Below are 461,373 nucleotides of genomic sequence, written 5' to 3' on the forward strand. Positions count from 1 at the left end.
CTAATATATAAGCTGGCAACGCTATGATCATAATCCCAAATAGACAAGTTGCAGCCATAACCAACCGCTCATCTGGCATAATTATATGCAGTAGCACTACGATGACAATGGATACTCCGAACAGGATCGTATAATATCGTTCAATCCTACTCCCAAAAACTCTGAGAAGCATCAGAAGCGCTAAGCTTTCCAGCGTACCTCCAGCTAAAGCAAGCAGCATACTGATTGGAATGGGAAGTCGTGAGTCTGTGAAATCATTCAGCAAAAGGAGAATTAAAGCTGCCAGCTGCAAATATTTTGCCGTGACAAACAAGGTAGAAGTCCGTTCCTGCGCGTAACGCAAACGATAGACGACAATAAGCAATACCGTAAAGGATTGCCACATAAAGAGGCAGACCAGCAGTGTCTTGAGATCCAGATGCATGTTAGTGAATTTCACCCCCTGTATTCTCTAAGCTCAATAAATATAATTGTATCTGACCACTCGGTTTCTTCCTTCTTGTTTGGCTTGGTATAACGCTTTATCGCTCAGCTTGTACAGCTTATTTATCCAAATCTCCTGATCCGGTATGATTGTAATTACACCTATACTAACTGTATAGCCTTGTAAAAGTTTTTGTGTAGGCGTCTTCATTACTGCCTTTCGTAACACTTCAGCTTTCCGGTCACAGCTAGCTTCATCCAGCCCGCAAAGGATAACTGCAAATTCCTCGCCGCCCAGCCTGCCAAATAAATCGCTGTTTTCGAGGTTGTCCTTAATCGTCAATGCGAATTCTTCCAGAACAACATCGCCGGTATCATGGCCGTATGTATCATTGATTTCTTTGAAATGATCCAAATCCAGCAGCATAAACGAAAAGTACTCTTGCTCAGCAACTGCCTTCTCAAGCCGTACCTCAGCTTCCTCAAGAAATGCTCCACGGTTAAGGATTCCAGTCAGATCATCGTAGCTAGCGATTCGTTTCAGTTTTACAAAGGAATGCTCGTTAGAAAGTAGAATAAAGCCTGCGGCTCCCACAATCAACAATAAATACATCCCCAGGTAATATAAATACTGCGAAAGATTAGTTGTGAACACGTTCATCTCTGGCTCCCAGATCAATGCAACAATCGCGCGGAGCAGCATAATCCCTGCAAAAGCGTAAAACAATATTCCGAGTATCTTCTGAAGAGGGGTGCCTTTGGGGTTCACCGTGAGGTGGTAAGCTGGATAGACAATAAACAGTATCGACCATAATGAGGTACAGGCTATGCGCCAGCTGGAATGATGAAAGAAGATCGCAACAATACTAAAAGTAATCGAACTAAGTATGGAAAGCGTTATGTAATACAACTTTATCCGCTGACCAAGGATTCCCATCATCAGCAATAAAGCAATAATCTCCAGACAGCAGCCTAAAAGAATCAAAGCGTTGCTAAGTGGAATGGATAAAGCGCGGGGGATATGACCCCATAATAATAATGAACACCAGAAGAGCAGCTGCACCGCCTTTGAGCGTATGAATAAGGTGGATGCCCTGTCTTTAGGAGCGCTCCTCCGGTAATTGGTTATCAGCAGCAATATAAATAGATTTCCAAAAATAAATAAATACACTAACGTTTTGATATCAAGCTGGGAGTCCATGAGTCACCACCTACACGGAAAAATTGATCCTCTACTGACAGCACTATAGCACTCAATGGCTGGTTCAGCAAATACCCTATTTATTTCATTTTTTAGAATGTACATCCACCGCTTAAGTATACAAAAAAGCACTTCCCCCTGCACGGAGCTCGGGGGGAAGTGCTATGGTCAAGAGAATATGAATATTCTCGTGTAGGCCTGTGTTTGTATTAACGCTTCTTCAAGCCGTCCGCCAATGCGTATCCAACCTTCCAGATATCGCCTGCGCCCATCGTAATCACTAGGTCACCTGGGGCAATACGAGGTTTCAGATCAGCAAGCACATCTTCTTTGGTTGGCAGATGTCTTGCACCAGCGTTACTGTTCTGCACAATAAGCTCAACCAGCTTCGCAGATGTAACCCCCTCAATCTGCTTCTCACCTGCCGGAGAGTAGATGTCGGTGATGATCACCTCATCTGCTTCGCTAAAGGCGCGGCTGAAAGCATCTAGCAGGAAGAACGTACGTGTATACCGCTGAGGCTGGAATACGGCAATAATCCGTTTCCCCGTTGCCTTAGCAGCACTGATTGTCGCCTGAATTTCAGTTGGGTGATGCGCATAATCATCGATGACCAGAATGTCATCGACTTCTCCGAGCACTTGAAAACGGCGCTTCGCACCATGGAATTTCACGATCGCTTCAGCGATTTTCTCAAAAGAGATTCCTGATTTCAGACAAGCGATAACCGCAGCCATTGAGTTATACAGATTGTACTGACCTGGCACGGACAGTTCAATTTGTCCCAATACTACGCCATTATGGTTCATCGTATACGAAACTTGACGGTCGCCAAGAACGATGTCTGTGGCAATATAATCTGCTGTCTTCGACTTGATGCCGTAAGTAATCACCTTACCTGACACTTCAGGCAATAAAGAAATCACATTCTCGTCATCTGCACACACAATCGCAGTGCCGTCTTCACGGGTCTGGTTCATAAACTGTACATAAGCAGCCTTGAGACGGTTAAAATCTCCGCCGTAATTCTCCAAGTGATCTGCTTCCACATTCGTGACAATTCCAAGCCAAGGGTGATAGTGCAAGAAAGAGCCATCACTCTCATCCGCTTCCGCCACTACATAATCGCCTTGTCCTGCCTTTGCATTCGTACCGACGTTCATAATCTCTCCGCCGATAATATACGTAGGATCAACTTCACACTCTTCCATTACAAGTGCGATCATAGAGGATGTAGTTGTTTTACCATGCGCTCCGGCAACGGCTACCCCTTTACGTTCGTTCAATAAACGGGCTAACATTTGTGAGCGGTGCAGAATTGGAATCTTAAGACGCTCTGCTTCCACCCATTCCACATTATCGCTGGACAAAGCCGTAGAGTACACGACGAGATCCGCACCTTTTACTTGTTCTGCTGTATGCCCAATATAAATCTTGGCACCTTTAGCAATCAATTTATCCGTCAATTCTTGGGCAGCCACATCGGAGCCCGTAACCGTATATCCCATTTCTAGCATTACTCGGGCAATCGCGCTCATACCGTAGCCGCCGATCCCTATAAAATGCACACGTTCAGTAGTATCCAACAGTCGTCACCAGCCTTTTTCAGTATCGGGTTGCTGCAAAAGTGTACCGCGCACGTCAGAAATCAAATACAGCGTACCAGATACGACGGCAAGGTCATCCTCCGCTGTAATCGACTTCAGTTGTTGCAGCGCTTTTCCCCAATTATGTTCTACTATGATTACCAAGTTTTCCTTGGCATATTTATCCCGCAGACTTTCTGCGATAACCTGCAGATGCTCCGCGTCCATTTTGTTCTGGAAATCCGGTTCGGTCAGGATGAGCGTATCCACTATAGGCAGTATATGCTTAAAGTAGGATTCATGATGCTTATTTGCCATCATTCCCATAAGTAAATTTAATTTACCGTATTTATAGAGCTGTGGCAGGCTTTTGGCAAGGCTCTCCGCGCCTTCCGGATTATGTGCTCCATCCAGTACGATCCTCGGAGATTTACTTACCTCTTCCAGCCTTCCAGCCCAAAATGCATGACGCAATCCTTCCAGAACATCTTCATCCTCTAGCATGAACGCCATATACTGGCGCAAAACTTCAAGAACCATCATGGCTCCCGCCGCATTGCTAATCTGGTGTTCGCCTTTCATCACAATCCCAAGTTCAAGCGAACGGAAGGGACCCTTAAAGTTAAAGGTCTGCACATCCCCATGGATTCCAGTAGCTTCATAGCTAAAATCTTCTCCGGCAAGATAAAGAGTAGAGCGGCAAGCCGCCGCTTTCTCCTTGAGTACAGCCACGACTTCCGGTTGATTTACGCAGCTAACAACTGGTACACCGGGTTTGATAATCCCGGCTTTCTCCATTGCAACCTTCTCAAGCGTATCTCCCAGAATATCCATATGGTCATGGCCGACATTTGTAATCACCGACACGATCGGAGTAACGATGTTCGTTACATCCAGCCTTCCCCCAAGCCCAGTCTCCCATACGACAACATCCGGACAAGAAACACCCGCAAAAAATAGAATGGCCACAGCTGTAGTTACCTCAAACATCGTTGGTGAGCCAAATTCCGTTTCTGCAATCTCATCTACCAAAGGACGAAGGGTATTCACTAGCTCAAGAAGAGTTTCTTCAGGAATGTCCGTATTATTATATTGGAACCTGTTCGTGAACTTCGTAATATACGGAGACGTGAAGGTGCCGACAGAATAGCCGCTTTGCAAAAGTGCGCTTGTCAAAAAAGCACAGGTGGAGCCTTTGCCGTTGGTACCCGCCACATGAATAAATTTCAGCCGACGGTGCGGGTTTCCCAGCTTGTCCATCAACATCTCAATTCTGTCTAAACCTGGCCGGATTCCAAAAGGAATCAGGCCCTTGATCCAGTTAACCGCTTCGGTATATGTCGCAAGAGGGGCGGTGCTCCCGCCCCGATTTAGGTCATCCATGTCTCTTATCCTCTCAGCTCTGCTATGCGGGCAAGTACTTTCTCACGTTTGGCAGAATAATCTGCCTGCTTCGCCTGCTCCTCTTCGATAACTTTTGCGGGAGCTTTGGCCACGAAGCCCTGATTGCTCAACTTTTTCTCTACGCGTTCTACTTCGCTGTTCAGCGTCTGCACTTCTTTTTCCAGACGAGCGATTTCTTGTTCAATATCAATCAGCCCCGACAAAGGCAGAAGCAGTTCCGCTCCCGTTACTACAGCGGACATTACCTTGTCTGGCGTTTCCGGATTCAGGCCAGCTTCGAAAGAAGAGGTATTGCAGAAACGTCCGATGTAGTTGTCGTTACGAGTAATGATGCTCAGTGTTTCCTCATTGCTCGCTTTAATAATCAAATCAACCTTTTTGCTCATCGGTACATTTACTTCAGCACGGATATTACGAACTGCCCGGATTACATCCATCAGCAGGTTCATTTCCGCTACCGCTTGCGGGTTCTCCAGAGCAGCATCATACTCAGGCCAAGCAGCCAAAGTGATTGTCTCTCCTTCATGCGGCAGATGCTGCCAGATTTCCTCCGAAATAAACGGCATAAACGGATGGATCAAGCGCATCGTGCGGTCGAGTACATAAGCAAGTACGGACTGTGTCTTCGCTTTGGCTGCGGCATCCGTTCCGTAAAGCGACAGCTTCGCGAACTCAATATACCAGTCACACAAATCGTCCCAAATGAAGTTGTACAGCTGGCGGCCGGTCTCGCCGAACTCGTACGAGTCAATTAGACGCGTAATTTCACGAGAAGTTTCGTTCAGACGGTGTAAAATCCAACGGTCAGCCGTAGTTAGCTCCCCAGTAATGTCAATATTCTCGAAGCTAACTCCTTCAAGATTCATGAGGGCGAAGCGTGACGCATTCCAGATCTTATTAGCGAAATTACGCGCCTGCTCTACCTTTTCCCAGCGGAAGCGTAAATCCTGACCCGCTGTGCTGCCGGTAGAAATCATATAACGCATAGCATCTGCGCCATACTTCTCGATAACCTCAAGCGGATCTACACCGTTGCCGAGTGATTTGGACATTTTTTGTCCTTCAGCATCCCGTACCAAACCATGCATCAATACGTCCGAGAATGGTTTCTCTCCGGTGAATTCCAGTGCCGAGAAGATCATCCGCGCTACCCAGAAATAAATAATATCGTAGCCCGTTACGAGCACATCGTTCGGATAGTAACGTTTGAAATCTGCACTGTCTTCATTCGGCCAGCCTAGGGTTGCAAACGGCCAGAGGTTGGAGCTAAACCAAGTATCCAGAACATCCTCGTCCTGTTTCAGGTCGGTTAAGCCGCTGATCCGGCGCGCTTCTTCCTCGTCATTCGCCACAACCAGCTCACCGGTAGATTCAGAATACCAAGCCGGAATACGATGCCCCCACCAAAGCTGACGGGAAATACACCAGTCGCGTACGTTTTCAATCCAGTTCAGGTAGGTTCTCTCGAACCGTTCAGGTACAAAGTTAACCCCATTACCATCCTTCTGTGCATTGATGGCAGCTTCGGCGAGCGGCTGCATCTTCACGAACCATTGTGTGGACAGGTACGGCTCAACAACCGCTCCTGAACGTTCACTGTGTCCAACTTGATGCACATGATCTTCAATAGAGATCAGAACGCCTTGCTCCTTCAGATCCGCCGTGATGGCCTTACGGCATTCACTCCGGTCTTGACCTTGGTAAGGTCCTGCTTCTTCGTTCATCGTACCGCTCTCATCCATTACGTTGATCTGCGGCAAATTGTGCCGTTGACCTACCTCGAAGTCATTTGGATCATGAGCTGGCGTGATCTTAACCGCACCGCTACCAAACTCTTTATCTACATACTCGTCAGCGATAATTGGAATCTCCCGGCCGATAATCGGCAGGATCAGGGTTTTACCAATCAGATCTTTATAACGATCATCCTCAGGATGAACAGCAACTGCCGTATCACCCAGCATCGTCTCCGGACGTGTGGTCGCTACAGTGATATGTCCGCTGCCATCTTTAAGGGGGTAACGCAGGTGGTACAGATGACCGTTAACTTCCTTATATTCAACCTCGATATCCGACAACGCCGTACGAGCCGCCGGGTCCCAGTTGATGATACGTTTACCGCGATAGATCAAGCCTTTATTATAAAGCTTAACAAATACCTCGCGAACTCCCTTCGACAAACCCTCATCGAGGGTAAAACGCTCGCGGGAGTAGTCAAGGGAAAGTCCCATTTTTGCCCACTGCTCATGAATGGTGTTCGCGTATTTGTCTTTCCAATCCCACACCTGCTCCAGGAACTTCTCACGTCCGAGGTCATGTCTAGAAATCCCCTGCTCGCGCAGCTTCTGCTCTACCTTCGTTTGTGTTGCAATACCTGCGTGGTCCGTACCTGGCAACCAAAGCGTATCGAAGCCCTGCATCCGTTTAGTACGAATCAGGATATCCTGTAATGTGAAATCGAGCGCATGCCCGATGTGCAGCATTCCCGTTACGTTTGGCGGCGGGATCACAATACTATAGGCTTTAGCATCCGGACGCTGGCCTGCGCGGAAATATCCGCCCTCTGTCCAGTAGGAATACCATTTCTGTTCTGCTGCCTTCGGATCATACGTTGTTGGCATCTCGTTTTTAGATTCATTCGTAGCAGCAGCATCTGCCGCTGTTAGATGGTTTTGGTCAGCCATTCTCTGATACCTCCACTAGTTTACTTGTAGTTGCTTATAGTTGTTAATAAAGTTGCTGTATAGAGCACACAGGTCTCTGAAAAAAACAAAAAGACCCCTCGTCTCAAAGGACGAAAGGTCATTCTTTCGCGGTACCACCTTTGTTTCGCGCCAATGAAAAATAAAACTACACTTCTTACCCTACGGATTCAGAAGCTTAGCGCGACACTCGTACAGATAACGGCTGCTACCGGCCACAACCTAACTTATCCTTCACAAATATGAAGATAAGCTCAGAAGGGCGACTCCGGGGCGACTTCGGGGGCTGTTTCCTACGGAATGTCACAGCACTTGCAATTCCGCTCTCTGAAGGGCTGACCGCCTACTCTTCCCGTTCCCAGTCTTTACTTAGATATTGCTTACTCCATAATACATTTTGAGCCCCCCCTAGTCAACCTGGATACGCCTTTGCAGCGGGACTTTAGGCTGAATTTCGACTTATTTCTTCTGAAGCATCCCTTCCAACAATGAAACAGCAAAAATCCCGATCCTAATACCTGATCGGGATTCACCTATTCATGTGTGTACGCATCACGATTCGATTACGGGATGTACAACACTTGACCTTCCTCTACACTCTGCCCGGATAAGCGATTATACATTACCAGCTCCCGCGCACTTAGCTGATACTTCTCTGCTATGGTATCCAGTGTTTCTTCACGCTGCACAATACACAGCCGAACTTTGCGGAACATGTTAGCTCCATCCGCGCTGGCAATGAATCTGCTCTTCCATTCCGTATTATTGCCAACCTCTGGAACGTCCACTGCTGCAGATGTGTTTCCTTCCGACTGCAGAGCTTCCTGCTCTTTACGGACACGACTGGAGCTTAGTAAAGAGGAGAAGGTGAGATGTTCTTTTTCCGGAATTTCTGCTTCTTTTTTACTGCCCAAGGCGATCTTAAGATCTTGTTTCTCCTCATGAGAAGCCACACTCTCTTGTGAAACAAAAACTTCGTTCGCATTCTCATTAATCGGCGCAGTATTCTCTTCTTGCTTAGAAAGCGCATTATTAGCCTCATTTTCAGAAGCGAATACAGGGATATCCTGAATTGCATCTGCACTAACGGCTGGAACAGCGGTCTCTCTAGGAGTAAAATATTCCTCTGCCGACTGTTGGTTCTCTTCGCTCACATTGCTTGCTTGATTCAGCTGAGACACCTCAACCTCTTTGTTCTGGGCCTCGGCTTTAAACCAGTAATCGGATAAACCCGCTTTAGCATCGTCAACTTGGGACTCCAGACTATGTGTCCGTGCTTTAGCTCCCTTGTCCTTCTCCTGACCGGATGAGAAATTGACTACAGGGGACGTATGAGCGACTCCACTTGAGACTAATGATTCTTCTGTTTCCTGTTCATTCGCTTCGGCATGCTCATGTTCTTCTACAGCAACCTGTGAGGCATCCTCACCGAAGGTCCACTGAGAATTTTCATAAAGTGCATCATTTTCCTGTTCTTGTAGCTCCGTAGTAGCTTCTACCCTGTCATCATTCACAGGAGAATAGGCGACTGTATACTCCTCTTGCTGCCAGGCTGGTTGAGGTTGAGGGTCCGCACCACCGATCCCCCGCAGCGATAATACGCCTGTTATATTCACAGTGCGCATCGTGAGCAGATCGATATCAAAATTCTCAATCTCTACCCCAATATCTTCAATCGAGCTGACGCGTGTAAGCGGAACAGTGATTTCCACGGGAATGGCATGCTCCAGACGTTGTGTTCGGTCATCTTCACTCCGGTAAAGCCCGGTAAGCAACAGCTGACCATATAACTCGGCCCGATCCTCCCGCTGAATCACCTGAATTTCCGGAAGTAGTTCAACCTCCTCCAGCTCAGCTATTCCCGGAAGCTCTTCCGAAAGGTGAATGCGTTCGTAAATATCAAACCGCAAGCCGTGGGACTGATCAAACACGGGATATGTCCTCCTTCTTGGCATAATCTAACCCTGAGACAGGCCCAGAGCATAAGCCCAAAATGTTACTCCCCACATGTATATGCTTCAAACAGAGAGGCATGACAACTTTGGTAGTACTAACCGGACAGGATGCTAATAAATTTCATGAATTTAAGAGCTCACCAAACCTTCAGCCTGCTGATAGATGCACTACTTCGTAAGAACAAAGTATTATATGCTGCTTTTATTAATAAGACATGGATAGATGTTTTTTTTCTGAAAAAATAGAAAAAGAACAGCAGAACCAGCTTTTGCTGATTCTACTGTTCCTTAGCCACTTACGTATCTGTCAGGGTGCTTCAGACAGCAGCTCTCGCAGCTGCAGCATATCCTCCGGCCACGGATCGCTGACTTCCAGCTGTTCTCCGCTCCAAGGATGGCGGAAGGACAATGCCTCGCCATGCAGGGCATGGCGGCCGGCAGCGCTGGAAGCCCAAACCGGACCGCCATATAGTTCATCCCCATACAAGGGATGACCCATATGGCTGAGATGAACGCGAATCTGATGCGTCCGTCCAGTCTCCAGCTGCACATGCACCAGGCTTCCGCCATGCAGTGCCTCGCGCTCGATGATTCGCGTCACGGCAGATTGTCCGCCGGGCGAGACCCGTCTGCGCGCAGCGTGATGCCGATCGCGCCCAATCGGGGCATCGATCACCTTAAGCGCAGGCGGCACGATGCCTTCAACGATCGCGGCGTAGTGCCGCGAGATGCTTTTTTCACGCATATTCTCGTCCAGGACTAACTGTGCGAACTCATTTTTCGCATACATCACCGGACCCGTTGTATCTTTGTCCAAGCGGTGAATATGGCGCACAGCCACATTTTCGCCGGAAGTGATATAATGCGCAGCTACGAGGTGATCCAGAGTTACACCTGTTCCACTGCCATCTGGATGTACCGCCAGCCCAGCTGGTTTATGAGCTACCAGGCAAAAATCATCCTCATACAGCACCTCAAGCTCTTCCCATATCGGTTCAAGCCCCGCATCACGATCGGGAAAAAGCGCCAGCCGAAGCCGGTCGCCTTTCCACTGAATGCCTCCCTCGCGGCGTAACCGCAGATGAAGTTTCTCCGGCATACCTACAGTTTCTAGCAGCCACTTGTCAATCATTGCCTGCGTATCCTCGGCTCCAGTAATGATTTTGCCGGGTGTTACCTCCAGCCACTCTCCACGCCGGGTCCAAGCGCCACCACCGGTTCTTTCTCCGGCTCCGATGCTCAAAGGGCCTTCAGGGCATTATAATGGCCCTCAATGGTATCATCAATATCTTGCTCACTATGTGCAGCCGATATGAACATCCCCTCAAACTGTGAAGGTGGCACACTGATGCCTTGGTTTACCATATGACCAAAATAACGACGGAAAAGAACCGTGTCACTGGACTTAGCCGTTTCAAAATTGATTACAGGTCCTTCAGTAAAGAATGGGCAAACCATTGATCCTACCCGGTTGATAGTGAGCGGAATGCCAGTCTCAATTGAATTCTTTTTCAAACCCGCTTCCAGACGTGCACCCAATTGTTCCAGACGATCATATACTTCCGGGGTCAACAGCTTGAGCGTAGTATATCCGGCTGCCATCGCCAATGGATTACCACTAAGTGTGCCCGCCTGATAAATCGGTCCAGTAGGAGCGATTTGCTCCATGATCTCTCTTTTGCCGCCATAAGCACCCACTGGAAGTCCGCCGCCGATAACTTTGCCAAAACAAGTTATATCCGGAGTAATCCCGAACAAGCCTTGAGCACAGCCACGATTAACACGGAAGCCTGTCATAACCTCATCAAAAATAAGCAGCGAACCATTGTCAGAAGTTAATTTACGAAGCCCTTCCAGGAAGCCTGGAAGCGGTGGAACCACGCCCATGTTGCCGGCAATCGGCTCTACGATCACTGCGGCAATCTCATTGCCAAAACGTTCGAAAGCAATCTGAGTGGACTCCAAATCATTGTAAGGAACCGTAATGGTATTCATTGCAACGCCTTCTGGGACACCCGGGCTATCCGGCAAGCCCAATGTAGCTACACCAGAGCCAGCCTTAATAAGCAGACTATCGGCGTGACCGTGGTAGGAGCCTTCAAATTTCAAGATTTTGCTGCGCCCAGTGTAACCACGTGCCAAACGAATCGCGCTCATCGTAGCTTCCGTTCCAGAGTTAACCATGCGCACGATATCTACAGATGCCACTCGTTCAACAACAGTTTTTGCCATTTCCGTTTCGAGTAGCGTTGGAGCGCCAAAGCTTGTCCCTTTTACCGCCGTCTCCTGCAATGCCTTCACAACCTCAGGATGCGCATGACCCATAATCAGCGGACCCCATGAGAGCACATAGTCGATAAAGCTGTTGCCGTCGATATCAAAAATTCGCGAACCTATCCCATGATCCACATAAATCGGAGTCAGACCTACGGATTTAAACGCCCGTACAGGGCTGTTCACCCCGCCGGGAATATATTGTTTTGCTTCATCAAAAGCCTTCCGGGACGCTTCCTCTTTACGCGCCATTGGCACATTACTCATGTATCTTCACTCCTATTCTCTTCTTGGTTACACAAGCTTGTACAAACATATATTAGCTGCCGCGATGTCGGTGTGATGAAGATTAGCCGCGCAGCCAGCGGGCTGCATCTTTTGCAAAATAAGTAATAATAATGTCCGCACCAGCACGTTTCATGCCCGTCAGCATTTCCAGCACAACGGCTTGCTCGTCGATCCAGCCTTGCAGTGCCGCTGCTTTTACCATGGAATATTCTCCACTCACATTATAAGCCACCAAAGGAAGATCAAACTGATCACGAATCGTACGAATCACATCTAGGTAAGCCAGAGCTGGCTTCACCATTAACATATCCGCGCCTTCCAGCACATCGGATTCTGCTTCACGGAGTGCTTCGCGCAGATTGGCAGGGTCCATTTGATATGTTTTGCGATTCCCGAACTGTGGTGCTGAATCCGCTGCTTCGCGGAAAGGGCCATAAAATGCCGAAGCATATTTGACCGAATACGACATAATCGGCACATGCTCAAAGCCGTTCTCATCAAGTCCCGCACGAATTGCGTGAACAAATCCATCCATCATGTTGGAAGGGGCGATAATATCTGCTCCAGCTTTTGCTTGGGATACCGCCGTACGAGTCAAAAGCTCCAGCGAGGCATCGTTGATAACATCGCCATGGACCACACCATTCACCGTATGCGTATGCACCATTCCACAATGTCCGTGATCCGTAAATTCACAAAGGCAGGTATCTGCAACGACCAACAGCTCTGGGTACCACTGCTTGATCAAGCGAGTAGCCTCTTGCACAATTCCATCCTCTGCAAAACCGGAAGAACCGATAGCATCCTTCGTCTCAGGAATCCCGAACAACAATACAGCCGGGATGCCTAGTGCGGCAATCTCGTCCACTTCTGCTTTTAACGTATCCAGCGAAAAATGATACACACCCGGCATCGAGCTAATCTCATTCTTCACACCTGTTCCATAAGTCACAAAAATAGGCTGTACCATATCCAGCACATTCAGTATCGTCTCCCGCACCATGCCACGAATTCCAGCAGAGCCGCGCAAACGGCGGTGACGTGTAATTGGAAAGCTCATTTGTTCATCCTCCTGAAAAATAAAATATAAAACCAAATTATGTGTCTGGCAGCAAACTACAACTAGCCGCAGCCAAGTCTTAATTAGCTACAACCAAACCGCCGACCACTGGCTAACTACGTATAGTTGTAGTTTGTGCAACTATCTCGATGTTTTGTCCTAATTGTAAGCTTTAGTTGCATTCTCTACAGTTATTTATTACAAAAGTGCGAAGATTCCTCATTTAGCGGATATTTAATTGCACATACTACAACTAAACTCGACTTTAGCTGATATATAGAAAATTTAATTGTATGAAGTACAACTAAACCTAAACCTCAAGCAGATCTGCTCACATTAACCTACTGCATATTCTCTACATACCAGTTAGTTTACAACCAAATATTATCCTCCGAACTCCATAAGTAACTACGTTCGGAGTTCAATTTATATGTTACTTGAAGGTAGCGATGTGGCACTTTTGAGCGTAGATATAACGGCGCGTAAACTAACAAATGTTAGTTAGTAAAAGTAACCGCGAACTCATTAATAACTACCCACTCACGTGTAACCACGAACTATTTAGTAACTATGAACAAACTCTAAACTCACATGTAACCCCAACTATTTAGTAACTACGAACACACATGTAACCACGAACTATTTAGTAACTACGAACAAAACTCTAGCCTATAATCTAACTAAATATAAGCTGAGCGCTATATTTCTAAGCAGGCACTGCCTTTCTCCGTTGAACAGCTACTACTCTCCCCGCAGAGTAATCAGCTTCTACCTTCCCACCAGAAAGTAAGCTGCGTAAGCTAAGCACACCTGTAAACTATTGCTTCGTTTTATCCTCGATCCGAGCGCTACTGCAGCTGAGTCTCCGCATTCCAGCGGCAGAGCTCCTGCACCAAACCATCTATGGTTGCCTCTTCAGACAAGAGACCCGGTGTCAGTCCCGCGTCTACCGCAGTCTGCTCCGTTAACGGGCCGATGCAGGCGATTTTCACATTTGCAAGCAGCGGGAGCGGATCTTCAAGCCCCATCCGTTTCAGGATGTGTATGAAATTACGCACGGTTGACGAGCTGGTGAAGGTTACCGCGTGAACGCGACCTTCCTCTAGCAGCTTCAGCAGCTCGACGTCATCCTCACCCGTGACAACCGTCTCATAGGTATCCACGTCTGTCACCTGAAGGCCAAGCTCTCTCAGCTTGTCCGGCAGCCAGTCCCGCGCCAGATCGCCGCGCGGCAATAGCACGTTCTGCCCCGGCAGCAGCTGGGGACCGAACGTCTCAATCAGACCTTCCGCCTGAAACTTTGCCGGAAGTTCTTCAGCAATCACCCCGCGCTGCGCCAGCGCGGCGGCTGTGCCTGGTCCCACCGCTGCAATACGCGCGCGGTGTAGCCCGCGAATGTCCGCCCCCAGCTCCGCCAAGTGGCGCCAAAAAAACTCCACGCCGTTCGGGCTAGTGAAGAATACCCAGTCGTACGATTCCAGCGCGCCAAACGCCGCAGCAATCTTCGCCTTCTTCTCTGCCCCTTCCGGCATGATCGTCTCGATCACCGGGAACTCATAGGGTTCCCCGCCGAGTTCTTCAATTCTATCCACCAGCTCGCTTGCTTGGCTGCGAGCCCGTGTCACCACGATGCGTTTGCCGAATAACGGCATCGCCTCGACCCACTTCAGCTGCTCACGCTGCAGCACCACGTCGCCGACGACGATGACTGCCGGCGGCTGAAAATCCGCCGCCTTCACCTTCGCCTCAATATCGGCGAGGGTTCCCGTCAGCGTCTCCTGATCCGCGCGGGTGCCCCAGCGCACAAGTGCCACTGGTGTTTCTGGCGGCCGCCCGTGCTTGATCAGCTGAGCGCTGATATAACCTATTTTAGCTACGCCCATTAGAAACACTAACGTTCCCGTGGCGTTCGTTACTTTATCCCAATGAATGGAATGATCCAGTTTATCCGGACTCTCATGCCCGGTGATAATCGATAGGGAAGAGGCATGATCGCGGTGCGTAACAGGTATACCCGCATAGGCAGGTACACTGATCGCTGACGTGATGCCCGGTACGATTTCGTAATAGATCCCATTTTTGCGCAGCAGCTCCGCTTCTTCACCCACCCGGCCAAAAATCGTAGGGTCCCCACCCTTAAGCCGCACCACTGTTTTCCCCTGTAAAGCCAAATCAACTAACAATTGATTAATCTCTTCCTGCTTCATCGTGTGGCGATCCGGCAGCTTGCCTACATAAATCTTCTCCCCGCCGGGTTTCATGCATTTCAGCAATCTAGGACTTGCCAAGCGATCATACACCAGTACGTCGCTTTTTTGGATACACTCGAGGCCTTTCACAGTAATCAGCTTTGCGTCCCCGGGACCTGCACCTACCAAATAAACCTTCCCCGTCAATCCACTCATCCCCTAACGTCTGACAGTATCTTCTCCGCTCCTCTTGCAATCAGCTTTTTAGCGACTTCTTCGCCGAGCTGTACCGGGTCAATCCCCGTGCAAGTTTCTTTCAAAATCGTTGAACCGTCCGGTGTTCCCACCATCCCCGTTAACGAGATTACTTTGTGCTCAGCGGTAGCAGCTTTGGCGGCTGTGTCAAGCACCGCATGAGCACCAATCGGCACTTGGCAGCCGCCATTCAGCACGCCAAGGAACGTGCGCTCCGCCGCTACCGTTAATGCCGTATCGGCGTCGTTGTATAATGCCAGCAGCTTCCGCAGGTCAACGTCATCTGCGCGGCACTCGATGCCGAGTGCGCCCTGCCCTACAGCGGGCAGGCAAACCTCCGGCGGCAGGTAGGCGCTCACGCGATCCTGCCAGCCCATGCGTGACAGCCCCGCCGCTGCCAGCAGGATTGCGTCGTATTCGCCGCTCTCCAGCTTGCGCAGCCGCGAGTCAATGTTGCCGCGCACGGGCTCAATGACCAGATCAGGCCGCAGCGCAGCGAGCTGGCTGGATCGGCGTAGGCTGCTCGTGCCTACGCGTGCACCCTGAGGCAGCTCGTTTAGCGAGACGCCTCCGTTAGAGATCAAAACATCACGCGGATCGACACGCTTCGGCACAGCACCATTGATCAACCCATCCGGTAACTCGGATGGCATATCCTTCATGCTGTGCACCGCCATGTCGATTTCTTTTTCCAGCATCGCTTGCTCGATTTCTTTCACGAACAACCCTTTGCCGCCTACCTTGGATAAAGTAACGTCAAGAATGCGGTCACCTTTGGTGACGATCTTTTTCACTTCAAAAGTAAAACCAAAACCATGCTCCTCGCTAAGTCGCTCCAGATCAGCAATCACATGTCCCGTTTGCGTCAACGCAAGCGCGCTCTGTCTACTCCCCACTATAACCTTACGCATTTGTCCATTCCTCCTGGTAACGTTCGCCTCTTACTCTTCACCGCAGAACCTTGCACTAGAAATCCAAACCCAAACTAACCAATTAACTACTCTCACTCTAAAAAAGGCATTATTGCCTTTGAATTCGCTACTTCGGATGATCCCCACCAAATTTGAGGCATTTTTGCCTTTCATAAGCTCCTTCGGCGATTGTTGCTCATTTATAGGGCATTTTTGCCTCTCTTTTTGCTAATTTGGCTGTTGTTGTTCAATTTAAAGGCATTTTTGCCTTTCTTTTAGCTCCTTCGACGACTGTTGCTTATTTAGAGGGCATTTGTGCCTCTCTTTTTGCTAAATTGGCTGTTGTTGCTCAATTTAAAGGCATTTTTGCCTTTTATTTAGCTCCTTCGACGACTGTTGCTTATTTTAAGGGCATTGTTACCGTACATTCCACCATCTCAGCTACTTAAGTCCAATTCAACAGCATTTATACCGTACATTCCGCCATCTCAGCTACTTAAGCCCAATTCAACAGTATTTATACCGTACATTCCACCATCTCAGCTACTTAAGCCCAATTCAACAGCATTTATACCGTACATTCCGCCATCCAAGCTACTTAAGCTCAATTCAACAGTATTTATACCGTACATTCCACCATCTTAGCTACTTAAGCTCCATTCAACGGGATTTATACCGTACATTCCACCATCTCAGCTACTTAAGCTCGATTCAACAGTATTTTTACCGTACATTCCGCCATCCCAGCCACTACGAGCCAACTCAGCCATTCATTATAGTTACTCAAAACCGCTCATCCACTTCATATCTTAATCTAACCCAATTTTCTAATCTTTACAGTGTCCACGCGCACTTTTACTCCACCCGTTGCTCAGCAATCCAAGCGTCCATATCCTCCGGGCTCCACGCTATGAAGGTACCCTTACTCATCTCGTTCAACACATCCAGCGTGCCAAGCTTCCGCAAAAGCCTTCCACGAACTTCAGCAGAAGGTTCTTTTTCCTTAATCCGGGTTCGCATGGCATGCACAAAATCCAAATATGGCTCATACGCCGCATCCAGCGCTTTTTCAAGCACATTTTTGATCTTCGTTGCCGCAAGCGGGCCAGCACCCGAAGTAGATACAGCTACCGTCAAACGTCCCCTCCGAACCACTCCGGGCGTGATAAAGTTTCCCGCTTCCGCATGGCTGGCCACATTCACATGAATTCCAAGCCGTCTAGACTCCCGCGCAACCTCTTCATTAACCGCCCTATCGTTAGTGGCTGCATATACGAGAAAGGCCCCACGGAGATCTCCGGGAGCATAAGTACGGTCCATCCAGATCAGAAGACCTTTTTCAGCTAGAGAATCAAGCGGATCTGTCAAAGAAGGACTAATCACCTTAACCGCCGCTCCAGCTTCCAACAGCCCGCTCACCTTACGTTCAGCCACGACACCACCGCCAATAACCACACAGTGCTGCCCTTCACAATCCAGCATTATGGGTAAATAACGCGTCATGCCCTTCACTCCCCGCTCCAACCGTGAAAATCAGACCAAGAATTCAACAGAAAATTTAAGATAATAAAAGCATATCCTAAAATCGCCCAGCGAGCCATACTTACTCCACTTTTCCGCCCGGACTTCTTAAAGATAATATAAAATATGTAAATCCCAAGACCGATAAGAGTCGTTAATACTTTTAAATCCTTCAATAAAAGCGTCCGTCCCTCAGATACTATAGATAAACCCGCCACCACCAGCGATATTCCCAGCAAAGGAGTGCCCACCAAAATAGCGGTGTAAGAGTATTTATCTGTAGTCTCCAGGTTCGGCAAACGACGGATCCGGTCGCTCCATTTCTTGCTTTTGAGTCTGGTGTGCAGGAACAAGTACAATATTGCAAATACCGTTCCTAACGTCAGTGCTGCAAAACTCATATTTGCCAAAATCACATGCATCGTCAGCCAGCCATACACCGCACTCCAAGTCTCAAGCGTATGTCCACCCGCCGTCAGCCACACCCGATTAAGCAAAAAAACACTAAACCCAGCCATACTGAGGAGCAAAATCGTAAACTCGCCACCACGTGTAAAAGCCACCGCAAGCGAAGTCAGCACAATACTAAACGCGAACCAAAACAAGAAATCATAAGGTGTAAAAATAGGCAGGCCTTTCTCCTGAGAGAAACGAATTCCAAGTCCTGCAACTTGCAAAAGACCCACAACAACAAGAAGCCCCGTGCCTAACCGCTTCCCACCCGGACTCCTTTTAAGGCAATCCGAGAAAACAAACAGCAGGCTCAGGGCATAGACCAGCAGAGCGGCATCATATATTCCGTTCAGCAGTTGCATATTATTCACCCACCCAGCAAGCCTGCCGGAGCAAGCGCCGTTTTAGGCACAGAGAAATCAGCGCTGCCAGCCGTACGTTCTCCAGAACTAGACTGCTTCACCGGGGCAATGTCTCCATCATCTGAATCGGATTTGAGCTGTTCCTGCAACGCAAAGATTTTGGAAAAATAATCAAGAGCTTCATTCCCTTGCTTACCGCCGGACAGCTCTTTAATTACATTGATCGGATCATGCATCATCTGGTTCACGATACTTTTAGTCAGGCGGCGGATCACTTTCCGCTGATGCTCGTCCAGCTCGGGCAGCTTGTTGAACAGACTCTCCATCGTTTCTTCATGAATCGTATTCGATTTATCCTGGAGCGCCCGGATCACCGGTCTTACCCCAAGCGTCTTGAGCCACAGTTGGAACTCATCCATTTCTTCGCTGATCATCACTTCAATCTTCGCAGCTTCACTTCGGCGCATTTCCAGATTGTTCTCCACAATGCCCTCCAGATCGTCAATATCATACAAAAAAACATCCGGCACACTTGCCGCCGCAGGATCAATATCACGTGGTACAGCAATATCAATCATAAAAAGCGGCCGCGAAGGGCGGCGTTTCATAGCATGCGCTACCTTATCAGCCGTAAGCACATACCCGTCTGCTCCTGTTGAGCTGATCACGATATCTACTTCATTTAGAGTTGTTAACGCATCTTCAATCGTGCTTGGCTTACCCGAGAACTTCTCCGCCAATTCAATCGCACGCGACAGCGTACGGTTAGCGACAATCACTTCTGCCGCACCACTACTGTATAGATGTTTCACGGTAAGCTCGCTCATTTTGCCGGCGCCGAGAATCAGCACTTTTTTCCCAGTGAACATGCCAAAAATCCGCTTGCCCAGCTCCACAGCCGCATAACTGACCGATACTGCGCTCTCGCCGATTGACGTTTCACTATGTGCTCTTTTGCCGAGCGTCACCGCTTGCTTGAACAACCGATTGAACCAAGTTCCAGTTACACCCTCAGCCTGAGCTGTGAGAAAAGAACTCCGCACCTGTCCCAGGATCTGCGTCTCCCCAATCACCATGGAATCCAGGCCGCAGGTCACGCGGAACAAATGCGCAATCGCCTGTTCGTCTTCATAAATATACATATGCTGAGCAAATTGCTCGCTTTTCACACCAAACCATTGCTCCATAAAGCCGCGGATGAAATAACCAGCCATATGAAGGCGGTCCATCACCACATAAATTTCCGTACGGTTGCAGGTAGCTACTAAGACCCCTTCTAGCACACCCTTCGTCTTCATCAGTTGATGGAGCGCTGCCGGAAGATCACTTTCCGCAAAAGCAAACTGTTCCCGAACCTCCACGGGAGCCGTACGATAATTCAGGCCAACGACGACGATGTGCATCGATAGTTCACCATCCTAGTCTCTATAAGTTGCTGAAATCCAATTATATAAATTAATATCTTACATACCGTTCACTTTCACAACATCTCAAAACACTGTGTTAAGTATATCACACGAAAATAAGACTTTTTACAGATTTTTTGAACGCTTTATGAAATCCAGATAATAATTATTATAAATAAAAAACCGTAGGTTCGCTACGGTTAGGATGAGTTATTTTTAGCTAATTTATAAGGTTGTGATAGCAAAAAGGAAACATTAGGGCCTACTAGTTCTTAAAATCGTCAAAAAGTCCGTTCTCAAAAAAAAAATAAGTCACTGCTCAGTGACTTAAAACTTCTCAGGTTTCTTAACTTTTATCGACGCTACTTCTCCACACTTTTTACAAAATGTGAAGATAACTGGTGAGCCAAAAGAGAAGGTTTTCCCAATAGGCATGACGTTAGCATATCCGTTGCTCATTTCGCCTTTAACGAATGTAGTTCAGAAGTCGCCGATGCTTAGACCAAACTTTAACCCAAATACGATTTTCATCATCTAGATAAAAACGAATATTCACTAATTTTAAAGGCGTCCATATTTCTTTAAAATAGTAATTAGGCATTTGGCGTCTCTCCCACGAGAATAATATTGATATAGTTATAAGTATAAAACTATTAAACAATATTGTTTGTCGTAATGCGCCTTAAGCCAAGATAAGAAAAAAACTGTTTTTGTCGGATTATAGTGAACATTCTACAGCAGATTAGCGAAACCAGTTCTTAATGTGATCAAGAGTACTTTTTGCCTCCGGACCATTGTAACCAAAGGTGTTGCCGATCATTTTTACATACTCGTTGAACGTTGTTTCTCTACTCTTTCGGTCACTCCACCAGCGTTTAGCGTTATATCCTGATGCAGAACCCACATACGTCAGCTCAATCTCCGATTTTTTATACACACGACCAAAAAGAAATTTCACCCTCCGCATGTGAAAGTCAGAGGAAACAACAATCGCAGATTTAAAACCGTATTCCTTCATTATAGGAAGAGTGTACTCGGCATTCTGATGAGTGCTTTTTGCCGCGTTCTCAGTATAAATAACATCCTGGGGTATGCCTAAGGCTAGGGCATTTTGGACCATGTCACCCGACTTACTTGTAGACTCTTTAGCATTGGAAAGAATTATATAAGGAGCATAGCCTGCTTTATATAACTCAGCTGCCTTTTCCACACGACCTTGACCTCCGCTTAGGACGATGATCACATCTGATTGTTTGGGAGATTCAGTTAGAGCTAAGAAGCGGCCTGCACTGAAGAAACCAGTAATCAACAATAGTAAGCATACAAAAAGGACAAATCTTCTATTCATTAAATTACCTTTTCTTTTCTTAACAGATAAATCATTCATAAATCACTTATGCGATTCGTTACTAAGGATTTGTTGCCACCATTCAGCATTATCAATATACCATTGGATCGTCTGCGCAATTCCGGTCTCAAAAGTATAAGTTGGCCTCCAACCTAAATTCTCAAGTTTCGTTGGATCAATGGCGTAGCGTTTATCATGTCCTAATCTATCTGTTACAAATTCAATCAAATCTTCAGATTTCCCCAAGGTACTGATAATCGTCTTAACTACTTCAAGATTAGTTCTCTCATTATGACCACCTACATTATAAACTTCACCACTTACTCCTTCGTGCATAACAAGGTCAATGGCCGCACAGTGATCCCAGACATGGAGCCAGTCGCGAATATTTTTCCCGTCTCCGTATACAGGAACCTTCTCTTCATTTAATACTCTTGAGATGGTCAGTGGAATCAGTTTTTCAGGAAAATGATAGGGACCGTAATTATTCGAGCAGCGTGTTATGTTCATTGGTAAACCAAAGGTCTCATAATACGCACGGACTAGCAAATCAGACGCTGTTTTACTAGCACTATAAGGACTGTTAGGCTGCAAAGGTGTTTCTTCGGTAAAAAATACAGTAGTATCAAAATCGAGTTCGCCATACACTTCATCCGTAGAGACATGGAGGAATTTAGTAATGCCGAATTTTTTAGCTGCATCCAGTAGTACCTGTGTCCCCATAACATTCGTACGAACGAATATCGCAGGATCAGTAATTGAGCGATCCACATGACTCTCCGCAGCGAAATGAACAACATAATCGAATTTTTCCAACTCAAAAAGAGACAATATTGCCTCTCGGTCAGCAATGTCAGCTTGAACAAACCGATAATTGGATTTGGACTCAATATCCTTATGTTTCGTTAGATCACCCGCATAAGTTAGCAAATCCAAATTCACAATATCATAATGCGGATATTTATCTACCATATACTGTACGAAGTTGCCTCCAATAAATCCGGCACCACCCGTAACCAGCATCTTTTGCTTACTCAATGAACGCACTCCCGATCTATTAGCTTTATTAGTTATTGTAAAAAAAATTCAAATTAGCCTCTTTTAATAAAGGCGCCTTCTCATCTTTGGCAGATAATACCGGTGTAATATGAAGAGGCCATTCGATGCCAATAGAAGGATCATTCCACAAAATACCCCCATCACATTCCGGGGCATAAAGCTCATCGCACTTATACTGAACCTCTACGTCTTCTGTTAGTGTCATGAATCCATGTGCAAATCCTTTTGGGATCAGCAGTTGCTTCTTGTTCTCAGCATTCAGTTCAATGCCGAACCATTTACTATAGGTAGGACTACCTTTTCTGATATCTACGGCTACATCAAAAATAGCACCACGTGTACACCGAACCAGCTTCGTCTGTGCCTTGGGATGTAATTGAAAATGCAAACCACGTAATGTTCCTTTAGTTGCAGAGTAAGATTGGTTATCTTGTACAAACTCCATATCTATTCCATGCTCTTTAAACTTAGCTCCGCTATACGTCTCCATAAACCAACCGCGGTGATCCCCAAAAACAGCTGGTTCAACGACTAATACGCCTTGCAAAAAGGTTTCTGTAATTTTCATCTCTGCCACACTTTCAGTTATTAGTATTGTATTTTACCTGTTGCTACTTTCATCAAATACTGACCATACCCTGTCTTACTCAACTTCTCCCCGCATTTCCACAAGTGTTCTTTAGTAATCCATCCATTAATATATGCAATTTCCTCCGGAGCCGCGATCTTGATTCCTTGATGATCTTCAATAGTCCGTACAAAGTTAGTTGCGTCAACAAGACTTTGATGAGTTCCTGTATCTAACCAGGTGAATCCCCGACCTAGAAGTTCCACATCAAGCTCACCAAGATTTAAGTAAGCTTCATTAATGGAGGTAATCTCCAATTCCCCACGTGAAGAGACCTCAACATTCTTAGCAATCTCAATAACTCTGTTATCATAAAAATATAGACCAGTAATTGCATAGTTAGATTTTGGTTGAGTTGGTTTTTCTTCCACGCTTAATACTTTGCCTTCTGCATTAAACTCTACCACACCGAAGCGCTCTGGATCTTGTACATGATATCCGAATACCGTTGCTCCTTGTTGTTTAGAAGAAGCACGTTGCAACATTTTCCGCATTCCATTGCCATAGTAGATATTATCTCCAAGGATCATGGCAACTGAATCATCACCTATAAAAGATTCCCCCAAAATAAAAGCCTGCGCTAAACCATCAGGACTTGGTTGAACTTTGTATTGTAGAGAGATACCAAATTGGGAACCGTCACCTAATAAGCTCTCGAACCTAGGCGTGTCCTCTGGAGTGGAAATAATAAGAATCTCTTTAATACCCGCTAGCATTAATGTGGATAGTGGATAATAGATCATTGGTTTGTCGTAAATGGGTAAAAGCTGCTTACTTGTGACCATTGTTAATGGGTATAGGCGCGTACCGCTACCGCCTGCTAGGATAATGCCTTTCATTGTAATTTTCTCCTTTAATCATGATTTTTTCTACATTGTCTTGTTATAGAAAATCCAGTAACCTATCAGTATTCAAGAATACGATTGGTAAAACTTCATTTATAAAGTTCTCTTATAAGAGAGGGTCAAATCATACTTGAGCTTCCTAAAAGCAATTATCACAATAATTAAATTTTCCACTTAGTAAATACAGATTATTTAGGAACTAAATTTCATTTTCATAATTAATCGTTATAGAATTGGTAGAGATATTCCCTTCACTTAATCTGTGCTAAATAGATCTCTTGTATATATCTTTTGTTCAACATCTCTAATGTCATCCGATAGTCTATTTGCTACTATTATATCTGATATTTCCTTAAACTCATTTATATCTCTTATTACTCTAGAGTTAAAAAATTCATCCGTATCAAGAGCTGGCTCATAGACTACCACTTCAATACCTTTTGATTTAATACGCTTCATAACACCTTGAATTGATGAATGCCTATAGTTATCTGAATTCATTTTCATTGTTAATCTATAAATCCCTACTATCCTCGGCTGTCTTTTTAATACCATTTCTGCGATGTGATTTTTTCTCGTTCTATTTGCCTCAACAATTGCTGACATTATATTTTGAGGCACATCTGCATAATTAGCAAGTAATTGCTTAGTGTCTTTAGGCAAACAGTATCCACCATATCCAAATGACGGGTTATTATAATGACTTCCTATCCTAGGATCTAGACATACACCTTCGACAATTTTTTTTGTGTCTAATCCTCTTATTTCCGCATATGTATCAAGTTCGTTAAAATATGAAACTCTTAGAGCAAGAAATGTATTAGCGAACAACTTTATTGCTTCTGCCTCTGTTGAATCAGTAAACAAAACCGGAATATCCTCCTTAAGAGCACCCTGAACTAATAAATCAGTAAACTGCTTTGCTCTTTCAGATTGCTCCCCAATTATAATACGATGTGGATACAAATTATCGAATAAAGCTTTACCTTCTCTTAAAAATTCTGGAGAAAAGATAATATTTTCCGTTTCAAACATTTCTCTCACTTTCATTGTATAACCCACTGGTACTGTTGACTTTATAACAATCACAGCTTTAGGATTTATAGATATTATATTTTCAATTACAGTTTCAACAGTACTTGTATCAAAATAGTTTTTCTCTGAATCATAATTGGTTGGTGTAGCGATAATGACATATTCCGCATCTTTGTAGGCTTCATAATTATCAGTTGTTGCAGTTAAATTTAATTCCTTAGTTGCCAGATATTCTTCAATTTCTTTATCTAAAATAGGGGACTTTTTATTATTTATCATGTTTACTTTTTCTGGAATAATATCCAAAGCACTAACTTCATTATGCTGTGCTAACAAAATTGCATTTGATAATCCTACATAACCCGTCCCTACTATTGCAATTTTCATATTAAAATCCCTCCGAAAATATCAAAAAATTATATTTGCTTTTCACACAGACAATACTAAAGGTTTAAGAAAAAAAGTTTATATCATCAAATTCAAAATAATGGGCAAAAGCTATTGTTCATCATTTCCGTTTTTTCTTGACAGAATGCTCTTTTACCTCAAAATTCAGATCAAAATTACTCTTTAATTCAGAAAACAAACGAATTTACTCTGTCTTAAGATTTTGTGGTCAACGTTTAAAAATCATCTTTTTCGCCTTATCTATGATAAACATAGTAATTTGCTCTCGCATAATCACAAGAACAGCTAGATAAATAACTCCCCCTAACACTATGCCAACTAAAAATGAAAGTAATAAATCAGGTATAGTAATCTGAACTAACAAACCAACACCACCCATTATTAATGCGGCTAACAAGTAGGTCACTGTAGATTTATTAATAAATTCCACTTCTATATAGTTTAGTTTTTTCTTGGCTATATAGTAACGCAAACCGACTGCAAAAAATTCAGACACCACTCTTACAATCCCCGCCCCTATAAGGCCTATTACAGGTATTAATATAATATTGAGCCCTAAGCTTAATAAACTTGTAGTTACTGCACAATATAAACCGAGCTTTTCTTTTCCTGATGCAACCAGAACCTGATACTGCAGAAATGTAGATAAAGGAGAGAATATTATCATAATAGACATAATTTGCAATAAAACTGTAGTCTCTAAGAATTCCTTACCACCTAATATATACATAATATTAGAAGCATAACACATGCATCCAACTGTAATTGGAATAGTAATCCATAAGATATAGTTTGGCACTTGACTTAACAGATTTCTGAATTTTTCATTATTATTTTCTCTGTAATAGGAGGCACGTGGCAAAGTCACATTAGATATAGATGTAGATACTGAAATAGCCATATTTATTACAACATTACTTCTATTCATAAAAGCCACAGACTTCGAATTAACTAAGAAGCCTAAAAGTACTTGGTCTAAATTTGTATAGATGTTAACTATAAAAGTATGTACAAAAAAAATACTTAATGGTTTAAAATGTTTAGTGAAATTCGTATTTCTAAGTTGTATCTTTACAAACTTCCTACTATAAATAAAATTTAAAATTCCACTCAAACTAGTTGATAATATACTTATTAAGCCAAAGATGACATAGTGGCCTTCTTCTTTTACAAAAAGGAAAATACAAATTAAAGAAATCACCTTAAAAACTGTACTTCGAATTGTAATATAACGATATTCTTCAATTCCTTGATAAAACCAATCGATAGAGAACATATTTAAAATAATACTCAGTGACATTATTAAGAACAAAGAAAACTCTGAATTAAATTCTTTCACATTAAAAATTACATATAAATAAATTATAGTAACAATAATAGACAATACACCATTAATAATAAATATTTCTGAGAAAAGTTTATCTAGATCTTTGCCTTTTTTTTTAATTTTCGCAACTTCTCTAACCCCATAGGTAGTAACACCAAATGCAGCAAATAAAACAAACCAATTTACAACTGTAGATGCAAAATTAACTTTACCTAAATTAGTTGCACCCAATACTCTGGAAACATATGGTGCAGTAATAAGTGGAAATAACAAATTCAACCCAGTATATATTAAATTATATATAAAATTCCTCACTAATGATTTTTTTTGCATATTCGTACCTAAACCTATCAATATTCATATTTTTTTAATACTTTTACATTCATCATAATTAACGGAGAAAAGGGATTAGTCATCAAACTATAAATAGTTTTATTTACATAGCGCTCAATATCCTATTTATTTTCTTCATTCCTTTATATAATTCACAACTTTCTTCCATGTAACTGAGACATCAAAATTTTTTTTAGTATAATTGTTAATATTAAGACTGATTTTTTCTTTGCTTTCCCCAGAATCATAAACTTGATTATAAAATTCTAAAACTTCAATCATATCAATAGGAGAATCGTCTGCAGTTACACGCATATAATATTTATATGTTGGATCTGCATCAAGTTCAGTTTCAACTCCTGATATTATAGGAAGTCCCTTGGCACCATACTCTTTACCTTTTAATGAACTATTGTAATAAACCTTAGATCTATGTCTCCCCATTGCATCTAATCCAATCTCACATTTATCATATATCTCGTCTAATTCTATCCCTTCTTTTCTTCCACAAAATTCAACATAATCGTTCAAATTATATTGATCAACCAATGTTTTGTATCTTTTTAACTCATCGCCTTCTCCAACTAAATATAGATTTATTTTAACGCTAGGATTATTACTTTTATAGTATTTATACATTCCCTCCAAAAACCTATCATATCCGTGCCAAAACACATAATTGGCTACTGCAATTACATTGATATTTTCAGTTGCAGTTGCTACTTTTTTCATAGTTATTATATTTGTATTGACAGCATTCGATAATTTTAATGTAGGTATATTAAATATCATTTCATCATTAGAAAAAGTGAGTATTTTATCTACAAATTTGTGTAATTTCCTCCGATTCCATCGGTCCTTTGATAAGATAGTCAAATTTTTCAAGGATAATTTCACTTCATTATCATAAGGATATGTTGGTATTTCTATAATTATTTTAATATCCGGATTACTGTTTTTAATATTTTTCAACATTTTTATAAATTGAAAATCGCTATTTTGATATCTAATATATATAAACTCTACTTCATTTATCATTTTTTCATCGATATGCCATTTATGCAAACCAGTAAAGGGAAACTTTCTTAATATACTATCTAGAAAACCCCATCTATCATTATTATTAGTATCAATTATTTTGACAGAAATATTTTGATTTTCAAAATAGTCAATTTGCATATTTATTTTTTTCCAAATACCTACTAAATTCTTATTAATTGGAGTCATATAAGCTAGTCTCATCCTTGTAATCACCATCGATTCATTTATATTAAATATGAAATAAGTAATAATTGAAATAAGTAATAATAATGTCAATTATTTAACTAAAACCGCATAAAAGCTTGTAACTTTATCAATATATTTATTAATTATGGAAATATGAATGGATCAATAATTATTATTAAAAGCTATATTATAAGGTAACAAAAAATAATAATCTAAATTCAAATAAAAAACTATCAGTATACTACCATATATAAAAATACCTAAATTCACAAAGAAACGCATCTCACGCTTTTGAAAAGTGCCACTGAAACTAGAGAATAAAATTAATTGAGAAATCCATAATGCATATACAAACCTGCTTATTAGTGGAATAATACTAGATAAACTCAATAAACCGATACTTAAAATGTACAAAGCCATATATATATCTATATGTTCATTATTTTTTTTCATTTTTTTCAATGCAAGACTAAACGGAATAATAGGTACGGAACATACTAATAAATATATAATTCCATTTGTATCATTATAAATAATTCCATCATATATTTCGAATCTTCTATAATTTGTTAATATATAACGGATAAATAAATCGAATATATTAAGGCTAAAAGGCATTAATATTGCTAAAAAAGCACTAATGTATAACATGCGTTTCTTTAACTTTTCCACAAAAAAAACACTTAACAATAGAAAAGCTATTAAAGAATTGTGTATTAAAGTTGCTACTAAAACTGTGATTATGTATTTTAATAATTTTTTTTCAAAAATGAATCTTAAACTATAGAAGATTATTGATATTCCTAACATATTTCTCATAATACTGAAAGTAAAGAAATACAAAGTAAATCCATAGGTGAATATAGCTATACCTAAGTTTATTTTTTTAGACTCATATAACAATCCTTTATAGATAAAATAATTGGTTAGTATCGCCATTATCACAAATATTGATTGGGCATTACCAAAAAAAATGTAACATAAATAATTAAGTACTTTGAAAATTATTTCTACAGTTTGAACCCTTATATCATTAATACCATTTTCAGCTATCACCTGATAAATATATCGATAAGTATCATAATCAGCACCAGTTCTATATCTAAATGCAACAGGAAAAGTCAAAATAAGAAAGGACAATAGCATAAAAAATCTATTATATTCAACCCTATCTTTTATTTTTTCTTTTCTACTAATTTGAGAAATATAAGCCAACACACTTGAAACGATAATAACTAAAAAATAAAAAAATTGCGATCCTAATATTGTCATTTCACTTCACCGTTATAATTCGACATTTCATTATAATTGTTAGCCATGCCATCATAAAGACCCTTAAATGCAAATTTTAATTTTCTTAATTTATCGTTTTCATATAAGGAAATTTTAACTATATTAATAATGTCGTGAAGTAATATCTTAAGGGTCCATTTAGGAAAAAAAATAAAATATTTTTTAAAAATATACAGACTATTTCTATAATAATAATATCTTCGAATATACGAATGGTTGGATGTAGCTACAGTTGTCCATAAGAACCTATGCCTATTGATATTTCCAATTTCATGTCTTATTTCAACACAATCTAGTTGCACAACATTGTATCCACATTTATTAAGTCTCAGACAAAATTCATGATCCACATGGTCAATAAACAGCTCACTTTTATAACCACCTATTTTATTGGCTATATCAACATTGTTTAAAGATCCTGATGTTATTGAAGTTAGTACTCTTGTACCATTCTCAATTTTCCCTCCAGGAGATTTTACTTTAATATTGTTTATATCCACAAACTTCGGTGCAATAATAGCTAATTTCTCCTTTATATCACATTCATTATAGTAATTTAACATTTGGCTAATTAAATCATCGGGGCATTCAGTATCTTGATCTAAAGTTAAATACCATTTGTAGTGATTTTGTGTCGCAAAATCCAAAATTTGATTAAGAGCATATGCTATTCCTTTGTTCTGATCATTAACAATTAATTTAATATCCAGATTTTTTTCTCTTTTAATTCTCAATATAAAACCTTTAATATCCTGTTTATTTACGGAACAATTGTCAATTAGTATTATTTCATTCACCTGTCCATATATTGATAATACATTCTTCTCTAATTTTTCAAGGTCAGGGTTATATAAAACAACCCCAGCTAAAACATTTTTATACAGTTCAACCAACTCCTTCTTGATGAATAGAGATGCTATTTACCATACAACACTTTTATCGGGTACTTTCCCCTTTATACCACGCTTAAAATCTTTATATCCTGATTTGCTGGCTTTCAGCTTCTTTAGTTTGTTTTTTTCACACAAAAAAATGTTAAGTATTATTCGAGTTAAGCCAATAATATTTTTAATTCTAAGTTTGTAGTTATGCTTAAATTGGGATTGTAAAAATAAATTATTTCTCACCATATAATAATATCTAACATCAGAATGATGGAGTACCCTAAATATTCTATTATACAAATTATCGTTAACTATTGCTCCAACTTGCTGAGCAAAGTAGGAATTCCCCAACCTTAACAGTTTATATTTTTCTTCTAATAATTTTTGTGATAAAAAGTTATCTACATAAGCAATAAAATAATCATCTAGCGGTAAAATTTTACTCAAGGCTTTTACATTGATAAAACTTCCTGAAGTCATACAAAAATCAACATATTTTTCTTCATTTTCTCTCAGAACTGGTTTTGCTTCAATAAATTTTTTCCTCTTTTTGTTGTAGTACAATTTCGAATAATTAGGAGAATATATACCTATATTTTCATCATAATTATTTTCAATATATTCTTTCATGTTATAAATATTCTTATCATTATATATACTATCCTGATCCATTGTTAAGATAAAATCATATTTTTTGTCAATTGCGAAATAAAAAGCATAATTCAAAGCTTCAGACATTCCCGAATTACCATTCATTTTATGATATACACAGTTTCGATATTTTTTTAATTTTAATGCCGTTTCTAAATTTGATTCTTCCGAATTATCAATTACTAAAACTTCCTGAAAATTATTGCAATATGTTTCTACCCTTTTAATTGCACTTTCATCAGGATTATAAAAAATAATCGTTGCAACGTATTTCATGATTCCCCTCCTACAAAAACAATACAATTCTAATATTTTTAGGATGATATTTTGTAAATTAGCAATGGGTATTTAGAAGATATTGTAATTCAAATCATTTCAGAATATATCTTCTTCATTTTCTTATTCACAACCTCTTTATCATATTTAGCGATATCAATACTATTATGTAACCCCATCTCTCGACGTAATTCATCATTTCCAATTAATTTATTCATACAATCTTTATATCCATCTATATCATCCACTTCTACTAAATAGCCATTTCTTCCATCCTCAATTAAATCAGTATTTCCTCTAATCTTTGAACAAACAACTGGCAATCCTGCCAACATAGCTTCCATCATAGCAACTGGTAATCCTTCTTGTTTCGATGGAAAAACAAATAAATCTGCGGCTAAACAAATTTCAGCTATATCTTTCCTAAACCCCAGAAATTCAACCTTATCATAAACTCCTAGATCATTTGATAATTTTTTTAGGTATCCATCTAAATCTCCATAGCCGCATATTAAATATGAAATATTTAAATGCTTTATTTTTGCTAACGCTTTAATAATAACTTCATGATTTTTCCTTTTGCTTAATTCTCCAACTGACAATATTATTATTGTATCTTTTGTAATTTTCAATTCAGATTTTTTCTTATCTTTTTCTAGATAAGGTATAACTTTACTAGTATCAACTCCTATACCAGGGACATATTCAATTTTTTTCGCCTTAAATGATTTCTTAGCTATACTATAATCTTCTTTATTAATAGTAATTAATATGTCTGTAAATCTTGCCAACCACTTTTCAATTGGATAATAGAGACTCCAGTTTTTCATGGGTGCTCCTTTGAAAAAATGAAAGCCATGTGCTGTGTATATGACCCGTGTTTTAGTTTTATAGCCAGCAAGTCTTCCACAGACTCCACCTATCGGTGAATGACAATGAACAAATTCATATTTATTTTTAACCATCAAATTCTTAACTTGGATAAATGCTTTAGTATTTGCCTTAAAATCAATTAACTTCCTTGAAAAATCCACATGAAAAAAAGGTATTTTCATTATTTTCAATTCTTTTTCGAACTCTTCTACTCTTTTTTTTGAACTTGTACTACCCTGTTTGAAATTCGCAGCTACATGAACTTCATAACCCATTTTTATTAATATATCAATATTCATCATATTAAATTGATCAATCATTGAAGCAACTGAAGCTAATATTAAAACTTTTTTCAATTCTATTACCTAACCTTTCTTTTACTTCTCGGTCACACCAATTGAATCTTGCAGGTCCCAAACTCTATAATTTTCTTTATATTCACTCATACCTTGCTCATAAACTAAATTACCGAATGCTTTATTTACTGTACCTACAAAATTCCCCATAAATTTAATTAATGGATTAAAAACTCTTGTGAGTTTTACATTCTTCTGATGAATCTCTGAGATCAATCTAACCATTTCAGTCGTTTTTACATATTCATTATTTTGCGGAAAGTACACTCCATTTTCATTATTGTCTATCATTAATCGAATAAATTCACAAAGATTATCTATATGAAGCATACTTCTTTCATTGTCGATGTCAGGAAATATTGGTAATTTACGTGCATAGCTTGCCAATTTCGGATAATTCCCTTTAGAGCCCTTACCATAAATCATAGGTGGTCTAATTATAACCACCTTGAAATCATCACTCTCTAGGAGAGAAATACCTTCCTCTGCCTGGAGCTTACTATTACCATAAAAATTCGATGGCTGAGGTTTCGTATTATTATCTATGATTCTTTTCTTATTGATATGGCTACTATCACCATAGACGATAATACTACTTGTGAAAATAAACTGCTTAACGTGTTCTTCTTTTGCCTTTTCCGCAACTTCTATCGCCAAATCGCGGTTAACTTTATAATATTGCTGCTCCATACTTGGGTCCGTAGATACATGAGCAATTCCAGCAACATGGAGTACTACATCATAAATTGAAAAATCATGTTCCTTCCATTCCGTGCCTCTAACCGATAGCTCCACAACTTCGTATTGATCTGGCCATTGTTCCAGCCACTTTATAAAATTTGTACCCACATAACTACCTTTACCAGTAATTAATATCTTTCGTTTACTCATTTTATAAAGTTACTCCTTTAGTAGAAGACACTTCCTGTTTTGTTGTTCCTTCTTTTACACCATCAGATTTCAGAACACTTAGGATAGTCATAAAAAAAACCTTTATATCAAACTTAAAAGAAAGGCTTGCAATATATTCCCCATCCAGACTCGCCTTCTTCTCAATAGGTAACTCATCTCTACCATTAATCTGAGCCCATCCAGTCAACCCAGGTTTGATATCATTAGCTCCATATTTATCACGTTCAGCAATTAAATCATATTGATTCCATAATGCAGGACGAGGTCCCACGATACTCATTTCACCTTTTAGGATATTGATAATCTGAGGTAATTCATCCAAGCTTGTTTTTCTTAGGAACTTACCTACTTTAGTAATGAAGAAATCAGGATCTTCCAGTAGATGCGTCGGCATGTCTTGTGGTGTGTCTGTACGCATTGTTCTAAATTTTAGTATGTAGAATTCCGATTTATTTTTACCTAAACGTTTTTGTTTAAATAATATAGGGCCTTTGGAAGTTGTCTTAATTGCGATCGCAATGATTAAAAAGACTGGCCATAACACTAGCATCCCAATTAAAGCTAATAGAAAATCTATGGTTTGTTTCGTGTAAACATAAGGTCTCATAAGTTCACCTGATCCTTTTAGTTACTATTTCTCCATATATGTAGATCATCTCTATGCCAAATGAGCATAGAGATGATCTTCTTACTACTCTCTTAATTCGCCATCTTCTCAGCTATATCTTTACCCGCCTGAAGCTGTGCCTCAAATTCACTTTTATATTGACTAATAATCTCCGTACTATAGCCATTGCTGTTCAGTTTTTGTTCAGTGTCAGCAACTATACTATTGAAGCTAGCGGTAAATGAGGCCAGCTGTTGCAACCCTTTTTCTTTAATGCTTTTCTTACTCGCTTCATCTGTCGCTCCAAGATACTCAAACCCAATACTCATTAATGTCGATTGACTCTGATTTTTAAGCGCCGTAAGCTTAGCTTCTGTGTCACTAGTGATAGTTTCATATGAAACCTTTCCAGTTCCTGCAGAACCACCACCTGTTGCACCTGTACCACCTTGTGCACCTGTTGTATCCGTTGGCGCTGGTGTCGCTACTGGAGATGGATCCTTGCCATTGTCATTGTTTGTCGATCCATTAGTGGTTTGTTCCTGATAACCCTTGGAAACTGCAGTAATGGTCTTCGTCTTCTGATCCCAGCTAATGTTATGACCTACAGATTCCGATAAAAAACGTAGGGGTACATATAAGGAACCATTCAGTATAAAGCTAGATTGGCCTGTAGGCAAAGCCTTGGTTGCACCGTTAAATACATAACTTGCCTTAACTTGATTGAGGGCAATATTCTTCGCTGCTGCTGAAGTACTTTTCCCGTTCGTTGCATTCATTAGGTATTCTTTAATCACAACTAGCTCTGAGCTGCTAGGCTCTGCAACTGTAACTTTAACGTTTTTAGCATCCCAAGCTACACTCTTCTGTAAAGCATATGACATAAAGCGCAATGGAACATACGTTGTATTGTTGTACATGAATACATACTGGCCTGCGGGTGGCTGAATACTCACGCCGTCAAAAATCAAATTCACGTTCATACTTTGCACTTTAATCGTATTAGTTGCAGCCTTAGGCGTTGCACTTGGTACTGCCGCTGCTGATACTGATATAGGTGCGGATGCTGTTAAGGGTGCTAAACCAATTGAAGCAATTAATGATAAAGCCACGACTGATAGTGTTGCTTTAGACATATTTATTCACTTCCCTTTTCTTTCGCTTTTAGTCGTTCTTCTTCAGCAATAATTTGGTCACGTGTTTTTCCTTGACTAACTCCGTACTTTTTAGCAATTTGAGATAACTCATTGTATTGCTCATCAGATACTTTACCGAGAATGATACTGCGTGCTTCTCGCTTTTCTTCTACGGTTAAGCCACCTTTGGCTAATTCTTTTAGGCGGTTAATATCAGATACGCTAAGTTGACCAAGTACAATAGAAGCCACATCTGCTTTATCTTTAATCGTTACATTTTCTTGAATTTGCTTAGCTTTATCTGTGGAGACCTGTGCTGTGTAACCATCTGAAGAGCCACCTTTTTGATCTGATGATGGAGCTTTGGTCGGTTCACTAGTAGTAGAAGCTGTTGTTTCTCCACTAGGTTTAGCTTTATTTTCACTGCTTTGATTACTATTTTCCTCATCATTTACTGGTGGAGTAGAAGGTACCGCAGACTCTACAGGTTCGACATTACCATCATCAACTGTATCAGTTGGTGCCGTTCCTTGATCTTGACCACCAACATTATCCTCAGACTCCAGATCAAAACCATCTGCCATTGAATTCATCAGCTTATCGACAGCATAATTCGCGGCGAACAAACCGCCAACACCCAATACTACAATAACTGACAGCGTCCATAAAAGGATCTTTTTCCATCGTTTGTTGAACACTTATATATCCCCCTTTATGAATTAGTTAGCTAATAGCGACTTGGGCAACGGGCTGCATCGGTACAATCTGATTGATTATTTCGCGTATAATTTCTGGTTCCTCAGCGAGAACACGTTCCAAACGTTTAAACTCCAGCTCTAACTGATTTAGACTTATTACATTAGGTCTACCAATGAAAATTCTTCCATGATCTGTAGAACCTAGATTTTCTTCATCTGTAAGCAACTCTTCATATAACTTCTCACCCTCACGAATACCGGAGAAATGAATATCAATGTCCTTATAGGGTTCATATCCAGAGAGCGTAATTAAGTCTTCCGCCAACGTTAGAATCTTAACCGGCTCTCCCATATCCAGAATGAACACTTCTCCGCCTTTGGCGAAAGAACCAGATTGGATGACAAGCTGAACAGCTTCCGGAATCGTCATGAAATAACGCACCATTTCTGGATGAGTGACAGTCACTGGCCCTCCGGCAGCGATTTGCTGCTTAAAGGCTGGAATCACACTACCACGACTGCCAAGAACATTCCCAAAACGCACAGCAGAGAACTTTGTTTGACTTGTGGTGTGCAGGCTCTGCACATACATTTCCGCAATCCGTTTAGTGGCACCCATTACACTGGTTGGGTTAACCGCCTTATCAGAAGAGATCATTACGAATCTCTCGGCACCATATTTATCTGCACAATCCGCAACATTTTTGGTGCCAAAAACATTATTTTTAATGGCTTCCGAAGGATTACGCTCCATTAAAGGAACGTGTTTATGTGCTGCTGCGTGAAAGACCACATGCGGTCTATGGCCACTGAATACATCCATCATCCGACTGCGATCCTGCACATCTGCTATCACGGTTACAATGTTCAACTCCGGAAAACTCTTACGAAGCTCCATTTCAATTGTGTAAATACTGTTCTCACCGTGTCCAAGTAACATTAGCTTGTCCGGACCAAAAGGAGCAATCTGCCGGCATAACTCTGAACCAATAGAGCCCCCAGCCCCCGTAACTAGCACCGTCTTATGATGTACATAACCTAAAATACTGTTCAAATCAGCTACGATCGGTTCACGACCTAATAAATCTTCTACGCTAACATCCCGAAGTTTCTTAACTGATATTTTTCCAGCGATCAGATCATTAAGAGCCGGTATAATCTTCAGCTTTGCTCCAGTCTTTTTGGCAAGATTAATAATTTCAGAAATCTCAGTACGTGAAACAGAGGGCATGGCGATGATTATCTCATGAATTTCTCTTTCTTTCACAATAGCTGGGATTGCATAACGATTTCCAATTACAGGAACACCCATAATGTACATATGGTATTTATTCGCATTATCATCAATGAAACCGACTAATTTGGTATGCGCAAAAGAGGGTCCCATCATTTCCCGAGCAATTAATATCCCACAATCACCAGCACCTACAATTAGTGTATGGGTCTTAGTGTCTTTGTAATTGATTCGATCATTATGAAGTACTCTCCACAAAAATCGGACTCCACCTACTAATAAAAGAATAGTCTCCATCGACCGAACTTCTATGGCAAGAGGTACTCTATCCGGCAAAATTAGATACGCCAGTGCAAATGAAAATAAGGACCCTACTACAATAGCTTTAGAAACCGATATAATCTCACCGATACTGGCATATTGCCACATTCTTCGGTAAAGACCGAAGTATATCAGGCTTCCACCGAATGCAAATGTTGCAATCAAACCAAATTGCAGCATCTGTACAACGTATTCCTGAAGAGCATGGTTAGGGTACCGAAACAAATAAGATGTCACAATACTGAACCAAATGATCGCAAGATCAATGAAGAATAAAAGAACCACTCTAGATTTCGCTGTCATTTTCAGTGCCTCCAAAAATAACATTTTTAATTATGAATAAATCAATTTCCATAGTAGTAGTAATAGTACCCTTCACTAGCTTTACGTTTTACATTATTGAGAACAACACCAAGCATTTTTGCACCAACGCGATCAAGATTAGCTTTAGCTTTTACTGCGATATCGCGTTTCACCTTACCATAGCTGACAACCATAATAACGCCATCACTCTTCGAGGCCACAATTTGTGCATCCGTAACCGCTAATAATGGTGGAGTATCAATAAGAATGACATCATACCGCTGACGCAAATCCTGTAAAAGAGTGCTCATCCGATTAGATGCCATCATTTCCGCCGGGTTGGGCGGGATTGGTCCAGAGGTCATGATTGAAAGATTATTAACACCGGAATCTTGGACAGTGTCCTCAAGAACTGCCTGCTGAGACAGTAGAGAGGATAAACCAAAACGGTTACTTAGTGTAAAAGTCTTATGTGCCGTTGGCTTCCGCAAATCGGCGTCAATCAACAATACTCTTTTATCTGCTTGTGCGTAAGCTGCCGCCAGGTTAGCAGATACCGTAGATTTACCTTCTTCCGGCCCGGAGGAAGTGACCATAATCACTTGAATAGTCTGATCTACAGAAGAAAAATCAATATTCGTGCGCAATGCGCGAAACGCTTCAGAGACAGGAGAGCGTGGGTTCGTAACGGTGATCAGATGGCGTTGTTTATTTGGAAGCTGTGACATGTTCGAGGTCCCCCGCCTTTCTGGATGATTGTTTCTGTGTTTGTGCGGCACCTTGCTTGCTTTCATCTTGACCCAATCTTGTAATCATAGCTATGGTAGGCAAACCAAGATACTTCTCAATATCAGCTTCTGTCTTCAGGGTGTCATCCATATATTCCAGCAGGAAGGCAATCCCTAAGCCAATCATCAAAGAGACGATAAAAGCAATAGCCATGTTCAGTAAAACATTCGGTTCTACCGGCCGTGGTTCAACAGTTGGATTCACTTTAGCTTCATTCAGAATCGATACATTTTCCACATTAAATAGACTTGGAATTTCTTCCTTGAACACAAGTGAAATGGCATTCACGATTTCAGCAGCCCGCTGATAAGAATTATCTCGAACGACAAGTGTCATCACCTGCGTATTATTTACGGAACTCACATTAACCTTTTTTAATAGCTCTTCCGCAGTAATATTGAATTGCGGATAATCCTTTGTAACAATATCAAGGATGGCCGGAGTCTTAATAATTTCCTTATACGTATTAATTAATTGAATATTGGTATTAATCTGGTTTAAATCAAGCTGCCCCACCGCTGACTGCGTCGGTGTTTGGTTAACGATAATCTTCGTGGATGCCTCATATACCGGGTTTTTAATATACAGACTATATACACCAGCAATACCGCACACCAATACAACTATGCTGAAAATGAGCCATAGTCTCTTCCTGACGATCTGAAAATAATCGCGAAGATCCAATTCTTGTGATGACAAGTGAAATTACCCCCAAGCTATTTCTGAAATATTTCGATGCCTGTTCAAATCTTCCCTATTTGCAAAAAAATCGCCTCCTCTCACCTACATGAGAGGAGGCTGTATACTATGAGTTTTATTTACTTGAAGTTAATAGTACGGTAGATAATTACTGCTGCTTCAGCACGGGTAGCTGTATCGTTCGGGTTGAACTTGCCAGCATTTCCGATAACCAGGTTGTGGCTTGCTGCAAACGCTACGCCATCTCTTAGGGATGCGCTGATCTTAGCAGCATCAGAGAATTTACTGATTGCAGTAGAATCTGTTTTTGCATCAGGATTGATAGATTTCAACGCACGGGAGATCATTGTTGCCATTTCTGCACGTGTAATAGTTGCATTAGGATCAAATTTGGCCGCACTGCGTCCAGTGATAATCCCTTTTTCTGCTGCAACTGCTACATATGGTGCATACCAAGCAGTTGAACTTACATCGCTAAAGCTTTGTACAGCAGAGTTGTTTTCCAGGTTAAGCGCACGAATCAACATTTTGGAGAACTCAGCACGAGTTACGTTGCTCTTCGGTGCAAATTTACCTGCTCCGACTCCTTCAATCGCACCTTTAGCAGCTACGACTTGAATTTGTCTACCAGCCCATGCTTGTACAGCAGAAATATCATTAAAGGAGACTTTATTCTCAAGTACTGCGTAAGAAGAGAATGTATCACGTGGTTCTACGATGAAATCTCCATCAAGAACTCCACCTTGGAATTGCAGGTCGCCGTATACAAGCTTACCAACGGAAAGCAATTCTTTATCAAGACCATCAGTATTCTTAAGTGGCAATTTGATAGTAATTGGTTGTTTAAATGTGCTTTGTACTACACCGTTCACACTAAGTGTGAATTCGTACACATCCGAAGCCAATTTCAGCTTGGTAACGGAAGTTACAACTTCTGGTTTAGCTGTAGTTACTGTCAATGAAATCGCTGTGCTGAATTGGCTTACAGGAATCGTTACAGTTACACCGTTGAAAGTAACGGCGATATTCGCAATACCTTTAGCTTTTGCAGCTTCAATAATGGCTTGGGAAAGTGGAACTTCAACTGTAGTAGCGTTTACTGTTCCCAGATTCAGGGTCAAAGTAAGACCAGTTTTACCAGGGTTCGCTGCAACCAGTTTATCAAATTCCTTAATTACATCAGCATCAACCAATTTCAAGGTTGCTTTACCGTCAACAATGCTTACGAGCTTAGATACGTCATAGATTCCTGGAGTTTGAACAGGAGCTACAGGCGTTGTAACACTTCCATTTCCGCTTCCACTACTACCATTACCGTTGCCGTTGCCATTACCGTTGCCATTATCGCCTAATCCGTAGGCTTTAATATAAGCAAATGCAAGTGATTTCGCCGCAGGTTTTGCGGATTTAATATTATTGTTCAGGTTTTTCAGTGTTTCTTTCACATCACTAGCAGTAACTCCAAGCTTGTCCAACGCTTGACTTACTGTGAGTGCTCCTGTTCCTGTTGTATGGCTCAATACTTTTGCAATAGCTTCATCCAACAAAGTATCGTAACCGGATTCGGATGTGAGAATTGCCAACAAATCTGAAGTTGACTTGCTGCTTACCAGATCACGAAGTTCTGTTTCAATACTGCTCAAAAATTCAGCAACACTATCAACAGTAAGTCCAGACACACCCGCTTTAGCTGCAATTTTGCTTACCAAAGCAATGTTTTTGTCATCGTTACGGATCACTTGGATTCCGGAGAAGTCATTTCCATAGACATCGTAGACTACACTAGTAACGCTTTGGAACAATTTAAGTGATGTTTTTGTTTCTTCTCCATCCAGTGAAAGCTTGTTCAGTACTGGAGCAAAAATTTCTGTAAATTCTTTCTCACTCAGTGCTGCAACCTCAGTCTTCAAATTGTAGAGATAAACTGCATCTGTTGCGGTCAATTGTTTGTAAACAGCAAGAACCTTATCCTTAACTGCTGCACTGCTACTAACTGTAGCCGCAGATGCTGTGCCTACTGCTCCAAGGCTTCCCAACGGAAGACCCGCAACGGATGCTGCTACCATACTTGCTGCTAATGTTGATACTACTAGTTTCTTTTTCAAAGTCACTAAATATCCACCTCTTCTTATGTATTAAAATACTGTACTACCATAGACCTAGAAAAATTCGCCCAAATGCTACGCTATTACGTATAGCATTAAATCACCCAATAAAACCCATTCTACCACTATTAGGTAGATTAGTCAGCCCTTTCGGAAAAAAAATCCAAACAATTTTTGTCGGTTTCCCCTTGTTTGTACGTGTTTTCCATGAATAACCTCGCCATTGGTCATAATTTGCTGAGCATTGCCGCGAACATAGTCACGCATCTCAGGGCCTAATTCTTTCTCCATAACCACATAAGCAGCGTTTAATCCAAAAGGACGATGAACACTGTCATGTGCATCAGAGGCCAACACATGTACTGTATTTCTACGGCATAGCTCCAGCGACAATTTCTGTAGCTTATTTCCGAAAACGCCTGCAAGACTCTGTGCGGTTACCTGCCCAAGTGATCCTAGCTCTATCAATCTCTCTAGTTTAGAAGGATCAGCAGCTATTTCAGCATTGCGCTCCGGATGGGCGATGACCGGAACGAACCCTTGAATGATCAGCTCGTGGCAGATTTCTTCCATGTTACGTGGTACTCGTGAAGAAGGCATTTCCAGTAAAATATACCGCGAATCTGCAAGACTCAGCAGTTCCCCCCGCTCCAGATCATTCAGCAGATCACCGTAGATACGGATCTCTTGACCTGGAAGAACAAGCAGTGGATTACCAGCCTGACGAAGTCTCTCATTCATCATCTCCACAGCTTCTTTAATCTTGGGGGCATTATTCATATATTGACCGTTGGCATGATGTGGCGTGGCGATGACTGAAGTAATCCCTTCTCTGTGGGCGTCTTGCGCCATGGCAAGAGCAGCTTCCCAATCAGAGGCTCCGTCATCCAAAAAGGGTAAGATGTGGCAGTGAATATCTATCATATGTTATCTATCGGTCCTTTTCCATAGAAATTTTAGTTTTATCAACAAAAAAATACAACCATTCCCACCAGGAATGGTTGCTTGATTGTAAATGAGTTCATATCTTACGCTTCGGTTGACTCCTCTTGCTGAGATTCATTTGCTATCATTTCAGCATCCTCTGAATCCGGAGATTCATTCTCAGAAGGGCGAATATACCCATCGATTAAGCCCCAAAGCTCGTCTTTGCCGAGACCAATTTCCGAGGAGAATGGAATAAAATTATCCCCTGGCAGCACGCCCAGCTCCTGCTTCATGGTCTTGATATGCTTTTGCCAGCGTGTCTTCGGAATTTTATCCGCTTTGGTCGCTACAACACACATAGGAAGATCATAATGCTTCAACCAGTCGAACATCATCTTATCATTGCTGGTAGGCGAATGCCGCAGGTCCACAATAAGCAGAACAAGCTTCAACGTATCGCGCTCAGAGAGGTATTTCTCAACCATTTTACCCCACACCGCGCGTTGTGTCTTGGAGACTTTGGCATACCCGTAACCTGGAAAGTCAACAAAATACATGCTGTCTTCATTGATACGGTAATAGTTCATGTGTTGTGTCTTACCAGGCGTGGAGCTTGTCCGAGCCAGATTCTTACGGTTAATCATTCGGTTAATGAGGGAAGACTTCCCCACATTGGAACGCCCTGCCAGAGCAACCTCTGGCAAGGAATCATCAGGGTACTGATCAGGGCCAACGGCACTGATAATAAATTCGGCAATATTAACTTTCATAGGACTTCCTTTCTAATGCACACTACTCGGTGGCTCACTGCTAATTTCATTATGATGCTCAACTAACGCATGATGCAAGACCTGATCCATATTAGATACAGGTACGAACTCAACATCATTACGTACGCTCTCAGGAATATCTTTCAAATCCCTTTCATTGTCTTTGGGAAGAAGGATCTTTTTATATCCAGCTCGGTGAGCCGCAAGGGATTTCTCTTTCAATCCACCAATGGGCAGTACACGTCCCCGCAAGGTGATTTCACCTGTCATCGCCACATCCTTCGAAACATAACGTTTCGTGAGCGCGGAGATCAATGCGGTTGCAATCGTAATCCCTGCAGACGGACCATCCTTCGGAATTGCACCTTCCGGAATATGGATATGAATATCAATCTTCTCATAAAAATCGGGCTGGAGCCCCAGCTCCTCCGCCTTCGAACGAGTATAGCTGAATGCGGCCTGTGCCGACTCCTTCATTACATCGCCAAGCTGTCCGGTGAGGGTTAGTTTACCTGTTCCCTGCACAACCGTAACTTCGATCAGCAATGTATCGCCGCCAACCTCAGTCCAAGCCAGCCCAGTGACCGTACCGATCTGATCTTCAAGCTCGGCCATACCGTAACGATATTTAGAAGCCCCAAGATAATCCTTGATGTCATCAGGAAGAATGACCACTTTCTCTTTTTCCTCAGACACGATTTGTTTCGCAGCTTTGCGGCATAATGCTGCAATCTGCTGTTCCAAATTACGAACACCGGATTCACGGGTATATTCGCGGACAATGCGTAATAAGCTATCGTCTTCGATAATCAGTTGATCTTCTGCAAGACCGTGGTTTTTCTTCTGCTTAGGCAATAGATAACGGCTGCCGATTTGCAGTTTCTCCAGTTCCGTATAACCTGGAATGAACAGCATTTCCATCCGATCCAGCAAAGGACGCGGAATATTATGCACTACGTTCGCTGTTGTTACAAACATTACGTTCGACAAGTCGAACGGCAGCTCTACAAAATGATCACTAAACGTGTTGTTTTGTTCTGGATCCAACACCTCAAGCAGCGCTGAAGATGGATCTCCACGGAAATCCGCAGCCATCTTATCGATTTCATCCAATAGGATAACCGGATTAATCGTACCCGCCGTCTTCATGCCTTGGATAATCCGGCCCGGCATCGCACCTACATAAGTCCGGCGATGACCTCGAATCTCCGCCTCATCACGTACACCGCCTAACGAGATACGGACGAACTTGCGGTTGAGCGAACGGGCGATGGAACGAGCCAGTGAGGTTTTCCCCACCCCTGGAGGACCTACAAGACATAAAATCGGACCCTTAAGCTTCTTAACCAACTGCTGAACGGCCAAATATTCCAATACCCGTTCCTTCGGTTTTTCCAAACCGTAGTGATCCTCATCAAGTACCTGCTCGGCCTTTTTGATGTCAAGATCATCCTCTGTCTGTTCACTCCAAGGGAGACTGAGCAGCCAATCTACATAGTTGCGAATAACGCCGCCTTCTGCAGAGCTGACTGGCATTTTTTCCAGCCGATCGATTTCTTTCTCCATCTTTTCTTTCACACGTTCTGGAACATTTTTCTCTTCCATTAGCGTCCGTAGCTCTTCCGCTTCTCCTACCCGGCCTTCCTTCTCGCCGAGTTCTTTCTGGATCGCTTTCATTTGCTCACGCAAATAATATTCCTTCTGCGTCTTTTCCATCTGCTTTTTGACACGTTGATTGATCTTACGTTCAAGCTCCAGCACTTCACGCTCATTATTAAGAATATCAAGAAGCTTCTCCAGCCGTTTACTAACATCAATCGTCTCGAGAATTTCTTGCTTATCCTTAATTTTTAGCGATAAATGACTCGTAATGACATCCGCAAGTCGACCAGGCTCTTCTATATCGGATACAGCAGCGAGGGTCTCTGGGGTCACTTTTTTGGATAACGTAATATAGTGTTCGAACTGATTGAGTACTGTACGCATCAGCGCGTCACATTCTTGATCGCTATCTTCTTCTTCCGGCAGCTCACGCGCCATAACCTCATAGTACTCATCATTATCGATATAATTAATAATTTCGGCCCGTTCTACACCTTCAACCAGTACACGTATCGTACCGTTTGGAAGCTTCAGCATTTGCCGCACATTGGCGACAGTACCGACCCGAAAAATATCGTCCTGACCTGGCTCTTCAATATTCACTTCCGACTGGGAACAAAGAAGAATCAAATTATCTTCAACCATAGCTTTCTCTAGCGCCCGAACTGACTTCTCACGGCCCACATCCAAGTGAAGAACCATGCTTGGGTACACAAGAAGCCCTCTTAGCGGCAATAAAGGAAAACGACGACCTTTTGTTTTATTTGTCATCATCGCTTTCGCACCTCCCATGGCTCTCAATTAATCTCATATGCATTCATTCTAACAAAAGCAGCCCCAAAACACCAACAGAGTCCTTAGATTTCAAGAAGAACCGACTTGCTTTTCCATAAATAGAGACAACGTTTCTTGTAGCATTTAAAAAGGAAGCAGCAGAAATGCCTGCAGCCTCCTTTATTTTACAGCGACAAATCTCACCTTATTCTTCGAATTAGGGATCAATTTAGTTTAACCCTTTGCAGATTCACCAGCGGCATCGGCCTTTAGGAGTGAAGGTGCAGCGGAGAACAGCTCTCCAGCAACTGCAGGCAACCTTACATCAGCTGTATCGGCACCGAACAGGTGACGGAACACCTCTTCTACTGTTTCCATTGGAATAACGCGTAATGGCGCGAGGTCAGCGAAGAGAGACTGCCAGTTTTCTTTTGGAATAAGCACTGTAGTGGCACCAGCTTGAAAAGCAGCTTCTACTTTGGCAATTACACCGCCCACTGGCTTAACTCGACCATGGATGCCTATCTCACCTGTGATCGCTACCGTGTTATCCACGGGAAGTCCACGAATAGCGGAGACAATTGCTACTGCCATCGCTACTCCAGCAGAAGGTCCGTCAATCGGTGTACCCCCTGGGAAATTCACATGTAGATCATAACGATCGGGCTCCAGATTCATCGTACGCAGTACGGTCAATACATTCTCAACTGAGCCCTTTGCCATACTTTTTCGCCGAATCGTGCGGGAGCCTCCACCGATCTCTTCTTCATCCACCACACCTGTCACGTTCAATCTGCCTTGGCCGTTCACAGCAGGCGCTGCGGAAACTTCGATTTCGAGCAGAGTCCCCATCCCCGGTCCATACACAGCAAGACCATTGACTAATCCAATCTGCGGTGCCGAAGGAATCTTGCGTTCCGTACGCAGCGGAAGCTGGCTGCTGCCTGCCACCCATTCCACATCAGCAGCATTTAGTGTATCTCTCTGCTCAGTTAAAGCTAATCCGGCAGCCAACTGAATCATATTAACTGCCTCCCGGCCGTTGGTTGCATACTGTTGCACCACAGTGACTGCTTCCGGACTTGGTTTAAGCCCAATTTTCTGTATCGCGTCACGCGCGATCACGGCAATCTCATCCGGCAGCAGCGGGCGGAAATAAATCTCCATGCAGCGCGATCGCAGCGCAGGTGAAATCTCATCCGGAGAGCGCGTAGTAGCGCCAACTAGACGGAAATCGGCAGGCAATCCATTTTGAAAAATATCATGAATATAAGCCGGAGTATTATTATCCTCCGAATTATAATAAGCGCTCTCTAGCAGGACCTTCCGGTCCTCAAGCACTTTAAGCAGCTTATTCATCTGAATAGGGTGAAGCTCTCCTATCTCATCCAGAAAAAGAATCCCGCCATGCGCCTTAGTCACCGCGCCCGGTTTCGGCTGTGGCACACCCGCCACACCCATGGCCCCTGCACCTTGATAAATAGGATCATGCACAGAGCCGATCAACGGGTCAGCAATACCACGCTCATCAAAACGAGCGGTAGTGGCGTCAATCTCTGTGAATTTGGCGTCACTTTTAAAAGGAGAAAGCACATTCTTTTTCGCCTCTTCCATGACAACACGCGCTGCCGCAGTCTTGCCCACTCCCGGCGGACCATAAATAATCACATGCTGCGGATTAGCGCTGCAAAGTGCGGCTTTCAGGGCGCGCAGCCCATCTTTTTGCCCGACAATATCTCCAATAGAAGCCGGACGTGTTTTCTCCGACAATGGTTTAGTTAATGTAATCATCCGCATTTTCCGTAACTTGTCCAGTTCCTTGCGCGACTCTCGTTCTACCGCTGTCTTATTTGTCTTCTGACCCCGCAGCAGATTCCAAAAGTATACGCCGATAACCAGCGCGAAAAAGAGCTGCACGATCATCACAACTATACTTAATTCCATAGGTCATCCTCCTGTTTCGTTCAGTCTACCTTTCCACCCTTGGCTACTATTAGGTAGTATAGCCGTTTCGGTAATTAGTAAACGCGAATTTGAGGATTTGTTGAATTGTTGCAGTAGGATAGACTCTGATAATTAACTATAAGGGCATTAATGAGTATGGGAATTGCGAATGTGGCTTAGGTAATTTTTAAAAAGGAGATTGTTGAGGAGGTTGGAGAGGAAGGAATGCGGAGGAGTGCGGAAGTAAAGGAGGGATGAAGAGATGAAGAGGAATGAAGGAGAAATGCGGAGAAATGAGGGAGAGATTAGTGGAAGGGAATTTGAGTAACTGTGGTGGTAGGAGGAGCCGTTGAACTTAGTAACTGAGGATCGTGATCGGTGCTACGTGGGGGTAAGGAACCTAGTTGTGCGTACCGCTAAGGGTAAGGGCGTCGGGAGTTTCCTGTAGACGTTTAGTTTGTTGAGTTCGATGAGGTACTTTTAGAAGCTGAGTCAGCTGGACGCAGTGGGTTACTTCTAAAAGCTGAGTTAACTGGGGATGGTGAGCTACTTTTAGAAGTTGAGTTAGCTAGGGACGGTGGGTTACTTCTAGAAGTTACGTCAGTTTACCTCTAAGATGCAGAGTTAACTTAATTTGCTGAACATATCCGTTTGTATCTCCTATGTTCTTAGAAACATCCTATTCAGTACAAAAATCTAAGTATCATTGGTACCCAGCCAAATAATTAGGGAAATTCTCCCTATTTATCAGTGATTCACGACCTCAAAACTGCCAATTAGGGAAATCCTCCCTGATTATTGGAGGAATCACACATAAATGGGAGAAATGCACCTTTTATTAGGGATTTTTTCCCTAATAAGCTTGATTTTGAGCCATAATCGGCTTATTTCAGGGATAATTCCCCTAATTGTTGCGTTTTACTTCATAATGAACTTCACATCAAGCTCCTTCACATACCTTCTTTTCAAATTTCCACCTTCAACAAAAGCCATGGCCAACATTGTTACGCCTATATGATCAGCCCCATCAAACACTTCTGCTACACCTGCTCCATCAGCCATCAACCACCAGCCTTTACAAATATCAATCCCAGTAAAAAAGAACATCACGAGCCAGCTTATACTCAACATTTTTGACGCCGATTCCCCTCTTCACAGGAGTAAGCCAGCCTTTTTCACAGAGATTCTTTAGCATCATGCGTACTGTTTTGGGATCTAGCGTGAAATAATCAGCGACTTCTTTAGGGCGTATCACCCCAGCTTGACGCACCACTAAACGCATGATTTCCTTCTCAGCGATTAGCAGTCTGCCACGCGGTGCATCTACAATTTGGTAGCGGCTTAACGCCAAACGCAGCAATGTAACACATAACTCAGGGCGCTGTTCAACATCATCATAGGCAAATGAAATTACTTGATAACCCATTCCGTACAGAAAAGTTTCACGATTTAGCTCATTACAATACTTCAGCCTATCCATGTCTCTTACATGAGCTGCATACCCTTTGATCTCCAACAAAAGCTTGATCGGCCCCGGCAAAAAAGCAAAATCAGCAAAATAAGCTCGTCTTTGTAAATCCAGCACCTCATACTCCGGATGAAGATTATTGAAATCACCACAAAGCGGCCACCAGACATTCTCCAAAAATAATTTTTCGGCGTGGCCATGACCTCTTTCCAGCCTCCCCCGCCGTTCCGTTCTGCTTGCAAGATGATGCGCAATAAATTTTTCATGGGCTTGTTCATAGTTCATGTTTACTCATCCCTTCCTCCAAAATGGAAATAAACGCAAAAAAAAACGCCCCATGAGCCCCGGATATACCGAAACTGCACAGGACGTTCTTCGCCACTTAGATCACTACTTACCTAACGTCGCCCAAAATTACTATACGATGCTAAGAAGTGTTTATAATATTATGAGATTGAAAATTCTTATAAATACCATTCAGACCAAGTTACTTCGATTGCACCGGAGGTGCAAGGTTAGCGTGGGCGCGGCCTGGAATTTCGCCCGTTGCCTCGTAAGCCACCACAATCGCATCAATTTCCTTCTTCAGCTCGTTCACGAGTTCAGCTTCAGGCACTTTACGGATCATTTGTCCGTAGCGGAAAAGCAAACCTTCCCCACGAGCGCCAGCAATACCGATATCTGCTTCACGTGCTTCACCAGGACCGTTAACAGCACAGCCAAGGACGGAAACTTTAATAGGCACCTTAAGCTTCGAAATGTATTCTTCCACCTCATTAGCGATGGAGAAAAGATCGATATCCAGTCGTCCGCAAGTCGGACAAGAGATCAGCGTCGCCGCGTTAGAGATCAGACCAAACGTCTTCAGCAGCTCACGCGCCACCTTAATCTCTTCAACCGGATCGGCACTAAGCGAGATACGCAGTGTGCTGCCGATGCCCATAGAGAGCAGTGCACCAATACCTGCGGAGCTCTTCACTGTACCAGCAAACAATGTGCCAGATTCTGTAATCCCCAAGTGCAGTGGATAAGGGATGACTTCCGCAGCCTGACGGTAAGCTTCGATGGCCATTGGCACATCGGATGCTTTTAGAGAAACGATAATGTCGTGGAAATCCAGTTCCTCCAGAATACCAATATGGTATAACGCACTTTCTACCATAGCTTCTGGGGTTGGGTATCCGTATTTCTCCAAAAGGTGATTCTCCAAAGAACCGGCGTTTACACCAATCCGAATCGGAATTCCTTTTTCTTTACATGCTTTAACTACCGCTTCTACCTTTTCGCGACGACCAATGTTCCCCGGATTAATCCGTACCTTATCGATGCCGTTCTCAATAGCCATCAACGCTAGCTTATAGTTGAAATGAATATCCGCTACGAGTGGGATATGAATCTGTTTCTTGATCTCCTTGATTGCGGCAGCCGCCTCTTCATTGTTGACAGTTACGCGTACTAGCTGGCAGCCTGCTTCCTCAAGCCGCAATATTTCAGCTACAGTAGCCTCCACATCAGCGGTTTTGGTTGTACACATGCTTTGAATCGCAACCTCGTTGTTTCCCCCAATAATGAGCCCGCCAACATTGACAGGACGGGTTTGGTGTCTCAAGAACATGATTTTTCTCCCCCATAACGCCAAAGCTCCACCCCTTCGCTCCCGCTAATGTGAAGCGGGATAAGCGGAAGAAAGGTGGAGACTGTGACATGTATTGTTAAGGAAAAGCGGCTTACGCGCTTTCCTCTTTCTTCTTGTCTTTCTTAAGGTTGAGCTCAGGCAAAGCTTTCTCCTGAACGACCTGTTCCGTGATCACACAATCCTTAATATCATCGCGTGAAGGAACTTCATACATCACATCGAGCATGATGCTCTCAATAATCGCGCGCAGTCCACGGGCTCCCGTATTACGTTTGATCGCTTCCTTGGCAATTGCTTCGAGTGCCAATGGTTCGAACTTCAACGCTACGTTGTCCATTTCCAGCAGCTTGATATATTGTTTAGTGAGTGCATTTTTAGGCTCGGAAAGGATACGTACAAGCGTATTCTCATCAAGCGGCTCCAAAGTCGAGATGACTGGCAGACGGCCTACAAATTCAGGAATAAGACCGAATTTGAGCAAATCTTCAGGCAATACCATCGACAAATATTCACCAGGCTTAAGATCCTTTTGTCCTTCAACTGCTGCGTTGAAGCCAATGATTTTTTTACCGATACGGCGTTTAATCATTTGCTCCAGACCGTCAAAGGCACCGCCAACGATGAACAGGATGTTCGTCGTGTCGATCTGAATAAACTCCTGATGAGGATGCTTACGTCCGCCCTGCGGAGGCACAGAAGCAACAGTTCCTTCCAGAATCTTCAGAAGCGCTTGCTGTACACCTTCGCCGGAAACGTCACGAGTAATGGACGGATTCTCGGATTTACGTGCTACTTTATCAATTTCATCAATATAGATAATGCCGCGTTCGGCTTTCTCCACATCGTAATCTGCAGCTTGAATGAGTTTGAGCAGAATGTTCTCAACATCCTCGCCGACATAACCAGCTTCCGTTAAGGAAGTAGCGTCTGCAATAGCAAAAGGAACGTTGATAATCTTCGCCATCGTTTGTGCTAACAAGGTTTTACCAGAACCTGTTGGACCGAGCAAAAGGATATTACTCTTCGTCAGCTCAACATCTTCGATCTTGCTTTGGCTGTTCACGCGCTTGTAGTGGTTATAAACCGCTACAGAAAGAGATTTCTTCGCTTGCTCTTGACCGATTACATATTGATCCAAAATATCACGAATTTCCTTTGGTTTTGGAATATCCTTCAGATCAATCTCTTCCTCATGACCGAGCTCTTCTTCCACAATTTCCGTGCAAAGCTCGATACATTCGTCACATATATAAACGCCCGGTCCTGCTACAAGCTTACGAACCTGCTCTTGTGATTTACCGCAAAAAGAACATTTCAATTGCCCTTTTTCATCATTAAATTTAAACATCTAACCACCCCTTTAAGATTTCATCGGTGAAGAAAGAACCTGGTCAATAAGCCCATATTCCTTGGCTTCTTCCGCGCTCATGAAGTTATCGCGGTCTGTGTCCCGTTCGATTTTTTCAAGGGGCTGACCTGTGCGATCTACATAAATTTGATTCAGCTTCTGTCTCGTCTTGAGGATCCAGTCAGTGTGAATCCAAATATCAGACGCTTGACCTTGAACACCGCCGAGCGGTTGATGAATCATAACTTCGCTGTTGGTCAGCGCATATCTTTTGCCCGGCGCCCCAGCTGTTAGAAGGAGCGATCCCATGCTTGCTGCCATCCCTACACAAATGGTTGAAACATCCGGTTTGATATATTGCATCGTATCGTATATACCCATGCCGGCTGTTACTGAACCACCGGGTGAGTTGAGGTACAAGTGAATGTCCTTCTCGGGATCATCTGCTGCCAAAAACAGCAATTGAGCAATAACCAGATTGGCGACATCATCGTCAATCGCACTGCTTAAGAAAATGATGCGATCCTTGAGCAATCTGGAATAGATATCGTACGAACGTTCTCCACGACTTGTTGATTCCACAACCATTGGTACCAGACTCATGCCACCAACCTCTTTTCTCTGTACAGATTAGTCTTATCGTTTCAGAAATATTTTAACACGTTCACGGCGCGATGTCATTTTTTCACTACAGTGGACAGTCCGCTGCTTGTGAATTGTGACGTTACCGCCCCTATTACCTTATTGCCATACGTTCATACGGATACCTATGTAGTCACATATATTTGCGGCCGAGGATAAAAATAAGGCACGTAACGAAACTTACGTGCCTTATCATATCTGTATGGAGGCCGTGTAACTTGGCCGTTCTAGGTAGTGTCAAGCTAAAACGCCTTCGGCGTCCTTTTAAGGACGGTAAGCGTTTATGCGAGAATTATAAGAATAAAGTATAAAGTGAAACTTATACCTTCTTATAATTTTAAAATATCCTACTCAGCTTTAGTGTCTTCAGCAGCTGGTGCTTCTTCTACTGCTTCAACTTCTACACTATTGCTAACAAGGAAATCAATGGTTTTACGCAACGAAAGCTCTTCGCTCAAGCTGCCCAGTGAACCGTTAGCTGCCAAGATGCTGCGGATTTCTTCTGGAGTACGTTTGTAAGCTTCAGCCATAGTAGCCAACTCTTCGTTAACTTCTTCTTCGGAAACTTCAATGTTCTCTTGTTTTGCGATAACTTCCAATACCAGGTTGTTGCGAACGCGTTTTTCAGCATCGCCTTTCATTTGGTTCTGCAAGTCTTCACGAGTTTGGCCGGAGAAGCTAAGGAACATATCCATGTTCATACCTTGTTGACGAAGACGAGTGTCGAAGTCACGAACCATATTCTCAACTTCACTGTTGATCATAGCTTCAGGGATTTCAACTTCAGCGTTAGCTGCTGCTTTATCAACAACTGCATTCTCACGAAGGCCTTTCAGTTCTTCCTCTTTACGGGATTCGAGCTGAGCCTTCAAATCTGCTTTGTACTCATCCAAAGTTTCGAATTCACTTACATCTTTAGCGAACTCATCATCCAATGCAGGAAGTTGTTTGCGTTTGATTTCGTGCAGCTTCACTTTGAATACTGCTTTTTTACCCGCAAGGTTCTCTGCATGGTATTCATCAGGGAAAGTAACTTCAACATCTTTGAAATCTCCAGTAGCCATTCCTACCACTTGCTCTTCGAATCCTGGAATGAAGGAGTTGCTGCCAAGCTCAAGAGAGTGACGTTCAGCTTTTCCGCCTTCAAACGGTACATCATCAACATATCCGTCAAAATCGATTACAGCGATGTCGCCGTTAGCTGCTGCTTCTTCTTCAACTACTACAAGCTCAGCATGACGTTCTTGCAGACGAGCAAGTTCAGCACTCAACTCTTCTTCAGTCACTTCAGCTTTTTGTACTGGAACTTCCAGACCTTTGTAATCGCCGAGCTTCACTTCAGGTTTAACCGTGATCTTCGCTTTGAAGATAAAGGATTGGCCTTTAGCAAATTGCTCAATATCAACTTCAGGACGGTCTACAGGGAAGATGTCAGTTTGTTCAACTGCTTCACCGTAAGCTTCAGGAAGAAGAATGTCGATTGCATCTTGGTACAAGCTTTCTACACCAAAACGGGATTCAAAGATCGGCCGAGGTACTTTACCTTTACGGAAGCCTGGTACGTTAGCTTTTTTAACGACTTTGTTAAAAGCTTTATCAAGTGCTGCTGTTACGCGTTCTGCGTCTACTTCTACTTCAAGAACTCCAAGGTTCTTCTCTATTTTTTCCCATGTTGCTTTCATATTATACTTTTCCCTCCAAAATATAGGTTCACAAGTTTACTTCAAATAATGATACAATCCACGCACAGAATAACCATTATATTATATACAACATTACTTTATTTATCAAGTAGAGAAGTCTTTACAAAACCCTTGAGAGCACGATAAGCTCCCTCAAATTGAAAGCGCATGCCGTCTGTGATGCCATACATTCCACGTGTCTCTTCCTCTTGTCGGGAGCCGTTTAAACTCTCAGAAACAAATTGGTGCAACGCTCCTGCCCAAATATCCAGCAAAACGTCTTCGCCTTCCAGCAATTTCCGATATTCATCCGACCCATAAATCGACATGATGAACTGACCCCAGAGCTCTTGTGCAAAATAATACAGCGTAGGCTCATGCACCTCAGCCTGCCCGGCTACCCGCTCCAGCACATGACTCACCTGCGGAGGAAAATCCTCCGTCTGCAGTGGCACGCTCTCGATCTCTACAAGTACCTTTTCATGTCCGCGAATCAGCTTCACTGTTCCCTGCATCCCACGCCGCTTAAGCGTCTGCAAGGTCCGAAATTGCAGCAGTGGATGAACATTATCCCCCTGTAGCCAAGTGGTCAGCTCCTCGTCAACGCCGCCACCTTCCAGATAGGATAGCTGCTCTAGTGCAAGTATTGTCGCCTCAGACAGAGGCTCATTCATCACCCGCTGCAGCAGCTTTTTGGGATACCCCGTATCCTCGTTCATTTTAGATTTAGCCAAAAAGCGGGCCATATCCTCTTCCCTTAAATCTTCGTCTTCGGGGTGAACAGCTCCCTCCGCATCTCCATTCTGGGACGCGTAAGGAAATGCCGTTTCGAGCCATTCCAGCAGGGACCGCCATTCCTCGTAATTTCGCTCTTCCTGTCCTTGACACTGCAGCAAAAAACGAAGCAGCTCCATCGCTTCCCCGTAGCGTTCACTTTCCAGCATCACCGTCAGCTGGATTTGATAATAGTCCAGTGTCTTGGGGAACAGGACGATATTCTCTTTGGTGGCGGGGGAATCCGAATGTTTAATGAGGGCACCTCCTTATGTCTACTTATGTGAATGGAATCCTAACCATTATAAAAGTTATTAATACCTTAAGCTTCTTCCGAAACTTAATAATTGTAGATTATAGCATACCCCGTACTCTTTTTAAAAAACAGCTTGAAAAAAAACACCCCATATGATATGATAATTCCTGCTTGCTTTTCTGCCAGCAACCATGTCCCGGTAGCTCAGCTGGATAGAGCATGCGCCTTCTAAGCGCACGGTCGGGGGTTCGAATCCCTTCCGGGACGTCATATAGAAACAGCCTTCCTTCGGGAAGGCTGTTTCTGTGTTCAGGGGAGGGGTTGGGCGGAGCTCAGGGAGTCACTGGGACGAATAGACGACTGAATGACTGAGCTTAAAGATTCGCGGCTCTAGATTAGCCGTGTCTCAGGGGTTCATGGAGCTTGGATTCGAAGCTCAGAGCCTGATGAAAACTTAGCCTCGTCGGAGCTCAGGATCCGATAGAGCTTAGCATTCGAAACTTAGAATTCAGTGAAAACCCATGCCTCGTCGGGCTATGAGTCGATGGAGCTTAACTTTTGATGCTCGCTCGGACTTGGTCACACTTAGAACTCATTGGGGCTCAGGGTTATGTGAAGCTTAGCAATCGTTGATCAGTTTTTATGAGTCACTGCCAGGTCATCCCACGTTTAGCATTAGAACATTACGGCTGCTTTTCCGGAGAAACGCCGCTACATGCTATCTAATTGCATTTTCTGCAACTAAAAGTACCCTTTTACCTCCAAAACTCGCTTTAATTGCATTTCATACACTTATATTCTCAGATTTACGCCTAGAATGGCCTTTTCACCATTTTTAACTGCACAAAGTACAATTAAACCCAAACAAACCTATCCCCCTTAAAAATAAGTGCATAAAGTGCAATTAAAAACCACTCATTACTCATCGACTATTACTCTTCACATTCCCATTTCTGATTTTTAAATATAGGAACATTTTTAGCTTTCTATAAGCGTGGCCAATCCAATTACTCAAAAGACACGCGCATTAGCAATTTTATCGAAGGATGAGAGTACCTTTGCTTATTTAATCGGGAATAAAAAAACTGTTCACGGCGTTTTCTTCCGCCGAGAGACAGTTTTTTATGCATGTTCTTCCTTTATAAGCGAATCAGCGCCCTTTGCGGCGATTTCCGAGCCAGAGCGGAAAACGAAAAGCAAAGTTAATAAACAGAACTACAAATACGAGTACTGCCGCTGATTTGTCAGCGATTTGCCGCGCATCTTCTACAATTGCTTCAGATTGTACATACCATAGATGCACTGCCAGGGTTTCTCCCGGCGAGAACAGATTAAAGTCCCACATTTCGCCCGAGGTACTGAGGCCAGCGGTAAGGATAATAACCGCAGACTCCCCGAAGGCGCGCCCAGCAACGAGACAAATCCCAGTAACAATGGCTGACATTGCAACGGGTAGAACTACTGTGCGGATCACATGGAATTTAGTCATGCCCAGTGCATATCCAGCTTCACGCATCTCCCCAGGAACAGCACGAATCGCTTCCTCCGTCACACGTGCAAGCATAGGCAGATTCAAAAGCGCCAAGCTTACCCCACCGCCAAGAATCGTCAGGCCGATTCCAAAATATTCAGCAAATATCGCAAGTCCAAGCATACCAAATACAATTGAAGGAACCGAAGAGAGAGCTTCTACACATATACGCAGGCCGCCTGTAAAAGCATTATCCGGAGCATACTCCGCCATATAAATCCCCGCACCTAAACCGATAGGGACGGAAATAAGCAGCGAGATGAACAAAATATAAAAAGAGTTGAAAAGTACAGGACCGATCCCGCCACCTACGTCAATCTCTTCAGGCTGTTTAATCAGGAAGTCAGGCCGCAGTGCTGGCAGACCTTTACTAAGAATCGTGAAGAGCAGCCAGAAGATTAGCAGCATAACTAAAGCCCCAAGCGTATAAAACCCAATAGTCGCGAGCTTATTGCGTCTCTGAGCACGCGCTGTATGCTTTGTACTTGCGAATCCGTTCACGCTGCATCCCTCCTTTTTCTACCCAGCACGCGGATGATCAGAATCAGTACAAATGAAATCACCAGCAGAAGAAAGGCCATCATATGTAGGGCATAATTCCAGGTTGATTCAAACTCTACATTCGAGATTTGCATAACGATGTTACTAGTCAAGACCGAGGCAGGTGTAAATAAGGTTTTTGCCAACTGTGGTGTGTTTCCGATAACCATAACTACAGCCATTGTCTCCCCCACAGCACGAGTCATCCCGAGGATGACTGCTGAGATAATCCCTCTGCTAGCCGCAGGCAAAACAACACGCATAATAACTTGCAAACGGGTAGATCCAAGAGCGTACGCAGCATCCCGATATTTGCGTGGAACAGCGACAATAGCATCATCACTGATTCGGCAAATTGTTGGCAGGACCATTAATGCGAGCACGAGGGCCGCAGCCAGTAATCCATCGCCCAAGCTCTCCCCACTAACTCTACGCAGAAAAGGAAGTAATACCGTTAAGCCTAAATAACCATATACTATAGAAGGAATACCAACGAGCAAATCGAGCACCGGGCGAATGAAGGTCTTCATCCACTTTGGAGCAATCTCCGCACAGAGCACGGCCATACCCACAGAAATAGGTACTGCGATCAGCAGGGTCAAAGCCGTCAGTGAAAGTGTATTTACAATGAAGGCAGCAGCCCCAAAGGAGTCCTCTTCAGGCGTCCAGTTAAAAGAAAAGAAAAAGTCCGCAGGCGAGAGATGACCAAACAGAAGCAGCGCCGTTTTGCCGATAAATAGAATTACAAGTCCAAGCACGAAGCAAAGTGCAAGAATGCTGAATAAGAAATAAAAGCGGAATAATCGGTTGCTAAACATATGTCTACTGTGACGTTTGGAGTTGGCGCTAACTTCTGTAACGCCCTCCTTAACCTTAGTTGCCAGGTTGTGGACTGGTGCCCCCATACTTTCCCTCCTGTAAGCGGCCAACCCCGTATCAAAATCGGGGCTGGCCGCTGTTACCGTTCAATATGATCTTCAGATGTTATTAACCCTTCATTGCTGCGATCGGAATGAATTTTAGCTTTTTCAGAGAACCTTGTTGGAACTTTTTGCTTTGTACGTATTCGATAAATTCTTTAGTTGCGCCAGTAGGTTGACCTTTAGTCATGTAGTAACCATAAGCCCAAATCTTATAAGAACCGTTAATTACGTTGTCTGTAGTAGCTGCGATACCGTTGTGTTTCACTGCTTTTACGTCGCCACTTACATAAACAAGGTCGATATAACCGATGGAGTTAGGAGTAGTTCCTACTGCTGTTTTCATGTCACCGGATGAACCTGTTTCTTTGTAGTTCTTAGCTTTTTTAACGATATCTCCGCCATCCAAGGCTTTAGCTTGATAGTTAACGCGGGTACCAGAACCGAAAGAGCGAGTGATGACAACGATATCTGCATCTGCGCCGCCTACTTCTTTCCAGTTGGTGATTTTGCCAGCGAAAATGCCTTTAAGTTGTTCTGTTGTAAGGTTATCTACACCCACATTTTTGTTTACAATCGTTGCAAAAGGAATGACAGCTACTTTGTTCGCTACCTGTCCGTCAAAAGCTTTGAAGCCTGGTACGTCGATGCTAGCATCCCAGTCGCAAGCGCCGATATCAGCGATGCCTTTTTTCACAGCTTGTGGTCCAGTTACAGAACCTTTACCAGATGCTGCGATTTTTACTTTAGGGTGCAGCTTTTGGAATTCTTTTGCCGCTTGCAAGGTCAATGGAAGAAGTGCGGTTGAACCGTTAACGGTGATTTTGCCACTAAGTGAATCTGCTGCTGCTGCAATCCCTGCAAAAGATGCGGTTACCGCGATTACGGCTGTTAAAGCCGTTACTGTTAATTTCTTGAAGATTTTCATTGTACTATTTTCTCCTCTCGGCTCTAGGCCGTTAAAATATGTTTGGGATAATCATTATTTAGTCAGTTGCAGCCCTTTACCGCCTTGGATAACCCATACGCTGTCGCCGCTCACAATCGCAAGCTTGCTTCCGTCTTTAGATACAGATACTTCAGATACATCTTCAGTCGTACGGAACAGTTCGGTCTTTGCACCACTACCATCGATAGAATAGATCACTGTGCTTCCGTCTGCCGTAGTACCTGCCACTACCAAACCATTGCTAACGCCAGTGGACCAATTCACTTCGATATCAAGTGCAATATTAGTGCTGGTTGCGTCCGCTTTTACAAGCTTCAGGGTATTCTTCGCATTGCCGTCTGCATCTGCGCTCAGGTATGCCACATTTCCATCAGCCAAAATCTCTGGGTAAAGCTTGTTATCCGCTGTGGTTGTTAATGCAGCTGGTTTAGCATCTTTTGTAGCCAGATCAAGCTTGTAAAGCTGCTCTCCTGCCGAGCTGAAGTCTACCGTAAGAGAATCTTCTGTGCTGTCTGCATCATTTTTTGCAACACCTGTCAAATTAACGATATAAACGGCACTTTTTTCGTCAGCAGAAATGCGCAGTTCGGATTTATTCTCAACCTTGTCAGCCAATACGGATTTAACATCACCAGTCTCTACTGAGATTTTAGCGATTTTTTCTTGCTTGTCTCCTTGGATGAAATAAATGCTTTTCCCATCTTTGGACCAAACCAGATCTGTCTTCACGCTATTGTCGGTGCCTAGTGTTTTAACAGCTCCGCTAGACAAGTTAATCAGATTCAGCAAACCTTTCTCATCATTAAAAGCTCCCCACTGTTGATCCGGCGATACTGCAAAGTCCACCGCACTGTCATTTGACGAAAACACTTCATAGTTACCTGGTTCTGTACTGAATTTGATAAGCTGAGTAGTTTCAGCATCACTTTTGTTCGCAATCAGGTTACCAGCTGCCGTCCAGTGCAAAGTATCAAACAATCCTTCCGGACGTGCAAAGCTCAAAATCGTGCTAGCATCAGCGTCCAGCTCTCCACCTAATGCAATAACTAACTTAGTCAGCTCTACATAGGTTTTACCGTTATAAAACACTGGAGCCACTGTGAACGATTCGGAATTACCATCTACTTGATAGCTCTTTGAGCCTGTTTTGAGTTGCACATTATGTAGTCCTTTGCTGTCGTTAAGTTCAAACCCGCTTGTTCCCAGTACTACCTTAGCCCCAATTTCACCAGCTACCTGAGTCAGCGAGTAAAGCTTGTAACCACTGCTGTTAATGGTGTTAAACACAATCGGCGTTCCGTTTACATTCCAAGTAGTTGTACCTTCTTTAACTGCTGTAACAGCAGCGACTTGATTGGTAGCTACAGATTTTACATTACTGCCGGTGCTAGCTGCAGATGCACTTCCAACGCCTACTGTTGCAAGAAGTGCTGAAGCCAACGTTGCGCTAATCCATTTACTGTTTTTCAATTAGATTCACCCTTTTCGTATAGGTAACTGCTAATGTCATTTTCGTCTACAATTGTCAATTCTGTTGCAGAGGAATGTAATGGAAATATTAACTAGTATTCTTTTTTTAAAAAAATCAGGTATATTAGCTCATTTAACAATTTTCTTGCTCTAAACCAAATGAACTAAACAGCAAAAACAGCCTCTTTTCGTAAAAAGGTGCTTGGTGTGGTTACCTTATTTAGTTGGAGAATTGTTTGGGATTTGGTGAGACGTAGGGACTAGTTTGAGATTGTAGGCGGGTGGGGGGAGCTTGTTGCCGAGGTGGGCGGGTGGAGTATATGTGGAGTTCGCTTGGGTGCGTGGAGAAGCTTGTTGCTAAGGTCGATGGGCACTTGGAGTATATTGCGGAGGTCGCTTGGGCGGGTGGGGAGCGTATTACGGAGATCGCTTGGCGCGTGGGGAAGCTTGTTACTGGCGAGAGTCTGCTATCAATTATGTGGCTGCTGCTTACGATTTAAAAACTAACTGGTCTGTTGGGGCGCTTTCTGCGTAAGGGGCATCGTAGGAGATTCGGCTGATTGTACGGGATTTATACCGTTCTTTTACTGAATTTAGTAGGATTGGGCTCATTGTGCGGGATTTATACCGTTCTTTTACTGACTTCAGTCGGATTGAGCTCTTTGTGAGGGATTTATACCGTTCTTTTGCTAACTTTAGCGGGATTGGGCTCATTGTGCGGGATTTATACCGTTCTTTTGCTAACTTTAGCGGGATTGGGTACATTGTACGGGATTTATACCGTTCTTTAGCTGACTTCAGCAAGAATGAGCTCATTGTGCGGGATTTATACCGTTCTTTAGCTTGATTTATCTAGATCATGCCTATTTAGTGGCATTTATGCCCTTCTTTTGTCTGGTTTAGGTAAACCCGTGCTATTTTGAGGCATTTATGCCTTTCTTTTAGCTGATTTAAGTGGATCGACGCCATTTAAGGGCATTTATGCCTTTCTATTACCTAGTTTAGGCGGACTGACGCTATTTAGTGGCACTTTTGCCTTTTATTCAAATCATCTCTATATACATAGTAAAAGGACATGTTGAATTAACAAACGTCAATCGGGATTAAGCTAATACTGTGGGATACCTTTGTATAAAATATATGGTTTACAATTCCTAACTTTTGATGCACAGTAATGAGTGAGTACTCACTCATTATATAATTAGAGTGTTTAACGCAATGCAGTTCATCACCATCACCATCACCATCACCATCACCATCACCATCACCATCACCATCACCATCACCATCACCATCACCATCACCATCACCATCACCATCACCATCACCATCACCTTCTACACCTTCTACACCTTCTACACCTTCTACACCTTCTACACCTTCAACTCAAGTAAGTATCCCAGAACATTCAGAATCGAGGAGATAAACATGGGTTCAAAGATTCCAGTTATTTCAGTGAGCCATGTCGGGAAAGCGTTTGGAGAGAAACAGGTGCTCGAGGATATTTCGCTTCAAGTGGAACGTGCGGAAACCTTTGGCATACTAGGACCATCGGGCTCAGGAAAAACAACATTAGTGAAGCTGCTTACAGGTATCGATGAGGTAACCTCCGGCGAGGTGAAAATACTTGGCGTGACGATGCCGAAGCTGACTATGCTGCAACAGATTGGGTATATGGCCCAGTCTGATGCCTTGTACACGGAGCTTAGCGCGAAGGAGAATCTGGAGTTTTTTGCAGCGCTATATGGACTAAAGGGGGAGCAACGCTCCAAACGCATCACAGCCGTAATGGAGATCGTTAATTTACAAGATCATTTAAGAAAAAGAGTAGACCAATACTCCGGCGGGATGAAACGCCGCTTATCATTGGCGATCGCGCTGCTGCATGAACCGCCGTTGCTTATTCTTGATGAACCTACAGTTGGCATAGACCCGGTGCTGCGGCTATCCATCTGGAAGGAACTAAAAGCGCTGAACCAGAAAGGCACCACCATTGTGCTGACCACGCATGTCATGGATGAAGCTGAAAAATGTGACCGGCTCGGAATGATCCGTGATGGCAAGCTGCTTGCTGCCGACACGCCTGCCGGACTGCTGCAAGCCACCGGTTCAGCTTCTATTGAAGAAGCCTTTTTATATTATGGAGGTGTGCGTTCATGAGAATCCGAGCGATCACCTTAAGGATTTTGCGACAATTCATTCATGATAAAAGAACAATGGCATTAATGTTCATTGCACCACTCCTCGTTCTAAGCTTAATGAGCTTGGTCTTCAACGGTGACGCCTATGAACCAAAAATCGGTGTGTCCGGTGTACCTCTAAATATGTCAGCTGCGTTAAAAGAACAAAATGCCACCATCAAAGAATATGCCAGCGCAGAGCTGGGAAAAGGCGCTTTAGTAGAAGGAAAAATTGACGCTTTGATCACTTTGAACGGAACCGCCGGAGATTCGCAAGTAACGCCTCAAGTGCTGTTAGAAGGTAGCAACCCTACAGCCAATAAGGCAGTAATCATGACGCTGCAACAAATCTCCCAAAAACTTCTTCCAAGTACAAAGGAACAATTACAGCCGCAGATCAGCTATCTTTACGGTTCTGAGAATATGAAGACGATCGACCGTTTCGGTCCCATTATGATTGGCGTATTTGTTTTCTTTTTCGTATTCTTGATTGCAGGTGTATCCTTCTTAAGGGAACGAACCACAGGCACGCTTGAACGCCTACTTTCGACTCCATTGAAAAGATGGGAGATTGTGCTCGGGTATGTATGTGGTTTCGGCATATTTACCGTTTTTCAGGCGCTATTGATCTCATGGTATTCCATACAGATTCTTGGCATTATGATGACAGGCAGCTTTGGTTACGTATTGCTGATCACATTACTCCTATCGATGACAGCGCTGACGTTGGGCACACTGCTGTCGGCTTTTGCAGCCAATGAGTTGCAAATGATACAGTTCATTCCACTCATTATAGTGCCACAAATCTTCCTCAGTGGATTATTCCCGCTTGATACCCTTCCACTGTGGCTCCAGCGCGTTGGCCTCGCTACACCGATCTATTACGGATCAGAAGCTCTGATGGACATTATGGTCCGTGGCAAAGGATGGAGCGCAATTGCACTGGATGTCTATGTACTAATAGGATTTTCGCTGCTATTTATGCTGCTGAATGTATTGGCACTGCGCAAGCATCGCAAAATGTAACTTCACAAAAGCTATTATCATTGAAACAAAATGAATCAAGCATGGAGGGCTATTGTAATGAAAGAGGAAGTTTCTACGGAACAAAATATAGAAGAGCAGTGGATAGAAGAGCTGCTGACCCTTGGCAAAGACGAGAAACTGACACCGAAGCAGATTTCTATTCTACAAGCGGCGATTGAGGTGTTTTCCGAAAAAGGATACTCTGCGACATCCACGAGTGAAATTTCTCAGAAGGCGGGCGTGGCGGAGGGAACGATTTTTCGCTATTACAAGACTAAAAATGATCTGCTGCTTGCCATAGTAGGTCCTACCATGAGTCGCATGCTTGCGCCTTTTGTGCTGCGGAATTTCAACGGCGTGCTTGATATGCCCTACGACAGCTTCGAGGAGTTCCTGCGGGCATTTATGATCAATCGGCTGGATTTCGCCCGCAAGAATTTTAAAATTCTTAAGATTCTTATTCAGGAGATTCCTTTTCAGCCAACAGTTAGAGCGCAGTTTGTAGAGAATATTCTTAGCAAAATACTGGAGCGCGTGATTGATATTGTTGAACATTTTAAGGAAAAGGGTGAAATCATCGAGGTGCCTACACCCACACTTATACGCTTCACACTCTCGTCTGTCGTAGGTTATTTGATGAATCGATTGCTGCTGCAGCCAGATAAGGACTGGAACGACGAGGAAGAAATCAACCTGACGATCGCTTTTATCATGCATGGAATAAGTAAAACAACACCCCCTATTTGATGCGCACGCCCGTTCTGTTATCATAAGTACTATATTAAATTCGGACTTTTCGAGATCAAGTTATGAGGAAGGAATTATGTTATGGGCTTTAGTGTATCAGAACGGGTAATCAAACTGCTGTGCGGCAAGTCTATTTTTGAAAAAGGATTAGCTTATTACCAAACTGAAAGTGTCGATATAATTGAAGTTGAAGAATACAATGACTCCATTCCAGATTTGCCCCGCTCTCGATATGAAGCCATTGTTCAGGGGGCGATCGACTATGAAGTTATGGTGGTCATTGATATTGATGGGGATGTCCAGGCAGAGTGTAATTGTCCAGCCTACTCCCATGGGGGGCCATTCTGTAAACATATCGCGGCTGTGCTGATCAACGTTGACGCCCTTAAAACTGGCCGAGATCGTTCAGAGCCTACCGGAGCTTCGCACCAGTCCTCTATAGAAGATACTGAGATTCTAACCCCACGTATTTTTACAGATACTGCGCAAGACAACGGGGGAAAGTCCAGAGATCAACAGCTCGTGAGCAGCCTACTGGGGATGTTCAGCAACCATACACCGCGTCCTAGCGGTACGGGGGCTTTTGTAGATAACAGACTTCCTCTAAATATAGAGTTTACATGCAAGCCGTTCACTTATAGTTACAGCCACACCATGCTGGGTATAGAAATGAAAGTCGGTCCAAAACGTCTATATATTGTTCAGAAAATAAGGGGATTTCTAGAAAGCGTACACCGCGGAGACTCCTTTGAGTTCTCGAAACATTTTATCTATGATCCTGCCATTTACAGCTTTCGGAAGGAAGACAATGTTGTTCTACAGAAGCTGATTGATATTGTATTAAATGAAAAAATGTACCGCGATAACGTAACTCCTTACTCACCTTATGGGGGAAGTATTGGGGGAGATCGTTTGCTGGCCGTCCCTCCTTTTTTCTGGGAGTCGCTTCAACCTGCGCTTTCAGAGGTCTCGTCGGTATTTTTGCAACAAGAAGAGGTGCTGTACGAAGGCATCCTTGTGTCTAATGAGGCGCCTCCACTCAGCTTTGAATTTGAACAGGCAGAAGAGGATGGATATCATCTGGATATTCAAGGACTTGAGCAGATTTCGGTCTTAGAAGATTACGGGATAGTACTGTCGGAAGGTAAGTTGCTGAAGCTATCCCCTCAAGAATGCATACGCCTTGCTGAAATGAAAAAAATGCTGGATTCCTCCCGCCGAAATGGTATCGATATTGCCCCCGAGCAAATGGAGTCTTTTATGGATAAGGTTATTCCTGGTCTGAAAAAGCTGGGCAACGTCCATATCGCCGACTCCATTGCGGATCGGATTGTTCAGCATAGGCTTATCGCGAGACTTTATCTGGATCGTGTGAGAGATCGGCTGCTCGCCGGACTAGAGTTCCAATATGGTGACATTGTGATCAATCCCTTAGATGAAAAAGCCCATGTTCGCGGGACGAATTTGATTCTTTTGCGAGACGGGGAGGGAGAAGCCCGCATTCTGGAGCTGATGGAGCACGAATCCTTCGCTAAAACTGAAGGCGGATATATTATGACAGACGAAGAGGGCGAATATGATTTTTTGTACCATACCATTCCGCTGCTGGAACCGCTGCTTTCGGTCTATGCGACCTCCGCAGTCAAAGCAAGACTGTTCACGAGCACTACACCCCCAAAGGTGAGCATTAGTTGGAATGAAAAGACGGACTGGCTTGATTTTAAATTCGATATGGGCGGGATTCCAGAAGCTGAGATTGTTATGGTTCTGAAATCCCTGCAGGAAAAACGCAGATACTACCGCTTGCCTGATGGGGCCCTGCTACCACTGGAGAGCGAGGAGCTTCAAGAAATCATTACCTTTATGAATGATATAGGCATCCGGGAAGGTGAGATCAAAGGGGTGGAATTTTCTCTGCCCGTTGTTCGCGGGTTACATTTGACCTCCACGGATGCTAAGAGTGACTCCATTAAGCTGGGCAGATCCTTTAAAAGGTTACTTGCGAACATGCGGAATCCTGAGAATCTTGATTTTCCTATACCTGACAGTCTGGTTCCTGTGCTAAGGGATTATCAACAATATGGGTTTCAGTGGCTGAAGACGTTGGCCCATTACCGTTTTGGTGGTATTTTGGCGGATGATATGGGGTTAGGCAAAACGCTGCAAAGTATCGCTTTTCTCCTGTCAGAACTTCCAGAGATCCGTCAGAATGGACTGCCTGCCCTAATTGTCGCTCCTGCGTCTCTCACTTATAACTGGCTTAATGAGCTTAAAAAATTCACACCAGAGATCAAAGCTGTCATTGCAGACGGTAGTCTAATTGAGCGCGGGCGGATTTTAAAAAATACAGCAAAAGCTGATGTAATCATCACTTCTTATCCGTTGCTTCGCAGAGATGTTCAGCTGTATGCTAAAAAGTCTTTTCATACCCTGATTCTCGATGAAGCACAAACTATAAAAAACCATACTACACAGACAGCCCAAGCTGTAATGGCGCTTCAAGCCCGGCACCGTTTTGCACTTACGGGTACTCCCGTGGAGAATGCGTTGGAAGATTTATGGTCCATTTTCGGCACCGTGTTCCCTGGGTTGTTTCCAGGCAAAAAAGCTTTTCATGATTTACCAAGAGAAACGGTTGCGAAGCGGGCGCGTCCCTTTTTGCTGCGGCGCTTAAAGAGTGATGTGTTAAAGGAACTTCCGGACAAAATCGAATCCGTACAAGCATGTGAACTGCTGCCGGAGCAAAAAAAGTTATATGTAGCTTATCTCGCCCGTTTGAAAAAAGAGGCGCTTAAGCATTTGACCCAAGATAGCTTCGGCAATAATAATCGGATCAAAGTTCTGGCGGGACTAACTCGTCTGCGCCAGTTGTGTTGCCACCCTGCTCTTTTTGTCGATGGATATGAAGGAAGCTCTGCTAAATTCGAGCAGCTGCTCGAAATTATAGAAGAATGTCGTAGTTCGGGTAAACGTATGTTAGTATTCTCACAATTCACAGAGATGCTCGGCCTGATTGGGCGTGAACTTGGATATCAGGGCATTCCATACTTTTATTTAGATGGTCAAACGCCTGTTTCTCAACGAGTAGATTTATGTAATAAATTTAATGAAGGAGAGCGTGATATTTTCTTAATCTCCTTAAAGGCCGGCGGGACCGGGCTCAACTTAACTGGGGCAGACACTGTAATCCTTTACGATCTTTGGTGGAACCCTGCCGTCGAGCAGCAAGCTGCGGATCGGGCTCACCGTATCGGGCAGAAAAATGTAGTGCAAGTAATTCGTCTCGTCACCCAAGGCACCGTAGAGGACAAGATGTATGAGCTGCAGCAGAAGAAAAAGAACTTGATCGATGAGGTCATCCAGCCAGGTCAAGAAAGCTTGTCTACCCTCACAGAGCAAGACATCCGGGAGATTCTAATGATCTAAATAACAACGTTGGAGAAAAAATCAGGATATCCTGCAGCCCATAGGGCTATCGGGATATCCCTTTTTCTTCAGATTATGCGATTGTAACTCCTGCACTAGCATAGCCAGCAACAGTTGTTGCAACGTCAATGCCAGCCGTGACCGTCGAAGTGAAGACCAACAACAAGCGTTCTCCCACAGTTACAGGGATGCTCAAACCTGTGGTATTACCACTGCTAATAGTTCCAAGAGCAATTAATCCTGTAAGCGGAGGACTTAACGTAACTAAAGCCCCAGGTACTGCTGTGAAGGTATTGTTAGGTGTAGTAGATCTGTATAATTGAGCCGTGATTGTTACCGTAGACCCCACCAAACTAACGGAAGCTGTCGCACTGAAATAGGCTGCCATAGACGTAATCGTTCCAGTTCTAGGAACCGAGAACGCAAAGTTCAGCAAGGTTCCAGCCGCTCCGGTGAGATCTATAGTACCGCCTGTAATACTGATATTGGTTGCACTGCTACCAAAACCAACTGCACTTGAAGTATTCAAAAGCCCCCCTAATACAGTGGTCATTGCTACTGGAAGACCAGAAGAATATGGAATAATTGCACCTGAACCAGTAGCACCTGTTGCTCCAGTTACACCAGCAGTTCCTGTTGCTCCAGTTACGCCAGCACCTGTCGCTCCAGTTACACCAGCGCTACCCGTCGCTCCCGTTGCTCCAGCACTTCCTGTCGCTCCCGTTACTCCAGCACTTCCTGTCGCTCCCGTTGCTCCAGCAGTTCCCGTTGCTCCCGTTACTCCAGCACTTCCTGTCACTCCCGTTACACCAGCACTTCCTGTCGCTCCCGTTGCTCCAGCACTTCCTGTCGCTCCCGTTACGCCAGCACCTGTTGCTCCCGTTGCTCCAGTACTTCCTGTCGCTCCCGTTGCTCCAGCAGTTCCTGTCGCTCCAGTTACACCAGCACTACCTGTCGCTCCCGTTGCTCCAGCACTTCCTGTCGCTCCCGTTACGCCAGCAGTTCCTGTCGCTCCCGTTGCTCCAGCACTTCCTGTTGCTCCCGTTGCTCCAGCAGTTCCTGTTGCTCCGGTTACGCCAGCACCTGTCGCTCCCGTTGCTCCAGTGCTTCCTGTTGCTCCCGTTGCTCCAGCAGTTCCTGTTGCTCCGGTTACGCCAGCACCTGTCGCTCCCGTTGCTCCAGTGCTTCCTGTTGCTCCCGTTGCTCCGACGCTTCCTGTCGCTCCAGTAGCTCCAGCACCTGTGGCTCCGGTTTCGCCAGTACTTCCTGTCGCCCCCGTTGCCCCTGCACTTCCTGTCGCTCCCGTGGCTCCAGCACCTGTGGCTCCGGTTACGCCAGCACCTGTCGCTCCCGTTGCACCAACGCTTCCTGTAGCTCCAGTAGCTCCAGTAGCACCTGTAATTCCTATATTTTCTCCATATAATTCAGAGTAGACAAGGCGATGAGCAGTCACTAATTGACCTGTGCTACTCTTCCCCCAAACTGAAATTTGAATGGGATCATCAATCGTAATAGGTGTTGTGAATAGAAATTCAAATGAATCAAAGTTTGCATAATAATCCCTATTAACCACTTGATTAGGAGCTAAATTAACCTGTTCACTTACATATAAAGTTCTTGTCCCATTCATATAATAGCCTTCGACTTGAACCGTTGACGGAGTATCATCACTCTGATTGACAATTTTAAGAGTAACAAGCTGAGTAGGTCTTACACCGCCTACCAGATTATTTTCTATAGGACCAGTAGATAGTTGACTCAATTTTCAACACCTCATTTTTTATGAATTTTAAAATACGCTTATTATTTGAATTGCGAAAATCAAATCAACCGAACAAGATTCTCCTCAATAGCTTTGTAAAAAACGTGGTTTTATCTATAATCATTCCTCCTACCTACTCTAAGTTGATAATCTATGAGCCTAGAAAATTAGTTCCTATTTTTTGGCTCTTTATAGTATTATTCTTATTTTGAATTAAGGTGTGGACATCCATTTAAAAACTACTATTACACATATTTGATTTATTAAAATAAGCTAAAAATCTGTAATGGTTTAATAGAATAAGAATCTAATAAGCAACGTTCCAGTCGACTTATAACATATGCCAACAAAACAGAGGGTAACCCGAGAGCCGCACTAACGGCTACCGAATTACCCCTGTTATAAACACTGAACTTGAAGATAAATAAGCTTAAGTTAATTCATGAACAGACCAGACGATACCTGCTGAGTTCGCTCCACCCAAATTCAAAGGAACCGTCAAACCATTTGCCACATAGAACAAGCCAATCACATCACCTGCGGTTAATGCAAATTCTCCAGCTAGCGTCACAGTACCACTTCCCAAAATTGCTCTCAAATCTAATATAAGCGCTACATTCACATCAAGTACTGGGAACAACCCACTTACCAGATTTGTTGCAGTAGGAGAAGTTCTCTGAACTACGAAAGCCGGATTAACTCCAGCACCAAGACTGATAGAAAGTGAGGCAGTTGTGGAATAATTGATAGTCGCTTCAATCGAATATCTACCAGTTGTCGGAATGGTATAATTTCCCCCAACTTCGTCGAAAGACGGGCTATCATAAAAAGGTGTTGTCACAGTCCAGCCAGTTAATTGTGTAGATGTGGAAATTGCCAATGAGGGTTTGAAAGCAGAAAACCCTTCTTGTTGAATATTCGGACCTGTAGCTCCAGTTACTCCGGTAGCTCCGGTAGCTCCGGTTACACCAGCTATTCCAGTCGCTCCTGTTACTCCAGCTACTCCTGTTGCTCCCGTTGCTCCTGCTACTCCAGTCGCTCCGGTCACTCCAGCTTCACCCGTTGCTCCGGTTACACCAGCTACTCCAGTCGCTCCGGTTACTCCTGTTTCACCCGTTGCTCCGGTTACACCAGCTACTCCTGTTGCTCCGGTTGCCCCAGCTACTCCTGTTGCTCCGGTTGCCCCAGCTACTCCCGTTGCTCCAGTCGCTCCAGCTTCACCCGTTGCTCCGGTTGCCCCAGCTACTCCCGTTGCTCCAGTCGCTCCAGCTTCACCCGTTGCTCCGGTTGCTCCAGCTACTCCCGTTGCTCCGGTTGCTCCGGTTGCTCCAGCTACTCCTGTCGCTCCGGTTGCTCCGGTCGCTCCAGTCGCTCCAGTTGCTCCAGTTGCACCAGTCACTCCATCGGCTCCTGTCGCACCAGTTACTCCGTCTGCTCCTGTCGCACCAGTCGCACCAGTCACTCCATCGGCTCCTGTCGCTCCTGTGGCACCCGTTGCTCCATCGGCTCCCGTTGCTCCAGTTGCACCAGTCACTCCATCGGCTCCTGTCGCACCAGTTACTCCGTCTGCTCCTGTAGCTCCAGTCTCTCCTGCTCCGGTCGCTCCAGTTGCTCCGTCTGCTCCCGTTGCTCCCGTTGCACCCGTAGCTCCAGTCTCTCCTGCTCCGGTCGCTCCGGTAGCACCCGTTGCTCCATCCGCTCCAGTTGCTCCCGTTGCACCTGTAGCTCCATCGGCTCCTGTCGCCCCAGTCTCTCCTGCTCCGGTCGCTCCGGTAGCACCCGTTGCTCCGTCAGCTCCCGTTGCACCAGTCGCCCCAGTTGCTCCATCGACTCCAGTCGCTCCAGTTGCTCCGTCTGCTCCGGTCGCCCCGGTTGCTCCGTCTGCTCCCGTTGCACCCGTTGCTCCATCCGCTCCCGTTGCACCAGTCACTCCATCTGCACCTGTTGCACCTGTCTCTCCTGCTCCGGTCGCTCCAGTTGCTCCGTCTGCTCCCGTTGCACCAGTCGCCCCAGTTACTCCGTCTGCTCCTGTAGCTCCAGTCTCTCCTGCTCCAGTCGCTCCCGTTGCTCCGTCTGCTCCCGTTGCTCCTGTAGCTCCATCTGCTCCTGTTGCCCCAGTCTCTCCTGCTCCGGTCGCTCCCGTTGCTCCTGTTGCTCCATCCGCTCCCGTTGCACCAGTCGCGCCAGTTGCTCCATCGGCTCCTGTTGCCCCAGTCTCTCCTGCTCCGGTCGCTCCTGTTGCACCCGTTGCTCCGTCAGCTCCCGTTGCACCAGTCGCACCATCTGCCCCTGTTGCACCTGTCGCCCCAGTCTCTCCTGCTCCGGTAGCACCCGTTACTCCATCCGCTCCGGTTGCACCAGTTGCACCTGTAGCTCCATCGGCACCTGTTGCCCCAGTCTCTCCTGCTCCAGTCGCTCCAGTTGCTCCATCCGCTCCCGTCGCCCCGGTTGCACCAGTTACTCCATCTGCACCTGTCGCCCCAGTCTCTCCTGCGCCGGTCGCTCCCGTTGCTCCGTCTGCTCCCGTTGCTCCTGTTGCTCCATCCGCTCCCGTTGCACCAGTCGCCCCGGTCGCGCCAGTTATCCCTTGCGTTACACCAAGCAATTCTGCATGTACAAGTCGATGGGCAGTCACAATCTGGCCAACGCTATTTTTTCCCCATACTGAGATTTGAATCGGATCATCTACCAGACTTGTAGTTGTAAAAATAAATTCAAACGCATCAAAATCGGCATAATAATCACGTGTTATAACTTCATTAGGTGCTACATTTATCAGCTCGCTGACATATAAAGTTCTTGTCCCATCCATATAGTATCCTTGAACAAGAGCCATTGATGAATCAATGTCACTTCGGTTATCAATTTTGACAGTAACATGCTGAGTAGGTCTTACACCCCCTACCATACTATTGTCTATCGGTCCGGTAGATAAATAACTCAATTTCTCATCACTCCTTTAACGTTAACTGTAATAATTATTAAATTAATACTGCCTGCTTCTCCCACGCAACTATGCGATGAGGATCTACCAATGCCCCTGAGTTCTGTTTACCCCAGACTGAAATCCCAACCTCTGCTTCAACCGCTTCTACTGTTGTAAACACAAATTCAAATGCGTCCAAGTCGGCAAAATAGTTCTTAGTTAAAACTTGATTAGGTGCTAGATTTACTGTTTCATTCACATACATCGTTCTTGATCCGTTAAGAAGGAAACCTTGAATAACTAGATTATAAGGATTAAGAGAATCCCGATTAACTACTTTTACGGTTACCAGTTGCGACGGTCTGACCCCTAGGATCGGGCTGTTATCTATAGGTCCAGTAGAAAAAATAGCCATGTTTTATTCACTCCTCCCTTCCACTACAATTTGAAAGATTAGTGGCTCCGTATAGTAATATTCCTTGGCTTGAGTTAGCGTGTGGACTGTTGTGCAAAGGAACAGCTGGTCCTATAACAAGACAGCCTTCTTTTTCCAAATTTATAATCTACTAAACTGATAAGCTAACAACAAAGAGCAACCAAGATTGTTAAGAAGCTAACCACTATTGCTTTTTATGAAATATTAGGTATACTGGTAAAAATTAATTAAGCATCGATGAGCGGGAGAGTAGTTAACGAGATCTAGTCCTCAGCGAGCCGGGAGAGTGTAAGCCGGTACAGATCCCTTTAATGAAGCGCACCCGTGAGATGGACTTCTGAACCTTAGTAGGAAGTCCCGGCTGAAGGCCGTTATCCCGTAAGGTGGCTGAACAACTTGTTCAGCAACGAGAGTGGTACCGCGAGCGCTAAAGCCCTCGTCTCTTTTGAGACGAGGGCTTTTTTGTATTTTCAAAGGAGGGTATACCATGTTAAATCAAATCATCAAAGACGGAATCGAGCACAGTGTACAACGTGTATTCAATACCTTAGGAGCTGACTATCCAGAGGACATTGCCATTCTGATCGAACAGCCAGCTAATCTAGAGCATGGTGATTATTCATGCAATATCGCTATGCAGCTAGCCAAAACTCTACGTAAATCCCCAATGGTCATAGCAGAATTAGTGAAAGCAGAGCTTCAATTCCAAGGGCGCCTCGCCGGTCTTTTACAAAAAGTTGAAGTCGCTGCTCCCGGATTTATCAATTTGTATATGAATTGGCAAAGCTGGGCTGAACATTCCTTTGAACTGCCTGCCAGCACTGGGGAAAAAGTCATCATCGAGCACACTTCTATCAACCCCAACAAAGCCGCTCACGTAGGTCATCTAAGAAACGCCTGTATCGGCGATACTCTAGTCAGAATTATGAAAAGAACTGGGTATAACGTAGAGGTCCATAACTACATTGATGATCTCGGCAATCAGCTGGCGGATACAGTTGTTGGATTATTAAATATATCTTTAGAAGGGGAACACCAACGTTTCGGTGATTTTTGCTGGGATCTTTATGCCAAAGTGAACAAAGAATATGCGCTGAACCCTGAGATGACACATAAGCGCACAGATATACTGCACTCCCTTGAACAAGGGGGCGGTAACGAAGCCTGGCTGGGCAACCTTGTAGCTGAACGCATCGTTAGAGAGCATGTAGAGGAAATGAAACATTTTGGAATTTATTATGATTTGCTGGTATGGGAGAGCAGTATTTTAAAAGAGGGATTTTGGGCAGCCGCAGCTGAGCTACTGAAGCAGACAGCCGTTTTTGTACAAGAGACTGAAGGTAAACTCGCAGGCTGCTGGGTGCTGAAGCAAAGAACAGAGGCTAACATTGGAGCGGATTCAGAGGAGCATCAGCTCGATAAGGTGCTGGTGCGTTCGAATGGGATTTTAACGTATACAGCCAAAGATATTGCCTATCATCTCTGGAAATTTGGTCTTTTGACCAAAGATTTCTCCTTTAGCGAATTCTCGTCCGGTTTATGGACAACTGGATTAACTGGAACCCAAGAATCTTATGGGCAGGCGGACAGAGTCATCAATGTGATCGATTACAGACAGGAATATCCACAACAGATGGTTAAGCAAGCCTTAGGGGCACTAGGTTATAACGAGCAAGCAGACAAACTCCATCATGTGAGCTATGGTGTTGTATCTCTTAGTCCCGCTTCGGCGGCCGAGCTGGGTATAGATATTTCAGAAGGCAAATCTTCTTATGCTATGTCCGGACGTCAGGGAATCGGGATTAAGGTAAGCGATTTGGTGGAGCTTATGGAACAGAACATTGAGCACTCACGTTCCGATAAAGACGGCCTCTCCAGCCGATTGATTGCCACTGCTGCGATTCGCTACTATCTGCTGCGGTTTAATTTAGGAACGGAAATCGTGTTTGATTTCAAACAGGCTACCGAAATATCCGGCAATACCGGAGTTTATCTGATGTATACTTTTGCGCGTGCGACAAGCGTTTTGAGTAAAGCTACGATCCCAATCCTTACAGCTGCCGCACAGCTTCAGTTCCCTTCCGAATTGGAAAAAGCAGAGCTTGCCCTGCTAAGACAGCTAAGCCTCTGGCCGGAGATATTACATTCAGCAAGTATAGAGTTAACGCCAAATACGCTCTGCACTTACGCACATACCTTAGCTACACTGTTCAACAACTTCTATTCTGGATGTCCGATTCTAAAAGGAGATCCAGCTACGATCAAATTCCGCCTCTGGCTCACTTCAAGATTCAAGGACATCTTGGGAGATGTGCTCGAAGTGCTTGGGTTACCGACACCGAGCCGAATGTAAAAAACACAAAAAAAGGGCAATTTCCGCGTTTAACGCGGAGATTGCCCTTCTATATATAATGTTACTTATAAATCTCTATCACATTTCCAGCTTCCGTGCTGAGACGATCAAAGTCCGCACGTTTGATGCGAACACCACCACTACGATAGCGGTTAGGTGTACCTTCTGTTTGCACTTCCGTACCATTGATAGTAATTTGACTAATCTCACGACCTGTAAGGTGATAGATAAAGTCTACCTTAGTGCCTGCATATTCAAAGCTAAAGTGCATTCCATCCAGCGATTCCGGCAGAATAGGGTCAACAATTAAGTCTCCACCTTCCGTACGGATCCCCAGTGCATTCGAGATTAACTGGTTCATATAGATCCCAGGACCGCTGGAATAGATTCTCCAGCCACCTTTAACAGCTACGTCACCATTGCGCAGTTTATCGAAATTCTCCTGTGCCTCATAACGGGTGTTAAATTTACCATCCGAGCTACTGAAATAGGAGTTAGCTTGACGTAGTTCAGCGTTTGGCACCACATCGCGGATTCCGATCGGATTAATCGCTGCCAGACCCTTCCAGACCTGATCGGTTTTACCGAGCTTGGCCATAGCCTCTACATAACGGATATGTGCATGCACATACTGAAGTCCAATTTCCCGGCCAAAGTTAGCCGCTTGCTCCGCACGTTTGAAATGAGTGCTGACCCCGCCAACATATTGAGCTGGACGATTCATCAGACGCACACCATCAGGGCAGAATAGTTTATCCTGAATGACATCATAGTGTGCTTCGGCCTGTTCCGGAGTAAGCAGCTCACTGATCATACTGCGCGTCATAGGCAGCAGACGGTACTGAATACCTGTTTCTGTGTCACTTGGGTGCACCATAAGTTTAATTTGCTCAGGGTCTTCCATATACAGGAAGCCAGGAATCACTTCGGATTGAAGCATATGAGTATGGAAATCCTTACGGATCCCTTCCACCATCGCCTTCAGTTCCTCTGCCTCAGCTTGATCAACTGAACGAAGCACCTCTGAGAACTGATTAAGTGTCTGATAGGTAAGTGCCACTGTCCAACTGCTGACCATATACTGCTTCAGCTGTGGATTTGCAGGCTGGAGCGTATCATCCCAGTCTCCATCACCGTAAGAAGACAGATGTGTGTCATGCAGGAAATGATCCTTAATATAAGCAATTTCCTTCCGTGCGTGATCCAGCAACGTCGCCTTTTCTTCTGTAAAGTCAAAGCTGTGCTTACGGGTATACGGTACTGTTGCTCCCAAGATGCTGTAATCCTGAGTTACTGCCAAGTAGTCTCCAAGCACCTTAAGCGGCCATACAATAATATCTCCATGACTTTCTTCTTGTTGTATCTTCGTGTATTTATCAAACATGAACCACTGTGGCCAGTTGCCATCATCTTCATATTGATGACTATACAGCGTCAGCAAAATTTCACGAACCTGTTCGTATTTTTGCGTAGCCATGAAATATTCCACAGGTCCCTGACATACATCCCGGGTTCCCCAAGCAGCGCCACCATATTGCTCTAAACCATGTGGAACCGAATAGTGAACCAGCATGTTATGTGTGTACCACCAAGTCAGAGCGTTAACCTTAAACAGTTCACCTTCTGTTCCGTCCCCAAGCGTCAGGCGGAAGCCATTCATCACACCAGCATAAAACGCGCGATAAGCAGAAATCTCTTCCTCAGCTGAACGATTTCTTGGAGCAAGTGACTTACCATCCAGAAGGCCTTGAATATTCAAGGTCCATTCACTGCTGGCAGACAGCTCCAGTACTGCTAACGGTGCTTCAGTTGGTTGAACCGGAGAGACAAGTCTACCTTCATCCTGCAGAGTTAACTCCGCACCCTGTACCTGTAATTTATACTGTAAGTCGGGATATTCACCAGCACTTAGTGCGCTTCTGTCAGCGGAGAAGATTACTGCTCCACCTTCTTGCTTAGATTGATATGGAAGCTCGTATTCATTAACGTTCATGGTGATTTGATTAGTGACTAAATAACGATAAGCTCGTCCGCTTTCCGAACGCACATTCAGGAATATCTCCGGCGAATCTTCGGTGGTGTAGTTCGTAATAATGAAGCATTCACCATCTGTTCTGTAATACCAACGAGCATAGTTGAAACCAACCTCAAATAGAGAAGGCATGGTCAGCAAACGATATTCACCGTTCCACTCTACATAAATGCGTTGTCCTGAAGCTTTTGGAATGTTAAGCGCATTTCTTGGATTGGACATTAGCTTGTTGAAATTGGTATTTCCAATTACCACTTGGGAGTTAAAGATCCCGTACATATAAGAAGTTGTTGTGATGACCTTATCATTAAGTCGAGCGTTATCCCCACTCATCAGGATATGGCCGTGTGGCCGTTCTACGCGCATTTCTTTCTCTTTTAATACTACGTGCTCATAATTCTCCGTGAAAAAGGAAAGTAGTGTGTCTCCTTCTCTCTCCTCCTGATAACGAACCGGAAACAAGACCCCGATCTCTTTCTCTGTCAGCGAATCTGCAGCCAGCGGTGCTCCCAGCTCCTTCGAGAAGAAAGAACGTTCAAGTGCTGCTTCAGCTTCTAAAGGTAAATCTTTAACAGCATCCCAAGCCGCAGCAATATCATTAGCAAATTCTAGCGCAGTGATCGCTTCTGGATGATCTTGCTTAAAAAATCCGTAGAACACAAACCGTGTTTCCCCGCTCAGCTTCACCCGTTCCGATTGCAGCGCAGTATATGCGAATTCATATTGATAGATCTCATTACTTAATTGCTCACGACCCAAGCTCTCTGGTTGGTTGGTTTCTTTATAGGACAGTCCAAAGAATTGAAAACCGTCTGTTGAGAAGCTTGTTGCCTTGGTAAGTGAACCCTGTTGCAGATATGGGAATTTCCCGCCCTGCGGCTGATTCTGTCTAGAGCAAACAACGTACCCGTTGGATTGATCCTCAAATACCGCATGATCGATATACTGTGACAGGTAAGCTTCATTACTGCGGACAGCGGCGATATCAGCAATCCCTACATCCTGTCCGTACACAAGATCTACCTCTGCATTTTGTCCAGTAAGCTTCACATCCCAGAACCAAGCTCCTCCTGCAGTAGGGGTGAAAATAACTTGATATTCAATATTTTCCGCAGTACCTTCCCAAACCAAACGGTTTCCAGCCTTACGTACAGTGCTTGAAGAATGAATGCCCAGCAAAGGAATGGCTTGAATGTTTCCATCATTGTGCACTCGCAAATATAGATTGGATAATGAACCATCCACAATGCTTGGCAGCAATTGATTGATCATTGTCCGTTCGTAGAGGACTTGGAACAAGTCCCCGCTGTTTGTAAAAGTGAAGGATAGATCCCCGGCGTTTAAACGGATGTTAGTATTCAAATTAGTAGTCATATTATACACTTCCTCCATTACGGCGTTACTGCCGTATATATTCTACTTATGCTAATGTTAAGCAAAAATCCCGTTCTTTAACCTCATTGCTGTTCGAACCGACGAATAATTTAAATCGTCCCGGATCGCTGCTAAAGCTTAGATCGCTATGATAGTAACGAAGCTGCTGTTCGGTAAGTGTAAAGGTCACTTCACGACTTTCCCCTGGTGAGAGGTTGATTTTGGCAAAATCCTTCAGTTCCTTCATTGGTCTGACGACCTCTCCGGAAATGTCTCGGATATACAGCTGCACTACCTCTTCCCCATCCACTTCTCCAGTATTGGTCACCGTAACTTTTATTTCAATAGGCTGATTTTCAGTCATGATATCACCGGACAGAATTGGTTCACTATAGCTAAATGTCGTATAGCTCAGTCCAAAACCAAATGGCAAAAGCGGTTCATTAGGAATGTCCAGATATTGCGAGACATAACGTTTGTCGGCACCCGGAGCATGAAGTGGGCGTCCAGTGTTGAAATGATTGTAATAGACTGGAATCTGCCCAACGGATACCGGGAAAGACATCGTTAATCTTCCTGAAGGATTCTCATCTCCATAAAGTAGACTGGCAATTGCCGCTCCGCCTTCACTGCCCGGGAACCAAGCTTCCAGAATGGCATCTGCATGCTCGTACACACCGGCCAAGTCTAGTGGACGTCCATTAAACAACACCACCACGATAGGCTTATTCAGCTGTTTCAGACGTTGTAAAAGCTCAAGCTGCGCTTCCGGCAAACGGATATCTGAACGGCTGCCCGCTTCTCCACTCATCTCTGAATGTTCACCAAGCGCCAGTACAATCACATCAGCTTGCTTAGCAGCCGCTTCCGCCTCCAGCCACTGTTCCTCTGTAAAGCTATCGACTCCAGAACCTTCTGCAACAGTAATCTTACCCGCACCTGCGCGAGCTTGAAGTGCTGGTGCAAGACGGCTTGCCTCTTCCGTTGAACCCAACCACGACCACGGTCCAAGAATATCTCCGCTAGTAGCAAACGGTCCAATTAGCGCAATCCGTTGCTCTGCAGCAAGCGGCAGAACCTGATCATTCTTGAGCAGTACGCAGGATTTAGCCGCCAACTCACGCGCCGCATTTCGATGATCTTCACAGAAGATTACCTCACGCTCTTTCTCGACGTCAGCTCCGCGGAACGGATGCTCGAACAAGCCCAATCTTTGCTTCAATTTCAAAATACGAAGCACAGCTTCATCAATAATCTTTTCATCTACTTGTCCATCTGCAACAAGCGCCGGAAGCTGATGAACGTAACAAGCCGTCATCATCTCGATGTCTACACCAGCTTTGATGGCTTTAAGTGCTGCCTCAGCCTCATCCTCGGCGACACCATGTGGGATCAGTTCCTTCACTGCACCCCAATCCGAAATCAATACGCCATCAAATCCCCATTCCTCACGAAGCAGCTGGCGAAGCAGCTTGACGTTGCCGCTTATCGGAATCCCATCAATCGTATTAAATGAAGTCATGACCATCTCTGCACCTTCATCCAGTGCTGCACGATAGGCCGGCAGATAATATTCACGCAGCTGCCGTTCCGATAAATCCACCGTATTATAATCACGACCGCCTTCGGATAGACCATAGGCAGCAAAGTGCTTAATACAAGCCGCCAGACGATCTACATCACCAGTCAAGTCGCTTCCTTGAAATCCGCGCACAAACGCACGGGCAAACCTACCATTCAAATATGGATCTTCTCCTGTAGATTCCATTACTCTTCCCCAACGTGGGTCCCGTACAAGATCCGCCATTGGCGCATAAGTAACGTGCACACCGGAGACCGCCGCTTCTTTAGCCGCAATCTCGGCGCTCAGCTCTGCGCGATCCATATCCCAAGAGCAGCCAATTGCCAGCGGGACCGGAAAAATCGTCTTGAAGCCATGCACAATATCCGCCATCATCAGCAAGGGAATGCCCAATCTATTTTTGCGTAAATGGGCTTCCTGAACCGCAATGACTTGCGCTGCACCTGATAGACCAAGTACAGAGCCGCTGCTCTCGATCATGTGGTCCGTAATTCCCATGGATGCCATAGGGCCAGTGATTTGTCCTCCATCCTCTGCCCCTTCATAGAAATTAGCGGCTAGCTGCTGCAATTGTGCAATCTTTTCTTCAAGCGTCATCTGGTTCAACAAGGTAGTCAGTTGCTGCTCATTCATTTCAAATCCTCCATTGTTCAATTCTGCCGATGCCTATGAATGGAAAAACCCGTGTGCAAGAATTGCACGCGGGTCCTGTAGGTTCATTCCTACATGCATAGGGCGAAAGCTATTTTTTTAGATTGTTTAGTTCATCTAGAACCGGCTGAACGAGGGATTGTTTGCTCTTAACCCATTCTTTCCAGTTCGCCTCTAGATCGCCTGGTTTCAAAATCAGGTTAGTGTATTCTGTAGCATAGTCAAAGGAAGCCTGATTTTTAGCCTTGGAATCATACAACTGGTAGTCCCAGTCATATTCAGCCGTTGCTTTGTCTTTTAACGCAAGCTCAGCTTTTTCCTTGAACAGTTCTACAGAACGATCGCGATATTCTTTTTTGATCGCAGGGTTCACGACACTAAAGTCATCCGCCAAGACATACAGTCCTTCAAAACGGTTCGGATATTTCTTATCCAATGTTGTTCCTTCAGGGAGCAGGCTGATTAATTCGCCATTTTCGCCTTTTTTCCAGTCTGTTCCTTCAAAGCCCAAGTTAACGGTCAATTGACCTTCTTTACTTGTTGTATATTCCATGAAGTCCATAATCCGTTCAAATTTCTCTTTGCTAATATCTGGCGAGAAGATTACAGCAGACCAGAAGTTAACTTGATCAAGGTTACGATATTTACCGTCATCGCCAAGTACAATAGCTGTGTGTACTAGGTCATCACTATTTACACCTAGGTTATCTTTCATTTTAACGTCCATGTCTTTTCTGTAAGAAGCCAAACCACCTAGACTCGTAATACCGGAAACACCGTTAACTGTGAACTTTTGGCCAGATTCACCATTTTTCCAAGTATAAAACTCAGGGTGCAGTAATCCTTCTTTATAAGTAGTTTGAAGTTCTTTCAGTGCCGCTAACGTTTCATCGTTGGCTGGACCCCATTGGTATTTGCCATCTGCATCTTTATAGAATGCTGACTCTACTCTGGAATGCACGCTATTAGCCATTACAATATTAGTCAAAGCATCGTTGATGTCATAAGAAATAGGAATGAGTTTATCTCCTACCTTGCCAGGGTCTTTCTCTTTAAGCAATCTAGCAAATTCCATCAGTTCTGTAGTAGTGTAAGCATCCTTCAATTCAAAACCAACGGCTTTAGCCCAGTCAGAACGCAGAGCAATTACTCCGATTTGGTTAATGAGCGGATCTGCCGGCTTGTTCTCAAAGTATACCGGTCTTGGCAGAACATAAGTGCCACCTACCGCTTTCTCCAATTCATCGCCAAGTCCTGTCAGCTTATAAGCGGCTGCCACATTCGGCCAGCGTTCTTTCCAGTCATCTGGCAGCTTGTACAGCAGCCCTTGATCAATGTAATTAAGCGCATCACCGTGAACATAGTTCCAGCTTGCTACGTCAGGAAGATCACCAGAGTTAATCCATAGGCGAAGCTTCTCAGCCCATGAATCCCATTCAATATAGTTGTAATCCCATTTAATATTGAACTTATCCGTAAAATATTTATGATACACGTTATCAAAATCAGATTCTGTTGTCTTAATGGTGCTGGCTAACGAAATCTTCAACTCATCTTTATATCCATCTGTTGGATTGCCTGAATTTCCGCTATTAGCATTGTTGTCTGAGCTTGAGCATGCTGCCAACATGATTGGAGTAAGACATAAAACACCGGCAAGGATTGACTTTACAGATTTTCTTTTTAAAATATTCATTTTGTCCTCCTTAAATTGTGTGACTGACCCTCTTTTATATGGATAAATCATAAACCACTAGGTCTTGATAGCCCCTGTAAGTACCCCTTTGGCAAAGTGCTTTTGGAGCATTGGGAAGAAACACATAATAGGAACCATGGTAACGAATACTGCCGCCATTTTCATACCCATGGAGAATGATTGTTTACCCACTGCGTCAACACTTGTGGCATTCGATGCATTCACTTGGGCTTCCATAATGATAGATCGCAACACGTTCTGCAGTGGCATCTGATCCGCTTTCCGCAGGAAGATCATGGCGTCATACCATCCATTCCAGAAGGCTACTCCGTAGAACAATGTGATGGTAGCTACGATTGGAGCAGATAATGGCAGGACTACAGAGAACAGGATTCTCCATTCCCCAGCACCATCAAGTCGCGCAGATTCCATCAGGGACTCAGGCAGACTGCTAAAATAGTTCGACATCAGAATCAGGTTAAACGCACTGAAGCTTCCAGCCAGAATAACTGACCAAAGGTTGCCTGTCAGATGCAGATCCTTCATCACCAGGTACAAAGGTACAATCCCGCCATTAAAAATCATTGTGAACAGGACAAGCATAAAAATCAGCTTTTTACCCGGGAATTTATTGCGGCTAAGGCCGTAAGCCATACTTGTCGTCAAGAACAAGCTAAGCGGGAGTCCTAAGATTAAGATCTTAAAGGTATTCCAATACCCTGTCCCGATTCGCCCATCAGCAAAAAGTGCCCGATAGGATTCCAGTGTTGGGTTCTTCGGAAATAACATCATAGGGTTATCAGCGTATTCTTTTTGCGTAGAAAAAGAAATCATAATGACATTCCAGAATGGAATAAGAATGGCCAAAGCGCCTACACTCAGAATTACGAAAATCACATAATCCATAGCGGTCATTTTTTTATGGTCTTGCATAATGGTCAGCTTTTTTTTACTCATACATTTGCACTCCTTTCTTACCGGAATAAACCGTCTCCGCCCATAAGTTTGGCAGCTCTGTCTGCCAGAATCAGCAGAATCATATTAACAAGTGAACGGAACAAACTGACTGCAGTGGAGAATGAAAAGTCTGTTGAAGACTGGAACGTGATTCGGTAGATATACACATCTAGTACTTCCGAGACGTTTTTCGTTGCAGCGTTGCTCAAGTTAAAGATTTGGTCAAATCCAGATGACATCAGGCCACCGACGGAAAGGATAAACATAATCGTAATCGTCGGAAGAATGTTAGGCAGAGTAATGCGGAACATTTGCTGCAAGCGTGTAGCACCATCAATCTGTGCGGATTCATATTGGTCTGTATCAATACCAGAGATAGCGGCCATAAAGATAATGGCTCCCCAACCTGCTGATTTCCAGATATCCGTAAGATACAACATCGGAACGAACATTTTTTCAGAACCCAGGAAGTTAATGCCTGTCCCGCCAAACATTTGAATGAGGCTGTTAACCAGACCATCATAGGAAAGCACATTGATAACAACCCCGGATACTACGATCCATGACAGGAAGTTCGGAAATGTGAACACCGTCTGTAAAGCTTTTTTGTAACGATTCATGCGCAGTTCATTCAGCAGCAATGCCAATATGATTGGAAAAGGGAACTGAATAATCAGCTTACCGATGTTAATGGTTAACGTTCTCCATACGGCGTCAATAAAAGCCGGGTCACGGAATACATAGGTGAAATTCTCGAATCCGCTCCATGGGCTGCCCCAAATTCCTAAATTCGCTTTAAAATCTTTAAAAGCCAGAGATAGACCACCCATCGGCAGATAAGCGAATAGGAAAAGCCACACTAGTCCAGGAAGCACCAGAGTATAGACCATTCTGTTCTTCCAGACTTCCCTTAGGAACAGTTGGAATCTGCTGTCGTTCATTTTTTTAGCCGGTATTGCAACTTCGGATTTCAATTTGCATCTCCTCACTCTGCTTATGTCTTTTAGTTGTACAAGAAATCAAAGGTTGTCTTCAGATGTTCCTCCCAGAATCGCCATTCATGAGTTCCAGAGGTCTCAACATACTGAAATTCATAAGGGGTCGTCTCCAGATAAGCTGCGAATTCCCGATTCATCTCCACAAACGGATCTTTCGAACCACAGCAAGTCAGAATCGAAGGCAGGTTACGTTTATCGTCGACCAATTTAGCGGCTAAAGCGTACAGATCCTGATCCGGCTTAATTTGTAAGCGTTTTCCAAAAGTACCCGCCATCTCCCTCGCCATGTCCTTGGACATTTGCGGATCGTTTAATCGTTTCTGGAGATCGGTAACTCCTGATAACGAAACCACTTTGCTGTAACGCTCGGGATAGGTAAGTGCACATTTCAGAGCGCCATACCCGCCCATCGATAAACCAGCGATATACGTCTTCTGCGGATTATCATCCAACCTCATCATTCGGCCACAAAGCTCGGGAAGCTCATGGGTCACATAGTGGAAGTAATCCAGTCCGTACTCCATGTCTGTATAATAGCTCCTGTTTACTTGGGGCATTATGACTGTACAACCATATTGACTTGCATACTGCTCAATAGTAGTCATCCTGTGCCATGTACTGGCGTTATCACCAGCACCATGCAGCAGGTAGAGCGTTCCTCCAGACATGTTGCCTGAATCGACGGGGGAGATAATACTGATGGTCGTTGTCATTCTCAAGGTAGGAGAGCCTGTCTCAACTGTTAATAATGCCATGAGTTATCTCCTTTTCGTTCTTATTCATTTGTTTATTTTCTTGCAAGATCCCCGCTTAACCAGTACAGATTCGAATACCATATGTTTGTTTTGCGAATCACCTGTGATCAGGTCAAACAAAATTTCAACACTGGCCTTCGCCATATCCACTCCGGGTTGGCTGATCGTATCCAGAGATGGATGATAATATTCTGCCATTTCAATCCCGTCGAATCCGATAATCGAAACATCATTTGGAATTGATAAGCCCAAGGACAATAACGCCTTAGCCGCCCCAATGGCAATCGTATCTGATGCAGCAAAAACAGCAGTGATATCTTTTTTCTTATTGAGCAGACGTTTGGTAGCTGTAAAGCCTGAGCTCGGACTATATTCACAGTCCTCTACCATTGAAGGGTCGTACTCAATTCCATGCTCCTCAAGCGCCTTGATATATCCCATAAGCCGCCGGTTACCTGTTGTATTTTGCACCAGAGGAAATCTGGCTAAAAAACAGATATTGCGATGTCCTAATGAGATTAAATAGCTGACAGCCTTATAAGATTCCTGAAGATCATCAATGATCACGCTTGAAAAAACAGCAGGATCGACTTCTTTTGTAGTCGTGATGGTAGTCAGAACAAATGGAATTTTTAATTGTTTGAATTTATCTTCGGAGTGATCATACGTTCCGCCCATAAAAACTACGCCATATAGATTTTTTTCTTTTACAAGCTGTAGAGCGATATCGATCTCGTCTACTCCATCTTCTACATGCTGGATCATTAGCGGACATCCCCGTAGGTTCACCTGGCGTTCAACTTCTTTGATCATGTCGGCAAAAAACGGGTTTGAGATCCCTTTTACCATTAGCGCTATGGTATTGGATCGCGTTTTTTTCAAGTTGCTCGCATTACCGTTTGGAATATAGTTATGTTCTCTAACAACCGCCATCACTTTAGCTCTAGTTGTATCGCTTACAACACCGCTATTATTGATTACTCTGGAGACTGTGGCGATACCCACGCCTGATAGCCTTGCAATATCTTTGATATTCATATTTACCTTGCTCCACTCCTATGATGAGTCCCCCCTTCACCCGATGAAAATCAGGTTGTGGAAACGCATGAAATGATGGGAAACGTTTCCCACGACATCATTTTGAGCCCTTAGCGCGTTTTTTTCGCTTACTTCGTCCATTATGAACAGGTAATTTTTATAAGTCAACTAAAAAGACAAAAAAAATTGTGATTCATCACTTTTTATTTGGTTAAAATTACAATAAGTCTATAGTTATTCAATCTACAAATTAGAAATAATTGGTATTTATATATCAAACAATAGTTTTCCTTGTTTTATTGACTTTAAAATAAGAATGGAATACCATCAATTTAGCGATTTTTATCGCAATAACAGAAAACGTTTCCACTCATTTTTCTAGTTTTTCTTTTTGTCACTTCGCTATCCTAGCTAGGAATATCAAGAGAAAGAAGGACTCTTTTTATGTTGAACATGGCTCCATTCGCAGCTAAGGCTCGTGAACGAAACCTGAATATTTTCAATGTTCGTGTGCTTCAAAACGGAAACCTTGTGGGAAAACTGGATCTCACGGAGGATATTCGGCGCTTGCAGCATTCCGTCAGCAAGTCTTTTACTTGTATGGCAGTAGGTCTTGCCATTGATGAAGGGAAGCTGACACTGGAAACAACGCTTAGAGATGTTTTTCCGGAGTATGCCTCTCCTCTTAAACCAACACCTCCATCCATGCAGCCCGGGGATATAACTTTGTTCGATTTGCTGCGAATGAGTACAGGGCACGACTCCCCTCCATTTTGGGCTGAAGAGAGATTAGCCTTGAAGGATAAAAATTGGGTGCAGCATTATTTGGCTCTGACTTTAGACAGAGCTCCCGGAGAGAAATTTACATACAGCAGCGGAGATACCATTATGATCTCTGCAATGGTGCAAGCCCGCGTCGGGCAAACCGTAAAGGATTATCTGGTACCTCGTTTGTTTGCACCTCTGGGCATAAACAATGTCGATTGGGAAACAACACCTCAAGGGGTAACCCTTGGCTGTGCCGGACTTCAGATTAACACGGAAGAGTTAAGCCGGTTTGGACAGCTGCTTTTACAGCAAGGAAAGTGGCAGGGCCAGCAACTAATTCCCGCAGCATGGATCGATTTTGTTACACAAAAACAGATCGATAATGATGGAAACGGCGACTGGGGAGAAGGATACGGCTGTCAATTCTGGCTCTGCTCCCACGACGCTTACCGTGCCGATGGCGCTCATGGACAATTCTGTCTTGTGGTGCCGGACGCTCAAGCAGTCATTGCAATTAACAGCATGGAAGATAACATGCAGGGAATCCTGGATACCGTCTGGGAGGAAATCTGGCCGCTTCTTTAGGAGCGGTCTTTTTTATGACTTGAGGTTAGCGTGCGCATAATGGGTAATTTACATTCTTCGGCGATTAGTACTTAACACCGCCAAGTAACCAGCGCTGTCTCAGGCTGAGGAGGCTTGCGGACTCAGGTGACGTTATTTACTCTTTTATCGCCTTTTGAGCAACGTTTCGGACTCCAGCGCAGCTATTCCTGAGAAAGTGGCTCATTTGGGGCACGTTTTGGCACCAATAGCGACGATGGAGTCCGATAACATCGCAAATGTGCCACTTTTCAGCATTTAAGGTCCTCTGGGTCCGATAGCTGCTGCGTGTGTACAATTTAAGTAACTCATCACACCAAGTAACCATTACTTTCTGAGGCTGAGGAGGCTTGCGGACTCAGATGACGCTATTTACTCTTTTATCGCCTTTTGAGCAACGTTTCGGACTCCAGCGCAGCTATTCCTGAGAAAGTAGCTCTTTTGGGGCACGTTTGGCACCAATAGCGACGATGGACTCCGATGACATCGCAAATCCCGCACTTTTCAGCATTTAAGGTCCTCTGGGTCCGATAGCTGCTGCGTATGTGCAAAATAAGTAACTCATCACACCAAGTAATCAGCACTTTCTTTCTCAGATCGAGGAGGCTCGCGGTCTCAGGTGACGTTATTTACTCTTTTATCGCCTTACGAGCAACGTTTCGGACTCCAGCGCAGCTATTCCTGAGAAAGTGGCTCATTTGGGGCACGTTTGGCACCAATAGCGACGATGGAGTCCGATAACATCGCAAATCCCGCACTTTTCAGCATTTAAGGTCCTCTGGGTCCGATAGTTGCTGCGTATGTGCAAAATAAGTAACTCATCACACCAAGTAATCAGCACTTTCTTTCTCAGACCGAGGAGGCTCGCGGACTCAGGTGACGTTATTTACTCTTTTATCACCTTTTGAGCAACGTTTCGGACTCCAGCGCAGCTATTCCTGAGAAAGTAGCTCATTTGGGGCACGTTTGGCACCAATAGCGACGATGGAGTCCGATGACATCGCAAATCCCGCACTTTTCAGCATTTAAGGTCCTCTGGGTCCGATAGCTGCTGCGTGTGTACAATTTAAGTAACTAAACAGATGATAAGTAACTAAACACGCCCAAGCGTTCACACCAATAAATGCTCAAACCGTAAGTCCCCAACGCCAAACACGCCATGCAGTCAACACCAATAGATCCACAACACCAAGTAACCAGCATTACTTAGACTGAGGAGGCACGCGGACTCAGATGACGTTATTTACTCTTTTATCGCCTTTTGAGCAACGTTTCGGACTCCAGTGCAGCTATTCCTGAGAAAGTAGCTCATTTGGGGCACATTTGGCATCAATAGTGACGATGGAGTCCGATAACATCGCAAATGTGGCACTTTTCAGCATTTAAGGTCATCTGGGTCCGATAGCTGCTGCGTATGTGCAAAATAAGTAACTCATCACACCAAGTAACCATTACTTTCTGAGGCTGAGGAGGCACGCGGACTCAGATAACGTTATTTACTCTTTTATCGCCTTTTGAGCAACGTTTCGGACTCCAGTGCAGCTATTCCTGAGAAAGTAGCTCATTTGGGGCACGTTTGGCATCAATAGCGACGATGGAGTCCGATGACATCGCAAATGTGGCACTTTTCAGCATTTAAGGTCCTCTGGGTCCGATAGCTGCTGCATATGTGCAAATGTGATCTAGTCGCTCGAAGTTTGATGTTCAATGATGGTTAGCAGCTCAACACACCAAGTAACCAGCATTACTCAGACCGAGGAGGCTCGCGGACTCAGATGACGTTATTTACTCTTTTATCGCCTTTTGAGCAACGTTTCGGACTCCAGTGCAGCTATTGCTGAGAAAGTAGCTCTTTTGGGGCACGTTTGGCATCAATAGTGACGATGGAGTCCGATAACATCGCAAATCCCGCACTTTTCAGCATTTAAGGTCCTCTGGGTCCGATAGCTGCTGCGTATGTGCAAATGTGGGCTAGATGCTGGAAGCTTGATCTCAACGATGATTAGTAGCTAAGCACGCCCAAGCGTTCACACCAATAAATGCTCAAACCGTAATTCTCCAACGCCAAACATGCCATGCAGTCAACACCAATAGATGCACAACACCAAGTAACCAGCATTACTCAGACCGAGGAGGCTCGCGGACTCAGATGACGTTATTTACTCATTTATCGCCTTTTGAGCAACGTTTCGGACTCCAGTGCAGCTATTCTTGAGAAAGTAGCTCTTTTGGGGCACGTTTGGCATCAATAGTGACGATGGAGTCCGATAACATCGCAAATCCGCACTTTTCAGCATTTAAGGTCCTCTGGGTCCGATAGCTGCTGCGTAGGTGTAAATGTGGTCTAGAGGCTCGAAGTTTGATGTTCAACGGTGAATCGAATTTCGACGTTTAGATCAAGAAGGAAGACAAAGCACCCCGTGTGTGACCTCGAACTAAAACTCGCGCACGCAAAAACAGCCTTCCCGAAGGAAGGCTGTTAATTGACGTCCCGGAAGGGATTCGAACCCCTGACCGTGCGCTTAGAAGGCGCATGCTCTATCCAGCTGAGCTACCGGGACATATAAGAAATAAATACTATGTATTGACGCAACGATATTTATTATACCTTATTCAGCGGATTTTTCAAGTCAAAACAACTTAGAAAAATAATAAAAGTGTTTCCGGTGCAGCTTTTTCACACATCAGCGTAACCACAGGAAATGAAAAAAACGGCATTTCTGCCGTCCTTTTCAGCCATTCCAGTGTGCGTTTTACAAACCTTCGCTATTTAATCCAGCTTTCGAAAACGCTTCTCCAGCTGCTTTTTTAAATCCCCAAAAGTGAGTAATTCTCGTTGAAACTTGGAATGCTCATCTTCTGGCGACATAAAGTTGCTGCCTGTAAATGCACTCGAGGTCACATCTTGAAAAGCGTCATGCATATTGTTATCAAACCAATCGGTAGAGGTATCAGCATCATTAGTCAGAATACGGACAATCTCATATCCTTCTTCACGCCGATCCTCAACGATATACACCAAAAGCGCAGGATCACTAACAGCACCCGGCAAAACACCCACTTCTGCACAAGGCGCACCATCGTACTCCATCATTCTGCGAATTTTGGCGTCTTTAATATAATACACCTGTCATCCTTCCCTCCTGGCAAATTCCCCTCTCCCCTAGTGTTCGGATAAGGACATACATTTTATGCCTTCCTTCGGCATATATCTGTATTACTTGGCAAAAAAGTAAGGACAACAATCGCACAAAAGAGAGGATGAACCATCATGTGCGGAATAACCGGATTTATCCAGTGGCGCGGAGATCTCACTCAGCACTCGCAGCTGCTGGTCAAAATGACTGAAACTTTAGCAAACCGCGGCCCCGATGCAGCCGGAACCTGGATCTCAGGCCCCTGTGCTTTCGGTCACCGCAGACTTAGCGTTATCGATCCGGAGAACGGTGCCCAGCCCATGATCACCCGCCATGAGGAACAGGTATACGCGATTGTTTACAACGGCGAATTATATAACGCCCTCGAACTCAAACAGGAACTTAAGCAGCGAGGGCATCAATTCCGCACCCAGTGCGATACAGAAGTGCTGCTGCATTCCTATATCGAATGGGGGCCGGATTGCGCAGAGAAGCTCAATGGAATCTTTGCTTTTGCAGTATGGGACGGTCTTCGGGACCAAGTCTTTTTTGCACGTGACCGTTTAGGTGTGAAACCCCTGTTCTATAGCAAGGTTGATGACGTCCTAGTTTTTGGCTCAGAGCCTAAGGCGTTGCTGCAGCATCCCAAGGTACAACCAATCGTGGGTCCTGAAGGTCTCGCAGAAATCTTCATCATCGGTCCAGCACGTACACCGGGTCATGGTGTTTATAAGGATATGCAAGAGCTTCGTCCAGGTCATGCTATGATCTATAGCCGTGAAGGTCTGCGCAGTTATGCCTATTGGAAGCTGGAGAGCGCAAAGCATACTGACAATGAAGCAGAGACGGCCGCTAAGGTGCGTGAACTGCTCCAAGATACACTCGAACGCCAACTGGTCTCAGACGTCCCTGTTTGCTCTCTTTTGTCGGGAGGGCTGGATTCCAGTGCGCTGACGGCACTTGCAGTGGATTACTACAACCGGAATGGTCAGGGACAAGTGGATACTTATTCCGTAGACTATGTAGATAACGACAAACATTTCAAAAGTCATACTTTCCAGCCGGGAGCAGATGGGCCGTGGATTAAACGAATGGTCGATGAATTAAATACAAATCACCACTACATCTCGTTCGATACCCCGGAGCTTGTAGAAGCGCTGGATAATGCTTTGTACACTAGGGATTTACCAGGGATGACCGATGTGGACTCTTCTTTGTACTTATTTTGCCGGGAGATTAAAAAGAACGCGACAGTAGCTATTTCCGGTGAAGCGGCGGATGAGATTTTTGGCGGATACCCTTGGTTCCACCGTGAGGAAATGCTCTCCTCAGGCACTTTTCCTTGGTCAGTTGCTCCGAAAATGCGTGCAAGTCTACTTTCTCCAGAAATTAACGAGTGGATTCGTCCACTGGAATATTTGGGTGACAGATATAGTGATGCGGTGGCTGAAGTTCCGAAATTGGATGGAGAAACAGGAAAACAAGCACAAATGCGCGTAATGTCCTATCTGAATATCACCCGCTTCATGCCTACTCTACTAGACCGTAAAGACCGAATGAGCATGGGCGCAGGGCTAGAGGTACGTGTTCCTTATTGTGATCACCGACTCGTTCAATATGTATTTAATATTCCGTGGGAAATCAAGAATCTGGGGGGCCGTGAAAAAGGGATTTTGCGTAAATCTCTTGAAGGCATTCTTCCAGACGATGTGCTCTACCGCAAAAAAAGCCCTTACCCCAAAACTCATAATCCTGCCTATTTAAATGCGGTACGAACTCAGGTATTAAACATTCTGGATGACTCCACTTCACCCCTACTTCCGCTAATTGATGCTGCCAAAATCCGTGAGATCGCCGCTTCCCCGGAATCCTCAACCAATCTGCCTTGGTTCGGCCAGCTCATGTCCGGTCCTCAGCTGTTTGCTTACCTCGCCCAAGTGGATCTCTGGCTGCGTAAATATAACGTCTCCATCCAATAAGCGCGTAGAGAACTGAGGTAATCGACAAGCCAAACAGCAAGTCCCCGTATCCGGTGGCTTGCTGTTTGGCTTGTATTTGCAATGATTACTCTACGATCTTATCTGAACGATCTTTAAAAGTTAAAGTTGTCCGGGTCCGGGCCAAATCGATGGTCTTTGTTCAAGCCCTCGATAGCTTTGACATCCTCGTCACTAAGCGTAAAGTCAAAGAATCCGGCATTCTCCTTGATTCGATCCGCATGTACGGATTTAGGAATCGTAATGACACCTTGCTGCAAATCCCAGCGAAGTACAATTTGAGCAGGGGTCTTGCCATACTTCTCAGCCAACTCTTTTAAGAGCGGTAGATCAAGATTCCCCTGCATTAATGGACTCCATGCTTCAAGCTGAATACCCTGTTCATTGGCATATTTCAGCAGCTCGCGCTGAGTCAACAGCGGATGGAATTCCACCTGATTCACCACAGGCACCACTCCGGTATCCTCGATGATATCTTTCAGATGATGAACCTGAAAATTGCTCACGCCGATAGATTTGATGAGGCCTTCTTTTTGCAGATGAATTAAGGCCTTCCATGTCTCACGATATTTCCCTGCCACCGGCCAGTGTATGAGATACAGATCTAGATAGTCCAGACCCAGCTTGCGCCGGCTATCCTCGAACGCTTTTAGCGTAGATTCATAACCTTGATCAGGATTCCGTACTTTAGTTGTAATAAACAACTCATCCCGGGCCACTCCACAATCACGAATAGCTTGTCCTACGCCTTCTTCGTTATTGTATCCGGCTGCCGTATCAATACTGCGATATCCTAATTCCACTGCGGTTTTGACCGCATGAATAACCTCTTCGCCATCTTTAGTCTTATACACGCCAAGACCCAGCCACGGCATGGTCACCCCGTCATTTAAAGTAGGACCACCCGAGAACGGTGCATTTAATTCACTCATCGCTTAACCCTCCAAGCTTATTGTTATTTCGTTAAACATACTTAACCTATTTATCCACTTAAGAAGCAAACGCTACCATAAAAAGTATAGCAGATGGCTTCATCATTCCCCAAATCCTTATAAAAAAACGGAGGCGTAAGCGCCCCCGCTCTTCTTTATTTCTCAATTAGTTTGAAATCATCAAAATGGAATTCAGGAGAAACAATACAGGATACCAGCGTCGGCTCTTTGCCTAACGAGCGCGCAGCTTGCCATACTCCCGCTGGAACAACCACTTGTGGCTGCTGGCCTGCAGCAATATCGAGGCCCAGAATAACTTCCTGCACATCCTCAGGCTTATCTCCATTACCTCCGAGACTTAGCACGATTGGACTACCGGAATGCCACAACCAAACTTCATCGGACAATACAGTATGCCAATCAGATTGTTCGCCTTCGTGAAGTAAAAAATAAATTGAAGATGCCGAATGACGTGATCCAGAATAGCTATCGCCTAACACTTCCTGCGAAATTTCAAATTCCGAATTCCAAAGTCTTTTGTACCAACCACCCTCAACGTGAGGCTGTAATCCAAGCAGTTCAACTAGCGGTGAAATTTCTTTTTGCGTCACAGTAGCTTCTCTCCTTCAAAGTTAGCATGAACAACAATAGCTTCGTATGCATAAGGTTGTTTTTGCTTTTTACTTTAACGGAATAAGCTCGAATTGTAAAATCTATTTACTGTCCTTGCTCGCTTTGAAGACTTCTGCAATCGCTCCAAGACTTCCCAGCGTTTCAACAGCGCTTGTTGGCAAGAACACTTTATTAGCAGGACCTTTGGCAATCTCAGCCAGAGCCTCGAAGGAACGATAAGCCAGAACATGCTCATCCAGACCTGCCGAACGAATCAGCTCAATGCGTGATTTTTCTGCTTCTGCCACGGCTTGAATCGCTTTAGCCTCACCGTGTGCTTCCAGCTCTTGCGCCTGGCGAGAACCCTCTGCTTGACGGATACGCGCTTCTTTATCGCCTTCTGCTTTTAGAATCTTACTTTGTTTATCCCCTTCAGCGCGTAGGATCATATCCTGCTTGGCAGCTTCCGCCTCCAAAACAATGGCACGTTTGCTCCGCTCTGCTTTCATCTGCTTATCCATCGCTTCCTGAATATCCAATGGCGGTTTGATATCGATAACTTCCACACGCTCGATCCGTACGCCCCACTTCTCAGTAGCTTCATCGAGAGCAAGACGGATGTCCGTCGAAATCTTTTCCCGTCCAGACAAGGTCTCATCCAATTCCAGCTTACCGATGATTTGCCGCATTGTTGCCGTCGAAATGTTTCTTACCCCATACACATAATCAGAAATACCATAAGTAGCTTCCTCTGGTCCAACCACCTGGTAGAAAATAATCGTATCAATCTGCACCTGCACGTTATCCTTTGTAATTACCGTTTGCGGAGGTACATTCGCTTGTTGAATCCGTAAATCATGGTACGTGCGCACCTGATCAATTACAGGAATCAGAATGTTCAACCCCGGTGTCAGCAGACGATTAAATTTACCGAGCCTTTCCACTACGCCTACCCGTTGCTGTGGTACGATTTTGACTGTTAATGCCACAAAAACTACGACCACTACAATAATAATTGCGATAATTGCCCATTGCATTAGTTCATTTCCCCCCATCGTTCTACTTCGATAATCGTCGTGCCTCTTTTCACTACTCTTACAACCTCATCCTTGCCCAGATTCTGATCAGAGCTCGCGCTCCACGTATCTCCGCCTACCTTCACTTGCCCGTAACGTCCCTGCTCTATCGGCTCAACAACTACTCCTTGCCTACCGATGATTTCTGTACCTGTATCCTTGAACCCACGTGAATGGCGAAATCTAGAAACCAGTGGTTTCGAGAATATAGTCAGACCAAGTGCGACCAGTGATCCAAGGACCACCTGAAACAAAATGGCTTCGGGAACAATCAGCGACACCAAACCTGCGGCCAAAGCACCAATACTAAGCCACAATAAATAAAAAGTAAGCGTCATCATCTCAACAACAAACAGGACACCGGCTGCGATCAGCCAAAACACCCACACAACCATCGGTGAGCCCACCACCTTCCGTATGATACTACTATAACGAAAAGAAACATCGATGCGTTGCATAGTTCCATAAAAAAATATCTCAGGCATGTATATGATTTATATTCATTACATCGGTGGTTATGTGTTTCTTCATGAGTTTCTTGATAAAAGCGAGTATACAAATCCAAAAGGGTTCACTTTTTGAAGAGTCACTATAAATTAGAAAATTGTCCCCCTATATCACCTGATTTTATCCCTAGCGCAATTGCAAGCTATGCTTGAGAATAAGAGTTACCATCACCCATTTATATCTAATTCATCCTAATTATCCAACTTCCAAACATCCTCCTCTATTCATTCAAACCATACACAGCATGTTACATCTTTAAAAATCCATGAAACAGCAGCACACAAAAAGCATAAAAGAAAGCGCTTACTGATTGGGTAAGGCTTGATTTGGACCGCTGCTTTTTTGCTGCTGAATCTACGAATTGATCTTCAATAGAATGATAGAAACGCCAAGGGTGATGGTGCACTACAACCGACGGGAGGTGAAGGTCAGGACATCTTGCCGAAAAGAATTTCGAACTACACTTTGAATCTAGGAGGTAGAAATTCAATGATCTTCACGAAAAAAGCTTCACGCAAAACCTTTGCAATTGCGATGATCGCCGCGCTTGTTCTGACACTCTTTTCCACCCTGGGCGGCAGTCCCAAAATAGCCAACGCCGCACAGGATTACAAACTGGTTGGTTATTACGCTTCATGGGCCGCTTACGGGCGTTCTTACAATGTAACTGATATCGATCCTACCAAAATGAATGTCATTAACTACGCTTTTGCGGATATTTGTTGGAATGGAATCCATGGCAATCCCGACCCCACCGGCCCTAATCCGGTGACCTGGTCTTGCCAGAATGAGCAAGGCCAAGCCATCAGCGTTCCGAACGGTACGATTGTTCTTGGTGACCCGTGGATTGACACTGGAAAAAGCTTCGGGGATGACAAATGGGATGATCCCATCAAAGGTAACCTGAAGCAGCTATGGAAGCTGAAGGAAAAGAACCCGAACCTGAAGACCCTAATCTCCGTTGGAGGCTGGACCTGGTCGAACCGTTTCTCGGATGTAGCTGCGACAGCTGCGACCCGTGAGGTTTTTGCCAATTCCGCGGTTGATTTTATTCGAAAATACAAGATGGACGGCGTGGATCTCGACTGGGAATATCCAGTAAGTGGTGGACTCGCAGGCAATAGCTACCGTCCTGAAGATAAAGAAAACTATGTACTGCTGCTGCAAAAAGTTCGCGAAAAGCTGAATACAGCCGGCGCGGCGGATGGAAAAACCTATCTGCTGACCATTGCTTCCGGGGCAGGCCCAACGTATATCAACAATAATAATCTGGCCGGCATTGCTTCCGTTGTCGACTGGATCAATATTATGACCTATGACTTTAATGGGAGCTGGAACACCACCACCGGACATAATGCTCCGTTGTACTATGATCCCGCAGCTTCCGCTTCGGGCTTAACCGAACCGCAAAATTTTAACATCGATAAAGCGGTAACCTCCTATCTTGCGAATGGTGTACCTGCGAACAAGCTTGTACTTGGCATGGCTTATTACGGTCGTGGTTGGGGCGGAGCTCCTGCTTCAGGAAACGGCCAATATCAGGTGTCCGCTGGCATCTCACCAACGGGTACATGGGAAAAAGGCAGCTATGATTTCTATGATCTCGAAGCCAATTATATCAACAAAAACGGTTATATCCGCTATTGGAATGATACATCCAAAGTGCCTTATCTCTATAATCCAACAAATCAAACCTTTATCAGCTATGACGACGTAGAATCCTTTGGCCACAAGATCAGCTACCTGAAGTCCAAGGGTCTTGCAGGTGCTATGTTCTGGGAAACAAGTGGTGACCGGAACAAAACACTAACCAATAAACTAAACGCCGATCTTGGTGGCGGAGTGGTGCAGCCGACACCGACACCATCCACATCACCAACACCTACACCAACTGCAACCGCTACACCTACTGCAACTCCAACTGCAACACCAACACCAACGCCAACTGCAACCGTGACGCCAACCCCAACGCCTACACCGGGACAATGTTCTGCAGCGACCTGGGGTGCAACAACCGTATACACTGGCGGACAGCGTGTCTCCTACAATGGCTCAGTCTATGAAGCCAAATGGTGGACGCAAGGGGATCGTCCTGATCTTAGCGGAACTGATGGGGTCTGGAAATTCATCAGCGTATGCGGAACAGCGACACCAACACCAACTGCAACTGTGGCCCCAACTTTAACACCTACGGTAGCACCAACGCCTACCGCAACCGTTGCACCTACGCCTACTTTAGCGCCAACGCCAACTGCAACCGTTGCACCTACACAAACTCCTTTACCTACCGCTACGCCTACTTCGGAAGGGTCTAGCTGGGGAACAGGCGTTGCGTACAAAACAGGTGATGTCGTCGCTTACAACGGAAAAACATATACCTGCTTGCAGCCCCACACTTCACTTCAGGGCTGGGAGCCAGCCACCACACCTGCGCTATGGAAGCTCAATTAAAGACTTGCAGGAAGCATCGTTCCTGAAATAACATTATCCCCCTTTGGAGGTATATTAAATATGATTGCAAAAGCACGTGCTAAGCGCAAAATATCCATAAGTTACCTTGCTGCGCTAATGAGCCTAATCGTTCTGGTTCCACTTTACACCGGGACAGGTGCATCCTTACCAGTGGCCCATGCCGCGGAAACAACACCTTCCGCTCCCGCTCCAGCAGCTGATCACCCTCGTAAAATCGTTGCTTACTTCCCAGAGTGGGGCGATCAGGAGAACAAAGGATTTTACACCGTAGACAAGATTCCGTGGGATAAAATTACCCATATTAACTACGCCTTCGCCAAGGTAAATCCTCAAACGAACAAGATTGATCTCATGGACCGTACAGCTGCAATCGAAAAAGACTATCCCGGTCAGCTGACCACCCTGCCTTTTAAGGGGCATTTTAACCAACTGGTTAAGTACAAACAGCTCTATCCTGATGTCCGCACCCTGATTTCTGTTGGCGGCTGGTCGGGTTCCGGAGGGTTCTTCAACATGGCGAATTCAGAAGCCGGGCGAGAAGCTTTTGCCAATAGTGTTGTGGATTTTCTGCGTACCTATCAGTTCAACGGAGTAGACATCGATTGGGAGTACCCTTCTGGCACTGGGCAGTCCGGTAATCCTAACGATTTTGCCGTGGCAGAACCGCTGCGTACCGTAAATTACAACAACTATGTTCTTCTTATGAAAAAACTTCGCGAAAAGCTCGATCTGGCAGGTTCACAAGACAATCAGAAATATGACCTGACCATTGCGGCCACCGCCTCTTCCTGGATTCTTGGGGGCATGAAGCTTGGGGAAGCCAATCAGTATTTAGACTGGGCGAACCTTATGACCTATGATTTCCATGGGGCTTGGAATGGATATGTTGGGCCGCATTCTGCACTGTACCCGGATTCCCGCGATACTGAAACTGCTGCGCTGGGTACTCCGGTTCTGAATACCGACTGGGCGGTCCGATACTATCTTGGAACGCTTCCTCCGGAAAAAATCGTGATCGGAGTTCCTTATTATTCACGAGGCTGGAAAAATGTGAATGGAGGCATCAACAATACCGGCCTTTACGGCACAGCTCCGACAACCGGTGGGGGAGCAGATGGCCAATACGGGATCTGGAATGATCCCGCACCAGAGCAGCCTGCTGGTGCAAATCCGATCTGGCATGTGCTAAATCTGCTCAAAGATCCAGCGAATAAGCGCTACTTCGATCCTGTTACCAAAACACCGTACTTGTTCAACGCAGACAAGAAGATTTTTCTTACGTATGAAGATAAGGAATCGCTTGGCTACAAGCTGGATTACATCAAGCAAAAAGGCTTGGGAGGTATGATGTTCTGGGAACTAACGGGCGATTACTCTGAGCAGAGCGATGGCACTTATACGTATGGCAATTCTCTGACCGATTTTGCCTATGATCAGCTGAAGACAGCCTCGCCGCCGGGCGGAGCTCCTAAGCCGCAGTTGCCTGAACCTAAAAACTTCAACCTCAGCTTCAGCGGCGCCTATGATCATCCGAACTATACCTATTCATTAAAAATAACGAACAATACCGGCACAGATATTTCCGGTGGCTGGAAGCTGGAGTTCGACCTGCCAACAACTACAACCCTAACCTCGGCATGGGGAGCCGGTAGCGTTGAGCAAATCTCCACGGCCTGGGATTTCAACCGCTACCGTATTACAGGTACAGCTACTCAAACTATTGCGAATGGAGCTTCACTTGAAATTCCGGGTATGATGAAGCTGAACTTTTCAGGCGGTCCACAGCGAATCACCCTGAACGGAAACTCGTCCCAACAGGAATACGATAAACTGTACGGAGGCATTACACCTACGCCAACACCAACACCGTCTGCATCACCGACACCGACTCCGACGGCAACCGTGACGCCAACGCCAACTGTAGCGCCAACACCTACTCCTACGCCGGGACAATGTTCGGCAGCGACCTGGAATGCGGCAACCGCATATACTGGCGGACAACGCGTTTCCTACAACGGCTCACTCTATGAAGCCAAGTGGTGGACACAAGGCGATCGTCCCGATCTTAGCGGACCGGACGGTGTCTGGAAATACATCAGCGTGTGTGGAACAGCAACTTCTACACCAACGGCAACTGTAGCTCCAACAGTAACACCGACTTTGACACCTACGGTGGCACCGACGCCTACTGCAACCGTTACTCCAGCGCCTACGGTGGCACCAACGCCCACCGCAACCGTAACACCCACGCAAACTCCATTACCGACTGCTACACCTACTTCGGGAGGGTCTAGCTGGGTAACAGGAGTTGCTTATAAAGTAGGTGATGTTGTTGCCTACAGTGGAAAAACGTATACCTGCTTGCAGCCTCACACTTCACTTCAGGGGTGGGAGCCAGCTTCCACACCTGCTCTTTGGAAGCTGATATAATCCGGTGCTCTCCTTGATTCCAACAAGGAGAACATCCCATTATTAGTGCAGAGTCATACTCATTCTCTGGGGCTTACGTTAAGGACCCAGTTGACGTTATTTACAAATTTCAAGCCTTTGGAGCTGTGTTTCGGACTCCAGTGCTGCTATTCCTTATGAAATGCTTCTATTGGGGTGTTTTTCGTGCCCATAGCGACTTTGGGGTCCAGTAGAATCTCAATTATCGGATATAGCTGCGTTTAAGGTCAGCTGTGTCCGGGTAGCCGCTTCATACGGGTGAATGTGCTAGAATCGAACGAAGTTTGATGCTTTGTTTAAGGGGAAGGAATAAAAAACGGGGGTGCCCAGCAGCCATTTCGCGGCTTTTGGACACCCCCACTTTTATATAAAAATCTATTCCTGCGATAGGCCGCCTTCGGCTGCCAGTTTTTTCTCCAGCTTCGCCGTCAGCAGTCGCAGTGCAGTTCCTCGATGGCTAATCTGCTGCTTCTCTTCCAGCGTAAGCTCGGCCATAGTTTTTTCATGTTCCGACAGATAAAATAGCGGGTCGTAACCGAAACCGCCAGCACCTGATGGTTCTGAAGTAATCCAACCTTCGACCGCACCTTCTGCGGTTAGCTCCTGCTTGGAAACTGGATCGTACAGCGATAAAGTACAGACGAACCTAGCTGTGCTCAGCAAAGGCTGATCTGTGTCTTCCCCCTGTTTCAATCTCTCTAGCTCGCTAAGCAGCTTCAGGTTATTTTCCCCATCCGTAGCGTCTTCACCGGCAAAACGTGCAGAGTACACACCCGGTCTGCCATCCAAAGCATCTACACAAAGACCCGAATCATCAGCGAGTACCGGAATTCCAAGTGCATCACCTACGGCTTTGGATTTTTTAAACGCATTCTCTGCAAAAGTAGCCCCGTCTTCCACCACATCGGGCAGATGCGGATAGTCATACATACTCTTAACTGTCAGGCCCAGCGGGGCAAAAGCGTGCTCGAACTCGCGCACCTTCCCCTTATTCTTCGTTGCGACAATGAGAATATTGCCCGTGGAATTCATGTTACACCTCTTGGCCCGGTTGGCCGGAAGGGATTTTCAGAGCAATCGCTCCGAGCGCTTCTTTTTGCGCCGCAATCAGTTCATAAATTCCCTTCTCACCTAGACCTAATAATAGGTCCAGCTCTTGACGCGAGAATGGTCTTTCTTCGCCAGTCCCTTGTACCTCAACAAAAGCACCGCCGCCGGTCATGACTACATTCATATCCACTTTGGCTTTGGAATCCTCTTCATAATTCAGATCGAGCAATGTTTTATCCCCTACAACACCTACACTAATTGCTCCCAAAAAGTCTGTTATAGGAAAAACAGCCAGCTTGTGCTGTAGTGCAATTTTATTAATAGCAAATGCCATGGCAACAAAAGCGCCTGTTATCGAAGCCGTCCGAGTTCCCCCATCCGCCTGAATCACATCACAATCCAGCGTAATACTGCGTTCACCTAACGCTTGTAAATTCACCACGGAGCGAAGCGCACGGCCGATCAGCCGCTGGATCTCCATTGTACGTCCGGTAAGTTTACCGCGTGCAGCTTCACGTTGATTACGGGACTGGGTGGCCCGAGGAAGCATCGAATATTCGGCAGTTACCCAGCCTTTTCCTTGTCCTTTAAGAAACGGAGGCACTTTTTCCTCTACAGTAGCCGTACAAATAACTTTGGTGTCTCCCATCTCAATGATCACGGAGCCCTCAGCATATTTATTCGTTTGGGTCGTTATTGTCAGCGGCCGTAATTGGTCGTCAGTTCGCCCGTTTGATCTCATCTTTTCTGCCTCCTACATCGTATAGCTAATAGTTTAGTGTGAGTCCCGTTTCCCTGTTGTTCATTGCGGCAGTTCACCGTTCGGGACGTTACGTCTTTTTGAGCAACTTTTATTCTACCAAAGAGGAGGCACAAAAGCATCTTTTAAACCTTAGAAGGTCATTCTATAACGGGAGCTCGTTCAAAAATTCAGGTGCAGAAACAGGTTTGCTATAATCCACATTGTCAGTGTCAGTAATCGATTGTTTGCCGTTCAAACGAATTTGAACCAGAGCATCTTCCGTATTTTGCGCAACAGTCAGAACAACCGATTCCAGCAATTCGGCAGGAACTTCCTTCCCATCTGCGAACATATCGTCAGTCAAGGATACAGTAACAACACCGTTTTGTCCGGCTTCAACCGAATCAAGTGATGTCCCCTGTGTCATAACCATTTCCAGACCGTCTCCGGATTCAGGTCCCGCAATCAGTTCATTGATAGCAGCAGTCAGCTGTTCTTGCCCTGCGGGTACAAAGCGCGTAACCGGAACATAATATTGGATACCGTCAGGAGATGTTGTGGAAAAATAAACAGTAACCGCACTAGAGTTCATCAAAGATGGACCTTGTTTTGGCAGGTTAATGCCCATTGTGCGGGACAGCGGGCGATCCAGCGGAGTGCCTTGAAGCGGCATTTCCGTAAGCTTTTTACCATCTACCCAGAACTGCACACCTTTAATGTCATCTTGACCGGTAAGTGTCCAAGTGATCGCTTCAAGGATTTTGCGTTCATCCGCAGCATCATAGTTGTTAAATTCCGAATTGAACTCAACAACTGCCAAATTCGACTTGTCTACCGTAATGCTTTGCACCTCAGTTCCAGCTGGTAGAATGCCTTGGAAACCTTCTGGCAATGAGGACGCATATTCTCCCTTATTCACTAATGCCATTAAAGAGTTCTTGAGCGTGCTGGAATCTTTGCTTTTTGGCAGATTTAACGACACTGGAGCGAGTAAGCCGTTTCCATCTTCCAAATATACGGTCGTCCGGTCACCGGAAACCGTTGCTTTATCCGTTGCTTTAGCGGTTTTGGTGCTGTCCTTCACAACTGCTTGTGCATCATCCTGAGCCACTGGACCAAATACACCTGAATCCAAAGTATTATTTCCCTCTGTCTGTAACATCTGCGCTTCAACCTCAGGTGGCGGAGCATCAATCGATGCTGATTCCGAACCGAACAAGCCACAACCGGACAGTGCCAGTGGAACTGCGAGTAGGCAGACTGCGGAAATCCCGCGGATTTGTTGCATTGTTTTCATCATTTATTACCCCTTTCAAGGTTAGATAGCATTTGTACTGCTATGTATACGAGACCTTTGTCCAAAAAATAACAACTGCTTATCCTAAATTGTTGGAAAAGCCTGTGCGCTTTATTTTCAGGTTAGGTTGGATCTAGATATTAATTCACATAGACTCCGTTTTCTGGACAAATACTTTTTCTAAACGTACAATCTGAGATAACACCAGCGCTTAACATCATGCTAACGAACGTTGTAATGCAAAGACTTAACTTACGAGGTGACTAATCATGGCTGATGAACCAATCGCAAAAATACCTTACAGTCTGAACAGCAAGGCAGTCGCAGATGCGACCAAAATGTGGTTGAATAAGCGTGGAGTAAACCTGCAGGAAATCGCAGAGCTCGTTATGTTTCTGCAAAAAAAATATTATCCAAACTTAACGATGGAAGAATGTGTCCATAACGTTGAGATGGTACTCAGCAAACGAGAAGTGCAAAATGCGGTACTTACGGGCATTCAATTGGACATGCTCGCGGAGGAGGGGAAGTTGTTTCCGCCGCTTCAGGATATGATCGAAAATGATGAGGGATTATACGGAGTGGATGAGATTCTGGCTTTCTCCATCGTAAATGTATATGGCAGCATTGGCTTCACCAACTATGGTTATGTGGACAAGCTTAAGCCAGGCGTTCTTGAACGGTTGAACGACAAAAACACCGGGCAGATCCACACCTTCCTCGACGATATCGTCGGCGCGGTAGCCGCTGCAGCTAGTAGCCGAATCGCACACCGTAAGCAAGCGGAGCGTGAGATAGACCTCGAACTTCCGCATTCACCTGAGGATCGCGAAGAAGCTGCAAGGAAACTTGCAGAACATGAAAAACAACCGGAGTAACCGGTGTTTTGGGTACACTCTGAGAATTAAAAAGCGATTGTTTCGTAACCCTTGCGGGTTATGAGACAATCGCTTTTTTTGAGGTTGGGTTGGGACAGTTTTAGGGAAAAACTCCCTAAAAAATACCGAAAATCGTTCAAAACCTAAGTTATTAGGGAATTCTTCCCTAATAACTCTACGAAAACCTTAATTTATAGCTACATTCGTAGATTATTAGGGAGAAATTCCCTAATATCCGCTCTACACCCCCACAAACCTCGAAAAACAGGGAGAAATTCCCCAATTAGTCAATACCAACACTTAGCTACTCGGCAAGATGTGTTTCTACCCACGAATAGCGGCATCTGAGTCCGAATGATCTGTGTGAAGCATGAGTAAAGTAATCAAATATGAATCCGAATGCTCAGCGTAACGCATGAGTAAAGTAATCAACTGGTAGTTGGTAATGCGATCGGACTCAGGTGACCCTATACTCACATATCCCCTTTGATTTGGACACTTTCGGACTCCAGAGTCGCTATTCACTCAAAAATGACCAATAACTACCCTCTGCACTAGCAATAACGCCTCTCCGGTCCGATACTCACCTCAAAAGTCTCAAAATCCACGAATAAGCTGCATCTGAGTCCGAATGATCTGTGTAACGCATGAGTAAGTAATCAAATCTGAACCCGAATGATCAGCATGATGCATGAGAAAAGTAATCAAATGGTAGTTTGGTAATGCGGTCGGACTCAGGTGACCCTATACTCACATATCCTCTTTGATTTGGACACTTTCGGACTCCAGAGTCGCTATTCACTCAAAAATGACCAATAACTACCCATTACTCTAGCAATAACGCCTCTCCGGTCCGATACTCACCTCAAAAGTCTCAAAATCCACGAATAGCGGCATCTGAGTCCGAATGACCAGTGTGACGCATGAGAAAAGTAATCAAATGTTAGTTTGGTAATGCGATCGGACTCAGGTGACACTATACTCACATATCCCCATTGATTTGGACACTTTCGGACTCCAGAGTCGCTATTCACTCAAAAATGACCAATAACTACCCTCTGCACTAGCAATAACGCCTCTCCGGTCCGATACTCACCTCAAAAGTCCCAAAACCCACGAATAGCGGCATCTGAGTCCGAATGATCAGCATGACGCATGAGAAAAGTAATCAAATGTTAGTTGGGTAATGCGATCGGACTCAGGTGACACTATTTCCATAAAACACCCTTGATTTAGTGACTTTCGGACTCCAGAGTCACTATTCACTCAAAAATGACCAATAACAACCCATTACTCTAGCAATAACGCCTCTCCGGTCCGATACTCACCTCAAAAGTCCCAAAATCCACGAATAGCGGCATCTGAGTCCGAATGATCTGTGTGCATGAGTAAGTAATCAAATCTGAGCAAGAATGATCAGCGTGACGCATGAGTAAAGTAATCAAATGTTAGTCCGAATGATCTGTGTAACGCATCAGTAAGTAATCAAATCTGAGCCCGAATGATCAGCGTGACACATAATCAAAGTAATCAAATGTTAGTCCAAATGATCAGCGTGACGCATGAGTATGTAATCAAAGGTTTAGTTGGGTATTCGATCGGACTAAGGAGCTCAATATTCATATAAATAGCACCGAAATATACTCTCTACTTAGTCACTAAAACCAAAACCCAAAAAAGAGCAGTCCCAATAACACAAGACTGCTCTGTACCTCTACTCGATCATAACATTCATATCTCAATTCATTTCATCATTCATCATTCATCATTCATCATTCATCATTCATCATTCATTTCATCATTCATTTCATCACTCTTCGATCGTGATAGAAACTCTAACTAACATGGTCACCAGCACTTTCAGATGCTGCAAACAAGATAGCACCGTCCGCCTCTATCATCACTGCTCGCTCCCGGCGCATCAGCTCCGCCAGATGCGCCAGTGTCTCACTCATCGCAAAGCGCATCTGGTGAACGGTGGTTACCCGGCTGCGAAACAGAATTTCGCAGACGGCGAAGCCGCTCAGCGGGCCGTTTGCGAGCAAGGCTGCCGCGGCATCCAGCCGCTCCTCATGATGAGCGAGCAGGCTGCTGACCCGGTGCGCGAAGCCCGTGAACGGTTCCCTATGACCCGGGAACGCCATGCTGACCGGGTAGCTCCCCAGCTCCTGCAGCCCCTGAAGAAACGTCTGCAGCGGCTGTGGATCGCTGCCTGGAAGCAGGCTGACATTGGGCGAAATCTGCGGCAGCACAGCATCGCCGCAGATCATTTGCCCGCTGCCCGCATGATAGAAACTCACATGTCCCGGTGCATGTCCGCCAGTTACAATCAATTTCCATTCACGGCCACCCATCCCGAAAGGCTCTACCTTATTCAGATAAGTTACAACCGGCTGTGGCTCCACTTGCGCGTCAAAGCTCTCCAAATGCGCTTTTATTCCACTCGACCATTCTTCCGACATTCCGTGTCTGATGAAATATAACGGCAAAACTTCATTGATATCCGTGTCTCTGCCCCACATCAACATCGCTTCGGCATGAGCACGTTCAGTCATCCATACTTTACATCCGGTCTGCGACTGCAACCATCCCGCCAATCCATAATGATCGGGATGATGATGCGTTACGACGATATCCCGCACGTCCTTCCACGACAATCCCAGCTCCTGCAGGATCGCATGCCAGCATTTTTCTGTCTCCGGGCTACGCGGACCCGGATCGATAATAGTAATTCTGCCATCCTCATCGGGAAGAATATAGCTGTTCACTTGACGAAGCGGCGAGTCCATGGGTACCGAGACCTGAAGAATGTTCTCGTCCCATGAAGTGATATCCGCCTTAGACATGGTGCGATCACCGCCTTTGAATCTTTTTCCTGATACCATTACGATCGAATTCCACTAAAAATCATCCGCGTGGAGCTTGCTGCATTATAAACCTCATCTTCATAGCTGCCATGCACAGCTTCGAGCTGTAAACCTGCTTCCTCGATCATCCCGCTGAATTTCTCCAAGGAATACAGCTTCACACGTTCATGATATTGACGAGGTGTAGAATCATTCTTAGAGGTTAAAATGATGTCCTTCTTCACATACCCATCCTCGATCCGCCGCGACTCATCAATCAGATTCTTTCCATCCTCACGGGTAGAATGCGGCACCAGATGACGAATCACATACGCAGGGTTCAGATAATCAATAACAAACTTGCCACCCGGCTTCAACATCCGATAGATTTCACGCAAAACCTTTACCTGCTCCTCATCCTCTTCAAAATAACCAAAGGAAGTGAACAGATTAACCACAGCATCGAAACCTCCAGTTAACGGTAGGTCGCGCATGTCAGAACGCAGCCAAGTTACCTGCTCCGCTCCTTTTTGAGATCTTGCCTCACGCAGCAATACCTCTGATAAATCTACTCCAGTTACCTCGTACCCTGCTTCCGCAAGCGCCAGTGAATGACGTCCCATCCCACAACATAAATCCAGCACTTTGGAGCCTGGCGGTAGTCCCAGCCACGAGATCATTCGTTCAACTTCTTTACGAGCTCCACCAAAGTCTCGATGTTTGTATACGACCAGATAATCCTCTCCGAAGCTCTTTTCATACCATTCAGTCATGTTGTCTCTCCTCCCACAGGCGTCTTCCTGTAACTCCACTCTATGTATGTTAATGTATCGCCATTGTACAGTCTTTTACTCACAAACTCAAAGAAGAGTTGTCACAGTGGAGCGCTCAGCCCCTTCATGACAACTCATTCCTGTAGCTTCCCTTACACAAGCTGCTGCAAATATACTCGTGCTTCATAAGGACGAAGTTTAAGCGGTTGGATCTGCTCATCTTTTTCCACGGAATAATTAGAAATTAACAGCTCAATATTGTCTGGTTGGAACTCCGCTGGCCATTCGAATACAGGCTCTCCATCATAAAAATTCAGAATAACCAGCAGCCGCTGATCTTCTAATGTCCGAGTATACGCATATATCTCTGTATGCTCTGCGAGCAGCAGCCCGTAGGCTCCATAAACGATGACTTTGTGTTTTTTTCTCAGGGCAATCAGCTGTTTATAGTAGTTGTAGATGGAATCGGGATCTTTAATCGCATTGCCAGCGTTGATCTCCATATAGTTGGAATTTACTTCAATCCAAGGAGTCCCCGTCGTAAAACCACCTGCGTGACCATCGTCCCACTGCATCGGGGTGCGGGCATTATCCCGGCTTTTATGATGAATGGCAGACATAATCTGCTCTTCTGGAACGCCGTTTTTTCGCTTTTCTTCATAATAATTAAGCGTCTCTACATCCCGGTACTCATCAATGGATTCGAAACAGACATTCGTCATTCCAATTTCTTCGCCTTGATAAATATAAGGTGTGCCTTCCAGCATGTGAATGAAGGTCGCCAGCATTTTAGCCGAAGGAATCCGGTAAAAAAGGTCGTTCCCAAACCGGGACACTGCGCGCGGCTGGTCATGGTTGCAGAGATAATTCGCATTCCAGCCTTTGTCATGCAGAACCGTCTGCCAATTACTCATAATCTTTTTCAGCTCCAGTAGACTCCATGGGACGACATCCCATTTTCCACTACCTGCCGAAGCGGCATCCAGAAACATATGCTCAAATTGAAAAGTCATATTCAGCTCCCGGCGACCATCACCTACATAATCTAGCGCCTGCTCCGGTCCAAGTCCTGAGGTCTCTCCTACCGTCATAATATCGTAGAAATAAAGCACTTTATCATATAAATTCTGTAGCAGGGTATGCACATCTGCCAGATTGGAGAACATTCCATAAGCCCTTACGGTAGGTGTTCCACCTGGATTATCCGCATCCGGGTACCCTTTCGTCTTCACGATATGTGCAATGGCATCAAAGCGGAATCCGTCCACACCCTTCTTCAGCCACCATTCCACCATCTCATGCAGCTTATCAATGACCACCGGATTCTCCCAGTTCAGATCAGGCTGATATTTGGAGTAAAGGTGAAGGTAATATTCATCCGTCCGCGGATCATGCTCCCACACCGAGCCACTGAAATAAGACTCCCAGTTATTCGGGGGACCTCCATTTTTTCCTTTTCGCCAAATATAGTAGTCCCGTTTCGGATTGTCCTTCGACGATCTAGATTCAACAAACCATGGGTGCTCATGTGACGTATGGTTCAGAACCAAATCCATCATCAGCTTCATCCCACGTGCGTGCATCTCCCTCAGCAAATGGTCAAAATCATCCATCGTGCCAAATTCCTTCATAATGTCACAGTAATCACTGATATCATAACCGTTATCATGGTTTGGTGATTTATAAATAGGGCAGACCCAAATCACGTCTACACCTAAATCCTGCAGATAATCCAGTCTGGATATGATTCCTTGCAAGTCTCCAATCCCATCTCCGTTACTATCCATGAAGCTAATCGGATAAATTTGGTACACGACACTCTCTTTCCACCATTTCGGGTTCATTTCTCGGTTACCTCCTATTTAGCTATATGTAGAGTTTAACCACACAAAGCCTAGTAGATAACAATTTACTCCTACTTCCCTAGTCCCTTTTGATATTGTGAGGGCGTAAGTCCGGTCCATTTCTTAAAAGTAGCACTGAAGTGGCGTTCTTCCCCATAGCCCACTAACTTTGCAACGGCGTACATTTTTAAGTTTTGGCGGAGCAGCTTTTTTGCCTCTTCTACCCGGTATTGATGCAAGTAATCGAGAAAATTCACACCCAGCTCCTGGCGGAACAGTGAACTTAAATAAGTATTAGATACATAAGCTTCCTTCGCAACATACTCCAGAGATAGATTGGTATTATATTTGTTACGGATGATCTCAAGCGCTGTAACTACTGTTCGATGCAGAGGGCGATGTTTAGAAAAAGCCTCCACCACATTCTGCATGATCTTATTCAGGATCGTAGACAATTCCTCCAGCGTCTCGATCTGTGGTGCCTGCTCCATCCAATTGACCAAATGCTGCTTCCATTCAAATCCAGCTACTTGTTTTTCCTGCGCAAGCCTCTTAAGGCGAACGACAAAAGCGGTTGCCCGAATATTCACCTCCTGCTTGAGGCATCCGGGGTTTCCGCGAAAACGTTCCAGCCACTGCTCCAGCAGATCGAGGGCAAGCTCATTACTTCCTGCACCGACTGCCACAAGCATCTCATCCTCCAGCACATTTAATTCAGGATCATCTAAAATCCCGATCTCCTGTACGCCACCCCCAATAACTCCCGAGCCTTCTGTATAAAAATAAACGCCGCCTTTCCCATTCAGAAAGCGGGATTCCATGGCCTGAAGCGCTTCTTTATAAGACAGGTGAGCTTCCGAAATATCCGCACGACAGGAGCCTACAGCAATACTGATTGACAGCTTGAGGTATTTCTCCAGGTTGCTTTGCAGCATCCCGATCTGCTCTTTCAAATAGATGGGGGTTCGGTAAGACTTGCGGGAATCCGTTCCAGCTAAACCACTGCCGATCCAGAGCAGGAGATTGCCATCATGAAAGGTCTCTATTTTTCCTTTATAGATAGGAGACAAGGTCTCACTAATAATATTTAGGGCCGCGTAACGTAAAAGTACAAAATCCTGTCCAGACCCACCGGCAGAGGGAGGATCAAAATCAAAGCTGACCAGCCCAATCTGCGGACCTTCGTGACTAATAGCCATAGCTAACTCACCGATCAGCTCCTGCCGCCGCTCCAGCGGAACCGGAGGATGATGAATCCATTGGGACAGCACTTGGCTTTTGACAAGCGGTGCATTTTTATGCCAGGAACGATCTCTTTTTAGCTGTTCATTCTCCTGACAACGCTGCCTTTCAATTAGCTCCTTAGCCTTGAGTACCGTCTTCAGAATTTCCTCCGGCCGGCACGGCTTCAGCACATAATCGACAACCCCCAGCGCAATCGCTTGTTTCGCATAAGAGAACTCATTGTAGCCAGATAAAATAATCGAGCGAAAGTCGTAACCGCGACGCCGTCCAGCTTCGATTAGCTCCAGACCATTCATCTGCGGCATGCGGATATCCGTTAACAATAAATCCGGCTGTTCAGACTCCATCAGAGCCAGCGCTTCACTTCCGTTCCCCGCTTCGCCCATTACCTCAATCTGATGCGAATTCCAGTCAATCATATTGACGATACCCTCACGGATGGTGTCTTCGTCTTCAGCAATCAGCAGCTTCAGCTTCATCATTTAGGGACCCTCCACAGTGATATGAATGATAATACGTGTGCCTGCTCCTTCTACACTCTCTACTTGCAATGAGGCTCCGGCAAAAAACAAAGCTAAACGTTCCTGTACATTCGAGAGCGCAAACCCCGAACGTCCAGCATTCTCCTCTTCCTCCGAGATAGAGCTTCCTCTCGCTAAACGCTGATGTAGCTCCTGAAGTCTTTCCGGCGTGATTCCCACCCCGTTATCTTGAACTTCGAGCACAATAGTCCTATCTTTGCGGAAGGCGCGAATCGAGATTAGTCCGCTTCCAGCCAGTGGCTCGATCCCATGAATCACTGCATTTTCCGCCAGTGGCTGGAGCAGCAGCTTAGGAACTGTAAAATCCTTGATACTCTCATCCAAGGTAATTTCGAACTCAAAACGTTCTCTAAACCGATTTTTTTGCAGGAACAAATAATTCTTTACAAGCTCTACTTCCTGTTCCAATGTAAACGTATCCCGCCCATCATTTAAGCTCAGCCGGAATACTTGAGAAAGCGAATAGACCATATCCGCTATTTCTTTGTCGCCCTTCTTCTCAGCTTCCCAACAAATCGTATTCAGCGTGTTATATAAAAAGTGCGGCCTGATCTGCGCCTGAAGCGTTTTCAATTCTGCTTCCTGCTGCTTCAGTTTGGAGGCATATACATCATTGATGAGCGATTTGATCCGCTGCACCATTAGATTATAACCATGGCCCAAGAGACCAATCTCATCATTCCCTTCAAAAAATACGCGCTGCGTGAAATCCCCTGTCTGGAATCTGCGCATGGAGCGGGAAAGTTTTTTCAGCGGTTTCGTTATTGAGGCGGCGGCGAGCCAGGTAACCATTAAGCTAACTGCTAAGCACAGAAAAGCGATCGTCACCGTGACCTGTGAAATCTGCCCCAGCTCTTTGACAAGCTGCCGTTTGGAATGCACCACCACTACATACCAACCCGTCGTTTCTGACTGCAGATGCGAGACAATCCACTGTTTGTGATCCGCTGTAGACTCCAGTCTCTCCTCTAGGTTCAACTTAGGGTCGCTGTCCGCAAAATACGGAAGATCAAGATCTCTTTTGCCGATCCAGCTCCGGTTAGAAGCCGTAATGATGAGTCCGTCTCGATCTACCACAAACATATCTACATCATCTTCAGAGTTGTCTAGATATTGGCTTCCGATCTTTCCAGCATCGACCCCGATCACCGCTAGCCCTGCGGGTTTTAAAGTATATACATTCTTGATAATTCTGGAAAGTACAATCTTATGATAATGATCACCAACAAATATGCCATCCGTGGGTCTGGACAATCCAAAGGTTGGACTGCCTGCGGCTTCAACGGCTTCCTTGTAGTACGAGGTTTGGATAAAGTTAGAGAACTTCATGCCAGTCGTCAATCCGGCTTGGTTCGCAGCAAAAGGCTCCGCCCCATTATTCTGGTCTTCCAAAGAGTATAGAATCAGGGATTGAATCGAATTGCCAGCGACCATCAGGTTGGTGACCGTTTTAAATACGGAATTACGTTCTTTTTGTGCTTCTGACGACACTAAGAGCCGCTGCACACTTTCATCCAGAAAGAGTGTATTGGAAAAAGAAATCATTCCCCTCACCATCTCATCAATCTGCTCTGCTGTTTTCCGGGTCAGGTGATCCTGTGACTGTTTCATTTTCTCCACCACCTGCTGCGAAGAGATCTGATAGGAGTTCCACCCCATAGCAAATATAGTCACGAGAAGCAGCGGCACAAACCATAATAACAGCTTAAACTGGAGCGGAAGATGGCGATAACGGCTTAATAAGCGGATGTTTCGATTCATGAGAACCACCTTCATGTATAATCAATAAATGTGTAAACCAAGTATAACTGAAATCATTAAACCCTGAACCAGCTTTTTACAATCACTGAAAAATGCCTACATAGTTCTTAAATATGGACCATGTTTCTATCGGTCATAAACTCTTAAGATGGGGATGCAAGAAGAAACGACATTGTCGTCCTCGTTTGATGACAGCCGTTCTCGTGGAAATATATCTCATAAAAAAGGTGGGTTTTTGATGAAAGGTAAAGGAATAAAGCTAGCACTTATGAGTCTAATGCTACCAGCTCTGCTGGCAGGCTGCGGTGGCGGAAATAACAATGCGAAAGCTACCAATGCACCTACAAATGACAAGGCCGAAGCTACTGCCGAAGCAACAGCTAGTGCAGGGGAAAACACACCCGCCGAAAAAATCACACTGAAGTTCTTCACCGCGCTCGCGGATCGGGCCAATGGTTCAGGTAAGGTAGAGCAAGACATTATCGATGCTTACATGAAAGAGAACCCTAACGTCAAGATTGAAGTGGAAGCGCTTCAAGATGAGCCTTACAAATCAAAAATCAAAGTGTATGCCTCCAGCAATCAGCTTCCCGATATCATTCAAGCCTGGGGTCAGCCCTCCTTCCTGAGTCCGCTGCTGGATAACGATCTGCTGCTTGAACTGAACAGTGCTGACTTCGAAGGTAATCAGTTTGTGTCCGGATCCATGGACGGCTTCAGTAAAGACGGTAAGCTTTACGGCTTGCCGCGTGGTGCCGACTACATGGTGATGTACTATAACAAAAAAATATTTGCTGACAACGGCATCGAGGTGCCAAAAACAACAGATGATTTGCTTGCCGCCGTCAAAACACTTCGTGCCAAGAAAATTAACCCGATCGCTATGAATGGTATGGACGCTTGGACACTGCCTATCTGGTATGAATTTGTAGCCCAACGTCAGACTGGCGATTTCAATACAATGGATGAAGCTGTGGCACGTAAAATATCCTTTACAGATCCTAGTCTGGTTGCAGCTGCAACTGAAATGCAGCAATTCGCCGATGCTAAAGGTTTTGCCGATGGCTGGCTGACTGCCGATTACGGTGCTGCACGCAACTTGTTCGGACAAGGGCAAGCTGCCATGTTCTTTATGGGCGCTTGGGAGTCGGGTCTGGCAACAGACGAGAACTTCTCTGAAGAATTCCGCAATAACGTAGGTGCTTTCGCATTCCCAGCTTCAGCTAAAGGTAAAGCAACCGATGATGCCGCTTGGTATGGTGGTGGATATGCAGTCAGCAAAAACTCCAAACATGCTGAAGCCGCTGTTGATTTCTTGAAATATTTCTTCGCTCCAGAGCATTGGTCTAAAATGCTATGGCAAGCTGGCGCGGGTACACCTGCGCAGCAATTCGATCAATTCCTAACGGGTAACGAAACCCAGCTGCAAAAAGAATTGATTGAAGTGTTCAGCTCCATGACCTCTTCCAGCGGTACTCCACTGCAGGATGTGGGTGACGATGAGTTCAAGCAAAAGGTAATGGAGGCGCATCAAAGCCTGCTTTCTGATGCGATTACCCCTGAAGAATTCGCCAAAGCACTGGATGCTGCATCCGATAAATTCGCTGGTAAATAAACCAGAGAACTACAAAAAACATGAACCTTAGCGCTCCTGAAGTAACCTTATAGATGGCAGTGCGCAAACCCCGGCTTCCCCCAGAGGCCGGGGTTTTGTTTTCGAAAAAATGTATACACCGATCTGAAATTTACGGCATGTTCCGGTGCCTGGCTTCCCGTTACGATGGTAATAGATAGATTACTCTTTAAAAGGACGGAGATTTCCATGCACAGAGTGTTAAGCGACAAAAAAGCGATTTTCTTACTCATCGCACCTGGACTGTTCCTATTTGCTTTTATGATCTGCATCCCTATCTTCATGAGCGCTTATTACGGTTCTACGGATTGGGGCGGGATCGGCAAATACAATTTCATCGGCTTTGATAACTACCGCGAAATTCTATTTCATGACAAAGTGTTCTGGAGATCGCTGGTCAACGCCCTGCTCCTGACCGCCGCCACAGTATTTTTACAACATCCCTTTGCCATTCTCATGGGGATATTCCTAACCAACTCCGGCAAATACGAAAAAATATTCCGGACGATCTTTTTTATCCCCGCTGTAATTTCCGTCGTCGTTACAGCCAAGCTGTGGACCGGAATTTTCCATCCGAACTACGGACTGCTTAACAAGCTGCTAAGCGGAGTTGGATTGGACGCACTTACGCATGATTGGCTCGGTGATCCGAAGACAGCCATCTGGTGCATCATCATTGTTGTTATGTGGCAAGGCTTTGGGTATGCACTGCTGCTGTATTATTCAGGTCTGCAAGGCATTCCGGAAGATTTAAGCGAAGCCGCAAGAATCGATGGCGCCAACAACTTTACCCTCTACACGCGTATCATCATTCCGCTGCTTTCGCCGATGATGCGGGTTGCCATCATCATTGCCGTCACCACCTGTCTTAAGCAAATGGAAACCGTATTCTTAATGACCAACGGTGGCCCTGCAAATAGCACACAGTTCCTAGGGAACTATCTGTACAAAACCGCCTTCTCATCATCGCTATACGGCTATGGTAATGCCATTTCGATTCTGTTTATTGTGTTCTGCCTGATCCTAACCGTTATCCTCAACAAGATTTTAAAGAAAGATATCGGAGAATTTTAAAGAAACCCTGTAACCGGAGGATATCCTATGAATAATTCCTTATCACCTGCCGCTTCACCCCCTAAGCTAAACCTTCACAAACAAGAACGCAGAAAGCCTACAACGGGCAAAATTCTAATGATGGTGTTCCTGTGTATCATCGCGTTGATTCAGTTATTTCCGCTTATTTGGTTGATCGATTATTCCCTGCTCAAGAGCGGTGAGTTCTTCGGAAGCTCATTTCTGAAATGGCCCTCTCCACCCCAGTGGGAGAACTATCGAAACGCTTTTACCTACGGGCGTGTGCCACGTTATTTTGCCAACAGTCTTATCATTACAGTGATAACTGTTATGCTCTCTGCGCTGGTGTCCCTGATGATGGGATATGCGTTTACCCGGATGAAATGGAAGCTAAGTGGCATTGTCCTCTCTCTAATCATGTTAGGCATGATCATTCCCATTCACGCCACATTGCTGCCAAACTTCATTCTGTTTAACAAGCTTGGGATGCTGAACAATATGTACACATTGATTTTGCCTTACTCAGCCATTGTCATCCCCATGAGTGTCCTGATTATGACCGGGTTCCTGGAGACCATCCCACGGGCCATTGAAGAGTCCGCCGTTATTGATGGCAGTGGCATTTACGGGTTAATCTTCCGTATCATCCTGCCCATCACCAAACCGGCGCTGGCAACCATCTGTGTGCTCAACTTCATCAGCACTTGGAATGAATTCATTATGGCGAATACCTTCCTCACCTCGGAAGATCTTAAGACGATTCCCTTCTCCATTATGAAATTCACTGGTGAGTATTCATCCAACTATGGTGCACAGTTCGCGGTTATGACGATCATCGCTATCCCAACCATCCTGATCTACCTGCTCTTCACAGAACAGATGACCAAGGGAATTACCGCTGGAGCGGTTAAGGGCTAACACAATAAACTTAATCCTAACAACATTAAAAGGCTGACAAGACAGGTTTCGTACCCGTCTTGTCAGCCTTTATTCATTCTTACTAATATCTCTTACGGTCGTTGCCAATCCTCCCTCAGCCATTCAACCAAGAGGAGCTCTGGCACATTCACTTTATTAACTTCGGCATAGTCTCTCACCCGTTCAAGCAAACGTCCCGCGGTTCCAGCACTAACCTCTAAACCATGTGCGTTCAGAACATGCATGATTCCACCACTTCCGGAATGTTTACCTAACACAAGATGATGTGCTCTCCCCACCTCTGTGGGATCAAAGGTCTGGTAGGTGGCTGTTTCTTTCAACAAACCGTCAACATGTATCCCAGATTCATGTGTGAAGGCGAGTGATCCGACGATTGGTTTGGCATCGCCGACACTTCGGCCCGAGGCTGTGATCACCCTATCCGCCAGCCCCTTCAAACACTCCGGGCGTGCGCTGCTCTCTCCGCCATAAAGATAACGCCAAGCCATCACTACTTCTTCCATTGCTGCATTCCCGGTACGTTCACCAATCCCTGCTACCGTAGTGCTTGCCCAGACCGCACCCGCGGCAATACCGCTAAGTGTGTTTGCAGCCGCAAGACCAAAATCATTGTGGCAGTGTACCTCAAGCTCTACATCTGCAGGAACAGCACTAAGTAATGTGCTTACCCGCTCTGCCATTTGACCCGGATGATGAGCAGATACCGTATCTGCATAACGGAACCAACGAATGCCTTCTTTATATAATGTATTTACCAGTTCAACCAGGTACTCCATACTTGCCCTTGAAGAGTCCTCCATCCCCACCGACACAGTCATTCCTAGCCGTTGACCATATTCCGTCGCATGCAGTAATCTTGTCAGACCTTTGGCAGGTGTTAAACCTAGCTTACCTTGTAATTGAATTTCCGAGACAGGGATCGATACATGACTCCAGTTCACACCCGTCGCCCAAGCTTTGTCGATATCACTTTCCAAAGCCCGATTCCAAGTCATCATCTTCATAGGTAGACCTAAATCAGCGATAGCCGCAATATCTTTTTGCTCTTGCTTGCCCATGGCAGGAATTCCTACCTCTGCTTGCTCCACTCCGCATTCCGACAGCAACCTTGCGATTTCCAGCTTTTCTTCCCTCGTGAATGAAACTCCAGCCGCCTGTTCACCATCCCTAAGTGTCGTGTCACATAGCCTGAGACTTTTCACGGTTTACCTTCCTCTCCGCAGCAAGTGCAATTCGGATTACGGGTAATATGGACGCTGTAACAGGCGAAGTCGAGTGAATTGAAGCGATGCATTACGCCCGCATAAGTCGTCCCTACCCTTGTAACCCATTTTACGGCTTCCAACGCAGCCAGACAACCCGCAATTCCGGAGGTTGCTCCCAATACTGGAAAGCCAAACGGTTCCCATTCTGGATTCACATCCGGATAAAGACACTCTAAGCAAGGGGTTTCACCAGGTATAACCGTTGTTAGTGAAATCTCAAATCCATACATCGCCGCCTCTACCATTGGCGTGCCGGTTTCTACACATAGGCGATTCAACGCATATCTTTCCGGAAAATCATACCGTGCATCAATCACTATATCGGCTTGTTCTACCCAAGGTTTTGCTATATTATATTCTATCTTCGAATTAAATCCTTCCATTTCAACATTTGGATTCAGACGTTTTAGCTGCTGAATGGCTGTGCTCATCCTTTCCATACCCAACTGATCACTGTCCATCAAAATCTGTCGATTTAAATCTGGAGGCACAATGTTTCCTTCATGCGCCAAGATCAGCTTGCCGATTCCGGCAGCAGCTAAATAAAGTGCGGCAGTGCCTCCAAGCCCTCCAATTCCAGCAATCATCACTGTAGCTTCTTTTAGCGCTTTCTGCCCGCCTTCTCCAAGCAGCTTCAATTGGCGAGCGTATCGTTCCAGTTCGGTGCCGCCTACAAGCTGCTCCATGTTGCTCCCTCCCTGTGGCTGAGCTGCATCATTGGAATCTAACCCTCCAGACCATCCGTTCCATAAAGAGCTGTCATTTCATTAAATTTATCCATAAAGGCTAACCCTTCTTCTACACAAGCAACGCCGTAGCGAATTACTTTCTCCTCAGAGGTAAAAGGAAACGGAAAACCTGCTCTCAAGCTTTTTAACACAAGAATAATCCGATCACTATATAAAAGAGCACGCCCAAATCCTTCCCCGTTTATTTCAGATGAACTCTGAACCAGAACCCCACTCTTCTCCTCGATCACGCCCGCCACCGCCTGAAACAAGAGAGGAACCTGCAAACGGACTTTTGGAGAAACCGCGCAGTTAAAATCAGATTTGTTCTTATCTTCAGCGGAAGCGAGAAACAATCGTTCGATCTTCTTCTGTGGTGAAAGAGAAGCATGTCTTCCAAAAAAGTCTTCTGTATCAAGCCATTGACACAACCGCCGTATGAACATCTCTGCTATATCTTTATCCAGCTCTTTCTCCGTGGTTCGACTACGGTGTTTTAATGCTGATGCTTCCGGAGCAACCCGGCCCATTAATGCAGCACTCTCATTAGCTATGGGATCCATCTACACTCGCCCCTTCCGCTTCATTTTCAGCATGTAATACCTTGGCTAGCCACATTGGTGGTTTGCCCTGTAGCATTTCAACAATCCGCTTCACTTGCTCATCAATAGGACTGCCTGGTGGAACCTTTACCGGCATAATTTTACGACGTGTGACTCTTGCCGCTGCTGAGGCTCCAATCTGCATGATGAATATTAGCGTGCAATCCTCTACCACCTCCAGACGACTCTCTATTTTGCCTGCTTCATCCTGATTGAGAATCGTTGGCAGTTTACGAAGACCTATAAGCTCCCCGCCACCTTTGGTAACTTTATAAATTGCGAACATCGGACTCTGCCCAAAATGGGCATTCACTCTAATTCCATCCTCTGTAGCGAATGCTACTTTCACGATGTTCCTCCTCCCTTCGCATTAACAGATTCGCCGCTTTATTCGTCCACTCCATCGCTCCCCGATACCCTACAGAAGTGGCCATATAAGCACCAAGCTCATTCCAAACGGGAAATCCAGCCGCCATAAATGCTGCATCTAACCGCGCCGCTCCATTTATCCCATGTGAGTTACCGATCCATAAATCTGCACCTTTACCCAAAAACTCAACATCATCCAGATCACCGACCCATACCTCTCGTTCCATCTCAACCACCAAAGGAGTTTCATAGGAAGTGACCAGGGCCTTTTGCTCCACCCCCAGCTCTTCGAGCCAAGAAGATACGGTATACAAATGATCTGGCTCCAGCGCAACAAGTGCAGACATTCCCGCAAATTGAAAATGAGCATCCAGCATGCTATCCAATAAATTCTCTCGTTGCCAGCAATAACGAAGCTGTACCGGCTGCCCGCTAATTTGATGCAGAAATTGCAAAATATCATCCGTTGCTTTAAGCCCCATAGCACTCTCGAATACTTTGTAGGGAGTTCCCAGCGCATTATGCAGTCTTCTAGCTGGACGCTCCATACTTCCGCCGATGGCAAGGGTTAGACCCGAATGCAAGCTTTGCAGCATCGAATCTAGAGGCACCCCACCTCTTGTTAGCGGTGAAAATCCTGTCAGCAGATGCCCAGACAAAGAGGTCGATATATCAGGTACAGCGATTACCTCAAAACCGAAGGAGGATATCATTTCTTTCAGCTCCATCACATCACCCGGCGTCAGAAACGATCCCGGCAAGAGGGTAATCTGACGTGAATTCACACTCCTTGAACCCCGATGGCCTACCTGCTGAATCATCTCATCAAGCATCGCCTCCACGGTAGAACTGAACCCCGATTCCAATGAACCACGAAAGTCAGGTAAGGTGACGGAAAAAGCAAGCCCACCCCGCATGTTCCGCTCCCTTTTATAGGTCTTGAGCATGGATTGATAATCCACTCCAGCCACATCCGTCAGCTCAGTCCCAATAATACCTATAATGTCTGGTCGGTGTTTACTGAGTATGGTATTTAGAGCTTCCTCTAAATTACGATTCGCATCAAAGATTACATCCATCTCCTGCAAAGCAGAGGTCTGTACGGCTATAGGCTCGCGAAAATGCCGGGTAAGCAGCGCCTTCGGAAATGCGGAACAACCTTGCGCGCCATGCACAATAGGCAATGCCTTGTAGCAACCCTGAAATGCCAGTACGGAACCAAGGGATTGACCGATTTTGATTGGATTAACTGAAGTAGGTTTACTCCTTTTGTTAACGGTCATAGGAAGGTTCCTCCTTATCCCAGGGAGCGGCACTGGCAGCCAGCTTCCAGATTGGATTAGCAAGGGAATACGTCAGCTCCTTAGCCAGCCTTAGTAAACCTTCGTAACCAGCATAGGCCTTGTGTCTTTCTTGATTAATATCGATAAACGGAATTTGCTCTTTCATTGCCACATACATATTCCGTCCGCCAGCAATCATAATATCTGCCTTACGATCCCGGACGGTTTTGATAATTCGGCTTGCCCCGCCCTCCGGGATATATTCGGTGTCATCACCAACACGATCCGCTATACGCCGTATATCATCTTCCGTGCTTTTGTTCGTGCCTACACCTACCACCTGAACGCCTAACTCCTTCAGTGCGGAAATAATCGACCAGCTTTTTACTCCACCCGTATAGAGAACTGCTTTCTTTCCTTTAAGCAGCTTGCGGTAGGGCCGCAGCTCCTGAATCAGTCTGCTTTCCTCTAGTTCCGTCAACCGATCCACACGCCGCTCCATCTCACGGTCATTCAGCAAATAAGCCATTTGACGTAAGGAATAAGTTGTCTCCTTGGCCCCATAGAAGGAGCCTTCGAAATAAGGAATGTGGTATATTGCCTCCATTTCTTTTGCCAGACCTAACAATGCACGGCTGCACACAACCATATTCACTTTTGCATGATGTGCCCATGTAATTTCCTTATATCTTGCATCCCCTGTAATTCTGGACATTAGCGTAATTCCAACACTCTTCATTAATTTCTCGATATCCCACATTTCACCCGCGATATTGTACTCCCCAATCAAATTCACACCTAAAGGAATCTCAATCTCTGGTTCACCTGTGCCAATTACATATTGTAGCAGCGCTTCACCAGCCAGCCGATTTCCAAGATTCTTACTGCCTACGAATCCGGGGCTGTTCACGGGGATCACAGGAAGCCCCAATCTGCCTGCCGCTTCCTTGCATACCGCATCCAAATCCTCGCCAATCAATGCTGTCACACAGGTCGCATATACAAATATTGCCGGAGGCATAAAGCGCCCGGCAATATAGTCAATGCTATCTTTCAGTTTCTTTTCTCCGCCAAAAATAATATCGTTATCGTTGAGATCTGTAGTGAATCCGTATTGTGAAAGCGAAGGCCCGCTTGACAAAGCCCCTCTACTTTCCCAGCTATTCCCGGCACAAGCAGCCGGCCCATGGACAAGATGCGCAGCATCCATGATCGGCAGCAGCGTGATTTGGGCTCCGTCAAAGGAGCAGCCCCCAGCCGCTTCGCCCGGCTTGGGGCGTGGACATGGTTTCGATTTCGGAGTTAAGCTCCCGCAAGCTTGCGCGTCGAATACATCGTTTCTGATGGACTCCATCGTACCACCTCCCGTAACTGAATACTCCTTACGCTTAAAATGCTCAATTATTCAGTGTCACTACGATAAATATTGCACTTCCGGCCGCTCCCCAACGCTCGGCTCCGTATGAGGACGAGGGAATGAATCGGAAGTATACGATTCGGCTTAACGTTCTCCTACTAACGAACAAGATCGTGGTTGAAGCCAGATGAATCCTCATCCAACCCCTGCAGAATTGTATTTACTATAGTAGTTAACAAGTTCAAGGCACCTTGATAACCGATAATCGGATAACGATGCAGATGATGGCGGTCAAAGATAGGGAAGCCTACACGGATCAAAGGAACGTCGGCATCTTTGGCAGCAAATTTAAGATGAGAGCTTCCAATGGCAAGATCCACAGGATCATCAATCAGCAGAGAGCGCATATGCCACAAATCATTTCCGATATGAACCGTCGTTTCTGCCCCGTAGGGGCTGGCAGCAAGCAGAGCTTTCGCTTCTTCTTTAAATCCGTTTTCCCCATTGGAGCACACAATATGAATAGGCTCTATACCCACTTCCAGACAGAATTCAATCAGGCCGATCAGCAAATCCGGATCGCCAACTAAAGCCACTCGTTTGCCATGCAGATAAGGGTGGCTATCGAGCAAAGCATCCACTACCCGGCCACGTTCTTCCACAAGCTCAGGCGGAATGGGCAATCCCGTTAATTCACTGATAGACTCTATTAGCCGATCTGTGGCATGAATGCCCAGCGGAGTCGACATCGCAACGGTCTGTTGTTTCCATGTGCCGCTGATGTATTCCAATGTTTTTTTGACAGAATATTTCTGAAGTGAAAGAGTTCCCAACGCATTAGCTGCCTTCGGCACATCCGCCAGCTTCGTTCCCCCATAATAATAGGAATATTCTCCCGTAGCCGGGGAATCAAAATTGCCGCTGTGATCACCAAGGAAGGTGTAGCCTGTATCAAACGCGGCAAGGATTTTTCGAATTTCCGCAAAATTCCCCGTATAAGGCTCAAACCCTAAAATGACATTCAGCTTCTCTCCAGTTCCCTCTCCACTGCCAGGGGTAGCTTCAATCCCAGAGCGGATGAACAAGGTACTGAGGATAGACTTTAACATGGAATCGTAACCTGTAATATGTGATCCGGAAAAACTTGGCGTGTTGGCGTAGGGCACTGGAATTTCGTTCGAAATTGCACCCTTCTGGCGGGCATTGGATATAAAAGCCTGCAGATCATCCCCTATAACCTCAGCCATACATGTAGTGGATACAGCTATCATCTCTGGCTTATAGAGCGCCACACTATTTTCAAGACCATCAATAAGATTGTTCATCCCTCCAAACACCGCACCATCTTCTGTCATAGAGGAAGAAACTGCGGGGGTCGGCTCCTTGAAATGACGGCTTAAATGACTACGAAAATACGCAGTGCAGCCTTGAGAGCCATGTATAAACGGCAGAGTTTTTTCGAATCCCAGCGCAGCCATCAAGGCTCCTAGGGGCTGGCATGCTTTATGAGGATTAACTACCAGTGAGGTGCGGGCAAAATTCTTATCCTTATATTCAGACGACTTCGAGTAGGCTAATGCTTCTGCTGTCTCTTGCTCACTGCAGGGTGCCTCGAATGCTTTTTTCCCTTCACGTTGCTTCACATAGGGTTCAGTTTGAAATAATGTGTTGTAATCTGGGATCTCCAGTTTGTCCCTCATACGCCCGCCTCCTTTTTAGGGAGTGATCCTGTTTTCCCTGAATTGATCAAGCTCCACACTGGGCTGTTAATGGTCATGTCCATGTCCTTAGCAAAAATCTTAAACCCATCATAGCCATGGTAAGGACCACTATAATCCCAAGAGTGCATTTGCCGGAAAGGAATACCCATCTTGTGATACACATATTTCTCCTTCACACCCGAGCCCATCAGATCAATATCAAGTCTTTGCGCAAGCTCTTCCAGCTCGTAAGCGGTTGGATCATCGTAGATAATAGTGCCTTCCGGAAGTTCAGGAAATGTCTTCTCGTAATCATCCTTGTGAGCGAACTCATAACCTGTGCCCACCACCTCCATCCCCAGATCCTCATAAGCCCCCAGTGTATGGCGGGCACGTAATCCGCCTACCAGCAGCATGACCTTTTTACCTTCCAGCCGGGGTTTAAATTTAGAGATAATCGCCTCCATTTGTGGCGTGTACTTAGCGATGACTTTCTCGCAGTTTTCCTGAATATATTCATCAAATCTTGCGGCGATGGCTCGAAGGCTTTCAGCTGTTTTGGTCGGCCCGAAAAAGTTGTATTCCAGCCAAGGAATCCCATATACTTTCTCCATCGTCGTTACCATATAGTTCATGGAGCGATGACAGTGAATCAAATTGAGCTTCGCCTTATGCGCAATCGCCAATTCATTGATGGTTCCATCCCCAGACCACTGCGCAATAACACGCAGACCCATTTCCTCCAGTAAAATGCGTGAAGCCCAAGCGTCCCCACCGATGTTATAATCTCCGATAATATTAATATCGTAAGGACCACATTCCGCAAGCTCTTTCTTCCCCATCAGAAAATCACGGATCGCATCGTTAGCAATATGATGACCCAAGGATTGGCTAACCCCACGGAACCCTTCACAACGAACGGGAATGATCGGGATACCTAGCTCGATAGACATTTTTTTGGACACCGCTTCAATATCGTCTCCGATTAGCCCCACAGGACACTCTGATTGGATCGAAATTCCTTTAGCCAGTGGGAACATTTCTTTAATTTCACGGCAAATGACTTCAAGCTTCTTGTCACCGCCAAATACAATATCTGTCTCCTGAAAATCACTCGTCACCTGCATAGCCGTAAAGTTATCAATGCCCAGTGTTCCGTTGGCATAATTCCGTCTTGTTCCCCAGCTATATTGCCCACAACCTACAGGACCATGGCTGATATGCACCATATCCTTGATCGGGCCCCAGACCACGCCCTTCGAACCGGCATAAGCACATCCTCTTTGGGTCATAACCCCCGGACGGGACTTCATATTCGATTTGATGGCGCATTTGCCACAGTTTATTAACTCTTCATTATTGATTTCAAAATGCTTCTGACGATCCTTCTGTGCCTTTTCCGGGTAAGCCTCAAGAATCTCTTCGAGCATCTTTTGGTTATCTTCGATATTAAGCCCCATTCTGAACCCTCCTCATCCCTTAGAGTGATCCGGTGAACAGCCGGCTCTCTACTCCTGTTCACCGGACGAACCTAATTATTGTCCAGATGCCTTCAGCTTTTTCAGCGCCGTCTCTTCATCCTCAATCACACCAAATTCCATGAGTAAATCCTCCAGCTCTTCCATAGAAATCGGGGTCGGGATTGTCATCATATTGTTATTCAGAATCTTTTCTGCCAAAATCTCATATTCTCTCGCTTGCTGATGATGAGGATTATATTGGGCTACGGTCATTCTTCGCAGCTCTGCATGCTGAACCACATTATTCCGCGGGACAAAATGGATCATTTGTGTATTCAAACGGCGTGCCAGCTCCATAATGAGCTCATCCTCACGGTCCGTATTACGACTGTTGCAGATCAGACCGCCCAATCTTACGCCACCGCTGTTGGCATACTTTAGAATTCCGCGCGCAATGTTATTGGCCGCATACATAGCCATCATTTCCCCGGAGCATACGATATAAATTTCCTGTGCTTTATTCTCGCGGATCGGCATTGCAAATCCACCGCATACCACGTCACCAAGTACGTCATAGGATACAAAATCCAATCCTTCATAAGCCCCTTGCTGCTCCAAAAAATTAATAGCTGTAATAATCCCGCGGCCGGCACAACCCACACCCGGTTCAGGTCCACCACACTCCACATTAAGAATGTCGCCATATCCCAACTGAACTACATCCTCAAGCTCCAAATCCTCAACCGTTCCTCTTTCTGCTGCCAATTGGAGCACTGAATTCTGAGCTTTAGTGTTCAAAATCAGCCGTGTGGAGTCCGCTTTAGGATCACAGCCTACGATCATTGTTTTTTGACCAAATTTAGTGGCGAGCTGCGCCAAAGTGTTCTGCGAAGTTGTGGATTTACCGATACCGCCCTTACCGTAAAAAGCTATTTGTCTCATCATTCATCATCCCTTCGAAATCGATATATTTTCAAAATAAGAGCTGATCTTCACACTTTCGAGAATCGCATCTTGTATTTCACCTTTACGCACCAGAGGCAATACTCCGGCTTTATTTAAGCTGGCGCGAGGGACATCGCCAATACCAGAACAGAGCAATATTTGACAGTCCTGTAATATAGAAATAATTTCTTGTAGCGTGGCATTCTTATCCCCATTACAATCCGCTTTACCGTGGCAATAGGCCTGAATCTTTCTGATACCTAGCAGTTTCACGCTTATACCATCCGTTTCATAAACCATGAACTCTGTCGCGTGGCCAAAATGTTGATTGACCTTATCCCCACCACGTGTAGCAACAGCGACTTTGGTGGTGTGCCGCCCTTGCTGGAAAGAGTTCTGCCTTAGCTCTTTGGCTTTGACACGCTGACGGATTTTGGCATCGAGTTCACGTTGAAAGAGCGCTCTAGCTCGCTCATTAATAACTGGATTTTCATCCATCTTTTCTAATATAAAATCCTGATTACGATCCTGACCTAGCAGCCCAATGGCATCAGCACGGCATTGCCGACAATGGCGCATGACCTTCATCCCTTCGCGCCCAAGCACTTCCTGCAGGTTGTGCAGTTCTTTAGGACGCGGCGCCTTGCGCCCATCCCGTTCATACTGACTTCCCGGTGCGATAATTAAAGGCGTCACATTATGCAGAGTTGCCCCGAGCGCTTTAACTGTTCGCGATACTTCAGGGAGATGATGATCATTGACCCCTGGAATCATAACGGAATTAACTTTAACAAGAACACCTTGCTGCGCCAGTAGCTCCAAACCTTGAAGCTGGCGGCTGATCAGCAGCTCCGCTGCTTCTTGTCCTTCGTACCGGATCCCTTCGTCAACAACCCATGGATAAATTTCACGGCCCACATTGGGATCAATGGCATTGATGGTGATCGTGACATGACGGATACCTAGCGCTAGTATGGCGTCTACATGCCTGTAAAGGGTCAATCCATTAGTACTCAGGCAAAGGGTAACATCAGGGACCTGCCGCTTGACTCGTTCGAACGTGTCAAAGGTTCGTTCTGGATTCGCCAGCGGATCACCCGGACCTGCAATCCCAACTACCGACAGTTGCATCAGCTGTGCGGCTACACCTTTCACTTTGCGTTCAGCTTGCTCTGGAGTTAGCACTTCACTAACTACACCAGGCCTGCTTTCATTCACACAATCGAATTTCCGGTTGCAGTAATTACATTGGATGTTACAGGCGGGAGCAACCGGGATGTGCATCCTAGCAAAAAAACGATGAGCTTCCTCACTGTAGCAGGGATGGCGGCTGAGCTCCTCCTCTGCTTCAATGGATAACCTCGATGACGCCTGCGGCATTTCCCCACCTCCTAAAAATTTTATGCAGCATGAACTACTAGTACTTCTTCGCAGTAAAACTCACTCCGATAGAACAACTCATGTAATTTTAGTTAACACATTTCTCGCTTTATTGCTTTGAGTAGTTTCATCATATTTTCATCAACCTACATCGTCAATCGAGTTTTCCCTTTTTAAGTCCTGTTTTTCCTTATGTTTGCAGTTTCGTCATATTAAATGTTAGTTTATATAACCTATATATATCATGTTTCCGTTTCCATTTTATTCAATCTCTGTTGATTCTCCGTCATCATGTCATGTTTCTGGCCATTTTAAGGATTCTTAAAAGATAGAATCCATTTATTTCTGCAACTTTTATTGACAATGACTTTCATCTCGTATATGATCTCTTTAGGCAAGAACACATTGAATAATCTTAAAAATTTAATATATCCCGTAAAGGGGAGTAGCTGTTAAATAAAGTCGTCAATACGAGAATATGAGGATATTCTCCGGCTTTATTGGCAATTCACATTGTTAGCGAGACCTTTACCAATCAGGTTAGACCTTTATTCCAAAGGCTAATCTGTTTGGTAAAGGTCTTTTTTATATAAATTTGGTTAAAATGGTAGGGTAGATATCTTTTGGTAGATATTTGCATTCAAAAAGGGAGGACAACAGTAATGGATTGGGGATTATTATTAGAGTACGGTTGGGTATTGCTTGTTCTGGTAGCACTAGAGGGACTACTCGCCGCAGATAACGCATTGGTATTGGCAATTATGGTTAAGCACCTTCCTGATGAGGAAAGAAAAAAAGCGTTGTTTTACGGATTAGCGGGGGCCTTCGTGTTCCGATTCGGTTCGCTATTTGTCATCTCCTATCTGGTCGATATCTGGCAAGTACAAGCCATCGGCGCGATTTATTTATTATTTATCGCGGGTAATCATATTTTCCGAAAACTGTTGTTTAAGAAGCCCGTCACAGATGAAGCTGCTGAAAGCGGCACTGACGGTGCGGTCAATAAAAAGAAATCCAGCTTTTGGTTTACTGTTCTGAAGGTAGAAGTTGCTGACATCGCCTTCGCGGTCGATTCCATCCTAGCCGCAGTTGCACTCGCGGTTGCTCTTCCTGCAAGTGGTCTTCCAAAAATCGGAGGCCTCGATGGCGGACAATTCCTCGTCATCTTTGCCGGTGGATTTATCGGTCTGGTCATTATGCGTTTCGCAGCTTCCTTCTTCGTTAAGTTGCTGCATTCCCGTCCAGGACTTGAAATTGCAGCCTTCTTTATCGTAGGTTGGGTGGGTGTTAAGCTCTCAGTCATTACATTGGCGCACCCTTCACTTGGTGTTCTGTCCGAAGATTTCGCTCATAGTACCTGGTGGAAAGCCACCTTCTACGTTGTGCTCGTACTCATCGCTGTAATCGGCTGGTTTATGAGTAGCCACAAGGTTGAAGAGAATGTTGGCGAGAATCCGGTTCGAGAAGTAGACAAACAACTCGGTAAGTAATCGTTAAAATACAGCCACAAACCATCCCCCGAAAGATGCACCTTCTGAACAGGTGTCCGTCTTTCGGGGTATTGCTATTTATCCTCGTTTTTGCTCTCGATATTCCTGCGGCGTACAGCCAACGGTTTTTTTGAAGAATCGAAAAAAATAGTGCTGATCACTAAACCCGAGCTGGCCGGAGATCTCGTGCATTTTTAGAGCAGTTCCAAGCAGCAGCTCCTTACTCAGCTCCACTTTTTTCTCCAGAATATAATCAGAAATCCCCTTCCCTGTCGTTCTTTTATACCAGCGTGACAGATAGGACGGATTAAGTGAGACTTCCTGCGCAATCCGGGTTAAGGACAAATCATCGGCTAGATGGGATTTAATATATTGGTGGATCATGGACAGGATATTCGATTCATCATGTTTATAGGTAGCGCTTCTGTTCGAGATAATCCATTCAAAAAACGTGTGATAAAAAGAGATGACATCCGACCAGTGTGTATTGATATTAAAATATAACATGCGTGATAAATTCATACCGCTATGTGCTTTTTCCGTTAAACCTAACTCTTGTAAAGTCTGCAGCAGAGTGTTACTGATCCCAGACATTAATCTTAATCTCAAAAAAGGATCCTCCGGCCCACCTTCCCCCGAGAGCTCCACCCATTTGCGAAAAGATGTGCCCCAATCGAGATCACCTTCAAGCAGCCGTTGTTTTAAATAGTCGAGCAGTAGTTCCGCTGTTGCATTTCGATTATGCATAGAACCTGGACTTGGGCTCACTTCCTTGGTATTTATCCTCAGCAGCTTTTCCATCCCCAGTCCGGGGCTATCAAAAATGGCTAATCGTAAACGGTTCAAGGCATAGTTCAGCTCATGCCAATGCACTTCCTGATCACTGGCGATGATAGACACAGATAGTTGCAGACATTTGCCACAGGCTTGCTGAACGGATTCCATTGTTCCGTGGACGAAGCGGAGCGTTTTTAACCAGAGCTCTTCTTCCTTGATTGAGGATACACTTTCACTTTTAGCCTGAACAAAACAAGCTATCGTCCCCGGATCCAGATCCACAGCCTTAACTTCAACCTTGTCGCTGAGCAGCTCCTCCGCAATATTGGCTACCGCATAACGAATTAAGCTCCGGTCTGAAGCCGTTTCATAATTTCGCCAAGCCTCCATTCGCAGAATAATAGGCAGGACGGGTCCATCCGCGTTGAACGGGAGCTGAATGGCGTCGAATTCAACCTGCAAGCTCTGCCGGTCTATCCGTTCGGTGCGTCTTAGAATATCGTGTAATAATTGCTGCTGTAACTGGGGTAGAGCGCGCGGGAGCTTATCGCGAAGCCACTGGCTTTTATAGAAATAATCCTCTTCTGAAGATATTTTCTCCAAAGTCAGCTCCACAGCGGCACGAATTTTATCCATCCCCTCTGTCTTCAATAAATAGTCGACTACACAAGGATTTCGGATCGCCTGATGGGCAAAATCGAATTCATTATGTCCTGTCAGCAGAATTACTTTACAACGTGGCCAGCGGTCGACAATTTCCTGAATTAACGCCATCCCATCCATACCTGGCATACAGATGTCACTAAGCACAATATCTATTTTTACGGTATTAAGCCAGTCTATGGCATGATCCGCTGAATGAACCTTTATGATCTCCAAATCTTTAAAATCTGCCTTTACAAAAAATTCGTACAGCCCATCCAAAATATTAGGCTCATCATCAACTATCATCATTCGTTGCATCCTGCACGTCCCCTTTAAGCGGTAAATTGACTCTTACACAAAGTCCGCCCAAACTGCTTCTCTCTGCCTGCAAGCCATAAGGGGAACCAAATTTGATCCTCAATCTCTGATTTACATTTAATAAACCCGTGATCTCCCCCTGAATGGCATTCTGCTCGGAGAACTGGCGCTGCAAGAGATTTAACTTGTCCTCACTAAGTGAGTCACCGTTATCTTCTATTATAATAGTCAGCGTATGCTCAACTTTTTCATAACTCATTTTTAATAGGCCATTGCTGCTTTTTTGCTTAAGCCCATGCTCGAATACATTTTCAATGATGGGCTGCAGGAGAACCCGTGGGACTTTGATGTCCCGGCAATCCGCTGCAATCTCATCCACTTCAGCTCTAATTCTCGCGCCAAAACGAATCCGCTGTATAGCCAGATAGACCAAAGCATGCTCCTGCTCTTGCTGCAAAGTAACCTCCTGGGCGGAATCCCGGGTCATGTACCGAAAATATTGCCCTAAATAATCAGAGAACTCCTTGATCAGCTCTACATTTTCCACCTCAGCCATCTGTTTTATGCTAAATAGACTGTTGTAGAGAAAATGAGGGGTGATCTGCGATTGTAAATGTTTAAGCTCCGCTTCCCCTGTCCGGATACGCTGCACGTAGTTCTCATCGATTAACGTATTCAGATGCTTAAGCATCTCATTGAAACGAGAATATAGATACCCAAACTCATCCCTGCGGGAGTGAGTAATAAAGATCCCCGTCTGCCCCTGCTCCGCTTTCTTAAACCCCCTGATAAGAATAGACATCGGGCGATGAATCATCCTGTACGTCCATAAAGAGAACAAGATAATGATCACTATCGAGACAACGAACAACAGCCACAGCAGCAATGAGTAGACTTGAATCGGCTTCATGAGCACCGTGTTGGGAATATTTGCGGTCAGCCTAAAGTTATTGCTGTGATCGTAGAGCGAATAGTAAAAAGAATTATCAAAACGATACCGCTGCACACTTACAGTCTCTTCACTATTTAGAGGTTTCTCTATGGGAAACAACCTAGGCTTCTGGTCAGAAGTTGATATCACATAATCGTTATTGCCGAAGGCTAACGTAATATCGCTCCCCCCTGATACCGCAAATTCTTTCAAACGCAACTCAAGCTCAGGTGAGGAAAGCTTCACTCCCAGCAAAAAATTAGGTGAAAGATTGCGATCCAGGTTATAAGGATTACTACGCAGTAAATATAAGTCATCTTCGTATTTAGATAAAGCACCCTTCAGATTGCCCATAGTGGCCAGCAGACTTTGCCATTCCTCGTTGGTGACATCCCTAACCCCCACCGCAGCGCTAACCCGCTTATTAATTTCCGGGACATAATACACAACATCACTAATATAAGGACTGGTTTCTTTGATTTGTTTTAGCTTGGTGTATATATTGTTCAGATTAGAATCCACTTCGTATCGGCTCATAATTGGAATACGGGTACTGAAAGTAGCCAGCGTTTCATCCTGAGAGTACTCCGTGACTAAGCCCGTTATCCGTTGCAGCTCAAATTCAAGATGGCTGTAGTAAAAATGAACCTTCGATTCGTTCGCCCTCTCCACTTCAGCTTGCATTTGGTTGGAGCTATAGTAGGTAATAGATATACTCAGCGCGCAGAGTGGAAGCATGACCAATAGGAAAGCTCCGATCAGCTTGATCACAATGGAATCGGGGTTCCACCCGATGGAGAATGATTTCATTGGAATTTTCTCCCTCTTCTATCGAATAATAATAAAGAAGGAGCCATGTTCAGGCTCCTTCTTATTTTTAGGTCCAGTCCAGTTTAACCCTTTACACTACCCACGACTAGTCCATGCACAAAATATCTTTGCAGGAACGGATAAATCGCCAGGATCGGAATGATAGACAAGAAGATCTGGGAGGCTTGCGTTGTACGGTCTGAGATTTGGTTTAATAACGCAGCTTGTTCAAAAGTAATATTTTCGGTCTGGATCGATACCTGCTGAAGTATGGATTGTAAATAGGTGGCCAGCGGATAATGTTCCGGGCTTCTCATATAAATCATGCCATCGAACCATGCATTCCAGTGACCTACCAAAGCGAACAACGTAATGGTCGCAATACTTGGCATAGATACCGGCAGGTACACACTCCATAACGTGCGTAAGTGTCCCGCGCCATCCATCCATGCGGCTTCCTCCAATTCTTTGGGCAAACCTCTGAAGAAATTGAGCATAAGCAGAACATTAAAGATCGGCACCGCGCCCGGTATAACAAGCGACCAGATGCTATCCAGCAGCCCCATTTCCTTTACAATTAAATAGCCAGGAATCAGACCCCCGCTGAAGAGCATCGTGAACACAAAAATCCAGGCATACACGGTCCGTGAGCGGAAGGACTTTGCCTCTTTAGACAGCGGATAAGCTACTAGAATCGTAAACAACAAGTTAACGGATACCCCAAGCACTACCCGGAGCAGACTAGTTCCGAAGGAGTGAATGAACTGGTTGTTCTGAAGGATATATTTATAGGAAGAAAGAGTGAAATCCACAGGCCAGAAGGTTACGCTACCCGCGTTAACAGCTGCGCTGGAGCTGAAAGAGATCGCCAGAATATTCACGATTGGAAAAAGACAAAGCACCGCGAGCAAAGTCAGAAATACATAATTGCAGCGGAGAAACCAACGATAAGCAGTTGAAGTATGGTGCATTTAGTCCACTCCTTTCTCTCTAAAAAATCCGATATTTAGCAAAACGATACGCCAGATAATAACCCAGCCCGATAAATACGAAGGAAACTACCGATTTTATCAAGCCTAGTGCGGTCGATACAGAGTACTGAGCATCCTGTAGACCAATTCGGTAAATCATCGTGTCCAAAATATCACCTGATTCATACACTAGCGGATTGTACAGGTTGAACACTTGGTCAAATCCCCCATTCAGGACGTTGCCAAGGCTGAGTGTAAGCATCAGGATCATAATCGGGCGAATGCCCGGAAGCGTAATATGCCAGGTCTGCTTCCATCTTCCGGCACCATCGATTACAGCAGCTTCATAAAGGGAGGAGTCAATGCTGGTTAAAGCCGCCAAATAAATGATCGTCCCGAATCCAAACTCCTTCCATTGATCTGTGATCACTAGTACGTATGGGAACCAGCTATTGTCCGCTAGAAATTGAATAGGCTGCATGCCTAGTGCTTTTAAAAGCATGTTGACAATCCCGCTGCTCGGAGACAGTACATCTACGATAATCCCGCCCAAGATAACCCATGAGAAAAAGTGCGGCATATAAATAATCGTCTGAATCGAACGTTTGAAGCCGTTTACACGAACCTCATTAAGCAATAGTGCCGCTATAACTGGCACGGTCAGGCCAGCAATAATTTTCATGACGGAGATAAATACAGTATTCCATACGACCTGACCAAAACCGGGAAGCTCAAACAAATAACGAAAGTTTTCGAGCCCTGTCCAGTTCATATTCTTAAACCCTGAGATCGGGGAAAAATTCTGGAAGGCAATTACAAGGCCAGCCATCGGAATATAACTAAAAATAATGATCACTATTAAGGCAGGTAAAATCATTAAATGGAGCGGAATATTACGTAGAAATTGCTTAGTATTAAAGTGCATTTGCTTTCTCCTCCTTGTATCTCAATTATAGAGCAGCCCCAAATTGCCTTAATAGTGTAGCGTATTGACTTTAAGTATCTTTTGTTGACCTGGTTATCGAACCGAATAGCTGTTCAGCCAAAAAAAGAACTGCCCGTTTGTCATTATCATGACTAGGGGCAGTCCTCTTCTGCGTCGTTTTTACTAGTTTGCTTTTACGATATCATTTACTTCTTTCGTTATTTGATCTCCACCGAGCTTTTTCCAGTTGGCTACGAATTTGTCGAATTCATCGATAGGAAGACTTCCGTAAATGATTTTGACAAAGGTCTCTGCACGCAGTTTATCCAAGGTAGCCGCTTTGCTGTTCATCGTTTTAGTTGGGGCATAAATGAACTCATTCATCAACACCAAGTCATTGTCGCGGTAGTGTTTGATAACCGATTGTGAGCTAAGCGGCCCAAAGATCCGTTCCATATGCCATTTATCAAGATCTCCACCGCGGTAGCTTTGAATATCATCATAGAATAATTTAGCTTCAAGGCCCATGTTTGAGGTATCTCCCGATTCAAGGGCTTTTTCCACTTCATCCTGTGCCTTTACATTTTTGTTCGGTGGCAGGTTGGATACAACCGCGTTTTGGAAGCCCAGACCTGTGTCCCCGTTCAAATATTTTGCCCGTTCTGTTTTAGCGGACTCCCCAAACATTTTCTCTGCTTGGAAGTTAAGCAGCTTGATCAATGCCTCCGGATGTTCGTAGCCCTTACGGACCGCGAATACGCCTCCAATCGTAAGATGGTTTTGAGTTTTGGCAGGTTGGTCATCAATAGATTGTACTGGATAAGGCACCCAGTTAACATTTTGATCCTTTTTAATCATGTCCTTTACTTGGAAAGGGGCCCATTGCGGCAAAAATAACATACCGGATTTACCAGCATTCACATCCTCCATCGCTTTGGCAAAGTCTTTTACCCCAAACTCTGGATCAATGACTCCTTCTTTATACAATCTTTGCAGCTCCGCAAGTCCAGCCTTTACCTCCGGTTGAATCGTACCATTCACAACCTTGCCATCGGCGTTTTTGATCCAAGTTTCCAGGTAAGCATGGTACCCGAGTAGAAACGCATTGATTGGCAAGTCCTTGTTCAACGAAATGCCGTAAGTATCCTGTTTGCTATTTCCGTCTGGATCTTTAAATGTAAAGTCTTCTGCAATCTTAATAATATCCTGCATGGATGTTGGCTCTGCCAGATTCAGCTTGTCCATCCAGTCTTTTCGAATCCATATCATATCAGAGGAATCCAGCGAACCCGGGAAGCTTACCATCGCCATCAGTTTTCCATCTTTCGTAACCGGCTTTAGCCCTGCTCCGTCCTCTTCTGCGTAATATTCTTTGACAAGATCCGAAGCATATTTATCAAATACCCCGGTCAAATCCTCCAACATGCCAGCTTCATAAAGCTGCTCGAATTGCACCGTGGACACCTTTAACAAATCAGGCAAATCCCCGCTCGCCAAGGTAACGTTCATTTTATCGTTATAGTTGGCATCAGCCACAATCCAGTCATAGGACACTTTAATCCCAAGCTCTTCCTCGTATCCTCTGGTCCAGATGTTATTGGAATGTGTATCGCCCTGCGCCAACGTCTCTTTGCCTGTTTCGTTCATCGTGGAGCGAAGTTTGATCGGCGGATCATATTTAGTTAAAGGGCCGCCTTCCATTTCCGTTTGCACACTAGTGTTTCCCTCTGCGGAACTACTACTGTTTCCACTACTGTTTCCACTATTATTGCTGGAGCAACCACTGAAAACTAATGATAAAACAATGGCCGATGCCATTAAAGGCAAGCCTTTAATCTTTCTTTTCATCTATTGAACCTCCCTTATTTTCTATATCCTAATTGTAAGAAGAAAGCGTTAACACAGCGAGTGTGAACCGTTTACATTCGGTATCTTTTCTTTACCTATTCATGTTCGCCTAACAAAGCTCCGCTTTAGGGTCACTCTGATTATCATAATACTGTGAGTTTGTAAGTGTCTATGTATTGGTAATTAATTACACAAAAAAGAGGCTGATCCTTATACTATCCCTTAAGAATCTTAGCCATCAAGATTACCTATATAGTGAGCCGGCGGTGCATAGTGTAGGCGGAATGGACTGAGGATTGCGCGGAGGATTACGCGGCATTACGCGCTTAATTGTATTTAGTACACTTATAATGCATCAAATCACTCGGCCAAAGGATATAAGTGTATTCCGTACACTTATATTCTTGCTTTTCTCGCCAATAGGTGAATTCTCTAGTTTTTAGTTGCAGAGAATGCAATTAAAGATACACATTCACCTTTTGCATAAGAAATAGCTGTATAGAATGCAGTTATTTTGCGGATTCCAGCAAGAATCGGCGCACAAAAAATGCTGAGAGAATACTGGAAACTGCATCTGCCAGATAGAGATGCTTTAGTCAATCCGCCGCGCTGCAAACTAAAAAACCAGGCAGCGATTCTCCAATCGTCGGAGAATCGCTGCCTGGCTGTCTTATTAACACTTATTGACCTATGATCTGATCGGTCTTTCCTTGCAGCTCCACTAGCTTCATGATCACCGAAGCCGCCAGCGCTTTTGTTACATTCTGCTGCGGATTAAACTTGCCGTTGTCATCCTTTAAGAGTCCCAATTTCACAACAAGAGCCACGGCCCCCTTATTGTTTATAGCTGAGCTATCACTAAACTGACTTACAGTCACATCTTTATCAAGATAAGCTGTGAGTTTATTGTATTTCAAGAAATTAGCCAGATGAACAGCAAGCTGTTCCCGGGTTAACTTACTCTCTACTTGCAGGCTTTCATCCTTATTGATCCATTTACGATCTGCTGCAAAAATAACTGCATCATAATATGAATTCTCTGGCTTCACGCCTGCCACAGTTTTTCGTTCATTATTATTATAATAATTGGTGAAATTTGGACTAGAAGCTTTGGCAAGATAGGATAACCAATCACCGACAGTTATTTCTTGATCCGGGTTCAGTTTGCCATCGGCATCCGGTGTAATCACATGGTGGTTTACCAATTCTGATAATTCCCGCTCTGCTGCATGACCTTTGATATCCGTTGCAGATAGTTGAGCATCTTGCTGACCGAGGTAATCATACACCGCAACCCATTTTCCAGTGGCTGCATCCAAAACCTGATTCAATCCATTAGATTCATCAAAGGTTGTATCATATACCAGCTTCACCTTCGGTGCGACATAGTTACTATAAGTATTGTATCCACCAACCTGAGTATACTTCAGTTTAGTCTGATATTTAGGTTTATAACTTTCGAGCGCTTCTTTCTTGGAAATTGTTGCATCAGGCGATAATGTGATTCCATCGATACCGCTTATCCGATTCCCCATGTAAGAAGTCAGTCTGCCGTAAAGATCCAAGCTTACCGTAATGGTGCTGTCACTCACAGGAATTCCTTGATGATATCTAATAAACTGGTATCCATATCCTGATCCGTCTGAAGTCAAACTCGAATTATCCCCGTATTCTACCAGCTTTAGCTTCTGGCTCGCCTGAGGATATAGACTATTAATTATACTAAGCGCTTTCACCTTCGCTTCAGCCTCACTAAGCTTCTTACCTCCAGCAGGTGCCGGCTCTTCCTTCTTCTTATCCTGAATAGCACCATAAGCTTGAACCTGGTACTGCAATACTTCACCGGTCTTTGCATCGATCTCAGCAGAGGATTGTTCTGGAAAGCCAGCACCAATGTAACGATCATTTCCATTACTGCCCCAGTATAGCTGCCAGATTTTTCGATCTGAATCCTGATAGTCATTTCTCAAGGTTTGCGAGATCAATTTACGATCTGCCGGGATATAAGCAACCTTCTCTACAAGCTGTGCTGCTTCTTTTGCAGAAAGCTCTGTACTAGAACTTCTTGCCTGAAAAACATCCTTGCTCTTCGCTACTTCTGAATACACGACTGAGGTGGATACGGATTCTTTTCCTTCATAATCTATCCGCTTGCCCGTTAATGCATCGATAGGATATAGAGACTGATCTATTGGACGCCAGCCTAGGATCCAGTTGTTAGGTTTTCCGTTCTTATAAATAGGAATGTAAAATAGGCCCACATCAAACTGTTCCGCAAATTGCTTCTGTGCTTGCTCCAAGGTAATCTTGGGCTGTGCAGACGGGTACTCAAGCCCTTGAGAAGACTTAGAGAATTGCGTTACAGTTCCGTTACCATCCACAACTATGTTAATGCTGTCCGATCCAGAAGGAATACCATTTTTCAGAATACTGAAGTTATATCCATATTGAACAGGACCGAATAATGATTCCGAAAAATAACTATAACCAACATTCTCATTTAATTGCAGCTCACTGCTCTTAACCGATGAGGCTGCCTTAGCCACAAAAGTCTTGGCGATCTCCAATGCCTGAGTCTGCGATACTTTCGGTGGATAATAGGATTCGTTCTTCTCCTGGGAGAATGAGAGATAGGTGTTGATGATATCACCATTAATGGCGTCTACCTCACTGCTAAAACCATATCCTATATTCCCTTCTTGAACCTGCCACTGAATATGCCAGATCATTTGATTTGCTGGAGCTGGGTAGCTTTGGTTAGATCCCAGTTGAACATTGTTTACAGTTGCATCTTTTAGAGATGGGAATAGTTCTTTTAACTTTGCAATGGCTTGCTCCTGCGTGAATTTCACTTTTGCAGGATCAGCCTCAGATTTCGTAGTCGTAGCTGGAGCCGCTGATTGCGTACTAACCTGCGTTACGGAAGTGTTGCTGCTAACAGATATAGAATCGGCTGCGGCTAAGCCAGGGGGTAAGAGTAACGCGAGTGCAACGGAAGTGATTAATACCGTTTTAGCTGTTTGATGAACAAAAAGAGTACTATTGCTTTTCAAAAGAATTCATCCTCCTCTAACACGTGATTCATATTATTATACAGATATTTTCTTGTATTTTCCATAATTATTTAACGACAGGAAATTACGACATTTTTGTGATGTGAGCTATAATGGTAAACAGTTGCAGCTATAATTCATCTAGAAAGGGGGTCACCGACATTACTGACTGGAACCTTCAGCCGCTTATTGACGGTATTACTAACCTAGACATTCGCAGTTGTTTGATCATTCAACATGGAGAACCCATACTGGAGCATTACCGCGATCCACAAATCGCTGAAGAGCTTGGCAAAATCAACTCGTGCACCAAAAGCGTACTCTCCGCCTTAGTTTGCATAGCCATAGATAAACAAATGATTCCACCTCCAGACACACCTATTTCTTTATTTTTTCCTTCATTAAAAGAAGATCGTGACCCACGTAAAAGAGAGATCACTATCGAACACTTATTAACGATGACCGGAGGCTTTAACTGGACAGAGTTTGGTGGGCAGAATTCTTTTCCGGCCATGACTAAAACCGCAGACTGGATAAAATTTGTGCTTGCACAGCCATTAGCTCATACACCAGGAACCGTGATGACTTATAACTCAGGCTCCTCTCAGCTCTTGTCCGCAATCCTGCGTAATTGTGCTGGACAGGCGGTTGCAGAATTTGCCGAAGATCAGCTGTTTCAACCACTTGGCATTCAAAGCTATCACTGGGAGAGTGATCCGCAAGGCATACATACCGGTGGGTTCGGACTTCATCTGAAGCCGGAGGATATGCTGAAATTCGGCTTACTTTATTTGCAAGAGGGACGCTGGAAGGATCAGCAGATCCTTTTTTCAGATACAATTCAGCAATCTACTCGCCCTTACGTTGAAGCCAATCATCCGCAAAAAGGATTCTACGGCTGGCATTGGTGGGTATCCCAATTCAATGCAGGTTCAGAGCAACAGCCGAACGAGATCCCTTATTATTTTGCACTCGGCTTTAAAGGGCAGCATATCATTGTAGTTCCTGCTTACGAGCTGGTTGCCGTTATCACCGCGGATAAGTACAAAAAAGGCTCTCCTGCAAATGTTTTCAGCCGATTTATTGTGCCAGCTCTTCTAGGGCAGTAAGAACCAGGAATCACATGCAGTTCTATGTGTGGATACCACACAATCCATAAAGCAGCCGCAGCCATAGACTGATAAAGTCTTGGGCTGTCGCTGTTAGTTTTGTACAAATGATCGCTATTAATTTTTCTTCAACTCGTTTGCTACAAGCTTAAATGACGCCAAATTTCTTTAATGCGTAGGCTATCCCGCCTTCACTTGCTTTTTTTGTAACAAAATCGGCTTTTTGTTTTAACTGTTCCGCACCGTTTCCCATCGCAATGCCCAATCCCACATACTCCAACATGTCGATATCATTCCCACCGTCACCAAACGCGATAGCCTCTGACTTGCAAATATTCAGATAATCCAGCACCTGTTTAATCGCCGTTGATTTAGAAACTTTTGTTTCTTCAAGCACATTCATAACGTATCCGTGAAAACGTTCGAACCATAATTCAGGAAATCTATCTTGGAATTTTTGCGCTTCATTTTCGTCCGCATACAAGCATATACAGTAAACCTCCTCTGGCAGAGCGCTCATTTTTTCGGGATATTGTGTAAGACTCAAAGTCTCCTTTAATGCCTTCATAACGCGCTCATCCTCGGAACCCATTCCGTTCATGGTTAAAAGTTCGGTGAAAAAGGACATGCCATGTCCGTTCAACTCAGCAAAAGCCGAGAGTTCCCGCACGGTTTCTGTTGAAAGCGTTGATTTATAGATAACGTTATCCTTACATTTGACAAGCGCACCGTTAGCAGAAATAAAGGTATCAATGCCCATAGACTTGAACTCTTCACATAAGTTATGTGGTCTCCCTGTTGCAACTACGACTTTAATTCCTTTCTCTATCAACTTCTCAATTGCTTCTATCGTGCTAAGTGGGATACTTCTATCAATTTCACTCACTAGAGTACCGTCCACATCAAAAAATACAATCTTATACATATTATGAAATAAGCCTCCCCGTTCGATCGTAACTAGATAGATTATATTTCATGGGATCTAAAACAAGAAGGAAGCCGATCACACGGATCGGCTTCCTTCTTGTTTTCTTATTCAGCTTCAGCACAACAAGCTTACGTCGTTAATTTTGCATATACCACAAAAAATAACATCATTTCACCAATGATCAGGTAATTAGGTATAAGGAACAACAAATCTACTGCGAAAAAAACACCAAGTAAACCTAATAATAACGTCAAATGGAATATCCCTAACCGTTGCTGTATACGTCTATATTTATGGAAGACCAGTGAGGTAGAGCAGAAGTAGAGCAGGACCGATCCAAAAACAAAACACACCATAAATATATAATTTAATTGATCTAAAAATAACAGTTGGATCGAAGCTGCAATCATACTCAAGGATACATAAATAAATAAATGCCCGTAAATTATGGTTTGCCCGGCAGTCTCTATAGTCTTATCCACTTTCTTTTCAACATTATCAAAATATTGCCACCACATAGCTATAATTAATAGAAAAGTTAATAATGCAAATACAACAGAATGCCACGTCCAGTGGCTAGACTGTAAAACCGCAAGGATACTGACCACTGATTCCCCAAGCAGAATAAGCGTAAACAACGAAAAGCGTTCCAATAAATGATGAGTATTGATCGGACTTTTTACCAAGTATTTCCGGCCTACTAATGGAAGCAGAATGTCTACAGTAATTCCCGCATACAAAACTACATAACGCATCCAAGAGTCAAAGAAAAGTGATAAAGAAGAGATCACTAATCCAATCCAAAATCTGCTTCCCAAATACCGGGCAGTGCCCTTTCTATCAGCCGCTTCATTCTTATTTATCGTAAGATATTGAATGGCTGTCATAGCTCTTAAACCAACATAACCTATTAAGAATGGCATATAATATTGATCAAAATTAACCGATAAACTCGCCGTCATTATTAATACAAAAAATAATTGTAGAATCAAGAATATCCGATGTGAAAAGATATCTTGCCCAAACCGATTCACAAAAAGCGATTGCCCTACCCAAGCCCACCAGATCGGAATAAATATTAAGATAAATTTGGATAAGTATTCAAGTGGAATTGTACCCGCCTCTACATGCAATAGGACATGGCTCGCTTTTGAAACTGCTGCTACAAAAAGCAGATCATAAAATAGCTCCAGCCAAGTAACTTTCTTCTCAGCAATGGATACTGTACTGTGCTCAAATCCCGATGTGCGTTTATTCATCGTCTGACTCCCTTGGTTTGGATGTGTATTTCTAATACAGTTTATCGAATACTTATCCATCTTAACCGAATTGATATACTAATTTGAAGACCCTTTACCTAAAAATAAAACCAGCAAGCCTCCACACAGGGAGCTTGCTGGTTTTTAGTAAATAAAGTTATTCCCCGGCAATACCGGAGCGTTCCACACTTTCTACAAAATGACGCTGTACGAACAAATACAGAATCAGAATTGGCAGAATGGTTAGAATACAGGCCGCCATAACCTGATTCAGTCCAGTTGGGGCCATCCCAATAGAACCCGAAGTCATTTGCGACATCGTCTCCGCTGCCTGATTATTGGAACCATAAAACATCGCTAATCGCTGCGACAGATTATAGAAATCCGGTGTTGTTAAATACGTATTCGGTTCAAAGCTGTCATTCCAGTGCCATACCACAGAGAACAAGAATACGATCAGCATTGCCGGCTTGGCGATAGGAAACATGATTTTCCAGTACGTTCTGAATGCGCCTGCACCGTCGATACGTGCTGCTTCCTCCAACACTTTAGGCATTCCGCGATAGAACTGAATAAAGATCAGTACGAATAATGCCCCCTTCAACCCGTGCCCAAACATAGAAGGAACCACAAACGGCAAATGTGTATTAATCCACCCCAAGTCACTAAAGAACAAATACAGTGGCACAACAATCGTCTGCGGTGGAACTAGAAAAGTAAACAGCAGCAGAACGAAACATACTGCGTAGCCTGGAAAACGGTATCTGGCAAAACCATAACCGATTAAGGAACAGCTTAAGATTTGCAGAACCGCACTCCCGAAGGAAATAATCGCACTATTTGCGAACCCGGCCCAGAATTTAAGCGAATCCCATGCCAGAAAATAGTTGCCAAAACTTATCTTTTTCGGAAGCCATTGCACTGTGGCATCAGCTACGTCTGTTACTTGCATCATGGATTTGGATACCATGTATAACAAGGGATATAGGAATACGAACGTTAAGCTGAGAATAACCAAGTAATAAAAAGCGATATTCAGCACCTGAAGCGAACGTTTCACGACCCTGTCCAGCTTGCCGCTTGCTTTTAGACGAGTTGTCAGATGTTCCATGTTCGTTGTCCGAACCTGCTTTACGGATTCCTTCAACATCTTCTACTTCCTCCCTTCGGTGGCACCGAGCGACTTGCTGAATAACAGGAAGACCAAACCCAGAACCAAGAAAATAAACACAAAATAAATCCAGCCCATCGCTGAGCCATATCCAAAATCATTATTCTTAAAGACGACATTCAAAATATGACTCATGATTTGATTATCTGCCTTCGTGAATGAGCTGACGATACTAAACAATGTGTTTACGAGCATCATCGGCATAATCATCGGGAAGGTGATTTTCCAAAAGCTTTCCCACGCGGTTGCTCCATCACATTTGGCCGCTTCATACAGTGAAACAGAAATCGTCTGTAACCCCGCTAGAAAAATCAGAATTTGCACGCCAGAATCCCACATCACCAACGTTAAAGATTCTGCATATTTCAGCAACGACTTCAAAATGTCGCCGGGGATAAAGTTATGGAGCTTATCATATAAATCCTGGTTATAAAAAATCGGTAAATTTGCGGCACCCTGATCCATCAATTTGCCCAGGATCGCCCCTGAAGCAATGATGACCGGCAAAAAGAACACGCCACGAAAAAAGGTTTTTCCTACGAGTCCGCGATTTAGCAGAATCGCACAAAAGAGCGAAAAGATAAGAATTAACGGAACCTGAGTCACCGTCGACACCATCGTCGATTTGAGCAGAGGCAAGAAATTAACATCTGTAGTAAAAGCGGCGCGATAATGCTCCATCCCAACAAAAGTGGCCAGCAAGCCGCCTTTGCTCACTTGGAGATCCTGAAAGGAATAATACAAGGAACGGCCCAGCGGAACAGCCATAAACACCAGAAATCCGACCAGCCACAGGCCGATGAAGGAATATCCTTCAACGAAATAACGCGCTCGCATCGATAGCTTTGATTTTTTCACTTCATCATCCTCCTGTTACCGCATAGCTGAATGCCTCGACGGTCTGACCAGACACGTCAACAGACTGCTCATTATAGTTGACTATAATGCTCACACCGTTTGCATAAGTCGTCCGAAAGACTTTACTTTGCAGCTGCTCATGATTCGTCATTTGCTGGTTGCTAATGCTGTCATAGACCACTTTCAATGCGAGATAATTCTGCACAGAAGGTGCCAGCCAGTTCTCAAGACTAGAGCTGAACAGCCGGTCTGCCATGGTTCTCTGAAGATCGCTAGTCGGAACATAAGTTAATTCATAACTTGGAAGGGCTCCATATTCCAGCGCCCGTAAGGTTTGGTTACGGGAATCATCGTACAGATTAACCGGGCTTGCTGTATAAGGCACTAAGCCGTGTAACACTAGTTGATAAAAAGGAATCGCCCGATCTGTATAGACAAATTGACTGGAGTCGAGCGGAACTTGATCAATCCGGTTCACATGTCCTAATGTATAGGCAAAACCATAATCTACTGCCGTGTTAAGCTCACCCTTACGGAAGTTATCCAATGCATTAACATAAGTATCTTCTGTAAGCTGGCGGTCCGTATTGGATTTATTATCCTCATCGGAGTATAGCAAGCTTCCAAAGTGTTCAAACTGCACACCCTTCACACCCAGATCCTGAAACTTGCTTAACTCAGCATTACTGCGTTTTGCGATAACACTAGGTTTCATTAAATAGAAATAATCATCCGTATTCCACCGGGTAGAGAGATAATAGACATACTGCTTCAAGACTTCACGATTAATACCGCGGACAGCATCTCTGCTTGCCTTCACGCCGTTGCTATCTTGGAAAGGTTTCACGTAGTTAGCTTTCAAATAAAGATTTACGCCCTTGCCTGCGGCATATTCCTGAAGCTCTTTAAGTCCCTTTTTGCCTCCCAGCTTCTTCTCAACAGGGAATTGTTCTGGCTGGTTTCCGTATAAACCATTTTTGGACCATCCCTCGATCGTAATCTCTAGCTGAGTAACACCCTCTGCCTGATATTGATCAATCATGTTCTTGATTTGTTTAAACGTAGCTGCTTCTATAAAAGTTGAACCTATGACTTCATCACGTGAAATCCCGCCGAGCACTTGAAGATACAATGGCGTGTTCTCAAGAACTACTTCCTTGACCTTTTTCTCTTCCATTAAGTAATTACGGTATTCCTTCGCCATCCCAACGTAGTTGGCTTCCTCGCCTTGGAGCAGAACATAACGTACGCTACGATCGGTTTTGATCATCTCACCCTGATAATAAGGAATTTGGCCGGAATTGCCGACAAAAATAACATCATCCTTGCGCAGGGTGAATTCACTTGATGCTCTATAAAGCGAAATAGCGCGAATGCCTGATGGAACACCGTTGATTTTAGCGTCGGTATCTCCCTTAGTAACAATTGCTAAATATCCGGTGTCTCCCTGATAGATCCCAAACACTGGCAAAGCGATAGCTTTTTTAAGAGGTGCCGCCTTTTGCCAAGAGTTATCCGTAATTTCATGATTTTGTTTCACAAAGGTTTCGTCCCCGCCGTAAATGTATTCAGAATAACCTTTCAAATAAGCGGGATGATCTTTCCGAAACTCCAGCAATGCCCCTGAACCATCTGGAAGCATCATTGCCCCCTCTGCATCTTCTCTAGCCGCATGAAAAAATGGCAGAACCTCCAGACTCGTGAATTTCGCATTCCCCTCTTCCTTCAAGTACTCCTGTGGAATGGAAGCCTCAAATCCATTATCAGTCAGTCTGTACTCCAGAGCAAAAGAAAGCTTCAGGCTAATAAAAGCAAACTCCGCGCGGACGACATCTTGCTCAATCGTTACGGTAACCGTGGAGTCTTCATCTTTAAGTGGGTAGACCTGTGTAATATCAGCCCCCTGTGTGTATCTGACATAAATCGGTGCGGTCGTGTATTTCTTAATATTTGGCATGGCTGTTCGCTCCAGCTGTGGAGATCCAAGCCACTCCTTGTTTGTGATTTTATCTGTGATGCGAAGATTTCCCGATTTCTCATCTACATATAAAATATAGCGTTCGTTCTCCAATGCTTTTGTTCCAGGCGTGACCGGCTGTAGCTCAACCTTCTGTACAGGTGCTGCTACAGCGGCTGGAGCCTGCTCTTCTACGGGAGCCGTGGTCTCCTTTTCTTGCACAGAAGTGGCCTGCCCTTCAGCTGGTTCAGTCACCACCGATGTTTGCTCTTGCCCAACCTCTTTGCTTTCTTCAGTCTGAACAGACTGCGCAGCGGTGGACGGATCGGCGGAACTGTGTAGGGGTTGAACATTTATCACTGCGAACAGCATCATCACAACAATACAGAGAATGCCCCGCACTTTAACTTTTTTTCTCATCGTGTTACCTTTCCCTCCTTACGCGCGCAATCTCAATTCTTTGAGCAGATCGACAATAAATGAAACAAATTGATTGGAAATACCAAATAGCAAAATGCCTACAAACCAGATAATGGCGATCCCTATTACACTGATTATGGTGATAAAAATAACCTTGCGAATCTCAAAATCATGCAGGATCTTCACCTTCATTAAAATCAACCAAGCCACCCAAAGAATCACAAACTTGTGCAGCAGATTGAAGGTTGAAGCCTCATCCAGCGAAAGGACCAACGTTAGCAGTGTGACTGGGATGATAAAGAGCATGTATGGAACAAGCGCAAAGGCACTGCCCACAAAAATCTCTTTAAATTTCCCCTCACCATCCATAATCGTACTGACACCCCAGTTCGAGACACACCAGGTCAACCAAGGAACGATAAGCCAAATAAACTCATGAAACATAGAGATTTCATGCGGCTCTCTAGTTTGAAAAGCATACCCTGTAATCAGAATCGAGATCATTCGTGCCACAAAGGTCAGTAGAACGATGGCAATCCCCTGTATCCAGCGGATACGCTGCTTTCCTTGAATATCGTTATAGAACTGATAAGGATGAACTACAACCTGATGAATCATTCGCAAAGTGTTCATCCAATCTCCCCCTTTGCCGGTTCCAAAACTGCCTTGTTTCCTCTATACAGCCAGGTATGGAATCTCCGGTATAATCTCGGCGCACTCCAGAACAGTACTAAGAACAGTCCAATTCCGCCGGCAAAGAAATAAGTAAAGTGCTCCCGGATATACAATTTACGATATTCGCGGAAAGCGGATGAATAGTCAGCTTTGGAATTTGAAAGCTTGAAATAGCTCATAGATTCCTTATATTGCTCTGCTTTATAAAGCGCTTTGCCGATAGCCTGATAAGCCATATCATAATTGGCGTTCAATCGCAGCACCTCTTGCCATAAGGATTGCGCTTCGTCATAGCTGCCATCTACATATAGCAAAGATGCCTGATGAACCAAATCCGCAAACGGCGTGGTCCGGAAGCGATCGATTCTACCCCGTCCTTTATCCACTACATAGATCAGACCATCAGCGGTTTGATCTACGGCGGAAGGAGTCACGAATAGTCCATTCTGATCCCCGATCCCGCCGAAGCTGAATAACAAATTCCCCAGCTTGTCATATTGGAAGACTTTACTGGACTGCAAATCCAGCGCGGTTATAAACCCGTTCTTATCAATACTGATGCCCATAAAAGAAGCCATACTGAATGGACCCTCGGAGTAATAATCGCCGTACCAGTGTTTACCAATGTTCAGCGTATCTACGCCTACCGGAGATAACCGTTTGATCTGGTTATACTCTTCGCCCAGGGTCGTGCTGTAGATAAATCCTTCTTCATCCAGATCCACGTTGGAGAACTCAGAAGGTTTAACGGTCGCCAGCTGGTTCTGCTGCTCTTTGGTGGCCACCAGCTTAATTAAGAGTCGTGTCCAGGAGAAGCCTACATGGTTCGCTCCATAGAACCCCTTGAACTTACCGCCCGAGTCAATTTGCAGCAACCCCTGCGTGTTACCATCGCTCACCACATACATATAATCACGCTTATCTACAACTAATTTAGAAGGAGAATAAGAGAAATTAGCACCCAGTAATGGGCTATCCGGTTTTAGAAACTCTTTTACGAACTTGCCATTTTTATCAAAAATAGCAATACGCGCGTTTTTTGTATCTGCTACATATACCGTTCCATCCTCTTTCACGAATACACCCTTCGGCTCCTGCAGCTTGCCGCTGCCCTCCGCATCACCGATCAGATTTAGCAGACGACCGTCCTTATCCATATGAACAATACGGCTATTGCCCGTGTCTACTACGTAGAGTGAATTGTCATCACTAATAAAGAGAGATTCCGGATTTTTGAAGGACCCCGTATCTGTTCCTGTTGGATCGATAGAAGAATCGTAGAGATAACCATTAATCGAGCGGACCTCATTGCCGGACTGATTCCACGTATACCCCTCATACGGGGCTTCGCCAGCTAGCGCCTGCCCTGGAAGCAGCAGCACTGGCAGTGTCAGCGTCACCAGTAGCCCTGTTAGCAGCATTTTTTTCATATTACGTCCTATCATCATGACTCCCCCTATTCCTTCAGCCCCGAATGGGCCATTGTCTGAAGCACCATCCGCTGCGTTAATATAAAGACAAGAATAGTCGGGAGAATCATCAAGAAGCTTGCTGCTGCCAAAGTGCCTACCCTAGCAACGACTCCGGCTCCACCACTGATGGTTTGGATGGCAAGCGGCAATGTCTTCATTTCCTGAACAGTCGTATAGACCATTGAAGGATACGGATCATTCCAAGCAGAAATGAAGCTAAATAAAGCAAAAGTCGAAATCGCCGGCTTAAGCATTGGCATCACAACCACCCAGAATACCTTCCATTCTGAAGCCCCGTCTATGCGGGCCGCCTCTAATAAAGCATCTGGAAGCTGCCGCAGGAACTGGGTCATAAGAAACATTCCCATTGGTGCAGCCAGATAAGGTAAGATCATTGCAAAATACGAATTCATTAATCCGCTGCGGCTAATCAGCAGATATTGCGGTATTTGCAATACTAAGGGTGAAAACATCAGCGCCGCCACAATCATACTAAAGATAGCGCTTTTAAATGGCATATTGTGCTTGGCAAGCGGATAAGCCGCCATTGCTGAAATTAAGACACCCCCGACCACAATCCCCGATGTAACGACCACGCTATTGAAAATAAACCGTGAGAACGGCACCGCCGAAGTTCCGGTAATTAACAGCAAATCACGAAAGTTTACCAACGTCGGATTCACTACGAAAAACCGCGGTGGGAACAGGAATAGTTCGCTTGTTGGTTTTAAAGCAGTCACTGCCATATAGACAAGTGGCAGCAGCATAATTAGGCCAAACACCGTTAAGAACAGATATAAAAAGATGCCTCCATAGTCAATACGCCGTAAATTTATTTTGTGCATCTTAATCCCTCCCCAGCACTTTGAAGATGAGACGGTTGAGCCCAAGCATCAAAGCGAACAGTAATACAGCAATCGCTGACGCATATCCCATCTCAAAGCGGATAAATGCGTAGTCGAACAGATGCGCCATAATCGTATGGCCTGCATAAAGGGGACTCGGAAATCCAACAAGCCGCATACTGACGTCAAATACGGTAAGCGAACCGACCACCTGCATCACCGCACCGAATAACAGCTGCGGTTTGACGCATGGAATCGTAATGTACCAAAGCTCCTGCCAGCGGTACTTGACCCCATCAATTGAGCCAGCTTCATATAAATCTGTCGGTACATTTTGAAGTCCGGCCAGAAAAGCAAGGAAACCTACCCCCATACTCATCCATAAGGAAACTATGATGATCACCGGTACGATCGAATCTACATTTTGTAGAAATAAATAAGGTTCATTGATAATCCCCAGCTGAATGAGCCAGTGATTGAGCAACCCCTTGCGGTCTCCGGCGAACAAATACAACCAAACCACGGACATTGCTACTGCACTTGTAATCGATGGCACATAGTAGCATAGGGTATAGAAAAAGCGGAACTTCTGCGGAATCTGGCTAATCAGCCAGGCCAGCAAGAAGGCCATAATATAACCTATCGGACCTGTAATAATAGCAAATTTCAGCGTAATCCCAACAGCTTTAAGAAAGATATCGTCGTCTACAAACAACAGCTTATAGTTAGAGAAGCCAATGAATCTCGGTGTCTCAATAATGTTGTAATAGCTGAAGCTTAGAACGACGGACATGATAATAGGAACAATAGTAAAAACGGTGAACAGAATCAGGAAAGGGGCCAAGAAATAATAGGAAACTTTATTTTTCTTGATATCCAACCAAAGCTGAGCCCATTTCCCGGGAGTTTTCGTCGGCTGCATCTGTACGGCTTCGTTCTGTGCCGGTGTAATTATTTCACTACTCATTTCTGACCTCCTTCCTCTTTAGCGCTTGAAGTCTGGGAAGTTTCAATTCCGAACTCTTCGCGTTTCTTACTAAGCTCTTTATTGATTTCACGCACACCTTGCTCCATCGCCTCCCTCGGGAATTTACCGTTGAGCACAATTTCATTCCAGATGTTGGCGATATGCCGGGTCGTGTAATATCCTCCAAGCACCACTTCGCGCTCTTTAAACCACTCCCACTGTTCCATAATGGCGTCAATATCATCTTGCTGCCACGGCAGACGTTTGAGCGCTTCAACATTGGCTGTATTCCAACGAGCTTCAACACCCAGCAAAGACTCAAGCTCTGAGCCGAAGTTCTCCTGTGCATCCGCACTGGTCCACCATTTCAAGAACTCCCAAGACTCTTCTTTCATATCCGTATCCTTAAAAATAATTCCTGTCTGTGCAAGCCCGCCTGTAGAACGGTTAATCTGTCCATCGGCTTGTTCAATACCCGGCATTGGTTTCATGCCCCACCAGCCTGTCAATTCAGGTGCGGCAGTAGATAACAGAATGTATGTGGAATAATCAGCAACGCCGATTGGCATCTCTCCAGAACGGAAACGGTTATAGAAATCCGCTTGTTTCTGCAGCTTGTAGTTCGTAAAGAGTCCCGTCCACATTTTCATAGCTGTCAGTGCTTCTGGTGAATCCAGATCAGACAACATCCCATTATTCTTATAGAAATCTCCACCATACTGGAATAAGAACGGCGCAAACTCATTAATGGCTAGACTCGGATTGTTCGGGGCATGTGGATAATAGAAGTCCATCCCGTTTTGTTGCAGCACAGGAATCAGTTCCATAACCTCTTGCCACGTATTCGGAATATCCTTCTCGCTAATGCCCAGCTGTGCCATAATATCTTTCCGGTAAAAGAGCATCGTGAAGTTCTGATTCTCCGGCAATGCGAAGTCTCCGTTATCATACTTATAAGGAATCAGTGCGCCCGCTCTGAAACGTTCAGCAACCTCTTGATAATCCGAGAATTCATTCAGATTCACGAGTGAATTCCGCACCGCGAAGTCAATCGGCACTTCACCCTCAACCCCCAGTGCCACATCGGGAGCAAGTCCGGCAGTATTGGCTAATAACAGAATCTGCTTCTGATCCGCTGCAAGCGTAGGAATAATATTGACGTTCACCTTGATGCCCGTGTTTGGTGTAAAGTCCTCATCCACCATTTGCTTAATGATCTCCGCCCAATCACGTCCACGAGAGATCCAGACATCCAGCACCTTTTCATTTTTGTACGTATTTCCTATGCCGCTGTAATCCTTTGTAAAAGAACTAAAGAAGTCATACGTCATCGTCCCTACACGGGTATACCAAGGAGCCGCGTCTTTAGGCCATGGCTGATCTTCCGACTTCACTTCAATATAGTCCATTACAATACTCTGCTTCATTAATCCGTTGACCCATAAGCCAAGCGATGACTGCAGATCCGTAAATTGCTGAAGACGACCTGGAATACTTGAGGTATCCTTCGCCATTTCCAGGAACCGATCACGTGCTTCATAAAGCGTACTCAGCTCAGAGCTTCCATCCGCAACGCCAAAAGCATACATATCCTGCACGGCATCATCCAACGTCCGCGCCATCAAATGTAAACGTGGCACAAGATTAGGAATGTTCTGCTCCAGCTGCCAATCCCCGTTTGGATCGGGGTTCGTTCCCGTTACCTGTGTGATTTCACGTCCCAAAAGAGACATTTTATGTGTAGTGTTCAGCACAGCTTCAATCATTCCGCCTACACCCGATACTTGAACTTCCATCCGCAACGTATGCTTGCCTTGTTCGAGATAAAAGAAGTATTCTCCGTCCTCATTCCCCAGCTTGTTTACTTGCCATTCCGCTTTGTAAGGGAATTTCAAGGCATTCAGCTCTTGGAACGGTACCTCGCCATCAATCATAATCCGGCGTTCCACCGGTATCCCGTTTAGGAACCACTGGCCGTAACGAATTGCGATATTGTAGAGCCCTGACTCAGGAATCTCGAAATTCCATTCCGCCCATTGTCCACCCGTACGCCACCCGACACCCCCAAAACTATTAAGCACAATAGCATCTTTGTTAAAAGGTTCGGTGAGTGGCTCCCGGTCCTCGATCCGCTTCAGCGTTGGATCTGAACGAAGGGAGGATTCTTCTGCCTGAATTTTGATCACTTGATTCTGAACAGGCTTGTAACCCTTATTCTCATACTCCTGCTTCACTTCCGCATAAGTCGGGAGCGGTTCTGGAGAAAATATTCTCAGTTCACTAAGTGCAGCCGGTTCCCGGATGGCTTCCAGCTTCACCGTATGCTCCCCTTTGGTCAGATAAAAGCGAAAGGGATCCGCAGTTCTGGCCTCGGCATCTCGAAACTCCCGATATTGCCAGCCTGTTACCTCTTCCCGCTTGGGATTAAATTCATTCCCTTGATTGTCCAGCCATGGCTCTGCACTTTCCTTCCACATCCGCTGGAATTCCATTTTTTTTACTTGAGAGAATAAATACTCCCCATCAATCTTTACGCTTCGAATGATCGAGGATCGTTTACCAGGAAGGGCATAATACTCCATCCCCATCTGATATAACCCATCTGCCGGAACCGTAAATGTATATTCCACCCAGCTATCCTCTGCTTTAAGCGCTAGTACCTTGCCGGGTTTTCCACCAAGATCCGTCATTACCTCTGTACCTTCAGCACTAATGGCCGTATAATCCGCCGAAGGAATAGCAAGCGTAAAATCCGATGAGTCCTTTGCTCCATCCTGCTGTTTTTCCTCGTAATAGCTTAAGTAAGAGGCTTCGAGTTTTGAATTCACACTATCGCTTTCTAAAATAGAGCTTTCATCAACATCCGCATAAACGGGGATGCCCTCCATCGCTGAATTATCAAACCCTCGTGATTGATTCCACCACACTAGGGAGACTCCTAAAAGTACCAGTAACAACAAACTAATCTTATATTTTCGCAGTATGCGTAACACGCATCGGTCTCCTCCCATCTTTACGGGCCTCTCGGACTTAAGTGAATACAAGCAGGGCAGCTCTGGCAATTGCAGGCTGCCCCTCCTGTTATTAGATTTCCTTACGGCTGCATTCCCATTGCCTTTTTAAAGGCAGCAATTTCTTTGGAAGCTTGCTTCAAGACATCATCACCAATTTTTTGAATAGCCGTCTTGGAATCTGTGTTCTTAGCCAGTGCATCACCGATCGCCGCTATAAAGATTTCCCAGCCCTTGTTATCTACTGGTGTAAGGTGTTTGACTGGAATATCGTTGCTTAATTGCTCATATAGTTTAAATTCCTCTTGCCCACCCAGATATTCATTTTTAGTGTTTGCGTACCAATCAAGACTGGAAATATCCTTGTAACCCGGCTGAATGGAATGTTTTGTCCAAATTTTCCAAGCATTTTCACTTCTCATGCTCCACTGAATGTAAGCCCATGCCGCTTCTTTATTTTTGCTTTGCGAAGGAATAACAAAGCTTGAGCCGCCCATTCCCACGTTAATTCCTATTGGCAAACGGGTTACCTTCCATTTTCCGGCAAGCTCAGGGAATGTTTCCTGAAGTCCGCGCGCTCCAAATGAACCCGATACGACACCAACTAAATCACCTTTCAGAACTAGCTGTTTACCTTCGTCTGAGCCATAACCGATATGAGGTGCCCAGCCCAGCTGTTGTCCACGTTTTGTAATATCAAGAACTTTCACCATTTTGTCCGTATTACGTGTCCAGTTCATATCCTTATCAAAGTAGCCGACTTCATCTCCTGCCCATACGATCGGGCCATCGCTCCACTCCATGAAATATTTACCGTTAGCTTTCAAAATTTGAGCCAGGTTCAAGAGATTCTCTTCATCTTGCATGTATTCACCAAGCTCAGCAGGATCACTTGGCAATCCAAGCTCTTCAAAAATGTCTGCACGGTAGTAATAAACCCCCGGTGTCATATCCCAAGGCATACCAAGCAGCTGTGAGCTGTCTGGTGTCATCCAACGTTCCCAGTTATATGGAGCAACCAGATCTTTATATTTTCCAGCGTTATAAGGCTCTTCCAAAAGATTCTCCAGCACATTGCCCGCCATATAACGGTTCAACTGGTACATTTCTACTTCAGCTACATCCGGCGCTCCACTACCTGCGGCGATTGTCGTTTGCAGCTTGTCATGCAGGTCGCCAAAGGGCATAACTACCGTCTTCAACTTGATTCCAGGATATTCAGCCATAAATGCAGCGCCGACTTCCTCGAACACTTTTTCATTAAAGGCCCAAACGGTAACCTCACCTTGAATATCTTTGCTTGGCAGGTCGTTGGCAGGATCTGCTGCTTCCGTGCCCTCAGTAGCTGTTGCATTGGTTGGTTCACTAGCATTATTAGTTTTTTCAGTGTTCGTTTTACCGTTGTTAGCTGCATTTTGATTCGTCGTTGAGCTTCCAGCGCTGCTACAGGCTGACAGAATAAGCACAAAAACCATTACCATACATACGACTAAACTGCTCGTTTTTCTTTTCGAACTCATAACCTAACCTCCCTCTTAAATTGAACAAATAAATGCTTGTTTATAGTGAAGGAGTGAACCTCCCTCCGTGACCGGCTATTTCCCCCCTTCCTTTAGTCTTAACACGGTCACGGAATATTTCGGGAATTCAAACTCCAGACTACCTTTGTCTACACTTACCTTTTGAGTTACAGGTGCCACCTTGTCAGGTTCAGCGAAGCTATTCTCAGCATTTAAATCGTCCGACTGAAGTACGGTAGCTGTTCCTTCCAGGCTTGATGTGGCAAGTCCGGTAAAAGAAACATCCGTGCGCTGAGCAGTGTCACCCGCATTAACGACTTTAACGATCAGCTCACCTGTGGCAAGATCACGGCTCGCAGTTTGGAACAGCGGCCCTGCTGGACTTTCATCGTTCACCTCTTGTATAAGCTCGTCGTCGAGATAGAGCTGGATATTAGCACCTGATAATTCAATGCGGATATCGTACAATTTCCCAGTCTCAATCCTTACAGGAACCGTTCTTCCGATGACTGCTCTTGTTCCACCTACTGATTTTTCAATCGCGCTCTGCGTATTTCCCCAGCCGCCAAGATTCCACCAATAGAAGTTGCCTTCATCTTTAGAGCCGAACATAATGAGCATACCTTCTGCTCCGCCAGTCTTTTTCGCCTTAAGAGAAAGTGTATAATCACTCCAGGAAGCCTCACCGGCAACTGCGCGAATATCAATATCATTAGAAGTCTGCTTAAAAGTACCCTTGGATTGTTCCCAGTCCCCATTGTTTAGAGTCCAGGCTCCGGAATCCTTCTTGAAATGATCTTCAAAAAGAACGTCATCACCTTTCGCTACTCGTACATCGCTGTACTCTACCTGGGTGGCCCAAGTCCCCAAACCAATTCCACCTTGAATGGATTGCTTACCGGAGGTTTCTTCTTGACCTAGAGCCACAAGTGAGGTTGGAAGAACTACATCCCCCTTATTGCTTCCGAACATCTGCTGCACATGATAAGAAGGTGTTCCGTAGCTAGTCGATGAATCAAACACAATAGCGTCCGGGTTCCAAGTACGATCCTTCGTATTCACAAACAACGGGGCATAAGAGGACATTTTCACGATATCAGAATTCCGTTCCATGCCCATCATAAAAGCCGCCTCGCCGATTGCAGCGTTCAGATTGCCTTCTCCCGCACCCTTGGTCACCGCATACTCACCAACATAAATCTCAGGACCACTGCGGTCATAAGTATCGTATCTGTTCGAGTTGCTGAGGAACCATTCAGAGGTTTCATAGTAATGCTCATCAACCATTTCGATAGGCTCCCCTTCAACTGCCGCATTGGCAATGAGATGAATCTCTGGATACTTCTCTTTAATTGCCTTATAAAACAAGCCATAACGCTTAATATATTCACTCATCTGGAAATTGTTTTCGTTACCAATCTCTACATATTTCATATTAAAAGGCTCCGGATGACCATTGGCGGCTCTTTGTGCCCCCCATTTGCTAGTAACCGGTCCGTTTGCATATTCAATGGCGTCCAGCGCATCTTGTATCCATGGCTGAATTTCACTGACTGGAACGGTATTCTGCTTGGCTATAGGATCTCCGTTATGTGAAATCCCGATATAAGCTACATATAATGGTTCCGCTTTCAGATCTTCGGCCCATTGCAGATATTCGTGAAAGCCCAGCCCATCTGAGGAGCGGTAATCCCAATATCCCTTATGACCGGGACGCGTTTCAATCGGACCAATGGTGTTCTTCCATTGATAAGCATCAGTTGGCGTTTTCCCTTCCACGAAACATCCCCCCGGAAAACGAACGAATGCGGGTTTCATCACAGCTACCTTTTCAGCCAAATCGATGCGAAGCCCATTCTCCCTGTTGTTCCAAGTCTCAGGAAACAAAGACACCATATCGAGATAAACAGTCCCTACATTGGCAGCAGAGATTACAATTCGTGCGTTTGCTACAGTACCTGTAGAAGTCAGTGTGTATGTATATGGATTCCATCCTTCTTTTAACTTATCAACGGTCTGTTCTGCATATAGCTCTTTGCCATCTGGGCTCTCTAACGTTATACGCAGTGGCATATTGTCCCCTGGCTCTGGCCGCGCATAGAATGACAACTTGTAACTGGCCTCCTTCGTCAAAGCAATCCCCCAGTAACCATTATTCACAGCAGATACCGAACCACCCTCGGCAGCTGATGATACTGTTAAAGCCATTGCCTGGGTCTGAGCATCGTTCAAAAGCTTAGTGCTGGTCAGAGCAAGCTTCCCTTTACTCCCTCCTTTTTCATCAATCCACCAATTGAACAGTGTGACCGAACTATCCTCAAAGGAACGATTGGAAATCAGCTCTGCATATAGCCCTCCATCTCCCGCATGATTAATCTCTTCGAAAAAGGCTCCGTACAACATCGGGCTGATCTTAGCTCCCGGATTCGCCGTATCCACAGTCAACGTATATGCGGTTCCACTACTTGTGTTAGCTGCTGTCGCCGTTGGAAGAGTTTCCTTTCCCGCTTCACCCGTTGCTTCTTTGGCAGACTCCTGAGACAGTGTTGCTGGGTTTTCGTCCTTAGAAGCCCAATAATACGTCAGCCCGCCAATCACAATCACGAAAATCAACACCGTAAGCCATAGCTTCCGTCCATATTTATTCAAAGATAATTCCCTCCAACTTTTTATTAGTGTTTCCATTTTTATGAAGTGAACAGATCCTTCCATTCGTAATAACTTAAAATCATTTCACAAAACCTAAATGAATCCGTTTCCATTGATAAAATACCATACTAAAATCGGGTTGTAAATAAATTAAACTAAACCTTTTTATACTTTTATGAATATAATTTCCAATAGATTTGCAAGAAATCAAGAGATTTATTAGTTTTTTTAAAACAAATTCCCTCTTTTCATCTCACCATCTTTATATTTTTCTAAAATAAACGGGGGTTTACAGCCCTAAGTAAGTTTAATTTTCATTTTTTCCTTCATTTATTTTACTGTTTTATTTTTCCATTCAAATAATAATGAAACTAAAATTAATTGTGTTGCCCCCAAAAAATCATATAAAAAAGCTCCCCCTTGCCCAAACTCAGGCAAAGGAAAGCTATCGTTTAATTTCCAACTAAATTTAGTTCCGCCACTTCATAAACTTGTAATCAAGAAAATCAACAAGCAAGAAGAGAATAAAACCGACCAAGCTGAACAACATAATTCCAGCATACATCTCCGGATAATCTAATCTTAACCACGCATCCATGATGAAAAAGCCCATACCATGCTCTGTTCCATAGATCTCCGTAAAAAACAGTACAGATATCGCCGTTCCAAGCGAAATACGAATCGTACTCAGAATTACTGACAATGCACCCGGCAGTGTCACATGCCAGAACTTCTGCACAGCGCTGGCACCTATACTAGTTAAGACATCATAGGTATTGTCCGGAATAGCCTTAACCCCATCCCTTACCGAAATGATGATCTGAAACAATAAAATCAGCATGATCATTAGGATTTTGGACGTCTCCCCAAGCCCGAAGAACAGCATCACTACTGGAAGCAGGGCAATTTTGGGAACAGGATAGGTCAAATAAACCACAGGGTCCAGCAGTTTGTTCCAGGTCAATGAACGTCCCATTAGAAGACCTATAAGCAGTCCAATAATTAACGCCAGTACCACACCTGCAAAAATTCTGAACAAGCTATACCCTACATTTATAGCAATATCCTGCGCCCCTAACTGAAACATCGCCTTATATACAGCAAAGGGACTTGGCAGAATCGAATGGTTCATAAGTAAAAATGCGATATACCAGACTACATTCATACAGACAAATACAAATAGAAGCCTTACTAGATGATGAAGTCGACGTTTGTTTACCATATCTCCTGCATTACCTTTCTAATCCGCTTAGTCTGCTCAAAGAAATCCACACTGTCCCGCTTATCCTCATGCTTCATATGAAACACCAAATGATTATCAATAATTTCAGGTGTAGTTTCTTTGTTGGACGGCATGACGATAATCTTTTGCCCCAGCAGAATCGCTTCTTCCACATCGTGAGTGACAAATAACGTAGTCGTTGGGTTAGCCAGCCAGTTCTCTAAAAAGAGGACCTGCAGTGTTTCCCTTGTTATCGCATCGAGTGCAGAGAATGGCTCGTCCAGCAACAGAATAGTAGGCAAAATGGCAAAAGCTCTGGCAATCGCTACTCTTTGCTGCTGGCCTCCACTGAGGGATAAGGGATAACGTTCTGCTAAATCAGAGATCCCCATCGACGAAAGCCACTGCTTAATCTGCGTCTCCCGTTCTTGCTTGGATGAACTTGCCGTATGCGTAATCTTCATCGCTATCTGAATATTATCATGTACAGTCTTCCAAGGAAGAAGCCCGTAGTTCTGCGGCACCAGCCCGATTAACGTTTCTTTCTCATGTACAGATTTCTCATTAAAAAGAATTTGTCCCTGATAGCTAGGCAGCAAGCCCGCAATCGCCCGTAATAAGGTTGATTTCCCGCTGCCGGAGGGTCCGATAATGGTGTAGATCCCATGTTCCGGCAAAGATAAATCCACCTGACCTAAGGCTAATTGTCCGCTCTTATATTCTACTTTCAGATCCTTTATGGCGAGTCCTTTATTTCTTGAATTGGACATCAGAAATCACATCTTCAGCCGAGATATTTTTGCTGAGCAAACCTTTTTCCCGTGCCCAAGCAAATGCAGCCTCTACTTCCTTCACATCCACTTGATAAGCTGGTACATAATCCGGTACTTTGATCTCATCTTTTAATGTCTCTGGATATCCTACTTCTTTGATTACAAGATCGATATATTCAGATTGCTCATGGGATTTCATATAAGCTACTGCTTCATCATATGCAGCATACATACTGCGGATAGCTTCTGCTTTGGCATCAATTGCAGTTTGCGGGAAAGCTAATACGAACGGATTTACTCCCGCAGTTAGCGTTGAGCTCAGTACACGCAGGCCTGAGGTTTTACCCATCGTTACAAAAGGTTCTGGCAAAATTGCCGCATCCGCCTTATTATTCTTAAGCAATTCTAAACGGGTCGGAATCTGTGGAACCTCTGTCACTGTAATATCAGCTTCGGTCAGACCTGCTTGTTTCAGCATCATGGCCACTGTATATTGTGTGGAGGTATTTTTGGACAAAATCACGGTTTTCCCCTTCAAATCCTTCACATCCTGGATCGATTCATTTCCAGTCAGTAAATCAAATTCCCCAAAAGTTGTACTGGTGATCTTCACATCCAGTCCAGCCTCATTGTAAATGGAGATCGCAACCAGGTCAGCACTTAGACCATCCAGCTTGCCTGCTTGAAAAGCTACATCCCGATCTTTGGCGCTTTTAAACGTCTGGATGTCCAGATCCACACCGTGGTTTTTATCGAAACCTTGTTCATGTGCGATGATAAAAGGAATAGCATCAATCGAGGGTAATAAACCGAGCGACAAGGAGGTAACTTCTTTTGCAGCCTCTGGAGCAGCTCCCTCTGACGATTCTGTATTTGTATTATTTTTCGAACCACAACCGACTGCAAGTGCAGCGATGACAACAACCATCATAGATAACAACAACATTCTCTTTAGACCTTTATTCTTCATTTAACTCTCCTGCCTCCATTATTCTTTCTATAGTGTAATTCTCTGTAATATTCTTTGCTCACTCATAAATGTGCATGCAAAAAAATCCTTAAGCTCTACAAAAAAAGCTTTAGGCATGTTAAGTTTACCACCAATCTTTATATTTTGTATATTTATAAATTTAGATATAAGTAAATAGAAGCGACGCAAAAAAAGCTGACAGCGGAATGGTTCCGCTACCAGCCTCAATCTCTATGTTATGGAGTTAGTAGATTTGTGTGGATTTTAATGACAGCTTTTTTAATCTGCTGCCCCGGTTGACCCATGCCCGGTCTGTGAACATCATGAGGGAAAAAGACCGCGAACATTCCAGGCTTCAAAGATAACAATATTTCATCTGCTGATGGGGGATAAAGCGCATATTCTCCTTCGGCATCGTAAGGCTTAATGGGCTCGATCCCTTCTTGCAGGGGTGCCCAGCCAATCGTTTCTTCACCTTCGATCAGATAATGCACATCAATATAAGTCTCATGCTTCTCTGCGACTTGTTCCTCCAGCGATTTTGCCTCCAGAGCCATAATCGAAGCATACATTTCGTTCCCGCGGATTTCGATTCGCCCAAGATCAGGATCATGTTGTAAGATTACTTTCAATTCCTCAATAGCCTCAACAATGACAGGATTCTCATACTTGATATGCTCTTCCCAAGATGACAAAGAACCTAAGATCATAACTTCCCATTCCCCTCACATCTTAATGTGCTAAACCAGTTTCTCACTGACTGCTGAAGCTGTAGTTTCTTTATTGATTATGGATTGCTCACTAGTCTTCTTGAAATATTCTACATATAAAATATCAAGCAGATAGAGCTGCGATATCTTTGCAGATAATGAACCCCCTTGCAGCGGTCCTTCATTAGCACCACATAGCAGGGTCAGATCGGAGTACGAGGTTAACGGTGACTTTTCAAACCTGGTAATGGATATTACTTTGGCTCCTCGTTCCTTTGCTTTTCTCGCAACCTCAATGCTATCCTTGGTCGAGCCGGAATAAGAAATCACAACAGCGACATCCCGGTTAGACATCAACGCTGCCGACATCATCTGCAGATGTGAATCCATTAAACATTCCGTTTTGTTCGTAATGCGCATAAATTTAATCTTGGCTTCCATAGCTGTGACTAGAGAAGAGCCCACACCGAAAAACAATACACGTTCTGCATTAATCAAATACTCAATGGCCTCACTGATCTTCTGTATATCAATTAAATTATAGGTCTCGTTGAGTGCACTTACATTCGTGGTCAGCACTTTAGAAGCAACAGCTTCAATCGTATCATCCATCAGAATTTGATCGGTAAGCTGCGGGATCTCATTCTCCACAGTGATGCTATGTGCCAATGCGATCTTGAACTCTTGATACCCTTTATAACTTAAAGATTTGCAAAATCGAAATATACTTGATTCCCCAACATCACATGCATCTGCAAGATCAGTAATCGACATGTAGACTACACTTCTCGTATTCTCCAGTACGTAGTCCGCTACCTTCTTCTCCGTATTTGTCAAATTATTGTATTTAGAATGAATTGAAGAAAAAATACTGATTGTCCGCAAAAAAGCCCCTCCTTTTCAATAAATTAATGTACGAATAAGGAGGAAGCTCCCAGCAGACCTGCCTTATTCCCTAATGAGGCTTTAACAATTCTCACTCCCGCAAAGCTTTCCATAATCAAAGACTTCGTGCGTTCTTCTACCCTTCGAACCAAATCTTCTTGTTCCATTACGCCGCCACCAATAATAATCGCGGATGGATTGAAGATATGTGTGATAGAAGCTAAACCCACAGCCACCTCAGTAATCCATAGATCTAAAATACGTTCAAGCTGCTCATTTCCGCTCTGTATTTTATCAAATAAAGCTTTTCCGTCCGTGCATTCGGGATCTGCCAGCTGAGCCATCTTCACTAAAGCTGTAGTTGAAGCGTATTTCTCATAATACGGCAGTCCTTCTACTCCGGATGGGGCCGACAATGGGTGAGTAAAGATATGGCCAAATTCAGCCGCTACCCCATTAGCCCCTTTATAGATTTGACGCTTAATGACGATCGCACCGCCAATGCCTGTGCCAAAGGTTAGACATAAGAAATTGTTAAAGCTCTGAGCAGCTCCATAATAAGCTTCGCCTAATGCTGCTGAATTCACATCGTTCTCTACCATAACAGGTTTATGAAAATGATGGGTGACAATATCCTTAATTTTCATTCCAGTATATCTAGGTATATTTTCGTTAGCATAGACAATAAATCCTTCTTCTGCATTAACTTGGCCCGCGGTGCTTATGGCAATGGCATCAAAATGATCGTATTCTGCAATCTTTTCCAGCATTCTCGAGATTACATGGGGTCCCCCCAAGTAGCTTTCTGTTGCATACTCCTTGAAGTCATGTACATTCCCCTGTTTATCGCATATACACATCTTGGTATTGGTACCGCCAATATCTACGGCTACAATTCTCATTCCCATCTACCCTCTCTGGTGTTCTACTGAATAGCGTTCACAAACCGTTTCGTAATCTCCATCGGTCTCGTGATCGCAGAGCCAACCACTGCTGAATACACACCTAAATCAAACATGGTCTTTAATTCTTCAGGAGTGGAAACCCCACCTTCAGCTATAACGGGAACAGAGAAGTTGTTGACGATTTGTTGAACCAATTCAAAATCTGGCAAGTTGCGGCCTTTAGTAGCTTCGGTATAACCGCTCAAGGTAGTTCCTATCAGATCAAATCCCAGCTCAACAGCCTTCGCAGCTTCCGCAAATGTAGAACAATCCGCCATAAACAGTTGATCTTTATAGGTCTCTTTTAAAAGTGGAAAAAGTTCAGAAATAGTAGATCCGTCCGGGCGAATCCGGTCTGTAGCATCCATAGCAATGATATCTACCCCTTCGCGGTACAGCTCATCGACTTCCTTTTGAGTGGGTGTAATAAAGACTTCAGAGCCTTCATACACCTTTTTGATTATCCCAATGATCGGCAGATTCACTTGCTTTTTGATTTCTTGAATATCCGCTACGCTGTTTGCCCGAATTCCAGAAGCTCCGCCTAAGTAAGCAGCATAAGCCATTCTCCCCATAATAAACGGGCTATGCAGCGGTTCTTCTGGTAAGGCTTGACTGGAGACGACTAGTTTATGTTTTATTTTTTTAAGTACATTATTTTCAGTATTCATCAGTAACCCACTCCACATTTTTATTTATTCTTTAACTGCTCCTGCCGTAATCCCATTGGTGAAGAACCGTTGGAATAACATGAACACTAGCAACATCGGAATTGCAGCGATGGTAGCTCCGGCCATTTTATAAGCGAAATTAGGATTCAAATCCTGCATTAAGGTCGCAGTACCAACCATTAATGTTTTCATTTTGTTCTCTTGGCCTATAACCAGCTGCCACAAGTAATCATTCCAGACTTGCACGAAATTTAGAATAAATAAGGCTCCAATACCAGGTTTGACAATAGGCAACATGATGCGCGTGAAGATTCTCCATTCATTTGCACCATCTATTCTCCCGGCTTCTCTTAAGGCATTAGGGGTTAAATCGAAGAATCCCTTTAATAGGAACACTCCAAATGCACCCGCCACGTTCGGCCAAATCATACCGTTATAACTATTTACCATTCCAAATTGTTGGGTGATCCGGAATAAGGGCACAATCATAATTTCTTTAGGAATCATCAAACTAGATATAAAGATAATGAAGATTATATTTTTACCTTTAAAATTAATCTTTGAGAACGCATAGGCGGCCATAGAGCCTACAACGATAACCAAAATAGTAGAAATACCTGATACATAAATACTATTAAACGTCCATCTTAAAGCCGGCTGGTTCTGAAATACATCCACATAGTTGGAGAATGTAATCGATTTGGGCCACCAGTCTGGAGGCATCTTCACAACATCCGAGCTGTTCTTGAGTGAACTTGTGAATAACCAATATAGTGGAAAAAGATTAAGGAGTGCGAAGAGGATAATGATCACATTCGATATCACATCAAACTTCTCTCTCTTTTTCTTGTTTTTAATCTTCGACATGTTGTATTCCCCCTCACTTCACCTTAATCATGCTTCGTAGCTGTGGCACAGACAGTATCAATGTAATCACGAACATGATAACCCCTACCGCAGAAGCTACACCGAGTTGGTTATATTTAAAGGCATTATTATAAAGGTAGTACATCAGCGTTACGGAGGAATTGTTCGGTCCGCCACCGGTCAATAACTGAATAACTACAAAGATTTTTAATACGGCAATAATATTGATAATCGTAATATAAGTTGTTGTAGGTCCTACCGAAGGAATCAGGATCTTTGTAATCACTTGCCATCTGCTAGCACCATCGATTTCTGCTGCTTCAAAAAGCTCTTTCGAGACACCAATCATCGCAGCTATATACAGAATAATTGCCTGGCCCACATTAGTTGCGAAGGTTACGAATATCACGACTGGCAGAACCGTCTTTGGATTACCCAGCAGATTAATCGTCCCTAGTCCCATGTCTTTATATAAATAAGAGATAAGTCCGTTAGCCGGATTCAGCAAAAAGCTCCAGACCATACTCATAACCACCATGGACACCATTACCGGGATATAATAACTTCCTCTAATAAAGGAAACGTACTTAGCATTCTTATCAAATACTGCAGAGGCTACGAACAATGCAAACCCCACTGTAAGTAGAACGATAAATATTACGAACACAACGGTGTTGATGGTAGCCTTAAAAAATACCGGATCATTAAACAATGTGGTGTAATTGGCAAAACCCACAAACTTCTCGCTGTCATAATTAATCTGGTATAGACTCAGCCGCATCCCTTCTAAGATCGGATAGACAAGAAAGGCTAAGAATACTATCATCTGAGGTAAAATAAACAGATAACCTGTAATATTCTCTTTTAGGTAATTACTACGTAGTTTCATATCGTTTACCTTTCTAATTAACAGCCCCAGAGTCTCTTCAGACCCTAAAGGCTGTCAATCGTGTATTGTTTATCTGGTCTTAGATTATTGGAAAATTACAGAGCCAGCTTTATTGGTCTCAATCACCTTGTTACCACTTGCCTGATAATCTTGCACAAATTGTTCCGGTGTCTTAGCTCCCATGTAAAGTGCTTGTAGCTCTGGATATAAAACCTCTCTTAATTGGCTGTATCCTGGAACGTTGCCTGTGAAGTTGAACAAATATTTAGAGTTGGCATCGTAAGCTGCAAACAGTGGATTTTCTGCTTTAAGTGCTTCGGCTACAGAACTTCTTACAGGAATACCATTCTTAGAGGATTTAACTAACTCAGGATCGCTTGAGAAGAACTTCACGAAATCCTTAGCCACTTCAGTCTTCTTAGCATCTTTGGACTTGAATACACTAGCGCCTACTACATAAGTAAAGGATAGAGGATCTCCGCTTTCCGACGGAATATTAGCAAGTCTCATATCGAATTTCGCTGCCGTACCGTCCGCCATATTTGCTTTCGTACCATTAAATAGAATCGGGTTAGTGAAACTGATTGCTAATTGCTGATTTTGGAACATAGCATTGGCATCATTAGAAGAAACAGATTCTGCGCCTGGATTTGTATATCCGCCGTCATATAGGTTTTTCAGCCAAGTTGCAGCTTTAACTCCGTTCTCATCATTCAGGACAATGTTGCCTTGATCATCAAAGAACTTATTGCCGAACATTCTCATATAGGCAAGGTTCCATGTATCGCCCTGATTATTTACAGCGAATAATGCCATTGGATATGCATTGGAATACTTATCCTTCGGCAGATTGTTTTTCAGACCCTCAAGAATTTGTTGATATTCATCCAAGTTCCAAGTTTTGATTTCGGATTCTTCACCCACAAACTTTTCTAAGCCTGCTGCTTTAAACATGTCCGCGTTGTAAACCAAGGTGCCTGGGTTGTGCTGGAATGGATAGAAATAAATATCTTCTCCGAACGTTACAGCGTCCCAGTAGTTTTGAGCAATATCGCTTTTCGCGTCTTCATCAATGATGTCGGTCAAAGGAACCAATGCTCCCCGGTGAACGTAATCCCCCATCGGGAATACACTCTCAAAGAACACATCTGGAGGTGTTCCTCCGCTTAAGTTAACGTTAAGCAATTGATCGCGCTGATCTCCAGCAATGACCTCTATTTGAATATCTGCATCGTATTTATCATATTGTGCTTTGAATTTCTCAGCGGCATGCTTTAGGAAGCTATCATAGTCCGCGCCTGCCTCCGTGGCATCCACAACACCCTTCCACTGTGGAGTCAGCCATACTCTGATCGCCACTTTTTCCTTCCCAGACGCAGAAGAATTATCGGATGTATTAGAGCTCGCAGCATTGTTACCTGAGCAACCTGAAATTAAAGAAATAATCACCATTAGCGCAAGCATTGCCGAGAGTAAACGTTTTTTCTTCATTTATAAACCTCCCTAAAAGTTTTGTGAGCATTACCTTCTCTGAATCGCTACGTACAGAACTCGCATCGAAAGCATACGCTTAAAGTTTTGTGAGCATTATCTTCTCTGAATCTCTTCGTACAAAACTCGCTCGAAAGCATAGAACCTTTAATTTAAAATCCGTTTGGCATGGTATTGCACTAAATCGGCCATGCTGCGATGTCCTTGCGGATCAAGATGCATATAATCAATTTCATTCATCGATACATGGTCTCTGGAATCTACAAAGTGGATACCAGTTCCCGTTAGCAAAGCTGCAAGATGCTCAGCGAGCTCCATAGACTTCTCACTACATCCGCTACCCATTGGTTTGCCAATAGGGGTATGAATATACTCTGCTCCAATCGGAGGGGGCGCGATTACTAGAACCTCTGGAGCCTTCCCCTCAGGTCCTGCACCGCTACCTTTAGCTTTAAGAGCCAGCCTAACAATACCTTGTGCGATGTTATAAGAAGTTAATCCAAACCTTTCTTTGGTATCATTGGTTCCAAGCATGATCACAACCAAGTCTAATGGCGAATGTGACATCAGGCAGGGATAGATATAGGAAATTCCAGAAAGTCCTTCAAATAGAGGGTCCTCACTGACACTTGTTCTGCCGGGAAGCCCTTCTTCGATCATTCGGTAGGCGTCACCCAATTCTGTATGAAGAATTCCCGTCCAACGAATATCATCCTTAAATCTGCGGTCTGTCTCTGCGTCGTAGCCCCAAGTATTAGAATCGCCAAAGCATACGATGGATTTCTTCATTGTCTTAACCGCAATATCTTTCAATAGCTTGATCAATCAATTTCATAATGTCTGCGATCGGACCAGCATCTTCAGCGGCTACTGCCTCAAGCGGTGCTCTTACGCTACCAATGTTTACGCCTCTTAATTTTAGAATCTCTTTTATTCCGGCATACATGGCACCTTTCAGCGAACAAAGGGCGATGATAATATCGTTGATATCGCTTTGAATTTGTCCAGCTTCTTCGAACTTACCAGCCTTAACAAATTCATTAGCTTGCAGGAACAGCTCAGGCATAACCGCATAGGTTCCACCGATTCCCGCATCCGCTCCCATGATTCTTCCCGCAACATATTGTTCATCCGGTCCATTAAATACCACTACATCTTTTCCACCCACTCTTTTGAATCTTTCAATATCCATAGTCGGCATGGAGGAGTTCTTCACACCAATCACCTTTTTGTTCGCAAGCAGCTTCTCAAATAGGGACGGAGTCAGTGTATATCCAGTAGTCTGAGGAATGTTGTAGATGATGAAGCTTAGAGGGGTTGCCTCCATAATCTCGCTCCAATATTTATAGACTGCACTATCAGGTAACTTGAAATATATAGGCGGGATTGCGGATAATGCATCGTATCCTAAGGTTGCAGCATGTTTCGCTAACTCAATACTATCTCTAGTGGAAGGGGCACCCACGTGGGCAATCAGTGTCATTTTACCTTTCAGGTTACTAGCTACGTAGCTTAGTACCGCTTTGCGTTCGTCGAGACTCTGGTAAATACATTCTCCTGAGCTGCCTCCCACATATACACCTTGAACTCCTTTTTCAAATAAGTAATCACATAAAGCATGCGTCCGGGATTCCGAAATATTTCCTTGATCGTCATAGCAGGCATAAAAGGCAGGTATAATTCCGTGGAACTTTGTGAGTGTCATTGTTAATCCCCCTTAAGTTGTGAGCGGTTTCTTTTCTACATAAACAAAATATCATTATATTTTGCTTTTGTAAATTATTTTCTCTATTTTTAGAAAAATAAAATTTATTTCCACCAATCTTATTTATGATTAGCAAAATAATGGTTTTCAGTGCAACTCGCAGCTAATAATCATTTATTTTTCCATATTCATTAGAAAATAATCCTGTAAATTCTCCACCCTAAATTTATTTCTTCAGGGCAGTATTTGTTGGATATACGGATGTAAAATAATTTAAAAAGGTGGTACTAATGAGTATCCTTTCAGCTTCGTTAAAAATGTCTCCTACAGGGAGACACTTCTCTCCAGATGAAGCACAAAACCTAAATAACACACAATGTTCACTGAATAATCTGTGTTTTTCAGACGGACACACCTTTTAAAAAATGGAGTTTAGGATTATAATGAAAGCGTAAACAAAGAACAACAAAATCTATTTTGTTTCTTCGCCAAAGGAGGCTGGAGGAAATGCTAGCAGGACTTAAGGAACTTAAAAATTGGGTGACAGAAAACTGGAATCCAACATTGAATACAGGTAATGAGGACTACCGGAAAATGGAGTACTCCGTGGAGCGCCATCTGCACACTCCGCAATCTCCGAAACCACTTAGCTATGAAGAAGAGGCTCGCATCAAGACCGTTAAATTTCATTAACTAACCCTTCAGATAAAGATTGATTCATAACAAAGACATCAGACCGCCAGTTCTGGAAGCAATTTCAGTGGATGCGGTCTTTTATTATGCCTTGTAGTTGTATAACGAAAAAACCTCCTCCACCCTAAAGGGTGAAGAAGGCTAATAGGTTACTTTCGAGGACATGCAGTAGGTTATCAATCCAAACGTCTTGTTTAGTTCATCCTTCGATAAACATCAGCGCGCGTTCCGATTGATAATCAGCTAGGCCTTGGGCGAATTGTTGATCAGGAAATCCTCTATGCAGCAGCTTTAATCCACCTGAAGTTAAGGAGACATGATGGTGGAATTGATAAAATAACAGCCTATCATGATCCAGAGCATCGTTCTTTAAGTACCGGTAGAAATCCCCAAATCTCATCTGCAAAAAACTATGCTCATGCTCAATATCATAAAACATTGCTCCTTCGATATCGATCAAGAAAGGTTCCAGTTTATCATTAACCATAACATGGTCAGGACCCAGTTCCCCGTGAATAAACCCATATTGCTGTCTGGGTTCAATTTTTGATTCAAGCTCGTACAACTTATCGAGCAGTTTGCTTTGATTAGACCTGATCTTCTCAATATGTTGGGAGGCATAGGCTAGCTGTACTTTCGCATTTTCCATTTGTAATAAATGACATTGTCCCATGCTGCTCTCGTTAGCATTTGCTTTCCCAAAAACATGCCTCTCGTGGGTATGCATAGCAGTAAGCATTTCCCCCACACGCTGAAAAACTTTATCTTGAACACGTAGCTCGGGATGATGAAAATAGGTTTCTGCCATTCTTCCATCTATATATTCAACCAGAGCATAATCGAAAGAGTAACGATCTCTTTCCTTATTCAGATCATAAAGAGCAGGGGTCTGAATTCCATGTTGTGTTAAGTACCTGTTATTTAATTCGAATAAATGACTTCCATAGGATTGTTCATTTATATCTTCATTGGCTTTTTCTTCTTTAAAATAATTCATAGAAAGATCCCACACATACAAAACGCAGGAAAATCCATTACTGCACTCAATCTTGTAGACCACCTTTTGTGCGCCGCCATGCATGCGCGAAACACGAGCAACGAAATAACTGCTGCCAAAAACCCTACTAATATAATCCTGTAAGTCAGCCTTATCGAGATGACAAGTAACGTCCATTAACAACACTCCATTTATTAGGTTTTGCCGGCTTCACAATAGTAAATAAAATCCAGCCGAAAGTATAGACTTATTCTTTCTGATCAATTATGATGTTGAATAAGGTCTTGAAAAAAACAAGCATACAAAAAGCCGTTGGAATTCATTTCAACGGCTTTTTTTTATGAAATATCTAAACAAATATAGAGGAGTACTTTCACAACATGTTCAAACGACTAACTGCACTATTTTCGATTCCCTCTTATGGCTTACTCTTTTTATGTATGTTACTGCAGGGGATGGGGATTTCACTCAGCGCACCCTTTTTATCCATTTATTTTACGGAGCAGCTTGGAGTATCTGTCGGGCTGTTTGGTGTTTTTCTGGCCACCACGTTAATTGCCGGGATATGGATCAGTACACTAATCGGAAGACGCTCTGACCTCGGCTTAAATCGAAGAAACATTTACCTTGTCTCCACGCTCTGTAATGCTCTGGCTTATAGCGGATACTTGCTCATTGGGGATTTTACGATCTTATTCATCTACATGATTGTGTTCACCGCCCTCGGTGCACCAGGGATGCCTCAATTGTTCGCCATAGCTAGAGAAGCAGTGAATAAGAGCGATTTTACGGATACTGCATTTGCAAATTCTACCTTGCGTTCTGCTTTCTCTCTCGGCTTTATTACAGGTCCTTTAATCGGTACTCTGCTAATTGCTGCTGTTGGGTTTAAGGGGATTTTCTCGGGCACCATCGGAGTATTCCTGCTGGTTGCCTTACTTATCTCGCTATTCCTGAAATCAAATACAGAAGTGAAAAGCAGTACTGCAGAAGTAAAAGTAAAAAGTTTCCGGTTGGGTCAGAACCGTAATGTTCTGCTTCCTTTTCTGATTATGATACTAATGTATGTAGCCCACTGGACGAGTAGCATCAATACTGCCCTTTTTATTACCAACAATCTAGGGGGAACAACAAGCGATGTTGGTTTAGTCAGCAGTATTTGTGCTGCGCTGGAAATTCCTTTTATGATCATGCTGGGACTACTTAGTGCGAAATACAGTAACCGAATCCTGATGATGTGCGGAGCCATTTTGGGAGGAGCTTATTATCTCGTTGTCATTACTTCAGGCGCGATGTGGCAAATGCTTGCAGCCCAAATTTTGCTTGCCTTTTTTGTTGCCGTTATTTCAGCGATTGGCATTAGCTACATTCAGGATCTGCTTCCAAACATGCCTGGGTATGCATCCACGCTCTACTCTAATTCATCCACGATCGGCAGACTGATTGGCAGTCTTGTTGGCGGGTTATTAGCTAGTGTTGTTGGGTACCGGTATTCATTTGTGCTCTGTTTCATACTCGTCATTATTTCTACAATCATGCTTGCGGTAAGCGGACGTTACTCTGTAGATGATCCACAAAAACTAGCGATTTAATCCGCTTTTTCGGGCTTCATTCAGCCCTTGAAACTTCTCCATATTTTCTCGCGACTAACTAACATATCCTTAAAAAGGTGGGGTTAGATGTTAAAAACTATTGCAAGAATGCTCATGTTGATGTCTTTAATCTTTCTGGCAGCATGTGCAGGGGATGTTAAACCCATCGAGGAGCCGAACACAGGAGCAAATACGCCAACCCAAAGTCCAGCGATGAATACGCAGAAGCCGCAAAACACAGAACCCAAGCAGCCAAATGAAACCAGCTTTAAAGCAGAATTGTCGATAAATCTGAAATCATATTCAGATCAATTGACAGAGTATGATCTCCCCGCACTTGAAGTGCTGGAAAAAAACCTAACTGCTTTGGTTGAGCATGACCACACACTTTTCCAATCCGGGTTCGTAAACAAAAAACTAGCAGATGCTATGGAACCTTATTATGACGAACAATATCAGTACAAATTCACAGACATCGAAAGCATCGATTCCATGTTACCCAACGAACATCAGGTAAATATAACGGTGACCGGACAACGCTTGGATATGGCCGCAAAGACCGTTGAAAATGTAAAAATGCTATACGCTATTCGGCCAAACGATCAAGGGGAATGGGTCATTTATATCATTGATTGATTGACTGATTGATTGACTAACTGACTGACTAGCTTTTGAAAATCGTCGTCCGATTCCTGACAGGGAATTTGAACGGCGATTTTTTTGTGAAAAAAAACCAATTTCTCCCCTTGCTAGCATTGCGAGATGCGGAGAATGGAATCATGTTTGTGGTAACCTTCTAGCTACCTACCCGATCTAATATTTAAGTAACGTTACGAACATCCTAAGACTTCTAGTCAAGAAAGCAGGTAAATCTTTGCATATAGATCCTATTGTCGTCAAAGCCAAAGCTGGAGACCCTGAAGCATTCGTGCAGTTGATGCAGGAGATAGAGTTACCTTTATACAGAACTGCAAGGTCCATCGTCAACAAAGAAGAAGATTGTGCAGATGCCCTGCAGGAGACGATGCTTAAAGCCTTTAAGAACATCCATACACTCAGAGAGCCCGCTTTTTTCAAAACGTGGATCTTCCGGATTCTGATTAATGAATGCAATAAAATGCTCAAAAACAACTCAAGATCCCTCCCTTATGGAGAGCTTCCCGAAATCCCTTCCACTTCCAAGGATTATGAGAAAATCGAATTATGGGATGCCGTTCAACATCTTGAGGAGAACCTCCGGATTGTCATTCACCTTCATTACCTACAGGACATGCCGATCCGTCAAATTTCCGACATTCTCGAAATTTCTACGGTTGCTGTGAAGACCCGGCTGCATCGCGCCCGCAAAAAGCTAAAGCATTCATCTCAATTCAATCAAGAAATGGAGTTGCGACATGGTAAACACTAAGTTAGAAGAACAGTTAAAGAACTGCCAAAGCCTACTTCCCGCTCAGTTATCGGATATTGCCCGCTCCAAACTGAATGAGACTTACCAAATCATCAGGGAGACCGATAATTCCACTTCCCCCATTCAGAGAAAGATGGATGCATCAAGAACTTTTAATAAGTGGTTGATTTCCACTGCAGCCGCTGCAATTCTTGGAGTTACAGTCCTTGCTTCCGGCTTTGTATCGCCCGTAATGGCTGGTGCACTCAAGCAAATTCCGGTTTTGGGACAAATCTATTCATTATGGGGCGAAAAAAACTTAGATCCCGGTGTTCAACAAGCCGGGGATTTCATCACAAACGTAAACCAAAGCGTGACCCATAGCGAGGTGACCATGAATATCCCAACGTTGTTATTTGACGGAACCCGAATTCTTATGAACCTAACCACTCCTGGAAACCGTTTGGCTTCGGAGCCCAATTCGCCGCCTTCAGATGCCAATAAAGGCGCGGTGGATAAGTTTGAGGTTCTCTATAAAGGTCAACCTCTGCTCTGGAGTTACGAACACATGGATGGTGAGACTGCTTCCAGCATAATGGTTCAGGTTTTGAACACTTATTATGATCCGAGCACAACAACACAGACTGTCCAGTTCCCTGATCAGTTTGACTTGACTGTAAATGTAACGTTAAAGGGTTACGATGTCCCGTTCGAATTCGTTCTGCCTGTTACCAAATCAACGCCTGTTACCGCACTAACTTCAGAGGAGACCAAGCATCACGATAACATTAACTTGCAGATCAGTAAGGTAGAAATCACCCCAATCACAACGCAGGTATCCATTGAGTACAAAACCAAACCGGGCCAGAGCGTAGAAGAAATGCTCGCTTCTATCCCTTCGAAATATAAGGGTGCTAACGGGGGCGTCATCGCTCTTCAATTTGACATTGTGGATGAACGTGGCGTTCAACTGAAGCCCATCGGTGCTCACCCCTTAAGCGAATCTTATAATGTTCGTTTTGAACCCTTCAAGACTATACCGAATACCGTAACCATCAAACCGTACTTAGTCGTTTCCGAAGGTCAAGCCCCAGCTGGGACTAAAGGACTGTGGGAAGACAACAATATGGTCAAGGAATATATCCCTGAGCTGGAGACTGTACTTTCGGTCCAATAGTTCATTTGTAAAAGGGTATGCAAGACTACAAAAGACGAAGCCATAATAGGCTTCGTCTTTATATTTAGATGGCTTCAGGTAGGTTGAATCCAATAAGGTTATTTTGATGAAGCCAGCTTCGATAATTTGTCGGCAATATCTTCAGCTTGTAACAAGGAGGAGTATGAATCTGCTGCAAAATATTTTTCCATATCAATCTCAATCATTCGATTGTTTTTGACCGCATCCAACATCTTCCATGTTGCTGGCAACTTAGGCGGTTCTTTGTCCTTTACGGTAAGGACAATAACGTAGTCACTGAAGCTAGAATAAAAAGTGGACAGTAGTTAACAGACTGGCGATAATGAGTCCACGGAGGTGTGTTCACATGGGAGAACATCGACAACGGTATAACGAAGAATTTAAAAACAGACAGTGCAGTTCATTCAAGAGCAAACAAAGACAGTGGGCGACTTGGCGGAAGAGCTTAACATCCCAAAAAGTACCCTGCATCAATGGAGTATATGTTGCTGTTTACTCTGTCTACGTATCACATGTTGGCGAATATCCACCAGTTGAACCGTACATTCCACCGTTTCAGCTACTCCAGCTCTTATCTACGGGATTTATACCGTACATTCTACCGTCCCAGCTATTCATGCAAAATAATTATGAAGTACGCTCACAACTCCAGTTTTCGTTGCCCTATATAATAAATTCGGCCTCTTGAATGAGAGTCCATTCCCATAGATAACCTACGCAAATTATCTATATCGGCAAGATTTAGGGCCATCCTTTTACAGGATGGCCCTCTCATTGATTAAGTTGCAATTTTGCTAACCTTAATACTCTCCTTTAATTACAAAAAACGAACCCCGAATTGTTCCGGCTAGCTTGGACTTCTGCCTAGCAAACTTAAACTTCTCTTCTAGCTCCTTTGGGATCTCCATCCCCTCAGAAAGCTTAAAACCAACAGCCCGCTTCTTAGGGTCATCCACCGTATACATAACGTTCACCGCAAGACCATCCTCATAAAAGACATAAGCGAATTTAATATCTTCCACTTGAAAACGCGATGTTTCTAAAGGTTTGGCCGCAAACTCAATATCGCGTTCTTCTTTTAAAATTCGGTTCACATAATCAAGGGTCTCCTGACTTTCGCTGGCTCGTACAACCGTAAACTCATGTTTGTATTTGTTCATAAAGTAACGGGCCTCATTAGCACGCAGACCAGCAAGTGCATCTACTACAGGTGAAGATTCTAACCCAACCGTAGACACATTTTTAAAATCAACGATATAGGACATTTTCATCTCTCCTTTTCTCTCATTATTACCAAAAAAACTTATCGTTACTTAGGATACGGTTCGCGTATTGTCTGTAACGGCAAGTTTCTGTGTTAACTGCTGTGCTCTTTTTCTATTAAAGTGACCATCTCACGCTTCCACTTTTCTCGCTCCTCTGGCGGGATCGGCTCCCCTTTGTCATACAGAAATCTAATCATATAGAACCCATCCTTCGTAAGCAGGCTGGTAACAAGTTCATGCTCTAATACATTATTGTTCATCAACTGTGTCTCTACTATAGAGCTATTAACAGTCTGATGCAGTACTTGAGCAGTCAACAAGGTTTCTTGGGAGATATAATCCGCTGTATGCTTCTCTACAGAAGATGCCTCTATCTTATCAAAATAATTAATCGTGAACGTATGCGAAGGTTCGTACCGATGGTATTCTCCTAACGGGTAATATCCGATAAATTGACTGTTACTGTAGATATGGAAGGTTGCAGGTACATAGCTATCAAGCTGAAAATACGGGATGAATCGCGCAATGCCTGAATTGATCTCTTCTCCAGGAGGAATGACCGCATCCACACCACTAAGGAAATCACCCTTCTTATCTACAAAAATCGTGCTATAAGGGCTGTACCTCGTAATCCAAATTGAACCATTCTCCTTCACAGCCTCAACGTAATAACTGATAATTTGATTTCTTTTTTCCTCACGTTCATCGGCGGGGTTGATACAGGTATGAATGTGCTTCCGAGTGTATGTAAAGACTGCTTTAGTGGCATTCATTGACAGCAATTCAAATTCGAGAATTTCAGATTTTATATTATAGATTTGAAATGTCATCATTAATTGAAAGTGATTTAAAAAGGACATTCCCCTTTTATCTGGATGAAATCTTTTGCTCAAACCTTCTTCATCCTTATCCATATAAGCCTGCTCCAAGCCTTCAACCAAGGCCTGTAGCTCCTCTTTTGTGATGCCTTTATTTTTTTTAAAGAAAAACATGTCTTCTCTCCCCTCATCATCAATCTACTTCCAATTACTTGCTCCTATTTATTATACGGGCATACCTGTGTACTTTTCTAGTTATGAAGAAACCATCCCTGACAAAGAAATGGTTTCTTTGAGTAGGTATACCTTTCGGTCATCCCTACATTTTAAAATGTTCACGAACTAACCTAAATTGTTCTTCTACGCTCATGTTTGGTGTTCTATCTATGGTTTTGATGCCCAGCTTAGTGCATTCTCTCTTCCGGGATAAACGGTAATATAAATTCAGGCATTATTCCTAAATCTATTAGGATTGGTTGGTCATCAGGTAACTTCAGCAAGTCAATAATAAGAATTCCATCATCTCTTCGACCACTTGAAATAACCATTGGCTAGAGATCATCCTGTAATGTTTGAAAACCTAATTCCTCTACAAACTTCTTGGTTTAATTCTTCTTTCAAATAATTATTATTTATCTTCATCCAACACACCCCATTTATATTTCAAAAAGCTTACTCTGACACGTTGGTTGTGAGGGGTTGGCGGATTCTTATCTTTCTAGATAAAAAAAGCCTTCCCCACCCAAAAGGGTGAAGAAAGCTTAAATGTGTATCCCCAAAATATGGGCAGCTATATTAGGTTTTCGTACCCGAGGGTGTCTTAGTCAATTGCTCCTCCAGCCACCTTATCGCCTCAGACTCTCCAGAGAAGGCGCCTCCGGGGCAGCCGTAGGTTCTTTTAGTGGACAACGCTGTAACTGGCTTGTAGACAGCAAGCAACTTTGCATTCTGCATTACGACCGCGATGCCTGAACAATATTGGGCGATTTCCCGCTTGTTCATCTTGCACCAGTTCATATACAGCTGTGTGACCGCACGCTCTGGACGTGTGTTTTTCTCAGCAGAATGCACCATCAGCAGGCCGAAGGCAGATCGGCGCGCGAGCAGTTCTTCCCAATAAGCGATATATTCTTCTACTGTCTCCTGATCAAACGCCTCCCCCAAACTAAGGCTTATGATCGGCCAAGCGGATTCATCCTTTGTTATAGCCATACGTTTCCCTCCTAAAATGTGCCGAGCATTGCCTAAGATGTGATGCGGAATCCAACGGATTGCTGTTGCAGCTTCCAGAGCCGGTCGTACAGTCCGCCGCGCAACAGTAAGGCTTCATGTCGTCCCTGCTCGACCAGCCGACCGTCTTCCAGTACGATAATGTTGTCCGCACCGCGTATGGTTTTCAACCGGTGGGCGATAACAATGACGGTTCTGCCCGTAATCAACGCATCAATTCCTTTCTGGATTTCGGCCTCATTCTGCGGGTCAAGCGATGCAGTAGCTTCATCCAACAGCACAATTGGAGCGTTCTTGAGAATCGCACGGGCAATGGAAATTCGCTGCTTCTCCCCTCCGGACAGCGTACTGCCGCCTTCGCCTACCGGCGTGTCATAACCAAGCGGTAATTTCATGATGAAATCATGGCAGTGAGCCATTTGCGCTGCCTGCTGAATATCCCGCTGCGACGCCCCCGGCCTCCCAAAAGCAATGTTGTTCCCGATGGTATCTTGGAATAGGTACACATCCTGAAACACCACCGATACAGATCCTAGCAGATGTTCTGGATCAATATCCTTGATGTTGCGCCCACCTAGCAGAACGCTCCCTTCTTCAGGATCATAGAAACGTGAGATCAGGCGCAGCACTGTACTCTTGCCGCTGCCTGACGGGCCCACAATTGCAGTTAGTGAACCTTGCGGCATTTCCAGACTTAAATTTTTGAGAACAGGCTCTCCTCCATAGCTGAAGGTTACATTGTCAAACCGAATGGTGCTGCTTTTAGGAAGAGGACTCGTATTACCTGTCATTACCGGCTGGCGTAGCAGGTCTACTATACGTTCACCCGCTTGTTCGTTATAGCGGAATTCGGCATAATTGGCTAGCGCTGTGGTCAATGGATCATAGATACGTGTGCCGACAATAAGGAATACTGCCAACTGCAAAATACCGAGCTCCCCCCCTAATAATAGATGAACACCTACGTATACCATTAAGGTCAGTCCCGCACGAAGAAGAGCCATAGCGGTTAGAATAACCGGACCGAACATCCCTTCCAGCTTCACACTTTCCTTCATCAAAGTTTTAAAAGAGTTATCCAGACGGACAAATCGTTCTCCCGTCAGGTTATAGGCCTTCATCACCCGTATACCGTTCAAGTATTCTTGCAAGCGGTTCGCAGCGTTCAGCTTGGCCTTCATATGATCCGCTCCGAGTCTCCGCCGCAGCTTGCCCGATATATACATGATCAGGAGAGCAACCGGCAGCGCTACGAACATAGAAAGCGCCATCCGCCAGTCCAGAAACAGTAAACCAGCAAGTGCAAATATCGGCAGTACAAAAGCTCCCGCAAGCTGTGGCAGCAGATGTGAAATGCCCGTCTCAACGAGCGTGAAATCGCCCATCATCATATTGGCTAAATCACCTGGATCCCGGCGAGTCAGGTAACCCAGCGGAAGCTTCCGCAGATGTTCTGCTAATTCCGCACGTCCCTGTGCAGCAACATTGTATGCCCCGCGGTAAGCGGTGCGATAGGCGGGAATCTCACTCAGGAACATCAGCACCATGACGGCGACAAGCCCTGCGCAGATCCACCAAAGGCGTTCTGTCTGAAGTTCTGCGCCTACAGTAATATAAGGAGCAAAAATCAACCGCACCGCCTCAATTACAAGCGCGAACGGCAGCACACTAACTAGATTAGCCAGCAAAGAAAAAAGTACAGGCTTCAGCAACTGCTGCGGTTTACCGGCAGTAATATTATGCAATACCTTCATAGCTGATCCCCTCCTTTTTCCATATGCCAATCTCCGGCGTCACTGTAGGCATGCCACATTTTTGCGTAAAGCCCCTTCGCCTCAATCAAACCTGCGTGCTCTCCACGTTCCACGATTTCTCCATCCCGCAGCACCAGAATTTGTGCAGCTTCACGTATAGAGGAGAGTCGGTGAGCAATGACAATAACCGTCTTGCCGCGCATAAGCTCCGTAAGTGCTAACTGCATATGAAACTCATTTTCTGGGTCGGCAAAAGCAGTCGCTTCGTCGAGCACGAGCACTGGTGCATTTTTGAGAATAGCCCGAGCTACTGCAATGCGCTGCTCCTCACCACCCGAGAGATAGACACCGCCTTCACCAATTAACGTATCGTATCCCTGCGGCAGCCGAGTAATGAACTCGTCGCATTGTGCCGCTCTGGCTGCAGCCTGGACTTCCTCCAAAGTCGCTCCCGGTTTGCCGACAGCAATATTCTCATACAAAGTGTCATAGAATAGGAAGGTTTCTTGAAATACAAAAGCAACTGTATTCATTAATTCATGGATCGCCATATGGCGAATATCGACTCCACCGATGCGGATTGCACCCACTTGCGGGTCCCAGAACCGCGGCACCAAGCTGGCCACCGTCGATTTTCCCGAACCTGACGGGCCTACCAGTGCTGTAACCTTCCCTTGTTCCGCACGGAATGAGACTTCGCTGAGCGCCGCTGCAGTCCCTGCATCTTCACTGTAGGAGAAGGTTACATCGACAAATTCAACGTCAAAAGTATGCGGAGATAGCGGTTCTGCTATTTCCGGTACAGGCTGCTGTGCCAAGAGACGGTCCATCCGCTCCACGCCTTCGCCAATATCCCGAGTGCTTGAAGCCAGCAGAAGTAGCTTGTAGAGCGGAGATGAAACACCGGGTGCCATAATCAGAAAGAACAACAGCACAAGCGCAAAGGACATGGAATCCGGCCGACCGCTTAGCATGAAGACGCCCACCGGCAAAATAAAGGTAAATGGTGACGCCAGCAATGTTTTGAATAAGATATAACCTGTTTGATAACGGTCCGTATACTCCAGACAATAATCGCGGTAGCTGGTCATATCACTGTAGAACTTTCTGAAAGAATGCACCGTCTGCCCGAACACCTTAACCGCGGGCATCCCCCGTACATACTGCACCGCCGAAGTATTGATCTGCTCCAACGAATCATGATACTGCTTCACACTGGCCTTGCCACTGCTGCTCATCATAAGCGCTGACTGCACACCTAATCCTATAATTATCGGCAGCAGGCAAGCTACCGCCAACGGCGGACTAAGCCAAAACATCGCCACGATCATCAGCACTGTAGAAGCCAGCACGCTGACTAAATCGGGAAGCTGATGCGCTACGAAATTTTCCACCTTGTCGACATTCTGCTCTAGCGTCTTCTTGACCACGCCTGTTGAAGTCCCGTTCAGGAAACCGAGCGGCAATCTGCCCAAATGCTCGGTCATTCGCACACGCAAATTATATTGAATACGAAAAGCCGCAATATGCGAGCACATAATACCACAATACGAAGTCACCAGCCCTCCGATTAACCCTCCAAGTGCAATCCACCCCCAGCGGATCATATACGCACCGTCGACCTGTCCAGGCGATGAAGCATGGCGCAGCAGCTCTGCCAAAATGAAATAAACAGACAAAAACGGAATCAGCATTAATACGGCGCTGACAGATGACAATATTCCGGACAAGAGCAGCAAACCTCGCTTCTCTCCGGCGATCTCCAGCAGCCTTGGCATGCCGGTTTTGGTTTTACTCACAGCCGTTCCCCCACTCTTGGTAATTACACACAAAAAAAGTGCACTGAGAATGATTCTCTGTGCACTAGTGTATAGGAACGTTGTTCACGATTGCTACCGTTTAAGGGATTATAATTAACCAAATCAGGAGCATCTGTGCAGGATACGGACTTACAACTTAATACCGAAGAGGCGCTGCCTGCCGCTGATCAGATATTCTCCTGGACGCACACCGAACTTTTTGCGGAAGGCTGCCGAGAAATGACTCACATTACCGTATCCAACTCTGGAGGCTGCTTCACTTACAGTCATACTCCCTTGTTCCAGCAGCTGCTGCGCTCTCTGCATCCGTTGTTCGATAACGTAGGCATGCACGGTATAACCAAACATTTCCTTGAAGCCCTTTTTCAGCTTAAACTCATTGAGGCATATAATGCGAGAAAGGCCTGCAAGCGTCGGCGGGTGCAAATAATCACGCTGCAAAATCTCCTTAGCGAGCCGCAGGCTCTCCATATCCTCTCTGGACAGCTTGACCGAGCGTGGAATCCGGTCTGCTTCATATAAAGATTCATTGAGATAGACCGCCATAAGCTCCAGCATTTTGCCCTCCAGATAAAGTTCACGCATGCCATGGCTATAGGAACAATCCGCAATCTGCGATAGAATGAAGCGGATGGATGGTGTGATGTTATTTTTTCCAAAAAACAAACCCGCACCAGCTCCGATGCGAAGCCGTGTATCCTCAGTCAGACCACTGGTCATCCGCTCAAATTGTGCAGGGCTCATATCTATGCTGATGAATCGGTACCCCGCTCCACTCAGGTATGTGCAGTTTTCACTTCTTACTCCGCCATGAAACAGCGCGATTTCTCCTGTATCTATAACAAAATAGTCCGATTTCAGTGAGGTCCCCCACTCAATGCCATGCCCCATGCAGAAAGCCAGCTCCGTACGCGGAGTGCTAAAATTCCCCTTCGCTTCGATATCCCGATTAAAACGGAGATTAAAATCTGTCATCTGGATATACCCATGGCTTAGCAGGCTGCGGCAACTGCCTTCCCCTATTTCGACTGGAGGTTTAATCTCAAAATGAGCCCCATCAAAACGATAATTATAATCCACCCCTTCACATGTAAGCGTCTTATGGGCATCAATCGTTTCTGCTTCTTTCAGTCCATTGCTTCGCTCCATGCTCATCCCTGCTTCCTCTTACTTTGGGTTAATTATATATGCAATGAGAATGATTATCAATTAAACATTACGATTTCCTCTTCGTTCAGACTGAGCAGTTGGGCAAATACACTGGATTATAATCAAAAAAACCTTTCCCACCCCGAAGGGTGAAAAAGGCTTATATGTCTCACTTCCGAAGCTGTATCTAGCCTTCATAGCTACTCTCGTTTCTTCCCAACTGCCCCAAGATAGATAACAAACTCTTCATCGCCGTCTAATTCTAAAATCTCATCTATCAACTTTTGATCATAGATTCCAATTGCGCAAGCACCTGCACCGATGGATTCGCTGGCTAAATAAAGGTTCTGGCAGACATGTCCAACATCGATGAGGATTTTTTTGTGAGCAGAAATATCATACTTCCATTCGGAGCGGTAGGGTGTGGTACTCCAGGCAAACAATACAGAAGCCTTTTTGGCAAAGTTAGGGACAAAGGGCTGATCCAAAGTAATAGCATCAATCTTTTGTTCAAGTTGATCTAATTCAAACATAAATAAGAGCTTATGTTCCACAGGCAGGTATCTGTAGATCCCTTGTCCAATGCCCTCTACACGCATAATCATTAAATAGGTTTCAAAGGTGTGCGTCGCCCCACTGCAGGGTACAGTCCGCAGCGTAAGTCCGTTCTTATTCATACCGCTAATCCCTTGGGTAGCCCATAATAAATAGGATAACTCCTCCAGACTAACAGTATCCTCAGAATAGAACCGTGTACTTCTTCTTTGATCTATACAATCAAAAATATTTTCTTTACTCACAACGTCTTTGCTGACCTTGGGCAAATCAATAATTAGTGCATCTGAATCAAATAGCTTAACAATTGGCGGTTGTGCAATTCCCTTGATCTTATCTGTTTTGATATGTTTGAATTCATGAAAATTGGATTTCAGAAAATTTCTTTGTTGTTCATATCTGGTCATAACAGATCCTCCTGAACTACCTTAATAGCTCTAATTTACCATGTCATAAAAATCATACGGTGATCTAACTCACTCTTCAGTTGTTTTGGTGAGTAAACAAAAAACCTCCCTTTGCCCCGAAGGGCAAAAGAAGGCTTAAACGCGTCACTTCCGAAGACATGGCCAGCTATATTTTCAGCTCCCCAAGCTTGATCAGCTCGACAACCGCTTGTGAACGGCCTTTAACGTTTAGTTTTTGCATTACATTGGAAATGTGGTTTCGAACTGTTTTTTCGCTGATAAATAATAAGCCAGCGATATCACGAGTCGTTTTGTCCTGCACGAGAAGCTCAAAAACTTCGCGCTCACGATGAGTCAACAGAAATTTGCTGTGGTGTTCGTTCCCCTTCAATGGTGTCACCCCTCCTTGCCCTGGGTTTGTTTGGTATAACAAGGTAAAGGGATACAGTCAAAACATATTATGTAGTGTTGATGTTAATGGTGCTGTCACAATTATAAAATGGGCTTAGTTCATTCAAATGCAAAATCCTGAAATTTTCATGAATAAGAACATCTTTTTTCAGGGCAAACTACGGTTTGTTGTTCCTTATTAAAGGAGGTGTATGTATGAGCCATTCAAAAAACAATCAACCTACCAAAGCAGAAGTACAAACAACGAAATTAAACAAATTACCACTCGTAGGTAAATTCGAACCCGAATTTTCTGCAGAGGAAGCTGCAGAAGTGTTCGAAAACCAACCCTCTGCAGATCATGAATCCCATAATGAACGATAAAAAGCGGATGACGCCTTGATCTTATTCTTAAGCAGATCAAACCTTTAAAGAATGGAACTGTCACATTAACAGCTTAATTAACTATAAATGAGACGGTTCCCTTCATTTAAACATCGTAAACGACTTAGAGCAGCGATTCGCCATTAATGGGAATCGCTGCTTTATGTTGTAGGCTGTTGGCTGCCCGCTCCAATAGTGTATTCACCAGCCCCAACTGAGGCTTTCGGACCCAGATGGCGTTATTAACAAATTTATCGCCTTTTGAGCGAAGTTTCGGACTCCAGTGACGCTATTCCTTAGAAACAGGCTCATATAGGGTACTTTTCAAGCCAATAGCGACTATGCGGTCCGATAGCGGCTCAAATATCGAATAATGCTGCATTTAGTGTCATCTGGGTCCTTTAGTTACTGCTTATGCGCAAAAGTTTGCTGGGGCCGTTACTGCTGCGTCGCGCAATGGTTCGCCGGGTCGCCGGGTCGACTACCCGCTCCAATAGTGTATTCATCAGCCCCAATTGAGGCCTTCGGACCCAGATGGCGTTATTAACAAATTTATCGCCTTTTGAGCGAATTTTCGGACTCCAGTGACGCTATTCCTTAGAAACAGGCTCATATTCGGTACTTTTCAAGCCAATAGCGACTATGCGGTCCGATAGCGACTCAAATATCGAATAATGCTGCATTTAGTGTCATCTGGGTCCTTTAGTTACTGCTTATGCGCAAAAGTTTGCTGGGGCGGTTACTGCTGCGTCGCGCAATGGTTCGCCGGGTCGCCGGGTCGCCTGCCCACTCCAATAGTGTATTCACCAGCCCCAACTGAGGCTTTCGGACCCAGATGGCGTTATTAACAAATTTATCGCCTTTTGAGCGAAGTTTCGGACTCCAGTGACGCTATTCCTTAGAAACAGGCTCATATTCGGTACTTTTCAAGCCAATAGCGACTATGCGGTCCGATAGCGACTCAAATATCGAATAATGCTGCATGTAGTGTCATCTGGGTCCTTTAGTTACTGCTTATGCGCAAAAGTTCGCTGGCGCGGTTACTATTCTGCTTTTTCAATTGTAATCGGATACATTACTACAAAACACACTCCCGACCCTGGGAGTTTTTTTGTCGTGCCATTATTACAATGAGATACATCACATTTTTATATTGACAGTAATTGTATACGGACTTATGATAAGTCCAGCATAATTGATAACGATTATCATTTAGATATAAAAAAAGGGGTGTTTTTTTAATGAAATTTACTTATGCTGTGCCTGCAAGTCTACTTGCGGCCTCCATACTGTTCACTGGATGTGCCAATAACAACAACTCTACAAATACTGCTGCCAATAGCACTACAGCCACCAACGCACCGACGACTGCTGCAGCTACTAACACACCGGAGACTGCCACCGCTGACTTCACGTCAGCTATAGATCAATATCGCACATATGTCATCCAGCAATGTGATGAATTTGTGAAGCAAACAGAGAGTTTCACCAACGCTGTAAAAGAGGACAAGATTGATGAGGCTAAGGCGCTCTACGCTCCTGCCCGCATGTACTACGAACGGATTGAGCCTATTGCAGAAGCACTTGGTGACTTGGACCCAAATATCGATGCCCGGGAAAATGATGTAGATGCGGCAGAATGGCGCGGTTTCCACAAGCTTGAGAAAGCACTCTGGCAGGACAATACAACTAAAGACATGACAGAAGTTGCTGACCAATTGCTGAAGGATGCACAACTGCTGCGTGCGAAAGTTGAGACCGTTGAGATCGACGCGAATCTGCTCGTAACTGGTGCTGTTGAGCTTTTAAACGAGGTCTCCTCCTCCAAAGTAACCGGAGAGGAAGAACGTTACTCGCACACAGACCTGTATGATTTCGTCGCAAACGTTGAGGGTGCGCAAAAGATATACGAGCTGTTAAAACCAGAACTAGCTAAAAAAGATGCCGATCTTGAAAAAAACATTGGTGAACGATTCGCTGCCTTGCAAGCTGAGCTTGCCCCTTTCAAATCCGGAGATGGATATGTTTCCTATGAAGAGCTGAAAGAAGATGAAGTACGTAAACTGAGTCAGAATTTGGACGCCTTGGCTGAGCCATTGTCCAATATGGGAACTATTCTAGGAGTGTGACCCTCATGAATAAACATAACAAGTTCACTGGAGTACCAGGTAATCCTGAAAGTCCCCTTCTTAATGATCAATCGAAGAATGAGCCTATATTTGGTAAAAAATTAAGCCGCCGCGATATGCTGCGGCTTACTGGCGCCACTGGCCTTGGTCTTTTGTTAGGGGGCGGAGGTGTCGGTGGAATTATGGCTGCGCGTAATGCTGTAGCTGAGCCAACGAAGGCCGCAGAAGGTGATTCCAGTTCCATTCCTTTTTATGGGAGCCATCAGGCGGGGATTTTGACACCTGCACAGAACTTTATTTATTTTGCTGCCTTTGATTTCACCACAACCAAACTGGCCGATGTGAAAAAACTAATGCAAGCATGGACCACTGCCGCTGCCGCTCTTACTACTGGCGAGCTTATTGGTGACGTAAATGACAACCCCAATCTTCCACCCTCAGACACCGGGGAAGCGGACGGGCTAAACCCTGCACGGTGTACGCTGACCTTTGGTGTTGGTCCTTCCTTTTTTGATGAAAGATTCGGCTTAGCTTCGAAACGCCCAGCCCTATTGGCCGATCTTCCGGCATTTGCGGGTGACAATCTTGATCCGAAATGGTGTGGCGGGGATATTTGTGTGCAAGCCTGTGCGGATGATCTGCAGGTCGCATTCCATGCGATCCGTAATCTGGCGCGTATCGCCCGGGGGACTGCTGTACTGCGCTGGACACAGGAAGGTTTTCAACGCACTGGAGCAGCGGATCCCAAGGGGGCTACGCCACGCAATCTTTTGGGTTTCAAAGACGGCACGGGCAATCCCGATACAACCGATAACGCTGAAATGAACAAAGTGGTCTGGAGCAGCAGCAGTGACGGTCCTTCTTGGATGAGCGGCGGCACTTATATGGCGGTACGCCGGGTACGTCTGCGTATTGAAGTCTGGGATCGGTCGTCGCTAAGTGATCAGGAGGCTACCTTCGGGCGTTATCGTCACACCGGAGCTCCACTCGGAGCTAAGGATGAATTCGATGATCTGGATCTTTCAGCTGCGGACGCTTCCGGGAAACCTGTCATTCCGGTGAATTCACATTCCGCATTGGCGCATGGTGACGGTACAGTCAAAATGCTGCGCCGCTCCTACTCTTTTTCCAGCGGTTTGGACGTCACCACGGGCCAGCTTGATGCAGGTTTGTTATTCATTAGCTTTCAACGTGATTTAATGAAACAATTCGTTGCCATTCAGCAGCGCCTCTCTAAGACTGATCTTTTGAACGAATATATGACTCACACCGGCAGCGCTGTATTTGCCTGCTTCCCCGGTGTCCGCAGTGGCGGCTTTATCGGGGAAACACTACTAAGCTAAATTTATGGCTGTCCATTATTGAAGGGGGATTATCCCGATGTTATCTCTTACGCATCCTAAACGGCAAATGCCAAAGGTTGCCTTGCTGATTCTGTTTGGCTTTTTGTGTATGCTTTTGCTCTCCAGCCCCGCGGGGGCGGAGGGCGATGGCACGGTCGACGAGCTCCTGCCGCCGGTCGGCAGCGCGCTCGTCGAAGCCGGCCAGAGCCGCTGGGACGCGGCCGCGGCCGATGTAGAAGTGTTCGCTGCGCTGTGGCGCACCGCGAACACAGGCACGCCGGACCCGGCACTCGCCGGTCCGGCTGCTGCCGTTGATGCCGCGCTTGCAGACGCGGCGAAAGCCCTTGCGGCGGGCGGCGGCGAGCCCGCCAAAACCGCACTGTCCACGCTCGCGAGAAGCGTGGACGCGTACGTCACCGCCGCCTCCGGCACGGTCGGCGGTGACACCAGAGCCGCCGGACGCGAGACGGCGGCGAAGCTTTTGCCCGCGGCGGAACGCACGCGGGATGCGGCGCGCAGCGCCGACTGGAGCGCGGCAGCGGCAGCGTACCGCGACATCGTCAGCGGATGGAAGCCGGCGGAGCGCAACATCCGGGCGGATGATTCCGCCGTTTACAGCCTGCTGGAGACGCGAATAAGCCTGCTGCGGATTGCGCTGCAGGCTGAACCGCTTCGCGAGGCATCGGCGAAATCGGAAGCAGAAGCTCTGTATCAACTGCTGGCTGATTACAGTGAAGGCAAAACCATTGACGCTGGGGATACTTCCAGTGAACCAGCTTCTATAGAGGGACTAATCAGCTACCTGAACAAAGCATCCTCCGCTGCCAAAGACAATAACAGCACAGAAGCCGCTAACATCATGGAGCAATTCATCGTAGCCTGGCCTTCTGCCGAAGGGCAAGTCCAGATCGCCTCACCAACAGTCTACAACAATATCGAAAATGAGAGTGCGGCTGTCACAGGTTACCTGCTCTCAAATCCGCCTAAACTGGATCAAGCTTTAACCATCATGAACAATATGCTTAGCGAACTAACGCCTTTGGCTGGTGAAACCACTTATAATGCTTGGGATGCCGCTTTGATTCTCTTGCGCGAAGGGCTTGAGGCTATTCTCGTCTTGTCAGCTCTTCTTGCTTACCTGAAACGTGATGGGAACGCCAAAGCGCAAAAATGGATCTGGTCCGGTGCAGCTGTCGGCCTCATCGCAAGTATCGGATTGGCTGTTGTGCTCACTTATACCATTTCTCGGGCAGCTTCCGGGGGAGCACGGGAGATGATTGAAGGAATTACTGGTCTTGTCGCAGTAGTTATGATGCTCACAATCGGACGCTGGTTACATAGCAAATCAAACACTGCAAATTGGAACAACTACGTGGGTAGGCAAGTTGATGGCGCGCTGGCCAAAGGAAACCTTTGGTCACTGTCCTCCGTTGCAGCGCTTGCTATTTTACGTGAAGGTGCAGAAACTACAATTTTTTATGTGGGCATGGCTCCATCCATCAAGCTGTCTCAATTACTGCTTGGGATTGGATGTGCTCTGATTATTCTTGTTATTGTAGGTTATGCAATTATTGCCTTGAGTGCAAAATTACCGATTGCCGCCTTCTTCCGTACAGCTACAATTCTGATTTATTACCTAGTATTCCGCTTTCTTGGGGAGAGCATTCACTCGCTTCAGGTTGCCGGCAAACTTCCTGCACATGTACAAGAGGGCTTGCCTTCAATTAACTGGCTTGGCATGTATCCCACTTGGGAAACCTTGCTTCCACAGCTGCTTGTCCTGTTGTTTATTGTGTGGGAGCTGTTTCGGAACAGATCGCCAAAGGCTTCACGAACAGCTTAGTTTTATTAATACAATAGATATACCGGTCCGTCACGCCCTTGTGGTTACGCCGGTTTAGTCCGGTAATCTCTTGCATTTACAGTCTAATTTATGAAATGGATTCCATAGCAAGCTTTTTATTTGGGAGGTAATTTGCGGACAATATGATAAAATAAAATGACTATACACAAGCACAAAAGGGAGGCTGTTGTACTCTAATGGCTAATATTAAAGAAATTGCCCGTATGGCTGGTGTTTCTGTGACAACAGTCTCGCGGGTGCTCAATAATCACCCTTATGTAAGTGAAGTCAAACGAACCGCAGTCCTAAATACTATTGAAAAATTAAACTACACGCGTAATATGAACGCCGTGCATCTGATCACTGGGCGGACTCAAGCTATAGCTGTTATTATTCCGTATACCAACTTATTTTATTTCTCAGTCATTATTGCAGGCTTGGCTCAAGAAGCACTGCTGGCTCAATACCGGCTCGTTCTCTGCCAAACCGATTATCGTACGGAAGAAGAAATTAAGGTGCTTGAGATGCTGCGGAACAAAGAAATTGACGGTGTAGTTATGGTCTCTTCAACAATGAGCTCAGAAGCTATTGAAGAATATACAGCTTATGGTCCTATTGTGGTATGTCAGGATAGGGGAGAACGCCAATTTTCTTCTGTATATATTGAGCATTATTCTGCTTTTCGCAGTGGCCTTCAATATTTGAATGATAAAGGTTACCGCCATATTGGCTACTGTGAAGGAAGACCACACGGCAGCAGCAGCTCTATCCGCCAAATTGCCTTTAGAGACTTTCTAGAAGCTACAGATCAGCCTTACAATGATGAATGGATGATCTATAACTGTCTGACCGAAGAGGACGGTGCCCGCGTACTTCACCAACTGCTGCAGATGAAGAATCGTCCTGATGCCCTGATTATTTCAGCAGGCGATCATATAGCGGCTGGTTTAATCATCGAAGCTTGGAAAAAGGGTATCCGCATTCCTGAGGATTTGGCCGTCATTGGATTTGATGATCAGCCTATCGGCCGAACGTTAGGTCTGACCACAGTAGATAATCAGTTAACTGAAATGGGCATATCCGCTTTTCGGATTATCTATGATCAGATCCAGCGAAATGATGGACAACCCGTTCACCGCAAGCTTGAGTACCGTATTATAGAACGCAATACAGTATAGTATAGTATCCTTTTCATCTTATATCTCAGTAATTACATCATTTTAACGGTCCACTTTGCAGCCTTCTGCGAGTAGACCGTTTTTTATTTTTGCATATTCCCCTTTAGTATTCATTTTTATCCCTTGCTTCCGAATGGAATTTGTTTTATCCTAAATATGAAAATAATTTTCTGCATTTAGTTAATAATCATAAAAATAATTTCAATACCCCATTGAAACGAGGTGGATGAATGGATGTCCCCAATACTGCATGCACTCGAGCATGAGAAGGCCAAGCTCTCTCAAATGGAACGAAAGCTGGCTGAACGAATTCTCTCCTCACCAGGCGAAATCGTTCATATGGGCATTACAGAATTAGCAGAACAATGCGGAATAAGCCCGGCAACGATCACACGTTTCTGTAAGGTGCTTCATTTTAAAGGCTTTCCGGATTTCAAGGTGAAGCTGGCAGCAGAAATTGCTCATAGTGATGCCGCGCCGCAGGATGGTGGCTCTTCTTATCAAGATATTGTAGCCGGCAACCCACTCTCCGTGATTGTGGAAGCGATGCAGACGAACCATCTGACCTCCATCCGGGATACTACCTCACTGTTAGATCTGGAGCGATTGCAGGCAGCAGTTCATTTATTGTGCCAAGCACGCCGCGTTGATCTATACGGGATGGCGACCTCTTCCATTGTCGCTCAGGATTTCTATCAGAAGCTGATCCGCATAGGCGTAAATTGTACTGCTTTTGCTGATTCCCATATGCAGATTACCTCTGCTTCATCACTCACCAAAGGTGATGTCGTATTTGCAGTATCCTATTCGGGAGAGACTCCCGAGACCATTGATGCCTTGATGTGTGCGAAGGCTAGCGGAGCAAGCACTATCGCACTAACCTCTTATGGCAGCAGCACCTTGGCTACTCTGGCGGATATCCCCCTATTCTCCTCATCTTTGGAGAAAGGCATGCGCCGGGGAGACATGGCCTCACGCATAGCTCAGCTTCACATCATTGATATTTTGTTCACTGGAATGGTCAGCACCCGTTTTGGGGATTTTATTCCTAGACTGGAGCAATCTTATCTCAATGTCCAACAATACCGAAACAAACGAGGAGGACAATCCTAATGAATATTCTAAAGTTCCATAGTGATGAAGATTTCGTACAAACGGGTGCGAATCTTATTGCCAGCCTGCTGCAAAGCAATCCTAAAGCCGTGCTCGGTCTTGCGACCGGAAGCTCCCCAGTTGGGGTTTATGCCAAATTGGTTGAAATGCACCAAAAAGGACTTGTGAGTTTCTCTAAAGCAACTTCCTTTAATCTGGATGAGTATATCGGCTTGCCTGTCGACCATCCACAGAGCTATCGCAGTTTCATGAACGAGCAATTATTTAACCATATAGATATTGATTCAGGACAGACACATATCCCTAACGGAAACGCAGCGGATATGGAAGCAGAATGCCTTGCATACGATAAAATGCTGGAAGAAAACGGACCCGTTGACTTGCAGATTCTCGGTATTGGCAGCAACGGCCACATTGGATTCAACGAACCCGATGCTAACCTCAGCAGCAAAACCCATGTCGTCGACCTGCTTGAAGATACCCGGGAAGCAAATGCTAGATTCTTTGACAGTTTGGATGAGGTCCCTCGGCAAGCGATCACAATGGGCATTGGAGGCATCCTAAAAGCACGCCAAATCCTCTTATTAGTTCGTGGTGCCGGCAAAGCTGAAGCCATTCGCAATGCTGTTGAAGGCCCGATTACAACCCAATGCCCTGCATCTTTGCTGCAGAGCCATCCAAATGTAATCGTTCTCGTAGATGAAGGAGCAGGCAAATGGCTGAAATAAATAAAGAACTAGAACAGTTGCTGTTCGGTAAGGTACTGACTCCCCAAGGTTTAATTGAGCACGGTGTGATTGCCGTATCTGGAGAGCAGATCCACTATGCTGGCGATGCGGCTTGGCTTCCAGAGCGTTACGCGCATTGGCCTGCCAGTGGTCAAGCAACGGATCTTCTGATCCCCGGATTTGTAGATGTACATGTTCATGGTGGAGCTGGCCACGACTTTATGTACAGTGATACTGAATCGCTGAATGCCATCACTAAGTTCCATAGTTCCCAAGGAACAACAACAATGCTGGCTACAACCATGACCGCTTCCAAGTCTGCTATTGACCAAGTATTCTCCGAAGTCAGCGCTTATCGCGCTGCTGAAATGCCTTACACACAAATCGCAGGCATGCATTTGGAAGGACCCTTCATCAGCCCGAAATGGTCCGGCGCACAAAATCCAGAGCATATTGTTCCTGCCAATATTGAGTGGCTAGCACAATGGGAGAACGATTATCCAGGAATGATCCGGCAAGTCACGCTTGCTCCGGAACGTGAAGGTGCCCTCGAAGCTATTCTCTGGCTGCGCAAGCACGGTATAACTGCAGCTCTCGGGCATACGGATGCCTCCTTTGAAGAGGTTATTGCCGCAGCAGATGCTGGACTTAACCAAGCCGTGCATATGTTCAATGCGATGACACCCCTACATCACCGTAAGCCTGGAGCGGCTGGAGCTATTTTGTTCGATAAGCGCATTCGCGCAGAGATTATAGCCGACGGGATTCATGTTCATCCCGCAGCCATTTCTATATTGACCCGTCTCAAGAAAGAGAACAATTTATTACTGATTACTGATGCCATGTCTGCAACTGGACTTAGTGATGGTGAATATACAATCGGTGATTTACCTGTACTCGTTCAAGATGGCATCGCTACCCTTAAAGATAATCCCGCTGCTCTAGCTGGAAGCACACTAACGATGATTCGCGGCTTCCGTTATCTGATCCAAGAGGTAGGACTCACCTTGGAAGAGGCCTCCCGCGCTGCAAGCCTTACGCCAGCGGCGTCCATTGGAATGGAACGAAGCATTGGCTCCTTGGAGGCTGGAAAACGCGGCGATATCCTACGCCTTGATGCTGAATTTAATATTCGCGGCGTATGGATCGGCGGACGTCCAATCACCACTTAATAAAATTAGCTCCAAACAAAAAAGCAACAATTCTCTCCAGATGGTGAGATTGTTGCTTTTTTATTTAGATCACAAAAATCATTAATAATTACGAGTTGGGAAAATTCGTTCAACCATGGTGCGGAATTCATCCACAAATCCTTTTATCGGATGACCGGCACGAGCCTCTTCAGCATAAACATTGGCGCGTTCCACGAAGTCAGGATTTGCTGATACGTATACATCCTTAATTCTCGCATCATGTTTTTTAACTTCCGCAGCAATTTTATCTTTAATTGCTTTGGTAACTGTTTCTGTTTCTCTTGTATTTATGGTGTTATTTGTGTTATTCGTGCTATTGGTGTTGTACATATGCGTCGAATTACTTCTGTAATTCGTATCATGGGTACTAGGAGTGGTACTGCGCATGCCCATTCCCATTCCAGTTCCCATACCTTTTCCCATCCCCATATCTACATCATGTTTCGAGCCATTGCTGTTCAGCAGAGGACCATTATTATAAGTATGGTTTCTTGTCGTACCTGTTCCCATAGTACCTGTACCTGTTCCTGTTCCCAACATATCCGCTCCCAAATTACCCATGCCATTGATTCCATTTCTGGTTGCCGGTCCAGTACTTGTTGTACCAGGAACTGTATTTACAGTACCTTTTAAGGCTCCGTTCATACCATTGGTTACGGCTCCAGTATCATTCATTCCATCACGGCCAATTTTCACTCTTCCTGTACCAGACATTACGCCAGTCGGTCCATAATTGTGAGGAGTGGTTGAGGATTTTGCCCGATAAGATGGAGTCCCTTTGGCACGCAGGCCAGCAGTTGCATCATTTAAAGTTACTGCTACATACGCGCTTTTTCCTGCAAGCATTACATTCGCTGAGCGGACTTCAGGCATTGCAGCAATCCGGTCTGCAAGCTCCTGACTAACTTCCATCTTAGTGATGTTATGTGTGCCACCGCGTACGGAATTCACACCAATACGCCCATCATTTACTCCCCGGACACTATTGGTTTGCACATTCGATTTTTCTGCCGTATTGGTTCCACACCCCGTAATACTCACCAAGCCGAGAAGCAATGCAGCTGAGACTGACATACTGATCTTGGATCGCAACATGAATTCATCCTCCATCTCTAATGTTGTATGTGTGCAGTGTACGATCGTTAGGATGACCTTCTGAAGAACAAGCTATCCTGAAAGGATTTGGAACTATGCCGCTTTGACCGTCACCCGCGAGTGCAGATCGGCGTATCTTATAAACAGTAAGCCATATCTCAACAAGTCGGTATTACTCCGCAAAAGTCAGGAGGCTTGTGCATGAAAGTTCTATTTACGTTTTATGTACCGAGTGGCGGGGTGGAGACATTAAATAAGCTGCGATGTGAAAGTCTCCAGCGAAGTGGGATCGAATGCCATGTTTTATATCTAATGCCGGGTTCAGGCCAGAATACGACCAATTTTCCGGTATTTGTCTCATCTTCAGATGAAGAAATTAAAAATTTGCTGGAGACCCATAATTACGATGCCATTATTGTTACATCTGATTATTTATTACTGAAACGTCTGCGTGAACTCGGTTACCGCGGTATTATGATATACGAATCTCAAGGCCTTGGAAAACGCAGTCATGCGGAAACTCTGATCAGAGATGCCGTCCCTTATTTACGTTCTTATTGTAATGCGGTACTAATCCCGCCAACCGATCATTTATTGGAGCTGTTTATTGAAATCTGTCCCTGGCTGCATCGTTATGTAATTCCGAATATTGTTGATGTCCAGTCCTTTCAGCATATCCCTGCTGAACCTCCCGCTAATCCGGTTATCGCTTGGGTAGGCCGGCTAGAGAGCAATAAAAATTGGCGGGAATATTTGAGAATCGCCCATGAAATTCGCCTTTATAAACCAGATATTCATTTGTGGATGTTCCATGATCCTAATTTAGCCGCAGAGGATCAGAACCAATCCTTTCAGGAGGAGCTACACGCTCTAGGGCTGAATGATCGTCTAAGTACTTTTACCAATATTCCTAATCATGTAATGCCCATTTATTATTCCTCGATCGCTAATTCGGGTGGATTCCTGTTAGCTACCTCCATTACAGAAGGATTTGGATATGCTGTTGCCGAAGCGATTTGCTGCACTTGTCCAGTACTTAGTACAGATTCCGATGGTGTCAGATCCTTTATTGTTCATAATGTCACGGGTAAATTTTACCCGCTTGGCAATATTCCAACTGCCGTCAACGAAGGACTGGAGCTTATGAACAATATTCCTCTGCGAGAGGGTCTCCGCCAGCAAGGAAGAGGATATATGGTCTCACGCTTCGGAACCGAGAAGTATGCGCAATCTTTTCGTGAAATGATGAATTCCTATGCCATCTTCTAACCGATATCATGCAAAAAAACCTTCAAGCCACTTCTCACGTGGTATTGAAGGTTTTTTATATTTTAAGGACATATTATTAAGAGTTCCTCGCTACGATCTCAAACAGTGCATTCTGAAACAATTGTGTGCTTTTTTCCCAAGTGAAATGCTGTGAATCCTGCTCCCCCTTACGAGCCAGCCGCTGGCGTAAATCCGGGTCTTTAATTAAGGTTATGATATCATCCGCGAGCCGATTCTCAAACCGGTAGGACATTAAGCAGTTATGGCCATGCCTGCCATATTCCATATTCCCACCGGAGTAAACAGTAACGAGCGCTGCTCCACAACGCATAGCCTCGATGCCTGGTAGCGATCCCGTATCATACGTACTTGAGCTTACAAAAATATCGCTCTCACTATAATGGTAACAAAGCTCAGTATCATTTGCAGGAGTCCTTATATGATATCGTTCGTCCGCTAATAAAGTTTGCAGGGTAGTCGACTCAGCAAATTCACCAGGAGGAATGATCAAATAAAGTTCAACTTCTGGATGAAGTCTTCTGACCCGATTTAACTGTTCAAGCAAATAGTCTTGTTCACGATGGCCTGAGAATCCACCCTCTGGCTTTCGCATAACCGCGGAAACTACAAGCTTATTTTCAGGTTCACGAATGTTCAAATTTCTAAAAACAGGATTCACACCAATGGGCACGATTGTCCCCTTAATCCCATGATTCATCTGGACGATTTCTTGCTGCCAACGGGATAGTACAAGCAGATTGCTGGTTAAACTATAGGATGCAAAAGAACGGCTATTGTCAGGTAAAAAAGTGGGCTCGTAGCAAAGCGCTAAACGAATATGAATCCCTTTTCCCTCATTACTTGCCTGCTGCGATACCTCGACTGTGGTATAAAAGTTGGAGACAATCACGTCCCCCACTGGAAAATCGCTGGCCGACAAATCACCATCTGCCGCATAACGCAATTCACAATTTATCTCGTATTCAACGACACCATCGCTGGGCAAGAGGATCGTAATTTCATGACCGATCTCTGACAGACGATTAGCCAGTTCTGCCAGCATCCGTTGTGCTCCGCCCCTAGATAGAGTTAGAACAGGAAATATTAATTTCATTCCCCTCTCTCCTTTAGCAGCAGATGCGATAGAACCCCATGATGGTTTGCTTGTACCTGTTCTATCTCTCTTTTCTGCGCCTCACTATAAATCACTGAGCCCATCTCTTGATGCACTCGATAATCAAGCTGCGGATACTCAATATAAGACCAGCTAAAATGCGGTAAAATACGCAGCCATAAATCATAGTCTTGAGTATATAACAACATTTCATCGAACGTTCCTACAGCACGAAATATATCCATATGAAGAAGAACTGTACTCCCATTCACCGGACAACCCAACATCATAGTCTCAATAAAATGGGCTCTGCTGCTAAAAAGCATACTTACCGTATCTGAGATCCGTTCTCCCTGCTCATTTATATAATAATAGGCTGTATAGTTAAACAAAGTACCCGTACTTTTGAGCTTTTCTATTTGGTTTTTGATTTTATCCGGGTGAAATTGATCATCTGCACTGAGCCAGGCAAAATACGTTCCGGTAGCCACTTCTATCCCTTTGTTCAAAGCAGAAGCCGTCCCTCCATTACTCTTTTGTATATAAATGATTCTGTCACGGAAGGGGGCCAACTTCTCCAGCCATAGGGTAGAACCGTCATCGACTACAATAAGTTCTATATTCGGATAGCTTTGATCCAAGACACTTTGGATGGCGAGATCCACATACGAACAGTTATAAAATGGGATGATCACCGATACTTTAGATTCTTCACTCATACGCGCTCACCTCCTTCACCCGGAGCTCAACTTTTATACTGTTTTACAAGCAAGCAGGGCATCTACTGGTGCATGGCCCTCCCCGAATGCTTCACGAAACGATGGGTTTTGGGCATGATGGAAACCTTTAAGTACCGTTACCTCATACCCAAGTGCAATAAAATCCTCCGGCTCCCATCCGCTCCGATGCTTTTGAAAATACTCTCCCTGCAAATGATAATGATCCATACCCTCCTGTGGAAAAAAGCCCCGAGGGGTAAATACAACTACTCGGTTATTGGCGATTCTTTCGGCCATCCCTAGCAGAGTCTTCGCTTCATTTTTATTAAAGTGCTCTATTGAATCAATAAAGGTAACCGCTGAAAATGTTTTGGGGAGGAATAATTTATCCATATGACTGGCATCTGCATGTACCGGAATAATATGAGGTGACTTATATTGACGATGCAGCAGGTACGGCCTGTGAATTTCTAATCCAAGCACTACTGCGGCTTCATATCGTTCAAGCAGGGTACCGGTGCCGCTGCCGATATCCAGAATACTCTGGCAGAATTTCAACTGTTCCAGTAAGACTGGCAGAAAGTCATTCACTTCAATTTCCCGGTACATTACCTTCAGCCCCCCATAGAAGAAATCAAGTGCTGCAGCGAATTCTTGTAGCGGGCATTGGTCGCAGCTGCCTCTGCCATAATTACATCAAAATATTTGATCGTTCCCATGCCCTCATGCGTCCGGTAAGCTGTGAGGGATTGATTCAACATCACCGGTGGATATCCGTTCAGAATGGCGCGGAACCATAAGTCATAATCATGGGTGTAAGGAAGTGATTCATCAAAAAGTCCGATGGCTCCAAACACCTCTCGTTTAAACATCACCGTACAGCCATTAATGGGATTACCGTGTAAAAAACAACGTAAGTAATCCAGGTGACTAGGAAACAATGGCGCAGCATTCAGCTGAACCAGCTGCGATTGAGCGTTAATATAATTAAAGTTGGTATAGGAGATTAACAAGTGGTTCTGCTCCATGAACAGAACCTGATTGTTGATCTTATCCCGATAAAATAAATCATCCGAGCTAAGCCAGACCACATAGTCACCCGTTGCATTCAATATGCCGTGATTCAGTGCGGAGGCGGTTCCCCCATTGCCTTTGCCCAAATAATGAATTCGGGAAAGATACGGTGTAATTAGATTGCTATGGGCATGCGAGCCGTCATCGACAACAATGATTTCGTAAGGTTCCCAAGACTGGGAGAACGCACTTTGCAGGGCGTGCTCAATATAAGGACAATTATAAAAAGGAATCACTACCGAAACCTTCGGTCTCATAACAACCTCCCCTCCCCGCTAACTCGGTAATAATTCAAAATATCCATTAACGATTGGTTAAGCCCAATTTCCGGAAGCCAGCCCAGTGAAGTCACATCAGCCTCAGGGGTTGATGCTTCTGAATGAACCTTCTTATCCGCTGTGGCTGCGATCTCTGAAATAGCCCGTTCAGCATCTGCAGGTCCCCAGTCCATTGGCACTGGACCTACAGAATGACTGAGCAACTGCTCCGCGATCTCCCCGAGTTCCCGCTGCTTCCCCGAATCGATGCGATAGATGGTTCCATTTGTACCTTTACGCAAAATGTAATCATAAGCTCTAACGGCATCTCTTACATCTAAAAAATCACGCAGCGCATAACGAGAAGAGAGCTTAAATGGAGGTATTTCCTCTTCTGGCTGGCCTTCACTTCGGACAATGTGCTGTGCTAATAAAGAGCAGAAGCCGGTGGAAGGACCGGGACCAATCAGATTACAGGGCTCAGCCAGCAGAACCGGCTGTTTAAATAAGGTGCCCCAAGCGAGGGACACCAGCTCTTCTATTGTTTTGCTAAGACTGTACGGGTGTGGTGGCCCAGCCACCACACCCGGTTTGAACTTAAGTCTGGAGCCAGCCACTAGAATCCGACTGCTCGGCAGGCTTCGCATGGCCTCCAGTAAATATAAGGTGGCCATCACATTGGTCTCCATATAAAGCAAGGGATTAAGCCATGACTCGGGTACGGAGTTCTTCCCAGCCAAATGAAGGACAGCGTCCGGTGTAGTTTGCTTGATCATCTCAGCTACTGCTTTCCGGTCACTTAAATCACAAATATATATCTTTACTCCTTCTGGAAAAAGAGTGGAGGCAGCTGTTGATTGCGGCCGCAATACAGCGATAACCTCACCCCCTCCTGCCGAAAATAATCGAACGGCATGTTGCCCGGTGAATCCACCGGCTCCGGTAATTAGAAGTCTTTGACCTGTCATAAATACATCTCTGACTGTTTCATCCAGTCAGCCAGTTCCTGCAGCATTAAAGGATATGAAGGCAGCGGCAAGAGGACATCCGCTCTTGTATTCACTAGTGTACGATCCTGAATATGTTCATCCTCAGGGATGATCTCCACATTTTCTTTATGAAAAGCCGCCTGAATATGCTGAAGCAGCTCATATTTACTTACCGGCTCTGGATGCGCTAAATGGATTAGCCCCGATACGGGGGAATCCAGCATTACATCCACTGCTTTGGCTAATTGGAGCGTTGTGACCCCGTTCCACATCACCCGCCGGTATCCTGAAACTTTACCACTCTGCGCCAGGAACCAATCCATCAGACCAATACCGCCTGAGCGGATTTCGGGACCAATAATGGAAGTGCGAATCGTAAGATGCCCGGGTTTTTGCACCTCACCGAGACTTTTCGAAATTGCATATACAGAGGTTCCATCAGGAGCATCCTCTTCGGTGTACCCTCCGCGTGTTCCTTCGAACACGCAGTCGGTACTGATATGAATGAGCCTTGCCTGAATATCCTCCGCCTTTCGCCACAAGTGATGAGGGAGAAAGCCATTCACGTGGTAAGCCCCAATTTTGTCACGCTCCGCGAATTGATTGAGAACCCCCATTGCATTGATAATGCAATGAGGGGAAACGATATCGACCAGCTTCTCAACTCCGGCTATATCGTTCGCATCTACATACAGCCCGCCAAGATCGCTCTTATCCCGGGTTGTATGGAAGACGTGATGCTTGCCCTGGCGGCGAAAATAATCCGCCAGCATATGCCCCGCCATACCGTTTCCACCTAGGATAAGCAGCTTCATTGCAGGAACCCTCCCCGGATCAAGATGCTTTTGATCTCTTCCCGATCCATCAGATTCGTCTCTGAACTGAAGCTATTGAAAGAGACATGAGGATAAGCGCTATAATGTGCCTTTAATTCCGGCATGTTCAGCGTAGGGAGAATTACTAGATACTGTTCATCGTAGACAACGGTAGTTAAGCTTTCGAAATCGCTCATCAGAATCTCGTGGATTTTCTCCCCCGGACGAATCCCGGTCTCAACAATACTCACATTGGACTCTCCGGAAGCCTCAATCAGCACCTCAGCAAGATCGATAATTCGGCAGGTAGGCATAGTCATGACGAAGATTTCTCCACCCAAGCTAACCTCAGAAGCTTTAAATAATAACGTAATAGCATCGCGTAGGGTAAAAAAGAAGCGGGTCATTTTCATATCCGTAATGCGTACCTGACCCTTATCTTTAATCTGCTTCATGAACAAATGCACTACGCTGCCGTTCGTTCCGAGCACATTACCTCCGCGTACAGTAACGAACCGGGTGTTTGAGCCAATCAGATTGGCATAAACGAACAATTTCTCCCCGATCGCTTTGGTCATTCCATAGAAGTTGGATGGGTTCGCAGCCTTATCGGTAGAGATGTAAATTGCTTTCTCAACGCCATTTACAATGGCAGCTTCGATCACATTTTGAGTTCCCACTACATTGGTTTTGAGTGCTTCATAAGGCTGATCTTCACAGACTGGAACATGTTTGAGCGCCGCCAGATGAAAGATATAATCAACGCCACGGCAGGCTGCAATCAGCGCATCCTTGTCACGGATATCGCCAATGATAAAGCTGAGACGTTGATCTTCAAACTCCCGGCTCATCGCCACTTGAGCGGATTCACTGCGGGAGAATACGATGATTTCCTTAGGATTTTGTGGCAGAAGTTGCCTAATCAGCTCATGCCCCCAGGAACCAGTTCCGCCTGTGACCACAATCCTTTTATTATTGAACATGCAGGTTCCCTCCAAGCAAGAATTTAACTACCTTGACCGAAACATCCGGAGTCATGTATCCTTCCGGTGCCTCCCAATCCCGATTGAGCGCCGTCATCAGCTTGACGCTGCGCAGAATACTTTTCTGATCTACACCTGAGACTACATTGCTGCCACAATCCACTGTTTCTGGACGTTCCGTCGTTCTGCGAATCGTAACTGTTGGCACTTTCATCAAGCAGCATTCCTCCTGTACAGTCCCGCTGTCGGTGATGGCACATAAGGCGTGCTGTTCCAAGTAGACAAAATCAAAAAATCCGAAAGGTTCATGAAATTCAACTAGTGGGTTCATTGGAAGGGAAAATTGCTCGGTAAGTTTGGAGCGAGTGCGAGGATGAATGCTGCATATTAAACGAATTCCAAAATGCTCAGCCACTGCGTTAAGACCCGACATAATTTGTACAAGGGACTCTGGATCATCTACATTCTCAGCACGGTGGGCCGTGACTAGGAAATACTGTCCTGCGTTAAGCTTCAGCTGCTCCAGAATGTCGCTAGTCTGGATTTTGTGCTCAAAGTGGGTCATGACCTCATGGATCGGATTTCCTGTTAACACGATACGCCTGCTGGGGAAACCTTCGCTGATTAGATGTCTTTTGCTCTGCTGCGTATAAGGCATATTAATGGTCGAAACGGCGTCGATGACACGGCGGTTTTTCTCTTCTGGTACTTGGAGGTCATAGCAGCGGTTGCCCGCTTCCATATGCACCACCGGAATTCCCATACGTTCAGCCAAAATCGCGCATAACGCGCTGTTCGTATCGCCCAGAAGCAAAACGCGATCTGGCTGTTCTTTTAGTAAAATACTTTCTAACCCTCCGAACATGGCGGCAAGCTGGCCGCCTAGTCCTGCTTGTTTATCCTGCAGCACATAATCCGGTGCCCGCAGACCCAGCTCAGCAAAGAAAATGCCGCTGAGACTGGCGGTGAAGTTCTGGCCTGTATGCACCAGGATGTGCCGCTCAGCATGTTCGTCGAGAAGCGGAATGATTACACTGAGGCGAATGATTTCAGGCCTCGTGCCTAAAATCGTCATGATCTTCATGAGTTCACTCCCCTGCCTGTTTAATTATGGTCTGACTTGGCTCAATCAGCGGACTGTGCTCTGGTTGCTGGATTGAGATCATTGAGCGGGAAATGTACCGTTCATTTGGCTCAGGTTGCTGGAATGAGCTCTTTTTGCGGGATTTATACCGCTCATTTGGCTCAGGTTGCTGGAATGAGCTCTTTTTGCGGGATTTATACCGCTCATTGGGCTCTGGTTGCTGGAATGAGCTCATTTAGCGGGATTTATACCGCTCATTGGGCTCTGGTTGCTGGATTGAGATCAATAAGCGGGAATTATACCGCTCATTGGGCTCCGGTTGCTGGAATGAGCTCATTTAGCGGGATTTATACCGCTCATTGGGCTCCGGTTGCTGGAATGAGCTCATTTAGCGGGATTTATACCGCTCATTTGGCTCCGGTTGCTGGAATGAGCTCATTTAGCGGGATTTATACCGCTCATTGGGCTCCGGTTGCTGGAATGAGCTCATTTAGCGGGATTTATACCGCTCATTGGGCTCAGGTTGCTGGAATGAGCTCTTTTTGCGGGATTTATACCGTTCTTTGGGCTCATCTAGCTAAATTCGCTGCATTCAAGGGCATAACTGCCTCTCTTTGCGCTCAGCTTGCCGAATTCGACGCATTCTAGGGCATTTATGCCTCTCTTTGCGTTCAGATTACCGAATTCGACGCATTCTAGGGCAGATTTGCCCCTCTTTGCACTCGGCTAGCTGAATTCGACGAAATCTAGGGCATATATGCCTCTCTTTGCGCTCAGCTAGCTGAATTCGACGAAATCTAGGGCATATATGCCTCTCTTTGCGCTCAGCTAGCTGAATTCGACGAAATCTAGGGCATATATGCCTCTCTTTGCGCTCAGCTTGCCGAATTCGACGAAATCTAGGGCAAATATGCCTCTCTTTGCGCTCAGCTTGCCGAATTCGACGCATTCGAGGGCAAATATGCCTCTCTTTGCGCTCAGCTTGCCGAATTCGACGCATTCGAGGGCATATATGCCTCTCTTTGCGCTTAGCTTGCCGCTTCGCTGCAATCGAGGCATTTACGCCGCGCGCCGCCGTCCACCGCGGCGGGCCCGGCGGCGCTTGCCCCCGGCAGTGCTGCGCCGCCGGGCAGAACCTTTACGCCGCTTGCGAGCAACGCGGCGCAAAACCAACGGGCGCCCGCTTCGCCGCGCCCGGGCTTTGCCGCGCCGCTTGCGGGCGACGCGGCTCGGCAGGCCCTTGCTTCGCGGCGGCAAAGCCGGCGACGCTGCGGGTAAATCAGGCTGGACAGCAGGTGGTTCCACCACCACCACGCTGTCAGCCTCGCGCACCGCAGGTGCGCTGCAATAGCGGAGGTTCCACATCTCCGCAAGACCCTGCAGGCGGCTCCGATAAGCCGCCGGACCATAGACGGCGTCGACGCGCTCCCGCGCTTGACTGCCTAGAGTTAACGCCAGTCCCGGCTGCGCCAGCATGACGTTGACTCTTTCTGCCAGCGCGGAAATGTCCGATGCTGGCACGAGATTTTCGCCGCAGCCCGCTGCGTGCAGAATTTCCCGCAAGCCCCCAGAGTCGTAAGCGATCACGGGCTTTCCAAAAGCCATTCCTTCCAAAGCAGTCATACCGAAGCCTTCGCGGATCAGACTAGGAACCACTAGCACATCCATGGCACAATAGGCAGATGGAAGACATTCAGCATAACCAACAAATTTAAACCGGGTGTACAGTCCCTCAAGCTTTACCTTGCGGACACAACGCTCATAATAGCTTTTATCGCCAGCTGACCCAATGACAACAAATTTCGAGCTTGGATGAACCGCGTGCACAAGCACAGCCATTTTCACAAAATGTTCTAGACCTTTTTCTTTGTTGATAAAAGAAGAAATATAACCGATCAGCTGTTCATGCGGTTTAACCCGCAATTCCCGCCGCCGTTCGCTCCGAAGCTTGCTCCAAGCCTCAATCATCATCTCTTTATCATTCCAAGAGGGAGGCAGCTGGATCACTTTTTCCGCTCTCACGTCCTCTGGAAAGCAAGCTGCAGCTGTTTGTGAAATAGCTAGTATCTCATCACTATTCCGAAGAATCAGCCCTACACTAATAGGTGTATATTCATTGTCTGTTATCGTCTCTGATATTTTCCATATCACCGGAATGCCCAGTGACTTTGCAGCCATTGCTGGCAGAGCATGCACACAGGTACTTGTAATAACAAACGCCGGGCGCAGGGAATTCAGCCAGTCTGTTAATTCGTGATACTCCCTGCTTTCCTGGAATTTCTGAGCATCTGCCTCCAACCCTGCATAAGGAGTGTACATTCCATATAAAAGAGGAATCGAAAGCAACTGTACACTTATTCCACAGCTTCGAGCCTGAGAAGTCAGCTTGCCGTCCTGAGGCGCAACGAGAATACAATTAAAGTACGGAGAAAGCTCCTGAGCGAAAAACAACAATAGCTTCTCCGCTCCCGTAATACTGCGTGTATTGGATACATGTGAAAAGAGGACGATTGTAGCTTTGTCAGCCATGGCGTTTCGGCGCTCCCTAACGAGGGGCCTGGAGCAGCCATTCACCTCCTTAAAAAATTTACAAACTTTGCGCTAATTTCTATCCTTCGCAGTAAAACTCTCTTTGAAAATGGTCGCTCCTGTGACTCGCAACATCGCTTCCGCTTCGCTCTAGAATCTCGTCAGTCAATTTCAATTCGCTCCCGAGCTTCGCCCCTTTACTTCCACTCTGCTCTCGAATCTAGCCAGTCGCTTCCGCTCCGCTATACAAGCCCGCTCCAGACGTTGCTTCTTTTCATCAGGCCACAGGCATAAGCTGAGGTTCGGTTCTACAGTATATCGAGGAAAAACAGATGCCGGCACGACACCTGTCCCCTGGTAAGCGCACATTTCCGTTCCATTTCCGGGCATATGACCTAGCCATAAATTACTGTTAACAGCTGGTGTATACGTTTGGTGTAGGTGTGATCCTTAAGCGTCCGTTCAAAAGCGCGCAGGGCAATCGCACGGCGTTCTTCCTCATGAGTCAGGTAATAACGGATTTTATCCATCATTTCTTGAGGGCTTGCAAAAGTCTCAATTTCTTCACCAGGTTTGTAGAAAGATCCCATATCATCTCTGGCATCCACTAATTGCAGCGTACCCGTAGCCGCGATTTCAAAAGTACGCGGATTAGGAGATACCGCCGGAATCGAAAGCGTATTGTTGTTCACTACTTCATCAATGTGCGAGCGGTGGAGGTTAATGACGATTTTGGATCCGCTGTAAGCTACCGCTGTTTCCTGTGGTGACATCCACTTACCAATCTCAATTCGATCTCCATAGAGTGCCGCCTCAGGCAGACGGTCCCACCAGATGCCGTTAATCACCGTGTTATAGTTCATCAAATCCGGAAGAATCTCACGGAAGAAATTAACCCGGTTCCAATAGGCAGAGCCAATAAAACTAACTTCGCGATTCAATGGTGAACGTGTTGTAGTTGGACGGTAATGCTCGCGGTGAGCGGCAAAAGGAAGATAATGAACTTCAGGGCAGCCAAGTCCCTTATAAAAATCAATACAATTACGCTCAAGCGTGAACACAAAATCGTAATGCGCCACAATTTTAACTGTAAAATCAGTGTAATAAGGATCATCTGTAAGCCAAATGGCTGTCTTAATTCCGCTAGCCCGAAGAACGGAGATCTGCTCAAGCGGTAAATCCATACCATCCAGCACAAGTACCAGATCCGGTCTTTGAGCGGCGGCTAACTCCACTAAGTTTTGACGCACATCTGTTATCGTGACTTGTGTGGTTAATTTTTGCAGCGCGTAGAGGACTGCATCGTCTAATGGAGAGTAGGGATATCCTTTACCAGAAGCCACATACATTACATGAATATTCCGTACAGGAAATACTTCTTCTGGCCGACCATCTAAAATCGCAAGCCGTCCCCGTAAATATCCCTCATCATATCCGCCCTTAAAACCACTCAGACGACCACGAAGCTTTTCTTCCTCTGGAGGTGTCAGTGGTAGCGGTGGTGCAGGCATAATAAATTCATTGTTGTTCATCATCATCCTCGCTCCTTTATCCCGTTATAGATTTCATACACTTGAAGCAATCACATTCAGCAAATGAGGCAAACGCGCAGTGAATGTATGGTTCCGCATGGTTGTCTGTAGTCCCCGTAAAGCGTAAATTCGGCGCTCTTTTTCATGCTTCAGATAGTACTCAATCTTCTCCTGCAATTCCTTAGCAGAGCCAAAAGTATCCAAGTCATAACCTGGCCGATAATAATTGCCCAGATCCTCACGAACATCCGTAAGCTGCATAGTACCGCAGGCACTGATCTCATAAGTACGTGGGTTGATAGAGCGTGATGGTAAACGGAAGCTATTCCGGTTATCCTGCCCCTCCTCCCACGGACGGTGAATATTAATGACTAGCTTTGCACCACTGTAATAGTTCGCAGTTTCCTCAGGTGGGATAAAGCCATTGCTAATAAAAGGGGCAAGCTGGTCATATGTCGCAAGCCGTTCCCAGAAGCCGCCAGCGATCAGCACCTTCTTATCCTTTAAATAGGGGGCAAGTTCATCAAACAGCGCTGTCCGATTATGAAATGCATTGCCAATAAACACAATGTCGTACTTATACTGCGGTGCCGTACGGCGCGGATAGAACATCTTTGGATTGACGCAAAGCGGTAAATAATGAACGGATGGAACTCCAAAGGATTGATAAAACTCCACACAACCGAGCTCATGCGTAAAGACGTGATCATAATGCCGGCAAATCACTGAAGTATCCTCTGTAAAATAAGGATCATCCACAAACCAGATCGCAGTCCGAATGCCCAGCTTTCTGATTTCTGTAATCTGTTCTAAATGATTTTCCGGAAAAACATGCAGTCCATTCATAACCAGCACTGCCCCGGGCATCTCCCGAGCTGCGGTCTCCAGCATAGTTTCTGGAGTGCTTATCACAAGCTCACTTACAAGCTGCTGAAGCGCCTCAATTACCCCAGTATCGATTGCATGGAACCCTTGAGGAACATACATTAGCTTAAATGGCCGACAGGCTTCGACCTCTACAGTACTCCGACGCTGCACAGCCTCACACATGCCAAGACGATATCCTTCGTGATAACCGTCGCGATAATCTCGCGGACGCTTGTGTTTTCTCCTTTTCGCTTTCACGGCCTTCACCCTGCCCCGTTGTATTCTCAAGACAGTATAACTATATGCGGAGTCAGCACTCGCCTCATGGACATCTGTCATTACTAGAACTAAATTGGCAGATGTACCCTGTCTTTTGCCCGGCTTGCCCGAACCCCGTCAGATTTCATCCACTCGCTGGATGCTGTTATACTATAAAGGTCTAGCTAGAGGCACTAAACTTGTCATCTCTGTCCAATCTGTCCGAAGATGATTACTTTTTGAAATTCACAAGGGGGGAACTATGAATAACACCACGTTGTATTTGCGACACGCGGAGCTGCTGCGTGATCTGGTGCCATCCTTTCAAACCTATCCATTTCATCTGCCTGCTGTTCGAACGCTGGATCGCCTGACTTTTCAAAAACCAGTGACCTTTCTTGTTGGAGAGAACGGCACGGGCAAATCAACCTTGTTAGAGGGAATTGCTGCTGCTTGGGGCTTTAACCCTGAGGGTGGAACGCTAAACTTTTCTTTTAACACTCGTTCCTCGCATTCGAATCTTTATGAGTATTTTAGAATTGCTAGAGGGGTTAGACGGCCGAAGGACGGCTTTTTTCTGCGTGCGGAGAGTTACTATAATGTGGCTTCTTATATTGATGAGTTGGATGAACAACCCGGTGGCCCACCGATCAAAGACTCCTACGGAGGCAAATCTCTGCATGAGCAGTCCCACGGAGAGTCTTTTTTAGCTACATTCGTTCACCGTTTCGGCGGCCGCGGCCTTTATATCCTCGACGAGCCTGAAGCAGCGCTTTCCCCCTTACGTCAAATGTCTCTGCTGGTGCGTATGCATGAGCTGGTCGGACAGGATTCACAGTTCATTATCGCAACTCATTCCCCCATTCTGATGTCCTATCCCGGTGCTGAAATTTTTCTCTTGGAGGGGGAGGGAATACGGTCCGTCGCCTTGGAGGAAACCGAACATTATACCGTGACCAAAGCGTTTATGAACGATCGTCAAGGGATGTTGCGTGAGTTATTTGAAGATGAATAAGCATACACGACTTCGACGTCCCTTTAAGGACGGTAAGCGTTTAAGCGAGAAATATAAGGATAATTTACAACATGGAACATATAAATTCTTATATTATAGGCTATGTTAAATTCTAATGTTGATATTTGACCATAAGAAAACCGCCTTCGTCGTTGAAAAGGCGGTTTATTGCTTATCGTGTCCCGTTAGCGCAACGACTTACTCTGTTGAATTTCGTGTTCCTCAACATAAAGCGGCATCAGAGAAGGCGGATCGTACCTTATCGCGGCCTTTAAACGACAAAATGGTGCCGATAGCCATAGCCCCATAGCCGCAACGAAATAATAAGCCTAATCCGACAGTGCCCGCATGATGTTGGATTTCGCCTCTGCCGCAATTGCTTCATTCCCGTCATCGACCGCTTGCATTAAGATCAGTATGGGGATGTATACCGCGATTAGCCGCGCCAGCAGCTTCGTTTCCTCGTCCGCTCCTCCGTACGTTTCGAAAAACACGCCGCGAGCGTAAGGTGGTAAAAAGCTATAAGCAACGCTCAAATCGCAAGCCGGATGGCCTACGCTCAGATCGCCCCAATCAATGATGCCGGAAACGATCCCGTTCTCATTCACAAGCATATTTTTGAAATGAAGATCGCCATGTAGCAGTGCATTCACCGCCTCGACACGGTCCTTTTGCAGCCTGCTAATATACGCTTCGATCACACCGGACTCCTCCGGCGACAAGTGTTCAACCACCTTCGATAGAAAGCCCTCCAATTTCACTTTGCGCGATGCTATGTCCGTCAAGTTTCGATGATCTTGCTGAACTCCGCACTCCAGCGCCGCCTGCACCGGAAACTCATGCAATCTCCGCAAAAATTTCGCCAGCGTCTCTGCCGATAAAGCCCGGCGTTCTTCCGTCAAACCGATTGGGAAATCTCCTAGCACGTAGTCATAGCCAAGAAATGGTGCCGGGTATTCGTCACTTGCTTCGCCATAAAACAACGGTTTCGGATAGGGGATGGTTATATATGTCTCCAGCTTTGGCAGCAGCTTCCCTTCCATACGAATCGAGCCAACTGCAATCGTTCTTCTTGGAAACCGGAACACGTACTCGTCACCGATGAGAAAAACCGTATTGTCCCAGCCCCAGCCCAATCGCTTCACTTGCTTCGATGACAGCTGAGGGAATTGTCTGCCGATCAGCGTCCGCGCCTGCTCTTCGTTAACCTCCCACTCCGCATCCCATACATTCGTTCCTCCCATGAATTGTCTGCCTCCTCGTTCCTTACGTTATTTAGATGTTTACATTCCCTAAAAGTGAAGCGATCCATCCATTTCTTCAAGCGGCTGTGGTAGCTGTTTACGTTTTGGATATGGTACACGCCTTTCACACGTTGTTTTCCGTCGGACTTGAATCGGTAATGAGTCATGCCTTTTGAATTCGCATAGGAGCTAAATGCCCTCCATGAATCAGTGCATAACACGTTTGAGTCAGATAGATGACCACCAATCGCTTCGTCTAATTTTGTAATCCGAATACGTCCACGCCCAAGTACGCCAGAGTAAGTCATTTTCTGACGGTCACGGGCAACCAGCACGCACACTTGATCGTGGCTTATACCACGATATTTCGCTTTGCCGCCACGTTTACGTGGCTTGCGTTCGGTAATATTCCGCTTGCCCCTTTCCGAGTAAAGAAAGTAGGTCTCGTCCATTTCAACAATATCTTGAAATGCTTCGGTTGGAATCTGCTTCAGAGCGGAAAGAATCTTATGCCGCCAGTAAAACAAGGTGACATGCGTGACTTCATCGTTTAACTGCTCTGCACATTTTCTCAGAGAAAAGCCCTCAATCATGCATTCGATAAAACGAACCCACATATGAGGTCGCCTCATTCGTTGCAGAGGGGTGTTCGTAAGGTCATTGAATGTTTGGCGACAGGACTTACAACGGTAACGTTGACGTTTAACCTCTCCAGTGCGTGTTCTTACAGCCTACTTTCCAAATCGAACAACAGAATGGTTTTTGCAATGCGGGCAAACAAGTCCATCTTTATGCTTCTGCTCTTGAATTTCATCAATCGCTCGAACTGGAAGTGCCACTCCCTTGGTTCGGGACTGCAAAAAGTAGATAAGTTCTCGCTTACCATTATCGTCCAACGTATCAGCAAGCTTTTTCAGTTCCTTTAAATCCATGGGCAAATCATCTCCGAACAGTTATATCGCCCTTATTATAGAACACTTGTTCGTAATTATCAAACATCAACAACAAAGTTTAACATAGTCATATTTATAAAAAAACAGCAGGTCTCCAAATCGGAAACTTGCTGTTTGCTTTGTGTTATTTTGTGTTTGATAGGTGCTTGAAATCAGCGTCTCGCAATCCCCGTCAGCTTGTGTATAATCCATCCAAACATGACTACAACCATCATATCGAAGCACACATTAAACAAGAATAAATGCTTACCGATGTCAGCCCTTCCGTCCCCAAGAATCGGAACCAAGAAGGAGAAAATCCCTATTAGCCCTAGCAGCATCAGCAGCTCGCCGGCAACTTTGCCACGAATATCTCTGCTGCGGAAATACTGGAACAAAGCTCCCGCAAAATACACCAGATAGAATATGGAGAGAAATCCGAGCGTGTGCGGAATATGTTTGTTTTTGAATTGGCTCCATGCACTGTAAGTATAGGATAATGCACCTGCTGGTTTATTCTCGCTTTTCTCATAGTTTCCTAGATAATACGGGCGAATCGCCATGCTGTTACTCGCAGCATATTTCATATTATCTATCAACCGGTCCGGATGCTTCAGATAGAAGAACAATACATCTTTATGAGATACACGGTCATAGAAGTCCGGAACCAGCGAAGGATCATCCTGCTTAATCACTGTATCGGTCTGAAAATAATTTGTACCCGCCAGTACCTCCAGCCGCTCCGGCAATCCGAGATCCTGCAAGTCTCCCTTCACATCCGGCGATTCGTTTAAAATCCCAAAAAACACCGTTTGATACAGATTAATATGCTTCAGATCTTTTGGCGCTGCCACATACAAAACGATGGATACAAGAAAGATGGCAATCGAAAAACGTAAAGCCAGCTTCCTCCATTTGCCCTCTCCGTCAAGCATCATAAACCGCAAGAAAATCAGAGCAAAGGCAATCCCAATCGGTGCATTCTGGATTTTGGAGGTGACCAGAAACAGAATTGCGATAAAAAACAAAGTTAACCCTTTAGTGGTTGGCTTCTCTTGGCTGGTTAATCTTAATCCTACTGCAAATGTCAGCAGCATAAACACCATCGACACTGGTTCTCCAAACAAGGAGTTGAAATAGGCCACATACCCGATATCGTAAAACACAAATAAGATAGCTGCTCCCAACAGCAGCCCTGTAACATAAGAGCCACGAGCATTATACTTCACCAGCAGCCAAGTTGCCGCCAGTAAAAGAAGCCCATAAACTGCACCCAGCAAACGAACATCAAAAAAGCTGCCATGGATGAGCCCGCCGATCAATCTCGGCACAAGTACTATTAAAATCTGTGAGGAAGGATAAAAACCTCTAAATAAATTTTCATAAGCAAAACTGGAATGACTAAAATTGAAAAACTGGTCGGCATACGATGCTCCAGTGTCATAGTAGTTCAGACCGATGGTATTCATCATACGCAAAAAATCTCCGTTATCGGCAACACCAATAAAAGGCCCTACGAATAGCAAATAAATAATGATACCGCAGCCGGCAAGGCCTACGAGATACTCCGGTTTCCAGAACTTTTTCATGATTCCCCCTATCTCTGTGGTAACAGCTTCACATATTCGTCGGACAAATTCATTAGCTTCAAAATATACTCATAATCAGTCTGATATTTTGTGAAATCCGATACTGGCTTAAGCGTATCCAGCGACACAGCTTTACCATCAGCAAAATCTTTACCAGGCACATAGAGAATATCATCATTAAAGAAAGAACCAGAAGGCAAATAATACCGCATTCCTAACACATTACGATCAATGTTCAAGAGATCATGACCAAATGCTGTATAACCTTCTTCTTTTAAAGAAACCCCCAATAGGTTAGCTATCGTAGGAAGAATATCCAACTGTCCACCTGTTCTCTCTACTACCTTCCCTTGCTCCATTCCTGGTACATGTACAATCAATGGAATATTAAAGCGACTGATCCGGGAATCGTATGGAATCCCCAACGCACTTTCTACTTGCTCCGGTGGCACATCCTGCGGCTGCAAGCCAAAATGATCGCCATACATCACCAGCACAGTGTTATCCCACATTCCATTTTTCTTCAAACCCTCTATTAAAGTTCCAATGGCATAATCAGTATAGTTAATAGCAGTCAAATAATCGCCAAGCATCGTGTTTTTTAACTCATCAGGCACTGAAATCTTCTTAAAAGAGTCCGGAATTTGGAAGGGATGATGGCTGGACGCCGTCACCATTTGTGCGTAGAAAGGAGTTCCTTTCTTCTGCAGCTCTGCCAATTTCTCGACACCCGTAATATAAAGCTGTTCATCGGAAGCACCAAACGCATTAAAATGATCATTGGTAAAATAATCTTTATCATAATAGCCGTTAAATCCAAGTGCAGGATATAGCTCATTCCGATTCCAAAAGCCCACTTGATTCACGTGAAAGGTGTACGCCTCATATCCTTTATCTCTCAGCAGACGTGGTAGGCTCGGCAGTTCTCTGTCCCCGAATCCAGTGGACATTGCCAAGGTCCCGATTGGATAAATCGACGTGTTGCTCATAAATTCAGCGTCAGAAGTATTGCCCGGACCAATCTGCTGGTAGACATGGGGGAAGTAAAATCCCTCATCTGCCAACTTGTTCAACACTGGAGTCAGCTCTTGACCCTTCAGGGATTGATGCAGCGGGAAGTTTTGGAAAGCTTCCATTTGGATGACAATTACATTTTTGCCCTTTTGCGAGCTAAAATAATCAGGTGCTGTGCCCGCGGCCTTACTACTATAAGGATAGGAAGCTTGCAGTTCATCAATCTTCGCGATGGTATCCTTAATATCTCCGGTTCCAATGAGATTGTTATCTTCCTTGACCTTAATTGCGGCAACGACCTCATAATTCAGGAATCCGGCACTTTCTGCCTGCACAAGCTCATTTGTAATTCCCCGCGCAGAATTGACAGAATTGGCCGATAAAGCAAAACCTCCAAGAATAGCCACCAGAATCACCATCATATGTGCCAATCGTGTGTTCCGGGAGCTGAATCGCTCACGCTCACGCGGATAGGCTTTTCCATGCTTCCATCTGCGGATCAAGACATACATTGCCATGATCACAAAATCAGCGAAAAATAAATAATCAATAGTCTGTATCGTTGATTCTACGCTTGCCTTCACTTGAAACACCTGATTCAGTTCATATAAAGCCAGATACGTAGGAACAGAACCAAAGTGATTGAAATATACACTGGCTGCGAACAGCAGCAGCGATAATATCCCGTTAAATGTCCAATAGACGGCTGTTCTCACCCGCGAAGGAGTAATGACCGTCAGAATCCCCATGATGAAGAGGACTGGAGCAACATCTGCTGCAATCCACTCCCAAGCAATTCTATCAAAGAACAGCACTCTCAGCAGGAGCAGCTTCAACCATAGCAGCAGGACAACAATATAGAACTGAGCTCGATTCGGCCCGTGCTTTTTCACGTTTTAATCCCCTCTTACCTTTTCATTTGTTCTGATTATGAACTCTATTCATCTTTTCTGTAAAATATCAGATTGTTCTAGTATAACAATACTTACTTTTTTTATCAAAAATGTGCACCATTCGCTCCCACTACAAACAGGGAAATCCCGTACCTTTTCGGCTGTGGAACCTCCCTATTTAAGCCTATTATGTTATGCCTTTCAATCTAAGACTGGCTTGCTGGCAAATCCTCTTTTACCTTCCAGATCGTTAAATCACTATCATAATATACAGTAATCTCAGGACTGCCAAGCTTATGAAAGGTGAGATTCCCGGGCTCCTGATCTCTTTTAAGCAAGCTATATTCGCCCACATCAGCAACGCTAAATATCTTAGTCAGCAGAGGTGCTGCCTTCTCACGTAGGCGATCCCCATCAATTAGAGACAGCTCCCGGTCTAATACCGTTAGTTGTTTGGGATCTGTTTTATCACTAGCACGAGGATTTGTATCACTAATCTGCTCAATCCTTCTAGTAACAGTATCGAACGTAACCGAAACCTTTGATCCGTATTGCAGCGTAAGCGTATCCTGATCCTTGTCCATAGCCCGAAATACTAAACTAAGCTCTTCACCTCCGTTACCTCTCAACACCTTCAAGGCCTGTTCCCCAGCTTGACGCATCTCTTCTGATACCGCCGAGGCCTCAAGCGTGGCTGATGCGTAATCGAATTCACCATTTACAAATCCGATACGCCATTTCTCCGCCCTAAAGTTATTCTCAATTTTCACGCCAGAATGTTGTGTAACATCATATTCAACGTATCTGAGCACTTCATAAGCTGAATCATTCGCATAACCCAGTTTGCCCTTGATCTCTTCCGCACGGGTATTCATTTCAGCGTCGATCTCCGCAGCTGTCAGAATCCTACTCATCTTCGTTTGCACCAGTTCTCCTGTCTCATAATTGATCCAGATATATGCGGAGTCCTCACCTTTCTGGTAAGAGTAAAATATCTGCTGTTGCTCCTTAAGCCATTCCCGGTGATCTAGCGGATAAGTCTTTCCAAGTAAACTCTGCATCACCTGATCTGCGTTCCGCTGTAGCTCAGCCTCCGTGAAATGCGACGAAACCTCAGTTTGCGCAGGGTTGCTTGAATCATTACCGAGGAACCTTCCGTTCAGAAAGAATACACCTAAGCCCAACAATACAATAAAACCCGCCACAGCCAACAATTGCACAGGCAGTCTTTTTCCTGAGTAAGATTTCGCTCCCTGTTGATCTTCTTGAATTCGGCGAATGACGTTGTCTGCATGCCTCATAGTAAACTTTTCATTTCCAAAAGGTCCTTTTCGGGCCTGAGCATACCATTCCGGTTTATGATCCTCCATCATTCTACCCCCTTTAATTTGTTCTGAATTTTTTGCCGCGCTCGGTGCAATCTTGATTTTACCGTTCCGTGACTCAAGTTCATCAGTTCAGCTATTTCTTTTATAGAGAGTTCATATTTCAAATCCAGGACCAATATTTCGCGCAGCTTTGGAGACAATGCCATAATTAGATCCCATATCTCACCAATGGACTGATTACCCAAATACTCCATCTCCGCAGATCGGGCTACGCCAAGAGGTTCGATAGTTTTTTCCCGCTGCTCCACATCAACCGTGGACAATGGCTGTACACCACCCCATAAGCCCGAACGAAAAAAGCGCGATTTCCGGTGCGAAAAAACAGTATTCCTGGCAATCGTAAGCAACCATGCTTTAAATGAAGAATTCCCCCGGTACGTTCCAATCCGGTAATAACATTTAATAAATACTTCTTGAGCCAGATCATCGGCTTGTTCAGAATTTTTGGTAAGATAATAGATATAATTCCATATATCCTCTCCGTAACGGCTCATGATTTCTCTTAGTTGCTGTTCATTCATCGTCTCGCTATGCTGAAGACCTTCCAGTTCCAATTAGCTTCACCTCACTTAATACGACCTCATAAAAGGCACTTTAGTTCCCTTATGTTCATATTTTCTCATAAAAAAACAGGGGGTCCAGTGATGATCCCCTGCGAATGATAAGATATCCGAATCCGAATCGACCTTTCCCCTCAAACGATCGAGGTATGCGTGAGTAATCTTTTAATAGAACGGTTAGCTTCATTTAGTACAATTTCTTTATCCACAGTCTTTAGCAAACCTCTTTCCATCACGATCTCCCCGTCGATTATCGTTGTCTCCACATCTGCCCGCGTAGCGGAATATACAATTCTAGAGATGGGATCTACGTCGTAAGAGGGGAAGGTATGAAAATTGTAGAGATTCAGGAGCACTAGATCTGCTTTTTTGCCTACCTCGATACTCCCGATCTTATCCTCCATCCCTACGGCCTTCGCCCCACCAATAGTAGCCATACGGAATACACTGCGGGCATCCATGGTTGTGGGTCCGTGATGAGGCTTTTGAATAATCGCCGCCAATCGCATCTCATTAAACATATCCAGATTGTTATTGCATGGAGCGCCATCCGCTCCCAGACTAAGAGAAACATGCTCATGAAGCATCCCTGGTGTGTCCGCAATTCCGGAGGCCAATTTCAGATTGGAACCCGGGCAATGACTTACATGCACCCCTCGATCCCGCAAAATCCGCCGCTCCTCAGCATCCAGCCACACGCAATGCGCCAGTATAAGCCGTTCATTGGCTAATCCTAGATGATCCAGATAGACGATGTTACGCATGCCAGTCATGGCCTGCACAATCTCAATTTCCCCTATATTCTCAGACGCATGAGTATGCACCTTCACATCGTATCTTGCGGACAGATCTCGCACCTCGGTTAATAAAGGCTCTGTACAGGAAATCACAAAACGTGGAGAAAATGCATACTGAATCCGACCGTTTCCATAACCATTCCATTTTTCCAGTAGATCGACACTTTCCTGCAAAGAAGATGCGGTATCCTCCTGCAGCGCCTCAGGCACATCTCCCCCTTTTTGATCCATCATCACCTTGCCGGACAAGGCCCGGATTCCACTTTTAGCTATAGCCTGAAACGCAAAATCCGTATGATGGACAGTCTCCATATCCACAATCGTCGTCGTGCCGCTGGTGATCAGTTCGCCGATGCCAAGCATAGCCGAATAATAAAGGGATTCTTCATCATGCGCGGCCTCTAATGGCCAGATTCGTTTGCGCAGCCAATCCATCAGCTCCAGATCGTCCCCTTTACCACGGAATAACGTCTGGCATAAATGAATATGAGTCTGGATAAAACCCGGGATTAATGTACGGTTCGTAGCATCAATGATCTGCTCGTCGCCCTGCGGGATCAGGCCAGTGCCGATTTCAACAATGAGATCATCCTTAATCCGGACATCCCCGTGTATTATTTCCTCTTGCTTGTTCATCGTAATGATTTCGGCATTTTTGATCAAAATATTTCCCATAGCCCTTCTCCCCCTCATTGAGTTAATTCCAGTACAACCTCACGCATGTAGCACAAAAAGGCCACAAAAATATGCCTGAGCATATTTTCGTAGCCAGAAATTTACGGTTCCCGGTAGAGACCCTTAAACCAATTATTAAGGATATACGAAAAAAAAGACTATTCATTTGTAATTTGAATAGTCCAATAATAATCTAAAGACAGGTTACATGTCAATATATATGACATATAAAATCGATTTTGTTTTATTAATACTGTTATATAAAAGTGATTTAGTATTTTATGTTATGTTAAATAACATAATTCGATTTATGATCACGATTATTCTGTTTGAAGAAAATTTCGATCACGATACCCTGTACTTTGCGTCAGATTTACTGTCAGGAAAACATAGAAAATAAGCTATCCGAGAGCTATTTCACGGCTTAAGAGACAGCCGTTTCGTTCGATTAGGTCGGCCATTTCGCACGATTAGGTCGACCATTTCGGACAGTATCTCTGCTTACTCTAACGCGTTGTGCTAAACCGCTGCCTGCATATAGCACGGTACGGTGGACTAGTCAGAGCCCGAAAGTGTACGTCTAGCTCTATTCATCTAACTGACCTATGCCGACCCTACTGCTACTCAACTGCTACTTCTGCACTGCTTCGGCTTCTTGTATTTCTCCCCTACGGCTACTCCACTGCTTCTGCACTCCTACATTCTCCTTGCGCCCACTCCACTGCTACATCTACTGATACTGCTTCTGCTTCTGCTTCTGCTTCTGCTTCTGCTTCTGCTTCTGCTTCTGCTTCTGCTTCTGCTTCTGCTTCTGCTTCTGCTACAACTACAACTACAGCTCCTACACTACTCCTACTTCTGCACCACTACTTTCCCCTTGCGCCTATTCCACTGCTACCTCTTCTTCACCGCTACTTTCCCCATGCGCCTACTCCACTGCTACATCTACTTCTGCTTCTACTACTCTACTCCTACTTCTGCACGCACTTCTACGTTCCCCTTGCGCCTATTACACTGCTACGTCTACATCTACATCTACATCTACATCTACTCCTGCTTCTACTGCTCTCGCTACGTCCACACCACGGGTGAGTCATAATCCTCCATACTTTCGGACCCAGATGACGCTATTTGCACATTTATCGCCTTTTGAGTAAGTTTTCGGACTCCAGTGACGCTATTCCCTCGAAACAGGTCCATATGTAGTGTGTTTTATACCAATAGCTGCGCTGGAGTCCGATAGCATCCCAAATGTGGGAAAATTCCACGTTTAAGGTCATCTGGGTCCGTTACTATCGAGTCATACTCAACTGCTGATGCTTATGGACCCAGATGACGCTATTTGCACATTTTCGCTTATTGATCAGGGTTTCGGACCCAGCTGACGCTATTTGCACATTTATCGCCTTTGGAGCAGGGTTTCGGACTCCAGTGACGCTATTCCCTCGTTACAGTCCCATATGCAATGTGTTTTATAGCAATAGCTGCGCTGGAGTCCGATAGCATCCCAAATGTGGGAAAATCCCACGTTTAAGGTCATCTGGGTCCGTTACTGTCGAGTCACACTCAGCCACTGATGCTTTCGGACCCAGATGACACTATTTGCACATTTATCGCCTTTGGAGCAGGGTTTCGGACTCCAGTGACGCTATTCCCTCGAAACAGGTCCATATGCAGTGTGTTTTGTACCAATAGCTGCGCTGGAGTCCGATAGCATCCCAAATGTGGGAAAATTCCACATTTAAGGTCATCTGGGTCCATTACTGTCGAGTCATACTCAACTGCTGATGCTTATGGACCCAGATGACGCTATTTGCACATTTTCGCTTATTGATCAGTATTTCGGACTCCAATGACGCTATTTGCACACTTATCGCCTTTTGAGCAGGGTTTCGGACTCCAATGACGCTATTTGCACATTTTCGCTTTTTGAGCATGGTTTCGGACTCATATGACGCTATTTGCACACTTATCACCTTTTGAGCAGGGTTTCCGTAAGCGCAAATGCTACCTAATCAAACAAAGTTTTTGATTAGAGAAAGGTGTTATTTTCACGAAAAAAGAGGATATCCCAGCAGCCATTTGATGGCTCATGAGATATCCTCTGGTTCTCTTGCTATGTTAAGCTTCCGAATTTCCGTGCTTTTCTAGAACCTTCTCGAACACCGGAAAATTAGCGGTGCGCCCCGGAAAAGTTACTTCACCCCTGCGATCATAACCTAACTTGGGATATAGGGCGAGTGCCCCAGTGTTCTTAGCATATGTATCCAGACGGATACTGGAATAACCATTCTGGCGAGCATATTCTTCTGCATAAGTGCTAAGACGGCGCGCAATTCCCTTCCCTTGCACTTCGGGATGCACAGCCAATCTATGCATAATTAAATGAGGCCCTTGCGTTTCAGTCCAGTCAATCTTCCCATACTGCTCAGATTGGTGCTCGTCCAACACTAGAATGCCGGCCACCGCATTGTTCTCCTCACATACCCATAGATTGCCACGTTCAATATCAAGGGAGATGATCTCCCGGTTCGGATAATGCTCGTCCCACTGATCGCTGCCACCTGCTTGCATCACCTGTACGCATTTGGCAATCAGCTCCATAATTTCATCAATCTCATCTTTGCGTGCTCTGCGAATCTCAGTACCCATGAATCATCCCTGCCTTCATCTTAACCTCATATTATTTTCACTTTCATTATGAAGTTTATCACATCGGCAGCGCAGCAAACCAGTCCGCACGAAAACCCCAAGACCCGCTCACGGACGGAGCGGATCTTGTCATCTGTGTCTCCTAGCTGAATTCCAGCTTATGCCCGTCCTCGAAGCCCTTGGCGAAACCGGCGTCGAACCCCACGTTGTATGCTTCGGTGTAGCCCTGTTGAAAGGCGTCTGCCGGAGGCGTTTCCGGCGAAACGCCCAGCTCCGGGGGGAGCGGAATTACCTGTGGAGCAGGCGGAGCCTCGCTCACGGGTACCACAATCACCGGTGGTTGCGCAACCCTTACTTTACGAACAAGCTTGCGACGAAGTCTTCTTTTCTTGCGTAGCAATAGGCCTTTCTTTGACTTCCCATAACGAGCAGTTTTCCGGGCAAGAACTCTGCGGGATTTACGGGCTAGCCCTTTACGAACTTTTGCTTTCCGCGAGAGCAGCAATGTGCGTCTACGGGTTCTGCCTGAACGTAGCGTTCTGCGGCTTTTTTTCTTCATGCTTCTACTCCTCCTGTGCTCCATGTTCTCTGGAGGTTCCTACGGCGTATGCCTTGCTCAGCCATGGCGCAGCAGGAATTCCCCGTTTAGGACGATGTAGTGAAATCCCGGACATCATCCGGCACATCGCACTCTGATACCCACTTAAAATCCTGATATTGTCGCTCAATTTGCGGGCCGTCAACTCAGATTGCTCCGTCAATTCGGCGATGCTCTCCAAGATGGCCGCCAAAGCAGCCTGACTGCGCGAAATGGAGCGAATCATCTCCAGCTTGACGGCATGTTCAGAGAGACGGTCCCCGCTCATTTGCTGTCTTCTCCAAAACTAAAGCCATCACCTGACATGTCTCCAAAACCTTCCCCGCCACCATCGTCTTCACCACTGCCCAGCACTGCTTTTAAATTGCTGTAGAGTCCGTTCTCCAGTTTGGTCAGCCCTTCGACCATCTCCACGATGACCTCGTGTATAGAGAGGGACTCCTTCAGTTGCTCACTGTGGGAATCAAAGGCTCTAGCGTGGATATGATGCTGTGCCCACTGCTTTACCTTTTCAGCTTCAACCGCCTTAGCTTCCAGAATCAACGCAACGTTCCACTGGATGGCGGCGGTGGACTCCAGCATTTGCAGATAAGCCTTTTCTCTGCTCATCTTCCGCCTCCTGCTCCTATAGCGTTACTCTTCTTCTTGACCGTTCAATTCCTTAATCACTCTGCCTACCCCATCAGCCATCGCTTCTTCCAGATCTGCAAGTGCATTCAAGTAAGCAATAATATTCTTGTTTACCTGAGTTGAGCTTTCGATCATCCCGCTGATCCCATCAAAATCAGGCTCCGCATCTGGCAGATCGTGGACAATTTGCGACATACGGACAGCCACATGGCGCTCAGCATCTAGAATCCGCGCCATCTGTTCGTGCGTATGGGCCATGTGCTGCAGGACTTTAGTTATTTTACTCTGCACCTTCATGTCTCCTTTGCTCAAACGCCCTGCTACAGCATATGCGGCAGGAGCCGGGACGGTGCCGGGATCCTCGACAAGTTAAGGCTCTATTCGTGACTGGAATGACATAAAAATTACGTTATTGCTAAGTACATTTAAAAGGATTAAAATGTGAAATGCGCAATCCTGAGTTTACCAAAGGTTGGTGGGGAATATATGAAGCTTGAAAGCAAGCGTATCGATCTAATACCTTTAACTGCCCCAGAGCTCTCGCTAGCAATAGATAACTATTCGGAGCTACAGCAACAATTAGGCTTAGCTGCCATCAGTGCGGCGCTTGATGATGAAATGCAATATGCTATGCAGATCAGGCTAAAAAAGGTGCAGCAGGACCCCGACCATTACCTATGGTTAACGAACTGGGCCATCGTTCATCGGGAAGATCAATGTATTATAGGATTCATTATCCTTAAAGGTTACCCGAATAAGAAAGGCGAGGTTATTCTAGGGTATGGGATTGATGAGAAATATAGAAGAAAAGGGTATGCAACAGAGGCACTACACACAATTAATGCATGGATCTTCTCCCATCCCCAAGCTGTCTATGTAATCGCTGACACTGAAAAAGATAATACAGCCTCCCACAAAGTATTGGAGCGTCTAGGCTCTGAGAGATACAAAGAAACTGAGGATTTAATCTGGTGGAGGATTTCTAACCCTCGAGCTCTCTGAGTAACGTGTGATTTCAAAGCCCTTGCGGCTATCTATAGCAGGATTACAACAAAAAAAGCACTGCCTTATGGCAGTGCATCCTTTAACTTTTCCCCCGCCTCGTGTAAAGACTGGAACGTCCCCGCATCACTCCACCAATCCTTAAGCACATCATAACTAAGTCTGCGATCAGCGGCGTATATATTATTTACATCGGTAATCTCCAGCTCCCCCCTCTTGGAAGGCGATACCTGCCGGATGATATCAAATACAGCTTCATCGTACATATAAATACCAGTTACACAATAATTGGTCTTCGGATGCTCAGGCTTTTCTTCGATATAAGCAATCCATGCCGCATCTTGACTATCAAACACAGGTACACCGTATCTGCGCGCGTCCTCCACCGGCTTCAGCAACACCTTTGCAGTGCCTGCCGGCTGACGAAGATAACTCTCCACATAAGGCTTCAGATCATCCATAAAAAGATTATCCCCGAGCAATACAACAAATCGTTCCCCTGGGAAAATGAACCCTTCTGCTAAATCAAGCGCCTCGGCAATGCCTCCGGCAGCTTCCTGAATTTTATAGGTCAGAGATACACCAAATGCAGCACCGCTGCCTAAAAAATCCGTGTACAGGCCAGCAGACTGCTTGCTTATGACCAGAAGAATGTCGGTAATTCCTCCCCGGCGAAGCCGGTCTATGCCGTAACAGACCATAGGATATTTGCCGACCGGAAGCAAATGTTTGTTCATAAGCCGGGTCAGCGGTTGAAGTCTAGATCCTGTTCCGCCCGCCAGTATGACTCCTTTCACTTACTTTCCTCCTCTTTATCTACGTCCTTTGCCTTCGGATCTGCACTTCATATAAAATTAATAGGATCTACATTCCATTTATCTATAAAGATCTTGCGATTTCGTTCCACCAGTTCTTGCAGTCCGGTATTGTAAACTTGCTTGAAACTTGCACTTCCTTCATGGTGCACCAAGCAATCCCCGGCGATAAGCAGCCGATATCCCTTTATCCTGGCGCGATAACAATAATCATCATCTTCGTAATGTCCAGGTGAGAATCTCTCATCCAGTAGACCTACGGAAGTTAGCAGTTCTCTTTTGAATAAAAAACATAATCCTACCAGCCGTCTCGTCTCCAGCCATTTCTGGGGATTTGGAAGGTTCACCCTCTCAGCAGCCTGATGAAAACCTATCAGACCTTCATAATCGGTCTTCACCTGTTGACGTCCACTGGCATAGTTTGTGACTGGTCCAACAATACCTACATCAGGAGCACTATATAGAGCCCTCTTCAGATTAGTTAACCATCCTTGAGACACCACTACATCGTTATTCAGCAGCAGGACTTCATCACCTGACGCTAGCTGTAGCCCCAAATTGCATGCAGTTGGAAAGCCGCGATTGTCTGGCAATGAAATAAACGTTATATGATTCGCACGGCAATAGGTGTCTGTTCCGTCCGTTGAAGCATTGTCCACTACGATAATCTCATAAGGCGGCGGAGTGTAGGCACGAATAGATTCCACACAGGCCCGCAGCAAGGGCAGCGCATTGTAGGTTGGAATAATAATACTCGTCAGCGTCATATCCGATTCCTCCAAGCGGCTACCTGTCTGCGGTACTCACGCTGTGTTTCACTACTTAGCAGACCGCCAGCTTTTCGCCGGGAAAGAACCTCATGTAGAGCCTCAGCATGATCTCCTATGATCAGTTTTTCCACAGCATTTCCAACCCCTGTATTTGCCTTGCGCAGCCGATTATGTTTAATAACATTTACCGTTCCTACCTTCTCCACCCGTAACTTTTCTAATACAGAGCGAGCTTGGGCTTTAGGTGGAACCATTAATTCACGGTAGCCTATGGTCTCAAGCGCATGCCGCGAAAGCGCATGAGGAACAGCTGTCATAGAGCTAACCCCGAGATCGTACCTATCCAGAGCATAATTCAAAAACAATTTGCTGCGGGTGACATCATCACATAATCCAAAGGAAGGCATCAGTGAGTCTAAATCATTAAGAGCTACATCAATTCCGCGATCTACAGCCGCCGTGAATGAAACAAGCTGAGAGGCCGGAATGACCATATCTCCATCCAGAAAAAGCAATATATCCCCGCGACTCAGCTTTGCACCGATAGCCCGGCCCACATCATGTCCGACAGACTCTGGGCAGTGTACTACAATGGCTTGACGATGTTGTCTAGAAATAGGAAAAGAGTTATCACTGCAGCCATTAAGTACGACGATAATTTCTGCAGGTTCAAGCCGTGCAACCTGATGCAGCAGACGGGACAAGGTCTGCTCCTCATTACGCGCGGAGATAATGACTGACAAAGTCCCGCGTAACTTCGGTAATTTCAGAGTCTCCTTGCCTGCCTTCGATTGCCGAGACAGAAGCGGGCGAGTAGCAGCGTTGGCTTTTACAGAGCGATTGGCTGACCTGTGACGGATTGGGCGTTTCTTTGCCGTTCGAGCTGCTGTGCCTCGTAAAGTTGCAACCATCATCTCACCATCTCTCTGCGCCGGGCTCCGTCGCCAAAGCCCGCTCTGTTCCCCCGATGTTCCAGCAAGAGGGATACAGCCTCCATATGATCCGCTGTAATCAACTGCTGCAATGGATCTATGCCGTCTTCCTTGCGTCTCACCGCATTTAACTTCCCTACAGGTACTTTGTGAGCGGCTACCACATGCAGTCCACTAAGAATTGCCTGGGCATGCGCCAGTGGAGGACGTGATAATGAATCGCTCCCTAGAATATCAAGTGCTCTGCGGCTGATTGCGTGCGGAACTGCCGTCATCGAACATCCCTTCAGATCTGGACGGCCAAGCAGAATATTCAGTGCATGTTTAGATAGCACCACCGGATGGGGGGACAGCTTCCGGACCGGACCGGAATAATCATTAAGCGCTATGTCCACTCCACCACTAACAGCAGTGACGTAAGGACGCAGCCCCGAAGCAGGTATCACCAAATCTCCATCTGTAAACAATAGGATTTCTCCCTTGGCTGCCTCAGCTCCCACACTACGGCCAGCGTCGTGTCCAAGCGGCAACTCATAGGAAATAACACGCGCACCTAGCGATTGTGCAATCCCTGCCGTTTGATCAGTGGATCCATTCACGACCACAATTACCTCGCAGCGCGGATGGACCCCTCTGGCTCCAGATATCACTCCCGCAATGGTCTGAGCTTCATTCATGGCTGGAATAATAACCGAAACATAGGGATTAGGATGGTTAACTATAGGGACTACAGCGACTTGCCGCACTGGGCGTGAAGTCCGCCGCTTCATCCGAGAGACCCGCCGCCCTGTGCGGCGGGCAGAAGTTCGTTTGGGCTTCATGCTCATCCACCTTCCTTACAGAGCCAATTCTTCAGGCTGAGGGTTACATCACAGTTTATGTACTATAACGCACAGGGTAACGGCAATTGTCTCCTGTCGTTCTGAAAACAGGACAAATGTACTCCCCACCAAACTTCGGCTTAGATACATTGCGCATAGCCAGCTGCCGCGGACACAACCTGCGGCGGTAACGAACGCAGTAACGCAGCAGGGGGATTAGGTTAGGACGCTATCGGACACAGCCGAATCCGCATCAGGTAATTGTACTTTAGCGCTATCGAACACAGCCGAACCCACAACGGATGATTATACTTCAGCACTATCGGACACAACCGAATCCATAACGGATGATTATACTTTTGCACTATCGGACACAACCGAATCTGCAGCGGATGATTATACTTTGGCGCTATCGGACACAGTTGCTCCTATTCGCCGCATTATCACACTTTTAGATTATTAACGGACTCCATAGCAGCTATTGGCATCAAAAGAACCCAATAAGGCTCTATTTCTATACAATAGCGTCACTAGAGTCCGAAACCAGCCTCAAAAGACAACAAACCTGCAAATAACGCCATTTGGGTCCGTAAGTAGCAGCGGATGTTTAGAGTACCAGGCTATCGGACAGAACCGCAGCCACAGCGATTGATTAAACCCGGCGATGCTGACAAGTACCGTTCCCCACCAAAAAAACAGAGCAGCGATCTCCAATAAGGAGATTCGCTGCTCTGCTGTTTTTAAGAGGAATTGCTTAAGGTTCAATCAAATACACGATCATCTGCTGCCGGTTTAGCTAAGGGAGCACCTATAGCAATCCAAGAGATAACCCCATAGAAATGCGGAGTTTCGCGCAACCGCACCACTTGAATCACTGCTTCTCCATTGGCTCTGCTCTTTAAGGAAGCATAGAAGTAAGGCTGATTGGTCATGGCAACAAGCACATAACCCGTATGCCCAAAGCTCTCATCAAACGATACGGTCACCTCTACACTCTCTGCATCCCCATTGAACATAAATGCTGTCATTCCAAACTGCTGTAGTGCTTCTCGCTTCCCAGCTGTCTGAATCGGACTGAAGGACAGATGATCTGTATTTACAGAGTTCGGTGCCAGATGAGTCCCGTTTACTGCACCTGGGGAAATATGATATTCCTGAACACTTTCTTCTTCCAGATGGCGGGCTTGAATCGCAAACGAAGAGATTTTGGATGCTACTACTGCTTCATCCTGAAGCTCTGTTGTCCCTACTGCACCTTCTGTCAGATGAGCGGACTCGATACTGCCTTCCTTCAGCTTAGCTCCGTTGATACTGCCATCCGGGAGCAGGGCTGAGCTGCGTGTTTCATCCGCAAGATGCTCTAATTTGATGATGCCAGGCTGCAAATGCCGATCTGCCACGATCTTGTCAGCAAGATGCTCTCCGTAAACACTCCATGGTTGTAAATGTGAAGAACTCACGGAGCCTTCAGCGAGTTTTTCTTCCGTAATGCTGCCATCCGGCAACAAATCCGCACTGCGTACCTCTTCTGCCAAATGATTCAGGGTGATGCTGTCCGATCGAATATGGCGGCCATCCACCGCATCCCCGGCCAAATGACCTCCAGAGACGCTGCCTTGGGCTAAATGGAAAGACTGAATCGTCGCGACTTCAATCTTCTCGCCTGTAATACTGCCTTCCGGTAATAAATCAGCACTGCGCACTTCTTCTGCCAAATGATTCAGAGTAATGCTTCCAGCACGGATATGGCGGCTATCTACCGCATTCCCCCCTAAGTGTCCCCCATAGACACTGCCAGGAGCCAAGTGGTAGGCAGTAATAGATCCACCCTCCAACTTTTTACCGGTAATGCTGCCATCCGGCAGTAACTCGGTGCTGCGTACCTCATCCGCTAGATGTGCTAGCTTGATCTCACCTTTTCCAATATGGAGACCTTCTACTGCAGACGGACTCAGATGAGTTCTATCCACACTTCCAGGCACTAGATGAATTGCTTCTACGGAGGCTTCCGCCAGCTTCTCCCCAGTAATGCTTCCGTCTGGCAGCAGCTCGGAGCTGCGTACCTCATCCGCCAGATGCGCTAGCTTGATCTCACCTTTTCCAATATGGCGTCCTTCTATTGCAGACGGACTCAGATGAGTTCCCTCCACGCTTTCAGGTACAATGTGATTTGAATTTATGGATGCTTCCGCCAGTTTCTCCCCAGTAATGCTACCGTCTGGCAGCAAATTGGAGCTGCGTGTTTCTTCGGCCAAATGAGCCAGCGTGATCTCACCATATCGGATATGACGTCCTTCTATTGTGTCTGGACTCAAATGACTGCCATCTACGCTTCCAGGCACCAGATGATTAGAATTTACGGATTCTTCCGCCAACTTCTCTCGAGTGATGCTACCGTCTGGCAGCAAGTCAGCGCTACGTGTTTCTTCGGCCAGATGAGCTAACGTAATCTCACCTTTTCCAATATGGCGCCCTTCGACAGAACCTGAACTTAGATGAACGCCTTCCACACTGCCAGGTACTAGATGATTTGAATTTACGGAAGCATGTGCCAGCTTTACTCCAGAAATACTACCGTCTGGCAGCAATTTGGAGCTGCGTGTTTCTTTTGCCAAATGAGCCAGCGTGATCTCACCGTATCGGATATGACGTCCTTCAACTGTGTCTGGTCCTAAATGGCTGCCATCCACACTGCCAGGCACTAGATGTATAGAACTTACGGATTCTTCCGCCAGCTTCTCTCTAGTAATACTACCGTCTGGCAGCAGATCAGCGCTTCGGGTTTCATCGGCGAGATGAGCTAGGGTAATCTCACCTTTTCCAATATGACGTCCTTCGACGGAACCTGAACTCAGATGTCCGCCTTCCACACTTCCAAACACTAAATGAAAAGAATCCACAGATGCTCCCGCCAGCTTCTTCCCGGTAATACTGCCTTCAGGCAGCAAGTCGGAGGTATATGCATCTGCAGCCAGATGAGCAAGCGTGACCTCACCCGGTAGGATATGTCGACCTTCTACAGAACCCGAGTTCAAATGGCTTCCGTTCACACTTCCAGGCAGGAGATGATTGGAATCTACCGATCCTTCTGCCAGCTTCTCCCCAGTTATGCAGCCGTCTGGCAGCAATTCAGAGCTACGTACCTCTTCCGCCAGATGAGCCAGCGTGATCTCACCCGGTAGGATATGACGGCCTTCAATCGTATCGATACACAGATGGCTGCCGTCTACACTACCAGGTGAAAGATGCTGAGAATCCACGGCACCTTTTACCAGCTTAGAGCTATTAATACTGCCCTCTTGGATTTGAACCGCAGAAATAGAATTCGGAAGGATATGACCATTCCCGATAGACAACGGCCGGATATGCGCCCCGCTGACACTGCCGGGATTCAAATGTCTACTTTGAACAGCACTTTCGCTTATGGTTTTCGAACTCACAGCATTTACCGACAAATGCTCAGCTTGAACTGCTGACGCCGCCAGTTTACTCGATTCTATGCTGCCGTCTGCAAGCTTAGCCGAAGTGACTGCTAAATCACTGATTTTATCCGTTGAGACACTTTCCGGTGAAAGCTTCAACGAGGTCACTGCATGATCGGCCAGATGATGAGGCTGCACGGCTCCTGCTGCCAGGTGAATTTCTCTCACCGCAGCGGAAGCCAGCTTATCTCCTGAAACTGAGCCCGATTGAATCGCAGCGGAAGTCACACTATTTTCACCAAGATGTCTTCGTTCCACGGCTCCCGTGGCCAAATGATCCTTATTTACCACAGCATCCTGCAATACACGGCCGCTCACACTGGCATCCGCCAGATGTTTTTCCTCCACTGTACAAAAAGCGATATGTTCGCCACTGACTACTTCACGCGCAATCGTGCTGCCAATCACTGCACCCGCTGCCAGCTTAGCTGCATTTACACTTCCATCTGCCAACTTGGCTGAAGTAACGCTCTGTGCACGAAGATGCTCCCCACCCACAGATTCTGAAGCCAGCTGTTCTCCAGTCACAGCACCGGAAGATAAATGTTGAGTCTGAATAGCTTCTTCCTTGAGCTGCTCCGAGCCGACCGCTTCCGCAGCTATATGCGAATGATTCACTGCTTCGCGTTCCAGATGAATAGAAGTTATGGCTTGCATAGCAATTTGCGGTCCGCGAATGGCGGATTTAGCAATATGTCTTGTGGTCACTGCTTCGTCTGCCAGCTTATGTGGGAGAATGCTTTGGTCAGCAATTTTGGACGAGGTTACCGCTTGCTCCACTAACTGCGCAGTCCCTACTGCACCCTCAGCCAGCTTTAAAAAAGAGATGCTGCGGTCAGCCAAATGCCGACTTGATATTTCGCCATCACCGATATGATTACCATTCACACTTTCTGGGCTTAAATGTACGCTTCTTACGACATCTGCACCAAGTTGCTTAGAACCTATAGCTCCATCAGCTAAATGCCCGCCTTCGATAATACCCGACTGCAGCTGTTCCTTACCGATCAATTTGCTGGCAAGCTGATCAGAACCAATCGCTCCCGGGGCCAGATGTCTGGCGGTTATCAAAGCGTCGCTAAGATGGCGGCCTTCAATGACAGCATCCGCTAGCTTTGAGCTGCTGATTTCACCATCAGCTATTTTATCGCCAGATACCGCTGCATCGGCCAGCTTGGAACGGTCAACACTGCCGTTTGCTAGGTGGCGGCTTGTGATGCTGCTGCTTCCTATTTTGTCACTAGTAACGGCTCCATCTTCCAGTAAATCCGCAGTAATAATCAAATCGCTTAAATGGCGGCTCTCAATGGCTTTATCTGCAATTTGACCGCCGCCTATAATCCGATCAGCCAGCTTCTCTGGACTAATACTGCCATTTTTCAGCTTCTCTCCACTGATCGAATGATCCAGCAGCTTACCGCCACTAACGCTTCCTTCTGCTAAATGCTCGCCCACTATCGATTCTGGTGCGATTTTTGCAGAAGTGACTGCCTTGTCCGCGATATTGATACTCTGTACAGCGTAATCTTGCAGCCAAGGTGTACCAATAATGCCGAACTTTAGCTTAGAACCGTCAATGGTACGTGGAGCGATTTTGGCTCCGGTCACCGCTGCATCCGAAAGATCATCTGTATAAACGGGCTGAAAACGTTCTTTCTCTGGAGGAGCGAACCATACGGTTTCAGGAAGATTATCCGCCTGTTTCTGAAGCTGCGCTTCCTCTATAAGCTCCGGCTCCAATTGTAGAACTGGAGCAGAAGTTGGCTCCTCTAGAACGACTTCAGCTATTGCTCCCCCACTTACCTGAACTTCCGCGATCTCTGCTTCACTGACTCCGTCACTGTTATTCCCCGAGCTTCTAGAGCTGCTTTTGGTATCCAGCATACTCAGTTCCTCTTTATTGGGATTATCTACAAAATAGAGTCGTTTCTGTGGACTGCGCGGCTGCTTTTTTTTGGAACCCCTCACAAGCAGTCTCCTCCTTCCATCTAATGTTTCTCCTAGGCATCATATGCAGCGGTATGGGCTTATGACACCCTTTTGCGATGAGGCCTTCATAAGATTATGTATAAAAAAAGGCATCTGCCTTCGCGCATTCGTCCACCCTGACACGCGGGTACAAACATACTATGACAAGAGTAGAAAAAGCAGGGATCATGTAACCGATGAAACAGGAGGAACAAACATGGGGCATAAGCTCGTTGGAATATTACTAAATGCCGATATGCACCGGGGCGTTCCCCGGCTAAAAACAGGACAGGAGTCTCTATCCAACTATGAAGAGGCCGCGGCGGCATACGGTTTAGTCCCTTGCTTCCTGAAGCTCGCGGACATCGATACGGACACAGGCTTTAGTGCCGCCTATATAAAGGGAGTTAATGGATATAAAAGCGTAGTTGTTCCTACGCCTGCTGTTATCCATAACCGGGCAATATACAGCAAAAACAGCCCGGGGATGCAGCGTCTGCTGAAGCACTATCCCCTGATTTTCAATACATGTAATCGATACGGCAAAGATGAGATCCATCAGCTGCTTGAAAAAAATACGGAGCTTCGCGAATATTTACCCGTAACAACGAGAGTCTCAGGCCTAAAAGAAATGATGAATCTTTATCCCGATCTCATTCTTAAACCTTGCCGGGGAAGTATAGGGAATGGGGTCATGCGGCTGGTCCGCAAGGGAGCTCAGCGTTGGACCTTGAGCTACCTCTCCCCTTCGATGCAGCGCTGGAGAAGTATTCCCGTCAATCAGGCGGCGTTGCCACAAGCGCTCCGCGCACGCCTAACCTCCGTGCCTTATCTTGTACAAGAACGTATTCCCCTTGCTGAGATTGGAGGACGTCCCTTTGATCTACGCGTCACCGTTCAGCGCGGCTGGGGAGGAGATTGGCAGGTCACTGGGCTCTTCGCCAAACTGGCTGCCCCAGGGGGCTTTGTCTCCAATATAGCCCGCGGAGGAGAAGCGTTAAGCTCCTCCCTCGCGCTCGAAAAGGCCTTTTCAAGATCCACAGCGGCCCACATCCGTATGTCTGTCGAAATACTTAGCCTTGCAATCGCACGGTGTCTGGAGCAAGACCTTCCCGGACTGGCCGATATCGGACTGGATATAGGCATTACTAAGGACGGACGACTCTTCTTCATAGAATGTAACGGTCGCGACCAACGCTACGGATTTCATAAAGCCGGCCTTACGGAAATTTGGAAAGACAGCTATCGCAGACCTATGGGATACGCGCGTTTTTTAATAGAAACGAACAGTACGGTATATAACAGTTATTGATTTGTCTCCTATTCTATGTCAATATAATGCAGAGCAGAGACGACCCGTATACAACCGTACTGCTGCATTATGGAAGGGAGATGGGCATGGTAAAACAATTGCTACGGCTGATGACCGAGCTATCCTCACACCGGTGGCTTTCACGGTTAATGGGATCTTTTTCTCATAGTAGAATCAGCCGTTTTCTTATCCCGGCATTTATTAAGACTTATCAAATCCCCTCCGCTCAAGCGGAGAAAAATCCTGGAGAATATCTCACTCTTAATGAGTTTTTCAGCCGCCGGCTGAAGCCGGGCATGCGGCCTATTGCAACCGACGCTGACGCTTTGGTTAGTCCCGTAGACGCAACGATTACTGCTATGGGTGACATTAACGCCGGTACGATTATGAATGTAAAAGGGCAGGATTATAAGATCGAGGATCTCCTTAATCACTCCCCGCATCTGGAGCTGTACAAGAAGGGTTTTTTCTTCGTTCTTTATTTGAGTCCTACCGATTATCACCGGATTCACTCTCCCCTTACCGGACAAAAGGTGGAGAGCGATTATATTCGCGGACGGGCCTATCCTGTCAACGATTTCGGAATGCGACATATGAAGGGTGTCCTGAACCGCAACGAACGTCTCATTACGTATATTGCCGGGAGTCACGGGGAAACCGCGGTAGTAAAGGTAGGCGCAATGAACGTCAGCAGTATCCGTTATACGGATGATACGGCTGCCGAGTGGCAAATAGGCGATGATCTGGCTTATTTTGAGTTTGGCTCCACCGTAGTGCTGCTCACGGAAAGCGGTACCTTTACCCCGAGACCCAAGCTTGAGGTCAACTCAAAGGTAAAAATGGGCGAACTACTGGGAACGTTGCATCGACCTTTGTAGGGAGATTTAGGCGAATTCCCAGAAAAATTAGAGGGTGCCTCAAAAGCCATGAAATGGCTGCTGGGGTGCCCTCTAATTTTGGGGACTTCGTGTGGAGCACAGTTGCGGAGGCGAACGCTCTAGCTATCGTCCAGCTATCATCTACCTATCGCTAGCCAACGTATACATATCGTCTAGCCATCGTACACCTATCGCTAGCTATCGGACCCAGCTGACCTTATACGCGGCTTTTTCGCACATTTGCAAATCTATCGGACTCCACCGCAGCTATTGGCATGAAAAACACCCTATTTGTGCGAGATCTTAGGCAATAGCGGCGCTGGAGTCCGAAACTCCGCCCAAATGGCGATAAATGGGCAGATAGCGGCGGCTGAGTCCGTAAGCATTTGCAGAGCTTTGGGGGAGGTTGCTCGAGCGTTAGTTGAGGGCTAGTCGAGTGTTGGTTGAGGGCTGGTTGAGGGCTGGTCGAGAGCTGGTGGAAGGTGTGCGCTCGCCGCTATCGGACCCAGCTGACCTTATACGCGGATTTTTGACACATTTACGATTCTATCGGACTCCACCGCAGCAATTGGCATGAAAAACACCCTATTTGCGCTAGATCTTAGGCAATAGCGGCGCTGGAGTCCGAAAATCCGCTCAAATGGCGATAAATGAGCAAATAGCGGCTGCTGAGTCCGTAAGCATTTGCAGAGCGTTGGTGGAGGTTGGTCGAAAGTTAGTTAAGGGCTGGTCGAGCGTTAGTGGAGGGCTGGTCGAGCGTTGGTCGAGAATCAACGGAAAGTTGGTGAAAGGTTAGCCTCAGCGCTATCGGACCCAGATGACCTTATACGCGGATTTTTGACACATTTGCGATTCTATCGGACTCCACCGCAGCTATTAGCATGAAAAACACCCTATTTGCGCTAGATCTTAGGCAATAGCGGCGCTGGAGTCCGAAACTCCGCTCAAATGGCAATAAATGAGCAAATAGCGGCGGCTGAGTCCGTAAGCATTTGCAGAGCGTTGGTGGAGGTTGGTCGAAAGTTAGTTAAGGGCTGGCCGAGAGTAAGTTGAGAGTAAGTTGAGGGTTTGTCGAGCGTTAGTTAAGGACTAGTCGAGCGTTAGTGGAGGGCTGGTGGAGCATTGGTCAAGATCTACGGAGAGTTGGTGGAACGTTAGCATTCAACGCTATCGGACCCAGCTGACCTTAAACGCGCCATTTTCGCACATTTAATTGGTCACAAACACACTAATAACAAAAAGGACAGCCCCAAGGCTGTCCTTTTATCTTTTCATGTAACCCACCTATTACACCTAATACGCCTGTTACGCTTATATAACCTATTACACCTGTTGCGCTTATTTAACCTTTACGCCCCGTTTTGCTTATTACTGTACACCCGTTATACTCAATACACCTGCTACGCCTATACGCTTATTACACGCCCATTACACATGTCCCTGCTTAGCAACATCAAGCGCCTTGGCCGCTACCTGTTCCGGATCTCCTAGATAAAAGCGACTGATAGGATTCATGTCCTCATCCAGTTTGTACACGAGCGGTACTCCTGTAGGAATATTGAGCTCCAGTAATGCCGCTTCATCAATATCCTCCATAAATTTAATCAATGCACGCAGCGTATTGCCGTGGGCTGAGATAAGCACCCGTTCTTTTTTACGCAAAAGAGGTACGATCCGGTTTCCCCAGAAATCGCCTACACGATGTACAGTGTCCTCCAGGCTCTCTCCACGCGGGATATCTCCCGGACGAACACTGCTGTAGCGAATATCGTTTCTGGCATACCTAGGATCATCAAGCTCCAGCAACGGGGGTCTCACCGATAAACTCCGCCGCCAGATATGCAGCTGCTCATCTCCATATTTTAGTGCTGTCTCGCTTTTACTTAATCCCTGCAATGCCCCGTAATGGCGTTCATTCAATTTCCAAGACTTTTGCACGGGAATCCACAGCAAATCCATCTCATCCAGTACATAGTTAAGAGTTTTAATCGAGCGTTTGAGTACCGAAGCAAAAGCCAGATCAAATGTATACCCAGCGTCCTTCAACAGCTTGCCAGCAGTCTTTGCCTCTTGGATACCCTTCTCAGTTAAATCCGGGTCACTCCAGCCTGTGAACAAATTCTGTACATTGTACTGGCTCTCACCATGACGTATAAGTACGATTTCGTACATTTTCTCTCTCTCCTTCCAACTATGGACCTTATATATTCAACCGACGAACAACATTATGCGAAACGTATCGCAGAAAGCTCTCACCTTAGTAATAACCCAATCGTAGAAATAAATATCTACCGCTACCTCATAGTTAGGCCAATTAAACATCCTTAAAGGTACGTGAATGAGGCGTGCATGGAGCGTGAACGGTGTGTGGATATTGCGGTAAATGAGCGTACGCTTCATTGCAGAATGTGCAACAGAAAATCTTAACTTTCACTTGAAGATACATTACATTGTACTTCGTGCAATAGATTATCGTGATAATCTCTAAAAGGCTGTTTCTCCTGAATTTGAATGTAAGATGTGCTTCAGAATTCAAATTCGACTGCTATTAGAGTCAATCTATTGTACAAAATACAACGTGAGGCACGATGAAATGCCCATCAGTTACTCTAATCTTCGACTTAAGTTCATTATATATATCATTTTCTAACAACACAAAAAAACCGGATGCCTCACGGCCCCGGCTATTTATATTTTTAGTCATATCATGCGATTCTATGCTTGCTTGTTCAATTAGAACCAGCTATCCACGACAAAAGCATTCGCCTGCTTTAACCGTTTTAAGCGGTTTCTAAAAATACCTCCGCCTCCACTCTTACAATCCGTGTTGCAAATTCTGCGTCTGATGATCATGCCAAGAGTCTCCTTCCAAGAAGTTATGTAAATTCTCTGTAAACTAAACTGCAAAGTATTTACCCTTGGTTGAACAAACTGAAACAAAAAAAGTGAATCAGCGGATCTCAGATGGACTTTTTCCGGTATATTGCTTGAACTGGCGGCTGAAAAAGAAAATGTCACGATACCCAAGCGCATCTGCTACCTCAGTAACATTCATTCCCGCGTACAGCAGTAAATGCTGAGCACGCTCAATCCGGGCTCGGATGACATAAGACTGCACAGAAGAACCCGTAAGCTCCTTGAACTTAATTGAAAAATACCGCGGTGAAAGCCCCGCACGAGCAGCAAGATCCTCTACACGATGTGCAATCCCCGGATGCTGGCTCACATAGTTCGCTATTTCGTGAATGATTTCTGTCAAATGGTTGCTAACATAACGTTCTACTGGCTTCACACGGTCCTCCCTCAGCAGATGAATCATCAGCTGCTTCAGTACAAGCTGCCCTTCTTCCTCAGCGGCGTAAGTATCCACCAGAAATAGTCGAACGTACCGAGCAAGCAGATGTTCAAATTCAACGGTTTCTGTAAGCTCACGATAGGGCAGCGGAATATCCTTCACCTCTTCGGAGACATCAAAATGAATATATGTAAGTACAAGTGGCTTTTGCGGATTATGTGTAGCACTTGTATGGTCACCCGGACGAAAAAGGAAGCAGCTTCCCTTGCCTACTTGAAAGGGTTCATCGTTACGCACAACCGTCCCTTCCCCGCTCCATACATAAAATAAATCATAATTTTGCAGCGACTTCTCTCTTTTTTGCCATTTCCAGCCCGGCTCGCATACAATCTTAGCCAGAGCCGGCAAAATAACAAAAGAGGACGGCGATGCATGCAGCATAACGTTCCCTCCTAAAAGTTTTGTTAGCATAACCTACTTTAAACCTCTTCGCAAAACTTGCTTCGTAAGCATTTCACTTTGTTTTGTGAGCAAACCTACTTTAAACCTCTTCGCAAAACTTGCTTCGTAAGCATTCGCTTTGTTTTGTTAGCAAAACCCACCTCGTAAGCATCCGCTTTGTTTTGTTAGCAAATCTGCTCTTTCTGACTTCGCAGTGTCTATATAGTTTTGTTTAGCTTAATCTACTCCGAGTTTCTTCGTCAAAATTCGTAAGCATTCGCTTAGTTTTGCATTTCATCTTCTTTATCATACCTTGTCATGTTGCATTTTGTACATCTTCCCACGCCAGATGCAGGCTTGTTATCCCTTCCTCCAGCTCCGCGGCATTCAGATGGGCAAAAGAAAAACAAGCGGCCGGCGCTCCCGGTGATAGCTGATATAACGCGGCATCTCTAAAATCCGTGCCGCGCCTAAGCGCTGCCGCTCGGAAAGCTACAAACTCTTCGCTGCTGCGCAGCCAGCGGGCATATACATGCAAGCCTGCATCACCAGGCAGCAGCTCGAAGAGCTCCTTAAGCCGTTCCGACAGCAGCGTCCTGAGGATGCGTCCGCGTTCACCATAGATGCGTGTCATCCGGCGCAGATGACGGCCATAGCCGCCTGTATTCATGAACCTCGCCAAGGCTCGCTGCTCCAGCAGCCCTACCGGCAAGGGCTCATATAGCGCCTTGGCGGCGATAGTCGGCTTTACTAAAGGGGGCGGAAGCACTGCAAAGCCGAGCCGCAGGCCTGAAAACATCGTGTTTGAAAAGGAGCCCACATATACGACCCGCTCTTCACGATCCAGTGCTTTTAAGGGCTCGATAGGACGCCCAGCCCAACGGAACTCACTGTCATAATCATCTTCAATGATTACTGCATGATGCCGCTGCGCCCATTCCAACAAGGTTCGGCGTCGTTCCAAAGGCAGTACCACACCCGTAGGAAATTGACGGCTCGGCGTAACAAACAACAGCCGGGCATCCCAATCCTCCGGAATAAGACCGTTGCCATCCAGCTCCCCTGCCAGCAATCGGCCTCCGGTGATCTCTACGGCTCGGCGAATCCCGTGAAAGCCCGGGTTCTCAACGACCGCTGAGCCTTCTGCATCCAGCAGCAGCTGCGTCAAAATAACGATGCCTTGCATCGAGCCGCTGAACAATACGATATGCTCTGCATCCGCGCGAATCCCGCGGGTAATCCGCAGATGTGCAGCGATAGCTTTCCGAAGTCCTTCGTCGCCTTGAGGTGGACAAGTGCTTTGCAGCAATCCACCTTCCTTCCCTCCGGCATAAGAGAGCGCACTACGCCATTCGGAGTAAGGAAAATGTTCCATCCGCATACCACTACTTTGGAAGCTCACTACTTTCTTGTTACTCTTTCCATAGAAGGGTATCGGGCGCGCAAGCAGCCGCTTTCCCCATGCCGAGATTGGAATCGTAGTCTCGCTTGCACAATCTCCTCCAGCAGCATCTGCGTCTTCACCCAAAGCCCGGTTCTCACCGTCACTGCGACTGGCAGCTGAAGCAAAGCTATCTTCCGATACGAATGTCCCCCGCCCCGTTTCAGTCCTTACATAACCATCAGCGAGCAACATTTCATACACCTGCGAGACCGATCCGCGCGACAGCTCATAGTGCTTAGCAAGACTTCGTGTAGACGGCAGCGGAGTGCCTCCCGGAAGTGTTCCTTCCAATATTCCTGCGCGGAGCGCGTGATATAACGCTAAATATTTGTAGCGGTGTATCGCCAGATATTGATCGTATGCCAGCGTGATATTCATCGTTATCCTCCTTGACCAGCAAGTGGTCCATTAAAAACTATCTTAATTGGTCCTTTTTAATTGTCAACCACTCTACTATTCTTTAAAGAACATTTACATTGGAGCAGACGCTCTAGACTAAAAAGAAAGAGGACGTGATCCCTATGCGCAGAAAAGAATTTAAAGTAGATCAGGAGGAAGAATTGGTCTCTTTTCTAAACGGAATGAGTTTTGGTTTTCTCGGAACAAGCGATGAGCAGGGGCAACCGCGGGTGACACCGTTGAATTTTGTATATACAGATGGTTGTTTCTATTTCCACGGCAGTCATGCTGGTAGCAAAATGAAGTCGATCCGCAATCAGCAGCAGGTCTGCTTTACGGTAGCGGATGAGTATGCCCTTATCCCGTCTTATTTTAGCGATCCCGAGCTGGCCTGCCCAGCAACCGCCTATTTTAAAAGTGTGACCGCCTACGGCACAGCCGAACCTGTTGAAGACATTAGTGAAAAAGCCAGTGTACTCTCCTTATTTATGAAAAAGCTCCAGCCCGAGGGGGGTTATGATTCCATCGATGCAGAGGACCCTAAATATCGTCCCCGTCTAAAGGGAGTTGCCGTTGTGCGCATTACCCCCGAGGAGATCACTGCGAAGTTTAAGTTTGGGCAAAACCTAAAAGAAGAAGAGCGCTCCGGCATCATTTCCGGCCTGTCTGAAAGAAATAATCCGCGTGATGAAGAAACGATAGAAATGATGAAAAAATACTGCCCTTTCCACGCCGAATGATATTTTTTAAAAATCGTATCTTTCCAAGTGACGGTTGCAATTGGCGGTGATATAATGTTAGGCAATGTTAACAGTATGTTATCCCCAAAGAACCCTGGAAGGATGAAACTGATGAATCCACTAGCTGGACAATTAAACGAAAGTATCAAAGCAGGAAATGAACATGTGTATGATATGCTCTCTACGCTTGGCAAAGAGATTTACTTCCCAAAAGAGGGCATCCTGAGCCAATCCGCTGAAGCAGGAGCTCACGCCAAGAAATACAACGCAACCATCGGTATTGCTACTGAAGGTGGCGTACCTATGCACCTCGGCGTCATTCAGGATAAACTCTCCGCTTACAGTCCTAAGGATCTTTATAGTTACGCCCCTCCGGCAGGTAAACCAGAGCTGCGTACTGTATGGCGTGAAAAGATGCTGCGCGAAAATCCATCGCTAGAAGGTAAAACCATCAGCAATCCCGTTGTAACCAATGCCCTGACTCACGGGCTTAGCATTGTCGCTGACCTCTTCGCAGAGCCAGGTGACGCGATTATCTACCCGGACAAGAACTGGGAGAACTACGAATTAACCTTCGGAATCCGCCGCCATGGGGAGACCGTTAACTATCCGCTGTTCACAGAAGAAATGACGTTTAACAGTGCAGGTCTGGAAGACGCGCTGCTTGCTCAAAAAGAACGCGGCAAAGCGATTGTGCTGCTGAACTTCCCTAACAATCCTACCGGATATACTCCAGGGATTAAGGAAGGCGATGAGATCGTTGCAGCTATCCTTCGTGCGGCTGAGGAAGGCATCAACGTTGTTGTTGTAAGTGATGATGCATACTTCGGGTTATTCTTTGAGGATTCACTTAAAGAATCGCTGTTTGGCAAACTGGCTCATCTGCATCCTCGTGTGCTTCCAATCAAGATTGACGGTGCGACCAAAGAAGAATTTGTCTGGGGCTTCCGTGTGGGTTTCATCACTTATGCCTCGGAGGACAAAGACCTGCTGGCAGCATTGGAGCAAAAAACACTAGGCATCATCCGTGCCACCATTTCCAGCGGTGCGCATCCTTCGCAGACCTTCGTACTAGACGCCTTGAAATCTCCGGAATTCGAAGCACAGAAGGAAGAGAAGTTCCAGATCATGAAAGGCCGTGCGAATAAAGTAAAAGCACTGCTGGATAGCGGCAAATACGGCGAGGATGTGTGGACGTATTATCCTTTTAACTCCGGTTACTTTATGTGTCTGAAGCTGCACACAGTTGCGGCTGAAGATCTCCGGCTTCACCTGATTCATAATTACGGACTAGGCACTATTGCTTTGGGTGAAACTGACCTACGTATTGCTTTCTCATGTATCGAAGAGGAACAGCTCGAAGATCTTTTCGATCTTGTATACGCAGGTGTTCGCGATTTAGAAAAAGCCTAACTGAACTTTATATAGCTTACAATCAGCTCCGTTTTCACGGAGCTGATTTTTTTTGTACACGAATCCGACATTGGCCTATACACGCCCCACTCTCCGCACATACAATACGATGTACTCAAGTACAACACACACACCGAAAGGGGAATGAACATGAGCGAAGAAGTTAGAGGCGGATATGGATGTTGTGGAGGTGGCCCATTCACTAGCACTGGCGCCATCCTGGTTCTCTTTATCTTGCTGGTTATCATCAGCCGTTCACTTTTTGTCTAACCATTAATGACAGTCTCGGGAGAGAGCTTTAAGCTCTTTCCTATTTTCAATCCCTTTTTTTTCACAATAGACGTGGGTGTCCAGTAGGTCATGATAATGGCTGCTGTGACGTCTGCGTCTTTTTTTAAAAATTCCACCTTGTTCTTAGCACCAACCGCACCAACCTTTGTTACCTCAGATCACATTTGCCCGCACAAAAGCAGCTATCGGACACCGCAAACCCTAAAGGCAGTATAATCCCATATTTGGTTTCCTTACGGACCCCAAAGCCGTTATTGGCATGCCAAACCCCAAATATGAACCTCTTCATAGGGAATAACGCCACTGGTGTCCGAACTTCCCCGATAAAGGTTGTAGATTTGCAAATAACGTCAACTGGGTCCGTAAGCCTCAGGGGATAATTATGATCGGCGGCGGAGGTGCGGGCTTAATGTAGATCCAACAACCACACCTAAAAAAGGCTGTCGCAAACGTAGAAAATCTACGGCTGCGACAGCCCAAAAGCTTAAAGTATCTTTACAACTGATGTATTACAGATTGTACAAGTTGTAGATCAAAACCGCTGCCTCTGCACGGGTGGTAACACCTTGTGGATGAATCCGCAAGCCGTCTCCCTTGATCAGGCCAGCACGTATTAGTGCTGCCACACTGTCACGTGCAAACGCTGATACTTGCTGGCTATCCGTGAAACGGGTCATTGAAGCTCCGTTGCCGGCTGGAAGCTGTCTGCCGGCTGCTGCAATCGCTTTTGCAGCCAATGTCATCATTTCCTGCCGCGTAACAGAAGCGTTAGGATCAAAGCTTCCATCTGGACGACCAGTGGCGATCCCCAACTGCTTCGCTATAGCCAACGCTTCATATCTGTAATCGCCAGGCTGCACACCTATGAAGCTTTCTGCACTAACGCCTTCCAAGCCAAGCGCTTTTATAAGCAGGAGCACAAAATCTCCCCGCTTCACTTCCGCTTGAGGCACAAATTGATCCTCTGTCATTCCGTTGATGATGCCTTTGGAGCCAAGCACCTCAATCGCATTGCGGGCCCACTCAAATTTACCGATATCCCGGAATGTCTTCTCCGTAAAGGTGATACTGTACGTACCAGAGAGAATTCCTGTAAAGGAAACCATCCCTGTAGCAGCGATATATCTGCCACTTGGAACAACCGTTAGAATCCCCAACGGATTCAGACTATGAATCGTTATATGTCCTTCTTTACCGCGTTCTTCTGATCGTGGAATATACGGTAGGGACACCTTAACCCGCATGTCAGGACTGTTCCATACGGCTTCCTTGCCATTGATAGTTACGCTCAGTTTAAATTCTGGACGAGAATCTGAATCCACCTTGGTTATCGTAATTACCCAAGGGGTTCCTGCCTCTTTTGCCGCTTGTTTCAGCAGACTACCTGGCAGCTCCAGCACACCAAATTCAGTATGAACGACCAATGAAGTCTTATCATCTGCAAAGATTATACCGTTTGGCAATTGCAGCTCATAACCCTTAGCTGTAGCTACTGCCGGTATATCAACAGTAACCGCTGAAGTTGCTCCACTTAAGCCTGCTGTAGCAGCCTTTTTCAAGCTCTCCAGGTCTACACTTGCTCTCGCCGCACCGGTATTACTGTTCAGCACTGGTGTTGCTGTAAGGAGGGTGCTGCCGGTTACACTGCCTGCATTTCCGCTTGAATTCCCCCCTGTTGTTCCGCTGTTGCCACCACCTGTGGTACCCCCGCTTCCGGAAGTTGGTGCTGTCGTTGGCCGAGTAGTCGGTTCAATGGTTGGACTTGGGGTTGGTTCAGGCGTTGCTGTTGGTGTAGGTGTTGGATCAGGTTTATCCGCAGAAACAATATATTCAAAACTGGAAATATCACTTGGCTTCCAGCCCTCTTTTACAGCAATCGCCTTAATCGTCTTGCTCTTGCCTACATAAATCACTCCACTATACAGTTCGCTGGCTGCTGTAGGTACAGTGCCATCCAACGTGTAGTGAATAGACGCTCCAGCTGTAGCTGTAGTTAACTTCACGGCAACCTGCCCTGTATAAGTTCCCCCGGCAGGATCAGCCTGCGGTGCAGACACCGTTTTCATATCAACCACTCCGCTGATCACATACGTGAATGGAGCTACAAAACTGTTCTCCATGCCCTCTTTTACCGCTATCGTACGAAGAACTGTGACTCCTGCTGCGTCAATAGTTCCGGTATAAAGTGGACTGTCTGCTGTAGGCAATGACCCATCGGTTGTGTAATGAATCTCTGCTCCTGATGTCGCTGTAGTAAGGCTGATCGTTTGTAATCCGCTGTAAGCTCCCGGTTTCAAAGAAGAAACAGGTAAGGAAACCTTTGAATGAATCGGCTGCTCTCCTTCTTCCGTCCGTTCCAGCGTAAACCAATCTAGATTGGCACCGTCATTATTGAAGCTCATCCGTACTACCTGTTTTCCTTGCGCAAGTTGTACGACACCACTCGCCAGCGTGTAATTCGACCATCCACCTGTAGTAGGCATAGGCACTGTTGAGAGTTTTGTACCCTTTACAGATAACGTAGTGCTTACCCCGCCTTGTGCTGTAGCATACCGATATACGATTTTATAAAATCCGGCTTCAGTAATATCAAGGACATAATCCATGGAACCCCCTGCAACGGTAAACCCTACATTTCTAAAGTCCAGCACACCGCCAGTCATGGTACTCTGAATTCCATTGGGTGTAGCATCGTAATAATTCTCGGCTTCCACCTTTAAAGAACCAGCGCCATCCATGATTTCTTCAGTATAAGGTTCTATTTGAATACCACTGAGCTCGTATCCTGCTGATCCAGCTTGCAGGCGCAGCTTCTGTTCACCCGCCTTCAATTGAAGAACGGTGCGTATGCCAACGGTTTGCGAGTAAAGATTCGGCACATCAACGGTTCTTAATGTCTTCCCATCCTCCGTTTTATAAATAATGCCCTTAGGAGCACCATTCGCGGAAGTTACGGTAAGCGTAAAAGCATAGTTTCCATCCTGCGGCACGTTTACCCAGTAATCGATGCTGTCTCCAGCATCAATGCCGGTCAGCTTCGTTCCGCTGCCTTGACCGCTGACTGTGATCCCTTGCAGCTGGTAGAATTGATCCAGTGCGTTCAAGCTTGTGACTTCTATAGGTGCTGTAGCACTAGTTGTTCCTAAGAGCTTAACCTCCGCACGCAGCACGCCGCCACCACTTGAATCGGCATAAGCATTTGCTGGCACATTTACGGTAAGCTGCAAATCACTATAATACGGGGTATGATCATTCCAGGCCAGCGTCAGCTTCACATGGGTAGGGTCAAGTAAGGCAGCTGCCCCAATACTTACATGCCCCTGATCCTTACCTGGGCCCGAGACAGAAATGCTCTGAATGGCATCAGGATTAAATGTCCCTCCTGAAAGGCTGACTACCAATTCATTCCCGTTCACTTGATAAGGCAGAGTACTCGGAGAAAGACTGATGCTCTCTTCGTCGTTGATTGCTGTAACTATAAGAGGCAATTTCAGAACATGTACGCTGCCAAAAGACTGATTTGATTCTGTCTGATACACATCAGCGGTAACCGTAAGAATACGATCCGTGTCGAAATCAATAATTCGCGTACCCGCTAATACGACCTTCGCTGTATAATCATCCACCCGGTATACGCTATTGACAACTGTACCTTCGTAACCTTCAATAGACCAATAAGCGGTGTCCAGTTCAGGTGCATATTTGTCATTTACTAGCTTGACGATAACTTCTGCACCCTCCTCATTTCCTTCTACCAGAGCAGTCTCCGATTGAAGCGCGGGGCCGATCGTAAGCGACTGCAGATGAAATCCTGCTCCATTTACTTTCATGGTCAGCGTCTGCTCCCCGGCAGGCAAGGTTACCGTTCCATTAGCTATTTGCCAATTGGACCATCCCCCCGTCTTCGTCAAAGCATAAGTAGCTGCCGTTACCGTTACTCCATCCTCTCCCGTCAGCAGTTCCAGCTCTGCATCATCCTGATTAGTAGCATAGGAGATCAGGAGTGGGTAGGTACCGCTGGCAGGTACATTAATCTTGTACTTCACCCAATCGCCGGGGTCAGTATAACCCACTGCACCACCCGTTACTAATACACCTGAAGCTGTCGTGTAGTCTTGCCCTTGAAGCACAGCAGGAAGCTCATGTGATCCGGAAGGCGCTTGGCGTAAAGCTAATGAACGGATATTATAACCGTTCCCGTTCGTCTTCAAGGTGAGCTTGTGAATGCCCTTGTTCAGAGAGATCAAGGATTGATAATCTGCAAAATCGGTCAGACTCTCCGTCTGCTGCACAATTGGAAGCGTAGCAATGACCTTACCATCTTCACTAATCTCCACCGATTTTCCGGCGCCATCGCTGAATTGAGCGGCATGCTTAAATTGAAGTGAATATTCACCGCTCTCTTTAACATCAATCACATAGTCGAAGGTGGACGATGCGTCTGGCGAGAACCCGCCAATATAACCCTGCTCATTCACAGTGTAAACCCCTTGCGCTTCTTCAAAATCAACAGCACTCACTACACCCGGCACCGCCTGTATACCATTCAGACGTTCCCAGCTATAAGTGCCCACTGATTTCGCCGGCAGCACAGCACTAATTTGCGCACCGTCCACTAGCAATTTAAACGGCTGTGGATCCGACGTCTGGTTGATTACTACCGTCACAATCTCTTTTCCATCTGGACTAGCAAAAGCTACGTTCGTTACAGTACTGCTTGAGCCGTAGTCACTATCAATCCGCACGTACCCCGGTTTAACGAATTTTGTATATTGGCCCATCAGATAATATTCTGGCAGCAGCCAGTAATGGTTACGGTCTCCCGAATCCTGCACAATCGGGGTTGGGTCTGGCGTTCCGGTCCACTGATGGGAGGCAATATCACTGTCCAGCATCGCTACCCAGGAGTTATAGCTGCGGGCCCAATTACGGAAATATTGAGCAATGCGGTCTGCGCCTGAGGTACCCCAGACTGCGCGTTCGGTCAAATATACATTTTTGTCAGGATAGAGATTATGGAGTTGGGTCATCAGACCAAGGTCACCGCCATAATCATGAAAAGCAGTTCCGTCCACCGCATCGTAGGCACCTAATTCAGGATTGCCTAGGATTTGTGCTGGATAGGCCATCGTGTCACCAGGATTATGATCAAATGTCCACAGCTTCACGTCTTTGAAACCATGTTCATCTAATTCCTTCCGCAGCAGTTTAGCCAGCTGGGCTTCTTGCTCCCACGGCATTTTGGTGCTTGGATATTCAATTTCCAGCAAAGGTTCATTCTGCAAGGTCAGACCTTCAAAGGTAATTCCCAGCTTCTCGTACTCCTGTACGAATTTAAGATAATATTTGGCCAGTACAGGCAGATATTCATCCTTCACTTGGCCTTTGATCATACTGTCTGTAGTCTTCATCCAACCGGGCGGGCTCCAAGGTGAGGCGAAAAACTTAATATCCGGATTGATGTTTTGAATTTTTTTAACCGTGCTGATGATATGGTAGTCAATGTCCTTTTGGATGGAGAAATTCTCCAAATTAATGTCGGTTTGTCCTGGAGGCATATCATCGTAGGTATAAAATTGTTTATCTGTAAAGTCAGCCGTCCCAATCGTCAACCGGAGCATACTCATTCCGATCCCCGATACAGGATCAATCATTTTCCGCAGCAATTCCTCCTGCTTCGCCGCAGACATCTTCGCCAGATTATTGACCGTCGATTCCTCCATGGAGGTACCGATCCCTAGAATAGATTGATATTTCCGGTCAGGATCAATATGGATCTCTGTACCTGCCTTCACGTCGGGAACCACAATATCCAGCTTCGCCTGCTCTTCCAGCTTCAAATCACCCTCTTGATAACGGTCAGCATAATACCACTTCCGATCGGAAGGATCTCGCTCACTCGATACCCAAGAGCTAACTACATCTGACTTAATAACATGTTTAGTGCTTTCCCCGCCATCTCCGGGATTCGATGGATCTACAGGCACATCACCTGTTCGAGTGAAGCTTACCCAGTTCAGGTTGATATCCCCACCGGTAAATTCCAGACGGATCTTTTGCAACCCTGCCTTCTTAAACACAACATTTTCTACAGCTTTCGTCTGCCAATTCTGCCAGCCACCTGTTGAGGTCACGCTTAATGTTCCTAGCTTAGTTCCCTCTGCTGATTTGATGTTGACGCCTGTAGTGCCACTATTAACGGAATAGCGGAAATCGGCTTGATACGTACCTGCTTGCGCCACATTCACGTTATATTCGAGCCACTGGCCAGCCGAGGTATAGCCGACATTGAGACCGCCACCTATATCCTGCGTATTTTCAGTTTGCAGTCCTGCGCTTTTGTTCAAAAAATCCTCTGCTTCAATTTTGCCGGGAATCGGCAGAGAAGGAATCTCTGGAGCTTCCGGATCGACAGGAGCGGTTGGAAGCTTTGGTGTTTTCTCATTTTTGGTCAAGCCATATCCCGTTTTGAACAACACATTTGTACTGTTATTGTCTGCCGGATAATTGTTCAAAGTGAATGGCCAACGAATCGGATTTTTGCCTACAAAATCCTTAGTACCAAATAACACATCAGCTACTCCAGCACCCTCTGTGCCTGGTAGCCAAGCTGCCACAAGCCCATCCCAATCTTCCAATTGGCTGGCTATCGTCATTGGACGTCCAGACACCAGTACAACGATAAGCGGAATATTAGGATCAGCAGCACGTATATTCGCAAGTGTCGCCAGATCCTGCTCATCCAGATTCAAGCTGGTCCGGTCGCCATCGGTCTCGGCGTAAGGTGTCTCACCGATAACAGCGATCGCCGCATCATAACCCGCAGCCCCACGCCCATTAAGGTTATATGTGACCGTTGTAGAAGCAGGAACAGCCTCCTTTATCCCTTCGAGGATCGTCGTGCCTTCAGTTATATTGCCCGACTTCCCTTGCCAAGTGATCGACCAGCCGCCGGCTTGGTTACCGATATTATTAGCGTTTTTACCCGCTACGAATATTTTATCCATCCCGCTTAATTGCGATAGAATTGGACTTCCATTTACCTCATCGTTCTTCAAAAGAACAAGCGACTCCGCCACAGCTTGGCGGGCTAATTTGCGGCTTTCTGCTGAGCCAAAAGCACTCAACAGCTCCGGTTCGCTTTTGGGATGCTCGAACAATCCTGAAGCGATTTTGACCTGCAGGATACGTTCTGCCGCATCATCTATGCGCTCCGTAGAGATTTTACCTTCGCCTACAAGTTCTGTGATGTACTTAATCGTATCCTTCCAAACGGTCGGCATCATGAACATATCGACTCCGGCGTTTACGGACACATTCAGCTGGTTCTTCAACCCGCTAACAGCTTTGCCCTCGCTATCCACTGTGATTTGCTGCACAGCGTTATAATCCGAGATAACGAAACCGGTAAAGCCAAGTCCGCCATTTTTCTTGTCACCCTTCAAAACATCGGTCAGCAAATGTTTATGGGCATGCATTTTAAGACCTTGGATGCTGTGATAGGAGGCCATAACCGTCTGCACCCCTGCGTCTACAGCTGCTTTATAAATTTTCAAATCCTTATCCATGATCTCTTGCTCGGTATATTTAGTGATGTTGCCTTGATTTACACCATTATCCGTATAACCTTCACCTAGATAATGTTTTGCAGTTGCCGTGATTGTATCTGTCCCTGCCAATGCAGCAGCAGTCCGTCCTTGCAGACCAAACACATAAGCCGCACCTAGTTCTGCTGAAATATCCTGATTATCACTAAAACCTTCATAGGTTCTACCCCATCTTGCATTATGAGGGGAGGCTATCGTTGGGGCAAACGTCCAGTTCGCTCCTGTTGCGGCTACTTCCTTAGCAGCAGCTGCACCAATAAGCTCAGTCAATGCGGGATCATTAGCAGCCCCTAGACCAATATTATGCGGAAAAAGCGTCGCGCCTTTGACATTGTTATGTCCATGCACCGCATCCACCCCATAGAGCAGCGGAATGCCTAATCTGGTAGACAATGCACCATCCTGATAACTATCAATCAAACTTCTCCAGTTATCGCGAGTGCTGTCACTTTCTTTTCCGTTAGGGAATGAGCCTCCCCCGCTGAGTACAGAGCCAAGAGCATATTTCTGTACCTCCTCAGGTGTGACGGCAGCTCTTTCTGCTTGAACCATCTGCCCAATCTTCTCTTCCAGCGTCATTCGGGATAATAGATCCGCAGTGCGCTCCTCCACACTTTTTGTGGGATCATAGTACATTGGAACTCCTGCGGCATCCGCTGCGGCCCGCGGTATACCCGCCTCAAGCACATTCAAGAATAAGGATGATAGTAAAAGCGCCACCATGAATATTGATAATCTTCTTTTCACGCCTGAATCCTCCCCCAATACTGTTTTGTTGGTACGGATGACTACGCCTATAAATGGAAGCGTATACATGATGTAAGATACAGGCTTATTATGCTGGAGCCATCTGGTAAAAGACATACAGCATTTTTTAAATACTCTGTTCCGTTTTTGCAAATTTAAGGACTTGCCCGCTCAAATTATGCTTCCAGCAAAAAAAGGCTCTCTCATTCGTAGAATTTCTCTACTGTGAGACAGCCTTTTTATTGTGACTATGAAATTGCTTTACAAATCATCGTCATCCAATCGTGCCGCTTTGCGGGACAAGTATCCTTTAAACAGAAAGACTACCACAATACCTGCCGCTAAGGTAAAGATCACTGGCATCAGACGGTCACCTATGGAAGCTAAGAAAGGTAATCCAAGAACCAATGCCACAACCAGATGCGCACGGAATACAAATTGTGTTGTGTTGTCCGCCTTACTGCCTTCAGGAAAAGGATACACTGTCAGCCAAAAAGACTCGCTATGCAATTTGCGGAGTGCCGACAATTGAACACCAATGATAAACAGGAAGAACAAATAAATTCCGGTGCCAAAGTAACTATCACGGTTCCACCAATTCAGCAGCAGAGCCAGCACCGATATCCGCATAATGATTCCAAAGATATCGCCCCGGGCAAAGCTTTTGGTCAGCAGATACCGATAAGCAGTATCCTTGCGCCAAGGCAGCTTAGCGCCCCATTTGGAAAGATAACGGCGGGAATACACCCGTTGCTCACGGCCCGGCACATCCACGAACCAGCCCAGAACCATCAGCGCACGTGCACCTTGATTGTTTTCCATGGCGATCAGTCTTTCCCATGGCACAGCGTGACGTCCGGGCACAGACAGTGCAGCAAGATAGGCTGCTGCCAATAACACCATAAATATCAGGCTCGGGCCGGCAGGCTGCCACAACCAAGCGGCAATAATCAAACCTCCAACTGCCCAGCGCAAGAAAGCATACACACCTGCCATCGGACGTGACAGCATAGCTATCTCTTTCCATAATCCATAACTCGCGATCAGCTTCACAGCAATCAGGATCAACACTGTAAATAAAAGTCGCTTGGGAGAATCATCTGTACGTATGTACAACGGCCAAAGGGTGATCAGTACAAATAACAAGCGAATGATCTTCCACACGTTTCCACTGACCCAGGATGGTGCAAAATATTCCTTCATGCGGTGACCCTGAGGCAGCAGAAAGATCGTATCCGGGGTCTGCAAATAGGTTCGGAAGCCGCTATGCACTGTCGCAGGCAACAGTAATGCTAACATAATCCAGCGAATGGGAATGCCTTCAGGTACATTTTGTAGCAGCGATGTATACCAAGCAGAGAAGACAATCAACACGAACAGGAAGACCATGGCTACGCCGCTTTGAATGATATATCCCACATAAGGAAGCATACTTCCCATGAATCTACCGCGCCGCGTGCGCCGCAGCTCTTTCAAATCCATATTATTTCCCTCCCTGAACCAGCTCGTAGAACAGCTGCTCCAAAGTCAGCCCCTGATGCCCGGCAGTTGCCGCTATTTCCGCCAGCGTGCCCTGTGCAATCACCTTACCTTTATGCAATACAATAAAACGGTCGCAATAATTCTCTATTGTGGAAAGAATATGAGAGCTTAACAGAATCGACGATCCAGAGTTCTTCAGATCCATCATGAAATCAAGCAAGGAGCGGATCCCTAGCGGATCCAATCCTAAAAAGGGCTCGTCGATGACATATAAAGCAGGTCGTGCAACGAAAGCGCACATGATCATAACCTTCTGTTTCATCCCTTTGGATAGATGGGTCGACAGGGTGTCCATCTTATCCTCCATATGGAACAGCTTGGCAAGATGCGAGGTGCGGGATTCATAATCCTTTTGATCTACCCCATAAGCTCTGGCAGTAAATTCAACATGCTCACGAACCGTCATTTCGTCATACAGTAGCGGCGATTCCGGTACAAAAGACAACGCATTATTGTATCCAACGGGATCTTCAGCACGCGTCTTGCCCTGTACGGTGATATCGCCCTTATGGGGCGACATCAATCCTAGAATATGCTTCATCGTCGTACTTTTTCCTGCTCCGTTTAAACCAATCAATCCAACCATTTCGCCAGGCTGCACCTGAAGTGCAATATCATGCAGCACTGGCTTATTCAGGCTGTACCCACCACTGAGACCCGTAATTTGCAATACGGGAGCATTATTCATTGACCGTCACCTCTCGGAGTTTTGTCTTTCAACCACTTTGGAGCTCCTTTATTTTTACGGTTCTTCTCACGTTCCGCATTGCTGCTGCGTTTACTCCGTGCAGGAGTTGCATCTCCGCGTGCTCCCGCAGAAGGATTCGCACTGCGCTGTGGATCGCGCTGTTGTTCTCCGCTTGTTGTTTCACTTGTGTTAATCGTAGCCATTCTTTTGGCAGGCGGTGTACCTGCTCCAACGGATGGCGACTGAACATTGGAGGCTCCAGATGTGCTAACAGGCGGCTTGCCGCTGCGTGGAGCGGATCCATCACGGCGTTGCCCACTGCCTTCATTACTCCGTCCCCGTCCATTGTGCAAAGCGCTGCGTGCTTCATCTGCTGCAAGCACCTTACCACCGACCATCTCCCGCTCCTCAAGCGCAATATCCAATTCGCGGGCGAATTTCCGCATGATAAAGGTCTGTTGCTCTGTAACAATCGTTACAGATAAGCCGCGGCGTCCCATCCGTCCGGTACGGCCTGCACGGTGTACATAATGTTCAGAATCAAAAGCCGGATCGTAGCTAACTACCAAAGAAAGATTCTCAATATCCAGTCCTCTGGCAGCTACGTCACTGGCAACAAGCACACGAAATTTGCCTTCCCGGAAACCTTTTAATACATTGCTGCGCGTTACCTTATCGGCATCTCCGTAAAGTGCTGCCGCAGTAAGCCCAAGATGATTCAGCTTAGCCTCAACCTCGGCAATATCATCTGTAGCATTCACGAACACAATCGCTTTATCGGGATTGTAATGGCGAATCACCCGGCGCAGCATGTCCATTTTGTTACGCTCTTCAGCAACAACATAATGATGCTCCAAGCTTTCAGCAGTCATTACACCTGGAGCAATCCCAACCTCTGCCGGATTCTTCATTTCACGATTAGCCAGCGCTTTCGTCTCTGGTCCGATCGTTGCCGACAGCATAACAAGCTGGCGTGAACGCAGCGCACTGCTGACAATCTTTGTAACTTCGCCAGCTCCGCTAAGCTGGAACATTTGGTCCGCCTCATCCAGAACAATAGTACTGACTTCATGCATCTTCAATTTACGAAGTCCAATCAGCTCGCGGATCCGCCCAGGTGTTCCCACAACTAGCTGTGGATGCTCACGCAGCTTGTCAATCTGGCGTTTGATTGCGGCCCCGCCAATAAGACCCATAACTCGGATTCCGCGCTGTTCACCATAACGTTCCGCCTCGCGTAAGATTTGCATCGCCAGCTCCTGTGTAGGGGCGAGCACCAGCTTTTGGACCACCTTCTGCTCCGGATTAATCGTTTGAAGCAGCGGCAATAGATAGGCCAGCGTCTTACCCGTTCCAGTCTGGGAAGCTGCAATAACATCTCTTCCCTCTAGTAGAAGCGGTATTGTCTGCTCTTGTACCGGGGATGGAGCGTTAATGCCGAATTCCGACAACCGGGCAATGAGGTCTTCCTGAATGCCGATAGCCGCAAAAGAAGCTTTATTCATAAGTGTAATTCATCCTTTTCGCTTGAGATAATATCTTCATTATATGCCAAAAAGGCCTCTCCACCAAATGGAAGGCCAATAAAGCTGACAACAGGGTCTATTTTCTGTTCATCGCATTATAAGTAAGCTTGTCCGCCAGGCGAGGAAACAGCCCGTAAAGCCGTATGCCAAACCCTGCCAGACCCGGAAGATCGAGCTCTTCTTTGCCGGTCTCCATAACCTTAACGATCTTAGAAGATACGTGCTCTGGGGTCATCATCATCCGGGCTACACTCTTCTCATAATTGCCAGAGGGGTCAGCCGTTTTGAAAAAATCGGTGGCGATCGGCCCCGGGTTCACAGCCGAGACGATAATTCCACTCTTCCGCAGCTCCTGACGGAGCGCATTTGTGAATCCGAGTACAGCATGTTTGGTAGCCGTATAGGCTACGGACTTGGCTGTGCCTATCTTCCCTGCCATGGAAGCCACATTTACAATCTGGCCGCTTCCCCGCTCCAGCATATGTGGAACAACAGCCTTCGTGCACCGGACAATCCCCATGTAGTTAACATCCATCATATCGTCAAATTCATGAGGCTCCATCTCTGTAAAAGCAGCAAATTTGCCGTACCCTGCGTTATTTAGCAAAATATCAATTCTGCCATATGCCTCCAAAATTTGTGCGAAGGTCTTCTGAACACCCTCAGCATCTGTTACGTCACAGGTGTACAGTCCAAAAACGCCCGGGATACCGGCCGCTGTTTCTTTCAGCTTCGCTTCGGAACGTGCTACCAGGACAGGGATTGCCCCCTTTTTACTAAGCATCTGTGCCGTTAATGCACCAATGCCGCTGGACGCTCCTGTAATCACAACAACCTTATCTTTGAGTACCATGAATAGTATTTCAGCTCCTAACTCTTGCCTAAGAGATCATCACCTGAATATCCATCTCTCCAACCCCATCCATCAACAACGGAATACTAAGCGCTTTACGAGGCATAAAAGACATGCTTTCCATCTTCATAATCTGAGGAGGACTTATATCCACCGAAACACCTTGATTATATAGAATGGTACTGGCATTCCCACTGATCATATTGCTCAGCTCTGAAATCGCACTTTGACCCATCTCATCCATCTCGGTGATCACAAAGCCACCCATCATAATCGATACCATTCGCAAGGCTACCTGCTCCGCGATACCAAATATAATATTTCCGCTCAGTTGGCCTGTCATCCCTACTTGAATCCATATATGATTATCGATCAGTTCAATTTCTTTAATGCCTAAACTCCCCGTAGAAGGCGAGACCTGAATTACTTGTTCTATAACAGTCCGTGCAGACTCTAGAAACGGATTAATTACTTCTGCTTTCATGAATGTCTAGTCTCCCCCTTTATCGTGCTTTGGTCATATACCAAAAGTCCCAAGCAATATGGATATATTATACTTTATATATCGGCACAATTCAGCAAAAATTAATGCATATGTCGAATTCAAACCCAAGATAGTTTACGCAGCAACATTGCTCTGCCGGGTATTATCTCCTATAATTTAAACAAATGCCAACGTGGAACGTAAGATATTAACGCAATTACACATCCAATTCGATGGTCCAAAGGAGGTATTCCATGAACATCAGCCAGCTGGAGACACTAATAACAATTTCCAAAACGATGAGCTTTCGCAAGGCCGGAGAACTGCTTAATCTGACCCAACCAGCGGTTTCAGCACAGATTAAGAGCCTTGAAGAAGAGTTCAAGACTCAGCTGGTTGACCGAAACCAGCCTGTTACATTAACGGATAGAGGGACTGTCTTTCTGGAGCATGCGGAACAAATAGTGAGGATTGTCGAGGAACTTAAGGAACGGCTTGCAGATCTTGATGAAAATCCCCAAGGTCATATAGTTTTAGGCACAACTACCTCAATCGCTATTCAAATTTTACCGCGTATTCTATCTTATTTTAAAGACCAGTTCCCCCATATCAAAACATCAATTTCCTCTATGTCCTCATCACAAATTTATCAGCATGTCGAAAACGGCATAGTTGATGTCGGCATCGGTTATTTAATTGGACGTAGCCCGGGCATGTCTACTTCCATTTTGTATTATGATACCTTCGAACTGGTGGTCTCTCCCAGACACCCTCTCGCTCAAGTGAAGACCGCTGGGATAGAAGCCTTAAGCAAAACCCCGCTGATTCTGCTCTCACCAGACACAGTGGGCCGTAAATTTGCGGATGAGGTTCTGAACAAACATGGCATTCAACCTCAGGTCATTATGGAGCTGACCAGCAGCGAGGAAGTGAAACGGATGGTCGAGCTCGATTTGGGCGCCGCCATTATTTCCAAGCAGTCAGTTACCGCTGAGGTTCGAGCCGGCACTCTCAAAATTGTGCCAATTATTGAGTTGGAGGTCACGCATCCTGTTGGTGTGATCACGAAATCAGGAAAATACGTAAACTCTGCTATGAGGCAGTTCCTAAGCGATCTTAAAGGCATGCCAGAAACCCAATTTATCGGGTCTGAATAAATCCCACCCACAAAGTGGAACCGATTACTTCTGAGCTGATTGCATAACCTTGTTTAAAGGAGATGTTCTTGATGAAATTTGATTTACACACCCATCATTTCCGCTGTGGCCATGCTGACGGAACGATTAGAGATTATATCGAAGCTGGGATTGCCGCTGGATTGAGCGTTATAGGTATTTCCGATCATACTCCCTATTTCGGAGATCCATCCGATCAGGCTTTTCCCAAAATCGCAATGGCTAAATCCGAATTTGCTAATTATGTAGATGATGTTCTCTCCCTCAAAAAAGAGTACGAAGGCGTTATCGACGTCCTGTTAGGCATCGAATCAGATTACTTCCCCGAACATGCTGAGATATACCGCAAGACATTATCCGCCTACCCTTTTGATTATGTGATTGGATCGGTACATAGTGTTGGTGGAGTCAGCATTTTTAACAAAGGGCGCTGGAAAAACCTTAGCAAAAATGAGAAGATCCGCGTGAAGTCTGAATATTACCGGTTGATTGCTGATTCCGCACGCAGTGGTATGTTCCAAATACTCGGGCATATTGATGCGATGAAGGGGAATTATCCTGCTTTTTCCGAAATTCCTGCACCTCAGCCGATTGACGATTGTCTGCGTGTAATTAGTGAATGTGACGTGGCCATCGAAATCAATACCTCAGGCGGAACTAAGCTGGTCGGCGGCTGGTATCCCTCTGAAGATATTCTGGAGCGGGCACTACATTTTGGCGTAGAGGTTAGTTTTGGTTCGGATGCACATAAGCCTTCCCGGGTCGCCGAGGATCGGGATGCGGTAGCTGCACAGCTCAAAGCAATAGGCTTTACACACTGGGTTTATTACAAGCAGCGCCAAAAAGTCAAAGTTTCTCTGTAATCAAGCCTAAACGACTTCAACGTCCCTATAAGGACGGTAAGCGTTAAAGCGAGAAATTAAATAATGCACCAAGCGTTATTGGTTTAGGGGCAGGGTTCACCCTCCGTTAAACCAATCTCAGCTTGGTGCATTTTTTTGTTTATTTACAGATTATCACAGCTAAAACCTTGTTGTTTCAGCGTACGTTTCGCATCTCCATATTCCGGGTTGATCTCATAAAAATGAGCAATCGTACTGGTCCAATCTCTCTCCGTCATCCCCTGCTGCTGCAAGTATTCACGGTGGGTTTGATTATATGCCTCCAGGAGGCCTTGTACATCCGGATTGTATTGCTCCTCATGAAATATAGCTTCCAGCGGCAGCCGCGGCTTCTGAGAAACCTCCTCCGCTGGGTATCCCACGCAGAGACCGACGACAGGGAATACGTACTCCGGCAGCTTCAGCAGTTCAATCACACCCGCTGTGTTGCGGCGTACACCTCCAATAGGAATGATGCCCAGTCCCATGGATTCCGCCGCTGCAATCGCGTTAGACAATGAGATTCCCACATCTGTAGCTCCAACCAAAAGTGCATCCACATCTTTTACGGCTTCAAAAGACTTGCCTTCCAGCTCACTAGCTACTTTAGCTCTATAAAAATCCATGCAAAACACCAAAAAAACCGGTGCTGCCGCTACATGTTTCTGATTTCCGCACAAAACTGAAAGCTGCTGCTTACGCGCAGGATCTTTGATGGCGATTATCGATACCTGCTGTCCATGAACCCATGACGGTGCGGCTTGAGCCGATTCAATCATTGTTTGTAGCTTCTCTGGCTCCACAGGCTGGTTTGAATATTGCCGGAAAGAACGATGATTTTTTAATGTTTGTACCACTTCATTCAAAATGTTACGCCTCCTTGGTCATTCCACTCCATAGTATGTTAATCATAAACGATCGGATTCGGTACTGCCAATCACTTACGCTACTCTTTTCAAACAAAAAAATGGACCCGAATCATCGGGTCCCAAAGCAGTATATTTTTAAAAGGGGGTCATGTACTTAGTTTAACCGCACACTGTTAGAGTTTGATAACGGCATTATTTCATTTGTGTAACAATGTGAATACTTTCATTACATCGTCCAAGGAGCCGACTTTGGGCATCACCCGCTCCAGCTTCATACCGTTCTTGAGCATCACACGTTCCGATCTAATATTATCTCCTGTGCAGCGTCCTTCGATCCTTGTTATCCCAAGGGTATGAACACTATAGTTCAAAAACAAACCCACGGCCTCCGTCGCCAGCCCGCATCCCCACCATGCCGGGTCCAGCATATATCCTAAGGTAGCTGTGCCCTCACGGCGGTTCCAATTCTGCAAAGCCACTATACCGATTAACCGCTGCTGCCCCTTTAAATAGATCCCGGCATGCAGCGCACAAGGATCGAAGGCAAATAACATCCGGTTTACCAGCTTCTCCACCTGGGCAGATACTGATCCAGGGCCGGAGCGTACTAGAATATGGCGCTGCACATCTGGATGGGAGAGCAGCTGCCGCAAAGCTAAAACATCCTCAGGCATGATCAGCCTCAGATCTACCGCTAAACCATGTTGTGTCTCTAACAACACTGCTCCATAGGTGCTCATCTTCTCTCCCCTTCCGTGCAGCTAAAATTCCAGCCTAATCAGCTCATGGACCGATGCAGCGTCAGAACCGTTAATTCTGGCCTACACAATAACCGAAAAGGCATGTATGTCTCTCCAAACCCTCTATTCACATACACAGGCATGGCTTTGTCTTCTGTATAATACAATCCATTTATGTATTTAAGTGATCCATAAGGTGTAAATGGCGCACCTATAAAGGGCAGGCGAATTTGTCCGCCATGACTGTGCCCGGAAAGCTGTAGATCAAATGAATAGGCCTGTGCGGTATCCGCATAATCCGGCTCATGCATCAAAAGAACGTTAAAGGTTCCTTCAGGAACACCAGCAATTGCTTTCGCTGGGTCGGGTTTACCGTGTAACAGATCATCCAGACCCGTAACCGCCATGACTGCCCCGCCTCTTTTTAGAAGGTAGGATTTATTCCTTAGCACCCGGAAGCCCGCAGACTCCAGCAGCTCGGTAACCAGCTGGGTATTCTTGTAATCATGATTGCCTAATATCGCAAATTTACCCAATGGCGCACTTAACGCTGCCAGCACCGGTACGGCTTCAACAAGATCCTCAGGATCGCTGTCCACAATGTCACCCGTGAAGCAAATAAGATCCGGTTCAGCTTTGCTTATATGTTTAGCGAGCCGGGCCAGATCCCTGGCATCCTTATTAAATCCGAGATGCGTATCACTGAAATGAACAAGCTTCATCCCTGAAAAAGCGGAAGGAAGCCCCTTAAAGCGCAAGTCCAGCTTAGTGACCTCAATCCAGTTCGGCTCCCCCTGCCATGCATATCCGCTTGTAAGCAATCCTGCGCCGATTACAGCAGCCGCACTCCGAGTCAGGAACTGCCGGCGGGTAATTGTAGACTCGCCACCAGAACGCCCCTTAGAGGTGTCCTTGTGGATCTTATCGCCATTCTTATTGGGAGAAGCCCCAGACGATTGTATCTTCATAGGGAGATTCTCCTTTCTTTACCTTTTCCCCGAAAAACAGATGGTCCAAATAATAACTTATATATTATTTCGGGCAGTTAGAACAATCCGGCATTCTTCTTCCGGAGTTTCGCTGTAAGCGCGTGCAATCCCTTTTTTTGCGATTTCTGATTTTTGAACTCGTCTCAGCATAAATGCTACTTCCAGCGTTTTTTCAAAAGGAAACGGTTCAAGCATTAACGTTGACTTATCCTGCCACTCCGCTGTGATAACACGACCTGACGTAAAACTGAAATCTTCAGTACCTGAGAACCCTTCACGCCACCATGGATGCTCCTCTGATTTCGGACACCCCGGCTCATTTAAGGCCAAATACAAGGACAGATCATCGCAGAATTCTAAAAGGCGGGCATCATAATACAGCTCATCTTCCCCAATAGGCTTGGAAGCTTCAAGCTCCCGATGGATACGTGCTCTGCGTTCCTCTTCATGTTCTTGATATAAAGTAAGCTCTGGATAATCGAGTCCCGCAATCTTAATAAGCCGCTCAAAATGCAAGCTGCACAGCAACGCTCCGTACGGTGTGTGTTCCTCGATCTCATCTAATCCACGCTTATAAAAGGTCAACTTAGGCACTACAGGAAAATCAATAAAGGTGTAGGGTGCTTGCTCCGCATCATTCCAGAAAGGGGTCTCATCCAGATCAATCCAGCCCCTATCATGCTGTGCTACTGCCCACAGTACCTCTTCCCGGCGTCCTTCAGTTGGCACATGCTGCTCTTTGAACCCAATGGCCAGCTCTCCGGCAAGTTTCCCGTGATCATGCTGCTTAACCATTACAATTGCTCCATCTTGCTCCCGACAAATCACGATTATTCCTCCTTGTTCCACAGCTAACATTACGTTAACAATGGATATTATAGCATAAATTGGTCAATGTTCTGAACCTGCTCCAGCCCTGCAAGACTTTCCCGCCACAAGCAGATAAGAGAGTCATAACAACATAAAAAAAGCTACCCCCCAGCGAATGGAATCCACTTTGAGGATAGCTCAATAGATAAACATTTGGCGGTACTATTAATTACACACCTAACCAACGTTTGAACATATGCTTCGTTGTTTGCTTGTTAATTTCTGCAATGGATGTCGTAAGAGGTATTCCCTTTGGACAAGCGCGTACACAGTTCTGTGAGTTACCACAGCCATCGATCCCGCCATCCTCCATCAGAGCGTCCAATCTTTCGTCAGCGTTCATTTCACCTGTAGGATGAGCATTGAACAGACGTACTTGAGAAATGGCTGCCGGTCCGATGAAATCCGTCTTTTCGTTGACATTCGGGCAAGCCTCCAAACATACGCCACAGGTCATACATTTGGATAATTCATAGGCCCACTGCCGTTTTTTCTCCGGCATCCGCGGTCCCGGTCCAAGATCGTACGTACCGTCAATCGGAATCCATGCTTTCACCCTTTTTAGTGCATTGAACATCCGGGTACGGTCAATGACTAAGTCACGCACCACCGGAAATGTCTTCATAGGCTCAATTCGTACAGGCTGCTCCAGATTGTCTATAAGTGCAGCGCAGGCTTGGCGGGGTTTGCCATTAATCACCATGGAGCAAGCTCCGCACACTTCTTCTAAACAGTTGGAATCCCAGCATACGGGAACTGTGCTGTCACCTTTGGCATTCACAGGGTTACGCTGAATTTCCATCAAAGCACTGATCACATTCATACCTGGACGATAAGGAAGTTCAAATTCCTCGACATACGATGAACTTTGTGGATCGTCCTGGCGGGTGATGATAAACTTTACGTTTTTGGGAGCTGCAGCTGTTTCCGCCATAATGGTTCCCTCCTAAAATTGCCTGATTTTATTTCATGAAGCTTGCCTCGCAAGCTATTCTGTTACTGGAAAGCATTAATCCTTCGAATAATCGCGTACCCGTGGAGGAATCAGCGAGACATCCACTTCGTCGTAGGAGATTTGTGGACCCTCTGCAGTCCAGGCTGCTTTTGTGGTCTTCAAGAACTCCTCATCATTACGATTCGGGAATTCCGGTTTGTAATGTGCACCACGGCTCTCATTCCGCATAAGCGCTCCAAGTGTCATCGCTTCGGACAGCTCCAGCATATTCCAGAGCTGGCGAGTGAAGGCCACACCTTGGTTATTCCAGCGCGATGCATCATTCATATTGATCTTGCGATAACGCTCCTTAAGCTCTTTGATTTTGCCAATGGTCGCTTCCAGCTTCGGATTGTGCCGCACCACGGTCATATTAGCGGTCATCCATTCGCCCAGTTCCTTGTGGATCACATAAGCATTCTCTGTCCCTGACATTGCCAATAGAGACTCATATTTGTCCGTTTGCTTTTTGTGGAAGCTATCGAATACGGAAGAAGAGATATCCTGCGATGATTTCTTCAGGCCTTTAATGTATTCAACAGCCTTTGGTCCTGCGACCATACCGCCGTAAATAGCAGATACCAGAGAGTTGGCGCCTAGACGGTTCGCTCCGTGATATTGATATTCACATTCTCCGGCTGCAAAAAGACCAGGAACGTTCGTCATTTGATTGTAATCAACCCACATGCCGCCCATAGAATAGTGCACAGCCGGGAAGATCTTCATTGGTATTTTACGGGGATCATCCCCCATGAATTTTTCGTAAATTTCAATAATCCCGCCAAGCTTCACGTCCAGCTCTTTTGGATCCTTGTGAGAGAGGTCCAAATACACCATGTTCTCGCCATTAATGCCCAGCCCTTGATCCACACACACATTAAAAATTTCACGTGTAGCAATATCGCGCGGCACCAAGTTACCGTAGGACGGATATTTTTCTTCTAGGAAATACCACGGCTTCCCGTCTTTATAAGTCCAGATACGGCCGCCCTCGCCACGTGCCGATTCCGACATCAGGCGGAGCTTGTCATCTCCCGGAATAGCCGTTGGGTGAATCTGGATAAATTCTCCGTTGGCATAATGTACGCCCTGTTGATACACCGCACTTGCGGCTGTCCCTGTATTAATAACGGAGTTCGTTGTTTTGCCAAAAATAATACCCGGCCCGCCACTTGCCAAAATAACAGCATCCGCAGGAAAAGTCTCAATCTCCATCGTCTTAAGATTCTGGGCACTGATGCCTCGGCATACACCTTCGTCGTCGATGATAGCTGAAAGGAACTCCCAGTTCTCGCGTTTAGTTACGAGACCTTCAGCTTCCCAGCGGCGCACCTGCTCATCCAACGCGTACAGCAGCTGTTGGCCTGTAGTCGCGCCGGCAAAAGCTGTACGGTGCCGCTTCGTTCCGCCGAAACGACGGAAGTCGAGCAGACCTTCCGGTGTGCGGTTGAACATAACGCCCATCCGGTCCATAAGGTGAATAATACCTGGCGCAGCTTCACACATCGCCTTAACCGGCGGCTGATTCGCCAAAAAGTCACCGCCATAGACGGTGTCGTCAAAATGCTCCCAAGGGGAGTCGCCCTCACCTTTGGTATTTACAGCGCCATTGATGCCGCCTTGCGCACATACGGAGTGTGATCTTTTTACAGGAACTAATGAGAATAAATGGACATGCGCACCGGCTTCCGCTGCCTTGATGGTAGCCATCAGGCCGGCCAGGCCGCCGCCCACGATAATGATATCGGATGTTGCCATGATAGTTCACTCCTTTTATCGAAAATATCAGAAAGGATTCTTAAATTAAATGAAGGTCTTTATGGACTGGGCAATGGTTGCTGCAGTTTGAAATTCACTGTCACGGAAAGTAACCAGCGAAATCAGGAACATGAAAGTTACTAATACAAATATGCCAAGACAGAGGTAAGAAGATACCCGCTGTGCACGTGGACCAACGGTAATTCCCCAGCTGATCAAGAAAGACCAGAGACCGTTCGAGAAGTGGAAGCATGCAGCAACGATACCGATAATATACAGTGTCAGCAGAAGTGGCTGAGTCACGATATCATGCATCAGACCGCCTAATTCTTCGTGCTCCACATTACCCACCGCCACCTGAACCCGTGTTTGGAACAAGTGCCAGACGATAAAGATGAAGGTAACAATACCTGTAATCCGTTGCAGGGTATAACGCCAGTTTCTTTCAATGTTGAAACGGTTCAAGTTCGGCTTGGATTGATACGCAATATAAAGTCCGTATACCCCATGGTACAGCAGAGGAAGCCATATACCGAACAATTCCAGGAAGAAGACGAGCGGCAGGCTGTTCAGCCATAACACGCTGTCAGTGAAACCGGAAGCGCCACCCTCTACAGCCGCAAAATTCGTCATCATGTGCTCAATGAAGAAGGCTCCAAGTGGGATAACGCCTAGCAAGGAATGAATCTTTCTGGAATAAAATCCTTTCATACAAAGTAACCCCTTTCCGATTAAAACAGCGTTTTCATTAATGGGTATTCACCGCCGGAACTACATTTGACACAGGATAACGTTGACAATCCAATGACAATAATTCCTTAATTTACCGTTATCCTAGAGTTTACCGGACTTAGTTTTATTTTTCACAAAATGTGAATATCTTGTGTCACTTTTCATGTTACTCTTTTTTCGCTTATAAGGGAATTGCAATCTAATTATTAAACGTTATACAATAAACGCATAAGAATAGATTTTATATGATAATAATTCTCATTTAGCAAAACAACATTTTCCGACATAACCTGATTTTCCTTATGTAATAAGAACAGTTACTCTTACGGCTATGAATTTCATCACTACTGATCGTACATCGCATTAGGAGAGGAACTCAATTATGTTTGACGATTTAGATGTTTTTGCAGCAGTTGTGGAACATTCCAGCTTAAACCGGGCCTCACGCCAGCTCAATCTATCCCAGCCCGCCTTGTCTCGCAAAATTTCTAAACTCGAGGAACGTCTGGGGGTCGCACTGTTTAATCGTTATGGCAAACGACTGGAGTTAACCGAGGTTGGGCGTCTCACTTATTCCTATGCGCTTGAACAACGGCAGCAGCGTTCGAAGTTTCTGGAGGCTCTTTCCAAATTCAAAGAGGGGGAGCCAAGGCTTGTCACCTTGGGGGCTAGTCTTACCTCCCTGCAGACCACGCTTCCGCCGCTGGTAAACGCTTATATGGACAAATATCCGACCGCAGAGCTGAAGCTGATCACAGGCCGAACGCATGAGATCGTATCCTCAGTTAGTGAGGGAAAATCAGATGTAGGTCTGATCGCTTCCTCTATTCAAGAACCTGGGTTGCGCTGCATTTCTCTATTTGAGGATCAACTGCGACTAGTCGTCTCAGAGCAGCATCCTTTAAATTTATCTTCCAAGCTAACCATGGATAATCTATCCCGGCTGCCTATGATTCTCTTCTCAAAGGGGACCTGGTACCGGCGTCTGACGGACGATCTATTCCAGCGCTGCGGGATTGATCCCGATGTGCGCATGGAGATTGACTCCTTCGAAGCCATCGTACGGCTGCTTCCGACTGTCAAAGCGGCTGCGTTGCTGCCAAAGTCTTATCTGCGTCCAGAGCTGCTGAACGGCGGCGGGCTGGTGTCCTTACATATCAAGGAGCTGGAGCAGACTCAACGGACCACCTGCCTGATCTACCGTGACGATGGAAGCATGAGCACGGCGGCTCGCAGTCTGGTGCAAGTTACCGAAGAGATGTTTCTGACAGAACGTGAGCAGTAAAGCCGGACCAAATGAATCAAGGGGCGCACCTAGTGATCTCCAAATGAGGCAATAAGTGAAGTACTTATAGCGTAATTAGGGGATTTCTCCCTGAAGTTCAGAGATTTCTGTTCAGCAGACTTAAAATTAGGGAAAACTTCCCTAATTTTCGGCCGATTCAGTAACTAATAAAGGAATCCCTCTGTTTATTAGGGAGGAATTCCCTAATGTCGTTCATTTAGAGCGAATAGTGGCTATTTTCAGGGAGTTTTTCCCCAACTAGTTTAAAACCCACTCTGTACATCGCACAAACAAAGAACACATATCGCTTTTCGCCACACATATTTCACCGTCACAGATACCACAAATCATCTAATTGCAAGCCGTACGATAACCACACCTAGCAAGTCGCGCACCGACCAAACCAACATTATAGAACACTACGCATGGTCCATAGTCATATGGCATATTAAAATCCAATACGTTTCCTACTCTTTACTCCATAAAAAAGAAGCTGCCCCCAAGTAGAATTCACTACTTTTGAGTCAGCTTCTTTTCCTATGATTCTTGGTTCACAACTTCACTCTCAAAACGGTCAATACTTTCATTAGGACCAATGAGTACCATAACATCGCCTTCACTCAAATAATCATGGGCAGTTGGAGCGACGATTATTCCGCTTTCCCTATTTAGGGCAACAATACTGCAGCCATATTTAGCTCTTGTATTTAAATCAGACAAGCTTCTGCCGTTCATGCAGGACGGTACGGTCAGCTCGACAATTTTATAATCCTTGGACAGTTCAATATAATCCAGCAAATTGGGCGTCACCAGCTGATGTGCCACACGAATCCCCATATCCCGCTCCGGAAAAATAACCCGATCAACCCCCAGCCGCGACAGTGCGCGGCCATGAAGGATAGAGATTGCCTTAGCCACCACTTGCTTGACTCCAATCTCCTTCAACAAAATGGCCGCCAGAATGCTTCTCTCCATATTGTCACCAATCGCAACAATCCCACAATCAAAGTTCCGTACACCAAGCGAGCGCATAATTCCCTCATCTGTAGCATCTGCTACTACCGTATGCGTCAGCTGATCGCTCATTTCCTCCACGCGTTCTTCATGGTGGTCAATGCCGAGCACCTCGTAGCCCATTTCCATCAGCTCAAGCGCCAGGCTTGAACCGAAGCGACCTAAGCCGATTACTACAAATTGCTGTGCTTTCATTTCTAATTAACTCCTATCCAATAATTATTTTACCTTCCGGATACTTATACAGTGGTTTACCCTGTTTGGGACCGAGTGCATACGCTAAGGTTAGTGGACCTAGCCGACCTGCAAACATCGTCAGACAGAGTAGAATCTTACCGATCGCTGACAGTTCCGGAGTTAGCCCCATAGTCAGTCCTACCGTAGCAAAGGCGGAGGTCGTCTCAAACAAGATTGCCAAGAAATTACTGTCTTCAGTTGTAGAGAGTATCATCGACACAGAGGCGATTAACAACAAAGCCAGCAGCGTGATCGTTAATGCCTTGTAGATGCGCTCTTGAGCCAGCCGATAACGGAACAACACAACATCTTCCCGTCCACGCAGCATAGCAATTACAGCACCAATCATCATCGTAAAGGTTGTTGTCTTAATCCCCCCGCCCGTTGAGCCCGGAGAAGCACCAATAAACATAAGAATCACTATAAAAAATTGTGTAGCCTGCCGAAGTCCAGCAATATCTACTGTGTTCGCGCCAGCCGTACGGGGAGACACGGATTGAAAGAAGGCCGATAATATTTTACCGCCGAAATTCAGTGAACCCAGGGTACGAGTGTTAGTAAACTCAAATATAAAAATAACCAAAGCTCCGATCAGAATCAGCCCTGTGCTGGTGGACAAGACAACTTTACTATGTAGAGACAGCCTGCGGGTTACCCGAAACTCCACCAGATCTGACATTACAATAAAACCAATCCCGCCGGAGACAATCAGAAACATCACAATAATATTCACAAGCGGATCATATACATAATCAGTTAAACTGCGAAAATCCCCAAAAATATCGAACCCCGCATTATTAAACATAGACACCGCATGAAATATGCCATAATAAATCGCTTTTCCCAACGGCATATCAAAAGCCCAGCGAATAGACAGCAGCACAGCGGCACAGCCTTCTATGACAAGAGAATATATGAGGACTCTCCGGATCAGTCGCACAATTCCTTCCATAGAGCCTTGATTCATGGCTTCCTGTAGGATTAGCCTGTCCCGCAAAGATATTTTACGCTTTAACACCAGTGAAAATAGAGTGGCCATGGTCATAAAACCTAAGCCGCCGATCTGGATCAGAATCATAATTACGGTTTTCCCAAAAATGGTGAACGAAGTTCCGGTATCCAGCACAACAAGCCCTGTAACACAGGTTGCCGACGTTGAAGTAAATAATGCATCAATAAATTCCACGGAATTCCCGCTTGTGCTTGAGATGGGCAGCATAAGCAGCAAGGCCCCTATCAGAATGATCGATGCAAAACCAAGCACCAGTATCTGCGGCGGCGAGAGCTTCAGAAACTTAAATTCAGAAATCCTGCGAAACTGTGAAGCCACTTTGCTCACCTTCTTATCAAAAATTCCAACAAAAAAAGCACTGGAAAACCAATGCTGACTTGGTTCCTGCAGTAAATTAGCCTACGAGGTTAGCTGTCGGATTCGGACTGTGCAGGCTGCCCTATTCGTTCCCAGAACGAAATTCACCCCTGATGAAAGTGCCATTTATCGTGTACACTCCACTTTTCATCACTTCTTATGGTTCCCCCGTTTTCACCAGAAATTCGGCTACTATACAATTGCATACAAATTATATACGTTATTTAGTGAATTCACAAAGACACAATTAATGCTCATTCACATGAAAAAATGCGGTTTAAAGAGACTGCATCAAAAGGAGTGCCTTTTCTCATCACTTTTCCGTGTTTTCCCTGCAATTACACCGATTCTCATCATTCGTGCAGAAATGAACACGATAAAATTCATGGTATAAATTCACATGACTATTCTATACTATCTCTATTACCCATAAAAAGAACATATAATGTTTTTTGTAACCAACCAGGCACTAATACTATAATGGAACATAACATTGTCAGTACATAACAAGGAGGCGTTACATGAATCCCGTCGGCCAGCCCTTACAGCAACGTGCCCTCTCCAAGAGGCTCATCATCTCGGGCATTATCGGTCTTATTCTATTTATTATGTTTCAGATTTCCCCTTCACTGCTTAGTAGCCCTACAGGTGAAGATACCACCGTCATTAGCAAGGCAGAAGCCCGTGACCAAGCCATATTATTCGCAGAACAAAAGCTCAAATACACCGAAGCACCAAACGATCAATGGAATGTACTTTACCAGACGGACTCTTCCTTTTATGGTTATATGTCTCGCGAGAAGCTTGTGGAGGACTACACCAAGAAAAAATTGGATCAAAACTATCCTTTTGATGTCTTTCGGGCAACGCTTACTCCTTCAGCGGAGCAAGAGCCGCAAATCATCGTTGACCTCAATATGTATACCGGTAAGATTGTCGCTTTCTCAAAGGCTGCAAAAGTTACCTCCGAAGAGGGGTCAGGCATCGCTTCCGTTGGTGCAAAAGAGGACAAGGGAGCTGACCTCACTCTAGCGCAGAAGGAGAATCTTGCTCGTCCTTGGCTTCAGGAATGGGAAGTAAATCCTGCCAAGCTACAAATTGAATCGAATACAGGAAGCCATGGGCTAGTGTATACGGATAGTACTGTTCAGGTCGGCGAATCCTTATTGCACTATTATTTTGATTTCAGTGGAGAGCAGGTATCCAGCTTTAATGCCGGATTCACTGCACCGGCTTGGCATACCTCCTACGTACAAGGACAGACCTCTTTAGCGGAAAAGCTAACATTATTCGGTTACGGTATACCCACACTGATTTTAGGAATTCTGGCACTCGTCTACAGTATTCTTAGAAGAGAGCATACTTCCTTTAAACGTGGAGTATTCCTAAGCTCAGCCTATTTTGTAATCATGATGATCAGCACCTATAATATGCTGCCTGAATCAACGGGCGAAGGGCTAGAAGCACAGATTACCTCTGTCATTATGTTTATCATTTATGCTTTGTACAGCCTGCTGATGTCCTCCTTGCTCTACTTTTCTTTAGTGGGCGGCAATGGCTTATGGCGAAAAGAGGAAGGCATGAACCCTTGGCCCCGCGCCAAAGAGCCCGGCTATGGACAATATGTGTTGGACAGTATCCGGGCTGGATACATCTGGGCTTTCGTTCTGCTAGGGGTGCAGACGGTTATGTTCATCATATTATCGTTTACCTTGCACAATTGGTCTACTACAGACGCCACCCAATCTCCTTATAACATGAGATATGCTTGGCTTCTGCCTATCGTCGCATGGCTCGCTGGTTTATCTGAGGAAGCCATTTATCGCTTTTTCGGAATTCCTATGCTGAAAAAGGTGTTCCGGAACACTTTTATCGCTTGCTTGATCACCACGCTGGTTTGGGCGTTTGGCCATACGTTATATCCGATCTATCCCATCAGCTCCCGTCCCATTGAGCTGACTGTAATCGGGCTGCTGTTCAGCTATATTTTCCTTCGTTACGGGTTTATTGCTGTCATGTTCAGCCACGTCGTGTTTGACAGCATCCTGATGGGCGCTACGCTGATCTTTATGAAGGAGAGCGTAAATGTAGGCGCGGGTATCTTCGCGATTATTATGCCGTTCATAGTCGCTTACATCGTCTATCGATTTAATCCACCACAGAAGCCTAAGCCGGTGGAGCCTTCTTCTTTGATTTAAACTAATGTGAAGACGTAATGAAATTAAAAAAGGGCATCAAAGCCGCTTTAGTCGCTGCTTTGATACCCTTTTTCTTTTGTCACCATTGCTATGAGGTTGGCTCTTCATCCTTGAGCGCATCAAGAATTTGTTTTGCCAGCTTTTCTCCAATAGAAAGTGTACGGAAATCATCCACGGAGGCTTCTTTAATTTTCTTAAGCGATCCGAAATGCTTTAGCAGCGCTTTACGGCGCTTCTCACCTATACCAGGTATAGAGTCCAGCTTGGAGGTAACCATGGACTTCCCGCGCTGTTCACGGTGGAAGGTGATCGCGAACCTATGGACCTCATCCTGAATCCGCTGCAAAAGGTAAAATTCCTGACTGTCCCGGGCTAGCGCGACAGGCTCTGGCGGATCTCCAACCAAAAGCTGAGCCGTCTTATGCTTATCATCCTTAACAAGGCCGCAGACCGGAATGAATAATCCCAGCTCATTCTCCAGAATATCAATAGCAGAGGAGATTTGCCCTTTCCCTCCATCGACCACGATAAGATCCGGTATCGGAAGATTCTCCTTCAATACCCGCTCATATCGCCGCCGAATGACCTCGCGCATCGTTCCATAATCATCCGCACCCACCACCGTACGAACCTTATATTTACGGTACTCTTTTCGTGCAGGCTTACCATCAATGAAGACAACCATCGCTGAGACCGGATTAGTCCCCTGAATGTTCGAGTTATCGAACGCCTCAATACGGCTCAAGCGTTCAAGCCCCAAGCTCTCGCCTAAGCTGATCGCTGCTCCAGAGGTACGCTCTTCATCCCGTTCAATCAGCCGGAATTTCTCGTCGATAGCCACTCTTGCATTTTGGCAAGCCATGCCAACCATCTGCTTCTTAAGACCGCGTTGTGGCACAAGCACCTTAATGCCCAGCCACTCCTGCAGAATGGAGGCACCACCAGCGGCATCCACGATCCCTGCTGCCGCAGCTTCCTCCGCCGCCGTCGCACGTGCCTCAGCCTCTTCAGCCGATTCAGGAGTATCTTCACCCTGTTGTAAATCCGCTTCTGCTGGAGCAGCTATGGCGATCTCGGGTTTAGTCTCTTTATTAGCCAGAGACTCCTCATCGAGCACATCCGGCAGCAGGATCTCCTGCGGCAAAGCGGGATTATCACTATAATACTGCGTCACATAAGACATAAAGTCACTGTAGGCTTCACCATAGAACGGGAACACGGAGGAATGGCGCTGAATCATCTTCCCTTGTCTCATGTACAGAATCTGTACACACATCCATCCCTTGTCTACAGCATAACCAAATACGTCCCGGTCCTTAGTATCTGTAGTGTTGATCTTCTGCTTCTCCATCAATGCATCGATATGGATAATCTGATCCCGCAGTTCCTTCGCCCGCTCAAAATATAATTCCTCAGCAGCTTCCTGCATTTTTTGCTGTAAATCCTTTTTGACCGCCTCATGACCTCCGCCTAGAAAAGCAGCGATGTCCTGCGTAATCTGCTCATACTCGGATTTCTGAACCTCCTTCTCACACGGTGCCAAACACTGGCCCATGTGATAGTAAAGACAGACCTCCTTTGGCATCACGCCGCATTTACGAAGCGGGTACATACGATCTAGGAGCTTTTTAGTCTGCTGAGCAGCATAAGCATTAGGATAAGGGCCAAAATATTTTGCTTTATCTTTAATCACCCGGCGTGTAACCTCAAGGCGCGGGTGAGTTTCATTCGTTATTTTTATATAAGGAAACGTCTTGTCGTCTTTCAAAAGCACATTATAACGCGGCATATGTTTCTTAATCAGATTACACTCTAGAATGAGCGCTTCCATGTTACTGGACGTAACGATGTATTCGAAATCAGCAATATTAGCGACAAGCCGCTGCGTTTTACCATTATGACTGCCTGTAAAATAAGAGCGTACCCGATTCTTAAGTACCTTCGCTTTGCCCACATAAATAATAGTGCCTTCCTGATTCTTCATCAGATAGCAGCCAGGCAGATCGGGTAGTAGTGCCAGTTTATTGCGGATATTGTCCAAAATGATCCCCTCCAGCTAAATTGGACCCATGATTAGTTGGCATTCAGCACACAAAACGCCTCCGGAATGAACCGAAGGCGCTGAGTGGCAGGGCCGAGGCCCGAACAGTAGCATCTATCAATTATTGATGTTTTGCTACGATATTTTTCAGGGATTCTTTGGAGTTCAGTCCCACAACTTTATCTACCGGTTGACCATCTTTGAAGAAGATCAGAGTTGGGATACTCATAACACCAAAACGGGAAGCCGTTTCCGGATTCTCATCCACATTCAATTTTGCAATTTTCACGTCGTCTCCCAGCTCTGTGGACAATTCATCCAAGATTGGAGCGAGCATTTTACAAGGACCACACCAAGGAGCCCAGAAGTCTACTACTACAGTACCTTGACCTTCCACTTCGTTACTGAAGGATTGGTCAGACACGTTCACGATAGCCATGATATTGTTCCTCCTTTAAGTTTTGCGAAGCATTACGCACATCTTAAGCCAAAGCTTAGTTCATGGAAGCTGCTCCGTAATATGAGTTAATAAATTGTTTCATGTAATATGATAACCAAATTACCACTTACCGACACATTACAAGTATAACATATCTTTATGGGATATGTGAAATATCACTCGCAATTATATTGCCTTCAATGTATTTTTTTTGCGTACTCTTTTCTTTACAACCTCCCCAGCATTTCGGTATACTTAAAGAAAGCGCATTAATTGTCAATGACTTATTTCATAAACTAATGTCAATTTGCATCTAATAATACAGGGCTTGTCCCTGTAAGGAGGCAGAAACTATGGATGTTAACGCGCAAGTACGGGACCCACGAGAACATATCAACGAAGAACCCCGCAATGATCTTGGGGATTTAATGACCGGATTTTTCGGAATGACCACGTTTATGACGGTTGTCTTTTTCGGAATGGTCATCCTTAAGTTTATTCTCTCGGAGTAAAGGAATCATCGCACAATAAAAAGAAGCTGTCTCAAAAGTAGTGAATGCTACTTATGGGGCGGCTTCTTTTTTTGAGAATAATGAGGGAAAACCTCCCTGATTATCGGGAGAATATCTGTTTTCGCTGACGAATCAGTTCATTTTTAGGGAGATCTTCCCTAATTATCGATCAGATTCAGTATGCCCGCCAGATGCTGCAACCCGAAAGTGTGTTTGAACAAGTGAAAAACAATCAGGACTTAAGGCGATCCTGCTTCGTAGCAGGGAAAAAGCGGCGTTTGAGTTCGAATAACTAAAAAAAACGAAGAGCAGCGATCCTCCAATAAAAGAGGAATCACTGCTCTTTTGAATTTTACATTATGAATATTCCAGGCTTATCTATTGGCCCCTCGTTGATTCTCCCCATGCAGTGGAAGAACATCCACAAAAGGAGCAATGCGATCCATTAGTCGTTGGCCTTTATAGACCTCTTCACCATCTTTGCTCGTAAAGCTAAGATGTTTCTCCAAGCCATCCAACGGATAATTCGAGGTGTAGAAGGTTGGTTTGCGGTTCATCCGATAATTCAAGATCGCCCCAAGTACATGATCACGAGCCCAAGGATTCAAATTTTCCGCACCAATGTCATCAAAAATAAGTAAATCGCAGTTTTTCATCGTATCAACAGTTTCCTTCATCTTCTGGCCATCCATCATGATCGATTTCAAGTCCTCTATAAAGTCCGGCATGTATACGATCACTCCGGTATATCCAGTAACAGCAAGCTCATGCAGTAAATAACACATCAAAAAAGTTTTGCCTGTTCCGAAAGAGCCATGTAAATAAATGCCGCGTGAAGTCAGGCCTTCCTCTTTAACATTCGTGATATAATCAAATATTTTATTCACAGCCGAGACCCGGCGCGGGTCTTTGCCCATAATATCTATCTCATCATAACCGCCGTTAAGTACACGCTCGTCCACATAAAAGCTACGAATACGTTTGCGGATGTTATCCTGATTATCTTGTGCCACTTTAAGCCGGCATGCCGTCTTGCGTTCATATAGATCCACTGAACCATTCACAGTTTCTACCGTTAGTTTACTATAATGGCCAGGAAAATCATTTGGACACTTCTCTAGTCCTGGGCAGTTCGCACAGTTTCGGCTTTCCTCTACATATTGATACAGGCGACTCATATGAAGCCGCAGTCGTGATTCGTCCAGTTCAGGATGTTCGGACTGTAATGCCTTCACAAGTGGATGATTGAATAACCCCTGTTCAAGATCGCGTTGACGCTGCCGTAGAGTTGGATTGTTGATCGAACGAAGTACATCGCCCATAGACTCCATTGTTCCACCTCTCTTTCATTAAGGCGTTTGCGATACGCCTTTTTTCTTACTGGCCTTAATTTCTGCCGCTTTCTTCATCATCGCCGCGAATTCCTCTTCCGATACTGTTCCGGCACTTCCATCATCCAGCACAATCGGAATTTCCGGTTTATTGGATCGGCCTGTATTTTTGGCATAAGAACGTGATCGTGTTCCTCCAGCCGTATTAGCCGTTGTCCCCTTGCCCTTCACTTTGGACTGATCTCTAATATATCTTACAGCCTTCTCGTAGGTGTTCACTTGTTTAACCAGCATATTGGAGGCGATAGCCTCTACAAAATTGCGGTTCATCCGCTGTTCTCCACCCGAGGCTACCATAGTCATTAAATAATGAATGAGTACATTAATTACTTCACCGCTCAGCTTATAGTTCAGATCTATTTTCTCGAACATATCCATCAGATGGCTGGGCACTGCACCCGGGAAAAAGGTTTGTAGCAGTCTTGTATAAGGTTCGTTCCGCAGCATCATATTATATTGGTGAATGTCACATTTGGACAAAAATTGTGGCGGTACTTCTACATAATACTCCATCTCAACAGATTGCTCTGGTGGTGCTATAGAATCATCATTCTCTTGGGTCGCACTGGACCGGATAGAAACAACTTTCGCAGCTGCAATTTCACGTTTTTCCTGTCGTTTCATATCTTGCCTGAAATGTTGGCTCGCTTTATATTGCAACGCATCCAGCATGACCTCGCCCTCCGGTGAGAACACTCCATCCTCATCCAGCAAACGACATAAATCCTGCGGACTCAGTTCGTATTTATGAGCAACATAGTTAATTACACCCATTTGAGTATGGTCAAAGCGCAGTTTTTCTACATGAGCCCGATTCACAGACTCCCGTGGAAAACGCAAAATAATGTCACTATATCCGATTGCCTGCTCTCCGGATTCAAGCGTGCCGGGCTGTCGAACAGAGGCTACCTCTGCCAAAGCTTGCTCCAGCTCATAATCAATGACATGTGTATTAAGTTGAAAAATATCATAAAAAGGCACGGAAATATTCTCTTTGCCTATAGATCTGCGACTCCACTCTTCCGGCTCGCGATTCCAGAACTGTTCCCGTAAGGACAGCACAGCAAATTTGCCAATCTTATCACGTAACAGCAAGGTTAAATGCTGAGTGGCAAAAAAGTCGGCTGGCGATAGCGGCGGCATTAGCTCATATTCATATAAATAATCATCTGTTTCCGGCACATAGATTCGACAGGTCTGCAACAGACCCACTGCTTCTAACCGGGAAGCCTGATCAATTAAATATTTGCGGCCTTTCTCATTGGGTTCAACACCCAAAGTCATAAATAGCCTGCGCTGTTGCTCCACTCCAGAATAGCCAATGCTATCTGCTGGCACATGTTCAACCAGCAAGCGATAGAAACTGATTGCAAAGGCTCCTACCATAGGTTGATATACAGAGCTAAGCATACGTCCATCTATAACACTAAGACCAAATTCGCGGGAAACGCAGTACCGATGATGTTCGGTGAAATGATGTAAGTTACTCATCCGCATCTACGGATACCCCCTTGTTTACACGAATTCATACAGGATTCTATTCTATCACAAATTAACATAGCGAAAATGTAAATAAAATCCCAATTTCGACTCTTTTCGCAATATAATCAACTTCTTCTTACGAATATCTACCTCTATTAAACAAGAAGAAACGGCTTCGCCGTCCTCTAAAGAGGAAGGTATCCCGTTTCTCGCAGAAATATAAGACTGATTCATAACATAGGCTCTTTCAAATCTTTAAAACATCTTGTAACCGCCAAAGCGCAGCTTTTGAATGGTCCATCCACTAAGTATAGCACCTGCAAGACCAGCGACACCTGTAAGATAATCAACAAAGTGGAAACTGGAGAGATGCTCCCAGAGCGACATCGCGTTTCTATCCCAAATAGAATAGATTACGACGGGTAGAATAATAAGTACGAATAGATAAGCGGGAAACCAGGTTGTCTTCATTAACATGTTAAGAATAAAGCCGATACCAAACATCATCACAAAGAATAAAACGGCTAGGATAAACACTGGAATAAATCCCATCTTACCGTCTCCACCCCTTTCTATAAAGAAGCGCACATCTTTTACAAGCTAGTAGTAAGTTTACTAGAAAAAATGTCACGAAGCAATGAACTTTATTCAAATTCACGCACTAATTCGCACACTTAGAGGATGCCTCCGTTTGCTCTTGGCGGCTTGATTGCGATACAATGCAAGTAGATTAATCAGATCATACATAGCCTATGAAGCAGATGCTTCGTAAGACTAAGTTTATGCTTCAATTGCGAGTTTTACGCGATGTTATTTTGGGCGAGGCTTATGCTTCGTAAAACTTTTAAGGAGTGAGATCATGATCGAAGCCGCTTTGACACTGGAAGGCTGGTATGCACTGCATGACTTCCGCTCTCTGAACTGGACCGCTTGGACGGCAGCAGATGATGAAGAACGTGCCGTTGCCCTGGAAGAACTACATGCTTTTATGCAGGAATGGAGCCCTGTTGAGGAAGCTAAAGAAGGCAGCACCGCAGTATACTCCATAGTGGGCCAAAAGGCTGATTTTGTAATGATGTTTTTGCGCGAAAGCCTAGAAGCTTTGAACCAGCTTGAGACCGCCTTTAACAAAATCGCTTTTGCTCAATATACAACCAAAGCTTATTCATATGTAAGTATTGTTGAATTAAGCAACTACGCTGCTGGTGGCAGTGGCAGCGACGGCAGCGACCCTATGCAGAATCCGCATGTTGCCGCACGTTTAAAGCCTATTTTACCGCAAGCGAAACACATTTGTTTCTATCCTATGAACAAAAAACGCGAGCTTGCCGATAACTGGTACATGCTTGATATGGACAAACGCCGGGAGCTCATGGCTTCACACGGGTTAATTGGACGTTCATATGCAGGTAAAGTGAAGCAAATTATCACCGGCTCCGTCGGTTTTGATGACTGGGAATGGGGCGTGACTCTGTTCGCTGAAGATGCACTGCAATTCAAAAAGCTGGTATACGAAATGCGTTTTGACGAAGTAAGTGCCCGCTACGGCGAATTCGGACCTTTTTATGTCGGCAATCTGCTGACTGAAGAATCTTTTGAAGAAATGCTCAAGCTGTAACAACAAAAAAAGGGTGTGTCTCCAGTTCGCATGGAGACACACCCTTTTTAACTGCCATATGATTAGATTAAGACACCGAAGTTCCTGAATCCTCATCTTCGTTATCCTCATCATCTTCACGTAAACTTTCCAGATATTCAGCCGTGGCCCGATCCCGAGCGCGCCCTTTATCCTTCAGGCGTTCGATACCAGGGAGAATGAGCAGATCAATTTCCTTCTGAACGATATAAGCCAGATCATACTGGTTCTGATCCTCCAGATAAGATCCAACCTCTATCAGTCCGTTATAACGGTCCAATTCTTCACGAGTCAGCAGTCCGCGTACCTGTACGCTGCAATGGCGCATCTTATAAGAATCTTCCTTTTTTCAGAACCAGCGGAATTCCGCCGATAATGAACAAGTAGCGCATATCTACAACTTTTTTCAACTGAGCTGCAGTCCAGCCCTTGTAAGTTTTGCTGCCTACTACAGCGATTCCTTGGCCTTTGCCTAGGGAAGCTACGGTTCCTTTATTGCTGAATGCGAATTTCTTCGGCTGTTGATTGCGGATTGCCGCCACCAAATTATGCGCACAGCATTCACCCTGCTGCATAGCAATTTGAGCGGTTGGCGGGTAAGGGCGTCCTTCCGGATTAATCATAAGGGAGCCATCACCAATAATGAAGATATTCTCTTGGCCCGGTGCACGTAGATATTCATCTACCTTCACGCGCCCACGCATAGCTTCAAATCCGGCAGCCTCAATAAGACGATTGCCACGGATTCCGCCTGTCCAAATAATTGTGGAGGCTTTGATTTCTTCGCCTGATGCCAGAATTACCCCGTTTGGCAGACACTCCTTGATCGCAACACCCATCTTGAAGGTAACTCCCTTTTTGGTGAGCAAGTCCATCGCATACTCAACAAGCTCAGGAGCGAAACCAGGCAGTGCTGTCGGAGCAGCCTCTACGTTATATATATTAACCATACTTGGATCAACGTCATATTCTTTACACAGTCCAGGGATACGGTCAGCTAATTCAGCTACAAATTCGATACCGCTAAAGCCGGCACCACCGACAACAAAATTAATATGCTCCTGAGCATTGTTCTCGTTCTTGTACTTAGCGAATTGATATTCAATATGCTCGCGAATTAAACGAACGGAATTGATGCTCCGGATTGTCAGTGCGTATTTATCAAGTCCAGGAATACCAAATGTTTCAGGCTCTCCACCTAAAGCAATGACAAGATAATCGTACGATAGGGTACCATCCTCCAAAATAATCTTTTTCTGCTGAGTACGAATTTCCTGAACAGATGACTTCACGAGGTCGATCTTGAATTCATCGATTAGTTTCGAAATGGACACCCGAGTGTGTTCAATACTGTCCGTACCCGCCGCAGGCATATGTAGATGGGTAGTAAAATAGTGGTACTCGTGACGGTTTACAAGCGTGACATCCGCTTCATTATAATTCAAAGCCTTCTGCAAGCGCTGTGCGGTCAAAATACCCCCATAGCCCGCGCCTAAGATAACGATTTTGGGAATACTACTCATGTTCCGGCTCCTTCCAAGAGGTAAATCTGTCTTTGTATTTTTTATTGAAACAATGTACGGTCCTTTTTGTGAATTTATACACTTATATTTAGAAGAAATTCCAATCAAACTTGAAGCATTTCTAAATTGACCATATCCATTGTAAACCTTAGTGTAGCATTAATCAAACATTAAAATACTAAAAAACGTCACACTTTTATTGACTTCTAAAGTCTTTCTTTGCAGGTATGTGTCACAATGATTATAATAAGTAGGTACACAAGTATGGCAAAATGAATATATCAACTCGGAGGTGTAATATCCCGTGACCCAAGAGCAATCCAGCGTTCCTATGAGCGACCTTTTAATCATAGGTGGCGGGCCAGCTGGCATGTTTGCCGCATTTTACGGCGGAATGCGTCAGGCATCAGTAACCCTTATTGAAAGTATGCCCCAATTGGGGGGACAACTTGCTGCCCTTTATCCAGAAAAATACATTTATGATGTGGCAGGTTTTCCAAAAGTAACAGCACAAGAATTGGTCGACAACCTGTCTCGGCAAATGGATATGTTCCAATCCAATATCCGGCTGGAGGAGAAAGTGATTTCTGTTCAAAAACGGGACGAGCGTCATTTTGTGGTTACAACCGATGTAGCCGAATACCACAGTAAGGCGATCATCATTACAGCTGGTGTAGGTGCATTTGAACCTCGTCGTTTGGAATTACCCAACGCTGGACGTTTTGAAAAAGCAAACCTCCATTATTTTGTAAATGATCTAAATGCCTTTAAAGATAAAAAAGTTCTGATCAGCGGTGGCGGTGACTCTGCAGTTGACTGGGCGCTCATGCTGGAACCCATCGCTGAACAGGTAACCCTGATTCACCGCCGGGATAAATTCCGTGCGCATGAACATAGCGTTGAGAACCTGATGGCTTCCAAGGTTAACGTAGTTACCCCTACTGAAATTACAGAGCTGCATGGTGATGAGTTCATTACCAAGGTTACATTGTCAAATATCAAGACCAAAGAAACTCAAGAAATTGAAGTGGACAGCGTTATTGTTAACTTCGGATTCATCTCTTCCCTAGGTCCTATTGCCGAATGGGGTATTGATATTGAGGGGAACTCCATTGTTGTTGACTCGCGTATGGAAACAAGCATTCCAGGCATTTTTGCTGCCGGCGATATCACAACTTATCCTGGTAAGCTGAAGCTGATTGCTGTAGGATTTGGCGAAGCTCCAACGGCTGTGAATAATGCTAAGGTGTACATTGATCCAGAAGCGAAGCTATCACCGGGTCACAGCAGTAATATGAAACTCTAAATCTATTAACACAATAAAAAAGGGTATTCTTACAGACCTGTTAATAACAGCCTGTGAGGATACCCTTTTATGTTTGTTTGTGCCTCGCGGTTTTATATATGTAGCCTGCTACAAAGTTATCCTTTGCGCTTTTTAATGAAGAACCGCATGTACTGGAGAGTGTAAGTTTCGTTTGCGAATTTCAACGAGTAGAAGAGCGATGAAATCATGCTCTAGTTGCAGCTCTATTGCTCTATGGTAAGAGTCAAGCAGCATCTCATCCGACAATTCAACCATAAACTTCATCTACCTTTCCTTTATTTGGATCTGAATCTATCATATCAAACTATCATTTTTCGAACAAGCGTTCGCGTTATCCACAAGTACATGTGGAAATCCTGTGTATAAAATGTGTGTAAGCGTTATAAAGGTACTAGCTACACAGTGGACTATGGGGATAATAGTTATACACAGGATTGAACCACTTGTATAAAGCAAAAAATATATTTTTATTGTAAATAAATTACAATGTTATTTACCCCAAAAGAACGCAACTAAACGCAATTTTATCTTACTACTCTATTATCGTCAATTCTTAAAATAATTGTTAATTTATTGAGGTCTTGTATTAACCTCCAAAATCCATATTTTCCCCGAATAATCCACAGCATAATCAAAGCCCAGCTCACCTATTCCCGGAAAATGCCGTTCCATAATTCCGATACATACATGGGTTAGTCTCCGCATTTCTGCTTTCTTCGCTGAAGCTTTAATCCGCGGCAACGATCTACGAAGTCCTTCACGACATGATAGCATCGTTCCCCCTTTACAAAGATTGGTTACGAACAGACCTGGCCGAGCCAATCTCCCTACCATGGAGCGAAATTCCCAAACCTCACCATTCTTAACTACTTTGACCCGATAATCAATAGGCCGTCCACCGATTCTCGCCAGGGAAATCCCTTGTTGAATCAAATATCTGCGTCTTGCCTTCACAGTATTAAGCGCACGTCTCATGGATCCAAAATCCTTGTAAATTCGAGTTCTGTCCATATAGGTGAATCCATAACCGCGACTATCCCGAAAAACTTTGATTACACCGTAACCTCCGCCACCCACAATAGGTTTAATGACAACATTTCCATATCTACGAAGCATTGCCAGGAGCGTTTCTGCCCTGTACCCCCTCGTCATTGGGATATAGGGTGCAACCCGAGCGTCGGTCAGCAACGCCTCTGTCTTCAGCCACTTACTGGCCAATTGTCTTCCTGCCATCGTCCTTTCCCTCCCTTCACAATCCAGCCTACCCTATACATTACTCAGAGAAGGTCTCGCCCTCTTGTATGATTGTCCGTGTAAGATGCCGCTCTTAGCAAAAAGGGCTTAGTGTTTAGCACAGCATCAGTCGACAGCGACAGGGTACAACCGCGGATTTTGTAGATTCAGTTCTCAAGAAATTCGACATCATTATCTTAATGGATGAGTTCACTATAACTAGAATAATCTTCAAAATCGTTGTATTATTAATAGCGGTTACATTTTCAATTTCTACTATTATAGTGAGTACTAACAGAATCACTAAAAAGCACAGCGCGGGGAGGGCTCAGAATGGCACAGTTTTTTGAGGTTTTATATTGGGTGGCTATGCTTGGGATGTCCATTGTATTGGCTGGAACGACTATACTGATCTGCGCCATTGGCTTTAAATTTATTAAAGACAAACGCAGAGCACTGGGTACGGGCTGTATCGCCTTCTCCCTTGGAGCTGCAGCGCTCATCGTATTTATGATTAATTACAAGTTTATTATTCCAGCCTAATGTACGCAGGGGACTGCCTATAAACAGCTTACTTCTATGCACAGACGGTCCGACCCTCGCAAAAAAAACACAGAGCAGCGATTCTCCAGTTATGTGGAGAATCGCTGCTCTGTGTTTTTAAACAATAGCTATCTGCTTCAACAGTGTCGTTAACCCATGAGCATTTCGGACCCAGATGACGTTATTTGCAGATTTTCAACCTTTGAGGCGTGGTTTCGGACTCCAGTGACACTATCGCTTAGAAAGAGCTTCATATTTACTGATTTTCATAGCAATAGCGGCAATGAGGTCCGTTGGCACCACAAATATGGGAAAATGCGGCGTTTAGGGTCCTCTGTGTCCGATACATGGCTTGCGATACATGGTTAGCGATATATCGTTCGTGATACATGGTTAGCGATTTATCGTTTGCTTCCTATGTAAAAGAATAAAGAGCTACCCCAGCGCCCATTAAATGGCTTCTGAGAAACTCCCCTATTACTCATAAATCCAGCGACAGGCGTATCATATCTATGACTTGAATCCCATTTTCAAAGATTTCTTCACTGTAATGCCTAATAAAAAAATCTCTATCAATGCCGGTGATTCTGAATCCACATTTCTGATAAAGTGCCAATTGTCCAACACTCGAATTACCTGTGCCAATTTCAATGGTTTTTGCTCCAAGCAGCTTGGCATTCTGAATCGCATGGTTCAGCAGCTGCTTACCTATTCCTTGCCCGTGTTTATTTTCGTCGACGGCGATATTTACGATTTCTACAGTCTCCGGTCTTGTCTGCAGCACAACGTAGACTCCGATGATGCTGTTATCCACCTCAGCCACACAACATAACCCTCTTTGTAAATATCCGTTAACTAAGCTCTCCGAAGGATCTGCTAATAGAAGTAATTCTAATGGAGGCTGTTCACCAGCTTTTAATTTTCTGATTTCCATTTCCATTTTCGAACTCCTTGTGATGATTTTTGTCATTGAGAATAAAAAAAAACTCCAAGCCTGTGTTGTTGGAATCCAACACGGGCTTGGAGCCGTGATTGCTGTGATTAGCAAGGCTCTTCGTTAGGTTTCCCTGCATCCGTAGCTGTACGGAAGCTTGAACCGCAGCCGCAAGTTGCAGTAGCGTTAGGGTTGTTGATGGTGAAACCACCCGTCATACCGGATTCTTCAAAGTCGATTTCGAGACCGTCCAGGTAACGAAGGTTCTCCTTCTCCACAACCACTTTCATGGCTTGAATGTCCATATATACGTCCTGATCGGTTTCATTATCATCAAAGCCCATAGCGTACGAGAATCCACTGCAACCGCCGGGCGTTACTCCAATACGGAGGAACATGTTCGGTACTTCTTGTTCAGCAAGCATCGCCTTTAATTGTTCTGCTGCCTTTTCACTAATATTAATCATGATCTCATCCTCCTACAAATTCGTCTCCCTTCATAAGCGGAAACTTATGTTTAAGGGACCTTCCGGCCAAAAGTTATTTCTTAAAAATATAAGAAAGTATAAGTGTTGCACCTATTCTTTATGTCTTATATTTCTCGCTTAAACGCTTATCAACTTTATAAGGATGCCAATGACGTTTATGCTTGATAAATTCAGTATAACCGACTATTCCGTTACCCTCAAGTCACAACTGCCTTCGGCATGACCCTTCACAGCAAAAAACACCATCAATATCAAGCTGTTGATACCCTTAGGAGAGTAGGTTTATAATAGGGAAGGCACTCTAAGTAAAAATTCGGAAATTTGTCACGGAGGCAAGCTCGCCTCTTTCTTTTTTTGAATGAACAGCTACCACTTGGGTACGTCTGGAATTTATCTTCGAGCAATCTGCTCGTAAACTTTCAGGAGGAAATCATAATATGTCTACTCTTTTTACCCCCCACACGGATGCCCGAATGGCGAACATTATTGATAAGGTTCGCAGCAGCGAAAGATTGAATTTGGAAGATGGCGTTTATTTATATCAAAGCAACGATTTACTTACCATTGGCCAGCTAGCGAATGAAGTCAATATCGCCAAGAATCACAATCGGGTATATTTTATCGAAAACATGAGTCTATATTTCACCAATGTTTGCGAATCGCACTGTGCATTCTGCAATTTCCGCAAAGATGATGGAGAAGAGGGAGCCTATACCCTTTCCGGTCAGGAAATGGTGCAATATGTCGAACAGCATATCCACCCAGGCGTACGCGAATTCCACATTGTTGGTGGCCATAACGACAAGGTTCCCTTCCAATATTATGTGGATTCTTTAAAAGCTTTGAACGAACGTTTCCCTGAGGTTACCTTAAAAGCCTACACTGCCGCTGAAATTGATTTTTTCACCCGTATTAGCGGTTTGAGTATTCGTGAGGTACTGGAACAATTGCGTGCTGCTGGACTTAAAACACTCACCGGTGGTGGCGCAGAGATATTATCCGACCAATATCGTAAAAAAATGCGTGTAGACAAAGCTAATGTGGAAGAATATCTGGAAGTCCATCGGACAGCACATCAGCTTGGGATGAAGACCCATACCACTATGCTGTACGGCTCCATTGAATCTCATGAAGACCGTATCCGCCATATGATGCAAATCCGTGATTTGCAGGACGAAACCAATGGCTTTATGGTATTCATTCCATTGTCCATGCAGCCTAAGAATAAAAACGCTGGCATCATGCGCCGCAACTCTGCTTATGAGGATCTGAAGACCATTGCGATCAGCAGATTGATGTTGGACAATTTCGATCACATCAAAGCGTACTTCATTAACATTGGCCCTCAGCTTACTCAAGTTGCGCTGAACTTCGGTGCATCAGATGTGCATGGCACAATTCTAAAAGAACGTATCAGCCACGCGGCTGGCGCCTTAACACCGGAAGGTCTGACTCGCGACGAATTGATCTGGCTAGTGAAAGGTGCTGGACGAATTCCTGTCGAACGTGACACTTTCTATAATGAAGTTAAGGTATACGAATAAGAAGACTACCTGAGATTTGTTATCCCATATTGGAAAGGAAGTTCGGTCAGCATGAGAACAATACTCGTTCTTGGCGGTGGCTACGGCGGCCTAGCCTTAATTCAAGAATTACTCAATAATCATCTTCCTCATGATGTTGAAATTATCTTAATTGACCGAATGCCATATCAAGGAATCAAAACGGAATATTATGCGCTCGCCGCAGGTACCGTAACTGATTATCACCTGCGCATTCATTTTCCGGTTCACCCCCGGCTTACTGTCCGGTACGGTGAAGTGAGTTCCATTGATTTGGAGAGCAAAATAGTCAGTATGGAATCCGGTGAGATTGTATCTTATGATCTCCTAGCCATTGCTCTTGGCTGTACCGACAATTACCACAACATCCCTGGTGCTGATCAATATACCTGCAGCATCCAGACCTTTGCTGGTACTCGGGAAACCTACCGCCGTTTAAATGATGTGAAGCCTTACGGAACGATAAACATCGTAGGTGGAGGATTAAGCGGTGTTGAATTAGCTGCAGAGCTTCGGGAGAGCCGTCCAGACCTTAACATTGCTATTCTGGATCGCGGTGAACGTGTTTTGTCTGCCTTTCCGGCAAAGCTGTCACAGTACGTAGAGGAATGGTTTCATCACCATCAGGTGCAAACGCTAGGACGAATCTCTGTATCTCATGTAGAGAAGGATTCGATTTTTAACGGTACCGAGGAAATCCTTTCAGATGTGACAGTATGGACCGCAGGGATTCAACCTGTAAAAGTAGTTCAAGATTTGAATGTGTCGAAGGACCGCGGTGGACGGATTATGCTGGATGAGTATTATCGTATACCGGATTATCCGGAGGTATATGTGATTGGTGACTGTGCCAGTCTGCCATTCGCACCAAGCGCACAAGCCGCTGGAGCACAGGGTGAGCAGGTAGCTCAGGTTATCCAAGCGACCTGGCGCGGTGAGACTCCTAAGCTTCATCCTATTCGCCTGAAGGGTACTTTAGGGTCACTAGGAAAAAAAGCAGGATTCGGACTTATGGGACAACGCTCCGTCAAAGGACGGGTTCCCCGCATCCTCAAGAGCGGAGTGCTCTGGATGTCGAAACGCACTTTAGGATAAGCCTATGATTGGTTCATAAGTATTAAAGGAAGCTACTCTCAGATAAACACGAGAGTAGCTTTCTTACGTTATTGGTGCGTATACCCTTCGGACTCAGATGACCTTATTCGCAAATTTTCAGCCTTTGAAGGAGAGTTTCGGACTCCAGTGAAGTTATTGCTTATAATGAGGTTCATTTATGCTGTTTTTCAGGTGAATAGTGACTATGGGGTCCGATAGCAATCCAAATGTAGGAAAACACTCAATATAAGGTCGCCTGAGTCCGGTGGCACCTTCACTGTAGCCCCTGCACTCTCCAATATGTTGCCTAATCGATCAAATTGGTGGATTTTGTTCAAGTAAGGTTCCAAAAAGAGGGAGCACTCCATAATTTAGATTATGGAGTGCTCCCTCTTTTTTTCTCGAGAAATTTAGTCAAGATCTATATTAAACCAAGCCTCAAGCTCTTTGATCTTGGCCTCAATTTTCTCTTCTAGCTCTGCAACAGTGTCTGCTGCAATAATGTCACCTTCAACCATGGCGAAAGGCATTAAATAACACTCTCCACAATTGTTCAGACATCCGTATTCAATAACATCATAATCTGGATTTTCCTCCAGCTTATGCATTAGCTTGTCTGTTCCGTGACCCATGTTGCTGGAACAAAATTCAATAATTGGTCTCATGATGATCTCCCTATTCCGCCTAACCATTTTATTTTTTAACTTTTTGTACTATAATGAACTTACGAAAGGAGTGATTGAGAAATGAGTGAGAATGCACAAAGCACCGAAATGTATGATGAAGTACTAGAAGTGCTGGATAAGCTTCGTCCGTTCCTGCAGCGCGATGGCGGTGACGTAGAACTGGTCGATGTGGAAGACGGCATCGTTAAGTTGAAACTTATGGGTGCCTGCGGCAGCTGCCCAAGCTCCACGATCACCTTGAAAGCCGGGATTGAACGCGCCCTCCTTGAAGAAGTAGAAGGCGTTGAAGAAGTAGTTCAAGTATTCTAAATCCCGTTCAATAACCCTCCCGATTCTCCTGTAAAGGAGATCGGGATTTTCTTATTATAGAGGATTTAACATTCTCTCACAACCTTAGAACATAAAACCCGCAAGCCAACTTGGCTGCGGGTTCTTGTTATGACTATAGACGAATTTAGCTTCATTCCTTAAAACGCTGGAATGATCGCACCTTCGTACTTTTCTTCAATGAAAGCTTTAGCTTCTGGAGAATTCAGGGCAGCAACCAGCTTTTTGATGGCTTCGGAATCTTTATTGTCTTGACGGGTTACCAAAATGTTAGCATAAGGGGAATCTACACCCTCGATGAACAATGCATCTTTAGTTGGCACAAGACCAGCGTCTAGTGCAAAGTTCGTGTTGATCAAAGCAAGGTCTACCTCATCCAGTTGACGTGGGAGCATAGCAGCTTCCAACTCAATGATGTCGAGATTTTTCTTGTTTTCAGTGATATCTGCTTTTGTTGCAGCAATGTTTGTATCATCTTTCAAGGTAATCAGACCATTTTTTGCAAGTAGGATTAGTGCACGGCCACCGTTAGTAGCATCGTTCGGAATGGCAACTTTTGCACCATCAGCCAACTCATCGATCGATTTGATTTTTTTGGAATAAGCTCCAAAAGGTTCAACGTGAACGGATGCAACAGAGACCAGGTCGGTTTTATTATTTTTGTTTTGGTCATCCAGATACGGTTGGTGTTGGAAAAAGTTAGCGTCTAACTCCTTCTCATCAAGCTGTACGTTAGGTTGAATATAGTCAGTGAATTCTTTGATTTCAAGTGTAATTCCATCTTTTTCAAGCAATGGAGCAATAGCCTTCAAAATTTCAGCATGAGGAACAGGTGAGGCACCAATCACCAATTTCACTGGATCTTTAGTAGGTTCACTTGTTGCTTCTGCGTTTGGTGCTGTTGTAGCAGCCGAGCTCCCAGCATTATTAGATGCATTGTTGTTACCGCAAGCCGCAAGCACCGCAACCAGTGTCAGGCTAAAAAATGTAAGTAGTACTTTTTTCATTGTAAATCCCCCTCTAATCTATATTTTGTATTGAATAAGGATATATATGGATGTACCTTATTTCCGTGTGTAATGTTTTACGAGTCGGTCACCGGCCATTTGTAGCAATTGCACCAGTACGACAATAAATACTATAGAAACAATCATAATCTCCGTCTCATAGCGGTGGTAGCCGTAACGAATCGCCAAGTCACCTAATCCGCCGCCCCCAACCATACCAGCCATTGCTGTATAGGAGACCAGTGTAACCAGTGTGATCGTAACTCCAGCGAGCAGACCTGGACGAGCTTCTGGCAAAAGAACACGCATAACGATTTGGTTCGTCGATGCTCCCATACCTTGTGCGGCTTCGATGACTCCGCGGTCTACCTCTCTTAACGACGTCTCTACCAAGCGGGCAAAAAATGGAGCTGCACCAATCACCAGAGGTGGAATCGTACCGAGTACACCAATGGAGGTTCCAACAACGGCTTTGCTGAAAGGAATTAGAGCCACCATCAAAATGATAAAGGGTACGGAACGTAGGATATTTACAAGTAATGATAAGACCGAGTAAGTTACTCTGATTACTATACTATTCGATTTCCCCCATAAATACAATAGAATTCCGAGTGGTAAACCAAGAATAATTGTGAACAATCCGGAAAAAAATATCATTTTTATAGTAGCAACCGTAGCATCCATCATTTCTTGCCAATTTAGATCTGCAAAATTCATTACGAAATCACCTCCACATCAAGGCCTTGAGCAATTAGTCTGGAGATCGTTACAGCAATCGCCTCAGCTGGCCCTTCGAACCGCACAATCATCTGTCCATAAGGCACATCTTTAATCGTTGAGATGGTACCATGTAAGATTGCAAAGCTTACACCCGTATCACGCACGACATCGGATAGTGCCGAGCCGTAAGTTTTTTCTCCGAAAAAAGTAATTTTGACAGCTTGAGAGTTATCCCCGGCAGCAGCATCAAGCGCCACTCGAAGAGGTCCTTCATTCTGTGTCTCACTGCGGATGAAATCGCGTGTAACCTCATGCTGCGGCTTGAGAAATACCTCTGTAACTTTGCCTTGCTCAACAATCCCACCACCATGAATGACCGCGACACGGTCGCAGATGCTCTGGATTACATGCATTTCATGTGTGATCAGCACAATGGTCAAATGGAATCTTTTATTAATATCGAGCAGCAGCTTAAGAATGGAGTCCGTTGTCTGGGGATCAAGCGCAGAAGTGGCCTCGTCACACAGCAGTACATCAGGGTCACTGGCTAGTGCCCGGGCGATGCCGACCCGCTGCTTTTGTCCTCCAGATAACTGAGAAGGATACTTACCTTTATGTTCTTCGAGCCCAACTAAAGCGAGCAAGTCTTTCACTTTTGTATCAATAGCTGTTCTAGATGTACCTGCAAGGCGCAGTGGAAAGGCAATATTATCGTATACGGTCGCCGAAGACAACAAATTGAAATGTTGAAAAATCATCCCAATCTTGCGCCGCTGTTCCTGCAACTGACCTTGGTTAAGACTGGTTAGCTCAACACCGTCTACCCAGACCTCTCCTTCTGTCGGACGTTCCAACAGATTAATGCAACGGATCAATGTACTTTTCCCGGCTCCAGAGTGGCCGATGACTCCGAATATTTCACCTTTCTCGATGGACAGATTCAATCCAGAAAGTGCTGTTGCCGCATTACTCCCTTTTCCATAAACCTTTGTTATCCCTTTTAGATTAATCAACTCTCGTCGCCCCCCCTTTATACTTCACTTATTCTATACAAAAAAACCTCCAACGATCGATGCAGATCGCAAGAGGCTCTGTGGGTTTATTAAGACAATGCCTTCTCATCTGCCAACGACCGCAACCTGCGCCATTGTAGGAATTAGCACCATGACATTTGTACAACGCTTCCCGCGCTGGATACAAATCGGTTGCCGGGCTTCATCGGGCCTATCCCTCCGCCGCTCTCGATAAGATAAAGTTATGAAATTATATTTTTTCTGAAATCGTACATACTTTAATGCAAGCATAAGTATAGTGAGTTTATCTATTTTTGTCAAAAGGAAATATATTGAACGATTACGATTTTATGCTCTTTGCCTTGCTTATTTCCTTACGCAGCTGTTCATTGCTGTAGCTGAATGCCGCGATTAATGTCTTACAGTTCATTTCGAGCGATTGTTTTAAATCCTCAAGATGGCTATCCAGATCCTCGAGCTGAATTTTGTCATGCAGACCTTGGTGCCGCTGCCACAAATCATCCTGCATTTCGGAATTCATATAATGAATTTCAGCATTTCTGCGCTTGCGTAAATTCTCCAATGGATCGCGGTAGGAGTTCTTAATCTCTTCCAGTTGATCCGCTAATGCAGGATGCACATTCAATAATTGAAGCTGACGCAGCACTGTAAAATAAGAAAAGTGCGTTTTTAATTTGGATGTTTTGAGATCATAAAAATGATTCAGTACCGTCCCAAGCTTGTCCAGAAGAGAGAAAACCCGGATAAAGCCATCTTTATAAAAATAAACATAACGTGCATAATCGCCCTGTTCCACCGGTGTCATATCATCCATATAACCCGCAATCACTAATTTCCGGTAAAAAGCGGCCGCGAACCAACTTTGCTCCAGTTCATCCAGAGAGGAAATCAGCCCACGTGTCCAAATCTCCAGCTTGCGGTATTCATGGTCATTATCCTCATGGGCACTCATTTCCTTGCGCAGCAATGCTGCAAAAGTGGCCATATTCTCCATCGCATCAGCCAACACACCGCTGTTCTTTCGAGGCGGCTCTCCAAGTAATACCCGCAGCATATCCCAGTCCTCCTAAAGTTTTGTTCAGCGTCTGCTTCCATGGACTGCTTCGTACAAAACTCGCGACGTAAGCATCGGCCAATCAGCTCCACGATATACCGATTTCCACTTTATTATTCCGCGGGTGAAGCACCTCTATCCACGGAGGGAATGTTCTACCAAGGCGGTGGAATCATTGGGTTCGTTACATTTTTTCCAGACACGACACTACTCGCGCGATTTAGCTGCCAGACTCTTACACTCATATAACATAAGACACCAAACAAACTGGCAATCAGCAAAATATGAGCCAAAGCGGCAAATATGTACAATCTTTCATTATCTAAGGTGTAAACCACAGCCGCCCCACTAAATACCTGCATCAAGCATAACAGCACTGCAGCTATACCTAGCGCTCTAAGCTCTGGATAATCCTTATGTTTCCAAAATGCTAAATGCCCGAGCAGCGCAGTAAGCATGAATAAGATTAAAGCCGCAATCCGATGCGTAAAAACAACACCTACTCCTCCGGAAAGCTCCGGAACCCATTCTCCATTACAAAGCGGCCAACCCGAACACCCGCCTTGTGAATCCGTATGACTTACAAAGGCTCCAATATACACGACAATATAAGAATAGATGGCAGTAAAACAGGTTAAATTGCGAAAAGCCTTACTTACGGGCTTCTTTTGAGCCTCCAGCTTATGATCATACTCGCGCGCTTCATGCCATCTCTTGGTTCCAAGAGCCAACATCATAGCGCTCGAAAAGGCGATCAAAGAAAAACCCATATGCAACGCCATTACAGCAGCGGATTGGGATTTAATTACTGCAAGCGCTCCCATACCACCTTGAACGATGACGAATACTAAGGTCATAAATGCATATCCCAGCAAATCGCGCCGAGTACGGGCATAACGCCAAAAAGCAAACATCGAGGCAAGTGAGAATAACCCTGCCAAACCGCTAAACAAGCGATGGGTGTATTCAATCATCGAGCCTATAGTATAAGCCGGAATTAATTTTCCATGACAGAGCGGCCATTCATTTCCGCATTCCAAGCCCGATCCAGTCTTCGTCACTACCGCTCCTCCGAGTACAGCGAGGAACATGATAAGGCAAGTAAGATAACTAAGCCATTTCAACTGATTTGTCGTCAAAAATATCACCCGCAGTTTTTAGTAATGAAGAAGCAGCCAGACTTATATTTCAAAAAACCACCGCTTTTGCACAAACAGGCGAAAGCGGTGGTTCCTTAGGAATTACTTTTGAAGGCTTTGATGCACTTGGACCGCTTTATCAAGGAAATTCTCAATCTCTTCACGGGATTTGCGCAATTTATTAACGAATCTAACCAATTCCCGTCCATCCGAATATGCGACGAAGCTTGGAATACCCATAATATTTTGTTCTTGGCTAACATCGCCCACGGCATCAACATCTACCTCAACCAGTGTAAGGCGGTCTGCATAAGCCTGCTCTACCTCTGGGATAAAAGGATCGATAAATTTACAATCCGAGCACCAGTCAGCCTTGAAGATGGCCACTGTTAATGGAGGTGATTGAATGGCTACCTGAAATTCAGCAGGAGAACTAATTTTGTCCATGATTTACTCAGTCCCTTCTTCAATATCTGTCTATTTTCTACTCTTTAAGTGAAGCAAAATGCAGTGTAGAAGTCAAACCTATTCTCTCATACGAACACGTGCAGGCTGTAACTTCATCAGCGGATTCAATAATTTTTGCAGCGCCCGCGGATAACTGGAGATTTCCTGTTTAGTCAGCACGCCCAGCACAATAAGCAGTACTAGATAAATAACAACAACAGCGGCTCCTACAACAAGACAAGTGATCAGAAACGCCAAACGTACAGGCATCAGATCTGTTAACAGAATCCCAGCTTCATTCAAGCCATAACCAATCCCGCCGGACACAAGTACCGCAATCACGAAACCGCCCCAACGTTTGCCCATAATTTCAAAAGGCACAATCGATTTCAGCATACGTAAGTTAAGCAAAGTAATGACCACGAAACAAAGTGCTGTTGCACCGATGATTCCGTAGATGCCAAATACCTTACTAAGTAATAAGCTTGCCACTAATTTTACAATAATACCCGCTAACACATAATACATGGAAATTCGCGATTTGCCCATACCTAACAAAATAGAGTTCGTTGTCATCATCGTAATCTGAAAGATCGTTCCTAAAGTAAGCATGGCTACGATACCACTGCCATCTAAACTACTGAATAAGAGGCCATTAACTGAATATGCAGCAACTACGAGTGATAGAACAATCGGTGCTCCTGTTAAAATAGAGATACGAAGCGCTAACGTCACTTGCCCTTTTAGGTGTTTCTCATCCCGACGGGCATATGCAGCTGAAATAATTGGTATTAGTGAAGTGCTCAGTGCTATAGAAAGAACCGGCGGAATCCCGGCGACACTCTGTGCCCGACTCCCGAAAATACCCAAAGCACGTGTGGCATCAGCTACACCAACTTGTCCACTCAGTAACGGTACAATTAAAGATGTATCAATAAAGTTCACTACTGGAACCGTAACTGAAGATAGAACGATAGGAATGGATAATTTGAATATATCCTTATAAATTCCAAATAGAGGAAGCTTTGCTTCATTCGTTTCGTATAACGCAGTTTGCCCCTCGCTACGCCGTAATTTCATAGCGTAATAGAGCATTACACCAAACGCACCAACACTACCAAATACACTACCGAATGATGCACCAGCAGCCATCCACGTGTTGTCGTACCCTTTTTGTAACAATACAAATGCCAGAAGAACAGCGGTAGATACCCTCGCGATCTGCTCCACAATTTGAGAGATGCCACCAGCCATCATATTATTCCGCCCTTGAAAGTAACCACGCATCATTGCAATAGAAGGGAAGAGTAGGAGTGCCGGAGCTATGGCCCGGATCGCCAAAGTACTTTCAGGAACTTTTGCATATTCTGCATAATAAGGAGCACCTATGTATAACAATGCGCTCATAATTACGCCAACTACAACACCAAAGATTAATGCCGCCCGATACACCTGCTGAGCTTCATTTGGTCTATTCAGTGCATAACGCTCAGATACCATTTTACTTAATGTACTTGGAATCCCTGCTGTAGCCAGCGGTAATAACATTAAATAAACTGTGTTTGCCTGTGTAAATGAAGCATTACCAACATCATTAAATAAATGCTCCAGCGGCACCCGCTGGACAAGCCCGAGTACCCTTGCCACCAAAGCTGCAGCAGCAAGGATAAGCGTGCCTTTAACAAAAGACTCTTTCTTGGACAAACTCTTTCCCCTTCTTCACTGTTAAATTAAAACCGGGCGACCCATATAAAAAAGAGGACGACCATAATTACCTGCAACACGATTTTGACCAAGGTGCTGCTAAATAAGCCGAGTATGGAGCCAACACTTACCTTAGCAGCTTTAGACGGGGAAGATCCCACGATCAGTTCTCCAATAAAAGCCCCTAGAAATGGTCCAATAATAAGACCAAAAGCTGGAATAACAAAAGGTCCCAAGATCAGCCCGATCGTGCTCCCGATAATCGATGAACGTGAACCGCCAAATTTTTTGACACCCCACGCTCCTACAACATAATCAGCAACAAAAAGAACTACAACGATCAGTGTTTGAATAATCCAGAACCAAACCCCAAAGGGCTCAAAAGAAAAGAACCAGCCGTATACAAAAAAGGCAAGATAGATCGCTAACGCACCCGGCAGTATGGGATACACAGCCCCTGCCAATCCTACAGCAAACAAAACAATGATAAGAATCCAACCCAGGATCGTCAATTCCTTAACCTCCTACTAGCATAATGCTCCATGGATTCACTTCGCAGTACTGCTTTTATTATTTGCTGCCTACAGAGGCTGCAGCTTCGGTAAAGATATACTTTTGGATGACCTCGGCAATCCCGTCTTGATTATTGGTCGCCACCACAACATCAGCCTCTTGTTTAACCGTCTTTTGCGCGTTGCCCATGGCAACCCCAAGCCCAGCCTGCTGGATCGCCGCCAGATCGTTAAGGCTGTCGCCCACAGCTACAACTTGCGACATTTCTATTCCCAGCAGCTTGCAGACTTCCTTTATTCCTGCTGCCTTATTCACGCCTAGAGGATTAATCTCCAGATTGTGCGGAGAAGAGTTCGTAATCTCCAGTCCACCCATATCTTGAAGACGAAGCAACAGCTTATGACGAAGCTCATCATCTTCAGTATGATAACCGAATTTAAGCCACTCTCTACCCGTTACATCCCCATCCCAGTTATCCTGTTTAAGAACTTCGTCCAGAGAATAAGCCCAGAACCAGATGTCATCTGCTTTTGCAAGATCATACATTTCTTGTACCAGCTTGGGATCCATTAGTGATCTCCGGTATATTTCATGTGGCGCTCTCCACACCTCACTGCCGTTCACAGTGATCATCGGTGTCTCTAAACCTAGCTGCTCTGCATAGGGTAAGGCACTTACAAATGCCCGGCCTGTCGACAGACAGACATGAACGCCTGCGTTGACCGCCTTTTGAATCCATTCCACCGTTGTGGGTGTAATTATCTGTTCATCATTCAGTAGGGTTCCATCCATATCCAATGCAAGCAGGCGGTATTTGGCAATCATTTGCCACCCCTCCATTCTTGTATGCTCTCTATTGAGAAGCTGTTTATTTTTTAAATCTTAGCCATAGGGTCAGAGTTACTCGGTACCTGTAGTCTCTCCCTCCTTCGCATTATCATTAGTATTATTGCCAGACTGGAGACTTTTCTTTGGAACTCCATCAAGGCCATATTCCCAATCATAGGCATCAAATATTTTACGTGCGACTGGTGCCGCACTTTGTGAACCAAAGCCACCTTCAGGGATTACAACCGCCACAGCCAACTTAGGATTATTACGTGGAGCATATGCAATAAATACCCCATTATCGCGAATTTCACCCTTAGCTACTTGCTGAGAGGTTCCCGTCTTACGGGCAAAGTCATAAGGGAAATCAGAAAAAGCACTAACTTCACTTCGCATCCCCTGCTTAATTTCATTCCAGTAGGACTTATCGAAGTTTGTTACTTCATCAAGCACCTCACGTTTAAACTCTTTGACTATATTTCCATCTGCATCAGTAATCTTGCTAACCAATTGAGGTTTAATCCGCTGTCCTTCATTAGCAAGTGTTGTAACATACTGTGCAAGCTGCATTACTGTATAACTTCCTTGTTGTCCGAAAGAGGCATAGACCAGTGCGGACTGCGCACTACCAGCAGCTTCTATATTGGTATAGTTTCTTTGACCCAAGAATTCATTTGGCAGGTCAATTCCCGTAGATACACCAAGGCCGAACTCTTTCATATAGACATCCCAGATGTCTATCCCCTTGCTTTTATATTTGTCATACAATCTTTTACCGACCATATCGACCATAAATGCATTCGAGGATTTCTCAATGGCTCTAGCAGGATCCAAAGAACCATATACGTGGTTAGAAGAGTTTCTTACCTTCGTTTCATGCCCAGACTTACCAAAAGTCGCAAAACCTTTATCCTGATAATACGATGAAGTTGAAAACAACCCTTCATTCAGGCCCACGAGTACACTCAAAGGTTTAATCGTTGAACCTAGAAGCAATACAGATCTTAGTCCATTCCCTGAGGTTCCTGAAGAAATAGGAGTTATCGTGCCGTTCTGATAGTTATCCATAATACTGTTCCAGACATCTGCAGATAAAGAACCCGTTGTCCAAACATTCGTATCATAGTCAGGCATACTCGCCATAGCAACAATATTGCCAGTATCTACTTCCATCGCTACTGCATATCCCGTTAAAGCATTCGGATGCGTTCTGCCTTGTACGGTATTAGAGTGCAACCATTTGAGCTGATCTGTTATCGCCTGTTCTGTCTTCATCTGAACGTTCTTATTAATCGTTGTCCAGATGTCATTTCCTTTGACAGGCGGAACGACACGCTCAATTTTCTCCGCCATATTCTGTGGATTGACGGAAATTTCCTGATAGCCGTTTTGCCCGCGAAGCTCACGCTGATATTTCAGCTCCAGCCCATCGAATCCAACAAATTCATCATCCTTATACGTTAGCCCTGGCTCCGGATTGTTTTTCATAGCACTTAGAATGTTTTTATAAATATTAAGACTGTTCGCGGATTTGAAGGGTTTGATATAACCAATCGTCTGTACAGCAACCGTATCTTTATCGTAATGACGAATGCTCTCCTCGACAATCTCAAGCCCCGGATATTCTCCTTTATGTTCCATGAAATAAGCAACTTCTTCAGTAGTCAGATCAGCCTTAATTCGCCGTGCCATAAAGCCAAGTGATTTACGAAAATATAAATCCAACACATCAATTACATCTTTCTCCGTCATCTTCTCTGCATTTGGATCCCCATATTTATTGAAATCAGCTACCAGCTTGGCTGCCAATGCATCAGACTTGGCCTTAGCCTCTGGGGTCAGCGTTGTTTTACCGGTGACTTTATCTGTTTCCTTAGCCGTATACTCTTTATTGAGTGTGATATACAGCGATTGAACAGGTGTGGAATAAGCTAGCTTCTCACCACCTGCAGCGTATATAACCCCTCTCATGGAAGCTAACGGTACATTTTTAGTATCTCTACTCGTCTCTACCTCAGTTAAAGTTGGACCTTCCACAAACTGCAGAACAGCTAGTCGGATGATGATTACGCAAAATATAACGAACGTGCTAAAGAAAAACACGTTGAGTCGCAGGCCAATGGAACTTTTGCTGCTGGTCTCGTCAGGAGGTGAGGCCTGCTTACGGAAAAAACTCACAGTTTTTCTCTCCTTTTTCTCTAATTTAAGCTTATTGTTCTTGAACGGGATCTGCCACAGGTGGAATATTCTTCTTTGGAACCCCATCCAGCCCATATTCCCAATCATAAGCATCAAAAATCTTACGGGCAACCGGAGCTGCACTATTGGAGCCAAAGCCGCCTTCCGGAATCACAACCGCTACAGCCAGCTTCGGATTCTCACGTGGAGCAAAGGCAATAAAGACCCCGTTATCACGGTTTATATTTTTTCTATCCGTTTTTTCAGAGGTTCCTGTCTTACGGGCAAAATCATAAGGAAAATCGTCAAAAGCACTAACTTTACTGCTCATTCCCTGTTTGATTTCTCTCCAGAACGATTTATCAAAGGTTACGCTATTAAGCACTTCTTTTTTAAATTCCTTAACCACCTTACCTTGCGCATCAGTAATCTTACTTACAAGCTGCGGTTTAATTCGCACACCTTCATTTGCAAGTGTAGTAGCATACTGGGCAAGCTGTAATGTAGTATAACTGCCTTGCTGGCCAAAAGATGCGTAGACGAGCGCGGCCTGTGAGCTCCCTGCAGCCTTGAAATCTGTATAGTTAATCTGACCTGGTGATTCACCGGGAAGACCACTTTGTGTTGACACACCCAGTCCGAACTTTTTCATATATTCGTCCCAGACCTCTACACCTTTATCCCCCAGGTATTTCTTGTATAGTTGCTTTCCGACCATATCTACCATAAATACGTTAGAGGATTGCTTGATAGCATCAGCCGGATACAGTTTTCCATAGACGTGACCTGATGAATTTCTAACCGATGATTTATCATCCTTACCGAAATAGGTAATCCCCACATCGGGATAGGTGCTCGAGGTGTTAAAAAATCCTTCATTTAAACCAATTAATACACTTAACGGTTTAATGGTCGATCCCAAGAATACAAGTGAGCTAAAATCATGACCCGATCTCCCGGAAGAATTCGAGGTAATTGTACCATTCAGATGATTATTCATAATTTTATTCCAGACAGATGTAGGCAGCGAGTCCTTTGTCCATACATTCGAATCGTAATCAGGCATACTCGCCATAGCGACAATATTCCCAGTCTCTACTTCCATTGCTACTGCATAACCTGTTAAAGCATCAGGATGAGTTTCGCCTTGAACAGCATTGGTATGCAGCCATTTAATCTGATCCAATATAGCCTGTTCAGTCTTCATCTGAACATTCTTATTAATGGTCATCCAAATGTTATTGCCTTTTACAGGGGGAACGGTCTGTTCTACCTTCTCCGCCATATTTTGAGGAGTGACCGAAATGACCTGATAACCATTTTCTCCGCGCAGTTCGCGTTGATACTGCATTTCCAGACCATCAAATCCTACATATTCTTCCGTTTTATACATAAGTCCCGGTGAAGAATTGTCTTTCATTGCACTACGAATATTTTTGTACATCGCTATGTCTTCGGTTGATTTAAAAGGTTTACCAAAACCCACCGTCTGCACAGCTACCGTATCTTTATCGTAGTGGCGTACACTTTCTTCCACAATGGTAATACCTGGATATTCATCCTTATGTTCCATGAAATAAGCTATTTCTTCTGAAGTTAGCCCTGCTTTTATACGACGAGGTACATAACCCAGATACTTTTTAAAGTCCAGATCAAGTAAATCCAGCACGTCCTGCTGCGTTAACTTAGGGGCATCTGCACTTCCATATTTCTCAAACTCCGCTACTAATCTTGCTGCAAGGTCATTAGACTTATTTTTCGCTTTTTCCGTTAGTGAGGTTTCACCCGTTACTTTATCGGTAGTTTTAGCTGTATATTCCTTATTTAGGGTAAGATAGAGCGACTCAACAGGTGTAGAATAGGCTATCTGCTCACCCCCGGCAGCAAAAATAATCCCTCGCATGGCTGCCAGCGGAACAAACTTCGTATCCCGTTTGATCTCTTCTTCTGTCAGCAAAGCTCCCTCAGTAAACTGCAAACCTGCAAGACGCACAATAATGATACAAAAAATAAAAAAAGTGCCAAAGAAAAACAGATTCAATCTCAGACCTACAGAATGTTTCGAAGATTTCCCGTCCGCAGGCGGGAGCTGCTTCCCAAAGCTCACCAGCTTTCTTCCCTTCTATATAAAAATAATGTCTGAATTGCCTTAGCCAGCGACATTGCTCTTATAATGAAGGTGATTTCTAAGAAGCTGATTGTGAGCATTGCACTCGCATTTGTGTTAGAGCGGTTGGTATGAGTTTATTGTACCACACGGAAGGAGTGCGGCGCCCTCACTCAGAGTGCGTTCTCCCTAATATGCGTATCGTCAAAATCCTTCGGATTAAACCAATCCCCACTGCTCGCCCAAGTGGGATCCAATGGAATCCAAGCTTGCCGGTCACTTATATAAACTTCATTCCAGGCATGTGCGCCATACCCGCCTCGACCATCATAGCCTTGACCCGTTACAACGCGCACCTGCAATCCTTGGGAGCGGGCCATTACAGCGTAAAGACGTGCATAATCAATACATACCCCTATGCGTGTGTCGAAGGTATCCTGCGGGGTCTGTTCATGCCAAATTCTATTTTTTTCATAATTTTCCGCTTTGGCGTAATCATAAGTTACTCGTGTTCCTACCCAATCATACAGTAGTCTGGCTTTCTTCTCGTCTCCTTGCGCTTGTCCAATAATATCTTCAGCCGCACCCACAATATCTTGTGGAATGTCATGATCAATAACTTCATATTTTCTGCGCAGGATATCATTCATCTCAGCTGCAACGGTCTTCGTCAGAATAGGCAGCTTTTTCTGCACTGTCTCCCCAACAAAGGGCTCAAATACAGCGGCAGCGCTTTGACTGTAGATCGGAGAAGATTCAACATAACGGCTAAATTGACTTTCTGGATTTAGGCCAACACAAATGAAGAGAGCAAGCACAATAATTAAACCACGAGTCAAACCTATAATTAATCCTATGATAGCTCCGCCCATACGGCTTACTTGCGTAATCTTTCTGTCCTTAAATGTCTTGGTGCGCCGTAGCTGATGGAATGGGAGCAGCATAGACAACAATCCCAGAAGCATGCGAATTAAGATATAAGAGAGCAATAACAACAATAGAAACCGCACCAGCGGCGATTCCGCCAGCACAGACACAGCCGTATAATAAATTTGCTGCCACTGGGTCAACTGTTTATCAGGCAGACTTATTCCTGCTGCCCAAGTCTGTACATGAGGATTGAGATAAGCCGCAGCAGGAATGGCCAGCACCAAAGAAGCTATTGTATACAGTCCTGTTCCCAGCAGACCGAATAATCTTCCGGTAGCACTTGAGAACCCTCTGCTCCAGCCTTGCAATAGTGAAAAGACTACTACCAGCAGGAGGGCGATGGAGATGATATTTGCATCACTCAGACTAGTCAACCAACCGTTTATCATATCCAATCTCCCCTTTCAGTCGCCCGCTTGCTTGTTTTGATAATGATTTAAACTGAAGCCGTTTATTGATGTTTCCTAGCTTCCTCGATAAATGTTTGTGTGGTATCAGTAATACTCCACTTCCCAAGACTAACTCCGCGGAAAGTAACCTCTACCTTATCTTCGCCAGTAGTACCTTTCACTTCAATATTCGGAGTTATAATCGTAAATGTTCCGTCACCATTTGAAGTGTACTTCGCATCCTGCGCCTCTTTAAGCATAACCTCTTGTGCTTCCTTCTTCACCGTACTTACCGTTCCATCTGCCACCTTATTCACAGCGTTACCAATTTGGTCCATTGTCACACCACTATAGATGAATAGACCTACAACGATAATAATGACAATCGCCCATTTCAACATCGTTTTGACCAAATTAACAACCGCGAACAACAGAATGAGCGCAATAACAATAACTAACCAATTCTCTCTAATAAACTGCGACCACACCTCTGGATCCATCAACCTCACAACACCCCTATCACCTAGTTTCGTCCTAAGGATTATCTCCTCTATAGACATGACGCCAATATTAATTATTATACATGAATGCCCATCATAATTCATGGTTCCACAGCCAGAGAAAGGTATACCTGCTTATAGGAATTAAAAAAGCGGTATAAGCCCTCTCTGTCCCACGTAAAGTACAAGTAGTTGCTTAAATTTGATCTTCTTAAAATCCGCCTTCCTGCATTAATCTTTATTGTAGGTGGCTCTCGGAGGTGTTTCCCTGTGAAAACTGCGCTGTGGCTGTACCTGTTTCTTTTTCTGGCGTTTTTTGATTTACATGCACAGTATCCTATTCTAACGCCCTTTGCCATCTCTCTTGGTGCGGGACCCGCCTTTATTGGCTGGATGATGGGTATGTATTCGTTAACCCATCTTCCTGGCAATTTGCTCGCAGGCGTACTCGTCGATCGTAATGGCAGCCGCCGCTACATCGTCTTTAGCCTTGTTACTGCGGGAGCCATTCTACTGCTGCAGGCTCATGCTCAGCTTCCGTGGCATTTGCTGATGCTACGAGCAGCAAGCGGGTTCGCGCTCGCCTTCCTCTCTCCAGCGTGCATGACCTTGCTGGCTTCATTATCATCTGATGCTACTGAGCAGGGGAAATATATGTCCGGACATGGTATCGTTCATACCTTAGCTTCAGTGGTATCCCCGGCAGCGGGGGCCTTTATCGTAGCTAAAGCTGGCTATTCCGGCACCTTCACCACATTGGGATGGCTGCTTATCGCTACAGGCATCATGGCTTTTTTCAGTGTACCGGCGCCTGCCCGGCGTTTAGTACGCCCTGTAAACTCTGCAGCACCTCCTTTAAAAAAACAGGATCTTCCTTCGGTCCCTATATCCGATGCCAATCCAGTTTCCAAACGTTATTATCTGCTGCCTTTTTTCGTTTCTTGTTCACAAGGGGTTCTGTTCTTTGAACTTCCTCTATCTCAGACCGGAAGTAATAGCATTGTTTCCACAGGAATTCTTTTATCGCTCCTTAGCTTAGGGGCTTTGGTAACACTCAGTTTGTTCTTCCTGAACCGCTTTTCCCCAGGAGGAAGAATAGCCGTGGCCTTGCTAGGTATGGCCCTTTGTTTTTTTGCGCTCGCCTCACTTCACAGCATTCCCGCTTCCGTTATTCTCTTTATGCTGGGTGCAGCCAAAGGAATATTATTTCCTGCAATGGCATCGCTCTTTATTAGTCTAGGTGGACCAGGACGTATGGGACGCACCTTCTCCATGCAGTCGATAGCCATGTCACTAGGCGCATTCGCAGGCCCTGTGGCCGCAGGACAATTAAGAGCCGTTGTTTCACCTTATTTCATTGCCTTTCTATTGCTGATGGTTGCACTATTACTGCTTCCGCCAAAAAATTCAACCAAGCTGTCTACCTACTCTTCCAAATGGAATGGGCGGGCCGCATGATTTATTGTTTTACGACATTTCCCGGGGAATGAAGATTTTCCTGTAGAAACAGTTGTTAAAACTGCTCCTCCTTCGGTAAACTATAATGAGTCTGTAAGTTCAGACTTCATTTCCGGAGGTGATTGTCAGCAAATGTCCATTACGATTATTGTCGAAGGCAAAAACGATCGCAGCAGATTACGACGCGTGCTGGTACCGGAAGTCGAAATCCTCTGTACCTTTGGTACATTAAATACGCTCAAACTCGAGTCCCTGCGACAAAAAGTAGGAGATGGAGAAGTATATCTTTATATGGATAACGACAGTTCAGGCAAAAAAATACGCGGGATTCTCCGCGATGCCTTTCCCGATGCTGGTCACATCTATACACGCCGGGGTTATGCCGGAGTGGAAGGCACTCCAGATGAATACAATATTAATCAGCTTGAAAAAGCGGGTCTGGAAGAGTTCATCATTTACCCTGAACCCATTCCTTTTTGATTCGCGATATATTGCCTAAGAAATTAAAAACGCCTTTTTCGTTATCCTTCAATAAATGGGATTCGAAAAAGGCGTTTCTGTTATGCGGTTAGGTTCTATTCACGAGCCAATTCATTCAGCCTATCGGCAAGAAATTCAGGCGTTATGTTATCCGTATCCCCTGCGTCATACAATGCACGGAGACGATTGTCCCGATCAACCAATGCTATGCGATTGGCATGTACGAAATTTTCTTTACTATTCCCTGCAATTAGTACTTTAAAAGAATCAGTTGCCAGCTTACGAATGACTTCCTGATCCCCCCGTAAGAAGTACCAACCCTTATAATCTGCCTGGAAACGGTCCGCAAAGCTTTTAATGGCTTCACGCGTATCATTCTCTGGATCAAAAGAAATGGAGACGAACGCCGTATCTTTTCCAAAGCTGCCATCGTCGACCAGAATTTTCTGCGTCTGAGATAACAAAAACGTAGTTATAGGACATACATCCGGACATTGTGTGAAAAAAAAGTATACCAGCCGTGCCTTACCTTGTGTATCAGCCAGAGTAATCTGGTCTCCATCCACATTTTCAAGTGAAAAGTCCTGCACTTCTCCGATTACCGGCAGTTTTTCTTTTCCTAAATTCAAAGAATTAACTGCCAGATAACCAGCCATTACCAAAGCAAGCAATAGTAGAATCCAGGTCCATTTATAACGCTTAAAGGTCTGCACGGACAATAATACCCTCCCTCTTCTTAACCGTGAATCGTATTCAATACAAGTACGATCAAACTTACCGTTAGGTAGTTAATGGAGAAGAGGAAGTTCTTCTTCGCCCAGACTTCGTCATCTTTTGCTGCAAAGCCCATCAAGGTTATGATTAACCAAGCCAGGGACAGCGCTGTTGAAATCACCAGATAAAAAATGCCTGCATAATCGTAGGCGTACATTAACACTGGAATAGGCAGCAACAGTGCTACATAAGGAATCATTTGAAACTTCGTACGACGTGTTCCTTTGACTACAGGCAGCAGCGGAAATCCAGCGGCTCTATATTCTTCTTTACGTCTAATCCCGAGTGCCCAGAAATGGGGAGGTTGCCACAGAAACAACATCGCAAACATCAGCCAAGCCCCTAGATCAACTGTTCCCGTAACTGCAACGTAGCCAATTACCGGTGGCATAGCTCCAGAGATCGCACCTACTGAAGTGCTCCATGTTGATGTCCGTTTCAACCAAAGGGTGTATACTACAACGTAAACGAACATCCCTACAATCCCGAACAGACCGGCTAAAACTCCGGAAAAAGCAAACAGTACAATCAAGCCCGCAATCCCTAGCCCAATAGCATACAGCAATACGGTTTTGGGTTTCAGTCGTCCTGTAGGAAGCCCCCGATCGCGCGTTCTTTCCATCTTCATGTCCAGGTCACGGTCGAAATAGTTATTAAAAACACAGGCCGAAGCCATAACCAGCATTGTACCGAGCAGAGTCAGAACTAATCTGCCGTATTGAACATCCCAACCTGAAGCCAGCCAATATCCTGCAAAGGCAGCGATGAGGTTAGATCGGATAATACCGGGTTTTGTTACGGTAATGAAATCACGCCAACTTGCACCTTCCGGTGGAGATTTTGCAGACATAGCTGCAGAATCGGAAGAAGCTTGAAATGTTATATGATTATCCACACCAAATGATCCTCCTTCTAAACGAACTTCTAACGTTCTAGCCGAAGCACTAAATAGACTTCGCTGTTAACTTTATCATATCAAACCCGAGGAGACTTTGACAGTCATGGCACAGTATGTTCATGAATTTGACAATTACGTGACAATATTTATTTCCAGCCCGTTAATAACCTAAGCTGTATTTGGGTAATTATTAATAATGTACTTCCGAACAACAAAGGAGAACTGACCAATGGACACCGCTACACATTTAGTTATGGGCATAGGGTTAGCCGGACTTTCATTCGTAGATCCTGTCGTTGCTTCTGACCCTAAACTGGCCGGAGCCGTTATGCTGGCTACGATTTTAGGCTCACAAGCTCCTGATGCCGATACCGCATTAAGACTGAAGGACAATGCAATATATATTCGTAATCACCGGGGAATCACACACTCCTTGCCTTTTCTAATTTTGTGGCCCGCTCTGATTGCCCTAGTCTTAGGGCCTCTGTTTGGATTTACTGATTTGGCAGCTTTAAGCCATGTTGCACTCTGGGGTTTCATAGGCGTAGGCGTGCACGTCTTCTCTGATCTGTTTAACACCTATGGAACCCAGGCCGCCCGTCCATTCACTGAGAAATGGATTGCCTGGAATATCATCCACATTTTCGATCCATTTATTTTTGGCAGCCATATCGCAGCTATTCTACTCTGGATCACTGGGATTGTGCCGCCCAAACCTTTATTTATTACGCTTTATGCCTGTACCATTCTTTATTATATTTGGAGAACGATTGTTCATGCCCGCCTTACACGAAACATCAAGCTTAAAGATATACACCATAATGCTGGCGAACGTTATATTGTAATCCCTACAATTTCACTTAAACGCTGGAACGTAGTTAAAGTGAAAAAAGACGGCAGCTATGACGTTGGGCAGCTACTGAACAACCGTCTGGAATGGTTCAAACATGCGGTCTGCTCAAATCATCCCGCTGTGGAAATATCCAAGTCGCATCCAGATATTCAGTCCTTTCTATATTTCACCTCTTATGCGGTTGCCGAAGTAGAGGAGCTTCCTTCAGGATATATGGTGCGCTGGGGAGACGTTCGTTATTTACACCGCAAACAATACCCTTTTGTGGCTGTATTAGTTATGGATAACCAATATAAACCTTTAAATACTTATGTAGGCTGGCTTAGCAGTGATAAGCTCGACAAACGATTTTCCATCGACCCTGGTTCTTTACGATGAAACTGTAGACTTACTGAGAGATCTATTCTATAATCACAAAAAATCCCGGAGTATTTTATAATACTCCGGGATTCATTTTAGCAGACACGGAAAGGAAGGCTCTTAATGGGTAAAGGACTCTCACTTTGGTTCGCTTGTTCTTCTATTCTTATTCTCACTGCCGCTTCAATCGCGATCAGCTATAGCTTCTGGCTGGCACTTCTGCTTGGTTTTCTTTGCGTAATGAATATTGGCTGGGGATTTATCCTCAAAGCCAGAATTAGACGCAAACAGGAAAGCTTAAGCTCTGACTAAGATTAACGAGCTGGCAGAAAGCCCATCCGCTCTTTTACGCCATTCAACGTCTCAGCTGCAACAATACGTGCACGTTCAGCACCTTCAGCAAGAATATCAGTGATCGCACCTGAACTGCGAATTTCATGATATCTTTGTTGCAAAGGCTCAAGTGTGGATACAACCACTTCCCCAAGATCCTTCTTAAAGCCACCATACATTTGTCCTTCATAACGATCGGCTATTTGCTGGAGGGACATCCCAGAACATTCCGAGTAAATACTCATCAAGTTACTAATCTCTGGCTTGTTAGCCGGATCAAAGATCACTTCACGTCCAGAATCAGTCGTTGCGCGGCTGATTTTTTTACGGATCACATCCGGCGAATCCAACAGGGCAATATAGCTGCCTGCATTCGGGCTGCTCTTGCTCATTTTTTTAGTGCCATCATCCAGAGACATAATGCGTGCGCCCACTTCAGGGATATATGGTTCAGGAATCGTAAAGAATTCGCCAAAACGGTTATTGAATCGGCCAGCTAAATCACGGGTCAACTCCAAGTGCTGCTTCTGATCTTCACCTACTGGCACAAGATCCGCATTATAAACAAGAATATCTGCTGCCATTAAAGAAGGATATACGAATAGGCCCGCGCCAACTGAATCCTTACCTGATGATTTATCTTTGAACTGTGTCATACGCTCAAGCTCGCCCATTGCCGTTAGCGTAGTCATGATCCAGCCCAATTCCGCATGCTGAGGCACATGAGACTGCATATATACATTCGAACGCACAGGATCAATTCCTGCCGCGATAAAGAGTGCAGCTACAGCTTCAGACTGCTCACGCAGTGCCGCAGGATCTTGAGCAACGGTGATCGCATGCATATCGACAACCATAAAGAAACATTGATGATCGTCTTGCAGCTTCACAAAATTTTTCAGCGCTCCGATATAGTTACCCAAAGTTAGAGAACCGCTCGGTTGTATGCCTGACATTACTTTTTTCAACATAATATAGACCTCCGTTAGATGTGATTTCAGATTTCCGAGAACGCAAAAAAAGCCTCATCCGCAAGGGACGTGAGACCGTGGTGCCACCCTTATTCGCTGCTTAACCTTTGTATAGTCAAAGGGAAACAGCCTTAGTCTTCCGTTAACGGGGAAGATCCGGCCGGTCTACTAGGGCATCTTGCTCCCGTTCAAGCGCGGCGCTCAGGGGTCCATTCATCAGGAGTGTCCTACCGGTTCGCATCAACCACCGGCTTTCTGAAGGTGCATTTCCTGTCTACTTGTCCCCGTCATCACATTCTCATCATAATTTAATGCCTTCATCATAGAACCATAAAGAGAAGTTGTCAAATCACTTAACCACTTCCGCATAAATCTGTTATGATAAGGTTATCCATGTTCTATTCGATTACAGTTACGATAAAGGAGCATATCTCATGAAACAGGTGACCAAAGGGCAGTGGGGCGGTTATGATACTTATATTTTGCACAGCCGCGAACTGGAAGTCACGCTTTTGCCGCGACTAGGAAACAACGTGATTTCATTGTTTGATGTAAAAGAACAACGGGAAATTCTGCGGCGGCCTGATGAAAGCGATCAAGCTTTCTTTATGCAAAAACCTTACCATTTTGGCATCCCGCTCTTAATTCCACCCGGAAGAATTCGTAAAGGAAAATTTCAATTCGAGGGTACAAGTTATCAATTTGACCAGAATACCGCTGGTGACAATCATATCCATGGTCTACACCGGACTCAATCCTGGTGTGTCAGCGATATTGAAGAAGACGAGGACGGTTGTGCAGTCACTACTGAATTCCTTACTGAAGATGATCCGCACTGGATGGAGCAATTTCCCATTCCACTCAAATTCGAAATGACATTCAGGCTTCAGGATGCCCGGCTCAGCCAGACTTTAAAGGTTACAAATCTCGGCGATCATCGTATTCCCTTTGGGATCGGTTATCACACCTGGTTTATGATCGATGGAGAACCTGAACGCTGGAATCTCAAGCTGCCCGTAAACAGCATTTATGAACTAAACGATGAATTGCTCCCTAGTGGCAATCTAATTCCACTTGGTGATCTAGATTCTCTAAATTCTGGAATCAACCTCCAGGGAACTAATTTTGATACTGCTCTACGTATTGGTGACAAGCAGCCCGTAGAAGCCTTGCTATTACGCGATGATGGTTATGGTCTTCGTTATACAGCTGACGAGAATCATTTCCGTCACTGGGTCCTGTATACCAAAGGACCGGCCGACCAATTTCTGTGCATCGAACCTTACACCTGGCTCCCGGATGCTCCTAACGTTTCCGATGACCCTTCCTTCACGGGCTTGCTGAAGGTAGAACCAGGTCAAAGTCTTGAGCTGTCCACTATGCTGGAAATGATCTATCCCGAGAATTAAAGCAGATATACATTATATCGGTCTTCCCTTGCGTTTACGTAAGAGAAGGCCGATTTTTTGTGCGAGCTTAGTTATTTGGGCTTTCTACCCTTACTTTTAATCGACTAATAATTACCATCCTTAAAACCTTTCGATAGCATGCATGAATTAGCCTCTTAGCGCTCATACTATCTTCACAACGGGCGAAGGAGGTGACACACATGGGTCAAGCAGGTCAAGGTCGTAGCAGCCGTTCCAATAACCTTGTAGTTCCTCAAGCAAATGCAGCGTTGCAACAATTGAAATATGAAGCAGCACAAGAGCTTGGAGTAACGATCCCAGCTGACGGTTATTACGGGAACTACACTTCCCGCGAAACTGGTTCTTTGGGAGGTTACATCACTAAACGTCTAGTACAACTGGCAGAACAACAACTGTCCGGTCGTCAGTAACATCGTTATCTTAAGTGTTTTATCCGGCAGAGGTCTTAAAAAGCCTATTGCCGACTAGCTTTCAAACCTCTCACACTTCTTCCAGAAGCTGTGGGAGGTTTTTCTAATTTATAGCCTATAATCCCAGCTGCAAACAATTTTTATGTAAAACGTTTAACTTAAAAATTGATCAGCACTCTCGGCGTAAGCATTACGGGGAGATCGAATCATCAGATTCGCCATATTATAATTAGACTCCAGCGTAGCATCTACGATTAGCTTTCCCTGTCTTATAGCGAACTCATAGCTGATCTCACCATGAGTCCAACGGCGTTTGTATTTCAGACTCTCCAGTGCCATTAGACGAAAAGAAGACTGCTGGCTCTCCGTTATTCCTTCCTTCACTTCTGTGAATCCACCCCCCCGACCGGCTAAAGGATGATGACGTATGCCGAACTTGCCAATGGTATTATTTCGTATTTGCACAAATACCGTACCGGAAGATAGTCCTGACAATTCCTCTTGCAGTTCCCTAAACACCAAATCCATCTGTCTTGCTAATGATAGCTGTTCTGTCTTAAGCATATCTTTCCTCCTAAAAGTTTTGTGAGCTTAGCTACTTTGAGTTTACTTCGTCTTATAAATCGAACCCTAAATATTTGGGCTAAGGGCCCGTCGCCACTGCGGGAAATGTTTGGACTTCCAGCCGCTGTTGTCTCCAAATTTCTTGAATTCTTACGCGTATAGCGGGTGAAATTCGGAGACAAAGGCAGTCGCTCTCGCTCTTACAGTTCCAAAATTCCCCTCCGCCACTCCTTCCCCTTTTCCCAAGTTTCTGGTTCGATTTATATCGTTTTGTGAGCTTAGCTACTTCGAGTTTACTTCGTACAAATCGGCTTAGTAAGCGCTTACTTAAGCTTTTTGAGCTGAGCTCATTTGTCTTCCATGCAAGCCTTTTATAAGGCTCAAGGCTCATTATAGACCCCTTAAATACGTCAAACAACATTATTCTACAAAATTGGGTTATTATCCCTAGTAATGCGCAAAATTCATGGATCATTCGTATATTAATTTTTATAAACCGGGAGTTTTCGACATTTAAACATTAAAAAAAGACCCCTTAACCGGGGTCTTTGCGTGTTCACACTGAAATTCCGTTATTTTTTGCGCACTGAAATTTGTCTTATTTTAGACATTTCATGCTAAATGCTCTGTCATCTCCAAGAACTCGTTGATATCAGCCACAATCAGATCTGTAGCTCCTTGCCAGAAATCCGGTTTTGTCAGATCTACACCCAAATGTTTGAGCACCAAATCCTCCAATGTCATCACGCCGGTATCCTGCAACAAGCTATCGTATTTGTCTGCAAAGGAAGCTCCCTCTTGTAATGCCAGACGATATAAGCCTGTACTGAACATATAACCAACGGTGTACGGGAAATTATAGAAAGGTACATCTGTGATATAGAAATGCAGCTTTGACGCCCAGAAGTGAGGATGGTATTCAGAAAGCACACCACAGAAAGCTTCTTTCTGTGCTTCCACCATCAGAGCGGACAGTTCCTCAGCATTTACAAGACCTTCCTTACGTTTCTCATAAAAGCGAGTCTCGAACAAGAATCGAGCGTGAATGTTCATAAAGAATGCCACACTGTTCTGTATCTTCGTTTCAAGCAGAGCCAGCTTCTCCTCTGCATTGCCCGCAGCTTTAACCTGAGCATCAGATACAATCACTTCTGCAAAGGTTGAAGCGGTCTCTGCAACGTTCATTGCATAATTCTGATTAAATACAGGTTGATCATCAAGCAGGTAGGAATGATAAGCATGTCCCAGCTCATGGGCCAATGTTGAAACATTGGAAGGTGTGCCGCTGTAAGTCATGAATATCCGTGATTCTTTACTCTCAGGGAAGGAAGTACAGAATCCACCAGGGCGTTTGCCATTACGATCCTCAACCTCGATCCAGTTATTATCAAAGGCACGCTCTGCAAACTCAGCCATCTTAGGACTAAATTTACGGAACTGTGTGACGATATCCTTCGCAGCTTGATCATAAGGGATCTTGCCGGAGGATTTGCCTACAGGAGCTTCGACATCGACCCATGAGAGAGAATCCAGCCCCAGCAGCTTGGCTTTACGCTGAAGGTAGGACACAAGTACAGGTTTGCTATTCGTAATCACGTCCCACATTGTATTTAAGGTGTCCTGTGTCATACGATTGATGCTGAGCGGATCTTTCAGAACATCGTCCCAGCCTCTGCCCTTATAGAGCTTCAGGCGGAAGCCTGCTAAGTGATTTAAGGTATCCGCGCAATTATCTGCCGCTTCAGTCCAAGCCTCTTCCCATTTATGGAACATCGTTTGACGCACTTTTGGATCTGGATCATCCAGCTTATTAAAAGCTTGGCCAGCAGATAGCAGCTTTGTTCCTTCTTCATCCTCAAATGGGATCTTGATTGAGCTAACAATCGTATCATAGTGCCCGCTCCATCCATGATATCCGTCAACAGCTAATTCCAACGCTAAGCTTTCCAGCTCAGGGCTCATCTTCTCACGGGCCAAATCACGGCTCTCGCTCAGTACGAACGTTAAAGGAGCAATCTCTGGACGAGCCATCCACTCAGCCCATACCTTGTCCGTAGTCTGACGAAGGACATTGCTAAATTGCGAGCTGATCCCTTCGAATCCGGCGCGCATGCTTGTCACTTTGGCCGCCAGCCTTACCGCACCCTTGTCCATCTGATTCTGAGCGCCTAGACAGTCTGCGAAGGAAGTGACCTCCACAAGTCTTCCTGAACAGCTCTGAAGCAATGCTATAACCTCATCCAATGCTTTTGTAGACGCAACATCCGTTGGTGTCACAGCATCCTTCACAAAGCCTTGCAAGGATAAAATATCTTTTTCAAGCTTGCTCAAGAACCCTTCTAACTCTGCAGACGAAGAACCCCCCGGAAAAATAGTATCAAGTTCCCAAGTCAGTGATAACGGTTGTTTCATGTGTACTCACCATTCCTTTGCTTTCATTTGACTTTCTTTGTAATTGTCTTAACACCATGGTAAAGTGAATAACGATATCTGAACATTTATAGCCGATAAACTTTAGGAGGGCATCCATATGAAGCCACTACAAATTTCACCGGAAACAGCCATTACGTTATCCAAGCAACTAGGCGTTCCTTTGGAACACTTGATGCATATGCCCCAACATATTTTACTACAAAAAATAGCGGAGCTATCCAAAAAAGAAAATCCCCCACAAACTGAGGGCGAAAATGAAGAGACTCCTTCTGGGAAGGACTCACAATGATTCCATTTAGTCATACCTGGCCTTATGACATCATTCTAGGCGATATGTATGTGCAATACTGTCCATTCTGCAACTCAGAGAATGTGCTTCTGCCTATGAAGCCTAAAGAATTACAAATCGTTCGTGACGGCAAGAAAAAACTGCTCGTCTTCCCCTGCTGCAGCGCCAGTCCTACAGTTATAGATAATGACGGCGATTACCTTTTGTTCGATCGAGCTGTCAGATAAGCAAATCCTAACATTTTCTTTCTACAAAGCGCAGAGGAGAATTTAAATTCTCTTCTGCGCTTTTTGTTGTTCGCAAACATTATGAACTTGAAGACAAGCCTTCGATATCAACTTCAACATCTAGAGCCTCAGCACGCATTTGCTCCCGTAAAATAACCCACTGCTCACGTGCCGCTCGAATCATCGCCGCATCCATGATCTTCTGATCATTGATCAGACGGGAGAACCACATTACAGCCACTGAGTATTCTCCGATCCGCCGATTAAGTTCGCCGATCAGGTACATGAGCCGGGCATCATTGCCGGCAATGCCATCTATTTCATAGACCTTAACATACTCGTCCAAAGAATAGCGTAAAAAACGCTTCTCCTGCTCAGTCTCCCCTTGATAGCGATAGAGCCAAGCAATATGATGCAGCAGACTTGCGATAATCCGATCTTTATCGTTAATACTTTGAGCACATAAAAGCGCCAGCTTATAGGTCTCGAGCGCAGTTTCCCAGTCTCGTTTCTCTCCAAAGTCCCGGCTCTTCCAGCGTTTCCCTACCTGTTCATTAAATGCCTTGCGCTGGCGTTCCGTCAGCTTGTCAGCCGAATTTTCTGTGGAGGCAAACCCGCAATTGGGGCAGACCCGTACAACATAATAATCCGGATTCTCATTTTTATAATACGCGCAGAAATCAGCATCACGCCGAATAGCCTTTTTTAGACTAGGGCGTACCCGCGAGGTTGAAAATTCATTTTCACAGTTGCAACACTTGACCTTAATAGAATATAGGGGTATTAACTCTGTCAAGTACTCTCATTCCTTTCAGGATCAACCTGTCCCTTATTATTCCTGGGGCATGTTAACAAAATGATGTGCAGGACCTGCAAGGCGGCTAAGCACGAATGAACGCAATGGTTCTTCGACTCCAGTCTCCACCAGTGCCTCTTTCATACATTGTAGCCACTCCTCAGCACGTTCTGGAGTAATAGGAATATGCATATGCCTTGCTCTCATCATGGGATGTCCATGTAATTCCGAATAAAGTGGACCCCCGCCAAAAAACTGTGTCAGGAATTGATATTGCTTCTCCAGAACTGGAGTAATATCTTCAGGGAACAAGGGTCCCAGCTGCGGATGAATCTGTACCTTGGCATAGAACACTTCCACCAACCGATGTAGTGCTTCAGCCCCCCCTAGATTGTCATATATACTCTCATTTGGATTCATTGAGGTTACCAGCCTTCTTCCATATTAATGAAACGTTACTTATTTTATTATACCAAAGATAAGCATAACACGGATATCCGTCGAAAGTGCTCTCTAAACTACAGAAAAAAGGCGCTAAACTATAGTTCAGCGCCTGAAGAGTAAGGTTAGTAGGTCCTAAATTCCTCATCACCAGGAGGGACGAGAGAGACCCGGATTACATATACAAAAGCACAAACGAGAACTCCGGCTATAACGCTCATCGCCATCACTCCATCCCATTTAATCGTGTAACAGAGGGTGCATTTATTTATTACATAATATCATAATTCCTGCGAAAAAGCACAGATAATTGTAACCGCTTTCTCCATTTTTTTGTGCTGTTTGTCCCTCTTTTTGCATACATCTAACCATAGACCAGGAGGCGTTAATTATGACTTTTAAAAAGATTGGCGGCCCGCTGCTGGGATTCATATTGGCAGGTTGTATGCTGCTTATGTTACTTCATCCTGAAGCATCTCTTGCCGCAGCCTTACGTGGCCTGGCCATCTGGTGGGACGTGCTCTTCCCTTCACTGTTTCCCTTCTTCGTCATTTCTGAAATCATGCTAGGCTTAGGCATTGTCCATCTCTTCGGCGCTTTACTTGATCCACTGATGCGTCCCCTCTTCGGTATACCAGGCAGCGGTGGTTTTGTCGCGGCCATGGGATATGTATCAGGATATCCCGTTGGAGCCAAATTAACCGCTAAGCTGCGGGAGCAGAAGCTGATCAGCAGAATCGAAGGTGAACGCCTTGTAGCATTTACAACCTCCTCCGATCCTATTTTTCTATTAGGGGCGGTATCCGTTGGGTTCTTTCGCGATGCTTCTTTGGGGCTAATATTGGCACTAGCCCACTACGGAAGTGGCTTAATGGTTGGTCTCCTAATGTCATTTCATGGACGCAAGGAACAAAAGACCCCCACCCAAGACCCAACAAAAAGTAGTTCTGACGTCCCCTCTGCTCCAGCAAAACAAGGATTCGGCAGAATACATGCCGCACTCCTTGCGATGTCCGAAGCCCGCCGCAAGGATGGACGTAGCTTCGGGGAGCTGTTAAAAGGAGCGATCCAATCCTCGCTACAGCTTATTGTTGTCGTAGGGGGTCTGGTTGTATTCTTCAACGTGCTAATGGAGCTGCTTGCCCGTGCCGGAATCCTGCCCTCACTATTTAGCCTGGCCGGATCTCTCGTCTCCCTTGTTGGAGGGCCTCCCGAATTAGCTCAGGCCTTGATCAGCGGATTATTCGAGGTCACCATAGGTGCCCGTTCTGCTGGTGAAGCCGCTTCTTCCATCCCGCTTCAATTCAAGGTCGCAGCAGCTGCCTTTATTCTCTCTTGGGGCGGATTATCTGTACATGCCCAAGTCGCCAGTATTTTGAACGGTACCGGGCTGCGTTATCTGCCGTTCTTAACTGCGAGACTAATACATGCCGTACTCGCAGCAGGTCTCGTGGTGCTGCTATGGAAGCCTGTGATGGGATCAGGATTGTCTTCTGCCTGGGTCTCTCTGCCAGCCTCCACCGCCTTTACACCTTCAGCCTCTGGTGTCACTGCCAGCCTAGCTCTACTGAGTCTTATACTGGCCGCTGCTCTTCTAGTGTCACTGCTTATTCCTGTCTTTATGGCAATGCTCCGATTGATGCGCCGAAGTTGATTACATATTGTGTTCCGGGGCAAGATTGATTATGATCGGTGTATGACGGAATTATATAAAGGAGCTTGTACATCTTGAGATATTATGTTCTGGACCGCGGTGATGAGCTGTCAATCAAACTTGCCGAGCAATTTCACAAGCTGGCGGCGGAGCGGGATTTGCAACTGGATGCCGAGTCTCCGGAAATCGTCATCTCGATAGGTGGAGACGGCACAATGCTGCACGCTTTTCATACCTTTATCGATCAGATTCCCAACTTAGCCTTTGTAGGTGTGCACACAGGACACCTCGGCTTCTATGCGGACTGGCAAGCAGAAGAGCTGCCCACCTTAATCGATTATATGTGCGGAACCGGTGATTCTGAGCCGCAGAAACCGCGCATTGTGAAATATCCATTAATAGAGCTGGAGATTCACAAAAAATCGGGATCTTCGTCTCACATTGCCCTCAACGAATTTACCCTTAAAGGGGTGGATGGAACTATAATGATCCAAATCGACATCAATGATGTCACCTTCGAAATGTTCCGGGGCGATGGACTTTGTATTTCAACTCCCTCTGGCAGCACCGCTTATAACAAAAGCCTTGGGGGCGCTATGGTTCACCCTTCAATAGAAGCGCTGCAGATTGCCGAAATCGCGTCTATTAACAACCGTGTATTCCGGACAATGGGCTCTCCGCTACTACTGCCGAAGCATCATCATTGTGACATTTTTTCATGTAAAGACCAGCGTTTGCTGCTCACCGTAGATCATAACAACATTCCTGTTGATGACCTGATTTCAGTACGCTGTCAAGTTTCAGACAAAAAAGTCAGCTTTGCAAGGTATCGTCCGTTTCCGTTCTGGAACCGTGTCCGTGAAGCTTTCTTAGTCTGAGATCAGGGGATCAAAAAGCTGGAGATTTCAATATCTCCGGCTATTTTTGGTGTGACAAAACTAACACCAATTGATAGACATAGAGAGAAATCAAATGGTATAATGAGGCTATTTTACAAAGAGTTACATAAAAGGAGAGAGTACTGTTGAAAAAATTATTATCCCTCTTGAGCATAAGTCTTCTGGCCCTGATACTGGCGGTCCCGGCTTTTGCTGCTTCAAAACCGATTGATGTTTATATCAACGGCAGTAAGGTTTCCTTTACCGCAGGAACCCCATACTTAGCGAACAATTCTGTACTTGTCCCTTTCCGGGTCATCTTCGAAAAGCTTGGACTTCAGGTGCTTTGGGATGCCAAGACTGGAACAGTAACAGGTAAAAGTTCAAATCTGGCGATCAGCCTGAAAATTGGCAGCAACCGCGCAACCGTTAACGGAACCGTGAAAAAACTGACCACCGCACCAGTCTCCTCAGCTGGCACTACATACATTCCTTTACGTTTTATCGCAGAGGCAACCGGAGGCACAGCCGTCTGGAATTCAACCAGCAGAAGCGTGCAAATTACCACCCCAGTATCCAAAGATAAGGACGAAGCAGCGATTACAGCATTAATCCGTTTGTCTAATAAGTATTTCAATGAAGAAAAAGCGATTAGCTTCTATTCCCTTATGGATTCAGAATCCTCAAATGCGGAGTCAGTAGCGGATCTTAATGCATCCTTTGAGATTTTTGACATAAAAAATACTATTGAGAGTTTGGAAATCATTGATATTTCAGGCAATGACGCTACTGTCTATACACTGGAAAGCTCTCGCCGGACAGGTGGGGCCTATACGCCAGATACAGAGGACGAATACATGTATACACTTGTCCGCAAGAATGGAAGCTGGAAAATATCATCTGTGGAATCCCAAAGCTCCGTGATACTGCTGACTCGTGAACAAGCTCTAAAAACAGCAGCTAACATTCCTCAAAATGATGCGGATGCCATCAAAGGTAATATCACCAAATATTATCAAGCTATGAATGAACAAAATTCGGCTGCTGTTCTCTCCACCATGACTTCATACGGAGAAGAATATGATACTTCCCTTAAGGAAGATCTGGAAGATTTCTTTACTTCATATGACGTCACTTATACTCCAAGCGTTTCGAATATCTACTATTTTAGCGCCAAAGAAGCCGCTATTTATGTAGAAAGCAAAGAGAAGGATGCCAGTGAAGAGGAAACTTTTGAGCAAGGCACGATCTTCATTTTATCCAAGTCGGATAACGGGGTATGGACTACTGATAACACCTACAGCGTTTACTATAAACTTGTGAAATCCTAACAACCATACGTCACAGAAAGTTAATTCGTGCAGTGTATACTTTCTTATCTTATAAATTATATAAAAAGGGCGTATGATTCCATGAAATCCAATAAAGTAATAAGTGCACTTCTAGGCAGCTGTCTGGCTTTATCCCTAACTTTTGCTCCAGTGGTGTCTGCTGCCGATGCCGCTCAGGCATCTACAGATAACCGTGATCTTATCAATGAAGTCATGAATATTCTGGAGAACTATAACCTCTCCGGTGTAGATAAGGATACCTTGATTCGTGGAGCCATTGACGGCATGGTGAACACCCTGGATGATCCCTATAGCCAATACTTCAATACCGAGGAAGCGGCACAATTTGAACATGATGTTGATCTGGAATACGTTGGTATTGGTGTTAGATTGCAATATACCGCAACAGAGCTCTACATCGAAGACATAACACCCGGTTCGCCTGCAGAACAAGCAGGTCTGAAACGCGGCGATACGATAGTCAAAATTAACGGAATCCCCGTTGAAGAGACTGAAGGTGACGAGTTAAGCGGAGCCGCAGGCACCAAGGTCACTCTGCAGGTGCTCCGGAATGGAGTGTCTAAATCATTTCGTGTAACCCGGAATGAAATCAGCTCAACTTCCGTTACCGGAACCATTGTTGGACAGAAGATAGCCTACATCACACTAAGCGGTTTCACACAGAATTCCGATGAAGAATTCGCCGCCATGCTGAAAAAGATGCGCGCAGCAGGTATGAAATCGATGGTGCTTGATTTGCGTGACAACTTAGGCGGCTATATGGATTCGGCATACAACATTACCTCCAATTTTATGGATAAAGGCATTATGATGTATACCTCTGATCAAACCGGAGCACTTACTCCAGTAACGATTACCAGCGGCAGCAAAATAGGCGTACCCGTCGTTATTCTAACGAATGAGTACACTGCCAGCGCTTCTGAGGCGCTTACTGGCGCATTACGTGACAATAAGCTCGCTACCGTCGTAGGCACTCGTTCTTTCGGCAAAGCACGTATTCAGAGCCTGCTTCCAATGTCTAATGGAGACATGCTGAAGCTGACTACGCAGAAATACCTAACTCCAAATAAAGAAGACTTTAATCACATCGGCCTTGCACCGGATATTGAGGTTAAAGGCAAAACTGCACAGCTGATTACCGCTCTTCAGATTGCAGGAATGAAAAGCATTGAGGTTTCCGGTGATCATCATATCTTGAACGTCAACGGGGTTGCCTTTGCTGGTAATGTGGGTCTAATAAAGCAAGGAGATAAGACTTATGCTTCTTCGCTCGTATTAGGTGCACTGATCGAAGGCGACATCACATGGGATGCCAAAAACAAAAAAGTCATCGTTACGAACGGGGCAGGTAAAGCGACCGGCTTTACATTGTCCTCCAAAGAGGCGCTTTCTCAGAACGGCGAGACCTTCATTGAATTAAATGCCTTTAAGAAGAAGTTCCCTGCGCTTGTATGGAGTTACAATGCAACACAGAAACAATTGAAATTATCTGTAAAATAGATCCTTAATCTCACTAATCATTAAGCTGCTGAATCAAGCACCAATGAGTAAAAACAGGAGTTGTCACATAAGCCATGAAATGGCCGTTGAGACAACTCCTGTTCTTTGTTTAGTTGGATAATATTTGCACCTACGAAACATCTGTAGCACCTATCGGACATGGATGACCCTAAACGCAATATTAATCCATATTTGTTATGCTATCGGACCCCATAGTCGCTATTGGTATGAAAAACACCATAATTACGCCTCTTTCTAACGAATAGCATCATTGGAGTCCGAAACACCGCTCAAAAGGCTGAAAATTCGCAAATAACGGCATCTGGGTCCTTAAGCCTTAGGGGATGATGAAACTGCTGGGTCAAGCAGCCAACGACTAACAGCAAAGAGCAGCAGAGCAACACTGAGCCACACAGCAACACCGAGCGGCACAGCAACACCGAGCCACACAGCAACACCGAGCAGCACAGCAACACTGAGCAACACCGCAACACTGAGCCACACAGCAACACCTAGCGGTACAGCAACACCGAGCGGCACAGCAACACAGCAACACCGAGCCACACAGCAACACTGAGCAACACAGCAACACTGAACAGCACACAGCAACACTGAGCAACACCGCAACACTGAGCCACACAGCAACACCGAGCAACACAGCAACACCGAGCCACATAGCAACACTGAGCAACACCGCAACACTGAGCCACACAGCAACACCGAGCAACACAGCAACACCGAGCAACACAGCAACACCGAGCGGCACAGCAACACCGAGCGGCACAGCAACACCGAGCAGCACAGCAACACCGAGCCACACAGCAACACCGAGCGGCACAGCAACACCGAGCGGCACAGCAACAGCAGAGCAGCGATCTCCAAGTAACGGGAGAAACGCTGCTCTGCTATTTTTTATAAGAAAAAAAGCTGGCTCATTCGTAGAAGGACTCTACTTATGGTTCAGCTTTCATCATTAAGGTTGTGAATTTTCTATGTTTTGATTGTTTTGGTTGTTTTGAGCGCTTTGAGGTTTTGGTGTGTTTTGGGGCTTCTGAGACTGACCTTGTGGCGGTCTGCCTTGGAAATCCTTTTTGGATTTCTTGCCCTGTGAATCCTTGCCCCGGTGATTTCGGCTCTGATGTTCTCTCACAGGTCTATCCTTCACCATATTGTCCTTAGAAGAAGTCATCTCTTTAAATGCCAATGAGTGATTCGAGCCTTGCTTAGAGGATGTTTCTTTAACAGAGAACTCTTTATCTGCAGCCGCTTCATCACTAGCTTCCCCTTCTTGCTCCAAGGCCTCTTCATCACTCGGCTCTGGTATTTCTTTGATTAAAATATCCTTAAACATGCCTTCCTGTGGTACCTCTTTCAATTTATGCAGCACAAAATAAGCGCAGCCAAAATTGCAGTATTCATTAATATAATCAACCATACCCGAAATCGCTGTATCCCGATTCACCTTAGGATGGTTGTCCCGGTAAAAACCTTTCAAACGCAACTGACTGTAACCCCAGTCACCGATAATATAGTCGTATCTTTCCAGCACCTCGCTATATCTCCCGCGAAACGCCTCCGGATTCCAACCATCCTTATGATCCAACATAAGTTCATAGCCTTTTCCGCCTATTACGATCAAACCTTTTGTCGCCTGCCTTTCTTTGGGTATCGTGGCGTTGATTATGCCGCCATCTATGTGGAATATTGGGCTTTCGGTCGCTGTTCTAGAACCGCTCCTACAGCACCAATATTCCCCTCCGATGACGCAAATCAACGATTTTTATGGGTAACCTAAGAGCAGAGATATCAGAACGCTGTCGCTTCTTCCTCCTCTTACTAACATTCTCCGTGAATTAAACCACAGAAAAGCAATAATTAGCTAGAAGAAACCGCACGCTCCTCGCGAGCTTGAGCTGCAGACTTCACCTGCTCATGCGCATGATAAGAGCTGCGAACTAGCGGGCCTGATTCCACGTGGCTGAAGCCACGCTTCATTCCCTCTTCCTTCAACAATGCAAATTCCTCCGGTGGATAATATTTCTCCACATTTAAGTGTTTTGGAGTGGGTTGCAAATATTGTCCTAAAGTCAATATATCACAATTTACGGCTCGCAAATCATCCATTGCTTGTAAAATCTCATTCCACTCTTCACCGACACCAAGCATGATGCTCGATTTGGTTGGAATATTGGGTTTCATTTCCTTGGCTCTACGCAGCAATTCCAAGGAACGAGGGTACTTCGCTTTAGCCCGTACACGATCTGACATCCGTTCCACGGTCTCAATATTATGATTAAGAATGTCTGGATTACTGTTCATGACAATCTCAAGACTATTCCGGTCTCCTAAAAAGTCTGGAATAAGCACTTCAACACTACATAACGGAAGGCGTTTACGAATCGCCGCTACCGTCTCAGCAAAAATCTGAGCGCCACCATCCGCAAGATCATCGCGGGCCACACTAGTCACCACACAGTGACGAAGATTCATTTTCTCTGCAGCTTCAGCTACACGTTCAGGCTCCTGCAGGTCCAGTTCTGTAGGCATCCCTGTATTCACTGCACAAAAACGGCATGCGCGTGTACAAATATCACCTAAAATCATGAAGGTAGCCGTACGGTTTGCCCAGCATTCATAAATATTCGGACACCTAGCTTCTTCACATACGGTATGTAAAGTTTTGGAACGCATCATGCTTTTGATTTCCTGATAGTTGTCACCGGTAGTTAGCTTAATCTTAATCCAATCCGGTTTAGGTTGCTTTGCTGTTTTATTAGACAAAATGATAAACCCCGCTTCCTCCTGAATGTGATGCTGCAGATGAAAGTTGCTGCCTCATATTATAACATGTGCGATTTACAATTGCCTGTTTTTGTGAAATATGCAGGGTGTATCATCTGGAGTTTCCAGCGAGATTTTTCTGGTACCTTTAGACAAGAACGGATAAAAAGTAGCATTTTGCACCAATCTATAAAAAAGCTTCATCCGAAGTAACTACATTCAATTTAATGCCCGGACAAAAGGAGGCTGTTATCTTGCTGGCCCTATTTAAGAATATTAAAGACCGGAGAACCCTGTTATGCCTGTCCGCGGCCGCTATCCTCTGGGGTGGTTTAAACCTTCCCGTTTCAGCAGCTGTAGCGCGGCCTACAATCCAACCGGTGATGAGCAGCGGGGATCCCGCTAGTGCTAGCAAAGAAGCGCAATGGTCTGGCCGAAGACAGATTTATGAGCAAATGAGCGCAGCTACTGGTATCCCGTGGTTTAGGTTCGCAGCCATTGATCAATATGAACGCACGCTCGCCAAAAAGGGAGCCTCAGGGCAGCCTGTCTCCACGCGCCTTACAGCCATAAAGATCCCGGCACCGGTATGGGCTGGTCCACTCAATCCGGATCAAGGGGATACTTCCCCGAACTCCATTAGCTTCTTTGATGGTTTTGGCAGTGATGGCTCAGGAGACGGCATTGCTGATCCAGAGAATGATGCGGACGTTCTGTATAGTATGGCTAGACACTTATTGAAGTATGGACAATCCGCTAGTGATTTCAGTATCGGGGTCTGGGAGTATTATCACAATGGCCGCGCCTCGCAGCGCATTACCCAGTTCGCGAAGTTATATGAACATTTTGGACGGCTGGACCTATCCGGCAATGCCTTCCCGCTTCCCTTAAGTAACCTTTATTCTTATCGTAGCACTTGGGGCACTGGAAGAAGCTGGGGTGGAGCACGTATCCATGAAGGAACAGATTTATTTGCACCTCAAGGAGTGCCAGTCCGAAGCACCTGCTTTGGCTTAGTGGAGACAAAAGGCTGGAACCGGTACGGCGGCTGGAGAATCGGGATTCGCGATATTGAGAACCGTTACCATTATTACGCTCATCTATCTGGATATAACAAAACCATTTCTCGCGGAGATATAGTCACCCCCGGTGAAATTATTGGCTGGGTAGGCAGCTCGGGTTACGGCAATCCCGGAACTCAAGGGAAATTTCCTCCGCATCTACATTTTGGCATTTACCGCGATCGCGGAATTACCGAATGGGCTTTTGATCCGTTTCCATTACTGAAACAATGGGAGAATCAGGAATATAGAGACTTAAAGAACAAAAGAAGCAAAAAAAGTGCCGTAAATTAGAATAAGGTCCCTTTCCTTAGAGAGGGGCCCTTTCTTTTTTAATACAACATCAAACAGCCGAATGGTTCAATGCTGACCGTAAGCTTATTATTATTTTTAAAAATTACTCCAGACAATAAATCAGTTAATTCGTTCTTATCAGCTCGATATGGGCTAAGCTCTAGTTGGTAAGGGTTTGGAGAATTATTGATAATCAGCCCTATCTTTTCGTGCTCCACACCTCGTATGTAACCAAGCACACTACGAACTTCATCAGTAAACCAAGGACGGAAGGAGCCTTTGCGCAGAACCTCATGACTTTTTCTCAGAGAAATCAACTGTTGATACCACTTATGCAGCACTGCATTCTGAGCTTGTTCTTGCCATATCATAGCTTTTCTACAGTGGGGGTCCGTCGCCCCTTCCATCCCAACCTCATCCCCGTAATAGATCATTGGAATGCCGATATAGGTCATCTGGAAAAAAACAGCCAGCATCATACGTTCAACAGCGGTACCCAAGCGGTCCCAACCACGCCCACCTTCTTTACACGCTGTAAGAAACCGCAGGGTATCATGGCTGCCAAGCAACTGAAACATAGCCGAATTCGCCTGGTCATTATACAACGCCTCCTGATGGAGCAATTGCTCCATAAAGCGAACTGGCCCCGTCGATTGTTCCGCAAAAAATTCTAACACTGCATCACGAAGCACATAATTCATTCCTCCATCGAACTGATCCCCTCTAAGCCATGGCCCAGAAGCATGCATAATCTCACCGATCAGCAGGATTTCAGGATATTCAGATTTGAGTTCTTGCCGAAACCGGGACCAAAAACGCGGATTAACTTCATTGGCCACATCCAGACGCCAGCCGTCAATCCCTGTCTCGCGCACCCAATACTTCGCAACCTCAATCATGTAATTCGCCGTATCCGGATTGTCCATGTTCAGCTTTGGCATATGCGCTTCAGCTTTGGCAAACGTTTCATAATTGGGTACAGGGGTCTGCGTAACCGGAAAGGAATGAATGAAGAACCAATCTTTATACGGAGATTGCTCTCCTTTTGCCAACACATCCTTAAACGCGAAAAAGCGATCTCCCGAATGATTAAACACAGCATCTAAAATCACTTTGATTCCATGTCTGTGCGCCTGGCTGACCAGTGCCTTCAATCCTTCCGTATCCCCAAATACTGGATCAACCTTATAGTAATCGGAGGTATTATATTTATGTTCTGAAGGAGACTCAAATACAGGCGTCATATAAACAACGTTTACTCCTAACTGTTGCAGGTAGGGCATTTTGTCAGAGATGCCTTGTAAGGTTCCTTCGTTATAACTGCTGGGATAGATTTGATAGGTTACTGCATCCATGCTCCATGAAGGTAACTTCAACGCCTCAGAATGATGGAGATATGCATATTGAAAAGAACCCGCACGTTCCCGGTTCTCCGACGCCCCTCTCTCTCCATACCAGACATATTCACCAGCAGGATTAGTTACATGGAATAGATATCTGCATTTTTTAGTAGGGGTCTCAATGACCGCTTCATGTATCTCATAAACACCTGCCGACCCAATCCGCTCCATCTGCAAAGGAACTTCATGCCCCGGAGAATCATAACGGTCTGAGTAGATGACGGTACAGGATAATTGCTGTCCAGCTTGCGTGAACAGTCTGAGCTTCAAGATGCCCGTACCCATAGGATAGGCAAACGGATCTTCACTTGTATGATATAAAAACCATGTATGAGGCATAACTTCTAAACTCCTTTTTATACTTTTATCGTTAAATCTATGAGACTTATTGTGATTAGAGAGACTGCTAAATTTGTGTTATTATGGTTACAAATACCGTTCCGGATTATGAGGGGAAGACAATGAAAGTAACCATTTCTGATATTGCCAAAGCAGCCAATGTGGCTAAATCTACCGTATCCAAAGTATTAAACGATTCCCCCAAAATATCACAGGAAACGAAACACAAGGTTCGCGAAATTATGAAGCAGATGAACTATACACCAAGTAGTATCGCTACCGGATTAGCCAGACAAAGCAGCTGTAATATTGGTCTCCTGGTCGATATGTCCAAGGAAAGTGAATTTCTAAACCAGTTTTTCTACAACATCATCGGTGGAATAGAAAGTGTAATTGCGCCTTTAAAATACGAGCTGACTATTTCCAATGTACAGCATAGTAGTCCGGAAGGACATTTTCTAAATAGACTTGTATTCAGCAAACGTGTCGACGGAATCATAGCGAATAACTCCGTACTCACGGAAGAGCTTTGCGAAGAACTGAACCGCTTGGAGTTTCCCTACATCTCCATCGGCGAAATTATGACTCCCGGAAGCTGGGTTGATTTCGATAATGAAGCAGGCGGCAGCATGCTGACCTCACATTTAATAAAGCAGGGGTACTCCAAAATAGCCTTCATAGGCGGGCAGCAGCAGGAAAAGATTTATACCCATCGTCTGAGTGGATATTTGCAAGCATTGCAGCAAGCAGATCTTACCGATCAGCAGCAATGGATTATCAATTGTAAGGCTGATGAACATGAGAGCTATCATGCTGCACTTGAGCTTCTACAGAGCGAAGATCGACCAGACTCCGTAGTATGCATGAACAGCTATGTTGCCTTCGGGGTGCTTCAAGCTGCAAAATCACTGGATATTCATGTTCCCTCACAGCTCGGCATTGCCGCATTTGATGAATATCCTCTGTCCCGTTACACTACGCCTCCTCTAACCTCGCTAAATATCGACACCTTCCAGCTGGGGGTATCTTCAGGCGAGCTGCTGATGCAACGCATTCGTAACAACAACATACCCTCTAGGCATTTGCTTCTCGAGCCAGAACTCATTCCTCGTGAGTCAACTATGAGATCCCAGTTCCCGGCGGGAACGTAGTGAAGAGGCGGGAAGCTTGGTTACTCTGACTGCTGATTTAGCTTGATTGAGCTTGTATAGCTGACTGAACATTATTGCGCTGAGTGCTGTTTCGGCTTGATTATCTGGAGTAACTAACTGAGCTTGATTGAGCTTGTGTAGCTGACTGAACTTTATTGCGCTGCGTGCTGATTCGGCTTGATTGTCTGGAGTAACTGCTTTAGCTTGATCGAATTTGAGTAGCTAAAATGGCTACATCGGATTTAATTGCATTTTGTGCAATAGAAATCCTTATAAGATGGGTAACATTCGATTTAATTGCACTTTGTGCAATCAAAACTCGTGAAATCGGTAAAAAACAGCCTTTTTCCTGAATTCTACTGCACAAAATGCAGTTAAATCTTTCTTCCAGCTTCAAACAGAAAGTCTAATTGTACTTTCTGCAATTAAAAAGCTTCATACTGCTTACCAAGGAGCGGCCCCATACGGGAGCCGCTCCTTGGTGTGTTTAAGCTGTAGATATTATGAAGCTTATAGATCCTTCCAGCGCTGAACCGTCAGATTTACGGTTTGTGCACCGCCTGATGGCGTAAGGGTTCGATTGGAAAGATCCGATCCATTCGAATTCACCTCCACATTAGTCCAAGCGCCTCGTGTAACTTTGTATTGAATTGCTGTTCCCGCCGGTAGACTTAGTGTGATGGAGTAAATACCGTCACTACCCTTCGTCAGTTGGTAGTTCGGATCTGCCGCATTCCAGCTATTAAAGGAACCGGAGAGATAAACGGGACCACTCACAGGAGTAGACGCAGGAACAGTTACTCGGAATGTAACACTATCTGCTTGTGGCTCTCCTGCGGTGATGTTGCCATTCACCATACTCCAGGTGCCCGCAGCAAAATGATAGTTATTGCCTCCATTGTTATCCCATGTGCCACTGCCATTATTAAAGGCTGCGGTCAGCCCAGCTGCCGTGTCCAACTGAATCGTAACCGCCTTATATCCTGTAAAAGCAGAAGCTTGAAGCTGCTCGCCTGGAGACGTCGTCCAGACCGTTGAACCATCGAGCTTATAATGGATATAAGAGCTGCTATAAGCCGCATTCTTATAATAGATCGTTGCCGTGCTGCCGACAGGTGTTGCCGTTGGTGTTGGTGTTGGCGTTACGGTTGGTGTCGGTGTCGGCGTTACCGTCGGAGTTGGTGTCGGCGTTACCGTTGGCGTCGGTGTTGGCGTTACGGTTGGTGTCGGTGTCGGCGTTACCGTCGGAGTTGGCGTTGGTGTTACCGTCGGTGTCGGTGTCGGCGTTACCGTTGGTGTCGGCGTCACGGGTCCACCCGATTGAATATTGCCAGTTGGTGTATAGGTCCAGGTGCCGGTACTAAATAAATAGTTGCTGCCCCCATTACTGTCCCAAGTGCCGCTGCCATTGTTAAAGCAAGCTTCAAGCTGGCTGGCTGAGCCGATATTAATCGTTATTTTGTTGTAGCCTGCTACATCAGAGACAGGTATCGCCACACCCGGTGATGTCGTCCAAGTTCCGCCTGCAGGGCGATAATGAATATAAGGCGAGGCATAGCCCTGCTTATAGTAAATAGTGACACTGTTCCCCGCTGGTGTTGTCACTGAAGCAATCGCGCTAAGGAGGGATAGATTGCCTGCTGCATCCATTGCTTTTACCGTATAGTCATACGTAGTACTGGCAGATAATCCGTTATCTGTATATGAAGTAGTTGCGGATGTACCCACTTTTACGCCGTTGCGATAAATTTCATATCCGGTCACACCTACATTGTCGGTGGAAGCGGTCCAGCTTACTAAAGCACTGGATGCATTTTGAACGGTTGCGGTCACGTTAGTGGGTACAGTTGGAGCAACTGTATCTGTAGGAAGCTGTTGTTTGGCATAGATTTTGGCTGCATTTGCACCCACGGTTACAGTGATCTGCTTGCCAGTTGCTCCACCCGATTGTACGGTTACCGTATCCGAAGTGTTCAACTGGTTATAAAGAACCGTCCCGACTGCCAAGCTGCTCTCTGCACGCAGTGGAATGGTAACGGTCTGCGAGCCGCTGGATTTATTACTGAATACGGAGATAACTTCCTGCCCCAGATTAGTTCCAGTGTCAATACGACGTGAAAAAGCATATAAGTTCTGTGCAGACCACATTTCACGTTGAGTGCCTGTACGGAGTGCCGGATTATTTTTCCGAATCTCATTAAGTTTGGCTACGTGCTTGTAGGTGCTGGCATTCTCATTAAAATAATTCTCTATTACATTGCCGTTTGCATCCCGTTTCACCATTGACCAGCGGTTCCAGGTATCGGCGATGCCTCCCGTCATAATCTGCCCATTACCATTGCCTTTGTTCTGTTCCGTACCTTGGAAGACAACGGGTGTTCCACGCACTGTAAAAATAAAACTCAAAGCGTTCTGCAGCTTATCTACGCTTCCTCCAGCTTCTGTGAGAAAACGATTGCGGTCATGATTGTCGATAAAGGTAACCATGTGATTGGCATTTCCGTTATAGTAGGAATCCTGTGCCAAGGTGCTTTTAATATTGGAGTCAAAAGACTGCCCATATGCGAAGCTATTTAGAACGGAGAAGAACATTGGGAAATCAAGCATGCCCCACTCCTTGTTGTTGCCGACCCAGCGCGAGACAAATTCAGCATTGCCGTCAAAATTCTCGCCAAAGGTATTAACCCCCAGATAATTTTGCAATTCACCAATATCAGTCGGCTTCATCAGCTTGGCTGCGTCTACACGCGCACCATCTGCCCCTGTATAGTCAAACCAGCCTTTAATCGAATCAAATATGGCCTTTTTAGCAGCAGGGACATCGAAGTCAATGTCATCCAGTCCGCCTAGATCATGATTTTCTAAGTAATCCTGTGCCCATTGATCGTATCTTCCGTCTGCCAAAGACCAGTTGATATCTCCGTTATGGTGATACCAAGCCGGGTTATTGAAAGGAGCTGCTGGCTGCAGACTAGGGATATCATAGTAGGCTTGGGTACCCAGCATATAATCCCCGATATGGTTTGGCACAACGTCTATAACCACCTTGATGCCAACCGCATGTGCGGAATCCACTAACTCCTTCAGCTTCTCCTTTGTACCGAAGTAGGGATTGGCTGCGTTAGGGTCCTTAACGTTGTACCCGTGATACGCCGTGTTTTTACCACTGCCATTGTTCTCCCGATTCGTCATTTGCGGCTCCGCCACTGGGGAAATCCAGATCGCGGTGTAGCCCATATTTTTAATATAAGACAGCTTGTCGATCACTCCTTGCCAATCTCCGCCTTTCATATAACGGAAATCTTCTTCAGAGTTCTCGCCATAGCGAATTGCCGCTCCCGTAGCATTGTTGGAAGAGTCCCCGTCATTAAACCGGTCAACCATAATCTGATAAATGGTATCATTCTCGTTAATCGTACCGATGCTGGCTGCATCTGCCTGTTGTGGCGCTAAGACGAATAAATTAATCACAGTAGAAAGAAGAATAGATGTAATCAGAACGGGCACGTACCATAACTTACGTTTCATCGCGCGCATCTCCCTCTCTTATTAAAGCGTATTCATAACACACTAAAACCTACTTCTTGGATTAAAAACGACCTTTCCAGCGATGTTTTTGGCATAGAAACAAACGAATTTTAGGGAAACCGGTTTCCCTACTAAAAATTACCATGACACCGGACGCGTTGTCAAGCCTTAAAATTGAAATGCACAACAAAAAAAGAGCTCCTATTTAGGAAGCTCTTGGGGTTGAATATTTACTGTTTGAGTTCAGCGTCCCGCCGTCTGAATAAACTGCAAGACCTCATTCATAATTCGGTCCTTCTCTTCACAATGGCACACCATATGACCACTGTTGTCGACCATCAGCACCTGTTTTTGGGTCGCCTTGATCATATGATGTCGTAGGTAATCGGCGCTTCTAGTCTTCACTAGATGATCTCTTTTTCCTTGCACGATCAGGGTTGGAGTCTCAATATGCGGATAGACAGAAAAGCTCTCACGAACCAATCGCTGGAACTCTCGAGTTGCTTTTGGAGGCGTTGAACTGAATTTACTAATATAAGTTTTTAGCATGGAAAAGCTCCCAAGGGTCTTAATAATTTCTACAGGATTCAGCGGAAACACAGGGGTAGACAACAAAGTGAGAGATTTAATCCAAGGTTTATAGCGCACGGAAAGATGTGAAGCAATAAGAGCACCGGTTGAAAAACCGATCAGATGAACGCCGTCATTTGTCTTTAACAGCTCTGTTAATTCATCCTCAGCACTTTGCTGCCAGTCATGTCGATCCGAATGCAGTAGATCATTCCTGCTGCCCCCGTGCCCCTTCAGGGTAAATGTTCTGGAACGATAATTATGCTGCTCCATAAACTGGGACAAGGGAGAGATTTCATGCTCACCTCCGGTAAAGCCATGAATAAATAAACAACTTTCCATAATTGTCCCTCTTTTCACATTCCATACTGAATTCCAACTTTATTGTATAATGCCAATCCCCTTTATTTTCTATTCATTCCAACCTTCTATGTAAAACCTTAACCAAATGATGTCAAGGTTTACCACCGTTATAGGTTCAAAAAAAATATAAACTCTATTGCTCCCACCAAAGAAGACCAAGTGCAGAAGTAATCGTTAAGCCTACAGCCGAGCTAGATGAAGTTACGTTAGCACAAATAGCAGTCCCCGGTGGAACGATGATGCTGCCCGTAAAGTTCTGTGAGAAAGCGCCTGGAGCTAATTGATAATTGTAAAGCGTCGTCCCCCCGCTAATTGCCGCTGTTGAAGATTGAACGGTCATCGCACTTGTAGCCGCGCTTCCGAGATTATTATTGGTTGGTGTCAAGGTTGCAGGAGAGGTTAACGTCCCTCCTTTTACAATTGTAAAGCTTCCAGACATAGCCGATAGCAGAGAAGATCCGCCGATACTGCCGCTAATACGAGAGATATATACGGTTTTCCCGCTACCAGCAGCATTACTAATCCGAATAGAAGTAATTGCAGAAATAAGACTAAGTACGACCAAACTAGACGCGGATGTGTTGGTAGAATACAAGACCGCAGCCTTCGAAGCACTTATTTCAGGTGGCGCGCTGATATCCGGAGATTGGAAGGTATTGACCATATCCACAAAAAGAGGTTGATCATTGTCGTTAAACACATATTGATTAGGCATGATTATCCCCTCCCATTTCTAATATTCCCACCAACTAATAGATGTTGTCGCTGCTGAAGTTCCCGATGCAATCGTGATGGACGTGGTTATAGAATTTCCGGGAGGAACAACGATTTGTCCAGTAAAATCAACAATGACGGGACCCGCTGCCAGTAATAAAGATACTAGAGTGGCCGGACCTCCCGTAGGGGCAGAAGTCGAGGTTCTGGCCGTCATCACACTGGTTAACGCACTTCCAAAATTAAAATTTATCGGTGTAACGGTAGTCCCGGTGACCGTAGCGTTTCGAAGCAGAGATAAAGTAACAGCAGCTGTTGCCGAGCTAGCTGCAACACGGGATACATACAATGTACGTCCGCTGCCTGCCGGATTACTAATCTGAACAACTAGCGGTGCAGCAGTCGTTACCGTAGAAGTAAAAGGGATTCCAAACAATAGCCCCGCCTTAGCCGCTCCTCCCTCCGGAGCTGAATCTATACCAGGTGCAACATACGTGTTGACTTGTTCTGTAAAGAGTGGCTGGCTACTCTGATTAAAGACTGAATCGTTTGGCATGCGCTATCCTCCCCGTACTTGAGCTTATCTTATTTTATGCCGCTCTAAGTAACAGGTTGTTTGGGAATGTGCGTATTTTTGCTTTCCCAGCCCAATCACCTCTTATTTTTCACCATATATTATTATCACCATTCGAATGGCTAAGGATTGTCCCTAACGGTTCGCGGCTTATTGAACTGCGGTTTATTGATGCTCAGGGCTCAAACGACGGTTAGGGTCCTTTTATGGATAGGGTTCCAGAAAACCCGTAGGAGGTGAATGAAATCCATAACGGTCTGGAACTAAAAAAGCGCAGCAAAATAAAACACTCAAAAAAACAGGGGAATTGTTCTAGAAATCCGCAATCATTTCCACCTCCAAAGGGTCGAAGAAACCGCCGTAAGGTGACGATCAGTCCTTTATTTTCCGAGCATCAATTTATCGGATTCCCCGTGTCCAGCTCCATTTCACCTCTGCCTTGGCAAAAAAGCGGAACCAAAACGATGATCTCTTACGCAGTTATGAACCAAGGAGACCACCCTGTTAGCGTCCGCTTGGAGATTAGTCCGAACAGTTTTGATTCTTTTATAGATTCAGAAGAGATCGTGGCTGCAAAAGAAATGAAGGTGCTAGTGCCAAGCAGATTTTTAAAGTGGACTCGGATATCCGCCTCCACGCAACAGTCAACGGGTTTAGGCAAAATTGATGTATACGTCCAAGCCCAGTCTATAGGTATGAGTTAACAATTTTATAAGAGAGGGACGAGGAACTTTGCCTAACTACAGCTCTTTTCAAGCTAATCCCGATAATCTACGAACGCTTATTTTTGGCCGGGATGCCTCGCTGATTGATCATCCGCTCACTACAGATCCAGGCGGAAATCTAACGACAATTATCCTAGATGGTACGATTTCCAATATACTCGGAGCTACCATCACTGCGGGTACTTTGTCATCAGCAGGAACAGTTACTAACATTCTTAACGGGACGATCACTAGCGTACTCGGAGCTACCATCACTGCGGGTACTTTGTCCTCCGCAGGTACGGTTACCAACATTCTTAACGGGACCATTACTAGCGTACTTGGAGCTACCATCACAGCTGGTACCTTGTCTTCCGCAGGTACCATTACTAACATTCTCGCAGGTACCATTACTAACGTACTCGGGGCTACCATCACTGCGGGTACTTTGTCCTCCGCAGGTACGGTTACCAACATTCTTAACGGGACTATTACTAGCGTACTTGGAGCTACCATCACAGCTGGTACTTTGTCTTCCGCAGGTACCATTTCTAACATTCTCGAAGGCACGATTACTAGCGTGCTCGGAGCTACGATTACGGCTGGTACCATTACTAGTGTACTAGGCGCAACTATTACCGCGGGTACTTTGTCCTCAGCAGGAACGGTCACCAATATCCTTAACGGGACCATTACTAGTGTGCTAGGGGCTACGATCACAGCTGGTACCCTATCCTCAGCAGGTACGGTCACCAATCTCTTAAACGGGACCATTACCAGCGTGCTTGGAGCCACAATCACCGCTGGTACTTTGTCCTCAGCAGGTACAGTAACCAATCTCTTAAACGGGACCATTACCAGCGTGCTCGGAGCCACGATCACTGCGGGTACTCTGTCTTCGGCTGGTACAGTAACCAATCTCTTAAACGGGACCATTACCAGCGTGCTCGGAGCCACGATCACTGCGGGTACTCTGTCCTCAGCAGGTACGGTCACCAACCTCTTAAACGGGACCATTACCAGTGTGCTTGGAGCCACCATTACCGCTGGTACGCTCAGCAGTGTGACCTCTATTTCACAACGCAGCTTTATCGAACAGACGACGACGGGTATTGCAACTGCTAATGCCTATACTCCACTGCCAGCAGTGACTACAAGCGTATTGGGTACCTATTCCTTTTTCATCAATAACACTGGAGCTAACCCGGTCAACACACGAGTAGAAATCAGTGCTGACGGAACGAACTATTTCGTCGATACCACAGGAGATAATCCTTTAGCAGCAGGTTCTATAGATGTCATAGTTCCGGCCAGATTCTTGAAATATACACGCTTATCCTATCAATCAACGAATGCAGGAGCCGCCTCAACAATCAATGTAAGTTTCAACGCACAGGGAACGTAATGCAGATGCCCATCATATGTTGTAACGAAAGAGTGCATGGATATCCATGTGCTTTTTCTTTTGATAGCAAAAGCTGATTTCTACTTCTACATATGTAACAAGGAGGAAACAACGTGAACAATATTACGCTTGGCGTCCACCTCATCGTTAACAATGAAGCTGATCTTCTGCCCCACTGTCTCACAAGCGTAGCAGGTGTTGACGAGATTGTAGTCATAGATACAGGCTCTACTGACGAATCCATAGCTATTTCCCAAGCGCACGGGGCTAGAGTATTCCAACGGGAATGGACAGAAAACTTTGCTGCAGCACGTAACGAAGGTCTCGATCAGGCGGATACCGATTGGATTCTAGTCCTTGATGCCGATGAACGCCTGCAAACTCCACTTCCGGAACTTCGCAGCCTCCTGCAAAACACGCAAGCTCAGGCTTTTACAGTACAAATTGATAATTGGCTTGGCGTTCGGCCTGAAGATAAGGTAAAGCACAGTGCGGTTCGTTTATTCCGAAATGGACAGGGTTATCGATATAGCGGAAGAATTCATGAAGGAATTGACGCTGCAATCCTTAAATCACATAACATCTCGGCGATTGAGCATAGTGATATTGAGATTGAACACTTCGGATATTTGCCGGAAATCATGGCACGAAAAAATAAAATCAAACGCAATGAGCAGCTGCTGCGACTCGCTTTAGCCGAACAACCGGAAGATCCTTTTCACTCGTATAATTTAGCAGTCACCTGCTGTCAGGACGGTCGTCTTCTGGAAGCAGAGACATTACTTCGCCAGACCCTTCACCATGTGCCACTTGAAGCTTCCTACCGTCCTACGATGATTAGAGATCTCTGTAAAATTTATCTGACTCAAGGAAAAACGAATATCATAGATACCTTGCTGTTGCCTGAATTGGAGCGTTATGAGGATTACCCTGACCTGCATTTTTTATTAGGCCAATCTTTGGAGAGTCAAGGCTTGTTAGAACGTGCTTTTCAAGCTTATCAGCGTGCAGTATCCATTTCTGGAGATCAGGTTAGTCAAAAATATGTATCTGAGCAAGGGATGAACACCTTCCGCCCACTTTATCGACTAGGCTTAATCTCAGAGCGGCTTGAGCTTCAGGAGGACGCTGCGAGATTCTACCACCGTGCGCTTCAACACCACTCTTTATATAGGCCTGCCTTGCAGGGAATAGCTTCTGCTTTTCAACGCTTAGCTGTACCCGATGAGGAGATTGCCGGCTTGCTGATACAAATCGTCCCCCCAACTAATGCTGCCCAACGAGCTGCGATCATTGACAGCTTATTTGCGATAAATGCTAATGAGACCATCACTAACTTATCCCGAGACACTTTTCCCTTGGAATTAGAGACGGCAAATTGGATGATCTCTTCACTCCTGATCACCGGCAAGCTAGAGGACGCCTATACAACCATAAGACAAATGACCTCCTTAGCTACGCAAGATAACCATGATTTAGAATATCTGAAAAAGTGGCCTACCCTCTGGGCTATTTGCTCTTGGTCGCTTTTTGGAGAATTCCACAATGACCTGCTAACCTATGTACCAGACGAACTTCGTTTCGGACTGCAATACATTCAGAAGTGCCACCAGCAACAAAAGGTAGATCCCGCTGAAGCAGAGGTAGATTCATTACCATTACATTCCTCATTCATTTCAGATTTGATCGAACAATCAGTAAAACTACACCAGCCCGAGTTAAGCGACGCTTTGGTAAAGCTGTTCCCTACCTTTCGGTCTGAATTAGCCGCAGCATTATATAAAGAAGGCAATAGGAATGCGGCAGGTGAGCATTTTATCAGGTTAGTTAGCGATCAAGCCGCTGATGCGAAGGTTCTTTTTTATATAGGTGAGATGGTCTTTGACAAAGGGCATTACACGGAAGCCAGTGAATGGTTTCAACAAGCGCTGGAGCAGATGCCTGAGCATGAGGCTGCCCGAGTGGGTTTAGCACTCTGTTACCTTCAGCAAGCGAAGCATAGCATGGAGGAGGCACTAAACAGCTTGGATGCAGCTAACGTTCATGGTCCACTGCAAACGGATATTGGTGCCATCCATAAATCCATCTTTTTACTAAATCGTACACCGTGGCATACACAGTGGAGCTTCCGCCAGAGTGAGGGGAGGACAGCCAAATGAGCATGCCCAGCCAAAAACCTCTGATTTCTCTATGCATGATCGTTAAGAACGAAGCAGATAACCTAAACCAATGTTTAAAAAGTGTACGTGGTATCGCCGATGAGATTATTGTAGTCGATACTGGCTCTACTGACTCCACGCTACAAATTGCTCTAAGCTTTGGAGCTAAAGTTGTTCACCATACTTGGAATGGCGATTTTGCCGCTGCCCGCAACGCGGGTCTTCAGCAAGCCCACGGACAATGGATTCTCATTCTGGATGGAGACGAGGAACTGGATGCGAAAAGTAAGGGGGAGCTGTTGCTGTGTGCGGAGCATTTGGAGTATGAAGCTTTTTTTCTGCGCATTCATAATCATAAAGGTTTAACCGCAGCTTCACAGACCATTACTGTTAATCCGATTATCCGGCTATTCCGTAACCGCCCGCAGTACCGTTTCAGCGGCATCATCCACGAACAGATTGCAGAAACGATCGTAAAAGCTACACCCAAAGCAGCAATGCATTTAAGCACCATAATCATCCATCATTACGGTTATGCAGACGGCGTAGTAGCTAAAAAAGATAAGATCAAACGAAATGTAGAGCTGCTCAAGGAACAGCTAAAGTTAAATCCCAATGACCCCTTCCACCATTTCAATATGGCTGTTGAATATATGCGGCTTAGTGAATATCAACCGGCTCTAGAGCATATCAAAAGATCACTTAACGAAGCTCCACCCGACACAAGTTACGTTCATCTGCTGCACAAATATCAAATCCGCTGCCTGGCAGAATTAAAAGATTTCAACGCGGCGCTGGAAGCTTGCGACTCAGGGATAACCTTACATCCGGATTATCCTGACTTGGCACATATCAAAGGTGTGCTGCTGTTTCAAATGGGGGCCCTAGCTGAGGCCAAAACAGCATTGCTGCAAGCCTTAGTCATTGGAGAAGCTCCTTCCGGTTACCATACCGAGTCCGGATTCGGATCTTATTTGACATTTTATTTGCTGGGACAGTTATGCGAAGAAATAGGCGATGAGACCGAGGCCTGTGCCTGTTATACCAAAGCTGCTCAGCTTCATCCCGAGCCAACACCCATCATAACCCGACTGATCCGAGCCTTAAAATGTGCTGAGCGCGAAAATGAAATTTCGGGCTGGCTTCACGCTCATCTACCCGAATACACAGCTGTTAAAAGCAGACTTCTCTTAGATTTATTGCGGATTGAGGGATGTGAAGAGGCAGCAAAACAGCTGATGAAGACCACAGGGCAGTCCTCATCTAATGACTCGTTATTCAACCCAGCCTATCACCCAGGGCGTTCAGAGCTTTTGTTGGCGGATCGTCTGCTTGCCTCCCTCACTTCTTCAACCCCCTATTCTCCAGCGGCTAAAAGAGTGCGACTCGCACTTCCACTGCCCAGAGTTTCAGATTAGGAAGGACGTATTCCTATGACCACACCGGATATCACACTTTGCATGATTATTAAGAACGAGGCAAACCATCTGGAGAAATGCTTATCCTCTGTGCGCGGGCTAGTGTCTGAGATTATCATTGCGGATACAGGCTCAGAGGATAACAGTAAAGAAATCGCTCAGAGGTTCGGTGCAAAGATTATCGACATTCCTTGGGAAAATGATTTTTCCAAAGCGCGGAATATAAGCCTAGAGTATGCAACTTCCGCTTGGGTTCTGGTACTGGATGCTGATGAGGCTGTGGATCATTGGAGTGAGGAGCTGCTCCAGCCCTTGCTTGGTGCCGAGTATATTCATGGGTATTGGCTGCCCATTATCCACTATGTCGGTGAAATACCTGAAGCGGATTTTGTTACAGATCATGTCTGTCGATTATTCAAAAATGATAAAAGAATTATTTTTCGCGGAAGTATTCATGAGGAGATTGCCAGCAGCATTTGGGAGCTTCCAGCTGGGGAGATCGCTTATGCAGATTTGCGTATTTTCCACTACGGATATTTAGAAGATGAACTGATGCGTAAAAATAAATATAACCGCAATTTAGCACTTATCAACAGGGGTCTGCGGCTTCAACCGAACCATCTTTTTCTTCGTTACGCGTTAGGGGCAGAGTATTATCAGCATGGACAATATAAAGAAGCGGCAGAGGTCCTCCTTCCGCTGCTCACCGATGCTCCAGCCCCTTCCGGTTATGTCTCAGATATTTACCTTAAGACGGCGTACGCCTTACAACTATGTGGCCGAAAGCAGGAAGCCGAGGAAGTTTTTCGTACGGGGAGCGGTCTTTTTCCTGATTTCACGGATTTATTAGAAAGCTATGCCCTCCTATTACTGGAACAAGGGAAGCTCAGCTCAGCCAAGCACTTCTTGGAGAAAGCACTTCAGAGCGGGAATACAGCACATAAATACCCTTCTTCCTCAGGCAGTGGAACGTATCGGACAGAACTACTAGCCGGAAGAGTCTGTGAGAAGTTATACCAATATCCGGATGCGTGGAGACATTACGAGGCTGCTATACAACATAAGCCTGATTATAGCGAAGCGTGGAAAGAACTCGTCCCACTAAGCCTTCTATCTGGAGAGAAGGCACAACTACGAGCATTGACCCACAACTATCTTCACTCTTTATCTCCTGATACTTTGAGTTATCTTCTGCCCGCAGCGCTCAATGCCCGCGATCCGGAATGGCAAGCTGAGCTTTCTACAGCCAGCCAGTTACCCTCATCTGTTCAGGCTGCATTGCAGGCGATTCTGGAAATAAACAATCAACCGGAACATTTTCAGACACTCGCACCGCTTGAACAGCTGCTTCATGATCCTTCCCATCTTTCCAACCGATCCTTTGTACTTGGCTACCTGTGGGCTTTCTCTTGCCGTATTGGAGATACTGAGTCTGCCATGCGCTGGCTTGTCTGTCTATTGCCTTACAGACCGGCGATTTTATCGATCCATCATATTTTAACAGGGAATTATAGTCTTAAGGCTGATCTTTCGGATCTAAGCTATGCAGCACAATTGCTGCTTCAGACTGGTGCTTGGAATAGTTTATTAGCACTTTATCGGCATTCGCAAGGTTCTTCCTTACAATGGTCCAGTCTGCCGCAGCCCTTACTTTACGGTTTACTTGAAGCCCCCACCTCCATAAAAAAACAATGGTGCTCTATTTATGTCAGCAAGCACCCTCAATATCATACACCTGCAGACTGTACCGAGTGGCAATTATACGCTGCGATAGCCTACTCCTGTGGAGAGATGCCCATCCTTCATGTAGAGGATGAAGCCGCTTTGCGTAGAGTCGGGGGGGCTACCGCAGCCGTGAGCCTCGCTTATTACAAGCTGCAGCTCGCAGCAGAAGTATATCCGCAAGGGATACCATCAGCTCATATCCCTTCTGCGCTGCTTCTGAGATCTGCCAGCCGGACTTAGCCAGTTGGCAGATCAGATGCGGATTTCAAAGCTCCTCTTGCCATTCCACCAGATGGGGCTGCTCATCAAGGATAGATTCGTACTGCTCCAGACTACCCCAGCGCCCCTCTGGATCAAGCTCCAGGTAACGCGAGTATTTTCGCCGAAGCTCCTCAGGGGATATCGCCCAACCATAATGTTTCACACGCAGCTCGGTAAGAAAACCCGGCAATACCGAATAAGAGAGCGGAAGTCTTGGCACATGATGATCCATTTTCGGAAAAAAATAATGAAAGTTTGGCAAATACCGGACTAGTGTACGGGTATGCTTCGTGTGGATATTCCAATGCTCATCTTCACGGTAATGTGTGGTGCCACCCCAAAAATCAAATAATCGGAAGGATACCCAGTCATACACATCCTGATCGATGAGTCGCCTCATCTCCCGTTTAGCAGACTCTTCATAGAACTCATCGGCGTCCACAGACAGCAGCCAATCCGGATTCGTAGATACCGCCAGCTCCCACAATGTTTGCCGCAGCTCCCATTCACGGTTAAACAAAGAGCTTTGCAGGGTTACGAGCTTCTTAACTTTGGCAAAAGAGAGACATAACTGAGCCGTATGATCTGTACTTCCATCATCCACGATCACAATATCATCTACGAACTCACTTAATTCCTCCAGCACCTGCTCTAAATACCTTCCGGCTTCGTTCCTAACCTGCATAATAGCGGTCAGACGGTTGCCTGATGTTTTGCGGAGTGGCCCTCTATGACTACTCATCCTCCACTCTCCTTCTCAATCGTCTTACAGCCTCTTCGAGATCTGCCATCTCTGACAAAAGTGGCCATGCCTGATTGTCTTGCCCTCCTACATTTAAAAAGCTGCGAATGGCCTCGTGCCGCCTGCCATACAGCAAGTGTATGGTGCCTTCCATGGCTTCATCCACATTTTCTTCCTGCTCATGTTGCAGCACTATTGCCTTTTCCCATTGAAAAGTCCGCACATAATTTTGCACCAGCAACGCTTTTGCCTCGGAAGAAGTTAGCGGACTTAAAATTCTTACCGCCGCTGCCTCATCCTCATTCAGGTGGAACAACTCCGCGCGAACCAGTTCATCCTGCCCGGAATGGAGCCAGCCCTCCATCCTTTCTACTGCTTGCTTCTCCTCTGCGTTAAATGCTGTAATCGCAAATTGGCGGACCGCGGTTTCCAGATTCCCTGTCTTGGCTTCTATTGCAGAAAAAAACCGGAAGTGTGAAATAAGGCAATCCAAATATTCATACAGCACCATTAACTCAAAGGATTGCGCCAGATATCGATTCGCTGTGGAGTCCCCAAGCAAATACAAATAAGATGCTGCCAAATAATGTACAACAGGCTGGCTGGGCAGCTTGGCGCACATCGAAGTATAATAATCCGCCCTAAGCTGGAGTTGAATCCTAAACCAGTCCTTAGCAAGGAGGGGATCCTCCTGCCATAAGCTCCCAATCGCCTTACTCCATAACACTTCATAATCTGTCAGAAAATAAATCCGCTCGCGCTGACATACAACTCCATACGATTCCTGCTGATCCCCGTCGAGATAAATAACATTCTCCCTGCACAAGCTCTGCTCCAAATAGATCCGTTCTGATCGGGTTCCTACTAGATCGGCCTTTGCTCCAAACAAGCCGCTGTATTTATCCCATAAGACCTTATTTTCTTCTTCCGGACAGCGCTCTAACAAAGCCACTATATATCCCGCTTGCAAAGAAAGAACCTCGGGCAGCCAATAAGGAGAGGAGACCAGAAATGTGTACTCCCTCGCCTTGAGAGTATGAATATCCGCGATCATTACTGGCTTGATCTGGCTGTTAGTCTGCTGCTCAAGAGTCATTCTTCCGGCAAAACAGACCTCTTCCCGCTCGGGCAGAAGATCCAACAGTCTTTTATATTCGTATTCCTCCCAGGAGCCTCTGCTCAGAATTAAATATTTCATGACTGCGCCTCCTTGCCCCTGCTCCTATCTGCCTTTTTCCCCTGCGGTTCGGACAAATCCCCCACATAACCTATAGTTAGTGAAGCTTCAGGGTGAAGCTGCAATTGGTGCGAAGTAGACGCCTTACAAGTAATCACTCCAGGCACATTCCCGCCTTTATGAGCAACTCGCTCTAATGGAAAAACAATTCCCGAAGGGTCCCCCCTAAGCAACCGCCCCACCTCTTCGTCCATATCTGTAGATAAACTAACGATCAGATCCGCGGAACCTTGGGTGATCGCCTTCACTACCCGTTCAACGTAATATTTCTCATATCTGATAGAGTCTGATAAATACACAGTTATCTCACACTCAAATAATGCAGATGCATTCTTCAAAGCCCGCAGCCAAGCCTCTTGACCACGAACTGTAATCACTACATCCTGTTCATTTACTGGCAAGCCGGGAGCTGTGTTCATCCAGCTGTCCTTGATCCAGATCCAGCGAATATTCTTGTAGCTCTGCTGCTCCTGTGTAGCTGCCCATTCCTGCGGAAGATGGTCCCCATTCCCATCCTCTTCACAATAAACAATCGCCGTCACTAATGGGGTTGCCAAGGTTGCCTTACCGAGTGGAATAACAGGTTGTGTTGATTGTAAGAATCCATTCTGCGGTACAAGATGTTCTTCGGCTTCTAAGACATCCTCCAGCGCCCATTTTGTACTGTACGCCTGCCAGCCATCCGCAAGTGTTGGTCCGTTCAGCCTTCTCTGGCCCCTATCAAGTGAATGTATAGCATGAACATACACAGCATCACTTAGCGCCAGCTTGGCTCCAGACTGCCGGGCTCGAAGACACCAATCGGCAATCATAAGAGGCCGCGCTTGAAGCGAGGTGTCCAACCCTCCAATACGCTGAAGCAGCTCTTTAGAGAACAGGAGGCAAGAACCCGTTAGTACATGCATCTCTCGCCATTCTCCTTGATGCCGGCCAAGACTGTAGCTTACATGCGCAGCAAACTCATCATAGGTGCCGAAGTGAAGACGTTTCTTCCCTTCCCCTCTTTCGGTTGAAGAGCGAGGGGCCACCACCTTAACTGAAGCGTCATCAAAAGGAACCCACAATAGCTCACTTAGCCAGCCAGGCGATACCATGATCGAATCTTCAAGCAAAACCGCGAAACTGGTTTCGATCTGTGCCAAAGCCTGGTTAGGCATGTACTCCTCCTTTTCATAAGGAAGAAAGAGAATCGACTGCTCCGGTGAGAACTGTTCCGCTAAAGTTTCCATAGGAAAATCAGGAGTCATCGCCACAGCAATAATGCGCACAGACTCTCCAGAATGGAGCAGCAGCAAGGGTAAGCAAGCTGCGGCACATTCCAGGCGGCTTAGCTCAACTACAAGGGTAAGTCCATCTTTACTCGGCAGTGGAAGTAGTCCCGTGCGCTCCAAGAACCCATACCTTCCCGCCAAGCGTTCCACATTCAGAGATTCTTGCGACATTAGGATTCACGCTCCATTTATTAAAGCTGTTCTACCTATAGTCTATGAGCGCTGAAGCGTGATATCCCCTTAATTTCCTCCGCCCGCGCCTTTGTCTTCTTCCGTATGATCTGCACCCGTACTCGCGGGATCGGTTGCCGCTGGAGACGAGCTGTTATCTTTCTGACTGTTACTGGTGGTATCCTTGCCCTGATCCACTACTCCACTCTTATCCCCGCCTACAGCTGGAGCAGGAATGGCAATTCCCGGAGCACTGCTGCCGTTCGCCCCCACAGGTTGACCTTGATTATCGTAATAATACATAGGTACATCTCCAACAACCATCAGATAAGACACAGGAATTTCTGTATCCACTACCTGCGGCTCCATATCAAAAGGAATGACGACTGCAACCTCTGTCACAATATGAATGTATACCTCGACCAGAATCATATTGATCCCAGCGTTTTGCTGGCGGGTGCTGAGTTCAACCTTAACCGCACCTTGTGGTTCAATCTTGATCGGAATATCGGGTCCATAAGAAGCAATAAGGGGACTGCCCAGCGCTTGCCCCAGCGGAATATATTCTGTTCGATTATGCAATTCCTGCAGCGTAGACTGAATGACCTGTGCCGCTTGCGAAGTAATACGCATATGCTCCGCGTAGTTGAGCATGAACCCTGATATTTTCCCGTTCTTATCCGTCTTCCAATCAATTAGCTCTTCCGCATTCCCTCCATTCGCAACCTGTGAGGTAATCGCCTTATTAATCGATTCCGTAGCGATTTGCTTCACACGTATTTGTGCTAAATGCAGGATGGGCGGCTTCATATGCAGCTCCACATAGCGCAAGGATTGCAGCACCAGCACAAGTATTACTAAGGATGCTATCAGCCAAAATTTGCGTCGGCTTCTTGGCTTATGTGTTCTTCCGCCTGCAACCGTTACCTTACTCTCTGGCCGGCTGGATAACCTAAAGCGGCCTTTGCTACGTTTGGCTTCAAAGCGCGTACGCTGCGGCCTAACCGCTGCCCGGCTGGGTTTTGACTTGAATGCGGAGCTTCTCGCTGAGAATCTCCGATTCGTGTCCCCATTTATTTTTGGCAGCCGAAAATGGCCTAGATCAGGTATTCTCAGCCTTCGGTTTCCCCATTTTTTCAATCTGCCCATTGCAATAGTCCCTCCCGCCTTACGCAGAGGTCAAGCCACCTCCACTTAATTTAAGGTATTCGCTAAGAGGACAAAAAAGAAGAACGTTCCCTCCGGCAAACTGCGCCTGAAGTAACGTTCTTCATCCTTTAGATCATGAACTGGGAAGATGATATTAGTGCATTCTGCTCCGCTTATCCTCCTGCAAATGGTCCCAATGACGCCGAATAAAGATGCCAATGAGAATAGCTATAAACACCGCATACCAGGTAAGATAACCATTCCATTCTTCACGCGGAACAATTAAGGTGGATCCGATCGTACCGAATAACCATATATAAGACAAATTACCAAGTACGGTTCCCCATATAAAAGATGAGGCTTTAATCGGTGAAACAGCAGACATGAAATTGATTACATTATTCGGAATAATCGGGATCGTACGCAATAGCACCAGTGTCCAAATCCCATATCGATCCAAGTAACGTTGCCATTTATCATAGCGCTTCAGTTTGCTTCTCCATTTTCGGTCAAACCAGTTATACAGATATCGCCGAATGAGAAAATACATCAGTATTCCGCCCAGATTACAGGCCAGCCAACTGATCAGCATGCCTCCAATTACGTTAAAAACAGAGACATGCAGCACGATCAAAATTACGAATGGAAAAAATCCTAATATACTCTGCAAAAGTGCGAGCGGGATGGTCACGAATAAAATAGATGGCCCGCTAAGGCCCAGCGTTTGCAGCAGCCAATCAATCCAGGTATTTATGGTCTCTGTCATGAAGCAGTCTCCTCTCTTGACTCCTTGCAGCAGCTGCCTCCTGATTTACTTTGACAAAGCATAAGTCTAAGTGTGTAAACTAGGTATCCATTCTTATTGAAATATAAGCAGGGTACACTAAGAGCTTGTAATACTTTGCTTATATTCCCAAGAAAAACACCCCTTACGGGGTGTTTTATTGAATGAGCTTGCTTATGAAGTGTAATGTGTAAAGAACAGTAGTTAGCGTACAAGTTACATTTTTGTTTCCATTTATTCTTCACATCATAACACAGTTTTTAATCTACTTACAATTCTATACCTGCAACCCAAGCATTCACTTTATCCGGATTGCTCTCCACCCAAGTTTTAGCGGCTTCTTCTGGTGACTTGCCACCCTGAACCTCAATCATTACTTTGGCCATATCTTCTGCTGTCCATTCGAATTGATCCAGGAATTTGTAGACATTCGGCATGTCATCTTTCAGACCTTGGCGAACCATCGTGTGAATCTGTTCATCCGCACCGTAAACCCCTTTTGGATCTTCCAGATATTTCAGATCCATATTGGCGAACATCCAGTGTGGTGTCCAACCTGTAACAACGATTGGCTCGTTATTGTCATAAGCCTTTTGCAGTTCCTGAGCCATCGCTGCGGATGAGCTTTCAAGAAGTGTGTAATCGCTAAGACCATATTCCGCGATAGCCTTTTCTGTGGTTGTCATAATGCCAGCACCTGGCTCAATGCCGATAATGCGATTGTTCAGCTTTGCTGCCATATCACTGTTCTTCAAGTCTTCAATAGAGTTAATATCCATATAGGCCGGAACAGCCAAGCCAACCTTAGTTCCGTTTAGATTTGCACCCAAATCTTCAATTTTTGCACCGTACTTCTCTAAATAAGCCGCATGGGTGCTTGGCAGCCAAGCTGCAACCATTCCATCCGCACTACCGTCTGCAACCCCAGCCCACATTGGACCAGCATCTACCTGCAGCATTTCAACGGTAGCTCCAAGCTTAGTTTCAAGTACTTCCTTTACTACATAAGTACTCGCAATTTCCGAATCCCATGCTACATATGCTAATTTTACCTTCTCTTTACTTGATGAAGAACATCCAGCAATAACAGCAATCATCATAATAACTAACAGGAATACCCCTATATTTTTCTTCTTCATTTATTTAAAACTCCTATCTTTGTTTTGGTTTTAGTGCGTTCTGTGTCAAACGGTCCAGCAGAATGGCGATAATAACGATCGCAATCCCTGCTTCGAATCCGTCTCCTGTCTTAGCCTGTGATACCGCACGGTATACATAGGCACCCACGCCCTGTGCACCAATCATCGATGAGATAACAACCATTGACAGTGACAACATAATTGTCTGGTTCACACCTGCCATAATTGTTGGTAAAGCGATTGGAAGCTGCAATTTAACTAATTTCTGAGTAGGTGTCGATCCGAAAGCATCTGCTGCCTCCACCAGTTCCTCCGAAACCTGACGAATTCCGAGATTGGTCAAGCGAATCGTTGGCGGAATTGCAAAAATAATCGAAGCAATAACCCCTGGAACTACGCCCAGTGAGAAAAAGGATACCGCTGGCAATAAATATACAAAAGCCGGCATCGTCTGCATAAAGTCCAAAATAGGCGTAACTATATTTCTAACGGTATTTCTCTGCGCACATAAAATACCAATCGGCACACCAATTACTACAGCCAATATCGAGGCGGTTAGAACAAGGGCCAAGGACTGCATAGAAGGTCCCCATAATCCAAGATTATCAATCAGAAGCAGCCCAATGACCGCAAATAGTGCCATGCGCCATTTACCGATCCAATAAGACAAAGCTGCAATAAGCACGATAAGTACTAATGCTGGCAGGAAGGTAAGTGCATTTTCAATGCCAGCCACCATACCACCGATAATCGAATGGATGAAGTCAAACAGGGGCCCACAATAAGTCGTCAGCCAATTTTCCAACCACTCGAGTGCCTTTCCCAAAGGCAGTTTAGGAATGTCCATTATAATCCTCCTTCCGGTACCGCGTTGCCGGCGAGTGCGGAAAGAACGGCTCCTTTAATCACAATACCCTTCAATTTATCCGCTTCATCTACGACGGCTACAGGCAAATGTGTCTCAGATATTAATTCAAAGAAATCATTGAGTAGCGTTTCCGGTTGTACACGTGGGATTTCTCTCCGCGTTACTTCCAGAATAGATTTATTATCATTCAGTGCCTTAAGGGCATCCTCAGCTGTAATAACACCCAGAAGCTTATTTTCCTTGTCCACTACATACAGACTGAATATACCACTGTCACGCATTAATTGAAGCGCTACCCGAGGCCCGCGTTCAGGTCTGACTGTTTCCGGCTGACGCATTACATGAGCTGCAGTCAACACCTTGGACAAGTCCACATCCTCCACGAATCGCTCTACATATTTATTGGCAGGTTGGATGAGGATTTCTTCCGGTGTACCAATTTGCACAATGACTCCGTCCTTCATCAGTGCGATCCGATCTCCAATCCGCAAAGCTTCGTCTAGATCATGAGTGATAAACACGATGGTCTTCTTCACTCTGGCCTGTAATTCCAGCAGCTCTTGCTGCATGTCTTTACGAATAAGCGGATCCAGTGCACTAAATGCCTCATCCATAAGCAGGATATCCGGGTCGTTAGCAAGGCCCCGTGCCAGTCCAACACGCTGCTGCATCCCTCCACTGAGTTGATCAGGACGATGATTCTCCCAACCTTTCAGACCTACCAGATGCAAGGCTTCTGTTGCCAGTTCAGTTCTTTTCTTTTTATCTACGCCCTGAACTTCAAGCCCGTATGCTGCATTCTCCAGTACGCTTCGATGTGGAAATAATGCGAACTTCTGAAACACCATGCCGATGTTCTTCCGTCTGAATTGGCGCAGCTGCTCCGGATTCATTTTCACAACATCTTTCCCTTTAAAAAGAACTTGCCCCCCTGTAGGCTCAATCAAGCGGTTCAACAAACGAACCAGCGTCGACTTACCGCTGCCGGACAAACCCATAATGACGAATATTTCTCCTTCTTCAATGCTGAATTCGGCTTTGTTGACTCCGACTGTCAACTTCAATTCCTGAGCAATTTTTTCCTTCGACATCCCTTGCTCTAATAAAGGAATCGCGCGTCCCGCATCATGACCGAATACTTTGGTTAGTTGTTTCACCTCTATAATAGCCATGCCGTCCTCCTTCTCCCGAAATGTTATCCGGGTTTAGTTCACTTATAGTAGTTTACCGGACTATTGAAAATTCATGCAAACACCATATACGGATAAAATTTAGTGTACAGTTTTAACTTTATGAACTTTATGTATGGAATACTCTGTTTTACGCCAAATTCCTTTCTTCATGAATTCTTTACTTATGGAGGGGGATTTGATTACAATACATTGTATAAGGTTGCAGTCTATCGACCTATTCCTCAGGAGGGACATCATGAACGATTTAGAAGGGCTTACGCCCGAACAAATAGAGAAGATTAGTAAAGCCCGTGAACGTGTGATCGATTCTATCGGCAAAAACATGGATCTGTATGGCATTACCTTGTCTATTGGACATTTATACGGTTATATGTACTTCAATCAAGGTCCAGTGACACTGGATGAACTCAGTAAAACAATGGGAATGAGTAAAACGTCCATGAGTACGGGAGTCCGTACCCTTCTAGATCTGAAAATGATCGACAAAGTATGGGGGAGAGGGACGCGCAAAGACTTGTTCACCACTGTGCCTGACTGGCATCAGAACTTCAGTGATTACTTCTCTATTAAATGGAGAAAAGCCGTCGAAGGTAATATGATCTCACTAGCGAAATCACTTGCAGAAATTAACGATATGAAAAAAGAGTATAGTGACGATAGTAAACTTATGCAGCTCTTAAATACAGATGAAGAAAAAATAACTGAATCCATTAACTACTACCGCTGGTTGCTGAAACTAATAGAATCTTTTGAGAGTGGCAAAATTTTTGAATTTATCCCTAAAGAAACTTAAGTCAAACCCACAAAAAACACACAAAAAAACGACAGTGCTCCTGTAAAAAGGAAAACACTGCCGTTTTTTCTCGTTTACCCTTCGATCAAGCTTACATCATCTAAATAAATTGTACTGCCCGCGCTAATTTCACTATTCGTCTCCGTACTATTCCCATCTATAAGCCCTAGCAAAAACACCAGATGAACACCAGCGTCTGTTGCCCCATTCATGGTAAAAGTGTAGCTGTATTCGTCCATATTCTGGGTCAAGGCTACAAGCTCAGCTTCCATATATTTGGTGTAGTCCCCGCCCTTATGCTCCACAGCTACCTGAATATTGCGGTTTACTGTAGAACGAGCTTTAAACTTCAAGGTGTACGTCTTTCCCTGAACGAGCTTGAGATTTTCGTAATCCACCTGTGCGCTATAAGGGGCTTGCCCGGTACCTGTTAAGTTGATAGCAAATTCCCCCTCTTGAACAGAAGCAGTTCCGATTCCGTCAAAATACTGGCTCCAGCCCGTTGCATCTACATCGAAGGTTCCATTATCCAGGGTACCGCTTGGCGGTGTTACTGGTGGACCCCCTTGTACCTCCCTGACCACAATATCGTCAAAAGAAATCGTATGCGGCGTATTGTTAGCCGCAGGATCAGCGCCCAGCGTTTTGCCGATCAGATAATTAAGCTTCAGCGGGTTGCTGTTCGACACCGTAAATTGTGCTGTATAAGTAGCCCAATCCGCATGAATATCAAACTTAGCTTGCGCGGAAGCAGCTGAAGTATTGGAGTATTCTAACACAATTTGGCGCGGAACCGTTGATTTTGCTTTGAAGCTCACCTCATATGTTTTTCCGCCCTCCAGTGGAATACCCTCTTGGAAAAATTGTGTATGCCACGCTTCCCATCCGGCCGACGTAATCAGGATTTCAGCTACGCCATCCTTCACATTAAACGCGGAGACGCCACCTTCTCCGGACCATGTAGTCCAGCCCGTCTTATCGCTGCCAAACGAACCATTGATGACTAGATTGTTATCATTAGCTAGAATAGTCTGCGCGACAGTTGCAGTAACATAATGTTCAGCCTCAACAGTAATGGTATAACTTCCTTCTGCCGGAAATACTGCTGCTTCAATTGTGATTTTTCCCGGTTCAATAGTGTACTGCTCTGCATTAAGTGTTGTACCGTTAACCTTTACCTCCATGATTTGATTCCGCCAATTTGCATTGTCGATAAAAGTAAGCTCAATCGGCTGCGAAACTCTGTTATTACTGCTGTCGCTCAGCAGCTCCTGCGGTTTGGCCGGTGCATTTTTGATCTCAAATTTCACATTGTCAATGATAATATCATGGTTTTGAGGAATACTAATCCCCTCAACCTTCCCAAGCAGGAATTTAAGAGACAATGTATCCTTGCTGCCTTGCCGGAATTCGAATCTGTAATGATTCGTCTCCGGCGTTACCTCCAGAATATTGCTGAACGAGGCCTGATACGTACCATTTTCTACGTTCACCCCGATTTTGCGGATTACGGTTGAACTGGCATCAAATTCAACCACATAATCCATTCCAGCAGCAGCTTTCAAGTTGTTCTGAAACAACATTACAGAATAAGCCTGACTGCCAGTATTCGTAATGCTAAATTTTGCTGCTCCATCTGCAACCGTAGCGCTGCTCTGACCACCCTGCTCTGTCAACAGGCGATCCCAGGCGCTAAACCCAAAGTTAAATTCACCATTCAGGAGCGGGTAATATATTAGCGATGGATCAAAATAGAAGCTAGTACGTATCATCTGGAAGTTATCCAGAACGACTGTATCCACAGCTCCGTTTAACAGTAATACGAATTGTCCTTCATGATCGGTTGCACCTCTAAGATTGATAAAGGTGGCTTTAATTTTTTGCTCACCTTCGCTTAAGCTAACCGGTTGTTCTGCCTGTACACTGCCGTCTTTTCCTAGTAGTTGGACCGTTCCTGTGCGTGCAGAGGAGACTGAAGCATTGAAGGTAACCTCGTAGTCCTGCCCTTGAATGAGCTGAATTCCCTTCTGAAGTAACCGAACCTCACCATTTTCACTGCCGCCAATCTGTAGCTTTAACTGGCCATTGTCATTAACGCTTGATTCTACCGTTGCACCACCAGCTGCTTCCGTATGCCAATAACTCATCCGATTGGGTTCCCCAATATCGAAAGTACCATTGTACAGATGATTACCGTTGGGCAGCGGTTCCTTCGCACTATCATGCGGGAATTGAATATTCTCAATCTCTTCTAATCTGACATTACCAAACCATACCGGTGAAGTATTGGTACCCACGTTGAACTCGACGCGTGCAGCAATATCTGAGTTCTCCTTCATTTGAAACATCGTTTCGTAATGCGTCATCGCTGAAGTTAGATCTACCTTAAGCGATGGAGAATACGCTGCAAATCCACGAGATTCTCCACCTGTTAACCGAACGCTCATACTGCGGGACATATCGGTTTTGGCATCGAAGCTGAGTTTATAGAACCTGCCTTTAGCTATAGATACGATAGCTTGGGGTTGAATCGAATAAAAATTCCCGCCGCCACTGCTGATATCTACCTTCACATAATTGCGCTCCCCAATAGGAACGGTAGAAACCGTAGCTTCAGCCCCTGCTTCTTTATAAAGTGCCCAATGTGCGGTATTCGGGATTCCCATACCGCCATCCCCCGGCACCTGCTCCGAATAATTGTTGTTATAAACCATGTTGCCGTCTGCCAGTGCAAGCTTGGAGCCTTCTGGATAGGCTGCCTTCTCCAGTGTAACTGGAATAGGCTCGCGGTACTCACGACCTGTCAGCTCGTAGACTCTAACGTAATCAATCTCCATCGATTTTGGAAATACGGTTTCGCTAGTCGGATCACCATCAAAGTTACCGCCTACGGCCAGATTCATCAGCAAATGGAACTTCTGATTAAACGGCGCTGGATACACATTATTGGCAGGCTGCCCATTGCTGATGCTGTACCAGTCATTTTTGGTCGAATATAATTCACCATCCACATACCAGCGAATTTCGCCCGGCTCCCACTCAATAGAGTACGTATGGAACTGCTCAATCGTGGCGTTGTCCGGAAATACATACTCTTTGCCGGAGTATACATTGTTCGGCGCCATACCGCCGTAATGAATCGTCCCCGCTACCGTGTCTGGACGACTGCCCCAGCCTTCCATAATATCAAGCTCACCGGAAGCAGCCCAAGTCCCGTACACATCGTTCTCCGGTAGCATCCAGATCGCCGGCCAGTACCCTTTTCCAGTAGGTGCTTTGGCCCGAATTTCAAATTTCCCATATTTCTTACTAAACAACCCTTTAGTCTTAATCCGTGTAGAAGTATATTGTTTGCCAGCTTTTTCTTCTTTGTGGGCCGTAATGATCAGGTTACCGTCCTGTTCCTTTACATTCTTCTCATCGTTGGTATACCACTGCTTCTCATTGTTTCCCCAACCTGGATTGTTGTATTGCGAACCATCTCCAAGGTCATAGGTCCACTTTGTAGCATCAATCTCTCCATCATCAAACTCATCCCCCCACACCAGTGTCCACGGATCAGTGGTTGGTGTTGGCGTGGCTGTTGGCGTGGCTGTGGGTGTTGGCGTTGGCGTTGGTGTTGGTGTTGGTGTTGGTGTTGGTGTTGGTGTCGGTGTGGCTGTTGGTGTCGGTGTGGCTGTTGGTGTCGGTGTGGCTGTTGGTGTCGGTGTGGCTGTTGGTGTCGGTGTTTCGGTTGGTGTTGGTGTCGGTGTCGGTGTTTCGATTGGCGTAGCAGTTGCCGTAGGTGTCACCGTTGCTTCAGGTGTGGAGTTTGGTGTCGATATTGGACCTACATTCCCCGAACTGCTTGGCGCTGAGCTTGCTATTGGCAATGTTGTTTTGCCAGTGTTTCCTTTTTTAATGCTACACCGCCAATCGTTACTCCATCGGCTTTGTTATCTATTGTGGTTACGCTTCCGCTGCCTTGAATTGTTGTACCTCCAGCGCTCGCAGATAGGATTAGTGCCGCCACTTGTGAATTGTTCTCCAATGTTAATTGGGTCGGACTTCCCAGAGTAAGGCTGCCGACAGTTCCAAGGATTCTTAACAAAGAACCGCTGACTGCTGAGTCTGCCGAACGAACCGCTCCAAATGTTCCGCGAAGCGAAATATTGTGAGGAACGACATCCATCTCAACATCCCCAAACCCTGCCCCGGTAAGATCGCTGCTTTCTTCCAAGATTGCCCCAGATAGCAGCTGCACAGTACCCACAGCTGTTGACCCGCTGGCATAAATCCGAACCTTACCATTAGGCTTGGCTACTTGAAGCAGTCCAAGAGAAGTATGGTGTAAGCCGATACTTTGCTCGCCGCCCCCGCGTACAAAAGTAGTCCCTGTTACCTTTACACCTTCAAGCTTTGCATTCCCGTCAGCTACCCCCTCGGTTAGATAAAGATTACCTTGGATGACCGTGTCTTTAAGAATCACATCAGCCCGATTTATGACTACATTGCCCTTAACTGTTCCTAGTGAAGTCTCTCCTGATTTCAGGAGGAGTCCCGAAACCATTCGATCAGCCAACTGAGCTAACTCTGCACGGGTGATCCCACCATCTGGCTTAAACAAACCTCCAGGATATCCTTTTACAAAACCTGCACTCGATAGAACAGCTATTGCTTTTGCGGTTTCATCGCTGACTCCGTTCAGATCGGTGAATGCTGCTGTACTGCTTTTGTCTGCATTGAAACGAAACACTTTCTCCAAGGCTAACGCCGCCTCAGCGCGCGAAAGTGCTTTTGAAGGATAAATATTGTTCTTCTGATCACTGCTTAAATATCCAGCTGCAATCCCTTTGGCTATATCATTTTTATACCAGTCTGTAGCCTGGACATCAGCGGGAACCTTATCCGATTGCTCCTGATAATTAAATATACGATTCATAATAGCTGCGAATTCTGCCTTCGTGACTTCCTTACCCGGACGAAACGACCCGTCGTCATATCCGCTTATGATCCCATTTGCGCTCCAACGCTGTAATGGACCTGCGGCCCAATGACTTGGAGATACATCGGTAAACGCTTTCAATCCATTGATTGGTTCATTTTCCACTTTCGTTGCCGCTGAATCAGGTGAGTTTTCCTTTAACGCCTCTGCCGCTGAAGCATTCATGCTCCCAATAGATGATAGCAGCCCGGTGACAAGGAGCATAGCAGCAAGCGCTGCTGTGAAATTCCTTTTCATCCTAAACATCACTCCTCGAATTTCGTAATATTCGTAATTCAAGCGAAAAATCGAAATCGGTTTCGACAATGCTATTGTTGCTTAGTTTTCTATTTTTGTAAAGATGTAATTTTGAATTTTTTTACATAGATTATTTTGGAATAAATCTGCATAGTGAAATATATATTTGACTTGTTTCGGCAATAATAATAGACTGAAAATAATTGAATTTTCATTCACCCTATTCATAATAACTCGCAAATAACCGCTCTAGAACAGTCTTTTTCTCAAATTTCAACTATTCAGCGGAGGGTGGCTTTATTAACTATGAATATCAAAATGATTGCCGAAATGGTAAGTTTTCTGTCTCGACTGTTTCGAAAATTATGAACAATTACAGCGATGTTTCCGAAAAAACCAAGCAAAGAGTTTTGGAGATCATCGAACAAACCGGATATTCACCTTCCAACTCCGCCAAGACACTCGCAACTAAGAAGTCGAATCTGATCGGGGTTATTTTTGCTGGCGAGCTTAATGTCGAATTTACCCATCCCTTTTTCGTAGAAGTGCTAAATTCCTTTAAAAAGCAGATGGGCGTTCTGGGCTACGATCTCATTTTCTTTTCCAACGAGAAATTCATCAGCAGCGGCGATTATTTCGCTCGATCTGTTCATTTTAATGTGGATGGATGTGTCATTATTTCCGGGCAAAAGATGGAGCCTACCATCCGCGATCTGGATATGAGCAGTATTCCTTGTATCGGGGTCGACCTTGAGCTAAAGGGCAAAAAATCCGGCTTTGTGATGTCAGATAACTTTCAGGTTTCTTCCAAGGTCGTGGAGCATTTTTATCTACTTGGCTATAGAGAGCTTGGATTTATCGGAAGTGCAGCGGATTCAGACATTTCTAACCTGCGGGAATCCGGATATGTCAAAGCTATTGAAAGTTTTGGCCTCACTTTGAACCGTCAGTGGTTTGTTCATGGCGACGATTTCTTTGAGCCCAGCGGTTATACGGCTATGCAGCAATTAATTCAAGCCGGAAATTTACCAAAAGCCATTTTTGCGGCTTCTGATTTGCTGGCTCTGGGAGCCATCCGGGCTTTGAAAGAACACGGCCTCAGCGTTCCTGAAGATATTGCCATTATCGGTTGTGACGACATTGAAGCCTGTAAATATACCAGTCCAAAACTGTCGACCATCCGCCAGAACAAAGAACGGCTTGGCATCCTCGCTGCTCATATGCTCTATGACTTGATTAACAATCAGTCTGGCGGTGGATCGTTTGTAGTGGAGCCTGTGCTTATTGTACGTGAATCCTGTGGCAGTCAATTAAATACTCAGTAATCAACAAAAAAAAGACAACAGCCAATGTAAGCGGGTTTCCGCAAACGGCGTTGTCTTTTTATTGATTAACCGAAACGTTTCGTTTTAAACATTCATTGGACATTAACTCGCCAAATTCCACCTCTTAATATGGAGTAGGTATCCCTACCTGATGATCCAAATTCAACTCAATCAATTGTCCAGCCTGGGTCAATCCGGCACCAAAACCATACATCAGGATCTTTTGTCCATTTTGTACTTTACCCTCGCGGATGCCCAAATCGAGTGCTAAAGGAATCGTGGCAGCAGAAGTATTGCCGAAATTCACAAGACTGTGCAGCACCTGCTCCAGCGGATAATTTAATCGCTCGCATATTGGCTCAATCATGCGCATATTAGCGCTGTGTGGAATAAACCAGTCTACTTCCTCCAGAGTTACCTCCGCTTTTTCAAGCAGCTGTTGCACACCTAAAGGAACCGTTCTGACCGCCCAGCGAAACACTTCACGTCCGTTCTGTACCAGCATTTGTGTATCTACCAGCTCAATATTGTTTACAGTATGGGCAAGCCCCGTACGGTACACATGATGTGCCCCACCGCCATCACTTGCCAGCTGGAAGCCCAAAAATCCCGTCGACTGCTCATCACTTTCCACAAGCACAGCTCCCGCTCCATCCCCAAAAAGAATACATGTACTGCGGTCAGTATAATCCGTAATCTTGGAGATCGTATCCGCACCAATAACCAGGACCTTGCGATGCATTCCTGAAGCCACATAACTGTGAGCAGTATGCAGTGCATAGACAAAACCCGCGCATGCTGCACTCAAATCCATAGCACCCGCAGTCTGTGGAATGTTAAAACGATTTTGAATCAAAGAAGCTACTGAGGGAAAGGAAAAGTCAGGTGTGCTCGTAGCTACCAGGACCATATCGACATCCTGAACGCTTTTTCCATAACGAGTCATAAGATCCTGCACAGCTGCTGCACATAAATCACTTGTATACTCATCCTGCCGACTAATTCGACGCTCACGGATTCCGGTCCGTTGCACAATCCATTCATTATTTGTATCTACGATCTGTTCCAGATCGGCATTAGTCAGTCTTTTAGCTGGGACATAGGTTCCGATAGCGGTAATTTTTGCACCTGTCATTCCAATCACCTCTTCAATTAGTATCTGATATTAGTACTTGGTACTAATTATAACTCTGTGCCTGCTAAAAAGTAAAGAAGGCTAGGTAAAGCATCCTAGCTTCCCGGCACTTCCGAAACCTTACGAACCCACTTAGAACCGTTTTCTATTACGCTGCTTTCTTTTTCTGATAAACAATATAATCGCAGTTACAATAACCACCACTAAAATGATAAGCACAATCACGATATTCCATACATTAGGCACATAAACCTGCATTTGAATTGGCTCTGTATCCGCTAGTGTAACATTCCAAGTAAGGGTTCTGCCGTCCTCCACATTTGCATTATTGTCTCCATATAAATCCACAGGTAACGTTAATTTAAAGTCAAAAGCCATGTTTTGCAAAAACGCCCGAATAATCGGCTTCGATAAGCTGAGCGATCCCATATTATCCATTATGGTGTCTATGTAACTATTTAATTTAGGCTTCGCCTCAACATCATATTTGGTATAAACCCAATAATCTTTGGTATCTAATTTCAGGTCCACAATATCTAAGTCACCAGAGAGTGCTTTCATTTCCTCAAAAGAGGCATAAGATTTCATGAATTCATAGACTGTAGATTTTCCATCTTGGCTTTTCTCTAGCTCAATCCCCTGATCTTTAAGTTTGTTTACCAGAGCATCTTCCATTTTTCCGCTAATCAACGCTTCTGCCCGCGAATTCACTTTCATATTCACTGCAAAATCTACGCTTCCATTCTTATTCACTGTGACATGCGCTGTTCCTTTAGAACAGCCTGATAATAGTACAAGCATTAAGAGCAGCCCTAGTAACGAAAACCCTCTCCATTTTGACAACAACATTTCCCTCAAACCCTTCACTAACATGTATTTATATAACGGCTACCCATTCTATAAAGGCTACCTCATTTATATCATAGAATCAAACTCTATATGAATGAATAATCAAATTTGAGGACCGTCAAACTTAAACTTTATACGCGCATAAAAAAGAGGCCCTCACAGAAGTAACTATTTCTACTCATGAGGTAACCTCTTTCAAAAAAACATCAGCAAATTTAATGTTACTTGAAGTGCTCGTTGTCGCTTGGGTGCACGATGTTACTTGAAGTGCTCGACGTTACTCTGGATGCTTAATGTTACTCGAAGTGCTCGTTGTCTTCTTGGGTGCACGGTGTTACTTGGGCTTTCAAAGTCGCTTTCGGACTCCAGAGCCGTTATTTCCGCACAAACGTCTCTTTTCATAAGCTATCGGACTCCAGAGTCACTATTGCCGCAAAATCACCCCATTATGAGCCATTTTACGAGGAATAGCGCCTCTCCAGTCCGAAACTATCCGGAAAAGGCTCTAAATTAGCAAATAGCTGCATCTGAGTCCGAAAGCACAACGTCATCCCTCCCGCAACCGCCCTACTGCCCCTAAACTAATCAATTTTTAAAGCCACAGAGTTGCTCTATGTTACTTGAAGTGCTCGTTGTTACTCGGGATGTTCAAAGTTACTTGGAGTGCTCGACGTTACTCGGGATGCTTAATGTTACTTGGAGTGCTCGACGTTACTCGGGATGATCAAAGTTACTTGAAGTGCTCGATGTTACTCGGGATGCTTAATGTTACTCGAAGTGCTCGTTGTCGCTTGGGTGCACGATGTTACTTGGACTTTCAAAGTTGCTTTCGGACCTCAGAGCCGTTATTTCCGCACAAACGCCTCTTTTCATGAGCTATCGGACACCAGAGTCACTATTGGTGAAAAACGACCCCATTATGAGCCATTTCACGAGGAATAGCGCCCCTCCAGTCCGAAACTAACCGGAAAAGGCTCTAAATTAGCAAATAGCGGCAGTTGAGTCCGAAAGCACAACGCCAGACCTCCCGCAACCGCCCTACTGCCCCTAAACTAATCAATTTTTAAGCCACAGAGTTGATCTATGTTACTTGAAGTGCTCGATGTTACTCGGGATGTTCAAAGTTACTTGGAGTGCTCGACGTTACTCGGGATGCTTAATGTTACTTGGAGTGCTCGACGTTACTCGGGATGATCAAAGTTACTTGAAGTGCTCGACGTTACTCGGGATGATCAAAGTTACTTGAAGTGCTCGACGTTACTCGGGATGATCAAAGTTACTTGAAGTGCTCGACGCTACTCGGGATGATCAAAGTTACTTGAAGTGCTCGACGCTACTCGGGATGATCAAAGTTACTTGAAGTGCTCGTTGTCGCTTGGGTGCACGGTGTTACTTGGGCTTTCAAAGTCGCTTTCGGACTCCAGAGCCGTTATTTCCGCACAAACGTCTCTTTTCATAAGCTATCGGACTCCAGTGTCACTATTGCCGCAAAATTACCCCTACATGAGCCATTTCACGAGGAATAGCGCCCCTCCAGTCCGAAACTAACCGGAAAAGGCTCTAAATTAGCAAATAACTGCATCTGAGTCCGAAAGCACAACGTCATCCCTCCCGCAACCGCCCTACTACCGCCTCCCGCAATGGCCTACTATCGCACTACTGCAGCACTACTACCACCCTACTGCCGAAACAAAAACACTACTCCACAAACAACGTCCTACTCTAAAACCACTCCATTGCCCATCAAGCTGGACTTATAGAGTCCCGCTTATGTGGTTAACGAGGCGCTTCTTTTCCCCGCTCCATGTAGTGAAGCATTCTCTTCACTCAAGCCGATATCCGCTTGGCGGAGAACCTTTCGCCCCCTCCAGCGCGCCAAAACAAGCAAACCTCTCACCAATTCGTCGGCTATCATACAACAATAGATACCTATGAGTCCCCAGCCGACGCTGATTCCTAACCAATAGGAGCAGCCCACGCCAATGAGGGACATAGACACGATGGAAGTATACATCGTATAACGCGTATCCCCGATGGCATTCAGCGCGTTGCCGAGGGCCATATTTAGCATTTTGGAGGGCTGAAGCAATAGATTTAGAGCTAACAAAGAAACCCCGATCGCAATAATTTTCGGATCAGATGTGAAATAACCGAGCAGCTGTTTTCCGAACAAGAATAATAACAACATGTTAGCTGACACAATGCTCAAACCAATAAAGAGTGTACGATACGCACTGCGATAAGCTTCTTTTAGTTTGCCTGCTCCAAATAAATGAGCAATCTGTATCTGCCCCGCCAGCGCAAAAGCATAACCAAGCGTGAAGCAAAAGGACTCCAGGGTGTTAAGATACGTGCGTGCTGCTAACGCTTCGGCTCCAAGTGCAGCCAGAAAGGAATACACAATAAGCTGGGAGAATACCCAACAGGAAGAATTGATCCCGAGCGGCCAGGCAATCTTCAGAATTTGCTTAAACAGCTTGCCATTGAATATCCGGAAATCTCTAAGTCTAACCTTGATCTCGAAAGAACGCCGGAATAAGGAGTAGAGAATAATCACTCCGACCAGTCTACTGACAATACTGGAGATCGCGATGCCCGCAAGGCCTAGCTGTGGCAGACCGAATACACCAAATATAAAAATATAGTTCAGAATTATATGGATGACATTGATTATAATCCCTGTGTACATCGGCCCTTTGGTATTCCCTGTGTTCCGGATAGCGGTACCGAGGGAAGCGATCATCCCGACCATAAAAAGTCCACCGCCGACATAGGAGATATAGACATTCGAAAGTGATAATAGTTCCGGTGCTATATTTAGAACCCCACCAATAGGGCCCGCATAGAAAAACAACACAATACTCACGACAATCCCCAACACGAGGCTAACCGATACTCCCATAATAGCAATCGTGCGCGCTTCACCAAAACGTTTGGAGCCCATTCTCTGTGCGATCAGAATCCCCGCTCCACCCGCAAATGTTGTAAAAAGTGTGGTCAATGCACCGAACAATTGATTGGAAATGCCGACTACGGCGACTGCATCATCAGAGATACGGCTGACCATTAATGTATCTACCGTACCCAGCAGAGTCTGTAGAAATACCTCTATAAATATAGGCCAAGCCAATACCCAGAGCCCAAAACCCTGTCTTTCTTTTTTCACTATACAAACCCTCCTCGTAAACCATGCCTACAGACTTAGCCTAAAAAATAACATCTTTATTCATTAGGTCAGACTAAATTATAGATGATATACTTTGGATGATGGTACAGATTTCAAACCAATTATTACATTATTCCAACCTCACAAAAAGGAGCCTCTGACATGAACATCTTGAACTTCACCGTTCCTCCGTTGCTGTACTACATTGTAAGCGGATTCCATACTTTCTCCCCCGGCCATTATCATATGAGCCGCCATAATACCCGGGTGTTCGATTTGCTTGTAGTTAAACAAGGCTGTTTATATATGAGTGAAGGCGGTCTCCCTTTTCAAGTAAAAGCAGGTCAGGCGCTCTTACTTCGTCCAGACAGCCATCATTTCAGTACGGATAGCTGCAAGGAATCCACCTCTTATTATTGGCTGCATTTTCAAACGGTGGGCGACTGGAATATGACCGAGGATACGACTGCTACGCTTGAGAAAGACAACGTCAAAATAGAGAACTCCCTGCAATCTGACGAATTTGATATCCGGCCGTTTAGCTTACGCTTGCCTCAATATACAACTCTGCTGCAGCCGTCCAAGATGGAAGAGCTGCTCTCGCAGCTGAATCAGCTTGTGCCTAATTCCCATTTAAGCGATACTCCATTTCAGCAGCAGCTGTTGTTTCAGGAGGTTATTCAGCAGTTATCCGCCTCCCTCAGCCATGAGCGCCCCTCGCCCTCCAAAATATGTGCAGAGCAAGCGGCCTCCTATTTACGCAGCCATTTTCGTGAGCATATCACTGCGCAGCAGCTCGGGGAAAGTCTAAGCTTTCACCCTGTATATATCGCTCGTTGCATGAAGAAGGAATACGGCTGTGCGCCGATGGAATATCTGCTGCATTATCGGATTCAGCAAAGTAAACTTTTGCTGATGCAGACTAGCTACACGATTGCCCGTATAGCCGAGGAAGTTGGCTTCAATCAGGCGCCTTACTTCAGCTCCAGCTTTATTCGAATAGAAGGAACCACTCCACGGGAATTCCGTCAACGTTTCTCGTAAATCTGAGTACGTTAAAGAACACAAAAAAAGGGATGCTCCCTGCCATTAGGCTTAAGGAACATCCCTTGCTACTTTTATTATTTCAAACCCTTCTCCTGCACATAAGCATCCCATTGCTTGATATATTCGGTCTGGATTTTTTCAAGGCCGGCTTGCTTAGCCTTTTCCATAAAGGTGGCTAAACCCGCATCAACATCCTCTACTAATCCAGCTTGCAATGGATACAGGTATTGCTTTTCCACCTGCTCTAGTGCTGCTTTTTCCGCCTGATAAGAGGTATAATCCTCAGCAAAACCGGTGAAAATATCCGGCTTCTGAATTTTGTCGAGCTCAGCGAAAATTTCCTTCACGCCATCATAGGATTTATCAAATAGCATGAACTCCGGATTCCGCCAGGCCCAGCCATTCATTCCCTCGCGTGTAAAACCGTTCGTTGAAGCATCTCCAATAAGTTCATAGTAGCCGTTCGCATCAATTTTATAGTTCTTTCCTTCCACACCGTATTGTGTCAGCTGATTATAACGTTTATCCATGACCATTTTTTCATAGAAGGCCAGTGCACGTTCAGGGTTCTTGCTGCTCTTCGGAATGGCGAAACCATTATGAATAGGATGAACTGGTGTTGCATAACCAATGGTATTTCCATAAGGATAGTAACCTAGATCCCAATCCGGATGTGCTGCTTTCACCTTCATCAACGTATCGTTGAAGCGAGTCGGATTATCTCCGAAGATGCTTGCTGCCTTGCCCGCGATAATCGGAGCCTGGATGGTATCCTTCAAGTTCAGGACGTTTTTGGAAATCAATCCGTTTTCCTGCCAGCGTCTCATCGTCAGCAGCTCTTCTTTATGTTCCTCCGAACCCCAATACAGATAAGCTTTTGAAGGATCATCGTACTTAATACCAATACCATAAGGCAGCGGACTGCCGACCTGTGCGGTAAGTGTTGAATATACATCATGAATGTTACCTCTTACATCACTGTTAAAAGAAGCAGGCGACATCTGAGGTTCATTTTTCTTGATTCCTTCCATGTATGCTTCATAGCTAGCCAGATCTGTCGGCTGAGGCAGATTGTATTTCTTGCGCAGATCCTCACGCCATACGAAGCCGTTCGTTACATACTCCTTATAAGTCGCTGGAACGGTGTAAATCTTGCCATCAATCTTCACAGCATCCCACATTTCCTGTGGTACGAATTGCTGGAGCTCTGGGGCAGCTTTGGGCAGCAGATCATCTATAGCTAAAAAAGCTCCCTTTTTCGCATAAGCCTGATATTGGGTCCAGTCCGCAGTGAAGATCAGATCGATTGATTGACCCGACGACAGCAGCAGCTTATATTTCTGATCCCAATCTGTCCAGGTTGTATAGTTGAATTTAACGGTTGCATTCAGATCCTCTTCGGCCATTTTGTTAATTTCCGCTTCAATGCTTGAGAGGTCCTTCGGCGCATCGCCTAGCATATAGAATTGCAGCTCGACCTTTTTGGAAGTGTCCAGTCCGGTCTTCTCCTCCGTCCCTGCGTTCGTACTTTGTGCTGTGTTTCCTCCGCTATTACTCTCTTTTACCGCCGCATTGTCTCCGTTTGCAGAATTAGAATTCCCCCCGCAGCCTGCCAGCAGCGTCAAGCCCAGTACTGACGTAAGCAGAATAGACATGCGTTTGCCCCGTTGTTTATTCATCTGAATCCTCCCTTTTCACTATGCTTCTATGTTAGCCGACTGTACCTTAACCCGGTAGTGGGCAGGTTGCGGTTCTAACCTTTTACAGCGCCGATGGTTAGGCCTTTGACAAAATAACGCTGAACGAACGGGTACAGAAAAAGAATAGGTCCCGTCACGACAATTGCCATCGCCATTTTGGTAGACTCAGCAGGGACCTCCGTAGCCAGTGACACCCCGGTTCCCGCCCCCATCTGTGCGATAAACTGTGCTGAATTAATAACATTGTACAGATAGAATTGCAGCTGATATTTATGCGTATCATTGATGAACAGTGAAGAGGTGAACCAGTCATTCCAGTAATACAAAGCCAGAAACAAACCGACTGTAGCGATGCCCGGCATGGAAAGCTTGAGTACAATCTGCCAGTAAATCCGGAAATCACCGGCCCCGTCTATTTTGCCAGAATCGAACAATTCCTCAGGAACTGCTGATTTGATGAAGTTTTTCATTAAAATGATCAAAAATGGCGTCATCAGACCTGGAAGCACCAGTACCGCATAGGAATCCAGCAGACCGAGGTATTTCGTAATCATGATGTACCACGGGACAAGTCCTCCCCCAAACAAAGTCGTAAAGTATATATAGAAGGAAAAGCTATTTCGATATTTAAAATCTTTACGCGCCAGTACATAACCCGCCATAGTCATGAAAAAAAGTCCCATTACCGTTCCAATCGCAGTTGTGCTGACTGTGACCGCATATGCCCGCAGCACCTCATCCGGGAAGATGAATACCGTCTTGTAGCCCTCCAGTGAGAACTGTGCCGGAATCAGATGATAGCCATCGCGAATAATGGACTCATTGCTGGTCAAAGACGCAGAGATAATTAGCAAAAAGGGCAGCAGGCAAGCGATCGATAAGCCAATAATGACCACATAGGCAATCCAATGAAGCATTCGCGTATATTTATCCTTTTGAATTTTCATTTCTTATCCTCCTAGAACAGGGCGTAGTCATCGTTTATTTTGCGGATAATGTAGTTGACCGTCATAATGAGGACGAAGCCGAACAAGGATTGATAGACCCCGGCAGCCGTTGCCATGCCCACATCAAAGGTTACTTTAAGCGAACGGTATACATAGGTATCAAGGATATCCGTCGTATTGTAGAGCAGCCCGTTATTGCCTATTAATTGATAGAAAAGATCGAATTGGCCCTTCATAATACTCCCGAGCGCAAAGAGCAGCAGCACCACAAAGGTTGATTTCAGCATCGGCACCGTTATATACCAAATCCGTTGGAAAATATTAGCGCCATCAATTTTGGCCGCTTCATAATATTCGTCACTAATCCCCGTAATCGCCGCCAGATAAATCACCATACTGTAGCCAAGATTTTTCCATAGATAAAAGATAATGATCAGAAAGATCCATGCCCAAGGTTTACTGTAAACGTCGACCGGATCAAGGCCAAATTGGGTAAGCATTGTATTTAAGAAACCGCTATCATAATTAAACAAGTTGTAGACAATTACGCTGAGAATTACAAAGGATACAAAGTAAGGCAGAAACATTACCGATTGGCTAATCTTTTTAAACCATTTTCCATTGAGCTCACTCAGCAGGATCGCACAGACAATTGCCAGCACATTCCCTAGTACAATAAAAGCAATATTGTATCCTATCGTGTTCATCGTGAGCTTCACCAGCGTACCGGATCTCCAGAGGAACTCGAAATTCTGTAATCCCACAAACTTGGAGTTGAACATGCTGCTGTTGAAGTCGAATTGAGTGAACGCATAATAGATGCCTACCATTGGAAAATAGGAATTCACCAGAAAAAAGATCAAGGTGGGCAGCAGCATCAGAAACATTACCCGATTGTGCACCAGCTCATACAACAATCCTTTCTTCTTTCTTGTCGTTCGTAAGCGTGCTCTACCATCAGCCTGGATGCCAAGTTCGACGTTTGAAATTCCTTTGGATGAGGTTTGGCTCAAGATCTCTCACTCCCCTTAATATAGAAACTGCATAATTCCACTATAGGGGGATTCTTCTGAACACAGAAGTGAAGCTTACAAGCCTTACTGCACAAACTGGCGAAACAGGAACTGAACAATCAGGATGTTTATGTAAAAGTCTTCGGAGACCCACTGAGCTTCTCAAGCTTCGCTAACTCCTTATAATCCTTGTAGAAAAGACTGTTTTGTACACGAATATTTAATTTGTTCACTCCCTTCAGATTGGAAAAATGCAGGATTCTAAGGTTGCTCCACTGTTCTGTTCACTCTTGGGGACTTATAATAAAGGAACTTCATAATATGAATTCATCCAGAGTCTTGTCCGAGTAAGTCATATGATGATCAGGGGGGACGGTATGAAGAATAATGATCTACGGAGAAAAAGACTACTGTATGGCAAGCTGCTCACCACCATAACTCTGTGCATATCGTTAACCCTTCTTATCTCTACTTTTGTTTACTATACGTACTACATCGGCGTCGAGAAGACGCAAACCTTTCGCTCCGATCTAAGGGATCTGACCCAGACTGGCAAAAAAGTGGTCAACATGGCTGAAGTCGCGCAAACGCTTTCATTTCAACTGTATCGAACCAGCACGATTTCTCATCTGTTGTTCTACAACAAGCCCTCTATTTATGAGGTAACCGCGGCGATGTCCGATCTCGGAAACTACTTAAATTCCATGCCTTATATTGAATCCATCTATGTATATAATCCGAATAATGACACGGTTTATATTTCGGCAGCACAGGGCCAGAATGGCGTATTCACCACCCGCGAACTGGTGGACACTGAAATTATTCAGATGCTGAATCATTATCAGGATTACAAAACATTTACGCCGATTCCGCGAACCTATTCCATAGATGAACCTGAGAAAAAAACCATCTCAGTCTATACTTACCTTTGCTATGATGCGATCAATTGGGACCGCTCTATTAACTCTGCGGTTATTGTTAACATATCCGCGGCTTGGATCAATAAAGAACTGGCTAACGGCAATACACCCGGTAGTGGCAGTACCTACATTTTGGATGACCAAGGCCGTTTTCTGTCGGGGAATAAGCTGACATTGGAGAAGCTCTCCGGGGATGAAAACAGTTGGCTGGAGCATCAAGTAAAAGCACGTTCTGCCGGCTATTTTACTGCCCCTTTTAGAGGGAATAAATCACTGGTGTCCTATACTTCGCCCGATTCGCTTGGCTGGCAATATGTGCGCATTACTCCTTATGAGGTAATTACTGAACAGACCAATCATATCCGCAATACTACGCTTCTGATTTCTTTAATTATTTTATTGTTCGGTCTTGTTATTTCTAGGGTACTGTCCAAACGGCTTTATCTGCCGATTGATTCGATCGTAAGCCGAATGAACACCCTTGAGGCAGATAAACGCAACAGTATGTTTACGATCAGGCAGAACTCATTACGCAATCTGGTGCTTGGCATTAAATCTCCTCATAACAGCCGGCAAAATGATGTTCAACAGCTGGGTATTTCTTTTAATTTAAACGAGGGCTACCGGCTAGTATTACTACGCATTGATGAGTACGAAGCTCTGCGAAAGGAACGAGGCTCTTATCTCCTTCCGTACAAGTTTGCCATCATGAATATTGCCTCAGAGATCTGTGGACAGACTTATCAGGTGGAAACTGTAGATATGAATGACGATAGTGTGGTCATGTTGCTTAGCAGCATGACCTCCACTGAGCATCTGGATACCGAGCTGATTGAAGTGCTGCTGCGGCAGATCCGTGTGGCCTGTTGTGATTATTTAAAAATCGGACTGTCGTTAGTGTACAGCCCTATCAGTGATAATCCAGATGTACTAAACCGGCTGTACAGTCAGGCCAGAGAAGCTTCCAAACATAGACTGTTTTATGGTCATGGCAGCCTGATCAATGCTGAGCGAATTAGCGAGCTTCAGAACAATCTTTACTCCTACCCGGCTGACAGCGAAAAAAAGCTGGTCGATGCGCTCACAAGTGGCAGAACAGACGAAGCCCGCAGTCACTTCTCCGAAATGGTACGTGAAATGGAGCAATATCCCTATCATGTGCTGGAACTTACTGTTTCAAGGGTGACGCTAACGATTAAACGAATTGTCGATAACATCAAGAAGCTTAGTCCTACCCCCACCGAAGGGATGATGGTGATGCCTTCGCTTGAACATTATGAAACAATAGAAGAATTTGAGGCAGCTTTTTACCAGCTTTTTGATCATATTCAGGAATTCCAAGCGGATAAGCGCAGCTCCAAGCAAAGCGATCTAATCCGGCAAATTAACCAAACCATTCAGCAATCTTACATGGACCCTTGCTTAAGTCTGAACCAAATTGCCGATGAACTTAATATGTCTCCAATCTATGTCAGCAGACTTTATAAGCAGCAGACCCTAACCACTATTGTGGATGTCATCATGGAGGTACGGATGAAGGAAGTATGCCGCCTGCTTGTAGAGAGTGATTTATCGGTATCGGATATTGCTGAAGTAACTGGCTTCACCAGCAGTTCTTATCTCCACCGGATGTTCAAACGCAACTTCAGCCTTACACCAATAGAATTCAGACGGACCAAAAACAGTTCATAACATGAATCACCTATCCCCCAAAAAGAAAGGTGCTCCAGCAGCCATTACATTGGCCTTTGGAACACCTTTCGATATCAAAGGAAATATTAAAATACCTTCGCAATATTTGCTTCATTCTCACCTGCAAGAATGGTGTATTCTTTGGTCAACAGATTAGCTTCAAGCTTCGCCACACTGTTTTCATTTTTCCAAGTGATGTTCAGCTCATTCTCACTACCTTGTTCAATCTTGATCTCACCATTAAAAGCTGGACAGCTATTTCTGAATTTCAACAATGCGAACAGCTTTTGAACAACAGGACGTTGTACCTCAGCAGCAATTTCATCTTTAGCATAATAATGGCGGTTAATATTGCGTCCTTCTTTTGTGCTTTCGAGCAGCTCAATATCATTCTCGCCAGCGAATAGACCTACATAATAAATCTGTGGAATACCAGGGGCGAAGCACTGAATAGCTCTGGCCAAAAGATATGCCTGATCATCATTGCCAAGTGCAGAATAATAAGTGCAGTTAATTTGATAAATATCCAGATTATTATAAGCGGCGGAGCTATATTTTTTCTTAACATTTGCTCCTTGACTATATAGGCTTTCTCTGGTCATCTCAGCTTCTTCGTCGGTCATCAGATCCTTAACATCCACTACGCCAATGCCGTCATGTGTATCCAGGGTAGTGAATTGTTTTCTCGGACAGATTTCCAGCCAATGCGCAAGCCGATTTACTTTTCCACTGTATAGAGCATGTAATACCAACATTGGCAGGGCGAAATCATAGACATAATAATCCTTGTCTGCAATCTTCAATTGAATGCTGTAATGCTCATGGATTTCCGGAAGAACAGTTACGCCATAAGGCTCCACTACTTCTTTAGACAAATTCAACATTTCCCAAATATCCGGTTCTACGAAAAAGCAGTTGGTACCCATCTTTTTGTTGGCATAGGCAAAAGCGTCCAGCCGGATAATCGATGCTCCTTTATCAGCAAGGAAGGTCAGATTGTCTTTTACAAATTTCTTCGTAGTTTCCGTAGTCACGTCCAGATCGATCTGCTGCTCATCAAACGTACACCAAACCTTTTCCTTCGTCCCATCTTTAAAGGTAACCTCTACGTATGGCGCCCGCGGTTTACGTTTATAAATTAAATCCACATCAACCTCAGTTGGTTCACCGTTAGGCCAGAAATCCTTGTAACGAATAAATAAATCCTTGTACTGCGATGCATCCTTCTTCTCAAGGAAATCTTGAAAGTATGGAGACTGCTGTGAAATGTGATTGATCATGAAATCATACATCATGTAGAACTTCTCGCTCATCTCTTCGATTTCCGCCCAGTCGCCAAAAGCCGAATCAACCTTCGTATAATCCATCGGAGCAAATCCCCGGTCGCCCGAAGAGGGGTAAAACGGCAATAAATGAACCCCACCCACGACTCCTTGCAAGTGTGTATCCAGTACTTCGTTTAGTTCTTTTAAATTGTTTCCCATGCTATCTGCGTAAGTGATAAGCATAGCTTCATTTTTAATCTGCATATTGGCGTTCTCCTTCTATTTCAATTTATACACTCTTGCTTTATAAGGTCTGAGAAATCATCAAACTAATGCAACTTATGAAAGCGTTCTCCTAACGATCTTGTTCCTCCCTAGATGAAGGTTTATTCAAAACCAATTTTATAGATGCGCAAATAATATGTCAAACGTTTTCATATAATTAAATCAATAAAATATGGGTATAATGATTGATTTTTAATATTATATCCATATATTTGTGGTAACGTATAACATACCTATTATAACTATCAAAAACTATCTATGCTTTTACAATTGTTAGTCTCGATTAGTGTCAACAATCCAAGAAAGTTGTAGAATATAGATTAGAGCATTTTATGAAACGGGGATGAGGGTATGGCAAGTATTAAAGATGTTGCCAAGGAGGCGGGCGTTGCTGTAGCTACCGTGTCCAGAGTAATGAACAACCGGGGATATATCAGCAAAGAGACGCGAAAAAAAGTTGAAAAAGCGATGGACGCCTTAGATTATCATCCTAATCAAATCGCCAGAGCCTTACAGAAGAATCAATCCTTTTTTATTGGGATTATTGTTCCAGATTCAAACCACCCTTTCTTTTCCGATCTCATCAAGTATGTTGAAATGAGTGCTAATGAAAAAAACTATAAATTGCTAATATGTAATTCTCTTGACGATCCTGAGAAGGAAGCCAACTATATTAGCATGCTTCGCCAGAATCAAGTAGATGGCATTATCATGTGCAGCCACACTATGAATATTGAAAGCTATAAAAAGGTCCCTTTCCCTATTGTCTCTTTTGACCGTTTTATTTCTTCCAATATCCCTTGTGTGGGATCGGATAATTACCGCGGTGGTGAGCTAGCTACCGAACATTTGATACAGCTGGGCTGTAAACGGCTGCTACATATCTCCGGCCCGCTAGATCTGGATATTCTAGCGAATCGCCGTCGGGATGCTTTTGTCATCACAAGTATGAAACATGGTGTAACTTACGATATTATCGAAGGCGCGCACAACAAGCTTACCTTTGATTATTTTTGGTCCTTTGTCACCGAAAATATCTCTCCGGCCCAACTTCGAGAATATGATGGAGTATTCTGCAGTAATGATATTGTGGCTTATGCTTTATACATTTATGCTGAACAGCAAGGCATTCGAGTGCCCGAGCAACTGAAAATCATCGGTTATGATTACCACAGCTTTACCCGCATGCTTCAGAGTCCTAAATTGACTACCATTATGCAACCTAGTGATCGGATCGGGGTCATGCTGACCAATACTCTCCTGCAAATGATCGAAAGTGCTGACGGAGAGCTAATCAACAACACTACTGTAGACGTAACTCTTATTAAGGGAGAGACTACTTAACGTATCTATTAAAAAGGTAGACTACCGTAATTAGCGGTGGCCTGCCTTTTTTGTATTACTTCATTAATAACGACTTTCAGGAATAACGGCTTTTAGGGCAATTTTTGTAACCACTTCCGCTTCTCAGAATATGCTGATTGGGCAGGTTCCCATTTTTTAAAGGAATGAACAGGAGAAGTTCAAGGAGGAGATATAGAAATATGCCTGATTACAGACCATTTAAAGGCGATGCTATCCTAAACAAGCATGGAAGGATCAGCAGTCCTATTAGAAAGAGGGAGTGTAACGCACTATTAAAAATAGTCACTGATCTCTCTGCAGTGGTGCCCCCCGTACTTACGAATCCCACAACACTTCATATTGCCAATCTCCAAAGAGTGTTAAGAGAACTATTGGAATTCTTGCATACCTCTAAGTTATGCAGCCCTTTTAGAACTGAGCTACTTTCTGTAGTAGAGATAACCATTGTATCGACCGAAGTCAGTCCCTTCTCTGTCGTAAGCGTGGGCACTAATCTTCAACTGTTGTTAGCTGAGTTATTATCTTTTATTCTCGCCACGAAGATTGACTCTAATTGTAAAGATCAGCTGATTATTCAGATCAGACATATTCAAGCTTCTATTACACAAGCAATTGGATTACCTATTAAAGGTGTGACTGGACCTCAAGGGCCACAGGGACCCCAGGGTCCGCAAGGAGCGCAAGGGGTTCCAGGCGCAAAGGGAACCACAGGGGTAGGGCTGCAAGGAATTGTTGCTTTTAATCCTGCACTAAGCCCTACTTATCCAGCAGGTCAAGTAGTAACCTTTAATGGCAGTACCTATATTGCTATTGTTGCTGGACCAACGGGAACACCTGGAAGTTCACCAGACTATTTATTAATTGCTGGTGGCTCCACAGGCCCCCAAGGACCGCAAGGACCACAAGGCCCTCAAGGCCCTCAAGGAACGCCTGGACTTCAAGGACCTCAGGGTCCGCAAGGGGTAGGGCTGCAAGGAATTGTAATCTTTAATCCTGCACAAAGTCCTACTTATCCAGCAGGTCAAGTAGTAACCTTCAATGGCAGCACCTATATTGCTACTGTTTCTGGACCTACTGGAATACCTGGCAGTTCACCAGATTACTTGTTAATCGCTGGTGGTGCGATGGGACCTCAAGGACCACAGGGTGTGCAAGGGATTCAAGGACCAACAGGTGCGCAAGGACCAGCGGGTCCAGGCGTAGGAGCAACTGGAGCGACGGGCTCGACTGGTGCTGCCGGCTTGGCGGGCCCTGCTGGTACAACGGGCGCGACGGGCGACCCGGGCGCGGTCGGCGTTGCCGGAGCTACGGGGGCAACGGGCGTGACGGGTGATCCGGGGGCGGTCGGCGTTGCCGGAGCTACGGGTGCCACCGGTGATCCCGGCGCGGTCGGAGCTACTGGCATTACCGGAGTCACTGGTGCAACCGGTAACGGTGCAATTATTCCGCTGGCATCCGGAGGACCTATTATTATGACCACGGTTTTAGGTGGTTTGGTTGGAACAACAAGCCTTGTAGGCTTCGGAAGTTCAGCCACAGGTATTTCGCTTGTTGGCGGTAATATTGATTTGACAGGTACTCTCCTTGGACCGCTTATCAATTTTGCATTCTCAACTCCTCGAGCTGGAGTAATAACTTCCATTGCCGCTTACTTCAGTAATACCATAGCTTTATCGCTGCTTGGTACTACGATAAATGTAACAGCGCAATTGTACCAATCTGCCACACCAAATAACACATTTACTCCTATTCCAGGCGCAACAGTCCCACTTCCACCTATCACCGGTACTATTAATCTTGGAACTTTTGTCAGCGGAATTACGAATGGTATCAATTTTACTGTAACACCACAGACACGTTTGCTTATGGTATTCTCAGCCACCGCTACAGGTCTTACCCTTGTAAATACAGTCACTGGTTATGCAAGTGCTGGCTTTACGATTGTATAATCACTAAAAAAAGCATCTGCGATTCCTTTTGAAGGAGGTGGCAGATGCTTTTTTTGTAATATGCGGATTCAACTCTTGATCTTTCGGACTCAGATGCCGCTATTCGTTAATTTATCACTGTTTAGAGAGATTATCGGACCTGAGAGGCGCTATTGGGCAGAAATGGTGCTCAGTAGTGTCTATTTTGTACTAATAACGCCTATGGAGTCCTATAGCAACTCAAAAATAGGAAAATATTGCAAATAAGAGCGCCTGAGTCCGATAGCTACTCCGTTCACTGGGAACCATAGTCCATTCACTGAGATTCATAGCCCGTTTAGTGAGATTCGTACTCCGTTCACTGAGAGTCATAGTCCGTCCACTGGAAGTCAAAGTCCGTTCACTAGGATTCACACTTTGTCACTGTTTGCAAAAACGAACCTCACAACTAATACGATTTCAGCTTATAACAAATACACCTTCAGCTTATCGATGACCTCATCGATTTCCGCTGTAGTCGTATATCGTCCCACACTAAAACGAACCGCTCCCCGTCCAATATTCTCCGACACATGCATAGCCTTTAAAACAGGCGAAATCAACGTTTCACCGGAATGGCACGCTGAGCCAGTTGAAGCCGCCACAGCTTCCAGGGAATCGATAATTTCATGACCCACTGCTCCAAGAAAACTAACGTTAAGGGTGTTAGGCAAGCGCTTGTGTTTATGACCATTCAAATGAATTTTTTCGCCAAAAGACTCCTGCAGTCTTCCATAGAAATACTCCGTAACTTGCTTAACTCTTTTTCTAGAATCAGAGTCAGCAGCAAGCTCACAGGCTTTTCCTAAGCCAATAATGTAGGGTGTATTTTCTGTCCCCGCTCTTCGCCCCTGTTCATGGCCCGCACCGTGTATCAAAGGCTCAATGTGAATGCCGTCCCGAATGTACAGTGCTCCAATGCCTTTGGGCGCATATAATTTATGGCCTGCAAGCGTTAGAAAATCCACCCCTAAATCCGCTACATCGAGGTCTACTTTTCCCGCAGACTGTGAAGCATCTGTATGAATAAGAACACCCCGTTCGTGGCAGACCTCAGCTATTTCCTTGATCGGCTGGATCGTGCCCGTTTCGTTATTAGAGTGCATGATGGAGACCAGAATGGTTTGGTCCGTGAGCTGCTTTTTCACATCGTCAACCTGCACCAATCCATACGAGTCAACTGGTACATAAGTCAGGTTGTATCCCATCTGCTCCAGGTACTGACAAGGTTTAATTACCGCCGGATGCTCAATAGCAGACAGGATAATGTGATTACCTTTATGGCGATACGTTTGGGCTACTCCTTTAATGACAGTATTATTAGACTCACTACCCCCACTGGTAAAAAGCACCTCACCCGGCGCACAATTCAGGAAATCAGCCACCTGTGTTCTTGCCTGCTCTATTCCGAGTTTAGCTTCCCGCCCCAAAGAATGACTGCTTGAAGGATTCCCAAAATGACCGTAAAGATAAGGGATCATAACCTCTGCTACTTCCTTATCTACTGGTGTTGTAGCGTTGTAATCTAAATAGATCATATTAAGTAAAGCCCCCTTTAACCATAACGCGAAACTTATACTTCTTGATGTTTTAAAAAAGAAAGCACAGCAGTCTCAGCTTCATCCAGATTATTCACTTTAAAAGTAACTCTCTCAATGCCTTCATACTGAGTGGACGTATAATCGTATCTGGGATCATAGTAATATTCTAGCAGCAGCGCCACAGCTTCGCCGAACAAATCTGCCTGCAAGCATCGCTCGATTTCTGCCGCAATAGGGATATGAATTCGGGATTTAATACTCCGAAATGCAGAAATACACTGCTCCTTGTATTCTTCTGGCCGGTAATCCTCAAGGATTTGCTCCACTCTGGCATGCAAAGGCATCTCAATCCAGATCTGCGTTCCGCTCTCTTTTTGCTCGGCCATAAATGGGGACATTACTACCTTACCAATCTTTTTGCTCTCCGCTTCAAATAGTACATAAGGAGAATCTCCGATCTTAATTAACTCCTCTAAAAGAAGACTATCGAACGTTTTTTGATTGTTCGCACGAAGGCCAATCTCACCAAAAATAGAACCACGATGACCTGCCATCCCTTCCAAATCCAGAACGGGGTAGCCTTGCGCCTTCAGGCGGTGTAACAGATTGGTTTTACCTGTGCCTGTATTTCCGTGAATCACATAAGACTTCGCCTTACATTCATAGGACTCCAATTCGTCGAGCACCCATTTACGATAAGCCTTATAGCCGCCTATCAGCCGGTAAGCATGAATATCCATTAAAGAGAGTACGGTCGCAGTTGTACGGCTGCGCATACCCCCCCTCCAGCAGAATACTGCTTTGTCTCCTTGAATCGCTGCAAATTCTTTGACAAAAGAAGGCAGTTTTGCCGCAGCAATCTCCAAACCACGTTCTTTCGCGGCCTGCACACTTGTCTGTTTATACAACGTCCCTACTTCAGCCCGTTCCTGATCATCAAAAAAGGGAATATTCAAACTATCCGGCAGCGTTGCATCTTTATATTCAGAAGGAGATCTAACATCAATAATGGTGATCTGCTTCTTGTTTTTTAACACTCTAAGTTCTTCCAGTGTAATGTCCTGAAACAATATGCTCTCTCCTCTGGTGGCTAACCTTCATAATTTGCTCTAAGCTGATATACAACAGTTATTCCACAGCAGCTATAACTGTAATCTGACCCGGATGCTCTTCCGTTACCTCTCCGATCAATGCCGCTTCTACCCCTGCATCTACTAACTCTTTTAGCAAATCTTCGCTTTGTTCAGGGGCCACAGAGATCAGCAGTCCGCCAGAAGTCACAGCGTCACATAGAATATAGCGGCTTAGTTGGTCCATCTCCTCCGGATAAAGAATGCTGCCTTCCAGATGGGCAAAGTTATTCTTAGTGCCTCCTGGAACAAATCCCTGCTCCGCAAGCTCTCTTACTCTTGGCAGCATCGGTACATCGCCTTGACGAATGATCAGGCCCGTGCCGCTCCCTTTAGCCATTTCCGAGGCATGTCCCAGTAGCCCAAATCCGGTAACATCTGTACAAGCATGTACATCATAAGGCTCCATGATTTCAGCCGCTTTTTTATTCAAAGTAGACATTACTGTCGTAAGGCGTGTGGTTTCTTCAGGAGATAGCTGATCCTTTTTAATGGAAGTTGTTAAGATCCCCACACCGATAGGCTTCGTTAGAATCAGCTTGTCTCCCACCTTGGCGCCCGCATTCGTTCTCACTTTGTCAGGATGCACAAGGCCCGTAACGGCCAATCCGAATTTGGGCTCTTTATCGTCGATGGAATGTCCGCCCACAAGAGTAGCTCCTGCTTCCTGTACTTTATCCGCTGCACCGCGCAAAATGTCACCGAGAATGCTTTTATCTAAAACAGAAATAGGAAAGGCCACAATATTAAGCACCGTAAGCGGCTTTCCACCCATCGCATAAATATCACTTAATGCATTGGCTGCTGCAATTTGACCAAATGAATAGGGATCATCCACGATCGGCGTGAAAAAATCAACAGTTTGCACTAACGCTAATTCATCACTTAAACGATACACCCCTGCATCATCACTAGTATCAAGACCTACTAGTAGATCCGGGTTAGGAACAGTTGGTGGCAGACTACGAATAACCTGCATGAGATCGGCGGGACCGATTTTGCAGCCGCAGCCCCCTTTTGAAGATAATGAAGTCAGTTTTATAGTTTCAGCTTGAGACATCATGACTCAGCTCCTTTAGTATGAATTATCTTAATCTTACACGAGTAGATCGCATTGTACAAAATGCAAGAGTAGCAGATGCGTTGCTTACTACGCCTCCTTCTATAACTATTTAGAGTCTATTGTTCTTTCCCACGTCTGGTGAGCTATATTTGGTGCTGTGGTAGGGTAGGGACATTAAGTGGCGTTCTAGGTACAATATGCTTGTAAATGTTCAACATCCATCGGTTAGTAAAATAACCAAAGGCTGGCTCATTCGTAGATTTCACTACGGATAAGCCAGCCTTTAATTGGATGTCCATTATATTAGGGAAATCCTCCCTAATGTTCATCGATAATCGCTTTAAAATGAGGTTTTTAGGGAATTCCTCCCTAAAAATTCATGCAAATACCCATTTATGGCTAAAAACATCCTATTATTAGGGAGGATTTCCCTAATCTACGTTCTAGGAGCCATAATCTCCTTCATTTTAGGGAGAATTCCCCTAAAGTTCTTCCCAGAAAGACGACCCATAGCCAGCTCATTCCGCCCTGGCTATGGGACGCCTATTTTCTCACTTAAACGCTTCGCTTGTGAAGGTCTCCCAATAGATCAGCTAATCTGCTGAGTACCCTGCTGCTTCTCTAAGAAACGTTGAAGAATCGCATTGAATTGCTCCGGCTGGCACAGATTACTTGGATCTAATGCGTTCGGAATAATCGCCAACTGCGCATGTGGCAGCTGAGACACCATTTCCTTCATACAATTCACTCCAAATTCATTAAAGTCCCCTACAATACATAAAGCAGGACGTTTAAAAGCCTTTAAGCATCTGGTGTAATCAACATGGCTCGTAGCCAGCCTTTGCCGATATAACTCCCGGGGACGTTTGTCCAGCAGCCCTCTTCTAATCTCATTGTAGGCCAGACTCCAGCGCTCTCGGTACATCATCCGAATCGAAGGCAACACCAGCTCACTTGGGAGATAATACATTAGTAAACTGCAATATGCTGCCATAGTTTGTATTTTCCCTACTATTGTTGATCCGTGAGTCCTACAAAAGCTATCCGCGACCACAATGGCTTTTACACGCTCAGGATATTGTTTGGCAATATGCTGAACGACTAAGCCACCATAGGCGATTCCTACAAAAACTGCTTCACGGATACCTAGGTCATTCAACAGCATAATCAGATCCAGACATTGCGTCTCAATAATCTCATGTGGGGCCTCCAGCAGTTTACCAGACTTGCCATTCCCCCGTAAATCGCACAAAATCACTTTATATTTATCGGAAAAATACTCCAGCTGTGGTTTGAACATACTGTGTGTTAATCCATGTCCATGGATAAACACAACCGGAGTGCCAGTTCCATTGATTTCATAATAGAGCGAAGTTCCGTTCAGTTTAGCGATAGGCAAAGGTAACACCTCTTTCATAATAAATTCTACGACTATATCTGCTTAAAAACGCAGCAAAAAACCACAGAGGGATTCTCTGTGGCTATTCATCACTAAACACGCCATTCATCCTCTCTCCATACGCTTACGAGGTTAGCTGTCGGATTCGGGCAGTGAGAGTTGCCCTACCTGCAGGGATGCATATTATGCACCCGGAACAGGATTCACCCCATAACCAGTGCCGACTCTCACATCGGCTGCCAGTTGTTGGTTCCCCCGCTTTCCAGAAACGGAAATTAAGCGGATTGCTTATGTAATTGTAAATTTAAGATAATTCTCAGTTCTGAGATGAATCATACTCTTGTAAGGTTTTCTTGTAAAGGAGGGCTCTGGTCAAAATAATGTTGAAAGCAATGCTTTTCATTTCATATTAAGCATACTCTTCATTTTCTCTTTCTTTTGCTCTTGTTTACTCGTTTTCTTTAGAAAAACAGCTCTGAAGCAAGCGAAAAAGGGGGTGATTCACCAGTACTTTCCTATTTAATAAGAAACGACAATCTTCAATACCAATATTGGGCCAGTTTCTGTACCTTGGGGTATTCGTCGTTTCTATGTCCCCGATCCGTTTGGCAAGCTTGTTAATATTATTTCACATGAACAGCACGAATGATTTCATAAAAAAGAAAAAAGCTAAGCAGAATCAGAGATCTCCCCCTGTCCACTTAGCTTCCTTTTACAATACTATGGCTACAAAAGATCGGCGTTTTTCAATGCATGCTCCAGCTTGGAAAAAAGAACAGCGCACTTCTCATAAGCTCTGGGTCGCTTTGCTTTACTTGTTTTTTACTGATTGAGCTTCCGTCGCTTTGCAGCTTTTTGATCCGACTTAATACTTCATCAGCCTCCAAAGGAATTTCCATTGAAACACTCCTTTCTCAGTGACCTGTTCCCTTCATTTTCTCCATAATATGTTTATTTATTCCGTACTCTTAATTTTCCCAGATTAAACCATCTGATAGATGGGTTGTTCAGCAATGAACCGGGTAGGAAGCATGGGATATTTGTCTGCTAAGATTTCAGCTAAATATTTCATCCCCGGTGCTTCACTCTCCGCATGACCTAACATGATGAGCGCTTTAGATTTGCCTTGGTGCCCTGCATCCCGCACATATTCCGGAGTCTCCCACTCTGGTCCTTCTCCAGCAATAATTAAATCAAGATTGTGATCATTAAAAAGCGGAATAGCCATCGTCCCGCCTCCTCTGTAACCTACTAATATCCCTACGCGTTTGCAGGACAGAGACAGGTCACCAGCAGCGCGTACATAAGAGATGCCTAGCTTACTTTTAATATACTGAGCAGCTTCCATTACAGTCATAGCAGGAATAGTGAGAATCGTAGCAGCCGCTTGCTGCTCTTCCACATAGTCTGACCAATCCAGCTCTCGCAGCAAACCCATCATAATCCCATCCGGCTCTTGCCGATGCCAATAATCATGATAACGAAAAATAGCTATTGGGGAATGTTCGATCAGACTTTTTTTCGCATGATAAACCGGATCACCTTCTAACCACTCGCTCGCTGCATGATGGCTATAAAATACACCTTCATGCGTGATCAGCAAATTGGCTCCTAACGCTATTGCTTGCTCCACAATATTTTGTGTGGCAGAGAAGGCCGTAATAATCCCTGTGACTTCAGTTTCCGGTTCCCCTGGGTTCAGAATATCCACAGTCCCTTCTACCTGTTCCACAGTTCCCATTAAATCTTTCAAAATCGCTCTAATCGTGAGGCTCACTATCATCATCCCTCGAATCGAAATCTAATAAATCTTTCTGCCTTTAAGATCCTCAATTCCGCTCTTGCGGTAAAAATACGTATTGATCCGATCTCTCCATTCCTGCGCATGCTCTGCTTGCTCTTCAAGACGTTGCTTCACTTGTACATACAATCCACTCTCCATGCTGCCTTCAAGTGATTCCCATGTTGCTAGAAGCTGTGCAGCCTGCTCTGCCCCCTCGAAATGAGTATCGTAGATATGTTGTATAACCGTTTGCCCCGATTGCAGAACATGCGTGTATGGAACATGATGGAAGAACAGCAGCAGCTCTTCTGGACAAGACGCTAGATTCTCATAATTTGATGCGTTAAGACCCATATACTGTCCGCTATACCCCGTTCCCGATTTGACTGAACGATCCACACCAATGCCCTTATGATCCGCATAATGGTACGTTCCCCACTTGGCGTATTCATATCCATCCACATTCGGCCCATAATGATGATCCGGATTAACCATCCAGCCCACACCTAATGGAGCTGTGTAAGATTCGTAAATCCTCCATGAGTCCATTAACATCCCGCGAATAGCAGCCACTAGACCTTTATCAGTGCCAAAGGTAAGGCGAATCCATTCCTCAGCTATTTCTTTTGCCGTCAGCTCCGGATTCCAAATTAATCTCCCATATCCATACAGATTGGCTTGAGCTAACCCATGCCCCGTCCAGTTCATGTCATCCCCGACATTAGTTACAGCAGCCACACCATTATACTTATTTCCCCACACCGATCCGTCCACAATATGTTTCACAAGCGTAGTTTGCCCTTTGGCATAAGTATTGAAATCAAGGACTTCTTTCCACTGTGGAACGAGATAACAGAGATGCCGCTGCTGCCCTGTATATTCTTGAGCAATCTGAAACTCCATCAGATGATTGGTATGTTCCAGTGCGCCAAACAGCGGAGATACCGGTTCTCTAACTTGAAAATCCATCGGTCCGTTCTTGATTTGCAGCACTACATTATCATTAAATCGGCCATCCAATGGTTTGAAATGATCATACGCTGCTCTGGCCCGATCTGTCTTACGGTCACGCCAATCCTGCTTGCAGTTATATACGAAACAACGCCAAATCACGATTCCGCCAAACGGCTCCAGTGCTTCTCCCAGCATATTAGCGCCATCGGCATGGTCACGCCCGTAAGTGAATGGTCCAGGTCGATTTTCTGAATCTGCTTTGACCACAAACCCGCCAAAATCAGGGATCACTCGATAAACCTCACCCGCCTTATCTTTCCACCATTGCCGCACCGCTGGGTCCAGTGGATCAGCTGTCTCTAATGCTCCGATCTGTATCGGACTGGCGAAGTTAGCACTGAGGAATAGCTTAATTCCGTATACGCGGAATATTCCTGCAATTAACGCGATATCAGGCAAATATTGCTCCGTTATAAATAGAGATTCAAGCTCATGAACATTCACATTGTTAATCGAAATCGCGTTGATCCCCACAGAGGACATCAATCTGGCATAATCACGCAGCCGCTTTGTATCGTTAAGAAATTGATTGGACTCGTAAAAAAAGGACCGTCCAGCATAGCCACGTTCAATACTGCCATCAAAATTATCCCAGTGATTAATCATTCGCAGGCCGTTCACCGGACTCATAGACAAATTCAGAGCGTCTATTTCGCTTTCTGTTCCTATCAGCCGTAACAGATGGAATACGCCATACAATATTCCAACAGGCGTTGAAGCACCGACAGCGATACATTGCTCAGTAGCGTTTGTACGTATAAGGAAACCTTCAGGACCCAGTGAATCGGTTCGTTCTCCTGCGAATACTCTACTAATTAATGGATTCCCCCCTTGGAAGGTTCCTATAACGATACACGGTCCTTCAGGTTTCGCTGTGAGCAGTGGCGCTTTGCCCAGCATAGAGGTCATCCCCTGTATGAATTCCGCGGCTGCCGCCTGAATCGTCTCGTTGTCCTCCGTTACTACCAACTCAACACACCAATCTATATATTGATTGTATAGAGATCCTGATTTCAGCTGACCATAATTGAGCCAAGCCTCATAAGCGGTATTTGTCATGTTTATTCCTCCCGTATAAATAACCCGCCCTGGATTGAAAAGGACGGGTTCATGATTCGCAAGCTTGAGCAGGTTACCCGCTCTATGATTTGGTGACAGCGTTAAGCAATTGGTGATACGCTGGCTTAGGATTATGCTGCTCATCGAATAGAAATGGCCAATTTTTCCGTCCCCGAACAGGGAAGCCGTCCAGCCATGTATAGTCATCCGCTGCTCCCCAGAAAGTGACTGAGCTAATCACGTCGCGGTATTCTTTCAACAGAGCAAACATCGCTTCATAGCGCTCTGCCTGTAGCTCGAGCAGTTCGGCAGGTGCAACCTTTAAATCCATTCGTTTGTCATCGAAACGGAACATGGACACATCCAGCTCTGTCAATTGGAGCTGAAGCCCTAAAGATGCATACTTCTCAATAGCAGCACGTATTTCATCTAAGTCCGGATCGTATAGATTCCAGTGGGCTTGCAATCCGACGCCATGGATCGGCACTCCTTGTTCCAGCAGCGACTTCACCATTTTATAGATTTTGTCACGCTTAAGAGGATTAGACTCGTTATAGTCGTTGTAGAATAATAAAGCCTTAGGATCGGCTTCATGAGCGAATTCAAACGCTTTGCCGATAAACTCCGGTCCGACAATGTCCAGCCACTTTGACTGGCGAAGAAGTTCTTCTCCTTCATCTGCAATAACTTCATTTACAACATCCCAAGCATAGATATCTTCCTTGTAACGCCCAACCACGGTCTGAATATGTGATTTGAGCCGTGCAAGCAATGTCTCTTTGCTTACACACCCGCCCTTCTTATCCTTAAACAACCAGTCCGTAGTCTGGTTATGCCAGACTAAAGTATGCCCACGCATAGCCATATGATGTTTTCGGGCGAACGCAACCAACTGATCTGCTAGTTTAAAGTTATAAATGTCTTCAAGCGGATGCAGACTTTCAAACTTCATCTCATTCTCAGCGGTAATGCTATTGAAATGATAGGCGAGCAAGTGCTCCTGTGATTGTATCGTCATCGGGTTAACGGCTGCGCCAATTTTGAAATCCTCAGCAAATATTGTTTTTAGTGCAAGTTCTGTGTAATCACTAGCTTGTCTCAACAAGTTCCCTCCTGACAAAAGCATTTATATCAGTATTCGAATAATTAAGACTGATAATCGAACCAATCGAAGTAGGCAGGCACCTCAGCCACCTTGCCATGACCTGTTGCATATAATCCAATAAGAACCCCCGTAAATCCATTTCCTTTTACGGCTTGAGGAGATAATGGGTACGCTGCTGCTGTTGATAGCTTATTCCACTCCTGCCCATCCAAAGAATAAAGGAAGCTGTATTCGGAAAGCTCAGCCTTAACTTTCAAATAAATTCGCTCGGCAGTAGTTGGAACCTCTGCCACTGTATGGGTTATTCCATCCATAGTCACATGAGCTGTAATCACTGTTTGCCCGTTTTTTTGAACAAGTCCAATTTCATAATGAGCATTCTCATCTAATCTGGCGCAAAGTCCAGCTTCCACATCAGCAATAGATGAAGGCATTTCAAGCAGCGTGCTCCATTCTGCCGAAGTATGCTGCTGTCTTCTGCCTACAAAAGCCACTTGGCCTACTTCACTGAGACCTGCAGATTGTCCTCGAAGAGATAACCATCCCTGTCTTTCGTTTAAGGACCAGCTTCCCTCAGCCGGATTCCGCAGAAAGGCTAATCCCAGCGGCAATACTTGATCATCAAAATCATATCTTCCACTAGTCTCAGGTTTTGGCGATTGACCAGGTACACGTGAAACCTTCATTTCCAGTCCAACTGTGTCTTCATTATTATCGATCATCGGCCATCCGTCTTCAGTCCAGCTTACCGGAGCAAGGAAAGTCTCTCTTCCAAGCACAGTGAATTTTGTATCTACTAGTCTTACCCCAAGGAATACGGCCCACCAATCCCCGTTACGATCCTCAATCAAATCGGCATGCCCTAAATACTGAATGGGATTGTCAGTACCGCTGTGCGTCAATATTGGATACGGCAATCGTTCAAACGGTCCATATGGAGAGGAGCTGCGGCCAATGATCTCCCGATGTTCCTTAGCCGTTCCTCCTGAAGCCGTCATGATATAGTACATTCCATTTATTTTGTACAAATGGGGTCCTTCCGTCCAAGGTCCGCCATCCCCAGTCCAGATAACAACAGGTTCTGTTAACGCTGCTCCCGTAGCAATATCTATCTCATATTGGATGGCATGGGAGTCATAATCTGCCCCCTGCTGGGTGGTTACATATACCTTTCCATCCTCATCAAACATTAGGGAAGGATCAATTCCTCCATAAGGAATACTAATCGGATCTGACCACGGACCCGCAGGATCCGTAGCCGTAACATAGAAATTTCCTTTCCCGTGTACTTCGGTCGTTATCATGTAAAACGTTCCTTCATGATACCGGATCGTTGGGGCAAATATCCCCCCAGAGCTCTTGCTTTTACGAGTATCCAGCTGACTTACACGATTGAGCACATGACCTATTTGTGTCCAGTGAATCAAATCCTGACTATGAAAAATAGGTACGCCAGGGAAATACTCAAAGGAGCTGCAAACTAAATAGTAGTCATCCCCTGCCCGAGTGATACTTGGATCAGGATAGAAGCCTGGAAGTATCGGATTCGTGTATGTGATTGAAGATGGGGTCATAATTTAACAGACAACCTTCCTATTACTTAATAGTGATTGCAAGCTCCTTATTCCTTCACGCTTCCTACATTTAGACCGACCACAAAATATTTCTGCATGAATGGATAAACTAGCAAAATTGGAACCGAAGCAACGATCGTAACGGCTGCCCGTATGGAGATTGGTGTAACCATGGCATGTACCGACTCCTGAGTCATCCCGGTCCCGTTATTTACACTAGGGTTACTGTTCGAGTTCATAGTAGAGGATAGCAGCTTCATTAATTCATATTGCAATGTACTCAAGTTCTGGCGGGAAGAGGTGTAGATAAACGCATCAAACCATTGGTTCCACGCACCTACTGCAACAAAAAGGGCGATGGTAGCAAGAACAGGTTTACACAAAGGGAAGACTACTTTCATGAAGATCTTGAATTCCCCGGCACCGTCGATTCTTGCAGATTCCATAAGACTTTCATGTAAGGTACCAATATAAGTACGGATAACGATCATATTAAATGCACTTACCATGGACGGGATTACATATACCCAGAACGAATTGAGCAAATGAAGATCCTTCATAAGGAAATAGTTTGGAATCAGACCCGCACTAAAATACATGGTAAGGACGAATATAAAGGTAATATGTTTGCGGAAAACATATTCTTTCCGGCTTAACGTATACGCAAGCATCGTGGTTAAGAATAGATTCAGGATCGTAGATATCACTGTTCGTGCTACCGAAATCCAAAAAGCATTATAAATTGTACCTGAGGCAAAAACCGCTTTGTAGTTCTGTATGGTCCACTCTCTAGGCCATAAATAAATGCCGCCGCGGATGGTATCATTCCCCGCATTAAAGGAGACTGCTATAGTATTCAGGAATGGATACAAGGTAACAATAACTAGACAAACCATAAATATAGTATTGAAGGTGCTGAACACTACGGGTTCGAACCTCAGATTTTTCATCCGGTTTCCAGCATTACTTTTTGGAGATTTTTGAGGAATCAATTGAGTTTTTTCCATGATTATAACAGCCTCTCTTCCCCTAGCCGCTTCGCAGTCCAGTTAGCTAATAGCAGCAACGTTACACTTACGACTGTTTTGAAAATACCACCCGCGGTAGCTAAGGAATAATTCCCTTGCGCTATACCATATTTCAATACAAATATATCAATCGTTTCCGACCAATCTACGACAAGCCCGTTTCCTAACAAGTACTGAACCTCAAATCCAGCTTCCAGTACATGTCCTACGGACATTATTAACAGGATTACAATGGTTGCTTTCATGCCCGGCAAAGTTACATGACGCATTTTCTTATACCGGTTCGCTCCATCAATCTCAGCAGCTTCATATAAAGCCGGATCAATAGAGGCGATAGCCGCCAAGTAGATGATAGTACTCCATCCGACTTCTTTCCAGACGTGTGAAGCACCTACAATACCCCAGAAATACTTCCCTTCACTCAACCAAAGGATCGGTGAATCAATGAGATGCAATTTCATGAGCACGATGTTGATAATCCCGTCATTAACCGAAAGAGAAGTAGCTACAATGCCTGTTACAATAATCCAAGAGAGGAAGTGAGGCAAGTAGGATATGGTCTGAACGGTTCTTTTCCAAAATACATTTTTGATCTCATTAAGCAGCAATGCCAGTATTATCGCAGTCACAAATCCTAGAACTAGATTAATTAGGCCCATGGCCAACGTATTGCGCAGTACTCTCAAAAAGCTATCGTCCGTAAAAAGAAACTTGAAGTGTTTTAAACCCACCCATGTTTGTTCACTAAATGCTCTAGCTGGTTTATAATCTTGGAAAGCCATCGTCCATCCCCAGATGGGAACATAAGCAAATAGTATAATATAAAGCATTAATGGAACCGACATCCAAATCAGCTGTTTCTGATTCTTAATCAAGGTCATAGTAATCGGTTGCTTCTTTTTTCTTTTAGGATGCCGGTTAACTTTTTTCCCCGTTAATATCTCATCCATATATGTTTTCTCCCCACATCATCCATATATTTCAGAAAGTGGTTGGCCTAATAAGCCACCACTTTCTGATTTTTAAGCAAGCTCTAACTATTTAACACTCCAAGTATCAAATCTCCATTTAAGCTGTTCATTGATTTTGTCTTCATAGGCTTTGACATTCGCTTTACCAATTTCTCCAACAAAGTCATTCCAAACCTTATCGAATTCTGATGGACTGGCCAAGATTGCTTTTGGCAGGTACTTGGTTCGTAATTCATTCAGCTTCGTTTCGGCAATTTTGGCATCTGAGCCTTCAACAAGATCTATGGACCAAGCTGGATAAGCTACTGGGTTCGGCTCAGGCTCGCTGAAGAAATCCACATAACTGTTGTAGCCATAAGCATCAAGGATTTCCTTGTCATACGGCTTGAGTGCAGCCCGGTATTCTTCTGGTTGAGCCGCAGCATCTGTTGAGTTTCCATCCTCAAAGAATCCTTGCAATTTCGGAGCTGTAGCATACCAAGCATCTGCTTTGTTGCTGAGCTTCCATGTAGCATCAACTGCGTTCTTCCGTTGTTCTTCATTTCTTATAAAGCGGCCATTTTCCACTTGATAATCTTCACCTTCGATACCCCAAGTGAAGATTTTTTGCCAATCTTCTTGAATCAATGTATCCATTAGTTTAATAATTTTTTCAGGATTTTTGGCATTGATACTGATCCCGAAGCCATTATTCAAGTTCAGCGCTGGGCGATCCAGATAATAATCTTTAGTGCTGGTATCAAACACAAGTGGAAGTCCTACATAAGTTCTTTCATCTTTACCTTGTGTCCGGAGTGAATCTTCTGCTGAACCAAAGTTCCAGTGCTGATCAAACATTCCCAGAACGGCTCCACTGGACAGTTTTGCCAAATATTGATCGTAGTTTTGCACAAATGTTTCTTGGTCGATAACGCCCAATTGGTTCATTTCATTAAGCTTTTGATAGTATTGCTTAGCATAGTCTTTATCTGCGAAGATTTCTGCAACGTTATCATTAACAACCACTCCGCCATCATTCGGGTGCCCGATCAGATGCTGAGGAGCGTTAAACAATCCCCAGTTTCTCCAGTCGTTGTTAAGAATTTCGAATCCGATGGTTGGCGTTCCATCGATGGTTGGATTTTTTTCTTTATATTTGACAATGAGGTCAAAATACTCGTCCAAGGTCTTCACCTTTGGATAACCAGCATCTTTCAGGATGTCCTTCTGAATCCAGAAAGCAGGACCTGCATAATAGGTTGTATTCACTTTACCGTTATACGCACCATAATTCGGAAGCGTATAAATATGTCCATCATTCGGGTCTTTCATCATGTTCCAGTAATCTGCGTAATGCGCTTTCAAGTTTGGAGCATATTGTTCAATCAAATCTTCAAGCGGGATAAAAGCTTCCGCTCCTGTCAGCTTGGTATTGGCAGTCATCAAATCCGGATAATCCTGACCGGCAATCATTACGCCTAGCTTCTGGTTAAGATCCCCAGCTAAGAATTCGAAATTGAAGGATGCGCCTGTTTTTTCTTTAATCATTTTGTAGATTTTATTATCTGGTGTTGGTTGCTGGCCTGCTTCTCCAAGAAAGATACTAATTTCAAAAGGTTCAATCTTATCAGAATCTGTTCCTGCAGCAGTTGAAGTGGCTGTTTCTGCTGGTTTGTCTTCTCCCTTAGCCGTCGTATTGTTGCTGTTATTTCCTCCACACCCTGCTAAGGTAAAGCTTAGGGATAACACAGCAATCAGACTAAGTTTCCATTTGGATATTAACTTGCCCCCCATAAAGCACCTCCATATATTTGTTGGTGTAACAATGTTGTAAGCCCTTACAACTTAAATTATAGAGGTGATAATCTTCTGAAAATACGCCAGAATTAAAGATGTACCCCCAAAAAGTTTAGGTATTAGTGTTTTTAAATTCGTTAGGGCTCATATGCAGCTTTTTTTCAAATTGCTTGAGGAACTGGCTATAATTGCCATAACCCACTTTCTCAGCGATTTCACTATTTTTTAACTTATTTTGTTGAAGTAAATGTACTGCCTCTTTTATTCGGAGGTTATGCAGCTGTTCATTGAAATTAATACCGTTCTTCTTGATCAATAATTGGCCCAGATATACCGGGTGCAGGAAAAACACCTCTGATAGTCTCTTAATGGTAAGACATTCGCGAAAATGCTCTTCAATATAATTGTTAATCTCCTGAACAATCCCCTGTGATCTTAGGTTTTGTTCCTTAAGAAGGATATCGATACTGGCCTCGCCGCAGAATAGCAAATTACGCATTAAGTCCGTCAAGGTGATCATTGAGTCTAACATCGCGGGGATTCTAATTTGATTAGATAAGGAGGACTCATGAACTTCACTGGCTTCCGAGGTAAACTCAATAATCTTATACATCATATGAATAACAATTTTCTTCACAACCTCTGGAGCGATGCGCTGTTCCCGGAAACTGCGGGCTGCCGAGTTCACAGCTTGGCTAAAGCCTGCGGAGTCCAGGGTGTTAATCGGTCTTATCAAGTCATCCATCAGTTGAATTTGATCATAATGATAACTAAAGGGACTATCCTTAATCTCCTGATAAGTCAGGATCTCTACATTTTCAGAATAATAAAAATAATACATTAATGCTTCTTTCGCCATTCGGAAACTGTTCCCGATCTGAAGCAAGGAGCCTACACCAGCACCTGTTGCAATATATAAAGCTTGTTTGGGGTGTTCATTCAGCAAAGGAGTTGCAATCTGATCGATCACAGCTCCCTCAGTGGACAATGAATTGTATCCATATACGATTCCAAAACAATGACTCTCCAGATCCATCAGAAACATAGAATCTTTATCGGTTAGGAGGACTGAGGCTTGCTCTCTGATCTCCGTATATAAAACCGGCTCTGTCTGTATCAAACAAATATTCCAATGGCTTTTACCTTTCGATAGTCGGTTAAGTACCTCCTGATTCGACTGCTCAGCTTTCTCATGCAGCATTCCTTTCAGGAGAGAAACAGCCTCCTCCGCGGAGGCTATTTGATTTAAACTGCGCTTCTGAGCTTCCTGCTCCAGCTCCTGATATATCTCCAGCAATTCTTCTGCCGCCTCTTCGGGAAACACTGGCTTCATCAGATAATGATTAATTCCATAGTGTATAGCTGTCTTGGCATATTCAAACTCACTATAACCACTTAGTATGGCAAATTTGATCTCCTTAATCTCAGCTTGTTGCCAAGCTGCGACCATCTCCAGCCCATTCATTAGCGGCATATTAACATCCGTAATTACAAGATCTGGCTCTAGCTGTTTCATTAGCTCCAGCCCCTCTTTGCCATTGCTGGAGGTTCCACATACCTCAAAGCCAAGCTCCTGCCAATTAATCCACAGTTGCATCGCTTCAAGAGCACTAGGCTCATCATCGATCAATAATACTTTGTATTTCATAGGAGGTCCCTCACTTTCTAGCTATTCTTCCGTTCCAGGAGTTTTAGTGGAATGTCAAAAGTGACAATGGTCCCTTCATCCGGAACGCTGCTGATATCAAAACGGACCTGATCTTCATAGTACAATTCTAATCGGCGGTACACATTGCGGATTCCGATGTTCGTTCCTGATGACGCTTCATTTTGAACATTACCTAATAATTCTTGCAGCTTCTCTGGCTCTATCCCTTTACCGTTATCAGAGACGGTAACTTTTAATCGTCCCTCCTCCACTAACGTCTTCACTTTTATCACACCTAGTCCCTCTATGGCCTGTAGACCATGTTTGCAGGAATTCTCAACGAGCGGCTGCATGCTTAGCTTGGGAATCTTATATTGAAGCGACTGCTCATCGATCTCAAATTGATAGTCGAATTTATCCCTGAACCGGAATTTTTCAATTTTCAAATACATCTCAATGAAGGTCATTTCTTCTTCCAAGGTAACGAGATCCTCTTTCCAGCTCAGCAGCCGTCTAAGTAATTTCGATAAACTCTTAATGATATCCGTAACATCTGAGTAATTATTTTTAGTACAGACCACCAAAATGGCATTTAACGTATTAAACAGAAAATGCGGATTCATCTGGCTTTGCAGGAAATTCAGCTCAGCCCTTACTCTTTCCATCTCCAGATTATTTTTTTGAATCTCCAGTTTATATACATCATTGATCAAGGAATTAATGGTAGTGGTCATCCTGTTAAAATTACGGATCAGGCCCCCGATCTCATCCTGGCCTTCATCAATCCGAATCAGCTCAAATTTCTCATTGGATACTTTCTGCATATGTCTGGATAACCGTTTCACCCGATAATTATAGGATCTTAACATCACATATAAAAAAGCGGTTGTGATTAGCGTGACAATAGACGCCAGAATCCCTGCATAAATCCGAATCTCCATTATCGCTTGGGTAATACGCTCACCTTGTGTAATTCCTATTATCCGCCAGCCTTTTATATAACTAGCTCCGCCGACGGGTACAATATGCACATCCTCCTTGCGCTCATCATCCTGCAGCTTGAACACGGGATAAGGTTCCGTGGTGCCTCTTTGATACCCGCTTTGTGCAGACATAATAATCTCGTCCTGCTCGTTAACCAGATAAAGACTCAAGTAATCTTTTTCTCTGATAATCACGTCATATATTTTACTGAGATCCAAATCAATTCTAAGCAGCTTTTCAAATTTATTGTATGAGCTGTAAGCGTCCATTCGCTCAATAACACTCAAATAAGGCGCTGTAGAAATCACACTAGAGATATCACTCATATGATAAGCGGCAAGAAACAGATGTTTATTCGCAGCCTTCGACTGCTTATACCATTCACTGTTCATTACCTTTTCATTGATGACCTGATAGTTGCTGCCAGAAACAATGGAATCATTGTTCGTGAATACAGTAATCCGTTCAATCTGATTGTTCACCGGCATATAGCTGTTCATGCGGCCTCTTAGCTGTTCATCAAAAGTGTCATAGAATTCAATAGAGTTTCCATACGTCCGCTCAAGTAATTCATACAGGTTCTTATCAGCAGAAAGCGTATAGCTGACAGCTACCCCACCTTCAATGAAATCATGAATATCCTTTCGGGCTCTTTCTAAGGATATCTCCAGATTCTGCTGCTCTCTGGATTTGATCAGATCGGAAATCCGATCCAAAAAAACAAGGTTAATAATAATGATAGGGAGAAGAACACCTATGATATAAATAAGGGAAAATTTATAATTCAAGGGAATATCATTCACTACTTTTCTAAATCTGAATTTTTTTCTCTCCATATGAAACACCTTGCTTCCCCTAGAGCTGTTGGTTCTTATTCTCATTTTTATACACGGATGGTACTACCCCTACAAGCAGCTTAAATTTATCTATAAAATAATCAGTGTTAGAGAATCCCACCTGCACCGCTATATCCGATATCTTTAGCTGTGTTCGTTTCAGCAGACTTTTTGCCTCTTCAATCCGTTTGGCATTTAGGTATTCACTAAAACCCTGACCCGTTTGCTTTCTGAACAGTTGTCCCAAATAGGTAGAATTAATATGAAATTGTTGTGCCAAATCCTGAAGCTTTAATTTATTCCGAAATTCCCGATCCACATACTGAATAACCTTGTAAATCGTATTTTGTTCATTCTGCTGCTCTAGTTCAGACAGATAGACGGCAGCCCGTTCACACAGACTTTGTACATAACGGCTTAATATAAAATAATCACTAAGCTCACCTAGATTTCCGTATTCTTGCTGAAGCTTAATCATAATCGTATCCGGGTCTCCATTCATTTGAGCTATAATTCTACAGATCGTAAGCTCTAAATGGGCCACTTTTGCTTTTACAACTTCAAGGGTCAACAGATTCTCAACGAAAGCAGTGAACGCTTCTTTTACACAAGGCTGGATCTGTTCCGTATCATTCGTTTGGACCTTATGCAGCAGCTGTCTGAAATGATCCTCATGAGGTTCTTCCTTTTTCAGGCTCCTAAGCTCACTATAATAAAAGACCCCTCTTTTCTGCTGATGCGTTTTTCGTTTCCATACCTCAAGTGCCTGCCTATAAATCTCTCGAATCGAGCTCACCCCGACCATTCTGCTGCTAAGTGCTAGAAAGACCAGCTCCTGTGATTGTTCAGTGAGATCTGAATGCATCTGGTTGACGATAGTCTCCAGGCTCTCATTGCCGATAGAAGCAGACTGAAGAATGATCCCCGCTCTTCCCGATCCGTCTTGAAAGAAGCAGAAGTGTTCCTCGGAAAAATAATCACTTATCTGCGGTTGGAATGGATTCATAGAGGAGGCCGGTTCGATAAGAATACACATTAACTCTGCATCCGCTTGAAGCTTCAAGGTGTTTCGGGTTAGAAGCTCTAAATTTTCGTTATACTCCCCTTGGATCAGGCGGTTGATGATATTATTTACGATAAAAAATTGCTTTTTATCAAACTCCTCATTGGAAGCGATTTCATTTTGGATTATTGGAGTGATCCTGCTTAATAAAGCCTCTATTTCTTCATCATCAATGGGTTTTAATAAATATTCATTTACCCGCTGGCGCAATGCCGTACGTGCATACTTGAAGTCATCATATCCAGACAGAATCACAAATTTAGGAGGTTTCTCCATGACCTCATTCAACTTTGTAATAAGCTCAAGTCCGTTAATTACAGGCATATTAATATCCGTAAGAACCAGTTCCGGTTTATTCTCCTGGATAAGCCTCATCGCATCCGTGCCGTTTTGAGCTTCACCACAAACTTCATAACCGAATTTTTCCCAGTCGATCATCGTCCTTAGCCCCTCAAGAACCCAGGGTTCATCGTCCACGATCAGAACCTTAAGCATGATGTTCGCTCCAATCTTATTAAGTTAAGCCCGCGCTTTACACCAAAATATATAGATCATGCTATCATACTTGGATAATGATGTGAATTCATAAATTTTCCTTCTTTTGTTTAAAACAGTACTTTTTTTACTTGAAAAAACGTACAAAAAACGACGTATCCTAAATTTCAGATACACCTTTACAAGGGCCCATCATTCCATTATCATGGTTTACATTGAGTAAAGAATTACATAGTGTAAACCATATGGGAGGGCTAAGATATGAGCAGCTTATCTAAGTCTGCTAGATTTCCACTTTTCATTCTGATGTTGAATCTATTTATCGCTTTATTGGGGCAAGGTATGGTTATTCCCATTCTACCTGAGTATCTGAAGCTGTTTAATGCGTCAGGGGCTGCTGCCGGATATCTTATTGCAGCTTTTGGAGCAGCACAGTTTATTTTTTCACCTATAGGGGGACAGCTTTCGGATAAATGGGGAAGAAAATCAATGATCATTTCCGGAATGTTTTTAACCGTACTTTCAGATCTGATATTTGCTGTCTCTACGACATTGCCCCTACTCTATGTCGCTAGATTTATTGGGGGTATAGGTATCGGAATCATGGTTCCTTCCAATATGGCCTACGTCGCTGATATCACCACCCATGAAACCCGCGCTAAAGGTATGGGGTACTTGGGGGCCTCCATGAATTTGGGTATGGTACTTGGTCCAGGGTTAGGCGGCATTATCGCTGGGTTTGGCATACGGACGCCTTATTTTTTTGCGGGTGGACTTGGACTTATCGCTACGATACTTTGTTTTTATATGCCAGAGACACTCCCAAAGGAAAAACGGAAACCCGTTAACAAATGGGCCCCTCGGGAATCTATTCGTAATCAAATCGTAAATTCATTCCGGACGTCCTATTTCCGCTATCTTCTGCTCATTCTAATCATGACATTTGGTCTGATGAATTATGAAACGGTGTACGCCCTTTTTGTGGAACAAAAATACGGTTTTGATGCAACGAAAATCTCAATCATTATTACGGTTGGTGCTATTATAGGCATTATTGTGCAGATCTGGCTGCTTGATCATCTGATTAAGAGACTTGGCGAGATAAAGCTTATACGTATATCATTGGTGATGACCGCTATAACCTTATTGTTGATGATATTCAAGATCAATTTAGGTTATTTATTAGTTGTATCCGGTTTATTTTTTGCTTTTAATGCTTTTTTACGACCCACAGTAAGTACATTGATTGCCAACTCAGCTGGTGATCGGCAAGGATTTGCTGCCGGATTAAATACAACGTATACCAGCATAGGAAACATACTTGGACCCATTTTAGCGGGATTGATGTTTGACAAACACATGGATATCCCCTATATTTTTGGGGCAATTATCCTGGCATCTGCCTTTTTCATCACCTTACAAAAACCAAAAAAAGAACAAGAAAGGAGTGTAACCCATGACTGAGAACTGGCACCAGAATTTAAAAAACAGAAACCGGGAAGAATTGATTGCTGCGGCGAAGGATCTTTTTATGAAGCAAAGCTTTCTCAAAGTTAATATTAAGGATGTCTGCGACGTGGCTGGTGTAAGCCGGGTTACCTTTTATAAGCATTTCCAGTCCATGAACGAACTGATTTTTGAGGTCCAGATGGAAATCCTGGAGAGCATGACGCAATTTGTTAGAAACGCACCTTCTTCAATTGAAATGAATGGTAAGCAAATGCTTGCTTCGATGCTTAATGCTTGGATTGATTATGCCCGGCAACACCCAGGTTACATCAAATTCATTCTTCTATTCGATTTGCATTTTGAAGCCTATGATTACAGTAAAGAACTCAAAGAAAATTACAGAAATTTTGTGATGCGGGGTAAAGAACGACATTTCTTAATGGATGCTCTGGAGGCCGGAGTTAAAGATGGATCATTAAAATTTGATACAGAACCCTTATCCACTGCTCATTTCATCTTCACGTCTATGATGGGTTTATTGCAGAAAATGAGCCTGATTTCCAAAGACGATTTCAACAACGAACTTCAGGATATTCAAATTGCTAACCGATTTGTGGACATGTTAGTTCAGTATTTAAGTACAGAAAGTGATGAATCTCCTGCCTTGAAGTAAGGGGACCCATCACTTTCTCCGTAATAGAAAGAAGTAGTTAAATGAAATTATTCTGCTTTAAGGAGCGGTTAGACTCATGTTTGATTAACCATTCTTTTCTGGCAAGCCCGCCTCCATAGCCCCCCAATTCACCATTGCTATTTATCACTCGATGACATGGAACCAAGATTGAAAGTTGATTGGTGCCATTCGCCCTTGCTACAGCGCGGCAAGCAGAAGGATTGTTGATTTTCTCTGCAAGCTCCTTATAAGAATCTGTCTGTCCCAGAGGTATTTTCCGGAGTTCATTCCACACCTTTTGCTGAAAGTCTGAGCCCAGATAACGAACCGGCGTTGTAAATTCCGTAAGTTCACCGGTGAAATACAGCTTCAATTCCTCCTCAATTTGGTGAAGGACGGCTACCTTTTCAGGTAATATAGTTGCATTTAAGCGAATGCGTAATCTCTTGATTTCATTTTCAAGTCCCTTGCGATCCACAAATTCCAGCAGTAAAAGACTCTCTTCATCGGAGATGGCCAGCATAGAACCCAATATCGTTTCTATCCAAGTACAGTACAGCACTTTAATCTGCTTGGAATGATTCGGGACAGTCCCCATCGTTCGTGAAAAAGCATCCCTAAACCCATTGCTCGAATCGTACCCGCTTTCCAGTTGTGCGTTAATGATTGAATCCCCATTCCTAATATGTTTGAATGCCAGTCCTAAACGTCTAGAACGTGCATATTCGATAAAGGTCATTCCAAATTGTTTCTTAAATTGGCGGCGTGCCGTGTTTGCACTAATAGACAGCTCATCAAAATCTTTATCTGTCCATTTTCGTTCCGGGTTGCTCTCAATAGCTTCTACAAGCAGCTTTACTTCAGGAGACATTTTTGTTGGATTGGATAGCGGCTGACACCTTTTACAAGGTCTATATGAAGCTAATAAGGCTTCCTTGGCTGTAGCAAAAAACTCACAATTTTCTTTTAATGGCTTTTTAGCGGGACAAGTTGGCCTACACATGATGCCCGTTGTTTTCACTCCTACAAAAAATACGCCCTCATAATTCGAGTTTTTCTCGACCAGCATCTTATAATATTTATCGATATCCTGCTCATTAGTTATCATAGTGTGGTTAGCTCATTTCTAAATAAAGTCCTGAGGCATCAAGCATTTGCCGGGCATTTTCTTGGAGGTTATGTTGTGCCTGAAAGAAACTACGCGGTCCATAGCTAATCCGTTTCACGCCAATATTTTGCAATTCATGATTTGAAAGCATACCGTCCATAACCATAATATTCACAGGCAGTGGCGATTTTTCAACAAATTGTTCAATCAAGCTTGGATCAGCGAGCCCCGGTATAAAAATCCCATCCGCTCCAGCGTCTGCATAAGCATAGGTACGTTCTATAGCTTGATTCACTAGATCCATCGAATGTTCCTTAGCCTTGAAAAAGATATCCGCTCTAGCGTTAATAAACACGCGCTTTTGCAGTTTGGAGGCTACTTGTTGTATGGTTTTGATCCTCCGGCTTTGTTCGCTGGTCTCCCATAGTTCATTGTTAGGATGATTTACGATCTGATCTTCAAAATTGATACCACAGATATCTAATTGAAATAACTGCTCCATGTTATGCGCTAAAATATCCTCATCTATAGCATATCCACCTTCGATGTCTACGGTCAATGGAACTGCTACTCGTTCGGCAATCTTTGATATCATCCAAAGCATAAGCTCAAATGTAAGCTGTTCACCGTCCGAATATCCCCACGCTTCCGCCATGGAATAGCTGCTGGTTGCTAGCGCCTTTGATCCAGCTTGCTCTATTGCTTTAGCCGAGGCTACATCCCAGCAGTTGTACAGGATCAGTGGATTTTTTTGATCATGCAGCGTTTTAAAATAGTCATAGTTTTTAGTGTTCATAAGTGGTCATCTCCATTTAGTTAAGAATAGAACCACTATATAATAGACATCCATTATCGATACCAGAAAAATTAACACCAATCTTTTTTTTCACAAAAAAAACACCGATAGATAATCTAATCCTCTCAGGATCAGATCATACCATCGATGCCAGTTTGCCGATTAAAGTTCTACCTTACGGAGTGATTGCTTCGGTGATGGTTTGGATGACTTTTTCCCTGTCCCCATCGGTAGGATTTGTGGAGCTGCGATCCCGATCAGAACTACGATAATCCCGATCCAGCGAAGTAATGATACCTCTTCTTGCAGAACTAACACGGAGGCTACTACAGCTGCCGGTAACTCCGCTGCCCCTAAAATCGCGCCTAGACCTGAACCTAGCTTCGGAACCCCGATCGAAAAGAACAGAACTGGAATTACGATGCCCAACAAACCTAGAGGTAGGCCGTATTTCCAAAGCCCATCGGTAATCGCACCGTCATATAAAAACGAAGGCGAAAAAACAGTCATAATAATAACCATTGCACTAGTGGTCATATACAAGCTTTTATTAACGGCAGGCACCTGCGTAGCTACTCGTCCACTCACAAAAATATAGAAAGCAAACGACACGGCTGACATTAAGCCAAAAATCACACCAGTGGTCGTAATTCCACCTATACTCGGCTCAAGGATGCCCCCCGCTAATACTGTACCAATTAGAAGGATAACCATCGAAATCACTTTTTCCCGACTAGGAAGTTTTCGATCTACAACTGCCTCCAGAATTACACCGATCCAAGTAAATTGGAATAACAGTACAATCGCAATCGAAGCAGGTAATTGTTCAACGGCGAAGCCATAAAATATGCCAGTTAAACTGATGGTGATCCCAGCGGCTAATAATTTCCCGCCTGTTTTTAACCCTAATTTCTTTCGAGAAAATAATAAGACCAGCAAGAGCAGCATACACCATCCAAAAAAGTATTGTGATCCTACCAATTGTTTCATTCTAAAGCCATCGTTCATTCCAAGCTTGACGATCGTAGAGAGTGAGCCATAACTACAAGCGCCTAAAAAAACTAGTAAAGCATATTTAAATAACTTCATATTCATCGTAAACCTCTTCCCTTTCTCTTGAGCAAGCTCATTAACATAATAAAGCCCCTTGTCATCGAAATGACAAGGGGCGATTGAAACCAAAGAATACATCTTTGACAAAATTCCGCCACTCCATCCACTGGATAGAGTTTGGTTTATTTACTTATAACAACTCCAATCATAATATGATAAATCACACAGGGTGTCAACTTGAAATTTAAGGATTTAGCTGGAACAATCGATAGACAATAACAGCTGCCTGAGCACGAGTTGTATTGGCTTTAGGTGCAAAGTTATCTTTTCCTACACCTTGAATAATCTTTGCTCCGCTCATGAATTGTACAGCCTCACGAGCGTAGGCTGAAACATCAGCGGCATCATTGAAATTCACTGGCTGGTCCACTTCCACGACCGTAAGCTTAGCGAGCTGTGCTGCACGATAAGCCATCAACGCCATTTCCTCACGGCTAATTGTTTCATTAGCACCGAAGGTTCCATCAGATCTGCCCTGAATAATTCCTAGCTGCTGAGCAGCAGCAACGGAGCTGTAGTACCAAGCATCCAGCGAAACATCCTTAAATGTACTTGCCGCATTACTTTCCTCTAGCTCTAATGCAAGCATCAGCATCTTTAGGAACTGTGCCCGAGTTACATTCAGCTGTGGCCCGAAGTTATGATCTCCGGTGCCATTCAGGATGTCTCTGGCGGCGAGGGCTTGAATGCTATTTTGTGCCCAGCCTAGTCCAGCGATATCCTTAAAGGAATTTTCCGCATATGCTACTGCGAATCTGCTGGAATTGTCTGGTCTAAAGATGATTTTGCCAGTTGTCAGATTAAACTGAGAGTTTCTAACCACCTCCACAGTCCCGTCTTCACGGATTTGGTAGACTACTATTTGTTCTACACCTGAAGTTGTCTTTGGTTTGTAATCCCGTTCAACCTTCAGTCCACGCCCAAAGCTGTCAAACTGTTTGCCATCAACAAAGAACTTAAACTCATAAATATCCCCGACATCTGTCTGAAGCGACAGTGTCTTCGCGTCAACTTTGCCAACTACAAGCTTCACGCTTGCGGCGTCAGATCCTGCCATCTCAAGAAGCAGGTCAGCATTTATTCGGAACGTAGACAATCCCATGTCTATTTCTAAAAGTTGAATTGCTTTTGCTCCAGCCAACTCACGAGCTGGCAAGGTCAGTTCAACCACCGAGCTGGCAGAGGCTGGCTTCACTGTGATTCTCAATACTCCATTCTGCATTGAGCCAATTGCTTGTTGCAGAATCGCTGAGGATACCTCTGCGATAGCTTTACCATTCACATCCGCTGTCACGGAAAGAGTAACTCCATTTGCGTTCACAGTTGGTTCCGGTTGTTTCACTGGTTTGACTGTCGTTGAAGATGAAGTACCGCCCGATTCTGAAACCTGCGATTCTGCCATAATCTCAATGGACATCATGCCTACAACACCAGAGCCATCTTTAGCTGTCGCTTTCACGGTTACCTTGCCTGCTGCAATTGCAGTGAGCAAGCCGGTATCCGTAATAGATGCTCGCTCAGTAGCTGATCCATCCTCATTCACCACTGACCAGCTCACTCCTGGATCGGATGCATGGTCCGGCAGGACTACAGCTGCCATTTGCAGGGTTTGCCCTGACTTGATTTCGCTCACATTATCTTTGGAGGAGACTTTTATCTCCATGACGGATATAGGAATGACATGAACAACCGACTGTGCCTCATGCAGGATGTCAAATTCAACATCTGTGTTGGATCCCCGGAAAGAAATAAATCCAAGCGGCACGGTGATTTCACGGGTTGTCTTCTTCGCTTTGAAGATCATTTCTAAGAATTCCGCATCATCGGTCAGGATATTTCCTGCCTCCGTTCCAGCTACACTAACTGTTATTAGACCTGGACTGTCCTCATTAATATGAGTGATGCTGAATCCGTCTGGCAAGGTCTGAGCGGATACGAATTCCACACCAGATACGTCATATGCCATGGTAAAGTCTACAGCATACACTTCCTTGTAGACGGAGGTAGTAACATTTGTAAGCCCTACACGGTAAGTGAAATCCTGTCCTGCCGCCACTGTGACCGGTCCGTTCAGCGTTGCAGCGGGCAGATTACGGGCAATCTCACCTTGTCCGCTGATGTTAATCTCTAGGCTTCCGGATACTCCACTTCCATCTATAGCTCGCGCAGTTACTTGTACGCTACCGTTCTTTCTAGCTGTCAGCAAGCCCTTCTCATTAATAACCGCTTTATCCGTAGAGGTTATCCCATCTGCTTCAGTTACCGTCCAGATAACTTTAGGATTCGTCGCATTTTCTGGAAGCACAGAGGCTTGCAGCTGCAAGGCACCGCCCTTCGACTCAATGCTGCTAATTCCATCTTTACCCGTTACAGTAATTGAAGAGACATGTAACTCAGGTATCTGCTCTTGACCCACTAAGATCTTGGATTGCTGTGGATTCCAGCCATCACTTCCACCAATCACAGCTTCAATCGTATAGGCAGCCGCCTCTTCTGCTGTTAATTGTTTGGACCAGCTGTAACGTGAAGCTTCATTAGCACCCTCTCCGTAACTTAAAAACTCAGAGAACCGTGCAGTTTTGGAACGACCTTCATACCATTCATGCCAGCCAGTAGCACGAATATGAGCTCCCAGCTCCGTATTAATGAAGGTAGAGCTGCCGTATTCTCTCCATGGCCGGCCCAAGTCAACGGTTCCAGCAGCAACGTCCTCACTGGCAGTTAGTCGATTATTGATGAACACATAACCAGGCTTACCCGCTGCCGTGGAAGGCGCAGTAACATAGCCAGCACCCGCACTTTGAATCACATTATTCTCGAATACAGCAGCGGAATTACCGAAGATAAAGTCCACTGTACCTTCAATATGGCTGTCGACGAAATAGGCTCTTCCCTTATCTGCGAACAGGGTATCCTGATATCCTAGAAGCTTAACATTTCTGTACACTCCCCGGTCTCCTTCAGCATATAAAGCGACTGCCTGACCGGCATCCCGCCCAGCACTGTTCTCAACCGTCATGTTCTCCAGTGTGAAATCAGTTGCAGCAGCCTTTAGTGTATAACTGCCGCTGGTGCCCATTTCTTTACCATCTGAGCCAATGGTTTTCGCGGAGTCACCGTTAATAAGTACGGTACCTTCCCGGCTCTCACCGATGATACTAATATTCATCTTACTAGAAGGTACAAGCACCTTCTCCTTATACGTGCCGTTCTTCACTTTAATAATCGTGGTTAGGGCACTATTATCAGGTGCTGCTTGAATAGCGTCATTAATCGTTTTATAATCTCCTGTCCCATTCTGAGCAACAATAATGACAGGAGCTGGAATTCCCTTGACCACCTCGGATGGAAGACTGGCACCCTTATCACCGATGGCGATTACCGCATATTGATAGGCAGTCCCGTTGCTCAAGCCTTTATCGGTATAATCGGTTGCTTCGATGCCGTCGGCCACGACCGCATAACTGCCACCGCTCTCCGAGCGTAGAATTTGATAGCTGCTAGCTCCATCAGCTACATTCCAAGTCAGATGGATATCAGTGTTGCCAGGCTCAGCACTAACTCCTTGTGGAGCCTGCGGCTGGCCGGAATTCTGGTATGGAACCGCTGAGGCAACAGCTGAATCTAGACTACTACGGGTACCATTTATTGCTTTGACTTTGTAATAATACGGTGTTCCGTTTACGAGCCCACTATCAGTAAAGCTTGTGTCTGATAAATCAGACCCGAGCACTTCATAAGGACCTTTCGCCGATGAGGCACGTTTGACAATATACTGGTTCGCCTCCTCAATCGCTGGCCAGCTTAGTTTCACTACACTGTCACCAGCTTCAATGGAAACCACAGGCGTTCCCAAAGGAGATTGCGGAGTAGCTTCAACAGGCGCTGATTCTTTTCCCTCTCCGGCCACATTTGTTGCAGATACGACGTAACGGTAGGTTTGCCCGTTGGCCAGACCTCCGACGCGGTAAGTTGTGCCGGCGATTTCTTTTGCCACGAGTTCATAGCTGCCTGAAGTCTCATTCCACTTCTTGATGCTGTAGCTGGCTGCATTCTCCACAGCATTCCAGCTGAGATCCAGCTGAGCATTCCGGCTTATAGCCGCGAACGATTCTGGCGCAGGCAATTTCACCGCCAAAGCGGATGGGGTAATACTAATTTCATTGGAATTTCCCGATTCACCAGTGGGCGCCATCGCCGAGATAACATAATAATAGGTAGTTTCGTTGGTAACTTCAGTATCAATATATGATGTCTCTGTAATAGCGTTGGCAATAGTCTCATAAGGCCCCCCGCTCTTAAGACTTCTCTTAATATTGTAGGAAGTTGCCCCTTCAAGAGCAGGCCAGGATAGCTGGGCTGCTTGGTTTCCTGGAAGTCCAGTCAGTCCAAGCGGTGTTTCAATCGGCTCAACATAGATCTTTAAATTATCTAAGTAATAATTTCCTGAGCCGCCGCCCGGTGTCTTGGACAAAATACGCCCAATGCCATAGCTGGCGAAATTCGTGGTTGTGAACGGAAAAGAGCCCGCAGGCTGATCATCGATATATACATCCACTTTATCGTTGTTCACATCCACCTTTAGCTTCAGGTTATACCATTGTTTTAGGGAATAAGAGTTCATCAGTTGATGATACTGACTGCTTCCCCTACTCATGGTTAGCGTATATTTACCTGTAGCTTCAGGAAGCGTTGGCTTTCTGCTCTCAATGGAGAATGCCGTTTTGCTTCCATCTGTACTCTGGGCCTGCAGGAACACCGAGGTTCCCGATTCTGTCGCAAACATAAAGTCAGTGTCAATAACGAGTGCACCCGTAATTGGCGCGAATTTGCGGATAAACTGCACGCTGCCGTTCGCACCATCGAACACATTCAACACTTGATCTGACGTATTCCCCTTACTGTCAGACGGTGTGGGAGATACAATAACCTTTTGAATTTCAGTCTGTGGATTGGGAGTCACATCATAATACTCTGGTGTCACACCCACAGCAACCTGTTCAAAGTCTTCATCCACATAATACACATTACCTGCTTCACCTTCAGCCGTAGCGCTGGCCTCATCGGAATCAAAGCTTTCACCAAGCTCATTCACAGCACTGACCACGTAGTAATAAGTTTTTCCGGAGCTGAGTCCGGAATCAGTATACAGGCTATCTTTAATTTCAGTATTGATCGTCTTGTATGGACCGCCTGAAACCTCACTACGTTTAACACTATACGACTTGGCAGAACCAACATCCTCCCAGTTCAGCTTCACTTTTTCCTCACCTGCTGTCGCTGTAAGACCACGGGGCGCAGTAGGAAACTGATCACTAAGCGGTTTCAGCTCCACCTCACTGAAGACAGATGCATTATAACGATTAACCTCGTTATCTACCTTAGCGGCATCGGCTGCAAGACCAAAATAAACCGTATCATTCAGGTCAAGCTTCACCGTGCCTACCTTGCTCCATGTTACTTTATCCGGCGATACCAGACCTGTCACTTCATTACCAAGACGAACCAGCTTCACCCAATAAGGTGTATTGATGAAGCTGTCCGGTTCTGTTTTTACCACCTTGGCTCCTGTGGTGGAGCGGGTAATCATAACTCCCTTCTTGCCATATTTGACATAAGGGATTGCCAGCATTGTCATTTTAGAGTTCTCATTGAGATTATCACGAATCATGACACCTGCTTTGGCATAATCGTCAGTTCCCGTTACGGAGTCGATTCTAGCAATAATTTCACCATTGCCTGTCAGGGTTTGATAAGCAAACTGAAAATTATCAACAGCCGTTTCGCTCTCTGATGTTGCTCCGATAAGTCCAGCCGATTTGAGCGTAATCTTCCCGCTATCCGGATGAAGCGTAGTCACTCCCGCTATCCCTGGATGGCCAATATCCACCGAAGTCCAAGGAAGAACGGATCCAGACGTGTTGACATGAATAGCCACGTTATCAGATTGTGTCTTGAGACCCTTATTGTCTATAGCCTGAACAACGAGATAATAGGTACCATCCTGCACATTGTTCCAATCGAAACTATAAGGTGCTGTGGTAGCTTCGGCTTGCTTCACACCATTAACGATAAATTCCACCTTAGCAATACCATCGCTATCACTGGCAGAGGCTGTAACCTTCACATTGTTGCCCGACTCTATGATTTGGTTATTCACAGGATAATTGATAGCGGTTACAGGATTGTCTGTATGCTCATTCCCTGCTTTTCCCAAAACAATCAGATCATTCAGATACACTTCTAGATTCGTATAGCCCTCCGTAGATAACGTCGTCTTCTTACCATCCTCAGAATCGGTAGGGTCTAGTCCATTAGCAATCTCCCAGCTGTCATCCATACCGTCATGATCCATGTCGATTACATTGGAAGCTGTCTCTGTATAGTCTGGGTAACCGCCTATTTCAATAGGTGAATTAATATGCTGTCCAGTGCGATTCTTCACATCATTAATGACCCGCGCATCGTAAGCATCACGCCTTGGCAGAGTGGCACCGGCATCAGCCATTACATTTACGTAGGCTTCCTCCGCCGACACTGCCGCATAGGGGTTAGGCATCTTTGCCGGCTCCGTAAGCTTAGAGATATCCGAATACTTTTGCACACCCTTCCAGTTGTCTTCAGTAACCTTCGGATTACCATCCATGATGTTCCCATCTATAAACAACCGGGTTTCTGGTGACACTTCCCCAAACAATTGATTTTTTACACTGGTGTAGGTGTTTGGACCATTTTTATAATAATTGTTAGTGATATTATATCGATAATCTTCTGCACCCCCACCATAGGTCGAAGCGAATCCCCAGTTATAGATAACGTTATTAGACATTTCCGTCAGGTCCACCAATTTGGTCACCGTCGGCAAACGGGGGTTGCGGCTGGTGCTATGGGCAATCAGATTGTGAAGGAAACTGGCATTTTTGCCACCCCAGATTCCTCCGTAGCCGTGACGTCCCTTCTGGTGCGTCGTCATCAGCATACTTTCAGCGGATATCGACCATTGCACAGTAGTATTCTCGTTATCATACAGACTGACCACTTCATCCACCGACCAGCTGAATGAGCTATGATCGATAATGAGATCCTTATGGTACCTTGATCCAAAAGCATCATCTTCACTAGCTACCCGGTCGCCTAACCGGAAACGCATATAGCGCATAATAATATTGTCAGCTTCAATAGAGGTTGTGTAGTCGGCAATTGTAATTCCGTCACCTGGAGCCGTTTGCCCGGCAATCGTCAGATTTGAGCCGGTAATCTTGAGGGATTCCTTCAGATGGATGGTTCCCCCCACTCGAAAAACAATGGTCCGATTACTTTGGCTTACCGCATCGCGGAAGGAGCCGGGGATCGGAGTTTCCTTGATACCATAATCAGCCAACGTCGTTACTTCATACACAGGTTGAGCTCTTCCGCCGGTTACATATTTGCCGCCGCCTTCCGCGCCCGGAAAAGCAGGAAGCGCTTCCAAAGAAGCGGCCTCGACACCACCAAATGGCATACATGTTGCAAGAAGACTCGCAACCAGCGCCCCGGATAACCATTTTCTCTTCATACAAGACCTCCTAATATCTATTGGAATAAGAAGGGGGCCCTGTCCTCAGAGCAACCCCTTCCTTAGTAAAGCCGTGTGTATTATTCCTTGCCCTGATAACGGAAATATGCGAAATCAGCACTGCTGCCACCGAACTGCTGCATATCATGCGCCGCAATGCCAACAAAGTTCCCAGTGAAGCCTCCCGACAAAAAGCTGATATTCTGCGGATCGCCAAGTGGCTTCCACTCCGTATCGTCACCCTTAAGATAAACAAATTGCCCAGTCACTTCCTGCACCTCAACCGCGATCCGCACTGTCTCCCCTGCATTTAGTTCAATCATTACAGGCTCCGCAGTGAATTCATCGCGCTGACAGCGCATTAACCGCAGCACCTTGCCACGTCCTTCTTCCTGGCTGATATACGCATAAAGATAGTTATCCTCATTCAGGTATAACAGTAGTCCTGCCATCTGCAGATAAGTATTCGGTTCATATTCAAGCGCTGTTTCAGCGCGGAAGCTTATATCCGTCTGGCGAATAGCCAGAATATGATGCTCAAACAGACTCTGCACGGACTCCCCGGCCCTGATTCTTAACCAGCCCGGTCTTTCAGCAAGGGAACACCAGCTTTCATTCCTAGGAATCCGCAATGTATTCCAGTTCTTTTTCAATTCTGGGCCATTAAAATCATCCTCAAATTCAAGCGTCCGCACTTGGTTCAGGAACTTTGTTCCTTTAGGTGCTGGTACCTTGAGCTGTGGTGTATTTCCGCCTGAGGTTAGTCTTAACCAGCCCTCCTCATTCCAGTGCACCTGCTGAACGGCAGTCTCTCTCCCCAGTATGGCGTATTCGCCTTCCAGGGGTCGCGTACACAAATGGGCCATATACCATTCACCTTCTGGTGTCTCTACCAGACTTCCATGGCCGGCACATTGAAGCGGCAGCTCGGGATTATCCCGAGAGGTCAACATCGGATTGAGCGGATCCACCTCATACGGACCAAGCAGCGCCTTGGAGCGCGCTACGGTTACGGCATGCCCCGATCCAGTGCCGCCTTCTGCCGTAATTAAGTAGTAATAACCTCCCCGCTTGTAAATATGCGGCGCTTCCGTCTTCTTCAGCGGCGTGCAATCAAAGATTTTCACAGGTTCACCTATTAATTGGCACTGCTCTGGATCGTACTCCTGAATTACAATCCCGCAGGACTTGTTGCCGTCCGTAATCCGGTAATCCCACAGCTCATTCAGCAGCCATTTGCGCCCATCCTCATCATGATACAGAGATGGATCGAACCCGCTGCTGTTTAGGTATACCGGTTCAGACCAAGGTCCCTCAATACCCTCCGCAGTGATCAGATAGTTATGACAGTCTTTAAAAGGCCGTTTGGTGCTCTTAACATCGGTATAAATCAGATAAAACAAACCGTCATAATAACTAAGCTGTGGAGCCCAGATACTGCAATTTTTCGGATTTCCCCGCAGATCCACCTGATGAGTCAGAATATCTGTGCAATGCTCCCAGTCTGCTAAGTCCGCTGATTGATACACCCTCACACCGGGCAGCCATTCAAAAGAAGAAACAGCAATATAGTACATCTCCCCTGCTCTTACAATACAAGGGTCAGGATTGAAGCCTTTTAATATGGGATTGTGAATAACTCCTGTCTGAATGTTATCTGTAATCATCTTCATACTCCTTCCTATTTCCATACATCCGCACCCTTCACCCAAAGCAAATCTGCAGTCTATCCTGTCAATTATCAGTCTGTCTGCTCACTTAGATCTTCCTGTGACGGGATAACGGTTACTTGCTGCACTAATTCTTCCACTTTACGGGTGTTTCTCGATTGGCAGCCGGTGATATCTACCGTTTCTCCATTTTCAATATAAAAAGCCGGTCCTTCATGATTCTCGATCGTCACTTGGCGGAAGCGAATATCTCTTACGTTGCCCAGATAGAACCCACGGTTGTTCATATCCTGGATTCCTGACATCATGGCTGGACGGCCAGGGATTGCATTCTCTGCCATGGAAATATCAATATCGGAAAAGGTAATTTCTGAAATGTATTGCTCCGCAAGGCCGTAAAGAAAACCTGCAGCCGCGTGAACATTCCGAGCAGTAATATTAGCAAAATGAATCCGTCGGAAGCAGGGGGTCTCCTCCGTCACCGGATAAGGATTCTTATCCCATACGTATTTGTCCTTACCACGTGGTCCGCAGAAATAATAAAGATTAAGAATAAACGGACAGATCACGTCCTCCATCACGATATTGCTGACACGAATATCTTCGACAACACCTCCGCGCCCGCGTCTGGACTTCAGCCGAATGCCGCGGTCCGTCTGCTTGAACACGCAATTGCTGATCACGATATTACGGATATCTCCGCTCATTTCGCTTCCCAGCACCACACCGCCATGACCATGAATCATCGTGCAGTTAGTTATCGTGATATTCTCGCAGGCAACCCGCTCCTTCGTATCCTCCGTCCCTGCTTTAATGGCGATGCAGTCATCACCCACATCGATATTGCAGTTGCTGATGCGGACATTCACACAGGATTCTGGGTCAATACCGTCTGTATTAGGCGAATCCGCCGGATTATAGATCGACAGATTATCAATCGTAACATCATGGCAACAGATAGGATTCACAGTCCAGCTTGGGGAGTTCACGAGTGTCAGATCTCTGAGCGTGACTCTACGGCAGTTGTCGAAGCTGATAAGCTTCGGGCGGGGATACAGCAGTGAATCAGGAGAATTCCGATGTTTATCCCACCAAGGTGCGCCCCTTCCATCCAGCTTGCCTGCACCTGTAACCGATACATTCTCTAGATTTATTCCAAAAATACATGAAGCATGGACGTTCTGCTTCACACCCTCCCAACGGGAATCCACCACCGGATAATCGTTAGGATCAGAGCTGAAGCTAAGCACAGCTCCAGGACTGAGCTTCAGCTCAATATTGCTTTTCATGAAGATAGCACCCGTCTGATAGTGCCCGGAAGGAACATAAACTGTTCCTCCCCCTGCCTCGCTTGCCGCATGAATGGCACTGGCTATCGCTTCCGTTGAAGGCTCTGCACTATTAGGATGTGCTTCGTAGTCATTTATATTGTAGATAGACATGTGCTTCACTCGCTTCCTTTCGTCACGGCGGGATGCTGCAAATATTCATATTCTCCACAAGCCAGGAGGAATGCGCCAAGCCCCTTCTGATCATTGGTTACGATCGGTTCACTGATATAATAGGCGTAAGTACCATCTCTCCGGTCCTCACCACCGAGTCCAGCGACCTGGCAGTTTTTATTCAGGTTAACCCAGCCTTTTTTGGTTTCCAGCACAAATTCAGCAATAAGACCTTGATAAGCACGGTCAAGAGTCTCGAACCAACTATCATCGAGTACACCAATCCGAATGCCCTTAGCCATTGCATAGGTGATCATGCTAGAGGCGGAAGCCTCCAAATAATTGCCTTTACGGCCGCCCATATTTACAACCTGATACCAGACTCCAGCATCCGCATCCTGAACCTGACGAAGCGCTGTCAGCGTATCTGTCAGAATACGTGCCAAGATCTCGTAATCCGCGTGTTCCTTAGGGAGCATTCCGAGTACATCCACTAGCGCCATCACATACCAGCCCAGCGAACGCCCCCAAAAGTTCGGAGACAACCCCGTTTCAGGATCGCACCACGGCTGTACCCGCTTTTCATCCCATGCGTGAAACAGAAGACCCGTCTCAGCATCCTTGGTATGACGCTCGCACAGAATAAATTGCCGGGTCACATCGTCCAGACCCTTGCCGCCTTCATACTCAAGTAAATACTCCAGATAGAAAGGAGAGCCCATATACAAGCCATCCAGCCAAATCTGATAAGGATATACATTCTTATGCCAAAACGCACCTTCTGAGGTTCGAGGATGCGTTGTTATCTGCTTTCTTAATAAATCTGCAGCCATTTTATATTTCGCTAACCCAGTTTCTTTATGGAGCACAAATAGGATCTTTCCGTTATTTAAGTGATCAATATTATGTTCGCTCAGGCGATATCCCTTCACAGAGCCGTCTTCCTCAATAAAATAATCCATATTATCTTTGATGAATTGATAATATTTAACCTGCCCGGTCTGTCTCCACAGCAGCTCAAAACCCTTCAAGATGACTCCATAATCATAAGACCATTTTCCATGATATCCGTTATCCTCATATAATCTTGGCGTTCGCTCCATAATCGAATCTGCCATTCGAACACCCCAGCCCATACTCCTAAGTGCATTGTTGTCTTTCATTTTTTCCTCCTGTTTGAATAGATATGGTCCTAAACGCAGCCTCCCCATTTAGGACCCCTCTACTATTTTCTTAGAATATAGTCTGTAGTACTTCTTAAGGATTTACAGCTTTATAAGCAGCTTCATATTCAGTAATGATTTTGCTGCCGCCGGATTTCTTCCACTTTTCAACCTCAGCTTTAAATCCGTTCAAATCAATTTTGCCTAGGATATATTTATAAGTGGCATCTGTCATAATCTTCTGCAACTCAGATCCTTGAGTAGAATAGGTCTCAGATTCCAGAGAGTAAGCAGGATTCAGTACAGCATATTTAGCATTCTCAACGATCAGCTTATCAGCTTCAACTTTGAGTGGATCAGCATCATGGATAATGAATCCATTCTCTAATGGACGAGATGCCGAAAATGGCTGAACTTCTTGCTTCCAGAGATCTGTATCCTTAATCGTAACCGCTTGTTCTCCATCGATTGTATAGTGGACATCCTTAATACCATAAGTCATCAAGCCATAGACATCTTCATTCATAAGATCATTAACAAATTTCAAGATCCGTCTTAACTCATTTTCATCCTTGACTTCGGATTTCGGGAAAGACAACAGTCCCCCAATTCCGTTATTACCAGCCCAGATGGCGCGATCCGCTTCATTACCGGTGGAAGTGATATCGTTAACCATAACCAAATCCATACCATCCTGTATGCCTTTAGACAGATTCAGCAGGTTCTTGCTGTCAAACAAGGCACCCACATAAATTCCAGCCTTTCCTTGCGCAAAATTCTGCTGCTGATCTGTTTTAGCCGTCACAGCGAAATCCTGATTGATATAACCACCATCATAAAGAGTCTTCATATAATCCATGGTCTTGACATAAGCCTCTGTATCGAACTCCGGTGTCATTTTACCCGCATCATCTACACTCCAATAGTTCGGTGTTCCAAAGTATGAGCCCAATGTCTTAAATGCTCCATATACAAGATCGCTGCGGTCCATGAAGCCTGTGGTATCCTTTTTGCCATTACCATCAGGGTCTTTTTCGGTAAACGCTTTCGCAACTTCCATCAACTCATCTGTTGTTTTTGGAACCTGCAGTCCAAGCTTATCCAGCCAATCTTTACGGAGAACAACGCCGTTTCTAGCCAAGGACTTCTGGAAAGGAACCCCGTACAGCTTACCTGCAATCGATGCCGATGTACGTGTATCCTGTGAAATTTTAGCCAAATTCGGGAACTCATCAAGATAAGGACTTACTTCCCAGAACATACCGGCCTTCAGTGCATTACGTACAGAAGAGTTATCAAGAATAGTCAGGGTAACGATGTCTGCTAGGGAATTCGATGCTAATGAAGTATTAATACGTTCTTCTTTGGAAGGATCCGGAATCCATGAGAATTCAATCTCTGTATTCGTCAATTCTTCAATTTTGTCCAGAATAGGACCCGTTGGTGTTGTAGACGTTTGTAAAATGTTCAGCCAGCTAATCTTTGCTTTAGCATCTAGCACATCTGCAGGTGCAGCAGTTGTTTTAGCCGTTGAATTCGTTCCCTCATTTGAAGAATTTGACTCCTTCGCGTTATTGCCTCCTCCGCATGCAGTGAGTACTAACCCGCTACACAACATTAAGGCTGCAATTTTTTTGTAATTGCGATTCATCAACATTACCCCTTTTACTAATGTATTTGTGTTGTATCTTCCACCTCTGCCCTTAAGGCAGAGGTAAGAATTCAGCATACTGTGAAGCCTAGTAAACACCATCTTCGCCGATTTTTTTGGCTAACTTGTTCGACAGCATAACGAGAATCAAGCCAACCACACCCTTGAACAGACCTACTGTGGTACTGAAACTCAATTGTCCGTTCTTTAAACCAGCTGTATAGATATAGGTATCGAAAATTTCTCCAACTTCGCGGTTCAAGGAATTGATCAGCAAGTACATATGCTCAAAGCCCAGATCCAGCGTGTGGCCAATCTTCAGAATAAGCAAGGTAATAATGATTGGGCGAATTGCCGGCAGGGTGATATGCCATGTTTTGCGCAATCTTGCCGCTCCATCCATCTCAGCTGCTTCATATAACTGCGTATCCACTACGGTAATGGCTGCCAAATAAATAATGGTTGACCAACCAATTTCTTTCCAAATGATCTGTCCGATATACACGGTACGCAACCACTCAGGAGAAGTCAAAAAGCTGATCTTCTGCATCCCAAGGGCCGCCAACATCTCATTCAGCACCCCTCCATCCACATTCATAAATACATAGGAAATGGAGACGATGATAACCCATGACATGAAATGGGGGATATAAATAATCGTTTGAATGGTGCTCTTAAATAACTTGTGCTGAACTTCGTTAAGCATCAGCGCCACTATAATAGGTAGCGGGAAGAAAATAACAATGTTTAATGCAAACAAGATAAGTGTATTACTCAATAGCATAAAGAAGGTAGGTTCTGTAAACAATCGGACGAAATGCTTAAACCCTACCCACGGGCTATCCGCTATACCCAGAAACGGCTGATAGTCCTGAAATGCAATGATAAGACCGCCCATAGGCAGGTACTTAAAAATAACAAAATACAAAAATCCCGGGAGTATCATTAGATACAATAACTTGTTTCTTTTTAAACTCAGCCAGCTAGGCCCCGTTCGCTTTTTTCTTACTGGATTAACTTTCGTGTTCAGCATGGTGACGTTTGCCTCTTTCACCTGATCGGCCTCCTTGATCGCGTTTCTTTACGATTCCCAGATTACGATCATTCGTCCATTACGTATATAATCATCAGATACTGATACTCCAAGAACCCTACAGCTATAAGGTTTTCCAGGCCCGTGCATCTTATAGTGATTATTACAATACATAAAGATCATCTATGCCTTATCACGCTTTTTCCTCCCAAAACAAAGCCCAAGCTAATGATTATATACGGAATAACAGACCCCTGTTAAAGTTTCAATGAAACGATTACAAGGAGGATATCTGCATGTCGCAATCATCTTTTAAAAAAGAAAATATGGGTAGCCGGCTGTTTACTATTGTAAATACCACACTGCTTACACTCATTGCCCTAGCCTGTCTTTTACCCTTTGTCAATGTGTTTGCCAGTTCCTTTGCTTCAACACAGGAGGTAGTAGAAAAAAGCTTCATCCTGTTCCCGACGACATTCTCTTTGGATGCTTACCGTTATATACTGTCAACGCCTACTATTTTTAAAGGGCTTGGCGTATCCATCGGTGTAACCTTAGTGGGTACAGTTGTCAGTATGGTTCTTACCTCTTTAATGGCTTATGGATTATCTAGAAAATATCTATACGGAAGAGATTTCATCAATTTCGTAATCGTGTTCTCCATGCTCTTCAGCGGGGGAATGATCCCTACTTTCCTGGTAGTTAAATATTTCGGATTAATCGATTCCTACTGGTCCATGATCATGCCTGTTGCGATCAATGCTTTTAACCTGATCATTATGCGTAACTTCTTCCAGGCGCTGCCGGAAGGGCTAGAGGAATCAGCCAAGATTGACGGCTCTAATGATTTTGGTGTATTTTTCAAAATCATGCTTCCGCTGGCGATGCCATCTATCGCGACCCTCTCCTTGTTCTACGGGGTAGCTTACTGGAACACTTATATGAGTGCAATTTTATATATGACAGACTCCACTAAGTGGCCTATTCAAGTCCTGCTGCGCCAAATTGTTATCGTCGCCAGCGGGATGCAGGGAGATAATGCTTCTGTTGATATTATCCCACCTGCTCAAACCATCAAAATGGCGGTTATCGTAGTCGCAACCGTTCCAATGCTGCTCGCCTATCCTTTCGTACAAAAACACTTCACCAAAGGAGCCCTGCTGGGTTCTGTAAAAGGCTAAAACATTGCAGCTGCACAAACAGCCAGCCCCGGTCTCCCGGGGCTGGCTGTTTGTGTTCAGCGTCTTACTTCTCCTGTTTCTGGGTTCGGTATGCACCTGGTGTTACATGTTCTTTTTTACGGAAGGATCGAATAAAGTTCTGTGGATTATGGTACTGCAGCCTTTCAGCAATCTCTTTAATGGTCATATCCGTTTCCACCAGCCACTTCTTAGCCATTTCCAGACGATAGTTCATCAGATACTCGCTAAACGTCATCCCGTACTCTTTTTTGAAAATACTGCTTAAATAGTTCGGACTGTAATGGAGACGATCACCAATTAATTCTAGCGTTAAGTCCTGATCAAATTCCGAGCGGACAATCACCGCAATTTTATCGGATAAGAGGCGGAACTGACGGTCTGTCTTCTCCTTAACGCTGGTCACCATCGGATGGATAACTTCTTTGACCAAAATGCGTTCGATCTCTTCCGGATTACGGATGTCTAACAATCGGTGATACAACGTAGAATTGTCCTCTGTCAGCAGAACCTCTACACCCAGCAGCTGCTCCAGCTGAATCAGATTGTTGACGAAACGTATTAATGTGACTTCGAAATTCAAAGGGTTCTTACTGTGCTTCATCATTTCCCCGAGTAATGGATACAGAGAACAGGAGACTTGTTCTTCATCTCCAATCCGAATCGCGTCAAATAACTGGGACTCAAACTCAGACGGATAATGCAGTAGAACTGGACCCGAGATCACCTTCGATATATCCTCATAGAAGATGATAGACTCTTTGCCCAGATTTAAACGATGATGCAGCGCCTGCTTACTCATCTCGCAAGCTTCCCTACTAAACAATAAATTATCATAAAAATTGCTGATTCCAACGCTAATGGATAGTTTCAGGATTTCTCTAGCTGTTCGAATAATTGTCTTGGCATAGTCCAGTGCTATTCTCCGGTTCTCCTGTTCATTCGCTCCCTCAAAGATCAGGATAGTCGCTTGTGTACGGTCATTTAATAAGATAGGAATCATCCGCCTCTCCTGCGGAATCAGCTCTTCCACCAGTTTGTTAACCGCTACAAGCAGAAGATCCTTATCACTAGCCTGCCGTTCCCCATAGTTATCCAGCTGTATTAGCAGCGTTGCGTACACCGAATTCTGTGACAGCTCATAACCGAAACGAGGCAAACCCAGATTAAGCTCTTCTTGGGATATCCGGCTACGAAACAGATTTAGAATAAACTGAGTTTCCAACTTAGGCATCTCAGACTCAATCAGACCCTCTAGGCTTTCTTTCTCCGATAAGATGGTATCAATCGAATTAATAATCCAGTCTACCTCATTCTTAGGCTCTAGCTCCGCATTGGCAGGCAATAATCGGCGCTGAATCTGCCGGAATGGCTTGGTGAAATACAAAGAGATCACATAAGCGACTACCGCAATCAACAACGTAATAAGCAGTACCATCATCACAATCCCGAATCGGGTTGTCTTTAGTGCATCAGAAATTTCTGATTTATCCAAAATAGTTACGTAAATCCAATTATTATAAGAAGATTTAGCATAAATAGCTTTTATCGATTGGTGATCAGCCCGCTCCATGGCAATCGTCCCCAATTGCCCCCCGCCTCCGGCAACATTAGTGATATGGCTAAGTTGATTATTAGTCAGCAGGGACTTTCCAGTTTCCGACTCATATAAAAGCTCACCCTCCCGGTTAAGAATAAACACCGGTGTGTTTCCTTCGGTCTGAAGGGTGCTCTGCAAGGTCTGAAGGGATATATCAGATAAGGCAATCGCCTGTTTGGTCTGTGAGAATACCGGCAGGGTATTTACAAAGCGGATACCCTTATCCGTCTTAACCCAAAACAACCCCCGGCTACGGTTATTAATATAGCTCTCATAAAGTGTCCTGCTCTCTTCTTCCGTTAAATGTGAAAGCTTACCATTGGAAATCTGCCATTTCTGCTCCAAACTGATTAGAGAATAATTAACAAAATCCATCCCCATGCTGGCAATGTAGTTAAGCTGGGAATTAATCTCGCGATACTTCTCAAAATCCTGCTCGGTGATCGGATTTTGCACGACCTCCCTGAAGGAACTGGTGGTACTGTAAGTATTAAAAGCGTATTCAATGGTCTGAATTTTCTGTTCCAGGGTGTTTTTAATTTGAGTAATTAAACTCTGTTTATCATCCGCTACTCTTTCATTTACCGAATTAATCGTCGTCAGATAAATATAGCCACCGAAGCTAATAACCAGGCCAATTCCCAGCACCAGAATAGGAACAAAAATCTTGTAGAATATCCTGCCTCTTTTCATGATAGACTCCTTAAGCATGTAATTATTTTCAATTATAGCGCTTCCAATAGGTTAAACCAAATGTTTTAAATGTGTATAATCGCAACCCTATTTTTATAAAAAATAGAAAACAAAAAAACAAGGCAAAAAGCGCTTCATCAAGCCCAGTGCTCAATGAAGGTTTTTTGCCTTATATTATAATGATTTTATTCCCTATCCTTATATTTCAATCTCTTCCGTTGAATCCGAAAGTCCACCACTCTGCACGCCATTATTATTGGCTACCGCAAGAACATATACTTTATATTTAACACCCTTAACAATTAATGCACCATTAACATCTCTTCTCGAGGCTACAATTGTAGGATTCGTTCCGTTAGGCGTTATCGACGTATAATACGAGGATTTCACCTCAATTGCTTCCGCTGAACCAAAACCTTGTTTGGACGGAACCACCAGAATTCGATATTCCGAAATGTTAGACTCGTTAGAGGAACGGTTGAAACTTACTAGTATTTTACCCTCATCCACACTGTACGTTACATTGGTGACAGAGGTTACCGGCAGCTTAGTGGATAAAGTTATGGCATTCGACTCTGAGGACAACACATTAGTGCCTGAGTACTTGCCGCTGCCAATCGTTAACACATACACTCTGTAACTGATTCCACTCTTTATTAAATTTCCGTTTACGTCTCTAGCTGAAGAATCCAAGACTTGACTGGTGTTATTTCCTGAAGTGCCTACCGCTGTGTAATTGGAGCTAGAAACCGCATTTGCCTGGGTTAAACTAAAGCTGCTGTAATAGGAAGTAGGTACAATCAGGATACGATACTGGCTAATGTACGTTTCATCCGTGGCATGGTTAAAGGATACTTTTAAATCCCTGCCGTCTTCGTAATCATTAACGTCCCTTACATCCAAGCTCGAAATAGGAGCCAATTTGTAATCTACATTCAACGTAATTAAAGGTGAACCAGAAGAAAGAACATTGCTGCCTGAGTAATTCCCGCTTCCGACGGTTAATACATATACTCTGTAATTGATTCCACTCTTTATCAGGTTACCGCGCACGTCCCTTGATGACGAGGTTAACACTTGATTGGTGCTGGATCCTGTTGTGCTCACTGCTGTGTAGTTAGAACTGTACACATTATTGGCGTCAGATAAACTGAAGCTGCTGTAATAGGAAGTAGGTACAACCAGGATGCGATACTGGCTAATATACGTTTCATTCGTAGCGTGGTCAAAGGATACTCTTAAATCACGGCCATCATCATAGTCATTTACGTCGCTTACATCCAAATTGTAGACAGCACTCACATTGTAGTCAACAGCCAACGTAATTAATGTTGACTCCGTTGAGAGAATGTTGGTGCCCAAATTCTTCCCGCTTCCAATCGTTAACACATACACTCTGTAAGGTGTTCCATTCTTAATCAAATTACCACGCACGTCTCTTGCTGACGAGGCTAACACTTGACTGGTGCTAGATCCTGTTGTGCTCACCGTTGTGTAATAAGAGCTGGAGACATTATTCGCCTCAGATAAACTAAAGTTGTTGGAATAAGCTGTAGGCACAACTAGAATTCGGTACTGGCTAATATACGTTTCATCTGTAGCGTGGTTAAAGGATACTTTTAAATCACGGCCATCTCCAAAGTCACTAACGTCGCTTACACTTAAATTAGAGACATTGACCGAGGACAGCGTAATCGCAGATGAAGCAGCAGACAATAAATTATTGGCTGTATTACTGCCACTATCTACACCCATAACAAACACACGGTAACCAACTCCCGTCTTAATGAGGGCTCCATCCACATCCCTCGCTCCTGACGATAGGATCTGAGTGATATTGGAGCCTGTTTTGTTGACCTGTGTGTAATTTGAACTGCTAACAGCATTTGCTGCCGCCAAATTAAAAGAAGAATAATTAGTAGCTTTGACTACAAATATCCGGTAAGAACTCACCTTGGATTCATCCGATACCTTATTAAAACTTACGGCTAAATCGCGGCCATCACTATAATCGCTCACATCACTTACTTGTACATTACTTGGAGCAACGACTACAGTATTAGTATTAAGCGATATAGTCGAAGAACTATACGAGAGAGCGCTGGTATTATTGCCTTTGCCCACTGCGAAAACATAAGCTACATAGGTTTGATTACCTTTAATGAGGTCACCATCCACATCCCTTGAATTTGCGGTCATTCTAATCGTAGGATTAGTGCCTGTAGCTAAAACAGTAGAATAATTGGCGGATGTAACCTTTTGTGCAGATGAGATATTAAAAGTGCTCCAAGCCTTTACAATCATTACCCGGTAATGATCCACAAGAGCTTCATTAGAAGATTGGGTGAAGCTGACCTGGAGATCACGGCCGTCACCGTTATCACTTACATCCTTTAACTGCACATTCGATGCCGGATTTACAGTTCCAGTTTTACCGCCGGAAGTCGTTATGGTCACTACTTTGGTGCTCGGATTCCAACCCACATCATGACCCAATGACTCACTTACAAACCGTGTAGGAACCATCGTTCTTCCTTTCAAATTCTGTCCCGGCACATCTAGAGTTACAGCTTTATTGTTAATCGTGGCTGTCTTTGAGCCAATCTTTAACATAATCGTTGTATCATCTTTAGTTGCAGTTACAGTTTGTGTTTTCTGATTCCACTTGATGGTGGCATTAAAGGCTTCAAAGATTGCCCGTAGGGGTACCATCGTCCGTCCATTTACCATCACCGGTGCTTGATCTGTGGACAATCGAACCCCGTCAATAAAAATACTGATGGGCGCAGTAGCAGCTTTCACTGAAGATTGAAACATCATCGGCAAAACTAATAAGCCCACTAAAATAGAAATCCATAACTTCTTCACAGATTCACCCTCCTGGAATGACGAATACATTTTTTTCCTAACCTTTTGACGCTCCCACTAGGATAAAAGTTTCACGCTTTATGGTTACAATATTTTAATCTGGAACCCGTTCCTTCGATCCGCCACAAACCGCTCTGTAAAAAGAAAAAGAAAGCGCAGTGTGCGCTCTCTCCTTTGTGTTATTCGCTGATACTTTTATCCACATTTTTCTTCGGAATTCCATCCAATCCGTACTCCCAATCATAAGCATCAAAAATTTTTCTCGCTACAGGTGCTGCACTGCTAGATCCAAATCCGCCTTCAGGAATAACTACAGCTACAGCAAGTTTTGGATTTTCACGTGGTGCAAAAGCTATAAATACTCCGTTATCACGGTTTATGTTTTTACTATCCGTCTGTTGTGAAGTTCCTGTTTTACGCGCAAAATCATAGGGGAAATCTCCGAAGGCACTTTTAACGTCACTGTTCATCCCTTTCTTTATCTCCCGCCAATAGGATTTATCGAAAGTAGTCACTTCATCAAGCACTTCCCGTTTGAATTCTTTGATAACTTTACCTTTGGAGTCCGTGATCTTGCTTACTAGCTGTGGTTTGATTCGTTGCCCTTCATTGGCTAGTGTAGCCGCATATTGCGCCAACTGAAGAACGGTATAACGTCCCTGCTGCCCAAAAGAAGCATAAACAAGTGCCGACTGAACTGAACCCGCTTTAGCTTCAGCTTTATAATTCAGATCACCCAAGTATTCCCTTGGTAAACCTATCCCTGTTGGAACACCTAGACCGAATTCTTTCATATATGTGTCCCATACCCCAATGCCCTTAGACTTGTATTTGTCATACAATTTTTTCCCGATCATATCAACCATATATACGTTTGAAGATTTTTCAATGGCTGTATAAGGATACAAAGAGCCGTAAACATGATTGGATGAGTTCCTTACATTAGTCTCATGTCCTTCCCTACCAAATGAGGTGATCCCCTTATCTTGGTAAGTAGAAGAAGTACTTATAAAGCCCTCTTTTAAGCCAATTAACACACTCAATGGTTTTATGGTCGAACCAAGTAGCACGGTGGATTCAAAATTATGCCCTGATCTTCCCGATGAGTATGGAGTTATCGTTCCATTTTGGTAATGCTTTTCAATTTTTTTATACACCTCTGGAGAGATCGAACCCGTAGCCCAGCTGTTGGTATCATAGTCAGGCATACTTGCCATTGCAATAATATTACCTGTATCCACTTCCATGGCTACAGCGTAACCTGTTAAAGCATCAGGATGTGTTTCTCCCTGAACGGTGTGTGAATGCAACCACTGAATCTGATCTTTAATGGCTTCTTCGGTCTTCAGCTGAATTTTTTTATTAAGGTTCGTCCAGATAGTGCTTCCTTTGACCGGGGGTTCAATACTCACAATTTTTTCTGCCATATTCTGCGGATCTACAGAAACTTCCTTATAACCATTCTGTCCCCGAAGCTCCTTCTGGTATTGCAGCTCCAAGCCATCAAAGCCTACTAGCTCATCCTCTTTATAGTTAAGTCCAGGGTGCTGATTATTTTTCATCGCCTGAAGTACATCCTTATAAAGATCTAAACTAGTAGAGGATTTGAAAAATTTCACGTAGCCAACAGCTTGTACAGCCACCGTATCGGTATCATAATGCCTGCTGCTTTCCTCTATCACTTCAAGGTTTGGATATTCGTTTTTGTGTTCTAAAAAATAAGCGATTTCTTTCTTAGTTAAACCTGATTTAATTCTTCGCGCTACATAACCAGAGAGTTTTTTTGAATATAAATCCATAGACTCAAGGATCTCTTCTGTGGTTAGTTTTTTCTCATTAGAATCACCATAAGTTTCGAAGGCTTCTGCTAACTTGCTGGCGAGCGCCTTTGATTTATTATTTGCCTCAGCAGTTAAGGTAACTTTTTTCGTAGTTTTATCTGTTTTTGTTGCGGTATATTCCTTATCCAAAGTAAGGTACAAAGATTGAACGGGCGTTGAGTATGCCAATTTCTCACCATCAGCAGCGAGGATATTCCCTCTCAATGCCGATAATGCCACTATTTTCGTATCCCGATTAGCCTCAGCTTCAGATAACGTAGGTCCTTCGACAAATTGCAAGACCGCAAGGCGTAGGATAATCACACAAAAAATAATAAAAGTGCTAAAGAAAAAAATGTTGATTCTTAATTCGCCAGAGTTGTTAATAGTTTTGCTGTCGTCTTGTACACCTTTTCTGTCGAAGAGCCTCACATAATCCCACTCCTTATTTCCAAAATTCTACAGCATAAGATTAAAGTATAAACTAGCAAATGGAAATATACAAAATTAAGAATAATAGTTAAATAATTGTTCACAAATCGATAATATCCAATTAAAAAAGCAGCTTTCCCCGGTATGGGAGAATCGCTGCTTTTTGTTTATGGGCGTTGGTGGCCTGCACCAATAAATTGTCATCATTCGTTGAGGCCTACGGACTCAGATGACGTTATATGCCCATTTTTAGCCTTTGGAGCTTGGTTTCGGACTCCAATGACGTTATTTCATAGGAAGAAGGGCAAATCGGGTGCTTTTCATGCCAATAGCGACTATGCGGTCCGTTGTCACTTCAAATGCGAAATAAAGCTGCGTTTAAGGTCATCTGTGTCCGATAGCTGTAGCGTAAGGAAGGGGAATTTTAAACAGATGAAACGATGTTTGAGGCGTTCTTGATGGAGCAAGCTCTAATTAATCAGGGGGTGCCCAGCAGCCATTTTACGGCTGATGGGGCACCCCCTGATTTTTTCTTATAACAAAATCTACACTTTTCTAACCTGTGACCGGTACATTAGAAACAAGAAATACGGAGCCCCAATCAGCATAATAATAAGGCCTGAAGGGATTTCTTTCGGCGCCATTATGGTTCTTCCGAGCGTATCGGCAATGACGAGCATCAAGCCGCCAAGTAATCCTGACAAAACAATCGAGCGTCTCGTATGATGACCAATCATCATCCGCACCGCATGCGGCGCCATGAGTCCGAGAAAGCCAATTGTTCCCACACTTGCAACGGCTCCCGCTGCAAGCAAAACGCCGATAATCATAGCCCAAAGCCGCGTTCCTCGAACCGGCAAGCCCAATCCTGTTGAACTCTCGTCACCAAATGCCAACAAATCGCATTTTCGGCCCAAATAGTATGCAATCGGAACAAGTACAAGCAGGAATACAAATAGGATGTAAAATTGATTCCAGCTTCGTCCATAAGTCGAACCCGTTAACCAAATTAAGGAGCTACTGCTCCATAAACTTCCTTTGACGATCATGACCTGGATTCCCGCAGAGGCAATAGCAGAGACTGCGATTCCAAGCAAGATCAGAACCGATGGATTCAAGGACCTGCGCCAGGCCATAAAAAAGACAAAAGCAGCAGCCAGTGCCCCACCCACGATTGCGGCAAGCGGAACTGCAAATACCGTCAATGCTGGCCAAACGGTCATTACGGCCAAAGCACCAAAGCCAGCCCCTGAGGTCACACCAATAATAGAAGCATCTGCCAATGGATTTCGAACAGCACTTTGAATCAATACACCACTGATTGCAAGTGCGATCCCTCCTGCAGCCGCTACGAGTGTACGGGGAAGCCGTAAATTCAGCAGGACGGAATAGGATTGATCCCCCCTATGGAACAGACTACTTAGCAATTCACTGATCGGTATTTTTGTTCCCCCAAACGATAAGCTTACGAGGATAATAACAATGAGCAGCACGGTCATAACTATAGCCGTCGGCACAAAGCGCAGACGCAGCCCCGCTCCACCAATGCTCATCGATGATTGGCCAGCGCCTGAGCCCGATATATTTTTCATCTTGGTGAGTACCAGCCAAATGAGCCACGGGGCTCCAATAATCGCCATAACTGCACCAACAGGCATTTCTCCCACACTGCTTCGCACTACACGCGCTAGCGTATCCGCTGCCGTGATGAGCAAGGCTCCCCACAACGCGCTTGCAGGAATGAGCAGGCGATGCTTGCGAATTCCACTAAGCCGGACAAGATGGGGAGCCACTAAGCCGACGAAGCCAATCGGTCCGACCACGCTGACTACAACCGCAGCCATTAATACCGATAGGCCAAGCCCCGTCGCCCGAATTAACCCTACTCGCTGTCCAAGTGAACGGGCCGTTGACTCATCGAGCTCCAGCGCATCAAATTGTCTGCCGGCAAATATCGCTGCCAATAGCAGCACTACGACAAAAGGCCAGGCATATATAACACCGTCCCAATCCAACTGGATTAGGGAACCTGAACCCCATAAAAACAGATTTTGTGTTTCTGTTCTTTTAAAAATATGTATGGCCGATGTAAACGCTCCGAGCACCATGGAGACGATCATACCTGACAAAGCCAGCCGAACAGGTGTGGCCGCCTTGCCTCCACTCAATAAATAAGCGGCTAAAGCAGCAAGCAGTCCCCCTGCAACTGCCAACAAAAATGGAAACTCATGCTGCAAAGCAGGAAAAGCTACCATACCAAGCACGACCATAAAGTATGCCCCGGCATTAATCCCAAGTGTATCTGAGGAAGCAAGCGGGTTCTTCGTTATAGTTTGCAATAATGCCCCAGCCACAGCCAGAGCAGCCCCGGCCAGCAGACCAATAACTGTACGTGGCATGCGGATATCCCAGAGCAGATTATGTTCCATTATATCTTGGCGATTCAGCAAGCCATCTATTACAGTAGTTGCAGGGATCTTGGCTTCCCCAAAGCCCAAACTTAAAACGAACAGAATGAAGAGGACGGCAAAGCCGCCCCCAAATATTCCAATGATCCGCCAGTTCATGCCGATAGAGGCTTCTTTGCTACTCTTTTCGTTCATAACCGCACTCATTTCGTTAATGTATTTACAACTTCATCCACGATAACTTTAGAGGAGATCGGACCGCCGAACACCCAAGTAGTACTGCTCAATCCGAAGGTGCGATTCTCTTTCACAAAGTTAAGGCCATTCCAAACGGAATTATCCTTCAGTTCTTTCGTGAAAATATTATCATCCTCTTGGACGATATAGATCAGATTTGTATCCTGAACCGCAGGCAATGCTTCAACTGTAGAGGTACTGAATCCGTAAACTTCGAAATTTTCGGGTTTCCAGTCGTTTTTCAGACCGATCCGATCCAAAGTTTGTACCGCAAGTGAATTATCTGTAAAAAGACGCATCGTTGCTGCATTCTGGTAGCTGTATGCTTGTGTCAGTACATAGTTCAAGCCTTCTTTGCCTGCATCAGCCAGCTTTGCTTTTGCATCTGCATAATGTGCATCCAAATCAGCAAGAACCTTATCGGCTTCTGCTGTTTTACCTACTGCCGCTGCAATCGTTTTGAAAGTATCTTCCATCAGCGTGTACTGATTACCTTCTCCTTCATTCGGATACAAGCCGAAGATCAGTGTTGGAGCGATACTTTTAAGTTGATCATAAATTCCTTCATGCCCACCCGTATTGGCAATAATCAGATCAGGCTTTAATGAAGCAATTGTCTCCAGATCTGGCTCGTCACGGGAACCAACATCAGTCACGTTTGCATCAAGTGGTGCTTCAGAAGTTACATACAGCTTATAGTTTTCGTTATCTGCGTTACCTACTGGCTGCACTCCCAGTGCAATAACATCCTCTGTAAAGGTCCATTCCAATACCACAACTTTTTGCGCAGGTTTGTCCAGCGTAATCTCACCTTTAGAATCCTTTAATACAATAGGACCACTTGTAGATTCACTGCCCGCGTTTTCAGCAGCTGGTTTATCAGTTGCTCCCGCGTTCGATGTTGAATTGTTCTTTTGGTTAGTACCACAGCCTGATACGACCAATATAATAGCAATAACCATAAATAAACTAATTAACCTTTTGTGCATTTGCTTTATCCCCCTGGATTCAACGTTCGAAGTTGATTCCATGATAACCGTTATCAATCTATTGATAATGATTATCACAGAAAACATATTAGTAATCTTATACGCGATTCTCCCGAAAGTCAAAGTTAAAATTTAATGCTTAACCGTCCCTACTCCATGATCTGGTTTGTAATTCTTTCAATGTGTATGGTCAGATACAGCATTTCATCATTTGTTAACTCCCGATTATATGTTTTATCAATATAGATTTTAATTTTCTCGACGCTTGCGAAAGCTTCCTTATACTGCTGCTTTACCAAAATAAATAAGCCATTCTCATTATCAGGAGGTGGAGTACCGTTGATGAGACGTTGTGCAAAAAATTTCAAATGAGTGATAAAACGGTAATAAGCAAGGGACTCCTCGTCGTACTCTAGCCTGAAATGGCGCTTCACGATATTTAGGATGTCGTTCATGATCTTGGTGATATTCACCATGTTAGGCATCTCTTCATTTAGTTCTGCATTCACCAGATGGAGCGCAATATGTCCGGCCTCATCTTCGGGAAGTCTGACTCCGAGCTTGGAATGTATAATTTGAAGCGCAGCTTTCCCAACCTCATATTCTTCTTTATAGAATTTTTTGATTTCCCAAAGCATGGCGTTTTTAATCTTCATCCCTTTTGAGAATCTCTCCAGCGCAAAACTGATATGATCTGTCAGACTAACATAAATACTGTCATCCAGCATTTTACCGAGCTGCAGTTTGGCGAAGTTAATAATCTCTTCTGAGAGCTCCATGTGCTCGATTGGAATCTCGGAAAGCAGCGTTTTTAGCTTATCTGAAAGTTTTTGATTACTTAAAGTGAATATCTTTTCAATTTTATCTTCTTCTAAAAAGTCTCCACGTTTTTTCTTAAAGGCCAGTCCTCTTCCCATAACTACTAGTTCAAAATTTTGGTCATCTATGACAGTAACAACATTGTTGTTTAACACTTTTTCGATCCGCATATTACAGCTCCTTACCTTTTCATCTTACGAAGCTAGCACTTTTTTATAGTATTCTATAATAAAAAATCGATCTCTAAGTAGCAGTACTAAGAGATCGATTCCATTCATACCTTATGACTCTTCAATAGATCACACTACAACAGTCAGCAAATCTTCACCCGGTGTAATAACTGTTTTATTGGTACCAATCACATCACTATAATTAGCCGTATTGGTAATAATTATCGGTGTTGTGCATTGATAACCTTCATTTTTTATTTGTTCAAAATCAAACTCAATCAATAGATCACCCTGTTTAACGGTTGCTCCTTCTTGCACCTTCACATCAAAGTATTTACCTTTTAGCTTCACGGTTTCTATACCGATATGAATCAAGACCTCAACACCCTCATCCGATACTACCGCAATACAATGACCTGTTCTGAAAATAGTGGATACAACTCCACTTACCGGTGAATAAAGCTTACCTTCTGTGGGTTCAATTGCAATCCCCTTGCCCATTGCTTCAGAAGCAAAGGCAGCATCATCTACTGAGGTTAACGGGATTACGTTACCAGCCAGAGGGCTTACAACGGTTGAACTTTTAACGGCGTGAGGGAGGATAACCCCGCTTTTTTCAGTATTCGTTTTTTCTTCTACAATATTCACTTTCTTTTTATCTTCATAACCAAATACCATGGTAATTACCATAGCCAATACAATGGTCACACCTGCTATAATCGCTTGAACGACCAGCGGAGAGAATGCGGGAAGACTTAATACGCTCACAAATGCGAAGACTTCCATCTTCACTTTGAAAAGACCACTAAGTGCTCCACCTACACCGCCGGCAATGGTTACATAAATGAAAGTCCGTTTGTAACGAGTCAGCAAACCGTAAATAATAGGTTCAGTTACACCGGAAAGCGCGCCTGGTATAAATGTACTGCCGGCCAATGTTTTCAACTGTTTGTCCTTTGTTTTCAGGAAGATACCCAACGCTACACCCAGCTGCGCGAAGATGGCCATGCCGGCCATTGCATATATTGGATCTCCACCCTTAGCAATGTTCTCAAGAATAATTGGCACAAGTCCCCAGTGCAATCCGAGTACAGTCAAATACGTCCAAGCTATTCCCACAATTGCCCCTGTAACAATACCGCTTTTCGTACTGAGGAACAAAATAGCGTCTCCAATTAAATTCCCTACATTCACGCCAAACGGTCCGAAAGCCAAAATAGTTAACGGAACAATGACAATCAAACATAGCATAGGGACCAAGAACATCTGCAAATCCTTGTGTATAAACTTTCTTAGCTGCTTATCCAATAAAGCGTATATACAGATGGCGATAAAAATCGGAAACACGCTTGATGAATAGTCCGAAATTACTAAAGGAATACCTAAAAAATGTGGAGATTCAACACTTGCTAATCCCGTAATATTAGGTTCAAGTAAAGCCGCACCGATACTACCACCCACATAAGCATTAACACCCAGCCTAATCGATAACGTAATTCCTAAGAAAATGGGTAGAAAATAAAACACAGCATTACTAGCGCCGGCTAATACTTTGTAAGTTTCACTATCCGCACTTAGAACATGTAACGAAGCAAGTACGGTTAATAGCGCTTTCAACATACCCGCACCTGCTAAAGCACCAATCAGAGGCGAAAAGCTTCTAGAAATAACATCAAAAATCAGAGTCCCTATAGGTTTCTTTACCTTGTTCTCGCCAGAGTCACTGTTAGGGGATATGGATTTGGCAATTTCTTTATACACATCAGCAACATGGGTACCCACTATAACTTGAAACTGTCCCCCTTTGCTAACTACCCCAATAATCCCTTTCATTTTTTCCAAATTTTCTTTATCAGCTTTTTGCTCATCGTTAAGTGTGAATCTTAGTCGCGTGGCACAATGAATCACATTGTTAATATTTTTCTCCCCACCGACAGATTGAATAATGTCTTTACTTAGCTGTTCATAACTCATTTTTATACACCCCTTTGTAACAGATCAATTAATCACGGTTATCAGGGAACACAAAAAAACCTAAATCACATCTATGTACGAGAGAGATTATCCCCGTAATCATAAATGAAACTTAGGTTTTGCCTGCTATGCAGTAGCAATCCTGATATCCGATTAATTTATTATTTACAAATTAACATGTTCAATTAATGATGTCAACAATAAACCACGGTCTGTATAATATTGGATAACAAAAAAAGCCCTGATAGATCAAGAATATCTTGATTATCAGGACTTTTTTTAGAACAGGCTTTGTCCGTTGGATTCAATTACTTCTTTGTACCAGTGGAAGGACTTCTTACGGTATCTCTCCAGTGTACCTGAACCATCATCATGACGATCTACATAAATGAAACCATAACGTTTCTTCAGCTCGGCGCTTGTTGCGCTAACCAAGTCGATGCAGCCCCAGCTTGTGTATCCCATAACTTCCACGCCATCAGCAATAGCTTCCGCTACTTGAACCAAATGATCTTGCAAATAATTGATCCGGTAATCGTCGTTTACGATCTTCTCACCGTTCCCGTCTACAACCAGCTGATCGACGGCGCCAAGGCCATTTTCCACGATAAACAGCGGTTTTTGGTATCGGTCATAGAACATATTCATCACATAACGCAAGCCCTGCGGATCGATCTGCCAACCCCATTCGCTCGCTTCCAGATACGGATTCGGTACCCCGCCCAGCAGGTTTCCTTCTCCTCTGATCTGTTTCTCCGGATCAGCCGTTTCACATGTGCTCATATAGTAACTGAACGATATGAAATCCACGGTATGCTTTAGAATTTCCTCGTCCCCTGGCTCGAAATGAATGTGAATTCCATTTTCCTTAAAGAACCGTTTCATATAGCCTGGATAATAACCTCTGCTATGAACATCCGCAAAAAACATATTTTTGTGATCACTTTGCATCGCCTTGATCAAGTCGTCCGGATGCGGAGTGAGCGGATAAATTGGCATGCTCAGCACCATGCAGCCTATTTTGAAATCAGGATTGATCTCATGACCGATTTTTACCGCCAAAGCACTTGCAATGAACTCATGGTGAATGGCCTGATACAGATCCTGCTTACTCAATTTTTCCAATGGAGTATTGATTCCGCCACTCATAAATGGGAACTCTAGGATAGAATTGATCTCATTAAAGGTCAGCCAGTATTTGACCTTGTTCTTGTAACGATTAAAGATCGTTCTCACATAACGCTCGTAAAATTCCACCATCTTACGGTTAACCCATCCATCATACTCTCGTGCCAAATGCAGCGGGGTCTCATAATGGGAGATCGTAACTAGCGGTTCGATGCCGTATTTATGACACTCGTCGAACAGGTCGTCGTAGAACTGCAAGCCCTGTTCATTCGGCTCCAGCTCGTCCCCTTTCGGGAAAATCCGGGACCAGGCAATAGACGTCCGGAATACTTTAAAGCCCATTTCCGCAAACAGCTTAATATCTTCTTTATATCGGTGATAGAAATCGATACCAATCAACTTCATGTTATCGTCGGTAGGAACTTCTGTAGGCGCAGACTTAATGCCATGCGGCATGACATCTTGGGTAGACCAGCCTTTGCCATCATCCTGATATGCCCCTTCAAGCTGGTTAGCGGCTACAGCCCCACCCCATAGGAATCCTTCTGGAAATTGTAAGTTCATATTTCTTCCCGCCTTTGCTATTGTGATAGTATAGGTTTACTGCTCTAATCCGAATCCTAAACCTTGGAACGCGTTACATGTCAAGGATTAATCTTGCAAAGGAGATAAGCCGATGTCCACACTTGACGAAATTGCTAAGCTGTCGGGCTTTTCCAAAGCTACGGTATCCCGAGTCCTGAACGATTCTCCCCATGTCAGCAAGGAAACTAGGGAGAAGATTCTCGCCATTATGAAAGAGACGGACTATGTTCCCAATCGGAATGCCATATCTTTATCCAAAGGTCAAACCCAGCAAATCGGCATGATTACCTTAGACCTCAACGAGCTTATTTTGTGCTTCATGAACAGCTTCGTCGAAATTTCCGGCCGTTACGGGTACCAGACGATTATTTATACCACCGGTGGAGATAAGCAAAAGGAACTTCAGGCCTTCGAGGATCTCAAACAAAAAAGAGTCGACGCCCTGCTTATTCTGACCGCTGTTAACGATAAAAATGTCATAACTTCCTACTGCAAATACGGCCCGATTGTGTCTTGGCAACGCATGGACCATCCTGAAATACCGTCAGTTGCCATGAACCAATATGACGGATATGCACTCGCTCTAGAGCATTTGATAGAGCGGGGTTATACGCGTATCGCTAATGCTTTTGGCCGCCCAAGCAGCATAAATACCCAGAGTAGACGACTAGCTTATGAGCAAATCATGACCAAATATAATCTTCCCATCGTTGAGAAATGGTATTACTCCACGATTTATGGAATCCGTGACGGAGAGCAATTGGTGCGAACCCTAATTGGACAACCCGATCAGCCGGATGCCATTCTGTGCTCCAATGATTTGGTGGCGGTGGGCGTTCTGAGCGAAGCACGTAGACAGCAGCTGGATGTGCCCTGTGATCTAGCCATCATTGGTTACGATAATTCGGAGCTGTCACAGACACTCGGAATTACCACTGTTCGGAATCCGATTGCAGGACAGGCGGAGAACGCCTTTCTTCTGCTGGCTCCAACCCTGCTTGGACTGGATATGGAGCTGCAGCCCCTATCGTTCCAACTGATCGAACGGGAGACAACATAGGTTGCCCATTCTCAGAAGATTCCGACTGTACATTCCATAAAAAAACAGTAAAATTGTATTGAAAATTATGATGAAGACGGGGGTTTTTTATGACAAATAATGTATTGAATCCTAGGGTTGATAAATTCTTAAGTAAAGCGAAACAATGGCGGGAAGAATATGAGCAGTTGAGAACGATCGTGCTTGATTGCGGGCTGACCGAAGATTATAAGTGGATGCATCCATGTTACACATTTGATGATAAAAACATAGTATTAATTCATGGATTTAAAGAATATTGTGCGCTTCTCTTTCACAAAGGTGCCTTGTTACAGGATCCCAATGGGATTCTAATTCAACAAACAGAAAATGTGCAGGCAGCGCGCCAGATTCGGTTTACGAATGTGCAACAAATCGTTGAAATGGAAGCTGTTCTGAAAGCCTACATTCAAAATGCCATAGAAGTTGAAAAAGCGGGTTTGGAAGTCGAATTAAAAAAGAAAGAGGATTACCTCATTCCTGAAGAGCTTCAGACCAAATTCGCTGAACTTCCTGGCTTGAAAACTGCTTTTGAAGCCTTAACGCCTGGACGGCAAAACGCATATATTTATCATTTTTCTCAAGCGAAACAATCCAAAACCCGCGTATCCCGAATTGAAAAATTCATCCCGCAAATCCTTGAGGGTAAGGGATTAAATGATTAGCGTTGCTGACAATGAGTCAATTAAGCCTTAGGGTTTATTGGCTCTTTTTTTAAATTGTCTTCTTTTAACTGCTTGTAATAATCCTCAACAAAGGCCTTGAACTTTTTAGCGACATTAGTCATGTACCGGTTGGTATACCATGAGATTTCAATGGTGCGGGTACTTATGGGTTCTTCAATGGGAAGAAGCACAACAGAGGATCCTTGAGAACCCCCCCAAGTTACAGCGGGGATAAAAGAAACCCCTAGTCCCGAACGGACTAGACTGCGTACCATCGAAGGCTCATCGCATTCATAAATGATACGCGGAGCAAATCCGGCGGCGTGACAGAGAGAATCCGTCGTTTCGCGCAGCTGCTTGCCTATTTTCAAACTGATAAAACCGTCTTCCGCGAGTTCATTCAGACGTACACTTTTACGGGTTGCGAGCCTGTGCTCATTAGGAACCGCCAGCAGGATTTCTTCCGTTAATACCGGTGTGGACACTGTTCCTGGAATCTTGAGCGGAGTAGAAGAAATACACAAATCAAAAGCCGGATAACGTGAGATCTCCTGATCCTGCTGCAATAGCTTGAATTGAGCTTCCGGGTACTTCTGACGAAATAATGTGATCATATCCGGAAGCAAATAGGAACCCGCTTGGATAAAAATCACTACAGTTCCTGTCGGTCGCTCAGACAAGTCCAATAGCTCTGTTTTCCCCTCCTCTAACGTTTGTAGGGCTAAATCAACTTTCACAAGAAACCGCTTTCCATATTCATTTAATCGAATGTATTTTCCTGTGCGATCAAACAATTTGACGTTTAATTCGCCCTCAAGATTTTTGATCATTTTACTAATAGCAGGCTGTGAGATTTGGAGTATTTCGGCTGCCAGGGTCATATTCTCAAGCTTTGCAACCGTTTGAAAGTACCGAAGCGAAAGTAAATCCAACGAAACCACCTCTTCTATAACCTTAGAGTTATGTATTTTATATATAATAATATATTTTTCATCATCATAGCAGAACACTATAATAAAGAGAATTAAAAATACATAAGAATCTGCAGGAGAAAGGGGAACTATAAATGAGCACACGAGAACCCATGGAAGAAATTATTACAGTCTCCAGTGGTCAGCTTAAGGGCATACGTCTGCCAGAACTTGGGGCGATCGCATGGTTAGGGATTCCTTATGCGGAACCTCCCATAGATAAGCTCAGATGGAAAGCACCGCGTGAGATAGAACCTTGGACAGGTGTATTGCCTGCATGCCATTTTAATAATAGCAGTGTCCAATTCATTCAAGGGGAACCTGGCGGCAGTGAAGATTGCCTCTTTTTGAATATTTGGCGACCGGATCATGCCGAGGCAGGCTTACCCGTATTCGTCTTCCTCCACGGCGGCGGAAATATTGGGGGTTCGGGACGGGATTTTCAAGGTGGAGAATTGGCGTGTAAGACAAATAGTATAGTGGTTACAGTGAATTACCGTTTAGGAGCAATGGGATTTTTCCGGCATCCCTCACTCCGAACCGGGGACCCCTTGGATGACTCAGGAAATTACGGTCTCCTCGATGTTCTTCATGCGCTAAAGTGGCTGCACAATAACATTGTTTGCTTTGGGGGAAATCCAGGGAACATAACATTAGGGGGCCAGTCTGCAGGTGCAAGAAATGCATTAGCTGCTTACCTTTCACCGCTGGGCAGAGGGCTCTTTCATAAGCTTTTTATTATGAGCGGAGGTTTAACAACGGCTGTTACGGAGCAAAGCGAAGAAAAAGCAGATGACATTTTAACAGAGTTATTAATAAAAACAGGAATGGTCAGCACTCAAGATGAGGCAAGAGAATGGATTTCCACACAATCTGCGGATAAGATTTCCGCCTTCCTATATCGTCAGAATGCCTTTCACTTTGTCGAAATCATTCGTGAGACGGGGCTTCAGATGGCTGCTTTTCCCCATTTGATCGAAGATGGCACGGTCATTCCTATTGGTGGCTTCGACAATCTAAATAACCGCGATCACCCTTCCCTGCCGATCATCCTTGGCAGCACTGCCAGCGAATTCTCCGAGTTCACTTTATGGGATACTCATTTCTTCTCCCTAGTGCAAAAGGAAGAGTTAGCTGGAAATCTGGAAGAAAAGAAGCTCTATGAAGCTGCAGTCCAATATGGGAGCGATCTGTATGCAGAATTTAATGTAGAGCAGACTACAGAGATATTATTAAGTGCGATTCCGGAGATGCCCATCTATGCTTACCGCTTCGCCTGGGGGTTAAGAGACGGAGTGATCGATCCTTATATCCGTTTTCTTATGGGTGCCCCGCATGGTGCAGACATCCCCTTCTATACAGGTGACTTTTCCGGTGTCCAGGAAAGATTTCCTGCGGATGTAATTTCCGAGCATAACGAGCCTGGGCGTAACATGCTCTCTTCCCTAATGAGGGACTATTTACGGCATTTCCTATATACCGGTAATCCTAATGCTGAGGGACAACCTGCTTGGCAACGATACACCCCTAATCCCCGGTCTGCGGAAATTCTCTGGTTAGATGCTAGCCAGGATCAAACTATTGTTCAATCCGTCTGCAAACTTGTAAAAAAAGATATCCTGTCCCAAATGGACAATGATCCCCGTTTAGCAGCAGAACAGCGCAATTGGCTAAAAAACAATTTATTTGCGGGACGTTTTTTCTGGTAAGATAAATGATTGTAGAATTCACGTAAAGGAAGGAACATGCTGTTGTGCTAACTTACTTACTGCTCTTAGTCATCGGGCTAGCAGCTGGCATTTCCGGTTCATTGGTCGGACTTGGCGGCGGGTTCATCGTTGTGCCTGCGTTGGCTTTCCTTTTTCCTGATATGGAGCCTTCACATCTGGCTGGAACATCAATGGCGATGCTGCTTTTCAACTCCATCTCAAGTACGTATGTGTACGCAAAGCAGAAGAGAATCGATTATCAAGCAGCGCTCACCTTTGCCGCCGTTTCGATTCCGGGTTCAGTAATAGGTGCACTCTTTACCAAGCAAATGGGCGGGAGAATGTTTTTCGTAAGCTTCGGTATTTTCTTAATCCTTGTCGCTTTATTGCTCTTGTTCAAGCCGAATAAACCCATCCATTGGCCTTTCAAACCAACCGTGAAGCGAAGCTTTTCCGATAATAGCGGTGCTCATTTCGAATATGCTTATCATATGCCTACCGGCATAATCATCAGTTTTCTTGTTGGCTTTGTAGCAAGCCTATTTGGGATTGGCGGCGGGAGTCTTATGGTTCCGACAATGACCTTACTTCTCGGCTTTGCCCCCCATATCGCTGTTGCAACTTCTATGCTTCAAATTTTCCTGTCAGCTATCGTAAGCACCACAACACATGCCTTTTTATTGAATGTTGAATGGTTTATGGTGTTAGCCCTAGCACCTGGCGCAATTATCGGCGGTCAAATTGGCGCACGCCTGGCAAAACGCCTTCCTGCCAAGCTGCTTTTAAAGCTATTAGCCGTTTTTCTCATCATCGTTTCGCTTCGTTTGATGATGAAAGGGTAGGTCATTATGTAAAAAGTCCTGATGGATCAAGAGTTTCTTGATCCTCAGGACTTTTTTATTGTGACTGTGGGACTGATTCCTTGATATCAACGACATTTCAAATTGCAAGGCAGAAACGGATCCCTTCTTCTATCATAATTTAGCCCCCTATAAATAAGAGACTTGGCCAATCCTATCGAATTTTAAGTCTCTTCAGGATTTCTTTAGAATTCCCCCACCTAATTCCTCAGTTTTTTTAGTTAAGATTTCTGTATTGAAGTAAGCGAAGGAGGTGGCATATTGGCCAGTAATACCGTCTTAGAGCTAATCAATCAGTATGGATATCTGATTTTTTATCTTGCTTTCACGTTAGGCCCTTTTGGAATTCCAATCCCTAATGAAATTACAATCCTCACTGGAGCTACCCTAAGCCACATGGGGATTATCAATTCCTGGATGACTTATTTCTGCATTTTATCAGGGCTATTAACGGCCTTTACGGTTGCCTACTTTGCAGGTAAATTCTTTGGGCAAAAGCTGAAGTGCAAATTTGAAGCTAACAGACATTTTAAAAAAGCAGAGCAGATTCTAAAAAAACGTGGGCGTACAGCTATGTATATCGGCATGTTTATTCCAGTTGTACGTTACATCATTCCCATGTTGATCGGGCTCAGCGGTACAAGCTATAAACGATTTGCCCTTATTTCATATCCCAGTGCTTTAAGTTGGACCTTACTGTTCTTTTTTGTAGGAACGTACTTTGGAGATCACATCCTATCAAAATTAATAAACATCTAAATCAATTCTAAAATTATGGAGGAATTCCGAATGAGCTTCAATGAAAAACTCTTATTTTTAAGAAGTTTTATTCATGATCCAAAACAGGTAGGCAGTGTTACCCCGAGTTCCCGGTTTCTGGCACACAGCATGGTTAACCAAGCCCCTTGGCATGAAGTTAAAGCAGTCGCTGAACTTGGATCAGGTACAGGTGCAATCACCCGTGTAATCAATACTAAGGTAACTAGTACAACGAAAGTGTTACTATTTGAGATGGATAAAACCATGAGGCATAACCTGAAGACAAGCTATCCGGACTTTTCCTGTTATCATAATGCTGCTAGTTTAGTAGAAACAATTAAAAGTTCACATATTCATCAGTTGGATTGTATTTTTAGTGGGCTGCCCTTTTTCAATTTTGAGCCCGAATTAAGAAATACATTGGTTGAACAGATCTACCAATCCCTTAAACCTGAGGGATTATTTATTGCCTTTCAGTATTCACTTCAAATGAAGAAGCAACTCTCCGAATATTTTAATATTGATACAATAAAATATGTGCCATTTAATTTCCCTCCCGCTTTCGTCTACGTCTGTCGTAAAAGGGAAACATAATAAAATAACTATAGAAGAGGGGCAGCTTCCATTGAATACAATTCTTGTTGCAGATGATGATTCTGAAATTCGAGATGTGATTCATGTTTACTTAAGAAATGAAGGTTACCAAGTGCTTGAAGCTGCAGATGGTCAAGAGGCGTTGAGTACAATACAAACAACATCCATTCAACTGGTTATCCTGGATGTCATGATGCCTCAAATGGACGGTATCACAGCCTGTCTCAAAATTAGGGAAATATCAAATATCCCAATTATTATGCTCTCAGCCAAGCAAGAGGACATTGATAAAATCACAGGTCTAACTACCGGGGCAGATGATTACATGATCAAACCGTTTAATCCACTGGAACTACTGGCCCGTGTAAAAGCTCAGTTACGGCGTCAGTCCTTAATTGGAAAGGAAGAATTCAACTCTCTGCTTATAATTAAAAACCTGATCATAGATAAAAATAAACATTCCGTAAAGTTAAATGGAATTGAAGTTTCATTAACTCCACTAGAGTTTGCGATTTTAACCCTGCTTGCAAGCCGGCCTGGGCAAGTTTATAGTTCGGAGCAAATTTACGAGAGTGTATGGAAAGAGCCTTACGGATATTCTGACAATACCGTAATGGTTCATATTCGTAACTTAAGAGAAAAATTAGAGGAAAATCCAAGAGAACCTCTGTATATTAAGACAGTCTGGGGAGTTGGTTACAAAGTTGATTAAAATCATACGAAATCTACAAATAAATAAACGCATTCAATCCAATATCTTAATCAGGATGGTGTTGAGTTTCATAATTACCATTGCGATAAATACCTCACTTAGCATCTTGTTCTTTCATTTTGGAAATGCAACAAAATTGGATTGGGTGTTCAATTTTCTTGCCTACCTTCTTACTCCGATGTTTTTCATTATATTCGTTATTACATTTTTTACATTGACCCGGCGAATCGTCAAAGATTTAATTGTGCTGGAACAAGGACTTCAGATTATATCCGAAGGTAATTTGAGTTATCGGGTAAATGTTGTGCGCCGAGATGAACTAGGACTGGTGGCTTTGAACATCAACCGGATGGCAGAGCGCTTAGAGCAACAGATCATCAAGGAACGCGAAATAGAAAAATCCAAGATGGAGATGATCACGGGGATTTCACACGACTTACGCACCCCTCTTACAAGTATTATCGGGTATATTGAGCTTTTACGTACAGAATCGTACCAAGATAAAAAAGAATACACACGTTTTATTCAAAACACCTATAACAAGGCGCTTCATTTGAAGAAACTCCTCGATGATTTGTTTGAATATACCCGACTTAATTCGGTGGATTCCCGTTTAAATCTGGAGAGAATCGATTTGTCGCAGCTTTTGAATCAATTGTTATTCGAATTCGAACCGATCGCTCAAGAAAACAATGTCCACCTTATAAAAGATATAGATAAGAGTCCAATCATCACCTTAATCGACAGTGAGAAAATAGCCAGAGCCATAGATAATCTACTTATGAACGCCTTAAAATATTCCATCAGCCCGGGAAGCATTAGCATACGAATTACAACTGATTCTGTACACTGTACCATTGAGATTGAAAATAAAGGAACTCCCCTCTCACAGGATCAAGAAAACCGTCTATTTGACCGATTTTATAAGGTTGACCACTCAAGAAAAAGCCAGGGAATTCAAACCGGAGCAGGACTTGGTCTTTCGATAGCTAGGAATATTGCTGAGTTGCACAAGGGTACTTTAACGCTTAAACACACTCATGACGTCTTCACATTCCAACTGAGATTGCCTTTCGGAGAGGATTGCTAATTGATTATGTCTGAATACTTACTTTTCTTACAAGGCTTCCTCAAAGATCCAAAGCGGGTAGGAAATATTCTACCCAGTTCGCAATTATTAGCCAATAAAATAGTCCAGTCTGTACAATGGCATAATGTAAATGCCGTTGCAGAACTTGGAGCTGGTACAGGTGCTATTACACATCTCATGACATCACAATTAACGAATTCTACAAAAGTGCTTTTGTTTGAGCGGAATAAAAAAATGAGAGAACACTTAAAAGCAATTTATCCGGAATGCATTTTCCATTCCAACGCCAGCTACTTACTCAAGAAATTGAACCAGGAAGGCATCCGTGAGTTAGATTGCATAATTTGCGGATTACCATTTTTTAATTTTTCAATTGAAATGCGTGACAAAATCCTACATCAGATTGTTAAGTCACTTAAACCAGGCGGAATTTTAGTTGCATATCAGCACTCGCTGCACATGAAAAAAAGATGGGCTAAACAACTACTTATTGAGAAAATTGAATTTGTGCCTTACACTTTCCCTCCAACATTCGTATATATTTGTCGTAAAAAAGAATGACAGATGAATATTCGGAAAACAGTAATTTCTAAAGAATGTATAAGTATTGAGAATGGAAATGACCAGGCCAATATGCAGCCAATACTGTTGCAGGATTATAAAAAAGTCCTGATGATCAAGATTATCTTGATCATCAGGACTGGATTTAGTGTGAGAAAACTACGTTACAAACGGTGATAATTTATCCCCGCTGTCTCATTCCCTCAAACAGCAAAATCGTCGCCGCCATTGCGGCGTTCAGCGATTCCGCGCGGCCTGCCATCGGGATGATGATACTCTTGTCCACGAGTCGCGCCGTTTCCGGCGAGATGCCTTTGCCTTCGCTGCCGATCAGCAGCCACTGGCTGCCGTGGAAATTGTGCTCATAGCACGATTCTTCGCCCTGCAGCGAAGTGCTCACCAGCAGCGCCCCATTTTCCCGGGCCTGTGGCAAAATCTCACTTAACTCTCCCTCCACCACCGGAAGATGGAACATCGAGCCCATCGTGGACCGGATGGTCTTCGGATTATAGAGGTCGGCACAGCCTTGTCCGAGGATCACTCCGTCTGCTCCCGCTGCATCCGCACTGCGGATGATGGTGCCAACATTGCCGGGATCCTGCACGCCGTCCAGCACAACCACAAGGCTATCCTTCTTCGCTAGGATAGCTTCTACAGCCTGCTGTTCCTTCCGCACGATGGCGAACACCGGCTGCGGCGTATTGGTGCTGCTGCATTTTGAGATGATCGCCGCCGAAACGCCAATCACTTCCATTCCCTGAACGGCCTGAAGCAGCCCCTTAAGTTCAGCAGGCATTCCTTTGTCGAGGTCATAAGCTAGGCATTCCACATCTGCTTCAGCCAGCAGTGCTTCTTGAACCAGATGAACGCCCTCTACGATATATTTACGAGCCTTGTCACGATGCTTTTTCTCCTGTAACCCGGCCCACTCTTTAACCCGCGTATTTTGCGGAGACATGATTTCCATAAAGTCTTCCTTTCTTCTGCCTTGCCATTTATTCTTTGTTCCTACTGATACGCCATCTCCAGCTTCGTCAAATTATCCTTATGCCCAACAATAACAAGGATATCGCCATCGATCAGGCGATCCTCTGCACGGGGAGAGATGTTCATTTCTTCACCTTGGCGAATGGCCATTACGTTGCAGCCAAATCTTGCGCGGATGTCGAGCTCCTGTAGATTTTTTCCGAGCATCGGTCCGGATACCTTCATATCCAGAATACTGTAGTCCGGCGACAGCTCAATATAATCCAATATATTAGGCGAAGCAAGATGATGCGCAACCCGCATTCCCATATCCCGTTCAGGATAAATCACCTTGTCCGCACCAATTTTGCTTAATACTTTGCCGTGCAGTTCACCTTTGGCTTTTGCCAGAATTGCAGGCACACCCAGGTCTTTTAGGATAAGTGTTGTCAGGATGCTAGCTTGTATGTCCTCGCCAATGGCTACAACCACCACATCAAAATTGCGAATACCAAGGGCACGCAGCGCCTCCTCATCCGTGGAATCTGCAGATACGGCATGAGTTACAATACTTGAAATTTCCTGTGTTCGCTGCTCGTCAGCATCAATCGCAAGTACATCAAACCCCATGCCGCTGAGCGCCTTAGCAACACTAGATCCGAAACGCCCCATACCGATGACGGCATATTGTTTTTTGGCCATGTCTATGTACCTCCCGTAGCATTCTATATCTCAAACAGTATAGCATAAGCCAAGAAGAAACGTCATTGCCGTCCTTATGGATGACAACCGTTTCTCGTAGGAATATAAGGATGATATATATGTGTCAAACTTATACTATCTTATATTTGGACAAAAACTTGAATTTCCAGCACCTTTGCAGGGCACATTATAACGAGGTCAATATCACTATATTTTCAAAAAAGGAGGTACATTATGCCCGTTACCATTGACTTGCGCCAGGCGATTATTCATAAAGTGCACGGTCAATCTGAAGAGGATTTACGTCATATGATTGAAGGCTCTGTGGATGGTCCGGAGGCAGCACTCCCGGGACTTGGCGCCGTGTTCGAAATGATCTGGAAGGATTTAGATCCCGCTAAGCAAGATAGGTTGGTTACCATGCTACATGATCACCTGGAGACTATTACCCCTGGGGATATCACATCGTAAACTGACCGCAACTAGTCAAAAACCTCCGCTCACCATGGTGTAACTTCACCTATGGAGGCGGAGGTTTTATTATTACATTCAGAAAGTTATAGCGTCCTAATTATAGTAATGCTTTTGGAGCCATTTCCAGGAATTTAGCTGTCGGGTTCTTATCCATCGCTGTCCGCATAGCATATTCGTTCTCGAACAACACGACAAAATTGCCCTTCTTATCCGTCACCAACGTTGAGTTGATTCTGAATTTGCTCGCATCCGGCTTAGTATCATCTACAATCCAACGTGCAAACTGGTATGGCATTCTCTGCAACTGAACATCCACACCATATTCACCCTTCATGCGGTACTCAAACACTTCAAACTGCAGTTGTCCAACTACACCAAGCAAAATATCGTCAAAGTTGACCGTGCGGAACACCTGGATCATGCCCTCTTCAGTCAGCTGATCGACACCCTTCTGGAACTGCTTTGATTTCAATGCATTTTTTATACTCACTTTAGCAAAAATCTCTGGTGAGAACGTTGGCAGCTCATCGAATTCCATATCTCCTGCTTGGCTCAAGGTATCACCAATTCTAAAAATACCTGGATCAAACAGACCGATGATATCTCCCGGATAAGCTTCCTCTACGATATCGCGGTCTTGCGCCAAAAATTGCTGTGGTTGCGCCAGCTTGATATCTTTACCGGCACGTACATGCTTCACGCTCATACCCCGTTCGAATTTCCCGGACACAATACGCAGGAAAGCAATCCGGTCACGGTGAGCCGGGTTCATGTTCGCTTGAATTTTGAACACATAACCAGTGAATTTCTCATTCGTTGGTTCTACTACCCCTATAGTACTGCGGCGTGGTTCAGGCTTCGGTGCCAGATCCAAGAAATTATCGAGGAAAGTCTGTACACCAAAATTGTTGATCGCACTGCCAAAGAACACAGGTGTGAGTTCACCACTTAATACTTTTTCATAGTCAAAAGCATCGCCTGCTACATCCAGCAGCTCCAGATCCTGACACAGTTGATCATGCAGATACTCTCCAGCCATTTCACGAATGATTGGATCACGGTATCCGTCAACCTTTTGAACCTTGATTACGGAATGATCGTCACCTTGGAACAGCTCTACCTGATTTTTCATCCGGTCATACACGCCGCATAGCTCACGTCCGCTACCGATCGGCCAGTTCATTGGCACAGAACGAATACCAAGAACCTGCTCCAGCTCTTCCATCAGATCAAACGGGCTACGTCCTTCACGGTCCAGCTTGTTAATAAAGGTAAAGATCGGAATGCCCCGTTTAGCACATACTTGAAACAGTTTAGTGGTTTGGGCTTCCACACCTTTTGCCACGTCAATAAGCATGACCGCACTATCCGCTGCAGTTAGGGTACGGTAGGTGTCCTCACTGAAGTCTTGGTGACCCGGTGTATCCAAAATGTTCACGCGATGATTCAAATAATCAAACTGCATCACGGAAGACGTTACAGAAATCCCCCGCTGCTTCTCAATTTCCATCCAGTCACTCGTCGCATGTTTATTCGCTTTACGGGCCTTAACCGTTCCCGCCAGACGGATCGCGCCACCGAATAACAGCAGTTTCTCCGTTAAAGTTGTTTTACCCGCATCCGGGTGGGAAATGATCGCAAAGGTTCTGCGTCTATCCACTTCCTTTTGCAGCTTCTGATCTATTGCTTTGTTCATTACGCATATCCCTTCATATATAAAATTCCTGCTTCTGCTTCAATTACACTGGGGTTCATCAAATCGGTGCTCTGCTCATTGTTCATACCCCTTCATTTCTGAATGAATAGCTCTTAGGTCTAGCTCCAGTCCGCTTCAAGTGAAAGCATCCTCTAAAGTATATCAAAATCCGGCAGACATTATCTACTAAAAAGCGCGTGCCGCAAAATATCTCCCAAATGGTCTGGATTATGATCCCCACATATCATCGCTCAAGAAAATAGATGTATTTCCTACACTTACTTGAAGTATTAGCATTTTCATTAGCCTTTAGTTGCATTTGATGCAATTAAAAATAAGTTGTGCACGCTTTTCCGCCTTATCCGGTGATTATAGTTGCAGAAAATACATCTAAAAAACTAATCACAACGAGATAAGCGATTTTAATTGTACAAAGTGCAGTTATTAGAACAGTGCCCAGATCCCCTAAATACCGCCTGAAGTCCGATCTTTTAGATCTTAGCATTACAAAAAATCTCCCTGCATCCTCTGCAGGGAGATAGCATTAACTCAAGGTTTAGTTATTCTTCAGCCAAACCACATTATCTTCATCTTGGCCGTTTACAGGCCACCAATGGAAACCTTCTTTAGCAAGCAGTTCATCTGCTTCCACTGGACCCCAAGAGCCAGCAGGATAAGAAGATAAGTCGCTAGACTCTTCGCTCCATGCTTTCGCAATACGATCCACGAATGACCATGCCGAGGATACCTCATCCCAACGAGTGAAATAAGTGGAATCGCCGCGTGCGGCATCATGTAACAAGCGCTCATATGCTTCCGGAGAATTGATTCCAACCAGGCAGCTCTGACAGAAGTCCATAGCCAGCGGTTGAATCTCAGACTCTGAACCTGGTTTCTTGGCATTAATCTTTACATAAATGCCTTCCATTGGGTTCACACGGATTACAAGGAGGTTAGGCTCAAGTTTATGCTTTTGTCCCAAATAAACGTTGGTTGGCATACCTTTGAACTCAACTACCACTTCCGTCGTCTTCACTGGGAGACGTTTACCTGTACGGATGTAGAAAGGAACTCCAGCCCAGCGGAAGTTATCTACAAATACACGGGCAGCAAAATACGTCTCTGTATTCGACTCAGGGTCAACCTTATCTTCCTGACGGTAAGCAGGAAGGGTTTTGCCTTGGTGTAAGCCTTGAATATATTGTGCTCTTACGACATTCTCACGCACCTCATCAGATGTCGCATAAGGACGAAGGGAACGAAGTACCTTCACTTTCTCATCCCGAATATCTTCTGCGAGCAGACGGCTTGGTGGTTCCATAGCAATCATAGTCAGCAGTTGCAGTATATGATTCTGGCCCATGTCCCGTAAGGCTCCCGCATGGTCATAGTAACCACCGCGTTCTTCTACACCTACGGTTTCGCCAAGTGTAATTTGAATATTGGCAATATGTTTATTATTCCAGAGCGGTTCGAAAAAAGCATTAGCAAAACGAATCACTTCGATATTCTGTACCATTTCTTTACCAAGATAGTGGTCAATCCGGTAAATTTCCTCTTCTTTGAAGACCTGACGAATCTGTTCGTTCAGCTGTTCAGCCGACTCCAGATTATAACCAAAAGGCTTCTCAATTACGAGGCGATTCCAACCCGTACTATCCAGCATCCCGCCAGCTTTAAGATTGAAGGAGACACTGCCGAACAATTCAGGCGCCAGCGCAAGATAGAACATCCGATTGCCCGGAATACTGAATTTCTCTTCAAGAACTTCAGTTTGTGCTCTTAACTCGCGGAAACCATCAATATTGTTAATGTCCAGAGATTTGTATTCGAAATGCTGAACAAACTCATTCCATTCGCTTTCTTCTCCCGCTTTGTAACGGCAGAATTCAAGGATGGATTCCTTCACATCACTTCTAAATTCTTCCTGAGTACGCGGGCGCCGCGCCACGCCAATTACCGCAAAATCTTGTGCCAGCTTACCTTCACGGTACAAGCTGTAAATCGCCGGGAAAAGCTTACGCCGGGCTAAGTCTCCGGTTGCCCCAAAGATAAAAAAGACAGCACCGGGTGTGTGCAGTGCATCAAGGGTTTGATTTTCAGCCATGGCTCCTCATCTTTCTGTATGTAATATAGTTTATTGACATGCTCAGCGTCGGTACTAACATAAGGTGAATAACGACGTTATGTCATTTTAGCATATTCCTAAAAAGGATGCTATCACATTCCTGACAAATACTCTCGGGATTTCGCAAATTTCAATTAATATTTCTTATTATTAACTATATCTGCGCTTATATAAGAGAAAAATGTCAATATTCGATGGTTATTAAAGGAAAGCCTATAGTTACGCGGTTTGTCCCCTTCTGATCTTCATGATGCACTGCGATTTGGGCAGAAACTGACTGATTTCCACTCATCACGAAGCGATTCAAATTAGGAATCGAATACGTACGGCTAACCGTTGAGATATCCTTGTAGCTTTCTCCTCCGGTCATAGCTTCAAACCGGTCATGCATCAATGACTCCGTCTGTGCTAGAACTTTTTCAGGTGCTCCCTGTTCTTGCGCGCTTCCTTGAAGGGATACATTCCATTCCGCCTTAATTTTATTCTGTTCAAGAATCATACTTACTTCACGAGCAGCCGCTTGAAAGCTGGCTTCATTTTGCAGATCAGCCGCTTCTAACGTTACAATCACATAACTGTTGCCTTCGCTAAGCTCACTCCAAAATAAGGAGAGCCGCGATTCATATGGTTTTACAGCTTCTGTACGATACGTCATATGTCCATCTTCCTCAGTACCTGACGGTACATTCAATCCGAGACTTGTGCTTAGCTTAGCAACTTCGGCAGACAGATCCGCGTAATTGCTGCTTTCTCCCTGCCACTTTAACACTAAACGCAGCGGTGAATCAGAAACGGTTGTTTCTTTTCCGAGATCAATTAAGCTCACAAGAGCATGATTCAGTTCGGCTCCTGTTGAAGCTTGGTTAACGCCCTCATCAAGAACGGTTGAATTCGCTTTAACACTTTGCAGATTAACTAGCAGAGCCGCAGCGCAGCACACGATTATCATTATAAAAAAAGTCCTTTTTTTTGTTCCGTTGTTCAGCTTCATCTTCCGCATATGTCATTCTCCCTTCGAACCTCTCTAGCAATCTACTAGACAGTATGTTCGAATTAGGAGATTCTATACCTGAAATATCCCCACCAAGTGAGGGTTTATACTTCGATGCGTACTCAAGTACTTTGCGGGAGCCCCAAAACACACTTTCTTGTACAATAAAAAGGACTGAAGCAGAGGCTTCAGTCCTTTATTGTTATTCAGCTAGTCCATTTTTATATGCATAAATTGCTGCTTGGGTCCGGTCTTCCACGCCCAGCTTCGCGAGAATATTCGTCACATGAAATTTCACAGTTTTGATTCCAATAATTAGTTGATCGGCAATATCCTGATTGGATTTACCTTGCGCCAACAGACGTAATACTTCCATCTCGCGCTCCGTAAGCTCTTTATAAGCAGGTGATTCTCCTTTTGCATTGTTTCTAAAACGGTTCATCATTTTAGAGGCCACCTGTGACTCAAGCACGGACTGTCCTCTTGCCGCAGCGCGGATCGCATCCGCCACTTCACTAGCCCGCGAAGTCTTCAGCAGGTAACTAAAAGCGCCCGCTTCAATAACAGGATACATCTTTTCATCGTCCAAATAGCTTGTAAGAACAATAACTTTGATCTCTGGGTACTGCTTCATCAGCTGTTTAGTCGTTTCTATGCCATCCATCCCATCCATTACGAGATCCATTAAGACCACATCGGGATTGTACTCCTGAGCCAGCCGAATGCCTTCTTCTCCACTTCCAGCTTCACCTACGACCTCAATTCCATCCTCGGTACCTAAAACTGCTGCTAGCCCGATCCGTACCATTTCATGATCATCTACGAGTAGTACTTTAATTGCTTCCTCCATCTCCATGGTTACTCTTTCCTCCTATTATTCATTGACTAACGGAACGGTAATTTCAATACGCATTCCTTTACCCGGAGCGGTAATGAACTGAATGGAGCCTCCGATTTCATTAATCCGCTCCTGCATGTTCGACAAACCATAGGAAGCTTGTTTGGTGTCGTCCATCTCAAAGCCGATCCCATCATCACGCAACGTCAAGCGAACTGTATCTCCCCGTCTATGCAGCCGGATTTCCATTTTTTCTGCTTTCGCATGACGAAGTGTATTAGAAATCGCCTCTTGGACGATACGGAACAAGTGATTCTCTACCCCTTTTAACAGCTGCACATCAGGGTCCATTTCAAATACAATTTCGATTGGAACCTTGATCTTAAGCTCCTTGATCAATTCCTGCAGACCTTGTTCGAGGCCCTTTCCTTCCAAATAAACAGGTCTCAAATGCAGCAGCAATGCCCTCATCTCCGATTGGGCTACGGCAGACATTTCTTCTATAAGCGCAATTTGCCGCTGGGCTTTATCGAAATCCTTCTCCAAGGTCCGGCCCACCGCCGTGGCAGTCATGGAGATTGCAAATAGCTGCTGGGAAACAGCGTCGTGCAGTTCACGCGCAAGCCGCTGCCGTTCCTCCATAATAGCAGATACCCGCGCCTGCTCCGCAAGCTTCGCGTTATTCGTGGACAACCGCTGCAGCGTCGTCACTTGATTCTCCCATTTGCCGCTAATCCGGCCAAGCTGTTCTCCGAGCCTTCCCAGCTCATCATCACCTAGATCCGGCATGGACAGCGTCAAATTTCCCTTTTCCCATAATACGAGGGTCTGCCTAAGACGTTCCAACTGCCGCTTCACACGAAAGCTCTGATAAAAGCCATAACCAATCCCAAAGCCCATAGGCAGAAGAATTAGAGTGACGGCTGTCCGCACGCCAAATTTCCAGCTTTCAAAAGGCTTCAAATAGCCATATGTATACATGACATACATTATCACAAGCAGCATGACCAAAGAGAACAGAGCCCCCTCACCCATGCTGCGTGATATCATGTTTTTGTTCTTTTTTTCCATGCGGGGGACTCTCCCTTCTCTATCAAGCTTTTCAGGATAATCGTACATCTAGATCTCCCATTAAATAAGAAACACTAAATTTCACTTTGTATTCACTGCTGTCATAATTAGCTGATTTCCAATTCAGACGGTTCAACATCCCTGTATCTCGCTGGTTGCCGAATTCAATGGACCCAAAGAGCACAAAAGCTTCAATTTCCACGCCGTAATCATCGGACAGGTTAATGTCCATATCGCCAAAAATCCCTTGAAACAGCATGACCGTTTCCTTATGATCCGCCATAGCTAATGAAAGATCCACATCGGCCTCACCCAGTACATGCCAAGAGCTAAGGCTGTGCATCACCCAAGGTGAGCGGTCCCAGTCAAATCTGGATGAAAAGTTCTGCTTCTGCATAAACCCTTCCTTGCGCTGTACTCTTTTGGATTTGGTAAAAAACATCCCAAGTGAGATTAAACAAATCCCCAGCACGAGCACCAAATGGTCCAGCAAAAGCAATACAGCACCTATCCCGAGCAGTTTATAGCCCTGCTTTACTTTGCCTGATGTCGTACGGTAGACTCCCAGCAGCAGGAACAGAAGCGCGACAATGGAGAAAAAGCCGAGCCATCTACCAAAAATCATCATGCAGCCAACAGCAATCAGTCCGATGGCAATCAAACGGTTTCGTTTATCCATTTCGCACCTCCTAAAAGTTTTGCGAAGCAAAACTCATTTTATACTATCGGTTAGATATCCGTCACTATGATGAGGAATATTATCACCGTTAAATATTATAGCTAGCCGCTATAAAAGCCATATCGGTATGGAGATCCATACCGTATGGCTTCTTCTTGTCCAGCATATCATATCCGTCCAAGTTTTAGGAACAGGATTTATTGTTCTTTTTTGTTTAGAGAAGGAGCCGCGGGTGTATCATTCAGCTTGTTTTTCAGTAGTGCCAATTGCTCATCCACTTTCAGTTGCTTCTCAACATCAACGGGTTTGCTATAAGCAGCGGATGGGCTGTAAGGTGCACGCATTACATCTGCTTCAGCCTCAAGCTGCATAATTTTCTCTTCCATCCGGTGGAATCCGAGTGATGCACTGCCACTTTCAATGGAATGCACGCTGCTGATTTGCGACATTTGTTTTTTAGCTTTAGCCATTTGAGCACGGGATACAAGCTCGTTACGTTTGTTGCGCAGCTTGTAGAACTCATCCTTCATGTCATGCAGTTGTTGCACTAATTCCTTAGCGTGTACTTCAGCTTGTGCGTGAAGATCACTGTACTCCACTTGCTTTTGGTCAAAGTAGATTTTTTCTTCCAACAGCTTGCGAGTTACTTCTTCTTGGCCATTTTTCAGTGCCAGTTCAGCTTGTGATCCACGTTGTGCAGACATTTTTGCTGCTTCTTCCACACGTTGCTTCATACGGCGTTCGTTAGCCATTTGTTTAGCAACTGTTACTTCTGCTTCGTGAATTTCAGCCTCCATATCGCGCAGATATTGGTTAAGCATTACGATTGGGTCCTCTACCTTATCCAACAAGTCATTTACCGACGCTTTTGTCATATCTTTAATTCTTTGAAATACTCCCATGATTTACAATTCCCCTTTCTCATATTTAGACAGTTTTTGTTTGAGTTCTTCTACTTCTTTTTGCAAAGCCTTCTTCTCAATATCCTTCATCATCGCATCCAAACCGGAGTCCGGTGCGGAATAAGCGTTGTTCTTCTCAAAATTAGGATTGTAATTTGGCTGGCGTCCATAAGGTCCATATCCGCCAGTAGCTTGTGGTCCGTGTCCATGTTCCGGTCTGCCTGAGTAGGGTCCGCCGAATGGGCCACCCGGTGCCCCAGGCCCTGGTCCAAATGGATTATAATGCGTCGGTTCCTTAGGAATGACCATTGCTGCAATGAAGTATACCGGAATCACCGCACCACCTGTAAACGGAATGCTGACCAGTAATAGAATCCGGAATAACGTGGAATCAATACCGAGTGTCTCAGATAATCCACCTGCAAGACCCGTCATCACTTTATCTCTTGTTGAACGATACAATCGACTCATAGCGCTACTCCTTTCCACCATTGTTCAGTTTCTCCTTTAGGCGAGCCATTTCTCTTTCGAGTACGGTCGCTACGGTCTCACCCGCTTGCACCGCATATTCCTGTCCCATGCGCCGCAAATCACGCAAGCTCTTTGCTTCTAATTCCCAATCCGACATCTGATCTTCCAGACGTCCGAACATTTTGGGAACATCACCACCATTGCCATAAGCACTGGCTCTTTGATTCATCCGTTGCTGCAATCGCAGCGACTCCATTCGTGCCGAATAATACTGACGTTTGCTGTACACCGTTTGATACTCTATTTTCAGCTCATTCAGCTGTGCTTCAAGTTCAAACAAGGATTGCTTGCTCTGTTCTAGCAGCCCGCTATATTGCTCCAGTTTTTCCTCGTGAATGATCTTTTCTTGTAAAGCCAGCTTCGCGAGATGATCCTCGCCTGCTTTCAGTGCCAACAACGCCTGCTCTTCACGTTTGTTTCTCATGGCAGTTGCTTGGTTCACTTGCTGCTGCAATTGCTTCGTGTGGGAAGCATATTGCTGGTACAGCCTTTCAGCTTCACTGATTTCCTCACGGGTTGAATGTAGAAATTGATCAATTAGTTTCACGGGATCTTGGCTTTGCTCCAGACGTTCGTTTAGATTAGCTACAGTAATATCCCTCATGCGACGAAAAACACTCATGATCTCCTGCTCCCTCCCTGCTTCTTGTTTAAGTACATTGCTTCTTAATAAGTACCATTGTTACTTCTGCCCTTTAATGCTGATACGCCCCAGACGATCAACGCCACTCCTAGAAGTGGTCCAATGATCCAGGAAAGCTTCGCGATCAGGGACATCACACCAATGAACATCAGTACCCAACCAATAATCTTGCGTCCGCTCTTAATCCCGTAGTACCCGAGAACAACCAGCAATACCGGGAAAAGTAATCTGAACATTCCGTGGATCAGAGGAAGCGCAATGCCGAGCAGCATAACCGCACCAATCACAATCAGTACAACCGCTAATCCGTTTCCTTGTCTTCTTTGCATTTTTTCTCACCGCCTTTCGTTGTCCTTAACCTTATAGCCTTATTCTAGGGTAAATCGCAGACTTTCAAAACAGACCAACGACGGTTTTTCGTACTGGACCTTAGTCGAGGTAGCTGTACGACTACAGACCACTGTTGGGCTAGTTGTAGCTCATAACCAACCTTTGCACATATAAATGGGAATGCTACCCATCAAAAATTGAAAGGACACCACCCTATATAGGTGATGCCCTTTTGAACTTTCCTTTAGGGTTAACTATGTGGCTCTTTATCAAAAAACCTCGCTCCGTAATCTTTCAATAATAGTCTTCTTAGATATGCTGTGGTAACACAAAACGGGTACTACAATAGAGACCAGCATAAAGGGGATTATACTAAGTAAAATAGGGGTTAATGTAAAAGTCCAAGTAAAATAATCAAGTTCTGCTCCCATTGCGGGTACTAGGGTAGTATTTGCCAAGCTTCCTAGCACAATCGAAAACATCAGCCCTAGGAAGGCATACCCGACCCCCTCAAAGATAAGCATTTCTTTTACCTGCTTATCCGTCATGGCTATTGATTGCAGCATGGCAATTTCTCGTTTTCTGGTTAAAATAGAAGTTTGCATGGAATTTATGAAATTCAGAATCCCAATAACACCTAGCAGAATACAAAATGCACCTCCTACCACCTCATACATAAAGATTAAACTACGAAAGGTTTCTCTAGAAGTATTCTTCGAATAGAAATCCAATCCGGTATCCGTATGTAAGCAATAGTCCTCCAGCCATTTTTCTGTCTGAGTTAAATGTTCATCATCTACGTTAAAGATTGTATACATTGGCAGCATAGAATCTGCATGGGCAAGCAGTTCATCCGAAGGCAACAAATACTCTAATCCTATATCATAATATGCCACTGAGTGAATAGCTCCCGGAAAATCAACAATGGCAAGCACTTCATATTCCTTTTCCTTTTCGTTTCCAAAACTCACTTTAACTTTATCTCCCGGATGATAAATGCTGCTTGTACCATCTAGGAATTTCTTACAGTTAGTAACATAGATTCCCTCTCCGTTCTCCCAGCGTTTTTGATCCAAAGCTCCTTCCTTTACTTGAATCATCTGTGCCGGCCACTCACTGAAACCAAATGTATTCACTATTGATCTCCGTTTCACCATTTCCTGAGAACTCAGAAATTCCTCTTGGTCCTTTTCATTCATCAAGCCGACTTCTCTTTTCAGCGCAGACATTGCCTGATCACTTAAATTTTGTGTTAAAGGGAGTACATAAACATTACCGCTATTTTCAAGCCCGTCCAATGACTCTACTTGTTTTATGAACTCATTGCTTACACCGGAAGTATCAAATGGAGGCGAATTATTTATGATCGAAGTATCAGCAACCGTAAAGTCCGAAACAGACTGAAACTCAATGAACTTATTAAAATCAAAAGAATGCACAAGACCATAAGTACTATTAAGAATAACCAAACTAAGTGTAAAAGAAAGCGTGACGATGATCACTTTTCGGGGGTTCCTCTTTAAATTAGCCATTGCTAGACGAACGGATGTTATTGGTTGAGCTTTTTTCTTTTTTCTTCTTAGTTCTCCCGCCTGTTTTCCTTCAACATAACTTAGAGCTTCTATTGGAGAAACCCTTGATGCAACCTTTGCTGGCCCTAAGCAACTTAATAACACTGTGCAGAGGCTGAATATAGCGGCAATAGCAAAAATAAGCGGGTGTACACTTGTTACGACGCGCATATCTTCACCAAAAATATCGATAATAGCCGGAACAAGAAAACGACCGATCGTCCAACCTATCACTAGTCCAAAAGGAATACCGATACAAGCAAGATATATTGCCTTATAACGAACCATTCTTTTGATTTGTTTTGAGGTTGTCCCAATGACTTTTAATAAACCATAAGATTTAATTTCTTGTGCAATTGAAATATAGAATATATTGTAGATTAACAAATATCCAGCTAAGAAAATCACTGTGATTACAAGGAAACCTAGAAGTATATTTTGAGGTTCAGATCCTAGAATATCATAAGAAGCGTTAACAGTTATTTGACCATCAAAATCACTTCTGCTGGCAAGTTGTTCAGATTTCGTTTCAATATCCCACGTATTCGAAAACCAAAATTGACTGTTGATATAGCCTGAGTACACATTGGGACGGTTGTTCCATGGTTCAGTTGCCACAGGAGCTATTAAATCTGCATATTCACGAGAAAGCCAAATATTTTGACGCCAAGAGAGCGGATTTCCATCCCAAATTCCACAAACGGTAAAGGTATCTGTTATTGTTTTTTCATCTGTTTTGAAGGTTAACGAAATAGATTGACCTAATGTATGGGGAAGACCCAGCGCATCCAATACCAAGGTGCTTACACTTATGTCTTTCTTTTGCTGTGGCATGTTTCCAAGCTGTGGTAAGCTATACGCCCATTTTGCATACTTTTCCTCACCATACCTCACTTCTGTAGGTAACTTAGAAAAGGCAGCCCCCTGTGCATCACCGATAAGAACCGAATAGGAGATGTCCTTAATCATTAAATCTGAAGAGACTCTTTTATACTCAGGCATAGACATTTGATGAAATCCACCATGAGCATTGCTCCCCGCGATTCTCATCTTGTTGTCTTTCATTGACTCTAACAAACTCCCTGCAATAGTAAATACACTGGTGAACATAATCGCAGCCAAGGCTATTGCCAGAATAGCAAAATAATTTTTGCTAGATTTAAGAGAGCGCTTTGCCAATTTTTTCATAGTTTTTCCACTATTGTGTTTCAAAGTTCCCACCTCCCTTGCATTATTATTCCGCTTGTCTTAGCTGTTCAATAACACTTGAACGGGAAATAGATTTGTACAACAAACCAGGAATTATAGAACAGATCAACAAGACAACCCCCGAATATATGATTAAAGAGGTAACCGGATATCTAAACACTCCATAGCCTATATATTCATGCAATATATTAAAGACCAGATAACTAATGCCACTACCCACTATTAATGTAAGAACAAAAGCAATTAGAGCAAACCAGATTCCTTCAAAGGTGATCAGCCATTTAATCTGCTTCTTCGTCGCGCCAATAGATGCTAGAACAGCAAACTCCTGTTTTCTGGATACAATGCTTACTAATATAGTGTTAATAAAATTCAAAACACCGATGCTGCTTAAAATGATAATGATAACAATAGAAAGATTGGAAAAAGACTGCTTTAAGTCAGCAAACGCTTTTGCCTGTTCAATTTTTGAGGTGCGTGAAATGCTGCTGTCTCCGCTTGTAAGGAGTTTGACCTCATTCAACACATCCTGTTCTTTTCCTTTTTGCGCATTAATCTTAATAGAGTAAATCACAGCATCAGAATGATATTTGTTGATAACATTATTTGACACAATTAGCCATGGAGCAGCACCACTATTCATAGCATCACGTTCAAACGTCATTTGACCGCCAATTTTCACCTTATAGCTCTTGTTGTTGTCAATTACCGTAAAGGGTATCTGTACACCTATTGGAATGCCATTCCCATTAATATCAGTTACCAATGCTATCTTCCCTTTGGAAAAGTCGCTTAAATTAATCGGGTTCTTAGCAGTACGGTTATACTCCTCCAGTTTTTTATCATCAATGCCGATCAATAAACCCCAAAAGTTAGTTTTAGGATCTTCCTCATAATGTTTTTTATCTCTGAGTTCCTCATTCACACCTGCACGAAATTCATTGTAATTTCGCAGCCACTCACCATGAGTACTATCTGAATAATGCTGGAAAATAGATACTACCGTCGTTCGTTCGAGTTCACGGATCCCGTTTACTGCGGAAATTTGCGACAACAACTCAGGAGTAAAGTGCTGCTCCTCTGTTGGATTAAAACTGGCTCTGGTCATTTGGTTATACATAGCAATGTCGTATTTAACCTCTGCATTGATGTATTCCTCCGCACTGAAGGATTTTAGAAATGTGGAAAGCACCACAAGTGCAGTGCTGCCTAAGAAGAGCGTTAACACAACAAAAAGCAATCTTTTTTTACTACGGAGTATATTTTTTAACGACATATACGGTATTTTCGCGCCATGTCTACCTCTTGATTTTTGTTTTCCGGATTGTGTATCAGTATGTTTCGACGCTTCAATCGGAGAAATTCTCCCTGCCTTCTTTGCAGGTGCTCTATAGCTTAAAAATAGAGTTAACGCTGAGAAAAATAGGGCCAAGAGCAACACCCATAAGTTGACTTGCCTATCTATGGATGAGAAACCCTCATACGAAGATAAGGCAAGCGGCACTACGTAAAATGAAAGCCCCCATCCCAACAGCATCCCCACAGGCAGGGCAAAAAAGGCTACTTTAGCAACACTGTAATAGACAATTTGCTTGATTTGCGCACTAGTCATTCCCAGCATTTTCAGCAGCCCATAAAATCGTACGTCTCGAGTAATAGAGATATACGCAACGTTGAAAATAATAAGGTATCCATCAAACATAAAAAACAAAACCATTATTACTGCAACCAGTGAATCCTTGACATTCATATTCAATTTACCGTCATATGAAGGAATCAACTGCTGATTTCCATCCAAATCAATGGAGGCTCGAATCTGCTCGATTTTATCGTGATAATGTCTGGTATCTTTAAATAATAACCCTACAAGATTCGGCACTTCCTGCGGATGTTCTCTTAAAAATGTTTCTGAAAAAAAGACAATTCGATTGTTTTCAGAATTGATATTTGCCGTGTCCTCATAGAATCCAGACAGAGTAAAGGGAAGGCTCTGAACCTCTGCGTCGCCGTTTTTTGAAATATCACTGATAGCAACAGACAATGAAACCTCCATTCCAGTCTGCGGCTTTGAGTATCCCAACCTATTCAACAGCCATGTTGACATCATGATTTCATTGCCTTTAGCAGGATAGGTACCCTGCATATTATCTACAAGTGATCCGCTATATTCCTCCCAATTTGTAGAACTGATCATCTGTATATCAATCCCAGCCTGTCCCTTATTATTGACAAGTGATCCCATTTTGGTTTGAATATTCATTTCAGGCTTTAAAATATCAAATTTACTTAATAAATCTAATTGATTCTGTGTTGGACGACTCAAAATAACATTAGCACTTGTCCCGGTTTCTTTCATTTCTTGATGTTTAGATAATTTCAAGTAACTGTAAAATGTGCTGCAAGCTGCTGTAATCAGAATGGTCGTAAGAATGATGGCGCATGCCAATATAATATTTCTGGTTTTGTTTGCCTTATAGTATCTCTGAAATAATTTTCGGATGACGGATGAAGAATGATTTCTATACATTTTTTCCCTCTCTAATCCACGATTTTCCCATCCTCCATACGGAGAATCCGATCAGCACGCAAGGAAATTTCGTTGTTATGTGTAATCATAATGATTGTTTGATTTAGTTGGTGACTAGTCATTTCCAGCAGCTTGATTACCTCTTCACTTGTTTGACTATCCAAATTTCCAGTGGGCTCATCGGCAAGGATAATAGCGGGCTTCATCGCTAAAGCCCTTGCAATTGCTACACGCTGTTGTTGGCCCCCAGACAAATTGTTGGGTAAATTATTCAGCTTCTCCTTCAGTCCTAACATCCTTACAATGATGTTCACATACTCCTTATCCACCTTGTTTCCATCAAGTTCAATCGGCAGAACGATATTCTCGTAGACATTAAGTATCGGCATTAGATTATAATTTTGAAAAATGAACCCGATATTTTTACGTCTAAAAATCGTAAGCTGATCACTGTTCATCTTTGACAGTTCTTTCCCATTCACTTCTACGGTGCCAGAGGTAGGATTATCAAGGCCCCCGAGCATATGCAGTAGCGTAGACTCGTAGACTTACCGCTGCCGGAAGTCCCAACGATAGCCACAAATTCACCTTGCTCCACACTCATTGTTATGCCATCCAACGCTTTGACAGGGTTTGGTTCACTACCGTAATACTTTCTCAAGTCGTTAGCTTTTAATATACTCATGCACAACCCCTCTATTTCTTTAGAATATCTGATTCTTCATGTGTCATACCGTCGTGAAATTTCTTGCAATACCAATAACTAGAATAAATAGTGTGTGCTTCGACATTTTTTTCCAAGATCCACTTTATTCCATTAATTTACTATTTTATATAAAAAAAATTCGTTTACAATGTTTTTTTTGAGGACTATACTAACTATTTGTTCTAGAAAATTACATTTAATATACAATAAAACATTTTTAAAGATTATAAAGAAAAGTCCACTTTCAACTGTCTACTAAATAAAAATCTCGCTTTCGAATAAATCCCGAGAATGTATAATGATCAAATAAGAAACAAAGGAGAATTACTATGAACATACTGATCGTTGAGGACGACCGTAGTTTAAATAAAGGGATCGCTCTCACTCTTTCTCAAAACAATGTCATGATCCATCAAGCCTACGATATTGCCGCGGCGGAGCATATTTTCGCAGTAAACCCTATTGATCTCATCATTCTGGACATCAATCTGCCAGACGGCAGTGGACTGGATTATTGCGAGCAACTTCGCAAGGCCTCACGCGTACCCATTATTTTCCTAACCGCCAATGATATGGAGTCCGACATTATCACCGGTTTTGCATTGGGGGGCGATGACTATATCACCAAACCATTCAGCCTAATGGTGCTTCGCGCCAGAGTAATGGCAGTGCTCAGAAGAACGGAATCGCTAGGGACTGGAAAAATAACATTGGGTCCGTTAGAACTCGATTTTGAGAAACTGGAGTACAGCAAAAATAAACAATCGCTCCAGCTGAGCAAAACTGAGCAAAAACTGTTGCGGCTGCTGGTGACGAATACGGGCAATATTTTGACCCGAGAACAGCTGATAGACAAGATCTGGAGCAAGGATGCCGAATTTGTGGATGAAAACGCATTGACAGTAGCCATCAAACGGCTGCGTGCTAAACTTGAGGATGACCCGGCAGCACCCAAATATATCAAGACCATTTACGGACTTGGATACATGTGGACTG

The 461,373-nt window shown here is 44.9% G+C and carries 364 protein-coding genes, 2 tRNA genes, 3 pseudogenes, 4 riboswitches and 3 other annotated features (2 of these 376 only partly in view); of the genes and pseudogenes, 91 read left to right on the top strand and 278 right to left on the bottom strand.

Annotated features, from left to right (window positions below; all coding sequences use genetic code 11):
• From MHH50_RS24725 to hemC, 11 genes are all read right to left on the bottom strand, one after another.
• Nucleotides 1-424, bottom strand: the 5' end (the start) of a protein-coding gene (locus tag MHH50_RS24725; RefSeq protein WP_076309142.1) for a GGDEF domain-containing protein. 734 nt of this gene lie to the left of the window's left edge; 424 of the gene's 1,158 nt are visible here — the first part of the coding sequence; its start codon is at nt 422-424; the stop codon falls past the left edge of the window.
• 33 nt (nt 425-457) lie between these two features.
• On the bottom strand, nt 458-1,624 hold the full coding sequence (locus MHH50_RS24730; protein ID WP_076129397.1) for a GGDEF domain-containing protein: 1,167 nt from the start codon (nt 1,622-1,624) through the stop codon (nt 458-460).
• Between the two features lie 209 nt (nt 1,625-1,833).
• A complete protein-coding gene (gene murC, locus MHH50_RS24735; protein WP_036685137.1) occupies nt 1,834-3,210 on the bottom strand; it encodes a UDP-N-acetylmuramate--L-alanine ligase in 1,377 nt (458 codons plus the stop codon).
• A 6-nt stretch (nt 3,211-3,216) separates the two neighbouring features.
• A complete protein-coding gene (locus MHH50_RS24740; protein ID WP_076129399.1) occupies nt 3,217-4,593 on the bottom strand; it encodes a folylpolyglutamate synthase/dihydrofolate synthase family protein in 1,377 nt (458 codons plus the stop codon).
• Nucleotides 4,594-4,598: 5 nt separating this feature from the next.
• Nucleotides 4,599-7,298, bottom strand: coding sequence for a valine--tRNA ligase (locus tag MHH50_RS24745; RefSeq protein WP_076129400.1), 2,700 nt, complete (start codon nt 7,296-7,298; stop codon nt 4,599-4,601).
• Nucleotides 7,299-7,401: 103 nt separating this feature from the next.
• Nucleotides 7,402-7,685 (bottom strand) — a binding site (T-box leader).
• 194 nt (nt 7,686-7,879) lie between these two features.
• Nucleotides 7,880-9,247, bottom strand: a complete 1,368-nt coding sequence (locus MHH50_RS24750) for a LysM peptidoglycan-binding domain-containing protein (RefSeq protein ID WP_076280011.1) — start codon at nt 9,245-9,247, stop codon at nt 7,880-7,882.
• A 331-nt stretch (nt 9,248-9,578) separates the two neighbouring features.
• Nucleotides 9,579-10,514 (bottom strand): RluA family pseudouridine synthase, encoded by a 936-nt coding sequence (locus tag MHH50_RS24755; RefSeq protein ID WP_256716636.1) that lies wholly within the window; start codon nt 10,512-10,514, stop codon nt 9,579-9,581.
• Nucleotides 10,511-11,797 (bottom strand): glutamate-1-semialdehyde 2,1-aminomutase, encoded by a 1,287-nt coding sequence (gene hemL, locus MHH50_RS24760; protein ID WP_076305457.1) that lies wholly within the window; start codon nt 11,795-11,797, stop codon nt 10,511-10,513. The genes MHH50_RS24755 and hemL overlap by 4 nt, the downstream gene beginning before the upstream one ends.
• Nucleotides 11,798-11,894: 97 nt before the next feature.
• Complete coding sequence (hemB, locus tag MHH50_RS24765) at nt 11,895-12,893, bottom strand: porphobilinogen synthase (protein WP_076129402.1); 999 nt, start codon at nt 12,891-12,893, stop codon at nt 11,895-11,897.
• Between the two features lie 848 nt (nt 12,894-13,741).
• Nucleotides 13,742-15,289, bottom strand: a complete 1,548-nt coding sequence (gene cobA, locus MHH50_RS24770) for a uroporphyrinogen-III C-methyltransferase (RefSeq protein WP_340034638.1) — start codon at nt 15,287-15,289, stop codon at nt 13,742-13,744.
• 5 nt (nt 15,290-15,294) lie between these two features.
• A complete protein-coding gene (hemC, locus tag MHH50_RS24775; protein ID WP_340033557.1) occupies nt 15,295-16,248 on the bottom strand; it encodes a hydroxymethylbilane synthase in 954 nt (317 codons plus the stop codon).
• A gap of 233 nt (nt 16,249-16,481) precedes the next feature.
• Here hemC and MHH50_RS24780 point away from each other — a divergent pair, with 233 nt between their 5' ends.
• Nucleotides 16,482-16,697 carry a hypothetical protein gene (locus MHH50_RS24780; protein ID WP_340033558.1) on the top strand — a complete coding sequence of 72 codons (216 nt, stop codon included), beginning with the start codon at nt 16,482-16,484 and terminating at the stop codon, nt 16,695-16,697.
• 406 nt (nt 16,698-17,103) lie between these two features.
• Here MHH50_RS24780 and MHH50_RS24785 read toward each other — a convergent pair whose 3' ends face one another.
• From MHH50_RS24785 to MHH50_RS24945, 33 genes are all read right to left on the bottom strand, one after another.
• A complete protein-coding gene (locus MHH50_RS24785; protein ID WP_340033559.1) occupies nt 17,104-17,751 on the bottom strand; it encodes an NAD(P)-dependent oxidoreductase in 648 nt (215 codons plus the stop codon).
• Nucleotides 17,752-17,756: 5 nt separating this feature from the next.
• Complete coding sequence (gene ccsA, locus MHH50_RS24790; protein ID WP_036685126.1) at nt 17,757-18,584, bottom strand: cytochrome c biogenesis protein CcsA; 828 nt, start codon at nt 18,582-18,584, stop codon at nt 17,757-17,759.
• A gap of 5 nt (nt 18,585-18,589) precedes the next feature.
• Nucleotides 18,590-19,987, bottom strand: a complete 1,398-nt coding sequence (hemA, locus tag MHH50_RS24795; RefSeq protein ID WP_076194493.1) for a glutamyl-tRNA reductase — start codon at nt 19,985-19,987, stop codon at nt 18,590-18,592.
• Nucleotides 19,988-20,732: 745 nt separating this feature from the next.
• Nucleotides 20,733-21,377, bottom strand: a complete 645-nt coding sequence (locus tag MHH50_RS24800) for a YdcF family protein (protein ID WP_076310629.1) — start codon at nt 21,375-21,377, stop codon at nt 20,733-20,735.
• Nucleotides 21,378-21,380: 3 nt separating this feature from the next.
• Nucleotides 21,381-22,376, bottom strand: a complete 996-nt coding sequence (rfbB, locus tag MHH50_RS24805) for a dTDP-glucose 4,6-dehydratase (RefSeq protein WP_076310630.1) — start codon at nt 22,374-22,376, stop codon at nt 21,381-21,383.
• 28 nt (nt 22,377-22,404) lie between these two features.
• Nucleotides 22,405-22,965: a dTDP-4-dehydrorhamnose 3,5-epimerase gene (gene rfbC, locus MHH50_RS24810; RefSeq protein WP_076310631.1), complete on the bottom strand. Its 561-nt coding sequence runs from the start codon at nt 22,963-22,965 to the stop codon at nt 22,405-22,407.
• 20 nt (nt 22,966-22,985) lie between these two features.
• Nucleotides 22,986-23,864 carry a glucose-1-phosphate thymidylyltransferase RfbA gene (rfbA, locus tag MHH50_RS24815; protein ID WP_076220850.1) on the bottom strand — a complete coding sequence of 293 codons (879 nt, stop codon included), beginning with the start codon at nt 23,862-23,864 and terminating at the stop codon, nt 22,986-22,988.
• A 261-nt stretch (nt 23,865-24,125) separates the two neighbouring features.
• Nucleotides 24,126-25,292 (bottom strand): nucleotide sugar dehydrogenase, encoded by a 1,167-nt coding sequence (locus MHH50_RS24820; protein ID WP_076310632.1) that lies wholly within the window; start codon nt 25,290-25,292, stop codon nt 24,126-24,128.
• A 229-nt stretch (nt 25,293-25,521) separates the two neighbouring features.
• Nucleotides 25,522-26,973: a flippase gene (locus tag MHH50_RS24825; RefSeq protein ID WP_340033560.1), complete on the bottom strand. Its 1,452-nt coding sequence runs from the start codon at nt 26,971-26,973 to the stop codon at nt 25,522-25,524.
• 135 nt (nt 26,974-27,108) lie between these two features.
• Entirely contained in the window at nt 27,109-28,200 is a 1,092-nt protein-coding gene (locus tag MHH50_RS24830) for a glycosyltransferase (protein WP_340033561.1), read from the bottom strand.
• A gap of 162 nt (nt 28,201-28,362) precedes the next feature.
• Entirely contained in the window at nt 28,363-29,472 is a 1,110-nt protein-coding gene (locus tag MHH50_RS24835) for an EpsG family protein (protein WP_340033562.1), read from the bottom strand.
• Nucleotides 29,469-30,386, bottom strand: coding sequence for a glycosyltransferase (locus tag MHH50_RS24840; protein WP_340033563.1), 918 nt, complete (start codon nt 30,384-30,386; stop codon nt 29,469-29,471). The genes MHH50_RS24835 and MHH50_RS24840 overlap by 4 nt, the downstream gene beginning before the upstream one ends.
• Before the next feature lie 27 nt (nt 30,387-30,413).
• The gene (locus tag MHH50_RS24845; RefSeq protein WP_340033564.1) at nt 30,414-31,304 is read right to left on the bottom strand and encodes a glycosyltransferase; all 891 of its coding nucleotides are present in this window, start codon (nt 31,302-31,304) and stop codon (nt 30,414-30,416) included.
• A gap of 89 nt (nt 31,305-31,393) precedes the next feature.
• Nucleotides 31,394-32,533, bottom strand: a complete 1,140-nt coding sequence (locus tag MHH50_RS24850) for a glycosyltransferase family 4 protein (RefSeq protein ID WP_340033565.1) — start codon at nt 32,531-32,533, stop codon at nt 31,394-31,396.
• 21 nt (nt 32,534-32,554) lie between these two features.
• Nucleotides 32,555-33,424, bottom strand: a complete 870-nt coding sequence (locus MHH50_RS24855; RefSeq protein ID WP_076220411.1) for an NAD-dependent epimerase/dehydratase family protein — start codon at nt 33,422-33,424, stop codon at nt 32,555-32,557.
• Between the two features lies 1 nt (nt 33,425).
• Nucleotides 33,426-34,052 carry a sugar transferase gene (locus tag MHH50_RS24860; protein ID WP_076220410.1) on the bottom strand — a complete coding sequence of 209 codons (627 nt, stop codon included), beginning with the start codon at nt 34,050-34,052 and terminating at the stop codon, nt 33,426-33,428.
• Between the two features lie 92 nt (nt 34,053-34,144).
• Complete coding sequence (locus MHH50_RS24865; RefSeq protein WP_076220409.1) at nt 34,145-35,188, bottom strand: copper amine oxidase N-terminal domain-containing protein; 1,044 nt, start codon at nt 35,186-35,188, stop codon at nt 34,145-34,147.
• A 2-nt stretch (nt 35,189-35,190) separates the two neighbouring features.
• On the bottom strand, nt 35,191-35,886 hold the full coding sequence (locus MHH50_RS24870) for a hypothetical protein (RefSeq protein ID WP_340033566.1): 696 nt from the start codon (nt 35,884-35,886) through the stop codon (nt 35,191-35,193).
• Nucleotides 35,887-35,911: 25 nt separating this feature from the next.
• A complete protein-coding gene (locus tag MHH50_RS24875) occupies nt 35,912-37,744 on the bottom strand; it encodes a nucleoside-diphosphate sugar epimerase/dehydratase (protein WP_076281886.1) in 1,833 nt (610 codons plus the stop codon).
• A 41-nt stretch (nt 37,745-37,785) separates the two neighbouring features.
• Entirely contained in the window at nt 37,786-38,472 is a 687-nt protein-coding gene (locus MHH50_RS24880) for a CpsD/CapB family tyrosine-protein kinase (protein ID WP_036685074.1), read from the bottom strand.
• A complete protein-coding gene (locus tag MHH50_RS24885) occupies nt 38,453-39,232 on the bottom strand; it encodes a Wzz/FepE/Etk N-terminal domain-containing protein (protein ID WP_036685072.1) in 780 nt (259 codons plus the stop codon). The genes MHH50_RS24880 and MHH50_RS24885 overlap by 20 nt, the downstream gene beginning before the upstream one ends.
• A 119-nt stretch (nt 39,233-39,351) precedes the next feature.
• Entirely contained in the window at nt 39,352-41,343 is a 1,992-nt protein-coding gene (locus MHH50_RS24890; RefSeq protein ID WP_340033567.1) for an S-layer homology domain-containing protein, read from the bottom strand.
• A 135-nt stretch (nt 41,344-41,478) separates the two neighbouring features.
• A complete protein-coding gene (locus MHH50_RS24895) occupies nt 41,479-42,261 on the bottom strand; it encodes a CpsB/CapC family capsule biosynthesis tyrosine phosphatase (protein WP_340033568.1) in 783 nt (260 codons plus the stop codon).
• A 104-nt stretch (nt 42,262-42,365) separates the two neighbouring features.
• Nucleotides 42,366-43,034, bottom strand: a complete 669-nt coding sequence (gene yihA, locus MHH50_RS24900) for a ribosome biogenesis GTP-binding protein YihA/YsxC (RefSeq protein WP_036685063.1) — start codon at nt 43,032-43,034, stop codon at nt 42,366-42,368.
• 12 nt (nt 43,035-43,046) lie between these two features.
• Nucleotides 43,047-45,410, bottom strand: coding sequence for an endopeptidase La (gene lon / locus MHH50_RS24905; protein WP_076279991.1), 2,364 nt, complete (start codon nt 45,408-45,410; stop codon nt 43,047-43,049).
• A 234-nt stretch (nt 45,411-45,644) separates the two neighbouring features.
• Complete coding sequence (gene lonB / locus MHH50_RS24910; RefSeq protein ID WP_038573063.1) at nt 45,645-47,354, bottom strand: ATP-dependent protease LonB; 1,710 nt, start codon at nt 47,352-47,354, stop codon at nt 45,645-45,647.
• Between the two features lie 918 nt (nt 47,355-48,272).
• Nucleotides 48,273-48,464 (bottom strand): hypothetical protein, encoded by a 192-nt coding sequence (locus tag MHH50_RS24915; RefSeq protein ID WP_340033570.1) that lies wholly within the window; start codon nt 48,462-48,464, stop codon nt 48,273-48,275.
• The gene (locus MHH50_RS24920) at nt 48,439-49,107 is read right to left on the bottom strand and encodes a BlaI/MecI/CopY family transcriptional regulator (protein WP_340033571.1); all 669 of its coding nucleotides are present in this window, start codon (nt 49,105-49,107) and stop codon (nt 48,439-48,441) included. The genes MHH50_RS24915 and MHH50_RS24920 overlap by 26 nt, the downstream gene beginning before the upstream one ends.
• A 202-nt stretch (nt 49,108-49,309) precedes the next feature.
• Entirely contained in the window at nt 49,310-50,437 is a 1,128-nt protein-coding gene (gene ispG / locus MHH50_RS24925; protein ID WP_339188256.1) for a flavodoxin-dependent (E)-4-hydroxy-3-methylbut-2-enyl-diphosphate synthase, read from the bottom strand.
• Nucleotides 50,438-50,549: 112 nt separating this feature from the next.
• On the bottom strand, nt 50,550-51,806 hold the full coding sequence (gene clpX / locus MHH50_RS24930) for an ATP-dependent protease ATP-binding subunit ClpX (protein WP_340033573.1): 1,257 nt from the start codon (nt 51,804-51,806) through the stop codon (nt 50,550-50,552).
• Nucleotides 51,807-51,818: 12 nt separating this feature from the next.
• The gene (gene clpP, locus MHH50_RS24935; RefSeq protein WP_076129430.1) at nt 51,819-52,409 is read right to left on the bottom strand and encodes an ATP-dependent Clp endopeptidase proteolytic subunit ClpP; all 591 of its coding nucleotides are present in this window, start codon (nt 52,407-52,409) and stop codon (nt 51,819-51,821) included.
• Between the two features lie 386 nt (nt 52,410-52,795).
• Nucleotides 52,796-54,130 (bottom strand): trigger factor, encoded by a 1,335-nt coding sequence (tig, locus tag MHH50_RS24940; RefSeq protein WP_036685045.1) that lies wholly within the window; start codon nt 54,128-54,130, stop codon nt 52,796-52,798.
• 98 nt (nt 54,131-54,228) lie between these two features.
• Nucleotides 54,229-55,074 (bottom strand): hypothetical protein, encoded by an 846-nt coding sequence (locus MHH50_RS24945; protein ID WP_036685042.1) that lies wholly within the window; start codon nt 55,072-55,074, stop codon nt 54,229-54,231.
• 279 nt (nt 55,075-55,353) lie between these two features.
• Between MHH50_RS24945 and MHH50_RS24950 the strand changes: the two genes are divergently transcribed.
• Nucleotides 55,354-55,427 (top strand) — tRNA-Arg (locus tag MHH50_RS24950).
• An 883-nt stretch (nt 55,428-56,310) separates the two neighbouring features.
• Here MHH50_RS24950 and pstA read toward each other — a convergent pair.
• The 4 genes from pstA to MHH50_RS24970 form a co-directional block, all read right to left on the bottom strand.
• Complete coding sequence (gene pstA / locus MHH50_RS24955; protein ID WP_076305563.1) at nt 56,311-57,192, bottom strand: phosphate ABC transporter permease PstA; 882 nt, start codon at nt 57,190-57,192, stop codon at nt 56,311-56,313.
• Entirely contained in the window at nt 57,189-58,136 is a 948-nt protein-coding gene (gene pstC, locus MHH50_RS24960) for a phosphate ABC transporter permease subunit PstC (RefSeq protein WP_036685038.1), read from the bottom strand. The genes pstA and pstC overlap by 4 nt, the downstream gene beginning before the upstream one ends.
• 82 nt (nt 58,137-58,218) lie before the next feature.
• Entirely contained in the window at nt 58,219-59,079 is an 861-nt protein-coding gene (locus MHH50_RS24965) for a phosphate ABC transporter substrate-binding protein (protein ID WP_038573065.1), read from the bottom strand.
• 54 nt (nt 59,080-59,133) lie between these two features.
• Complete coding sequence (locus MHH50_RS24970) at nt 59,134-60,570, bottom strand: stalk domain-containing protein (protein ID WP_248549670.1); 1,437 nt, start codon at nt 60,568-60,570, stop codon at nt 59,134-59,136.
• Between the two features lie 341 nt (nt 60,571-60,911).
• Here MHH50_RS24970 and MHH50_RS24975 point away from each other — a divergent pair, with 341 nt between their 5' ends.
• Entirely contained in the window at nt 60,912-61,070 is a 159-nt protein-coding gene (locus MHH50_RS24975) for a hypothetical protein (protein ID WP_248549671.1), read from the top strand.
• Nucleotides 61,071-61,183: 113 nt separating this feature from the next.
• Nucleotides 61,184-61,417: a hypothetical protein gene (locus MHH50_RS24980; protein WP_248549672.1), complete on the top strand. Its 234-nt coding sequence runs from the start codon at nt 61,184-61,186 to the stop codon at nt 61,415-61,417.
• A gap of 346 nt (nt 61,418-61,763) precedes the next feature.
• Here the strand turns inward: MHH50_RS24980 and MHH50_RS24985 are convergent, their stop codons facing one another.
• Entirely contained in the window at nt 61,764-61,904 is a 141-nt protein-coding gene (locus MHH50_RS24985; protein WP_340033574.1) for a hypothetical protein, read from the bottom strand.
• A 94-nt stretch (nt 61,905-61,998) separates the two neighbouring features.
• Between MHH50_RS24985 and MHH50_RS24990 the strand changes: the two genes are divergently transcribed.
• The 4 genes from MHH50_RS24990 to MHH50_RS25005 all read left to right on the top strand — a co-directional run bounded on the left by MHH50_RS24990 (nt 61,999) and on the right by MHH50_RS25005 (nt 67,949).
• A complete protein-coding gene (locus MHH50_RS24990; RefSeq protein WP_339191281.1) occupies nt 61,999-62,730 on the top strand; it encodes an ABC transporter ATP-binding protein in 732 nt (243 codons plus the stop codon).
• Nucleotides 62,727-63,776, top strand: coding sequence for an ABC transporter permease (locus MHH50_RS24995; protein WP_036685018.1), 1,050 nt, complete (start codon nt 62,727-62,729; stop codon nt 63,774-63,776). Before MHH50_RS24990 ends, MHH50_RS24995 begins: the two co-directional genes overlap by 4 nt.
• A gap of 57 nt (nt 63,777-63,833) precedes the next feature.
• The gene (locus MHH50_RS25000; RefSeq protein WP_076220316.1) at nt 63,834-64,523 is read left to right on the top strand and encodes a TetR/AcrR family transcriptional regulator; all 690 of its coding nucleotides are present in this window, start codon (nt 63,834-63,836) and stop codon (nt 64,521-64,523) included.
• Nucleotides 64,524-64,604: 81 nt separating this feature from the next.
• The gene (locus MHH50_RS25005; RefSeq protein WP_340033575.1) at nt 64,605-67,949 is read left to right on the top strand and encodes an SNF2 helicase associated domain-containing protein; all 3,345 of its coding nucleotides are present in this window, start codon (nt 64,605-64,607) and stop codon (nt 67,947-67,949) included.
• Between the two features lie 73 nt (nt 67,950-68,022).
• Here MHH50_RS25005 and MHH50_RS25010 read toward each other — a convergent pair whose 3' ends face one another.
• The 3 genes from MHH50_RS25010 to MHH50_RS25020 all read right to left on the bottom strand — a co-directional run bounded on the left by MHH50_RS25010 (nt 68,023) and on the right by MHH50_RS25020 (nt 73,052).
• The gene (locus MHH50_RS25010) at nt 68,023-69,711 is read right to left on the bottom strand and encodes an exosporium glycoprotein BclB-related protein (RefSeq protein ID WP_340033576.1); all 1,689 of its coding nucleotides are present in this window, start codon (nt 69,709-69,711) and stop codon (nt 68,023-68,025) included.
• A 430-nt stretch (nt 69,712-70,141) separates the two neighbouring features.
• Entirely contained in the window at nt 70,142-72,655 is a 2,514-nt protein-coding gene (locus MHH50_RS25015) for a collagen-like protein (protein ID WP_340033578.1), read from the bottom strand.
• Nucleotides 72,656-72,692: 37 nt separating this feature from the next.
• On the bottom strand, nt 72,693-73,052 hold the full coding sequence (locus tag MHH50_RS25020; RefSeq protein ID WP_036687001.1) for a hypothetical protein: 360 nt from the start codon (nt 73,050-73,052) through the stop codon (nt 72,693-72,695).
• A gap of 249 nt (nt 73,053-73,301) precedes the next feature.
• Nucleotides 73,302-73,520: a binding site (T-box leader), on the top strand.
• Nucleotides 73,521-73,560: 40 nt separating this feature from the next.
• Between MHH50_RS25020 and argS the strand changes: the two genes are divergently transcribed.
• Entirely contained in the window at nt 73,561-75,426 is a 1,866-nt protein-coding gene (gene argS, locus MHH50_RS25025) for an arginine--tRNA ligase (protein WP_340011151.1), read from the top strand.
• Nucleotides 75,427-75,487: 61 nt separating this feature from the next.
• Here argS and MHH50_RS25030 read toward each other — a convergent pair whose 3' ends face one another.
• The 7 genes from MHH50_RS25030 to MHH50_RS25060 form a co-directional block, all read right to left on the bottom strand.
• The gene (locus tag MHH50_RS25030) at nt 75,488-78,832 is read right to left on the bottom strand and encodes a cellobiose phosphorylase (protein WP_340033579.1); all 3,345 of its coding nucleotides are present in this window, start codon (nt 78,830-78,832) and stop codon (nt 75,488-75,490) included.
• Nucleotides 78,833-78,878: 46 nt separating this feature from the next.
• The gene (gene bglX / locus MHH50_RS25035) at nt 78,879-81,047 is read right to left on the bottom strand and encodes a beta-glucosidase BglX (RefSeq protein WP_076281897.1); all 2,169 of its coding nucleotides are present in this window, start codon (nt 81,045-81,047) and stop codon (nt 78,879-78,881) included.
• A 109-nt stretch (nt 81,048-81,156) separates the two neighbouring features.
• Nucleotides 81,157-82,761: an extracellular solute-binding protein gene (locus tag MHH50_RS25040; RefSeq protein ID WP_076129208.1), complete on the bottom strand. Its 1,605-nt coding sequence runs from the start codon at nt 82,759-82,761 to the stop codon at nt 81,157-81,159.
• 57 nt (nt 82,762-82,818) lie between these two features.
• The gene (locus tag MHH50_RS25045; protein ID WP_036686985.1) at nt 82,819-83,718 is read right to left on the bottom strand and encodes a carbohydrate ABC transporter permease; all 900 of its coding nucleotides are present in this window, start codon (nt 83,716-83,718) and stop codon (nt 82,819-82,821) included.
• 17 nt (nt 83,719-83,735) lie between these two features.
• Nucleotides 83,736-84,659, bottom strand: a complete 924-nt coding sequence (locus MHH50_RS25050; RefSeq protein WP_036687012.1) for an ABC transporter permease subunit — start codon at nt 84,657-84,659, stop codon at nt 83,736-83,738.
• 62 nt (nt 84,660-84,721) lie between these two features.
• Nucleotides 84,722-85,471, bottom strand: coding sequence for an alpha/beta hydrolase family protein (locus tag MHH50_RS25055; RefSeq protein ID WP_340033580.1), 750 nt, complete (start codon nt 85,469-85,471; stop codon nt 84,722-84,724).
• A gap of 24 nt (nt 85,472-85,495) precedes the next feature.
• A complete protein-coding gene (locus tag MHH50_RS25060) occupies nt 85,496-86,509 on the bottom strand; it encodes a LacI family DNA-binding transcriptional regulator (protein WP_076129206.1) in 1,014 nt (337 codons plus the stop codon).
• 444 nt (nt 86,510-86,953) lie between these two features.
• Here MHH50_RS25060 and MHH50_RS25065 point away from each other — a divergent pair, with 444 nt between their 5' ends.
• Nucleotides 86,954-87,862, top strand: coding sequence for a serine hydrolase (locus MHH50_RS25065; RefSeq protein WP_340033581.1), 909 nt, complete (start codon nt 86,954-86,956; stop codon nt 87,860-87,862).
• A gap of 2,505 nt (nt 87,863-90,367) precedes the next feature.
• On the opposite strand, the gene MHH50_RS25070 is transcribed toward MHH50_RS25065, so the two are convergent.
• Together MHH50_RS25070 and MHH50_RS25075 are read right to left on the bottom strand one after the other, a co-directional pair.
• Nucleotides 90,368-90,441 (bottom strand) — tRNA-Arg (locus MHH50_RS25070).
• 209 nt (nt 90,442-90,650) lie between these two features.
• On the bottom strand, nt 90,651-91,007 hold the full coding sequence (locus MHH50_RS25075) for a hypothetical protein (protein ID WP_340033583.1): 357 nt from the start codon (nt 91,005-91,007) through the stop codon (nt 90,651-90,653).
• A gap of 144 nt (nt 91,008-91,151) precedes the next feature.
• Between MHH50_RS25075 and asnB the strand changes: the two genes are divergently transcribed.
• On the top strand, nt 91,152-92,996 hold the full coding sequence (gene asnB, locus MHH50_RS25080) for an asparagine synthase (glutamine-hydrolyzing) (RefSeq protein WP_076129204.1): 1,845 nt from the start codon (nt 91,152-91,154) through the stop codon (nt 92,994-92,996).
• Nucleotides 92,997-93,109: 113 nt separating this feature from the next.
• Here asnB and MHH50_RS25085 read toward each other — a convergent pair whose 3' ends face one another.
• The 4 genes from MHH50_RS25085 to MHH50_RS25100 form a co-directional block, all read right to left on the bottom strand.
• Nucleotides 93,110-93,946, bottom strand: a complete 837-nt coding sequence (locus MHH50_RS25085; protein WP_036686969.1) for an aldo/keto reductase — start codon at nt 93,944-93,946, stop codon at nt 93,110-93,112.
• A 155-nt stretch (nt 93,947-94,101) separates the two neighbouring features.
• On the bottom strand, nt 94,102-94,557 hold the full coding sequence (locus MHH50_RS25090) for a cupin domain-containing protein (RefSeq protein ID WP_036686965.1): 456 nt from the start codon (nt 94,555-94,557) through the stop codon (nt 94,102-94,104).
• A gap of 102 nt (nt 94,558-94,659) precedes the next feature.
• Nucleotides 94,660-95,595, bottom strand: a complete 936-nt coding sequence (locus MHH50_RS25095) for an SPFH domain-containing protein (protein ID WP_076129203.1) — start codon at nt 95,593-95,595, stop codon at nt 94,660-94,662.
• Nucleotides 95,595-96,119 (bottom strand): NfeD family protein, encoded by a 525-nt coding sequence (locus MHH50_RS25100; protein ID WP_256719490.1) that lies wholly within the window; start codon nt 96,117-96,119, stop codon nt 95,595-95,597. Before MHH50_RS25100 ends, MHH50_RS25095 begins: the two co-directional genes overlap by 1 nt.
• A 511-nt stretch (nt 96,120-96,630) precedes the next feature.
• Here MHH50_RS25100 and MHH50_RS25105 point away from each other — a divergent pair.
• Complete coding sequence (locus tag MHH50_RS25105; protein WP_340033585.1) at nt 96,631-98,592, top strand: glycosyl hydrolase family 18 protein; 1,962 nt, start codon at nt 96,631-96,633, stop codon at nt 98,590-98,592.
• A gap of 60 nt (nt 98,593-98,652) precedes the next feature.
• A complete protein-coding gene (locus MHH50_RS25110; protein WP_340033587.1) occupies nt 98,653-101,043 on the top strand; it encodes a glycosyl hydrolase family 18 protein in 2,391 nt (796 codons plus the stop codon).
• A 393-nt stretch (nt 101,044-101,436) separates the two neighbouring features.
• On the opposite strand, the gene MHH50_RS25115 is transcribed toward MHH50_RS25110, so the two are convergent.
• The 3 genes from MHH50_RS25115 to MHH50_RS25125 form a co-directional block, all read right to left on the bottom strand.
• Nucleotides 101,437-102,093, bottom strand: coding sequence for an XTP/dITP diphosphatase (locus tag MHH50_RS25115; RefSeq protein ID WP_076129200.1), 657 nt, complete (start codon nt 102,091-102,093; stop codon nt 101,437-101,439).
• A 1-nt stretch (nt 102,094) separates the two neighbouring features.
• Nucleotides 102,095-102,853, bottom strand: a complete 759-nt coding sequence (gene rph, locus MHH50_RS25120) for a ribonuclease PH (RefSeq protein ID WP_036686952.1) — start codon at nt 102,851-102,853, stop codon at nt 102,095-102,097.
• Nucleotides 102,854-103,016: 163 nt separating this feature from the next.
• The gene (locus tag MHH50_RS25125; protein WP_179088341.1) at nt 103,017-104,150 is read right to left on the bottom strand and encodes a GerMN domain-containing protein; all 1,134 of its coding nucleotides are present in this window, start codon (nt 104,148-104,150) and stop codon (nt 103,017-103,019) included.
• A 269-nt stretch (nt 104,151-104,419) separates the two neighbouring features.
• On the opposite strand from MHH50_RS25125, the gene MHH50_RS25130 reads away from it, so the two are divergent.
• Nucleotides 104,420-105,028 (top strand): phosphatidylglycerophosphatase A, encoded by a 609-nt coding sequence (locus tag MHH50_RS25130; RefSeq protein ID WP_076129198.1) that lies wholly within the window; start codon nt 104,420-104,422, stop codon nt 105,026-105,028.
• Nucleotides 105,029-106,863: 1,835 nt separating this feature from the next.
• On the opposite strand, the gene MHH50_RS25135 is transcribed toward MHH50_RS25130, so the two are convergent.
• From MHH50_RS25135 to MHH50_RS25155, 5 genes are all read right to left on the bottom strand, one after another.
• Nucleotides 106,864-107,913 carry an MBL fold metallo-hydrolase gene (locus tag MHH50_RS25135; RefSeq protein WP_340033588.1) on the bottom strand — a complete coding sequence of 350 codons (1,050 nt, stop codon included), beginning with the start codon at nt 107,911-107,913 and terminating at the stop codon, nt 106,864-106,866.
• Entirely contained in the window at nt 107,913-108,647 is a 735-nt protein-coding gene (locus tag MHH50_RS25140) for a class I SAM-dependent methyltransferase (protein ID WP_312149175.1), read from the bottom strand. Before MHH50_RS25140 ends, MHH50_RS25135 begins: the two co-directional genes overlap by 1 nt.
• A gap of 152 nt (nt 108,648-108,799) precedes the next feature.
• Nucleotides 108,800-110,491 (bottom strand): alpha-glucosidase, encoded by a 1,692-nt coding sequence (locus MHH50_RS25145; RefSeq protein WP_076129196.1) that lies wholly within the window; start codon nt 110,489-110,491, stop codon nt 108,800-108,802.
• A 71-nt stretch (nt 110,492-110,562) separates the two neighbouring features.
• Complete coding sequence (locus tag MHH50_RS25150; protein ID WP_076281904.1) at nt 110,563-112,218, bottom strand: response regulator; 1,656 nt, start codon at nt 112,216-112,218, stop codon at nt 110,563-110,565.
• Complete coding sequence (locus MHH50_RS25155; RefSeq protein WP_340033589.1) at nt 112,219-114,039, bottom strand: sensor histidine kinase; 1,821 nt, start codon at nt 114,037-114,039, stop codon at nt 112,219-112,221.
• A gap of 238 nt (nt 114,040-114,277) precedes the next feature.
• On the opposite strand from MHH50_RS25155, the gene MHH50_RS25160 reads away from it, so the two are divergent.
• The 3 genes from MHH50_RS25160 to MHH50_RS25170 all read left to right on the top strand — a co-directional run bounded on the left by MHH50_RS25160 (nt 114,278) and on the right by MHH50_RS25170 (nt 117,664).
• A complete protein-coding gene (locus tag MHH50_RS25160; protein WP_076129193.1) occupies nt 114,278-115,654 on the top strand; it encodes an extracellular solute-binding protein in 1,377 nt (458 codons plus the stop codon).
• 207 nt (nt 115,655-115,861) lie between these two features.
• Nucleotides 115,862-116,746: a sugar ABC transporter permease gene (locus MHH50_RS25165; RefSeq protein ID WP_036679565.1), complete on the top strand. Its 885-nt coding sequence runs from the start codon at nt 115,862-115,864 to the stop codon at nt 116,744-116,746.
• Between the two features lie 27 nt (nt 116,747-116,773).
• Nucleotides 116,774-117,664, top strand: coding sequence for a carbohydrate ABC transporter permease (locus MHH50_RS25170; RefSeq protein ID WP_036679567.1), 891 nt, complete (start codon nt 116,774-116,776; stop codon nt 117,662-117,664).
• Nucleotides 117,665-117,756: 92 nt separating this feature from the next.
• Here MHH50_RS25170 and MHH50_RS25175 read toward each other — a convergent pair whose 3' ends face one another.
• The 10 genes from MHH50_RS25175 to nifB all read right to left on the bottom strand — a co-directional run bounded on the left by MHH50_RS25175 (nt 117,757) and on the right by nifB (nt 128,774).
• Entirely contained in the window at nt 117,757-118,887 is a 1,131-nt protein-coding gene (locus tag MHH50_RS25175; protein ID WP_340033591.1) for a homocysteine methyltransferase, read from the bottom strand.
• A complete protein-coding gene (locus MHH50_RS25180) occupies nt 118,884-119,636 on the bottom strand; it encodes a HesA/MoeB/ThiF family protein (RefSeq protein WP_076218878.1) in 753 nt (250 codons plus the stop codon). The genes MHH50_RS25175 and MHH50_RS25180 overlap by 4 nt, the downstream gene beginning before the upstream one ends.
• 38 nt (nt 119,637-119,674) lie before the next feature.
• Nucleotides 119,675-120,241, bottom strand: a complete 567-nt coding sequence (locus tag MHH50_RS25185; protein WP_340033593.1) for a DUF269 domain-containing protein — start codon at nt 120,239-120,241, stop codon at nt 119,675-119,677.
• A complete protein-coding gene (locus MHH50_RS25190) occupies nt 120,225-120,629 on the bottom strand; it encodes a NifB/NifX family molybdenum-iron cluster-binding protein (RefSeq protein WP_036679578.1) in 405 nt (134 codons plus the stop codon). Before MHH50_RS25190 ends, MHH50_RS25185 begins: the two co-directional genes overlap by 17 nt.
• Entirely contained in the window at nt 120,595-121,932 is a 1,338-nt protein-coding gene (gene nifN, locus MHH50_RS25195) for a nitrogenase iron-molybdenum cofactor biosynthesis protein NifN (RefSeq protein WP_076218881.1), read from the bottom strand. The genes MHH50_RS25190 and nifN overlap by 35 nt, the downstream gene beginning before the upstream one ends.
• A complete protein-coding gene (gene nifE, locus MHH50_RS25200; protein WP_076279962.1) occupies nt 121,922-123,286 on the bottom strand; it encodes a nitrogenase iron-molybdenum cofactor biosynthesis protein NifE in 1,365 nt (454 codons plus the stop codon). Before nifE ends, nifN begins: the two co-directional genes overlap by 11 nt.
• 161 nt (nt 123,287-123,447) lie before the next feature.
• Complete coding sequence (gene nifK / locus MHH50_RS25205; protein WP_076279963.1) at nt 123,448-124,989, bottom strand: nitrogenase molybdenum-iron protein subunit beta; 1,542 nt, start codon at nt 124,987-124,989, stop codon at nt 123,448-123,450.
• A complete protein-coding gene (gene nifD, locus MHH50_RS25210; protein ID WP_340033596.1) occupies nt 124,986-126,449 on the bottom strand; it encodes a nitrogenase molybdenum-iron protein alpha chain in 1,464 nt (487 codons plus the stop codon). Before nifD ends, nifK begins: the two co-directional genes overlap by 4 nt.
• A 75-nt stretch (nt 126,450-126,524) precedes the next feature.
• Nucleotides 126,525-127,394 carry a nitrogenase iron protein gene (nifH, locus tag MHH50_RS25215; RefSeq protein ID WP_235219430.1) on the bottom strand — a complete coding sequence of 290 codons (870 nt, stop codon included), beginning with the start codon at nt 127,392-127,394 and terminating at the stop codon, nt 126,525-126,527.
• A 3-nt stretch (nt 127,395-127,397) separates the two neighbouring features.
• On the bottom strand, nt 127,398-128,774 hold the full coding sequence (nifB, locus tag MHH50_RS25220) for a nitrogenase cofactor biosynthesis protein NifB (protein WP_340033598.1): 1,377 nt from the start codon (nt 128,772-128,774) through the stop codon (nt 127,398-127,400).
• 662 nt (nt 128,775-129,436) lie between these two features.
• Between nifB and MHH50_RS25225 the strand changes: the two genes are divergently transcribed.
• Nucleotides 129,437-130,264, top strand: coding sequence for a TerC family protein (locus MHH50_RS25225; RefSeq protein ID WP_036679597.1), 828 nt, complete (start codon nt 129,437-129,439; stop codon nt 130,262-130,264).
• Between the two features lie 78 nt (nt 130,265-130,342).
• Here the strand turns inward: MHH50_RS25225 and MHH50_RS25230 are convergent, their stop codons facing one another.
• The 6 genes from MHH50_RS25230 to MHH50_RS25255 all read right to left on the bottom strand — a co-directional run bounded on the left by MHH50_RS25230 (nt 130,343) and on the right by MHH50_RS25255 (nt 140,542).
• Nucleotides 130,343-131,995 (bottom strand): response regulator, encoded by a 1,653-nt coding sequence (locus MHH50_RS25230; RefSeq protein ID WP_340033600.1) that lies wholly within the window; start codon nt 131,993-131,995, stop codon nt 130,343-130,345.
• Nucleotides 131,982-133,745 carry a histidine kinase gene (locus MHH50_RS25235; protein ID WP_076129182.1) on the bottom strand — a complete coding sequence of 588 codons (1,764 nt, stop codon included), beginning with the start codon at nt 133,743-133,745 and terminating at the stop codon, nt 131,982-131,984. Before MHH50_RS25235 ends, MHH50_RS25230 begins: the two co-directional genes overlap by 14 nt.
• Nucleotides 133,746-133,828: 83 nt before the next feature.
• Entirely contained in the window at nt 133,829-134,716 is an 888-nt protein-coding gene (locus MHH50_RS25240) for a carbohydrate ABC transporter permease (protein ID WP_038573097.1), read from the bottom strand.
• A 19-nt stretch (nt 134,717-134,735) separates the two neighbouring features.
• Nucleotides 134,736-135,641, bottom strand: coding sequence for an ABC transporter permease subunit (locus MHH50_RS25245; protein ID WP_036679607.1), 906 nt, complete (start codon nt 135,639-135,641; stop codon nt 134,736-134,738).
• A 183-nt stretch (nt 135,642-135,824) separates the two neighbouring features.
• Nucleotides 135,825-137,489, bottom strand: coding sequence for an extracellular solute-binding protein (locus MHH50_RS25250; protein ID WP_340033602.1), 1,665 nt, complete (start codon nt 137,487-137,489; stop codon nt 135,825-135,827).
• A 680-nt stretch (nt 137,490-138,169) separates the two neighbouring features.
• Entirely contained in the window at nt 138,170-140,542 is a 2,373-nt protein-coding gene (locus MHH50_RS25255; protein WP_076307138.1) for a YcdB/YcdC domain-containing protein, read from the bottom strand.
• A gap of 224 nt (nt 140,543-140,766) precedes the next feature.
• Here MHH50_RS25255 and MHH50_RS25260 point away from each other — a divergent pair, with 224 nt between their 5' ends.
• The gene (locus tag MHH50_RS25260; protein ID WP_340033604.1) at nt 140,767-141,651 is read left to right on the top strand and encodes a serine hydrolase; all 885 of its coding nucleotides are present in this window, start codon (nt 140,767-140,769) and stop codon (nt 141,649-141,651) included.
• 148 nt (nt 141,652-141,799) lie between these two features.
• On the opposite strand, the gene MHH50_RS25265 is transcribed toward MHH50_RS25260, so the two are convergent.
• The 24 genes from MHH50_RS25265 to MHH50_RS25380 form a co-directional block, all read right to left on the bottom strand.
• Nucleotides 141,800-142,576, bottom strand: a complete 777-nt coding sequence (locus MHH50_RS25265; RefSeq protein ID WP_076310370.1) for a Cof-type HAD-IIB family hydrolase — start codon at nt 142,574-142,576, stop codon at nt 141,800-141,802.
• A 131-nt stretch (nt 142,577-142,707) separates the two neighbouring features.
• On the bottom strand, nt 142,708-143,796 hold the full coding sequence (locus MHH50_RS25270; protein WP_340034639.1) for a low temperature requirement protein A: 1,089 nt from the start codon (nt 143,794-143,796) through the stop codon (nt 142,708-142,710).
• A gap of 199 nt (nt 143,797-143,995) precedes the next feature.
• Complete coding sequence (locus MHH50_RS25275) at nt 143,996-144,988, bottom strand: carbohydrate ABC transporter permease (protein ID WP_051491074.1); 993 nt, start codon at nt 144,986-144,988, stop codon at nt 143,996-143,998.
• 3 nt (nt 144,989-144,991) lie between these two features.
• Nucleotides 144,992-145,867, bottom strand: coding sequence for a sugar ABC transporter permease (locus MHH50_RS25280; RefSeq protein WP_081382489.1), 876 nt, complete (start codon nt 145,865-145,867; stop codon nt 144,992-144,994).
• A 4-nt stretch (nt 145,868-145,871) separates the two neighbouring features.
• Nucleotides 145,872-148,244, bottom strand: coding sequence for a DUF5696 domain-containing protein (locus MHH50_RS25285; protein ID WP_340033607.1), 2,373 nt, complete (start codon nt 148,242-148,244; stop codon nt 145,872-145,874).
• Nucleotides 148,245-148,262: 18 nt separating this feature from the next.
• Nucleotides 148,263-148,877: a YIP1 family protein gene (locus tag MHH50_RS25290; protein ID WP_076129177.1), complete on the bottom strand. Its 615-nt coding sequence runs from the start codon at nt 148,875-148,877 to the stop codon at nt 148,263-148,265.
• Nucleotides 148,874-150,367 carry a hypothetical protein gene (locus MHH50_RS25295; protein ID WP_340033608.1) on the bottom strand — a complete coding sequence of 498 codons (1,494 nt, stop codon included), beginning with the start codon at nt 150,365-150,367 and terminating at the stop codon, nt 148,874-148,876. Before MHH50_RS25295 ends, MHH50_RS25290 begins: the two co-directional genes overlap by 4 nt.
• 8 nt (nt 150,368-150,375) lie before the next feature.
• The gene (locus tag MHH50_RS25300) at nt 150,376-151,236 is read right to left on the bottom strand and encodes a carbohydrate ABC transporter permease (RefSeq protein WP_036679629.1); all 861 of its coding nucleotides are present in this window, start codon (nt 151,234-151,236) and stop codon (nt 150,376-150,378) included.
• Nucleotide 151,237: 1 nt separating this feature from the next.
• Nucleotides 151,238-152,203, bottom strand: a complete 966-nt coding sequence (locus MHH50_RS25305) for a sugar ABC transporter permease (protein WP_076129175.1) — start codon at nt 152,201-152,203, stop codon at nt 151,238-151,240.
• Nucleotides 152,200-155,130 (bottom strand): extracellular solute-binding protein, encoded by a 2,931-nt coding sequence (locus tag MHH50_RS25310; RefSeq protein ID WP_076194598.1) that lies wholly within the window; start codon nt 155,128-155,130, stop codon nt 152,200-152,202. Before MHH50_RS25310 ends, MHH50_RS25305 begins: the two co-directional genes overlap by 4 nt.
• 167 nt (nt 155,131-155,297) lie before the next feature.
• Nucleotides 155,298-156,734 carry an extracellular solute-binding protein gene (locus tag MHH50_RS25315; RefSeq protein WP_340033611.1) on the bottom strand — a complete coding sequence of 479 codons (1,437 nt, stop codon included), beginning with the start codon at nt 156,732-156,734 and terminating at the stop codon, nt 155,298-155,300.
• A gap of 75 nt (nt 156,735-156,809) precedes the next feature.
• Complete coding sequence (locus tag MHH50_RS25320) at nt 156,810-159,383, bottom strand: alpha-L-arabinofuranosidase C-terminal domain-containing protein (RefSeq protein ID WP_340033612.1); 2,574 nt, start codon at nt 159,381-159,383, stop codon at nt 156,810-156,812.
• A 469-nt stretch (nt 159,384-159,852) separates the two neighbouring features.
• The gene (locus MHH50_RS25325) at nt 159,853-160,605 is read right to left on the bottom strand and encodes an ABC transporter permease (protein WP_081383954.1); all 753 of its coding nucleotides are present in this window, start codon (nt 160,603-160,605) and stop codon (nt 159,853-159,855) included.
• Complete coding sequence (locus MHH50_RS25330; RefSeq protein WP_076194592.1) at nt 160,599-161,375, bottom strand: ABC transporter ATP-binding protein; 777 nt, start codon at nt 161,373-161,375, stop codon at nt 160,599-160,601. The genes MHH50_RS25325 and MHH50_RS25330 overlap by 7 nt, the downstream gene beginning before the upstream one ends.
• A complete protein-coding gene (locus MHH50_RS25335; RefSeq protein WP_139330176.1) occupies nt 161,356-162,348 on the bottom strand; it encodes a MetQ/NlpA family ABC transporter substrate-binding protein in 993 nt (330 codons plus the stop codon). Before MHH50_RS25335 ends, MHH50_RS25330 begins: the two co-directional genes overlap by 20 nt.
• A gap of 236 nt (nt 162,349-162,584) precedes the next feature.
• Nucleotides 162,585-163,058, bottom strand: a complete 474-nt coding sequence (locus MHH50_RS25340; protein WP_076186392.1) for a YhcH/YjgK/YiaL family protein — start codon at nt 163,056-163,058, stop codon at nt 162,585-162,587.
• Nucleotides 163,059-163,088: 30 nt separating this feature from the next.
• Nucleotides 163,089-163,943: a MurR/RpiR family transcriptional regulator gene (locus MHH50_RS25345; RefSeq protein WP_051491079.1), complete on the bottom strand. Its 855-nt coding sequence runs from the start codon at nt 163,941-163,943 to the stop codon at nt 163,089-163,091.
• A 23-nt stretch (nt 163,944-163,966) separates the two neighbouring features.
• Nucleotides 163,967-164,845, bottom strand: coding sequence for an ROK family protein (locus tag MHH50_RS25350; RefSeq protein WP_340033613.1), 879 nt, complete (start codon nt 164,843-164,845; stop codon nt 163,967-163,969).
• A gap of 23 nt (nt 164,846-164,868) precedes the next feature.
• Nucleotides 164,869-165,558 carry an N-acetylmannosamine-6-phosphate 2-epimerase gene (locus MHH50_RS25355; RefSeq protein WP_036679646.1) on the bottom strand — a complete coding sequence of 230 codons (690 nt, stop codon included), beginning with the start codon at nt 165,556-165,558 and terminating at the stop codon, nt 164,869-164,871.
• A 24-nt stretch (nt 165,559-165,582) separates the two neighbouring features.
• A complete protein-coding gene (locus tag MHH50_RS25360; protein ID WP_081382492.1) occupies nt 165,583-166,425 on the bottom strand; it encodes a carbohydrate ABC transporter permease in 843 nt (280 codons plus the stop codon).
• Nucleotides 166,426-166,438: 13 nt separating this feature from the next.
• Nucleotides 166,439-167,314: a sugar ABC transporter permease gene (locus MHH50_RS25365; protein ID WP_076129168.1), complete on the bottom strand. Its 876-nt coding sequence runs from the start codon at nt 167,312-167,314 to the stop codon at nt 166,439-166,441.
• Between the two features lie 84 nt (nt 167,315-167,398).
• Entirely contained in the window at nt 167,399-168,805 is a 1,407-nt protein-coding gene (locus tag MHH50_RS25370) for an extracellular solute-binding protein (RefSeq protein WP_076129167.1), read from the bottom strand.
• A 147-nt stretch (nt 168,806-168,952) separates the two neighbouring features.
• Complete coding sequence (locus MHH50_RS25375; RefSeq protein ID WP_340033614.1) at nt 168,953-169,630, bottom strand: SGNH/GDSL hydrolase family protein; 678 nt, start codon at nt 169,628-169,630, stop codon at nt 168,953-168,955.
• Nucleotides 169,599-170,510, bottom strand: coding sequence for a dihydrodipicolinate synthase family protein (locus MHH50_RS25380; RefSeq protein ID WP_038573110.1), 912 nt, complete (start codon nt 170,508-170,510; stop codon nt 169,599-169,601). The genes MHH50_RS25375 and MHH50_RS25380 overlap by 32 nt, the downstream gene beginning before the upstream one ends.
• A gap of 507 nt (nt 170,511-171,017) precedes the next feature.
• On the opposite strand from MHH50_RS25380, the gene MHH50_RS25385 reads away from it, so the two are divergent.
• Nucleotides 171,018-171,203 carry a hypothetical protein gene (locus MHH50_RS25385; RefSeq protein ID WP_036679656.1) on the top strand — a complete coding sequence of 62 codons (186 nt, stop codon included), beginning with the start codon at nt 171,018-171,020 and terminating at the stop codon, nt 171,201-171,203.
• A 199-nt stretch (nt 171,204-171,402) separates the two neighbouring features.
• On the opposite strand, the gene MHH50_RS25390 is transcribed toward MHH50_RS25385, so the two are convergent.
• Nucleotides 171,403-172,332 (bottom strand): phosphotransferase, encoded by a 930-nt coding sequence (locus MHH50_RS25390; RefSeq protein ID WP_340034640.1) that lies wholly within the window; start codon nt 172,330-172,332, stop codon nt 171,403-171,405.
• A 248-nt stretch (nt 172,333-172,580) separates the two neighbouring features.
• Between MHH50_RS25390 and MHH50_RS25395 the strand changes: the two genes are divergently transcribed.
• The 4 genes from MHH50_RS25395 (at nt 172,581) to MHH50_RS25410 (ending at nt 176,356) form a co-directional block, all read left to right on the top strand.
• Nucleotides 172,581-173,792, top strand: coding sequence for a sugar efflux transporter (locus tag MHH50_RS25395; RefSeq protein ID WP_076303273.1), 1,212 nt, complete (start codon nt 172,581-172,583; stop codon nt 173,790-173,792).
• An 87-nt stretch (nt 173,793-173,879) separates the two neighbouring features.
• Nucleotides 173,880-174,428, top strand: a complete 549-nt coding sequence (locus MHH50_RS25400) for a hypothetical protein (protein WP_076218769.1) — start codon at nt 173,880-173,882, stop codon at nt 174,426-174,428.
• A gap of 238 nt (nt 174,429-174,666) precedes the next feature.
• Complete coding sequence (locus MHH50_RS25405) at nt 174,667-175,200, top strand: sigma-70 family RNA polymerase sigma factor (RefSeq protein ID WP_076279971.1); 534 nt, start codon at nt 174,667-174,669, stop codon at nt 175,198-175,200.
• Nucleotides 175,187-176,356 carry a DUF4179 domain-containing protein gene (locus MHH50_RS25410; RefSeq protein WP_076308815.1) on the top strand — a complete coding sequence of 390 codons (1,170 nt, stop codon included), beginning with the start codon at nt 175,187-175,189 and terminating at the stop codon, nt 176,354-176,356. The genes MHH50_RS25405 and MHH50_RS25410 overlap by 14 nt, the downstream gene beginning before the upstream one ends.
• Before the next feature lie 98 nt (nt 176,357-176,454).
• On the opposite strand, the gene MHH50_RS25415 is transcribed toward MHH50_RS25410, so the two are convergent.
• The 9 genes from MHH50_RS25415 to MHH50_RS25455 all read right to left on the bottom strand — a co-directional run bounded on the left by MHH50_RS25415 (nt 176,455) and on the right by MHH50_RS25455 (nt 185,766).
• On the bottom strand, nt 176,455-176,607 hold the full coding sequence (locus MHH50_RS25415) for a hypothetical protein (protein ID WP_175619009.1): 153 nt from the start codon (nt 176,605-176,607) through the stop codon (nt 176,455-176,457).
• Between the two features lie 570 nt (nt 176,608-177,177).
• Nucleotides 177,178-177,642 carry a phage tail protein gene (locus tag MHH50_RS25420; protein ID WP_076219519.1) on the bottom strand — a complete coding sequence of 155 codons (465 nt, stop codon included), beginning with the start codon at nt 177,640-177,642 and terminating at the stop codon, nt 177,178-177,180.
• A 92-nt stretch (nt 177,643-177,734) separates the two neighbouring features.
• Nucleotides 177,735-178,634, bottom strand: a complete 900-nt coding sequence (locus tag MHH50_RS25425) for a hypothetical protein (RefSeq protein ID WP_076309186.1) — start codon at nt 178,632-178,634, stop codon at nt 177,735-177,737.
• Nucleotides 178,635-179,255: 621 nt separating this feature from the next.
• Nucleotides 179,256-179,672, bottom strand: coding sequence for a hypothetical protein (locus MHH50_RS25430; RefSeq protein WP_081387279.1), 417 nt, complete (start codon nt 179,670-179,672; stop codon nt 179,256-179,258).
• A 32-nt stretch (nt 179,673-179,704) separates the two neighbouring features.
• The gene (locus MHH50_RS25435) at nt 179,705-181,444 is read right to left on the bottom strand and encodes an ABC transporter ATP-binding protein (protein WP_076194572.1); all 1,740 of its coding nucleotides are present in this window, start codon (nt 181,442-181,444) and stop codon (nt 179,705-179,707) included.
• Nucleotides 181,441-183,222 carry an ABC transporter ATP-binding protein gene (locus MHH50_RS25440; protein ID WP_076194625.1) on the bottom strand — a complete coding sequence of 594 codons (1,782 nt, stop codon included), beginning with the start codon at nt 183,220-183,222 and terminating at the stop codon, nt 181,441-181,443. Before MHH50_RS25440 ends, MHH50_RS25435 begins: the two co-directional genes overlap by 4 nt.
• A 171-nt stretch (nt 183,223-183,393) precedes the next feature.
• Nucleotides 183,394-184,419 (bottom strand): AraC family transcriptional regulator, encoded by a 1,026-nt coding sequence (locus tag MHH50_RS25445; RefSeq protein ID WP_340033617.1) that lies wholly within the window; start codon nt 184,417-184,419, stop codon nt 183,394-183,396.
• Between the two features lie 194 nt (nt 184,420-184,613).
• On the bottom strand, nt 184,614-185,375 hold the full coding sequence (locus tag MHH50_RS25450; protein ID WP_076281920.1) for a SagB/ThcOx family dehydrogenase: 762 nt from the start codon (nt 185,373-185,375) through the stop codon (nt 184,614-184,616).
• Nucleotides 185,376-185,541: 166 nt separating this feature from the next.
• Nucleotides 185,542-185,766 (bottom strand): LuxR C-terminal-related transcriptional regulator, encoded by a 225-nt coding sequence (locus MHH50_RS25455; protein ID WP_019908812.1) that lies wholly within the window; start codon nt 185,764-185,766, stop codon nt 185,542-185,544.
• Between the two features lie 215 nt (nt 185,767-185,981).
• Between MHH50_RS25455 and MHH50_RS25460 the strand changes: the two genes are divergently transcribed.
• From MHH50_RS25460 to nagA, 8 genes are all read left to right on the top strand, one after another.
• On the top strand, nt 185,982-186,149 hold the full coding sequence (locus MHH50_RS25460; RefSeq protein ID WP_169744806.1) for a hypothetical protein: 168 nt from the start codon (nt 185,982-185,984) through the stop codon (nt 186,147-186,149).
• A gap of 1,241 nt (nt 186,150-187,390) precedes the next feature.
• Nucleotides 187,391-188,278, top strand: coding sequence for an iron uptake system protein EfeO (gene efeO / locus MHH50_RS25465; RefSeq protein ID WP_076280485.1), 888 nt, complete (start codon nt 187,391-187,393; stop codon nt 188,276-188,278).
• 5 nt (nt 188,279-188,283) lie between these two features.
• On the top strand, nt 188,284-189,621 hold the full coding sequence (gene efeB / locus MHH50_RS25470; RefSeq protein ID WP_340033618.1) for an iron uptake transporter deferrochelatase/peroxidase subunit: 1,338 nt from the start codon (nt 188,284-188,286) through the stop codon (nt 189,619-189,621).
• Nucleotides 189,622-189,859: 238 nt separating this feature from the next.
• A complete protein-coding gene (locus tag MHH50_RS25475) occupies nt 189,860-191,464 on the top strand; it encodes an FTR1 family protein (protein WP_340033619.1) in 1,605 nt (534 codons plus the stop codon).
• A 197-nt stretch (nt 191,465-191,661) separates the two neighbouring features.
• Nucleotides 191,662-192,642, top strand: coding sequence for a LacI family DNA-binding transcriptional regulator (locus MHH50_RS25480; RefSeq protein WP_076130419.1), 981 nt, complete (start codon nt 191,662-191,664; stop codon nt 192,640-192,642).
• A 234-nt stretch (nt 192,643-192,876) separates the two neighbouring features.
• Nucleotides 192,877-193,755 carry a MurR/RpiR family transcriptional regulator gene (locus tag MHH50_RS25485; protein WP_340033620.1) on the top strand — a complete coding sequence of 293 codons (879 nt, stop codon included), beginning with the start codon at nt 192,877-192,879 and terminating at the stop codon, nt 193,753-193,755.
• A complete protein-coding gene (nagB, locus tag MHH50_RS25490) occupies nt 193,755-194,483 on the top strand; it encodes a glucosamine-6-phosphate deaminase (RefSeq protein WP_076219324.1) in 729 nt (242 codons plus the stop codon). Before MHH50_RS25485 ends, nagB begins: the two co-directional genes overlap by 1 nt.
• On the top strand, nt 194,471-195,655 hold the full coding sequence (gene nagA, locus MHH50_RS25495; RefSeq protein ID WP_076130422.1) for an N-acetylglucosamine-6-phosphate deacetylase: 1,185 nt from the start codon (nt 194,471-194,473) through the stop codon (nt 195,653-195,655). The genes nagB and nagA overlap by 13 nt, the downstream gene beginning before the upstream one ends.
• Nucleotides 195,656-195,736: 81 nt before the next feature.
• On the opposite strand, the gene MHH50_RS25500 is transcribed toward nagA, so the two are convergent.
• Nucleotides 195,737-196,771 carry a YhcN/YlaJ family sporulation lipoprotein gene (locus MHH50_RS25500; RefSeq protein WP_076281923.1) on the bottom strand — a complete coding sequence of 345 codons (1,035 nt, stop codon included), beginning with the start codon at nt 196,769-196,771 and terminating at the stop codon, nt 195,737-195,739.
• Nucleotides 196,772-196,972: 201 nt separating this feature from the next.
• Between MHH50_RS25500 and MHH50_RS25505 the strand changes: the two genes are divergently transcribed.
• Nucleotides 196,973-198,040 carry a glycosyltransferase family 4 protein gene (locus MHH50_RS25505; RefSeq protein WP_076309180.1) on the top strand — a complete coding sequence of 356 codons (1,068 nt, stop codon included), beginning with the start codon at nt 196,973-196,975 and terminating at the stop codon, nt 198,038-198,040.
• A gap of 76 nt (nt 198,041-198,116) precedes the next feature.
• Here the strand turns inward: MHH50_RS25505 and MHH50_RS25510 are convergent, their stop codons facing one another.
• The 8 genes from MHH50_RS25510 to wecB are packed head-to-tail and all read right to left on the bottom strand — an operon-like array spanning nt 198,117 to nt 205,075.
• Nucleotides 198,117-199,154: a glycosyltransferase family 4 protein gene (locus tag MHH50_RS25510; RefSeq protein WP_076141521.1), complete on the bottom strand. Its 1,038-nt coding sequence runs from the start codon at nt 199,152-199,154 to the stop codon at nt 198,117-198,119.
• Nucleotides 199,151-199,873, bottom strand: coding sequence for a glycosyltransferase (locus MHH50_RS25515; protein WP_076219321.1), 723 nt, complete (start codon nt 199,871-199,873; stop codon nt 199,151-199,153). The genes MHH50_RS25510 and MHH50_RS25515 overlap by 4 nt, the downstream gene beginning before the upstream one ends.
• A gap of 33 nt (nt 199,874-199,906) precedes the next feature.
• Complete coding sequence (locus tag MHH50_RS25520; RefSeq protein ID WP_076141519.1) at nt 199,907-200,482, bottom strand: class I SAM-dependent methyltransferase; 576 nt, start codon at nt 200,480-200,482, stop codon at nt 199,907-199,909.
• Between the two features lie 5 nt (nt 200,483-200,487).
• Nucleotides 200,488-201,204: a glycosyltransferase gene (locus tag MHH50_RS25525; RefSeq protein WP_076130428.1), complete on the bottom strand. Its 717-nt coding sequence runs from the start codon at nt 201,202-201,204 to the stop codon at nt 200,488-200,490.
• Nucleotides 201,201-202,172 carry an NAD-dependent epimerase/dehydratase family protein gene (locus MHH50_RS25530; protein ID WP_076309179.1) on the bottom strand — a complete coding sequence of 324 codons (972 nt, stop codon included), beginning with the start codon at nt 202,170-202,172 and terminating at the stop codon, nt 201,201-201,203. The genes MHH50_RS25525 and MHH50_RS25530 overlap by 4 nt, the downstream gene beginning before the upstream one ends.
• A complete protein-coding gene (locus MHH50_RS25535) occupies nt 202,169-203,008 on the bottom strand; it encodes an SDR family oxidoreductase (RefSeq protein WP_340033621.1) in 840 nt (279 codons plus the stop codon). The genes MHH50_RS25530 and MHH50_RS25535 overlap by 4 nt, the downstream gene beginning before the upstream one ends.
• Nucleotides 203,005-203,991 (bottom strand): polysaccharide biosynthesis protein, encoded by a 987-nt coding sequence (locus MHH50_RS25540; RefSeq protein WP_036679704.1) that lies wholly within the window; start codon nt 203,989-203,991, stop codon nt 203,005-203,007. Before MHH50_RS25540 ends, MHH50_RS25535 begins: the two co-directional genes overlap by 4 nt.
• Nucleotides 203,981-205,075, bottom strand: coding sequence for a UDP-N-acetylglucosamine 2-epimerase (non-hydrolyzing) (gene wecB, locus MHH50_RS25545; protein ID WP_340033622.1), 1,095 nt, complete (start codon nt 205,073-205,075; stop codon nt 203,981-203,983). Before wecB ends, MHH50_RS25540 begins: the two co-directional genes overlap by 11 nt.
• 72 nt (nt 205,076-205,147) lie before the next feature.
• On the opposite strand from wecB, the gene MHH50_RS25550 reads away from it, so the two are divergent.
• The gene (locus MHH50_RS25550) at nt 205,148-205,723 is read left to right on the top strand and encodes a hypothetical protein (RefSeq protein ID WP_340033623.1); all 576 of its coding nucleotides are present in this window, start codon (nt 205,148-205,150) and stop codon (nt 205,721-205,723) included.
• Between the two features lie 411 nt (nt 205,724-206,134).
• Here MHH50_RS25550 and MHH50_RS25555 read toward each other — a convergent pair whose 3' ends face one another.
• The 4 genes from MHH50_RS25555 to MHH50_RS25570 all read right to left on the bottom strand — a co-directional run bounded on the left by MHH50_RS25555 (nt 206,135) and on the right by MHH50_RS25570 (nt 210,270).
• A complete protein-coding gene (locus MHH50_RS25555; protein ID WP_340033624.1) occupies nt 206,135-207,604 on the bottom strand; it encodes a glycosyltransferase family 4 protein in 1,470 nt (489 codons plus the stop codon).
• Between the two features lie 171 nt (nt 207,605-207,775).
• Nucleotides 207,776-207,946, bottom strand: coding sequence for a hypothetical protein (locus MHH50_RS25560; protein WP_175619029.1), 171 nt, complete (start codon nt 207,944-207,946; stop codon nt 207,776-207,778).
• 53 nt (nt 207,947-207,999) lie between these two features.
• Nucleotides 208,000-209,115 (bottom strand): glycosyltransferase, encoded by a 1,116-nt coding sequence (locus MHH50_RS25565; RefSeq protein WP_076134266.1) that lies wholly within the window; start codon nt 209,113-209,115, stop codon nt 208,000-208,002.
• 54 nt (nt 209,116-209,169) lie between these two features.
• Nucleotides 209,170-210,270 carry a DUF3880 domain-containing protein gene (locus MHH50_RS25570; RefSeq protein ID WP_076098583.1) on the bottom strand — a complete coding sequence of 367 codons (1,101 nt, stop codon included), beginning with the start codon at nt 210,268-210,270 and terminating at the stop codon, nt 209,170-209,172.
• A 253-nt stretch (nt 210,271-210,523) separates the two neighbouring features.
• Here MHH50_RS25570 and MHH50_RS25575 point away from each other — a divergent pair, with 253 nt between their 5' ends.
• The gene (locus MHH50_RS25575; protein WP_076130435.1) at nt 210,524-211,276 is read left to right on the top strand and encodes an AAA family ATPase; all 753 of its coding nucleotides are present in this window, start codon (nt 210,524-210,526) and stop codon (nt 211,274-211,276) included.
• Nucleotides 211,277-211,605: 329 nt separating this feature from the next.
• On the opposite strand, the gene MHH50_RS25580 is transcribed toward MHH50_RS25575, so the two are convergent.
• From MHH50_RS25580 to MHH50_RS25635, 12 genes and pseudogenes are all read right to left on the bottom strand, one after another.
• Nucleotides 211,606-212,520, bottom strand: coding sequence for a phosphotransferase (locus MHH50_RS25580; RefSeq protein ID WP_076280494.1), 915 nt, complete (start codon nt 212,518-212,520; stop codon nt 211,606-211,608).
• A gap of 26 nt (nt 212,521-212,546) precedes the next feature.
• Nucleotides 212,547-213,452, bottom strand: a pseudogene (locus tag MHH50_RS25585) (IS1595 family transposase); the annotation flags it as partial.
• Nucleotides 213,453-213,625: 173 nt separating this feature from the next.
• Complete coding sequence (locus MHH50_RS25590; RefSeq protein WP_340033625.1) at nt 213,626-215,041, bottom strand: hypothetical protein; 1,416 nt, start codon at nt 215,039-215,041, stop codon at nt 213,626-213,628.
• An 8-nt stretch (nt 215,042-215,049) separates the two neighbouring features.
• A complete protein-coding gene (locus MHH50_RS25595) occupies nt 215,050-216,948 on the bottom strand; it encodes an LTA synthase family protein (protein WP_340033626.1) in 1,899 nt (632 codons plus the stop codon).
• A 206-nt stretch (nt 216,949-217,154) separates the two neighbouring features.
• The gene (locus MHH50_RS25600; protein WP_340033627.1) at nt 217,155-218,321 is read right to left on the bottom strand and encodes a hypothetical protein; all 1,167 of its coding nucleotides are present in this window, start codon (nt 218,319-218,321) and stop codon (nt 217,155-217,157) included.
• Complete coding sequence (locus MHH50_RS25605; protein ID WP_340033628.1) at nt 218,318-218,890, bottom strand: RNA polymerase sigma factor; 573 nt, start codon at nt 218,888-218,890, stop codon at nt 218,318-218,320. Before MHH50_RS25605 ends, MHH50_RS25600 begins: the two co-directional genes overlap by 4 nt.
• 140 nt (nt 218,891-219,030) lie before the next feature.
• A complete protein-coding gene (locus tag MHH50_RS25610; RefSeq protein WP_340033629.1) occupies nt 219,031-220,368 on the bottom strand; it encodes a 5'-deoxyadenosine deaminase in 1,338 nt (445 codons plus the stop codon).
• A 70-nt stretch (nt 220,369-220,438) separates the two neighbouring features.
• A riboswitch (purine riboswitch) is annotated at nt 220,439-220,537 on the bottom strand.
• A 1,952-nt stretch (nt 220,538-222,489) separates the two neighbouring features.
• On the bottom strand, nt 222,490-223,020 hold the full coding sequence (locus MHH50_RS25615; protein ID WP_076179672.1) for a GNAT family N-acetyltransferase: 531 nt from the start codon (nt 223,018-223,020) through the stop codon (nt 222,490-222,492).
• Between the two features lie 142 nt (nt 223,021-223,162).
• Nucleotides 223,163-223,603, bottom strand: a complete 441-nt coding sequence (locus MHH50_RS25620; protein ID WP_139330222.1) for a hypothetical protein — start codon at nt 223,601-223,603, stop codon at nt 223,163-223,165.
• Nucleotides 223,584-223,886, bottom strand: a complete 303-nt coding sequence (locus tag MHH50_RS25625) for a hypothetical protein (RefSeq protein ID WP_051491084.1) — start codon at nt 223,884-223,886, stop codon at nt 223,584-223,586. The genes MHH50_RS25620 and MHH50_RS25625 overlap by 20 nt, the downstream gene beginning before the upstream one ends.
• Nucleotides 223,883-224,227 (bottom strand): hypothetical protein, encoded by a 345-nt coding sequence (locus tag MHH50_RS25630; protein ID WP_036679724.1) that lies wholly within the window; start codon nt 224,225-224,227, stop codon nt 223,883-223,885. The genes MHH50_RS25625 and MHH50_RS25630 overlap by 4 nt, the downstream gene beginning before the upstream one ends.
• A 24-nt stretch (nt 224,228-224,251) precedes the next feature.
• Nucleotides 224,252-224,539, bottom strand: a complete 288-nt coding sequence (locus MHH50_RS25635) for a hypothetical protein (protein ID WP_036679726.1) — start codon at nt 224,537-224,539, stop codon at nt 224,252-224,254.
• A gap of 195 nt (nt 224,540-224,734) precedes the next feature.
• Between MHH50_RS25635 and MHH50_RS25640 the strand changes: the two genes are divergently transcribed.
• The gene (locus MHH50_RS25640; RefSeq protein ID WP_076219588.1) at nt 224,735-225,250 is read left to right on the top strand and encodes a GNAT family N-acetyltransferase; all 516 of its coding nucleotides are present in this window, start codon (nt 224,735-224,737) and stop codon (nt 225,248-225,250) included.
• Nucleotides 225,251-225,315: 65 nt separating this feature from the next.
• Here MHH50_RS25640 and MHH50_RS25645 read toward each other — a convergent pair whose 3' ends face one another.
• The 5 genes from MHH50_RS25645 to MHH50_RS25665 form a co-directional block, all read right to left on the bottom strand.
• Nucleotides 225,316-226,047, bottom strand: a complete 732-nt coding sequence (locus MHH50_RS25645; protein ID WP_076208710.1) for a sugar phosphate nucleotidyltransferase — start codon at nt 226,045-226,047, stop codon at nt 225,316-225,318.
• A 47-nt stretch (nt 226,048-226,094) separates the two neighbouring features.
• Complete coding sequence (locus MHH50_RS25650) at nt 226,095-226,832, bottom strand: glycosyltransferase family 2 protein (protein ID WP_076280559.1); 738 nt, start codon at nt 226,830-226,832, stop codon at nt 226,095-226,097.
• Nucleotides 226,829-227,749 carry a glycosyltransferase gene (locus MHH50_RS25655; RefSeq protein WP_143763963.1) on the bottom strand — a complete coding sequence of 307 codons (921 nt, stop codon included), beginning with the start codon at nt 227,747-227,749 and terminating at the stop codon, nt 226,829-226,831. The genes MHH50_RS25650 and MHH50_RS25655 overlap by 4 nt, the downstream gene beginning before the upstream one ends.
• Nucleotides 227,746-228,588, bottom strand: a complete 843-nt coding sequence (locus tag MHH50_RS25660) for a glycosyltransferase (protein WP_249267796.1) — start codon at nt 228,586-228,588, stop codon at nt 227,746-227,748. The genes MHH50_RS25655 and MHH50_RS25660 overlap by 4 nt, the downstream gene beginning before the upstream one ends.
• A gap of 761 nt (nt 228,589-229,349) precedes the next feature.
• On the bottom strand, nt 229,350-234,038 hold the full coding sequence (locus tag MHH50_RS25665) for a WIAG-tail domain (RefSeq protein WP_076305680.1): 4,689 nt from the start codon (nt 234,036-234,038) through the stop codon (nt 229,350-229,352).
• 217 nt (nt 234,039-234,255) lie between these two features.
• On the opposite strand from MHH50_RS25665, the gene MHH50_RS25670 reads away from it, so the two are divergent.
• Nucleotides 234,256-235,350: a YheC/YheD family protein gene (locus MHH50_RS25670; RefSeq protein WP_076280560.1), complete on the top strand. Its 1,095-nt coding sequence runs from the start codon at nt 234,256-234,258 to the stop codon at nt 235,348-235,350.
• 86 nt (nt 235,351-235,436) lie between these two features.
• On the top strand, nt 235,437-236,228 hold the full coding sequence (gene asd / locus MHH50_RS25675) for an archaetidylserine decarboxylase (protein ID WP_076130450.1): 792 nt from the start codon (nt 235,437-235,439) through the stop codon (nt 236,226-236,228).
• Nucleotides 236,229-237,656: 1,428 nt separating this feature from the next.
• On the opposite strand, the gene gpmA is transcribed toward asd, so the two are convergent.
• From gpmA to MHH50_RS25690, 3 genes are all read right to left on the bottom strand, one after another.
• Nucleotides 237,657-238,400, bottom strand: a complete 744-nt coding sequence (gene gpmA, locus MHH50_RS25680) for a 2,3-diphosphoglycerate-dependent phosphoglycerate mutase (protein WP_076127912.1) — start codon at nt 238,398-238,400, stop codon at nt 237,657-237,659.
• Nucleotides 238,401-239,178: 778 nt separating this feature from the next.
• On the bottom strand, nt 239,179-239,964 hold the full coding sequence (locus tag MHH50_RS25685) for an AraC family transcriptional regulator (RefSeq protein ID WP_076304897.1): 786 nt from the start codon (nt 239,962-239,964) through the stop codon (nt 239,179-239,181).
• Nucleotides 239,965-240,280: 316 nt separating this feature from the next.
• The gene (locus tag MHH50_RS25690; protein ID WP_076302425.1) at nt 240,281-241,786 is read right to left on the bottom strand and encodes a PLP-dependent aminotransferase family protein; all 1,506 of its coding nucleotides are present in this window, start codon (nt 241,784-241,786) and stop codon (nt 240,281-240,283) included.
• A 143-nt stretch (nt 241,787-241,929) separates the two neighbouring features.
• Between MHH50_RS25690 and MHH50_RS25695 the strand changes: the two genes are divergently transcribed.
• From MHH50_RS25695 to MHH50_RS25705, 3 genes are all read left to right on the top strand, one after another.
• On the top strand, nt 241,930-242,547 hold the full coding sequence (locus MHH50_RS25695; RefSeq protein WP_076127916.1) for a pyridoxamine 5'-phosphate oxidase family protein: 618 nt from the start codon (nt 241,930-241,932) through the stop codon (nt 242,545-242,547).
• Between the two features lie 111 nt (nt 242,548-242,658).
• Nucleotides 242,659-243,960, top strand: coding sequence for an aminotransferase class I/II-fold pyridoxal phosphate-dependent enzyme (locus MHH50_RS25700; RefSeq protein WP_036679816.1), 1,302 nt, complete (start codon nt 242,659-242,661; stop codon nt 243,958-243,960).
• 150 nt (nt 243,961-244,110) lie between these two features.
• Nucleotides 244,111-244,230, top strand: a complete 120-nt coding sequence (locus tag MHH50_RS25705) for a YjcZ family sporulation protein (protein WP_212592220.1) — start codon at nt 244,111-244,113, stop codon at nt 244,228-244,230.
• A 530-nt stretch (nt 244,231-244,760) separates the two neighbouring features.
• Here MHH50_RS25705 and MHH50_RS25710 read toward each other — a convergent pair.
• The 6 genes from MHH50_RS25710 to MHH50_RS25735 all read right to left on the bottom strand — a co-directional run bounded on the left by MHH50_RS25710 (nt 244,761) and on the right by MHH50_RS25735 (nt 257,698).
• A complete protein-coding gene (locus tag MHH50_RS25710) occupies nt 244,761-252,722 on the bottom strand; it encodes a glycoside hydrolase family 3 N-terminal domain-containing protein (protein WP_340033630.1) in 7,962 nt (2,653 codons plus the stop codon).
• A 144-nt stretch (nt 252,723-252,866) separates the two neighbouring features.
• A complete protein-coding gene (locus tag MHH50_RS25715) occupies nt 252,867-254,087 on the bottom strand; it encodes an ABC transporter permease (RefSeq protein ID WP_076141980.1) in 1,221 nt (406 codons plus the stop codon).
• Nucleotide 254,088: 1 nt separating this feature from the next.
• A complete protein-coding gene (locus MHH50_RS25720) occupies nt 254,089-254,835 on the bottom strand; it encodes an ABC transporter ATP-binding protein (RefSeq protein WP_036679788.1) in 747 nt (248 codons plus the stop codon).
• Nucleotides 254,832-256,340, bottom strand: coding sequence for a DEAD/DEAH box helicase (locus MHH50_RS25725; protein WP_339244835.1), 1,509 nt, complete (start codon nt 256,338-256,340; stop codon nt 254,832-254,834). Before MHH50_RS25725 ends, MHH50_RS25720 begins: the two co-directional genes overlap by 4 nt.
• Nucleotides 256,341-256,437: 97 nt before the next feature.
• Entirely contained in the window at nt 256,438-257,214 is a 777-nt protein-coding gene (locus tag MHH50_RS25730; RefSeq protein ID WP_076127922.1) for an SDR family oxidoreductase, read from the bottom strand.
• 28 nt (nt 257,215-257,242) lie between these two features.
• On the bottom strand, nt 257,243-257,698 hold the full coding sequence (locus tag MHH50_RS25735; protein WP_036679793.1) for a chemotaxis protein CheX: 456 nt from the start codon (nt 257,696-257,698) through the stop codon (nt 257,243-257,245).
• A 254-nt stretch (nt 257,699-257,952) separates the two neighbouring features.
• Here MHH50_RS25735 and MHH50_RS25740 point away from each other — a divergent pair, with 254 nt between their 5' ends.
• On the top strand, nt 257,953-258,855 hold the full coding sequence (locus MHH50_RS25740; protein WP_038573173.1) for a LysR family transcriptional regulator: 903 nt from the start codon (nt 257,953-257,955) through the stop codon (nt 258,853-258,855).
• A gap of 71 nt (nt 258,856-258,926) precedes the next feature.
• The gene (locus tag MHH50_RS25745) at nt 258,927-259,736 is read left to right on the top strand and encodes a histidinol-phosphatase (protein ID WP_340033631.1); all 810 of its coding nucleotides are present in this window, start codon (nt 258,927-258,929) and stop codon (nt 259,734-259,736) included.
• 143 nt (nt 259,737-259,879) lie between these two features.
• On the opposite strand, the gene MHH50_RS25750 is transcribed toward MHH50_RS25745, so the two are convergent.
• From MHH50_RS25750 to MHH50_RS25780, 7 genes are all read right to left on the bottom strand, one after another.
• Nucleotides 259,880-260,611, bottom strand: a complete 732-nt coding sequence (locus MHH50_RS25750) for an NADPH-dependent oxidoreductase (RefSeq protein ID WP_254847707.1) — start codon at nt 260,609-260,611, stop codon at nt 259,880-259,882.
• A 209-nt stretch (nt 260,612-260,820) separates the two neighbouring features.
• Entirely contained in the window at nt 260,821-261,363 is a 543-nt protein-coding gene (locus tag MHH50_RS25755) for a GNAT family N-acetyltransferase (RefSeq protein ID WP_076184756.1), read from the bottom strand.
• 38 nt (nt 261,364-261,401) lie between these two features.
• Complete coding sequence (locus MHH50_RS25760; RefSeq protein ID WP_340033632.1) at nt 261,402-262,331, bottom strand: metallophosphoesterase; 930 nt, start codon at nt 262,329-262,331, stop codon at nt 261,402-261,404.
• Between the two features lie 57 nt (nt 262,332-262,388).
• Nucleotides 262,389-263,180, bottom strand: coding sequence for a DUF3891 family protein (locus tag MHH50_RS25765; RefSeq protein WP_076218137.1), 792 nt, complete (start codon nt 263,178-263,180; stop codon nt 262,389-262,391).
• 211 nt (nt 263,181-263,391) lie between these two features.
• A complete protein-coding gene (gene sdhB, locus MHH50_RS25770) occupies nt 263,392-264,156 on the bottom strand; it encodes a succinate dehydrogenase iron-sulfur subunit (protein WP_036679800.1) in 765 nt (254 codons plus the stop codon).
• 75 nt (nt 264,157-264,231) lie between these two features.
• Nucleotides 264,232-265,974: a succinate dehydrogenase flavoprotein subunit gene (sdhA, locus tag MHH50_RS25775; protein WP_076127961.1), complete on the bottom strand. Its 1,743-nt coding sequence runs from the start codon at nt 265,972-265,974 to the stop codon at nt 264,232-264,234.
• A 45-nt stretch (nt 265,975-266,019) separates the two neighbouring features.
• Nucleotides 266,020-266,685 (bottom strand): succinate dehydrogenase cytochrome b558 subunit, encoded by a 666-nt coding sequence (locus MHH50_RS25780; RefSeq protein ID WP_036679804.1) that lies wholly within the window; start codon nt 266,683-266,685, stop codon nt 266,020-266,022.
• 403 nt (nt 266,686-267,088) lie between these two features.
• On the opposite strand from MHH50_RS25780, the gene MHH50_RS25785 reads away from it, so the two are divergent.
• Nucleotides 267,089-267,991 (top strand): LysR family transcriptional regulator, encoded by a 903-nt coding sequence (locus MHH50_RS25785; protein ID WP_036679806.1) that lies wholly within the window; start codon nt 267,089-267,091, stop codon nt 267,989-267,991.
• A 537-nt stretch (nt 267,992-268,528) separates the two neighbouring features.
• Here MHH50_RS25785 and MHH50_RS25790 read toward each other — a convergent pair.
• Entirely contained in the window at nt 268,529-269,200 is a 672-nt protein-coding gene (locus tag MHH50_RS25790) for a TrkA family potassium uptake protein (RefSeq protein ID WP_036679808.1), read from the bottom strand.
• A 13-nt stretch (nt 269,201-269,213) separates the two neighbouring features.
• Nucleotides 269,214-270,572, bottom strand: coding sequence for a TrkH family potassium uptake protein (locus MHH50_RS25795; protein WP_249267754.1), 1,359 nt, complete (start codon nt 270,570-270,572; stop codon nt 269,214-269,216).
• A gap of 64 nt (nt 270,573-270,636) precedes the next feature.
• Nucleotides 270,637-270,812, bottom strand: a riboswitch (cyclic di-AMP (ydaO/yuaA leader).
• A gap of 320 nt (nt 270,813-271,132) precedes the next feature.
• On the opposite strand from MHH50_RS25795, the gene MHH50_RS25800 reads away from it, so the two are divergent.
• Nucleotides 271,133-272,809 carry a CPBP family intramembrane glutamic endopeptidase gene (locus tag MHH50_RS25800; RefSeq protein ID WP_340033633.1) on the top strand — a complete coding sequence of 559 codons (1,677 nt, stop codon included), beginning with the start codon at nt 271,133-271,135 and terminating at the stop codon, nt 272,807-272,809.
• An 88-nt stretch (nt 272,810-272,897) separates the two neighbouring features.
• Here the strand turns inward: MHH50_RS25800 and uvrC are convergent, their stop codons facing one another.
• Nucleotides 272,898-274,850, bottom strand: a complete 1,953-nt coding sequence (uvrC, locus tag MHH50_RS25805) for an excinuclease ABC subunit UvrC (RefSeq protein WP_282580007.1) — start codon at nt 274,848-274,850, stop codon at nt 272,898-272,900.
• A gap of 121 nt (nt 274,851-274,971) precedes the next feature.
• Nucleotides 274,972-275,289 carry a thioredoxin gene (trxA, locus tag MHH50_RS25810; protein WP_036679814.1) on the bottom strand — a complete coding sequence of 106 codons (318 nt, stop codon included), beginning with the start codon at nt 275,287-275,289 and terminating at the stop codon, nt 274,972-274,974.
• A gap of 353 nt (nt 275,290-275,642) precedes the next feature.
• Here trxA and MHH50_RS25815 point away from each other — a divergent pair, with 353 nt between their 5' ends.
• Nucleotides 275,643-275,801 (top strand): YqzM family protein, encoded by a 159-nt coding sequence (locus MHH50_RS25815; RefSeq protein ID WP_094902239.1) that lies wholly within the window; start codon nt 275,643-275,645, stop codon nt 275,799-275,801.
• Nucleotides 275,802-276,175: 374 nt separating this feature from the next.
• Here MHH50_RS25815 and dnaI read toward each other — a convergent pair whose 3' ends face one another.
• The 3 genes from dnaI to MHH50_RS25830 form a co-directional block, all read right to left on the bottom strand.
• Nucleotides 276,176-277,132: a primosomal protein DnaI gene (gene dnaI, locus MHH50_RS25820; RefSeq protein ID WP_076304903.1), complete on the bottom strand. Its 957-nt coding sequence runs from the start codon at nt 277,130-277,132 to the stop codon at nt 276,176-276,178.
• Nucleotides 277,133-277,150: 18 nt separating this feature from the next.
• Nucleotides 277,151-278,689, bottom strand: a complete 1,539-nt coding sequence (locus MHH50_RS25825) for a DnaD domain protein (RefSeq protein ID WP_076127968.1) — start codon at nt 278,687-278,689, stop codon at nt 277,151-277,153.
• Between the two features lie 240 nt (nt 278,690-278,929).
• Nucleotides 278,930-279,226, bottom strand: a complete 297-nt coding sequence (locus MHH50_RS25830; RefSeq protein ID WP_036685224.1) for a YuiB family protein — start codon at nt 279,224-279,226, stop codon at nt 278,930-278,932.
• 307 nt (nt 279,227-279,533) lie between these two features.
• On the opposite strand from MHH50_RS25830, the gene hemQ reads away from it, so the two are divergent.
• On the top strand, nt 279,534-280,292 hold the full coding sequence (gene hemQ / locus MHH50_RS25835) for a hydrogen peroxide-dependent heme synthase (RefSeq protein WP_036685226.1): 759 nt from the start codon (nt 279,534-279,536) through the stop codon (nt 280,290-280,292).
• Between the two features lie 67 nt (nt 280,293-280,359).
• On the opposite strand, the gene MHH50_RS25840 is transcribed toward hemQ, so the two are convergent.
• Nucleotides 280,360-280,638 carry a hypothetical protein gene (locus MHH50_RS25840; RefSeq protein ID WP_036685228.1) on the bottom strand — a complete coding sequence of 93 codons (279 nt, stop codon included), beginning with the start codon at nt 280,636-280,638 and terminating at the stop codon, nt 280,360-280,362.
• Between the two features lies 1 nt (nt 280,639).
• Nucleotides 280,640-281,833 carry an NAD(P)/FAD-dependent oxidoreductase gene (locus MHH50_RS25845; protein WP_036685230.1) on the bottom strand — a complete coding sequence of 398 codons (1,194 nt, stop codon included), beginning with the start codon at nt 281,831-281,833 and terminating at the stop codon, nt 280,640-280,642.
• Between the two features lie 331 nt (nt 281,834-282,164).
• On the opposite strand from MHH50_RS25845, the gene MHH50_RS25850 reads away from it, so the two are divergent.
• On the top strand, nt 282,165-283,139 hold the full coding sequence (locus MHH50_RS25850) for an NAD(P)/FAD-dependent oxidoreductase (protein WP_076128050.1): 975 nt from the start codon (nt 282,165-282,167) through the stop codon (nt 283,137-283,139).
• A gap of 132 nt (nt 283,140-283,271) precedes the next feature.
• Here the strand turns inward: MHH50_RS25850 and sda are convergent, their stop codons facing one another.
• A complete protein-coding gene (gene sda, locus MHH50_RS25855; RefSeq protein WP_036685584.1) occupies nt 283,272-283,415 on the bottom strand; it encodes a sporulation histidine kinase inhibitor Sda in 144 nt (47 codons plus the stop codon).
• Between the two features lie 315 nt (nt 283,416-283,730).
• Nucleotides 283,731-284,393, bottom strand: a complete 663-nt coding sequence (locus MHH50_RS25860) for a YheC/YheD family protein (RefSeq protein ID WP_076127972.1) — start codon at nt 284,391-284,393, stop codon at nt 283,731-283,733.
• A gap of 333 nt (nt 284,394-284,726) precedes the next feature.
• On the opposite strand from MHH50_RS25860, the gene MHH50_RS25865 reads away from it, so the two are divergent.
• Nucleotides 284,727-284,936 (top strand): hypothetical protein, encoded by a 210-nt coding sequence (locus tag MHH50_RS25865; protein WP_036685233.1) that lies wholly within the window; start codon nt 284,727-284,729, stop codon nt 284,934-284,936.
• A 481-nt stretch (nt 284,937-285,417) separates the two neighbouring features.
• On the opposite strand, the gene MHH50_RS25870 is transcribed toward MHH50_RS25865, so the two are convergent.
• Nucleotides 285,418-285,870 (bottom strand): GNAT family N-acetyltransferase, encoded by a 453-nt coding sequence (locus tag MHH50_RS25870; RefSeq protein WP_076128052.1) that lies wholly within the window; start codon nt 285,868-285,870, stop codon nt 285,418-285,420.
• A 107-nt stretch (nt 285,871-285,977) separates the two neighbouring features.
• Entirely contained in the window at nt 285,978-286,337 is a 360-nt protein-coding gene (locus MHH50_RS25875; protein WP_076184761.1) for an iron-sulfur cluster assembly accessory protein, read from the bottom strand.
• Nucleotides 286,338-286,795: 458 nt separating this feature from the next.
• Between MHH50_RS25875 and mqnE the strand changes: the two genes are divergently transcribed.
• Nucleotides 286,796-287,902 carry an aminofutalosine synthase MqnE gene (mqnE, locus tag MHH50_RS25880; RefSeq protein ID WP_340033634.1) on the top strand — a complete coding sequence of 369 codons (1,107 nt, stop codon included), beginning with the start codon at nt 286,796-286,798 and terminating at the stop codon, nt 287,900-287,902.
• A 51-nt stretch (nt 287,903-287,953) separates the two neighbouring features.
• The gene (locus MHH50_RS25885; protein WP_076099373.1) at nt 287,954-289,015 is read left to right on the top strand and encodes an NAD(P)/FAD-dependent oxidoreductase; all 1,062 of its coding nucleotides are present in this window, start codon (nt 287,954-287,956) and stop codon (nt 289,013-289,015) included.
• Nucleotides 289,016-289,425: 410 nt separating this feature from the next.
• On the opposite strand, the gene MHH50_RS25890 is transcribed toward MHH50_RS25885, so the two are convergent.
• A complete protein-coding gene (locus tag MHH50_RS25890) occupies nt 289,426-289,680 on the bottom strand; it encodes a YuzB family protein (protein WP_036685247.1) in 255 nt (84 codons plus the stop codon).
• 81 nt (nt 289,681-289,761) lie between these two features.
• On the opposite strand from MHH50_RS25890, the gene MHH50_RS25895 reads away from it, so the two are divergent.
• Nucleotides 289,762-290,010, top strand: a complete 249-nt coding sequence (locus MHH50_RS25895) for a NifU family protein (RefSeq protein WP_036685249.1) — start codon at nt 289,762-289,764, stop codon at nt 290,008-290,010.
• Between the two features lie 158 nt (nt 290,011-290,168).
• On the opposite strand, the gene MHH50_RS25900 is transcribed toward MHH50_RS25895, so the two are convergent.
• From MHH50_RS25900 to MHH50_RS25960, 13 genes are all read right to left on the bottom strand, one after another.
• On the bottom strand, nt 290,169-291,035 hold the full coding sequence (locus tag MHH50_RS25900; RefSeq protein ID WP_036685252.1) for a MetQ/NlpA family ABC transporter substrate-binding protein: 867 nt from the start codon (nt 291,033-291,035) through the stop codon (nt 290,169-290,171).
• 57 nt (nt 291,036-291,092) lie between these two features.
• Nucleotides 291,093-291,752, bottom strand: coding sequence for a methionine ABC transporter permease (locus MHH50_RS25905; protein ID WP_076218129.1), 660 nt, complete (start codon nt 291,750-291,752; stop codon nt 291,093-291,095).
• Complete coding sequence (locus tag MHH50_RS25910; RefSeq protein ID WP_076178961.1) at nt 291,752-292,768, bottom strand: methionine ABC transporter ATP-binding protein; 1,017 nt, start codon at nt 292,766-292,768, stop codon at nt 291,752-291,754. The genes MHH50_RS25905 and MHH50_RS25910 overlap by 1 nt, the downstream gene beginning before the upstream one ends.
• A gap of 102 nt (nt 292,769-292,870) precedes the next feature.
• Nucleotides 292,871-293,006: riboswitch (SAM riboswitch) on the bottom strand.
• A gap of 102 nt (nt 293,007-293,108) precedes the next feature.
• Complete coding sequence (locus MHH50_RS25915; protein WP_076178960.1) at nt 293,109-293,843, bottom strand: Cthe_2314 family HEPN domain-containing protein; 735 nt, start codon at nt 293,841-293,843, stop codon at nt 293,109-293,111.
• 155 nt (nt 293,844-293,998) lie between these two features.
• Complete coding sequence (locus tag MHH50_RS25920; RefSeq protein WP_076302420.1) at nt 293,999-294,982, bottom strand: heme A synthase; 984 nt, start codon at nt 294,980-294,982, stop codon at nt 293,999-294,001.
• 102 nt (nt 294,983-295,084) lie between these two features.
• Nucleotides 295,085-295,429 carry a thioredoxin family protein gene (locus MHH50_RS25925; protein ID WP_340033635.1) on the bottom strand — a complete coding sequence of 115 codons (345 nt, stop codon included), beginning with the start codon at nt 295,427-295,429 and terminating at the stop codon, nt 295,085-295,087.
• Nucleotides 295,430-295,507: 78 nt separating this feature from the next.
• Nucleotides 295,508-297,133, bottom strand: a complete 1,626-nt coding sequence (locus MHH50_RS25930) for a polysaccharide biosynthesis protein (protein WP_340033636.1) — start codon at nt 297,131-297,133, stop codon at nt 295,508-295,510.
• Between the two features lie 26 nt (nt 297,134-297,159).
• Nucleotides 297,160-297,645, bottom strand: a complete 486-nt coding sequence (locus MHH50_RS25935; protein ID WP_038573189.1) for a DUF456 family protein — start codon at nt 297,643-297,645, stop codon at nt 297,160-297,162.
• Between the two features lie 58 nt (nt 297,646-297,703).
• Nucleotides 297,704-298,471, bottom strand: a complete 768-nt coding sequence (locus MHH50_RS25940; protein ID WP_036685270.1) for a Cof-type HAD-IIB family hydrolase — start codon at nt 298,469-298,471, stop codon at nt 297,704-297,706.
• A 75-nt stretch (nt 298,472-298,546) separates the two neighbouring features.
• On the bottom strand, nt 298,547-300,652 hold the full coding sequence (locus tag MHH50_RS25945) for a penicillin-binding transpeptidase domain-containing protein (RefSeq protein WP_076279678.1): 2,106 nt from the start codon (nt 300,650-300,652) through the stop codon (nt 298,547-298,549).
• A gap of 31 nt (nt 300,653-300,683) precedes the next feature.
• On the bottom strand, nt 300,684-302,759 hold the full coding sequence (locus tag MHH50_RS25950) for a penicillin-binding transpeptidase domain-containing protein (protein WP_254848804.1): 2,076 nt from the start codon (nt 302,757-302,759) through the stop codon (nt 300,684-300,686).
• A 173-nt stretch (nt 302,760-302,932) separates the two neighbouring features.
• Nucleotides 302,933-304,078 carry a transglutaminase-like domain-containing protein gene (locus tag MHH50_RS25955; RefSeq protein WP_076281937.1) on the bottom strand — a complete coding sequence of 382 codons (1,146 nt, stop codon included), beginning with the start codon at nt 304,076-304,078 and terminating at the stop codon, nt 302,933-302,935.
• A 62-nt stretch (nt 304,079-304,140) separates the two neighbouring features.
• Complete coding sequence (locus MHH50_RS25960; protein WP_340034642.1) at nt 304,141-304,578, bottom strand: hypothetical protein; 438 nt, start codon at nt 304,576-304,578, stop codon at nt 304,141-304,143.
• A gap of 270 nt (nt 304,579-304,848) precedes the next feature.
• Between MHH50_RS25960 and MHH50_RS25965 the strand changes: the two genes are divergently transcribed.
• Both MHH50_RS25965 and MHH50_RS25970 read left to right on the top strand, forming a co-directional pair.
• Complete coding sequence (locus MHH50_RS25965; RefSeq protein WP_076127992.1) at nt 304,849-306,036, top strand: MFS transporter; 1,188 nt, start codon at nt 304,849-304,851, stop codon at nt 306,034-306,036.
• Nucleotides 306,037-306,168: 132 nt separating this feature from the next.
• Nucleotides 306,169-306,516 carry a DNA primase gene (locus MHH50_RS25970; protein WP_036685586.1) on the top strand — a complete coding sequence of 116 codons (348 nt, stop codon included), beginning with the start codon at nt 306,169-306,171 and terminating at the stop codon, nt 306,514-306,516.
• A 95-nt stretch (nt 306,517-306,611) separates the two neighbouring features.
• Here the strand turns inward: MHH50_RS25970 and MHH50_RS25975 are convergent, their stop codons facing one another.
• Together MHH50_RS25975 and cyoE are read right to left on the bottom strand one after the other, a co-directional pair.
• Entirely contained in the window at nt 306,612-307,229 is a 618-nt protein-coding gene (locus tag MHH50_RS25975) for an SCO family protein (protein ID WP_036685589.1), read from the bottom strand.
• A 23-nt stretch (nt 307,230-307,252) separates the two neighbouring features.
• Nucleotides 307,253-308,185 carry a heme o synthase gene (gene cyoE, locus MHH50_RS25980; RefSeq protein WP_036685285.1) on the bottom strand — a complete coding sequence of 311 codons (933 nt, stop codon included), beginning with the start codon at nt 308,183-308,185 and terminating at the stop codon, nt 307,253-307,255.
• 232 nt (nt 308,186-308,417) lie between these two features.
• Here cyoE and MHH50_RS25985 point away from each other — a divergent pair, with 232 nt between their 5' ends.
• Entirely contained in the window at nt 308,418-309,419 is a 1,002-nt protein-coding gene (locus MHH50_RS25985; RefSeq protein WP_036685288.1) for a metal-dependent hydrolase, read from the top strand.
• Between the two features lie 105 nt (nt 309,420-309,524).
• Nucleotides 309,525-309,713: a hypothetical protein gene (locus MHH50_RS25990; protein ID WP_036685291.1), complete on the top strand. Its 189-nt coding sequence runs from the start codon at nt 309,525-309,527 to the stop codon at nt 309,711-309,713.
• A 2-nt stretch (nt 309,714-309,715) separates the two neighbouring features.
• Here the strand turns inward: MHH50_RS25990 and trpS are convergent, their stop codons facing one another.
• Entirely contained in the window at nt 309,716-310,702 is a 987-nt protein-coding gene (gene trpS / locus MHH50_RS25995; protein ID WP_036685592.1) for a tryptophan--tRNA ligase, read from the bottom strand.
• A 63-nt stretch (nt 310,703-310,765) separates the two neighbouring features.
• Nucleotides 310,766-311,005 (bottom strand) — a binding site (T-box leader).
• A gap of 134 nt (nt 311,006-311,139) precedes the next feature.
• Between trpS and MHH50_RS26000 the strand changes: the two genes are divergently transcribed.
• Nucleotides 311,140-312,114: an aldose 1-epimerase gene (locus MHH50_RS26000; protein WP_076184767.1), complete on the top strand. Its 975-nt coding sequence runs from the start codon at nt 311,140-311,142 to the stop codon at nt 312,112-312,114.
• Nucleotides 312,115-312,314: 200 nt separating this feature from the next.
• A complete protein-coding gene (locus tag MHH50_RS26005) occupies nt 312,315-312,545 on the top strand; it encodes an alpha/beta-type small acid-soluble spore protein (protein WP_036685295.1) in 231 nt (76 codons plus the stop codon).
• A gap of 153 nt (nt 312,546-312,698) precedes the next feature.
• Here MHH50_RS26005 and MHH50_RS26010 read toward each other — a convergent pair whose 3' ends face one another.
• On the bottom strand, nt 312,699-313,109 hold the full coding sequence (locus tag MHH50_RS26010; protein ID WP_036685297.1) for a hypothetical protein: 411 nt from the start codon (nt 313,107-313,109) through the stop codon (nt 312,699-312,701).
• A gap of 612 nt (nt 313,110-313,721) precedes the next feature.
• Nucleotides 313,722-315,521, bottom strand: coding sequence for a M3 family oligoendopeptidase (locus tag MHH50_RS26015; protein ID WP_076281941.1), 1,800 nt, complete (start codon nt 315,519-315,521; stop codon nt 313,722-313,724).
• A 118-nt stretch (nt 315,522-315,639) separates the two neighbouring features.
• Between MHH50_RS26015 and MHH50_RS26020 the strand changes: the two genes are divergently transcribed.
• On the top strand, nt 315,640-315,831 hold the full coding sequence (locus tag MHH50_RS26020) for a YycC family protein (protein ID WP_036685305.1): 192 nt from the start codon (nt 315,640-315,642) through the stop codon (nt 315,829-315,831).
• The gene (locus MHH50_RS26025; protein ID WP_036685307.1) at nt 315,828-316,058 is read left to right on the top strand and encodes a hypothetical protein; all 231 of its coding nucleotides are present in this window, start codon (nt 315,828-315,830) and stop codon (nt 316,056-316,058) included. Before MHH50_RS26020 ends, MHH50_RS26025 begins: the two co-directional genes overlap by 4 nt.
• A 79-nt stretch (nt 316,059-316,137) precedes the next feature.
• On the opposite strand, the gene MHH50_RS26030 is transcribed toward MHH50_RS26025, so the two are convergent.
• A complete protein-coding gene (locus MHH50_RS26030; RefSeq protein WP_036685310.1) occupies nt 316,138-316,854 on the bottom strand; it encodes a DUF2225 domain-containing protein in 717 nt (238 codons plus the stop codon).
• Between the two features lie 36 nt (nt 316,855-316,890).
• The gene (locus MHH50_RS26035) at nt 316,891-317,274 is read right to left on the bottom strand and encodes a globin (RefSeq protein ID WP_340033637.1); all 384 of its coding nucleotides are present in this window, start codon (nt 317,272-317,274) and stop codon (nt 316,891-316,893) included.
• A gap of 412 nt (nt 317,275-317,686) precedes the next feature.
• Between MHH50_RS26035 and ylbJ the strand changes: the two genes are divergently transcribed.
• The 4 genes from ylbJ to MHH50_RS26055 all read left to right on the top strand — a co-directional run bounded on the left by ylbJ (nt 317,687) and on the right by MHH50_RS26055 (nt 322,679).
• Nucleotides 317,687-318,949 carry a sporulation integral membrane protein YlbJ gene (gene ylbJ, locus MHH50_RS26040; RefSeq protein WP_076279681.1) on the top strand — a complete coding sequence of 421 codons (1,263 nt, stop codon included), beginning with the start codon at nt 317,687-317,689 and terminating at the stop codon, nt 318,947-318,949.
• Between the two features lie 74 nt (nt 318,950-319,023).
• Nucleotides 319,024-319,827, top strand: coding sequence for an NAD kinase (locus tag MHH50_RS26045; RefSeq protein ID WP_036685317.1), 804 nt, complete (start codon nt 319,024-319,026; stop codon nt 319,825-319,827).
• Between the two features lie 146 nt (nt 319,828-319,973).
• Nucleotides 319,974-321,158 (top strand): copper amine oxidase N-terminal domain-containing protein, encoded by a 1,185-nt coding sequence (locus tag MHH50_RS26050; protein WP_076218719.1) that lies wholly within the window; start codon nt 319,974-319,976, stop codon nt 321,156-321,158.
• A gap of 81 nt (nt 321,159-321,239) precedes the next feature.
• The gene (locus MHH50_RS26055; RefSeq protein ID WP_076128004.1) at nt 321,240-322,679 is read left to right on the top strand and encodes a S41 family peptidase; all 1,440 of its coding nucleotides are present in this window, start codon (nt 321,240-321,242) and stop codon (nt 322,677-322,679) included.
• A 330-nt stretch (nt 322,680-323,009) separates the two neighbouring features.
• Here MHH50_RS26055 and MHH50_RS26060 read toward each other — a convergent pair whose 3' ends face one another.
• The 3 genes from MHH50_RS26060 to lipA all read right to left on the bottom strand — a co-directional run bounded on the left by MHH50_RS26060 (nt 323,010) and on the right by lipA (nt 325,460).
• Nucleotides 323,010-323,219 (bottom strand): hypothetical protein, encoded by a 210-nt coding sequence (locus tag MHH50_RS26060; protein ID WP_340033638.1) that lies wholly within the window; start codon nt 323,217-323,219, stop codon nt 323,010-323,012.
• A 433-nt stretch (nt 323,220-323,652) separates the two neighbouring features.
• Complete coding sequence (locus MHH50_RS26065) at nt 323,653-324,318, bottom strand: YutD family protein (protein ID WP_340033639.1); 666 nt, start codon at nt 324,316-324,318, stop codon at nt 323,653-323,655.
• A 236-nt stretch (nt 324,319-324,554) separates the two neighbouring features.
• Nucleotides 324,555-325,460, bottom strand: a complete 906-nt coding sequence (gene lipA, locus MHH50_RS26070; protein ID WP_036685320.1) for a lipoyl synthase — start codon at nt 325,458-325,460, stop codon at nt 324,555-324,557.
• Nucleotides 325,461-325,714: 254 nt separating this feature from the next.
• Between lipA and MHH50_RS26075 the strand changes: the two genes are divergently transcribed.
• Nucleotides 325,715-326,815, top strand: coding sequence for a M23 family metallopeptidase (locus MHH50_RS26075; RefSeq protein ID WP_076099379.1), 1,101 nt, complete (start codon nt 325,715-325,717; stop codon nt 326,813-326,815).
• 38 nt (nt 326,816-326,853) lie between these two features.
• Here MHH50_RS26075 and MHH50_RS26080 read toward each other — a convergent pair whose 3' ends face one another.
• The gene (locus tag MHH50_RS26080) at nt 326,854-328,554 is read right to left on the bottom strand and encodes a glycoside hydrolase family 13 protein (protein ID WP_340033640.1); all 1,701 of its coding nucleotides are present in this window, start codon (nt 328,552-328,554) and stop codon (nt 326,854-326,856) included.
• 122 nt (nt 328,555-328,676) lie between these two features.
• On the opposite strand from MHH50_RS26080, the gene MHH50_RS26085 reads away from it, so the two are divergent.
• Entirely contained in the window at nt 328,677-329,705 is a 1,029-nt protein-coding gene (locus tag MHH50_RS26085; protein ID WP_076304913.1) for a LacI family DNA-binding transcriptional regulator, read from the top strand.
• A 199-nt stretch (nt 329,706-329,904) separates the two neighbouring features.
• Here the strand turns inward: MHH50_RS26085 and MHH50_RS26090 are convergent, their stop codons facing one another.
• From MHH50_RS26090 to MHH50_RS26110, 5 genes are all read right to left on the bottom strand, one after another.
• Nucleotides 329,905-330,102, bottom strand: a complete 198-nt coding sequence (locus MHH50_RS26090; RefSeq protein WP_340033641.1) for a hypothetical protein — start codon at nt 330,100-330,102, stop codon at nt 329,905-329,907.
• A 113-nt stretch (nt 330,103-330,215) separates the two neighbouring features.
• Nucleotides 330,216-333,233: a carbohydrate binding domain-containing protein gene (locus MHH50_RS26095; RefSeq protein ID WP_340011278.1), complete on the bottom strand. Its 3,018-nt coding sequence runs from the start codon at nt 333,231-333,233 to the stop codon at nt 330,216-330,218.
• A gap of 243 nt (nt 333,234-333,476) precedes the next feature.
• Entirely contained in the window at nt 333,477-334,145 is a 669-nt protein-coding gene (locus MHH50_RS26100) for an alpha/beta fold hydrolase (protein ID WP_036685332.1), read from the bottom strand.
• 154 nt (nt 334,146-334,299) lie between these two features.
• The gene (locus MHH50_RS26105; protein WP_036685335.1) at nt 334,300-334,881 is read right to left on the bottom strand and encodes a hypothetical protein; all 582 of its coding nucleotides are present in this window, start codon (nt 334,879-334,881) and stop codon (nt 334,300-334,302) included.
• Nucleotides 334,882-334,899: 18 nt separating this feature from the next.
• The gene (locus MHH50_RS26110; RefSeq protein ID WP_036685336.1) at nt 334,900-335,436 is read right to left on the bottom strand and encodes a hypothetical protein; all 537 of its coding nucleotides are present in this window, start codon (nt 335,434-335,436) and stop codon (nt 334,900-334,902) included.
• A 254-nt stretch (nt 335,437-335,690) separates the two neighbouring features.
• Between MHH50_RS26110 and MHH50_RS26115 the strand changes: the two genes are divergently transcribed.
• The 5 genes from MHH50_RS26115 (at nt 335,691) to MHH50_RS26135 (ending at nt 343,105) form a co-directional block, all read left to right on the top strand.
• Nucleotides 335,691-336,158, top strand: coding sequence for a DUF6385 domain-containing protein (locus MHH50_RS26115; RefSeq protein ID WP_340033642.1), 468 nt, complete (start codon nt 335,691-335,693; stop codon nt 336,156-336,158).
• A gap of 28 nt (nt 336,159-336,186) precedes the next feature.
• Nucleotides 336,187-337,563 (top strand): DUF6385 domain-containing protein, encoded by a 1,377-nt coding sequence (locus tag MHH50_RS26120; protein ID WP_256716118.1) that lies wholly within the window; start codon nt 336,187-336,189, stop codon nt 337,561-337,563.
• 113 nt (nt 337,564-337,676) lie between these two features.
• Complete coding sequence (locus MHH50_RS26125) at nt 337,677-339,722, top strand: TPR domain-containing glycosyltransferase (protein WP_076184776.1); 2,046 nt, start codon at nt 337,677-337,679, stop codon at nt 339,720-339,722.
• Nucleotides 339,719-341,140: a glycosyltransferase gene (locus MHH50_RS26130; RefSeq protein ID WP_076308832.1), complete on the top strand. Its 1,422-nt coding sequence runs from the start codon at nt 339,719-339,721 to the stop codon at nt 341,138-341,140. Before MHH50_RS26125 ends, MHH50_RS26130 begins: the two co-directional genes overlap by 4 nt.
• A gap of 42 nt (nt 341,141-341,182) precedes the next feature.
• Nucleotides 341,183-343,105, top strand: coding sequence for a glycosyltransferase (locus MHH50_RS26135; RefSeq protein WP_340033643.1), 1,923 nt, complete (start codon nt 341,183-341,185; stop codon nt 343,103-343,105).
• Nucleotides 343,106-343,130: 25 nt separating this feature from the next.
• Here the strand turns inward: MHH50_RS26135 and MHH50_RS26140 are convergent, their stop codons facing one another.
• The 8 genes from MHH50_RS26140 to MHH50_RS26175 form a co-directional block, all read right to left on the bottom strand.
• Nucleotides 343,131-343,868 carry a glycosyltransferase gene (locus tag MHH50_RS26140; RefSeq protein WP_076193397.1) on the bottom strand — a complete coding sequence of 246 codons (738 nt, stop codon included), beginning with the start codon at nt 343,866-343,868 and terminating at the stop codon, nt 343,131-343,133.
• Nucleotides 343,861-345,066, bottom strand: a complete 1,206-nt coding sequence (locus MHH50_RS26145) for a hypothetical protein (protein ID WP_076308830.1) — start codon at nt 345,064-345,066, stop codon at nt 343,861-343,863. The genes MHH50_RS26140 and MHH50_RS26145 overlap by 8 nt, the downstream gene beginning before the upstream one ends.
• The gene (locus MHH50_RS26150; protein ID WP_340033644.1) at nt 345,063-346,547 is read right to left on the bottom strand and encodes a hypothetical protein; all 1,485 of its coding nucleotides are present in this window, start codon (nt 346,545-346,547) and stop codon (nt 345,063-345,065) included. Before MHH50_RS26150 ends, MHH50_RS26145 begins: the two co-directional genes overlap by 4 nt.
• Before the next feature lie 69 nt (nt 346,548-346,616).
• Nucleotides 346,617-347,696 (bottom strand): sporulation protein YunB, encoded by a 1,080-nt coding sequence (gene yunB / locus MHH50_RS26155; RefSeq protein ID WP_076184782.1) that lies wholly within the window; start codon nt 347,694-347,696, stop codon nt 346,617-346,619.
• A 154-nt stretch (nt 347,697-347,850) separates the two neighbouring features.
• Complete coding sequence (locus MHH50_RS26160; RefSeq protein WP_076099392.1) at nt 347,851-348,462, bottom strand: VTT domain-containing protein; 612 nt, start codon at nt 348,460-348,462, stop codon at nt 347,851-347,853.
• Between the two features lie 287 nt (nt 348,463-348,749).
• Nucleotides 348,750-349,619 carry a glycine betaine ABC transporter substrate-binding protein gene (locus MHH50_RS26165; protein WP_076308828.1) on the bottom strand — a complete coding sequence of 290 codons (870 nt, stop codon included), beginning with the start codon at nt 349,617-349,619 and terminating at the stop codon, nt 348,750-348,752.
• Nucleotides 349,620-349,632: 13 nt separating this feature from the next.
• The gene (locus tag MHH50_RS26170; protein WP_076099393.1) at nt 349,633-350,466 is read right to left on the bottom strand and encodes a proline/glycine betaine ABC transporter permease; all 834 of its coding nucleotides are present in this window, start codon (nt 350,464-350,466) and stop codon (nt 349,633-349,635) included.
• The gene (locus MHH50_RS26175) at nt 350,466-351,659 is read right to left on the bottom strand and encodes a glycine betaine/L-proline ABC transporter ATP-binding protein (RefSeq protein ID WP_036685362.1); all 1,194 of its coding nucleotides are present in this window, start codon (nt 351,657-351,659) and stop codon (nt 350,466-350,468) included. Before MHH50_RS26175 ends, MHH50_RS26170 begins: the two co-directional genes overlap by 1 nt.
• 256 nt (nt 351,660-351,915) lie before the next feature.
• On the opposite strand from MHH50_RS26175, the gene MHH50_RS26180 reads away from it, so the two are divergent.
• On the top strand, nt 351,916-352,473 hold the full coding sequence (locus tag MHH50_RS26180) for a transcriptional regulator (protein WP_036685364.1): 558 nt from the start codon (nt 351,916-351,918) through the stop codon (nt 352,471-352,473).
• A 74-nt stretch (nt 352,474-352,547) separates the two neighbouring features.
• Here the strand turns inward: MHH50_RS26180 and MHH50_RS26185 are convergent, their stop codons facing one another.
• Complete coding sequence (locus tag MHH50_RS26185) at nt 352,548-356,345, bottom strand: carbohydrate binding domain-containing protein (RefSeq protein ID WP_340033645.1); 3,798 nt, start codon at nt 356,343-356,345, stop codon at nt 352,548-352,550.
• A complete protein-coding gene (locus tag MHH50_RS26190) occupies nt 356,336-357,694 on the bottom strand; it encodes an S-layer homology domain-containing protein (protein WP_340033646.1) in 1,359 nt (452 codons plus the stop codon). The genes MHH50_RS26185 and MHH50_RS26190 overlap by 10 nt, the downstream gene beginning before the upstream one ends.
• Before the next feature lie 306 nt (nt 357,695-358,000).
• Here MHH50_RS26190 and MHH50_RS26195 point away from each other — a divergent pair.
• Nucleotides 358,001-359,019 (top strand): annotated as a pseudogene (locus tag MHH50_RS26195) (LacI family DNA-binding transcriptional regulator).
• A gap of 124 nt (nt 359,020-359,143) precedes the next feature.
• Here the strand turns inward: MHH50_RS26195 and MHH50_RS26200 are convergent.
• The 3 genes from MHH50_RS26200 to MHH50_RS26210 form a co-directional block, all read right to left on the bottom strand.
• Entirely contained in the window at nt 359,144-360,154 is a 1,011-nt protein-coding gene (locus MHH50_RS26200) for a ketoacyl-ACP synthase III (RefSeq protein ID WP_076128027.1), read from the bottom strand.
• A gap of 132 nt (nt 360,155-360,286) precedes the next feature.
• Entirely contained in the window at nt 360,287-360,955 is a 669-nt protein-coding gene (locus MHH50_RS26205) for a DUF3153 domain-containing protein (RefSeq protein WP_076281952.1), read from the bottom strand.
• 1,816 nt (nt 360,956-362,771) lie between these two features.
• Nucleotides 362,772-364,172 (bottom strand): MATE family efflux transporter, encoded by a 1,401-nt coding sequence (locus MHH50_RS26210; RefSeq protein WP_340034643.1) that lies wholly within the window; start codon nt 364,170-364,172, stop codon nt 362,772-362,774.
• Nucleotides 364,173-364,331: 159 nt separating this feature from the next.
• Here MHH50_RS26210 and MHH50_RS26215 point away from each other — a divergent pair, with 159 nt between their 5' ends.
• Nucleotides 364,332-365,213 (top strand): AraC family transcriptional regulator, encoded by an 882-nt coding sequence (locus MHH50_RS26215; protein WP_076128032.1) that lies wholly within the window; start codon nt 364,332-364,334, stop codon nt 365,211-365,213.
• Nucleotides 365,214-365,290: 77 nt separating this feature from the next.
• Here MHH50_RS26215 and MHH50_RS26220 read toward each other — a convergent pair whose 3' ends face one another.
• The 3 genes from MHH50_RS26220 to MHH50_RS26230 all read right to left on the bottom strand — a co-directional run bounded on the left by MHH50_RS26220 (nt 365,291) and on the right by MHH50_RS26230 (nt 368,750).
• On the bottom strand, nt 365,291-366,901 hold the full coding sequence (locus MHH50_RS26220) for an extracellular solute-binding protein (RefSeq protein WP_139329889.1): 1,611 nt from the start codon (nt 366,899-366,901) through the stop codon (nt 365,291-365,293).
• 68 nt (nt 366,902-366,969) lie between these two features.
• Entirely contained in the window at nt 366,970-367,863 is an 894-nt protein-coding gene (locus MHH50_RS26225) for a carbohydrate ABC transporter permease (RefSeq protein ID WP_036685379.1), read from the bottom strand.
• Between the two features lie 11 nt (nt 367,864-367,874).
• On the bottom strand, nt 367,875-368,750 hold the full coding sequence (locus MHH50_RS26230; RefSeq protein ID WP_094903677.1) for an ABC transporter permease subunit: 876 nt from the start codon (nt 368,748-368,750) through the stop codon (nt 367,875-367,877).
• Nucleotides 368,751-369,253: 503 nt separating this feature from the next.
• On the opposite strand from MHH50_RS26230, the gene MHH50_RS26235 reads away from it, so the two are divergent.
• Nucleotides 369,254-371,488: an AraC family transcriptional regulator gene (locus MHH50_RS26235; RefSeq protein ID WP_076128035.1), complete on the top strand. Its 2,235-nt coding sequence runs from the start codon at nt 369,254-369,256 to the stop codon at nt 371,486-371,488.
• Nucleotides 371,489-371,574: 86 nt separating this feature from the next.
• Here MHH50_RS26235 and gtfA read toward each other — a convergent pair whose 3' ends face one another.
• Nucleotides 371,575-373,017: a sucrose phosphorylase gene (gene gtfA, locus MHH50_RS26240; protein ID WP_340033647.1), complete on the bottom strand. Its 1,443-nt coding sequence runs from the start codon at nt 373,015-373,017 to the stop codon at nt 371,575-371,577.
• Nucleotides 373,018-373,389: 372 nt separating this feature from the next.
• Between gtfA and MHH50_RS26245 the strand changes: the two genes are divergently transcribed.
• Together MHH50_RS26245 and MHH50_RS26250 are read left to right on the top strand one after the other, a co-directional pair.
• Nucleotides 373,390-374,382, top strand: coding sequence for a LacI family DNA-binding transcriptional regulator (locus MHH50_RS26245; RefSeq protein ID WP_076128039.1), 993 nt, complete (start codon nt 373,390-373,392; stop codon nt 374,380-374,382).
• A gap of 200 nt (nt 374,383-374,582) precedes the next feature.
• Complete coding sequence (locus MHH50_RS26250) at nt 374,583-376,352, top strand: exosporium glycoprotein BclB-related protein (protein WP_340033648.1); 1,770 nt, start codon at nt 374,583-374,585, stop codon at nt 376,350-376,352.
• A 443-nt stretch (nt 376,353-376,795) separates the two neighbouring features.
• On the opposite strand, the gene MHH50_RS26255 is transcribed toward MHH50_RS26250, so the two are convergent.
• The 16 genes from MHH50_RS26255 to MHH50_RS26330 all read right to left on the bottom strand — a co-directional run bounded on the left by MHH50_RS26255 (nt 376,796) and on the right by MHH50_RS26330 (nt 396,839).
• Complete coding sequence (locus MHH50_RS26255) at nt 376,796-377,908, bottom strand: cysteine desulfurase family protein (RefSeq protein ID WP_076130477.1); 1,113 nt, start codon at nt 377,906-377,908, stop codon at nt 376,796-376,798.
• Between the two features lie 35 nt (nt 377,909-377,943).
• Nucleotides 377,944-378,981: a tRNA 2-selenouridine(34) synthase MnmH gene (gene mnmH / locus MHH50_RS26260; RefSeq protein WP_340033649.1), complete on the bottom strand. Its 1,038-nt coding sequence runs from the start codon at nt 378,979-378,981 to the stop codon at nt 377,944-377,946.
• Nucleotides 378,982-379,039: 58 nt separating this feature from the next.
• Nucleotides 379,040-380,101, bottom strand: coding sequence for a selenide, water dikinase SelD (gene selD / locus MHH50_RS26265; protein ID WP_076184790.1), 1,062 nt, complete (start codon nt 380,099-380,101; stop codon nt 379,040-379,042).
• 146 nt (nt 380,102-380,247) lie between these two features.
• On the bottom strand, nt 380,248-380,433 hold the full coding sequence (locus tag MHH50_RS26270) for a hypothetical protein (protein ID WP_339281407.1): 186 nt from the start codon (nt 380,431-380,433) through the stop codon (nt 380,248-380,250).
• A 260-nt stretch (nt 380,434-380,693) separates the two neighbouring features.
• Nucleotides 380,694-381,521: an alpha/beta hydrolase gene (locus MHH50_RS26275; protein ID WP_339188472.1), complete on the bottom strand. Its 828-nt coding sequence runs from the start codon at nt 381,519-381,521 to the stop codon at nt 380,694-380,696.
• Nucleotides 381,522-381,608: 87 nt separating this feature from the next.
• Nucleotides 381,609-381,795, bottom strand: a riboswitch (cyclic di-AMP (ydaO/yuaA leader).
• Between the two features lie 454 nt (nt 381,796-382,249).
• Complete coding sequence (locus tag MHH50_RS26280; RefSeq protein ID WP_340033650.1) at nt 382,250-382,402, bottom strand: hypothetical protein; 153 nt, start codon at nt 382,400-382,402, stop codon at nt 382,250-382,252.
• A gap of 83 nt (nt 382,403-382,485) precedes the next feature.
• The gene (locus MHH50_RS26285) at nt 382,486-383,244 is read right to left on the bottom strand and encodes a Nif3-like dinuclear metal center hexameric protein (protein WP_340034644.1); all 759 of its coding nucleotides are present in this window, start codon (nt 383,242-383,244) and stop codon (nt 382,486-382,488) included.
• Between the two features lie 60 nt (nt 383,245-383,304).
• Complete coding sequence (locus tag MHH50_RS26290; RefSeq protein ID WP_340033651.1) at nt 383,305-385,359, bottom strand: alpha-glucuronidase family glycosyl hydrolase; 2,055 nt, start codon at nt 385,357-385,359, stop codon at nt 383,305-383,307.
• Between the two features lie 82 nt (nt 385,360-385,441).
• Entirely contained in the window at nt 385,442-386,461 is a 1,020-nt protein-coding gene (locus MHH50_RS26295; protein ID WP_340033652.1) for an endo-1,4-beta-xylanase, read from the bottom strand.
• Between the two features lie 44 nt (nt 386,462-386,505).
• Nucleotides 386,506-388,038 carry a glycoside hydrolase family 43 protein gene (locus MHH50_RS26300; RefSeq protein ID WP_340033653.1) on the bottom strand — a complete coding sequence of 511 codons (1,533 nt, stop codon included), beginning with the start codon at nt 388,036-388,038 and terminating at the stop codon, nt 386,506-386,508.
• Nucleotides 388,039-388,085: 47 nt separating this feature from the next.
• Complete coding sequence (locus MHH50_RS26305; RefSeq protein ID WP_139329891.1) at nt 388,086-388,988, bottom strand: carbohydrate ABC transporter permease; 903 nt, start codon at nt 388,986-388,988, stop codon at nt 388,086-388,088.
• A gap of 59 nt (nt 388,989-389,047) precedes the next feature.
• On the bottom strand, nt 389,048-390,016 hold the full coding sequence (locus MHH50_RS26310; RefSeq protein ID WP_076130468.1) for an ABC transporter permease subunit: 969 nt from the start codon (nt 390,014-390,016) through the stop codon (nt 389,048-389,050).
• Nucleotides 390,017-390,103: 87 nt separating this feature from the next.
• Nucleotides 390,104-391,810: a sugar ABC transporter substrate-binding protein gene (locus MHH50_RS26315; RefSeq protein ID WP_340033654.1), complete on the bottom strand. Its 1,707-nt coding sequence runs from the start codon at nt 391,808-391,810 to the stop codon at nt 390,104-390,106.
• A 115-nt stretch (nt 391,811-391,925) separates the two neighbouring features.
• Nucleotides 391,926-393,461: a response regulator gene (locus MHH50_RS26320; RefSeq protein ID WP_340033655.1), complete on the bottom strand. Its 1,536-nt coding sequence runs from the start codon at nt 393,459-393,461 to the stop codon at nt 391,926-391,928.
• 17 nt (nt 393,462-393,478) lie between these two features.
• Nucleotides 393,479-395,281: a sensor histidine kinase gene (locus MHH50_RS26325; protein WP_076130481.1), complete on the bottom strand. Its 1,803-nt coding sequence runs from the start codon at nt 395,279-395,281 to the stop codon at nt 393,479-393,481.
• A 19-nt stretch (nt 395,282-395,300) separates the two neighbouring features.
• Nucleotides 395,301-396,839 carry a response regulator gene (locus tag MHH50_RS26330; protein WP_076184797.1) on the bottom strand — a complete coding sequence of 513 codons (1,539 nt, stop codon included), beginning with the start codon at nt 396,837-396,839 and terminating at the stop codon, nt 395,301-395,303.
• 261 nt (nt 396,840-397,100) lie between these two features.
• Here MHH50_RS26330 and MHH50_RS26335 point away from each other — a divergent pair, with 261 nt between their 5' ends.
• Nucleotides 397,101-398,303: an MFS transporter gene (locus MHH50_RS26335; RefSeq protein WP_076310243.1), complete on the top strand. Its 1,203-nt coding sequence runs from the start codon at nt 397,101-397,103 to the stop codon at nt 398,301-398,303.
• Nucleotides 398,296-398,961 (top strand): TetR/AcrR family transcriptional regulator, encoded by a 666-nt coding sequence (locus MHH50_RS26340; protein WP_076281962.1) that lies wholly within the window; start codon nt 398,296-398,298, stop codon nt 398,959-398,961. Before MHH50_RS26335 ends, MHH50_RS26340 begins: the two co-directional genes overlap by 8 nt.
• A gap of 37 nt (nt 398,962-398,998) precedes the next feature.
• Here the strand turns inward: MHH50_RS26340 and MHH50_RS26345 are convergent, their stop codons facing one another.
• The 9 genes from MHH50_RS26345 to MHH50_RS26385 form a co-directional block, all read right to left on the bottom strand.
• Entirely contained in the window at nt 398,999-400,069 is a 1,071-nt protein-coding gene (locus MHH50_RS26345) for a trifunctional transcriptional activator/DNA repair protein Ada/methylated-DNA--[protein]-cysteine S-methyltransferase (protein WP_340033656.1), read from the bottom strand.
• A gap of 7 nt (nt 400,070-400,076) precedes the next feature.
• The gene (locus tag MHH50_RS26350) at nt 400,077-400,865 is read right to left on the bottom strand and encodes an isocitrate lyase/phosphoenolpyruvate mutase family protein (protein WP_340033657.1); all 789 of its coding nucleotides are present in this window, start codon (nt 400,863-400,865) and stop codon (nt 400,077-400,079) included.
• Nucleotides 400,866-401,027: 162 nt separating this feature from the next.
• Nucleotides 401,028-401,954 (bottom strand): DMT family transporter, encoded by a 927-nt coding sequence (locus MHH50_RS26355; protein ID WP_076130480.1) that lies wholly within the window; start codon nt 401,952-401,954, stop codon nt 401,028-401,030.
• 208 nt (nt 401,955-402,162) lie between these two features.
• Complete coding sequence (locus MHH50_RS26360; protein ID WP_340033658.1) at nt 402,163-409,533, bottom strand: pectinesterase family protein; 7,371 nt, start codon at nt 409,531-409,533, stop codon at nt 402,163-402,165.
• A gap of 80 nt (nt 409,534-409,613) precedes the next feature.
• Nucleotides 409,614-411,200, bottom strand: a complete 1,587-nt coding sequence (locus MHH50_RS26365) for a glycoside hydrolase family 43 protein (RefSeq protein WP_340033659.1) — start codon at nt 411,198-411,200, stop codon at nt 409,614-409,616.
• A 74-nt stretch (nt 411,201-411,274) separates the two neighbouring features.
• Complete coding sequence (locus tag MHH50_RS26370; protein ID WP_340033660.1) at nt 411,275-412,645, bottom strand: glycoside hydrolase family 28 protein; 1,371 nt, start codon at nt 412,643-412,645, stop codon at nt 411,275-411,277.
• Nucleotides 412,646-412,650: 5 nt separating this feature from the next.
• Nucleotides 412,651-413,808 carry a glycoside hydrolase family 88 protein gene (locus MHH50_RS26375; RefSeq protein ID WP_340033661.1) on the bottom strand — a complete coding sequence of 386 codons (1,158 nt, stop codon included), beginning with the start codon at nt 413,806-413,808 and terminating at the stop codon, nt 412,651-412,653.
• A 94-nt stretch (nt 413,809-413,902) separates the two neighbouring features.
• Nucleotides 413,903-415,459, bottom strand: a complete 1,557-nt coding sequence (locus tag MHH50_RS26380) for an extracellular solute-binding protein (protein WP_340033662.1) — start codon at nt 415,457-415,459, stop codon at nt 413,903-413,905.
• A gap of 88 nt (nt 415,460-415,547) precedes the next feature.
• Complete coding sequence (locus MHH50_RS26385) at nt 415,548-416,513, bottom strand: ABC transporter permease subunit (RefSeq protein ID WP_269473519.1); 966 nt, start codon at nt 416,511-416,513, stop codon at nt 415,548-415,550.
• Between the two features lie 275 nt (nt 416,514-416,788).
• On the opposite strand from MHH50_RS26385, the gene MHH50_RS26390 reads away from it, so the two are divergent.
• A complete protein-coding gene (locus MHH50_RS26390) occupies nt 416,789-417,673 on the top strand; it encodes a carbohydrate ABC transporter permease (RefSeq protein WP_076130456.1) in 885 nt (294 codons plus the stop codon).
• Nucleotides 417,674-417,737: 64 nt separating this feature from the next.
• Here the strand turns inward: MHH50_RS26390 and MHH50_RS26395 are convergent, their stop codons facing one another.
• The 8 genes from MHH50_RS26395 to ascB all read right to left on the bottom strand — a co-directional run bounded on the left by MHH50_RS26395 (nt 417,738) and on the right by ascB (nt 433,393).
• Nucleotides 417,738-419,984, bottom strand: a complete 2,247-nt coding sequence (locus MHH50_RS26395; RefSeq protein ID WP_076130455.1) for an AraC family transcriptional regulator — start codon at nt 419,982-419,984, stop codon at nt 417,738-417,740.
• A 198-nt stretch (nt 419,985-420,182) separates the two neighbouring features.
• Nucleotides 420,183-422,852, bottom strand: a complete 2,670-nt coding sequence (locus MHH50_RS26400; protein ID WP_076281966.1) for a copper amine oxidase N-terminal domain-containing protein — start codon at nt 422,850-422,852, stop codon at nt 420,183-420,185.
• Between the two features lie 179 nt (nt 422,853-423,031).
• Nucleotides 423,032-425,104, bottom strand: coding sequence for a penicillin-binding transpeptidase domain-containing protein (locus MHH50_RS26405; protein ID WP_340033663.1), 2,073 nt, complete (start codon nt 425,102-425,104; stop codon nt 423,032-423,034).
• A gap of 545 nt (nt 425,105-425,649) precedes the next feature.
• Nucleotides 425,650-427,707, bottom strand: coding sequence for an iron ABC transporter permease (locus MHH50_RS26410; protein ID WP_340033664.1), 2,058 nt, complete (start codon nt 427,705-427,707; stop codon nt 425,650-425,652).
• An 8-nt stretch (nt 427,708-427,715) separates the two neighbouring features.
• On the bottom strand, nt 427,716-428,738 hold the full coding sequence (locus tag MHH50_RS26415; RefSeq protein ID WP_036685431.1) for an iron-siderophore ABC transporter substrate-binding protein: 1,023 nt from the start codon (nt 428,736-428,738) through the stop codon (nt 427,716-427,718).
• Between the two features lie 149 nt (nt 428,739-428,887).
• Entirely contained in the window at nt 428,888-429,727 is an 840-nt protein-coding gene (locus tag MHH50_RS26420) for a PRD domain-containing protein (RefSeq protein ID WP_076144575.1), read from the bottom strand.
• A 129-nt stretch (nt 429,728-429,856) separates the two neighbouring features.
• On the bottom strand, nt 429,857-431,701 hold the full coding sequence (locus MHH50_RS26425) for a beta-glucoside-specific PTS transporter subunit IIABC (protein WP_076277176.1): 1,845 nt from the start codon (nt 431,699-431,701) through the stop codon (nt 429,857-429,859).
• Between the two features lie 279 nt (nt 431,702-431,980).
• Nucleotides 431,981-433,393: a 6-phospho-beta-glucosidase gene (gene ascB / locus MHH50_RS26430; protein WP_076220000.1), complete on the bottom strand. Its 1,413-nt coding sequence runs from the start codon at nt 433,391-433,393 to the stop codon at nt 431,981-431,983.
• Between the two features lie 112 nt (nt 433,394-433,505).
• On the opposite strand from ascB, the gene MHH50_RS26435 reads away from it, so the two are divergent.
• Complete coding sequence (locus MHH50_RS26435) at nt 433,506-434,474, top strand: LacI family DNA-binding transcriptional regulator (RefSeq protein WP_076220001.1); 969 nt, start codon at nt 433,506-433,508, stop codon at nt 434,472-434,474.
• 89 nt (nt 434,475-434,563) lie between these two features.
• Entirely contained in the window at nt 434,564-435,157 is a 594-nt protein-coding gene (locus MHH50_RS26440; protein ID WP_076098816.1) for a YdeI family protein, read from the top strand.
• A 20-nt stretch (nt 435,158-435,177) separates the two neighbouring features.
• Here the strand turns inward: MHH50_RS26440 and MHH50_RS26445 are convergent, their stop codons facing one another.
• Nucleotides 435,178-436,089: a LysR family transcriptional regulator gene (locus MHH50_RS26445; RefSeq protein ID WP_076184813.1), complete on the bottom strand. Its 912-nt coding sequence runs from the start codon at nt 436,087-436,089 to the stop codon at nt 435,178-435,180.
• 134 nt (nt 436,090-436,223) lie between these two features.
• On the opposite strand from MHH50_RS26445, the gene MHH50_RS26450 reads away from it, so the two are divergent.
• From MHH50_RS26450 to MHH50_RS26480, 7 genes are all read left to right on the top strand, one after another.
• Complete coding sequence (locus MHH50_RS26450; protein ID WP_340033665.1) at nt 436,224-437,837, top strand: carboxylesterase family protein; 1,614 nt, start codon at nt 436,224-436,226, stop codon at nt 437,835-437,837.
• A 44-nt stretch (nt 437,838-437,881) separates the two neighbouring features.
• On the top strand, nt 437,882-438,679 hold the full coding sequence (locus MHH50_RS26455) for a sulfite exporter TauE/SafE family protein (RefSeq protein WP_076098819.1): 798 nt from the start codon (nt 437,882-437,884) through the stop codon (nt 438,677-438,679).
• Nucleotides 438,680-438,958: 279 nt separating this feature from the next.
• A complete protein-coding gene (locus MHH50_RS26460) occupies nt 438,959-439,456 on the top strand; it encodes a DedA family protein (protein ID WP_076130315.1) in 498 nt (165 codons plus the stop codon).
• 30 nt (nt 439,457-439,486) lie between these two features.
• Complete coding sequence (locus MHH50_RS26465; RefSeq protein WP_076144587.1) at nt 439,487-440,050, top strand: methyltransferase domain-containing protein; 564 nt, start codon at nt 439,487-439,489, stop codon at nt 440,048-440,050.
• A gap of 31 nt (nt 440,051-440,081) precedes the next feature.
• Complete coding sequence (locus MHH50_RS26470) at nt 440,082-440,762, top strand: response regulator transcription factor (protein ID WP_036685458.1); 681 nt, start codon at nt 440,082-440,084, stop codon at nt 440,760-440,762.
• 55 nt (nt 440,763-440,817) lie between these two features.
• The gene (locus MHH50_RS26475) at nt 440,818-441,852 is read left to right on the top strand and encodes a HAMP domain-containing sensor histidine kinase (protein WP_340034646.1); all 1,035 of its coding nucleotides are present in this window, start codon (nt 440,818-440,820) and stop codon (nt 441,850-441,852) included.
• A 6-nt stretch (nt 441,853-441,858) separates the two neighbouring features.
• Complete coding sequence (locus MHH50_RS26480) at nt 441,859-442,413, top strand: methyltransferase domain-containing protein (RefSeq protein WP_081383349.1); 555 nt, start codon at nt 441,859-441,861, stop codon at nt 442,411-442,413.
• 181 nt (nt 442,414-442,594) lie between these two features.
• On the opposite strand, the gene MHH50_RS26485 is transcribed toward MHH50_RS26480, so the two are convergent.
• Nucleotides 442,595-443,380 carry an RNA methyltransferase gene (locus tag MHH50_RS26485; RefSeq protein ID WP_076280285.1) on the bottom strand — a complete coding sequence of 262 codons (786 nt, stop codon included), beginning with the start codon at nt 443,378-443,380 and terminating at the stop codon, nt 442,595-442,597.
• Between the two features lie 41 nt (nt 443,381-443,421).
• Nucleotides 443,422-444,081, bottom strand: coding sequence for a TrkA family potassium uptake protein (locus MHH50_RS26490; RefSeq protein ID WP_036685517.1), 660 nt, complete (start codon nt 444,079-444,081; stop codon nt 443,422-443,424).
• Between the two features lie 234 nt (nt 444,082-444,315).
• On the opposite strand from MHH50_RS26490, the gene MHH50_RS26495 reads away from it, so the two are divergent.
• On the top strand, nt 444,316-444,552 hold the full coding sequence (locus MHH50_RS26495) for a small acid-soluble spore protein SspI (protein ID WP_076130310.1): 237 nt from the start codon (nt 444,316-444,318) through the stop codon (nt 444,550-444,552).
• A gap of 100 nt (nt 444,553-444,652) precedes the next feature.
• Here MHH50_RS26495 and MHH50_RS26500 read toward each other — a convergent pair whose 3' ends face one another.
• The 13 genes and pseudogenes from MHH50_RS26500 to MHH50_RS26560 all read right to left on the bottom strand — a co-directional run bounded on the left by MHH50_RS26500 (nt 444,653) and on the right by MHH50_RS26560 (nt 460,356).
• A complete protein-coding gene (locus MHH50_RS26500; protein ID WP_076130309.1) occupies nt 444,653-446,251 on the bottom strand; it encodes a peptide chain release factor 3 in 1,599 nt (532 codons plus the stop codon).
• 556 nt (nt 446,252-446,807) lie between these two features.
• Complete coding sequence (gene zwf, locus MHH50_RS26505; protein ID WP_036685526.1) at nt 446,808-448,358, bottom strand: glucose-6-phosphate dehydrogenase; 1,551 nt, start codon at nt 448,356-448,358, stop codon at nt 446,808-446,810.
• Between the two features lie 205 nt (nt 448,359-448,563).
• Nucleotides 448,564-449,379 carry a YwmB family TATA-box binding protein gene (locus MHH50_RS26510; RefSeq protein ID WP_340033666.1) on the bottom strand — a complete coding sequence of 272 codons (816 nt, stop codon included), beginning with the start codon at nt 449,377-449,379 and terminating at the stop codon, nt 448,564-448,566.
• Between the two features lie 193 nt (nt 449,380-449,572).
• The gene (locus tag MHH50_RS26515) at nt 449,573-450,226 is read right to left on the bottom strand and encodes a response regulator transcription factor (RefSeq protein WP_036685532.1); all 654 of its coding nucleotides are present in this window, start codon (nt 450,224-450,226) and stop codon (nt 449,573-449,575) included.
• Between the two features lie 18 nt (nt 450,227-450,244).
• On the bottom strand, nt 450,245-451,279 hold the full coding sequence (locus MHH50_RS26520) for a sensor histidine kinase (protein WP_076130326.1): 1,035 nt from the start codon (nt 451,277-451,279) through the stop codon (nt 450,245-450,247).
• Nucleotides 451,280-451,310: 31 nt separating this feature from the next.
• Nucleotides 451,311-451,958, bottom strand: a complete 648-nt coding sequence (gene liaF / locus MHH50_RS26525; protein ID WP_036685537.1) for a cell wall-active antibiotics response protein LiaF — start codon at nt 451,956-451,958, stop codon at nt 451,311-451,313.
• A 197-nt stretch (nt 451,959-452,155) separates the two neighbouring features.
• Nucleotides 452,156-452,860: a PspA/IM30 family protein gene (locus tag MHH50_RS26530; protein ID WP_036685540.1), complete on the bottom strand. Its 705-nt coding sequence runs from the start codon at nt 452,858-452,860 to the stop codon at nt 452,156-452,158.
• Nucleotides 452,861-452,863: 3 nt separating this feature from the next.
• Nucleotides 452,864-453,331: a PspC domain-containing protein gene (locus MHH50_RS26535; RefSeq protein WP_076184838.1), complete on the bottom strand. Its 468-nt coding sequence runs from the start codon at nt 453,329-453,331 to the stop codon at nt 452,864-452,866.
• Between the two features lie 4 nt (nt 453,332-453,335).
• The gene (locus MHH50_RS26540; protein ID WP_036685541.1) at nt 453,336-454,013 is read right to left on the bottom strand and encodes a PspA/IM30 family protein; all 678 of its coding nucleotides are present in this window, start codon (nt 454,011-454,013) and stop codon (nt 453,336-453,338) included.
• Nucleotides 454,014-454,057: 44 nt separating this feature from the next.
• Entirely contained in the window at nt 454,058-454,363 is a 306-nt protein-coding gene (locus MHH50_RS26545) for a hypothetical protein (protein ID WP_036685544.1), read from the bottom strand.
• Nucleotides 454,364-454,633: 270 nt separating this feature from the next.
• A complete protein-coding gene (locus tag MHH50_RS26550; protein ID WP_340033667.1) occupies nt 454,634-457,147 on the bottom strand; it encodes an ABC transporter permease in 2,514 nt (837 codons plus the stop codon).
• A gap of 22 nt (nt 457,148-457,169) precedes the next feature.
• A complete protein-coding gene (locus MHH50_RS26555; RefSeq protein WP_179086841.1) occupies nt 457,170-459,524 on the bottom strand; it encodes an ABC transporter permease in 2,355 nt (784 codons plus the stop codon).
• Nucleotides 459,525-459,682: 158 nt separating this feature from the next.
• A pseudogene (locus tag MHH50_RS26560) lies at nt 459,683-460,356 on the bottom strand (ABC transporter ATP-binding protein).
• Nucleotides 460,357-460,706: 350 nt separating this feature from the next.
• On the opposite strand from MHH50_RS26560, the gene MHH50_RS26565 reads away from it, so the two are divergent.
• Nucleotides 460,707-461,373, top strand: partial view of a response regulator transcription factor gene (locus tag MHH50_RS26565; RefSeq protein ID WP_076310231.1) — the 5' portion only. Its footprint extends 17 nt past the window's final position; the window shows 667 of its 684 coding nt (coding positions 1-667); its start codon is at nt 460,707-460,709; the stop codon falls past the right edge of the window.

Source organism: Paenibacillus sp. FSL H3-0302 (assembly GCF_037982245.1).
Lineage (GTDB): Bacteria > Bacillota > Bacilli > Paenibacillales > Paenibacillaceae > Paenibacillus_AQ > Paenibacillus_AQ odorifer.

Coding starts and splice junctions, on each gene's coding strand:
- MHH50_RS24730 (WP_076129397.1), bottom strand. CDS start 1,624: ATGGACTCCCAGCTTGATATCAAAACGTTAGTGTATTTATTTATTTTT.
- MHH50_RS24740 (WP_076129399.1), bottom strand. CDS start 4,593: ATGGATGACCTAAATCGGGGCGGGAGCACCGCCCCTCTTGCGACATAT.
- MHH50_RS24745 (WP_076129400.1), bottom strand. CDS start 7,298: ATGGCTGACCAAAACCATCTAACAGCGGCAGATGCTGCTGCTACGAAT.
- hemL (WP_076305457.1), bottom strand. CDS start 11,797: ATGGCGCGTAAAGAGGAAGCGTCCCGGAAGGCTTTTGATGAAGCAAAA.
- hemB (WP_076129402.1), bottom strand. CDS start 12,893: ATGAGCTTTCCAATTACACGTCACCGCCGTTTGCGCGGCTCTGCTGGA.
- hemC (WP_340033557.1), bottom strand. CDS start 16,248: ATGCGTAAGGTTATAGTGGGGAGTAGACAGAGCGCGCTTGCGTTGACG.
- MHH50_RS24785 (WP_340033559.1), bottom strand. CDS start 17,751: ATGACGCGTTATTTACCCATAATGCTGGATTGTGAAGGGCAGCACTGT.
- ccsA (WP_036685126.1), bottom strand. CDS start 18,584: ATGCAACTGCTGAACGGAATATATGATGCCGCTCTGCTGGTCTATGCC.
- hemA (WP_076194493.1), bottom strand. CDS start 19,987: ATGCACATCGTCGTCGTTGGCCTGAATTATCGTACGGCTCCCGTGGAG.
- MHH50_RS24800 (WP_076310629.1), bottom strand. CDS start 21,377: ATGAATGATTTATCTGTTAAGAAAAGAAAAGGTAATTTAATGAATAGA.
- rfbC (WP_076310631.1), bottom strand. CDS start 22,965: ATGAAAATTACAGAAACCTTTTTGCAAGGCGTATTAGTCGTTGAACCA.
- rfbA (WP_076220850.1), bottom strand. CDS start 23,864: ATGAAAGGCATTATCCTAGCAGGCGGTAGCGGTACGCGCCTATACCCA.
- MHH50_RS24820 (WP_076310632.1), bottom strand. CDS start 25,292: ATGAAAATTGCAATAGTAGGGACGGGTTATGTAGGATTATCAAATGCA.
- MHH50_RS24825 (WP_340033560.1), bottom strand. CDS start 26,973: ATGCAAAAAAAATCATTAGTGAGGAATTTTATATATAATTTAATATAT.
- MHH50_RS24830 (WP_340033561.1), bottom strand. CDS start 28,200: ATGACTCCAATTAATAAGAATTTAGTAGGTATTTGGAAAAAAATAAAT.
- MHH50_RS24835 (WP_340033562.1), bottom strand. CDS start 29,472: ATGACAATATTAGGATCGCAATTTTTTTATTTTTTAGTTATTATCGTT.
- MHH50_RS24845 (WP_340033564.1), bottom strand. CDS start 31,304: ATGAAATACGTTGCAACGATTATTTTTTATAATCCTGATGAAAGTGCA.
- MHH50_RS24855 (WP_076220411.1), bottom strand. CDS start 33,424: ATGAGTAAACGAAAGATATTAATTACTGGTAAAGGTAGTTATGTGGGT.
- MHH50_RS24860 (WP_076220410.1), bottom strand. CDS start 34,052: ATGAGACCTTATGTTTACACGAAACAAACCATAGATTTTCTATTAGCT.
- MHH50_RS24865 (WP_076220409.1), bottom strand. CDS start 35,188: ATGTCTAAAGCAACACTATCAGTCGTGGCTTTATCATTAATTGCTTCA.
- MHH50_RS24875 (WP_076281886.1), bottom strand. CDS start 37,744: ATGACAGCGAAATCTAGAGTGGTTCTTTTATTCTTCATTGATCTTGCG.
- MHH50_RS24880 (WP_036685074.1), bottom strand. CDS start 38,472: ATGTCACAGCTTCCAAATAAACAACGCCATCTGATCACCGTTACGAAC.
- MHH50_RS24895 (WP_340033568.1), bottom strand. CDS start 42,261: ATGATAGATATTCACTGCCACATCTTACCCTTTTTGGATGACGGAGCC.
- yihA (WP_036685063.1), bottom strand. CDS start 43,034: ATGAAAGTTAATATTGCCGAATTTATTATCAGTGCCGTTGGCCCTGAT.
- lon (WP_076279991.1), bottom strand. CDS start 45,410: ATGATGACAAATAAAACAAAAGGTCGTCGTTTTCCTTTATTGCCGCTA.
- lonB (WP_038573063.1), bottom strand. CDS start 47,354: ATGGAATTAAGTATAGTTGTGATGATCGTGCAGCTCTTTTTCGCGCTG.
- MHH50_RS24920 (WP_340033571.1), bottom strand. CDS start 49,107: ATGAACTATGAACAAGCCCATGAAAAATTTATTGCGCATCATCTTGCA.
- ispG (WP_339188256.1), bottom strand. CDS start 50,437: ATGTTCTTGAGACACCAAACCCGTCCTGTCAATGTTGGCGGGCTCATT.
- clpX (WP_340033573.1), bottom strand. CDS start 51,806: ATGTTTAAATTTAATGATGAAAAAGGGCAATTGAAATGTTCTTTTTGC.
- clpP (WP_076129430.1), bottom strand. CDS start 52,409: ATGAGTCTGGTACCAATGGTTGTGGAATCAACAAGTCGTGGAGAACGT.
- tig (WP_036685045.1), bottom strand. CDS start 54,130: ATGAAAGCAACATGGGAAAAAATAGAGAAGAACCTTGGAGTTCTTGAA.
- MHH50_RS24945 (WP_036685042.1), bottom strand. CDS start 55,074: ATGCTGGAAAGTGAACGCTACGGGGAAGCGATGGAGCTGCTTCGTTTT.
- pstC (WP_036685038.1), bottom strand. CDS start 58,136: ATGGGGGCACCAGTCCACAACCTGGCAACTAAGGTTAAGGAGGGCGTT.
- MHH50_RS24965 (WP_038573065.1), bottom strand. CDS start 59,079: ATGAAAATCTTCAAGAAATTAACAGTAACGGCTTTAACAGCCGTAATC.
- MHH50_RS24990 (WP_339191281.1), top strand. CDS start 61,999: ATGGGTTCAAAGATTCCAGTTATTTCAGTGAGCCATGTCGGGAAAGCG.
- MHH50_RS24995 (WP_036685018.1), top strand. CDS start 62,727: ATGAGAATCCGAGCGATCACCTTAAGGATTTTGCGACAATTCATTCAT.
- MHH50_RS25000 (WP_076220316.1), top strand. CDS start 63,834: ATGAAAGAGGAAGTTTCTACGGAACAAAATATAGAAGAGCAGTGGATA.
- MHH50_RS25005 (WP_340033575.1), top strand. CDS start 64,605: ATGGGCTTTAGTGTATCAGAACGGGTAATCAAACTGCTGTGCGGCAAG.
- MHH50_RS25020 (WP_036687001.1), bottom strand. CDS start 73,052: ATGGCTATTTTTTCTACTGGACCTATAGATAACAGCCCGATCCTAGGG.
- argS (WP_340011151.1), top strand. CDS start 73,561: ATGTTAAATCAAATCATCAAAGACGGAATCGAGCACAGTGTACAACGT.
- MHH50_RS25030 (WP_340033579.1), bottom strand. CDS start 78,832: ATGACTACTAATTTGAATACTAACATCCGTTTAAACGCCGGGGATCTA.
- bglX (WP_076281897.1), bottom strand. CDS start 81,047: ATGAATGAGCAGCAACTGACTACCTTGTTGAACCAGATGACGCTTGAA.
- MHH50_RS25040 (WP_076129208.1), bottom strand. CDS start 82,761: ATGAATATTTTAAAAAGAAAATCTGTAAAGTCAATCCTTGCCGGTGTT.
- MHH50_RS25045 (WP_036686985.1), bottom strand. CDS start 83,718: ATGAGTAAAAAAAAGCTGACCATTATGCAAGACCATAAAAAAATGACC.
- MHH50_RS25050 (WP_036687012.1), bottom strand. CDS start 84,659: ATGAACGACAGCAGATTCCAACTGTTCCTAAGGGAAGTCTGGAAGAAC.
- MHH50_RS25055 (WP_340033580.1), bottom strand. CDS start 85,471: ATGGCATTATTAACAGTTGAGACAGGCTCTCCTACCTTGAGAATGACA.
- MHH50_RS25060 (WP_076129206.1), bottom strand. CDS start 86,509: ATGAATATCAAAGATATTGCAAGGCTATCAGGCGTGGGTATCGCCACA.
- MHH50_RS25065 (WP_340033581.1), top strand. CDS start 86,954: ATGTTGAACATGGCTCCATTCGCAGCTAAGGCTCGTGAACGAAACCTG.
- asnB (WP_076129204.1), top strand. CDS start 91,152: ATGTGCGGAATAACCGGATTTATCCAGTGGCGCGGAGATCTCACTCAG.
- MHH50_RS25085 (WP_036686969.1), bottom strand. CDS start 93,946: ATGAGTGAATTAAATGCACCGTTCTCGGGTGGTCCTACTTTAAATGAC.
- MHH50_RS25095 (WP_076129203.1), bottom strand. CDS start 95,595: ATGCAATGGGCAATTATCGCAATTATTATTGTAGTGGTCGTAGTTTTT.
- MHH50_RS25100 (WP_256719490.1), bottom strand. CDS start 96,119: ATGCCTGAGATATTTTTTTATGGAACTATGCAACGCATCGATGTTTCT.
- MHH50_RS25105 (WP_340033585.1), top strand. CDS start 96,631: ATGATCTTCACGAAAAAAGCTTCACGCAAAACCTTTGCAATTGCGATG.
- MHH50_RS25110 (WP_340033587.1), top strand. CDS start 98,653: ATGATTGCAAAAGCACGTGCTAAGCGCAAAATATCCATAAGTTACCTT.
- MHH50_RS25115 (WP_076129200.1), bottom strand. CDS start 102,093: ATGAATTCCACGGGCAATATTCTCATTGTCGCAACGAAGAATAAGGGG.
- rph (WP_036686952.1), bottom strand. CDS start 102,853: ATGAGATCAAACGGGCGAACTGACGACCAATTACGGCCGCTGACAATA.
- MHH50_RS25125 (WP_179088341.1), bottom strand. CDS start 104,150: ATGAAAACAATGCAACAAATCCGCGGGATTTCCGCAGTCTGCCTACTC.
- MHH50_RS25130 (WP_076129198.1), top strand. CDS start 104,420: ATGGCTGATGAACCAATCGCAAAAATACCTTACAGTCTGAACAGCAAG.
- MHH50_RS25135 (WP_340033588.1), bottom strand. CDS start 107,913: ATGGTATCAGGAAAAAGATTCAAAGGCGGTGATCGCACCATGTCTAAG.
- MHH50_RS25140 (WP_312149175.1), bottom strand. CDS start 108,647: ATGACTGAATGGTATGAAAAGAGCTTCGGAGAGGATTATCTGGTCGTA.
- MHH50_RS25145 (WP_076129196.1), bottom strand. CDS start 110,491: ATGAACCCGAAATGGTGGAAAGAGAGTGTCGTGTACCAAATTTATCCG.
- MHH50_RS25150 (WP_076281904.1), bottom strand. CDS start 112,218: ATGATGAAGCTGAAGCTGCTGATTGCTGAAGACGAAGACACCATCCGT.
- MHH50_RS25155 (WP_340033589.1), bottom strand. CDS start 114,039: ATGAATCGAAACATCCGCTTATTAAGCCGTTATCGCCATCTTCCGCTC.
- MHH50_RS25160 (WP_076129193.1), top strand. CDS start 114,278: ATGAAAGGTAAAGGAATAAAGCTAGCACTTATGAGTCTAATGCTACCA.
- MHH50_RS25165 (WP_036679565.1), top strand. CDS start 115,862: ATGCACAGAGTGTTAAGCGACAAAAAAGCGATTTTCTTACTCATCGCA.
- MHH50_RS25170 (WP_036679567.1), top strand. CDS start 116,774: ATGAATAATTCCTTATCACCTGCCGCTTCACCCCCTAAGCTAAACCTT.
- MHH50_RS25180 (WP_076218878.1), bottom strand. CDS start 119,636: ATGGAGCAGCTTGTAGGCGGCACCGAACTGGAACGATACGCTCGCCAA.
- MHH50_RS25185 (WP_340033593.1), bottom strand. CDS start 120,241: ATGGATCCCATAGCTAATGAGAGTGCTGCATTAATGGGCCGGGTTGCT.
- nifN (WP_076218881.1), bottom strand. CDS start 121,932: ATGACCGTTAACAAAAGGAGTAAACCTACTTCAGTTAATCCAATCAAA.
- nifE (WP_076279962.1), bottom strand. CDS start 123,286: ATGGAGTCCATCAGAAACGATGTATTCGACGCGCAAGCTTGCGGGAGC.
- nifK (WP_076279963.1), bottom strand. CDS start 124,989: ATGAGGGACAAACTGGAGATCCCAGATTACAACACATTATTTCAAACT.
- nifD (WP_340033596.1), bottom strand. CDS start 126,449: ATGGGGCTTAATATCGAAGATAACCAAAAGATGCTCGAAGAGATTCTT.
- nifH (WP_235219430.1), bottom strand. CDS start 127,394: ATGATGAGACAAATAGCTTTTTACGGTAAGGGCGGTATCGGTAAATCC.
- nifB (WP_340033598.1), bottom strand. CDS start 128,774: ATGCCGCAGGCGTCATCGAGGTTATCCATTGAAGCAGAGGAGGAGCTC.
- MHH50_RS25225 (WP_036679597.1), top strand. CDS start 129,437: ATGGATTGGGGATTATTATTAGAGTACGGTTGGGTATTGCTTGTTCTG.
- MHH50_RS25230 (WP_340033600.1), bottom strand. CDS start 131,995: ATGATGATAGTTGATGATGAGCCTAATATTTTGGATGGGCTGTACGAA.
- MHH50_RS25235 (WP_076129182.1), bottom strand. CDS start 133,745: ATGAAATCATTCTCCATCGGGTGGAACCCCGATTCCATTGTGATCAAG.
- MHH50_RS25240 (WP_038573097.1), bottom strand. CDS start 134,716: ATGCACCATACTTCAACTGCTTATCGTTGGTTTCTCCGCTGCAATTAT.
- MHH50_RS25245 (WP_036679607.1), bottom strand. CDS start 135,641: ATGCACTTTAATACTAAGCAATTTCTACGTAATATTCCGCTCCATTTA.
- MHH50_RS25250 (WP_340033602.1), bottom strand. CDS start 137,489: ATGAAAAGAAAGATTAAAGGCTTGCCTTTAATGGCATCGGCCATTGTT.
- MHH50_RS25265 (WP_076310370.1), bottom strand. CDS start 142,576: ATGTATAAGATTGTATTTTTTGATGTGGACGGTACTCTAGTGAGTGAA.
- MHH50_RS25275 (WP_051491074.1), bottom strand. CDS start 144,988: ATGTTGAAGGAATCCGTAAAGCAGGTTCGGACAACGAACATGGAACAT.
- MHH50_RS25285 (WP_340033607.1), bottom strand. CDS start 148,244: ATGAGAAAAAAAGTTAAAGTGCGGGGCATTCTCTGTATTGTTGTGATG.
- MHH50_RS25290 (WP_076129177.1), bottom strand. CDS start 148,877: ATGAACACTTTGCGAATGATTCATCAGGTTGTAGTTCATCCTTATCAG.
- MHH50_RS25295 (WP_340033608.1), bottom strand. CDS start 150,367: ATGATGATAGGACGTAATATGAAAAAAATGCTGCTAACAGGGCTACTG.
- MHH50_RS25300 (WP_036679629.1), bottom strand. CDS start 151,236: ATGCACAAAATAAATTTACGGCGTATTGACTATGGAGGCATCTTTTTA.
- MHH50_RS25305 (WP_076129175.1), bottom strand. CDS start 152,203: ATGAGTAGTGAAATAATTACACCGGCACAGAACGAAGCCGTACAGATG.
- MHH50_RS25315 (WP_340033611.1), bottom strand. CDS start 156,734: ATGAGTTCGAAAAGAAAAACGAGCAGTTTAGTCGTATGTATGGTAATG.
- MHH50_RS25325 (WP_081383954.1), bottom strand. CDS start 160,605: ATGGTAAACAAACGTCGACTTCATCATCTAGTAAGGCTTCTATTTGTA.
- MHH50_RS25330 (WP_076194592.1), bottom strand. CDS start 161,375: ATGTCCAATTCAAGAAATAAAGGACTCGCCATAAAGGATCTGAAAGTA.
- MHH50_RS25335 (WP_139330176.1), bottom strand. CDS start 162,348: ATGAAGAATAAAGGTCTAAAGAGAATGTTGTTGTTATCTATGATGGTT.
- MHH50_RS25340 (WP_076186392.1), bottom strand. CDS start 163,058: ATGATCTTAGGTTCTTTGTCATCTTGGGAAGAGCATATCAAGTATGAG.
- MHH50_RS25350 (WP_340033613.1), bottom strand. CDS start 164,845: ATGAGAATTGTAGCCGTAGATATTGGCGGTACCAATACCAAGATGTGT.
- MHH50_RS25355 (WP_036679646.1), bottom strand. CDS start 165,558: ATGAATACTGAAAATAATGTACTTAAAAAAATAAAACATAAACTAGTC.
- MHH50_RS25360 (WP_081382492.1), bottom strand. CDS start 166,425: ATGTCGAAGATTAAAAACAAGAAAAAGAGAGAGAAGTTTGATGTGATA.
- MHH50_RS25365 (WP_076129168.1), bottom strand. CDS start 167,314: ATGAAACTACGTAGTAATTACCTAAAAGAGAATATTACAGGTTATCTG.
- MHH50_RS25370 (WP_076129167.1), bottom strand. CDS start 168,805: ATGAAGAAAAAACGTTTACTCTCGGCAATGCTTGCGCTAATGGTGATT.
- MHH50_RS25380 (WP_038573110.1), bottom strand. CDS start 170,510: ATGACACTCACAAAGTTCCACGGAATTATACCTGCCTTTTATGCCTGC.
- MHH50_RS25385 (WP_036679656.1), top strand. CDS start 171,018: ATGCTAGCAGGACTTAAGGAACTTAAAAATTGGGTGACAGAAAACTGG.
- MHH50_RS25395 (WP_076303273.1), top strand. CDS start 172,581: ATGTTCAAACGACTAACTGCACTATTTTCGATTCCCTCTTATGGCTTA.
- MHH50_RS25400 (WP_076218769.1), top strand. CDS start 173,880: ATGTTAAAAACTATTGCAAGAATGCTCATGTTGATGTCTTTAATCTTT.
- MHH50_RS25410 (WP_076308815.1), top strand. CDS start 175,187: ATGGTAAACACTAAGTTAGAAGAACAGTTAAAGAACTGCCAAAGCCTA.
- MHH50_RS25420 (WP_076219519.1), bottom strand. CDS start 177,642: ATGTCCTATATCGTTGATTTTAAAAATGTGTCTACGGTTGGGTTAGAA.
- MHH50_RS25425 (WP_076309186.1), bottom strand. CDS start 178,634: ATGTTTTTCTTTAAAAAAAATAAAGGCATCACAAAAGAGGAGCTACAG.
- MHH50_RS25430 (WP_081387279.1), bottom strand. CDS start 179,672: ATGGCTATAACAAAGGATGAATCCGCTTGGCCGATCATAAGCCTTAGT.
- MHH50_RS25435 (WP_076194572.1), bottom strand. CDS start 181,444: ATGAAGGTATTGCATAATATTACTGCCGGTAAACCGCAGCAGTTGCTG.
- MHH50_RS25440 (WP_076194625.1), bottom strand. CDS start 183,222: ATGCCAAGGCTGCTGGAGATCGCCGGAGAGAAGCGAGGTTTGCTGCTC.
- MHH50_RS25445 (WP_340033617.1), bottom strand. CDS start 184,419: ATGAGCATGGAGCGAAGCAATGGACTGAAAGAAGCAGAAACGATTGAT.
- MHH50_RS25450 (WP_076281920.1), bottom strand. CDS start 185,375: ATGACCAGATATGAACAACAAAGAAATTTTCTGAAATCCAATTTTCAT.
- MHH50_RS25460 (WP_169744806.1), top strand. CDS start 185,982: ATGAGCCATTCAAAAAACAATCAACCTACCAAAGCAGAAGTACAAACA.
- efeO (WP_076280485.1), top strand. CDS start 187,391: ATGAAATTTACTTATGCTGTGCCTGCAAGTCTACTTGCGGCCTCCATA.
- efeB (WP_340033618.1), top strand. CDS start 188,284: ATGAATAAACATAACAAGTTCACTGGAGTACCAGGTAATCCTGAAAGT.
- MHH50_RS25480 (WP_076130419.1), top strand. CDS start 191,662: ATGGCTAATATTAAAGAAATTGCCCGTATGGCTGGTGTTTCTGTGACA.
- MHH50_RS25485 (WP_340033620.1), top strand. CDS start 192,877: ATGTCCCCAATACTGCATGCACTCGAGCATGAGAAGGCCAAGCTCTCT.
- nagB (WP_076219324.1), top strand. CDS start 193,755: ATGAATATTCTAAAGTTCCATAGTGATGAAGATTTCGTACAAACGGGT.
- nagA (WP_076130422.1), top strand. CDS start 194,471: ATGGCTGAAATAAATAAAGAACTAGAACAGTTGCTGTTCGGTAAGGTA.
- MHH50_RS25500 (WP_076281923.1), bottom strand. CDS start 196,771: ATGTTGCGATCCAAGATCAGTATGTCAGTCTCAGCTGCATTGCTTCTC.
- MHH50_RS25505 (WP_076309180.1), top strand. CDS start 196,973: ATGAAAGTTCTATTTACGTTTTATGTACCGAGTGGCGGGGTGGAGACA.
- MHH50_RS25510 (WP_076141521.1), bottom strand. CDS start 199,154: ATGAAATTAATATTTCCTGTTCTAACTCTATCTAGGGGCGGAGCACAA.
- MHH50_RS25515 (WP_076219321.1), bottom strand. CDS start 199,873: ATGAGTGAAGAATCTAAAGTATCGGTGATCATCCCATTTTATAACTGT.
- MHH50_RS25520 (WP_076141519.1), bottom strand. CDS start 200,482: ATGTACCGGGAAATTGAAGTGAATGACTTTCTGCCAGTCTTACTGGAA.
- MHH50_RS25525 (WP_076130428.1), bottom strand. CDS start 201,204: ATGAGACCGAAGGTTTCGGTAGTGATTCCTTTTTATAATTGTCCTTAT.
- MHH50_RS25530 (WP_076309179.1), bottom strand. CDS start 202,172: ATGACAGGTCAAAGACTTCTAATTACCGGAGCCGGTGGATTCACCGGG.
- MHH50_RS25535 (WP_340033621.1), bottom strand. CDS start 203,008: ATGAAGCTGCTTATCCTAGGTGGAAACGGTATGGCGGGGCATATGCTG.
- MHH50_RS25540 (WP_036679704.1), bottom strand. CDS start 203,991: ATGTTCAATAATAAAAGGATTGTGGTCACAGGCGGAACTGGTTCCTGG.
- wecB (WP_340033622.1), bottom strand. CDS start 205,075: ATGAAGATCATGACGATTTTAGGCACGAGGCCTGAAATCATTCGCCTC.
- MHH50_RS25555 (WP_340033624.1), bottom strand. CDS start 207,604: ATGGCTGACAAAGCTACAATCGTCCTCTTTTCACATGTATCCAATACA.
- MHH50_RS25565 (WP_076134266.1), bottom strand. CDS start 209,115: ATGCCTGCACCACCGCTACCACTGACACCTCCAGAGGAAGAAAAGCTT.
- MHH50_RS25575 (WP_076130435.1), top strand. CDS start 210,524: ATGAATAACACCACGTTGTATTTGCGACACGCGGAGCTGCTGCGTGAT.
- MHH50_RS25580 (WP_076280494.1), bottom strand. CDS start 212,520: ATGGGAGGAACGAATGTATGGGATGCGGAGTGGGAGGTTAACGAAGAG.
- MHH50_RS25590 (WP_340033625.1), bottom strand. CDS start 215,041: ATGAAAAAGTTCTGGAAACCGGAGTATCTCGTAGGCCTTGCCGGCTGC.
- MHH50_RS25600 (WP_340033627.1), bottom strand. CDS start 218,321: ATGATGGAGGATCATAAACCGGAATGGTATGCTCAGGCCCGAAAAGGA.
- MHH50_RS25610 (WP_340033629.1), bottom strand. CDS start 220,368: ATGGGAAATATTTTGATCAAAAATGCCGAAATCATTACGATGAACAAG.
- MHH50_RS25615 (WP_076179672.1), bottom strand. CDS start 223,020: ATGGGTACTGAGATTCGCAGAGCACGCAAAGATGAGATTGATGAAATT.
- MHH50_RS25620 (WP_139330222.1), bottom strand. CDS start 223,603: ATGGAGCACAGGAGGAGTAGAAGCATGAAGAAAAAAAGCCGCAGAACG.
- MHH50_RS25625 (WP_051491084.1), bottom strand. CDS start 223,886: ATGAGCGGGGACCGTCTCTCTGAACATGCCGTCAAGCTGGAGATGATT.
- MHH50_RS25630 (WP_036679724.1), bottom strand. CDS start 224,227: ATGAGCAGAGAAAAGGCTTATCTGCAAATGCTGGAGTCCACCGCCGCC.
- MHH50_RS25640 (WP_076219588.1), top strand. CDS start 224,735: ATGAAGCTTGAAAGCAAGCGTATCGATCTAATACCTTTAACTGCCCCA.
- MHH50_RS25650 (WP_076280559.1), bottom strand. CDS start 226,832: ATGACGCTGACGAGTATTATTATTCCAACCTACAATGCGCTGCCCTTG.
- MHH50_RS25655 (WP_143763963.1), bottom strand. CDS start 227,749: ATGATGGTTGCAACTTTACGAGGCACAGCAGCTCGAACGGCAAAGAAA.
- MHH50_RS25660 (WP_249267796.1), bottom strand. CDS start 228,588: ATGAAGCCCAAACGAACTTCTGCCCGCCGCACAGGGCGGCGGGTCTCT.
- MHH50_RS25670 (WP_076280560.1), top strand. CDS start 234,256: ATGGGGCATAAGCTCGTTGGAATATTACTAAATGCCGATATGCACCGG.
- asd (WP_076130450.1), top strand. CDS start 235,437: ATGGTAAAACAATTGCTACGGCTGATGACCGAGCTATCCTCACACCGG.
- gpmA (WP_076127912.1), bottom strand. CDS start 238,400: ATGTACGAAATCGTACTTATACGTCATGGTGAGAGCCAGTACAATGTA.
- MHH50_RS25685 (WP_076304897.1), bottom strand. CDS start 239,964: ATGCTGCATGCATCGCCGTCCTCTTTTGTTATTTTGCCGGCTCTGGCT.
- MHH50_RS25690 (WP_076302425.1), bottom strand. CDS start 241,786: ATGAATATCACGCTGGCATACGATCAATATCTGGCGATACACCGCTAC.
- MHH50_RS25695 (WP_076127916.1), top strand. CDS start 241,930: ATGCGCAGAAAAGAATTTAAAGTAGATCAGGAGGAAGAATTGGTCTCT.
- MHH50_RS25700 (WP_036679816.1), top strand. CDS start 242,659: ATGAATCCACTAGCTGGACAATTAAACGAAAGTATCAAAGCAGGAAAT.
- MHH50_RS25705 (WP_212592220.1), top strand. CDS start 244,111: ATGAGCGAAGAAGTTAGAGGCGGATATGGATGTTGTGGAGGTGGCCCA.
- MHH50_RS25710 (WP_340033630.1), bottom strand. CDS start 252,722: ATGTCTTTTACCAGATGGCTCCAGCATAATAAGCCTGTATCTTACATC.
- MHH50_RS25715 (WP_076141980.1), bottom strand. CDS start 254,087: ATGGATTTGAAAGAGCTGCGGCGCACGCGGCGCGGTAGATTCATGGGA.
- MHH50_RS25720 (WP_036679788.1), bottom strand. CDS start 254,835: ATGAATAATGCTCCCGTATTGCAAATTACGGGTCTCAGTGGTGGGTAC.
- MHH50_RS25725 (WP_339244835.1), bottom strand. CDS start 256,340: ATGAATAAAGCTTCTTTTGCGGCTATCGGCATTCAGGAAGACCTCATT.
- MHH50_RS25730 (WP_076127922.1), bottom strand. CDS start 257,214: ATGGTACTCAAAGATAAGGTTGTTGTGATTACAGGAGCGTCCAGCGGC.
- MHH50_RS25735 (WP_036679793.1), bottom strand. CDS start 257,698: ATGAAAGCAGAAGTAATTAATCCGTTTCTAGAGTCTGCACGGACTGTT.
- MHH50_RS25740 (WP_038573173.1), top strand. CDS start 257,953: ATGAACATCAGCCAGCTGGAGACACTAATAACAATTTCCAAAACGATG.
- MHH50_RS25745 (WP_340033631.1), top strand. CDS start 258,927: ATGAAATTTGATTTACACACCCATCATTTCCGCTGTGGCCATGCTGAC.
- MHH50_RS25755 (WP_076184756.1), bottom strand. CDS start 261,363: ATGAGCACCTATGGAGCAGTGTTGTTAGAGACACAACATGGTTTAGCG.
- MHH50_RS25760 (WP_340033632.1), bottom strand. CDS start 262,331: ATGAAGATACAATCGTCTGGGGCTTCTCCCAATAAGAATGGCGATAAG.
- sdhB (WP_036679800.1), bottom strand. CDS start 264,156: ATGGCGGAAACAGCTGCAGCTCCCAAAAACGTAAAGTTTATCATCACC.
- sdhA (WP_076127961.1), bottom strand. CDS start 265,974: ATGGCAACATCCGATATCATTATCGTGGGCGGCGGCCTGGCCGGCCTG.
- MHH50_RS25780 (WP_036679804.1), bottom strand. CDS start 266,685: ATGAAAGGATTTTATTCCAGAAAGATTCATTCCTTGCTAGGCGTTATC.
- MHH50_RS25785 (WP_036679806.1), top strand. CDS start 267,089: ATGTTTGACGATTTAGATGTTTTTGCAGCAGTTGTGGAACATTCCAGC.
- MHH50_RS25790 (WP_036679808.1), bottom strand. CDS start 269,200: ATGAAAGCACAGCAATTTGTAGTAATCGGCTTAGGTCGCTTCGGTTCA.
- MHH50_RS25800 (WP_340033633.1), top strand. CDS start 271,133: ATGAATCCCGTCGGCCAGCCCTTACAGCAACGTGCCCTCTCCAAGAGG.
- trxA (WP_036679814.1), bottom strand. CDS start 275,289: ATGGCTATCGTGAACGTGTCTGACCAATCCTTCAGTAACGAAGTGGAA.
- MHH50_RS25815 (WP_094902239.1), top strand. CDS start 275,643: ATGGATGTTAACGCGCAAGTACGGGACCCACGAGAACATATCAACGAA.
- dnaI (WP_076304903.1), bottom strand. CDS start 277,132: ATGGAGTCTATGGGCGATGTACTTCGTTCGATCAACAATCCAACTCTA.
- MHH50_RS25825 (WP_076127968.1), bottom strand. CDS start 278,689: ATGCGGATGAGTAACTTACATCATTTCACCGAACATCATCGGTACTGC.
- MHH50_RS25830 (WP_036685224.1), bottom strand. CDS start 279,226: ATGGGATTTATTCCAGTGTTTATCCTAGCCGTTTTATTCTTTGTGATG.
- hemQ (WP_036685226.1), top strand. CDS start 279,534: ATGATCGAAGCCGCTTTGACACTGGAAGGCTGGTATGCACTGCATGAC.
- MHH50_RS25840 (WP_036685228.1), bottom strand. CDS start 280,638: ATGCGCCATTGCAGCGTACAGGTACGCGGACTGCTGACTCGTGAAGAA.
- MHH50_RS25845 (WP_036685230.1), bottom strand. CDS start 281,833: ATGAGTAGTATTCCCAAAATCGTTATCTTAGGCGCGGGCTATGGGGGT.
- MHH50_RS25850 (WP_076128050.1), top strand. CDS start 282,165: ATGAGCGACCTTTTAATCATAGGTGGCGGGCCAGCTGGCATGTTTGCC.
- sda (WP_036685584.1), bottom strand. CDS start 283,415: ATGGTTGAATTGTCGGATGAGATGCTGCTTGACTCTTACCATAGAGCA.
- MHH50_RS25860 (WP_076127972.1), bottom strand. CDS start 284,393: ATGGCAGGAAGACAATTGGCCAGTAAGTGGCTGAAGACAGAGGCGTTG.
- MHH50_RS25865 (WP_036685233.1), top strand. CDS start 284,727: ATGGCACAGTTTTTTGAGGTTTTATATTGGGTGGCTATGCTTGGGATG.
- MHH50_RS25870 (WP_076128052.1), bottom strand. CDS start 285,870: ATGGAAATCAGAAAATTAAAAGCTGGTGAACAGCCTCCATTAGAATTA.
- MHH50_RS25875 (WP_076184761.1), bottom strand. CDS start 286,337: ATGATTAATATTAGTGAAAAGGCAGCAGAACAATTAAAGGCGATGCTT.
- mqnE (WP_340033634.1), top strand. CDS start 286,796: ATGTCTACTCTTTTTACCCCCCACACGGATGCCCGAATGGCGAACATT.
- MHH50_RS25885 (WP_076099373.1), top strand. CDS start 287,954: ATGAGAACAATACTCGTTCTTGGCGGTGGCTACGGCGGCCTAGCCTTA.
- MHH50_RS25890 (WP_036685247.1), bottom strand. CDS start 289,680: ATGAGACCAATTATTGAATTTTGTTCCAGCAACATGGGTCACGGAACA.
- MHH50_RS25895 (WP_036685249.1), top strand. CDS start 289,762: ATGAGTGAGAATGCACAAAGCACCGAAATGTATGATGAAGTACTAGAA.
- MHH50_RS25900 (WP_036685252.1), bottom strand. CDS start 291,035: ATGAAAAAAGTACTACTTACATTTTTTAGCCTGACACTGGTTGCGGTG.
- MHH50_RS25905 (WP_076218129.1), bottom strand. CDS start 291,752: ATGAATTTTGCAGATCTAAATTGGCAAGAAATGATGGATGCTACGGTT.
- MHH50_RS25915 (WP_076178960.1), bottom strand. CDS start 293,843: ATGCTGCGGGTATTACTTGGAGAGCCGCCTCGAAAGAACAGCGGTGTG.
- MHH50_RS25925 (WP_340033635.1), bottom strand. CDS start 295,429: ATGGACAAAATTAGTTCTCCTGCTGAATTTCAGGTAGCCATTCAATCA.
- MHH50_RS25940 (WP_036685270.1), bottom strand. CDS start 298,471: ATGATTGCCAAATACCGCCTGCTTGCATTGGATATGGATGGAACCCTA.
- MHH50_RS25955 (WP_076281937.1), bottom strand. CDS start 304,078: ATGATAAACGGTTGGTTGACTAGTCTGAGTGATGCAAATATCATCTCC.
- MHH50_RS25960 (WP_340034642.1), bottom strand. CDS start 304,578: ATGGATCCAGAGGTGTGGTCGCAGTTTATTAGAGAGAATTGGTTAGTT.
- MHH50_RS25970 (WP_036685586.1), top strand. CDS start 306,169: ATGTCCATTACGATTATTGTCGAAGGCAAAAACGATCGCAGCAGATTA.
- MHH50_RS25985 (WP_036685288.1), top strand. CDS start 308,418: ATGGACACCGCTACACATTTAGTTATGGGCATAGGGTTAGCCGGACTT.
- MHH50_RS25990 (WP_036685291.1), top strand. CDS start 309,525: ATGGGTAAAGGACTCTCACTTTGGTTCGCTTGTTCTTCTATTCTTATT.
- MHH50_RS26000 (WP_076184767.1), top strand. CDS start 311,140: ATGAAACAGGTGACCAAAGGGCAGTGGGGCGGTTATGATACTTATATT.
- MHH50_RS26005 (WP_036685295.1), top strand. CDS start 312,315: ATGGGTCAAGCAGGTCAAGGTCGTAGCAGCCGTTCCAATAACCTTGTA.
- MHH50_RS26010 (WP_036685297.1), bottom strand. CDS start 313,109: ATGCTTAAGACAGAACAGCTATCATTAGCAAGACAGATGGATTTGGTG.
- MHH50_RS26015 (WP_076281941.1), bottom strand. CDS start 315,521: ATGAAACAACCGTTATCACTGACTTGGGAACTTGATACTATTTTTCCG.
- MHH50_RS26020 (WP_036685305.1), top strand. CDS start 315,640: ATGAAGCCACTACAAATTTCACCGGAAACAGCCATTACGTTATCCAAG.
- MHH50_RS26025 (WP_036685307.1), top strand. CDS start 315,828: ATGATTCCATTTAGTCATACCTGGCCTTATGACATCATTCTAGGCGAT.
- MHH50_RS26035 (WP_340033637.1), bottom strand. CDS start 317,274: ATGAATCCAAATGAGAGTATATATGACAATCTAGGGGGGGCTGAAGCA.
- ylbJ (WP_076279681.1), top strand. CDS start 317,687: ATGACTTTTAAAAAGATTGGCGGCCCGCTGCTGGGATTCATATTGGCA.
- MHH50_RS26055 (WP_076128004.1), top strand. CDS start 321,240: ATGAAATCCAATAAAGTAATAAGTGCACTTCTAGGCAGCTGTCTGGCT.
- MHH50_RS26080 (WP_340033640.1), bottom strand. CDS start 328,554: ATGCCTCATACATGGTTTTTATATCATACAAGTGAAGATCCGTTTGCC.
- MHH50_RS26085 (WP_076304913.1), top strand. CDS start 328,677: ATGAAAGTAACCATTTCTGATATTGCCAAAGCAGCCAATGTGGCTAAA.
- MHH50_RS26095 (WP_340011278.1), bottom strand. CDS start 333,233: ATGAAACGTAAGTTATGGTACGTGCCCGTTCTGATTACATCTATTCTT.
- MHH50_RS26100 (WP_036685332.1), bottom strand. CDS start 334,145: ATGGAAAGTTGTTTATTTATTCATGGCTTTACCGGAGGTGAGCATGAA.
- MHH50_RS26105 (WP_036685335.1), bottom strand. CDS start 334,881: ATGCCTAATCAATATGTGTTTAACGACAATGATCAACCTCTTTTTGTG.
- MHH50_RS26110 (WP_036685336.1), bottom strand. CDS start 335,436: ATGCCAAACGATTCAGTCTTTAATCAGAGTAGCCAGCCACTCTTTACA.
- MHH50_RS26130 (WP_076308832.1), top strand. CDS start 339,719: ATGAGCATGCCCAGCCAAAAACCTCTGATTTCTCTATGCATGATCGTT.
- MHH50_RS26135 (WP_340033643.1), top strand. CDS start 341,183: ATGATTATTAAGAACGAGGCAAACCATCTGGAGAAATGCTTATCCTCT.
- MHH50_RS26140 (WP_076193397.1), bottom strand. CDS start 343,868: ATGAGTAGTCATAGAGGGCCACTCCGCAAAACATCAGGCAACCGTCTG.
- MHH50_RS26145 (WP_076308830.1), bottom strand. CDS start 345,066: ATGAAATATTTAATTCTGAGCAGAGGCTCCTGGGAGGAATACGAATAT.
- MHH50_RS26150 (WP_340033644.1), bottom strand. CDS start 346,547: ATGTCGCAAGAATCTCTGAATGTGGAACGCTTGGCGGGAAGGTATGGG.
- yunB (WP_076184782.1), bottom strand. CDS start 347,696: ATGGGCAGATTGAAAAAATGGGGAAACCGAAGGCTGAGAATACCTGAT.
- MHH50_RS26160 (WP_076099392.1), bottom strand. CDS start 348,462: ATGACAGAGACCATAAATACCTGGATTGATTGGCTGCTGCAAACGCTG.
- MHH50_RS26165 (WP_076308828.1), bottom strand. CDS start 349,619: ATGAAGAAGAAAAATATAGGGGTATTCCTGTTAGTTATTATGATGATT.
- MHH50_RS26170 (WP_076099393.1), bottom strand. CDS start 350,466: ATGGACATTCCTAAACTGCCTTTGGGAAAGGCACTCGAGTGGTTGGAA.
- MHH50_RS26175 (WP_036685362.1), bottom strand. CDS start 351,659: ATGGCTATTATAGAGGTGAAACAACTAACCAAAGTATTCGGTCATGAT.
- MHH50_RS26180 (WP_036685364.1), top strand. CDS start 351,916: ATGAACGATTTAGAAGGGCTTACGCCCGAACAAATAGAGAAGATTAGT.
- MHH50_RS26190 (WP_340033646.1), bottom strand. CDS start 357,694: ATGAAAAGGAATTTCACAGCAGCGCTTGCTGCTATGCTCCTTGTCACC.
- MHH50_RS26200 (WP_076128027.1), bottom strand. CDS start 360,154: ATGACAGGTGCAAAAATTACCGCTATCGGAACCTATGTCCCAGCTAAA.
- MHH50_RS26205 (WP_076281952.1), bottom strand. CDS start 360,955: ATGCTTGTACTATTATCAGGCTGTTCTAAAGGAACAGCGCATGTCACA.
- MHH50_RS26215 (WP_076128032.1), top strand. CDS start 364,332: ATGAACATCTTGAACTTCACCGTTCCTCCGTTGCTGTACTACATTGTA.
- MHH50_RS26225 (WP_036685379.1), bottom strand. CDS start 367,863: ATGAAAATTCAAAAGGATAAATATACGCGAATGCTTCATTGGATTGCC.
- MHH50_RS26230 (WP_094903677.1), bottom strand. CDS start 368,750: ATGTTTCTGATGCTGCTGCCCACCTTGATCTTTTTTCTGGTGAATTCC.
- MHH50_RS26235 (WP_076128035.1), top strand. CDS start 369,254: ATGAAGAATAATGATCTACGGAGAAAAAGACTACTGTATGGCAAGCTG.
- gtfA (WP_340033647.1), bottom strand. CDS start 373,017: ATGCAGATTAAAAATGAAGCTATGCTTATCACTTACGCAGATAGCATG.
- MHH50_RS26245 (WP_076128039.1), top strand. CDS start 373,390: ATGGCAAGTATTAAAGATGTTGCCAAGGAGGCGGGCGTTGCTGTAGCT.
- MHH50_RS26250 (WP_340033648.1), top strand. CDS start 374,583: ATGCCTGATTACAGACCATTTAAAGGCGATGCTATCCTAAACAAGCAT.
- MHH50_RS26255 (WP_076130477.1), bottom strand. CDS start 377,908: ATGATCTATTTAGATTACAACGCTACAACACCAGTAGATAAGGAAGTA.
- selD (WP_076184790.1), bottom strand. CDS start 380,101: ATGTCTCAAGCTGAAACTATAAAACTGACTTCATTATCTTCAAAAGGG.
- MHH50_RS26270 (WP_339281407.1), bottom strand. CDS start 380,433: ATGAACATTAGGGAGGATTTCCCTAATATAATGGACATCCAATTAAAG.
- MHH50_RS26275 (WP_339188472.1), bottom strand. CDS start 381,521: ATGAAAGAGGTGTTACCTTTGCCTATCGCTAAACTGAACGGAACTTCG.
- MHH50_RS26280 (WP_340033650.1), bottom strand. CDS start 382,402: ATGGAAATTCCTTTGGAGGCTGATGAAGTATTAAGTCGGATCAAAAAG.
- MHH50_RS26285 (WP_340034644.1), bottom strand. CDS start 383,244: ATGGGAACTGTGGAACAGGTAGAAGGGACTGTGGATATTCTGAACCCA.
- MHH50_RS26290 (WP_340033651.1), bottom strand. CDS start 385,359: ATGACAAATACCGCTTATGAGGCTTGGCTCAATTATGGTCAGCTGAAA.
- MHH50_RS26300 (WP_340033653.1), bottom strand. CDS start 388,038: ATGACCCCATCTTCAATCACATACACGAATCCGATACTTCCAGGCTTC.
- MHH50_RS26305 (WP_139329891.1), bottom strand. CDS start 388,988: ATGAAAAATCTGAGGTTCGAACCCGTAGTGTTCAGCACCTTCAATACT.
- MHH50_RS26310 (WP_076130468.1), bottom strand. CDS start 390,016: ATGGATGAGATATTAACGGGGAAAAAAGTTAACCGGCATCCTAAAAGA.
- MHH50_RS26315 (WP_340033654.1), bottom strand. CDS start 391,810: ATGGGGGGCAAGTTAATATCCAAATGGAAACTTAGTCTGATTGCTGTG.
- MHH50_RS26320 (WP_340033655.1), bottom strand. CDS start 393,461: ATGAAATACAAAGTATTATTGATCGATGATGAGCCTAGTGCTCTTGAA.
- MHH50_RS26325 (WP_076130481.1), bottom strand. CDS start 395,281: ATGGAGAGAAAAAAATTCAGATTTAGAAAAGTAGTGAATGATATTCCC.
- MHH50_RS26330 (WP_076184797.1), bottom strand. CDS start 396,839: ATGCTTAAGGTTCTGATCGTGGACGATGAACCCTGGGTTCTTGAGGGG.
- MHH50_RS26335 (WP_076310243.1), top strand. CDS start 397,101: ATGAGCAGCTTATCTAAGTCTGCTAGATTTCCACTTTTCATTCTGATG.
- MHH50_RS26340 (WP_076281962.1), top strand. CDS start 398,296: ATGACTGAGAACTGGCACCAGAATTTAAAAAACAGAAACCGGGAAGAA.
- MHH50_RS26345 (WP_340033656.1), bottom strand. CDS start 400,069: ATGATAACTAATGAGCAGGATATCGATAAATATTATAAGATGCTGGTC.
- MHH50_RS26350 (WP_340033657.1), bottom strand. CDS start 400,865: ATGAACACTAAAAACTATGACTATTTTAAAACGCTGCATGATCAAAAA.
- MHH50_RS26355 (WP_076130480.1), bottom strand. CDS start 401,954: ATGAAGTTATTTAAATATGCTTTACTAGTTTTTTTAGGCGCTTGTAGT.
- MHH50_RS26360 (WP_340033658.1), bottom strand. CDS start 409,533: ATGAAGAGAAAATGGTTATCCGGGGCGCTGGTTGCGAGTCTTCTTGCA.
- MHH50_RS26365 (WP_340033659.1), bottom strand. CDS start 411,200: ATGATTACAGATAACATTCAGACAGGAGTTATTCACAATCCCATATTA.
- MHH50_RS26370 (WP_340033660.1), bottom strand. CDS start 412,645: ATGTCTATCTACAATATAAATGACTACGAAGCACATCCTAATAGTGCA.
- MHH50_RS26375 (WP_340033661.1), bottom strand. CDS start 413,808: ATGAAAGACAACAATGCACTTAGGAGTATGGGCTGGGGTGTTCGAATG.
- MHH50_RS26380 (WP_340033662.1), bottom strand. CDS start 415,459: ATGAATCGCAATTACAAAAAAATTGCAGCCTTAATGTTGTGTAGCGGG.
- MHH50_RS26390 (WP_076130456.1), top strand. CDS start 416,789: ATGTCGCAATCATCTTTTAAAAAAGAAAATATGGGTAGCCGGCTGTTT.
- MHH50_RS26395 (WP_076130455.1), bottom strand. CDS start 419,984: ATGAAAAGAGGCAGGATATTCTACAAGATTTTTGTTCCTATTCTGGTG.
- MHH50_RS26410 (WP_340033664.1), bottom strand. CDS start 427,707: ATGAACGAAAAGAGTAGCAAAGAAGCCTCTATCGGCATGAACTGGCGG.
- MHH50_RS26415 (WP_036685431.1), bottom strand. CDS start 428,738: ATGCACAAAAGGTTAATTAGTTTATTTATGGTTATTGCTATTATATTG.
- MHH50_RS26420 (WP_076144575.1), bottom strand. CDS start 429,727: ATGCGGATCGAAAAAGTGTTAAACAACAATGTTGTTACTGTCATAGAT.
- MHH50_RS26425 (WP_076277176.1), bottom strand. CDS start 431,701: ATGAGTTATGAACAGCTAAGTAAAGACATTATTCAATCTGTCGGTGGG.
- ascB (WP_076220000.1), bottom strand. CDS start 433,393: ATGAACTTACAATTTCCAGAAGGATTCCTATGGGGTGGGGCTGTAGCC.
- MHH50_RS26435 (WP_076220001.1), top strand. CDS start 433,506: ATGTCCACACTTGACGAAATTGCTAAGCTGTCGGGCTTTTCCAAAGCT.
- MHH50_RS26440 (WP_076098816.1), top strand. CDS start 434,564: ATGACAAATAATGTATTGAATCCTAGGGTTGATAAATTCTTAAGTAAA.
- MHH50_RS26450 (WP_340033665.1), top strand. CDS start 436,224: ATGAGCACACGAGAACCCATGGAAGAAATTATTACAGTCTCCAGTGGT.
- MHH50_RS26465 (WP_076144587.1), top strand. CDS start 439,487: ATGAGCTTCAATGAAAAACTCTTATTTTTAAGAAGTTTTATTCATGAT.
- MHH50_RS26475 (WP_340034646.1), top strand. CDS start 440,818: ATGGTGTTGAGTTTCATAATTACCATTGCGATAAATACCTCACTTAGC.
- MHH50_RS26480 (WP_081383349.1), top strand. CDS start 441,859: ATGTCTGAATACTTACTTTTCTTACAAGGCTTCCTCAAAGATCCAAAG.
- MHH50_RS26485 (WP_076280285.1), bottom strand. CDS start 443,380: ATGGAAATCATGTCTCCGCAAAATACGCGGGTTAAAGAGTGGGCCGGG.
- MHH50_RS26490 (WP_036685517.1), bottom strand. CDS start 444,081: ATGGCCAAAAAACAATATGCCGTCATCGGTATGGGGCGTTTCGGATCT.
- MHH50_RS26495 (WP_076130310.1), top strand. CDS start 444,316: ATGCCCGTTACCATTGACTTGCGCCAGGCGATTATTCATAAAGTGCAC.
- MHH50_RS26500 (WP_076130309.1), bottom strand. CDS start 446,251: ATGAACAAAGCAATAGATCAGAAGCTGCAAAAGGAAGTGGATAGACGC.
- zwf (WP_036685526.1), bottom strand. CDS start 448,358: ATGGCTGAAAATCAAACCCTTGATGCACTGCACACACCCGGTGCTGTC.
- MHH50_RS26510 (WP_340033666.1), bottom strand. CDS start 449,379: ATGCGGAAGATGAAGCTGAACAACGGAACAAAAAAAAGGACTTTTTTT.
- MHH50_RS26515 (WP_036685532.1), bottom strand. CDS start 450,226: ATGGAGATGGAGGAAGCAATTAAAGTACTACTCGTAGATGATCATGAA.
- MHH50_RS26520 (WP_076130326.1), bottom strand. CDS start 451,279: ATGGAAAAAAAGAACAAAAACATGATATCACGCAGCATGGGTGAGGGG.
- liaF (WP_036685537.1), bottom strand. CDS start 451,958: ATGGATAAACGAAACCGTTTGATTGCCATCGGACTGATTGCTGTTGGC.
- MHH50_RS26530 (WP_036685540.1), bottom strand. CDS start 452,860: ATGGGAGTATTTCAAAGAATTAAAGATATGACAAAAGCGTCGGTAAAT.
- MHH50_RS26535 (WP_076184838.1), bottom strand. CDS start 453,331: ATGAGTCGATTGTATCGTTCAACAAGAGATAAAGTGATGACGGGTCTT.
- MHH50_RS26540 (WP_036685541.1), bottom strand. CDS start 454,013: ATGAGTGTTTTTCGTCGCATGAGGGATATTACTGTAGCTAATCTAAAC.
- MHH50_RS26545 (WP_036685544.1), bottom strand. CDS start 454,363: ATGCAAAGAAGACAAGGAAACGGATTAGCGGTTGTACTGATTGTGATT.